This is a genomic window from Mycobacterium seoulense (assembly GCF_010731595.1).
GTDB classification, from domain to species: domain Bacteria; phylum Actinomycetota; class Actinomycetes; order Mycobacteriales; family Mycobacteriaceae; genus Mycobacterium; species Mycobacterium seoulense.
In genome coordinates, this window is record NZ_AP022582.1 from 3605742 (window position 1) to 4060949 (window position 455208).

Consider the following 455208-nt stretch of genomic DNA (forward strand, 5'->3'; position numbering starts at 1 on the left):
CGGTTTTGTTGCGCGAGTATGAGTTCGAGATGGCCCAGCCGGCCGACAGCTATCACAACGACCACTCGAAGATGGTCGTCCAGCTCGCGCGGCCCGCGAAGGTCCGCTACCGCAAGCGCAATGCGTAGGGGGTAGGTCCAATGGGCTCAAATGGATTCAGAATCGAAGCGGATCTGGATTTGTGTCAGGGCCACGCCATGTGCGAATTGGAGGCGCCGGACTACTTCCGGGTGCCCAAGCGGGGCAAGGTCGAGATCCTCGACCCCGAACCGCCCGAAGACGCCCGCGACGAAGTCGAACGCGCGGTCGATATGTGCCCAACGCATGCACTGTTCATCAAAGAGAAAGAAGACCGATAATGGCGTCACGCGAGGAACTCGAGGCCTGGGTCGACCGCTGGCTGCAGGCCAACAAGGACTGCGAGAAGGCCGGTGACTGGCGGCCATTGGCGGACTTCTACACCCGGGACGCGACCTACGGCTGGAACATCGGCCCCAAGGAAGACGTGATGTGCGTCGGCGTCGACGAGATCCGTGACATCGCCCTCGGCCTGGAGATGGAGGGCCTGGAGAACTGGGTGTACGAGTACCAGAAGGTGCTCATCGACGAGAAGCAGGGCGAGATCGTCGGCTTCTGGAAGCAGATCGTCAACAAGTCCGACGGCACCCAGGACGAGATCTACGGCATCGGTGGCAGCTGGTTCCGCCTGAACGACGAGAACCTCATCGAGTGGCAACGCGACTTCTTCGACTTCGGTCACGTCGCGAAGATGTTCGCGACGCTGATCGAATCGGGCGACCTCAGCGCCGGCATGCAGAAACGAATCGAGCGCAGCATCGCCGGCGAGAAGCTGCCGGGCTATTACCCGCTTGGCCAGGCACCGGTCCCGATCTGGTGAACGGACCAACCAAGCATTTGATTTGTTGCACGCGCTATGCTGACGCGACGAGGGTGCCTGTGGCGCCCGTCACCAAGTTGTCCGGCATGAAGGGGCCGGGCAGCTCTGATCGATTCAAAGGCGAAATGGGGTCAGGACCATCGTGAAGACAAAAGGCGCACTGATCTGGGAGTTCAACCAGCCCTGGTCCATCGAGGAAATCGAGATCGGCGACCCGCAAGCGCACGAGGTCAAGATCCAGATGGAAGCGGCGGGCATGTGCCACTCCGATCACCACCTCGTGACCGGCGGAATCCCGATGGCCGGCTTCCCCGTGCTCGGCGGGCATGAGGGTGCCGGCATCGTCACCGAGGTCGGTCCGGGCGTGGAGGACATCGCCCCGGGCGACCACGTGGTGCTGTCCTTCATCCCGTCCTGTGGGCAATGCCCGACGTGCCAGTCCGGCCTGCGCAACCTGTGCGACCTGGGGGCCGGCCTGCTCGGCGGCGCGGCCGTCTCCGACGGCACCTTCCGCATCCAGGCCCGCGGCCAGAACGTCTTCCCGATGACCCTGCTGGGCACCTTCTCGCCGTACATGGTGGTGCACCGCAGCTCGGTCGTGAAGATCGACCCGTCGGTCCCGTTCGAGGTGGCCGCCCTGGTCGGCTGCGGCGTCACCACCGGCTACGGCTCGGCGGTCCGCACCGCCGACATCCGGCCGGGTCAAGACGTCGCCATCGTCGGCGTCGGTGGGGTCGGCATGGCCGCGCTGCAGGGCGCCGTCGCCGCCGGCGCACGCTACATCTTCGCGATCGATCCGGTCGAATGGAAGCGGGATCAGGCGCTGAAATTCGGTGCCACTCATGTCTACCCGGACATCAACGCCGCGTTGATGGGCATCATGGAGGTCACCTACGGCCTGATGGCGCACAAGGTCGTGGTCACCGTCGGCGAGCTGCAGGGCGCCGACGTCGACAACTACCTCAACATCACCCAAAAGGGTGGCACCTGCGTGCTGACCGCCATCGGCAGCCTGCTGGACACGAACGTGACGCTGAACCTGGCGATGCTGACCCTGATGCAGAAGAACCTGCAGGGCACCATCTTCGGCGGCGGCAACCCGCAGTACGACATCCCGCAGCTGCTGTCGATGTACAAGGCCGGCAAGCTGAACCTGGACGACATGATCACCCGCCAGTACCGACTCGAGCAGATCAACGACGGCTACCAGGACATGCTGGACGGCAAGAACATTCGCGGTGTCATCCGGTACACGGACGCCGACAGGTAAGAGCCGCCCCAACCGACTGTGTCCCCCGTGACGGGGTTCGGGCACCTGCTGGCGCCGGGACGGATCGGCGCCATGACGGTGCGCAACCGCGTGGTGATGTCTCCGATGGAGACCATGTACGGCACGCCCGACGGGTTGCCGTCGGAGCGCACCCGCGATTACTTCGCCGCCCGCGCCGAGGGCGGCGTGGGCCTGATCACCCTGGGCGCCACCGGGATCGACAATCAACACCCCGAGACTCCCGGTGGGTTGCACCTGGCGACCGACGAGGCCGTCCACGCGCACCGGGCGCTCGTGGAAGTGGTGCACGAGCACGGCGCCAAGATCCAGCCCCAGCTGGTGCACGCCGGGCCCGACGGGCTGGGGCCCGAGATCTTCGGTGTCACATCGGTGGGGCCCTCGGTGATTCCGTCCTACCTCACCGGGCGGCCGTCGGTCGAGATCAGCAAGCAGCAGCTGTGCGCAGTGTTGGATCTGTTCAAGGCCGCGGCGCGCCGTGCCGTCGAGGCCGGGTACGACGGCATCGAGTTGCACGCAGCGCACGGCTACATGCTGCTGGGCTCGTTCCTTGCCCCACAACGCAATCGGCGTACCGACGAGTATCGCGGCGATTCGGCGCGTGGGCGGGCGCGGGTGGTGATGGACGCGCTCGCCGCGATCCGCTCCGAGATCGGTGACACCGTGCCGATCACGCTGCGCATCTCCGGCTACGAACGGGTCGCCGGCGGGCGGCCCATCTTCGAGACCGCACAGCTGGCCCCGGAATTCGTCGCCGCGGGCGTCAACGCGTTCCATGTCAGCGGCGGCGTGATCGACCGGCTGGTGACCGGCATGGTCAACGGCGCCGACGACGGCGACGAGCTCAACGTCGGGGCCGCGGCGGCTGTCAAGCAGGTGGTCGACGTGCCGGTGATCGCCGTCGGCCGCATCCACGACCCGGTGCGGGCCGAACGGATCCTGGCCGACGGGCGCGCCGACTTCGTCGCGATGGGACGCCCCCTGCTGGCCGATCCCGAGCTGCCCCGCAAACTCCGCGACGGGCGGGCGCACCGGATTCGCAAGTGCATCTCCTGCGAGAACTGCATCGACGCAATGGAACAGCGTTTCTCCGTCGACTGCGCCGTCAATCCACGCACCGGCAAAGAACGCCAGTTGTCGCCGGTCCCGGTCGGACGCCCCAAGCGCGTGGTGGTCATCGGTGGCGGGCCGGCCGGGCTGGAGGCCGCCCGGGTCGCCGCCGAGCGGGGCCACCGCGTCAGCCTTTTCGAGCGGAGCTCCGCGCTGGGCGGCGCGCTGCGCTGGGCGTCGGTTCTGCATCCGGAGAACCAGCCGTTCCTGCGCTACCTGCGCGACGAAATGAAACTCAGCAGCGCGAAGGTCGCGCTCGGCCAGAATGTTTCGGCTCAGGACATCGTCGACGCCGCCCCGGACGCGGTCATCGTGGCCACCGGCGGCCGCGTGGCCGTGCCGGCGATCCCCGGTTCCGACCTACCGCACGTCCACACCGGGCCCGGGTTGCGCGAATTGCTCGGCGGGCAAGCAGGATCCGGCGCCCCGGCCTGGCAGCGGCTGGGTGCCGTCGCCCTGGGCGGGTGGCGGCAGCGGCTGGTGCGTCCCACCGCGGTCCGGCTGGCCAGTCGCGCCTGGATGCCGCTCGGGCGCCGGTGCGCCATCGTGGGCGGCGACCTGGTCGCCCTGGAACTGGCCGAGTTCCTGGCGAGCCGGGGCCGCCTGGTGTCGATACTCGAGTCCGGCAAGAACATCGCCCCCGAAGTGGGCAACAAACGCAGGACCGAGCATATGGATCGACTCGACCGGCTGGGCGTCACCGTGCACGTCCGCGCAACCGTGGAGCGGATCACCACCGAAGCGGTGATGTTCACCCCCGCCGGTGGCACCACCCGACAGCTGCAGGCCGACACCGCCGTGCTGGCCGGGACGGTCGAACCCGATACGACGTTGTTCGATGCGCTGGTCGCCGCCCTGCCCGGCGCCGAGGTGTACGCCGCGGGCGACTGCACCGGGCTGGGGCTGATCCGCAAGGCCACCGAGGAAGGCGCGCGCGCCGCGTGCGCAATCTAGTGACAGGAGAACCGAAATGACCAAGGCCGAAGAATCGCAAGCATCCCAGGCCACACCGGCGCTGGCCGCCTCCCAAGCCTCGTGGCGGTGCGTGCAAGCGCACGACCGGGAGGGCTGGCTGGCCCTGATGGCCGACGACGTCGTCATCGAGGACCCGATCGGCAAATCGGTGACCAACCCGGATGGCACCGGGGTCCGCGGCAAAGAAGCCGTCGGGGCGTTCTTCGACACCAACATCGCGACCAATCAGCTCTCCATCACGTGCGAAGAGACATTCCCGTCGAGTTCGCCCCACGAGGTCGCCCACATCTTGGTGCTCAACAGCAAGTTCGAGGGCGGCTTCACGAGCTCGGTGCGCGGTGTGTTCACCTACGCGGTTAACGACTCCGGACTCATCACCAACATGCGCGGGTACTGGAACCTCGACGTCATGCAGTTCGGCAAGGAGGAGTGAGGAGGCCGCGCGCCTGTCGCAAGCGGGCGCGCCCCCGGCCGAGAACTTCGACGCCCCTATGCTGGGGCCATGGCGTCGATCTTCACCAAGATCATCAACCGTGAACTTCCCGGCCGCTTCGTCTACGAGGACGACGACGTCGTCGCGTTCTTGACGATCGAGCCCATGACCCAAGGACACACGCTCGTCGTGCCCCGGGCGGAAATCGATCAATGGCAGGACGTCGACGGCGCGACGTTCGCCCGGATCATGGCCGTGAGTCAGCTCATCGGCAAGGCCGTGTGCAAGGCCTTCAAGACCGAGCGGGCGGGGTTGATCATCGCCGGGCTGGAGGTTCCCCATTTGCACGTGCACGTGTTCCCCACCCGCCGCCTGAGCGACTTCGGCTTCGCCAACGTCGACCGAAACCCGTCACCGGAATCCCTGGACGAGGCGCAGGCCAAGATCAAGGCGGCACTGGCTCAGTTGGCGTGAACCGGCTCCTGCGCCGGCACCTCGCTGACGCGGGGCAGCGTCACGCGGAAACAGCAGCCCTCGCCGGGCGCGGTCGTCACCGTGACGGCGCCGCCGTGCGCGCGCACCAGCGAGTCGACGATCGATAGCCCCAACCCGGTACCTCCGCTGGTGCGCGCCCGCGACGAGTCGGTGCGATAGAACCGCTCGAACACCCGCGACGCGTCCTGCTCGGTCATGCCCGGGCCCTCGTCCGCGACTTCGAGCACCGCGTCGTCGCCGCAGGTGCCGACCCGGACCGTGACGTCGGCGTTCTCCGGGGTGTGCTGCAAGGCGTTGGCGACGAGGTTGCTCAGCACCTGCCGGATCCGCGGTTCGTCGCCGAGCACCTCCGGGGTGCCGGGACCGTCCAGGACTTCCATGGCGATCTTGCGTTTGGGATCCATCGCCTGCGCGTCGTGTACGGCGTCGCTGGCCAGCGCCAGCAGGTCGACCCGGTTGTGTTCGAGCGGTCGTTGCACGTCGAGGCGGGCCAACAGCAGCAAGTCGTCGACCAGGAACCCCATCCGGCTGGCTTCGCTTTCGATGCGCGACAACAGCATGGCGACGTCGCGCGCGGCACCCTGGCGATACAACTCCGCGAAGCCCCGGATGGTCGTCAGCGGGGTGCGCAGCTCGTGGCTGGCGTCGGTGATGAACCGCCGCATCCGCTCCTCGGAACCGCGGGCCTTCTCGGCCGACGACTCCGAGGAGGCGAGCGCTTGCTGGATCTGCGCGAGCATTCCGTTGAGGGCGAGGGAAAGCCGACCCACCTCGGTGCGCGGATCCCGTTCCGGCACACGGCGATCCAGCTGGCCGGCGGCGATCGCCGCGGCGGTTTGTTCGACCTCCGAGAGCGGCCGCAGGCTGCGCTGTACCACCGCGAAGCCGGCGATGCCGACCACCACCAGCACCGCCACCCCGATGCCGATCTGCAACCAGACCAGCGAGCTGACCGTGTGTTGGACGTCGGACAGGTCGATCGCGACGGTGGTCAGGCCGTGCGGCCCGCGCACCGACACCGCGCGCCACAGGATGCCGGATCCGTTGACCGACGGCAGCGTCGTCGGATTGGGCCCCACGTCGTTGTTGGGCGGCAGTGCCGGCTCGGAGTTGCGGTCGTTGATGGCGGTGAACGCGGTGCCGTCGGACCCGATGCCGCGCACGTAGAACTTCGACGGCGGCCGGGCCGGGTCGGGGCCCTCGTAGGGCGGCGGCGATTGCCGCCGCGGGGCCTGCGCCCAGCCGCGCGACGCGTCGAGCAGCGTCTGGTCGATCCGGCTGACCAGGCTGTGCCGCAGGATCGACGTGACGGCGATGCCCGAGGCCGCGAGGCCGCACGCCACCAGCACCAGGGTGGCGGCGACCAGCCCCACCCGGAGCGGCAATCCACGTCGATGCTGTTTGGTCATGGGGGGTGAATCTTCGCTACCGCCGGTGACCGAGCGCGGCTTCAGCGCGGTTCCCGCAACACATAACCCACCCCGCGCAAGGTGTGCAGGAGGCGCTTCTCGCCGGTGTCGATCTTGCGGCGCAAATACGACACGTAGGACTCGACGACATTGACGTCACCTCCGAAGTCGTACCGCCACACGTGATCGAGGATCTTGGGCTTGCTCAACACCGTGCCCGCATTGATCACAAAGTAACGCAGCAGTGTGAATTCGGTCGGCGACAGGGAGACCGGCTCGCCGGCCTTCCACACCTCGTGGGTCTCCTCGTCGAGTTCGATGTCGGCGAACGTCAGCCGGGCGCTGCGGGGCTCCGCTCCGCCTTTGCCGGCGCGCCGGAGGATGACCCGCAACCGGGCAACCACCTCTTCGAGGCTGAACGGCTTGGTCACGTAGTCGTCGCCGCCGAGGGTCAGGCCGGCGATCTTGTCCTGCAACGAGTCTCGAGCGGTCAGGAACAACGCCGGGGCGTCGATGCCGTCGGCGCGCAGGCGCCGCAGCACGCCGAACCCGTCCATGCCGGGCATCATCACGTCCAGGATCACCGCGTCGGGACGGGCCTCGCGCGCCCGGTCCAGGGCTTGCGCTCCGTTGGTCGCGGTGTACACCTCGAACCCCTGGAACTTCAGGCTCACCGAAAGCAGCTCGACGATGTTGGCCTCGTCGTCGACCACGAGGACGCGAGCCTCCGATTTCGCTTCAGTTGGGATTGCCGCGGTCATCAGGTTCCTCTGCCCTTAGTTGTACGTTACCTATGTGAAGATTGTGTGGTTGCTGAAAGCTCAGTGCCAACACTCTGATAGTAGTCTGCCAGGAATCCGCTCATCGCCTTGGACCTGCAGGTCATAGCGCGGTCGCGTCGCGAATAAACTCGTGGGATGAACCTCGCCGCACGGATCGTCTCGGCCGCGACCGCCCCGGCCCGGGTCGGGCTCGCCGCCGCGGATGCCGGCCTGACCGTCGCCAGCGCGGCGGTGGGTGTGGCGAAGCGGGCCCTGGGTGACGGTGGTACGGCCGGGACGACGGCCATGACGTCCATGCTGGGAATCGACGACGCGCTCGTTCGGGCCAACCGGCTTGCCCGGCTGCTGGACGAGGACGCGCCACTCGGGCGGGCGGTGGCGCCGGACGGGCCGATCGACCGGCTGCTGCGCCCGGGCGGGGTGGTCGACATGTTGACCTCGGACGGCGGTCTGCTGGACCGCTTGACCGCGGAGGGCGGGGGTCTGCACCGCACGCTGCAGCCCGGCGGCCTGGCCGATCAGCTTGTCTCCGAGGACGGGTTGATCGAGCGCCTGCTGGCCGAGGACGGGCTGGCCGACCGGCTGCTGGCCGACGGCGGCCTGGTCGACAAGCTCACGGCCAAGAACGGGCCGCTGGACCAGCTCGCCGACGTCGCCGACACCCTGGCGCGGCTCACGCCCGGGATGGAAGCGCTGGAGCCCGCCATCGGCACGCTGCAGGACGCCGTCGTCGCGCTCACCATGGTGGTCAACCCGCTCAGCAACATCGCCGACCGCATCCCGCTGCCGGGCCGCCGCCGCCCCTCGTCGCGGGCGGTGCGATCAACGCGCGTGATCGAAACGGGCGACTGACCGATTAGGCTTGACCCGGTTTGACCCCGCCTCCTTAGCTCAGTGGTAGAGCACTCGCCTTGTAAGCGAGCGGTCGTCAGTTCAATCCTGACAGGGGGCTCCGCGCGGTTAGCTGTGCGCAGGCGATGAGCCGGTTACGGGTGGCCTGGGATGCCGTCCAGGTCTCCCTGGATGCCTTGCAGGTCCCCCTGGATGCCCTGCAGTTTCCCCTCGATGGCCTGCAGATCGGACAGAGTGCTCTGATAGGCCGGTGACAGCTGGTCCGGGGTGGCCGGCTGAGACTGAGGGCAGTACGCGACGATGGCGCCCGCCGTGACTTGCCCGCTTTGCTCGGCGTCCCATACCGACGATCGCTGCACGAACGCGACCGCGTCCGCGAAGTTGGGTTGGTGCGCGAGGAAGTCGCAGACCGCGTGCCCCTGGGCCATCACGTATTCCTGGCTGGGAACCGGTACCCCTTCGTGCTTCAACGTGGCGATAAGCGCCGCGTCGGCGATGTCGATGCGCGGCGCGGGTACTGCCGGCGCAATTCGATGGGGCGGCGGCGGGGCCGACGGTGCGGCCTCCGCCGGCTGCGCCGGTGAATCCCGGTGGTGGACCGCAAACATCACCATCACCGCGGCGATGACGGCCACCAGAGACAGCGGCAACGCCGCGAGAAGGGCCAGGCGCCGCGGCACGCCCTTGCGACGGCGACGCGCGTAGCCGATCCTGTGGGTGTCGGCGACAACTTCGGTTTGGCTCGTATGCCCCGCCGGGGCGGGAGGCACCCCCGCGCTGTGGGCGAGGAGTTCGTCGAGCAGTTCGTCGACCTCTCGAGACGATGGCCGGCCGCCATGCTCCCGGGCCGATCGGCGATCCAGAGCGATGCGCCGCAATTCTGAATCGATCGTCTCGCGGTCGCGCATATCAACCAGTTTGAGCGCGTCCAGGCGTTGTGACAAGCCCCGTCAACAGCGGGGACTCCCGGCCGACACCGCGCACCGGACCGGCGCGTTGCCCCTGGCCGCGCAGGGTTCTGACACTGCTGCCGGCCGTCCGGAACGCACATGGACGTCGCGTGATCCAGCGCGTTGCGAAGCGGTCGTCAGTCAACGCTCACAGCGGCTCCGCCGCCGAACGCCGACGCCTCGGATCCATCGAATGTTGCCGTCCGACAAGGGCATTGGAGACTTCCGAACCGATGGATCGCCATCAGGCGATGGCTGCGTGAAAAGTATTCTGGTGCAGTCGATTAGCGTTTCAAGGCACCGCACGTGCTACGCTGACCGGGGATGCCCTTCGGCATCCGTTCAAAATGAGAGAAGTTGAAGGTATGACACAGGGAACTGTGAAATGGTTTAACAGCGAAAAAGGCTTCGGTTTTATCGCTCCGGACGGCGGCGCAGCAGATGTGTTCGTCCACTACTCGGAAATCCAGGGTAACGGCTACAAGTCGCTCGAGGAGAACCAACGAGTTGAGTTCAATGTCGAGCAGGGGACCAAGGGTCCGCAGGCAGTCGGAGTGACTGCCGTCTAAATCGAGTTCTACCCTATGTGGGCTGGTGGGAGGCTTCCCGCCAGCCCACAGCACTTTGAGGGGCTCCCGGCATACTTCTGCTGTGAACAGCTCGCGCCGGCAGCGCCGCGCAGCGAATCAGGAGGCGCGGTTTTCTGGGGCTTGTCACCGCCAGTCGCCCGGCGCGACGCGTTCGCCGAAGCCGGCGTGTAGATTGGTGGGAGCAGTTCACAGTATTGCTGCCCCTAACCACTTTCTTGTGCAGATCAGCGCATCTAGGAATCGATCGACTTCGCTCCAGGCACCCACGTTTGGGCCGAAGCAAACCAACTTGAGGATCCCGCTTCATGACATCATCCGACTTGTTCTCGCATCGCGCCGAGCCCGAGGTCGTCTCACCCGCCGCTTGCAATGGGGAACCGGTGCAACTTCCGACTTTCTCTGACCGGCCCAAGAGCGATTCCGCCGCGGCGAAGCGCTCGTAGCCGGGACGCGACGCCGCGCGCGACGCGTCGGCCTCGCGGGGAAATCCCTGTCGCCTACTCCGTCGGTGGCGGAAGTGGGCCGGGCGGCGGCCCGTCCGGCGGGGGCGGCGGCCCATCCGGCGGGGGCGGCGGTGCATCCGGCGGCGGCGGAGGGGCCGGCGATCGGTGCGTGCAGTCGGGCACGAAGATCAATACGCCCCCAACCATCGTCCAGCCAATGGCACACCCGGGCGGCAACAAAGGACGGGTCTGCGGTCCCGCGATCAGCGCCGCCACCATTGCGGCGGCAATCGCCGCAGGCGCAAGGCGGCCCGGTAATTTCGCGGCTGCCGGGCCCGGAGTTCGGCGGATACTGGCTCGTTTCGCCGATGATTCAGCCGTGGCGTCAGGCATATACTTTTCCGCTCTGCTGGGACGCTGATCCCCCAGTCTGAGATGGACCGCGGTTGGCCGCAACTCGAAGGCATCCGCAGCTCGACGTGCGACCGGCATTCGCGCCACCCGGCCTTCCAACCGGGTCGACCGGGAACCGGCACAGAACTCTGCCCCGCGGCCAAATGTCAAACGGCTTATCGGTTTTCGGTGAATGCCGAACCTGTCCGGCTCGTCGAAGTCACGTTCAGCGCGGTCGCGGTCGACGCAGACCTATCCTGCGAGCGACCGCTGACCATCGACACGCCCGCTCCCGCCCGCTGGTAGGCGCCCGGTCAGCCGCATTGATGTCAGACGGCTCGATGCGGAAGACTGTCCAACGAATCGACGGAAGTGATCCCAGTGAGCCGTGACCGCGTCGTGAGCATCCGGACAATGCGGCGTACCGCGCCGATGTTGCTCGGCGCGGTCCTGTTCGCCCTCGCCGGCTGCTCGGCGTCGACGGCGAACCCCACCGCGGGGTCGGTTGCTTCGCAAGCATCGACTGCGGTCGCCACCCCGCTCGCGTCGAGAACCGTTGCCGAAGCACCGAATCCACCCCTGGGCGCGCAGCCCCAACTGGCGGCCGATCCGGCGCAGCTGGCCGACGACCTCGTCGCCGACGAGCGGGCGTTGCGGGACCCGTCGACGGCCGAGCCGGCTCTGGTGGCGGCGGCGCATCGCGAGCAGGCCGCATACCGGGCCATCGGGCGACACCCCGAATGGGATTCGATCACCGCGCCGCGCATCCCGCCGGAACTTCTCGACGTCTACGCCCGCAACCTTGATGCCCGTCACCAGCTCCAGGCGATGACACCCGCGAAAGACACGCTGCCCGCGTGGCGGATCGAACCCCCGGTTCCCGCCGACGAGCTGATGGGTGACTACCACGCGGCCGAAGCGGAGACCGGTGTCGGCTGGAACTATCTGGCGGCGATCAACTTCGTCGAGACCCGCTTCGGCAGCATCAACGGCGTGAGTACCGCCGGCGCGCAAGGACCCATGCAGTTCCTGCCGTCGACGTTCGCCGCCTATGGCCAGGGTGGCGATATCAACTCACCCCGCGACAGCATCATGGCGGCGGGCCGCTTCCTCGCGGCCAACGGCTTCGCGAGCGACCCCGATCACGCCATCTACGGCTACAACCATGCGCACCAATACGTCCGGGCGGTCGACCAATATGCCGCGCTGATCGCCGCCGATCCGGCGGCGTTCCCCACCTACTACCGATGGGACGTCTACTACGTCACCACCGCCGGTGACGTGTTGCTCCCTGTCGGTTACGCGGCGCCGGCCCCGCTCCCCGTCGCGGACTACCTCGCCACCCACCCGCAGTAAGGCCCACGCGCAGCAGAAACTTAAGTGCGGCCGGGGGTTTCGTGTGCACCGTGTTCGGCCGCCGCTACGCTCGGTCCTTCTTGCGCGCGAGGAACGCTCGCATGTGTTGCTGGGGCTCTCCGGTCAAGAACGCCAGACCGAACTGCTCGATACTGTCCTCGATCGCCCCGTGAACCGTCATGTCGAACCACTTGTTGAGCAGGCGTTTTTGCTGCCGGACCGCGTGCGGGCCGAATCCGGCGAGTTTCGCCGCGAGTTGGGCGATGCGAGAGTCGAGGGCGTCGGCGGCAACCACCTCATGCACCAAACCCCACGTGACGGCCGTGCCCGCGTCAATCGTCTCGCCCGTCAGCAGCAGCCAGGTCGCGTGCGAGGCGCCGATCAGCGCGGGCATCAAGGCCGAATGGATTACCGAGGGTATTCCGACCGCCACTTCCGGCATGCCGAATGTGGCGCCGGATTCGGCGATCCGCAGATCGCAGCACATCGCGACCTCGAGCCCGCCGCCGAGGCAGTACCCGGCCAGCCGGGCGATGACCGGGACGGGACATTCGCGGATCGCCTCACACAGGCTCGCGAGCCGACCGATGAACGCCTCGGCGCTAAAACGGTCCAGAGTGACCATCTCGTTGATATCGGCGCCACCGATGAACGCCGCGTCCCCCGCCCCGCGCAGCACGACCACCCGGACGTCACCATCGTGACCGACGGCGCGGAACGCCTGTGTCAATTCCTCTACGGCGCCCGTGCCGACGATGTTGAGCCGTTTCGAATTGGTCAGTTCGATGGTGAGTACGCCACCGTCGCGACCGACCCGGGCGAACCGCTTCTCCCTCGCGTTCATCCGGCCCTCACAGGTACTTCAGCGCGATGTCTTGGAGGTGGGCGCGCATCTCTTGGCCGGTCGCCTTCTCCAGCTTGATCCCCAGCTCGCCCGCGAGATTGACGAAGCCCATCAACAGCATGATTTCGCCGTCGGGCTCGTTGGTGACGTTTTCGACCAGGCGGCTCCACGCGAATTCATTGCCGCTGTCGGACGTCCAGGCCGTCATGACCTCGATGGCGCGGCGAACGTTCTCTCGCACATCCATTCCCGGAGCCTGCCACGACGACCCGATTGCCGCCCACCAACGGGCACACCGGCCGTAGCGGCTGCGCCCGTTGGCGGCTCGATCCGGCGGCCTGCTCAGGCCCCCGCGTCAGTACAGCGGAACCCAGACCCCCATGTACCAGAAGCCCCAGCCGCCGAACTGCCAGTTGAAGACCGGGATGGCGGTGTAGGAGTCGTACTGGAACGGCCCGAAATCGACCTGCGCGACGGCGACGTCACGCTGCGGCCCAGACCACGGGCGGTTCCATCCACCAGGAGGCGGCGGACCGTCCCAGCCCCCTGGAGGCGGCGCACCCACCCAGTGTGGCGGCGGGTGGCCGGGAGCCGGGCCGTCGTTCCATCCGTGCCCTCGCGGCGGCGGCGGGGGCGGCGCGCCGTGGTCCACGACGCTGAATCCGGCCCGCGCATCCCCGGGCCCGCCCACTTGGGCGTTGCCGCTGACGTAGGTCCCGCGCGGGACGTAGGGCTGGTGCGGGGGTTGGGTGCTCGGCGGGTTGAGTGCCTGCCTGCCCTGCTGCGGAGGCGGCGGGTTGTGTTCGCTCGCCGGCGCGTTGGATTGCCCGCCCGGCGGATTCTGCCCGTGATCGTTCGGCGGGTTGTTCGGCTGGTCGTTGGGGCCGCCCTGCTGCGGGTACTGCCCGTGATCATTGGGCGCCGGCGTGTTCTGCCCGCCCTGCGGTGGGCTGTTCTGGCCACCCTGCGGCGGGCTGTTCTGCCCGCCCTGCGGTGGGTTCTGCCCGCCCTGCGGCGGGCTGTTCTGCCCACCCTGCGGTGGGTTCTGCCCACCCTGCGGCGGGCCGTTCTGCCCACCCTGCGGCGGATTGCTCTGCCCGCCCGGTGCGCCGCCGGGTCCGCTCTGCTGCCCGCCCGGTGCGCCGCCGGGTCCGCTCTGCTGCGGGCCCGGGCCGCCCTGCTGGCCGCCGGCACCACTGGGATTGCCCCCGCCACCGCCGCCTCCGTGGCAGTTCGGGCACGGCGGCGGCGGGTCGAGCGGAGCCGCAAAAGCCGAACCCGCGTTCAACGTGACCGCGGAAATGCTCAGGCCCGCCGCGACCGCCGCCGCGCTGACGATACGTTTCATAGACATAGCTGCGTCCCCTCTTGGGTGTAGGTCGCCTGCACTACGGGCAGGTCACGTTTAACTCGAATGACTTCGTCACCTGCTGCGGTTGCTGAGGGTTGCTCATGTCGAGCCCGGTCGCGGTGCCCTTGATCGCGTAGGTCTTGCCGTTCACCGCGGCTCCGGCGTTGCCGCCTTGGTTGGGAGCGGCGTCGGAAAACCCGAGCGTGATGCCGTTGACGCTGCCGAGTCCGACCGAATGAACGATGGGCGGGTTGGCGTTACTGACCACGGCGCCGACCCCGGCGGTCGGGTCGCCGATGCCGATATTGGTGTTGTCGCCGGCCGGCGTGCACGTCACCTGGCCGCTCACGTTCTGAGCCTGACCGTCGACGAGGACCTGCGGGCCGGCGGCCGACGGTGATGAACCCGATGATCCGGTGTTTGATTTGTTATTCGAACAGCCGGCGCACGCCGCGGCCACTACGGCCACCCCCGCCACGCTGACGACGATCCCACGCTTCACTGCTGCTCTCCTTGGTGTCGCTGGTGTCGCACTACCTATCCCATTGGCCTCGTCAAGGCAGCGAGCCTTCGCCGCCACTGCGGCACGGACGCCCGCAATGCCGCGGGGCCGGATACCCGCTACCGGCTAAGGACAAACCCGTTGTACGGCGCCGCATGTCACGGCAGAACGCGCAAGCCCCACCTGCCCAGCAGCGGGTCGACGAGCACGAAGTCGGTGATGTTGTCATCGCCCTCGGGTGACGACATCAACAAACCCACCGCGCTCACGGTGCCGTCGGCGTTCTTGACGAAACCAGGACTGCCGCTGTCGCCGTTGAGGCTGAACACGCTGGCGGTGACGATGCCGCCTTCTACATGTTTGACGAACCCGCAGGTCTCGCCGGTGACCGCACCAATCTTGCAGAACGGCATGCCCTCCCGAATTTGGTCGGCGTTCAACACATCCCGGACCACGTACCTGCCGCCGACATCACCTACCGGGGCGCCGACGCCCGGATCGAGGTGGATGATCGCCGCGTCCCTCGCATCGCCCTCCTGCTCGCTGGCGCTGATCCTCCCGAGCGGTGTGTCATTCCCGTACGTCCACAATGAACCGTCGTGGGCGTCGCAGTGGCCGCTGGTCATCAGGTAATAGCTGCCGTCATTGCCCTGGGCCGCGAAACCCGCTGTGCACGAACTATTTTCATCCTCGACCTTCATGCCCGGCGTCACGCCCGGGTCCGCCCACACGGGGTTCGCCAGCATCGTCGCGGCGACGACCACAGCACCGACCAGGCCCAACCCTCGCAACCACCGCACGGCCACGCCACCTCTCTTGATGTATCGGGCAGCATGCTAACAGCGCGAGCGGGTTTCGGCCGCGCGGGCGTCAAGAAGGCGTCCGCCGGCCTCGTGCAACCGAATTGACGTGAGCGACAGAATATTTAGCGAAGACACTGCCACACAGCGGCTTTCGACCCGGCGGGATGATCAGTCGCCGACGTGCCGGGCAAGGAAACTCAGCACCGCGTTGGCGAAGATGTCGTTGCGATCACCGGCAACCATGTGCCCCGCACCGCGCACATCGGTGAACTCGACCTGGGGGAAGCGCGCCAGGAATTCGTCGGCGCGCTGCTGGCTGACGAGGTCGCTCATCTGGCCCCGAATCAACAGCATCGGCACGCCCCCGCGCAGGATCGTGTCGACGGCCGCGTGCATCCGGTCGGGGTCGGTGACCTCGAAGGGCGGAAACGCCGCGGTTCCGCTGATGAACTGGGGATCCCAGTGCCAGTACCAGCGGTCGCCGCGGCGGCGCAGATTCGTGGTCAGCCCGTCCAGGTCGGTAGGTCGCGGCCGGTGCGGGTTGTACTCGGCGATCGCGTCAGCGACCTCGTCGAGAGAGGCGAACCCCGATTCCACCCGCTCGGACATGAACGCGTGTATCCGATTCGCCCCGGACTGGTCCATGTTCGGGACGATGTCGACCAACACGACCGCGCTGGCGATGCCCGGCGAAAGCTCACCCGCGAGCAGCATCGAGGTGAACCCGCCCAACGAGGCGCCGACCAGCACCGGCTGCGGGGGCAGCGTGCCGAGCACTTCCTGGACGTCACCGGCGAAGCTGACGACGCGGTAGTCACCCTCGTCGGACCAATCGGATTCGCCGTGGCCCCGCAGATCGACCGTGACGGCTTGCCAGCCGCGCTGGGCGACGGCGGCCGCGGCCTTACCCCACGAGCGGCGCGTCTGCCCGCCACCGTGCAGGAACACCACGGCCCGCGCCCGGGGATCGCCCAGCCGGTCGGCGACGATGCGCACGCCACCGGGCCCCTGAATCGAAAACGGTTCAACTGCGATGGGCACCAGCTGATACTAAGCCGCTTCGGCGCCGACCCGGCGTCAGAGCGCCTCCAATACGATGCAGCGAAGCGTCCCGAGGAGAAACCGATGCAGCTTGACGAATACATGTCCTTGGATGCGACCGGGTTGGCCGAACTGGTCGAACGCAAGCAGGTGACGCCGCCCGAACTTCTCGCATTGGCGCGGCAGCGGGCGGACGCAGTCAATCCGCGGTTGAACGCGATCGTCCGCCACCTCGGCGGTGTGGCGGACAGGCAGGCCGCCGACCCCACCCTGTCCGGACCCTTTGCCGGTGTGCCCTTCGTGATCAAGGACCTTGCGCAGGAGTATCGGGGGTTTCCGACCACGAGCGGTTCCCGGTCGCTGGGCAACGACGTGGCCGACCGGCACGCCCTGGTGACGCAGCGGTTCTTGGACGCGGGACTGGTGATCTTCGCCATGACGAACACCCCCGAATTCGGGGCCAAGGGCGTGACGGAATCGGATTACTGGGGGCCCGCGCGCAACCCGTGGAACACCCAGCACACCCCCGGCGGCTCATCGGGTGGATCCGGGGCGGCGGTTGCGGCCGGGATAGTTCCGGCAGCCGGGGCCAACGACGGCGGCGGGTCGATCCGCATCCCGGCCGCATGCAACGGACTCGTCGGCCTCAAGTTCAGCCGCGGGCTGTCGCCCTACGGCCCGCAGACCGGGGAGCCGATGTTCGGGATGGTGACCCAGGGCGTCGTATCTCGCACCGTGCGCGACAGCGCCGCGCTCTGCGACGCGATCATCGGCCGCGATGCGCACGCTGCGTACGAAGTCGCCTTGCCCCCAGGCGCTTTCGCCGACCACATCCAGCGTCCTCCAGGCACCCTGCGGATCGGGTACACCTGGTCCTCGACGATCAACCCGCATCCCGACCGGGAAGCCGTCGCCGCGGTCGAACGCGCGGTGGCGCTGCTGCGCGATCTGGGACACCGGGTCGAAGAGGTTCCTCCGCCGTACGACGATGCCGCCCTGGCGCGCGACTTTCTCACCATCTGGTTCGCACAGCTCTACCAGCACGTCGCCGACGCCAGACGACGCACCGGCGCCGGCGACCGTGATTTCGAGGCCGACACCTTGGCCGTCAGTGAACTCGCCCGGTCCGCCGGCGTCCTGGCACCGCTCATGGCGTTGGAGAACAGAAACGTTCACATCCGATCGCTGGCGGCGTTCCACGAGACGTTCGATTGCTTGCTGACCCCCAGCCTGGCCACCCCGCCCTTGCGCGTCGGGGCGACGGCCACGCCGCGACCCCTACAACAGGTGGCCCGCATCGCCAGCAAGCTGCGAGCGGGAAAAGTCATGGCGCTCAGCGGGATTCTCGACCAGCTGGTCCAGGAGAGCCTGGGCTGGGTCCCCTACACGCAACTCGCCAACATGACTGGCCGCCCCGCGATCAGCGTGCCTCTGCACTGGACCGCTGCCGGGCTTCCCCTCGGGGTGCAATTCGTGGGACGCCTGGGCGCCGACGGCGACCTGCTCCAGCTGGCAGCCCAACTCGAAGAGGCCGGCCCGTGGGCGCACCGGTATCCGGCACCCGCCTGACCACCCCGACGCGTTCGACTTGTCCTCCGCCGGGTGGTCGCCTCGCCACAGCCTCGCGAACCATTGGGCGACATCGCCGACTCCGCGGAGCGAAACGCGGACGGCCGTGAACGCCGCCGCTCAGGACACCGGTTCCTTACTGGCCCTGATCGGCGTGGTGCTCGGCGGCAGCTTGAGCAGGTTGCCGCGCAGGCTTCCCCGCGCGGTGCGCGCGGCGACCAGCAGCCAGGTGAACAACAGCCCGGCATACGCGACTGCCGCCGCCACCCGGAACGCCGGCAGATGGGTGTGTGCGGCGAGCTGCGAGGTTCCCGTGACGAAGGTTCCGACCGGGAAGGTCAGGCTCCACCACGTCAGTGCGAACGGCATGCCGCGCCGCAGCGTGCGCACGGTGAGTGCGGTGGCCAGCGCGATCCACAACACCGCGAATCCCCACACCGGAACGCCGTACAGGATCGCGAAGGCGGCCATGTCCTCGGCCAATCCGGGGTCGACGGACAGTCCCGCACTCGACCCCAAAAGCCCTGCGGCGGTGATGGATTGGCCGAGCGGGCCCAAGACGATCCACAGCGTCGGCACGCGCGCGGAGCCCGACGTGCCGTACAGGGTCAACCGCGCCCAGATCATCACGATGATGTTCAGGGAAGCCAGCAACGACAGTCCGAACATCGCGTAGCAGCCGAAGAGCATGGTTGCGCGCCCGGTGCCCGCCGGCATGTGCGGCAGCAGCAGCACACCCGTGGCCGCGGACACCATGGGCGGAACCACCGGCATCAGCCAGCCGCCGAAGGCCGCGTCGGGCTCGACGTTGTGCTGGGTGAACATCAAGAACGGAATGCTCACCGCGGTGAACAGACCGCCCAGCGTTCCCCCGGTCCACAGGACCCAATCCAGGTCGACCGCGATGCGCTCGCCGATCAGACCTTTTCCGACCAGCACCGCACCCCCGCCGACCGTCATCAACGCCATCGGCGCGGCGCCGTAGAAGTGCGCCATCTGCGGATTGCGCGCGTGCGTGCGCGCCGCCGTGGGGTGGCGCATCCAGTGCCCCCCGACCAGCACGATCAGCACCACGAGCAGGACGGCGGCGATCACCCAGACCACCTGAGCGAATGCACGTAGCCCCACCACGTGCACGGGCAGGGTGGCGCCGGCGATGGCCACGATGCCCGTGCCCATCACCGAGGCGAACCAGTTGGGCCCGATGTTGCCCAGAACCTCGACCCGGGTCTGCGGCGACGGTGCGCCGTCCGGGTTTGCAGTGGCCATAGCTGCAAAACCCTACTGCGCCGCGCCGAACCGGGCGGGCATGACGCTTACACTCCAACGGTGATGCATCCGCCGACACCGACGACGCGGCGGGCATTCGGCAGGGTTCCGCTGATGATCGGGATCGTGGTCGTGATGGCGCTGGCCGTAATCGCCATGCCCATCAAGCAACGCTGCGGGGCGCCGGGCTTGTCGTGCGCGACGGCCGTGGACCGCCAGGGCAACGTCCACTACTACTACGAGATCGAGCCGCTCGGTGTCTACCTCGCCGAGGCCATCACCGGCTCGAACATCACCGTTTTCTACGAGTCCGGCGAGGACCTCGTCAGGGCCCGATAGCCCGCGATTTCGGCTCGATAACAAGTTCGAGTCGGTCACCCCGCCGGTGTGACGTTGGCGAAACCCCCATGTGACGCCGAAGCCAGAACGCGCTGGTCAGGCGCATATTGCTGCGGCAGACATGGCCGGGGGCGGCCCGTCGGGCCGGGCTCGGGACGCGTTCTCGATTGGGGGCTTCACAGCAAGCTAACGCATACTTGACACCATGCTCGAAGCGACATCGCCGCAAACCGCAGCCGCGGTGCCCGGTGATGCGCTGGGTACGGGCCGAGCGTTGTGATGGCCCGCTCGGGCGGCGCGCACCACCGCCATCGAGCCGTTCGTCAACCCTCACGATTCCGCAAAGGGTTGACGCGCACCCTGGGCGCGCTGGTCTCCGTGGCGGCAGTCGGGCTGACCGGAGCGGGGTATTACGTGGCCCATGGCGCGCTCGGCGGCATCACCGTCTCGAACGCCCTGCTGCCCGACGACCCGCGATCCAGCGGCGACAACATGAACATCCTGCTGATCGGGCTGGACTCCCGCAAAGACCAGGATGGCAACGACCTGCCGTCGTCCATCCTCAAGCACCTGCACGCGGGCGATTCCGACGACGGCGGCTACAACACCAACACCCTGATCCTGGTGCACGTCGGGGCGGACGACAAAGTCGTCGCCTTCTCGATCCCGCGCGACGATTGGGTGGCCTTCAACGGGGTGCCGGGCTACAACCACATCAAGATCAAGGAAGCGTACGGCCTGACCAAGCAGTACGTCGCCAACAAGCTCGCCAATCAGGGCGCCAGCAGTCAGAAGGAACTCGAGACCAAGGGCCGGGAGGCGGGCCGCGCGGCGACGCTGCGCGCGGTGCGCAGCTTGACCGGCGTTCCGATCGACTATTTCGCGGAGGTCAATCTGGCCGGGTTCTACGACCTGGCCCAGACCCTGGGCGGGGTGGAGGTCTGCCTCAACCATCCCGTCTACGACTCCTATTCCGGTGCCGACTTCCCGGCCGGGCGGCAAACCCTGGATGCCTCCCAGGCCTTGTCTTTCGTCCGGCAGCGCCACGGCCTGGAAAACGGGGACCTCGACCGCACCCACCGGCAGCAGGCGTTCATTTCCTCGGTCATGCAGGAGCTGCAGGCCGCGGGCACCTTCACCAACCTCGACAAGCTCAAGAGCCTGATGGCCGTGGCACGCAAGGATGTGGTGCTGTCGGCCGGCTGGGACGAGGAGATGATCCAGCGGCTGGGTTCGCTGGCCTCCGGCGGCCATGTCGAGTTCCGGACGCTGCCGGTGGTGCGCTACGACAACATCGACGGCCAGGACGTCAACATCATCGACCCGGCGGCGATCAAGGCCGAGGTGGCCGCCGCGATCGGCGCCTCGCCCACGACCACGACGCCCGCCACCACGGCCGCCAAACCGAGTCCGTCGACCGTCGTCGATGTGGTCAATGCCGGCAGCATGAGCGGACTCGCGACCGAGGTGTCCCGCGCCCTGCAGAACCACGGCTACACGACGGGTCAGACCCGCGACCGCAAATCGGGAGAACCGACGGCGAGCACGGTCGCATACGGCGCCGGCGCGGAGACCGACGCGGCTAACGTGGCCAAACTGCTCGGCCTCGATGCGCCCAGTCAGCCCGATCCCAGCGTGCAGCCCGGTCACATCAGGGTGACCGTGGATACCAATTTCTCGGTGTCGATGGTTGACGACGGCACGACGGACGAAGCGGCGACCACCACAACGTCCAGCAAGGCCAAGACGTACTACTACAACGGCACCACCACGACCTATCCGACGCCCGACCAGGGGAAGCCGATCGACGGCGGCGGGGTCCCTTGCGTTAACTAGCCACCCGATTAGGCGTGCGTTCCGCCGTCGATGCGGATTTCGGTTCCGGTGATGAACGCGCCGTCCTCGGACACCAGCATGGCGATCACCCCGGCCACCACGGACGGGTCGGCCATCCCGGTCCCGCTGGACTCGACCGTGGTCGGCAGAATCGGCATCAACCTCGAAAACAGTGCCCAGTCGGCGTCTTTCGGGATGTACCCGCCGGTTGCGTCGGTGATCCCGGACTTGATGCTGCCGGGGGCCACGCACACCGCGCGCAGGCCGTCGCGCGCGTATTCGAGCGCCAGCGAATGGGTGAAGGCCTGGATCCCGCCCTTGCTCGCGGCGTAGGCCGCCATATATGGGTGCGCGAACGAGGCGGACGTGGAGCTGAAGTTGACGATCGCGCTGCGGGAATTCGCCAGCAGCGCCGGAAGCGCTTCCCGCACAACGAGAAACGTGCCGGTCAGGTTGACGCCGATGATCTGGTTCCACAATTCCAGGGTGGTCTGATGGGTGTGCGCGGCGCGCAGGATGCCGGCGGCGTTGACCAACGAATCCAGGCCCCCGAGCGTTTCGACGGCCCGGCGCACGCCGTCGATCACCGAATCCTCGTTGCCCACGTCCATCGGCATGGTGGTGAGACGGCCGGCGGTCGCGGCCTCGTCCGCGCGGGCCCGCGTGGCGTCCAGGCCGCCCTCCGCGACGTCGGAGGCCACCACGGTGGCGCCCTCGTCGAGGAGTCTCAACGCGGTCGCCTGTCCGATGCCCGACGCGGCGCCGGTCACCAGGATCCGCTTGCCCTCGATGCGCTTCATTGCTGCTCCCTGCTCGTCGCGTCACTAGGCGCTCATCATCGCAAAGGACGGCGCCCGGACAAGGCAGAGTGGATGCATGGACATCGGATTCATCGGCTTGGGCAACATGGGCCAGGGCATGGCCGCCAACCTCGTGAAGGCGGGCCACCGCGTGACCGTCTACAACCGCTCCCCCGAGAAGGCCGAGGGCCTGGTCGAGCTCGGAGCCACCGCCGCGTCGAACGTCGCCGCGGCGTGCGCGGGTGACGTGGTGTTCACCATGCTGGCCGACGACCACGCGGTCGAGGCCGTCACGTTCGGCGAGCACGGGATCGTGGCGGCACTGGCGCCGGGCGCCACGCATGTCTCGTCGAGCACCATCAGCGTCGCCCTGTCCGAACGCCTCGCGGCCGCGCACACGGAAGCAGGTCAGCGCTATGCGGCGGCGCCGGTGTTCGGCAGGCCCGAAGCGGCAGCGGCAGCAAAGCTTTTCGTCATCGCGGCGGGCGAGGCCCAGGTGCTGCAGCCGCTGGCGCCGCTGTTCGACGTGATCGGGCAGCGGACCTTCGTGGTCTCCGAGCAGCCGCACACCGCCAACCTGGTGAAGCTGAGCGGCAACTTCCTGATCGCCTCCGTGATCGAGAGTGTCGGTGAGGCCGTCGCGCTGGTCGCGAAGGCCGGGGTCGACCGGCAGCAGTACGTCGACATCCTCACTTCGACATTGTTCGCGGCGCCCGTCTATCAGACCTACGGCGGGTTGATCGCGCGCCGGGAATTCGAGCCGGCCGGGTTCGCCGCCCGGCTGGGCATGAAAGACGTCCGCCTGGCGCTCGCCGCCGCCGAGCGGTTGGAGGTGCCCCTGCCGGTCGCGAGCCTGCTGCGCGACCGCTTCCTCACCCTGGTCGCCGCCGGCGGTGGGCATCTGGACTGGTCGGCGTTGTCCGCGCTCGCCGATCGCGACGCCGGGCTGGCGTCAGACGACTCCGCGTAACCCGTCGGCGCCGAACGCGGGTTCCAGCATCGCGGAGTAGTCCGGGCCGCGCCTGAGCATGAGCCCACCGTCGACGTTGATGACCTGCCCGGTGATGTAGCAGGCTGCGTCGCTGAGCAGGAACATCGCCAGATTGGCGACGTCCTCGACCTCGCCGGGGCGGGGCAGGGGCGTGCACAGGCGGTAGTCGTCGGCGACCTCGGGCAGGGCAAACACCGGTGCGACCAGATCGGTGCGGATCAGGCCCGGCCGGATGCTGTTGACCCGCACCCAGGACGGGCCGAGTTCGTCGGCGGCCAACTGCATCAGGTGGTCGACGGCCGACTTGCTGACCCCGTAGGCGCCGAACCACCGGTGGGTGTTGCTGGCGGCGATCGACGAAATGCCCACGAACGAACCGCCGCCACCCCGGACCAGCTCGCGCGCGACGTGCTTGAGCACGTACATGGTGCCGTTGACGTTCAGGTCGACGGTGCGCCGCCAGCCTTCGGAGTCCATCTGGGTGATCGGCCCGATGGTCTCGGAGCCACCCGCGCAGTGCACTGCGCCGTGGAGTTGACCATGCCAGGCCGTCGCGGCGTCGACCGCGCGGGCGGCCTCGTCCTCGTTGGTGACGTCGGCCGGCTCGTAGCGAATGGCGCCGCCGCCGTCGAGCCCCTCGATCTCGCTGACGGCCCCCGCCAGCCGGTCGGCGTTGCGGCCGACGATCATGACCGAGGCGCCGGAGGCGACCAGCCCGGCGGCCACGCCCTTGCCGATTCCGCTGCCACCGCCGGTGACCAGATACGTCCGGTTCTCGAAAGAAAGCTGCACGCGACGCCCTCTCAAACTGAAACAGGTTCTAGATATCGAACCATGCGGGAATCTGCCCACGGCAACGGGTGCTGGTGACTCCCGGCGACGTGAGCGGGCGAGCGCTACGGCGTATCGCGGCGGGCCACCTGCGTGGGCTTGGCGTTGCGCCAGTCCTCGACGTCGGGCGGCAGGCCGACGGCGTACCTGTTCTCGTTGTGGGCCGCCCAGTGCGCGTGCCCCAGCTCGTGGATGTGGAACGCGTGCCGCAGCGCCTCGGTGAATCCCATTGCGTCGGAGGCGGCGTTGACCGAGTCTTTGACGAGCAGCGCCGCCATCGTGGGCCGGTCGGCGATGCGCCGCGCGAATTCCAGCGTCTTTTCCGCCAGCTCGTCGACGGGGAACACCTTGGACACCATGCCGAGCCGGTAGGCCTCATCGGCGTCGAGCGCATCTCCGGTCAGCAGCAGCTCTTTGGCTTTTCGTGGACCGAATTCCCAAGGGTGCGCGTAATATTCGACGCCCGGCATACCCAGGCGCACCGCGACCACATCGCTGAATTTGGCGTTGTCGGCGGCGACGATCAGATCACACGCCCAGATCAGCATCAGGCCCGCGGAGATCGCATTGCCCTGCACCTGGGCGATGGTGATTTTGCGCAAATCCCGCCAGCGGCAGGTGTTTTGGAAGAAGTAATGCCACTCCTGCAGGTAGATCTTCTCCGCGATCGGATCGCGGGTACCGCCGTTGATGCGGAAGCTGGGAAGCTGGCTGCGCTCGGCGATCGCCAGCTCCGAGCCCAGGTCGTGGCCCGCGGAGAAGTTGCGGCCGCGCGCTGCGAGGATCACCACACGCACGGTATCGTCGGCCTCGGCCCGCAGAAATGCCTCGTCGAGCTGGACCAGCAGGCCGCGGCTTTGGGCGTTGTGGGCGTCGGGCCGGTTGAGCCAGATCCGCGCGATGCGGCCGTCGTCCAGGGTTTCGTAGCTCACCAACTCCTGGGCGTTGGCGTCGCCCGTTTGAGCACCGGCTTGCTCGGAGACTGTCATTCGGTCCACCTCACTAGTTGTCAGGTCCGATGTCGTTACACATTACGGCCAGTGTGTAAGCGCGTCACCGCTGGGTGGGTGAGCCGTCCGGCCGCGCGCCGAGCGGCAGCAGGCGATGGTCTCGGGTGAACGCCAGGCGGCCCAGGCCGAGGGCGACGACGACGGTGGTGGCCGCCACCGAGCCCAGGATCAGGAACATCACCACGGCCTGGACCAGCACGGCCTGCACCGGGTGAACGCCGGCGAGGATGAGCCCCGTCATGGCGCCCGGCAGGAACACCAGGCCGGTGGCTTTGGTGGTCTCGATCTGCGGCGATATCGCCGACCGCAACGCCGTCCGCAGGTACGGGGAAGCGGCCCGACGCGACGGTTGCCCGAGGGCAAGCCTGGCTTCCACCTCGTCGCGTTTGTCGCGCAACTCGTCGACCAGCCGCCGGGCCACCAACACCGTCGCCGTCATCGAGTTGCCGATCATCATCCCGGCTACCGGCACCAACGTCCGCGCCTGCAGCGGGAACACCCGGCACCCGAAGATCACGCCGAGGGTGATGACCGCGGCGGCGGCGAACGCGGCGATCGTCAGCAGCCCCAGTCGCGGCACCTCCGGTGCTCGCCGGCGGGCGACGTCACCGGCGTAGGCCACCATGGCGGCCACCCAGGCCCACGACCACCACAGCGAGCGGCCGGGGGCGAACAGCAACGTCAGCGCGCCGCCCACGAGCAGCAGCTGCGCCAGGGCGCGCGCCGCCGCCCAGACCAGCTGACCGTGCAGCCCCAGCCGCTGCCATATCGACACCGCCGCCGCCAACGCCACCAGGAGCAGCGAGGCCGCCAGGCCGACCCAGCCAACCTGGCCGCCCATCACGCCGCCGACCCGACCGGGCCGAGGCCCAGGCTGCGGCCGCGCTCGATGCGCAGGACCCGGTCGGCGGCGCGCTCGACCTGCGCCCAATCGTGGGTGACCCACAGCGCGGGTATCCCGCCGGCCGCGAGATCACGCACCGATCGCTCGATCACCCCGGCGGCTTCCGCGTCGACGGCGGAGGTGGGTTCATCGAGGAGGAGCACCTGCGGTCGCGCCATCAGCGTGCGGGCCAGGCACATGCGCTGCGCTTCCCCGCCCGACAACGCGGTGGCGTCGCGGTCCAGCCACGACCCGCTCAAACCGACCCGGGCCAAGGTGTCCCGCATCAGCGCGTCGGTCGAGCCGGGGTCGGCCGCGCGCAGGTTGTCGGCCACCGTTCCCGGGAACGGCGTCGGACGCTGGAAGCACATGCCCACCCGTCGCCTCAGCCGGAGCGGGTCGAGGCCGGCGACGTCCTGGCCGTGGAACGACACCGTGCCGCTCGTCGGCACCTCGAGTCGGTTGCACAGTCGAAGCAGGGTCGATTTGCCCGATCCCGACGGCCCGAACACGGCCGTCACGCCCCGGCCCGGAATGGCCGCCGTCAGGCCGTCCAACGCCCGCACTCGTTCCCGCTCTACGACCACGTCGAGGAACTCGAACATCAAGTCCTCACCCACCCGCCCATCCTGCATCACCTACAGTTAAGTCATGGCTACGAAATCTGACCCTGGCGAGATCGGCGACGTCGAACCGGTTGCCGACAGCACCGCAAGCCAGGCCAGGCGCGTTGTCGCGGCGTACGCGAACGACGCCGACGAGTGCCGCGTCTTCCTGTCGATGCTCGGTATTGGGCCCGCAAAACTCGACGCGTAAATGGCTCGCGGGGACGGGCACGACTCGAATGCGCCAACCTTCGGCCAGTCCGACTTCGTGGTGGTCGCCAACCGGCTTCCGGTAGACCAGGAGCGGCTGCCCGACGGCACCACGGCGTGGAAGCGCAGCCCCGGCGGCCTGGTGACGGCGCTGGAGCCGCTGCTGCGCCGGCGCCGCGGCGCGTGGGTCGGTTGGGCGGGCATCGCCGAGGAGGAGACGGAGTTCGACGACGAGCCCATCGTCCAGGAGGACCTGGAGCTGCGCCCCGTGCGGCTGAGCGCCGACGACATCGCCCAGTACTACGAGGGGTTTTCCAACGCCACGTTGTGGCCGCTGTACCACGACGTCATCGTCAAACCGATCTACCACCGCCAATGGTGGGAACGCTACGTCGAGGTCAACCGGCGCTTCGCCGAAGCCACCTCCCGCGCCGCCGCCAAGGGCGCGACCGTGTGGGTGCAGGATTACCAGCTGCAGCTGGTCCCCAAGATGTTGCGCGAACTGCGGCCCGACCTGACCATCGGCTTCTTTTTGCACATCCCGTTCCCGCCGGTGGAACTGTTCATGCAGCTGCCCTGGCGCACCGAGATCGTCGAGGGCCTGCTCGGCGCCGACCTGGTGGGCTTCCACCTGACCGGGGGCGCCCAGAATTTCCTGTTCCTGTCCCGCCGGCTGATCGGCGTCAACACATCGCGCGGATCTGTCGGGGTGCGCTCGCGGTACGGCGAGGTCGACCTCGGGTCGCGGGTGGTGCGGGTGGGCGCCTTCCCGATCTCCATCGACTCCAGCTCGCTCGACCAGGCCGCCCGGGACCGCGACGTCCGGCGGCGCGCCCGGGAGATCCGCGCCGAGCTGGGCAACCCCCGCAAGGTCCTGCTGGGCGTCGACCGGCTCGACTACACGAAGGGCATCGATGTTCGGCTGAAGGCCTTCTCGGAGCTGCTCGCCGAGGGCCGCTCGAAGGGCGATGACACCGTGCTGGTCCAGCTCGCGACGCCGAGCCGCGAACGCGTGGAGAGCTACCAGATTCTGCGCAACGAGATCGAGCGCGAGGTGGGCCACATCAACGGCGAATACGCAGAGGTCGGCCATCCGGTGGTGCACTACTTGCACCGTCCGGTCCCCCGCAAGGAATTGATCGCGTACTTCGTGGCCGCCGACGTCATGCTGGTCACCCCCCTGCGCGACGGCATGAACCTGGTGGCCAAGGAGTACGTCGCATGCCGCAGCGACCTCGGCGGTGCGCTGGTCCTGTCCGAATTCACCGGCGCCGCAGCTGAACTCCGGCAGGCTTATCTGGTGAACCCGCACGACCTCGACGGCGTCAAGGACGCGATCGAAGCAGCGCTCAACCAGCCCGTCGAGGAGGGCCGGCGCCGGATGCGCGCGATGCGGCGCCAGGTCCTCGCCCACGACGTCGACCGCTGGGCGCGGTCATTCCTCGACGCGTTGGCCGAGCCGCGTCCGCAGGATGCCACGTAGGTCCCGCGAACCCATGGTGTTGCCACGTAAACGCTGTGATACTCGATGCATCGGTGAAGGGGAAGGCCCGGAAGGGAGGGAACCGTGAAGCTCCGTCGCGGGCTGGCCGCTGGCGCAGGCATATTCTCGGCTGTCGCCATCGGAATCGCACTGGAATCGGGTGACCCGGCGCATGCGGTCGGGCCGCCGCCCGATGGCAACTACAACTTCAACGAGGCGGGCGTCTCCGGGGTGACCTGGACGATTTCGGCGCTGTGCGACCAGCCGTCCGGAACCCGGAACATGAATGACTATTCCGACCCGATCGTCTTCGCGATGAACTGCGCCCTGAACATCGTGAGTTCGACGCCCGAACGGATCACCCCCGCGGACAAGGTGCAGAACTTCAGCGGCAGGGCCCGGATGACCAGCATGATGTGGACCTTCAAAGTCGAGAAACCCGACGGTATTTCGTGCCCCGGCGGCGGCACCGCACCGTCCACCGACACCTATGCGTTCAGCGACGAAAACATGAGCGGCACCCATACCACCCTGCACGGTGCGGTCTGTGGGATGCAGCCGGAGATGAAGAAGCAACCGTTCTCGCTGCGGATGTCCGGGCCCCCGCCCAGCCCGGTCGAACGTTACCCGTTGTACTGCAACGGCATTGCGATGTGCTACTAGCGCGTGCTACTAGATCGGCGTGATGTAGGCGATCAGCCATTGCTTGCCGATCTTCTTGAAGTCCACCCGTAACCGGCTGCCGTCGTAGAGGGGCTGGCGCGATTTGTCGGTCACGGTGCGATTCATATAGACCATCAGCGATGCCGAATCACGCTTGGCGGACATGACTCCCACGCCCACCACGCTGGCCTGGACGACCACCTCACGCTTCTTGGCTTCCGGAATGATCTGCGCGTTGGCGCTTTTGCGGAACTCCTGACGATAGTCGGGGGTCAACAGGGGGTACGCGTCGCTAAGGCTGCGTTCCACCGTCTGATAGTCGTAGGCGAAGACCTCGGGAATCTCCTTGGTGGCCAGGCCCGGTAGCACCGCACGCGCCGCCTCCTCGCCGCGCGTCTGTACCCGCCCCCAATAGAACCAGCCGGCCGCCGCGGACAACCCGACGAACACCAGAACCAGGAGGTAGCCCGCGACGACGAGCAGCCTGTGCCGCCACCGCATCAATTACCCCCGTTGGGATACTTCAGGTCGTAGCCCGTCATCCGGCCCTGCTCGTCCTCGTGGACGATCACCCGCAGGCGATAGGGCATGGAGGGCTTGTTCACGCCGTCGATGTCGGCGACGGTGACCCGCACCGAAACGAGCACGGACGCGTTGTCGGTCACGTTGTCGATGCCCTCCAGGGCGGCGCCGTTGATGACGGCTTCCGACGTCGCGTTGGTGGACCGGAAGATGCCCTTGAGGTTCTCGATGTTGTTGTTGGCGCCCAGCATTCCGCGCAGCGGTCCGCTGGTGCCGTTGTAGAAACGGTTCACGCTCTCGTCGATGTTGTCCTGCTTGTAGCTGAACATGTTGACCACCGTCTGCGTGGCTGTGTCCACGAAGCGCTGGTCGCGCGCTTGTTCGGCGTTGGCGTGCCGTTGCTGCACGACAAGCAGGGCCACGCAACCGGCGAGCGCGCCGATGGCCAACAGCCCGGCCGCCGACGAGATCCAGGCCACCAAGGTGCGGTGCGGCCGCCGCCGCGGTGGCGGCTTGACGGACGTGAGGGTCTTGACGGGCTTGGCCGGCTGCGTCGGCGCGGCGTCGACACGCACCGTGGCGGACGGATTCGCCTCGCCTTTCGCGGGGCCGGCCGCGCGGGAGGCCCGACGACGAACGCGCGGTTTGTTGGTTGGCTCGTCTGCCACTACATCGGCCTCGGATCAAGCATCAGGTCCACCCAATTCTCGGCGCTCGACGCGCCGCTAGCACCGGCCGCGAAAATACCAGTGCCGCCCGCCGGGTCCTTGAATGCGCCGGTCTTCTCGTCATAGGTGGCATACGCCGGTCCGCTGGCCTGCGGTTGCCCGCCGGGCGGCGGCCCCCACGGCTTCTCCGGTCCGGGCCCCGGCGGCGGGGGATTGATCCCTTCCGGCGGCGCCGGCGGTGGCAGCCACTTGGGGTAGGGCAACTGCGGCGGCACGGGCGGAACCCCGGGCGGCTGCCACGACGTGAACGGCGGTGGTGGCCCGTTGTCGTTGGGCGGCGGCGGGTCAAACGCCGGCTGCTTGTTGGGCAGCGGTCCCGGCCCGGGGACCACCCCGGGCGGGGGTGGCCCGGCGATCGGGGTGCCCGGATCGGGTTCCGCACCCGGCGGGATGTACGGGAACTTGTTGGGCGGCAACACGTTCAGCCCGTTGGTTACCGGAGTGTCGTAGGGCACCGGCGGACCGCGCCACGGGTTGCGACCAACTGGCACATAACCCTTCGGGTCACGGCAGAGCTGGACCGTCGGTGCCCGTTTGCCGGGAAACTCCTGACAGGGATAATTGCGCGCGCCGCGCACGGTACTCGGATCGTTCTGCGCGACCTTGCAATACATGTCCCGCGGTAGCTCGCGCACCGTCTCGTCGGCCGGTGTGCGCATCAACGGCGGCGGCAGGAAGCCGACGGCGCACGGCGGGGGGTCGTTGAGGTCGAGCTTGAAGTCCAGCTTGGCGCCCTCGTCCTGCGGCGCACCGCCGGCGGCCGTGGTGATCGCGGCGAACAGCGCCGGCAGCACGACCAACAGCTGCTCGATCGACTTGTGGTAGATCACGCCCACCCGGCCAAGGTTGGCCAGGCTGGCCGCCAGCGCCGGGAAGGAGGGACGAATACCGGAGAACGCGGTGCTTGCCTCGTCGGTCGCACCGGGCGCGGTGGCCAGCGTCGAACGCAGCTGCGGGTCGGCCTGCCGCACCTCGGAGGTGAACCGCGCCAACCCGTCGGACAGCGACTTGATGTCGGCGCCGGCGCGAATCTGTGCTTCCAGGAACGGACCGGCCTGGTCGATCAACTGCGAGGCTTGCGGGTAGTTCGCGTTGGCCTCGTCGACCAACAACCGGGCGGACTCGAACAAGCGGGCCAGCTCGGGGCCCGACCCGTTGGTCGCGATGAAGGTCTCGTGCAACAGCTCACGCAGCCGGGTGTCGCCCAGGCTGTTGGTCAGCGCCTCGGCCCGCTTCAACAGATCGGCGACGTCCCGGCCGATCCGGGTGTTCTGCCGCTCGATTCGAAACCCGTTGTGCAACTTGGTGGATGCCGGTGTGCTCGGGGGCACCAGATCGATGTATTGCTCACCGACCGCCGACACGCTCTTGACCGTCGCGGTGACGTTCGACGGTATGGCAGTTCCGCTGTTGAGTCGCATCCCGGCGGTGACGCCGTTGGGGTTGAGGCCCACCGACTCCACCCGGCCGACGGCAACGCCGCGATAGGTGACGTTGGCGTTCTTGTACAGGCCACCGCCGGCGACGAAATCGGCGGTCCCGGCGTAGGTTCCGAGGCCGAACGTCGACGGCAGCCGCAGGTAGAAGATCGCCATCACGGTCAACGTGATGGCGGTGATCACCGCGAATATCCAGAGCTGGATCCTGGTGAGTTTGTCGTGCATGTGCGTCGGCCCCCTACTGTCCTGAAGCCGTGCCGGGCGGAATTTTGAACGGGTCGGCGGCCTGTCCGGACAGGTTGGCCAATTCGCCGACCAAAAAGTCGGGCGGATTGAGGATCTCGTTCATGTGGGCCATGTTCGGGTCGAAATACGCCGTCGTGAAGAAAGTTTCACCGAGCCGGCGGAGCGTGAGGTCGAAGGTGGTGAACACGTTGAGGTAGTCGCCCCGCACCGCGTTCTTGATACCGAAGTTCGGGAAGGGGAACGTCAGCAAGAGCTGCAGCGAGGTGACGAAGTTCTTCCGGTTGTCGTTCAGCGCCTTGGCGACCGCGTACAGGTCCTTGAGGTCGGCGGCGAAGTCCACCTTGGTCTTTGCCAAGATGTTCGAGGTCACCGTCGCCAGTTTCTTGAGCGCGGAGAACGCCTCGACGATGTGGTCGCGGTTCTTGTTGAGCACGCGAATCGCGTCGGGCAGCGTGTCCAGCGCCCGGCCCAGGTTGTCCTTGTCGCGGGCCAGGCTCGCGGAGAATCGGTTCAGGCCGTCGAGGGCATCGATGATGTCGTTGACCTGCCGGTTGAGTCCCGCGGTCAGTTCCGCCAGATGGGGGATGAGGTCGGCGAACTGGTCCTGCCGGCCGGCGACGGCCTGATACGTCTCGTCGGTGATCTCCTCCAGCGCACCGACGTTACCCTTGTTCACCACGACGCCGAGGGCCGACAACACCTCTTCGGTGGTGGGATAACGGCCGGTGTGGGACTCGGAGATCTTCGACCCGTCGGTCAGTCGGCCGACACCCGGCTTGTCCTTGGGACGGGCCAGGTCGATGTGCATCGAACCCAGCAGCGACGTCTGCGCAACCGTCGCCGTGGCGTTGGCCGGCAGCACGACATTCTTGTCCAACGACAATTTCACCGCCGCGTAGAACGATCCGTCGGACCGCTGTTGGGCTTGGACGCCCGAGACGCTGCCGACGGTGACGTCGTCGACCATGACGGGCGAGTTCTGCGGCAGCGTCGCCACGTCGGGCAGGTCGACGGTGATCGAGTAGGCGCCACCGCCATGACCGGCGGTACCCGGCATCGACAGGGAGTTCAGACCGCCGTATTGACAGCCCGCCAGCAGCGCGCTACCCGCCGCTAAAGCGCCGCCACGCAACCACATTCGGTTCATCAGCCGCCCCCCTGGCCGGCAGGCGGCGTCGCCTGGCCCGGCGGCGGCCCCGGGAGGGGCCCGAAGGCGCTGCCCGGAGCCGGTCCCGGCGCGGGTCCGGCATTCCCCAAGGCCGGCGCCGGCGCCTGGCCGGCCTGCGGTGCCGTCGGAACCAGCAAGGCCTGCAGGTCCGCCGGGTTCTGGGCGGCGGGCGGCGTCTTGCCACCGTTGGCCGGGATCCAGGTCAGCTCGGGGACCGGAGTGGCCGACTTCGCCTGGGTTTCCGGGGTGTCGTAGATGATCTGGCCTTTGTAGGCAGTGATCGTGTTGAGCGGGTGGAACATGATCGGTGGGTAGTTGACGGTGAGCCGGCGCAGCACGGGACCCAGCCGCTCACGACACAGTTCCGCGCGCCGGTAGTAGTCGGGCGCGCGCGGCCCGCCGGCCGTCTCGAAGGACCCACCGCAGATGAACTGCACGGGGTTGGCGAATTCGGGTATCGACAGCAGTCCGTTGAGGGTGCCCTGCGCCGGGTCGTAGATGTTGTAGAAGTTGGCGATGCCGGGGCCCGCCACGTGCAGCACCTGCTCGATGTTCTCGCTCTGGTCGCTCAGGGTCTTGGCGAAGTCGTTGAGGTTGTTGACCGTATCGATGATGGTCGAGTTGTTCTCGTGCAGGAATCCCCTGATGTCGGAGAGCGCCTTGTTCAGCGTGCCCAGGGTGCTGTCGAGGTGACGTGAACTGTCGGCGAGCACCTGCGACACCGAGGCGACGTTTCCGGCGAACTGGACGATCTGCTCGTTACTGGCCGACAGCGCGTTGACAAGAACCTGAAGGTTCTTGACCGTGCCGAAGATGTCGCTGCGCGAATCCCCCAGCCGCCCAGCGGCTTGGGAGAGTTCGCGCAAGGCGTCGTGGAAAGACTCGCCGTTGCCGTTGAGCGTGTCCGCGGCCTGGTTGATCGCCCGGCCCAACGGCCCCTGCATCGATCCCGTGGTGGGACCGAGCTGAACGGCCAGTTGCGTCAGCGACTCCTTGACCTCGTCCCATTCCACCGGCACCCCGGTGCGGCTCAGGCCGATGCTCCCGCCGTCGGGCAGCACGGCCCCACCGGTATACGCGGGCGTCAGCTGAATGAACCGCGCGGCCACCAGGTTCGGCGACATGATGATGGCCTGGGCGTCCTTCGGGATCTTCACGTCCTTGGACACCGACATGGTGATCTTGACGTCGGAGGGCCGCGGCTCGATCGTGTCGACCTGACCCACCGGAACCCCGAGAACGCGGACCTGGTCACCGGGGTAGAGCCCGACCGCGGAAGTGAAGTAGCCGACGATGCTTCGCGTATTGCCGGTCGAGGACAGCACATACACGCCGCCCACCAACACCGCGATGAGCGCGATGGCGGTGGTGTAGCGCAGCCCCCGGCTGCCGGCGATCCGCTGCATCATGGCGACTTCGGCCTGATGATCCAGCGCTCCTGGATTAATCCGCGCAGATAATCGGCAAGGCTGGCCGGCATCTTGCCCGGCTGGTAGAAGAAGTCGAACATCGTCGCCAGCAGCGGCGCGGGGATCACACCGTAGACGTTGACGTTGAATCCCGGTCCGGACCCGACGACCTCGCCCAGCTCGGTGGCATAGGTGGGCAGCCGTTTGAGGGCCTCGGTGATGTAGTCGCGGCGCTCGTTGAGATTGCTCAGCACGTCGTTGAGCTTGCTCAGTGCGGGACCGAACTCCTTGCGGTTGTCGGCGACGAAGCCGGAGATCTGTGCCGAGAGTCCCTGGATCCCCGAAATCAACCGCCCGAGGGCGGCGCGCCGCTCGTCGAGCGCGGCGAACAATTCGTTGCCGTCGTCGACAAGTTTGTTGACTTGGTCGGCGCGCTGGGACAGCACGCCGGTCACCGACTTCGCATGCGCCAGAAGGCTTTGCAGCGCCTCGTCACGGCGGTTGAGGGTGCGCGACAACGTCGTCACACCGTCGAGGGCACCGCGCAGTTCGGGGGTTGCGCCTTGCAGCGTGTCGGTCAGCACGTTCAACGCCTGCTCGAACTGCGGCTTGTTCAGGTTGTTGGCGCTTTGCCCCAGGTCCTCGAGCGCACCGGCGAGCGTGTACGGCGTGGTCGTCCGGCTCAGCGGGATGGTGGTTGCTCTGCCGCTGCCGGCCGGGCTCACCGCGATGGAGCGCTCACCGAGGATGGTGTCGGTGCGGATCGCCGCCAGCGACTGGTCACCGACGGCGACGTGCCGGTCCACGCTGAAACTGATCTTGGCGCTGTCCCCGGCCAGACCGACCGATGTCACCTTCCCGACCTTCAAGCCCGAGACATACACCGCGTTACCGGGATTGATGCCGCCGGCGTCGGAGAAGTAGGCGTCGTAGATCTTGCCCTGCGGCCAGAACGGCAGGCCCGCGTAGCCGAATGCGATGAGCACGACGCACACCACCAGCACCACCCCGAAGATGCCGGTGCGCAGCGGATCGCGCTCACGCTTTGCGTTACTTGGCAAAAGCGCACCTCCCCTTGCTGGGATCCACCTGGCCACCAAGGGGCAGCAGGATGTCACTGCCGGCCGGGCCGTTGATCTTGATCGTCACCGAGCAGAAGTAGATGTTGAAGAACGATCCGTAGGCGCCCAGGGCGGCCAGCCGCAGGTAGTCCTCGCCCAGCTGCTCGACGTCGTTGTTGACTTCGGCCTTGCGGTTGTCCAATTCGGTCGCCAGCGGCCGGGTGTTCTCCAGGATGCCCTGCAGCGGTCGGCGCGAATTCTGCAACAGCTCGGTCAGATCCGTCGTCGTCGAGGCGAGCGGCGGAATGGCGCCCGCGATGTCGTCCTTGTTCTTGGCCAGCCCGCTGATCAATTGCTGCAACTGGTCGACGCTGGCCGAAAACTGCGCGCTGCGCGCATCGACGGTCTTGAGCACCGTGTTCAGGTTGTTGATCACGTCACCGATGAGTTGGTCGCGCTGGCCCAGCGCCGAGGAGAACGCGCTGGTGTCGGCCAGCACGTTGGACAACGCGCCACCCTGCCCCTGCAGCAATTCGATAACCGCGCTGCTGATGGTGTTCACCTTGTCCGCGTCCAGACCCTTGAGCACCGGCCGCAGGCCGCCCAGCAGCGCGTCGAGATCCAGCGCGGGCTGGGTGTGCTGGGCGTTGATCGTCGCGCCCGGCGGCAGCTTTCGCAATTCTCCCGGTCCGGAGGTGACCTCCAGATACCGGTCGCCGACCAGGTTTTCGTAGCGGATCACCGCGCGCGTGGAGGAATAGAGCGTATAGCGCTTGTCGAGTCCGAACGTCACGTCGATGGTGTTGTCCGGGTTGAGCTTCACACCGGACACCGCACCGACGGGCACGCCGGCGATGCGCACCTTCTGGCCGGCCTTCAACCTCGAGACATCGGTAAACGTTGCGTGGTAAGTGTTTTCGGGGCCGAAGCGAAAGTCGCCGAAGACCACCACCAGTCCCGCCGACACGATCAGCATGGCCACCGCGAAGATGCTGACCTTGATCATCATCGAGCGGTGCGTCGGCATGCTCCCGGCCGCCATCAGAAGTCATCCCGTTCTGCGAAGGCGCCGTGGAACAAGAACTGCAGCGTCGAAGGCGCGTCGAACTGCAGTTCCGTGAACGGCTCGTAGGGGATGTTGGCGTTGTCGGTGACCAGGAACGGAGCACGGTAGAAAGATCCGCCGGTCTGCTTGGTCGGGATGTCGGGCAGGCCCCGGCAGTTCGGGCCTCCGGAGGCGTTGACGATCGGCAGGGACTCCGGATACGTGTACGACGGCGCGCCCAGCACGAAGCTCGAGGACGTGAACAGGCCCGCCTTGCGGACACCGAGCAACGGGGCGAACTCCTTGATACCGCGCTCGATCCCGGCGAACAGGCAGCCCAGTTCCGGTGAATAGTCGGCGGCCACCTTCAGCGGGGCCCGCAGCCTGTTGATGGCGTCGATGAAGTTCTGTTCGGCCGGCTCCAACGTCTCGTAGGCGTTGTTGGCCAGGCCGATCGTCGCCAGCAGCGTGTCGTTGAGGTTGTTCTGCTGGTCGACGACCGTCTTGTTGATCGTTGGCAGGTTGTCGAAGACCGTGTTCAGGTCCGGGGCGGCGTCGGCGTAGACGTTGGTGACCACCGCCGCCTTGCGAAAGTCCTCCTGCAGCGCAGGCAGTTTCGGGTTGGTCTGGCGCGTCAGGGTGTTCAGGCCCGACAAGATGCTGCCGAAGTCGTCGCCGTGACCGCGCAGACCTTCGGACAGCGCGCTCAGCGTGCCGTTCAGCTCGACCGGGTCGATCTTGTGCAGCAGGTCGATCAGCGACTGGAACAAGGTGTTGACTTCCAGCTGCACCGCCGACGCCGCGACGTGCGCGTCGGGGTGCAGCGAGGTCGGCGAAGGGTTCTGCGGCGGAAGAAATTCCACCGCCTTGGCGCCGAAGATGGTGTTCCCGGCGATATGCACCACCGCGTTGGACGGGATGAAACGCATGTCGTTGCTGTTGATGCGTAGCGTCAGCTGAGCCTGGTCACCGGAGTAGTCGATGGCCTCGACCTTGCCGATCTGGATGCCGCGGTATTTGACCTTGGCGCCCTTCTCCATCACGAGCCCGGCCCGAGGGGCCGAAACGGTGACCTTGTCGACCGAGGCGAATGCCGCTGTGTAGGAAAGGTAGGTCACGACCGCGAACGCCACCAGTAGGCCGGCCAGCACCGCGGCTGCCAGCCGGACGGAGGTACGTCGCGTTTCTGTTTCTGCCATGTCTCTTGAGCGGTCCTCTTACCCGGAGAGGTTGAAGTTACCGGACGCGCCGTAGACAGCGAGTGAGATGAACAGGGTGATGACGACGACGACGATCAGCGAGGTCCGCACGGCCTGACCGACCGCGATCCCGACGCCGACCGGCCCGCCGCTGGCGTTGTAGCCGTAATAGGTATGGACGAGCATCACCGCGATGGACATGACGATCGCCTGCAGGAACGACCACAGCAGGTCCGACGGGATGAGGAAGGTATTGAAGTAGTGGTCGTAGAGGCCTTTGGACTGCCCGTTGATGTACACCGTGGTGAACCGGGCGGCGAAGAACGCGGCCAGCACCGACAGCGAATACAGCGGGATGATCGCGATGAGGCCGGCGATCAGCCGGGTGGACACCAGATAGGACACCGATTCCACCGCCATGCATTCGACCGCGTCGATCTCCTCGGACACCCGCATGGCGCCCAATTGCGCGGTGGCGCCGGCGCCGATCGTGGCCGCCAGCGCGATGCCGGCGATCACCGGCGCGACCACCCGGACGTTCAGGAACGCCGACAAGAAACCGGTCAGCGCCTCGATGCCGATGTTTCCCAACGAGGAGTACCCCTGCACGGCGATGACCCCGCCGGACGCCAACGTCAGGAAGGCCGCGACGCCGACCGTGCCGCCGATCATGACCAGCGCCCCGGCGCCCATCGTCATCTCGGCGATCAGCCGAACCGTCTCTTTGCGGTACTTGGTGATCGCGTGGGGCACGTGACGCACTGTTTGGCCGTAGAACAAGGCCTGCTCACCGAAGTCGTCGACCGGCTCCTGGAACCGTAGGGCGAGGTTGCGCAGCCGGTAGGTGACGTCGTAGCTCATCGAGTACTCACTTCGCCGAGATCCGCACACCGATGGCCGTCATCACCACGTTGATGACGAACAGACAGATGAACGCGTAGACGACGGTTTCGTTGACCGCGTTGCCGACGCCCTTGGGGCCGCCCTTGACGGTCAGCCCGCGGTAGCAACCGACCAGCCCGGCCATGACCCCGAACAGCAGCGCCTTGACCTCGGCGAGCACCAGTTCCCGCAGACCGGTCAGGACGGTCAACCCGTTGATGAACGCCCCGGGGTTGACGCCCTGCAGGAAAACGGAGAACACGTAGCCACCGGACAAACCGATGGCGCACACCAGGCCGTTCAGCAAGAGCGCGACGACGGTGGAGGCCAGCACGCGGGGAACCACCAGCCGGTGGATCGGGTCGATGCCGAGCACCCGCATCGCGTCGATCTCCTCGCGGATGGTGCGCGCACCCAGGTCGGCGCAGATCGCCGTGGCTCCCGCACCGGCCACGACGAGCACGGTCACCACCGGACCCAACTGGGTGATGGTGCCGAACGCCGTTCCGGCGCCGGACAAGTCGGCGGCGCCGATTTCGCGCAGCAGGATATTGAGGGTGAACGCCACCAGGACGGTGAACGGGATCGACACCAGCAGGGTCGGGACCAGCGACACGCGCGCGATCATCCAGGTCTGTTCCAGGAACTCGCTCAACTGGAACGGCCGGCGAAAAGTCTCGCGGCCGGTGTCGATCATCATTTCGAAGAACCCGCCGACGGCACGGGCGGGAACCGCAAGTTGTTGCATCAACTCGACTACCCCCCTCGGCTGCTCGCGGCGAAGGCTATGCGTCGCCTTTGCGCTTTCTTCCGTCGCATGCGGCTCGGTGTGAGCCGGATCATATTAACTCAGAACAAGTTAACGGTGTCAATGAAGAGCATTTCTTTGTCCAAAACGTTAATTTGCCAGGTCAGACGGCGTTACTGCATTCCAAACTGACACACGTTCTACCTGCTGATTCCCCCCCACAAAGTAACCTCAGACGGTTATTGCTCCATCAGTCCGACCGCGGAAAAGTTCCGCTCCGGATCCCGCCCAGCAAAGTACTCGCGCAGCGTTGCGCCCAGTTGTGCGGGGTCCCAGGCCGGCCCCTCGGCGCTGAATTGGTGCTCCGCGGTCGGCGCCGCAACCAGTGTCACCCGCGGCCCGTAAACAATAAAGACCTGACCGTTGACTTCTGCGGCGGCCGGCGATGACAAGAACTTGACCAGGCTGACGACGTGCTCGGGCGACAGCGGGTCGACCCCGCCCGGCTCCACTTCCGGTGCGGCACCGAAGACGTCGGCCGTCATGGCGGTGCGGGCGCGCGGACAGATCGCGTTGGCGCACACGCCGTAGCGGCCCAGCGCCCGGGCGGCGGTCAGGGTGAGCGAGATGATGCCGGCCTTGGCGGCGCCATAGTTGGCCTGACCGACCGGGCCGACCAGCCCCGCCTCCGACGCGGTGTTGACCAGGCGGCCGAAGACGGTTCCCCCCGCTTCCTTGGCCTTCGAGCGCCAGTAGGTGGCCGCGTTGCGGGTCAGCAGGAAGTGGCCACGCAGATGCACGGCGATGACCAGATCCCATTCCTCGTCGGACATGTTGAACAGCATCCGGTCGCGGGTGATCCCCGCGTTGTTGACCACCACGTCCAGCCCACCCAGGCTGTCGGCCTGGGCGACCAGCTCGTCGGCGGTCGCGCGTTCGCTGATGTCGCCGGCGACCGCGACGGCCTTCGAACCCGCCGAGTTGATCTCGTCGATGACGTCGGAGGCATCCAGCGCGGCCGCGATGTCGTTGACCACCACGGTGGCGCCGAGCCGGGCCAGGCCGAGAGCCTCGGCGCGCCCCAGTCCCGCGGCGGCACCGGTCACCACCGCGACCCTCCCGGACAGATCGGTCGCGTTCGTACTGCTAGTCAATTTATGAATACCTCTAGTTTCTGGTGGCGCACTCGGGCTCGGGTTACTCGCCCCGCAACAGCGCGGCGCGCGGGCATTCGGCGATCGCCCGCTCGGCCAGCTGCTCCTGGTCGGGTGGAATCGGGTCGAGCTTCACGACCGCGTAATCCTCGTCGTCCAGATCGAAGATATCCGGCGCGATTCCCATGCACACGGCGTTGCCTTCACACCGGTCACGGTCGACGATCACCCGCACAGCACCCTCCTTGCACCTGGCCTTCAACCTGAGGACACGCCCCATCAGTATGTAGGTCCACCATAGGGCCCCGATACCGCTGGGGAAACGGTCGCTGGAATCTCAGACTAGAACGTGTTACAACCGGGAAGACGAATGGGTAGTTGTCGGCCGAGTAACGTCGGCTAATCGAGGCGTGTCACGTTAACAAAGGACGGCTGGAATGCGCATCAGTTATACCCCTGAACAAGAGGAGCTGCGTCGCGAACTGCGGTCGTACTTCACCACGCTTATGACGCCGGAGCGCCGCGAGGCGCTGAGCTCCGTCCAGGGCGAGTACGGGACGGGCAACGTCTATCGCGAGACCGTCGCGCAGATGGGCAAGGACGGGTGGCTGACCCTGAACTGGCCCAAGGAGTACGGCGGGCAGGACCGCTCCCCGATGGACTCCCTGATCTTCACCGACGAGGCGGCCATCGCCGGCGCCCCGGTGCCGTTCCTGACGATCAACAGCGTGGCGCCGACGATCATGGCGTTCGGCACCGACGAGCAGAAGAAATTCTTCCTGCCCAAGATCGCCGCCGGTGAGCTGCACTTCTCCATCGGCTACTCGGAGCCGGGCGCCGGCACCGACCTGGCCAACCTGCGCACCACCGCGGTGCGCGACGGTGACGACTACGTCATCAACGGCCAGAAGATGTGGACCAGCCTGATCGCCTACGCCGACTGGGTCTGGCTCGCGGTCCGCACCAACCCCGAAGCGAAGAAGCACCGCGGCATCTCGATGCTGGTCGTGCCGACGACCGCCGAGGGTTTCTCCTGGACACCCGTGCACACCATGGCCGGGCCGGACACCAGCGCTACCTACTACTCCGACGTGCGGGTGCCGGTGACCAACCTGATCGGCGAGGAAAACGGCGGCTGGAAGCTGGTGACCAACCAGCTCAACCACGAGCGCGTGGCCCTGGTGTCGCCGGCGCCCATCTTCATGGCGCTGCGCGAGGTCCGCGAATGGGCGCAGAACACCAAGGATTCCAGTGGCGCCCGCCTGATCGACTCGGAGTGGGTGCAGATCAACCTGGCCCGCGTGCACGCCAAGGCCGAGGTGCTCAAGCTCATCAACTGGGAGCTGGCGTCGTCGGCCAACGACTCGCTGGGGCCGGCTGACGCGTCGGCGGCCAAGGTGTACGGCACCGAGCTGGCCACCGAGGCCTACCGGCTGCTGATGGAGGTGCTGGGGACCGCGGCGACCGTGCGCCAGGATTCGCCGGGCGCTCTGCTGCGCGGCCGGGTCGAGCGGATGCACCGCGCCTGCCTGATCCTGACCTTCGGCGGCGGCACCAACGAAGTGCAGCGCGACATCATCGGGATGGTCGCGCTGGGACTGCCCCGGAACCGCTGAGTACCGCTGACCCCCTCTCTTTAAGGACGAACATCGATGGATTTTTCGACAACAGAAGCGGCGAACGATCTCGGTGGCCTGGTCGACACGATCGTGAACTCGGTGTGCACGCCGGAGCACCAGCGTGAACTCGACAAGCTCGACCAGAGGTTCGACCGCGAGCTCTGGAGCAAGCTCATCGACGCCGGCATCCTGACCAGCGCCGCGGCCACCTCGGTCGGCGGCGACGGATTCGGGGTGCTCGAGCAGGTCGCGATCCTGGTGGCGTTGGGTCATCAGCTGGCGGCCGTTCCGTATCTGGACTCGGTGATGCTGGGTGCCGGCGCGCTGGCCCGCTTCGGCACCGAAGAGCTGCAACAGGATTGGGGCACCCCGGCGGTCAGCGGCGAGAAGGTCCTCGCCGTCGCGCTCCTCGGCGAGATGGGTGAGGGACCGGTGCAGGCCACCCGCGCCGGTGACGGCTACCGCCTCACCGGCACTCGCACCCAGGTCGGTTTCGGGCCGGTGGCCGACGCGTTCCTCGTTCCGGCCGAGACCGATTCCGGCACAGCTGTTTTCCTTGTCGCCGCCGATGATCCCGGGGTTTCGGTGACCGCGATGGAGACCACCGGCCTGGGCAGCGTCGGGCACCTGGCGCTGGACGGTACCGGAGTGGACGGAGCGCGGATGGTCGGCGGCGCCGAGGTCGTCGTCTGGCTCGACACGCTCGCGGCTCTGGGCCGCAGCGCCTTCCAGCTCGGAGTGCTGGAACGCGGGTTGCAGCTCACCGCCGAGTACGCCCGCGAGCGCGAGCAGTTCGATCGCCCGATCGGCAGCTTCCAGGCGGTGTCACAGCGGCTGGCCGATGGCTACATCGACGTCAAAGGCTTGCGGCTCACGCTCACTCAGGCGGCGTGGAAGGTCTCCGAGGATGTCCCGGCCGACATCGACGTGGCCAGCGCCGCGTTCTGGGCCGCCGACGCGGGGCACCGGGTGGCGCACACCATCGTGCACGTGCACGGCGGCGTCGGGGTGGACACCGATCACCCGGTGCACCGCTACTTCCTGGCCGCCAAGGAGGCCGAGTTCGCGTTGGGCGGTGCCACCGGTCAGCTGCGCCGGATCGGTCGCGAGCTGGCCGAAACCCCTGCCTAGGCGCGTCGTTGAGCCTGCCTGCCGATCCGACGGTCACCAAACTGCTGGTACCGCTTGCCGAGATCGACGACCGGGGCGTCCACTTCGAGGACTCGTACACCAGCTGGCGCGATCACCTGCGCCACGGTGCCGCGATCGCGGCGGCGCTGCGCGCCCGCCTCGACCCGGCCAAGCCACCACACGTCGGGGTGCTGCTGGAGAACACCCCGTTCTTCTCGGCGATGCTGGCGGCGGCCGGCATGTCCGGGATCGTGCCGGTGGGGCTCAACCCGGTGCGCCGCGGCGACGCGCTGGCCCGCGACATCGCCCACGCCGATTGCCAAGTGGTGCTGGCCGACTCGAATTCGGCCGCCGCGCTGGGCGACATCGCCCACGTGGACGTCGATTCCACCGAGTGGGCCGACGAGGTGGCCGCGCATCGGGATGCCGAGCCGCGTTTCCGATCCGCGACGGCCACCGACCTTTTCATGCTGATCTTCACCTCGGGCACCAGTGGCGAGCCGAAGGCGGTGAAGTGCAGCCACGGCAAGGTTGCGATCGCGGGGGTGACGATGACCCAGCGATTCGACCTCGGGCGCGACGACGTCTGCTATGTGTCGATGCCGCTCTTTCATTCCAACGCGGTGCTGGTCGGCTGGGCGGTGGCGGCGGCCTGCCAGGGCTCATTGGCGTTGCGGCGCAAGTTCTCGGCATCCAACTTCCTGCCGGATGTGCGCCGCTTCGGCGCCACCTACGCCAACTACGTCGGCAAGCCGCTGTCGTATGTGCTCGCCACACCCGAGCGGCCCGACGACGCGGACAACCCCCTGCGAGCGGTGTACGGCAACGAGGGTGTGCCCCGCGATGTCGAACGCTTCGCGCGCCGGTTCGGCTGCGTCGTGCAGGACGGCTTCGGTTCCACCGAGGGCGGGGTGGCGATCGCGCGCACCCCCGACACCCCGGACGGGGCGCTGGGACCGCTGCCCGAGGGCGTCGAGATCGTCGACCCCGACACCGGTGAGCCCTGCGCGCCGGGAGTCGTCGGCGAGTTGGTGAACACCGCCGGGCCGGGCCGATTCGAGGGTTACTACAACGACGAGGCCGCCGAGGCCGAGCGGATGGCGGGTGGGGTGTACCACACCGGCGACCTCGCCTACCGGGACGACGACGGCTACGCGTACTTTGCCGGGCGGCTTGGTGATTGGATGCGGGTCGACGGCGAAAACCTGGGCGCCGCCCCGATCGAGCGGGTGCTGCTGCGCCACCCCGACGTGACGGAGGTGGCCGTGTACGCGGTGCCGGATCCGGTGGTCGGTGACCAGGTCATGGCCGCGGTGGTGATGACGCCCGGGGCCGAATTCGACGCCGAGAAGTTCCGCGGATTCCTGGCCGGACAGCCCGACCTCGGGCCCAAGCAGTGGCCGTCGTACGTCAGGGTCAGCCGGCAACTCCCCCGCACGGTGACCTTCAAGGTGCTCAAGCGCCAGTTGGCGGCGCAGGGTGTCGACTGCGAAGATCCCGTGGTACGGATCCAGCCGCAAACGGCGAGGGGAAGGCCGGTGCTTGATGAAGATACGTGAGGTGATCGCCGGGGCCGCCCTTGTCGCGTCCCTCGGCGCTGCCGCGTTCGGGTTCGGTGCCGGTGGCGCGGCGGCGGAGCCGGCGCCACCCCCGCCTCCCCTGCCGCCGCCACCGCCGCTGGTGTGGGCGCCGCAGATGCCGGAACGCGAACCGTGGCAGCCTCCCCCGCAGGAGGAGTCACCACCGCTGCCGCCGCTGCCGCCCAGGTAGCGGCGCGCCGTCGCCCGTCTCGCGCTGCGCGTTGCGACTGTCGACGATAATGCGACGGGGCACCGACATGCCGGACCGAAGGAGGCGCGATGGTTGGTCCTGATCAGCGCATGACTTCTCGGCCCCTGGAGACCGCGCTCGAAGCGAGCTTCGATCAGCTGTCCGCCGCCGTGGCGGCGGACGTCGGCGTCGCGATCGCCCGACCGGATCGCACCTACTCGCTGGGCCGCTGGTGGTCCGGTGTCGCATGGTCGACGATCAAGGTGCCGCTGGCGATCGCGGCGCTGCGCAGCGATTGGCTGCGCGCCAAGGATCTCGCGGTCAAGGCGATCACGGAATCCGACAATCGTGCATCCGAGCAATTGTGGTCCCACTTGGGCGATCCGGAGGAAGCGGCACGGCGCGTGCAAGGTGTGATCGCCGAAGGCGGTGATACCGCCACGGTGGTCGAATCGCGCCGGCTTCGGCGGGGATATACCGCGTTCGGGCAAACGCAGTGGACCCTGCAGCGGCAGGCCCGGTTCGCGGCCGAGCTGGCTTCGATCCCCGGTTCGGCCGACGTGATCGATCTGATGCAGCGGCTCACCAGCGGCCATCGCTGGGGGCTCGCCGCCAAAGGCTTTGCCGCGAAAGGCGGTTGGGGGCCCGGGATCAACGGTGACTACCTGGTGCGGCAGTTCGGGATCGTGCCCACGCCGTCGGGAAACTGGGGCGTGGCGCTGGCCGCCAGGGTGCACGACGGCGTGTTGGAGACGGGCGTCGACGTCGTGAACACGATGTCGGACTGGGTCCTCAGCCGACTCCCCGGCCTAGCCCGTTATTGACGGCACCACGGCGTCGATCAGGTGCGGGCCCGCCTCGTTCAAGGCGCGACGCAGCGCGTCGGCGAGTTCCTCGGCGGTGGTGACGCGCCGCGCCGGCACTCCCATCCCCTCGCTGATCTTGACGAAATCCATTGTGGGGCGCGACAAGTCGAGGAGGTCAAGCGCCTTGGGGCCGGGAGCCGATCCCGCCCCTACCCGTGCCAACTCGATCCGCAGGATGTCGTAGGCGCTGTTGTCGTAGATCACCGTGGTCACGTTCAGGTTTTCCCGCGCCTGGGTCCACAGCCCGGAGATCGTGTACATCGCCGACCCGTCGGATTCCAGGCAGAGCACCGGGCGGTCGGGGGCGGCCACCGCGGCGCCCACCGCGGCCGGGATGCCGTACCCGATCGCACCGCCGGTCAGCGTCAGCCAATCGTGGGCCGGCGCTCCCGCCGTGGCCTGGGCGAGCAGCACACCGGAGGTGTTGGACTCGTCGACCACGATCGCCCCCTCCGGCAGCAGCGCCCCGACCACGTCGGCCGCCGACGCGGACGTCAGGGCACCCGTCGGCAGTTGCGGCCGCGCCGCATCCGCGACGGGCGCCACGGTTCCGGGCGCCACCTCGTCGGCCACCGCGGCCAGCGCCTCGGCGGCACCGCTGTGCCCCGCGAGCAGATGCACCTCACAGCCGGCCGGGACGAGGTCGCTGGGCATGCCCGGGTAGGCGAAGAAGGACACCGGCGACTTCGCGCCCGCCAGCACCAGATGCTTGGCGCCGTCCAGCTGGGCGGTGGCGGCCTCGGCGAAATACGCCAGTCGCTCGACCGCGGGGACGCCCGCGCCGCGCTCCAGCCGCGCCGGGAACGTCTCGCACAACAACCGGGCCCCGGTCGCCTGCGCGATCCGAGCGGCGGCGGCGAGGCCAGGCCCGCGGGTGGCGTCGCCACCGATCATGAGCACCGTGGGTTCCCCCGAACGCAGCACCTCGATGGCCTCGAACGCCAACCGGGGCTCGGCCCCCGCGGGTTGCGCGGGCAGGGCGCCGGCCGCTTGCGCCCCGTCCGACCAGGACACGTCGGCGGGCAGGATCAGCGTCGAGATCCGCGGGCCGGAGCGGCTGGCCGCGATCGCCTCTGCGGCGTCGGACGCGACGTCGGCGGTGTGTTCGGTGCGGCGCACCCACCCCGAGACCGTGCCGGCCAGCGCGTCGATGTCGGATTCCAAAGGGGCGTCGTACTTCTTGTGATAGGTGGCGTGGTCGCCGACGACCACCACCATCGGCACCTGGGCGCGCCGGGCGTTGTGCAGGTTCGCCAGACCGTTGCCCAGTCCGGGCCCCAGGTGCAGCAGCACCGCCGCCGGCCGACCGGCGATGCGGGCGTAGCCGTCGGCCGCCCCGGTCGCGACACCCTCGAACAGGGCCAGCACGCCGCGCATTCGCGGCACGGTGTCCAGCGCGGCCACGAAGTGCATCTCCGAGGTGCCCGGGTTGGCGAAGCACACGTCGACGCCACCGTCGACCAGGGTGTTGATCAGGGCCTGGGCACCGTTCACGTGACTGCCTCCAGTTTGAAAACGCGTTCGGCGTTGGCGTGGAGAAAGTCGCGGCGCCCGTCCTCGCTGAGCCCGAGTTCGTCGAGGGCCTCCAGCGCGCGGAGCGGCGCGATCATCGGATAATTGGTGCCGAACAGCACTTTGCGTTGCCCCGTACCGGTTTTCATGAACCGGACGAGCTCCGGCGGCAGCCGCTTGAGGGTATAGGCCGACGTGTCGATGTAGACGTTCTCATGCTTGCGGGCCACGGCGACCATCTCCTCGGTCCACGGGTAGCCGACGTGCCCGCACACGATCACCAGTTCCGGGAAGTCCAGGGCCACCTGGTCGATGTACGGGATCGGACGGCCGGTCTCCGAGGGCCGCAGGGGACCGGTATGACCCACCTGGGTGCAAAACGGCACCCCGGACTCCACGCACTGGGCGTACAGCGGGTAGTAGCGGCGATCGGTGGGCGGTGCCTCCCATAGCCACGGCACCACCCGGAGGCCGACGAAGCCGTCGCCGACCCGTCGCCGCAGTTCGCGGACCGCCTCCATCGGGCGGTCCAGGTCCACGGTGGCCAGGCCCGCGAACCGCTTCGGGTGCAGGCTGATCCACTCGGCAACCTCGTCGTTGGAGATCAGATCCTGGCCGCGTGGACCGCGCCACGCGCTGAGCAAGCCGAGTTGGATCCCGGCGGCGTCCATCGATGCGACGGTCATCTCGATGGGGATCTCGGTGTCCGGAATGGACCCACCGGTCCAGCGCCGCAGCGAGGCCAGCATGTCGCTGCCCAGGAATCGCAGCGTCGGGTGCTGCATCCATACGTCGATCGTCATTGCGACGACTGTAAGCCACCGAAAGATTAGGCGGCCAACGCGCTGCGCGCGGCGGCATGTGTCTGCCGCGCGTAGCCCGAGCCGAACAACACGACGTGCGCCAGCAGCGGGAACAGCTGGTGCAGCCCGACGCGGTCGCGCCAGCCCGGTCCCAGCGATCGCACCCGCTGGTAACCGTCGAGGACTGCCTCGAGGTGCGGGCACCCGAACAGTGCGAGCATCGCCAGGTCGGTCTCGCGATGGCCGGCGTGGGCGGCCGGGTCGATCAGTACCACCCCGTCGGGCGTCCACATCACATTGCCGCCCCACAGGTCGCCGTGGAGCCTGGCCGGCGGGTCGTCGTCGTCGAAGTCGCCCGCGCGACAGCGCGCTACCACCGAATCGATCGCACGGCGGGTGGCAGCGTCCAGCCGCGCCGCGGCGAGCTCGGCCATCGGCGCCAACCGCTCCTCGGCGTAAAACTCGCCCCAGCGCGCGTGCCGGCACAGCGACATCGGCAACGGCTGCGACAGCGGCCCGAAGAATCCGGCCCCGTCCCAGCCGTCCGGCCCGGCGCCGAACGCCGGGGCGCCCGCGTGGTGCATGACCGCGAGCCGGCCGCCGAACGCGAGGGCCGCCTCGCGGGTCGGTGTCACCGAATCAAGCCGCCGCAGGGTCAGGCTCGTCGAGCCGACGGAAATCACCTGTGCGCACGGCACGCCACCGTCGACGGCCGAAAGCCAGCGCAGCCCCGCGGCTTCCCAGGCGAAGTAGCCGGCCGGGGCCCCCGGGTGTTGCTTGACGAAATCGGTCAAGCGCTCACGTGAGCGGCGTGCACGTCGTCGGCGGGCCGCGCCTCGGTCTGGTCCTTGGCCCAGCGGTAATCCGGTTTGCCCGCGGGCGAGCGCTTGACCTCGTCAACCAGCCAAAGGCTGCGCGGCACCTTGTATCCGGCGATCTCGGAGCGCACGAAGCGGTCCAGTTCGGCCAGCGTCGGCCGGGACCCCGGCCTCGGCTGCACGACGGCGGCCACGTGCTGTCCGTAGCGCGGGTCGGGCACGCCGACCACCAGCGCGTCGAAGACGTCGGGGTGGCCCTTGAGCGCCGCCTCGACCTCTTCGGGATAGATCTTCTCGCCGCCGCTGTTGATCGACACCGAGCCGCGGCCCAGCATCGTCACGGTGCCGTCCTCCTCGACCATGGCCCAGTCGCCCGGGATCGCGTAGCGGACACCGTTGATGGTCTTGAACGTTTCGGCGGTCTTCTTCTCATCCTTGTAGTAGCCGACCGGAATGTTGCCCTTCTTGGCGATGAAGCCGCGCACCCCGGAGCCGGGCTTGACCTCGTTGCCCTCCTCGTCGAGCACGACGGTGCGGTGGTCGATGGTCACCCGCGGGCCGCTGCTGTGCGGCGCGTCCTTGGCGACGATGCTGGTGCCGCCGAATCCGGTCTCCGAGGAGCCGATGGAGTCGGTGATGACCCGGTTGGGCAGCAGCTCGAGGAGCTTCTCCTTGATGCTCGGCGAGAACAGCGCCGCGGTGCTGGCGAGCAGGAACAGCGACGACAGGTCGTATGCTTCGCCTTCTGCCCCTTCCTGTGCTGCCAGCAGCGCGTCGAGCAGCGGGCGCGCCATCGCGTCGCCGGTGAAGAACAGCAGGTTCACCTTGTGCTCGTGGATCGTGCGCCACACCTCGTCGGCGTTGAATTCCGGTGCGAGCACGGTGGTTTGGCCGGAGAAGATGGACATCCAGGTGGCCGACTGGGTGGCACCGTGGATCATCGGCGGAATCGGGTAGCGCACCATCGGCGGGTTGGCGGTCGCCCCCTTGGCCAGGTCGTACTCGTCCTTGACGAATTCGCCTGTGGCGAAGTCGGTTCCGCCCAACAGCACGCGGTAGATGTCCTCGTGGCGCCACATCACGCCCTTCGGGAAGCCGGTGGTGCCGCCGGTGTAGAGCAGGTAGATGTCGTCCGCGCTGCGCTCGCCGAAGTCGCGCTCGGGCGAGCCCTGCGCGATCGCCGAGTAGAACTCGACGCCGCCGTAGCGCTGGTAGTCGTTGTCCGAGCCGTCCTCGATGACCAGGATCGTCTTGACGTCGGGGGTGTCCGGCAGCACGTTGGCCACCCGGTCGGAGTACTGCCGCTCGTGGACCAGCGCGACCATGTCGGAGTTGTCGAACAGGTAGCGGAGCTCACCCTCGACGTAGCGGTAGTTGACGTTCACCAGGATGGCGCCCGCCTTGACGATGCCGAGCATGGCGATGACGATCTCGATGCGGTTGCGGCAGTACAGCCCGACCTTGTCGTCCTTCTTGACGCCCTGATCCATCAGGTAGTGCGCCAGCCGGTTGGCCTTCTCCTCCAACTCGGCGTAGGTCAACTTCTCGTCGCCGCAGATGAGGGCGACACGGTCAGGCACAGCGTCGATGGCGTGCTCGGCAAGATCGGCAATATTCAGGGCCACGGCCACCAAATTAGAACGTGTTACATTTCTTGACAAGCTCACCCCCAACGTCGACCGAAAGGCGGTAGCCGTGGCATCGCACAATGGTGAGGCCCCAGCAAACGAGCAATCCGGTCCCGACGCGCTGGTGGAACAGCGTGGTCACACCCTCGTCGTCACGTTGAACCGGCCGCACGCCCGCAACGCGCTGAGCACCGAAATGATGGAAATCATGGTGCAGGCCTGGGACCGCGTCGACAACGATCCGGACATCCGCTGCTGCATCCTGACCGGCGCCGGTGGCTACTTCTGCGCCGGCATGGACCTCAAGGCGGCAACCAAGAAGCCGCCGGGTGAGTCGTTCAAGGACGGCAGCTACGACCCGTCGCGAATCGACGCCCTCCTCAAGGGCCGCCGGCTGACCAAGCCGCTCATCGCGGCCGTCGAGGGACCCGCGATCGCCGGCGGCACCGAGATCCTGCAGGGCACCGACATCCGCATCGCGGGCGAGAGCGCCAAGTTCGGCATCTCGGAGGCCAAGTGGAGCCTGTACCCGATGGGCGGGTCGGCCGTGCGGCTGGTGCGGCAGATCCCCTACACGGTCGCGTGCGACCTGCTGCTGACCGGCCGGCACATCACCGCCGCCGAGGCCAAGGAGATGGGCCTGATCGGGCATGTGGTGCCCGACGGGCAGGCGCTGTCCAAGGCGCTCGAGATCGCCGAGATCATCGAGAACAACGGCCCGCTGGCCGTGCAGGCGATCCTGCGGGCGATCCGCGAGACCGAGGGCATGCACGAGAACGAGGCCTTCAAGATCGACACCCAGATCGGCATCAAGGTGTTCCTGTCCGAGGACGCCAAGGAAGGCCCGCGGGCGTTCGCCGAGAAGCGCAAGCCCAACTTCCAGAACCGCTAGGCCGACGGGCTTTAGTCACACCCACCACACCAGCCTCTGCGCCGGGCGACCGACTTTTTGCCCGCCTCATAGCGACAAATCGTTGGCGCCCCGCGCGTACGTCGCACCCGTATCGGTGATTGTCGCTATGAGGCGGGCACATCGGCTGTCGCCTCCGCCAGGGGCCAGTGGTGCCGCTGTGACTGGGCGTCAGCCCATCGGCGCGCTCGGCGTGAACGCCACCGGCATCTTCTCCAGGCCCGAAACGAAGTTGGCCGGCCGCAGCGGCAGGTCCGCATCGGAGGCCAGCCGCATGTCCGGGAGGCGCTGCAGCAGGCGTGACTGCATGATCGACAGCTCCAGCCGGGCGAGCTGGTTACCGAGGCAGAAGTGCGTCCCGAAGCCGAAGGCGAGGTGGTTGTTCGGGTAGCGCTCCATGTTGAAGGTCTCCGGGTCGTCGAAGACCTTCTCGTCGAAGTTCGCCGACTCGAACAGCAGGATCATCTTCTCGCCCTGGCGCAGCTGGGTGCCGTGAAATTCGGTGTCCGCGGTGACCGTGCGTGCCATGTTCTTCACCGGCGCGGTCCAGCGGAGCATCTCTTCGATCGCGTTGGGCAGCAGGCTCAGGTCGCCGGCCAGGCGCCGGTGCTGATCGGGATGCAACAGCAGCTGCCTCGTCCCGCCGGACAGCGTGTGGCGCGTGGTCTCGTCGCCGCCGATCAACAGCAGCAGCACCTCGGTGACGATCTGGTGGTCCTCGAGCCGCGAGCCCTCGACCTCCGCGTGCACGAGGACGCTGACCAGGTCGTCTGTCGGTTCGGACTTGCGGGCCTCGATCATGCCCATCATGTACTGGCTGTAGGCCGCGAAAGCGTCCATGGTGACCTGGAAATCCTCTTGCGCCGCCGTGCTGCTCAGGAAGCTCACCAGGTCGTCGGACCACTTGAGGAACATCTTGCGCTCTTCGGGCCGCACTCCGAGCATGTCGCCGATCACGGCCATCGGCAGGGGCGCCGCGAGGTCCCAGACGAAGTCACACTCGCCGCGTTCACACACCGCGTCGATCAGTGTGTCGCACAGCGAAACGATCTTGGCTTCAAGGTCTTTCACGCGCTTGCGGGTGAAGCCGGAGTTGACCAGCTTGCGGCGCAACAGATGTTGCGGATCGTCCATCTCGATCATCATCTCGACGCCGTCCTGGTCGGGCCGAATGCCGCCGGCGTTCGAGAACAGCTCGGGGTTGCGTTCGGCCTCGATCACCGCCTGATACGTCGAGGCGGCGGCCAACCCCTTGCGGTCCCGAAAGACCGGTTCGTGCTCGCGCATCCACCGGTAGACGGACCGCGAATCGCCCGCGTAGAAGGCGCCGTCGGTCAGGTCGACGTCTGGCCTGGTCTCCAATTGCGTGGAAGTCATGAGATCTCCTGGGCATCACCGAAGGACATTTGGACGTGGTCGACGGAGCTGGATACCAAAGCACGCTTCGGAAGACCCAGCGACGCAAGCTCTTTGGCGTACGGATGATCACCGAGTCGGATGCTCACCCCGCCGAATCGGGTGCGCACGCCATCCAGGGTGTGTTCGAAGGTGGTTTCGCGGGTGATCCCGTCGCGGTGCGAGTAGGTGCGCTGCTCTTGCCGGCGCGGGGTCAGCCGAAACGGCAGGCCGCGGCGAAATTCCATGCCGATCACCGGTTGGCCTTCGATGCTGAGGTCGAAACCGAACTGACGGCCTTCTCGAACGGTGAAGTCGCCCATCACCTTCGGGTAGCCCCAGATCTTGGTTCCCGCCTCCAGGGTGAACGCCTGGTCGACGGGGAGGTGGTGGATGAACGCGCCGGCCGACTGCAGCGCCCGCAGCCCCCTCTCCTCCGATCCGGGTGGGTTGACCATCACGCTGGTGCCGAACTCGTGGTACTGGCCGAGGTCGCCGTCGATGTAATGCATCAACATCAGCACCACGATCGCGCGGCCGGGAAGGTAGCGGCAGACCCGCAGGCCGCTGTAGTCGATCATCTGCTGCGCGGCGTCGGCGTCGACGGAGAACATCGCCATATGTTGATTTGCCGTGCGGATCTGCACCGGCATCGTGAGTACCGTGCCCGCGATGGTGTGCTGCGAGGCTGTCATCCGGCCAATCTAGAACGCGTTCTAATCCCCTGGCAAGGATCGGCTAGATCAGCGTGGCGAGCTCCCTGATCTGCGCCTCGTTGCGTCCGTTAACCACCATCATGGTCACGCCGGCGGCCTCCCAGACCTTGACCTGCTCACGGACGTAGTTGATGTCACCGACGATCGCGGCGTCGTCGACGACCTCGTCGGGGATGATCGACGCCGCCTTGTCCTTCTGGTTGCTGCGGAACAGCTTGGTCACGTCGTCGACCACCTCGGCGTAGCCCATCCGGCGGTACACGTCGGCGTGGAAGTTGGTGTCCTCGGCGCCCATACCGCCCATGTAGAGGGCCAGGTAGGGCTTCATGGCAGCGAAGGCGGCGGCCCGGTCGTCGGTGATCACGATGTTGGCGGTCGCGCAGATCTCGAAGTCCTCGCGGCTGCGTCGCGCCCCGGGCCGCGCGAACCCCTCGTCGAGCCATTCGTTGTAGGTGTCCGCCATCCGCGGTGTGTAGAAGATGGGCAGCCAGCCGTCGCAGATCTCGGCGGCCAGCGCCACGTTCTTCGGGCCCTCGGCGCCCAGCATGATCGGGATGTCGGGGCGCAGCGGGTGGGTGATCGGCTTGAGCGGCTTGCCCAGGCCCGTCGTCCCCTCCCCGGTCAGCGGCAGCGGGTAGTGCGGTCCGTCGCTGATCACCGGCTTCTCCCGGGCCCAGACCTGCCTCATGATGTCGATGTATTCGCGGGTGCGGGCCAGCGGCTTGGGGAACGGCCGCCCGTACCAGCCCTCCACCACCTGCGGCCCGGAGACGCCGAGCCCGAGGATGTGCCGGCCCCCGGACAGGTGGTCGAGCGTGAGCGCGGCCATCGCGGTTGCGGTCGGGGTGCGCGCGGACAGCTGGATCACCGAGGTGCCCAGCCGGAGCCGGCGCGTCGAGGCGCCCAACCACGCCAGCGGCGTGTACGCGTCCGAACCCCACGCCTCGGCGGTGAAGACCGCGTCGAACGCGGCGTCCTCGGCCGCAGCGACGAGCTCCGCGTGATTCTCCGGCGGCTGAGCGCCCCAATACCCGAGCTGCAACCCCAGCTTCATGTCACTGACCCTTCCGGCCGACCCGATGTTGAAACCGTTCTTAGAACCTGTTCTACTCGATGGCGTGACAGCCAGCTCGAGCAGCCCGACCTTGACGGATCACCCTGAGCCACCGCTCTCCGCGCCACTGACGTTGTCTTTCGACTACACCCGTTCAGTCGGCCCCACGCTGAGCAAGTTCTTCACCGCGCTGCGTGAGCGCCACATCCTGGGGGTGCGCGGATCCGATGGCCGAGTACACGTTCCGCCGGCGGAATATGACCCGGTCACCTACGAGCCGCTGGGCGAGATGGTACCGGTGTCCAGCGTCGGCACCGTCGTTTCCTGGACGTGGCAATCCGAGCCGCTGGAGGGCCAGCCGCTGGACCGCCCGTTCGCCTGGGCGCTGATCAAGCTCGACGGCGCGGACACCTCGCTGATCCACGCGGTGGACGCCGGCGAACCGAACGCCATCAAGATCGGGTCCCGGGTGCACGTGCACTGGGCCGACGAGCCGGTCGGCGCCATCACCGACATCGCCTACTTCGCGCTCGGTGAGGACGCCGAACCGGTGTCCGAACAGGCGGCGGGCGAACAAGACCCGGTGACCATGATCGTCACGCCGATCTCGCTGACGATTCAGCACACCGCCTCCCATGAGGAAAGCGCCTACCTGCGCGCCATCGCGCAGGGCAAACTGCTCGGCGCTCGCACCGGCAAGAACGGCAAGGTTTACTTCCCGCCGCACGGCGCGGACCCGGCCACCGGCCAGCCGACCACCGAGTTCGTCGAGTTGCCGGACAAGGGCACCGTGACGACGTTCGCGATCATCAACATCCCCTTCCAGGGGCAGCGCATCAAGCCGCCGTACGTCGCGGCCTACGTGCTGCTCGACGGGGCCGACATCCCCTTCCTGCATCTGGTCGCCGACGTCGACGCGCACGAGGTGCGGATGGGCATGCGTGTCGAGGCGGTATGGAAACCCCGCGAGGAATGGGGCTTTGGCATCGACAACATCGAGTACTTCCGGCCGACGGGGGAACCCGACGCCGACTACGACACCTACAAGCACCACCTGTAAAGGGCCTACCTGTAATGAGCGCTCGCAACGTTGCGGTGGTCGGTTTTGCCCACGCGCCGCATGTCCGCCGCACCGACGGCACCACCAACGGCGTCGAGATGTTGATGCCGTGCTTCGCACAGCTCTATGAGGACCTCGGCATCACGAAAGCCGACATCGGTTTCTGGTGTTCGGGGTCGTCCGATTATCTTGCCGGACGGGCTTTTTCGTTCATCTCGGCGATCGACTCGATCGGCGCCGTCCCGCCGATCAACGAATCGCATGTCGAGATGGATGCGGCGTGGGCCCTGTACGAGGCCTACATCAAGCTGCTGACCGGCGAGGTCGACACGGCCCTGGTCTACGGTTTCGGAAAGTCCTCGGCCGGGATCCTGCGACAGATCCTGTCGCGGCAGACCGACCCGTACACCGTGGCCCCGTTGTGGCCGGACTCGGTGTCCATGGCGGGGCTGCAAGCCCGCATGGGGCTCGACTCCGGGAAGTGGACCGAAGAGCAGATGGCGCGTGTGGCGTTCGACTCCTTCGCGAATGCCCGCCGGGTGGACTCCGTGGAGCCGGCGATCAGCATCGAGGAATTGCTCGACAGGCCGTTCTTCGCCGAGCCGCTGCGCCGCCACGACATCGCGCCGATCACCGACGGCGCCGCCGCCGTTGTGCTCGCGGCGGGCGAGCGCGCGAGGGAGCTGCGCGAAAACCCCGCCTGGATCACGGGAATCGAGCACCGCATCGAAACGCCGTCGCTGGGTGCGCGTGACCTCACCGAGTCCGCTTCCACCAAGGCGGCGGCCCAGGCGGCCACCGGTGGCAGGACCGACAAGCTGGACGTGGCCGAGATCTGCGCGCCCTTCACCCACCAGCACCTGATCGTCGAGGAAGCCATCCGGATACCGGGGCCGACGAAAGTCAATCCTTCGGGCGGCGCGCTCGCCGCCAACCCCATGTTCGTCGCGGGCCTGGAACGTATCGGCTTTGCGGCGCAACATATCTGGGACGGGTCGGCCGAACGGGTGCTCGCGCACGCCACCAGCGGACCCGCGTTGCAACAGAACCTGGTCGCGGTCATGGAAGGAAAGAACTGATGGCCGGTGCAGGACCCAACCTCGCCGCGGTACTTGGTACCGGACAAACGAAGTACGTCGCGAAGCGACAAGACGTCTCGATGAACGGCCTGGTCCGCGAGGCGATCGACCGCGCACTGGCGGATTCCGGTTGCACCTTCGACGACATCGACGCCGTCGTCGTCGGCAAGGCGCCCGACTTCTTCGAGGGCGTGATGATGCCGGAGCTGTTCATGGCAGACGCCGTGGGGGCCACCGGCAAACCGCTGATCCGGGTGCACACCGCGGGTTCCGTCGGCGGGTCCACCGGGGTGGTGGCCGCCAGTCTGGTCCAGTCCGGCAAGTACCGGCGCGTGCTGGCGATGGCCTGGGAGAAGCAGTCGGAGTCGAATGCCATGTGGGCGTTGTCGATTCCGATTCCCTTCATCAAGCCGGTGGGAGCGGGCGCGGGCGGGTATTTCGCGCCCCACGTGCGGTCCTACATCCGCCGGTCGGGCGCACCGTTGAATATCGGTGCCATCGTCGCCGTCAAGGACCGGCTCAACGGGGCGCGCAATCCGTTGGCCCATCTGCATCAGCCGGACATCACCGTCGAGAAGGTGATGGAGTCCCCGATGCTGTGGGACCCGATCCGCTACGACGAGACCTGCCCGTCGTCTGACGGTGCCGCCGCTGTCGTGATCGGCAACGAGGAGGCCGCCGAAGCCCGCCTGGCGCACGGGGAACCGGTCGCGTGGATCCACGCGACCGCACTGCGCACCGAGCCGCTGCAGTTCTCCGGCCGCGACCAGGTCAGCCCGCAGGCCGGGCGCGACGCGGCCGCCGCCCTGTGGAAGGCGGCCGGCATCACGAGCCCGATCGACGAGATCGACGCCGCGGAGATCTACGTGCCGTTCTCATGGTTCGAGCCGATGTGGTTGGAAAACCTCGGGTTTGCGCCCGAGGGCGAGGGCTGGAAGCTTACCGAAGCCGGCGAGACGGCGATCGGCGGGCGGCTGCCGGTCAATCCGTCGGGCGGTGTGCTGTCGTCGAACCCGATCGGCGCCTCCGGCCTGATTCGGTTCGCCGAGGCGGCGATCCAGGTGATGGGCAAAGGCGGGGATCACCAAGTCCCCAACGCCCGCAAGGCGTTGGGGCACGCCTACGGTGGCGGCTCGCAGTACTACTCCATGTGGGTGGTCGGGGCGGACAAGCCCACACCGGAAAAAGTCGGCGCGTGAGCGAGCACCCAGCGCACGAGGCCGGCCGGCGGTCGCGCGAGGCGGTCATCGCCAGGGACAAAGAGGCGTGGCTGGCGGTGTTCGCCGACGATGCCATCGTGGAGGACCCGATCGGGCCGTCGGCCTTCGACCCGGAGGGCAGGGGCCACCGGGGCCGCGACGCGATCTCGGCCTTCTGGGACAAGGCCATCGCCCCCACCACCAAAATCGAGTTCGTCTTCCGCGACACCTACCAATGCGGCAACGAGGAAGCCAACGTCGGGCACATCCTCATCACCCATGGCGAATACCAGGTGACCGCCGAAGGCGTGTTCACGTACAAGGCCAACGACGAGGGCAAGATGACCGCCCTGCGCGCGTACTGGGAGATGGACCGCGCGGCAGCGTCGGCCAGGAAGGTCTAAAGCGGCTCGAGCCCGGCCAGGTGTCGCTGCGCCAGTTCGCGGTAGGCCTGGGGGTTCACCTTGACCCACATCTCCGCGCCCGTTCCGGCGACCGGACCCTTGATCTGCGCCGGCGCGCCGACCGCCAGCATCCCGGCCGGAATCTGGGTGCCGGCCGTCACCAGCGAGTGGGCCGCGATCAGGCTGCCCGCGCCGATCACCGCGCCGTCGAGGACCGTGGCGTGGTTGGCGATCAGGGCCTCGGATCCGACGTGCGCCCCGTGAATGCAGCACAGGTGCGCCACGGTGGCGCCGGGGCCGATGTCGACCGGGATGCCGGGCGGGGCGTGCAGCACGGACCCGTCCTGCACGTTGGCGCCCTCCCGCACCACGATGGGCCCGTAATCGCCGCGCAGCACGGTGTTGAACCACACCGACGCACCGGCCTCGACGACAACGTCGCCGATCAGGGTGGCGGTCGGGGCGACAAATGCGGTCGGATCGACCCGCGGCGCATGACCCTCGAAAGCGAACAGCGGCATCGTCTAGATATACCCCGAGCGCGCATGCGCCGCGGGTATCCGCAGCCAGACGCGCCGTCATTGCGCAGCCCCGCCGCAAAACTGTAACGTGTTCTAGTTAGAGGGCCAGTGAGTTGGAGGTGACAGGTGAGTACCGACACCAAGGCGGTCGGCATCCGGGAGATCGATCCCGGCGCATTGCCGACGAGGTACGCCCGGGGCTGGCATTGCCTGGGTGTCGCGAAGGACTTCCAGGACGGTAAGCCGCACTCGATCGAGGCGTTCGGCACCAAGCTCGTGGTCTTCGCCGACTCGCACGGGGACCTGAAGGTGCTGGACGGCTACTGCCGGCACATGGGTGGTGACCTGTCGGAGGGCACCATCAAGGGCGACGAGGTGGCCTGCCCGTTCCACGACTGGCGCTGGGGCGGTGACGGCCGCTGCAAGTTGGTGCCGTACGCCAAGCGCACGCCCAAGACGGCGCGCACCCGCTCGTGGACGACCGATGTGCGCGGGGGCCTGCTGTTCGTCTGGCACGACCACGAACAGAACCCGCCGGATCCGGCGGTCCGGATCCCCGACATCCCGGAAGCCGCCAGCGACGAGTGGACCGAATGGCGGTGGAACCGCGTCCTCATCGAGGGGTCGAACTGCCGCGACATCATCGACAACGTCACCGACATGGCGCACTTCTTCTACATCCATTTCGGATTGCCGACGTACTTCAAGAATGTCTTCGAGGGCCACATCGCGTCGCAGTACCTGCACAACGTGGGGCGGCCGGACGTCAACGACCTGGGCACCTCCTACGGCGAGGCGCACCTTGACTCCGAGGCGTCGTACTTCGGGCCGTCGTTCATGATCAACTGGCTGCACAACAGCTACGGCGGCTACAAGGCCGAGTCGATCCTGATCAACTGCCACTACCCGGTGACCCAGAACTCGTTCATGCTGCAGTGGGGAGTCATCGTCGAAAAGCCCAAGGGCATGGACGAAGAGATGACCGACAAGCTGTCGCGGGTGTTCACCGAGGGTGTCAGCAAGGGCTTCCTGCAGGATGTCGAAATCTGGAAGCACAAGACCCGCATCGACAACCCGCTGCTGGTCGAGGAGGACGGCGCCGTCTATCAGCTCCGCCGCTGGTATCAGCAGTTCTATGTCGACGTCGCCGACATCCAGCCGGAGATGGTGGAACGTTTCGAGATCGAGGTCGACACCACCCGCGCCAACGAGTACTGGAACGCCGAGGTCGAAGAGAACCTCAAGGCCAAAGAGACTGAAGACGTTCCCGCGGAACAACACTGACACCCATGCCCGACGACCAGCCGGCTGTTCCCGACGTCGATCGGCTCGCGCGCTCGATGCTGTTGCTGCACGGCGACCATCACGACCACGACGAGCGGCAGGCCAGCTCCGACCGCACCGGCGGCGGATCCTGGTCGAAGTCAAGCGATTTCAGCGGCGATCCGCAACGCGCCGCCGCCGTCGCCGAGGCCAGCCGCGCCGACCGCGAGCGCTACCTCAGCTCGGGGCTGCTGCCGGTGGACTGCCGGTTCTGCCATGTAACGGTCACCGTCCGGCGGCTCGGCCCGGGCCACACCGCGGTGCAATGGAACACCGAAGCGTGGCAGCGCTGCGCGCACTTCAGCGAGGTCCGCAATTCCGGTGGTGATACCGCGCGCACCCGATCGTGCCCCAAATTGAGCGACAGCATCGAGCACGCGGTCGCGGAAGGCTACCTGGGCGAGCCCGTGCCCGAGAACGACTGATCTACAGTCCGGCGAAGCGCTCCTTGACGGTTTCCACGGTCAGCCCGTAATCGGCCAGCGAATAACGGTGTTTCGGCGCGCGCTCGCCGGACTGGCTGTCGGCGTGCGTCTTTTCCATCGCCGCCCTCGCCTCATCCGACAGCGTCAAACCGAAGTGCCGGTAGATGTCGGCCACGGTGCCGATCGGGTCGGCGATCAGTTGCTTGTAGTCGACGTCATAGAACTGGGACGGCGAGTACTTGGCGCGCGCCGTATTGAAACGCTCCAGCCCACGCGACCACGTATCCATTGCGTCAGCGCCGATTTGGGCCCCGTCGAACTTCGTCGACCATCCCTCGGCGGTGTGCTGGGCCAGCGAGCACATTGAAGCCATGATCGTCTCGACCGGCCGATGCGTCTGAATCACCAGCGCGTCGGGGTAGGTGGCCATCAAGGCGTCCAGGGCGAACAGGTGGCTGGGATTCTTCAGCACCCAACGCTTTTCGGTGTCGTTGAGCCCGATCAGCTGGAGGTTCTTGCGATGCCGCCGGTAGGACGGCGTCCAGTCCTGTTCGGACAGCCAGCGCGCGTAAGTGGGCACGTGCGCCAACGACTCGTAGGACACCGAATGCAGCGATTGCCGGAGCAGCTGCCAGCATTCCTCGAGTTCGTACGCCGCCATGAAGTGCAGGCCGGTGTAGCCGGGGTTGTCCTGGTGATGCTGATTGAATTGGGCGTCGAGTTGGCGATAGAGGGGGTGCGACTCCCAGGTTTCGCGTGGCGGACGAGGCTGCGGGAACTCGGCCAGCCACATGTGCAGGCCCTGGTGCGCCGGGTCGGCACCCAGCAGGCGATGCAGCGCGGTGGTGCCGGTGCGCACCAGGCCGGTGACAAAGATCGGGCGTTCGATCACGACGTCGGCGTGCTGAGGGTACTGCTTCCACGACGCCTCGGACAGCAGCCGGGCCACCAGCGCGCCGCGCAGGAAGAACCGATTCATCTTGCTGCCCAACACCGTAAGGCCGGCTTCGCGCCGGTAGGAGTCCAGCAGCACATCCAGCGCTTCGAGATAGTTGTCGTCGTTGGTGCCGAAGTCGTCGAGCCCGGTCAGCTTGGTGGCCGACGCGTGCAGCTCTTCGACGGTGCCGATGTCGGTGCGATCGGACATCAGTTGTGGTACTCCCCGCAGTTGACGTCCAGAGTCTGCCCGGTGATGCCGCTGGACAGGTCGCTGGCCAGGAAAAGGATCGCCGAGGCCACCTCGTCTTCGGTGGGCAGGCGCTTGAGGTCGGAGTTCGCCGCGGTGGCCGCGTAGATCTGGTCCACCGTGCTACCGTACTTGCCGGCCTGATGTTCGAAGTAGGCCTGCAACGTGTCGCCCCAGATATAGCCGGGCGCAACGGAATTGACGCGGATGCCCTTGTCGCCCAGCTCGGTGGCCAGCGACTGCGACATGGACAACAACGCCGACTTGGCCATCTTGTAGGCGCCGTATTTGGCCTGTGAGTGGCGCAGCACCATGGAGTTGACGTTGACAATCGATCCGTGGGATTTCTCCAGCGCGGGCGTGAAGGCCTGGATGAGCCGTAGCGCGCCGAGCGCGCTCAGCTCGATCGCGTCCCGGATGTGCTGAAAACTGGTGCCGGCCAACGGCTTCATCGACGGCACCCGGAACGCATTGTTGATCAGCACGTCGGCCTTGCCATAGGTCGCCATGGTCGTCTCGACGAGATAGTTCACCTCGTCGTCGTCGGTGATGTCGGCGCGCACGGCCAACGCGCTGCGCCCGGTGTCGTTGACCTGTTTGGCGACGCTTTCCAGCCGCTCCACGGTCCGCGCCGCCAACACCAGATCGGCGCCGTCCTGGGCGCACCGGTGCGCCAGTGTGGTACCTAGCCCCGGTCCGACGCCGCTGATGACGACGACCTTTCCCTCGAGCAATCCTGACATCGTCACCCCAGCATCCTGGCCGCAATTTGTTGTTGGCGCAGCGCTATTCGCGCACGCCATTCCTCGTCGGAAATCTTGTTGTGTTCGAAGAAGGGCAGCCTGGCAGGGACGGCGTCGAAGTCGACAAGCTCCACGGAGGGCCCGTCGGCCTCGGTGAGTTGGCGGGACACCCGCTGCCAGCGGAACTGCAAAAAGCCCCGCCGATGGCCCACCGTCTCCACCCAGTTGGTCACGCCCGGGTTTTGATCGGCCACGACGATGCGCACCTTGCCGTCCGGATCCGCCTGCGCCTGAGTGTTGTTCAGCGATGTTTGATGGTTGATGTAGTCCAGCGAGATGTACCAGAGGCTGCCCAACTGGAAGCCGAGGTAGGGCGCGTCGGACACCGGGACGGTGATCACCAGTGCCTGATCGGGTCGCAGATCGTAGTGGCCGACCGACGAATACTGGGTCGCCAGGCCGCCCGGGGTCAGCCGGGGCGCGACCATGGTGTTGACCGGAAGGTCGAGGTAGAACCACTGCGGGAACTGCAGCCACGTCTTCACCCGGTTGACAAGCTGCTTTCCCGCTGTGGCGTAACGCTTTTCGATGGTTTCGCGGGTCAGCGGCGGCGGTGCGGTGCCCGCGGTGTCCAGCCGGGAGATGGCCAGCGTTCCGCGCTGTGCCGCCCAGTCGCCGTAGACCTCGCGGATGACCAGTTGCCCGGGGCTCGTGGGCCGCACCCGCCACTCGAAGCTGCCGTCGGCGGCGATCTCGAGCTCTCGGTCGTCGAACGCGGCCTGACTGGCAGGCACGTTGTCGTCGGTGTATTCACCCCCGAGTAGCTGGAAACTCAGGTCGGTCGTGGTACCGCGCCGACCGGTCACGACGTAGTCGTGATTGGCGTGCACCCGGGTCCCGAAGTAGAGGGTGTCGGGGTTGTCCAGGCCCATCTTGGTGAACGGCCCGGTTCCCGACTGCAGGAACGGATGGTCCCGGTCGTAATCGAACGCCAGGTGGATGCAGGCCGAAACGCAGCCCGCCAAATACTGCAGCCCTTCGAGCAGGTCGGCTTCGGTCTCGATGAAGGGCGCGTCGGCGACGAGTTTCTCGGCTTCGGCGATCGCGTGAGTGAGGGGATCAGAGAACGACACGCATAGACGCTAGAACGTGTTCTACTTTTTCGTCAATGGCGAACGTTCGCCCGCGTCCGCCGCGGCGTTCACTGACGAGGCCGGCTCACTAGGGTGCGCACTGCTGCGACAGGTCGATCAGATGCTGCCGCACGTCCGGATGCCGATTCAGGTAATCCATGACGTTGCCGTTGCCGCCCTCCGCCTGCGCCCTGGCCTGCAGCTGCGCATGGAGGTCGGGATGTCGCTTCAGGTACGAGTCGATGGAGTTACCCACGGTCTGGTCACACTGCGGTGCGGCGTTGGCCGCCGGGAGCGCGATCACGGTCGCGGCGATGGCAGCCAGCAAACCCCCAGCGAGCACGCCGTACCGTCTGCGGCGACGAGCTGTCCAGGATGTCACGGTCATGCGCGCCAGGTTACTCGCGATACCTTTGCGTCGCCTGTGCGCGCGTAGGGGCGGTTAGGTGGTGGCCGCGCCGCTCTCTTGCTCGCGTTTGATTTCGAGTGCGATGTCGATGAGCTGGTCTTCCTGGCCGCCGATGAGCTTGCGCTGACCCGCCCGGTGCAGCAGCTGGTGCGCGGGCACACCGTAGCGCTCGGACTGGCGAATGGCGTGCTTGAGGAAGCTGGAGTACACCCCCGAGTAGCCCATGATCAGGGCGTTGCGGTCCAGCAGGCATTCGGCGGGCATGGCCGGGGCGACGACCTCCTCTGCGGCGTCGGCGATGTCGAAGAAGTCGATGCCGGTCTTGACGCCGATCTTGTCGAACACCCCGATCAAGGCCTCGACGGGAGCGTTGCCCGCCCCGGCGCCGAACCGGCGGCACGAGCCGTCGATCTGCTTGGCCCCGGCCCGCACGGCCTCCACCGAGTTCGCGACCCCCAGGCCGAGGTTCTCGTGGCCGTGGAAGCCGACCTGGGCGTCGTCACCGAGTTCGGCGACCAGCGCGGCCACCCGGTCCCGCACGCCCTCGAGGACCAGGGCGCCCGCCGAATCGACCACGTAGACGCACTGACAGCCCGCGTCGGCCATGATGCGGGCCTGCGCGGCCAGCTTCTCCGGCGGGATCGTGTGCGACATCATCAAGAACCCGACGGTTTCCAGGCCCAGCTCGCGCGCCAGGCCGAAGTGCTGGATCGACACGTCGGCCTCGGTGCAGTGGGTGGCGATCCGGCAGATCGACCCGCCGTTGTTCTGCGCCTCCTTGATGTCCTCCTTGGTGCCCACCCCGGGCAGCATCAGGAAGGCGATCTTGGCCTCCTTGGCGGTCTCGGCCGCCAGCTTGATCAGCTCCTGCTCCGGCGTCTTGGAGAACCCGTAGTTGAAGCTCGACCCGCCCAGCCCGTCGCCGTGGGTGACCTCGATGACCGGCACACCGGCGGCGTCCAGGGCGGCCACGATGGCGCCCACCTCGTCCTTGGTGAATTGGTGGCGTTTGTGGTGCGAGCCGTCGCGCAGCGACGTGTCGGTCAGCCGGACGTCCCAGATCGGATTGAAGAAGATGTCGGTAGTCATGCTTGCGCTCCTGGCGCCGTCGCGGATAGGGATTCCTTCGCGATCTCCTCGCCGACCTTGGTGGCCGCGGCGGTCATGATGTCCAGATTGCCCGCATAGGGGGGCAGGTAATCGCCGGCGCCCTCGACTTCGACGAACGTGGTGACGACCGCCTGGCCACCCGAATTGAGCGACGGCTCGTCGAACTGCGGCTCGTTGAGCAGCCGGTATCCCGGCACGTAGGTCTGCACCTCGGCCACCACGTCGCGAATGGACTGGGCGATCGCGTCGCGGTCGGCGTCTTCGGGGATCGCGCAGAAAATGGTGTCGCGCATGATCATCGGCGGATCGGCCGGGTTGAGGATGATGATCGCCTTGCCCCGCGTGGCGCCCCCGATGGTCTCCACGCCCCGGCTCGTGGTCTTGGTGAACTCGTCGATGTTGGCCCGCGTGCCCGGACCGGCCGAGACCGACGCGACCGAGGCGACGATCTCGGCGTAGGGCACCTCAACCACCCGCGACACGGCATACACGATCGGGATGGTCGCCTGCCCCCCGCAGGTGATCATGTTGACGTTCGGCGCGTCCAGGTGCTGGCGCAGGTTCGCCGGCGGGATGACCGCCGGCCCCACCGCGGCCGGGGTCAGATCGATCGCCCGGATACCCGCGGCCTCGTACTTCGGTGCCGCGTCCCGGTGCACGTAGGCACTCGTCGCCTCGAACACCAGGTCGGGCTTCTCGGACTGGGCCAGCAACCAGTCCACCCCCTCGTGCGTGGTCTCCAAACCCAGCTTGCGAGCCCGGGCCAGGCCCTCGCTTTCCGGGTCGATGCCCACCATCCAGCGCGGCTCCAGCCAGTCCGACCGCAGCAACTTGTACAGCAGGTCAGTACTGATGTTTCCCGACCCGACAATGGCCACACTCGCCTTAGCCGGCATGATGCTCCTTCGCGAAGCTCTCGATATTTAAGTCCGACGATTTAATTCGAGACTATTCGAACGACAGATGGACAGAACCAAGGCCCGTGAAGTCGGCCACAAACTTGTCGCCGGCATGCGCGTCGATCGCCCGCGTGCACGATCCGGGAAGCACCACGTCGCCCTTGCGTAGCCGCACGCCGAAGCCGTCTACCTTCCGGGCCAGCCAAGCCACCGCGGTGACCGGGTTGCCCAGCACCGCGTCGGTGCGGCCCTTCGCGACGACCTCACCGTTGCAGCTGAGGACCGCATCGATCCCCTTGACGTCGATGTCGCGCGGCGCGACGCGGGCCTTGCCCAGGACGAAGCCCGCCGACGAGGCGTTGTCGGCGATGGTGTCGCACAACTCGATCTTCCAGTCGGTGATCCGGGTGTCGATCAACTCGATGGAGGGAACCAGCGCCTCGGTGGCCGCCAGCACGTCGTCCTCGGTGCAGTCGGCTCCCGGCAGGTCGGCGTTGAGGATGAAACCGACCTCGACCTCGACCCTGGGCCACAAATAGCGGCTCGCCTTGACCGGGGTGTCTTCGAACAATTGCATCTCGTCGAGCAAATGCCCGTAGTCCGGCTCGTCGACCCCCATCATCTGTTGGATCGCCTTCGACGACAGGCCCACCTTGTGGCCCAGCACCCGGGCCCCCTCGGCGACCCGCTGGCGGATATTGATCAGCTGGATCTCATACGCGTCGACGACATCGATGTCCGGGTGCACCGCGGTCAGCGGAGCGATCGGCTCGCGGCTCCGCTCCGCCTGCGCCAGTTCGGCAGCCAGCTCGTCTCGCGTCGCAACACTGAGCATCTGCGGAAGTCTCCTCGTTCGTGTGACCGGCCCAGTAGCGCCCGGCCCGGGCAATTCTATAACGTGTTCTACATGACAGCACAGGAGCTCGACGTCGTCGTGGTCGGGAGCGGCGGAGCCGGCATGGTAGCTGCCCTTACCGCCGCTCACCGGGGCCTTTCCACCATAATGATCGAGAAGGCTGCCCATTTTGGCGGCTCGACCGCGCGGTCGGGTGGCGGTGTCTGGATCCCCAACAACGAGATCCTCAAGCGTGACGGCGTCCGGGACAATCCCGAGGCGGCCCGGACCTACCTGCACGGCATCGTCGGCGACATCGTCGAGCCGGAACGCATCGACACCTACCTGGACCGCGGGCCCGAGATGTTGTCGTTCGTGCTGAAGCACACCCCGCTGAAGATGTGCTGGGTTCCGCGTTACTCCGACTACTACCCCGAGGCGCCGGGCGGCCGGGCGGAGGGCCGCTCGATCGAGCCGAAGCCGTTCGACGCCCGCAAGCTGGGTGCCGACATGCCCGGCCTGGAGCCGGCGTACGGCAAGGTGCCGCTCAACGTCGTTGTGATGCAGCAGGACTACGTGCGGCTCAACCAGCTGAAGCGGCACCCGCGGGGCGTGCTGCGCAGCCTGAAGGTCGGCGCCCGCACCATGTGGGCGAAGGCGACCGGTAAGAACCTCGTCGGGATGGGCCGGGCGTTGATCGGTCCGCTGCGGATCGGCCTGCAGCAAGCCGGTGTTCCGGTCTTGCTCAACACCGCGCTGACCGACCTGTACGTCGAGGACGGCGTGGTGCGCGGCGTCTACGTGCGCGACACCGGCGCGTCGGAGTCTTCCGAGCCGCGGCTCATCCTGGCCCGGCGCGGGGTGATCCTCGCCTCCGGCGGGTTCGAGCACAACGAGCAGATGCGGGTGAAATATCAGCGGGCGCCGATCACCACGGAGTGGACCGTGGGCGCCAAGGCCAACACCGGCGACGGCATCGTCGCCGCCGAAAAGCTGGGCGCCGCACTGGAACTGATGGAAGACGCCTGGTGGGGCCCGACCGTGCCCCTGGTGGGTGCACCGTGGTTCGCGTTGTCGGAACGCAATTCGCCGGGATCGATCATCGTCAACATGTCGGGCAAGCGATTCATGAACGAGTCGATGCCCTACGTCGAGGCCTGTCACCACATGTACGGCGGGGAATTCGGCCAGGGGCCGGGGCCGGGCGAGAACATCCCGGCGTGGCTGGTGTTCGACCAGCAATACCGGGATCGCTACATCTTCGCGGGATTGCAGCCAGGACAACGCATTCCCCGCAAATGGCTGGAATCCGGGGTCATCATCCAGGCCGACACACTCGAGGAGCTCGCCCAGAAGGCCGGCCTTCCGGTTGCCGAGTTCACCGCGACGGTGGCGCGGTTCAACGGCTTTGCCAGGTCGGGCGTCGACGAGGACTACCACCGCGGCGAGAGCGCCTACGACCGCTACTACGGCGACCCGACCAACAAGCCGAACCCCAACCTCGGCGAGCTCACGCACGCGCCGTACTACGCCGCCAAGATGGTGCCGGGTGACCTGGGCACCAAGGGCGGCATCCGCACCGACGTGCACGGCCGTGCCCTGCGGGACGACGGCTCCATCATCGAAGGCCTCTACGCCGCGGGCAATGTCAGCGCGCCGGTGATGGGCCACACCTATCCGGGTCCGGGCGGCACCATCGGCCCGGCCATGACCTTCGGCTACTTGGCCGCGCTACACATCGCGGGGGAGCGCTGACATGCCCATTGACGTAGACGTCGCGCTGGCCGCCGAGCTGGACCCCATCGAATTCGCTTGGACGAGCAGCGATGTGCAGCTCTACCACTTGGCGCTGGGCGCCGGCAATGACCCGATGGACCCGCGCGAACTGCGCTACCTCGTCGACGACACACCACAGGTCCTGCCGACGTTCGGCAACGTCGCGGCCTCCTTCCACATGACCAAGCCACCGACCGTGCAATTCCCCGGCATCGACATCGAGCTGGGCAGGGTGCTGCACGCCAGCGAGCGGGTGGAGGTGCCCGGGCCGCTGCCGCCCTCGGGATCCGCTCGCGCCGTCACCCGGTTCACCGACATCTGGGACAAGGGCAAGGCCGCGGTCATCTGGAGCGAGACGACGGTCAGCGCACCCGACGGCACGCTGCTCTGGACACAGCGGCGGTCCATCTTCGCCCGTGGCGAAGGCGGTTTCGGCGGCGAGCGTGGACCGTCGACCTCGGACGCCGCGCCGGGCCGGGCGCCCGATGTGGAGGTCGCGGTGCCGATCCTGCCGCAGCAGGCGCTGCTGTACCGGCTCTGCGGGGATCGCAACCCGCTGCACTCCGACCCGGAATTCGCTGCGGCCGCAGGCTTTTCGCAGCCCATCCTGCACGGCCTGTGCACGTACGGCATGACATGCAAGGCCATCGTGGACACGATGCTGGACGGCGACGCCGGCGCGGTGGCGGCCTACGGTGCACGTTTTGCCGGTGTCGCGTTCCCCGGCGAGACACTCAACGTCGGCATCTGGAAGGAAGACGGGCGGCTACTGGCCAGCGTTGTCGCGCCTTCGCGTGACAACGCGGTGGTGCTGAGCGGCGTCGAGCTTATCCCGGCCTGAAGCTTCGTGCGCCGAGCGTCTTCTCACCCCGAGCGTGAAGGCAATTTCACGTTCGGCGTCCAACGTGAGACTAGTTTTGCGCTCGACCGGCACGAGCCGCGCGGACTCGGCGGACAATATCGGCTGGCCGGTCGCCGGCCACAACCCGGATCACGATCCACCCGAGGCGCTCGATCTTTTCCAGCCGCCTGATGTCCCAGGTGTATTGAAAGCGATCGCTGCGGTGCTGCTCACCGTCGTACTCCACGGCGACTTTGACCTCTTCCCACCCCATATCCAAATACGCGAACACGCTGCCGAACTCGTCGAGCACCTGAATCTGGGTTTGCGGCCTAGGTAATCCCGCCTGGATGAGGACGACGCGAAGCCACGACTCCTTCGGCGACTGCGCCCCGGCGTCGAAGAGTGCTATCGCTTCCCTTGCCTGCACGATGCCCCGGCGGCCCGAGTACCGTTCCGCAAGCAGTTCGACATCCGCAGCCTTGATCTGCGTTGCGCGGGCCAACGCGTCAATACCCGCCACGGCAGTCATCGTCGGATACCAGCAGCCGAGGTCCAGGGCTGTCCGGGCCGGTGAGGTAACCGGAATCCCTCCTAGAGCAACGATTTCTTCGTCCCCGATGCGGTCTCCATGAGCTCTGATTCCCGCTTGGGGGTGGCGGTTGTCGTGTATGAGATCCACGGCCGTCATGCCATCTACCCACTTGCTCCCATGCAGCGCCGCCGCGGAGAAGCCCGCGACCACGCCCTGACGCCCGGTCCACAACCACGCGGCCCTCGCCCGCAGTTCGGCAGTGACTTCCGAATCCCGGCCGACGTACACATCGCGGAAGAGCCGGACGTATCCGGTGCTTAGCTGACTTCGGGTCAATACGCCTCGAGCGACGGCCTCACTGCCAAGGAACGGGTCACCCACGACGGCAGCGTCGCACGAGCCACTCGCAGCGTCACTTCACTCGCCGAGTGTGAAGTTAGTTCCACGCTGGACCGCGATCGTGAAGCTAACTTCACGCTCGCCGACGACTCGGCGCGGGCGCTCGGCAGAAAAGCACCCAGCGCTAGCCGAGGATCAGGCCCGAGGTGGGGACGCCGGTTCCCGCGGTGACCAGGACGTGTTCGACGTCGGGTACCGGGTTCACCGAAGTTCCGCGCAATTGCCGCACACCCTCGGCGATGCCGTTCATGCCATGAATGTAGGCCTCACCGAGTTGACCGCCATGCGTGTTGATGGGAAGCCGCCCCCCGATTTCGATCGCACCGTCGGCGATGAAGTCCTTGGCCTCACCCTTGCCGCAGAATCCCAACTCCTCCAACTGAATCAGCGTGAAGGGGGTGAAATGGTCGTACAAGATGGCGGTCTGGATGTCGGCGGGCTTCAACCCGGACTGCTGCCACAGCTGCTGCCCCACCACGCCCATCTCCGGCAGGCCCAGTTCCGGCCGGTAGTAGCTGACCATCGTGTACTGGTCGGGGCTAGAGCCCTGCGACGCCGCTTCGATGACGGCCGGCCGCTGCTTGAGGTCCCGCGCGCGCTCCACCGAAGTCACCACGATCGCGACCGCGCCGTCGGTTTCCTGGCAGCAGTCCAGGAGTCGCAGCGGCTCGGCGATCCACCGCGAATTCTGATGATCCTCAATGGTTATCGGCTTCTCGTAGAAGTACGCCTTGGGATTCTTCGCGGCGTGCTTGCGGTCGGCCACCGAGATGACGCCGAAGTCGCGGCTGGTCGCACCGGACAGGTGCATGTAGCGCTGGGCGATCATGGCGACCTGCGCGGCCGGCGTCGAGAGCCCGTGCGGGTAGGAGAAGGAATTGTCGGCCGCGGTCGAATCGGCCTGTGCGCGAGCGTCTCCCGCCAGCCGGGTCTGCACCTGGCCGAACCGCATGCCCGATCGTTCGTTGAACGCCCGGTACGCCACCACGACGTCGGCCACCCCTGTGGCGACGGCGAGCGCGGCCTGCTGGACGGTCGCGCACGCGGCGCCGCCGCCGTAACCGATCTGCGAGAAGAACTTCAGGTCACCGATGCCGACCGCACGCGCCACCGCGGTCTCGTTGTTGGTGTCCATCGTGAAGGTGGTCAGCCCGTCGACATCCGCCGGAGTCAATCCGGCGTCGTCCAACGCGTCCAGCACCGCCTCGGCGGCCAACCGCAGCTCGCTTCGACCGGAGTCCTTCGAGAAGTCGGTGGCGCCGATGCCGACGATCGCGGCTTTACCCGACAGCATCAGGAGTCCCCCATCGTCAGTGTCACGGTCGCGATGACGTGGTCGCCAAGGGTGTTGCGGCCGAACACCTTCACCGTGATCAGGCCATCCTCCGCGGCGGTCACCTCACCGGAGAAGGTCACCGTGTCGTAGGCGTACCACGGCACGCCGAGCCGCAGCCCGATGGACTTGATCAGCGCCGACGGGCCCGCCCAGTCGGTGACGTAGCGCTGCACCAGCCCGGTGTCGGTGAGGATGTTGACGAAGATGTCCTTCGACCCCTTGGCCTGCGCCAGATCCCGGTCGTGATGCACGTCCTGAAAGTCCCGCGTGGCCAGGGCCGTCGAGATGATGAAGGTCGGGTCGCCGTGCAGCTTGAGCTCGGGCAGTACGGTGCCCACTTCGATCGCCGGCGCGCTCATGCGTCGGGCTCCCACGCATACAGCGTCCACTCCGGGCCGTTGTCACCGGCGGGGAAGTCGATATAGGTTGCGCGCACCGGCATTCCAATCCTCACGTTGGCGGGGTCCACCCCGCGCAGCTCGCCCAGCATCCGCACGCCCTCGTCGAGCTCCACCAACGCGATCACGAATGGCAGCGTGCGACCCGGCACCTTCGGCGCATGGTGCACAACGAAACTGAAGACGGTGCCGTTCCCGCCGGCCACCACGTAGTCGATCGGGGCGGCCTTGTCCTGCCACACCGCCGGCACCGGCGGGTGTTGCAGGCTGCCGTCGGGCCGCCGCTGAATCCTCAACTCGTGTGCCTTGACGCCTTCCCAGAAGAACGCCGTGTCGCGTGACGACGAGGGACGCATCATGGCGTCGGGATCGAGGTCCGCGGGCACCGACGACGGCGCGGCCTCACGCGGCTTGAACTTGAGGATGCGCCAATTCATCTCGGCGACGTCCTCGTCGCCCACCCGCCAGATGATGTGCTGGTTGATGAACCAGCCCTCGCCCAGCGCGGTCTGCTTGGGCCCGATGACGTCGCCCATCTCCGAGGTGATGCTGACGTGCTCGCCGGGCTGCAGGTAGCGGTGATAGGTCTGTTCGCAGTTGGTCGCGACCACACCGATGTAGCCGGCGTCGTCGAACAGCTGCATGATCGGGCCCATCGGATCGTCCTTGGGACGTTCCCCGCTCAGGCCGAACATGGTCCACACCTGAATCATGGCCGGCGGGGCCACAATTCCCGGGTGTCCGACCGCGCGGGCCGCGGCCTCGTCGACGTAGATGGGATTCCTGTCGCCGATGGCCTCCACCCAGTTGTTGATCATCGGCTGGTTCACCGGATCGCGGCCGGCGCGCGGCTTCGGCCCGCCGGCCGCCTTGATCTCGGCGACGGCCTCGTGGATGTCGGTCACCGGGGAACCCTCGGAACTTTGAGGCCGGCGGCCGCGATCATCTCCCGCATGACTTCGTTCACACCGCCACCGAAGGTGATCACCAGGTTCCGCTTGGTTTGCGAGTCCAGCCAGTTCAGCAGCTCGGCGGTGTCCGCCTCGGCGGGATTGCCGTACTTGCCGACGATTTCCTCGGCGAGGCGGCCGATGTACTGGATGCGCTCCGTACCAAACACTTTCGTCGACGCGGCATCGGCCACATTGATGTCTTCCCCAGCGGCGGCCACCTGCCAGTTCAGCAGTTCGTTGATCCGCCACATCGCGCGGATCTCACCGAGCGCCCGCCTGACGTCGTCGTGGTCGATCGGCGTGACCCCGTCACCGCCCGGCTTCGACGCCCACGCGTGCACCCGGTCGTAGATCCCGGCGATGCGGCCCGCCGGGCCCAGCATGACCCGCTCGTTGTTGAGCTGCGTGGTGATCAGCCGCCATCCGCCGTTCTCCTCGCCGACCAGCATGTCGGCGGGCACCCGCACGTCGTTGTAGTAGGTGGCGTTGGTGTGATGGGCGCCGTCGGACAGGATGATCGGCGTCCAGGAGTAGCCGGGATCCTTCGTGTCGACGATCAGGATCGAAATGCCTTTGTGTTTCACGGCTTCCGGGTCGGTGCGGCAGGCGAGCCAGATGTAATCCGCGTCATGGGCGCCGGTGGTGAAGATCTTCTGCCCGTTGACGATGTACTCGTCGCCCTGACGCACGGCGGTGGTGCGCAGCGAAGCCAGGTCGGTGCCCGCTTCGGGCTCGGTGTAGCCGATCGCGAAGTGGACCTCGCCGGCCAAGATCGCCGGCAGGAACTTCTTCTTCTGCGCGTCGCTGCCGAACTGCTGCAGAACCGGACCGACCGTCTGCAGCGTCACGGCGGGCAGCGGCACGTCGGCCCGATGCGCCTCGTTGACGAAGATCGACTGCTCGATCGGGCCGAAGCCCAAGCCGCCGAACTCCTTTGGCCACCCGACCCCGAGCTTGCCGTCCTTGCCCATCCGCCGGATCACCGCGCGGTAGGCCTCGTTGTGGCGGTCCTGCTCCATCGCCTTCATCTCGTCGGACGAGATGAGGTTCGAAAAGTACTCCCGCAGTTCCGCTTGCAGCTGGCGCTGCTCCGGAGTCAGGTCTATGAACATTGCGCTCCCACCAGGTCGAGACGATGAGAAGGCCCGCCCAGTATCCGGGACAGGTCTTTGATCGTGGAGTAGTACCGGTGCATCGGATAGGTGATGTCCATTCCCATGCCGCCGTGCAGATGGTGGCAGAGCTGCATCACCGGCGGCGCCTGTGAGGCGATCCAGTACCCCAGGACGTCGAGGTCGTCGTCAGCATCCCGTCCTTCGGACAGCCGCCACACGACCGACTTCGCCGCCAAATCGATGGTGCGCGAGGCGATGTACACCTCGGCGAGCTGAGCCGCGACCGTCTGGAACGTCGAGAGCGGCTTGCCGAACTGCTTGCGATTGGCCACGTAGTCCGCGGTGAGGCGCAGCGCCCCGGCGACCAACCCATCGGCGTAGGCGCCGATCGCCGCCAGCACCAGCTGGTTCACCCGAGACGCCGTCGCGTTCGCCAGGACGTCAGAGTCACCGACCGCGACGTCGGCGAACGTCACCGTGTATTCGTCGGCGCCACTCGATGTCGGGGTCCGGACGAGCTGCACACCGGCGGCCTTGGGCGATACGACGACGACCGCGTTGTCCGCGGTGACGATCATCCAATCGGCTTGTCCGGCATAGCCGACGCCGACCTTGGTGCCCGCCAGCCGCCCGTTGGCGAACGTGGTCGACGGCCGGTCAGGCAGCGCCGTGCCGGGCTCGTTGAGCGCGGCAGTCAGGACGCCACCCTTGGGGACGCCGCTCAGGAACCGGTCCTGCTGTTCGTCGGAGGCCAAATCGAGCAGCGGCGCCACCCCGAAGCCGAGCGTGGCCAGCGCGGGCGTGATGGCGCCGTGGCGACCCACCTCGGTGAGCACCGTGGCCACCTCGGGCAGGCCCACACCGTCGCCGCCGAGGCGTTCGGGCACCGGCAGCGCCGCCACGCCCCCGCTGACCAGCGCGTCCCAACCGAGGTCGCGATCCAGAACGGAGGTCACCACGTCGGCGACGGCTTGTTGTGTCGCGGTGAGATTGAAGTCCATCAGGACGTCACCGCGTCGCGCCGGTGTAGTCGACCTGCCAGTGCTTGATCCCGTTGAGCCAGCCCGACCGCAGCCGCTCCGGCTCACCGATGGGCTTGAGGTCCGGCATGTGATCGGCGACCGCGTTGAAGATCAGGTTGATGGTCATGCGGGCCAGGTTCGCGCCGATGCAGTAGTGGGCGCCGGTGCCGCCGAAGCCGACATGGGGATTCGGGTCGCGCAGGATGTTGAAGGTGTGCGGGTCCTCGAAGACCTCTTCGTCGAAATTGGCCGACCGGTAGGACATCACCACCCGCTGGCCCTTCTTGATCTGGACGCCGGCCAACTCGGTGTCCTCGTTGGCCGTGCGCTGGAAGGCCGATACCGGGGTGGCCCACCGGATGATCTCGTCGGCGGTGGTCGACGGACGCTCCTTCTTGAACAGCTCCCACTGATCGGGGTTGTTGGCCATCGCGATCATGCCGTGGGTGATCGAGTTGCGCGTGGTCTCGTTGCCGGCCACGGCGAGCATGACCACGAAGAAACCGAACTCGTCGTCGGAGAGCTTCTCGCCCTCGATGTCGGCCTGGATGAGCGTGGTGACGATGTCGTCGGTCGGGTTCTTGCCCCGCTCCTCGGCCATGGCCATCGCGTAGGTGATCAGCTCCATCGACGACTGCGCGGGATCGACGTGGGCATACTCCGGGTCCGTCCCGCCGGTCATCTCGTTGGACCAGCGGAACAGCTTGTCGCGGTCCTCCTGGGGAACGCCGAGCAGGCCCGCGATGGCTTGCAGCGGGAGCTCGCACGAGACCTGCTCGACGAAGTCGCCGCTGCCCTCGGCCGCCGCGGTCTTGGCGATGTTCTGGGCCCGCTGGGCCAGTTCGGCTTCCAGCCGTCCGATCGCCCGCGGCGTGAACCCGCGGGAGATGATCTTGCGCAGCCGGGTGTGGTGCGGCGCGTCCATGTTGAGCATGACGCTGCGCTGCAGTTCCACCTGCTCGCGCTTCATCTCCGGCGGCCACGTCGGGATGGCGCCGTTCATCCAGCTCGAGAAGATGTCGCTGCGTTTCGACACCTCCTTGACGTCGGCGTGCTTGGTGACGATCCAATAGCCGTGGTCCTCGAAGCCGCCGGCGCCGTTGGGGATGTCGACCCAGTGGATCGGCTCCGCCTTGCGCAGCCAGGCGAGCTCCTCGACGGGCAACCCGGCGAGGTTGACGTCGGGGTCCAGGAAGTCGAAGTCGGCGGGAATGTTGGGGGGTGCCATGATGTGTGCGCTCCTCAATTGCAACGTGTTCTAGTGCCAGTAAAACACGGCTCCTAGGCAGATAAAAGGCAGGTCATCATCCTCGCTTGTCAGAGTAATGAAACGTGTTCTAGCCTGACGGAATGGGTAACCCGGTAATCGTCGAAGCCACCCGCAGCCCGATCGGCAAGCGGAACGGATGGCTGTCAGGGCTGCACGCCACCGAGCTTCTCGGTGCGGTGCAGAGGGCACTTGTCGAGAAGGCCGGCATCGACGCCGGCGACGTCGAGCAGGTCATCGGCGGCTGCGTGACGCAGTTCGGCGAGCAGTCCAACAACATCACCCGGGTTAGCTGGCTCGTCGCCGGGTTGCCGGAGCACGTCGGCGCCACCACCGTGGACTGCCAGTGCGGCAGCAGCCAGCAGGCCAACGGCCTGGTCGCCGGCCTGATCGCGGCCGGTGCGATCGACATCGGCATCGCCTGCGGAATCGAGGCCATGAGCCGCGTCGGACTCGGCGCGAACGCCGGCCCCGACCGCGGCATCCTGCGGCCCGCGTCGTGGGACATCGACCTGCCCGACCAGTTCACCGCGGCCGAGCGGATCGCCAAGCGGCGCGGCATCACCCGGGACGACATCGACCAGTTCGGTTACGAGTCGCAGGCGAAGGCCAAGCAGGCGTGGGAGGAAGGCCGGTTCGATCGCGAGATCTCCCCGATCGAGGCGCCGGCCCTCGACGAGAACAAGCAGCCGACGTCCGAGCGGGTCACCATCTCCCGCGACCAGGGCCTGCGTGAGACCACCCTGTCCGGCCTCTCCTCGCTCAAGCCGGTCATCGAGGGCGGAATCCACACGGCGGGAACGTCGTCGCAGATCTCCGACGGCGCCGCGGCCGTGTTGTGGATGGACGAGGACAAGGCCAAGGCGCTCGGGCTGCGGCCGCGGGCCCGGATCGTCAGCCAGGCGCTCATCGGCGCCGAGCCCTACTACCACCTGGACGGTCCGGTGCAGTCGACGGCGAAGGTGCTGGAGAAGGCCGGGATGAAGATGGGCGACATCGACATCACCGAGATCAACGAGGCCTTCGCGTCGGTGGTGCTGTCCTGGGCGCGGGTCCACGAGCCCGACATGGCCAAGGTCAATGTGAACGGCGGCGCGATCGCGCTCGGCCACCCGGTGGGCAGCACCGGTAGCAGGCTGATCACCACCGCGCTGCACGAGCTGGAGCGCACGGATCAGTCCACCGCGCTGATCACCATGTGCGCGGGCGGCGCCCTGTCCACCGGCACCATCATCGAGCGCATCTAGCCCGTCTTGATCGTCCCTGAAGAGAGCCGCATCGCCGCGGCGCAGTCATACATCGACGCGCTCGTCAGCCATGACGGCGACTCCGTGCCGTTCGCCGCCCGGTGCACCCGCGTCGAGCAAGGGATCAAGAACGGGTTTTCCGGAAACCACCTGCGCCGTAGCCTTAATCGCGGTGCCCAGTACCGATTACTCGCGGACACCACACCGCCGGACTACCGGATCGACGGCGATCAGGTGCACGCGGCGTACACCGTGCTCACCAAGGCGGCGTTCGGCGGCCGGCGGCTGGCCGCACGGGTCAGCGAGACGTTCGCGATCCCCGCCGAAACTCCGAGCGGGAAGGCCGAAATCCACCACATCAAGGTTCGCTTCCAACCGTTTATCCAGCAGCGCCGGTAACGACGCAGCCCGCAAAGCGGGGTGGGGAGGAGCCGGCCACATCGAGCACAGAGGAACACCATGCCGAAACCGAAGCCACGCTCCCTGAACGCACCTTGGGTCGACTTCATCATCAAGTGGATGGCCAAGGGCAACACGTGGATCTACCGACGCAGTAACGGAAGATTCGGCGGGACTTTCCAGAAGGCCCCGGTCGCGCTGCTCACCACGACGGGCCGCAAGACCGGTGAACCGCGGGTGAGCCCGCTGCTGTACCTGCGCGAGGGAAACCGGGTCATCCTGGTCGCGTCGAAGGGTGGCAGCGACAAGCACCCGTTGTGGTATCTCAACCTCAAAGCCAATCCCAAAGTCTCCGTGCAGATCAAGGACGAGGTGCTGCAGCTGCAGGCGCGCGACGCCACAGCCGAAGAGCGCGCGGAGTACTGGCCGAAGCTGAATGCCATGTATCCCTCGTTCGAGGACTACCAGTCGTGGACCGATCGGACGATCCCGATCGTGATCTGCGACCCCTGACGTTTTCACTCCCCCAGGCACCACCGCGACGGTGAAGAGGTGATTCTCCCTGCCTCATTCGGTGGGCGTGACGAAGACCCGTCGTGGTATCGAAACGCGAAGGAGAACCCGGTGTGCGGGTGCGGATCCGCGCCGAGCGCCTGGACTTGGTAACGCGAGACGCGACATACGCTGGCGCGAACGTTATTGGCCACCGTTGATGCCGATGTATCCGCCATACCGCAAGTACCCCGAGGCCACCGACCGGGTCATCCCGCTCGTGGTGTGCGAACCGCGTCGTTGAGCAGTCGGCATACCTAAGACGATTGTCGGGGTCGGTGTAGGAGCCGCCCATCTCTGCTACCCGAGGAGTCATTCGCTGACCACAGTTGCGATGGCGGCTGCCCGAATTGATTCCTCGACACCATGAGCGCATCGAGTACCTTCTTGACTGATCATCTCGTCGTGTGTGACGATTTCGTCAGTAATCGCGGCGTCGCCGTGCCCACCGGCAGCGCCCTGTGAGGAGAGCCGATGCGTCGCAGACCGGCCGGTGTCCCGGTATACAAGCCAGACATCTACTCCACCGACGCGATCCTCGATCCATACCCGCATTACCAACGCCTGCGGGACCTGGGGCCGGTGGTCTGGTTGTCCAAACAGAAGGCGTACGCGCTCCCCCGGTACGCCGAGTGCAAGGCAGTGTTGCGCGATGACAAGACGTTCCTGTCGGGCAGGGGTGTGTCGCTGAATCCGATCGCCAACCGCCTGTCCCGAGGCACGACACTGAACAGCGATGGCGACGAGCACGATCGGCGGCGCAAGCTGGTCGCGCATCGGCTGTTACCGCGCGCGTTGCGCGCGATCAGCGACAGCGTGGACGCTACCGCCGCCGCCGTTGTCGATGCGGCACTCAACAAGGGCGAGGTCGACGGCGTGACCGACCTCGCCGCCGCCCTGCCACTGGCGGTGGTGCCCGACCTCATCGGGTGGCCCAGGAATCATCGCGGCCACCTGGTCGAATGGGGCGGTGCCACTTTCGACGTCCTCGGTCCGCTGAACTGGCAAGCGGTCAGATCAACGCCTCAAGCGTTGAAGATGCTGCGCTTCGCTAGCCGCGTCGTTCGCCAGCGCGCCGTTCTCGACGGCAGCATGGCACACGAGCTCCTGAGGGGCGCCGACGAAGGCAAGCTGTCTCACCGCGAGTGCCCGCCGCTGATGGTCGACTACCTCGCCCCGTCGATAGACACCACGATGGGCGCCATCTCCAGCGCCTTGTACCTGTTCGCCAGCCATCCCGAGCAATGGCAGCTCCTGAAGGAGGAGCCGGCGCTGATGACCAACGCCATCAATGAGGTCGTCCGTTACGAGCCACCACTGCGTGCATTTGCGCGTTGCGTGGGCCAGCAGGCCGAAATCTCCAACGTGACAATGCCATCAGGCGCCCGCGTCCTGGTGCTGTACGCCTCGGCCAACCGAGACGAACAGGAGTGGGCGGAGCCCGACGTCTTCGACATCCGCCGCGACGCCAGCCGTCAGATCGGATTCGGGCAAGGTGCGCACGCCTGCGCCGGCCAGGGTTTGGCGCGCTTGGAAACGACAGCCATGCTGCGCGCGCTGATCGACCGCGTCGACCGCATCGAGGTCGGGGGTACACCGACGTGGGCGATCAACAACATCATTCGCCGTCACGAGGCCCTGCCGCTCAAGCTGGTTCCCGCATGAAGTTCGCCCGCAATGCCGTGCACGTCACATTCGTCGTCGCGTCGGTTTCCTTGACACTCGAGACGGCCGGTTCCGGGTCGCTGAAGCCCCTACGGCCCAACGCCGCTCGGTAGCCATCGCCGTGGTGTTGCGCACCACCACCACGCCCGCCGATTCGGTATTACTAACCGGGCAAACGGAATTGAAAGGGGATCAATGAGACTCTTGCCGCTGGCCGCCGAGCCTTTCACTGCCCCGGCCGAACGCGACATGCTCCCGTCCGAGCGTCGAGAATTCGTCCGCACGCACCGAACGTGTGTTCTCGGTTACCGCCGCCGCAATGACGGCCCGGCAATGTCGATCGTGTACTACGTCCCGACCGATGAAGACGAGCTGCTCGTGTCCACTATGGCCGGACGCGCGAAGGCGAACGCGGTGGCGCGGGACCCGAAAGTGAGCATTTGTGTGCTAGACGAGCGCTGGCCGTTCTCCTTCTTGCAGGTATATGCCGACGCCGTCGTCGAACGAGACCCCGACCTCATTGTCGACGTCATGATGGCCGTCGGCTGGCGCATGTCCGGGCAGCAAGCAGGCGTGGAAGCGCGGCCCTTCATAAGGCAAATGGCCGAGCGCGAAGACAGAGTGGTGATCCGCTGCCGTCCCTACGCGACGTTCGCCACACCGCCGCGTCATCTGCACGCGAACGAGCAAGCGACCCAGCTCACACACTGGGGATCATCGTCGCTCCCCTGGAACGGTCCGGACCCGGTTGCCCGATAGATCAATTAGGCCCCGTACACGGGGACCGGCGGGCGCGCCTTGGCGAGCAGGTCGGCAACCACGGGCCCAAGCTCCGCGGGGTCCCACCTCGCGCCCTTGTCGATCTGCGGCCCGTGCGCCCAGCCCTCCGCGACGCGGATCTTGCCGCCCTCGACCTCGAACACCTTCCCGGTGACGTCACGGGATTCGGCGCTGCCTAGCCACACCACCAGCGGCGAGATGTTCTCCGGCGCCATGGCGTCGAAATCCTGGTCCTGCGTTGCCATCATCTCCGCGAAGACCGTTTCCGTCATGCGGGTGCGGGCCGACGGTGCGATGGCGTTGACGGTGACGCCGTACCGACCCATTTCGGCCGCGCCGACCAGCGTCATCGCCGCGATGCCGGCCTTGGCGGCGCTGTAGTTGCCCTGTCCGACGCTGCCCTGCAGGCCGGCGCCCGAGCTGGTGTTGATGATCCGCGCGTCGACGGTCCTGCCCTCTTTGGACAGCCCGCGCCAGTAGGCCGCGGCGTGCCGCATCGTGGCGAAGTGGCCCTTGAGATGTACGGCGATGACGGCGTCGAACTCCTCTTCGCTGGTGTTGGCCATCATCCTGTCGCGCACGATGCCCGCGTTGTTCACCAGAACATCCAGGCCGCCGAAGGTGTCGATGGCCGTCTGGATCAGGCCGGCTGCTTCGGTCCAGTCGGCGACGTTGGATCCGTTGGCGACGGCTTCGCCACCGGCCGAGGTGATTTCGTCGACCACGCCCTGGGCGGCGCTGCCGCCGCCGGCCGGTGAGCCGTCCAGGCCCACGCCGATGTCGTTGACCACCACGCGCGCCCCCTCGGCCGCGAAGGCCAGCGCGTGCGCGCGACCGATACCGCCGCCCGCTCCCGTGACGATGACGACGCGGCCGTCAACCACTCCCATTGTTCGTGTCTCCTCTACTTGATCGCGCCGGCGTTCGTGGTGGCCAGGTAGTGCGGCGGCTCCCCGCCCCCGTGCACCTCCAACGAGGCGCCGCTGATGTAGGACGCCGCATCCGACGCCAGAAACGCTGCCGCCCAACCGATGTCCTCGGGCTTGGCCAACCGGCCCAGGGGCACGTTCTTCGAGATCGCGGCGATGGACTCGGCGTCACCATAGAACAGTTCGGACTGCTCGGTCTCCACCATGCCGACCACGCAGGCGTTCACCCGAACCTTCGGCCCCCACTCCACCGCCAGTGTTTGCGTCAGGCTTTCCAGGCCCGCCTTGGCCGCCCCGTACGCACCGGTGCCGGGCGACGGCCGGCGGCCACTCAGACTGCAGATGTTGATGATCGACCCGCCGCGCTCCTCGACTTGCATATGAGCGTTCGCGTGTTGCGAAACCGACAGCGCTCCAATCAGGTTGAGCTCGATGATCTTTCGGTTGAACTTTGCGCTGGACTCCGCGGTCAGCACGTACGGCGAACCGCCGGCGTTGTTGACCACCACGTCGAGCCGGCCGTGCTTGTCGACGATCGACTCGATCAGCGCCTTGACGGCGTCGTCGTCGCGGACGTCGCAGGAATGGAATTCATAGGGCAGACCCTCGACGGCCCGCCGCGCGCAGGTGACGACGGTCGCGCCCTGCCCGGCGAAGACGGAGCTGATGCCCGCGCCGACACCGCGGACCCCGCCGGTGACGAGAACGACCCGTCCGGCGAGCCCCAAGTCGATGGCGTCGGGTGCTTCGGCGCGAGTCACTGTGCTAGCGTACCAAGCAAGTGCTTGCTTAGGTAGTTACCCCACAAGGAAGTGGCACCTTGCCCATCACATCCACCACCACCGAGCCGGGCATCGTCGCGGTCACCGTCGACTTCCCCCCGGTCAACGCCATCCCGTCGCGCGGCTGGTTCGAGCTGGCCGACGTCATCACGGCCGCCGGCCAAGACCTCGAGACCCACGTCGTCATCCTGCGGGCCGAGGGCCGCGGCTTCAACGCCGGGGTCGACATCAAGGAGATGCAGCGCACCGAGGGATTCACCGCGCTGATCGACGCCAACCGCGGCTGCTACGCCGCGTTCCGCGCGGTCTATGAGTGCGCGGTGCCCGTCGTTGCCGCGGTCAACGGGTTCTGCGTCGGCGGCGGCATCGGCCTGGTCGGCAACTCCGACATCATCGTGGCCTCCGACGACGCCACCTTCGGGCTGCCCGAGGTGGAGCGCGGCGCCCTGGGCGCGGCCACCCACCTGTCCCGGCTGGTGCCCCAGCACATGATGCGGCGACTGTTCTTCACCGCCGCCACCGTCGACGCCGCCACGCTGCACCATTTCGGTTCGGTGCACGAGGTGGTGCCGCGCGACCAGCTGGACGACGCGGCGTTACGGGTCGCCAGAGACATCGCCGCCAAGGACACCCGCGTCATCCGCGCGGCCAAGGAGGCGCTCAACCTCATCGACGTGCAGCGGGTCAACTCGAGTTATCGCATGGAGCAAGGCTTCACGTTCGAGCTCAATCTGGCCGGCGTCGCCGACGAGCACCGCGACGCGTTCGCCGGCACGGCGAAGGGCAAGAAGGCGTGACCGACAAGAGAACCACGTTGGACGACGCCGTCGCGCAATTGCGCAGCGGCATGACGATCGGCATCGGCGGCTGGGGCTCGCGCCGCAAGCCGATGGCGTTCGTGCGGGCCATGCTGCGCACCGACGTCAAAGATTTGACGGTGGTCGCCTACGGCGGGCCCGATCTGGGGTTGCTCTGCTCGGCCGGCAAGGTCAAACGCGTCTACTACGGCTTCGTTTCGCTGGACTCCCCGCCCTTCTACGACCCCTGGTTCGCCAAGGCCCGCACTAGCGGAGCGATCGAGGCCAGGGAGATGGACGAGGGCATGCTGCGGTGCGGCCTGCAGGCCGCCGCGCAACGCCTGCCGTTCCTGCCGATCCGGGCCGGTTTGGGCAGCTCGGTCCCCGACTTCTGGGAGGGCGAATTGCGGACCGTGACCAGCCCCTACCCCGCACCCGGGGGCGGTCACGAGACGCTGATCGCCATGCCGGCGCTGCGCCTGGACGCCGCCTTCGTGCACCTCAATCTCGGCGACAGCCGGGGCAACGCGGCCTACACCGGGATCGATCCCTACTTCGACGACCTGTTCCTGATGGCCGCCGACAAGCGGTTCCTGTCGGTGGAGCGCGTCGTCTCCACCGAGGAGTTGGTCAAGGCGGTCCCCCCGCAGACCCTGCTGGTGAACCGGATGATGGTGGACTCGGTGGTGGAGGCGCCGGGCGGCGCCCACTTCACCACCGCCGCACCGGATTACGGCCGCGACGAGAAGTTCCAGCGGCATTACGCCGAGGCCGCCTCGACCGACGAGGGCTGGCAGACGTTCGTCCAGACTTACCTGTCGGGCAGCGAGGACGACTATCAGGCGGCGGTCCGCGCGTTCGCAGAGGAGGCCGCCAAGTGAGCAGCACCCGCGCGGAAGTGTGCGCAGTCGCCTGCGCCGAATTGTTCCGGGACGCAGGCGAAATCATGGTCAGCCCGATGACGAACATGGCCTCGGTCGGCGCACGGCTGGCGCGGTTGACCTTCTCCCCAGACATCTTGCTGACCGACGGCGAGGCGCAGCTGCTGGCGGACACCCCGGCGCTGGGCAAGACCGGAGCCGTCGAGGGCTGGATGCCGTTCGGGCGGGTCTTCGAAACCCTGGCGTGGGGGCGCCGGCATGTGGTGATGGGCGCCAATCAGGTTGACCGCTTTGGCAATCAGAACATCTCGGCGTTCGGTCCGCTGCAACACCCGACCAGGCAGATGTTCGGCCTGCGGGGTGCGCCGGGCAACGCGATCAACCACGCGACCAGCTATTGGGTGGGCAACCACTCCAAGCGGGTGTTCTGCGAGGCCGTGGACGTGGTCTGCGGCATCGGCTGGGACAAGGTGGACGCGGACAATCCGGCGTTCCGCTTCGCCAACACCTATCGGGTGGTGTCCAACCTGGGGGTGTTCGACTTCGGCGGACCGGACCACACCATGCGGGCGCTGACGCTGCACCCCGGGGTGTCGCCCGACGACGTGCGCGAGGCCACCTCGTTCGAGGTGCACGGGGTGGACGAAGCCGGCGAGACCAGGCTGCCGACGGACGACGAGCTTCGCCTGATTCGCGAGGTCGTCGATCCGAAGTCCCTGCGCGACAGAGAGATACGTTGATGATTGTTCCGCCTCTCCCCCGCAAGCGGGCGGTACCCCCACCCCATCGCTTCGTCCCCCGCAAGCGGGTGGTACCCCCACTGCATCGTCGGCGGTCGGTATGAAGCTGCGCACGCCGCTGACCGAGATGGTCGGTGTCGAGCATCCGGTGGTCCAGACCGGGATGGGCTGGGTGGCCGGCGCCCGGCTGGTGGCCGCCACGGCCAACGCCGGCGGTCTGGGCATCCTGGCTTCGGCCACCATGACGCTGGACGAGTTGGCCACGGCAATCGGAAAGGTCAAGGCCGCCACCGATAAGCCGTTCGGGGTGAACATCCGCGCCGACGCCGCCGACGCCGGCGACCGCGTCGACCTGATGATCCGCGAGGGCGTGAAGGTGGCGTCGTTCGCCCTGGCGCCCAAGCAGGAGTTGATCGCGCGGCTGAAAGAGGCCGGCGCGGTGGTGATCCCGTCGATCGGCGCGGCCAAGCACGCGCGCAAGGTCGCGGCCTGGGGCGCCGACGCGATGATCGTGCAGGGCGGCGAGGGCGGCGGTCACACCGGACCCGTCGCCACCACGCTGCTGCTGCCGTCGGTGCTGGACGCGGTGCAGGGCACCGGTATTCCGGTGATCGCGGCGGGGGGATTCTTCGACGGGCGCGGGCTGGCGGCCGCGCTGAGCTACGGCGCCGCGGGCGTGGCGATGGGTACGCGCTTCCTGCTGACCTCCGATTCGACCGTGCCCGATGCGGTCAAGCGGCGCTATCTGGACGCGGCGCTGGACGGCACCGTGGTCACCACGCGCGTGGACGGCATGCCGCACCGCGTCCTGCGCACCGGCCTGGTCGAAAGGCTCGAAAGCGGCTCGCCGGTAAGGGGTCTCACCGCGGCCGTGCGCAACGCGGCGAAGTTCAAACACATGTCGCAGATGACCTGGCGGTCGATGGTCCGCGACGGCATGGCGATGCGCCACGGCAAGGAGCTGACCTGGTCACAGGTGGTGATGGCGGCCAACACCCCCATGCTGTTGAAGGCGGGCCTCGTCGAGGGCAACACCGAGGCCGGGGTGCTCGCCTCCGGCCAGGTGGCCGGCATCATCGAGGACCTGCCGTCGTGCGCCGAGCTGATCGACTCGATCGTGCGCGATGCGATCTCGCACTTGAAGGCCGCGGCGGCGCTCGTGGAACCGTCAGCAGTGGACTAAGGACTCTGGCCGCGGCTCGCGGCGCGGCGTCATCCTGGATCAATGATGTCGCTGGCACCGGAAACCTGGCCCACACCGCTGTTGAACACGATTCGCACCTCCAACAAATACCTGCTCAACCCGCTCATGCTGCGGCTGGCCGGCCGCAAGAACTGGTATGCGGCGGCGATCGAGCACACCGGACGCCGGTCGGGCAAGGTGTACACCACACCGATCGTCGCCGAGCGCATCGATGGCGGCTTCGTCATACCGCTGCCCTACGGCACCGCGGTGGATTGGTTGCAGAATGTCCGTGCCGCGGGGCGCGCGACGATCTCCTCCCAGGGCGAGAAATACGAAGTGGTGCGGCCCGAGATCATCGACGCGGGGGAGGCCCTGCCCCTGGTGTCGCCTCGCCGGCGACGCACCTTCGAACGGGTCGGCATAGAGGGTTTTCTGAAGGTCAAAGACCAGCCGTCGACTTGAGCGGCTTCTCGAGCGGACGGAACTAGTTAAGTGTTTCGCTAAATACCTGGAAAATGAAGCTATAATCTTCATATGATCGAGGTGAAGGCTGAGCCTTCAATTCGCGCCACACTGATCGGCGATGTGGTGGGGTCCCGACGTGCCGGCGACCGGCCCGCCCTGCATCGACGCGTGGCCTCCGCCCTGAGCCAGGTCGCGAACGACGCGATCGACCCGCCGTCCTTCACCGTGGGGGACGAGTTTCAGGGCAGCTACCCCACTCTCGGCGGTGCGATCGACGCAGCGTTGACCGTGCGCCTGTTACTCGTGCCCGATGTCGATGTCCGCTTCGGGCTTGGGTGGGGCGCGGTGACCGTCCTCGACGCCGACGCCGGCATCCAGGACGGTCCAGGGTGGTGGACCGCCCGGGAGGCCATCCAGCAGACGGCGAAGGCCCAGCGGCAGCCCGGCTTGGCGCTGGTGCGCACGACATTTCGGGCAGCCGCAGAGACGCGCACCGACATCCCCGCGGTCAACGCGGCGCTGATTTGTCGGGACCATCTGCTTGGATCGCTCGATGAGAGGTCGTTACGGATTGTGAGGGGATTGATGACCGGCCGGACCAAACGGGAACTCGCCGCTGCCGAGGGCATCAGCCCGTCGGCGGTCTCGCAGCGCGCGAGCCGCGACGGTTTGGATCTGATCGTCCTTGCCAGCCAATACCTTCGGGGCCTGCCGTGAGCGCCGTCGCCGTCCTGCTCACGGCTCTCGGCATCGCCGACCTGTGTCGCCGGGCGGTCCGTGCGGCGTGGGTGCCGCTTGCGGTCGGGCCGGTTGTGGTGGCGGCGTTCTTGGCGCTGGGCGCGCTGTGGCATGCCGGCGACATCCCGCTGCTCGTCCTGGCTGCCGCGTCGGTGGTCGCATGGGAATGGCTCTGCGCGCGCAGCGAACGCAGCGGCGGCCACCAGGCCGCGCCGCTGGCGGTGTTCGCCGCGACGCTGGCGCTCTTGACGTTGCTGTCCGGATGGTCGTCGACGGTCGACGGCGTCATCGCGCGGTGGGCGGGCTGGGTGCACCTGCCACTCAGCCATGTCACGCCCACCCGGTTGCTGATGATCGTCGGTGTGGTGCTGGTGCAGTTCGCGACCGCGAATCAGCTTGTGCGCCTGGTGCTCGGTTCAGTTGGAGCGGTGCGCCCGGCCGGTGAGCCGCAACCGTCGGACCGGCTCAAGGGCGGGCGGCTGCTGGGCCCCATGGAACGCCTGTTGATCCTCAGCCTGGGCGTCGGCGGCCAGGTGGCCGCCGCCAGCGCGGTCGTCGCCGCCAAGGGCATCATCCGATTTCCGGAGTTGAACGCCCAGAAGGGCCGCGACGGTGAGGTCGGCATCGACGAGGTGACCGAGTACTTCTTGGTCGGCAGCTTCGCCAGTTGGCTGTTGGCCCTCGGCGGGATCGGCCTGGTGCTGGCGACCCCGTGATGGCGGGCAGACTGTGGGGGTGGCAGCCGCACCGGTAGCCCGGCACCTGCTTCGGGCCAAAGACCTCGTCGACGCGCGTTACTACGAGTCTCTGTCGGTCGCCGACCTGGCCGCGGCCGCAGGCCTTTCACCCGCTCACTTCAGTCGGCGCTTCAAGCAGACGTTCGGCGAGTCGCCGCACCAGTACGTGCTGACGCGGCGGCTCGAACGAGCCGCCGCATTGCTGCGCACGACCGACTGGACGGTGGCCGCCGTTTGTATCGCCGTGGGTTGGGAAAGCGTCGGCTCGTTCACGACGAGTTTTCGCCGCATGTTCGGCGTGACGCCGCACGGCTATCGGGCTACCTTCCCGCCCGCCGAGCGCCACGTAAGAATTCCGCGCTGTGTCGCGCTGGCCTACGGGCGGCCGCAAAACCGCACGTTTCGAGAAGACGACGGACCTGCGAAATCCGTAGCGTCGACGCGAGACAACGGGAGTGAGGAGAACCGATGATCACGATTGCAAACGCTCAGTTCTGGGTGCATGACCAAGACGCGGCGCTGGCTTTCTACACCAAGACCCTGGGTTGGGAGGTCCGGGCGGACGTGACGATGGAAGCGTGGCACTTCCGCTGGCTGTGCGTCGGTCCCGTCGGGCAGGACGGCGTCGGGCTGGTTCTCATGCCCGTTCCAGGGCCGCCGATGCTCGACGCCGCGGCCAGCGCGCAACTGACAGAGCTGGTGGCCAAGGGAGCCGGTGGCACCTTGTTCCTGGAGACCGACGACTGCCAAGCTGCCTACGACGAATTGTCCGCTCGCGGAGTCGAATTCAATGATCCTCCCACCGTGCAGGCGTACGGTATCGACACTTCCTTCCGTGACCCGTCCGGCAACAACATTCGACTCACCCAAGTACTCGAGTTCGATCCGGCACGCGGCCCCGCAGGACCTACAACCGCTCGATGATGGTCACGTTCGCGGTGCCGCCGCCCTCACACATCGTCTGCAGGCCATAGCGGCCACCGATGCGCTCGAGATTGTTGAGCATGGTGGCGAACAGCTTGGCGCCGGTGGCCCCGAGCGGGTGACCGAGGGCGATCGCGCCACCGTTGGGGTTCACCTTTTCCGGATCGGCCTTGATCTCCTTGAGCCACGCCATCACCACCGGCGCGAACGCCTCGTTGATCTCGACGGTGTCGATGTCGTCGATGGACAGCCCGGTCTTGTCGAAGGCGTAGCGGGTGGCGGGGATGGGCCCGGTCAGCATGAACACCGGGTCGGCGGCGCGGGCACTGATGTGGTGGATGCGGGCCCGCGGGGTCAGGTTGTGGTCCTTGACCGCCTGCTCCGAAGCCAACAGCACCGCGCTGGCGCCGTCCGAGATCTGGCTGGCCATCGCCGCCGTCAACCGGCCGCCCTCGACGAGCGTCTTCAGGCCGGCCATCTTCTCCAGCGACGACTCACGCGGACCCTCGTCGACCCGGAACGGCCCCGATTCCGTTTCGACGGTGATGATCTCGTTGTCGAAGTGACCGCCGCGGATCGCGGCGAACGCCCGCTCGTGGCTGGTCAGCGCGTACTGCTCCATCTCCTCGCGCGACAGGTTCCACTTCTCGGCGATCAGCTCGGAGCCGCGGAACTGAGAGATCTCCTGGTCGCCGTAGCGGTGCAGCCACTGCTTGGACTCGTTGGTCGGCGAAGTGAACCCGAACTGCTCGCCCAAGGCCATCGCGGACGAGATCGGGATCTGGCTCATGTTCTGCACGCCGCCGGCCACGATGAGGTCGGCCGTTCCGGCCATGATCGCCTGCGCGCCAAAGGAAATCGCCTGCTGGCTGGAACCGCACTGACGGTCCACGGTGACGCCGGGAACCTCCTCGGGGTAGCCAGCGGCCAGCCACGACAGCCGGGCGATGTTGCCTGCCTGCGCACCGATGGCGTCGACGCAGCCGGCGATCACGTCGTCGACGGCGGCGGGGTCGACGTCGACCCGGTCGAGCAGTCCGCGCCACCCGAGGGCACCGAGGTCCACGGGGTGCACCCCGGCCAGCGATCCGTTGCGCTTGCCGATCGCGGTACGCACAGCGTCAATGACGTACGCCTCAGCCATAGTGTCGCTCCTCCTCATCGCTTCTCTCTGCATCGTCGCCGACACGAGCCATCTTCAGACTCCTTTGGTAATCCCACCAAGGACGATGGCGAGATATTGCTGACCCACCTGCTGAGCTGTCAGCGGTCCGCCGGGTTGATACCAGCGCACCGACACCCAGGTGGTGTCACGAATGAAACGGTAGACGAGGTCGACGTTGAGGTCGGGCTGGAAGTACCCCTCGTCGATGCCCTGGTTGATCACCTCGACCCACATCTTGCGTTGCTGGCGGTTCATGTCCTCGATGTAGGAGAACCGGGGCTGCGCCAACAACCGTTGGGCTTCGTCCTGATAGATGACGACCTGCGCGTGCCGGTGCTCGATCGCCTCGAACGACGCCATGAACAATCCCTTGAGCCGCTCCAGCGGGTTGGCCTCGCGGTCGACGATCTCGCGGTAGCGCGCGAACAGCCAGTCCAAAAAGCTGCGCAGCAGCTCGTCGACCATCTCCTCCTTGGAGGAGAAGTGGTGATAGAGGCTCCCGGACAGGATGCCCGCGCTGTCGGCGATGTCGCGCACGGTGGTGGCGCGCAGGCCGCGCTCGGCGAACATCGTCGCGGCGAGTTCCAACAACTCGTCGCGGCGGCTGTTCGCCTGACCGGCCACTCGGTCCATCCGATCAGAGTATCAACCAAGCGCTTGCTTGGCCACCTCGCCACTCAGGGATGCTGGCTGGAGACCGAGATGACCTCGCCGGTCAGATAGCTGGAGTAGTCGCTGGCCAGGAACGCGATGGTGGCCGCCACCTCCCACGGCTCGGCGGCCCGGCCGAACGCTTCGCCGGCCGACAGCCGGTCGAGCAGGTCGGCCGAGGTCGTCTTGTCCAGGAACTTGTGACGCGCGATGCTCGGGGACACCGCGTTGATCCGCACCCCGTACTCGACGGCTTCGATTGCGCTGCAACGGGTCAACGCCATCACCCCCGCTTTGGCCGCCGCATAGTGCGACTGCGAGTGCTGGGCCCGCCAGCCCAGCACGCTGGCGTTGTTGACGATGACGCCGCCGTGGTCGGCCTCACGGAAGTAGCCCAGCGCCGCCCGGGTGGCCCGGAACACCGATGACAGCGTCACGTCCAGCACGCGGTCCCACTCGTCGTCGGTCATGTCGACCACCGGCGTCTGACCACCCAGCCCGGCGTTGTTGACCAACACGTCGAGCCGGCCCATCCGGGCGGTGGTCGAGGCGATCAGCGCGTCGACCTGCGCCGTGGACGTCACGTCGCACAGCACGCTCTCGACGCGACCCAGGCCCAGCGCGGACAGTTCGTCGGCGGTCTCCCCCAGCCGTCGTTCGTGGTGGTCGGACACCACCACGTCGGCTCCCTCCACCAACGCCCGTCGCGCCGTGGCCGATCCGATGCCGGTGCCGGCCGCCGCGGTCACGACGACCACCTTGCCTTGCAGAAGCCCGTGTCCGGCAACCTCTTTCGGAGCTTCGGACAGGCTCATCCTTTTACCTCCCGGGGCAGGCCGAGCACCCGCTCGGCGATGATGTTGCGCTGGATCTCGTTGGAGCCGCCGTAGATGGTGTCGGCGCGGGTGAACAGGAAAAGCCGCTGCCACTCGTCGAATTCTCCGTCGGACAACGCCATCCCCGGCTTGCCGATGACGTCCATCGCCAGCTCGCCCAGATCGCGATGCCAGTTGGCCCACAACAGCTTCGACACGTTGTCCTGGCCGGGCTGCTCGACGTCCATGGTGGCCAGCGCATACGAACGCATCGCGCGGAGCCCCGTCCACGCCCGCGTCAGGCGCTGCCGGATGAGGGGATCCTCCGCGGCGCCGTTGCGCTGCGCGAGCTCCGCCAGATTGGAAAGCTCACGGGCGTAGCGGATTTGCTGCCCCAGTGTCGAGACCCCGCGCTCGAAGGTCAGCGTGCCCATCGCGACGCGCCAACCGTCGCCCGGCTGCCCGACCACCAGGCCGGCCTCGGTGCGGGCGTCGTCGAAGAACACCTCGTTGAACTCCGCGGTGCCGGTGATCTGCACGATCGGCCGGACCTGCACACCCGGTTGGTCCAGCGGCACCAGCAGGTAGGACAGCCCGGCATGGCGCTTGGAGCCCTTTTCGGTGCGGGCTACCACGAAGCACCACTGCGACAGGTGCGCCAGCGACGTCCACACCTTCTGGCCGTTGATCACCCACTGGTCGCCGTCGAGTTCGGCGGTGGTGGACACGTTGGCCAGATCGCTGCCGGCGCCGGGCTCGGAGTAGCCCTGGCACCACAGCTCGGTGACGTCGAGGATTTTCGGCAGGAAGCGCTGCTGCTGCTCGGGCGTGCCGAAGGCGATCAGCGTGGGGCCGAGCAGCTCCTCGCCGAAATGATTGACCTTGTCGGGGGCGTCGGCGCGCGCGTACTCCTCGTAGAACGCGACGCGGTGCGCGGTCGACAGCCCGCGGCCCCCGTGTTCCACCGGCCAGCCCAGGCAGGTCAGCCCCGCTTTGGCGAGGTGCTGATTCCACGCCCGGCGCTCTTCGAACGCCTCGTGCTCGCGTCCCGGTCCGCCCAGGCCCTTGAGGGCTGCGAATTCGCCGACCAGATTGTCGGCGAGCCACTGGCGGACCTCCGCCCGGAACTCCTCGACGTCCTGCATGCCCTGTAGGCTAACCTACCAAGCACTTGCTTTGTCGGCTCGGTGACGATGCGCGCCGCGCAGCGGCGCGAGGAGGAGCCGAGCAATCCAGGTAGGAGCAGTCTCGATGACCGGCGATGTCCGCACCATTCCCGCGGCGCTGGACCGTTTGGCGAGTCAGTCTCCGGACCACGACGCGCTGATCACCGACGAGCGGACCTTCACGGCGGCCGAACTGCGCGACGAGGTGCGCCGGGCGGCCGCCGCGCTGATCGCGCTGGGCGTCGAGCCCGGTGACCGCGTGGCCATCTGGTCGCCGAACACCTGGCACTGGGTGGTGGCCTGCCTGGCGATCCACCACGCGGGCGCGGCCATGGTGCCCCTGAACACCCGCTATACCGCCGAGGAAGCCGGCGACATCCTGGCCCGCACCCGTGCGCCCGTGCTGTTCGGGATGGGGCGATTCGTCGGCCACGATCGCGTCGCCGACCTTGATCGCGGCGCCCTGCCCGCGCTGCGGCACGTCGTCCGAATCCCGATCGAGTCGCGGGACGGAACCTGGGACGACTTCGTCGCCCACGGCACCGACCTCGATGCGGTCACCGCCCGCGCCGCCGCCGTCACACCCGACGACGTGAGCGACATCCTGTTCACCTCGGGTACCACCGGCCGCAGCAAAGGTGTGCTCTGCGCGCACCGGCAGTCGCTGTCGGCGTCGGCGTCGTGGGCCGCCAACGGCAAGATCACCAGCGACGACCGCTACCTGTGCATCAACCCGTTCTTCCACAACTTCGGTTACAAGGCCGGGATCCTGGCCTGCCTGCAGACGGGCGCGACGCTGATCCCGCACCTGACCTTCGACCCGCTGCGCGCGCTGCAGGCGATCGAGCGGCACCGCATCACCGTGTTGCCCGGGCCGCCCACCATCTACCAGACGCTGCTGGACCACCCGCAGCGCCGCGACTACGACCTGAGCTCGCTGCGGTTCGCGGTGACGGGGGCGGCCACCGTGCCCGTGGTGTTGGTCGAGCGCATGCAATCCGAGCTCGACATCGACATCGTGCTGACCGCCTACGGGCTGACCGAGGCCAACGGCATGGGCACCATGTGCCGCCCCGAGGATGACGCGGTCACCGTCGCGACCACCTGCGGGCGCCCGTTCGCCGATTTCGAATTGCGCATCGACGCAAGCACTCCCGGCGAGGCGGGTGAGGTGTTGCTGCGCGGCCCGAACGTGATGCTGGGTTACCTCGACGACCCGGCCGCGACGGCGGCCGCCGTCGACGCGGACGGCTGGCTGCACACCGGTGACATCGGCGCCGTCGACGCGGCCGGCAACCTGCGCATCACCGACCGGCTCAAGGACATGTACATCTGCGGCGGATTCAACGTCTACCCCGCCGAGGTCGAGCAGGTGCTGGCCCGGATGCAGGGGGTGGCCGACGCGGCGGTGATCGGCGTTCCCGACGAGCGGCTCGGCGAGGTCGGCCGCGCGTTCGTGGTGGCCCGGCCCGGTGCCGACCTGGACGAGCAATCCGTGATCGCCTACACCCGTGAGCATCTGGCGAACTTCAAGGCGCCGCGGTCGGTGCGGTTCGTCGACGCCTTGCCGCGCAATCCGGGCGGCAAGGTGGTCAAACCACAACTGCGAGAGTGGACCTGAATTGGATCTGGAACTGGACGAAGAGGCACTGGCGTTGCAGGCCGAGGTGCGGGACTTCCTGTCGGCCAACGCCGAGTCGATCCCGACGAAGTCCTACGACAACGCCGAAGGCTTCGCCCAGCACCGGCATTGGGACCGAGTGCTGTTCGACGCCGGGCTGTCGGTCATCACGTGGCCCGAGAAGTACGGCGGCCGCGACGCACCGCTGCTGCACTGGGTGGTGTTCGAGGAGGAATACTTCCGCGCGGGCGCCCCCGGCCGCGCCAGCGCCAACGGCACCTCGATGCTCGCCCCGACGCTCTTCGCGCACGGTACCGAAGAGCAACTGGACCGCATCCTGCCGAAAATGGCCAGTGGCGAACAGATCTGGGCGCAGGCATGGTCGGAACCGGAATCCGGCAGCGACCTGGCCTCGCTGCGGTCCACCGCCACCAAGACCGACGGCGGCTGGCTGCTCAACGGGCAGAAGATCTGGAGTTCGCGCGCCCCGTTCGCCGAAATGGGCTTCGGGCTGTTCCGGTCGGACCCGGGAGCCGAGCGGCACCACGGCCTGACCTACTTCATGTTCGACCTGAAGGCCAAGGGCGTCACCGTGCGACCCATCGTCCAGCTCGGCGGCGACACCGGCTTCGGCGAGATCTTCCTCGACGACGTCTTCGTCCCCGACCACGACGTGATCGGCACGCCGAACGAGGGCTGGCGGGCAGCCATGAGCACATCGAGCAACGAGCGCGGCATGTCGCTGCGCAGCCCCGCCCGGTTCCTCGCGGCGGCGGAACGGCTGGTGGAACTGTGGAAGGACCGCGGCTCCCCCGCCGCGTCCGCCGACCGGGTCGCCGACGCGTGGATCAAGGCGCAGGCCTACCGACTGCAGACGTTCGGCACGGTGACCAGGCTTGCGGCCGGCGGTGAACTCGGCGCCGAATCGTCGGTGACCAAGGTGTTCTGGTCGGACCTCGACGTGGCGATCCATCAGACGGCACTCGACATCCTCGGGGCCGACGGGGAGCTGGCCGGCGAGTGGACCGACGGTCTGCTGTTCGCGCTGGGCGGCCCGATCTACGCCGGCACCAACGAAATTCAGCGCAACATCATCTCCGAACGACTGTTGGGCCTGCCCCGAGAGAAGAAGTGACCGTGGAATTCCAACTGGACTCTCAGCAGCGCGACTTCGCGGCCAGCATCGATGCCGCGCTCGGCGCGGCCGACCTGCCCGCGGCGATCCGCGCGTGGTCCGCGGGCGACACCGCACCCGGCCGCAAGGTGTGGGGGCAGCTGGCCGACCTCGGCGTCACCGCCCTGGCGGTGCCCGAGAAGTTCGACGGCATCGAGGCGCACCCGGTCGACCTCGTCGTAGCCCTCGAACGCCTTGGCCGCTGGTGTGTGCCGGGGCCGGTGGCCGAATCCATCGCCGTGGCACCGGTTTTGCTTGCCCGCGACGACCAGGCCGAGCGCTGCGCCGCGCTGGCGTCGGGTGAGCTGATCGTCACCGTCGCGTTGCCGCCGCAGACGCCGCGCGCGGTGGACGCCGACACCGCCGGGCTGGTGCTGTTGGCCACCGCCGACGGTGTCGCCGAGGCGGCGCCAGGGGACCGGCACCAGTCGGTCGATCCCAGCCGGCCCCTCTACGACGTGACCGCGACCGGGCAGCCCTGGCAGGCGGACGTCCGGCGCGCCTACGAGTTCGGGGCGCTGGCCACCGCCGCACAGTTGGTCGGCGCGGCCGAGGCGCTGCTGCGCGACACGGTCGACTATGCCAAGCAGCGGGCGCAGTTCGGCCGGCTGATCGGTTCGTATCAGGCGATCAAGCACAAGCTCGCCGACGTGCACATCGCCATCGAGCTGGCCCGGCCGCTCCTGTACGGCGCGGCCTTGTCGCTGGAGCCCCGGGACGTCAGCGCGGCCAAGGCGGCGGCGTCCGAGGCGAGCCTGCTGGCGGCCCGCTCGGCGCTGCAGACCCACGGGGCGATCGGGTTCACCCAGGAACACGACCTGTCGCTCTGGTTGCTGCGGGTGCAAGCATTGCGTTCGGCCTGGGGGACTCCCGAGGCGCATCGGCGGCGAGTGCTGGAGGCGCTGTGAGCGAAGAACGGGAGATGCTGCGGCAGACCGTCGCGGCCCTGCTGGCCAAGCACGCGAACCCGGCGGCGGTGCGCGCGGCGATGGAGTCCGACCGCGGCTACGACGAGTCGCTGTGGCAGCTGTTGTGCGAGCAGGTGGGCGCCGCGGCGCTGGTCATCCCGGAGGAACTGGGCGGCGCGGGCGGCGAACTGGCCGACGCCGCAACGGTTTTGCAGGAGCTGGGCCGGGCGCTGGTGCCTTCCCCGCTGCTGGGCACCACGCTGGCCGAGCTGGCCCTGCTGTCCGCGCCCGAGCCCGACGCCGAGACGCTGGGCGGCCTCGCCGAGGGCACCTCGATCGGCGCCCTGGTGCTCGACGCCGACTACGTGGTCAACGGCGACATCGCCGACGTCGTGGTCGCCGTCGACGGCGGTCGGCTCAGCCGGTGGACCCGATTCGGCGCCGAGCCCGTCGCCACCATGGACCCGACCCGGCGACTCGCACGGCTGAAGGCTGAGGAGGCCGAACCGATCGGCCCCGACCCCGGCGTCGCCGCCAGCGCGGCCATCCTGCTGGCCGCCGAGCAGATCGGCGCCGCCGAACGCTGCCTGGAGCTCACCGTCGAATACGCCAAGAACAGAGTGCAATTCGGCCGGCCGATCGGCAGTTTCCAGGCCCTCAAACACCGGATGGCCGACCTGTACGTCACGGTCGCCGCGGCGAAGGCCGTCGTTGCGGACGCATGCAACCAGCCCACCCCGACCAATGCGGCCACGGCGCGACTCGCCGCCACCGAGGCGCTGTGCGCCGCGGCCGCCGAAGGCATCCAACTGCACGGCGGGATCGCGATCACCTGGGAACACGACATGCACCTGTACTTCAAACGCGCCCACGGCAGCGCGCACCTGCTCGACACACCGCGGGAACTCCTCACGCGACTGGAAGCCGAGGTGCTCGAAACGTCGTGAACGACCACGTCGCGCTGCGCGCCGCCATCCCGCCCTTCTATGTGATGGACGTGTGGCTGGCGGCCGCGGAGCGCCAGCGCAGCCACGGCGATCTGGTGAACCTGTCGGCCGGCCAGCCCAGCGTGGGAGCGCCGGAGCCGGTGCGCGCGGCCGCGGCCGCCGCCCTGCACCTGGGCGAGCTGGGCTACTCCGTGACGCTCGGCATCCCCGAGCTGCGCGCGGCGATCGCGGCGGATTACCAACGGCAGCACGGGCTTCGCGTCGAGCCCGACGACGTGGTGGTCACCACGGGTTCCTCGGGCGGATTCCTGCTCGCCTTCCTGGCGTGCTTCGACGCCGGTGACCGGGTCGCGCTGGCCAGCCCCGGCTATCCGTGCTACCGAAACATCCTGTCCGCGTTGGGATGTGAGGTGGTCGAGATTCCATGCGGACCGCGGACCCGCTTCCAGCCCACCGTGGGAATGCTCGACGAACTCGACCCGCCCGTGCAGGGCGTGATCGTCGCCAGCCCGGCCAACCCCACCGGAACGGTGATAGCGCCGGCGGAGTTGGCCGCAATCGCGTCGTGGTGCGAAGCGTCCGGGGTGCGGCTGATCAGCGACGAGGTCTACCACGGCCTGGTCTACGAGGGCGCGCCGCCGACCAGCTGCGCCTGGCAGACGTCGCGAGACGCCGTGGTGGTCAACAGCTTTTCGAAGTATTACGCGATGACGGGCTGGCGGCTGGGCTGGATGCTGGTGCCGCCCCCGCTGTTGCGAGCGGTGGACCGCCTGACCGGCAACTTCACCATCTGCCCGCCGGTGCTGTCGCAGATCGCCGGGGTGGCGGCCTTCACCCCGGAGGCGACCGCCGAAGCCGAGGGCAACCTGCAGCACTACGCGACCAACCGCGCGCTGCTGCTGGACGGGCTGCGCGAAATCGGCATCGACCGGCTGGCCCCCACCGATGGCGCGTTCTACGTCTACGCAGACGTGTCGGACCGCACCGACGACTCGCTCGCGTTCTGCGAGAAACTGTTGCACGACACCGGCGTTGCCATCGCGCCGGGCATCGATTTCGATGTCACGCACGGCAATTCCTTCGTCCGGTTCTCGTTCGCCGGGCCGACGGGCGACATCGAAGAGGCCCTCCGGCGGATCGGCCCCTGGCTCTAGGCGTCCAGGATCCTGTCCAGGCACGCCTCGAGCGCGCCGCGGCCGGCGACGTCGGACACGTTGATGCCGAACGTGTCTCTGAGGGTGTCGACCACCGCCGCCGCGTCGTCGAGGCGGATCTTCTCGCTGGCATCGGCGCGGTGGATGGCCAGGTTCCGGCCGGCCAGGTTCAGTCGGGCGTCCCCGGTGACGCGCGCGGCCGTCAGGGCGGTCACGAAATGCGACGAGGGATGCGTCGAGACGAACCAGCTGCCCACCTGCAGGTCGATGTCGGGCGCGGTACGGGTGCCGAACTCGTAGAGCGGCTGCCACTCGCCGCGGACCTGGGCCTGCAACACCAGGCCATCGCCGCGGTCCTCCAGCCGGTAGGGCTCGTGCGTCGTCTGCTGCACGCTGCCGGTCTCGATGCGCAGGGGCGAGGTCGGGGTCATCCCGCCGAAGCCCACGTCGACCAGGTAAACACCGTGCGAGGCGGGGAACGTCACTGCCAACACGGTGTGGGTTTGCGGCGGTGACGGCGAGTCGGGCGGCCGCATCCACACCACCCGGCCGGCCAGTCGCCGAACCCGGAAGCCGAGCTCGGCCAGCACGTAGCCCATCAAGCCGTTGTGCTCGTAGCAATAGCCGCCGCGGCCCCGCTGAACCAGCTTGCCGGCCAGGGCGCCCGGGCTCAGGTCGTCGACCGGCACCCCCATCACCGGATCGAGGTTCTCGAAGGGAATCGCTTGGGTGTGCGCGCTGACCAAGGCCCGGAGTACCTCGAGGTTGGGCGCCGCGGGGCCGCCATAGCCGATGCGATCGAAGTACTCGCCCAGATTCAGCGTCATGAAGCCATTCTGCTGCCCACGCCATTGACAGGCGTGCGACGCCCGGCAACGGGTATGCCATTCGGCAGCCCAGTAACGCGAAGGAGGAGCCTTGACCGACATCGACCTCTACCTCGATCCAGTCTGTCCGTTCTCCTGGGTGACGGCGCGCTGGCTGCGCGACGCGGCGCGGTCGGCGCACACGCCGGTCGCCCTGCGGCAGATGAGCCTGGCGGTGCTCAACGAGGGCCAGGACGCGGAGAACGCCGAACAACAACACATGATGGAGCGGTCCACGCGGCTGGGAAGGCTGTTCGCCGCGGCCGTCGCCGAACACGGACCCGGGGCGTTCGCGGGTCTCTACGACTCGATAGGTGGGCGCATCCACGTGCGCCGGGACGAACTCGATGCGTCAGCGATCCGCGACGCCCTCGCCGAGAACGGCCTCGAGGAACGGCTCGCCGAAACGCTCGACGACGGCGACTTCGACGAGGCGGTGAGGCGGGCGCACCAGGCCAGCCAGGATGCCCTGGGCGACGAGGCCGGCAGCCCGATCATCGCTGTCGACGGCCGCGCGTTCTCCGGACCGGTCCTGACCCGGGCCCCGAACGCGCACGACGGTGTTCGGCTGCTCGAAGCCGTGCTCACCGTGGCCGGCGTTCCCGAATTCGCCGCGCTGCAACGGCCGTACCAGGGTCCCCCGACCATCGACGGCTGAGCCCGCGACCCCGCACCCCGCCGGCTAACTCTTCCGGCTGGCGATCGTTGCCCTGGTACACCAAGGTGGCCGAAAGGCACACCGGCGCGGTTCTGAGCGCTTAATCTTGAGCTCGCCCGTCACATATTTCGCGGAGGGTCGAGCGCCAGCAAATGCCTGAAGAGCCACGTTCCGACAATGTCGCACCCGTACCGAGCGGCATCGCCGCGGAGCTGGCGGCCGCGGGGTTCGAGGACGCGCGCCAAGTAGCCAGGGGCGGCGCGGGGGTCATCTACTGCTGCTACGAGACCGCCCTCGGGCGAAGCGTTGCGGTCAAGGTGCTCCCGTCGCACATCGACGACGACAGCCGGGAACGGTTCCTTCGCGAGGGGTACGCGATGGGCGGGCTCTCCGGGCATCCGAACATCGTCAACATCCTGCGGGTCGGTGTCACGGCGAGCGGCAAGCCCTACATCGTGATGCCTTACCACTCGGCCGATTCGCTGGCGGTCCGGCTGCGCCGCGAAGGTCCGGTGCCCTGGCCCGAGGCGTTGCACATCGGCGTAAAGCTCTGCGGCGCACTGGAAACCGCGCACCGGACCGGAACCTTGCACCGCGACATCAAGCCGGCGAACATCCTCGTCAACGATTACGGCGAGCCGCAGCTGAGCGATTTCGGAATCGCCCACATCGAAGGCGGGTACGAGACGGCGACCGGGTTCTTCTCCGGCACGATCGATTTCACCGCCCCGGAGGTGATGACGGGCAACCCGGCGACCGTGGCCTCCGACATGTATTCGCTTGGCGCCACGCTGTACGCGCTCATCGCGGGCAATGCCGCGCACGAGCGCAAGAAGGGTGAGGACCTGATCGCGCAGTATCTGCGGATCAGCACCACCGGGGTCCCGGACATGCGTCCCGACGGCATCCCCGACGCGGTGTGCTCGGCGATCGAGAGGGCGATGTCGATCGACCCGGCCGAGCGGCCAGCGTCGGCCGAGGAGTTCGGCCGCGAGTTGCAGGCCGCCCAGCGCCGCAACGGTCTGAAACCCGACGCGATGGCCATCACCGGACGGCCCTCCGCCGTGGCGGCGGATGTCCCGTATGCCGCCCCGGCCCCACCCGGCGGCCACAGCGAGGTGGCGCGGCCGCCCGCCCCGAACACGGCGAGCATGCCCGCCCCGCCACGGCTGCCGACCGGGCACGACGATCCGACCTCCGCCATCAGCGCCCCGATCGACCACGGGCTTCAGACCGCGGCTTTGCCGCAGTCGGGGCCCGCCGAGCTGTCCGAGGCGGCCAGCCTGCTGCGCGGAGTGCACGGGTCGCCGACGCAACCCAAGGTGCCCCCGCCCGGGAGCACCGCACCATCGGGCGGGGCCCAGGGACCACCGCGGGGCGGGAACCGGGCTCGGGTGGCCGCGTGGTTCGCGGAGCCGGGCAAGAAGCGAAACCGCATCGCGTTGGCGGCCGGCGCGGTAGCCCTGGTCGTGCTGTTGGTGATCGGTGGTGTCTATTTCGCGCTTTCGCCCGACGACAACGCCGGTTCGAAGGGCGCTTCCGGACAACCGACCGCGCAGCCGCCCATGCAGTGGAAGCCGATCACCAACGCACGCATTTCGCGGGACGCGGCGGCCACCACGCAGGCCGACGGCACGATCTGGATCTTCGGCGGGATCCGCAGCGACGGTGGCCTCACCGGGGTGCAGGAGGGGTATGACCCCGTCATCGACAGCTGGAAGGTCGGCGACGACCTGCCGGTCCCCGTTTCGCACGCGATGGCCGTCACCTGGCAGGGCAACCCCGTCGTGCTCGGCGGCTGGAAGTCCGAGGGCGGCAAAAACGTGGCGAGCGACCAGGTTTGGCGGGTCATCAACAGCCGCTGGGTCGAGCTTCCGCACCTGTTGCAGCCCCGGGCGGCCGCGGCGGCCGCCGTGGTGGGCGACCGCCTGGTCGTTACGGGCGGCGTCGACGCGAGCGGCGCGCTGCTGAACACCACCGAGGTGTTCGACGGCAACGCCTGGACCCTCGGCGCGCCCATCCCGACCCCGCGGCGAATGCTGGCGGCGGCCTCGGACGGCAAGCTGATCTACACCGTGGGCGGCGCCGACGGCGCCGGGGACCTGGCGACGGTCGAGGCCTACGACCCGGGCGCGAAAGCGTGGACGCCGCTGCCCGCGCTGAGCCAGCCGCGCAGCGATTTCGGTGTGGCCATCGTCGACGGGCGTCTGGTCGCGGCCGGGGGCATGTCGGCGGGACAAGTCCTCAAGAGCGTCGCCGCGTTCGACCTGATGACCAAGACGTGGTCCGGACTGCCCGACATGATGACCCCGCGCCACGGCATGGCGGTCGACGCCGTGGAGAAGTCCGTGTACGCGATCGGCGGGTCGACCGCCCCCGGGGACGGCCAGCTCACCTCGTCGGCCGAGGCGCTCAAACTGCCGCCCCGCAGGATCCAGCCCGCGGCGCAATGGCGCTCGCTGCCCGACGCGCCGACCCCCCGGCTGATGATGGCCTGGGCCGTGCAGGGCGACAAGATCTGGATCCTGGGCGGCCTGCGCAACGGCGCCGCGCTGCAGACCGTCGAGAGCTACGACCCGCGCACCGGCGCCTGGCAGACCGGGCCGCCGCTGCCCATCCCGCTGCATCACGCTACGGCGGCGACCTATCGCGGCGAAGTCGTGGTGCTCGGCGGCGCGAGCGATCAACTCGCCGACGCGTCCGACAAGGTGTTCGCGCTGCGCGGCGGCAACTGGGTCGAACTGCCGCATCTCACCCACGCGCGCGCGGCCCCTGCCGCGGCGGTGGTGGGTGACAAGCTCGTCGCGGTCGGCGGCCAGAACGCCAAGCAACTCGTTCCGCAGACCGAGGTCTTCGACGGCAATTCGTGGAAGGACGCCGCCGACATGCCCACGCCGCGCGAACACCTGGCCGCGGTGTCGGACGGCACCTACGTGTACGCGATCGGCGGGCGGTTCCTCTCCGCCGACAAGAACTCCGCGGCGAACGAGCGGTTCGACCCGCAGTCGGGCGCCTGGACCAAGCTGGTGGGCATGCCGACCCCGCGGGGGAGCTACGGCGCGACCTACCTCGACGGCCGCATCGTGGTGGCCGGTGGCGAGGAACCGACGATGGTGCTGAACGTGGTCGAGATGTACGACATCGCCGACGGGAAATGGAGCACGTTGCCCCCGATGCCGACCGCGCGGCATGCCGAGGTGGTGGCGACGGTCGGAAACACGGTCTACTGCATCGGCGGGGCGAACCGGCCGACCCACGAGGGTCCGATCGCCACCGTCGAGGCGCTCGACTTCATGTAATCGGCTGTCCGCGCTGCTGAAGGAATTCGAGCGCGTCGCAGCCGAACCGAACCAGCCCGCTGCCGCGCCGTTGTTTTACTTGCGCCAGATACGGGGATCCCACTACGAACCAACGTTCAACGCCGGACGAAAACCGACCTGATGGGAGCCGATGATGAATAGCAGCACGATCTGGATCATCGTCGCCGCCGCGGCAATCTTGGTGATCCTCGCCCTCCTCGTCGCGCTGAGCAGAATGCGGCGCCGCCGGCGGCAGCGCCAGGCCGAGGAGATTCGCGAACAGGCCAGGCTGGAGACCGCGAAGGTCGAACGCCGCGAAGCCCTCGCCCACGAGACGGCCGCAAAGGCCCGCGCCGCCCAGGCCGAGGCCGAGGCAAAGGCGGCCGAAGCCGCCCGGTTGCAAGAGCGAGCGGCCAACCATCAGACCGAGGCCGCGGCGTCGCGCGAGCAAGTCCAGGAACAGTGGAAGCGCGCGGAGAACTTGGACCCCGGCACCGCCAAGCAAGCGGGCGAGGATGATCGCGACGATCGCAACACGGCACGGTCCTCGGAAGGGCACGACCCGGCGACCGACGTCGAGGGCGTCCGGCACGAGACGTACCGCGGGACGCCCTAAAGCCAGGTGTCGTTGGTGGTCGCCGTGAGGAATGCCTCCAGGTCGTCGCGCCACTGCGCAGGTGTGGTCTTGTCCGGTTCTATCCCGGTGTATTCCCCGCGATAGAACAGCAATGGGCGCGGCTTGATCTTGGGCGCCTCCGACAACGACTGGACCGCGCCGAACACCACGAAGTGGTCGCCACCGTCGTGCACGGAGGCCACCGTGCAGTCGATGTAGGCCAGCGACCCGTCGATGATCGGCGAGCCGAGTTCCGAAGGGTGCCAGTCGATTCCGGCGAACTTGTCCGGCTCCTTCGATCCGAACCGCGCCGACACGTCCTTCTGCTTTTCCCTGAGCACGTTGACACAGAACCGGCCGGTGGCCTCGATGGCCTGCCAGGACCGCGACACCTTGGTGGGGCAGAAGAGCACCAGGGGCGGGTCCAGCGACAGCGCCGCGAATGACTGGCAGGCAAAGCCGACCGGAACGTCGTCGTGCACCGTGGTGATGATCGTGATGCCGGTGCAGAACTGGCCCAGCACCTGCCGGAAGGCCCGCGGGTCGATCGGCGCAGACATGACTATCCGCGGGCGCCGACCGTGAAGTCGTGGCCCCACAAACTCACGGCGGTACTCTCCCGGGCGACCCAGTCGTCGTCCTCGACTTGCCTTCCCTCGCAGCCGAATTCGACGTCGAACCCGCTGGGCGTCTTCATGTAGAAAGACAGCATCAGGTCGTTGACGTGCCGGCCCAGCGTGGCCGACATGGGCACCTTGCGGCGCAACGCCCGGTCGAGGCACAGCCCGACGTCGTCGGCGTTCTCGACCTCCATCATCAGGTGCACGATGCCGCTGGGCGTCGGCAGCGGCAGGAAAGCCAGGCTGTGGTGCCGCGGATTGCAACCGAAGAACCGCAGCCAGGCCGGTTCCCCGTCGGCGGGCCGACCGACCACCTGCGGCGGCATCCGCATGGAGTCGCGCAGCTTGAACCCGAGAACGTCCCGGTAGAAGTGCAGGGCCTCGTCGTCGTCGCGGGTGGACAACACCACGTGCCCCAGTCCCTGCTCGCCGGTGACGAACTTGTGCCCGTACGGGCTGACCACGCGGCGGTGCTCGAGCGCGACGCCGTGGAACACCTCCAGGCAGTTGCCGGACGGGTCGGAGAACCGGATCATCTCGGCGACCCGGCGATCCGCCAGTTCGGCGGCGGTGGCCTCCTTGTACGGCACGCCCTCGACGTCGAGCCGGTTCCGGATTTCTTGCAGCCCTTCGGCATTGGCGCACTCCCAGCCGGCCTCCATGAGGTGGTCACGCTCGCCGGGCACGATGACCAGCCGGGCGGGGAAATCGTCCATGCGCAGGTAGAGCGCGCCTTCGGTGCTGCCCTTGCCCTCGACCATGCCGAGCACCTTCAGGCCGAATTCACGCCAGGCCGCCATGTCGGTGGCCTCGATGCGTAGATAGCCCAGCGAACGGATGCTCATCACGCGCCTCCAAGGAAATCCACGGTCAACTTGTTGAACTCGTCGAACTTCTCCACTTGCGCCCAGTGCCCACATTGCCCGAAAACGTGGAGCTGCGCACGCGGAATGGTCTTCAGCGCGACCAGCGCGCCATCGAGCGGGTTGACCCGGTCCTCGCGGCCCCAGATCAGCAGTACGGGCTGGCGCAGCCGGTGCACCTCGCGCCACATCATGCCGAGCTCGAAGTCGGGCCCCGCGAAGGACATTCCCATCGCGCGGGTCGCGGTCAACGATTCCGGCGTGCTGGCCAGCGCGAACCGCTCGTCGATCAGCTCCGGCGTGATCAGCTTCTGGTCGTAGACCATGACGCGCAGGAAGGCCTCGAGGTTCTCCCGGGTCGGTTCGGCGGAGAACCTCCCCAGCCGCTTGACGCCCTCGGTCGGATCCGGGGCGAACAGGTTGATGCTCAGCCCGCCGGGTCCCATCAACACGAGCCGGCCGGCCCGGTCCGGATAGTCGAGGGCGAATCGGACCGCGGTGCCCCCGCCCAGCGAATTACCCACCAGCGGAACGCGTCCCAGCCCGAGCTGGTCGAAGAGGCCCTTGAGCGCGCGGGCGGCGTAGTGGTTGAACTGCCCGTGCTCGGCACGCTTGTCGGACAGCCCGTAGCCGGGCTGATCGACGGCCAGCACATGAAACCGCTGCGCGAGCACCGGGATGTTGCGCGAGAAGTTCGTCCAGCTCGCCGCGCCCGGGCCGCCGCCGTGCAACAGCACCACGGTGTGGTCGTTGCCGACCCCGGCCTCGTGGTAGTGCAGCTTGAGCGGTCCGTCGACATCGACCTCGACGAAGCGCGAGGTCGACTCGAACGTCAACTCCCCCGTTGTCGCCGTCATTCAGCGCCGCTCCTCCTCATCGCTTCGTCCCCCGCAAGCGGGTGGTGCCCCCACTGCATCGTCGCCGGCGCGCATGGCTAGACCATGGTGTCGCCGGGCGGCAACCCGAACTCGTTGTTCCCGAAGATCTGGTAGGCCCGCTCGGGATCGTTGGCCGCGTGCACCCGGCCGGCGTGTGCGTCGCGCCAGAACCGTTGCACCGGTTGGTCATTGCCCAGTGCGGTGGCGCCGGACGCCTCGAACAGCCGATCGATGGACGCGATCGCGCGCCCGGTTGCCCGCACCTGGTCGCGACGGGCACGGGCGCGCAGTTCGAACGGGATCTCCTTGCCGGCGGACAACAACGCGTACTCGTCGGCGACGTTGCCGCTCAACTGGCGCCACGCCGCGTCGATGTCGCTGGCCGCCTCGGCGATGCGCACCTTGGCGAACGGGTCGTCCTTGGCCTTCTCCCCGGCGAACGCCGCGCGTACGCGCTTGCCCTGGTGCTCCACGTGCGCGTCGTACGCCCCGTAGGCCATGCCGACGATCGGCGCCGAGATGGTGGTGGGGTGCATTGTGCCCCAAGGCATCTTGTAGACCGGGGCCGAGTTTGTCTGGTACCCGCCCGCGGTGCCGTCGTTCATCGCCTTGTACGACAGGAACCGGTGCCGCGGCACGAAGACGTCCTTGACGACCACGGTGTTGCTGCCGGTGCCGCGCAGGCCGACGACGTGCCACACGTCGTCGATGCGGTACTCGGTGCGCGGGATCAGGAAGCTGCCGAAGTCGACCGGACGGCCGTCCTTGATCACCGGGCCGCCGAGGAAGGCCCAGGTGGCGTGGTCACATCCCGACGACCAGTTCCAGGAACCGTTGACCAGATATCCCCCGTCGGTGACCACGCCGGCGCCCATCGGCGCGTACGACGAGGAGACCCGCACGTTCGGGTCGTCGCCCCAGACTTCCTCCTGGGCCTGCTGGTCGAACAACGCCAGATGCCAGTTGTGCACGCCGATGATGGAACTCACCCAGCCGGTGGAACCGCACGCGCTGGCCAGCCGCCGCACCGCCTCGTAGAACAGCGTCGGGTCGCATTGCAGTCCACCCCATTGTTCGGGCTGCAGCAGGGTGAAGAAGCCGATGTCCTGGAGATCCTGAACGGTCTCGTCGGGCAGCCGCCGCAAATCCTCCGTCGCCTGAGCGCGCTCCCGAATCCGTGGCAGCAGATCATCGATGTCAGCCAGAACCGACTGCGCGTCACGCTGTTGAATGGACGTCACTTAAGTTTGCCTCCTGAGAGTGCGGACTTACACCAGAGACTAGAACACGTTCCGATTCGTGTCGAGCAGGGTATTCCTGCGGCTGGTAGCGATACGAATCCGCTTTTCTGTAACATGTTCTAGTTGCAACCGAGAGGGAGGATGGGCCTTGGCCGAGGCCAATCTCGACGAGCCGCTCGGCGACCACGTCCTGGAACTGCAGATCGCCGAGGTCGTCGCAGAAACCGACGACGCGCGGTCGCTGGTGTTCGCGGTGCCCGACGATCCGGGTGACCCCGACATCCCGCCCGAACGGCTGCGCTACGCGCCGGGGCAGTTCTTGACGCTGCGCGTCCCCAGCGAGCGCACCGGCTCGGTGGCCCGCTGCTACTCGCTGTGCAGCTCGCCGTTCACCGACGACGCGCTGACCGTCACGGTCAAGCGGACCGCGGGCGGGTACGCGTCGAACTGGCTGTGCGAGCACGCGCGGGCGGGCATGCGGATCCACGTGCTGGCCCCGTCGGGCAACTTCGTGCCGAAGACGCTCGACGACGACTTCCTACTGCTGGCCGCGGGCAGCGGGATCACCCCGATCATGTCGATCGCCAAGTCGGCCCTCGCCGAGGGCGGCGGCCAGGTGACGCTGCTGTACGCGAATCGCGACGAGAAGTCGGTGATCTTCTCCGGTGCGCTGCGCGACCTGTCCGCCAAGTATCCCGACCGGCTCACGGTGGTGCACTGGCTGGAATCGCTGCAGGGGATGCCGAGCGTCGCCGCGCTGGCGAAGCTCGCCGCCCCCTATACCGATCGGCCGGTGTACATCTGCGGGCCCGGCCCCTTCATGAACGCGGCCCGCGACGCGCTGGAGTCGCTGAAAGTGCCTGCGGCGCAAGTGCATATCGAGGTGTTCAAGTCGCTGGACTCCGATCCGTTCGCGGCGGTGAAGATCGACGACACCGCCCCGGGCGACGCGCCGCCGGCCACCGCCGTGGTGCAGCTGGACGGTGAGACCCACACCGTGTCGTGGCCGCGGAATGCCAAGCTGCTCGACGTGCTGCTGGCGAAGGGCCTCGACGCGCCGTTCTCCTGCCGCGAGGGCCACTGCGGCGCGTGTGCGTGCACCCTGCGCAGCGGCAAGGTCAGCATGGAGGTCAACGACGTGCTCGAACAGCAGGACCTCGACGACGGCCTCATCCTGGCCTGTCAATCTCACCCCGAATCTGATTCGGTAGAAGTCACCTACGACGAATAGTCGCGGGGCTAGGTTCACCCGTAGGGTCGGCGAACCGAAAGGGGAGCAGCATGAAGCGGCTGATTGCCGGGTTTGCGGTCGTCGGATCGGCGCTGGCGTTGCTGCCCGGCCCGGTCGCCGGCGCGGCCAGCAACACCGCCACCACGGTGTTCCCGCTGGACGGCCCCAACCAGCTGGAGACGCGTACCGTCCTCAACTGCTTCAAGTCCGACGGCCACTGCGACTTCACCGCCGGGGCGGACATGCTGACGCCCGACGGGCCGACCGGGTTTCCGCCCGGCCTGTGGGCCCGCCAGACCACGGAGATCCGGTCGTCGAACCGGCTGGCCTACCTGGACGCGCACGCCACCGGCCAGTACGAGCGCGTGATGAAATCGATGGGGTCCGACGAGATCACCACGGTCTACTTCGGGGAGGGGCCGCCGGACAAGTACCAGACGACCGGCCGCATCGACTCCACGGATTGGCAGACGGGCCAGCCGAAGACCGACAACAACGTCATTGTCTGCACCCACATCCAGGTGGTCTATCCCGGGGTCAACATCACCTCGCCCAGCACCTGCGCCCAGACCACGTTCTCCTAGAGCCGTTGGCGGGCCGGCGATTTCGCCGTTAGCGCGGTAGGCCGAGGAGCCGCTCGGCGGCCACGGTGAGCAGGATCTGCTCGGTGCCGCCGGCGATGGTGAGGCAGCGGGTGTTCAGGAAGTCATAGACCGCGTGGTTGCGGACCAGACCGCCGCCCTCCGAGACGTCCATCATGTATTCGGCCAGCGCCTGCCGGTAACGCACCCCGATGAGCTTGCGCACGCTGGACTGCGCACCCGGGTCCTGCCCGCCCACGGCGAGCTGGGCGATCCGCTGATCCAGCAGCGCGCCGGTCTGGGCGATGACGATCAACCGGCCGAGCCGATCCTGCTGCGCGGCGTCGAGGTCGAGCTTCCCCAGCACCTTGAGCAACTCCTCCATCGGGTTGCCCAGCGCGGTGCCGGTGGCCATCGCGATGCGCTCGTTGGCCAGCGTGGTCCGGGCCAGCCGCCAGCCGTCGTTCACCGCGCCGACCACCAGCTCGTCGGGGACGAACACGTTGTCCAGGAAGACCTCGTTGAACAGCGAGTCGCCGGTGATCTCGCGCAGCGGGCGGATCTCGATGCCCGGCGCCTGCATGTCCACCAGGAAGTACGTGATGCCCTTGTGCTTGGGTGCGTCGGGATCGGTGCGCGCCAGGCACACGCCCCACCGCGCCTTGTGCGCCGCCGACGTCCAGACCTTCTGCCCGGTGAGCAGCCAGCCCCCGTCACCCCGCACCGCCTTGGTGCGCAGCGACGCCAGGTCCGATCCGGCTCCCGGCTCGGAAAACAGCTGGCACCAAAGGAATTCGCCACGCAGGGTGCCCGGCACGAAACGCTCGATCTGCTCCGGCGTGCCGTGCTCGAGGATGGTCGGCGCCGCCCACCAGCCGATCACCAGGTCCGGGCGGACCACGCCGGCCGCCGCCATCTCCTGATCGATGAGCAGCTGTTCGGCCGGTGACGCGGCACGCCCGTACGGCGCGGGCCAGTGCGGCGCCTGCAGCCCGGCCTCGGCCAGCGCCGCCTGGCGCTCGTCCTCGGGCAGCGCGGCGATCCCGGCGACGGCCGCGGCGATCTGCGCGCGCTGGCCCTCGGCATCGGTGAGGTCGATACCCAGGCGCCGCCGCACACCGGCCTGGGTCAGCTCGGTGACGCGGCGCAACCAGCGCTCGGCGCCGCCGAGGAAGCGGCCGATGGCGTGCGCCCGGCGCAGGTACAGGTGCGCGTCGTGCTCCCAGGTGCAGCCGATGCCGCCGAGCACCTGGATGCAGTCCTTGACGTTGGCCTTGGCGGCCGCGATGCCGATGCTCGCGGCGAGGGCCGCCGCGATGGAGAACTGGTCCGGCTCGGACTCCGCCGCGGCGCGCGCGGCGTCGGCGGCGGCCACCTCGGCCTGCTCGGCGCGGCACAACATCTCCGCGCACAGGTGCTTGACGGCCTGGAAGCTGCCGATCGGCTTGCCGAACTGCTCGCGCACCTTGGCGTAGTCGACGGCGGTATCCAGTGACCACCGGGTCACGCCGGCCGCCTCGGCCGCCAGCACGGTCGCCGCCAGTTCCTCGACGCGTTGACGGGATTCCGGCACGACCGTGGCCGGAGCGGACGTGAGGACCACCCTGGCCAGCGGCCGGGAGAAGTCGGTGGCCTCCAGCGGCTCGATGTGCACGCCCTGCGAGGCGGTGTCGACCAGCAGCCACTTCCCGTCGGCGGGCAGCAACAGGACGCCGCCCTCGGCGGCGCCCAGCACCAGGGGCAGGACACCCGACGCGCCCGACGTTTCGCCGTCGAACTGGGCGGCACCCTCGAGCGCCAGGCCCGCGAAGCGTTCCCCGGCGGCCAGTTGCGCCAACAGGTCGGGGTCGGTGACGACGAGCGTGGCCAGCGCCGTGGTCGCGACCGGCCCGGGAACCAGCGCCTTGGCGGCTTCCTCGACCATCGCGCACAGGTCCTCGACGCTGCCACCGGCCCCGCCGTGCTCCTCCGGGATCGCGACGCCGAAGATGCCCAGCTCGGCCAGGCGGGCGAACACCGGGCGCCACGCGTCCGCGTCACCCCGCTCGACCTCGCGGATCGCCGTCGTCCCGCCGGGCCCCGACGTCGAATTGCGGGCCCAGTCGCGCACCAGGGCGCGCGCGGCGAACTGCTCGTCTGTGACGGTCGCTACCACCCTGGGGACCTCCGCGTCCTTCGATTCGGCGTGATGAGGGGCCTATGACCCCTAGCTCTCGATTGTCCTGCCTGCCTCGGGTCGCTGCGCAACCCGCCTCCTCGCAGACTAGAACGTGTTCTAATAGTGCCAGCGATCGACCGTCAAGTCGAACGCCATCGCAGCAGCACACGCGGCTGTCCCGGCGGTACGGAGGTGGGAAATTCACACTCAGCATGCGTATCGTTTGCAAGCGAGCCGCCAGGAACAGGAGCAACCCAGCAGATGCCCTCCAGCGCCAACTCGAAGGTCACCTCGAGCCACGCTTCGGACTCGCAGCCGCGCGAGGTCATGAACGTGGCGGTATTGGCCGAGTCCGAACTCGGCTCCGAGGCACAGCGGGAACGGCGCAAGCGCATCCTGGACGCCACCATGGCCATCGCGTCCAAGGGCGGCTATGAGGCGGTCCAGATGCGCGCCGTCGCGGACCGGGCCGACGTGGCGGTGGGCACGCTGTACCGGTATTTCCCGTCGAAGGTGCACCTGCTGGTGTCGGCCCTGGGCCGCGAATTCAGCCGCATCGACGCCAAGACCGACCGCTCGTCGGTCGCCGGGGGCACGCCGTTTCAGCGGCTGAACTTCATGGTCGGCAAGCTCAACCGGGCGATGCAGCGCAATCCCCTGCTCACCGAGGCGATGACGCGTGCCTACGTCTTCGCCGACGCCTCCGCGGCCAGCGAGGTCGACCAGGTCGAGAAGCTCATCGATTCGATGTTCGCCCGGGCCATGGCCGACGGCGAACCGACCGAGGACCAGTACCACATCGCCCGGGTGATCTCCGACGTCTGGCTGTCCAACCTGCTCGCCTGGCTCACCCGGCGCGCCTCGGCGACCGACGTCAGCAAGCGACTGGACCTGGCCGTGCGGCTGTTGATCGGGGACACCGAAGGCAAGTAACCCGCTAGGCGGGCGGGCCGGCGGTACGGCCCCGGATCAGCTCGGTGCCCAAGACCTCGACCACCGGCAGGCCCGACCGCGGCGGACTCAACAACAGCTCACCCGCCCGGCGACCCTTCTGCAGGCTGGGCTGCGACACCGTGGTCAACCCCCGTCCGATCGCGTCGGGCACGCCGTCGAACCCGGTGACGGTCATCTGCCCGGGAACGTAAATGCCATGCGCGCGAAGGTAATCCATGGCGGACAGGGCCAATATGTCCGCCGTGCACATCAGCGCGGTGATCCGCGGATTGGCCTCCAGCGCCGCCTTGGCGGCGGTTCCACCGGACTCCGGCCGGTGCTCGTAGCTCTCCACCACGGTCAGCGCGTCGCGGTCGACGCCGGCGGCCGTCATCGCCTCCCACACCCCGGCGATGCGTTCGCGCTGGACGTCGAACGCCGGCGACCGCAACCGGTCGGCGTCCACCAGCCCTTGCCTGCGATCGCGGCCCAGCCGCATGGTCAGCAGCCCGATCTCGCGATGCCCGAGCCCGAGCACGTAGTCCGCCAGTTCGCGCATCGCGGCCCGGTCGTCGATGCCGACCCGGGACACGCCGGAGAGCCCCTTCGGCTGGTCGACGACCACGACCGGCAACCGGCGCTGCAGGACGACCTGCAGGTAGGGGTCCTCCTCGCAGACCGAATACACCACGAAGCCGTCCACGCCGGCGCCGAGCACCGCGCCCGTCCCGTCCTCGATGCTGCGGCCGGGCCCGACGGCCACCAGCAGCAGTCCCTGCCCCAGCTCTTCGCAGGACTGGGCGACGCCCGCGACGAAATCGCGGGCCGCGGGGTCGCTGAAGAAGTAGGTCAGCGGTTCGGCCATCACCAGCCCGACCGCACCCGCCTTGCGGGTGCGCAGGGACCGCGCGAGCGGGTCGGGACCCGGGTAGCCCAGCCGCTTGGCCGTCGCAAGCACGCGTTCGCGTAGGTCGGCGGAGAGCTGGTCCGGCCGGTTGAAGGCGTTGGAGATCGTGGTGCGCGAAACCTTCAGTTCGTCGGCCAGCGATGCCAGAGTCGCTCGCCGGCGCGATGCGGGACTCACATTCGGTGACGCTACAGCGAATCCGGCTGCGCGCACGCGTCCGCCGCCACTGGTCACTTTGTAATGGAAACGATTTTCATTAGTATTATGTGCGGCCGGCCGGCCAGCGAGAGGAATTCGGACGTGCGCATGGCGCTCAAGCGGGGACGAAGCGCGGTGGGCGATACGCTGCGCTGGCTGCCCGCCGTGCTGGTCCTGCTGGCCGGCGGCGCGCTCACCGGTTGCGCCGGCCCGGCGCATCCGCACGCCGCCGCGGTCGTGGCCTCCACCGGCGTGTGGGGCAGCGTGGCGCGCGCCGTCACCGGCGGTCACGTCGAGGTGAACTCGATCCTGACCGGGAGTGACATCGACCCGCACTCCTACCAGGCCAGCCCCTCGGACGCCGCCGCCATCACCGACGCCGGCCTGGTCGTGTACAACGGCGGCGGCTACGACCCGTGGGTCGAGCAGGTGCTGGCCGGGCATCCCGGCGTCAAAGCGATCGGCGCCTACTCGTTCCTCAAGAGAACCACCGTGGGAGGGCAGCCCGCCAACGAGCACGTCTTCTACGACCTCGACGTCGCCAAGTCGGTCGCCTTGGCCATCGCCGACCGGGTGGCCGTCATCGACCCGGCCCATGCCGCCGACTACCGGGCCAACGCCGCCGGGTTCTGCCGCGACGCCGACGCGGTCGCCATCACCGAACACGCCATCGCCACCGCCTACCCCGGCACCCCGGTCGTCGCGACCGAACCGGTGGGCCACTACCTGCTGGCGGCGTCCGGACTGGTCAACCGCACGCCGCCCGCCTTCACCGCGGCCAACGAGAACGCGACGGACCCCGCACCGGCCGACATGGCGTTCGTCCTCGATCTGATCGACCACCGTCAGGTGTCGGCGCTGCTGGTCAACCCGCAGACGTCCACCGTCGCGATCAACGGGTTGCGGGATGCCGCGCGGCGCTCGGGTGTGCCGGTGACCGAGGTGAGCGAAACCCTGCCCGACGGAACCGATTACCTGACCTGGCAGCGCAGCACGGTCAACCAGCTGCTGGCCGCCCTGCAGTCGGGCCGGTCCGTACAGCCGTGAGCCTCGACGCGGCCCCGGCCGTCGACCCCTACCCGGACACCGTCTCGCTGCGCGGTGCCCGGCTGGCGTTCGGCGACCGCCTGCTGTGGGACCACCTCGACCTGTCGGTGTCGCGCGGCGAGTTCATCGCGGTCCTGGGCCCCAACGGCAGCGGCAAGACGTCGCTGCTCAAGGTGCTGCTCGGGCAGCTGTCGCTGTCCGGCGGTGTCGCCCTGATCGACGGCAAGCCGATGAACTCGGGCAGCGGCCGCGTCGGCTACGTGCCGCAACACCGGCCGATGGACCACGACGTGATGCTTCGCGGACGCGACCTGGTCCGGCTGGGCATCGACGGACACCGCTGGGGCGCCATCCCGCTGACATCCGCCGGCCGGGCCCGCCGCCGCGCGGCCGTGGCCGACGCGCTGCGCCAGGTCAACGCCGAACACCTGGCAGACGTGCGGGTGGGTGTGATGTCGGGCGGCGAGCTGCAGCGCATGCGCATCGCGCAGGCTTTGGTCAGTGACCCGATGCTGCTGCTGTGCGACGAGCCGCTGCTGGCACTGGACCCGGCGAACGCGAAGCTGGTGTCGGCGCTGATCGAGCGCCGCCGCCGGGACGCCGCGACCACCGTCATCGTCGTCACCCACGACGTCAACGCGATCCTGCCGTACGTGGACCGGCTGGTGTATCTGGTCGACGGACGGTTCCGGATCGGCACCGTCGAAGAGGTGATGACGACGGAGACGCTCTCCCTGCTGTACCGGGCCGACATCCAGGTGGTCAAGGTCAAGGACCGCTACGTGGTGGTGGGCGACACCAACGACGGTGCCCACCCGTGAACCACCGGCTCACCGACGTCCTGGCCCACCTGCTCGACTTCGACGTCACCGCCCACCTGCTCGGGCATGACTTCGTGCGGCAAGCGCTGCTCGCCGCCGCGCTGCTGGGACTGGTGGCCGGGTTGATCGGGCCGTTCATCGTGATGCGTCAGATGTCGTTCGCCGTGCACGGCTCCAGCGAATTGTCTTTGACCGGAGCGGCTTTCGCGCTGCTGGTCGGCGTCGAGGTGGGAGTGGGGGCGCTGGTCGGCAGCGCGCTGGCGGCCGCGCTGTTCGGCGTCCTGGGGCGGCGGGCCCGCGAACGCGATTCGGTGATCGGCGTGGTGCTGGCCTTCGGGCTGGGCCTGGCGGTGCTGTTCATCTACCTCTACCCGGGCCGGACCGCGACCAGCTTCGCCTTGCTCACCGGCCAGATCGTCGGCGTCGGCTATACCGGGCTGACCATGCTGGCGCTGGTGTGCCTGCTCGTCATCGCCGTGCTGGCCACCTGTTACCGACCGCTGCTGTTCGCCACGGTCGATCCGGATGTCGCCGCGGCCCGCGGCGTGCCCGTCCGCGCGCTGGGCATCGTGTTCGCCGCGCTCGTCGGAGTGGTGGCCGCCCAGGCCGTGCAGATCGTCGGGGCGCTGCTGGTGATGTCGTTGCTGATCACCCCGGCCGCCGCGGCCGCCCGAGTGGTGGCCTCGCCTGCGGCGGCGATGGTGGTCTCGGTCCTCTTCGCCGAGGTTTCCGCCGTCGGCGGCATCGTGCTGTCGCTGGCGCCCGGTGTCCCGGTGTCGGTCTTCGTCGCAGGAATTTCGTTCCTGATCTATCTGGTCTGCTGGGCGCTGGGGCGCCGGAAGCAAGTCGCCGCCTAAGCTTGTCGGCACAGACGGGCCCCGCGTCCGAAAGGCTCTGGTGCGTAGGCAATTCCCGGTCCTCCCGCTGGCGGCGCTGTGCGCCCTGACGGCCGGCTGCACCACCGTCGTCGGCGGTAGCCCCGCGCCCGCGGACACCCGCGGTCCGTTGCCGCAGGCCCCGGTGGCCGTCACCGCCCTGGACGCGCTGCTGCTCGACGCCGGGAAGATCAACGACATCCTGGGTGCGGGAATGCGGGTCCGGTATCGCACGCAGGAGATGTGGGACTCGAGCCAGACGTTCAGCGAGACGAGCTGCTTGGCGATGGCCGGGCCCGCCCAGCGCATCGTCTATGCCGACACCGGCTGGACCGCGGTCCGCGGCGAGCGACTGGACGACAGCTTCGACGACCCCAAAGTGCGCAACGACTCCGTCAACCAGGCCGTGATCGCCTACCCCGCGGCCCGCCAGGCCAACACGTTCTACGACGCCTCGGTCCGGAGGTGGTCCGCCTGTGCCAACCGCCGCTACGTCGACCATGCGCCCGGCCAGCCCGAGATCGCGTGGGCGGTGGCCGATGCCCACCAGGTCGGCGGCACGCTCAGCACGTCTGAAGAGCAGGAAGGCAGCGCGGACGACTGGCGGTGCCAGCGCGCGCTGACCGTGCGCAACAACATCGTCATCGATGTGGCCGCCTGCGGCTCCTTCCTGCCCGGTGGGGCCGCCGTCGACGTGGCCCAACAGATCGCGGCGGCGGTCGTCACTCGGTAGCGACGGGGAAGAAGACGAGCGCCCCTCCGGATGGCGCTGGCGTCGCCCCATAAGCTGGGCGGGTGGCCCGTATCGACCTCAACGCCGACCTGGGCGAGGGCTTCGGCGTCTGGCGCCTCGGGGATGACGACGCGATGCTGGGGATCGTCACCAGCGCCAACGTGGCGTGCGGATTCCACGCCGGGGATCCCGCCGGCCTGCTGCGGGTCTGCCGGTCGGCCGCCGAGCGCGGCGTGCGGATCGGCGCGCAGGTGAGCTATCGCGACCTGGCCGGGTTCGGCAGGCGATTCATCGACGTCGCCGCCGACGACCTCGCCGCCGACGTGGCGTATCAGATCGGCGCGCTGCAGGCGATCGCGCGCGCGTCGGGTTCCGCGGTGTCCTACGTCAAACCCCATGGCGCGCTGTACAACACGATCGTGACCCACCGCGATCAGGCGGCCGCGGTGGCCGAAGCGGTCCGGATGGTGGACCCGGCGCTGCCGGTGCTGGGCATGGCGGGCTCGGTGTTTTTCGACGAGGCCGCGCGCCGGGGCCTGCGCACGGTGGCCGAGGCCTTCGCCGACCGTGCCTACCGGGCGGACGGCCAGTTGGTGTCTCGCCGCGAACCCGGTGCGGTGCTGCACGACCCGGCGGCGATCGCCGAGCGGGTGGTGGGCATGGTGACCTCGGGCCGGGTCGGTGCCGTCGACGGCACGTCGATCGCCGTTCGCGTGGAATCCGTTTGCGTGCACGGTGATTCACCCGACGCGGTGCAGATCGCCACCGCGGTCCGCGACCGGCTCGAGGCGGCCGGCGTCGAGATCGGGGCGTTCGGCTGATGCGGCTGAAACTCGGCCGGCCCGACATCGGACGGTACGCGGATCGGTTCGACGCGCCCGCCGCCGAGCCCGGGTCGCCGTCGGTGACGTGGATGGGTGTGGCGACGCTGCTCGTCGACGACGGGTCCTCGGCCCTGCTGACCGACGGCTACTTCTCCCGGCCGAGCCTGGCGCGGGTGGCCGCCGGCCGGGTGGCGCCGTCGCCGGCCCGCGTGGACGGCTGCCTGGCCCGGGCTAAGGTGTCCCGGCTGGAGGCCGTGATTGCGGTGCACACCCATATCGACCACGCGCTGGATTCCGCGCTGGTCGCCGACCGCACCGGCGCCCGGCTGGTCGGCGGCCGCTCGGCGGCCAACGTCGGACGCGGGCACGGGCTGCCCGAGGACCGCCTCGTGGTCGCCGTCGGCGGCGAGCCGATCACGTTGGGCCCCTACGACGTGACGCTGGTGGAGTCGCATCACTGCCCCCCGGACCGGTTTCCCGGCACGATCGACGCGCCGCTGACCCCGCCGGTCAGGGCGTCCGCCTACCGCTGCGGGGAGGCCTGGTCGACGCTGGTGCACCACCGGCCGACGGGACAGCGCCTGCTGATCCAGGGCAGCGCCGGTTTCGTCGAGGGCGCGCTCGCCGGCCGGCGCGCCGATGCGGTCTATCTGTCGGTCGGGCAGCTGGGGCTGCAGCCCAGCTCGTACGTGACCGACTACTGGGCCCAGACCGTGCGCGCGGTCGGGGCGCGCCGGGTGATCCTCATTCACTGGGACGACTTCTTCCGGCCGCTGTCAAAACCGCTGCGCGCCCTGCCCTACGCGGGCGACGACTTGGACGTGTCCATCCGCCGCCTCGACGAGTTGGCCGCTGCCGACGGTGTCGCGCTGCACCTTCCGACGGTGTGGCGGCGCGAGAACCCCTGGGCGTGAAGCGGTCTCAGAAACCTTGACCCTAACCCTCGCCCTGGTGCTGCTCGCTGCCGTCCTGGCCTTCGCCGTCGTGCGTCCGAGGGGTCTGCCGGAGGCGGTGGCGGCGATTCCCGCGGCGTTCATCCTGATCGCGGTCGGCGCGATATCGGTGCGCCAGGCGGCCGACGAGGTGGCCGGGCTGTCGGGCGTGGTCGGGTTCCTGGGCGCGGTGCTGGTGCTGGCCAAGCTGTGCGACGACGAGGGCCTGTTCGAGGCGGCCGGTGCGGCGATCGCGCGCGGCCGCGTCGGCTCGGGTGGCCTGCTTCGGCGGGTGTTCGTCATCGCCTCCCTGATCACCGCCGTGCTGAGCCTGGACACCGCGGTGGTGTTGCTGACCCCGGTGGTGCTGGCCGCCGTCCGCCGGCTGCGAACCCCGGTGCGGCCGTACGCCTATGCCACCGCGCATTTGGCCAACGGCGCCTCCCTGCTGCTGCCGGTGTCGAACCTGACCAACCTGCTGGCGTTTCACACCGCCGGCCTCTCGTTCACACGGTTCACCCTGTTGATGGCCTTGCCGTGGGTGGGCGCGGTGGTCACGCTGTATGCGGTATTCCGCTGGTTCTTCGCCGGTGACCTGCGGGTGCAGCCGCACCCGGAGGAACCCGGGCCGGCGCCGCGGCCCCCGGTGTTCGTGCTGGTGGTGGTGGGGCTGACGCTGGCCGGGTTCGCGGTGGCCCAGTCCATCGGGGTGGCCCCGGCCTGGGTGGCGCTCGCCGGTGCCGCCGCGCTGGCCGTTCGCAGCCTGAACCGGGGAAACACCTCGGTGGCCGACATCGCGCGGTCGGCGCACGTGTCGTTCCTGGTGTTCGTGCTCGCGCTGGGCGTCGTCGTGCGGGCCGTCATGCTCGGCGGCGTGGACAGGGCGATGTCGGCGGTGCTGCCGTCCGGTTCGGCACTGCCCGCGCTGCTCGCCATCGCCGCGGTGGCCGCGGTGCTGGCCAACGTCGTGAACAACCTGCCCGCCACCCTGGTGCTGCTGCCGCTGGTCGCGCCGAGCGGACCGGTCGCCGTCCTGGCCGTCCTGCTCGGGGTGAACATCGGACCGAACCTGACCTACGTCGGTTCGCTGTCGAACCTGTTGTGGCGGCGCGTGCTTCGCCAGCACGACGTCGATGCCGGGGTCGGGGAATACACCCGACTCGGGCTGTGCACCGTGCCCCTGTCGCTGGTGGTCGCGGTGGTCGCGCTGTGGGCGTCGGCGCGCCTGCTCGGCGCCTAACCGCGGTGGTAGGCCGGCGGCAGCGGCATGCCGAGCTGCGCCAGGACGCCCCGCAGCAGGGTCGGGTAGTCGGTGATGATGCCGTCGACGCCGTCGGCGATCTGTTCGCGCATGGCGGCCACGTCGTCGACCGTCCACGGGATTACCTTGAGTCCCAACGAATGCGCGTGGTCGACATAGGGCGCGCCGGTGACCAGCTGGTAGCGGGGCGAGACGATGTCCGCGCCCGCCGATTTCGCCCCGATCATCGGGTCGCCGATCAGGGCGGGGTCTTCACCGGCCAGCCACGGCGATCCCGGTACCCAGGTGTCCTCGTTGTACAACGCCACCAACGGAATCGAGGGCTCGTCCCGGCGCACCATCGGCAGGGTCCGCCAGTCGAAGCTCTGGATCTCCACCCGGTCGACCTTGCCGGCCGACCTGACCGCCGCCAGGATCACGTCGACGAACTGCTGCGGGTCGGCCGACGTGCCGGGCATGTCGGCCGCCACCTTCGTCTCGATGTTGTAGCGCACGGCGGCACGGTAGGAATCGGCGAGGGCGAACACCTCCGGCAGGATGGCTATCTTGTTGCCCCGCACCACTTCGGCATCGGGGAATTCGGCCAGGCGCCGTCCGCAGTCGAGGGTGCGGATTTGTGCCAGGGTGAGCTCGTGCACCAACTTGCCCACGTAGGGATACTGCGGATCGCCGGCGAACGCGGGCGCGGTGTCGGCGCATTTCTCCGCGTCGATCGTCGGGTCGTGCCACACCAGCGGTTGCCCGTCTCTGGTGATGTTGATGTCGAGTTCGAGTGTGTCGACGCCCAATTCGATGGATTTCGCGAACGCCCGCAACGACTCCTCGGTGGTCTCGCCGCGCCCCCCGCGGTGAGCCTGCAGGTCGAATTCGGGCGTCCTGGCGCCGGCCGGGGGCGCAAGCGCAACAAGGAGGGCCAGCGCGGCGCCGAAACGCGCGAGCCGGCGACGCACCGCAGTTAACCCCTGCGCTGGCGGGCGATTTCGGCGAGCACCACGCCGGCGGCCACCGAGGCGTTCAGCGATTCGGCGTGCCCCGCCATCGGGATGGACACCACCTCGTCGCAGTTCTGCCGCACCAGGCGCGACAACCCCTTGCCTTCCGATCCGACAACCACCACCAGTGGGTCGGCGCCGTCGATGTCGTCGACCACGGTGTCACCGTCGGCGTCCAGGCCGATCACCCTGATCCCCCGGTCGGCCCAATCCTTCAGCGTCCTGGTGAGATTGGTGGCCCTGGCCACCGGGAGGCGGGCCGCGGCCCCGGCGCTGGTGCGCCAGGCCACCGCCGTCACCGACGCCGAGCGCCGCTGCGGGATCAGGACACCGTGGCCGCCGAAGGCCGCGACCGAACGCACGATCGCCCCCAGGTTGCGGGGATCGGAGATGTTGTCCAACGCGACCAACAGCGCGGGCGGCGAACCGAGCGCCGCGGTCAGCAGGTCGTCGGGGTGGGCGTAGTTATACGGCGGCACCTGCAACGCGATGCCCTGATGCAGGTGGTTGGCGGTCATCCGGTCCAGGTCGGCGCGTGGCACCTCGAGGATCGAGATCCCCGAATCCGCCGCGCGGGCAACGCATTCGGTTACCCGTTCGTCGGCCTCGGTGCCCAGGGCCACGTAGAGCGCGGTCGCCGGAACGCCGGCGCGCAGGCACTCCAGCACCGGGTTGCGCCCGAGCACCGTTTCCGTCTCGTCGGTGGCCCGCTTGGTGGGCCGCCGCGACGGGGACTGGGCGCGCTTGGCGGCGGGGTGGTTGGGACGCAGGTGCGCCGGCGGCGTCGGACCGCGCCCCTCCAGCCCGCGGCGGCGCTGGCCGCCCGAACCCACGGTGGCCCCCTTCTTGGAGCCCGCTTTGCGCACGGCCCCGCGGCGCTTCGAATTGCCGGCCATCTACTTGTCGTCACCGGCCTGCAGTGACCACTGCGGCCCGTCGGCGGTGTCGGTGACCTCGATGCCGGCGATCTTCAGCCGGTCCCGGATCTCGTCGGCGAGCGCCCAATTGCGTTGCTCGCGCGCCTTTTCCCGGTTCTCCAGTTCTGCCCGCACCAGCACCTCGACCGCCGCCAGCGCCGCCGAGGTCTCGTCGCGGGTCTCCCAGCGCTCGTCGAGCGGGTCGCAGCCGAGGATGCCCATCATGGCGCGGATCGCGCGCGCGTGCCGCAGCGCGCCGTCGTGATCGCCGGTGTCGAGGGCCCGGTTGCCCTCGGCCCGGGCGTGGTGCACCTCGGCCAGCGCGGCCGGGACCGCCAAGTCGTCGTCGAGCGCCGCGGCGAACCGCGGAGTCCATTCGCCGGGCTCGACGGCACCGACGCGGACGCGGACGCGATGCAGGAAATCCTCAACGCCCACATAGGCTTTCACCGCGTCCTGCAGGGCGGCGTCGGAGAACTCCAGCATCGAACGGTAGTGGGCGCTGCCCAGGTAGTAGCGCAGCTCCGCCGGCCGCACCCGCTGCAACATCGCCGGTATGGCCAGCACGTTGCCCAGCGACTTGCTCATCTTCTCGCCGCCCATGGTGACCCAGCCGTTGTGCAGCCAGTACCGGGCGAATCCGTCGCCGGCGGCGCGGCTCTGCGCGATCTCGTTCTCGTGGTGCGGGAACACCAAGTCCATCCCGCCGCAATGGATGTCGAACTCCGGCCCCAGATAGGTGCGCGCCATCGCCGAGCATTCGAGGTGCCAGCCCGGGCGTCCGCGGCCCCACGGGGTGGGCCACGACGGCTCGCCGGGCTTGGCGGCCTTCCACAGCGTGAAGTCGCGCTGGTCGCGCTTGCAGGTGGCCACGCCCTCGCCCTGGTGGACGTCGTCGATCTTGTGACCGGACAGCTGGCCGTACTCGGGGTAACTGAGCACGTCGAAGTACACGTCGCCGCCCGCCGGGTACGCGTGGCCGGTTTCGATCAGGCGTTCCATCAACTCGACCATCTGGGTGATGTGCCCGGTGGCGCGCGGCTCGGCCGACGGCGGCAAGACGTCCAGGGCGTCGTAGGCGGCGCTGAACGCGCGCTCGTAGGTGGCCGCCCACTCCCACCACGGCCGGTCGGCCGCGGCGGCCTTGTTCAGGATCTTGTCGTCGATGTCGGTGACGTTGCGGATGAACGCGACGTCGCAGCCGCGCGCCATCAGCCAGCGGCGCAGGATGTCGAAGGCGACACCGCTGCGGACGTGGCCGATGTGCGGCAGGCCCTGAACGGTGGCGCCACACAGATAGATCGACACGTGCCCCTCGCGCAGCGGAACGAAATCACGGACGGCGCCTGCCGCCGTGTCGTGTAGCCGCAAGCGGGCGCGATCGGTCACGACGTGCCAGCTTACCGGTTGGTTCGGAGTTGCCCGGCGCTGCGCGCGCCTTAGCCGGCGGGGACGACCAACGCGGTGGCGATGGCGGCGCGGCCCTCGCCGCGACCGGTCAGGCCCAGCCCGTCGGTCGTCGTGGCCGACACCGACACCGGTGCCCCGAGCAGGTCCGAGAGCACGCCCTGGGCCTCGGCACGGCGCGGGCCGACCCTCGGCTGGTTGCCGATCAGCTGCACCGCGGCGTTGCCGACGCGAAAACCGGCCCGCGCCACCAGGTCGACGACGTGGCGCAGCATGTCGGCGCCGCTGACGCCCCTCCAGCGCGGATCGTCGACCCCGAAGACGCCGCCGATGTCGCCCAGGCCCGCGGCCGACAACAGCGCGTCACACAGCGCGTGCGCCCCCACGTCGCCGTCGGAGTGACCGGCGCAGCCGTCGGCGTCGGGAAACAGCAGACCCACCAGCCAGCAGGGCCGCCCGGATTCGATCGGGTGGACGTCGACGCCCAGGCCGACCCTTGGCGGCGGAGGCGGCTCGCTCACCGGCGCACGATCGCTTCGGCCAGGACCAGGTCGAGCTGGGTGGTGATCTTGAACGCCAGCGGGTCGCCGTCGACCACCTGGACCTGGCCACCGACGTGCTCGACGAGCGATGCGTCGTCGGTGAAATCGGCGGTGCCGGCGCGCTGGTACGCCCGCAGCAGCAGGTCATGGGCGAAGCCCTGCGGCGTCTGCACGGCGCGCAGGCCCGCCCGCTCGGGCGTGCCCAGGACCACGCCGTTGGCGTCCACGGCCTTGATGGTGTCATGCAGCGGCAGCGCGGGCACCACGGCGTCGTTCCCGGCCCGCAGCGCGTCCACCACGCGCGCGATCAGCGCGGGGGGTGTCAGGGCGCGGGCGGCGTCGTGCACCAGCACGAACTCGGGCTCACCGGCAACGGCCGCCAGCGCCAGACTCACCGATGTGGTGCGGTCGGCCCCTCCGGCGACGACGGTCGCCCGCTCGCCCAGGGCCCGCTTGGCCTCATCGACGCGATCCGCGGGGACCGCGACCACGACGTGGTCGACGACTCCGGATTCCAGCAGACCGGCGACGGCGCGGTCCAGCAGGGTGCGGCCGTCTACTTCGCAGAATGCCTTCGGGATGCCGGCGCCCAGTCGCTCCCCCGACCCCGCGGCCGGGACCACTGCGACGACCGTGCCCGAGGAGACCGTCCCCGTGACCACCGAAGCCTCAGGGCCTTCAGGAAGCGGCGGCCAGCACCTCGTCGAGGATGGTTTCCGCCTTGGCGTCGTCGGTGCTCTCGGCGAGCGCCAATTCGCCGACCAGAATCTGGCGCGCCTTGGCCAGCATGCGCTTCTCGCCGGCCGACAGGCCGCGTTCCTGGTCGCGACGCCACAGGTCGCGCACCACCTCGGCCACCTTGTTGACATCGCCGGAGGCCAGCTTTTCCAGGTTGGCCTTGTAGCGGCGCGACCAGTTGGTCGGCTCTTCGGTGTGCGGAGCCCGCAACACCTGGAACACCTTGTCGAGGCCTTCCTGCCCGACGACATCGCGGACGCCGACGTACTCGGCATTGTCCGCCGGGACTCGAACGGTCAGGTCTCCCTGCGCAACCTTCAAGACGAGATATTCCTTTTGTTCCCCTTTGATGGTGCGGGTTTCAATCGCCTCGACTAACGCAGCACCGTGATGTGGGTAAACAACGGTGTCGCCGACCTTGAAGATCATCTGATTCGAGCCCCTTTCGTTACTTCATCCTAACACGGCCGCCCAATCGCGCGCGGAGCAACGATGCAGGTCAGGGGCACAACACGCGCAGATTAGGGGTTGACAGGGGGAGCAGAACGTGCAGTGACGCACATTACCAACGCGCTCACCCGGCCCGGAGAGCGCCCCCCTCGCGGCTCCGGGGCGCCCCCCGGCGGGGGCTTCCGGGCTGGTCGTACGCCCCGCGCTACCGCGCGCGAAACCTTCCTACTACTGTGCATAGTTGCATCAGTCGAACCGGCCTAGCAGGAGGCGTTGAGTGAACCGCTTCGAGATGAGCCTCCCCCGTCGCCTGCCCGCGCCGACCGTCCGGGCCGCGCTGGTCGGCCTCATCGCGGTGGTCTCCGTCCTGCTCAGCGGTTGCGGGGCCGGTCAGGTGTCCCAGATGGCCGTCCAGGAGCCCGCCATCAACGGCAACAAGGTCACGTTCAACAACGTGGCCCTGCGCAACATCCGCATGCAGGCGGCGCAGACCGGCGACTTCCTTCAGCCGGGGCGCGCGGTGGACCTGTTGCTGGTGGCCATCAACCAATCGCCGGACACGCCGGACAGGCTGGTGAGCATCACCAGCGACGTCGGAACGGTGACGCTGAGCGGAGACGGTCGACTGCCCGCCGGCGGCATGCTGTTCATCGGTACCCCGGAGGGCCAGAAGGTGCCGCCCGGGCCGATGGGCTCGAACAATTCGGCCAAGGCGACGGTCATGCTCGCCAAGCCGATCAGCAACGGCCTGCTCTACAACTTCACCTTCACGTTCGAAAAGGCCGGCCAGGCCAGCGTGCTGGTGCCGGTTTCGGCCGGGCTGGCCCCGCCGCCGCAAAGCTAGCCGGGCGTAACCGCCTGTCATAGCGGAGATTTGTCGTACCGCCTCGATACCGTCATGGCGTGGCAAATCCGCGCTCGCAATACCGCTGCTCCGAATGCCAGCACCTCACCGCCAAGTGGGTGGGCCGCTGCATGGAGTGCGGCACCTGGGGCACCGTCGACGAGGTACCGGTGCTCAGCGCGGTCGGCGGCCGGCGCGCGGGGCCCGCTTCGGCTTCCGCCTCGCGAGCGGTCCCCATCACGTCCGTCGAACCCAACGCGAGCCAGCACCGCTCGACCGGCGTCGGAGAGCTCGACCGGGTGCTCGGGGGCGGGGTGGTCCCCGGTTCGGTCACGCTGCTGGCGGGCGATCCCGGCGTGGGAAAGTCGACGCTGCTGCTCAAGGTGGCCCATCGCTGGGCGATGTCGGGCCGGCGCGCGCTGTACATCTCCGGTGAGGAGTCCGCCGGCCAGATCCGGCTGCGCGCGGACCGGATCGGCTGCGGCGCCGACGAGGTCTACCTGGCCGCCGAATCCGACGTGCACACGGTGCTGGACCACATCGCGACGGTGCGGCCGGCCCTGGTGATCGTCGACTCGGTGCAGACCATGTCCACGACCGAGGCCGACGGCGTGGCGGGCGGGGTCACCCAGGTGCGGGCGGTCACCGCGGCGCTGACCGCGGCCGCTAAGGCCAACGGCGTCGCGCTGATCCTGGTCGGCCACGTCACCAAGGACGGCGCCATCGCCGGACCCCGCTCCCTCGAGCACCTGGTCGACGTGGTGCTGCACTTCGAGGGGGACCGCAACGGGTCGCTGCGAATGGTCCGCGGGATCAAGAACCGGTTCGGCGCCGCCGACGAGGTCGGCTGTTTCATGCTCCACGACAACGGCATCGAGGACGTGTCCGACCCGTCGAACCTTTTCCTGGACCAGCGGCCGGCTCCGGTGGCCGGGACCGCGATCACCGTGACGCTGGACGGCAAGCGCCCACTCATCGGCGAGGTCCAGGCGCTGCTGGCGACACCCGGGGGCGGCTCGCCGCGCCGCGCCGTCAGCGGCATCGACCACTCCCGCGCCGCGATGATCGGCGCCGTGCTGGAGAAGCACGGCAGGCTGGCCGTCGGGGCCAGCGACATCTACCTGTCCACCGTGGGCGGGATGCGGTTGACCGATCCCTCCTCGGACCTGGCCGTCGCGATGGCGCTCGCCTCGGCATACTCCGGCCTGCCGCTGCCGACGACGGCGGTGATGATCGGCGAGGTGGGGCTGGCGGGCGACCTACGGCGGGTCAGCGGGATGGAGCGGCGGCTGGGCGAGGCCGCGCGCCAGGGATTCAGCATCGCGCTCATCCCGGACGGCGACGACCCGCGCCGCGAGATAGTGCCCGGCGGGATGCGGGCCCTCCGGGCACCGACCATCGTGGCGGCGCTGCAACACATGAAAGCCATCGCCGAGCCGCACAGCGGCTGGACGCATAACGTGCCGGGGCCGCACAATGACACGCTGTGACCCGTCCGACACTGCGTGAGACCGTCGCCCGCCTGGCTCCGGGCACCGGGCTGCGAGACGGCCTGGAGCGCATCCTGCGCGGCCGCACCGGGGCCCTGATCGTCCTCGGCAACGACGAAAACGTCGAGGCGATCTGTGACGGCGGCTTCGCCTTGGACGTCCGGTACGCGCCGACCCGGCTGCGCGAGCTGGCGAAGATGGATGGCGCCGTCATCCTGTCCACCGACGGCAGCCGCATCGTGCGGGCCAACGTGCAGCTGGTGCCGGATCCTTCGATACCCACCGACGAATCGGGGACGCGGCACCGCTCCGCTGAACGCGCGGCGATCCAGACCGGTTACCCGGTGATCTCGGTGAGCCACTCGATGAACATCGTGACGGTCTACGTGGGTGGGGAGCGCCACGTGGTGGCGGATTCCGCGACCATCCTGTCGCGGGCCAACCAGGCCATCGCGACCCTGGAGCGCTACAAGACCCGGCTCGACGAGGTCAGCAGGCAACTGTCGCTGGCCGAGATCGAGGACTTCGTCACGCTGCGCGACGTGATGACGGTGGTGCAGCGGCTCGAGCTGGTCCGGCGGATCGGCCTGGTGATCGACTACGACGTCGTCGAGCTGGGCACCGACGGGCGCCAGCTGCGGCTGCAGCTCGACGAGTTGCTGGGCGGCAACGACATCGCGCGCGAACTGACCGTGCGCGACTATCACGCCAGTCCCGAGCCGCTGTCCAAAGCGCAAATGACCGCGACCCTCGACGAGCTGGACGCCCTTTCGGATACCGACCTGCTCGAACTGACCGCCCTGGCAAAGGTTTTCGGCTATCCGACGACGGCGGAGGCGCAGGACTCGGCGGTCAGCCCGCGCGGCTATCGAGCGCTGGCCAGCATCCCGCGGCTGCAGTTCGCCCACTCCGACCTACTGGTCCGGTCGTTCGGGACGTTGCAGGGTTTGCTGGCGGCCAGCGCCGGCGACCTGCAGTCGGTCGAGGGCATCGGCGCGATGTGGGCCCGCCACGTGCGGGAGGGGTTGTCGCAGCTCGCGGAGTCGACTATCGCCGACCCGCTCAGCTAGCCGGCCGGGATCGGTGCGACCGGCGGCGCCTCCGGCGGCGGCGCGGCGGCCGGCTGACCGGGGCCGGGCACGGGGCCCGGCGGCGGTGGCGGCTGGTTCATGATGAACGGGACCGGCTGCGAACGCAGGTTGCCCAGCTGCACGACGAGGTTGTAGGTGCCCGGGCCGATCGCCGGCCGCGGCAGCGGGCAGTGCGGCGCCGACCCCATTCCGGTCCATGTCACCGCGGTCGTCACCTGCTCGCCCGGGGTGAAGGTCTTGATCAGCGTCTCGTTGGACGGCGCGCAGTCCAGGTTCGACCACAGCCGCTTGTTGTCCAGCGAGTACACGTAGGCCGCCAGCACCGCGGCCCCCACGTCACGCTTGCAGGACACCAGGCCGATGTTGGTGACGACCATGGTGAACTTCGGCTGATCACCGATGAAGTATTGGGGCGCGTTGGTCAGGCCCTTGACGGCCAGCGTCGAGTCGGGGCAGTCGTCGCCCTCTTTCAGCACCGGCGGCGGCTGCACCGCGGCGGTCGGGGTGGGCATCTCCGGGTTCTGGCCCTGCTGTGGCACCCCGGGGTTGGGCTGCTCCCCGGGCGCCACCGGCGGAGGCGCCTGCGGCGCGGGCGAACCGGGCTTGCCCTGGGCGGAATTGGGTTTGTCCACACTGGCGGGCTTGGCGCCCGAGTTGTGTCCCATGAAGGCGATGACCGCGGCGACCACGATCCCGACGACGACGACCGCGACGCCCACGGCCAGGCCTCGGCGCCGCCAATAGATCTCGGTAGGTAGCGGGCCACGCGGTTCCAGATCCAGCACGTTTGCAGCGTAGGCCCAGGTCACGTCGAGTTGCCTGACCCGCCTCGGCGTGTCGCGGGGTTTGCTGGCTGACCGCCGTGTTAGTGACCGCCCGGTACGGGCGTCAGCCGGCCGCTATTCGCCGATGTCGCCGACGTGGTCGACCAGCGCCGCCCGGCCGTCGGCGAGGTGGTAGGTGGCGCCGGCGACGCCCAGGGTGCCCGCGGCCACCCGCTCGGCGATCGCGGTCGAACGCGACATGAGCTGGGCGACCGTCTCGCGCACGTGTCGCTCCTCGAACTCGTCGACGCGACTCAGGCCGTCACGGCGGCCCATCAGTATCGAGGGCGCGACCCGCTCCACCACGTCTCGCACGAATCCGCCCGGAATCGAACCCTCGTTGATGGCCGCCAGCGCGGCCTTGACGGCGCCGCAGCTGTCATGGCCCAGGACCACGATGAGCGGCACATCGAGCACCGTCACCGCGAACTCGATGGAGCCGAGCACCGCCGAGTCGATGGCCTGTCCGGCGGTGCGCACCACGAACATGTCGCCCAGACCCTGGTCGAAGATCAGTTCGGCCGCCACCCGGCTGTCCGCGCAGCCGAACACCACCGCGGTGGGCTTCTGGCCGCCGGCCAGGCTGGCCCGGTGTTCGACACTCTGGCTGGGATGCTGCGGCTTCCCGGCGACGAATCGCTCGTTACCCTCTTTGAGTGCTTTCCACGCGGTTACCGGGCTGGTGTTAGGCATGGCTGACATCATGCCGCATCCGCCGGTAAACGCACGGCCAAATATTTCGGCCGAAGAGTTGCTCGAGTGGTACGAACGATCCCGCCGCGACCTGCCGTGGCGGGAGCCCGGTGTCAGCGCATGGCAGATCCTGGTCAGCGAATTCATGCTGCAGCAGACGCCGGTGTCGCGGGTGCTGCCGATCTGGTCGGACTGGGTGCTGCGGTGGCCCACCCCGTCGGCCACCGCTGCGGCCAGCGCCGCCGATGTGCTGCGGGCCTGGGGCAAGCTGGGTTACCCGAGGCGGGCCAAGCGCCTGCACGAATGCGCGATCGTCATCGCGCGCGAGCACGACGACGTGGTTCCCGACGACGTCGAAACCCTGCTGAGGCTGCCCGGCGTCGGCAGCTACACCGCGCGCGCGATCGCGTGTTTCGCCTACCGGCAACCGGTTCCGGTGGTGGACACCAACGTGCGCCGGGTGGTCGCCCGCGCCGTGCGCGGGCTGGCCGACGGCGGTTCGGTGTCGGCGGCGCGTGACATGGCCGACGTGTCGGCGCTGCTGCCCGCCGACGAGACGGCGCCGCGGTTTTCGGTCGCCCTGATGGAACTCGGCGCGACGGTGTGCACCGCGCGGGCGCCGCGGTGCGGATTGTGCCCCCTTGCCCGGTGCGCGTGGCGCGACGCGGGCTTTTCCCCCGCGCAGGGGCCCGCTCGGCGGGTGCAGACCTACGCCGGAACCGACCGTCAGGTCCGCGGCAGGTTGCTGGACGTGTTGCGCGCCAACGACTTCCCGGTCACCCGCGCGGAGCTCGATGTGGCCTGGTTGACCGATGCGGCCCAGCGGGACCGGGCGCTGGATTCGCTACTGGCCGACGGCCTGGTGACCAGGACGGTCGACGGCCGTTTCGCGTTGCCGGGCGAAGCCTAGCGGCGGCGCGTCACAGATCGTTGCCGGCGTAGGACTGGTTGAAGCTCTTGTTGGCGAGTGGAAAGTCCGGGACGATCGTGTCGGCCATCGCGACGGGCAGTGCCGGCCAGTTGAACCACGACGGATCGACGATCTTCGCGCGGCTGATCCGACCGGCGGCGCCGGTCTCTACCCGGTGCACGATGGTCCCGCGCCAGCCTTCGACGATGCCTATGCCGCTGCGGGACCCTTGGCGCGCCGGCAAATCTTCGGCGTATTCTGTTGGGCCGCTGTGTGATTCGACCAGTTGGCAGGCCAGCTCGGCGGAGGCCGCGAATTCGTCGCGCCGCACGGTGTAGCGGGCCAGCACGTCGCCCGCGGCGGCGCCGATCTCGGCGACGGGCAGTGCGACGGTGGGATGTTCGATCCGGGCGTCCGTGCGCATGCCGCTGGCCCGCGCGACGTAGCCCAGGCACCCCAGGGCGTGCGCGTCGTCTTGGTGCAGGACGGCGGTCCCGGCGAACCGGTCATAGACCACGGAGTTGCCGAGTGTGAGCTCCGCGACCTCGGCGACGTCGGCGGCGATGCGCCGCAGCGCGGCGACCTCCGGCAGGGCCCGAAGCGCGACCGCGCCCGGGCGGACGGCGCCGCGCAGCAGCCGATGCCCGGTGACGGCGGCGTTGAGTCGCAACAACTCTTCGCGGATGCGTTGCGCGTGCGCGTGCGCGAGCGAAAAACCGACGTCGTTGGCCAGCGCGCCCAAGTCGGCGGCGTGGTTGTAGAGCCGCTCGAGTTCGACCAGCAGCGCCCGCAGCCGGTGTACCTCGTCGGAAAGCTCCACCCCGATCGCGTCCTCGATGGCCAGGCAGTGGGCGAGCGCGTGCCCGACGGAGGTGTCCCCACTGACGCGCTCGGCCAGATCGACCGCGCCGCCGGGCGGCCGGCCCTCGAACAGCTTCTCCACACCCCGGTGGACGAACCACAGCCGCGCCTTGAGCCGCAACACGGTTTCACCCGCGACCGAGAACCGGAAATGCCCCGGCTCGATCAACCCGGCGTGCACCGGACCCACCGGGATCTCGTATACCCCGGGCCCTTCGACGGTGACGAACGGAAACCGGCCCGCGCCATCGAATTCGGGGGCGGGCGGCGCGTCGCCGCGCATGGGATACCAGTCTTCGGGCCAGTGGGCGTGCCGCACCAGTCGGCGCGCTTTGGGATGCCCGATGCACCGGATTCCATACAGGTCGGCCATTTCTCGCTCGAAGCGGCTGGCGGGAAACGACAGGTAGGCCAGCGATCGAATCGCCGCAGCGCCCTTGGGCACGACGCATTCCAGCTCGACGCGCCGATCCGGGCCGCCGGCCAGGAACAGGTACACGACCCGAAAGGCCGCGTCGTCGTCGTGGGCGGCCACCAGGCCCAACCGAAAACCCTGGCCCAGCAGGTCTTCAGCCGCCTCCGCCACCCCATCCTGCGACAACCGGCGGCGCTGCCATTGCGACCTCACCGCGCTCCCCCGACCTCACCGGCCGCGGTGGCGAACAGGTCGGTGAGCGGGCCGGCGGTCACACCGAGGGCGATCGACGCGGCGATCCCGACGACGAGGGCGGCCGCCACCGTTCGCGGGACCGCGATCTCGGGCGCGGCGGCGGGGGCGCCCAGCAGGATGCGGCCCGCGTTGCGGGCCAGCGCGGCGAACGCAACCGCGACCAACAGCATGCCCACGGCGAGGGCCCAGGTGAGCCGGGCGTCGGCGAGGGAACGGACGATGCCCAATTCACTGGCGAACATCGCGAACGGCGGCAGGCCGAGCAGCACGACCACGCCGACGGCCAGCGCCGCACCGACGAGGCGGGACCGCCGCAGCACGGCGCCGATGTCGGCGATCGCGGTCGAGTCGTGAGCGGCCTGCAGCTGCCCGCTGGCCAGGAAGAGCACCGTCTTGCCGATCCCGTGCGCGAGGACGTGCAGCAGCAGCGCGGCGATGGCCAGCGTGGTTCCGGCCGCCGCGGCGATCGCGATCAGGCCCATGTTCTCCATGGACGAGTAGGCCAGCATGCGTTTGATGTCCGGTGTCACCGTCAGCATCAGGGCGGCGATCACCAGCGTCGCCAGCCCGATCGCCAGCAGACCGGACCGCATGAAGGTGGGCCCGGTGGCGGCGCCGATGACCGGCTTGAGGCGAATCAGCACCGAGAAGGCCACCGACAGCAGCACCCCGCTCATCAGCGCCGAAACCGGCGCAGGGGCCTGGCTGTGGGCGTCGGCCAACCAGGTGTGGAACGGGAACAACCCGGCCTTGGCGCCGTAGCCGACGAGCAGCAGCCCGCCGGCCAGTCGGGCGATGTCGGGATCGAGCCCGCCGGCGTGCGCCGCCAGCACGTCGAGGTTCAGGGCGGCTGCGGCGGGCGCGCCGGCATGCTCGGCGGCGTAGTACAGCAGCACGGTGCCGAGAAAGGCGATGGCGATGCCGACCGAACAGATCACGACGTACTTCCAGGTCGCCTCGAGTGCGCCACGGGTGCGGCGGTGCCCGACCAGGAAGGCGGTGATCACCGTGGTCGCTTCGATCGCGATCCAGATCACGCCGATGTTGTTGGCGCACACCGCGATCACCATCGCGGCCAGAAAGCCCGCCGTCAGGGCCCCGTACAACCGGGCACCGCGCAAATCGGTGTGGCCGTGCGCGAGTTCGGCGTCGAGGTAGCCGATGCTGGCCCAGGTGGCCAGTGTGGCAACGACTCCGATGACGATCAGCATCGTGGCGGTGAGCGCGTCGAGCCGCAGCAGTCCGTTCAACGCGAACCGGGTGCCGGACCCCACCCCGAAGGCGAGCGCCGCGCCGCATGCGAGCACCGTCACCGCGGAGAACGCGATCAGCGTCGCGGTCGCGCGGCGCCATCCGGCGACCAGGACGGCGAGCGAGGCCCCGACCGGGGCGAGGATCGCGGCGAGCAGTAAGGCGGTCATCAGTCGTGCAGCTCCTGCAGCGCGTCCAGGTCGGCGCCGCCGAAAGCGTGGGACAGGCGCCCCGTGAGTACGCCGATCACGATGACCGCGAACAACACGTCCAGTGAGGCCCCGAGTTCGACGATCAGCGGCACCCCGGCGGTGAGCAGGAACGCGGTGGCGGCGATTCCGTTGTCCAGCATGAGGAATCCCGCCGCCTGCGACACCGCGTGCCGCCGCGTGACCATGACGAACAGGGCGATGAGCACGACCGCGGTCGCGGCCGGCACCGCCGTGGTCGTGGCGGCGGGCTGCAGGTTCACCAGGGGGCCGGTGGCGGCGAACGCGGCCAACGTCAGCGCGGCGGTGATGAGCAGCGACGTGGCGGTGTTGACCAGTGGGGTGGCCTCCCGGCGCGACCGCGATTCGGTGCCGCCCGCGCGGGCCAGCAGCCGCGGGAGCACCCCGACCCGTAGGACCAGCACGGCCACACCGACGCCGACGAGCGCGCCGTCGCCGTCGTACGCCCCGCGCAGGATCGGGATGGCCGCCAGCGCGACGCCCTGCCACGCCAGCAGCCGGATGATGGCGTCGAGGTCGTGGCGCCAGACGATCAGCACCGCGGCCAGCAGCAGCCCGCCGGCGGCGAGGTCGACCAGTACCGAAAACGTGCCGTACGTCATGTCGGCACCACGAAGAAGTTGGCGGCGATGACCGCGAGCAACGCCAAGAGGAACGATCCGGCCAGCAGCTCGGGCACCCGGAAGAGCCGGAGCTTGGCGACGAACACCTCGACGGTGGCCAACAGCCCCGCCAGCACCGCGACCTTGAGCGCCACCGCCGCGAACCCGACGACGATGTCAACGGTTCCGGGCCGCCCTCCGGCAATGCCCCACGGTGCGAACAGGTTTGCCAGCAGTGCCAGGAGCACGGTGAGTCGCATCCCGGCGGCCCACTCCACCAGGGCCAGGCGTGGACCGGCGTATTCGAGGATCATGGCCTCGTGAACCATCGTCAGCTCGAGATGAGTGGCCGGGTTGTCCACCGGCAGCCGTCCGGTCTCGGCGACGATCACGATCACCAGCGCGGCGAACGCCAGCACCGCCGCCAGCGACACCACCTGACCCGGGTGGGTGATCGTATGCGCAACCAGCGCACCGAGATTCGCCGAACCCGCCGGCATGGACAGGGCGAAGACGGCGAGCAAGATGGTGGGTTCGACGAGTGCGGCGATGGTGATCTCACGGCTGGCACCCATGCCGCCGAACGAGGTGCCGGTGTCGATGCCGGCCAGGGTCAGCGCGACGGTGCCGACGAACAGCAGCCCGACCACTGCGAACAGGTCGGCGCTGGAGTCCAGCGGTGATCCGGTGGCGACCAGCGGTGCGATCGCGGCGATCAGCAGTGTGGTTCCGGCGACGATCGCGGGTGCGGCCGCGAACACCACCGTCGTCCCGCGCGGGGTGATCTGTTGTTTGCCAAGCTGTTTGGCGATGTCACGCCACGGCTGCAGGATGCCGGCACCGGCGCGGCCTTCCCAGCGGGCGCGCACCTGCCGGGTCAGCCCGACCACCAGCGGCGCCCCGGCCATGACGGCGCCGATCTGGACCGCGCCCGCGACGTAGGACAAGGCGTTCATCGCGCGACCACCAGGATGACCAGCACACCGAGCGCGCCGTAGGCCAGATACAGGTGCACGCTGCCGGTGTGGGCGCGCCGCATCAATCCGGCCGCGGCCGTGACCGCCCGGATCACCGGCGTGTAGCAGCGTTCCTCGATCGCGTCGGCGATTCTGGTGCGATAGGTGATCTTGTCGGCCAGGTAGCGTGATTCGACGGTGTGAGTGACTTCGATGTCGGTGTCGGGACGCAGTACGTCGTCGAAGATTCGTTGCAGCGGCTCGGCGAATGACGTGGCCGTGTATTGCATCCGTGGGGTGAGATCGTCGGCGCCGCAGGCCCATAACGGCAATGTCGCGGGCGCCGGACGCCGCCTGGAACGCCAGCGCGCCAGCATCACCGCGGCCAGCGCGGCCATCACGACGCCGGCGGCGATCGCGCCGGGTGCGATCGAGCCGGGCAGGCCGGGAAGGCGCACCACGCCGCCGAAATCGGTGAATTGCACTGCCGCGCCAGCCGGTAGCGCGGCGATCGCCCTGCGCAGCGCGGGTGCGACGGCCGCGGGCGCCACGGCCAGCAGCAGGCAGGCGGCCGCCGCGATCGCCATGCCGGCCAGCATCGTGCCGGACGCCTCCCGAGCCCCGGCGGCCCGCTCGGAGCGGGGCCGGGCCAAGAACCCGATCCCGAACGCCTTGACCATTGCCGCCACGCCCAGGCCGGTGGTGAGCGCGACCGCGCCGACCGCCAGCGGCGTGGTCAGCGCCAGGACGGCGGAATGCTCTCGGGCCGTGTGGATCAGCGACTGCACGAGCAGCCACTCGCTGACGAAGCCGGCCCCGAGCGGCAACCCGGACGCTCCGAGAGCGGCCACCCCGAACAGGACGGTCGTCGCCGGCATCCGGCGGGCCAGGCCGCCCAGCCGGTCCAGGTCACGCAGCCCGGTCGAGGCCAGCACCGATCCCGCGGCGAGGAATCCGAGGCTCTTGAATCCCGCGTGGGCGACGAGGTGCAGCATGGCGGCGGCCGCGGCGATCGTCGCCGGGCCGTGGGCGCCGGCCGCCGCGAACAGCGTGGCGGCGCCCAGCGCCAGCGTGATCAGCCCGAGGTTCTCGGTTGTCGAATAGGCCAGTAGCCGTTTGAGATCCGTGGCCACCGACGCCTGCACCACGCCGTAGAGCGCCGACAACCCGCCGACGACCATCATGGTGAGCCCCCACCACCGCGGGCCCGGGCCCAGCAGCTGCAGGTCGACGCGGCAAATGCCGTAGATTCCGAGGTTGACCATCGCCGCGCTCATCAGCGCCGACACGGGGCTGGGCGCCTCGGGGTGCGCGCGTGGCAACCACGCGTGCAGCGGTACCAGGCCGGCCTTCGAACCGAATCCCGCCAGGGTCAACAGGAACACCGCGGTGCACGCGCCGGGCGGTATCCGGTGCAAGTCGGCGAACCGGTCCGCTCCGCCGGCCGAAGACAACACCATCAAGCCGACCAAGATTGCCACGAAACCCAACTGGGTCATCACCGCGTACACCAACGCGGCGGAGCGAACCGCCGGCTCGGTGTGGTGGGCCAGCACCAACACCAACGACGCGACCGCCATCAACTCCCACACCAGCAGGAAGGTGGTGACCGACACAGCCGCCGGCACCAGCAGCATCGCCGCGACAAACGCCGGCAACACCGCGAGCGGCACGGGCCCCAGCTGCTCGCGCCGGGCATATCCGATCGTGTACAGCCCCACCACGATCGCGACCGCCCCCGTGAGCGCCATGAAGAAGCCGCCCAGCGGATCGAGACCCAGCTGGACGCCGGCCAGCGGAAGCAGCCATCCGATGTTCACCGCGCGCACGTGACCGAACATCCCCACCGCGCCTGCGCATAACCCGCTAGCGCCCAGCACCGAGGTCAGCGTGCCCGCTACGGCTGCGGAGCCGTTGCGGCGCATCAGGTTTGGTGCGGGTACCGCGTGGGTGACCAACACCGCGGTCACTTGCCGGCCACCGACCGCAGAGCCGCGACGATCTGGGGCGGCTCCGGCGGGCATCCCGGGATCTCCACATCCACGGGCACCAGGTCGCCGACCGCGCCCGCCACGCCATAGGCGCCGGCGAAGACGCCTCCGTTGATGGCGCAGTCCCCGCAGGCGATCACCCTCCGCGGCAGCGGGGTGGCCTCCATGGTGGCGCGCAACGGGCCGGCCATGTTGTGCGTCACGACACCGGTCACCAGCAGCGCGTCCGCATGGCGCGGCGAGGCCACCAAGCGCGCACCGAACCGCTCGGCGTCATAGACCGGCCCGAACGCGCCCGCGATCTCCACCTCACACCCATTGCACGACCCCGCGTCGACGTGCCGGATCTGAAGCGAACCGCGCACTCCCGCAGGCGGTTTGGCCATCGGATCCGGGGCGGGTGGTGCGGGCTCGGCGATCCGGCCGACCCTGAAGGCTTTGCTCATCCAGCCCATGCGCGCTACTCCGCCCCGCCGGCGCGCAGGCCCTCCAGCATCGCCACGCGGTCGTTGAGCACCCCGGTGAGGACCTTGCGCGCCACCATCAGCAGTTCGGCGATGTCCGGCGAGGCGATCGAGTAGATCATCGTGTTGCCGTCCCGCAGCGCGTCCACCACACCGGCTCGGCGCATGACGCCGAGCTGCTGCGACAGATTCGACGCTTCGAGCCCGACCTCCGGCAGCAACTCGGCGACCGACTTGTCGCCCGACACCAGCAGCTCCAGGATCCTGATCCGCGCGGGATGGCCCAGCGTCTTGAAGAAGTCCGCTTTGAGCTTGTACAGCGGCTCGGTCACGATCCGGCTCCTCAAGACTACAAACTTCCTACATGTGAACGATTGAAGAATTTATCATATGTTGCTGCGCCGTCCACATCGGAGCGTGCGTCGTCCGGGCGCTCAGTCGCGCGCGGGCAGCGCCGCCAAGAAGGATTCGACCGCCTCGCGGTAGGCCCGCGGCGCCTCGTCGTGAATCAGATGACCCGCATCCGGAACCCGCAAATACGTTGCGGCGGGATTCATTTCGGCCATTTCTCGCATCTGGCCCGGCGGTGTGACCGAGTTGCCGGCCTCGATGAGCAGCGCCGGGGCGCGCACGGCCCGCCACTGCTCCCAGAAGTCGCGGGTGCCCCATTCGGCGGCGATCTCGATCCACCGCGCGGTGTGACCGTGCAGGCGCCAACCGGTGGCGGTCCGGTCGAAGGCCTCCAGGAAATACCGCCCCGCGACCGGCCCGAACTCCTCGATGACCCGTTCGGCAGAGTCGAACTCGAGCGGAAGGGCGTGCAGCCACGGCTCCCAGGGACCGGTGGTGCGGCCGCGAAAGTCCGGGGCCATGTCCTCGAGCACCAGCGCGGACACCAGTTCGGGATGCTGCGCGGCCAGACACCACGCGTGCAGGGCGCCCATCGAATGGCCGACGAGCGTGACCGGCCCCCCAAGCGTGCGCACCGCATCGGCGAGGTCGGACACGAACCGTTCGGTGCTGATCGGGTGCGGGTCGTCGACGTCGCGGCCGCGATGCCACAAGGCGTCGAAGGTGTACACGGCGCCCAGCCGAGTCAGCCATGGCAGCTGCCGCGACCACGTGGTGCCCCGCCCCATCAGGCCGTGCACCAGCACCAACGGCTCGCCTTGCCCCCCGCGGCAAGTCAGCAGATCACTGGGCATGTCACCATCCTGCGTGCCCCGCCCTGCAGTCGGACAGGCCGGGCGAAGGGGTAGCCTAGCCGCATGCCGTCAGTGGTGAAGATCAACGCAATCGAAGTGCCCGCCGACGCCGGCCCGGAACTGGAGAAGCGGTTCGCACACCGGGCGCACGCGGTCGACAATCAGCCCGGCTTCCTCGGGTTTCAGCTGCTCCGCCCGATCAAGGGCGAGAACCGCTACTTCGTGGTGACGCAGTGGGAGTCCGAAGAGGCTTTTCAGGCGTGGGCGCAGGGGCCTGCCATCGCGGCCCACGCCGGTGAGCGGGCGAACCCGGTGGCGACCGGGGCCTCGCTGCTGGAATTCGAGGTTGTGATGGACGTTGCCGGCAGCAAGCAGGCTGGCTAGCGGGGTCCCGGCCCGGCGCCGCGCGGTGGCGTTGAGCGCCGCCGCCGCACTGGTCGTCACGTTCGCGCCCGGTTGCGCTTCTTCCCCCTCACCGCAGGCGAACGCGGCCAATCCCGGCCGCCAGATCGACGTCCGCACGCCGCCGGGCATCCGTGCCCAGCAGACGCTGGACATGCTCAACTCGGACTGGCCGATCGGCCCGGTCGGAGTCGGCACGCTGGCCGCGCCGGACATGGTCAAACCGGTGGAAACCACCATGGAGGCACTCTGGTGGGACCGTCCGTTCACCCTCGACGGCGTGGATCTGGGTGCCAGCGTGGCCACCTTGCACCTGACGTCGTCCTACGGTGCGCGACAAGACATCCGCATCCACACCGACGACGGCGGGCGGGTCGACCGGTTCGACCTCGAGACGCAGGCGCCGAAGATCAACTCGTGGCACGACATCGATGCGGTGTTGAGCAAGACCGGCGCCCGCTACTCCTACCAGGTCGCCAAAGTCGACAACGGCCACTGCGACCCGATCGCGGGCACCAACACCGGTGAATCCTTGCCGCTGGCATCGATTTTCAAGTTGTACGTCCTGCATGCGCTGGCCGGCGCCATCCGGGACGGGACGGTCTCCTGGGACGATCAGCTGACCGTCACCGACAAGAGCCGGGCGGTCGGCTCGTCCGGTTTGGCATTGCCTGCCGGAGCCCATGTCTCGGTTCGCACCGCCGCCGAGAAGATGATCGCGACGAGCGACAACATGGCGACCGACCTGCTGATCGGAAAGCTGGGCACCCACGCCATCGAAAAAGCACTGGCCACCGCGGGCCACCACGACCCGGCCAGCATGACGCCGTTCCCGACGATGTACGAGCTGTTCTCGGTCGGCTGGGGTAAGCCGGACCTGCGCGAGCAGTGGCAACACGGGTCACCGCAAGTCCGCGCCCAACTGTTGGCGCAGGCGAATTCGACGCCCTACGAACCGGATCCGCTCCGCGCCCACACCCCCGCATCGTCCTATGGCGCGGAGTGGTACGGCAACGCCGAGGACATCTGCCGGATCCACGCGGCCCTGCAGGCCGACGCCGTCGGCAAGGCCGCACCGGTCGAACAGATCCTCTCCGCGGTGTCGGGCATCCAGCTGGACCGCGAAGTCTGGCCCTACATCGGCGCCAAGGCCGGCGGCCTGCCGGGTGATCTGACCTTCAGCTGGTACGCCGTCGACAAGACCCGGCAACCGTACGTGGTCAGCTTCCAGCTCAACTGGCCGCGCGACCACGGCCCGACCGTGACGGGCTGGATGCTGCAGGTCGCCAAGCAGGCCTTCGCGCTCATCGCTCCGCGCTAGCGGTTACCGCGACGCGGGCAGGTCGGGCCCGAGTGACGCACACCACATTCCACGCGGGACTTTTGGCCCTTCCCGACGGCTACGTCGCCAGACGAGACTGCATAACTTGCCAGAGTCGGGGTCCGGACGAAGAGAGGTAGCACGGTTTTGTATGCGCAGATGGGCCGTGGTCGGCGGCAATTGAAAGTGGCTGTGCCTCATGACGTCCTCGACCGCACCGATCACGCAGGTGGTGGCGCGCAACGAGCGGGGACTGCCGAATGACAGCGCTGACGCCGCCCCGCGAGGTGATCCAAATCGATGACCGCGAAGCGATGCGGTTGCTGGCCAGCGTCGACCATGGTCGGGTGGTGTTCAACGACCGGGCACTGCCCGCGATCCGGCTGGTGAACCATCTCGTTGACGACGGGCGGATCATCGTGCGGACCCGCCTGGCAGCCAATCTGTCCACCGTGGTGCGGTCGGGCGCCGACGCCGGTGTGGTGGTGGCCTATGAGGTCGACCGCCTCGATCCCGAGCGGCGGGCCGGCTGGACCGTCGCGGTGACCGGGTGGGCAACCACGATCACCGACCCACAGCAACTCGCGCGCTACGAACAGCTCTTACACCCGTGGGTCAGCATGACGATGGACACCATGATCGCGATCCAGCCGGAATTCATCACCGGCATCCGCATCGTCGACGACGCCGGCGGAAAATAGCCGACCCGGTCGCAGTCAGAGGCGCAGCGTCCAGCGGCCGCTGCGGAAGTGCAGTCCGGTGCGACTCATGGGCGCGACGTCGATGCGCCAGAACGATTTCGGGGGCAATCCGAGGCCATGCACGATGGCGGCCCGGATCACCGCGGGGTGAGCCACCGCCGCCGCCGGCAAGGCGCTGCCGGCCAGCGAATCCAGCCAGCGAGCCACCCGCTGGATCAAGTCGGTGATGGACTCGCCGCCGTGCGGGGCGCGGGTGGGATCGGTCAGCCAGATCGTCAGGTCGCCGGGGGGCACGTCCTGCAGCCTTTTCCCTTGCCAGCGGCCGCAATTCAGGTCCGCCAGCAGCGGGTCGGCCGTGGCCGCCATTCCGAGTAACTCCGCCGTCTGCCGGGCCCGCCGTTCAGGTGCCATGAAATGCTTTGTGCCGAGGCATGTTTCGCCGCCGGCGGCTTCGGCCTGCCGGCGGCCCATGTCGTTGAGGGGCTCGTCGCCCGGGACACGCGCGGCCGCCATGGCGTCGGTCATCGCGTGCGATACCAGGGTCAGCCGGACGACCCGCGTCACGCCGCGATGCTCGATGCCCGTCCGTCCTCGGCGCGCTCCCCGAGCAGGCGCCCGGCGAGCGTCGCGAACACCACGCCGATGGTCACCCACAACACCAGCTGCGCCGCCAGGGCCAGCACCCTGAAGTCGTAGAGGACGTCGGCGGGAAAGCCCGGATAGCTGATCGCCCCCGATGCGTCGCGCAGCGGTTCGGGCGTCTCGTCCACACCCGGCAGCAGCACCATCACCACGGCAACAGCGGCGACGTATGCGCCCACCGCGAGCAGCCGCCCGCTCCACGCGCCGAACCGGACCGTCAGCAACCGCGCCAGCCACACCGCGGCGACGGCCAGCACCACCGACGCCAGCACCATCACCAGATACCAGCCGGTGCGCGCGCCGATGGTGTCCGCCTGACCCACCGCCGGCGGATTCGGCGGATACTTCACGAACGGCACCAGGTACACCGCGACGAATGCGCCCCCCGCGAGCAGCAGCGAAAGTTCCCGCACCCCAACGCTTGTCACGCGGGAGGCGACGACACAGAACAGCACCGCGAACAATGCGCCCATCGCGACGCCGAAGATGAGCACACCGAAGCCCAACCCCGCAGTGGACTGCACCCCGCGGCTGAACAACTCGGCGCCGTGCTCGTGCACGCCATGGGCGTTCTCGGCGTCGGCTCGTCCGTCCTCGAAAGCGATCGCGCGACCGATCACCGGCTCGGCGCACAGGCGGGCGACCACGAACGCCAGCACCGCGCCGATTGCACCGGCCAGCAGGCCGCGTCCGATCAGACGCTTCTCCACGCGATCAGTGGCAGGGGAAGCCGAGCAGATGGCGCGCGTCGTGCACGAACTCGTGCACGTGCGAATCGCTGCCGAACAGCGACACGGCGCCCTGGTCGATGCCGACGAAATAGAGCGCCAACAGCGCCAGGAACGTGGTCGCCGCCAACCAGACCGCGGCGTGTGCCGCCGACAGGTCAACCGATTTGGTCCGGGCGACGATGAGCTGACGATTGGACACAGCCGACTCCTTCCGGGGATTGCGCGTCCCCGCTGGGGATGACGAGTTTCGGGTCTGACTTTGCACAGTGGCGCGACCGTTCTGGAGTTTCACCAGATTCCGTGACTCGTCGATAGCAACCGTCAGTGTAAACCCCGGCGCAAACGCGGCACCCACACAGACGGAAAACGGGCGGTCGGTCCCGTGAGGACCAACCGCCCGTTTCCGCTATCCGCTACGGCGTTTCTGGGGCCGCGTGCGCCCCGGCCTTCGCCAGGTCCGGCTCGGCCGGCGGCTTGCGGGCCCCCGTGAAGGTGAACACCGCGTCCTCGCCGGCGCTCTCGCCGTCCCAGTTGTCCACGTCGACCGTGACGATCTGTCCCGGTCCGACCTCCTCGAAGAGGATCTTCTCGGACAGCTGGTCCTCGATCTCGCGCTGGATGGTGCGCCGCAGCGGGCGGGCACCCAGCACCGGGTCGAAGCCACGCTTGGCCAGCAAGGCCTTGGCCTTGTCGGTCAGCTCCATGGCCATGTCCTTGGCCTTGAGCTGCTTGCCGACGCGCTCGATCATCAGGTCGACCATCCGGATGATCTCGTCGCGCGTCAGCTGGTGGAAGACGATGATGTCGTCGATGCGGTTGAGGAACTCCGGGCGGAAGTGCTTCTTCAGCTCGTCGTTGACCTTCTGCTTCATCCGCTCGTAGTTGTTCTCACCGCCACCCTGGGTGAAGCCCAGGCCGACCGGCTTCGAGATGTCCGACGTACCGAGGTTCGAGGTGAAGATCAGCACGGTGTTCTTGAAGTCCACCGTGCGCCCCTGGCCGTCGGTGAGCCGGCCGTCCTCGAGGACCTGCAACAGGCTGTTGTAGATCTCCTGGTGGGCCTTCTCGATCTCGTCGAACAGCACCACCGAGAACGGCTTGCGCCGCACCTTCTCGGTGAGCTGGCCACCCTCTTCGTAGCCGACGTATCCGGGCGGGGCGCCGAACAGCCGCGACGCGGTGAACCGGTCGTGGAACTCGCCCATGTCGATCTGGATGAGCGCGTCGTCGTCGCCGAACAGGAAGTTGGCCAGCGCCTTGGAGAGCTCCGTCTTACCGACACCGGACGGGCCGGCGAAGATGAACGAACCCGACGGGCGCTTGGGGTCCTTCAACCCGGCGCGGGTGCGGCGGATCGCCTTGGAGACGGCCTTGACGGCGTCCTCCTGGCCGATGATCCGCTTGTGCAGCTCGTCCTCCATGCGCAGCAAGCGCGTGGTCTCGGCCTCGGTCAGCTTGAACACGGGGATACCGGTCCAGTTGCCCAACACCTCGGCGATCTGCTCGTCGTCGACCTCGGCGACCACGTCGAGATCTCCTGAGCGCCATTGCTTTTCGCGCTCGGCGCGCTGGGCGACCAGCTGCTTCTCCCGGTCGCGCAGGCTGGCGGCCTTCTCGAAGTCCTGCGCGTCGATCGCGGACTCCTTCTCCCGCCGCGCGTCGGCGATCTTCTCGTCGAACTCCCGCAGGTCTGGCGGAGCGGTCATCCGGCGGATCCGCATCCGGGCGCCCGCCTCGTCGATCAGGTCGATCGCCTTGTCCGGCAGGAACCGGTCGTTGATGTAGCGGTCGGCCAGGGTGGCGGCGGCCACCAGCGCCGCATCGGAGATCGACACCCGGTGGTGCGCCTCGTAGCGGTCCCGCAGCCCCTTGAGGATCTCGATGGTGTGTTCCACCGTCGGCTCGCCCACCTGCACCGGCTGGAAGCGGCGCTCCAGGGCGGCGTCCTTCTCGATGTACTTGCGGTACTCGTCGAGCGTGGTCGCGCCGATCGTCTGCAGCTCGCCGCGGGCCAGCTTGGGCTTGAGGATCGACGCGGCGTCGATCGCGCCCTCGGCCGCACCGGCACCCACGAGCGTGTGCAGCTCGTCGATGAACAGGATGATGTCGCCGCGGGTGTTGATCTCCTTGAGCACCTTCTTCAGGCGCTCCTCGAAGTCACCGCGGTAGCGCGAACCGGCGACCAGCGAGCCGAGGTCAAGCGTGTAGAGCTGCTTGTCCTTCAGCGTCTCCGGCACCTGGCCGTGCACGATGGCCTGCGCGAGGCCCTCGACGACGGCGGTCTTGCCGACGCCGGGCTCACCGATCAGCACCGGGTTGTTCTTGGTGCGCCGGGAGAGCACCTGCATGACGCGCTCGATTTCCTTCTCACGGCCGATGACCGGATCGAGCTTGCCCTCCATCGCGGCGGCCGTCAGGTTGCGCCCGAACTGGTCGAGCACCAACGAGGTTGACGGGCTGCCCGATTCGCCGCCGCGGCCACCGGTGCCGGCCTCCGCGGCCTCCTTGCCCTGGTAGCCGGAGAGCAGCTGGATGACCTGCTGGCGCACCCGGGTCAGCTCGGCGCCCAGCTTGACCAGCACCTGCGCCGCCACGCCCTCACCCTCGCGGATGAGACCGAGCAGGATGTGCTCGGTGCCGATGTAGTTGTGGCCCAGCTGCAGCGCCTCACGCAGGCTCAGTTCGAGAACCTTCTTGGCGCGCGGCGTGAACGGGATGTGGCCCGACGGCGCCTGCTGGCCCTGGCCGATGATCTCCTCGACCTGGCTGCGAACGCCCTCCAGCGAGATGCCCAGCGACTCCAGCGACTTCGCCGCGACGCCCTCGCCCTCGTGGATCAGACCCAACAGGATGTGCTCGGTGCCGATGTAGTTGTGGTTGAGCATCCGGGCCTCTTCTTGCGCCAGGACGACGACCCTGCGGGCACGGTCGGTAAATCGTTCAAACATCGGTGGTTACCTGCTCTCCCTCACCATCGGTACTGGCCCCTGAGCGGCCCACCGGCCCCAGTTGGGACCGGAATCGCATACCTGCCATCCACTGTAATGGTCGGCCTGCCAGGGGGCATAACCTTGCGGTTCCTTGCTGTTGAAGACCCGCGGGCCCGTTCCGGGCGATCTCCCTGTGATCACAGCGCCGTAACTCGACCAACGTGGCCGGGCGCCATTTCGTTTCCCTTATCCACGAACGAGGCTTTCGCCGCCAGCGAAACGACAAACCGGCGCCAGGCCGTTGCGGCCCGGGCGCCGGTTTCCAGGTTTGTCAGGTTGCCGCGTGGAACGCGTCGATGACGTCGGCGGGGATACGGCCACGCGTCGACACGTTGTGGCCGTTGCGGCGCGCCCATTCGCGAATCGCCGCGCTCTGCTCGCGGTCGATCGCGCCGCGGCCGCGGCCGGAGCCGGAACGCCCACGCCGCCGTCCGCCGACCCGGCGACCGGCTTCCACCCACTGCTTCAGGTCGTTGCGAAGTTTCGCGGCATTCTTGGACGAAAGGTCAATCTCATACGTCACCCCGTCAAGCCCGAATTCGACCGTTTCGTCGGCTGCGCCGGCACCGTCGAAATCATCGACCAGGGTGACGGTCACTTTTTTCGCCATTAGCTTATCCTCGCATTTCGTCCTGAGCAGTTGCTGAGCAGATTGGGTGTGCCTCCCCGGGTCACCAATCTGCCATAACAACGCAGCATACTCAATCCGGCCGCAAGGCGCACAGTTGCACTTTTCAACTGGAGTGCGGCCGAACAATCGGGAACAAAACTGTCTCCCGAATTGACAGTCCAGTCAAAGTCATCAACAACCGATCGATACCCATTCCCGTTCCGGTGCACGGCGGCATCGCATACTCGAGCGCGGCGAGAAAGTCTTCGTCGAGCACCATGGCCTCGTCGTCGCCGGCCGCGGCGGCGCGGGCTTGCGCGGCGAATCTCTCCCGCTGCACGACGGGGTCGTTCAATTCGGAGTACCCGGTGGCCAGTTCGACCCCGCGGATGTAGAGGTCCCACTTCTCGGTCACGCCGGGGATGCTGCGGTGCTGACGTGTCAAAGGCGTTGTCTCAACCGGAAAGTCCCGGACAAAGGTGGGCGCGGTCAGCGCGTTGCCCACCGTGTGCTCCCAGAGTTCCTCGACCAGCTTTCCGTGCCCGTAGCCGCGATCGCGGGGGATCTCGACCCCGAGCCGGTCCGCGATGGCCCACAGGCGCTCGGCCGGGGTCTGCGGTGTGATCTCTTCACCGAGCGCCGCCGACAGTGACGGGTACATTTGAATCGACGCCCATTCTCCGTCTATGTCGTAGACACTCCCGTCGGGCAGCGGCAGTTGTCGGGTTCCGATCGCCTCATCGGCGACCTCTTGAATAAGCTCGCGCGTGACGACTGCCGAATCGTCATAGGTTCCGTACGCCTGGTAGGTCTCCAGCATGGAGAATTCCGGAGAATGAGTGGAATCCGCGCCCTCGTTTCGGAACACTCGATTTACTTCGAAGACCTTGTCGAAACCGCCGACCACGCAGCGCTTGAGGAACAGTTCCGGGGCGATCCGCAGGTACAGATCGATGTCGAGCGCATTGGAATGCGTGACGAACGGTCGTGCCGCCGCACCGCCCGCGAGCGTCTGCAAGATCGGCGTTTCGACTTCGGAAAACCCGCGCCGCTCGAGCGCGTTGCGGATCGCGCGGACCACGGCGATTCGCTGCCGCGCCACCGTGCGGGCCTGGGGACGGACGATGAGGTCGACGTAGCGCTGCCGCACGCGCGCCTCTTCGCTCATCTCCTTGTGGGCCACCGGCAGCGGTCGCAGCGACTTGGCCGCCATCTGCCAGGAATCGGCGAGGACGGACAATTCGCCGCGGCGTGAGCTGATCACGTTGCCGTGCACGTAGACGATGTCGCCGAGGTCGACGTCGGCCTTCCACGCGTCCAGCGACTCGCGGCCCACCTTGTCCAGGCTGATCATCACCTGCAGGGTGGTGCCGTCGCCCTCCTGCAGGGTGGCGAAGCACAGTTTCCCGGAGTTGCGGGCGAATATGACCCGGCCGGCGATGCCGACGACGTCGTCGGTTGCGGTGTCGACCGGCAGGTCGGGATGCTCGGCGCGGACCTGCGCCAGGGTGTGGGTGCGTTCGATGGCGACCGGATAGGGTTCGCGGCCCTCCGCCAGCAAGCGAGCGCGCTTGTCCCGGCGGATGCGGAACTGCTCGGGCAGGTCTGCTGCTGCATCCTCACTGGCGTCACTCACGACGTGCCAGCTTAAATGACCCGGCTTCGCGCGTGCGGGGACGCCGGTTCAGCGCGCGGTCTTGAGCCGACCGCGCTGAGCGTCGCGGTTGCGTTCGAAGACCAGCCGAAGTCCCTGCAGGGTCAAATGCTGGTCGTACTGGCTGGCCGTGTGCAGCTCGGGCAGCAGCAGCGGTGCCGTGTGGCCCGTCGCGACGACCGCCACGTCGTCACCGGCAAAGCCCTCCACGTCCTCGCGGATGCGTCCGACCAGGCCGTCGACCAGCCCGGCGAAGCCGAACACCGCGCCGGACTGCATGCATTCGACGGTGTTCTTGCCCACCACCGAGCGGGGGCGGGACAGTTCCACGCGGCGCAGCGCGGCGGAGCGGGCCGCGGCGGCGTCCGAGGAGACCTGCACGCCCGGCGCGATCGCGCCGCCAAGGAATTCACCCTTGGCCGACACGACGTCCACGCAGATCGAGGAGCCGAAGTCGATGACGATGGCGGCGCTTTGGAAGCGGTGAAATGCGGCCAGGCAGTTGACGATCCGGTCGGCACCGACTTCCTTCGGATTGTCGACCAGCAGCGGGATGCCGGTGCGCACACCGGGCTCGATCAGCACGTGCGGCACCGCCGGCCAGTACTGGTCGAGCATGATCCGCACCTCGTGCAGCACCGACGGGACGGTGGACAGCGCGGCGGCGCCGGTGAGCCGCTCGGAGTCCTCGCCGATCAGGCCGTCGATGGTCAGGGCCAGCTCGTCGGCGGTGGCTTCGGACTCGGTCCGGATCCGCCAGTGCTGCACGACCTTTGCGTGCTCCTTGGACCCGGAGATCAGCCCCACGACGGTGTGGGTGTTACGAACGTCGATGGCGAGCAGCACGGTTACCGCGCGACGATTCGGGGATCCAACAGCTCGGCGGCGTCGGCGGGGACGAAGGCCGGATCGTCACCCAGGTCGATCGGCTTGTTGTCGGTGTCGACGAACACGATCCGCGGCCGGTAGGACCGCGCCTCGGCGTCTTCCATGGTCCCGTACGCGATCAGGATCACCAGATCGCCCGGGTGCACGAGATGGGCTGCCGCTCCGTTGATTCCGATCACGCCGCTGCCGCGCTCCCCGGTGATCGCGTAGGTGACCAGGCGGGCGCCGTTGTCGATGTCGACGATGGTCACCTGCTCGCCCTCGAGCAGGTCCGCAGCGTCCATCAGGTCGGCGTCGATGGTCACCGAGCCCACGTAGTGCAGGTCAGCCTGCGTGACGGTGGCGCGGTGGATCTTCGACTTGAGCATCGTCCGTAGCATCAATTCCTCCAAGATGATTCACGGGTGTGCCGATATCCGTCCGGCCCGACGGGTGCCGGCGAAGTCGTTTCTGTTCCGAGTTCAATGGCGATGTTGTCCAGCAGCCTGGTGCGGCCGAGCCGGACGGCGACGAGCAACCGGCCGGTTCTGTTGTCCTGCAACGGGCCCAGGTCCGCACCGCGCAGCTCGAGGTAGTCGACCGTGAGCTCGGGCACCGCCTCGAGCACCGCGCGCGCGGCGTCCAGCGCCGCCCGCGGCCCGGCGTCGGCGGCGTGCGCCGCCGCGGTCAGCGCCGCCGACACCGCCACGGCGGCCTCGCGCTGCGCCGGATCGAGGTAGCGGTTGCGTGACGACATGGCCAGCCCGTCGGCTTCGCGGACGGTGGGCACGCCGACCACCCCGACGTCGATGTTCAGGTCGGCGACCATCTGCCGGATCAGCACCAGTTGCTGATAGTCCTTCTCGCCGAAGAACACCCGGTCGGGCCGAACGATCTGCAGCAGCTTGCAGACCACGGTCAGCACGCCGGCGAAGTGGGTCGGTCGCGGACCACCCTCGAGGTCGGCGGCCAGTGGGCCGGGCTGCACGGTGGTGCGCAGGCCGTCGGGATACATCGCCGCCGCCGTTGGCGCGAACACGATCTCGACGCCTTCGCCGCGCAGCAGCGCCAGGTCGTCGTCCAGGGTCCGCGGGTAGGCGTCGAGGTCTTCTCCGGCGCCGAACTGGAGGGGGTTGACGAAGATCGACACCGCCACCACCGCGCCGGGCACCCGCTTGGCGGCGCGGACCAGGGTCAGGTGACCGTCGTGCAGCGCGCCCATGGTGGGGACCAGCATCACCCGGCGGCCGGTGTGACGCAGCGCGCGACAGACGTCGGTGACGTCGCTCGGACGCGAGTACAGGTTGAGTTCGCCGGCCTTGAACGCGGGCGGCCTTCCCGGTGTCATCCCGCCAGCACCCGGACGACGTCGGCGGGAGCGTGCGCGCGCCGGGCGGTCCGCAGGGCGTTCACCCGGTACGCCTGCCCCAGTTCGGGATCGACCTGATTCAGCGCGGCCAGGTGCCCGGCGACCGCGGCCGCGTCACCGCGCGCGACCGGGCCGGTCAGCGCGGCCTGCCCGCGTTGCAGGGTGTTCTCCAGCGCCGCCCGGGCCAGCGGCCCGACGATGCGTTCGGCGATCCCACCCGGTTGGTCGTCGACGGATTCTTGCCCGAGCAGTTCGCTGCCGCGCAGCGCGGCCCGCAACGCCTCCAGCGCGTCGGCGAGCACCGTCACCAGGTGGTTGCCGGCGTGCGCCAGGGCCGCGTGGTAGAGCACCCGCGCTTCCTCGCGCACGAAGAACGGCTCGCCGCCCATCTCCAGGACGAGCGATTGTCCGATCGCATACCCCACATCGTCGGCCGCGGTGATGCCGAAGCAGGTGTCGGGCAGCCTGCTGATGTCCTCATCGGACCCGGTGAACGTCATCGCCGGGTGGATCGCGAGCGGTATGCAGCCATCCCGGGTCAACGGCGCGAGAATGCCGACGCCGTTGGCGCCGGAGGTGTGGGCGACGATCGTGCCCGGCCGCACCGACGACGTCGCGGCCAGCCCGGACACCAGGCCGGCGAGTTCGCTGTCGGGGACGGCCAGCAGCAGCAGCTCGGCGCCGGCGGCCACGTCCGGCGGCGGCACCACCGGGGTATCGGGCAGCCAGCGCTGCGCCCGCTGGCGGGAGGCGTGGGAGATGGCGCTGCACGCCACCACCACGTGGTCGGCGCGCTCCAGCGCGACACCGAGCGCGGTGCCCACCCGGCCGGCCGAGATGATTCCCACCTTGAGCCTGGCCGGGCGCAAACCGTCGAACTGCACCATCGCAGACGACCTCACAGATTTCTTCGTTCGTTCCGGTCCCACCCCGTGGGTACCGTTCGGTCACTAAAACTGTAGTCGATTACCCGGCGGTGCCCAATGTGAGGAAGCTCCCAGCTCAGCCGTCGCGTCGACGACGGCGGCCCCCCTCGGACGGCTGGACCTGCAGCCGCGCCAGCAGGTCGGCAACCGACTGGCCGCCGGTTTGGGAGCCCTCGAGGCCCCGGCCGGCGTCGTCCACGCTCTCGGCCAGCGGGTCCACCCCGCCGTGCCGGGGCGTGTGCTCCGGGGGTGGCGGCGGGGCCAGCCGCGGTGGTGGGGCCTCGGCGGCCGGGGGCGGTGAATGGGGTGGCGGCGGCGGGGGCGTGGCCGCGGCGGGAGCGGGGGGCGCCGGCGCGAACGGGCGCTCGTTCGGCGGCTCGAACGGGCGCTCGTTTGAGGGCTCGCTCGTGGGCGCGAAGTTGCGGGCACCGTAGTCGCGGTACTCCGCGGAGTGGCGCGAGCGTGCGCGGCGACCGGACTGGCCGTACGGCGGTGGGGTCACCCGCTCGACGGACGGGGCGGCCCAGGCCTCGTCCGGTTCGGAGTGGCGGGCGCGCCGACGCCGGCCGGATGTCTCGTCGGCCGGTGCGCCGGCGGGCTCGGAGCCGGCCCACTGGCTGCCCGGCGTTCCGGGCGGCAGCCATAGTCCGGACGAACCGACCGGCTGCCAACCCTGCGGTTGCGGCTGGGGCTCCGGCTCCGGAGCTGGTGGTGGGGGCGGTTGGTGAAACGGCTCGAATCGCGGTTCCGGCTGCGGCGGCGCCGCGCTGTACGACGGCTCGGGCTGGGCCTGCGGCGCCGGCTCCTGCGGCGCTTCGTACTGGTAATGCACCCGCTCCCGGCGCGGCTGCCGGGGCGGCAACAGCGGCTCCTCGGGCACATCGATGATCGCCGTTTCGTCGGGGCGGCCCGTCGCGTTGTCCTGGGGTACCGAGGTCACCCGGTCGCTGGCGACCCAGTCGTAGGGCGCGTCGCGCGGGGTCTCCCCGTTGCGGTCCCACTCGCTGTAGGCGCGTTCGGGCGGCGCCTCGGTCTCCGGCGTCTCCAGGGCCGGGCGCTGGGCGAGATCGGTGTCGAACAGGATCTCCAGGCTGGTGCGCAACGCGCTCAGCTCCGCGCGCAGCTCGGCCAGGTCGTCGGCGGCTTGGGCGCGTAGCTCGGAAGCGAGCTCTCGGCGCAGCTGGGACTCCACCGTCAGCTCGTACTCGCGCCGGGCCGAGATTTCCCGATCCAGCTGCAGGTCGTACACCAGCTTCAGGTCGCGGACGCGGGACTGATCCGCGTCACTCTGGCGGCGGTACAGCACCGACACGAAGGCGCCGGCGACTGCGGCCCACAGCGCCAGGATTACAGCGAGCTTGAGGAGTTCCACCCGATTGGTGAAAACCAGCGCGGAGCTGGCCCCCATGGCGAGGACCAGCAACGCGGTCAAGAGCACCCACCCCGGCCTGCGGCCGCCGCGCCGGACCCTGGCGCCGCGGGACAGAACGGTCATGGCCTGACTGTACCTGCGCGAGGTCAATCCGCGTGTCGCCCTCCTTCGGCGATTCTCACGCGGGTTGTCGGCCGGTCGGGGGTGGGCTAATTCTCCGCGCCCTCCCCGTGCTCGGTCTGATCCGGCGGGGACTTGCAGCAATGTTGCAGCCACAGCGCGGCGGCGACGAGCGCCAGCGCGCTGACGGCGGCGACCACGGTCCCACTGGTGTCCTCGGCGGCCGCCCGCAGCCAGGACCGCCGCGGCAGGAAGTACACCAGCACTCCGACCCACCACCCCAGCATCAGCGCGCCCACCCAGGCCGACGCCTTCGCGACCACCAGGGTGCGCGCCACCGCCAAGGGATGCAGCCAGCCGGGCCCGACGCCGATTTCGCCCTCGGTGATCTTGGCCCGCACGTATCGTGCCCACAGCGCTTCGGCGACGGCGACCGCAAGCAGCGACAGGCCCGTCCACACCGTGATGGGCGGAAACCACCGGTACAGGCCCGTTACCAGCAGATAGCCGACCACCGCAGCGCCGACCACCGCGGCCGTCAGGTCACGTTTCCTGGTCGGTCCCATCAGGCTTCCGGCTCCCGATCGGCCCGCGGCCCGCCCGACCGCTCGAGCGTCAGGCCGGTCAACCGGACGCTTTCCCGGTCGGCCGGGTCCAGTTCGGCGAGCAGGCTCGCGACGGGTCGCGGGCCCTCGGCGACGGTCAGTTGGGCATCGGGGTCGATGGCAAGCCACGGGATCATGACGAACGCCCGCAAATGGGCCAGGGGGTGCGGCAGCGTCAGGTTGTTCTCGCGCGAGATCACCTCCCCCTCGCCGTAACACGCGATCAGGTCGACGTCGAGCGTGCGCGGGCCCCAGCGCTCGCCGCGCACCCGGCCGGCCGCCCGCTCGAATTCCTGCGCCCGGCGCAGCCAGCCCTGCCCGTCGCAGGCCGGGTCGTTCGCGATCAGAACCGCGTTGAGAAACGGCGCCTGGTCGACCCGGCCCCACGGGTCGGTCTCGTACACCGGGGACACCGCGAGCACCGTCTCGCCCAGGCCGTCGACGACCGACTGCAGCCGCGCGAGGCGGTCGCCCAGGTTGGATCCGATGGACAGCACCACCCAAGTCATAAGCGCCGCTCCGCGGGGATGACCGAACCGCGGCCGCCGCGCCGCGACCGCCGCACCACCACGGCGACGTCGTCGAACTGCAGCGGGATCGGGGCCTGCGGCTTGTGCACCACCACCTCGACGGCGTGCACTCGCTCGTCTTGCATCACCCGATCGGCGATCTCGCCGCCCACCGCTTCGATCAGGTTCCGCGGCGGCCCGGCCACGACGTCGGCCGCCAGCTGGGCGAGGGCGGCATAGTCGTAGGTGTCGGACAGCTCGTCGCTGGCGGCGGCCCCGGCGAGATCGATCCACACGGTCATGTCGACGACGAACTCTTGCCCGTCGGCGCGCTCGTGCTGGAAAACTCCGTGTCGCCCACGAATCGTCAACCCCCGCAATTCGATTCGATCAGCCATCGTTTCCAGCCAGGTCAGTCTCCTCCGCTTCGGTTTGCGCCCAGGCCCCCACGACCTTGAGGGCGTCGGCCGTGGCCCGCACGTCGTGCACCCGAACGCCCCATGCCCCGTAGAGCGCCGCCAGCGCGGATATCACCGCGGTCGCCGTCTCGCGGCCGTCGGGCGGACGCGGCGAGCCGTCCGGCCCGGCTAACAACGTACCGAGGAACCGTTTCCGCGACGCGCCCAGGAGGACCGGGACTCCGGTGGCCACCAGCTGCGGCAGGGCGCGCAGCAGCGCCCAATTGTGTTGCGCCGTCTTGGCGAACCCGAGGCCCGGATCGATCACCAGCTTGGCGGGGTCGACGCCCGCGGCGACGGCGGCGTCGACGCTGGCCAGCAACTCGGCGCGCACTTCGGCGACCACGTCGTCGTAGTGCGGGGCCGCATGCGGGCGGTCGGCCGACACCGACCGCCAATGCATCAGCACCCAGGGCACGCCGGCGTCGGCCAGCAGCGGCGCCATCGCCGGGTCGGCGCGCCCGCCCGACACGTCGTTGACGATGCGCGCGCCGTTCTGCAGCGCCGCTTGCGCGACATCCGCGTGCATGGTGTCGATACTTACCGTGATCCCTTCCGCCGCAAGCTCTTTGACCACGGGAATCACTCGCGACGTCTCGACCCGGGAATCGATCCGCGTGGCACCGGGCCGGGTCGACTCCCCACCGACGTCGACGATGTCCGCGCCGTCGGCGGCCAGCGCCAGTCCATGCGCCACCGCGTTGCCGGTATCGAGATAGCGGCCGCCATCGGAGAACGAGTCGTCAGTGACGTTCAGGACTCCCATAACCCGCACGGGCGCGACTCACTTACGCAGGATGAGGTCGAGCGCCTCGGCTCGGGAAGCGGCGTTGGTCTTGAACTGTCCACGCACCGCCGAGGTGGTGGTGACCGCGCCGGGCTTGCGGACGCCGCGCATGGCCATGCACAGGTGCTCGGCTTCGATCACGACGATCACCCCGCGCGGGTCGAGTTTGTTCATCAGGGCGTCGGCTACCTGGCTGGTGAGCCGTTCCTGCACCTGCGGCCGCTTGGCGTAGAGGTCGACCAACCGCGCGATCTTGGACAGCCCGGTCACCCTGCCGTCGCTGCCCGGGATGTAGCCGACGTGGGCCACCCCGTGAAACGACACCAGATGGTGTTCGCAGGTGGAGTACAGCGGGATTTCCTTCACGAGCACCAGTTCGTCGTGATCCTCGTCGAACATGGTGTTCAGCACGCTGTCGGGGTCCGTGTAGAGCCCGGCGAAGATTTCCCGGTAGGCGCGGGCGACGCGAGCCGGCGTGTCGCGCAGGCCGTGCCGGTCCGGGTCCTCGCCGATTGCGTGCAGCAGCTCCCGCACCGCGGCCTCGGCACGCGCCTGGTCGAACACCCGAACCGAGGGCGAGGCGGTGTCCGGCCCCACACCTGTTACGGCCATCGATCCTCCGTTCGTCAGCCGTGCGCCGGTGGGTTGGACCGGCTTACGTCGTCGTCCTGCTGGTCGGGCGACGCGCCGGCCGGGTCCGGCAGGCTCGGCGGCGGATAGGGCGGATACGGCGGGTAGGGCGGCTGCACCTGGCCCTGCGGACCCTGGTGGCCCTGATGGCGGGGCTGCCCCGGATAACCGGGGGAGTGCCCCGCGGGCTGCGGCCAGTAGGGCTGTTGCGGGGCCTGCGGCGGCGGATACCAGTAATTAGGCTGCGGGTCCTGCGGGGGCCATCCCGGCGCGTGCCAGCCCGCCGGAGCCCCGTAGTCCGGCTGGGTGGGTCCGTGCGGCACTCCTGGACGATTGCCGGCCGCTTGAGAGCCGTTGCCGCCGTTGTTCTTCCGGTCGGCGTCCGCTCCCGCAGCCGCCGCGGCCTGGCTGGCCCGCGCGATGGCCGCCTTGAATGCCGGTTCGGGGACGGGCGGTGGCCACGGCTCGCCGCGCTCCATCGCCAGCTCGCCGGGCGTCTTGATCGGCGGCTTGTCCGACGGGATGCGGCCACCGAAGTCGTCGAACATGGTGAGCCTGGGCCGCTTTTCCACGTCGGCGAAGATCCCTTCCAGCTCCGGGCGGTGCAGGGTCTCCTTCTCCAGCAGCTCGCCGGCCAGGGTGTCGAGGACGTCGCGATATTCGGTGAGGATCTCCCACGCCTCGGTGTGCGCCGCCTCGATCAGCTTGCGGACCTCGTCGTCGATGTCGCGGGCGACCTCGTGCGAGTAGTCGGCTTGGGTGCCCATGGTCCGGCCCAGAAACGGGTCCCCGTGCTCGGTGCCGTACTTCACGGCGCCGAGCTTGGAGCTCATCCCGAACTCGGTGACCATCGCGCGGGCCACCTTGGTGGCCTGCTCGATGTCGGACACCGCGCCGGTCGTCGGCTCGCGGAACACCAGTTCCTCGGCGGCGCGGCCGCCCATCGCGAATACCAGCTGAGCGATCATCTCCGAGCGGGTCCGCAGGCCCTTGTCCTCCTCGGGCACCGCCACCGCGTGCCCGCCGGTACGGCCCCGCGCGAGGATCGTGACCTTGTAAATCGGTTCGATGTCCGGCATCGCCCAGGCCGCCAGGGTGTGGCCGCCCTCGTGGTAGGCGGTGATCTTCTTTTCCTGCTCGCTGATGATCCGGCCCTTGCGGCGCGGCCCGCCGATCACCCGGTCCACCGCCTCTTCGAGCGCGGCGGTGGTGATGACGGTGCCGTTCTCCCGGGCGGTCAGCAGCGCCGCCTCGTTGATGACGTTGGCCAGGTCGGCACCGGTCATGCCGACGGTGCGCTTGGCCAGCCCGTTGAGGTCGGCGTCCGGGGCGATGGGCTTGCCCTTGGAATGCACCGCCAGCACCGCGCGGCGACCCGCCAGGTCCGGGTTGGACACCGGGATCTGACGGTCGAAGCGGCCGGGCCGCAGCAGCGCGGGGTCCAGGATGTCGGGCCGGTTGGTGGCCGCGATCAGGATGACGCCGGCGCGCGGGTCGAAACCGTCCATCTCGACCAGCAACTGGTTCAGCGTTTGCTCGCGCTCGTCGTGCCCACCGCCGAGGCCGGCGCCGCGCTGGCGGCCCACCGCGTCGATCTCGTCGACGAAGATGATGCAGGGGTTGTTCTGCTTGGCCTGCTCGAACAGGTCGCGCACCCGGGAGGCGCCCACACCGACGAACATCTCGACGAAGTCGGAGCCGGAGATGGTGAAGAACGGGACCCCGGCCTCCCCCGCCACGGCGCGGGCCAGCAGCGTCTTACCGGTTCCGGGTGGGCCGTAGAGCAGCACCCCCTTGGGGATCTTGGCGCCCAGGGCCTGATAGCGGCCGGGGTTCTGCAGGAAGTCCTTGATCTCGTAGAGCTCTTCGACCGCCTCGTCCACGCCCGCAACGTCGGCGAACGTCGTCTTGGGCATGTCCTTGTTGAGCAGCTTGGCGCGTGATTTGCCGAACCCGAAGCCCATTCGGGCGCCACCCTGCATGCGGGAGAACATCACGAACAGGCCCACCAGCAACAGCAGCGGAAGGACGTACACCAGCAGCTCGCCCAGAATGCTGCCCTGGTTGACGACCGTGCTGACCTTCGCGTTCTTCGCGCTCAGCGCGTTGAACAGGTCGACCGCGTACCCGCTCGGGTATTTGGTGATGACCTTGTCGGAGTTGTCGGTGTCGCCGTTGCCCTTCTTCAGGGTCAACCGCAGCTGCTGCTCGCGATCGTCGATCTGCGCGCTCTTGACGTTGTCGCCGTTGATCTGCGCCACCGCCACCGACGTGTCGACGGGCTTATAGCCGCGGGTGTCGTCGCTGAAGTAGAAGAACGACCAACCGAGCAGCACCACGACGGCAATCGCCGTGATGGTGCGGATAACGTTTTTCCGGTTCATCAATCATCGGCCGTGCCGGCCAGGTCCTTCCCCGATATTCACGCCGCTCGAAAAGTCCAGGTTACCGCTCGTGGCGATCGCCAGCCCCGGCAGAGCCGGGCGCAGCCGGATCGCCACCTCATCTGTGGATACGACATCTGTGGATATAACGACGGCGGGTTCCCGCCCAGCCGGGCGCTGGGGCGCGGGTTCCCGCCCAGCCGGGCACTCGGCGCAGTCGTCGGTCTCGTGATCATTCGTAATAGCGCGCCTCGACGACGTTGCCATCCGGATCGGCGAAGTAGTAGGCCTGCGGCGCCCAGCCGCGGGCCCCGAAATTGGGGCCCAGTCGCGCGCCGGTGTCCACTCCCGCCGCTTGCAGGCGAAGATCCAGCGCGTCATATTCAGACTTCGACAGCGCGAGGCAGACGTGGTTCACCGGGTGGCCGGCACTGCCGTGCACCCGCGTCAGCGACTCGACGCCGGCGACATCGCCAAGCGGCACCAAGTCGATGATCGAGTCCTCACAGACCCGCACGCTCGGGAAGGGCGAATCGCCGGCCTCGAACTCAGCGAACCGGACCGGCGCCAACCCGACCACCCTCGTATAGAAATCCATCGAGACGCGCGGATTCCTCGTCCAGAGGACGACGTGGTCGAGCCGCTTCATTCCCGGTCCCCCTTGCTTTCGCGCAACTGCGATGGCTTCACGGCGATATCTACCAGCCGACGAAAGCCGTTGGGATGCTATTCGCAATCAGCATGAATACTTCTCAGCCCCGGAGGGGTTGTGCTTTGGTGGCATGGTGCTCAAATCAACCGAACGGTTAGTGGAGACCAACGGTGTGCAGCTGCGGGTGACCGAGGCGGGCGAGCGCGGCGCACCCGTCGTGATTTTGGCCCACGGCTTTCCCGAACTGGCCTATTCGTGGCGCCACCAGATTCCGGTCCTCGCCGAGGCGGGTTACCGCGTGCTGGCGCCCGATCAGCGCGGCTATGGCGGCTCATCTCGTCCCGAAGCGGTCGAGGCTTACGACGTACACCAGCTCACGGCCGACCTTGTCGGTCTGCTCGACGACGTCGGCGCCGAACGCGCCGTATGGATCGGACACGACTGGGGTGCCGCGGTGGTGTGGAACGCCCCGTTGCTGCACCCGGATCGGGTCGCGGCCGTCGCCGCGCTCAGCGTGCCGGCGGTGCCCCGGCCGAAGTCGGCGCCGACGCAGGCATGGCGCAAGGCGTTCGGCGAGAACTTCTTCTACATCCTGTACTTCCAGGAGCCCGGCGTCGCCGACGCTGAGCTCAACGCCGACCCCGCCCGGACGATGCGGCGGATGATGGGCGGGTTGCGGACATCGGGTGACCCACTCACCGCGTCGCGGATGGTGGCCCCCGGTCCCGAAGGGTTCATCGACCGCCTTCCCGAACCGGACGCGTTGCCGGACTGGCTCAGCCAGGAGGAACTCGATCACTACGTCGCCGAGTTTTCTCGCACCGGGTTCACCGGCGGCCTGAACTGGTATCGCAACTTCGACCGCAACTGGGAGACCACTCCCGAGCTGGCCGACGCGAAAATTACTGTGCCGGCGCTCTTTATCGGGGGAACCGCCGACCCGGTGTTGACGTTCACCCGCGCCGACCGCGCGTCACAGTTGATCACCGGCCCCTACCGCCAGGTGATGATCGACGACGCGGGGCACTGGCTGCAGCAGGAAAGGCCCGACGAGGTGAACGCGGCCCTACTGGACTTCCTCAATGGATTGGAGTTGCGATGAGCGCGCCACTTCGCTTCGGTGTCTTCATCACACCGTTTCACCCGATCGGCCAATCCCCGACGGTGGCTTTGGAATACGACATGGAACGGGTGGTCGCGCTCGATCGGCTCGGTTACGACGAAGCGTGGTTCGGCGAGCACCACTCCGGAGGCTACGAGCTGATCGCCTGCCCGGAGGTCTTCATCGCGGCCGCCGCCGAGCGCACGAAACACATCCGGCTGGGCACCGGCGTGGTTTCGCTGCCCTACCACCATCCGCTGATGGTCGCCGATCGCTGGGTGCTGCTCGACCACCTCACCCGCGGCCGGGTCATGTTCGGCACCGGCCCCGGCGCGTTGCCGTCGGATGCCTACATGATGGGCATCGACCCGGTCGACCAGCGGCACATGATGCAGGAGTCGCTGGAGGCGATCCTCGCTCTGTTCCGCGCCGGTCCCACCGAGCGGATAGACCGCCACACCGACTGGTTCACGCTGCGCGACGCGCAACTGCATATCCGGCCCTACACCTGGCCCTATCCCGAAATCTCCACGGCGGCAATGATTTCTCCGTCCGGCCCGCGGCTGGCCGGTGCGCTGGGCACGTCGTTGCTGTCGTTGTCGATGTCGGTGCCCGGCGGCTACGCCGCGCTGGAAACCACTTGGGACGTGGTGCGCGAGCAGGCCGCCAAAGCCGGCCGGGACGAGCCGAACCGAGCCGACTGGCGTGTTCTGAGCATCATGCACATCGCGGACAGCCGTGAGCGGGCCATCGACGACTGCACCTACGGGCTGCAGGATTTCGCCAACTACTTCGGCGCGGCGGGGTTCGTCCCGTTGGCCAACACCGTCGAGGGCGCCCAGACGCCGCACGAGTTCGTCGAGGATTACGCGGCCAAGGGCAATTGCTGCATAGGAACCCCCGAGGACGCGATCGCCCACATCGAAGACCTGCTCGACCGCTCAGGCGGTTTCGGCACGCTGCTGATGCTGGGCCACGACTGGGCCTCCCCCGAGGCGACGTATCACTGCTACGAGCTGATGGCGCGCAAGGTGATCCCCCATTTCAAGGGACAGCTGACGGCGTCGCGCTCGTCGCACGACTGGGCCAAGGGCAATCGTGACCAATTGATCGGCCGAGCCGGTGAGGCCGTGGTGAAAGCCATCACCGAGCACGTCGACGAACAGAAGGGGGTGAAAAGCTGATGCGCGCTGCGGTATTGCGAGACGGCCGGATGGTCTGTCGGGATGACGTGCCGGATCCCGTGCCCGAGGCCGGGCAGGTGCTCGTCGGCGTGCAGGCGTGCGGGATATGCGGTTCGGACCTGCATTTCGCGGCGCACGGCGCACACGTGCTTCAGATGAGCGATCGGGTGGCCGGCGAAGCGGGCGGCATGCACGTCGACCTGAACCACGACGTCTTCATGGGGCACGAGTTCAGCGCCGAGGTCCTCGAGGCCGGGCCCGGCACCGAAACCCACCCGCCGGGAACGCTGGTCACCTCGCTTCCGGTGCTGTTGTCCGCCAAGGGCGTCGAGCCAATCGTCTACAGCAACAGCACAATCGGTGGTTACGCCGAACGCATGCTCCTTTCGGCGCCGCTGCTGCTGCCCGTCCCGAACGGCCTGGACTTCAAACATGCGGCCCTGACCGAACCCATGGCGGTGGGGTTGCACGCCGTCAACAAGTCCAACATCGCCCCCGGCGAGACAGCCCTGGTCATCGGGTGCGGCCCGATCGGCATCGCGATCATCGCCGCCCTACGCGCGCGCGGCGCCGAAAATGTTGTGGCGTCCGATTTTTCGCCAAAGCGCCGCGAACTGGCCGCTGCCATGGGCGCCCACCAGACGCTGGACGCCGCGCAGGGCTCGCCGTTCGACTCCGTCAAGCCCGCGGTGGTGTTCGAGGCGGTCGGAGTGCCCGGCATCATCGATGACGTCCTGCTCCGGGCCCGGCCGGGCACCCGCCTGGTGGTCGCCGGCGTTTGCATGCAGCCCGACACCGTGCATCCGTTCTTCGCGATTGCCAAAGAGATCAATGTTCAGTTCGTCCTTGCCTACACACCGGAGGAGTTCACCGACTCGCTGCGCGCGCTGGCCGAGGGTGACATCGACGTGAGCCCGCTGATCACCGGGGAGGTCGGCCTGGACGGGGTCGGCGCCGCCTTTGACGAACTCGCCGACCCCGAACGGCACTGCAAGGTTCTGGTCACCCCGTAACCAGCTGTCAGGCCCAGCTGGATCCGACGGCGCTGTCGGTGCCGGCCATGTTGCTGCCCGCGGTTTGCACTTTCTGCCCGTGGGTGTTGGCCTGCTCGTAGATCACCTGGAAGTTGCGGCCCAGCTGGATGATGAACTCCTGGCACGCCGCCGAACCGGCACCTCCCCAAAAGTCGCCGGCGGCAAGCACATCACGGACGATGGCCTGGTGTTCGGCCTCCAACGACGCGGCCTGTGCGCGAATGGTGGCCCCGTGGGCATCGACATCGCCGAATTGATAGTTGATCGTCATGTTGAACGTCTCCTGTTGGTAGAGGGGTTGATTGGTGGATTAGCTGCCCAGGACCTGCTGGGAGGCCTGCTCTTGCTGCTCGTAGTTGTCGGCGTCACGAACCAGCCCGTCCCGCACGCCGTGCAGCATGTTGACGATGTTGCGGAACGCTTGATTCATCTGGCCCATGGTGTCGTACGACGTCGCCTCGGCGGTTCCGCTCCAGCCCGCGCCGGAGATGTTCTGCGACGACGCCCACATCTTGCGGGCCTCGTCCTCCACCGTTTGGGCGTGGACCTCGAAGCGGCCCGCCATGTCCCGCATTGCGTGCGGATCGGTCATGAATCGTGTTGTCATTGATACTCTCCTTCGAAAGTGGTTGTTGGTTGCGAAGTTTGGTCACCGATATGTCGAGAGCGCTCCTTCCGTCATCCGACCACGCGCGGCAATACGCTTGCGGGAGCCGGCATGGTGCCGCCGAATCCGCGCATCTCCATACCGCCCACTTGGGCCGCGGAGCTGCTCGAGGGCCGCAGCATTCGAGCCGCAGCGCCGGCACCCGCCAGTGGTGCGCCGGCCGGCGCGCCAGCTTCGGGAGTCGCCGCGGTCCAGCCGGGCGGGACCGACAGGCCTCCGACGGGGGTGGCCTGGCCCATGGCCGCCGACGGCATCAGCCGCGCGGGCGCCAGCCTCTCCGGAGCTTGCATCAGCGGCTGGGCGGGGATGAAACGTTGCATCCCGGACATCGCCCCCGGGGAGAAGGAGCCGGATGCGGGCATGCCGCCGGCCAGGGCGGCGCTGGATGCGGGCACCCCGCCCAGTGCCGTCGTCCCGGCGCCGCCCCCCTGGCCGAAGGGCATGCCGAGTAGGTCGGTGAAGCTGCTGATCGCCGATGGGAAGCCGCTCGCCAGCGACGAGGCGGGCGAATTGAGCGTCGAGGTCAGCCCCATGCCCGCTTGAGTCGCCATTCCCTGGGTGACGCCCTGCATAGCGGCCCCGGCGGAGGTGGTGGGCGGAGCGACCGCCATCGGCGCGAGCATGGCCGCCGCCGACGAGGCGCCGGCATAGGCGTACATGGCCATGGCGTCCTGGGCCCACATCTCGCCGTACTGCGCCTCGGTGGCCGCGATCGCCGGGGTGTTTATCCCCAGGAAGTTGGTCGCGACGAGCTGCATCAACAGGGCCCGATTGGCGGCGATGAGCGGCGGCGGCACGGTGGCCGCGAACGCCGCCTCGTGTGCCACGGCCGCCGCCGTCGCCTGCATCCCCGCCTGCTCGGCCTGCGCGGCCGTGGCGTGCATCCAGGCCACGTAGGGAGCGGCGGCCGCGGCCATCGCCATCGACGACGGGCCCTGCCAGCCGGATTCGGTGAGGTCGAGAATCACCGTCCCGTAGCCCGTCGCGGCTGAACGCAGTTCCGCGGCCAGCACCTCCCAGGCCATCGCGGCCGCCAGGATCGACGCCGGCCCCGGTCCTGCGTACATCAGGCCGGAATTGATCTCCGGGGGCATCGCACCGAAATCCATGACTAATTCCTCTCTTTCCGTGGTTGCGCTATGCCAGCGCCGGCACGGGCTTCGGGCTGGCGGCGGCTTTGATGGCCGCGTGCGCGTGCACGACGTGCTCGCCGGGCGTGCCGGCAGGCAGGTGCATCGGGGCGACGTGTTCGGCGGGCAAGGCCGGCGCCAGGTCGGCGGCCGCGAGCGGCATCCGGTGGATAGGCGCCGTCGGCGCCAGCTGCGCAGGCGAGATGTGCTGACCGGCCCCCAAATCCGCGGCACCCAGCGGCATCCGGTGGATAGGCGCCGTCGGCGCCAGCTGCGCAGGCGAGATGTGCTGACCGGCCCCCAAATCCGCGGCACCCAGCGGCATCCGGTGGATAGGCGCCGTCGGCGCCAGCTGCGCAGGCGAGATGTGCTGACCGGCCGCCAAATCCGCGCCCGCGACATTCTCGGCGGGCGCCGGGCGGGCGGGCGCCACGTGCTCGAGATGCTGGGCGGGCGCCACGTGCGCGGGCGCGAGGTGCTCGGCGGGAGTTGCCGGGTGACGGCCGTAGTCGGCGTTGGCATAGCCGCCGTGCTGCGGTGCCATGTGACGGCCGTAGTCGGCGTTGGCATAGCCGCCGTGCTGCGGTGTCATGTGGCCGCCGTAGTTGCCGCCGCCGCGCCAACCCTGGCCGAGGGGCGTCGCCGCCGCGAGTGGGCCGGGAGCGGCGGGGCCTGCGCCGGCGGGGACGCCGGGCACCGGCCGGCCGGGGACGGTCGGGGTCACGCGGTTCGGCGCAGCCGGCGCAACCCGGGTGTGCATCGCGGGTGCTGGACGGGCAGGCGCGACGGGGGCCATGCGCGCGGGCGCCAGGTGACCACCCGCGGCCTGCGTCGCATTGGCTGCCTCGGTGGCCGAATACGAATCGGCACTCAGGCCCAGGGCTTTGATGAACTGCTCGTGGATCATGCTCGCCTCGGCGCTGATCGCCTGATATTGCTGGCCGTAACCGGCGAAGGCGGCCGCGGTCATGACCGAAACTTCATCGGCCGCCGGCGGGACCACGCCCGTGATCGAAAACCCGGCCATCGAGTTGGCCGCGGCCACCGCGGCGCCGATCGCCTGCAGCTGGCCGGCTGCGGCTGACAGCAGCTCCGGGTCGGTGGTCAGGAACGACATGTGTCTTCTCCTCGTGCGATGCCGGATTTCGGCTTGGTTTGTCGTACTTGGTGACACTATGTCATAAATAAGGAATCTATGTCCAGTCTTCGGTCGCGATTTCTTGGTTTCGGCTTATAACTCGCAGGTGGAGACGGTTTGCCCGTCTTTCTGCACCGGGTTACTCTGGGTGGATGCCACGAACGAACGCCGCGGGCTGGGGGCTGAGGCGCCTGCTCGAGGCGACGCTGAACCGCGACATCACCGTCGAGCAGTTGCGCGACGCCTGCGGTGTCACCAAAGGACGCTGGTACGGGGCCGGCGGGCGCGCCAACGCCGACGACTTCCCCGACGCCGAGGAGGCCCGGCGCGCCGCGCACGCGTTCGGGCTGAGCGCCACCTGGCTGCAGGTTGAACTCGGCCTGATCACGCCGGAAGACGTGCACGGAGCCCTGGCTGATGGGCAGTCGCTGGACCCTTTCCGGGCCACCACCCGACAGCGAGTGCTGATGCCGAATCCGACGCCGGACGCCTCGCCCGGCTAGTCGTCGTCGGCTGACGGTTGTTTGTCGGCGCCACCGGCTATGATCGAACACATGTTCGAGATAGCGCCTGACCCCGCCTCCCTGGTGAAGGTGATCGAGTCGACGCACCGGCAGGAAGCAGAGCTGGTGGCCCGGAGAATGGCCGCGGTAGCGGCGCTGCTGCGGCATCGTACGGCCGCCGCCGGGGCGCCGGAGCGCCCGCGCGAATATGCGGCGATCGACGCGTTCGAGCAGACCGCCGCCGAGGTCGCCGCCGCGATGAACCTCTCGCCCGTCGCGGCCAGCTATGTGGTGTCGTACGCGGAGGCGCTGGACACCCGGTTGCCGAAGATCGGGGCCCTGCTCGCGGCGGGCCGGACGGACTGGCGCACAGCGCGCCTGATCATCACCCGCACCGATCTGGTGACCGACGAGAACCTGATCGCCGATATCGACCAATCGCTCGCCGAACGCATCGGCAACTGGCACGGGTGGTCCAAGCAGCGCATCGTCAACGCCGTCGACGCCGCGGTCCGGGCCACCGATCCCGACGCCGCGCGCGAGCGCCACGTTGCCGCCCAGGACGACCGCCACGTCGCAATCAGCACCAGAGACGACGGGATGGCCGACATCTACGGGTCGGTCGCCGCCACGGCCGCAACCGCCTTTGACCGACGGCTCTCACAGCTTGCCAAGCAGGTGTGCCCGACGGACCCGCGGACGCTGGACCAGCGCCGGGCCGACGCACTCGCCGCGCTGGCCGAGGGCCGCGGGCTGGCCTGCGCCTGCGGAGAACCGGAGTGCCCCAACCGACCCGGTGGCCGCGGCCCGGATCGAGGGGCCGCGGCGCAGGTGGTCATCAACGTGGTGGCCAGCGAGCAGACCGTCTACGCCGGTGGCGGTGAGCCCGGCTACCTGGAGGGCTACGGCGTCATCGACGCCGAGCAGGTGCGCCGATTGGCGGCCGCGGCATCCGTACTCGTCGCAGATCCGGTGACGAGTACGGTCGAGGCGTTGCGCTACCAACCATCCGCGGCCTTGGAACGGGCCGTCCGGTGCCGCGATCTCACCTGCCGCTTCCCCGGGTGCAGCCGGCCGGCCGTCGTCTGCGACCTCGACCACACCATTCCGTTCAACCACCAGAACCCGGCGGCCGGCGGGCGGACCGTCGCGGAAAACCTGAAATGTCTTTGCCGACAACATCATCGGCTCAAAACTTTCGGTGGCTGGCGCGATGAGCAGCTGGCTGACGGCACCGTGATCTGGCGGTCGCCTGCGGGACGGACTTACCGCACGTCGCCCGCCGGTGCCGACCTGTTCCCCCAGACGGCCCGTCCGGCCTGCTCACCACCTGTGCTTGCGAGACGGACCCGATCGCAGCAACGCAGCGCGCGAATCACTCAGGCGCGCAACCACAACCGGGTACAACGGCCGATCAACGAAGCGCGGCGAGCGCTGGAGGAGGCCCGGCAACAGGAAATCGCAGCACGCAAGTTTCGTAACCACATGCGCGACATGCTCTTTCTGTTCAAAGGCGCGCCGAGCACCAGCCCCTTCTGCACCTGGGTGAATGATCCCAAAGAACCGGAAGAACTACCGCCGGACTGGATTCCCGATGAGCCGGCCCCACAGGCCCTGCCCGACGATCCGCCGTTCTGACGCGCGCCCGCGCGCGGCATACGAATCAGCCTCCCGCCGGTGGCTGAGCGATGACGGTGGGCTTGAAACCGTATCGCGGCGCGACAAAGTGGGCTGCCGCACTGCGTCCGGTCCCGGCGCCGGGCATCATCGGCACTCCACCCACCGCGTTCGTGGCGGGTTCGACAGCCGCTGCGGCAGTGCCGCCGTTGAGCGCCACGGTGACGGGTGCCGTCGGCGCCGCGCTCGCCCATGCCCCTGGCACCGATAACCCGCCGATCGATGCCGCCTTGCCGACGGCGCCGCCGATCGCGCCGATCGAGCCCACGCCCGCGCCCGGAATGGCGGCGGGCAGAACCGCCTCGGCCGCTTTGGCGGTGCCCTCGGCGGCGGACTTCGCGGCGGGCATCATGCCCTGGGCGATGCCTTGCATGTCTTTGAACGAGGTGGTGAATAGCCGTATCGGCGAGATCAATCGGATGAACGCGTCAAAGGGCGTGCTGGCGTCCAGGGTCTGCGACCCGGTCAGACCCTCCAACAGGTCACCCAATGGACCGCCCACCACTATCCCGTCTCCCTCGGGGTTCAGCCCGATCATCCCGCCAAGGGAAAGCGCGGGATTCGCCGGCGGATCGCTCGTCAACCCGGCCAGCGACGACAGCGTCTGAGGCACCGCGTCGAGCACCTGTGCGTTGTCGCTTGCGCCGACGCCGGCCGCTTGGGCCACCGCAGCCGCCTGGCCGGCGACCCCGGCCGGGTTGGTAGCGGGTGCCGCCGGTTCGAAGGGTGGCAGCGTCGAGGCCGCGGCCGACGTACCGGCGTATCCGTACATCGCGGCGGCGTCTCGCGCCCACATCTCGCCGTATTGCGACTCGGTCGCCGCGATTGCCGCGGTGTTCTGGCCAAGAACGTTCGTCGCCATCAACTGCGCCAACAACGCCCTATTCGCCGCGACCACCGCCGGGGGCACCGTTTCGGCGAACGCGGCCTCATAGCCCCCCGCTGCAGCCACGGCTTGAGCGCCGGCCTGTTCCGCCCGCCCGGCCGTACCGCGTAGCCACGCCACTTGCGGTGCGGCCGCAGCCAGCATTGACGACGCAGCCGGCCCCTGCCACGGTCCGTCGGTAAGGCCCGTGATCACCGACCCATAGGAGGCCGCCGCGGAATGCAGCTCGGCAGCCAGCCGGTCCCATGCCACCGCAGCGGCCAGGAGGGGCCCCGATCCCGGCCCCGAGTACATCAGGGCGGAGTTGATCTCAGGCGGCAACTGCGCGAAATCCAGCATTGCCTTTCCGCCTAACCGACCGCGGCAGCGTTGGCCGCCTCCGTTGCGGCGTACGAACCGGCGCTGATGCCGAGCGTTGTCGCCAGCTGCTCACGAACACTCGCGGCCTCAGCACTGATCTCCTGGAAGAGCTGTGCGTGCCAGGAGAACTGGGCCGCAGTCAATATCGACACCAGATCGGCGGCGGCGGGCGCCACGCCGGTTGTCGGGACCACTACGGCCGAATTTCCCTCCCGCACGGCCGCGTTGATGCCGTGCAGCTCAGCGGCGGCCACATCCATCATCTCCGGTCGGGCCATCATGAACGACATTTCCCCTCCTCAAAAGTCCATCATTGCAACAGCTTTCAGCGCCTGTGATTGGCGCCGAGTCAGACGTCTCGACACGCTAGGGCAGCGATGTCCACGGATGACAGCCCCGGAGACGCCAATTCATCGCCGAGTCGATAACTGTTCACTTAGCTGGCTGATTACCCCGCAAACATATGCTTTTGACATGAAATTGATTGTGAACCAATATGTTTGGAGTCATATATGTACTTATATGTGGCGCCGTAAAGGCCCAGACATGGTTTGCCACGGCTAAGTCAGAGCGGCGGTTGAGACCAAATGTGTTTCGGCACAGCATTATTCGAGTCGCCGGTGCTCCGCAGGGGAGCTGCCGCGACCGGCCCGTAGCATCGGCGGGTCCCGGGCGGCTAGGGTGCCAGTCATGCCGGCCGCAACGAACGCCCCGAGATTTTCCCGCAAGTTGATCGCCTTGGCCGCCGCCGGGCTGGCAGCGGCCACGCTGTCGGCATGCGATTCCCCGCCGTCGGCGCCCGCCCCCGGGGTCAACCCCCGTCAGGTCACCGTCTTCGGGTCCGGGCAAGTCCAGGGCGTCCCGGACACGTTGACCGCCGACGTCGGCATCGAATTCACGGCGCCCGACGTGACCGCCGCGATGAACCAGACCAACGACCGTCAGCAAGCGGTCATCAACGCGCTGGCCGGCGCCGGCGTCGACCGCAAGGACATCAGCACCACCGAGGTCACGCTGCAGCCGCAGTTCAGCAACCCCGAGCCCAACGGCACCGCGACCATCACCGGTTACCGCGCCACCAACGCCATCGCGGTCAAGATCCACCCGCCCGACGCCGCGTCGCGGATGCTGGCCCTCATCGTGGGCACCGGCGGCGATGCCACCCGGATCAAGTCGGTCAGCTACTCCATCGCCGATGACGCGCAGCTGGTGAAGGATGCGCGCGCGCGAGCGTTCAACGACGCCAAGAACCGCGCCGAACAGTATGCCCAGCTGTCCGGGCTCCGGTTGGGCAGGGTGCTGTCCATTTCGGAGGCCACCGAGCCGACGGCGGGCGGGCCGCCGGCGCCACCGAGGGCCATGCCGAGCGCGGTCCCGCTGGAACCGGGCCAGCAGACAGTGAGCTTTTCGGTGACCGCCGTGTGGGAGCTGGACTAGTGGCGATCGCCTAGCCGGGCGCGGCGGGTCGCCACCAACGAACTCGAGGCGATCGCAAGCGCGGCGTAGCCGGGCGCGGACCTACTGCTGGTAGACCCTGGGGTCCAGGGTGCCGATGTACGACAGGTCGCGGTAGCGCTCGTCGTAGTCCAGGCCGTAGCCCACGACGAAGTCGTTCGGGATGTCGAAGCCCACGTAGGCGATGTCGACGTTGGCGCCCTTCGCGTCCGGCTTGCGCAGCAGCGTGCACACCCGCAGCGAGCGCGGATGGCGGCTGGTGAGGTTGCGCAGCAGCCACGACAGCGTCAGCCCCGAGTCCACGACGTCCTCGACGATCAGCACGTCGCGGCCCTGGATGTCGCGGTCCAAGTCCTTCAGAATCCGCACCACGCCCGACGACGAGGTCGAGGATCCATAGGAGCTCACGGCCATGAACTCGAACTGGGTGGGCACCGGGATCGCCCGCGCCAGGTCGGTGACAAAGATCACAGCGCCCTTGAGCACGGTGATCAGCAGCAGATCCTGACCGGTCTCGGTCACGACGTCGCGGTATTGCCCACCGATCTCCTCGCCGAGTTCGGCGATTCGCGCCTGGATCTGCTCGGCGGTCAGCAGAACCGACTTGATGTCCCCCGGGTACAGCTCCACGGGCTGCGGGGGGGTGATCGCCGAGGAGATCTGGGCCACGCCCACAGCGTGCCACGCCAACGGCCGAAAAACCAACGGCGACCCCGGTATTGCGCCTATCGGTCGGGCTTTTCAACCGGTTCACGCCACAGGGAGAGCACGCCGTCGCGCCGCCCAGCGATCAGCCGCTCGTCGCGCAGGGCCGAACCGACCGCCACCCCGCCCTGCCCGCGCCAGGCCGTGACAAGCGCGTCGACGCCGCGAATCTGCTTGTCGGTCAGGCCGGTTGCGCCACCCGCCAGGAGCCAGCCGCGGATCACCCGGCGCCGCACCGGGGCGGGCATCCCGGCCAGGGCCTGCGTCTGCAGCCCCGCACCCGCCTTCGCCTCGGGCAGCGCCTGGGCGGCGAGCGCGTCGATGAGCTCGGTGTCCTCGCGCAGCGCCGTCGCCGTGCGGGCCAGCGCCTCGGCCACGCCGCCGCCCAGCACGTCCTCCAGCAGCGGCAGCACGTCGAGGCGCAGCCGGGTCCGGGTGAAGCGGCGGTCGGTGTTGTGTGGATCCTGCCAGGCGGTCAGGCCCAGCTCGCCGCACGCGGCATGGGTCACGGCGCGCCGCACCCCCAACAACGGCCGGCCCCACGGCGAGTCGTACGGCCGCATCCCGGCGATCGACCGCACGCCCGACCCGCGGCCCAGCCCGAGCAGCACCGTCTCCGCCTGGTCGTCGAGCGTGTGGCCCAGCAGCACCGGGCCGGCGTGGTATGCGCTCAAGGCGGCGTAGCGGGCGGCGCGGGCGGCGGCCTCGGGTCCGCCCTGGTTGCCCACGTGCACTCGAACCACTTGCGCCGCAACACATCCCAAGCTGACGGCTTGCGCCCGCGCGCCTTCCGCGACGGCGGCGGAGTCGGGTTGCAGGCCGTGGTCGACGATCACCGCGGTGGTGGGCCGCAGCTGGGCAGCCACCGCGGTCAGCGCCAGGGAATCCGGGCCGCCCGACAGTGCCACGCACCACTGCTCGGCCGTGGCGACATGCGCCTTGATGAATTCCTCGACAGCCGCGCGCAGCTGCCCTACAGCACCCTGTCGATCCATCGCTGGGGTTCCTCGATCTCGGCGGGAACGGGCAACGTCTCGGGCCCGGTCCAGATGGCGTTGAACCGCTCCATGCCGACCCGCCCCACCACGTGGTCGACGAACGCCTTGCCCCGCGTGTACTGGCTGAGCTTGGCGTCAAGGCCCAGCAGGGCGCGCACCAGCCGCTGCAGGGGCGGTTGCTTGCGGTTGCGGCGCTCGTCGAATCGGCGGCGGATGGTGGTCACCGACGGCACCACCATGGGCCCGACCGCATCCATCACGTGGTCGGCGTGGCCCTCCAGCAGCGTGCCGAGCACCAGCAGCCGATCGAGCGCCTGCCGCTGGGGCTCTGACTGCACCGCGCGCACCAGGCCGACGATTCCCGACGAGCCGCCATCGGCCGCCCAGTTGCCGCGGTTGCGGACGTAATCGGCGAGCCGGCTCGCCACCTGCGCCACGTCCTCTCCTGCGTCCCGCGTCAACACGGACAGGGCCTGGGACATGTGCTCGGACAGCCACGGGTTGGCGGTGAACTGCACCCGATGGGTCACCTCGTGCAGGCAGACCCACAACCGGAAGTCCGAGGGCGCGACGCGCAGTTGCCGCTCGACGGCGATGACGTTCGGATACACCAGCAGCAGACAGCCCTCTTTGGCGGCCGCGAACGGGTCGTACTGACCGAGGATTCCCGACGAAACGAACGCCAGCACCGCCCCGGTCTGCGCCCCGGTGACGCGGCCGGTGAAGAAGCCCCGCGGCTTCTCGGCCCCGTTCATCATCACCCGCATCGACTCCGCCGCCGCGGCGATCCACTCCGGGCGGTCGACGATCCGGGCGGCGGGAACGACGCCGTCGGTCACCAGCCCGGTGACCTCACGAACGGGCGGTTCGGCCTTGGCGGCCGACCTGGTGAGCTCGTCGATCACCTGGCGCCGGGTGTACTCGCTCGACGGCGGCCCCGGCCGGGCCAACCGCCGGCCGACGGTGGCGGCGAAGCCCCAGTCGACGGCGGTACCGAGTGTCAGCTCCGAGGACGCGCTCATGAGCACCCGCACGACCACAGCTTGGTGGCCAGGGCGTCCATCACGTTGCGGCCGTTGGGTCCGGCGGCGTTGGAGATGAAGGCGAACGTGAGCACCCGTCCGCTGCGGTCGGTGAGCACCCCGGCCAGGGCGTTGACGGCGGTCAGCGAGCCGGTCTTCGCGCGCAGCCAGCCGGCCGGCCCTTGATTGGACGCCGCGTCGGTGAACCGGTCGCCCAGCGTCCCGCTGCCGGCGGCGATCGGCAGCAGGTCCAGCAGCGCGCGCAACGCCGGCTGGTCGGGTCCCGCGGCGGCCTGCAGCACGCCGTCGAGCGTCTTGGCGGTCAACCGGTCATCGACCGACAGCCCACTGGAGTCCATCAGCGCGACGCCGCCGGTGTCGACGTGCGCGGTGCTCAACCGGTTGGTCACCGCGTCGGCCGCGCCGGCGAAGCTGCGCGGCCGGTTGATCGCGGCCGCCACCTCGCGGGCGATGCATTCGGCCATCACGTTGTCGGAGTGGTCCATCATCTCGGACAGCCGCTGGACCAAGGGCGCGGACTGCACGACGGCCAGCTGCCGCGCCCCCGACGGAGCCGTCGCGATCGTCACCGCCGCTGGGTCCAGGCCCAGCGCCTTGGCCAATTCCCGCCCGGCGTCGAGCGCCGGCGTCCGGGACCGCCGGGAATTGACGGTGCTCGGCTGGATGCGCCCGGCGTCGATCATCACCGACTCGATCGGCGCGATGTCGCCGTTGTCGACGTCGGCGACGTCCCAGCCCTGCGCCATCGTCGGCCCGCTGAACGCCGAGGTGTCCACCTGCACCGCGGTCGGCGTCACGCCGCTGCGGCGGATCTGCTCGACGAGGTCGCTGAGCCGGGCCGACCCGCGGTACCAGGTGTCCACGCCGGGCGGCGCCGCCGACAGCGCGGGGTCGCCCGCACCGACCAGCACGACGGGCCCCTGCGCGTCCTGGCTGCCGGCCACCACCCGCGTGCTGATCCGGGCCTGCCGGTCCAGGGTCAGCAGGGCCGCGGCCGCCGTCAGCACCTTGTTGGTCGACGCCGGAACGAGCGGCATGTCGTCCGCGACCTGCCAGAGCTCTTTGCCGGTGATGGCATCGGTGACCCGACCACCGAGCCTGCCCAGGTTCGGATCGGCCGCGATGGCCGCCAGCGCCGCTGTCACCCCGGCGGGGCTGGGCGTCTCGGCCGTGTCGCTGACCGGGACCATTCCCGGCTTGACCGTCGGCGCGTGCGGAGGCGGTATGGGCGCGTGCGAATTGATGCCGCCATGCCCCGCGGAGGTGAAAAACGTCGCCGCCGCCACCACGGCGGCGACAAACGCCAGCACAGCCAACCCGACGAACACATGGGTGGATTTTTGCCAGCGAGTGAAACCCATCGCTCTCCTGACTCTCTTCAACCCATTCTGCCGAATCCGGCGCACAGGCCTCGACTAGGGTGATGCCCGACGCAACGGACCACCGCGAAACGCCCAGATCTAAGGAGCGCAGAGTGCAATTCGACGTGACCATCGAGATTCCGAAGGGCCAGCGCAACAAGTACGAGGTCGATCACGAGACGGGCCGCGTCCGTCTGGACCGCTACCTGTACACCACGATGGCCTATCCCGCCGACTACGGCTTCATCGAGGACACCCTCGGTGATGACGGCGACCCGCTGGACGCGATGGTGCTGCTGCCGGAGTCGGTTTTTCCCGGCGTCATCGTCGAGGCGCGCCCGGTGGGCATGTTCCGGATGGTCGACGAGGCCGGCGGCGACGACAAGGTGCTGTGCGTGCCGGCCGGCGACCACCGCTGGGACCACATCCAGGACATCGGCGATGTGCCGGAGCACGAACTGGATGTGATCAAGCACTTCTTCTCGCAGTACAAGGCGCTGGAGCCGGGCAAGTTCGTCAAGGCGGCCGACTGGGCCGACCGTGCCGCAGCCGAAGCGGAGGTGCAACGCTCGGTGGAACGCTTCAAGGCGGGCGGGCACTGACCGCATTGACGCTCGCGGCGTAACCGCGCGCCGATTTCCGGTGGCATCCTGGCGAGGTGACCCCTGTGTGGCATTTCGCCGCCAACTTCTGGTGGCTGGTTTTTCCGCTGGGCGGTGCGATCGGCGGAGGGCTTCGGGCCATTGCCGCCGCGAACGAGCGGCGGGCTGAGCGCCGGCTGGAACGGTACCGGCTGAAGCAGCAAGCCAAGATCGCGGTGGCCGAGGCCTCGGGCCGGGCGCGGACCAACGAGGAAAACGATCGGCGCGAGATCGCCAAACTCGTTGCGGCACACGACCGTACCGACGCCCGGTGGTTCGACTATGAGGTCGATGTCGCGCGGCTGCTGGACTTTCCGATGATGACCGACATGCGGGCTCCGCTGACCATCGCGTTCCATCGGGCGAAGCGACACGCGGACCTGCTGCGGCCGGAACCGCCCGAGGGGCTGGTCGGCAACCGCGACGCGCTCGTGGAATACCGCGACGCCGTCCACGAGTACATCAGTGCCTTCGAGATCGCCGAGGCCGAGGCGATTCGCCGCCGTCGCAGCGACTTCTCGGCGGACGAGCAACAACGGATGGCGCGGGCCCTGAGCTTGCTGCATTTGGCCCAGGACGACGCGGCCACCCGCGAGGAACGACAGAATGCCTACGCGCGTGCCGGCAAGGAACTGGACGGCCTGATCGTGCTGCCGGCCCCCGCGCGGGCCGGCATCGAACGGCGCATCGCCGGCCAGATCGAGGCCTAACCGGCCACCGCGGCGGCCTTGGCCTGGCGCCGATTGCGCAGCACGCTCCAGCCCAGCGCCGCCCCGATGAACACCACACCCACCGAGGCGGTGACCGGGTCGGGCACCTCGAACCGCGGTTCGATCGACAGCAGCATGATCACCGCCAGCACCCCGATGGCCCAATGCGCGCCGTGCTCGAGGTACACGTACCGGTCCAGCGCGTCCTGCTTCACCAGGAAGATCGTGATGGACCGGACGAACATCGAGCCCACCAGACCGAGCCCCAGCGCGATGACGACCGGGTCCGAGGTGATCGCGAAGGCGCCGGTGACCCCGTCGAACGAGAACGCCGCGTCGAGGACCTCGAGGTAGAGAAACAGGGTCAGGCCGGCCTTGCCGACCGCCGTGCCCGCCGACGCCGCCTCGATGTCCGGCGGCCGAAACGCCCGGCTCAACCCGTTGACCAACAGGTACGTCACCAGGCCCGCCAACCCGGCGGTGAGCACGGTCGCGCGCTCGTCGCCGGAGTGCGTCAACCCTGTGCCGACCAGGATCAGCGCGGCCGCGGTCACCGCCACCGGCACCTGGCCCAGCCGCCCGATGCGGGCGAACGGGATCTCGATCCACTTGAGCCACTTGATGTCTCGGTCGTGGAAAACGAAGTCCAGAAACAGCATCAACAGGAAGGTGCCGCCGAACGCCGCGATCTGCGGATGCGCGGCGCCGATCAGCTTTTCATAGCTGGGCGAGCCGTCGGGGAATTCCAGCGCGCCGTGCGGCGGCGGATGCGTCGCCAGCTCCATCGCGCGAACGGGGTCGAGGCCGGCCGTGGCCCAAACGATCAGCAGCGGGAAGAGCAGCCGCATGCCGAACACGGCGATGAGGATCCCGACGGTCAGAAACATCTGCCGCCAGAACGGGCTCATCTGCTTGAGGATCGCGGCGTTGATGATGGCGTTGTCGAACGACAGCGACACCTCGAGGGTGGCCAGCACCAGCAGTAAGAAGAGGTCCCGCAGGCCGCCGTGGGCATATCCGACCGCGAGGGCCGCCACGGTGACCAACAGCGAGATCCCGAAGATGCGCAAGGCGGCCAAGGTCCTTTCCGACAGCCGCCCACGATAGCGAACCCCGGTCGCCGCCGCAGACCGGCCTCCACGGCCACTTACTATTTACAGATTGTGGCGATGCCCGAAGTCGGCGGTACCCAAGCCCCCACCGGCGCCGGTCCGACCACGCGCGGCAGCGTGGCCCGGGTCGCCACCGCGACGGCCGTGACCGCGCTGTGCGGTTACGCGGTGATCTACCTGGCCGCCCGTGACCTGGCCCCGGGCGGCTTTTCGGTGTTCGGGGTGTTCTGGGGGGCGTTCGGCCTGGCCACCGGCGCCGCTTTCGGGCTGATGCAGGAGACCACCCGGGAGGTCCGCTCGACCCGCCACCTCGCGGCGGCGTCGCCGGGCGTGGACGAACCGCGAACCCACCCGCTGCGGGTGGCCGCCCTGCTCGGCGTGGGTGCGGCCGTCGTGATCGCCGGCAGCTCGCCGCTGTGGGGCGGGCGGGTCTTCATCGAACAACGCTGGCTGTCGGTGGCGCTGCTGAGCGTCGGGCTGGCCGGCTTCTGCGTGCACGCCGCCCTGCTGGGCATGCTGGCCGGCACCGATCGGTGGACGGGGTACGGCGCGCTGATGGTGACCGACGCGGTCCTTCGGGTGACCGTCGCCGCGGCCACCGTGCTGGTCGGCTGGCGCCTGGTCGGCTTCCTGTGGGCCACCGTCGCGGGCGCGGGCGCCTGGCTGATCATGCTGGCGGCCTCCCCCTCGGCGCGGGCCGCCGCCCGTCAGCTGACGCCCGGTGGCACCCAGACCTTCCTGCGGGGCGCCGCCCATTCGATCACCGCCGCCGGCGCCAGCGCGGTTCTGGTGATGGGATTTCCGGTGTTGCTGAAGCTGACCAGCAACGAGCTGGGGGCCGAAGGCGGGGTCATCATCCTCGCCGTGACGTTGACGCGGGCGCCGCTGCTGGTGCCGCTGACGGCCATGCAGGGCAACCTGATCGCGCATTTCGTCGACGCGCGCAGCGACCGGCTTCGTGCCCTGATCGCCCCGGCCGGGATCATCGGCGGCGTCGGCGCGGTGGGGGTGGTGACGGCCGGCGTCGTGGGGCCGTGGCTGCTGCGGGTCGCCTTCGGGCCGCAGTACCAGGCCAGCGGCGCGCTGCTGGCCTGGTTGACGGCCGCCGCGGTTGCGATCGCCATGCTGACGCTCACCGGTTCCGGCGCGGTGGCATTCGCGCTGCACCGGGCCTACTCGCTGGGCTGGGTGGGCGCCACGGTGGCGTCGGGATTGTTGCTGCTGTTGCCGTTGCCGCTGCAGACGCGCACCGTGGTCGGCCTGTTGTGCGGCCCGATGGTCGGAATCGCCGTTCATCTGGTGGCGCTGGCGCGCGCCGACCGCCTGACCGGCTGATCGCGTGTACCTTTTGGGCTTGAATGGACACTGCATCCAAATACCCGGGCGCGTGGGTCGTCATCCCCGCCTTCAACGAAGCCGCCGTCATCGGCGAGGTGGTCGCCGATGTGCGCTCGGTCTTCGACAATGTCGTCTGCGTGGATGACGGCAGCACCGACGGCACGGGCGAGATCGCCAGGAGCGCCGGTGCCCACCTGGTGCGCCACCCGATCAACCTGGGGCAGGGGGCGGCCATCCAGACCGGCGTCGAGTACGCCCGCAAACAGCCTGGGGCGCAGGTGTTCGCCACGTTCGACGGCGACGGGCAGCATCGGGTCAAGGACCTGGCGGCGATGGTCGACCGGCTCTGCGCCGAGGGCGTCGACGTCGTCATCGGGACCCGGTTCGGCGCGCACCGGGGCACCCGGCCGCCGTTCGTGAAGCGGCTGGTGCTGCAGACCGCCGCGCGGCTGAGCCGGCGCGGTCGCCGACTTGGCTTGACCGACACCAACAATGGGCTGCGGGTGTTCAACAAGAAGGTCGCCGACGGGCTGGACATCACCATGAGCGGCATGAGCCACGCCAACGAGTTCATCATGCTGATCGCCGAAAACCATTGGCGCGTCGTCGAACAACCGATCGAGGTGCTCTACACCGATTACTCGAAGTCGAAGGGTCAGCCGCTGCTCAACGGCGTCAACATCATCTTCGACGGTTTCCTGCGAGGGAGGATTCCGAGATGAAAAGGACCGAAAGATGAACTGGATCCAGGTGCTGCTGATCGGCTCGATCGTCGCGCTGCTGGTCTACCTGCTGCGGTCCCGCAGGAACTCACGGTCCAAGGCGTGGGTCAAGGTCGGCTACGTCGTCTTCGTGCTGGCCGGTGTCTACGCGGTGCTGCGGCCCGACGACACCACGGTGGTGGCCAACTGGTTCGGGGTGCGCCGCGGCACCGACCTGATGCTCTACGCGCTGGTCATGGCGTTCTGCTTCACCACGCTGAGCACCTACATGCGGTTCAAGGACCTGGAGCTGCGCTACGCGCGCCTCGCCCGGGCGGTAGCCCTCGAGGGTGCCCAGGAGCCCGCCGAGCGGAGCTAGACGGTCTGGGCGTTGCGGAAGTACTCGACCGTGCGGCGCACACCGTCGTCGAGCCGGACCCGCGGCCGCCATCCCAAAACCCGTTCGGCCAAACCGATGTCGAGGCAGGACCGCCTCAGGTCGCCCAGGCGATCCGGATGAAACTCCGGGTCGTCGGGGCCCCCGACGGCCGCCGCCACCGCCGAATGCAGTTGCCGGTCCGAGGTTTCGATGCCGGTGCCGACGTTGAAGCGCTGCCCGCCACCGGCCTCCCCGGCGGCCTTGACGAAGGCGTCCACCACGTCGTCGACGAACACGTAGTCACGGGTCTTGCCGCCGTCGCCAAACACCTTGGTGGGCTTGCCCGACAGCAGCGCCTGGGCGAAGATCGCCACCACGCCGGCCTCGCCGTGCGGGTCCTGGCGGGGACCGTAGACGTTGGCCGGGGCGATGTGCGAGCAGTCCATGCCGTAGAGGTGGCGGAAGGTGTTCAGGTAGATCTCGCCGGCCACCTTTCCGGCGGCGTACGGCGAGGCCGGGTCGGTGGGCACGGTCTCCGGTGTCGGGTATTGCGTCGGGGTGCCGTAAATGGACCCGCCCGACGAGGTGTGCACGACCTTGCGCACCCCGGCCAGCCGCGCCGCCTCGGCGAGACGCACCGTGCCGACGACGTTGACCGAGGCGTCGAACTGCGGGTCGGCCACCGAGTGCCGCACGTCGATCTGGGCCGCCAGGTGGAACACCACCTCGGGCCGGTGCTCGTCGAGGATGGCCCGCAGGTCGGCGGTGACGATGTCCGCCTCGACGAACACGAACGCCGGATTGCCGGCCAGGTGTTCGATGTTGGTCGCGCGGCCGGTGGCGAAGTTGTCGAGCCCCGCCACCGCGTGGCCGTCGGCCAGCAGACGGTCGACTAGCGTCGACCCGATGAATCCGGCTGCCCCGGTGACCAGTACGCGCACCGGCCCACCATACATAGTGGCCGCGGCCGTCGCGCTGATCGCCATTGCGCTGGGAGTTCGCGCGACGCTGGCGTTCGGGGGCTACTTCTACTGGGACGACCTGATCCTCATCGGCAAGGCCGGCACCCACAACCTGCTCTCGCCGTCGTACCTGTTCGACGACCACGACGGCCACGTCATGCCGGGCGCCTTCCTGCTCGGCGGCGCCATCGTCCGGCTGGCTCCCCTGAATTGGACCTGGCCGGCCATCAGCCTGCTGGTGCTGCAGCTGCTGGCCTCGCTGGCGCTGCTGCGCGCCCTGTACGTCATCCTCGGCTGGCGGCCGGTGTTGCTGGTCCCGCTGACGTTCGCACTGTTCACGCCACTGGCCGTGCCGGGGTTCGCGTGGTGGGCGGCGGCGCTGAACTCGCTGCCCATGCTGGCCGCGCTGGCCTGGGTATGCGCCGACGCCGTCCTGCTGCTGCGGACCGGCGACCGGCGCTACGCCGTGACCGGGACGCTGGTCTATTTCGGCGGGCTGCTGTTCTTCGAGAAGGCGGCGGTCATCCCGTTCGTCGCCTTCGCGGTGGCGGCGCTGCTACGCCACGTCCAGGGTGAACCGGCGGCGCTGCGGACGGTGTGGCGGGCCGGCGTCCGGCTGTGGGTCGCGACGCTTTCGTTGACCGTCGGCTGGATCGCGCTCTATCTGGCCGTGGTGAACCAGCGGCGGTGGAGTTCCGACCTGGCGATGACGGCCCAGCTGCTGGTGCGGTCGGTCACGCACGGCATCGTGCCGGGGCTGGCCGGCGGCCCGTGGCACTGGGACCGGTGGGCGCCGGCCTCGCCGTGGGCCACGCCCCCACCCTCGGTGATGGCCCTCGGCTGGCTGGCGCTGGCCGGCGCGCTGGTGGTGTCGCTGCTGCGCAAGCAGCGCATCGGGGCGGTGTGGCTGACGGCGTCCGGGTACGCCGTCGCGTGCCAGGTGCCGATCTACCTCATGCGCTCGTCGAAGCAGACCGCGCTGGAACTCGCCCAAACCCTGCGCTATTTCCCGGATCTCGTCTTCGTGCTGGCGCTGCTGGCCGCCGTCGCATTCTGCGCGCCGAACCGGCCCGCCGGACCGCGCTGGCTGGACGCCTCGCCCAGACGCACCGCGGTGACGCTGGTTGTGGCGGCGCTGTTCGTGGCGAGCAGCCTGTACTCGACGGCGACGTTTCTGACCAGCTGGCGGGACAACCCGGCGCAGCGTTATCTACAGAACGCGCAGGCCGATCTGGCCGCGGCGCACGCGGCGTCGACGGCGCCGCTGCTGGACCAGGAGGTCGACCCGCTGGTGCTGCAGCGGGTGGCGGCGCCGGAGAACCTGGCCAGTCACATGTTCGCCCTGCTGCGGAATAGGCCCGAATTCGCCTTGGCCACAACGCAATTGCGGATGCTGGACAGCTCCGGTCACCTGGTCAAGGCGCGGGTGACCTGGGTGCGGACCATCGTGGCGGGGCCCATGCCGCGGTGCGGTTATTTCGCGCAGCCGGACAAGCCGGCGCGCCTGGTCCTCGACGGGCCGCTGCTGCCCGCCGACTGGAGCGTCGAACTCAACTACCTGGCCAACAGCGAGGGAACGATGACGCTGTCGATGACGCAGGGACCCGGCGTCAAGGTGCCCGTGCACCCGGGGCTCAACCGGGTCTTCGCCCGGCTGCCGGGCGCGGGGGACGCGATCACCGTGCGCGCCAACACGACCGCGCTGGCGTTGTGCCTCGCGTCGGGTCCGGTGGGTTTCCTGGCGCCGGCCTGATCGGCCGCCGGGCGTGCGGCCGGCTTCGCACTCGGCGAAGGTGTGGAGCCGCCTGGGGGAATCGAACCCCCGACCTATTCATTACGAGTGAATCGCTCTACCGACTGAGCTAAGGCGGCACACCCTCATGCCGGGCGGCACGAGTCTACGGCAGCCGGGCGGGCGCGACGAAATCAATCGCGCAGTTCCTGGCCAAAGGTGGCCACCATGGCGTCCACGGCGAATTTGGGCTTGACGTTCATCGCCAGCGCCTCGCGGCACTGAAGGACCGCCTCGATGCAGCGCAGCAGGCGCGGGGCCGGGGCATGGGCGGCCAGGGCCGCCACCCGGTCGGCCATGTCGGGATGGTTCGGCCGCACCGACCCCGCGCCCGCCGAGACCATGAGGGCGTCGCGGAAATACGTCGCCAGGTCGATCAGCGCCCGGTCCAGGGCGTCGCGCGAGGCCCGCGTCTGACGCGACTTCTGCCGCCGTTCGAGGTCCTTCATCGCTCCCGTGGCACCCCGCATCGCCCCGGCGGTGCCCTTGCCGGTGCCGCCCGCGCCCAGGGCCGTCCGCAGCTCCTCGGTCTCCGCCTCGGCGCGGTCCGCGGTGAGCACCACGGCCTCGGTTTCGGCCGCGGCCACCAGCTCCTCGGCGGCGGCATACGCCCGCGACGGCGTCGCGGCATCCCGCACCAGCGCCAGCGCCCGCTCGCGGCGCGCCCGGGCCTCGGCATCGGTCGCCAGCCGCCGCGCCCGGCCCACGTGGCCGCCGCTGACGGACGCCGCCCAGTTCGCGGTCTCGGGGGTCAGGCCGTCGCTGTCGATCAGCACGCGCGCGATCGCCTCCGTCGGCGGGGTGACCAGCGCGACGTGCCGGCAGCGGGACCGCAACGTGATGGAGATGTCCTCGGGATCCACCGACGGCGCGCACAACAGGAACACCGTCGACGGCGGCGGCTCCTCCACGACCTTCAGCAGCGCGTTGGCCGCACCTTCGGTCAGCCGGTCGGCGTCCTCGATGACCACGATCTGCCGGTGACCGGTGGCCGGGCGCCGCGACGCGATCTGCACGATGCCGCGCATCTCGTCGACCCCGATGGACAGCCCTTCGGGGATCACCCGGCGCACGTCGGCGTGGGTACCGGCCATCGTCGTCGTGCACGCCCGGCATTGCCCGCAGCCGGGTTCCCCGTCGGAGGTGCACTGCAGTGCGGCCGCGAAGCACAGCGCCGCGACCGAACGCCCCGATCCCGGGGGACCAGTGATCAGCCACGCATGTGTCATAGTCCCGCCGCCGGCGTCGCTGTGAACCGGATCACCGCGGGCGGCCCTGGCGGCGGCGAGCAATTCGGCCGTCACCACGTCCTGGCCTACCAGCCGCGTAAACACCCCGGACATCACCGGTAACAGTAACCACCACCGCCGACAGATACCGATCGGCCACCGTATCGCGACGATCCCGTTACATTTCGTCGCTTTTCGGCCCTGATCGGGGCGGCCCGAGATCGTTGTAAGTTTCCGACAAGTCCCTGCCGACCGATACGGTGGGATCGTGGCAACACCGGGAGCACTGCCCGGGCGGATCAGCGCATTCGTCCGGTGGGTGGTGCGTACCCCGTGGCCGCTGTTCTCGCTGAGCATGCTGCAGGCCGACATCATCGGCGCCCTGTTCGTGCTGGGCTTTTTGCGTTACGCGCTGCCGCCCGAGGATCGCATCCAGCTGCAGGACCTGCCGGTCCTGAACCTGGCGGTCTTCGCCGCCGCGTTGGTGGTGTTGTTTCTGGCCGGCTGGATGGTCAACCTGAAGCTGCTGATGCCCGTCTTCCGCTGGCAGCGCCGCGACAACCTGCTCGCCGAAGCCGATCCGACCGCCACCGAGCTGGCCCGCAGCCGCGCCCTGCGGATGCCGTTCTACCGGACGCTCATCAGCATGGCCGCCTGGTGCATCGGCGGCGTGGTGTTCATCATCGCCAGCTGGTCGGTGGCGCGGTTCGCGGCGCCCGTCGTGGCCGTTTCCACCGCGCTCGGCGCCGCGGCGACCGCGATCATCGGCTACCTGCAGTCCGAGCGGGTCCTGCGGCCCGTGGCCGTGGCGGCCCTGCGCAGCGGCGTGCCCGAGAACGTGAAGGCGCCCGGCGTGATCCTGCGGCAGATCCTGACCTGGATGCTGTCCACCGCCGTCCCGGTGCTGGCCATCGTGCTCGCGGTGGTGGCGGACAAGGCGTCGCTGCTACACGCCACGCCGGAGAAGCTGTTCACCCCCATCCTGTTGCTGGCGCTGGCGGCGCTGGGCATCGGCTTCGTCAGCACCCTGCTGGTGGCCATGTCGATCGCCGACCCGCTGCGCCAGCTGCGCTGGGCGCTGTCCGAGGTGCAGCGCGGAAACTACAACGCGCACATGCAGATTTACGACGCCAGCGAGCTGGGCCTGCTGCAGGCCGGCTTCAACGACATGGTGCGCGACCTGTCCGAGCGGCAGCGGCTGCGTGACCTGTTCGGTCGCTACGTCGGCGAGGACGTCGCCCGCCGGGCGCTGGAGCGCGGCACCGAGTTGGGCGGTCAGGAGCGCCACGTCGCGGTCCTGTTCGTCGACCTGGTCGGCTCGACCAAGCTCGCCGCGACGCGGCCGCCCGCCGAGGTGGTCCTCCTGCTCAACGAGTTCTTCCGGGTGGTGGTCGAAACCGTCGGCAAGCACGGCGGTTTCGTGAACAAGTTCCAGGGCGACGCCGCGCTGGCCATCTTCGGCGCGCCGATCGAACACCCCGACGCCTCGGGCGGCGCGCTCGCCGCCGCCCGCGAACTGCACGACGAGCTCCTGCCGGTGATCGGGTCGGCGGAGTTCGGGATCGGGGTGTCGGCGGGCCGGGCCATCGCCGGGCACATCGGCGCGCAGGCCCGCTTCGAGTACACGGTGATCGGCGACCCGGTCAACGAGGCCGCCCGGCTCACCGAGCTGGCCAAACTTGAGCCCGGGCACGTGCTGGCGTCGGCGATCGCGGTCAGCGGCGCGCTGGACGCCGAGGCCCTGTGCTGGGACGTGGGCGAGGTGGTCGAGCTGCGCGGGCGCACCGCCCCCACTCAGCTCGCGCGGCCGGTGAAGCTGGCCGGACCCCAGGACTCCCATCCCGTGCGGCCCGTCCGTGAGGATGTGCACAGCGAGGCCATCGGCCCCGGTTTCTAGGCCGGGCTAGGTGCGCTTGGCGGCCTTCTTGGCCGGGGCCTTCTTGCGGGCGGCCTTCTTCGCGGGACGCTTCACCGGTCCCCGCGCGCGCCGGTCGGCAAGCAGTTCGGCGGCGCGCTCGTCGGTGATCGACAGCACGTCGTCTCCCTTGCGCAGGCTCGCGTTCGTCTCGCCGTCGGTGACGTAGGGGCCGAACCGGCCGTCCTTGATCACCATCGGCTTGCCGGTCGCGGGATCGGCGCCCAGCTCGCGCAACGGCGGCGCGGCGGCGGCCTGCCGGCCGCGTCGCTTGGGCTCGGCGTAGATCTTCAGCGCCTCGTCGAGAGTGATCTCGAAGATCTGGTCTTCGGTGGCCAGGGAGCGAGAGTCGGTGCCGCGCTTCAGGTATGGGCCGTAGCGGCCGTTCTGCGCGGTGATCTCCTCGCCGGTCTGCGGGTCCACGCCGACCACCCGGGGCAGCGACAGCAGCTTCAGCGCGTCCTCGAGGGTCACGGTCTGCAGGTCCATGCTGCGCAGCAGCGAGCCGGTGCGCGGCTTGGGACCGGTGGGCTTCTTCCCCTTCTTCGCCGGGGCGCCGCCTTCGGCATCACCCGGGCCCTCTTCGGGCGGAGCGGGCAGGATCTCGGTCACGTACGGGCCGTACCGGCCGTCCTTGGCGACGATCTCGTGACCCGTTTCCGGGTCGACACCCAACGAGCGCCCCTCCTGCGGCGTGGCGAACAGCTGCTCGGCCACCTCCAGCGTCAGCTCGTCGGGCGTCAGCGAGTCGTTGAGGTTGGCGCGCTGCGGCGTCGGTTCGCCGTCGTCGCCCGCGACCATGCGTTCCAGGTAGGGCCCGTTCTTGCCCACCCGGACATACACGGGACGACCCTGCTCGTCGTCAAAAAGCTTGATGGAGTTGACTTCCCGGGCGTCGATGCCTTCGAGGTTGACGCCGACGAGCTTCTTCAGCCCGCCGGAACGGGCCACCGAGTCCGCCACCCCGTGCTCGCCGCCGAAGTAGAAGCGGTTGAGCCAGTCGGTGCGCCGCTCCTGCCCCGAGGCGATCGCGTCGAGCTCGTCCTCCATCGCGGCGGTGAAGCCGTAGTCGACCAGCCGGCCGAAATGCTGCTCCAGCAAACCGGTTACGGCGAACGCCACCCACGACGGCACCAGGGCGCTGCCCTTCTTGTGCACGTAGCCACGGTCCTGGATGGTCTTGATGATCGACGAATACGTCGACGGGCGGCCGATGCCCAGCTCCTCGAGCGCCTTCACCAGCGACGCCTCGGTGTAGCGCGCGGGCGGGTTGGTGGCGTGGCCGTCGGGAATGAGCTCGATGGCGTCCAGCCGCTGGCCCTGCGTCAGCTGCGGCAGCCGGCTCTCGGCGTCGTCGGCCTCGCCGCCGGCCAATTCGTCGACGGTCTCCACGTAGGCCTTCAAGAAGCCGGCGAAGGTGATCGTGCGCCCGCTCGCGGAGAACACCACCTCCCGGTCTCCGGACTTACCGGCGATCCGCAGGCTCAGCGTCGTGCCGCGCGCGTCGGCCATCTGCGAGGCCACGGTGCGCTGCCAGATCAGCTCGTAGAGCCGGAATTCGTCTCCGTCGAGCTCGCGGCGCACCGCGTCCGGGGTGGCGAACGTCTCGCCGGCGGGCCGGATGGCCTCGTGCGCCTCCTGGGCGTTCTTCACCTTGCGGGTGTACTGACGGGGCGACGGCGAGACGTACTCCTCGCCGTAGAGCTGGCGCGCCTGGGTGCGCGCGGCGTTGATGGCCGACTGCGACAGCGTGGTCGAGTCGGTACGCATATAGGTGATGTAGCCGTTCTCGTAGAGCCGCTGGGCGATGCTCATGGTGCGCTCCGAGGAGAACCGCAGTTTGCGGCCGGCCTCCTGCTGCAGCGTCGACGTCATGAACGGCGCATAGGGCCGGCGGGTGTACGGCTTCTCCTCCACCGAGGCGACCGAGAGCTGGGCGCCGCGCAGCCCGGTGGCCAGCTCCGTCGCCCGGGCCTCGTTCAGCACGGTCACCTCGTCGGCCCGGCGCAGCTGGCCCAGCGAGTCGAAGTCGCGGCCGGTGGCCACCCGCAGGCCGTCGACGTTCGTCAGCCGCGCGGTGAAGGTGGGCGGTGAGGCCTGGGGGTCGGACACGCTGGCGTCCAGCTGGGCCACGATGTCCCAGTAGGAGGCGCTGCGGAACGCCATGCGGTCGCGTTCCCGCTGCACGATGATGCGCGTGGCCACCGACTGCACCCGGCCCGCCGACAGCTTCGGCGCGACCTTCTTCCACAGCACCGGGCTGACCTCGTAGCCGTACAGCCGGTCCAGGATGCGGCGGGTTTCCTGCGCGTCGACCAGGTCGATGTCCAGGTCACGGGGATTTTCGGCGGCCTCGAGGATGGCCGGCTCGGTGATCTCGTGGAACACCATCCGCTTGACCGGGATGTTCGGCTTCAGGGTTTCCAGCAGGTGCCAGGCGATGGCTTCGCCCTCGCGGTCACCATCCGTGGCCAGGTAGAGCTCGTCGACGCCCTTCAGCAGGCCCTTGAGTTCGCTGACGGTGCTCTTCTTCTCCGGGCTGATGATGTACAGCGGTTCGAAGTCGTGGTCGACGTTGACCCCGAGCCTCGCCCACGGCTCCGACTTGTATTTCGCCGGCACGTCGGCCGCGGCGCGGGGCAGGTCGCGGATGTGGCCGCGCGAGGATTCGACGATGTAGTTGGAGCCCAGGTAGCCGGCCAATTTGCGCGCCTTGGTGGGCGACTCGACGATGACGAGTCGCCTACGGCTCCCAGCCCGGCCGCTTTCGCGGTCCTTGAGATTCGGGTCGGCCAACTACGCTTACGCTCCATCCTTGGTTTCCGGCCCCCCTGCGAGACCACCCCGCAGAAGAATGACAGGCCGGCGCCAAAAATTCCGTGGAAATTCAGATACGCCAGCGTTCCTTCGCCCTCGGGCACCTGACAATTTCGCACCATTGGGCGCGACTGCGCAAACCGGCCGCGCGATACGCAAATCGTTTTCCGCGGTTATACCCGCGGCCACACCGATGACACGTCGACGCCGTCGGGGGCTTCGCCCACGTTCTCTACCAGGCGCGATAGCCGCCGGCGGCCGCTGATCCGCAGCGCCGGGCGGCCGCCTCGGGTGCCGATCAACGTGGGGGCAATTCCGACCCGCATCAAAGCCGACGCGAGCGGGGAATGGGTGTCGGGCGCGTGGGGATCGAGCCCAAGCAGGTAATGGTCGCCCTCGGGGTGACCGGCGGCCAGCGTCCACGCCCGCAATTCGCGCGGCCCGGGCAGCCACCGCGGCGGCACCGTCTTGACCGCCCCGCGCGTCCACGCGGCGGCCAGGCTCACCAAAGACGCGGTGACCGCCGTCCGCACCAGCGGGGTGTCCTCGTCGGTGCGGCCGATCTCGGGCACCAGCCCCGCCTCGCGGATCATCTCGGCCAGCGCGCCGGCGCGCCAACTCTGATCCACCACCACCGAGAGCCGCGCGCCCTGCGACTCCGGACCGCCGACCATCACGATCTGACCGGAAGCCGCCAGCACCCCGGAGAGATCGGCGACCGCTGGCGGCACCGCCTCCGCTGTGAAGAAGGAAAGCTGGCTCACGCCACCGACAGTAGGCCAGGTCGACCATCCGCGTCTTGAGGCAACCGGCGCGGCGCTGGTTTCGCGGGCCGGTCCTAACGAAAACCCCCCGGCGGGCCCGCGGGGCGGGACTGCACGGGGGGTCCGTGGAGAATCGGCTCGTCTTAGACGGAGCGGACTCCGGTGGCCTGGGGGCCCTTAGGGCTGTGGCCGATTTCGAACTCGACCTTCTGGTTTTCTTCGAGGGTGCGGAAGCCCGAACCCTGGATCTCCGTGTAGTGGACAAACACGTCTGCGGAGCCGTCTTCGGGGGCGATGAACCCGAAGCCCTTCTCCGCGTTGAACCACTTCACAGTTCCCTGTGGCATCTCTCGATCTTTCCTTTTCTTCTGGGTGCGGGGCATCGCCTTTCGATGCCCCGGGCCTGGTACGACCGCCATACCTCGCTCAGTCGCCGGAACTTCACCCGACCGATTAACCTCGCAGGAACCGCGGCCGCAACGTCGATCCTGCGAAAGTTTGACACGAACACAGAAGCTGCGACCGCAAATAGTCAACCATGTTCATCGCTTCGGCGACAGACTTGCGCCTTGGACGGAGTCTCAGCCGGGTCCCAGGAGGGTGCGAATGGCGAGTTTCGGCAGCGAGTTGCTCGCCGCCGCGCTCGCCGGCACCGCCGCCGACGAGCACCCGCTGCGCCACGTCGCCGAGCTGCCGCCGCGAAGCGGCCGCCCGCACAGCTGGCCGGCGTGGGCCGAGCCGGACGTGGTGCGCGCGTTCACCGACCGCGGCGTCGGGTCCCCCTGGTCACACCAGTCGGCGGCCGCTGAGTTGGCTCACGCCGGCCGTCACGTGGTGGTGAGCACCGGGACAGCGTCGGGCAAGTCCTTGGCGTATCAGCTCCCCGTCCTCAACGCGCTGGCCACCGATCCACGTGCCCGGGTGCTGTACCTGTCGCCGACGAAGGCGCTGGGCCACGATCAGTTGCGAGCCGCGCACGCGCTGACGGCGGCGATCCCGCGGCTGCACGACGTCGCCCCCACCGCCTACGACGGCGACAGTCCCCCGGAGGTCCGCCGCTTCGCGCGCGAACGGTCCCGCTGGCTGTTCTCCAACCCCGACATGATCCATCTGTCGATCTTGCGCAACCATGCCCGCTGGGCCGTGCTGCTGCGGGGTCTTCGCTTCGTGATCGTCGACGAATGCCATTACTACCGTGGGGTTTTCGGCTCCAACGTGGCGATGGTGCTGCGCCGGTTGCTGCGGCTGTGCGCCCGGTACTCGTCGGCGCCCACGGTGATCTTCGCCAGCGCGACGACGGACGCGCCTGGCGCGACGGCCGCCGAGCTGATCGGGCTTCCGGTCGAGGAGGTCACCGAGGACGGTTCGCCGCAGGGCGCCCGGACGGTGGCGCTGTGGGAGCCCGCGCTGCGGGCCGACCTGCTGGGCGAGAACGGGGCGCCGGTGCGCCGCTCGGCCGGCGCGGAGGCGGCGCGGGTGATGGCCGACCTGATCGCCGAGGGGGCGCAGACGCTCACGTTCGTCCGCTCTCGGCGCGCCGCGGAGCTGACCGCCCTGGGCACCCAGGCGCGGCTGGCCGACATCGCCCCGGAACTCTCCGGCAAGGTGGCGTCGTATCGGGCCGGATATCTCGCCGAGGACCGCACCGCCCTGGAGCGCGCCCTGGCGGAAGGCCGGCTGCGCGGGCTGGCCACCACGAATGCCCTGGAGTTGGGTGTCGACATCGCGGGGCTGGACGCGGTGGTGCTCGCCGGGTTCCCCGGGACGGTCGCGTCGTTCTGGCAGCAGGCCGGCCGGTCGGGCCGGCGCGGGCAGGGCGCGCTGGTGGTGCTGATCGCCCGCGACGATCCGCTGGACACCTACCTGGTCCACAACCCCGCGGCGCTGCTGGGCAAGCCGGTCGAACGGGTGGTGATCGACCCCGCCAATCCCTACCTCTTGGGCCCCCAACTTCTGTGTGCGGCAACCGAAATGCCGCTCGATGAGGCCGAGGTGCGTGACTTCGGCGCCACGGCGGTGGCCGAGGGCCTCATCGACGACGGACTGCTGCGGCGCCGCAACGGCAAGTACTTTCCAGCGGCCGGCCTGGAACCGCACGGGGCGGTGGACATCCGGGGGTCGGCGGGCGGCCAGATCGTCATCGTGGAGGCCGACACCGGGCGGTTGCTGGGCAGCACCGGCGTCGGTCAGGCCCCGGCGTCGGTCCACCCGGGCGCCGTCTACCTGCATCAGGGGGAGAGTTACGTCGTCGACTCGCTGGACCTCGAGGACGCGATCGCCTTCGTGCACGCCGAGGACCCCGGTTACGCCACGTTCGCGCGGGAGATCACCGACATCGCCGTCACCGGCACCGGGGAACGCTCGCGGTTCGGGCCGGTCACCCTGGGGCTGGTGCCGGTCACCGTTACGCACCGGGTGGTGGGGTATCTGCGCCGCCGGCTTTCCGGGGAGGTGATCGACTTCATCGAGCTGGATATGCCGGAGCAGACGCTGGCGACGACCGCGGTGATGTACACCATCACCGAAGAGGCGTTGCTGCGCAACGGTATTGACGCACCACGGATCCCCGGGTCGCTGCATGCCGCCGAGCACGCGGCGATCGGCCTGCTGCCGTTGGTGGCCAGCTGCGACCGTGGCGACATCGGCGGCCTGTCCACGGCGGTGGGACCGGACCCGGCGGGTCTGCCCAGTGTCTTCGTCTACGACGGTTATCCCGGCGGCGCCGGATTCGCCGAACGCGGCTTTCGCCAGGTGAGCACCTGGCTGGGCGCGACGGCCGCCGCCATCGAGGCGTGTGAGTGCCCGCGGGGGTGTCCGTCCTGCGTGCAATCCCCCAAATGCGGCAACGGCAACGACCCGCTCGACAAGGCGGGTGCGGTGCGCGTGCTGCGACTGGTGCTCGCGGAACTGCCGCACCCGGCGCGATCCGGCGGATGACGACCGGTCCCCCGGCGGCCGACCACGGTGATGTGCCCCGGACGCCGATGCCAAGCCCGAGGCCTTGGCCCGTCGCCGTAAAATCGGCCGCATGGGCCACGACTGGCTGCTCGTGGAGACGCTGGGCGGCGAACCAACCGTGGTGGCGCAGGGGCGCCAACTGAAAAACCTCGTCCCTATCACCACGTTCATGCGCCGCAGCCCCTATCTCTCCGCGGTCCGGACGGCGATCGCCGAATCGGTGCAGACCGGGCAGAGCCTGACCAGCATCACCCCCAAGCGCGACCGCGTCATTCGCACCGAACCGGTGGTGATGTCCGACGGCCATATCCACGGCGTGCACGTGTGGACGGGGCCCGCCGACGCCGAACCGCCCGAGCGGCCCACGCCCGGGCCGCTGAAGTGGGACCTGACGCTGGGCGTCGCCACCGACACCCGGGAGTCGCTGATGAACAGCGGGAAGAATCCCGAAGTCGAGGTGACCTTCGGCAGGGCCTTCGCGGAAGACCTCCCCTCTCGCGAGCTCAATCCCAACGAGACCAAGGTGCTTGCCATGGCCGTCAAGGCCGAACCCGACCAGACACTCTGCAGCACCTGGGATCTCACCGATTGGCAGGGCAATCCGATGCGGATCGGTTTCGTCGCGCGCACCGGCCTGGAGGCCGGCCCCGACGGCCGGGACCACCTGGTCGCCCGGGCGATCAACTGGCGCGCCGAACTCAAGGGCCCGGAGGTCTCGACAGACGATCTGGCGCAACGGATCCTGAGCGGACTGGCCCAGGCCGGCGTCCACCGCGCACTGATCGACCTCAAGAACTGGGCCCTGCTGAAATGGCTGGACGAGCCCTGCACCTTCTACGACTGGCGGGGCAGCGAGACGGGCAAGCCGAAGGTGCACCCCGACGACCAACCCCTGGTCTCCTCGATGACTGAGGAATTCGCCCACGGTGCGACCAGCCGAGTGCTGCGCATGCCGGGCCGCGACAGCGAGTGGGTGCCGGTGCACGTGACGGTCAACAGGGTCGAACTCGAACCGGACACCTACGCCGGGCTGGTCTCGCTGCGGTTGCCCTCCGACGAGGAACTCGCCGCCGCGGGACTGCCGGGCGGCCCCGACGCGACGGCCTAACCGACGACCGGCAGCAAGCGTTCGGCGGCGACCGACAGCCGCTGGGCGCCCAGTTGCGGCCACGCCTGCACCGCGCAGAACGGCGCGCACTGGTCCTGCGCCGAGCGGGTGCCGACGTGCACGCAGCACTGCACCAACCGCTCCTCGATCATCGTCGAGAGGTCCATGAACGGTTTCACCGTGACGCGGACGACACGCTCACCCAGCATCCGCCTGAGCGCTCGCCGCCGCCCGGGCAGCGCGGCGGACGCCACCGTCAGCAACGTCGCGATGCCCAGGTCGCAGCTCTGGCAGATCATGCGCCACACGTCCGACATCTCCGGATGCGACAGCGAAGACCGCTCCGACAGCAAGCCCATCAGGGATTCCCGCACGGCCAGCCGCAATTCGCGGGGAATGTCGGAGTCGGCGATCCGGTTGGCGATCAGGCCCAGCTTGGCTTTGAGGTTGTCGTGGCCGATCAGCGCGACCAGTGAGCGCCAGTTCCCGCTGTCGTCGTTGAGCAGGTACCCGACCGAACAGCAGTGCGGGTGCGAGCACGGCAGCGCGGTCAGGTCCCGCCAGGTGACCAGGCCGCCGGTCTGCGGTCCCAACCGTTTCAGCACACCGGTGTGGGTCAGCCGGCTGCGCGGATCGATGAGACCCGAACGGCCGGAAGCGAATTGCGGCTGGATGCTCACCCCGCCGACGTAGGGTGTGTCCAGCGCCAGCTTGACGACGTCGCCGATCTCGCCGTCGTTGACCCCGAGCGCGGCGGTCATCACGAGCGTGGTGAAGATTTCGCGTTCGGAAAGTCGCCGCAGCGCCGCCTGTTTGACGCGGGACAGGTCACCGCCCCGGTGGTAGCGGTGCGCGGCCGCCGAGAGCCCGTCGTACTGCAGATACACCTCGGCCCGTTCGCGATGCTCGGTGAGCAGGTCGAGCAGCCCGTCATCGTGGGCTATCCGCAGGCCATTGGTATTCAACAGGATTCGTGTTATCGGCCGCGAGCTGAGCTCGGCGAGCAGCTCGGGCAGCTGCGGGTGCAGGCTGGGTTCGCCGCCGCTGAGCATCACCACGTCGAGGCGGCCGTTCTCGCGCGCGAGCCGCTGGTCGACGTTGGCCAGCACGTCGCCGACGGCGACGACATCGCGCAGGTCGGGCGAGGAGTCGGCGAAACACGTCGGGCAGCGCAGGTTGCAGGCCGCGGCGATGTCCTCGAGCAGGATGCAGGTGTGCTGGGTCTGCATCTGCGGCAGACCGCGCAGATAGGCCGACGGGATGGGGTCGAAGTTGTCCGGCGCGTCGGGGACATGGGCCTTGGTGGGCGCGGTCCACTCCTCGAGATAGGAAAGGATCGCGGGGTCCTCGTCGTACAACGTCCGAACGAGTCCGTGTGTCCGACAGCCACGTTCGAGCCAGACCTGCCCGTCGTCGCGCACGGCCAGCCAGCCGCTGAGCCGCGCCACGTCGCCCAATGGGCGGTCTGGCTCCTCGGCATGACAGTGCGGGCAAAAGGCGTTGACGTAGCGGTGGATTCGGTCGCCCCGCAGGTCCACGCCGCTCATCGGGTCACGTGATAGAGCATCGGGTTCAGCCCGGTACAGATGCCGACGGTGAGGATGGAGGTGAGCGCCCAGCCGATCATCAGTCCCATCCCGATCCCCCTCGCCCAGGCACTCCTCTTCACGAACATCAGCGCTCCCCCGCCGACGAAGGCGATCATCGCGAGCAAGACGGCTCCGGTCGCGAACGCGATCTTCGGCGAGGCGGCATTGGCGAGCCCGAACAACACCAGCGGGCCGACGACCGTGTTGATCCCGGCGTACAGGGCCATCCCGGCAATGGCCGCGCCGAGGATTTCCCCACCGCTCGGCTTGCGCTGGGGCGGTGGCCAGCCGGGGTAGGGCTGGTTCATGTCATAGGGGTAGCCGGGCGGGGGCCAGTCCGGGGGGCGCCAGCCGCCCGGCGGAGGGGGCTCCTGCGGGGGGATCGTCATGTGGCAACCGCCTCCCGCCGCAGGACGGCGTCGTAGTAGCCCCGCCGGTAGCCCACGCGCAGCCGGACCGCGATGAGGACAAGGGAGGGCAGCAGGAACCATTGCGGCCGGGTCAAGCCCAGCCACACGGTTTCGTTGGCGCGGACGAACTCGACGAAGAACCTGAACACCGCATAGCCCGCCACATAGAGGACGAACAGCTCGCCCCGCTGACCGACCCGGTTGCGCAGCCACAGCAGCGCCGCGAATGCGGCCAGCTGGAAGGCGATTTCGTAGAGGAACGACGGGTGCATCGCCACGCCGGCCAGGCAGCCGGGGCATTTCGGCGTGCCGGCCGGGGCGTGGACGCCCCACGGCAGGGCGGTCGGGCGTCCCGGCGCCTCGGTGAGGTGGCAGCCGATGCGGCCGATCGCCATGCCCAGGGCGACCGCCGGCGCGAACAAGTCACCGGTCTTGCCGGTGTAGCCGCCGATCCGCTTGGCGATCAGCACGCCGACGTAGGCACCGCACAGTCCGCCGAGGATGCTGCGCGACCCGAATTGCCACGCCTGCAGCACCGTCGGGTTCAGCCGAAGGTCGAGGTGCTCGGCCCAGCCGGACAGGCGCATGCCCAGCGCGCCGCCGACCAGGGCCCCGGTCACCGCCGCCAACGACTGTTCGTTGACCGCTCCGCGCCGGCGCGCCTCGGCGATGAACACCACCGCCGCCGCCAGGACGCCCAGCGCCACGAAGACACCATGCACCGGCAACACCATCGGGCCGATCCGCCACTGCGGCACCACGCGGACAGACTATTACGTCGGGCAGGCACCGGCCCGCTTCAGCCGCTGGCCGGCCCGGCCCGCGCGCCGGCGCTCGCCGCCCCGCCGAAGACCGCCACCCGAACCGTGACGACGACGTCGAGACCGTCCACCGCACAACTGGCGTCGGTCCGCATCGCGCGGGCCACCACCGCCGCTTCGGCGCAGGCGGCTTCGGGCCCGGCCGGCAGCCGGGCCGCGCCGGCCAGGGCGGCCAGGTCGGCGGCCGCCTGCGCCCGGTGACGCGCCACCACGACCGCGCCGACGTACGCCGCGGCCCCGGTGACGCACAGCAGCACCGCCACCATCCAGGCCGTGACCAGGGTGGCCGAACCGCGATCACCCCGGTGGCTCCGCCACCGACACCGCTTTGGCCGCAATGTCGAGCGCCGGCAACAACTTCGAATGCGCGACGACGGTGGCCACCAGGAACTCGCCGTCACGGTGCACCTCGACGTGCGCCCCACCCGGGGCGATGCGGCGAGCCGCGCCGAGTGCCGAGCTTTCGTCGCCGCGGGCGGCCAGCCGGGCGGCCTCGCGGGCGGCGTCCACGCAGCGCACCTGCATCGACACCGCGGTGACGCCGGCCAGGCAGAGCACCAGCACGACGACCAGCGTGGCGACCCCCAGCGCGGCCTCCACTGTGCTGGCACCCGCACCGCCGGCTACACCTTGGTGTTGAGCGCGCGACCGATGATGTTGGTCAGTGCCGACACGATGGAGTCGCCGGTGACGACGGTGTACAGGATCGCACCGAAGGCGGCGGCCGCGATGGTGCCGATGGCGTACTCGACCGTGGACATGCCCGCCTCGTCGGACGCCAGGACCGTCACACGGGCCACAATGACACGAAATATGTTGTGCACCAATGCTTTCCTTTCTTCTCACCATAATCCGAAGACGTCTCCGGCGAGCCCGGCCACCACCGGAACGATGCCCAGGCACACGAACGCCGGCAGGAAGCACAATCCGAGCGGTCCGGCGATCAACACCCCGGCGCGCTCGGCGGCGGCCGTGGCCGCGTGCGCGACGTCGTGCCGGGACTGGTCGGCCAACTCGGCGACACCCTCGGCCAGCGCGGCGCCCGAGGACGCCGAACGCCGGGCCAGCCGCAGCAACGCTTCGACGTGCGCGTCGGGCCGGGCGCCCGGCGTAACCGACCACGCGACAACGGGATCGGCGCCCAGCGCCAGCAGGTCGGCCGCTCGCCGCAGCACGTGGGCCAGTGTGGGCGGCGCGGACGTTGCGGCGGCGGCCGCGGCGGTGGCCACCGCCATGCCCGCGCCCAGGCACACGGCCAGCACGTCGAGACAGGACGCGACCGCCAGCGGGTCGTCGTTCAGGGCCGGCCCGAGGCCGTGGCGGGTTCGCCGCTCGCGGACCGATATCCGAGCGCGCGCCCGCACCAGCGATGGGCCCGGGGCGATCCACGCGGCGACCGCCAGCAACACCGCCGCCGCGCTCACGGCACCAGCCGATCGGTGATGCGGTCGGCCCACAACAGGCCCCCGCACGCCAGGGTCGAACCGACGACCAGCAGCCATCCGCCGGCGTGCCCGTCGAGCAGGAAGGCCAGCGGCCGGGCGCCGATCAGTTGACCCAGCAGCACCCCGAGCACCGGCAGGGCCGCCAAGATCGCCGCCGTTGCCCGCGCGCCGGCCATGTTCGACGTCACCCGCGCCGAGAACCGTTGCCGCTCCGCGATATCGCGCTGCGCGGCGCGCATCAGGGTGGCTATCGCCAGGCCGTGGTCGCTGGCCAGTTGCCAGCACGACGCGAGGCGGTCCCACTGCGTGGGCAGGGTCGACGCTGGCGCCGCGGCGCGCAGGCCGGCCGCGACGTCGGCCCCCAATCTGGCGCGGGCCGCCACGGCCCGCAACGACTCCGCGACCGCACCGGCGGTTTCGCCCGCGGCCACGCCGAACGCGCGCACCGGATGCGCGCCGACCCGCAGTTCGCCGACGAGCACGTCGAGTGCGGCTTCCAGCGCCCGCGCCTCGCGCGCGGCGCGCCGGCCGCGCCGGCCGCGGCGGTAGCGCAGGCCCGCGGTCGCGCCCACGACGGCCAGGGCCAGCACGGTGGTCAGCGGCAGTACCGCCGCGGCGGCGGCCACCGCCCCCGCGGCAAGGCAGCCCGCCCCCCGCAGCCCGGCGAGCGGGCGGCGGCGACGGTTCGGCACGACGGGCGCGAGGCGGCGCCGCGGTGACGCCGGAAGGACGACGAGCGCGACGGCCAGCAGCAGTGCACCCGCGATGGGGCCGTTCACGCCGGCATCCGGCTGTGCAGCAAGCGGCGCAGCCGCTCGGCGTCGCCGGTCGGGCCGCCGTCGGCATGCCACACCGTGACGGCCCGCACTCGCCCCGCGGTCGGGTGCAGCACGGCGATCTCGGCGAGCCGGCGCCGCCCGGCGCGATCCCGCGCGACGTGCAGCAGCACCTGCACGGCCGCGGCGAGCTGACTGTGCAGCGCCGCGCGATCGAGCCCGCCCAGCGCCCCGAGCGCCTCCAGCCGGGCGGGAACTTCGGCGGGGTTGTTCGCGTGCACCGTGCCCGCTCCCCCGTCGTGGCCGGTGTTCAGCGCCGCCAGCAGATCCACCACCTCGGCGCCACGCACCTCGCCGACCACGATGCGGTCGGGCCGCATCCGCAGGGCTTGCCGCACGAGTTGACGCACGGCGACTTCGCCGACCCCTTCGACGTTGGCGCACCGCGCGACCAGCTTCACCACGTGCGGATGGCGGGGCGCCAACTCGGCGGCATCCTCGACGCAGACGATGCGTTCCGTCGCGGCCACGGCCCCGAGCATCGCCGCGAGCAGGGTCGTCTTGCCGGCTCCCGTCCCGCCGCACACCAGGAAGGCCAGCCGCGCGGCGATGATGTCGGCGACCAGGGCGGCGGCGTCGGGCGCCAGGGCGCCCGAGGCGGTCAGGGCCGCCAGGTCCTGACTGGCCGGCCGCAACACCCGCAGCGACAGGCAGGTGCCACCGGCCGCCACCGGCGGCAGGACGGCGTGCAAGCGCACCGCAAACCCCGCCCCGATGCCGGTCAGCTGGCCGTCCACCCACGGCTGCGCGTCGTCCAGGCGCCGACCGGCGGCCAGCGCGAGCCGCTGCGCCAGCCGCCGCACCGCCGCCTCGTCGGCGAACCGGACCTGCGTGCGCCGCAAGCCATTTCCGTCGTCGACCCACACCGCGTCCGGCGCGGTGACCAGGACGTCGGTGGTGCCGTCGGCGCACAACAGCGGCTCGAGGATGCCGGCACCGGTCAGTTCGGTCTGCAGCACCCGCAGGTTGGCCAGCACCTCGGTGTCACCGAGCATCCCCCCGGACTCGGCCCGGATCGCGGCGGCGACGGCGTTCGGCCCCAACGGGGACCCGAACGGGGCCGATTCCGCGGCCAGCCGCTCGCGCACCCGATCGATCAGCGAACCGCTCATGCGGCCCTACCGTTTCGTGCCGTACCCGACGACGCGCGCGGCAACACGGCGAGCACCTGACGGGCCGCCGCCGCGAGCGCCGATCGCCGACCGACCCGCAGCCCACCACGTTCCAGCTGCTCGGCGACGCGCGGCTCGGCCCGCATGGACGCCAGCAACGGCAGGCCGGCGAGGTCGGCGATCTCGGACGCCCGCAACCCGCCCGGCGACGGACCGCGCACCACCAATCCCACGTTGGGGTTGACGGCGGCCAGCACCGGAGCCAGCGCACCCGTCGCCGCGCATGCGCGGACATCGCATCGGCTGACCACGACGACGAGGTCGGCGGCGTCGAGGGCGGCCTGGGCCGCGTCGGTCAGACGGCGCGGAAGGTCGCAGACCACCGTCACCGCCCCGCGGCGACCGGCATCGACGATCGCGTGCACCGGCCCGGGCGCCAACTCGTACCCACGCCGGGTGCCGGACAGCACGCTGACGCCCCGGTGTCGCGGCAGCGCCGCACGCACGGCCGACCAGTTGAGCCGGCCGCCCTGCAGGGCCAGATCGGGCCACCGCAGGCCCGTTGCGCTCTCCGCGCCCAGCAGCAGGTCGATCCCGCCGCCCCACGGGTCGAGGTCGACCACCAGCGCGTCGGCGGCGGCGTGCGCCAAGGCGGCCGCCAACGACGACGCGCCCGCGCCGCCGCACCCGCCGATGACGGCGACGACATCGCCGCGCGACCCGTCGTCGCGCGACGACTCGGCGGCCTCGGCGAGCGCGCGCACCAAGTCGCCCTCCTGCTCGGGCAGCCGCAGCACCCGCCCGGCACCCACCGCGACGGCAGCCGCCCACGTCGCGGTCTCCGGGCCGGCCGACGTCAGCACGGTCAGGTGGGCGCGGCGCGGCAGCGCCGCCCGCCCGCAGCGCTCGGCCGCCGCCTCGTCCAGCACCACGGCCGCGGCCGCCGACCACGTCTTGCGGCTCAACGCGCCGCCGGCATGGACGACCCGGACGCCGACGGCCGCGGCCACGCGATCCAATTCGCGGCGCAGTTCCGGGTCCGCCAACACCGCCAAGACGCCCGCGGAAGTCGCCACTTCCGCCGGAGGGGTGCCACTCACGCGACCACTGTGTGGCCTGGCGATATTGGACGCCAGTCCCAAACGGGGGGTTTGTGGATAGAGACGCGAGTGTGCACAAAGACTCGGTCGACGCATCGGCCGGAGCGCACGACGCGGAACGTCCGCAACTACTCCAACGGCCCCGCTGCACGGTCCGTATGACCGGAACTGACCCGAGATAAGGGACGACCCCCGCCAGGGGGGGAGGAGGCGAGGGTCGTCGTGCATCAGCCCCGGGGGGTCGGGCTGATACACCCTCGGCTCAGGCCGAGTAATGCTTACTATACACATGCCCAGCCGCGGTAACGCAATAGCTCTTTCTATGAAAGAACACGTTGAGCCGCAAGAACACTGCCGATACCGCAGGTCCCACTTTGCTGAGCGGCCGTTTCGGGTCCAAGGTTCCAGCGCCGGCGGACGACCGACCTATGCTGGGCCCGTGACCGTCTTCGACCCGGCCGACGCGCAGCACACGACTTCCCGGGCCCGCACCGCCGCCTTCTTCGACCTGGACAAGACGATCATCGCCAAGTCCAGCACGCTGGCGTTCAGCAAACCGTTCTTCAACCAGGGGCTGCTGAACCGCCGCGCCGTACTCAAGTCGAGCTACGCCCAGTTCATCTATCTGCTTTCCGGCGCCGATCATGACCAGATGGACCGGATGCGCATCCACATGACGAACATGGTCGCCGGCTGGGACGTGGAACAGGTCAAGTCGATCGTCAACGAGACGCTGCACGAGATCGTGACCCCGCTGGTGTTCGCCGAAGCCGCGGACCTGATCGCCGCCCACAAGTTGTGCGGCCGCGACGTCGTCGTGGTCTCCGCCTCGGGCGAGGAGATCGTGGCGCCCATCGCCCGGGCGCTCGGCGCCACGCATGCGATGGCGACCCGCATGGTCGTCGAGGACGGCCGGTACACGGGCGAGATCGCGTTCTACTGCTACGGCGAGGGCAAGGTGCAGGCGATCCGCGAGCTGGCCGCGCGCGAGGGCTACCCGCTGGAGCACTGCTACGCGTACTCCGACTCGATCACGGATTTGCCGATGCTCGAATCCGTCGGCCATCCCAGCGTGGTGAATCCCGACCGCGGACTGCGCCGGGAAGCCCTCGAGCGCGGTTGGCCGGTGCTGTCGTTCTCTCGGCCGGTGTCGCTGCGCGACCGCATCCCTGCGCCGTCGGGTGCGGCGATCGCGACGACCGCCGCGGTGGGCGTCAGTGCGCTGGCCGCCGGCGCGGTCACCTATTCGCTGTTGCGCCGCTTCGCGTTCTAGCCCGCCGCGCAGCAAACACACCGCGGGCGCGCTGCTGCGCCGCTTGGAAAAGTTTGGACAAATTGGGCCTTGCTGCGCTAAGGGTCTAGTAGTACAAAGGAACCACGGAAGCCCGGTGAGGCCTAGGTCGATCCGGAAGAGAAGGTTCGATCTCCCGATCCGGGCACCCAGCACGGTGCTCGGCACCCACGCGGAGTCATAGCCGCGATAATGGCAGAAGTGTTGCGGGCCTGCGTAATTGCGAAGTGCGGATGGAGTCGACGGCCCTTTGGGTGGGGTTGCGACCGGAAGCAGCGCAAGATCGCCGAGGCCAACCCACGCAGCCCCGAAATGCACGCATGGTAACCGAGTTCCGTGCTAGCGGGCGGCGAACCGAATTATTCGGGGCGTCGCCCGCTTTGCATTGTCGGACGCATTTTCCGCAGGCGTTTTTCCCGGCGGCCGGCTACCGATCCAGCTATCGACTCGACAGCGACTCGGCGATCGTGAGAGCCTCCTGCGCACCGGCGCGCATCGCCCGGCAGCAGAGCACCAGCCAGCCGCCCACCCCCTCCGGGGTGCCGTCGGCGAAGCCCTGGGCGGCGGCCCGATAGTCGGCGGGCTGGCGCATCCAACTGACCTCGGGCACACCCAATCCGTGTGGGTCCAGCCCGCTGGCGATGGTCACCAAACGCGACACGGCGCGGGCCACCACGCCGTCCGCGCTGCCGAACGGCCGCAGCGTCAGCAGCTCGCCGTGGGCGACGGCGGCGACCACCGGCGCCGGTGCCTGGGTGCCGCCGCTCACCAACTCCGCCAGCACCTCCAGCCGCGGCCCCACCCCGGCATCGGCGCGGGGCCGGCCCAGCCTGTCCTCGTCGACCTGGTCGGCCGCCGCCAGCATGTGCAGGCGGGCCAGCGCCTGCAACGGCGCCCGCCGCCAGATCCCGACCAGTGGACCCTCGCCGCCCTCGAGCGCCTGAGCCACCCGCAACGCACCGCCGAACACCGGATCGCTGACCACCGCCGCGTCCGCGAGGTCTTCGAGCCGCACGGGGCCGCCGTCCAGCACCGACGAGGCGCGGGCCGCCCGCAACGCCGCTTCGGCCGCGGTCACCGGCCAGCCCCGCAGGTTCGCCCGGTGGCGATGGGCACGGCCCAGCGCGTCGCGGGCCCGGTCGCTGGCCTCGGCGACGCCCGGCAACTCCAGCAGGGGAGCCAGTGGATCAGCCGTCACGGGTAGCCAACCTATCGCGGTGGCGCGGGCGCGCCGGGGATGGCCGCCAGCAGCTGGCGGGTGTATTCGTGCCGGGGCCGGCTGAACAGCTCCTCGGTGGGCGCCCGCTCCACCACGCTGCCGGCGCGCATCACCAGGACGTCGTCGGCGATCTGCCGGATCACCGCCAGGTCGTGGCTGATGAACAGGTAGGCGAGTCGGAGCTCGGCCTGCAGGCCGGCCAGCAACTGAAGTATCTGGGCCTGCACCAGGACATCGAGCGCGGAGACCGCCTCGTCGCAGACCAACACCTCGGGCCGCAGCGCCAGCGCCCGGGCGATCGCGACGCGCTGCCGTTGGCCACCCGAAAGCTCGCGGGGCAGCCGCCCCAGCACGGACGCCGGCAGCGCGACCTGGTCGACGAGCTCGCGCACCGCGCGCTCGCGCTGCCGGCGGTCACCGACGCGGTGGACGCGCAGCGGTTCCTCGACGGCGCGGAACACGGTGTACATCGGATCCAGGCTGCTGTAGGGATTCTGGAAGACGGGCTGCACCCTTCGCCGGAATGCCAGCTGCTGATCGCGGTTCAGTGCGGCGTCGACGCGGGTGCCGTCGAAGACGACCGTGCCGGAAGTGGGGGGCAGCAGGCCCAGCACCATTCGCGCCAGCGTGGATTTGCCCGAACCCGACTCCCCCACGACGGCCAGGGTGCTCGCCCGCCGCAGCCGAAACGAAACCCCATCGACGGCACGGAATTCCGCTCGCCGCCGCGCGCGCCACCCGGGAGTCACGCGGGACTCGCGGTAGACCTTCGTCAGCTCCGAGGCGACGAGGACGTCGTCGGACTCCGGGTGATCCGGGCGCGGTCGGACCGGACTCTTGACCGCCAGCGACGGCGCCGCGGCCACCAGGCGACGGGTGTACTCGTGTTGCGGGTCGCGCAGGATCGACTCCGCCGCACCGGATTCCACCACGACCCCGGCCCGCATCACGACCACGGACTCGGCGCGTTCGGCGGCCAGCGCCAGGTCGTGGGTGATCAGCAGCAGCGCGGTGCCGAGTTCGGCGGTGAGTCCCTGCAAGTGGTCGAGCACCTGGCGCTGCACGGTGACGTCCAGCGCGGAGGTCGGCTCGTCGGCGATCAGCAGCCGCGGCCGGCCCGCCAACCCGATCGCGATCAGCGCCCGCTGACACATCCCGCCGGACAGCTGATGCGGATAGCGACCCGCTTGCCTCGCCGGGTCCGGCAACCCGGCCTGGGCGAGCAGCTCCACCGCGGCTCGTCGCGTCCTGCGGTCGGAAGTGTTGGCCCGCAGCGCTTCGGAGACTTGGAAGCCCACCTTCCAGACGGGGTTGAGGTTCGTCATCGGGTCCTGAGGTATGTAGCCGATCTCGCGGCCCCTGATCGAGCGCAGCGTCCGGCGGTTGGCCCCGGCGAGGTCGGTTCCGTCGAAGAAGACGCGCCCGGCGGTGATCCGCCCGCCGGGGGGAAGCAGCCCGAGGACGGCGGCCGCCGTGGTGGATTTGCCCGAGCCGGACTCACCCACCACCGCGACGGTCTGGCCGGGCAGCACGGTGAGGTCCACGCCGCGGACGGCGGCCTGATGGCCGAAGTCGACTCTGAGCCCCTCGACGGCCAGCAGCGGTCCGGCGTTCACGGCCGCCACGCTCGCGACGCCGGATCCAGGGCGTCGCGCAATGCGTCGCCCATCATCATGAAGGCCAGCACCGTGATCGCCAGTGCGCCGGCGGGATAGAACAGAATGGGCGAGCCCGCCCGCAGCCGCGTCTGGGCGAGGTTGATGTCGCCGCCCCAGGACACCACCGTCGGCGGCAATCCGACACCGAGGTAGGACAGCGTGGCCTCGGTGACGATGAAGACGCCCAGCGCGATGGTGGCCATCGCGACGACCGGGCCCAGGGCGTTGGGCAGAGCGTGGCGCAGCAGGATTTGAAAGCGGCTCAGCCCCAATGCTTTCGCGGCCAGCACGAAGTCGCTGGCGCGCACCGCGAGCACCGATCCCCGCGCGATGCGGGCCACCTGGGGCCAGCCGAACAGGGCGAGGATGGCGATCACGGTCCACACCGTGCGATGGTGCATGACCTGCATGAGCACGATCGCGGCCAGCAGCAGCGGCAAGCCGAAGAACACGTCGCTGACGCGCGAGACCAGCGCGTCGATCCAGCCGCCGTAGAAGCCCGCCAGCGCGCCGAGTGCGCCGCCGACGACGAACACCACCAGGGCCGCCCCCACGCCGACGGTGACCGAGGCCCGCGCGCCGTAGATGGTGCGGGCGTAGACATCGTGGCCCTGCAGGTCGGTGCCGAACCAATGGGCGCCCGACGGCGGGAGCAGGCTCTGGCTGGGATCGGCGTAGGCGGGGTCGGCCCCGGTGAACACCGCCGGAAACATCGCGACGACCACGATGAACACGATGAGCAGGCCGGCGACGATGAACTTCGGGCGCCCACGCAACCCCCGCCACGTGTCGCGCCAGAAGCCGCTGCGCTCAGCCATACCGGATCCTCGGGTCCAGCGCGGCGTACAGGAGGTCCACGGCCAGGTTGGTGACGAGGTAGATCAGCACCAGCACCGTCACGATCGACACCACGGTCGGCGCCTCCTGCCGGGTGACGGCCTGATACAGCACACCGCCGACGCCGTGGATGTTGAAAATGCCCTCCGTCACAATGGCTCCGCCCATCAGCGCCCCCACGTCGGCACCGAGGAAGGTCACCACGGGGATCAGCGAATTGCGCAGAATGTGCACCGTCACCACGCGCGGCCGGGACAAGCCCTTGGCGGTGGCGGTGCGGACGTAGTCGGCGTGCGCGTTGGCGGCGACCGCGGACCGGGTCAACCGCACCACGTAGGCGAACGACACCGAACCCAGCACGACGCCGGGCAGCAGCAGGCGCCCGAATGTCGACCGCTCGCCCACGGTGACCGGCGCGATGCCCAACTTCACCCCGAAAACGAACTGGGCCAGGAACCCCAGGACGAAGATGGGGATCGCGATGATGACGAGCCCGGTGATCAGCACGCCCGCATCGAACAACCCACCCGTGCGCAGGCCGGCGATCACCCCGAATCCGATGCCCAGCACCGCCTCGACGGCCAGCGCGATCAGCGCCAGCCGCAACGTGACCGGAAACGCATGTGCCAGAACGTCGCTCACCGGCAGCCCGGAGTAGGAACGGCCCAGGTCGCCATGCAGGACGCCGCCGAGGTAGCGCAGATATTGCACGATGAACGGATCGTCGAGGTGGTAGCGGGCCCGCAGCTGCGCGGCCACCTCGGGTGTCAGCGGCCGGTCCCCGGCGATCGCGGCCACCGGGTCACCCGGCAACAGGAACACCATGCCGTAGATCAGCAGCGTGGCGCCGAGGAAAACGGGCACCATGACGGCGATCCGGCGCGCGATGTAGGAGCCCATCTCGTCAAGCCTTGACGACGTTCTCGTAGTCGGGCAATCCGTTCCAGGTGAGCTTGACGCCGCTGACCTGCGGCGACCATCCGACCACCGCGATGTAATACCACAGCGGCACAGCGGGCATGTCGCGCAACAAGATTCGTTGGGCCTCGTTGACCCGCACATCCGCCTGCCGCAGGTCGGGCGCGGCCTCGGCGGCGGCCAGCCCGGCGTCGAACTCGCGGCTCGAGTATCCGACGTCGTTGGATCCCGCGCCGGTGGCGTACAGCGGGGCCAGGAACTCGATCATCGACGGGTAGTCGCCGATCCAGCCCGCGCGGAACGCGGTATCGATGGTGTGGTTGGTGATCTGGGTGCGGAAACCCGCGAACGTGGGGTGCGGCGCGCCGACGGCATCGATGCCCAGCACGTTCTTGATGCTGTTGGCCACCGCATCCACCCACTCTTGATGGCCGCTGTCGGCGTTGTATGCGATGGAGTATCGCCCGCTCCACGGCGAGATCGCGTTGGCCTGCGCCCAGAGTTGGCGTGCCCGTTCGGGGTTGAAGTCCAACGCGTCGTTGCCCGGGATGTTCGGGTCGAATCCGGGCAGCGAGCTGGCGGTGAAATCGCGGGCCGGGCTGCGGGTGCCGTTGAAGATCTGCTGACAGATCTGTGGCCGGTTGATGGCCGCCGACAACGCCAAGCGGCGCAACCGGCCTTCCTCGCCCCCGAAATGGGGCAGCCGCAACGGCGTGTCGAGCGATTGGCTGACCGCGACGGGGCCACTGGCGAAGTTGCCGCCCAACTCACGCTTGTAGATCGTCAGCGCGCTGGACGGAATCGTGTCCAGCACATCGAGGTTGCCGGATAGCAGGTCGGCATAGGCGGTGTCCAGGCTGGCGTAGAACTCGAACCGCAAACCTTTGTTGCGGGGTTTGCGATTGCCGTGGTAGGCGGGGTTGGGTTTCAAGTCGATCTTGACGTTGTGTTCCCAGGCCGGCCCGTCGGGACCGTCCGCCAACTCGTACGGGCCGTTGCCGACCGGGTTGCGGCCGAACGCGGCCATGTCCCGAAAGGCCTTGTCCGGCAGCGGGTAGAACGCATTGTGTCCCAGCCGCAAGGTGAAGTCGACGGTCGGTGCCTTGAGCCGCACATCGAACTCGAGATCATTGACCACTTGCAGCCCGGACATGCTGGTCCGGGCCGGCTTTCCGTCTCCGGTGCGGCCGGCGACCTCGTCGTACCCGACGATCGGGCTGAAAAAGCTCTGTTGCAGTTGGGCATTGGTGCTCAGGGCACCGTAGTTCCACGCGTCGACGAACGAATGCGCCGTCACCGGTGAGCCGTCGGTGAATTTCCAGCCGGGCTTGAGAACGATCCGGTAGTTGATGTTGTCGGTCGTCTCGACCGACTGCGCCACTTCCGGCGACGGTTTGCCCGCGGCGTCATAGGACACCAAACCGGCGAACAGCCGGTCCACGATCCGCCCTCCGAGGCTGTCGTTCGTGGCGGTCGGAATCAGCGGGTTGGGCGGTTCACCGCCGTTCACCACGACCGACTCAGGGGTCAGCGCCCCGCCACCGCAGCCGCCCAGCGTTGCCGCCGCCAGCAGCCCGGCGACGAAGACCGGCAAGGCGGCCCGCATCCGACGCATGACACCCGACCCTAGGGCCTGCGCCGCCGCAGTGGTGAAGTGCCCGGTGCGGGTCCGCGAATCTAGAATCCCGTCGTGACTGTGGTGCAACTGGCCTCGGAGGGACCGGATGTGCTGGCGGGGCGAATGATCTTCTTGTTCGGCCTTCCCGCAATCGGATTGATCTGTCTGATCATTGGCCTGCTGGAGCGCTCGCGCAGACGTCCACCGGTCCCGCCGCCGTACAACGCCGGCCATCCGTATCCGCCGGCACCGCCGCCGACGGGCTATCCGGGGGCTTACCCCGTTCCGCCGCCGTATCCCGGTTACCCGCCGGCGGTGCCGCCGCGGCCACGAACGAGCAAGTCGGCCACCACGCTGATCACCATCGGTGCCGTCCTGCTGGGGCTGGGCGGGCTGAACATCTTCTTCCACGCTGCGCGCGCCTTGTCGAGCGACGATCGTGGCTCGCCCACGACCGCCCAGCCAACCCCATCGACCAGAGCCGCGATGCCCGAAATAGGTCAGTGCTTCACCGAATTCGAGGTCCGTATGGGTTCGCTCAACCAACCGACCGACTGCGGTGATCCTGTGGCGACCTATGAGCTCGCCGCCAAAGGCGGGCCGACGACGACATGCCCCGACAACAAGCGCGGCGACTCTGTCTACGCGCGCCTCACCAACGAATCCCACACACTGTGTTTTGCCGCCAACCTCAAACAAGGGCTCTGCTACCTGAGGACCGACCAGCGCGAGACGACGACGTGGACACCGGTCGATTGCGCTGAAGCACGCTTCGCAAGATTCAAGGTCGACAAGCGCATTGACGGCAGCGCCGACGAAACGCAATGTCCGCCGGGGACAACGGCCAACGCGTACCCCACGCCGCCGCGGGTCTACTGCCTGGCGCAAGCCGACTCGTGACGCTCAGACGGGCGTGACGGGGTGCACCTGCAGCGCGCAGGCGTCGATGGTGGCCGGCACGGTCAGCACCACGGTGGTGTCCGGCGGGTTGACCAGCAGCTCGGAGTAGGTGGGGCACGGGTCGCCGTTGGCGTCGATGGCGATGCCCTCCACGACGGCCTGCGCCTGCGTGGACAGGGACAGGATGACGGTGGGCGGCACCTCGGCGCCGCCCGGCAGGCCGCCCATGTAGCCGCGCAGCGTGGGCTGGGCGTGAATGACCGGGCCCCCGGCACCGGAGTCGACCCCCGGGTAGCCGGTCAGCGTGCAGGGCTCCGCGCCGCCGGCGAGGCTGAACACCAGCGTGGTCGCTCGGTGCCCGACGGCGGCCTGGGCCGGCGAGGCGGTCACGGCGATCCGGTCCGACCAGCACGGGGTGGGCGCATCGGCGGTGTCGGTGGGCATGGCCCACGCCGGAGCCCCCAGCATGGCGATGGCCGCGTAACCCGTTGCGGCCGCGGCGAAGCTGGGAACTAGTCGGCGGGTGCGCCGCCCGTGGCCCGGCACACCGATGATTATCCGGCATCGGGCCGCGCTTTGACCCGTATTCGCAGGGTCGCTTTCACCTTGTGGGGCTAGGCTCTCTGACGATTGACGAGCCTCGACATTAGGAGGAAGCCAGTGACCGCCACCGACGCCGTAGGCCCGTCGTCGTATCCCCCGCCGCCCGGGTTCGCCGAACAGGCCAACGCGGGCGAGGAGCTCTACCGCGAGGCCGGCGAGGACCGGCTGGCCTTCTGGGCCAAGCAGGCGAACCGGCTCACCTGGGCCAAGCCCTTCACCGAGGTGCTGGACTGGTCGGACGCCCCGTTCGCCAGGTGGTTCGCCGACGGCAAGCTCAACGTCGCCTACAACTGCGTGGACCGGCACGTGGAGGCCGGCAACGGCGACCGGGTCGCCATCCACTGGGAAGGCGAGCCCGGCGACAGCCGCAGCCTGACCTATGCCGAGCTGCAGGCGCAGGTGTGCAAGGCGGCGAACGTGCTGACCGAACTGGGACTCGTCGCCGGTGACCGCGTCGCCATCTACCTGCCGTTGATCCCCGAAGCCGTGATCGCGATGCTGGCCTGCGCCCGCCTGGGCATCATGCACAGCGTCGTGTTCGCCGGCTTCACCGCGAAGGCGCTACGGGCCCGCATCGCCGATGCGCAGGCCAAATTGCTGATCACCGCCGACGGGCAGTTCCGCCGCGGCAAGCCGGCGCCCCTGAAGGACGCCGCCGACGAGGCGGTCGCGTCCGGCCCGGACGGCGACAGCTCCGTCGAGCGCATCCTGGTGGTGCGCCGCACCGGTATCGACGTGTCGTGGAACGACGACCGCGACCTGTGGTGGCACGACGTCGTCGACGCCGCGTCGCCCGAGCACACCCCGGAGCCCTTCGACGCCGAGCAGCCCCTGTTCCTGCTGTACACCTCCGGCACCACCGGCAAGCCCAAGGGCATCGTGCACACCAGCGGCGGCTATCTGACGCAGTCTTCCTACACGCACTACTACGTCTTCGACATCAAGCCCGAGACCGACGTGTTCTGGTGCACCGCCGACATCGGCTGGGTCACCGGGCACACCTACGGTGTCTACGGGCCGCTGTCCAACGGCGTCACCGAGGTGCTCTACGAGGGCACGCCCGACTCTCCCACCCAGCACCGGCATTTCGAGATCATCGAAAAGTACGGCGTGACAATCTATTACACCGCGCCCACGCTCATCCGTACCTTCATGAAGTGGGGGCGCGAGATCCCCGACGCACACGACCTGTCCAGCCTGCGACTGCTGGGCACGGTGGGCGAGCCGATCAACCCCGAGGCGTGGCGCTGGTACCACAAGGTGATCGGGGCCGACAGCCTCCCGATCGTGGACACCTGGTGGCAGACCGAAACGGGCGCCGCGATGATCTCCCCGCTGCCCGGGGTCGCCGCGGCCAAACCGGGTTCGGCGATGAGGGCGTTGCCGGGCATCTCCGCGAGCATCGTCGACGACCACGGCAACGAACTGGTGCCCACCGTCCACCACGGCGAACACGTCACCGGCTACCTGGTCTTGGATCAACCGTGGCCGTCCATGCTGCGCGGCATCTGGGGTGATCCCGAGCGATACGTCGAGACCTACTGGTCCAGGTTCGCCGAGCAGGGCTGGTATTTCGCCGGCGACAGCGCCTATTACGACCGCGACGGCGCCATCTGGGTGGTGGGCCGTATCGACGACGTGATGAACGTGTCGGGGCACCGGCTCTCGAGTGCCGAACTGGAGTCGGCGCTGGTCGGCCACCACGGGGTGGCCGAAGCCGCGGTGGTCGCCAAGACCGACGAGACCACGGGCCAAGCCGTCTGCGCGTTCGTCGTCCTGTGCGCCGAGTACGAGGTGCACGACGGGGTCGTCGACGAGCTGCGCGCCGAGGTGGCCCGGGAGATCTCTCCCATCGCCAAGCCGCGTGAGATCCACGTGGTGCCGGAGCTACCCAAGACGCGCAGCGGCAAGATCATGCGCAGGCTACTGCGCGACATCGCCGAGAACCGCGCACTGGGTGACACGTCGACGCTGCTCGACCCCGGCGTCTTCGACGCGATCCAGGCGTCGAAGTAGCCGCCTCAGGCCGGTAGCGGCGTGAACCCCGCACCGGGACGGTGCTTGGCGTTGACGTCGGCCAGGACTGCGTTGAACGACTGCACCACGGCCGGCGTGTGCAGCGGGATGTACTTGATGACACAGGTCGGCAGGTTGTCGCTGAACGCCCCGTGGATCATGCCGACCAGCATGTTGTTGACGGTCACCGGCGCCCCCGAGTCCCCCGGCTGGCCGCAGACCTGCATGACGATGGTGCCCGGTTCCTGCCCCGGCCCCCAGGTGACGCCGCACGAGTTTCCGGTGGTGCGGCCCTGCTTGCAGGCGATCTCGCCAAATGCCGGATCCGGGCCGAGGCCGTTGATCGCGAAGCCGTTGTAGTTGGCCGTCGGCGTCACCTTGGCCGGATCGAACTTGATGACCGCGTAGTCGAGGTTGTCGTTGCCGGCCACCATCGTGCCCAGCACGCCGGCGTTCTCGGCGCCCTCTGCGGCCACCTGCGCGCCCGGACCACCGCAGTGCGCGGAGGTGAAGCCGATCAGCTCACCGGCGGTATCACCGCCGATGGTCGTCAGGGTGCACATCGTGTCCCCGTTGATGACGATGCCGGCGCCGCCGCCCATCGGGATCCGGACGTCGGCGGCCGCGGCGCGCGCCGGGAAGCCCATCAGTACCAAGAGGACCGCCGCGATTGCCGCCACGAAGCACCGGTGCGCCGTATGCACAGCACCACTCCCATCGACAGGCCGGACCCGGACCGGCGTGGCCAGTCTAGTCGGCCAGGCGCCCCGCCCGCCGTGCCGAAACGGGCCCGCACGGCCGGCGCGCGAAGGTCACCGGTTGCACCCGAAAGACGGCGGTCCGGTCGCCGTCTTCGGCTGGCCTCGTCTGGCATAGCGCCGCATGGCAACATGAACCGCGACGATGACGCCGGGCAATGACGAAGGAGGGGACCGTCTGTGAGCAAAGCCGATGGCAAGAACGGTGTGCCCAGCACCCTGACCACGATCCCCCTGACCGACCCGCACGCCCGGCCCGCCGAGCCGTCGATCGGCGACCTGATCAAGGACGCGACGACGCAGGTCTCCACGCTGGTGCGCGCCGAGGTCGAACTGGCCCGGGCGGAGATCACCCGGGACGTCAAGAAGGGCCTGACCGGGAGCGTGTACTTCATCGCCGCGCTGGTGGTGCTGTTCTACTCGACGTTCTTTTTCTTCTTCTTCGTCGCCGAACTGCTCGACACCTGGCTGTGGCGCTGGGTGGCGTTCCTCATCGTGTTCGGGGTCCAGGTGGTGGTCGGCGCGCTGCTGGCCCTGCTGGGCTTCCTCAAGGTGCGCCGGATCCGGGGCCCTCGGCAGACCATCGAATCGGTCAAGGAGACCCGCACCGCCCTCACGCCGGGCCACGACAAGCCGCAAGGCGCCGCCAAGCAGCTCGCCGAGCGCGGCAAGCACGAAAAGCCCGAAACCGATCCATCGGGCTGGTAAGTGGCCCCGCCGGATCCGTCGGTAACCCGCATCGAGGGGCCATGGCGCCACTTTGACGTGCACGCGAACGGCATCCGGTTTCACGGCGTCGAGGCCCTGCCCGCCGACAGCACACCCGCCACCGCTCGGCCCCTCGTCATGCTGCTGCACGGGTTCGGCTCGTTCTGGTGGTCGTGGCGTCATCAGCTGCGGGGGCTCACCGGGGCGCGGGTGGTCGCGGTCGACCTGCGCGGGTATGGCGGCAGCGACAAGCCGCCCCGCGGCTACGACGGCTGGACGCTGGCCGGCGACACGGCCGGCCTCATTCGCGCGCTGGGGCACTCGTCGGCGACCCTGGTCGGTCACGCCGACGGCGGGCTGGCATGCTGGGCCACCGCACTCCTGCACGCGCGGTTGGTGTCGGCCATCGCATTGATCAGCTCGCCGCACCCGGCCGCACTGCGCCGGTCCACGCTCACCCGGCGCGACCAGCGGTACGCACTGTTGCCGACGTTGCTGCGCTACCAGGTGCCCGTCTGGCCGGAGCGCCTGCTGACCCGCGACAATGGGGCCGAGATCGAACGCCTTGTCCGTCGCCGCAGCAGCACCAAATGGCTTGCGTCCGAGGACTTTTCCGAATCCATCGGTCACCTGCGAACCGCGATCCAGATTCCGTCGGCGGCGCACTGCGCGCTGGAGTACCAGCGCTGGGCGGTGCGCAGTCAGCTGCGCGACGAAGGCCGCCGTTTCATGAAATCGATGTGCCAGCAGCTCAGCGTGCCGCTGCTACACCTGCGCGGTGACGCCGATCCCTACGTGCTGGCCGACCCGGTCGACCGGACGCGTCGGTATGCCCCGCAGGGGCGCTATGTATCCATCGCCGGCGCAGGGCATTTCAGCCACGAAGAGGCGCCCGGGGAGATCAACAGGCACCTGATGAAGTTCCTCGACTCGGCGATCAGCTGACGCAGGACCCGGTGGTCACCTGCTGGGTATCGCCGATCTTTGCGAGCTGACCGGCTACCTCGTCGGCCGTCAGCACGAAACCCGTGTCGGGGTCGTCGACGGCCGCACCGAACACCACGCCGAGCACCTGACCGTTCAGGTCGATCAGCGGTCCGCCCGAATTGCCTTGCTCCACATTGGCTCTGATGGTGTACACGTCGCGGGTCACCGGCGCCGGATCGCGGTAGATGTCGGGCCCGCTGAGCTTGATGACCTCGCGAATGCGGGCCGGGGTCGCGGTGAAGTTGCCGCCGCCCGGATACCCCAACACCACGACGCTGGTGCCCGTTTTCGCCTCGGCCTGGGCGAAGGCCAATGGCTGTGGCGGCAGGTTGGGGACCGCGAGGATGGCGATGTCGACCGACGGGTCGTAGGACACGACGGTGGCGTCCAGCGGGCTGCCGCTGGCGTAGATCTGCACGCTGTTGGAACCGGCCACCACGTGCGCGTTGGTCATCACCCGGTCCTGGGCGATCACGAATCCACTGCCCTCCAACACTTTCTGGCAGCTCGGGGCCAGGCTGCGCACCTTGACCACGCTGGGCGCGGCGGCTTGCACCACCGGGTTGCCGGCCAGGGCCGGGTCGGGCGAGGCGACGGGAATCACCGGCGTGCGGCTGAACGGCTCCAGCACCGCGGGCAGGCCGGAGGTGTTCAGCAGGGCCGAGAGCCGCTTGGGCACCGTCTTCAGCCACGGCGGGGCAACCTCGTTGACCTGGGCCAGCACCCGCGAGCCGCGGACCGCGGCGGCCAGCTCCGGCTGGTCCTTGGACTGGGTCAGGGGTGTCGCCAACAGCCAGGCCGCGGTCAACACCACCACCAGCTGGACCCCCACCCCGATGAACGAGTCGACCGTGCGGATCATGCGGCTGCGGATCGCGCCGCGGACCGCGCGTCCCAACACCACTCCCGCGACCTCGCCGATGACCACCAGCGCGAGGATCAGAAACAGGGCGGCGAACAGCTTGGCCCTGGGCGCGGCGATGTGGCTGACGAGGTGGGGAGCCAGCAGCACGCCCGCGATCGCGCCCAGCAAGACGCCGACGAACGACAGCAACGAGCCCAGCGCGCCGGAACGCCAGCCCGACACGGCCGCGATGAACGCGACCGCCAGCACGGCCACGTCAAGCCACTGCGACGGGGTCATCGAACTCAGGTTCATCGCCGGGGCCCACCCTGGTCGCCGACCAGCGCCATCGCCGCGTCCAACTCGCGGACGTCGGTGCTGTCCCAGGGCCGGGCCCAGCCCGCGACGTCGAGCATCGCAGAGATCACCTGGCCAGTGAATCCCCAGACCAGCATCTCGTTCAGCAGAAACGCCGGTCCGGCCCACCTGCGGCCGAGGTCACCCCGGTACACCATCAGCCGGTTGGCCGGGTTGACGAAGGCGCGCACCGGAACCCGCGCCACGATCGCGGTTTCCGCCTCGTTGACGACGGCCACCGGCCCGGGATCGGGCGAATACGCGAGCACCGGGACGACGTGAAACCGCGACGGCGCGATGAACGTGCGTTCCATCGTGACCAACGGACGCAACCGGGACACGTCGATCCCGGTCTCCTCCTGGGCTTCTCGCAGGGCGGTGGTCACCGGCCCGTCATCGGTGGGATCGGAGGCGCCGCCGGGAAACGCCGCCTGACCGGCGTGATGACGCAGCGTCGATGCCCGGACGGTGACCAGCAGGTCCGCGTCGTCGGGGACGCTGCGGTCGCCCCGAGCGGACGGGGAGCCCGAGAACAGCACCAGGACGGCGGCTTCGCGGCCCCCGCCGCCCATCGCCGACAACGACGCGCCCCCGCCGGTGATCATCGCCAGCACGTCGGCCGGTAGCCGGCGCCGATACGCGTCCGGCATCTGCGCGACGTTGTCGACCAGGGGGCGCAGCCACGCCGGTGAGGCCTCGGGCGTCAGCGGAACCGTCCCGCGCGCACGGGCTGAGATCCCACCGTCCGTGGGGGGCGTACCCCCGACACTCACCGGGCGCTCCAGTCGGTCCAATTTGCGGTTTATCCCTTGTCATTTCCGACCGCGGCAGCGATCTCGTCGGCACTTCCGAAAGCCCGCGGCAGCATCTGCGCAACGCTACCGTCCGGCCGCAGAACCACCGTCGCAGGCATCACGTTTACCACGCCCAGGGCCGCCGCGACCCGGCGGCGGCCGTCCTGCAGGGTCGGCAGCCGAACACCCAGTTCGGCCAGCCGCAGCAATGCCGCGGTCTCGTTCTCGTCTTGATGCACGGTCACCACCGTCACGCTCGGCCCCGCTCGCCGTTGATATTCGGCCATCGCGGGCAGTTCGGCCGCGCAGGGCGCGCACCAATACGCCCAGAGGTTGAGGACCACCCGGCGCCCGGCCAGCGCGCGGGCCACATCGACGACAGAACCGTCCGCGGCGCACTCGGCCGTGACGCCGCGCAGGGCCTCGGGGCCGGGCCCGTCGCCCGCGGCGGGACAGGGCGCCAGGTCGGCCCGCCGCCGCGGGCCCGCCAGCGCGGCCGCCGTGTCGGCGTCGCGGTGTTCGCGGTCGGGCGTGTGCACACCGGTGCCGGGCCCCGACGTCGTCGCGGACTCGTCGCGCAGCTGGGTCACCAGGGCGGCGGTCAGCGCCGCCACCACCGCGAGGATCGCGATCGTCCAGCGCGTGGTGCGCGTCAAGGCCGTGCCCTACAGGCCGGCCAGGGCCAGCAGGTGCTCGGTCTCCGGACCCCGCACCAGCGGCGCGGCCAGCAGCGGCTCCGTGGGACCGAGACCGAACGAGGGGCAGTCCTTGGCCACGACACACACGCCGCAGGCCGGCTTGCGCGCGTGGCACACCCGGCGGCCGTGGAAGATCACGCGGTGGCTCAGCATGGTCCATTCGCTGCGTTCGATCAGCTCGCCCGCCGCGCGCTCGATCTTGACCGGGTCCTTGTCCGCGGTCCAGCGCCACCGGTGCAGCAGCCGCGCGAAGTGGGTGTCGACCGTGATGCCGGGGACGCCGAACGCGTTGCCCAGGATCACGTTGGCGGTCTTGCGTCCCACCCCGGGCAGCGTGACCAGTTCCTCCATGGTGGAGGGCACCTCGCCGTCGAACCGCTCGACCAGGGCCTGCCCCAGGCCGATGAGGGAGGTCGCCTTGTTCCGGAAGAACCCCGTCGGACGGATCAGGTTTTCCAGCTCGTCGCGGTCGGCCTGCGCGTAGTCCAGCGCCGAGGGGTAGCGCTTGAACAACGCCGGCGTCGTCAGGTTCACCCGTTTGTCGGTGCTCTGCGCGGACAGGATGGTGGCGACCGTCAGCTCGAGCGGTGTGGTGAAGTCCAGCTCGCAGTGCGCGTCCGGAAACGCCTGCGCCAGCGCCCGATTCATCCGGCGCGCCCGGCGCACCAAGCCGACGCGGGTCTCCTCGGACCAGCGCCGCGCGGCGTCGCCGCCCGGGGGTGCGGGCGTGGACTTCGTGCGCCCGGACGACTTAGCCGCTGTCACCTACGACAGAGTACTGATTTCGTGATCTCGCCGAGACCTCGTGTTGATTGAAGGCCATGTTTACTCTCCTTGTGTTGTGGTTGCTGGTGGCCGGCGTTCCGGTGCTGCTGATGCTGGCGGCACTCGGCTTGGGCCGGCTCGAGCGCGGACTCGCCCGCGACGACGTCGCGGTGCTGGCGGTCACCGAACTCTTCGAGCGCGTCGAACTCGTCGACATGCACACGCTGGCCCGGGAGGGCCTGCCGGAGGCGCTGGAATACCTGCACCGCCGCGAGGCTCGGGAACTGTCGGAGGCCGCGCTGGCCGGGCTGACGGCCCGGCCACGGCACGCGGCGCCGTCGTTTGCCGCCAGCTTCGTCGACCATGCGGAGCTGACATTGCCGACGCGAATACACCCGCAGTCGCGGATCAATCCGCAGTTTAAGGCCACTCGACCCGTCAATCGTGTGTAGCGTTGCACGTTGGACAAAATGTCCTACCGCTAGACTCATCACGCGAGTACGGGATTAACCTGCCCGTAGAATCATTGGAAATCTGAAGAGGCAATGTGGACGAGATCCTGGCAAGGGCAGGAATCTTCCAAGGGGTTGAGCCCAGCGCCGTCGCCGCGCTGACCAAGCAACTGCAACCCGTCGACTTCCCCCGTGGGCACACGGTCTTCGCCGAAGGCGAGCCGGGCGATCGGCTGTACATCATCGTCTCGGGGAAGGTGAAGATCGGCCGCCGCTCACCCGACGGCCGGGAGAACCTGCTGACGATCATGGGCCCGTCGGACATGTTCGGTGAGTTGTCGATCTTCGACCCGGGCCCGCGGACTTCCAGCGCGACCACCATCACCGAGGTGCGCGCGGTGTCGATGGACCGCGACGCGCTGCGGGCGTGGATCGCGGATCGTCCCGAGATCGCCGAGCAGCTGTTGCGGGTGTTGGCCCGACGGCTGCGCCGCACCAACAACAACCTGGCCGACCTCATCTTCACCGACGTGCCGGGCCGGGTGGCCAAGCAGCTGCTGCAGCTCGCCCAGCGTTTCGGCACTCAGGAGGGTGGCGCGATGCGGGTCACCCACGACCTGACCCAGGAGGAGATCGCCCAGCTGGTGGGCGCGTCCAGGGAGACGGTGAACAAGGCGCTGGCCGATTTCGCCCACCGCGGCTGGATCCGCCTGGAGGGCAAGAGTGTGCTGATTTCGGACTCCGAAAGGCTGGCCCGCCGAGCGAGGTAAGCGCGCGCGGAGCGCGGGCGCAACCGAGCGAGAAACCGAACCCCGAGCGAGGTAAGCGCGCGCGGAGCGCGGGCGCAACCGAGCGAGGTAAGCGCACACGGTATGCACGCGAATTGCGCCGAGATCGGCCTTATCGACACGCTCTCTCGAGCTTTTCCGCGTTAACGCCCATTTCGGTGCGAGTTCAGCGCTGCAAATAGTCCAGCTGCGCCTGAACCGACCATTCGGCGGCGTCCCAGAGTTTCTCGTCGACGTCTACATAGACGTGTTCGACGACCTGGCGCGCGGTGGCGTCGTCGCCGATGTCCCGCAACGCCGCGCGCACCTGCTCCAGGCGTTCGCGCCGGTGCTTCAGGTAGCCCGACGCGACGGCCTGAAGGTCGGGCAGGTCGGGCCCGTGACCGGGCAGCACCGTCCGGGGCCCGAGCCCGCGTAGCCGCCGCAGCGACTCCAGGTAGTCGGCCAGGCTGCCGTCTTCCTTATCTATCACGGTGGTGCCGCGCCCCAGCACGCTGTCCGCGGTGAGCACGGCGTCGTCGAGCACGAACGAAAACGAGTCGGCGGTGTGGCCGGGGGTGGCCATCGCCTTGATCTTGAGGCCGGCCGCGTCGATCATCTCCCCGTCGGTGAGGTGGCCGCCAAAACCGCGCAGGAACCCGCTGCCCGCCGAGCGCACCGTCGCGCCGGTCCGCTCGACCAGCTTGTCGATGCCGTCGGTGTGATCGCCGTGCCGGTGACTGATCAGCACCAGGGTGATGCGGCCCAGGCCGGCGACCCGGGCGAGGTGTTCGTCGTCGTCGGGCCCGGGATCCACGACGACCATCTCGTCGCTGCCCTCGCCGCGCAGCACCCACGTGTTGGTGCCCTCGAGCGTCAGCAAGCCCGGGTTGTCGGCCAACAGGACCGAGGCCGTGTCGGTGACCGGCCGCAACCTGCCGTAGGCGGGATGGCTCAGTGACTCGGGCGCGTCGGTCACGGTCGTGAGCCGACCTCCACGATGAGCTCCACTTCCACCGGCGCATCCAGCGGCAGCTCGGACACCCCGACCGCCGACCGCGCGTGCGCGCCGTCATCGCCGAACACCTCGGCGAGCAGCTCGGAAGCCCCGTTGATGACGCCGGGCTGGCCGTTGAAACCCGGTGCGGACGCGACGAATCCGACGACCTTGACCACTCGGGTCACCGCATCGATGCCCACCAGCGAATCGATGGCGGCCAAGGCGTTGAGCGCGCAGATCCGCGCCAGCGCCTTGCCGTCCTCCGGGCTGACCTGTGCCCCGACCTTGCCGGTCCCGGCCAGCTGCCCGGCCTGCATCGGCAGCTGACCCGCGGTGTAGACCAGGTCACCCGTGCGCACCGCGGGCACGTAGGCGGCCAGCGGCGCCACCACCTCCGGGAGCGCGACCCCGAGTCGCGCGAGCCGGGCCGACGCCGTCATCTACTTGGGGCGCTTCAAATAAGCGACGTGTTGCTCACCGGTGGGACCGGGCAGTACGGACACCAGTTCCCAGCCGTCGGCACCCCACTGGTCGAGAATCTGTTTGGTGGCGTGGGTCAGCAGCGGGACCGTGACGTATTCCCATGCGGTCGGTTGGCTCATGGCGCGAGCTTATCGGTCGGATGTGAACGGCTCTGGCCTGCCCGGGGGCCGGGCGCCGGGCGGGCTAGCATGCGAAGGTGGCAAACACATCGAGCGGCGGTAGCGCCGTCGGCTGGCCGGCGCGGCTGTCCAAAGCGCGCCTGCATTTCGTCACCGGCAAAGGCGGTACGGGCAAGTCGACGATAGCGGCCGCACTGGCACTGACCCTGGCATCCGGAGGCCGCAAGGTGCTCCTCGTGGAAGTCGAAGGGCGGCAAGGCATTGCGCAGCTCTTCGACGTCCCGCCGCTGCCTTACCAGGAGGTCAAGATCGCGACCGCCGAACACGGCGGACAGGTCAACGCCCTGGCGATCGACATCGAGGCGGCGTTCCTGGAATACCTGGACATGTTCTACAACCTCGGCATCGCCGGGCGGGCGATGCGTCGCATCGGCGCCATCGAGTTCGCCACGACGATCGCGCCGGGCCTGCGCGACGTGCTGCTCACCGGGAAGATCAAGGAGTCGGTGGTGCGTGTCGACAAGAACCGGCTTCCGGTTTACGACGCGGTTGTCGTCGACGCCCCCCCGACGGGGCGAATCGCCCGCTTCCTGGACGTCACCAAGGCCGTGTCGGATCTGGCCAAGGGCGGGCCGGTGCACTCGCAGAGCGAGGGCGTGGTGAAGCTGCTGCACTCCGACCAGACCGCCATCCACCTGGTCACCCTGCTGGAGGCGCTCCCGGTGCAGGAGACGCTCGAAGCCATCGAGGAGCTCGCCGAGATGGAGCTGCCGATCGGCAGCGTGATCGTGAACCGCAACATCGCGTCGCACCTGCAGCCCGCCGACCTGGCGAAGGCCGCCGAGGGAGACGTGGACGCGGACTCACTGCGGGCGGGGCTTCAGACGGCGGGGATCAAGCTGAACGACGCCGACTTCGCCGGGCTGCTGACCGAAACCATCGAGCATGCGACGGTCATCGCCGCGCGCGCCGAGATCGCCCAGCAGCTGGACGCGTGGCAGGTGCCGCGCCTCGAACTGCCGGCGATCTCCGACGGAGTCGACCTCGGAAGTCTTTATGAGCTTTCGGAATCGCTTGCGCAGCAGGGAGTTCGATGAGTACCACGCCGAATCGGCTTGACATGGCGACGATCCTGGCCGACACGACCAACCGGGTGGTGGTGTGCTGCGGCGCCGGCGGGGTGGGCAAGACCACCACCGCGGCCGCGATGGCGTTGCGCGCGGCCGAATACGGCCGCAACGTGTGCGTCCTGACGATCGACCCGGCCAAGCGATTGGCACAGGCGCTGGGGGTCAGCGATCTCGGCAACACCCCGCAGCGGGTGCCCCTGGGGCCCGAGGTTCCCGGCGAGTTGCACGCGATGATGCTCGACATGCGCCGCACGTTCGATGAGATGGTGGTCCAGTACTCCGGAAACGGTCGGGCGCAAGCGATTCTGGACAACCAGTTCTATCAGACCGTCGCCAGCTCGCTCGCCGGGACGCAGGAGTACATGGCGATGGAGAAGCTGGGGCAGCTGCTGGCCGAGGACCGATGGGACCTGGTGGTGGTGGACACCCCGCCGTCGCGCAACGCGCTGGACTTCCTGGACGCACCCAAGCGACTGGGCAGCTTCATGGACAGCCGATTGTGGCGGCTGCTGCTCGCGCCGGGCCGGGGCATCGGCCGATTGGTCACGGGCGCAATGGGTTTGGCGATGAAGGCGATGTCCACCGTGCTCGGCTCGCAGATGCTGAGCGACGCGGCGGCGTTCGTCCAGTCGCTGGACGCCACCTTCGGCGGATTCCGCGAGAAGGCGGATCGCACCTACGCGCTGCTGAAGAGGCGCGGTACCCAGTTCGTCGTCGTGTCGGCGGCCGAGCCCGACGCGCTGCGCGAGGCCTCGTTCTTCGTCGACCGGTTGTCGCAAGAAGGCATGCCGCTCGCCGGGCTGGTCCTGAACCGCACCCACCCCACGCTGTGTTCGTTACCCGCCGAGCGGGCGATCGACGGGGCCGAAACGCTGGAGGCTCAGCCGAATTCCGGGGCGGCGTCGTTGGCCGCGGCCGTGCTGAAGATTCATGCCGAACGCGCGCAGACCGCCAAGCGGGAGATCAGGTTGCTGTCGCGCTTCACCGGGGCCAATCCGCACGTGCCGGTCGTCGGCGTCCCCTCGCTGCCGTTCGACGTCTCGGATCTGGAAGCGCTGCGCGCGCTCGCCGATCAGATCACCGCCACCGGCGACGACGCCGCGCGGGCGACCGGGCGCTAGCAGGCCGCTCGAACCGCGGACTCAGCCGACGTTGCGGGTTCGCCTCTTGTCGAAGAAGTCGGCCCAGGACACCACCTCGGGGTGCTGCTTGAGCAGCGCCCGGCGCTGACGCTCGGTCATGCCGCCCCAGACGCCGAACTCGACTTTGTTGTCCAGCGCGTCCGCGCCGCACTCCTGCATGACCGGGCAGTGCCTGCAGATGACGGCGGCTTTGCGTTGGGCGGCTCCCCGGACGAAGAGTTCGTCCGGATCCGTGGTCCGGCACAGTGCTTTGGAAACCCAGGCGATCCGTTCTTCGGCGTCAACGCTGCGGAGTACCCCTTGTGCGGCCGCAATGTTTGTCCTACGCGCCGCAGGCCGTGTTCCTGACACGAGCTGGTCCCTTCCCTACCGGCCGCCCTCGCGACCGCCCTCCTGGGGTGCAGATCCTGACCTGCGATCTACGCCACACTGTGTACATCGGTGTTACCTGAATCTCACCGTGTGTCTAAGTTAGGTGGTCAGCTGCCAATTGCGCAACAGTCCGATAACGCTTTTTTTGGGACGGGCGTGCCGTCTCGCCTCAGAAGGGTAGGCGAAGAAGTGATCTTGCACACGTCCGTGGAGCCGCTCCACTGACGCGCCCGACAATTTTAACGCGGCGGCGGGCGTAAAGCGCTGGTCATTGACCGGCCAAAATGTGGGCGAACGCGCAGCGTGGCGGCGTGACTGGGGGCCGCTACTGTAGTAGCCATGTCAGACCGCCCCCCGGCCGCGCTCACGATCCTCAAGCTTGCGGGGTGCTGCTTGCTGGCCGGTGTCGTCGCCACGGCGCTGATGTTTCCGTTCGCGGGCGGATTGGGGCTGGTGTCCAACCGGGCGTCCGAGGTCGTCGCCAACGGCTCGGCCCAACTCCTCGAGGGCGAGATACCCGCGGTGTCGACGATGGTCGACGCGAAGGGCAACACCATCGCCTGGCTGTACTCCCAGCGCCGGTTCGAGGTGCCCAGCGACAAGATCGCCAACACGATGAAGCTGGCGATCGTGTCCATCGAGGACAAGCGGTTCGCCGACCACAACGGGGTGGACTGGAAGGGCACGCTGACCGGGCTGGCCGGCTATGCCCGCGGTGACGTCGACACCCGCGGCGGTTCGACCATCGAGCAGCAGTACATCAAGAACTACCAATTGCTGGTGACGGCGAAGACCGACGCCGAGAAGCGCGCCGCCGTGGAGACCACCCCGGCGCGCAAGCTGCGCGAGATCCGGATGGCGCTCACCCTGGACAAGACGTTCACCAAGCCCGAGATCCTGACGCGCTACCTGAATCTGGTGTCCTTCGGCAACGGTTCCTTCGGCGTGCAGGACGCGGCGCAGACCTACTTCGGCATCAACGCATCGGACCTGAACTGGCAGCAGGCGGCGCTGCTGGCGGGCATGGTGCAGTCGACCAGCGCGCTGAACCCCTACACCAATCCCGAGGGCGCGCTGGCGCGGCGAAACCTGGTGCTGGACACCATGATCGAGAACATCCCGCAGGAGGCGGACGCGTTGCGCGCCGCCAAGGCCACCCCGCTGGGTGTGCTGCCGCAGCCCAACGAGCTGCCGCGGGGCTGCATCGCGGCCGGCGACCGCGCGTTCTTCTGCGACTACGTCCAGGAGTACCTGTCGCGCGCCGGAATCAGCAAGGAACAAGTGGCCCGCGGCGGCTACCTGATCCGCACCACGCTGGACCCCGACGTGCAGATCCCGGTCAAGGCGGCCATCGACCAGTTCGCCAGCCCGACGCTGCCGGGCATCTCCAGCGTGATGAGCGTGATCCAGCCCGGCAAGACGTCGCACAAGGTGATGGCGATGGCCAGCAACCGTACCTACGGCCTTAACCTCGACGCCGGCGAAACCATGCGGCCGCAGCCCTTCTCGTTGGTCGGCGACGGCGCGGGGTCGGTCTTCAAGATCTTCACCACCGCGGCCGCCCTGGACATGGGCATGGGCACCAACGCCACGCTCGACGTGCCGGCGCGCTTCCAGGCCAAGGGCATGGGCAGCGGCGGGGCCAAGGGCTGCCCCAAGGACACCTGGTGCGTGGTCAACGCCGGCAACTACCGGGGGTCGATGAACGTGACCGAGGCGCTGGCCACCTCGCCCAACACTGCGTTCGCCAAGCTCATCCAGCAGGTCGGGGTGACGCGCACGGTGGACATGGCGATCAAGCTCGGTCTGCGGTCCTACGCCGACCCGGGTACCGCCCGCGACTACAACCCCGACAGCAACGAGAGCCTGGCCGACTTCGTCAAACGGCAGAACATCGGCTCGTTCACCCTGGGCCCCATCGAGGTGAACGCGCTGGAACTGTCCAACGTCGCGGCCACGCTGGCCTCCGGCGGCACGTGGTGCCCGCCCAACCCGATCGACAAGCTGATCGACCGGCACGGCAACGAAGTCGCCGTGACCACCGAGACCTGCGATCAAGTGGTGCCCGAAGGCTTGGCGAACACCCTGGCCAACGCGATGAGCAAGGACGCGGTGGGCGGCGGCACCGCCTCCGGCTCGGCCGGGGCCGCGGGCTGGACCCTGCCGGTGTCCGGCAAGACGGGCACCACCGAGGCGCACCGCTCCTCGGGCTTCGTGGGGTTCACCAACCACTACGCCGCGGCCAACTACATCTACGACGACTCGACGACGCCGACGGACCTGTGCTCGTCGCCGCTGCGCCATTGCAGCGAGGGCGACCTATACGGCGGTAACGAGCCGGCCCGCACCTGGTTCACGGCGATGAAGCCGATCGCGACCAACTTCGGTCCGGTGCAGTTGCCGCCCACCGATCCCCGTTACGTCGACGGCTCACCCGGGTCGCGGGTGCCCAGCGTCGCCGGCCTCGACATCGATGCGGCGCGCACCCGCCTGAAGGAAGCCGGTTTCCAGGTCGCCGACCAGAACAACTTCGTCAACAGCTCCGCCAAGCAGGGCGAGGTGGTCGGAACCTCGCCGAGCGGCGCGACGATACCCGGGTCGATCATCACCATCCAGGTCAGCAACGGCATCCCGCCGGCACCCCCGCCGCCCCCGGAGGGCGCGCCGGTGCCGGTCGGCTCGCAGGTGGTGGAGATCCCGGGTCTGCCCCCGATCACCATTCCGCTCCTGGCGCCGCCGCCTCCGCCGCCGGGGCAGCCGCCCCCGTAGACCGGGCGACCCGTGACGCCGCGGCGCAAGCTATACGTTGCCAAAGCGCAACCGGCAGTAGGCTGCCAGCATGGCTGATGTTTTGCCCACGCTGATCCGCACCGGTGCCGTCGCGCTCGGTTCGGCCGTCGCCGGCATCGGTTATGCCGCCGTCGTCGAGCGCAACGCCTTCGTCCTGCGCGAGATAACCATGCCCGTCTTGACGCCCGGCTCGACGCCGCTGCGGGTGCTGCATATCAGCGATCTGCACATGCTGCCCGACCAGCGCCGCAAACAGGCCTGGCTGCGCGAGCTGAGCAACTGGGAACCCGACCTGGTGGTCAACACCGGCGACAACCTGGCCCACCCCAAAGCCGTGCCCGCGGTGGTGCAGGCCCTCGGGGATCTACTCTCGCGGCCGGGTGTCTTCGTGTTCGGCAGCAACGACTACTTCGGGCCGCGCCTGAAGAACCCGCTGAAATACGTGACCAACCCGTCGCACCGGGTGCACGGCGAGCCGCTGCCCTGGCAGGATCTGCGGGCGGCCTTCACCGAGCGCGGGTGGCTCGACCTCACCCACACGCGGCGCGAGTTCGAGGTGGCCGGCCTGCACGTCGCCGCCGCCGGCGTCGACGACCCGCACATCGACCGGGACCGCTACGAGACGATCGCGGGCCCGGCCAGCCCGGCCGCGAACCTGCGACTCGGGCTGACCCATTCCCCGGAGCCGCGGGTGCTGGACCGCTTCGCCGCCGACGGCTACCAGCTGGTGATGGCCGGGCACACCCACGGCGGGCAGGTCTGCCTGCCGGTCTACGGCGCCCTGGTGACCAACTGCGGCCTGGACCGGTCCCGCGCGAAGGGGCCGTCCCGGTGGGGGGCGAACATGCAGCTGCATGTCTCCGCCGGGATCGGCACCTCGCCGTTCGCGCCGGTGCGCTTCTGTTGCAGGCCGGAGGCGACGCTGCTGACGCTGATCGCCACGCCGATGGGCGGTCGCGATTCGGCCAGCGACCTGAGCCGTTCGCAGCCAACAGTTTCGGTGCGTTGAGCGAGCGGACCCGGATCGCGGTCCGCAGCCGCTCGCGGCACTGGACGGACGACGCGATCCGGCTGATCCACGCGGACGCCCGCCGCAGCGCGGACACGCACCTGCTGCGGTACCCGCTGCCATCGGCGTGGGGCGCGGACGTTGACGTGACGCTGTATCTCAAGGACGAGTCGACGCATGTCACCGGCAGCCTCAAGCACCGGCTGGCGCGCTCGTTGTTTCTGTATGCGCTGTGCAACGGGTGGATCAACGAGGGCACCACGGTGGTCGAGGCCTCGTCGGGTTCGACGGCGGTGTCGGAGGCCTACTTCGCGGCCCTGCTGGGGCTGCCGTTCGTCGCCGTGATGCCGGCGTCCACCAGCTCGTCCAAGGTGGCGTTGATCGAAGCCCAGGGCGGCCGTTGCCATTTCGTGCATGACTCGGGCGAGGTGTACGCCGAGGCCGAGCGGGTCGCCCGCGACACCGGCGGCCATTACCTGGATCAATTCACCAACGCCGAACGCGCAACCGACTGGCGCGGCAACAACAACATCGCCGAGTCGATCTTCGACCAGATGGGCGAGGAGACGCATCCCATTCCGGAATGGATCGTGGTCGGCGCGGGCACCGGCGGAACCAGCGCGACGATCGGCCGCTACCTCCGCTACCGGCGGCACGCCACCCGGTTATGCGTCGTGGACCCGGAGAACTCGGCGTTCTTTCCCGCCTACGCCGAGGGCCGCTGCGACATCGTGATGTCCGGGTCCTCTCGCATCGAGGGCATCGGCCGGCCCCGGGTCGAGCCGTCGTTCCTGGCCGACGTGGTCGACCGCATGGTCTTGGTCCCCGACGCGGCGTCGATCGCCGCCGCCCGCCACGCCAGCGCCGTCCTGGGGCGCCGGGTGGGGCCCTCGACCGGCACCAACCTGTGGGGCGCCTTCGGGCTGCTCGCCGAGATGGTCGCCGAGGGACGCAGCGGTTCGGTGGTCACGCTGCTCGCCGACAGCGGCGACCGCTACGCCGACACCTATTTCAGCGACGAGTGGGTCAGCGCCCAGGGACTCGATCCGAGCGGCCCCGCCGAGGCGCTGGCAGAGTTCGAACGCTCCTGCGTGTGGCAGTGACCCGCCACACCGCGATTTGGCCAGCCGCCGGGCCGGTGCGATAGGCTGTCGGAGCTTCACGCGGGGTGTGGCGCAGCTTGGTAGCGCGCTTCGTTCGGGACGAAGAGGCCGTGGGTTCAAATCCCGCCACCCCGACCCAGTTGTGTTAGCTGTCATCGAGGCCGGCCGCGACTTTGACACTGCAACGTCGCGGCTTTGCCATTAAGCTCGGCCTGCATGGCGCCGGTGAGCCCGTCCCACGAGCAGGGCAGGCCGCGCGGGGTTGGCCTCCAGGGCACGGAATTTGCTGATCCCGCGGCGGCGATCGGCGCCCCCGGCCACCCCACCCTGGCGGAAATCGCGCGGCGCCAGCAGGACATCCGGGCGTGGGAAGCGCTGAACGTCGGCGGCTACCGGTTCGCCAAACCCGGCACCATCATCGGCGCGCTGATCTCCGCGGTGCTGGTCGTCCTCGCGGTGACGCCCATCCCACCGAACTGGCCGTGGGACATCCCGACGATGATCCTGGCCGTCTTCACCGCGGTGGCGACGGTGACCTGCGGCCTGTTGTGGTTCGACAATCCGCACCCGGTCCCCCGTCCCGAGCCGTTGGTGATCGTGCCGTTCTCCCGTGCGGAGAACCTGCGGCTGATGCGGGGCCAGGCCGTCGAGTCCTACCGCGCCACCTGCGCCTGCCCCGGCTGCGGCGACATATCCGCGCACCTGATCCGCGAGCCCGGCAAGGACGAACCGGACTGGGCGATGGTGACCCGGCGGTGCGCCGTGTGTGACCGCGAATGGGCGCAGGCCTGAATCGGTTCCACGCCAAGGACACAGCGTTACAACAACGACGGGATTGGCCGGAACCGCACCCTGGTGCCGCGTCGCGGGGCCAGCATGATGGAGCGCCTGACGATCCGCTCCGGCCGCTCGTCAACGGCGCTGAACTCGCCTGCGAGCAGCAGTGTGTGCAGCACGGTGATCAACTCCCGCATCGAAAAGCTCGCGCCCAGACAGCGTTTCGTACCGCCGCCGAACGGGACCCATGCGTGTGTCGGCGCCCGGACGCCCAGGAACCGCTCCGGGCAGAAGTCGTTCGGCCGGTCGTAGGTGCGGGGGTTGCGATTGATCGCGACGATGTGAACGACGATGCGTGTGCCGGCGTCGACCAGATAGTCACCGACCCGAAACGGTTGCGCCGCAACGCGGGACGTCAACGGGGCCGGCGGGCGTATCCGCAACGTCTCGTTGATCACCGCCGTCGTGAAGTCCTCCGCACCGGTGCGGGCTTCGGACCGGACGCGCCGCAACGCATCCGGATGGTGCAACAGCAGGTCGAACACCCAGGCCAGGGTGGTCGCGGTGGTTTCGTGACCCGCCAGCATCAGCGTGGTCACGTCGTCGCGAATCTCGCTGTCCGACAGGCATTCCCCGTTCTCGCCGCGCGCCGACATCAGCAACGCCAAAATGTCGGACCGCTCCCCCAGCCGGGGATCGTTTCGCCGTTCGGCGATGAGCGGCAGGACGACGTCGTCGATTTCCCGGCGCGCGCTCTCGCGGCGGGGCCAGACCCGCAGCGCGCCGAGGTGGCGCAGCGCGTAGCGCACCGTCAATTCCTCGGAGACCCCGAGACTCAGGAGGCGTTCGAAGGGTCCGCCCAAGCGGCGCACATCGTCGGGGTGCTCGACCCCGAACATGACCTTGACGATCACATCCAGCATCAGGGCCCGCGCCGCCGTCAGCATCTCGAAAGGGCGGTCTACCGGCCAGTTGTGCATCGCCGCACGGGCGGCGTCCCGCATGACCGGCACGTAGCCGCTCAGGGCCGCGCCGTGCAGCGCGGGCGTCAGCAGCCTGCGCCGGCGAAGGTGCTCCGGCTCCTCCTGAACGAACATCGAGCCGGACCCGTAGATCGCCGCCGCCGGGCCCACGCCCTCCCCGCCGAGCAGCACGTCCGCCGGGGCGCTGAAAACCTGTTTGGCCAGTTCCGGGTCCGACACGATCGCCACGTTGCCCAGGCTGAGGACGGGCATCGTCATGATGGGCCCGTATCGGCGGATCCATCGCAGCATCCTGCGCTCGCCGCCGACCAGATAGGCGATCGCGTACGCGGTGGCGCAGGCCGGACGGAGCCCGCGCGGCGCGGGCAGGCCGGGCGGACGTCTCGGGGCGTCGGGCCTGCCCCGCCGGCCAACCTCCGCAGCTGCCACGCTGACGACACAAACACGGCTTTTCACCTCCGGTCAAGGCGCGGTTAACGCGCTCCGCGTGAGCCCGACCGGCGTGGCGGCCTTACGCGCAGTCGGCGCAGATGGACAGGCCCGCGTTGGACCTGCGCAACCGGCTGCGGTGCTGCACCAGAAAACAGCTCGAGCAGGTGAATTCGTCGGACCGCTGCGGAATCACCGTCACCGACAGCTCTTCGCCGGACAGGTCGGCGCCGGGCAGCTCGAAGAAGTGCACATCGTTGGGGTCCTCGTCGACCACCGCGGTGGCGGGTCCCTGCAAGGCCGGTGCTAGCTCGCGTATCGCGGACTTGTCCTGGGTGTCCATGTCGGAGCCCCGGCGTGCGTCATAATCGCTTGCGGTCGGCATGGCAGTTCCTTCCTGCTCGTGAGCCGGGCTGACGCACTTTCCTGTACTCACCCGTGGCGCAGGCTGTACCCCGTTCAGCCGCGCGTTACACCGACCGGCCCGAAAAAATTGCGCCACCGCAAATTGTGCCGCCGCAGGCGCCGGGCGATCGCGGGGTAATGCGCCAGCGCGAGTCCCAGCCACGGCGCGACGACCGACACGGCCAGCGCCGCGATGGCGACCCCCTCGTGCCCGACCAACAGCTCGAACAGACCGATCGCCAGGCTGAGCGCCCACACCCCCACGGCCGCGAGCACGGGCAGTGGGAAATCGCGCCCGTACTGGACCGGGTAGTTTGCTGCTCGCAACGAAACGGGCGCGACCATGTTCGGCTTTTACCCGGTCATCGCCCCGATCAAACGTCCCCGCCGGCGGCAGCGCGCCCGCCGGTCTTTGTTAGCTCACAGTGCTCAACCGCTCGGCGGCACGGTGATTCAACTCCACTCCTCTGAGAAAGTCCGTGTACCAATGCGATTCGTGCGGCGGCGCGGTCTCCGTCCGGGCCGGCCGGCTGGGCGGCCACGGAGCCGCAACGGCCCGCCAACGCCGGTTACCCGCCCCCCCGGCCCGAACGACGCCGCACCCCGTGTCAGCGTGCCCGCGCCTGGGTATGCCGCGCAGATGAAACCCGCCGTTCTCTTCGACGTCGACGGAAGCCTGGTCGACTCCAACTACCTGCACGTGCACGCGTGGCAACGGGCCTTCGACGCCGAAGGCCTGCCCGTGGCCGCCTGGCAGATCCACCGCTGCATCGGCATGGACGGCTCCACGCTGGTGCGCACGCTGTCCAAGGATGCCCCGGACGAGGTGCAGGAGCGGCTCAGCGACGGGCACAGCCGCTACTACCGGGAGAGCACGCCCCTGCTCACGCCGCTGCCCGGCGCCCGCGCGCTGCTGCGCCGCGTCGCCGACCTCGGTCTGCAGGTCGTGCTGGCCACCTCGGCCCCCGACGACGAGCTGGAGATCCTGCGCAAGGTCCTCGACTGCGACGACGTCATCTCCGAAACGACGTCCTCGCGCGACGTCGACACCGCCAAACCCGAACCCGGCATCGTGCAGGTCGCACTGGACCGGGCGGGCGTCGATGCCGGCCACGCCGTGTTCGTCGGCGACGCCGTGTGGGACGCGCACGCCGCGGGCGGCGCCGGATTGCCCTGCATCGGGCTGCTCAGCGGCGGCATCGCCCGCGAGGAGCTGCAGGCCGCGGGCGCCGCACCGATCTTCGCCGATCCGCAGGACCTGCTCGAGCATCTGGGCTCGACCCGGATCGCCGAACTGGCGCTACCCGCCGCGGGTGCGCAGCAGCAACGGCAGTAGCCACCAGAACAACGCGAACAGCGTCAGCGCACACCCGCCCGCGATCAGCCCGGGACCGCGCCCGGCCACGGCGGTGAAGACGACGACCGTCACCCCGGTCAGCGCCATGCCCAGCAGCGCCAGCCCGGCGAACGCGCACCGGTGCGCGGCGGACACCAACACCTGCAGGCGATGCCGCCGGAACAGCAGCCGATGCATGCCGACCGGGGCGATCAACAACACCGTCGCGCCCACCGAGCATCCCACCGTCGCGAGATAGAGGTTGCGCATCGGCGGGCTCAAAACGTCGAAACGCTGCTGGAACGGCAGCGTCAACAGGAAACCGGTGAGCAGCTGCACGCCGGTCTGCACCACTCTCAGCTCCTGCAGCAGGCTGTTCCAATTGCGGTCCAGCCGTTGGACTTCGGTTTCGCCCCGCTCGCGGCTGTCCCACCGCTGGTCGCCTTCCGGATTATCGACGTCCATAGCGGTGATCATCGCACCTGACGTGTGCGCCAGCGCCGTTTCGGCGCGGGCCCGCGAGAATCTTGATCGCAGCCGCAATGTGAATTGATTCCGGCGCCCGCTTATTCGCAATCCGTGGCAACGGAAGCACCGGCGGTTTCGCCGAAAGCGTTGTCGCGCAAGCTATCGGCGGTGGTTTGCGCGACGCGCCTAGCGGCCGGCGTTGTCGTCGCGCACCGCGGTCAGCGCGTCGTCCAGCGTCGGGTACAGCGGGAAGGTCTTGTCCAGCCCGGTCAGGTGGATCGGCCTCCTGGTCGCCGGACCGCGCGCGACCACCCCGAACCCCTGCGCCTTGCCAAGCTTCTCGTACGTCGCCGCGAGGATCTTCAGCCCCACCGAACCGAGGAACTCCACCGCCGAAAGGTCGATCACCAGTGCCGTCGGGTTCTCCGCAACCACCGCGCCGATCGCCTGCTCCAGGGCCGGCGCCGTGACCAAATCGATTTCGCCACTGACACTGACCACGGACACCCCATCGTGGTCCTCGACCAACGTGGTAATCGAATCAGGAGCTGACAATGGCAATCCTTTGTCCTGGGGTTCAGGTGTGGTGCAAGCCTAGCCTGCGTCGCGAAACTGCGAGAAGAATATGCCCTCAACACCTGCCCCGCGACAACCCAGGCTAGTCTCGCAAATCGAGCCTGCACATGGCGGGGCGCGGACCGGCACTCGGGAGGTCACATGTCAGATTCGCCGGCGGAGTTCAGCGGCGCTGCTGCCACCGCGCAGGCGCTCGGCATCTCCAGCGAAGGCCTGCTGCCGCAGCTCGTCCAGCACCTGCGGCAAAACCGCACCGTGCTGCGCGAGGAATGGGCGCGCAGGATCACCGAGGCCGAACTGCTCACCGCGATGACGCCGGAGGAGTTGTTCTCCGAGGCGACCGCGGTCTACGACAACTACGTGGAGGTGCTCGAGACCGGTAGCGTCGAGGCGCTGCAGGCCTACGCGCGCGACCTCTCGGAGCGCATCATTCCCCGGGGCGTGGAGACCGACGAGGTCGTCGGCATCGTGCTGCTGCTGCGCGACGTGCTCGCGCGCTCGCTGTTCGAGAAGTACCAGACGGAATTCGAGATGCTCAACCGGGTGCTGGACGCCTACGAGCCGGCGGCCAACCGCATCGCCAACACCGTGGCGGTCAGCTTCGTGCAGGAACGCGAGCGCATCATCCGCCAGCAGCAGGAAGCGATTCGCGAGCTGTCCACGCCGGTGCTGCAGGTGCGTGAACAGCTGCTGATTCTGCCGATCATCGGCGTGCTCGATTCCCAACGCGCCCGCCAGGTCACAGAACAATTGCTGAGAGCCATCCGCGCCAACCGCGCGAAGGTGGTGGTCATCGACATCACGGGTGTGCCGACCATCGACTCCACGGTGGCCAACCACCTGGTGCAGACGGTCGACGCGTCGGGGTTGATGGGCGCCAGCGTCATCATCACCGGCCTGTCCTCCGAGATCGCCCTGACGCTGGTGACGATCGGCCTGGACCTGTCGAAGATGAACGCCGTCGGCGACCTGCAGGGCGGCATCGAGGAAGCCGAGCGGCTGCTGGGCTACGAGGTCACTCGCACCGGCGAGCAGACCGGGTAGCAGGACAAACACGAGCGCACCATGCCCGTACCGATCCTGAAACAGGGTGCGATCCTGATCGCCTCGGTGCAGGCCGCGCTCAGCGACTCCGACGCCGAGCGGCTCCGCTATGACCTCATGGAACGGGTCAGCCGGTTCCGCGCGCAAGGCATCATCGTCGACGTCACGGCCATCGACGTGATGGACTCCTTCGCGGCCCGGTCGCTGCGCACGATCGCGCACATGACCCGGCTGCGCGGAGCGGACACGGTGATCGTCGGCCTGCAGCCGGAGGTGGCCTTCGCGATGGTCCAGCTGGGCTTGGCGTTCGACGACATGAATACCGCGCTGGACCTCGAAGAGGGCCTGGCCCTGCTGAATCGCCAACTGGCGCAGCGGAAACCGGTGATCGGGCGCGACGGTGGAGACTGACATCGTCGTCGACATCGACAATTCGGACGACATCGTCGAAGCCCGCAAAGCCGGACACCACCTCGCGCTCGACCTGGGATTCTCCCTGACCGACGTCACCATGATCGCCACGGCGATCTCCGAGATCGCGCGCAACATCACCAGCTACGCCGGTCGCGGCGTCGTCCGGGTCTTCGTGGCCGACCGGGAGGGGCGCAAGGCCCTGGTGGTGCGCGCCGAGGATCAGGGGCCGGGCATCGCCGACATCGAGCGGGCGATGGAGGACGGGTATTCGACCGGGCGCGGCCTGGGCATGGGCCTGCCCGGCTGCCGGCGGCTGATGGACAGGTTGCTCGTGGAATCCAGGCTCGGCCGCGGAACGGTCGTCGAGATGTGGAAGTGGGTTCCGCCCCATGCGTGAGAACGGCCGCTTCGGGCCGATCGAGTGGGCACGCGCGGGTCGCCCCCTGCCCAGTGAGTTCACCTCCGGGGATCGGGGCATCGCCGTCGACGTCGGCGGTGACGCCGCCCTGTTCGGCGTGGTGGACGGCCTCGGCCACGGTCCGGAGGCCGCCACCGCGGCGCTGCGGGCCGTCGAAGCGGTCAACCGCTCCAGCGCCGAGCGAATCGAGGTGCTGATCCAGCTCTGTCACCGCGTGCTCGCCGGCACCCGCGGCGTCGCGATGACGCTGGCGCGGGTCGACTTCGCGGCCAGCACGCTGACGTGGACGGGCGTCGGCAACGTCACCGCCGACCTGGTGGCCAAGTCCCCCACCGGCGTACAGATCCGGTCCAGCGCGCGGCTGACCGCGGGCATCGTCGGCTACCGCATACCGGAAATCAGGCCGGCGCAGGTTGTTTCGATGCGGCCCGGCGATCTGCTCGTGATGAGCACCGACGGAATCGCCGAACATTACCTCGACCACATCGACTTTGCGGCCCCCGCCGTCGCCATCGCGGAAGAACTGTTGGGCAAGGATGCGAAGGAAACCGATGACGCCATGGTGCTGACCGCCCGGCACCGGGGAGCCTGGACATGAGCGACGACGACTTCCACACGCAGTACGCCAGCGCGTTGCGCGCCTATATGAAGGCGCGTGACGAGGACAGCTTGGCCATCGCGTACGAGCTTGGGCGCCGGGCCCTGCAGGAAGAGGTCAGCCTGCTCGCCATCATCGAGCGCCACGTGGAGCTGATCCTCGGACTGGCCAAGGACATTCAGATCGACGCGCCGATCGCGCTGGAATTCCTGTTGCAGATGCTGGTCCCGCTCGACGTCGCCACCCGCGGCTTCCTGGACGGCACCAGGCGCTACGCGCGCGAGCGGGCTCGCGCCGAGGGGCTGGCCGATCGCGACAAATTCCGCACCGCGCTGGTCAATTCGTTGCAGGAGGGGTTCTTCGTCGCCGACCACGAGGGCTCCGTGATCGAGATGAACAACGCCCTGATCGAAATCCTCGGCTATCCCGCCGAGGATCTGCCGTACCGGTGGCCCCACCCGTGGCTGGTCGACCAGCAGGGCGCCACCCAACAGCAGGCGCTGGTGCGCAGCATCGGCAGCACCGCCTACGAGACACCGATCCGCCATCGCGACGGGCACCTGGTCTGGGTGACGGTCAGCATCAACGCGGTCCAGGGCAGCGGCAGCGACGAAGACGTTTTCGTGGGAACGATCCGTGACATCACCGCCGAACGGGCCTTCGCCGCACGGGAAAGCGCGGTCCTGCGCCTGGCGACGGCGGTGGCGGTGGCCAAGAGCGTGGACGAGCTGCTGTCCATCACGCTCGCCGAGTGCACCGCGGCGATCGACGTGCAACGGGTGATCGCGATCTCCTGGCCGGCGGGCGAGGGGGAACCGACCGTGCAGGTTGCGGGCGAGCAGTCCCAAACCTCCTGGCGCAGGCTGGATCCGTGGTTGCGGCAGACCTTCGAGGACGCGCGCCATCAGCTGCCGTTGACCGCCAAGACGGTGGAGCGGCCCGACAATCCCGGCAAGGCACAGGGATTGGTGGCGGTGCTCTCCGGCGCGGGCGACGTGGCCCTGTGGCTGGAGCTGCGCTCGCCGCGCTGGGTCAGCGCCGAAGACCGGCTGCTGATCACGGTCCTCATCGGTCACCTCAGCCTGGCCATGCAGCATGTCCGCCAATTCGAGAGCGCCCGCGAGACCTCGCTGACGTTGCAGCGTGCCCTGCTGCCGACGATGGAGCCGCCGCCGGGCTTCGCGGTGCGATACGAGCCGGCGGTGCCACCGCTGGAAATCGGCGGCGACTGGTACGACGTGCTGCCGATCGGCGATCACCGCATCGGCATCGTGGTCGGCGACTGCGTGGGCCGTGGCCTGCCGGCCGCCGCGGTCATGGGCCAGCTGCGCAGTTCGGCACGAGCGCTGTTGATCAACGGGGCCGAGCCCGCGCTGTTGCTCGAGCAACTCGACTCGGCCGCGTCGCTGATCCCGAACGCGTACTGCACCACCGTCTTTCTCGCGATCCTGGACACCGAATCCGGGATTTTGCAGTACAGCAACGCCGGCCACATGCCCGCCGTGCTCGTCGGATCGGAGCCGGGCACAACCTCGATGTTGACCGATGCCGCGTCTGTGCCGCTCGCGGTCCGCCGCGCGGAGCCCCGTCCGCAGGCCAGCCGGGTATTGCCGCCGGGTTCGACCCTGATGCTGTTCACCGACGGGCTGGTCGAACGCAAGCACGAGTCCATCGATGACGGAATCGGTCGTGCCGCAGCGGTGCTGGCCGAGACTACGACGTTGCCGTTGGATTCGGTCGCCGACGCGATCTTAGGTGGGCTGGCCCCCGCTTCGGGGTATGACGACGATGTGGCGATGGTGATCTACCGGCACCGGCAGTCCCCACTCCGGATCGAAAGTGAGGCCAGGGCAGACCAATTGGTCGGCATCCGGCACCGGTTGGCCGAGTGGCTGGGCACGGCAGGGGTGCCGGACGAATTGGCCGGTGACGTCGTCTTGGTCGTCAACGAGGCCTGCACGAACTGCGTCGAGCACGCATACTGCGGGCACCCGCCGGGCACGATGGCGCTCGACGTCGAGCTGGTCGACGGCGAAATACGCGCCCGGGTCAGCGACCGGGGATCGTGGAAGACACCGGAGGTCAACCCGGGCAACGGGGGGCGGGGCCTGATACTGATGGGCGCGCTCAGCACCACGATGGAACTGGACTGCAGCCCCAGCGGCACAACGGCCGACATGACCTTCCGGCTGCCGGACACGGCCGGCCGGGGGTGACGCCGCACCGTTTGTCGGCCCTGGTTTGCGGGTAGTCGTGGGCGTGACCCGCGCATCAATCTCGACCGAACCCGCCCTGCCGGCGGCACACGGGCCGCTGTCGACCGCCGTTCGTCGCGCCCTGACGGGACCGCCGTCGCACGACCACTTGACGCGCATCGGCGCGTCCGTTCGCGATTCGGATCCCTACGGCCTGGACCTGCAGCTGGCGCTGTGCATGTGCTACGAGCTGCACTACCGCGGCTTCGCGGGCGTCGACCCCGGCTGGGAGTGGAACCCGGCGCTGCTGACGTTACGCGCCGAGCTGGAACGCGTCTTCCTGGCGGGCGTGCGCCGCGACGTGGGGCCCATCGCGCCGGGGCAGACGGCGGCGGCCGAAATGGACGCCATCTCCGTCGAACCGGTGGACGGCACCGGCCCGTCGTACTACCTGCGCGACAGCGGGACTTGGCAGCAGATGCGCGAATACTTTGTGCACCGGTCGGTGTATCACCTCAAGGAGGGCGATCCGCACGCGTGGGCGATCCCGCGACTGATGGGTGTCGCGAAAGCGGCTTTCGTGGCAGTCGAATTCGACGAATACGGCGCGGGTCAAGGTCATCGGCTACACCAGCAGCTCTTCGCCGACCTGATGGCGGCGGCGGGGCTGGACACGACGTACCTGGCCTACGCCGACGTCGTCACCGCCGAGGCGTTGGCCGCGGTGAACCTGATGTCACTGTTCGGGCTGCACCGCGAGTTACGTGGTGCCGCGATCGGGCACTTCGCGTCGACCGAGATCACCTCCCCGCCGGGATCGCGGCGGATGGTGCGGGCCCTGCAGCGGATGGGGGCGCCCTCGGCGTGCGTGGAGTTCTACGCCGAGCATGTCGAGGCCGACGCGGTGCACGAGCACGTGGTCCGCATCGACGTGGTCGGCGACCTCGTCGCCCGCGAACCGCAGCTCGATCGCGACGTCGTGTTCGGGATCCGCGCCCACGCCGCGGTCGAAAACCGGTTGGCCGACGCGGTTATGGCGTCGTGGCAGCAGGGTCGGACGTCGTTGCGGAGGGCGCTGGACTAGTGTTGCGGCGCCCCAGGTTTCGGCAGCGGCGATGGCTGGTGTCGCACAGGGGATAATTCTCGCTGCGCCGGCAGGTGCAGATCGCCACCATGAACCGGTCGGATTCGACGACCTCCCCGTCGGGCATCTCGATGCGCACCGGGCCGGCCACCAGCACCGGCCCGCCCGCGACCACCTGTACCCGGGTGGCCGTCACCGCTTGTCCGCCCTGATCACGATCAGCTCCTCTTCCCGCCGGCCGGGCGGTATCAACCCGACGCTCTCCAGCCAGGAGGCCCGCGCCGTCATCACCGGGCCGAAGGGTATCCATTTCGACGCAACGACTTTCGCATCCATGCCGGCCCACTTCAGGGAGTCCAGCGACTGCTGGACACCGGCGAGCGCCGAGTGCACCAGAAGCAGGGTCCCCCCGTCGCACAGCAGCTTCGGCGCCGCTTCGCACAGCGGATCCAGCACCATCCGCCCGTCCGGGCCGGCGTTCCAGGCCCACGCCGGCCCCGCACAGGAAGGGATCGCCGCCGTGTCGTCGTGCGGCGGAGCCGGCACGTACGGCGGGTTCGACACGACGACGTCGAACGGCGCACAGTCCAGCGCGTCGCTCCATGTGCCGTTCCGGACATCGACATTCACGCCGGCCGCGACGGCGTTGCCCCGCGAACAGCCCACGGCGTCCGGGCAGATGTCAAAGGCCGTGACGTCGGCGCCACCCATCTCGGCGGCGGCGATCGCGATGAATCCGCTGCCCGTACACAGATCGAGAACGCGGCGCCCCGGAATGAGCGCGCTTTCTCCCATCACATCCACCAGTAATCGGGAATCGTCCTGTGGCTGATAAACGTTGGAAGCAGCCATGACAGCGGGTCCTGGATATGTTGTGGTCAACTTTGGCCTTTCGACAGATCGCCGGGGCGATCACTGCATGGCCTGTGTAATGCCCGCAAACCGATGGGTTCAAACGGCGTGAGGAAAGGCCTTTTCCCGCTAACTCGCAGGCGCGTAGGCGAATTGCCGCACAATGGCTGCGCAGAATGCCGGGAGGTCCTTCGGTGAGCGGCTGGTGATCAGGTTGCCGTCGACCACGACCTCCTCGTCCACCACATTCGCGCCCGCGTTGCGGAGGTCGGTGCGGATGGACGGATACGACGTGAGCGTCCGGCCCTCTGCCACACCGGCTTCCAGCAGGGTCCAGGGGCCATGACAGATTGCGGCGACCGGCTTTCCGGAGGAGGCGAAGTCGCGCACGAAGGACACGGCCGAGCTGTCCATCCGCAGCTTGTCCGGGTTGACGGTGCCGCCCGGCAGTACCAGGCCGTCGAATTCGGAGACCGATGCCTCCGCGACCGCGCGGTCGACTTTGAAAGTTCCGGCCGGCTCGAGATCGTGGTTGCGAGCCTGGATTTCGCCGTCCTTGAGAGAAAGCAGCTCGACTTGTGCGCCGGCCTCCTGGAGCGCCGCGCGGGGCTGTTCGAGTTCCACCTTCTCCACCCCATCGGCGGCGAGAAACGCGACTTTCTTTCCTTTCAATTCATTTGCCATGGCAATTTCCCTTTCCACATCGATCAGCTCGGAATCGAGGATGACTTTCGTGCAGTGGTCCTCTTTGTTACTGAAGATCTCGTAGCCGTCGGGCGCCTGGTCGCTCAATCCCAGCCCGAAACTCGTCAGCTCTTTCTGCCTTGCGGCGAACATCGGGCAAAGTCGCTGCCGGACAGCCGCTTTGCAGATCGTCAGGTAGTCGGCGCTGCTCGCCGGTGTTCGCGCACCGCACCGACCCGCCCGGCCGAACGCGCGACTCAGGGCGGGTACCCGGGCAGACTCGGCCCAAACGTGGACTTAGTTCGCTGCGCTGCGCAGCGCGGCAAGCAACGGCTCGGCGGCTTCGGACAGGAAGAGGTCCTGCGATTCCCCTCCGACCTGGACGAGCGCCACGTCGGTGAACCCGGCCTCCCAATAGGGCTTGACGGCCTCGACGATCGCATCGAGGTCGGGGCCGCAGGGGATGGAGTCCGCGACGTCTTCGGGGCGGACGAACTGGGTCGCGCCGGCGAAGCCGGCCGGCGTCGGCAGGTCGGCGTTGACCTTCCAGCCGCCCGCGAACCAGCGGAACTGGTCGTGGGCGCGTTTGATCGCGGTGTCGCGGTCGCGGTCCCAGCACACCGGGATCTGGCCGATCACGCGGCCCCCGCCGGCCAGGTTGGCGGCCTGCCGCGCGGCGTGCCAGGCGTCGACGAGCTGCCCGTCGGGCTCGACCGCGACGAAGTGGTCGGCCAGCCGGGCGAACTTGTCGACCGCCTTGGTGCCGCCCATGGCCACCGCGATGCCGACCGGGACGTCGGGAACGTCCCACAGCCGTGCGGAGTCCACCTGGAAGTAGTCGCCGCTGAAGCTCACCAGCTGGCCGCCGAACAGCTCACGGATGATCTTTATCGCTTCGCGCAGCATGTCCTGGCGGCGTTCGACCGTGGGCCAGCCCTTGCCGACGATGTGCTCGTTGAGGTTCTCGCCGGTGCCCAGGCCCAAGGTGAACCGGCCGTCGGACAGGATCTGCACGGTGGCGGCCTGCTGGGCGACGACGGCCGGGTGATAGCGCATCGTGGGGCACGTCACGTAGGTGTAGAGGTCGACCCGTTCGGTGGCGTGCGCCACCGCGCCCAGCACCGCCCAGGCGTTGGGCGCATGCCCCTGCGATGTCAGCCAGGGGGAGAAGTGGTCGCTGCACACCTCGAAGTCGAAACCGCGCTCTTCGGCAGAAACGGCTTGCCGGACAAGGTCTTTGGGTCCACTCTGCTCGGTCATCAAAGTGTAGCCAAAATTGGTCATGGTGTTATACGTACCCCGGTCCGCGGCGCGCAAACCGCGTCAGCCCGCGGTGGTGATCGAGTCCCCGGTGCCGCTGGCCGCGCGGCGCGCGGCCAGCCGGCGTTTCTGCGGCTCGATCGTGTAGCGGGGGTCACGGGCCGATTCCAGCCCCGCCTCGAAGAAACCGAACCTCAGCAGCGCCGACGCCGTCAGCAATGTCAGGCCGGACACGGCGGCGATACCGCGGTGCCGCCCGCCGAGCAACGCGCCCAGACCGCCCGCGGCGGCCAACCGTTCGCTCCACGCCAGCAGCCGGCCGGGCCTGCCCTGATGCAGCGGTTCTCTGGTCACCGGGTCCATTCGGTACTCGGTGAACCTGGCCGAGACCAGATCCGCGACCGCGCCGATGACGGCCAGGGTGCGGGCGGGCCCCGCCTCGCGGGCCGGGGTGGTGATCATCGCCAGCCCCGATGCGGCCAGGCTCGCCGAGCTGACGAACACGAACGGCAGGTCCTTGTACGCGGCGTTCCACGTGGGGGTCGCGGTGTCGGTGAGCAGCACGGCGGTGTAGACGGCCAGCGGTGCGGCGAACGCGGCGGCCTCCAGCCCGGCCGGTCCCTCCACGGCGCGCAGCACGGGACGCAACGGGCCCAACGGGATTCGCTCGCCGGTCATCCGGTCGACCTCGGCCACCGAGGCGATCCCGATGCCGGCGGAAAAGAAGCTGAGGATCCACGAGCCGATGCTCATCGGCGAGGTCAGTTTGACCGTCCGGAGCATGTTGACGAAACGTTCGGGCCGGCCCAGGTCCTTCACCAGAGCGACCGCGCCCAGCAGCACCGCGATCAGGGCCGACAGCCTTGCGTTGCGGCGCAACGTCTTTCGACCGGTGAGCTGGGCACCGGCCGCCAGCAGGCCGGACCCCCCGGCGACGCCACCCAAGAACAGGTACGCCGCCACCTCATGTCCCCACGGGGCGGGTTTGACCACCGGGCGCCCGTAGTAGGAGCCGAACTCCGCCTCGGGCACCATCGGCATCTCGCGCGAACCATCGCCCCCGCCGCGGCGGCCCGCGCGCTTGCCTTTCCGGCGCTTGCCGCCCTGCGGCTCCGGCGGGCGGAAGCTGTCGAATTCCGAGGTACTCACCGGTTCCTCCAGAAGGCCCATGCGGCCGCGCCGACCATGCCGGCCGCGGCCACGACGGCGCGCCTGAACATTTGCGGCAGGTCGGCCGTGCACACGCGGGGGTCGGGGGGCAGCCCGTACACCTCGGGCTCGTCGAGCAGCAGGAAGATCGACCCGGTGCCGCCCACGCCGTCCCGCTCGTTGGCGCCGTAGAGGCGCGCCTCCGTGAGCCCCTGGGCGTGCAGCGCGGCGACCCGGTCCCGGGCCGTGACCACCAGGTCGTCGTGGTCGCCGAACTTGATCGACGTCGTCGGGCAGGTCTTGGCGCAGGCCGGGATCTGGTCCTCGACGAGGCGGTCGTAGCACAGGGTGCACTTCTGGGCCACACCCGTCACGGGCTTCTCGGCCGGACTGCCCGGTCGCTGCGCCGGCGTGGTGTACGTGCCGTCGCTGCGACGCTCGACCACGCCGAACGGGCATCCGGCCACGCAGGTGCCGCAGCCGTTGCAGACGTCGTCCTGCACCACGACGGTGCCGAACTCGGTGCGGAACAGCGCGCCGGTCGGGCACACGTCCAGGCAGCCGGCGTGCGTGCAGTGCTTGCACACGTCCGACGACATCAGCCACCGGAACTCGGGGGTGTCGGGCGGTGTGACGTCCGGTCGCTTCGGTGCACCCGCGATCGCGGGCATGCCCAAATCGGTGAGGGCGCGCCCGGATTCGCGCGCCTCCTCGATCCGGTCGCGGCCCTGCTCGATGAAGGCGACGTGCCGCCAGGTGCTGGCGCCCAGCGATCCGGTGTTGTCGTAGGACGAGCCCAGCAGCTCCAGGTCGCCGTCGCGCGGGTTGCGGTTCCACTCCTTGCAGGCGACCTCGCAGGCCTTGCAGCCGATGCAGATCGAGGTGTCGGTGAAGAACCCCTTGCGCGGCTTGGGTTCGACCCAGCCGGCGTCACTCGTCGGGTCGGTCGGTCCGCTCAGCTGACCCATCGGCTCCCCCTTCCCAGACGCCGTCGTCGATCCGCACGTTGCCCGTCTCGGCGGTGGCCCCCGAGCGGGACTGATACTCGGCGATCAGCCGCAGCAGGTCCTCGCCCTGCGGCCGGCGCCCCGGCCGGATGTCACACGAGCCGGCCTTCGACTCCTGGATCTGCACGTTGGGGTCCAGCGTCACGCCGAGCAGGTCGTTGGCCGCGTCCCCGCTGACCACGGCGTCGCCGCCCACACCCCAGTGGTACGGCAGCCCGATCTGGTGCACCGTGTGGCCGTTGATCACCAGCGGCGCAACGCGTTTGGTAACCAGCACCCGGGCCTCGATGGCCGCGCGCGGCGAGACGATGGTGGCCCACCCGTAGGGCTCGAGGCCGCGTTCGGCGGCCAGCTCCGGGGACACCTCGCAGAACATCTCCGGTTGCAGCTCCGACAGGTAGGGCAGCCACCGGCTCATGCCGCCGGCGGTGTGATGCTCGGTGAGCCGGTAGGTGGTGAACACGTACGGATACACGTCGGCCCCGGGCTCCCCGGCACTGGGCGCGCTCAGATTGTCCTTGCGCGGGAAGGTGATTCGCGCGGGGTTGCGCTGCTGGGGATACAACGCGTTGGCGACCGGCGACTCCTGCGGTTCGTAGTGGGTGGGCAACGGACCGTCGAGCAGACCCTTCGGCGCGAACAGCCACCCCTTGCCGTCGGCCTGCATGATGAACGGGTCGTCCCCGGCGAGCGCGTCGGGTCCTCCGACGTCGGGGTCGGGCCGGCTGCCCGGCGCCCGGTCGGCGACGAAGTCGGGCACGTCGTAGCCGACCCAGCATCGCTGATCCGCGTCCCACCAGACGTATCGCTTGCGTTCGCTCCACGGCTTGCCGTCCGGGTCGGCCGACGCGCGGTTGTAGAGGATTCTCCGGTCGGCGGGCCACGCCCAGCCCCACTCGTGCTGGCTCGGCGACGCACCGCCGTGCGGGACGCGGCGCGCGGCCTGGTTGACGGCGTTCGCGTAGACGCCGGTGTAGATCCAGCAGCCGGCGGCGGTCGACCCGTCGGCGCGCAGCTCGGTGTACGACGACAACGGATCGCCGTCGCCGACGTGATAGCCGTTGATCTCGGCCAGCACCGATTCGCCGTCGGGCTCGCCGTCCTCGTCCGTCCGGTAGTCCCACGTCAGGTCCAACAGCGGCCGGTCGCGCTCGTCGGTCGATCCGGCCAGCCGCTGCCGGATCCGCTTGCCCAGCTCGTAGAAGAAGGCCAACTCGCTCTGGCACTGACCCGGCGGCTCGACGGCCTTGTGCCGCCACTGCACCAGCCGCTGCGTCTGGGTGAACGATCCCGCCTTCTCCACGTGCGAGGCCGCGGGCAGGAAGAACACCTCGGTCTCGATGTCCTCGGTTTTCAGTTCGCCCGAAGCGATTTCGGGCCCGTCCTTCCACCAGGTGGCCGACTCGATGAGGTTGAGGTCGCGGACCACCAGCCACTTGAGGTGGGACATGCCGAGCCGCTGCAGCCGGCCGTGCGCCGACCCGACCGCGGGGTTCTGGCCCAGCAGGAAGTAGCCCTCGACCTCGTCGGCCAGCATGCCCATCACGGTCTGGTAGGTACCGTGCGGGCCGGACAACCGGGGCAGGTAGTCGTAGGCCCAGTCGTTGTCCTTCGTGGCCGCCTCACCCCACCACGCCTTGAGCAGGCTGATCGCATAGGTGTCGGCGTTGGCCCAGAAACCTTTCTGTTTCTTCGATCCCACGGCGTCGAGATAGTCGGCCAGGCTGTCGTGCATGCCCGCCTTGGGCATGGGCAGGTAGCCGGGCAGCAGGTTGAACAGCGTGGGGATGTCCGTGGAACCCTGAATGGTGGCGTGACCGCGCAGCGCCATGATGCCGCTGCCCGGACGGCCGACGTTGCCCAGCAGCAGCTGCAAAATGGTTGCGGTGCGGATGAATTGGGCGCCCAGGGTGTGCTGCGTCCACCCGACGGCGTACGCGAAACAGGTGGTGCGCTCGCGCCCGGAGTTCTCCACGATGGAGCGGGCGAGGTAGTCGAAATCCGCGCGGCTGATGCCGCAGACGTCCGTGACCATCTCCGGGGTGTAGCGGGCGTAATGGCGCTTGACGATCTGGAAGACGGTGCGCGGGTGCTGCAGCGTTTCGTCCCGCTTCACCCGGGCGTGCGCGAGGGGCGGTCCGCCGCTGCCGTGCTCGTCACCGGCCGCGCTCTGCGAGGCGGTGGCGCCGTGCGGGTGGCCGCCGGCCTGAGGCTCGATCTGGCCGTTCTCCTCTTGTTCGTACGCCCACGTCGACGTGTCGTACTGCCCGGTCTCGGGATCGAACCCGGAGAACAGGCCGTTCAGATCCTCGGTGTCCCTGAACTTTTCGTTGATCAGGGTGGCGGCGTTGGTGTACGCGACGACGTACTCCTTGAACCACAGGTCATGGGTGAGGACGTGGTTGATGAGCGCGCCGAGCAGCACCACGTCCGAGCCGGCCCGGATCGGGATGTGTTTGTCCGACACCGCCGACGTGCGGGTGAAGCGCGGGTCGACGTGGATCACCCGCGCCCCACGGGCCCGGGCCTCCTCGACCCACTGGAAGCCCACCGGGTGGCATTCGGCCATGTTGGAGCCCTGGATGACGATGCAATCCGCGTTGGCCATGTCCTGCAGTGTTTGGGTGGCGCCGCCGCGCCCGAAGGAGGCTCCCAGACCGGGAACCGTGGCGGAGTGTCAAATACGGGCTTGGTTCTCGATCTGAATGGCGCCCGCGGCGGTGAAGAGCTTCTTGATGAGGTAGTTCTCCTCGTTGTCCAGCGTCGCGCCGCCGAGCGCGCCGATGCCCATGGTGCGGCGCAGCAGGTTGCCCTTCTTGTCGATGTCCTGCCAGGTGTGGCGGCGGGATTCGAGGAACCGGTCGGCGATCATGTCGATCGCGGTGTCCAGCTCGAGGGGCTGCCACTGCGTCGCGCGCGGCGCGCGGTAGAGCACCTGCAGCTGCCGGCCCGGCGAGTTCACCAGTTGTTCGCTGGCTGCGCCCTTGGGGCACAAGCGGCCTCGCGAGATCGGCGAGTCGGGGTCGCCCTCGATCTGCACCACCCGCTCGTCCTTGACGTACACCCGCTGCCCACAACCGACCGCGCAGTACGGGCAGATGCTCTGCACCACCCGGTCGGCCGTCGTCGTGCGCGGCGTCACGGCGCGGGTGCGCTTCGAGGTCACGGCCGAACCGCGGCCGAGCTTGTCCGGTGAACGCAACTGACGCACGACGGGCCACTGGAGGAAAAGCTTGCGCATCGTGTTTTTTGGGGCCATGCCTCTAAGCCTAGTGCGCGCGACCGAAACCCCGCCGGGTTCAGCGGACCACGATCGTGTGTTCCCCGCGGGGCACCAGCTCACCGATCACGGGGGCGCCCGGGATCTCGCCGGCGATCAGCAGCCCGCCCGAGGTTTGCGCGTCGGCGAGCAGCAGCGCGTCCGCCTCGCCGGCCCCGGACAGGTCGATGTGCGGGGCCACCCAGTCGAGGTTGCGCCGCGTGCCCCCGCTGACGTAGCCCGCGGCCAGCGCCTCGCGCGCGCCCTCGAGGTAGGGCACCGCGGCTGCGTCGACGATCGCCGTCACCCCGCTGGCCCGCGCCAGCTTGTGCAGGTGCCCGAGCAGGCCGAAACCCGTGACGTCCGTGGCGCATTCGGCACCGGCCGCCAGCGCCGCGGCAGCCGCGTCGGCGTTGAGCGTGGTCATCGCCGCGATCGCCTGCTCGAAGCGCTCGCCGGTGGCCTTGTGCCTGCTGTTGAGCACGCCGACACCGAGCGGCTTGGTCAGCGACAGCGGCAGGCCGGGCTTGCCGGAGTCGTTGCGCAGCAACCGGTTCGGGTCCGCGATCCCGGTAACGGCCAGACCGTATTTGGGCTCCGGGTCGTCGACGCTGTGCCCGCCGGCGAGGTGGCAACCGGCCAGGGCGCAGACGTCGCGCCCGCCGCGCAGCGTCTCGGCGGCCAGCTCGAACGGCAGCACATCGCGCGGCCAGCCCAGCAGGTTCACCGCCACCACCGGACGCCCGCCCATCGCGTAGACGTCGGACAGCGCGTTGGTGGCCGCGATGCGGCCCCAGTCGTAGGCGTCGTCGACCACCGGGGTGAAGAAGTCCGTCGTCGCGATCAGCGCCGTGCCATTGTCGATGCGCACCGCCGCGGCGTCGTCGCCGTGCTCCAGCCCGACCAGCAGCTCGCCGACCGGATCGCGCGGCACGTTCGCCCCGAGCCCGCGGACCACGTCCTCGAGCTCGCCGGGCGGGATCTTGCAGGCGCAGCCGCCGCCGTGGGCGTACTGGGTAAGCCGGTAGGTCACATGTCCATAATTGACCCCATGGTCCAGGGAGGCGTGCCCGGTCTGGTGACCGGCGCGGTCTTCAAAACCGTCGAACGGCAGACGCTGCCGCTGGCGGGTTCGATTCCCGTCCGCCTCCGCCATACTTCCTCGGGCCCGACATGAGCGACCCGCGCCGGAGGGTGCCCGGCACCGACACGCTGCTGGCCGATCCGCGCCTGGCCGAAGCCCAGCGGGTGCTGGGCCGCGCGCTGGTGAAGTCCGTGATCGCCGACGCGCAGCAGCGGGCGCGCGCCGGGGAGATCGATCCCGAACGCGTCGCCGAGCACGCCGTGGCCGCGCTGCCCGGCACCGCGTCGAGCCTGCGGCCCGTGATCAACGCCACCGGCGTGGTGGTGCACACCAACCTGGGCCGGGCACCCCTGTCGCGGGCCGCCGTGGACGCGGTGGTCGCCGCGGCCGGCACCACGGACGTCGAGCTGGACCTGGCGACGGGCCGCCGCGGGCGCCGCGGCCGGGGCGCGCTGGCCGCGCTGGCCCGCGCCGTGCCCACCGCCGCCGGGGTGCACGTGGTCAACAACAACGCCGCCGCGCTGCTGCTGACGGCCCTCACGCTGGCCGGGGGCGTGTCGGGGGGCAAGGAGATCGTGCTCAGCCGCGGCGAGCTGGTCGAGATCGGCGACGGGTTCCGCATCCCCGAGCTGCTGGCGTCGACGGGATCGCGGCTGCGCGAGGTCGGCACCACCAATCGCACCAGCCTGCGCGACTACGCCGAGGCGATCGGGCCGGACACCGGTTTCGTGCTGAAGGTTCACCCGTCGAACTTCCACGTCACGGGGTTCACCTCGGCGGTCGGCGTGGCGGAGCTGGCGACGCTCTCGCGCGAACACAACGTGCCGCTGGTGGTCGACATCGGCTCCGGGCTGCTCTCCCCGCACCCGCTGCTGCCCGACGAGCCGGACGCCACGTCGACCCTGCGCGACGGCGCGAACCTGGTCACCGCGAGCGGCGACAAGCTGCTCGGCGGCCCCCAGGCCGGCCTGCTGCTGGGCGACGCCGAGCTGACCGAGCGGCTGCGGCGCCACCCGGCGGCGCGCGCGCTGCGGGTGGACAAACTCACCCTCGCCGCTCTGGAAGCGACCCTGACCGGCCCGCCGACCCCGGTGGCCGAGGCGCTGGCCGCCGACGTGGCACAGCTGCGGGCCCGCGCCGAGTCGCTCGCCGCCGCGCTGCCCGGCGCGCATGTGGTGGATTGCGTCGCGGCCGTCGGGGGCGGCGGGGCGCCCGACGTCGCGCTGCCCAGCGCCGCCGTGAGCCTGCCCGAGTCCTACGCCGCCGCGCTGCGCGCCGCCAACCCGCCGGTCGTCGGCCGCCTCGAGGCGGGCCGGTGCCTGCTCGACCTGCGCACGGTGGCGCCCGAGGACGACGCGCTGCTGGCCGCGGCGGTGCGGGCGTGTTCGTCATAGCCACGGCCGGGCACGTCGACCACGGCAAGTCCACCCTGTTGCACCGGCTCACCGGGATGTGGCCGGACCGGCTGGCCGAGGAAAAGCGCCGGGGGCTGACCATCGACCTGGGCTTCGCGTGGACCGAGCTCGGGGGCCGTCAGCTGGCGTTCATCGACGTGCCGGGGCACGAGCGCTTCGTGGCCAACATGCTGGCCGGGGTGGGCGCCGTCCCGGCGGTGCTGTTCGTCGTCGCCGCCACCGAGGGCTGGATGCCGCAGTCGGAAGAGCACCTCGCGGCGCTGGACGCGCTCGGGGTCCGCCACGGGCTGGTGGTGATCAGCAAGGCCGACCTCGCCGATCCCGGCCCGGCGACCGAGCAGGCGCGCGAACGGTTCGCCGCCACCTCGCTCGCCGGGATTCCCGTCGCGGTCGGCGCCGACCTGGAGCGGGTGCGCTCGGAACTGCTGGCGCTGACCGACCGGCTCCCGGTTGCGGACCCCGACGCCGACGTGCGGCTGTGGGTCGACCGGAGCTTCACCGTCCGGGGTGCGGGCACGGTGGTGACCGGCACCCTGGCGGCCGGGACGATCCGGGTGGGCGACGAGCTGGAACACGCCGGCCGGCGCGTCACGGTGCGCGGGTTGCAGTCGCTGGGCCGCGACCGGTCGGCGGTCGGCCCGGTCGCGCGCGTCGCGCTCAACCTGCGCGGGGTGGAGCGCCGGGACATCGGCCGCGGCGACACCGTTCGGACGCCGGGCGTGTGGATGGACACCGCGGAGATCGACGTCGCCCTGCGGTCGGCGGAGGCGCTGCACCGCCGGCTGATGCTGCACGTCGGGTCCGCGGCCGTGCCGGTGCAGGTGCGTCAGCTGGGCGAGGCGGCGGCCCGGCTGCGGCTGGCGCGGCCCCTGCCGCTGCGGGTTTCGGACGTCGGATTGCTGCGTGACCCCGGCGAGCACCGGATCGCCGCGGGGGTCGAAGTGCTCGACGTCCGGCCGCCGGCGCTGCGCCGCCGGGGCGCCGCGCGGGACCGTGCCGCGGAGCTCGCCACCGGCCGCGTCCGCCCGCCGGACTGCGCCCGCGCGGCCGAGCTGCGGGCGATGGGCCTGCCGCTTTCCGGCCTTCGGGTGGGCGAGTGGCTGGTGGACCCGCGGTGGTGGGCCGGGCGGCGCAAGTGCGCGACCGCGGCGGTGCGGCGCTGGGCGGACGACCACGAGATCGCGGCCGGGATGCCGCTGGAGACGCTGCGGCAGCGGGCCGGGCTGCCGTCCGCCGAGCTGCTGCCGGCCCTGCTCGAGGGCACCGGCCTGCAGGTGGCCGACGGGTTGGTCCGCGCGCCGGGTGCGGGCCTGCCGGCGCGTGTCGACAAAGCGGTGCGCACCGTCGAGGAGTGGCTGGCCGCCGAGCCCTTCCGGGCGCCGGAGGCCGACGAACTGGCCGAGCTCAAGCTCGGGCCCCGGGAGCTGGCCGCGGCGGTGCGCGCCGGGCGGCTGACCCGGATCGCAGACGGCGTCGTCCTGGGCTCCGGCGCGCTGGACCGGGCGGCCGGCATCCTCGCGGCGCTGCCACAGCCGTTCACGGTCAGCGACGCGCGCCGCGCGCTGGCCACCACCCGGCGGGTCGCGGTGCCGCTGCTCGAGCAGCTCGACGCCCGGCGGGTCACCAGGCGGTCCCCGGACGGCACCCGGGTAGTGGTCTCGCCCGGCTAGCTACAGGCGCTCCTTGACCGCCGCCGACAACCGGGCGCCGTCGGCCTTGCCTGCCGCGATCGCGGTGGCCGCCTTCATCACCATCCCCATCTGCTTCATGCCCGGGCGCTCGCCGATCTCCTCGGCGACCTGGGCGATGGCGGTGTCGGCGACGTCGGCCAGTTCGGCCTCGGTGAGTGGCGTCGGCAAATACTCGTCGATGATCCGCGCCTCGGCGTGCTCGTTGGCGGCGAGCTCCCCGCGGCCGTTCTGCGTGTAGATCTCCGCCGACTCGGCCCGCTTGCGGGCTTCCCTGGCCAGCACCTTGATCACCTCGTCGTCGGAGAGTTCTTTGGCCTGTTTGCCGGAAACCTCCTCGGTTTGGATCGCGGCGAGCAGGAGGCGCAAGGTCGCCGTGCGCAGCTTGTCCTTGCTCTTCATCGCTTCGGTCAGGTCGGCCCGCAGCCGGGATTTGAGTTCCGCCATGCCCGGAACGCTACGCGCCGCCCGCCCGGCCATGATTGAGAATTGCCCGGACCACCGACAGGATGGAACCCATGACGATCGACGGTCCCGCTCACCAACGCCGCGGAACACGTTGAGCGCGCCGCCGCCTGGCTATCCGGTTGGCCCGCCGCCGGGTTACGGCCCACCGGGTTACGGCCCACCGGGTTACGGCCCCCCACCGGGTTATGGCCCGCCGCCCGGGTACGGGCCGCCGCCCGGCTACGGCCCGCCGCCCGGGTACGGCCCGCCGCCCGGGTACGGGCCGCCGCCCGGGTACCGCCCGCCGATGGGGTACGGCGCTCCGCCCGGATACGGCTCACCCGCGGGATACGGCCCCCCGCAACTGGTCCCGGGAGCGATCAAGCCCGGCATCATCCCCCTGCGGCCGCTGACGCTGGGCGACATCTTCAACGGCGCGGTCGGCTACGTGCGGGCCAATCCGAAGGCAACGCTGGGGTTGACGGCCATCGTGGTGGTGTTCATCCAGATCGTCACGAAGGTCGCCGTCTTCGGACCCCTGGCGGCCTACGGCAGGTTGAGCACCGATCACGCCAAGGAGCTGAGCACCGGGGTCATCGGCGCCTGGTTCACGTCGATGGGCGCCGGGGTCGTGGTCGCCTGGCTCGGCGGCATGCTGCTCTCCGGGATGCTCACCGTGATCGTCGGGCGGGCGGTGTTCGGCTCGCCGATCACGATCGGGGAGACGTGGACCAAGATCCGCGGGCGCCTGGTGCCCTTGCTCGGTCTCGCCTTGCTGGAAGGCGCCGCGCTAGCGGTGATCGCGGGGCTGGTGGCGGTGATCGTCGCGGTGTTGGCGGCGATCGGCAGCGCCGCGGTGGCGGTCGTCCTCGGCCTGCCGCTGGCGCTGGCCGTGATCGCGTTGCTGGTGTACCTGTACACCGTGGTGTTGTTCGCGCCCGTGCTGATCGTCTTGGAGCGGCTGCCCGTCCTGAACGCCGTCACCCGATCGTTCGCCCTGGTCCGCAACGGCTTCTGGCGCGTGCTGGGCATCCGGCTGCTCACGCTGCTGGTGACATCGGTCGTCGCGGGTGCGGTCGCGGTGCCGTTCAACATCGTCAGCCAGTTCTTCATGATCAACACGTCCACCTCGGGTTTCCTGATCAGCACCGCGGTCGCGTCGGTGGGGGCCGCGATCGGCGAGATCATCACCGCGCCGTTCAACGCCGGAGTCATCGCGCTGCTCTACACCGACCGCCGAATGCGGGCCGAGGCGTTCGATCTGGTGTTGCAGACCGGCGCCGCGGGCGGGCCGTCCGCGGGCGCCTCCACCGATAACCTCTGGCTGACACAGCCGGTCTGAGGACGAGTGAGACAGTGCCCTCCATCGACATCGACCGCGATGCCGCGCACCAGGCCGCCCAGGTCGAGCTCGACAAACCGATCTACTCCAAGGGCTCGGCCGGTGAACAGATCGCCGAGTGGATCAACGAGATGATCTACCGGCTGCTGCAGAAGACCGCCTCGCTGCCCGGCGGATGGCTCACGGCGACGGTGCTTTTCATCATGCTCGGGATCGCGCTGGCGGCCGCCATCCACATCGCGCGGCGCACCATGCGCACCAACCGCGGCGGCGACTACCAGTTGTTCGAAGCCGCGCAGCTTACCGCGGCCCAGCACCGCGCGACCGCCGAAAATTTTGCGGCACAAGGTGACTGGGCCGCGGCGATTCGCCACCGGCTGCGGGCCGTCGCCCGCCAGCTCGAGGAGACCGGCGTACTGAACCCGGCGCCCGGGCGCACCGCCAACGAGCTGGCAGCCGACGCCGGCACCGCATTACCCCATCTCAGCGGCGAATTATCGCGAGCGGCAACGGCTTTCAATGACGTCACCTACGGTGAGCAACCCGGGACGCAGAGCGCATACCGGATGATCGCCGACCTCGACGACCACCTGCGGTCCCGCTCGGGGGCCGTCACCGCCGGGCCGGGACAACCCGCGGCGTCCGACTCGTGGGCGCAGGTGCGGTGATGGCGACCATCGGACGCCGGCAACCCGCCGATACGGCGGTGCGGCGCCGGCGATCCTGGCCCTGGGTGATCCTGGCCCTGGTCGTGCTCACCGTCATCGCGTGTGTCGATGCCTACCTGACGGCGCCGCGGCCGGGCGCGCGCATGGATCCGGCGTCCACGGGTCCCGACGGGACCCATGCGCTGGTGGCGCTGCTGCGCGACGGCGGCGTCGACGTCGTGGTCGCCGACGGCATCGCCGGGGTCGAGCGGGCGGCGCGTCCCGACGCGCTGATCCTGGTGGCGCAGAGCCAATACCTGACCGCGCCGCTGCTGGACCGGCTGGCGAAGGCGCCGGGCGATCTGCTGCTGGTGGAACCGACGGCGCGCACCCGCGAGGCACTGATGCCCGGCGTGCGCGTCTCGGCGGCCGACACCTTCGACTCCGACCCCGATTGCACTCTGCGCGAGGCCACTCGGGCCGGGCCGGTGCGATTCGGCCCCAGCGACAGCTACCACGCCACCGATGGCCGGGCGATGACCCGTTGCTACGACGGCGCGCTGATCCGCTTCCGCGACGGCGGGCGGAGCGTCACGGCGGTCGGCAACACCGACTTCCTGACCAACGGCGCCCTGTTGCAGGCGGGCAACGCCGCCCTGGCGATGAACCTCGCGGGCGCCCGGCCCCGGCTCATCTGGTACGCACCCCACCGCATCGAGGGTGAATCGTCGCCCCCCGGTTCGATTTACGACCTGATCCCGCCCAACGTGCCGTGGATCGTCTGGCAGCTGTGCCTGGTCGTGCTGCTGGTCGCGCTCTGGCGGGGCCGGCGGCCCGGTCCGCTGGTCGCCGAGCAGCTGCCCGTCGTCGTGCGCGCGTCGGAAACCGTCGAGGGCCGGGGCCGGCTCTACCGTTCCCGCCGCGCGCGCGACCGTGCCGCCGCGGCGCTGCGCACCGCCACGCTGCAGCGGCTGCTGCCCCGGCTCGGCCTGAACACCGGGGCGTCCGCGCCGGCGATCGCGGCCGCGGTGGCCGGCCGGTGGGGGCACCACCCGCTTGCGGGGGACGGGGCCGACCCGGCATTCGTGTCCTACCAGCTGTTCGGCCCACCCCCGGCGACCGACCACGACCTGCTACAACTTGCCCGTGCGCTCGACGACATCGAAAGGCAGGTCACACGGACGTGACACAGTCGGATTCCAGCCCGCAGACCTCTCCCACCACTGAATCGGCGCGAGACGCGCTGCTGGCGCTGCGCGGCGAGCTCGCCAAGGCCGTCGTCGGGCAGGAGGGGGTGATCAGCGGGCTGGTGATCGCACTGCTGTGTCGCGGCCACGTGCTGTTGGAAGGCGTTCCGGGAGTGGCGAAGACGCTGCTGGTGCGGGCGCTGGCCGCCGCGCTGCGGCTGGAGTTCAAGCGGGTGCAGTTCACCCCGGACCTGATGCCCGGCGATGTCACGGGCTCGCTGGTGTACGACGCGCGCACCGCCGCGTTCACGTTCCGGCCCGGCCCGGTGTTCACCAATCTGCTGTTGGCCGACGAGATCAACCGGACCCCGCCCAAGACCCAGGCCGCGCTGCTCGAGGCGATGGAGGAGCGCCAGGTCAGCGTGGAAGGGGTGGCCCAGCCGCTGCCCGACCCCTTCATCGTCGCCGCGACCCAGAACCCCGTCGAATACGAGGGCACCTACCAGCTGCCCGAAGCGCAGCTGGACCGGTTCCTGCTCAAACTGAACGTGACTCTGCCGCCGCGGGATTCGGAGATCGCCATCCTCGGTCGGCACGCCCAGGGCTTCGATCCCCGCGACCTGTCGGCGATCAGACCGGTGGCCGGGCCCGCCGAACTCGCGGCCGGCCGCGACGCCGTGCGGCATGTGCTGGTCGCCGACGAGGTCCTGGGCTACATCGTCGACATCGTCGGCGCCACCCGCTCGTCGCCCGCACTGCAGCTGGGCGTCTCGCCGCGTGGGGCGACCGCGCTGCTGGCCACGGCCCGTTCCTGGGCCTGGTTGTCCGGCCGCAACTACGTCACCCCCGACGACGTGAAGGCCATGGCCCGCCCGACGCTGAGGCACCGGGTGATGCTGCGGCCCGAGGCCGAACTCGAAGGGGCCACCCCCGACGGCGTGCTCGACGGGATCCTGGCTTCGGTTCCGGTGCCCCGCTAGTGGTCCTGACCGGACGCACCGGGCTGGTCGCGCTGATCTGCGTCCTGCCCGTCGCGCTGTCCCCCTGGCCGGCAAGGACTTTCGGAGTCCTGCTGGTCACCCTCCTGGGTGTGGTGATCATGGACGTCGCGCTGGCGGCCAGCCCCCGCGGATTGCGTTACGTCCGTTCCCCGGATCGCTCCGCCCGGCTCGCGCAGCCGGTGGAGGTCGGGCTGCTGATCCACAACGACGGCCGGCGGCGGTTCCGCGGCCAGGTCCGCGACGCGTGGCCGCCCAGCGCGGGCGCGCGGCCCCGCATCCATCCCGTGGACATCCCCGCCGGCGGGCATCAGCACGTCCAGTCCCAGCTGCTGCCGGTCCGGCGCGGCGAGCAGCGCGCGGCGGTGGTCACCGCCCGATCCATCGGCCCGCTGGGGCTGGCGGGCCGGCAGGGGTCGCAAGCCGTGCCGGGCCTGCTTCGGGTGTTGCCGCCCTTCCTGTCCCGCAAGCACCTGCCGGCCCGGCTGGCCAAACTGCGCGAGATCGACGGGCTGCTGCCGACGCTGATCCGCGGCCAGGGAACCGAATTCGACTCGCTGCGCGAATATGTCGTCGGTGACGACGTGCGCTCGATCGACTGGCGCGCGACCGCACGCCGTGCCGACGTCGTCGTCCGCACCTGGCGGCCCGAACGCGACCGGCGCGTGGTGATCGTGCTCGACACGGGGCGCACCGCGGCGGGCCGGGTCGGCGTCGACCCGACCGCGTCCGATCCCGCGGGCTGGCCGCGGCTGGACTGGTCCATGGACGCCGCGCTGTTGCTGGCGGCGCTGGCGTCGCGGGCCGGTGACCACGTGGACTTCCTCGCCCATGACCGGGTCAGCCGGGCGGGCGTGTTCGGTGCGTCGCGCACCGAACTGCTCGCGCAGCTGGTCGACGCGATGGCCCCCCTGCAACCGGCGCTGCTCGAACCCGACTGGACCGCAATGGTTTCCGCGATCGCGCGGCGGGCCCGCCGACGGTCGCTGGTGGTGCTGCTGACCGACCTCAACGCGACGGCGCTCGACGAGGGGTTGCTGCCGGTGCTGCCGCAGTTGTCGGCGAAACATCACCTGATGGTGGCCGCGGTCGCCGACCCCCGGGTGGACCAGATGGCCGCGGGCCGTTCGGATCCGGCCGCCGTCTACGACGCGGCGGCCGCCGAACGGTCCCGCAACGACCGCCGCGCGATCGCCGCCCGGCTGCGCCGCGCCGGGGTGGAGGTCGTCGACGCCCCGCCCACCGAACTGGCGCCCGCCCTGGCCGACCGCTATCTGGCGATGAAGGCCACCGGCCGGCTCTGACCGCTCAGCCCGTGGGGACCACGTCGGGCGCGTCTTCGATGTCGCCGGTCTCGCCCGCCTTGGCCGCCCGACGGCCGAAATACACGATGTAGGACAGGAACGCGACCTCGGCGACGACGCCGATGCCGACCCGGACGACGGTCGGCAGCGGCGAGGGCGTCACCAACGCCTCGATCAACCCCGACACCAACAGCACCGCCACCAGTCCGATCGCGACCGATACGACGGCCCGGCCCTGTTCGGCGAGCGCTTGTCCGCGGGGCCGGTCGCCGGGTGCGATCACCGACCACCCCAGCCGCATTCCCGCCGCCCCAGCCAAGAAGACCGCCGTCAGCTCCAGCAGCCCGTGCGGAGCCAGCAGCCCGAGCAGCACACCGCCCCGGCCGGCCTGGAACATCAACCCGGAGACCAGCCCCAGATTGGCGGCGTTCTGAAACAGCACGATCGGGATCGGCAGTCCCAGCAGGACCGACATCGCGATGCACTGGGCCGCAACCCAGGAATTGTTCACCCAGATCTGCAGCGCGAACGCCGCGGCCGGATGCTCGCTGTAGTAGGCGGCGATGTCGTGGTTCACCAATTGTTCGATGTCGCTTGGTGTTCCGGCGGCCGACTGCACCTCGGGGTTGCCGGCCACCCACAACGCCATGACGACGACCACGGCGAAGAACGCCACCGCCGTGCCCACCCACCACCGCCACGAGCGGTACGCGACCACCGGGAAGGACACCGTCCAAAACCGGGCGAAGGTACTGCCCAACGGCGCGTGAGCGCCGGTCACCACGGAACGCGCCCGCGCGACCAGGCTGGAAAGCCGACCGATCAACACCGAATCCGAGGAGGCCGAACGCAGCGTCGAGAGGTGGGTGGACACCCGCTGGTACAGCTCGACGAGCTCGTCGACCTCGGCGCCGGTCAGCGAGCGACGCCGACCCACCAACCGGTCGAGGCGGTCCCAGGTACCGCGATGGGCCAGCACGAATGCGTCGACGTCCACCCTGCGCAGCCTAATCGCCCTGTACCGTTCGGTGTTATGTCGGAGGTGGTGACCGGCGACGCCGTCGTACTCGATGTGCAGATCGCCCAGTTGCCGGTGCGGGCCGTGAGCGCGCTGATCGATATCGCCGTGATCGTCGTGGGCTATGTGCTCGGCCTGATGTTGTGGGCCGCGACGCTGACCCAATACGACACCGCGCTGAGCACCGCCGTCCTGCTGATCTTCACGGTGGCGGTGATCGTCGGCTATCCAGTGATCCTCGAAACCGCGACCCGCGGTCGCTCGGTGGGCAAGATCGCGATGGGCCTGCGCGTGGTGTCCGACGACGGCGGCCCAGAACGCTTCCGGCAGGCCCTGTTTCGGGCGCTGGCATCGGTGGTGGAGATCTGGATGCTGTTCGGGAGTCCCGCCGTCATCGCCAGCATCCTGTCGCCGAAGGCCAAACGGATCGGTGACATCTTCGCCGGCACCGTCGTCATCAACGAGCGTGGACCGCGCCTGGGCCCCCCGCCGACGATGCCGCCGTCGCTGGCATGGTGGGCGTCGTCGCTGCAGCTGTCCGGCCTGACCCCGGGCCAGGCCGAGGTGGCGCGCCAATTCCTCTCGCGGGCAACGCAACTGGACCGCCAGTTACGCCAGCAAATGGCGTACCGCATCGCCGGTGACGTGGTGTCCCGCATCGCCCCGCCGCCCCCTCCCGGGGCCCCGCCGGAACTGGTGCTCGCCGCCGTGCTCGCCGAACGGCACCGCCGCGAGCTGGCCCGGCTTCGTCCCGCCATGCCACCGGCCGCCGGCGCGCCGTGGCCGACCTGGCCGGCCGCGCCGCAACAACAGCCGATCCCGTGGCCGGGCGCGGCATCGCCGCAGCAGGCCCCGCCCAACCCCGCGCCGGGCGGTTTCTCGCCACCCGGCTGACGGGCCGCTAACCGGAGACGCTCGCCGCCATGAGGGCGACGTCGGCGATCAACAGCGCCCAACCGCACAGCGGCACGGCGATACCGCCGCGGCGCTTCGCGGTGAAAAGCGAGATGACGATGACGACGACGGCGACCGCGGGTGCGCCGTAGAACGCGACCCCGAAATCGATCCCGCCGTGGCCCAGGTTGGGGCAGCTGCGGTCGGCGCAGCCGTCGGTACTCATCACCGCGCCCAGGGCAAAAAGCATGACGATGACGGCGGCGGGAACCGTGGCCAGCGCCAACCCCCAGTTGGCCCAGAGCCAGACATTGCGACTACCACTTCTGGGACCGCTGCCATCCTGCGCGAGGCCGGTCGCGGAGGAGGCCCCGCCGCGCACTGCCAGGTTGGAGTCATCGGCGTTCATCCCAGAGTTCCTACCCGCCGCCCGGGGGGCGCAAACCGGCCGCAGAATTGATCGTTGCATCGCGATAGTTTCCGATATATCGTGATACCTCGAAGCGCACGGTGCGCTTCCCCTTCAGACGTAAGGAACAGACATGAACAACCCCTTCACCCCCACCGGCGGCCCGTTCGCCGCCGGCCCCGGTTTCGGCTTCGGTCCCGACACCCATCGGCGCGCCCTGCACGGCGCCCGGCGGCGCGCCCGCCAGGAGTTCTTCGAGAACCTCCGCGAGCACGCTCCCGACCATGACGGCCCCATCGGTTTCGGCCCCGGTTTCGGCCCGGGCTTCGGTCCCGGTTTCGGTCCGGGCTTCGGTCCGGGCTTCGGTTTCGGGCCGGGCGGCCGGCGCGGCGGATGGCGTCGTGGCGGCCCCGGTCGCGGCAAGCGCGGTGACGTCCGCGCGGCCATCCTGGCGCTACTGGCGGAGCGGCCGATGCACGGATACGAGATGATCCAGCAGATCGCCGAACGCAGCAACGGAATCTGGAAGCCGAGCCCCGGTTCGGTCTACCCGACGCTGCAGCTGTTGACCGACGAGGGTCTGATCACCGCCAGCGAAAGCGAGGGCAGCAAGAAGCTCTTCGAGCTGACCGACGAGGGCCGCGCGGCGGCCGAAAAGGTCGAGACCCCGCCGTGGGACGAGATCGCCGAGGGTGCAGACCCCGGTCACATGAACCTGCGGGCGGCCATCGGCCAGCTGTTCGGTGCGGTCGCGCAGTCGGCGCACACCGCCACCGCCGACCAGCAGCAGCGCATCGTCGAAATCCTCAACAACGCGCGGCGCGAGGTCTACGGCATCCTCGGCGAGGACTGACCCCCACCCCGGCGGACCCTGGATCAGGTGACGTCCACCCAATCCAGGGTCCGCTGCACCGCCTTGAGCCAACCCGCGTACCCGGCGGCGCGCTGCTCGTCGGTCCAGGCCGGCGTCCAGCGCTTGTCCTCGCGCCAGTTGGCCCGCAGGTCGGACGGATCCGCCCAGAAGCCCACCGCCAAGCCGGCCGCGTAGGCAGCGCCCAGCGCGGTCGTCTCGGCGACCACCGGACGCACCACGTCGACGCCGAGCACGTCGGCCTGAATCTGCATGCACAGGTCGTTCCCGGTGACACCGCCGTCTACCTTCAGAACTTCCAGGCGCACACCGGAATCCGCCGCCATCGCGTCGACCACGTCGCGGCTCTGGTAGCAGATCGCCTCCAGCGTCGCGCGGGCCAGGTGCGCGTTGGTGTTGAACCGCGACAGCCCGACGATCGCGCCGCGGGCGTCGGATCGCCAGTACGGCGCGAACAGCCCCGAAAAGGCCGGGACGAAATAGACCCCGCCGTTGTCGGGTACCTGACGCGCCAGCGACTCGCTTTGCGCCGCGCCGCTGATGATGCCCAGCTGGTCGCGCAGCCACTGCACCGCGGCGCCGGTGACCGCGATCGAACCCTCAAGCGCGTAAACCGGTTTGGCGTCTCCGAACTGGTAGCAGACGGTGGTCAGTAGACCGTTGTCCGATCGCACGATCGTCTCGCCGGTGTTGAGCAGCAAGAAGTTTCCGGTGCCGTAGGTGTTCTTGGCCTCACCCTCCGACAGGCACACCTGGCCCACCATCGCCGCGTGCTGGTCACCGAGCATGCCGGTGACCGGCACCTCGCCGCCGACCGGCCCGGTCTGCGCGGAGACGCCGTACGGCCGTGGCGACGACGACGGCGCGATCGCCGGCAGCATCGCACGCGGGATGGAGAAGAACGACAACAGCTCGTCGTCCCAATCCAGGGTCTCCAGGTCCATCAGCATGGTCCGGCTGGCGTTGGTCACGTCGGTGACGTGCACGCCGCCGCGCGCGCCTCCGGTCAGATTCCACAGCACCCAGGTGTCGGGGGTGCCGAACAGGGCGTCACCGCTCTCGGCGGCCTCCCGCACCCCGTCGACGTTCTCCAGGATCCATTGCAGTTTGCCGCCGGAGAAATAGGTCGCCGGGGGCAGTCCCGCCTTGCGGCGGATCACTTCGCCGTGGCCGTCCCGTTCCAGCGCCGACGCGATCCGGTCGGTGCGGGTGTCCTGCCAGACGATCGCGTTGTAGTAGGGCCGGCCGGTGTGCCGATTCCACACCAGCGTTGTTTCCCGCTGGTTCGTGATGCCAAGCGCGGCAATGTGTTTGGCGGACAAGTTGGCCCGGTTCAGCACCGACGTCAGCACCGACGACGTCCGCTCCCAGATCTCGACCGGGTCGTGCTCGACCCAACCGGCGCGGGGCAGGATCTGTTCGTGCTCGAGCTGGTGGCGAGCCACCTCGGCACCGTCATGATCGAAGATCATGCAGCGGGTGCTGGTGGTTCCCTGGTCGATGGCGGCGACGAACTCAGCGGACACGTCAGGAGTCCATCATGGTCCGGGCGGACTCGACAAGCTCACCGCGTAGCTTGCTTTACCGCCGGTAACCCTGTTCCATCGGCGGTGTGGGCGAAGAGGTCAAGCGCACCACGTACAACAGCGCACATCGGCGGGAATACCACCGCAAGCTCCAGCTATGCCTGGACGTCTTGGAGACGATGCTGGCGCAGTCGCGCTTCGACTCGGCCACGCCGCTCACCGGCATGGAGATCGAGTGCAACCTCGTCGACGCCCACTATCAGCCCGCGATGTCGAATCGCGATGTGCTGGACGCCATCGCCGATCCGGCGTTCCAGCCGGAATTGGGCGCCTACAACATCGAATTCAACGTGCCGCCCCACGCCCTGCCCGGGCACACCGCGCTGGACCTGGAAAGCGAGGTGCGGACCAGCCTGAACGAGGCCGAGATCAAGGCCGGCTCGGGCGGCGCGCACATCGTGATGATCGGGATCCTGCCCACGCTGATGCCCGAGCACCTGGCCACCGGATGGATGAGCGACTCGAGGCGGTACGCCGCGCTCAACGAGTCGATCTTCACCGCCCGCGGCGAGGACATCCCGATCAACATCTCCGGACCCGAGCCGCTGAGCTGGCAGGCCGTGTCGATAGCCCCCGAATCCGCTTGCACCAGCATCCAATTGCATTTGCAGGTGGCCCCGGAAGCGTTCGCCGCCAACTGGAACGCGGCCCAGGTGGTGGCCGGCCCACAGCTGGCGCTGGGCGCCAACTCGCCGTACTTCTTCGGCCACCAGCTGTGGGCCGAGACCCGAATCGAGCTGTTCACCCAGTCCACCGACACCCGGCCCGAGAAGCTCAAGTCCCAGGGGGTGCGGCCGCGGGTGTGGTTCGGCGAAGGGTGGATCGGCTCGGTCCTCGACCTGTATCGAGAGAACATCCGCTACTTCCCGTCCCTGCTGCCCGAGGTCTCCGACGAGGATCCGGTCGCCGAGCTGGCCGCCGGCCGGGTCCCGCACCTGTCCGAGCTGCGGCTGCACAGCGGCACCGTCTACCGGTGGAACCGGCCGGTCTACGACGTGGTCCAGGTGGACGGGGCGGGCCGCCCGCACCTGCGGCTGGAGAACCGGGTGCTGCCGGCGGGGCCGACCGTCGTGGACATGCTGGCCAATTCCGCCTTCTTCTACGGCCTACTGCGCCGCCTGTCCGAGGACGACCATCCCGTGTGGTCGGGTATGGATTTCACTGCGGCGCACGCGAATTTCCTCGAGGCGGCGCGCAACGGCATCGACGCCCGGCTGCATTGGCCCGGGCTGGGCGAGGTGACGGCGACCGCACTGGTGCTGGACACGTTGCTGCCGATCGCCGACGAGGGATTGCGGCGCTGGGGCGTGGACGCCGAGGTGCGGGACCGCTTCCTCGGGGTCATCGAGGGCCGCGCCAAAACCGGCCGCAACGGCGCCAGCTGGCAGGTGTCCACGGTGCGCGCCCTTCAGGACGGTGGGATGGCGCGCCCCGCGGCGCTGGCCGAGATGCTGCGCCGCTACTGCGAACACATGCACGCCAACGAGCCGGTGCACACCTGGGGGTCCTGAACCCGGAGTACGTTGACAACCATGACGGGCGATCAGGTGATGGACTGGGACAGCGCATACCGGGAGCAGGCGCACTTCGAGGGCCCGCCGCCGTGGAACATCGGCGAGCCGCAGCCCGAACTGGCCGCGCTGGCCGCGGCCGGGAAGTTCCGCAGCGACGTGCTGGACGCCGGGTGCGGGGTCGCCGAACTGTCGTTGGCGCTGGCCGCCCAGGGCTACACGGTGGTCGGGGTCGACATCACGCCGACCGCCGTCGCGGCCGCCACCCGGACCGCCCAGGAGCGCGGCCTGACCACGGCCAGCTTCGTGCAGGCCGACATCACCTCGTTCAGTGGCTATGACGGACGGTTCTCCACCGTGGTCGATTCCACGCTGTTTCACTCGCTGCCGGTCGAGGGCCGCGACGGCTACCTGAGCTCCATCCACCGCGCGGCCGCGCCGGGCGCCAGCTTGTTCGTGCTGGTGTTCGCCAAGGGCGCGTTTCCCGCCGAGATGGAACCCAAGCCCAACGAGGTCGGCGAGGACGAACTTCGCGCCGCGGTCAGCAAGTACTGGGAGGTGGACGACATCCGGCCGGCCTTCATCCTGTCGAACGTCGTCGAGATCGCGGGCGCGCCATTCGAATTCCCGCCGCACGAGCGCGACGCGAAGGGCCGGATGAAGATGCCTGCCTACCTGCTCACGGCGCACAAAGCGGGCTAGGTCCTAACCGGCCGTCGCCGCCGTCGCGGCGATCAGCGCCTCCGCGAAGGTCTCCAGATCGTCGGCGGTGGTGTCGACGTGCGGCGAGATCCGCAGTCGCGGCCCGGCCAGCTCCAGGGGCGCCCGCTGCACGCCGACGAAGGTGGTCAGGATCCGCCGCTCGGCGAGCAGCCACGACCGCACCGCTTGCGGATCGGCGCCGTCGACCGGCGCCAGGGTGGTGATGGCGCTGGGCTCGTCGACCTCTTCGACCACCACCCAGCCCGCGACATCGGCCAGCACCCGGCGGCTGAGGCCGCCCAGCTCGGCGAGCCGCGCCCGCACTGCCCGCGGCCCGTACGCCAGGTGCTCCCCCAGCGCCAGCGAAAACCCAACGCGCGCGGCGACATTGGCCTCACCGAACTCCAGCTGCTCGGCCACCGTGAACGAGCCCGCGAGCCACTCCGGCGCGGCCAGCCGCGGATGCAAGCCCTCCATCAGCCGGCGGCGCACCGCCAGCGCCCCGACACCGCGCGGCCCGGCGATCCACTTGCGCGACGACGCATAGGTCACATCGGCGCCGACCGCGCAGTCCACCTGGCCCAGCGCCTGGGCGGCATCGACGACCAGCGGCAGCCCCAGCTCGCGGCACAGCTGCGCGATCATCGCCAACGGTTGCACCACCCCGCTGTGGCTGCCGACCGCGGTCAGGTTGACCAGGTCGGGCGGGTCGGCCTGTAGCGCCAGCGCCGCGTCGTCGAGCGCGACCCGGCCGTCCTCGAGCGTCGGCAGCAGCTGACGGTCGAACCCGTGGGCGGCCAGCAACGCCAGGTTCGGACCGTATTCGCCGGGCAGGCACGCCACCCTGCGCCGGTCGGCCGGCCAGGCGCCGAGCAGCAGGTCCAGCGCGTTGAGGGAGCCCGTGGTGAACACCACCTCGGCGTCGGGCATGCCGGTCAGCGCGGCGAACGCGAGGCGTCCGGCGTCCAGCGCGGGCGCGGCCGCCTCGGCCGCGACGTAGCCGCCGACTTCGGATTCGTTGCGCGCGTGCAGGGCGGCGGCCTCGATCACCGCAAGGCTCTGTCGCGAGCAGGCCGCGCTGTCCAGGTGCAGCCCGGCCACCGCCGGGCGGGCCGCCCGCCACCGGTTCGCCAGCGAACCCCCGGCCGTCACTTCACGGCCAACGACAACCCGAAGTCGCCCGCGGCGTCCGTCCACCACCGGGTGCGACGCAGCCCCACCGCGGCCAATTCGGCGCTCACCCCGTCCGGTCGGAACTTGCACGACACCTCGGTGAGCATCTCCTCGCCGGCCGCGAAATCGACGGTCAGGTCGAGCGCCTCGACGCGTACCCGCTGGCGCCGGCCGGCGCGCAGCCACATTTCGATGCGTTCCTCGTCGGCATTCCAGCGCGCCACGTGGTCGAAGGCCTCGACGTCGAAATCGGCGTCGAGTTGCCGGTTGATCACCGCCAGCACGTTGCGGTTGAACGCCGCCGTCACCCCGGCCGAGTCGTCGTAGGCGCGCACCAGCCGGCCGGTGTCCTTGACCAGGTCCGTACCCAGCAGCAGGCTGTCCCCGGGCCCCATCTGGGCGGACAGGCTCGACAGGAACTCCGCCCGCGGTCCGGGGGTGAGGTTGCCGATCGTCGACCCCAGGAACACGAACAGGCGCCGACCCCCGGTCGGGATCTGGGTCAGGTGTTCCTCGAAATCGCCGCACACCGCGTTGATTTCGACGCCGGCATATTCCCGCTGGATGGCCGCCGCGGCCGTCGACAGGATGCCGGCGTCGACGTCGAACGGGACGAACCTGCGCAGCGATCCGCGGTCGCGCAGCGCGTCGAGCAGCAGCCGGGTCTTCTCCGACGTCCCGCTGCCCAACTCCACCAGGGTGTCGGCCCCGCTGGCCGCGGCGACGTCTGCCGACCGCGCGCGCAGGATCTCGGCCTCGGCGCGGGTCGGATAGTACTCGGGCAACCGGGTGATCTGGTCGAACAGGTGACTGCCCAGCGAATCGTAGAACCATTTGGGCGGCAACGACTTCGGTGTCCGCTGCAGGCCCTCGAACACGTCGCGGCGCAACGCACGGTCGGCGGAGTCGGCGGCCAGGTGGTTGGACAGGGTCAGCGTCATCGATAACCTTCCGGGTGATCCAGCGGGGTCAGCGCGACCCCCGTCGCGGTGACGTCGACGAGGTGGCGGTCCGGCACTTCCTCCCAACCGGGGTCGTCGTCGTAGGGCTCGCTGGCCAGGACGACACCGTCGGCGCGGCGCAGGATCGACAGCGTGTCGCCGAAGGCCGTCGCCAGCAGGCGAGAGCCGTTGGCGGCCAGGATGTTCAGCCGCGCGTTCGGGTCGGCAGCCGCTACCTCGCTGATCGTCTCGCCGAGCGCGTCGAGGCCGCGGTCGAAGATGGCCGCCGCGAGCAGCGCGCTGTCGCAAACCGATTCGGCCCGCGCGGTATCCGGCAGCGCGGCGCGGTCGACGACCCCGTTGTGCGACAACAACCACTGGCCGTCGGTGAACGGCGCCGTCGCGCTGACGTCGATCGGCATCCCGACCGTCGCCGACCGCACCGCGGCCACCACGCAGTGGCTGCGCAGCGCCGGCGCGACGGAGGCGAACGACGCGTCACCCCACAGGGGCGCCGGGCTGCGCCAGCGGCGCGGCACTTGGCCGCCCGGGGAGACGTCGAAAAACCCGACGCCCCAACCGTCGGCGTTGAGCAGGCCGTGCTTCTGCCGGCGCGGGGCATACGACTGCACCCGCAGCCCGTACGGCGGGTCCAGCACCAGCGAGGAAACGGTGACGTCGGCCCCGAGCCAACCGAGGTGACGGCACATCAGGCGGAATCCTCGGCGTCCCAGGCCAACCGGACGCCGGAGAAGATCTGGCGCCGGATCGGATGGTCCCAGTTGCGGAAGCTCGGCCGCAGGATGGCGGGCTCCACGGCCCACGATCCACCGCGCAGCACCCGGTAGTCGCCGCCGAAGAACGGTTGGGAGTAGCGCTCGTAGATCATCGGGACGAAGCCGGGCCACGGCCGCAGCGGCGAGGAGGTCCACTCCCACACGTCGCCGAGCATCTGCTCGGCCCCGTACGCCGAGGCGCCGGCCGGGTACGCCCCGACGGGCGCCGGGCCCAGCGCGGCTCCGCCCAGGTTGGCGAGGGCGTCGGTCGGCGGCTGCGCCCCCCACGGGTAGCGGCGCCGGCGGTCGGTGGCCGGGTCCCACGCGCAGGCCTTCTCCCATTCCATCTCGGTGGGCAGCCGCGCGCCGGCCCAGGCCGCGTAGGCCTGCGCCTCGAAGTAGGTGACGTGCTGCACCGGTTCGTCGGCGGGGATGTCCTCGACGTGTCCGAAGCGGGTGCGCGTTCGCGCGTCGGGGCTCCAGAACTGCGGCGCGGTCAGGCCGGCGCGCTGGCGATGCTCCCAGCCGCGCTCGGACCACCAGCGGGGCTGCCGGTACCCGCCGTCGTCCATGAACTGCCGCCATTCGCCGTTGGTGACCGGCACCCGGCCGATCCGGAAGGCCGGCAGCTCGACGACGTGGGCGGGACGCTCGTTGTCCAACGCGTACGGCTCGGTCGCGGCGTCCACGCCCAGCACAAACGGGCCGGCGGGCACCGGCACCGAGGTGCCTGCCAACCCGGGGCGCCCGGCGGGCAGCGCCGCGCTGTCGCGCAACAGCGGCGCGCCGCTGCGCAGGTTCAACGCCTGCAACATGGTCTCGTCGTGCTGGTTTTCGTGGCTGATCACCAACGCGAACGCGAAGCTGTCCGCGTCGTCGGGCAGGGCGTCGAGGGCGTCGAGGGCGGCCGAGCGCACGGTCCGGCAGTACGACCGCGCGCGGTCCGGGGACAGCAGCGGCAACTCGACCCGGCTCGCGCGCGAGTGCACGAAGGCGTCGTAGAGGCCCTCGACCGCCGGCGGCAGCATGCCGGGCCGGCCCGGGTCGCCGTCACGCAGCAGCCACAGCTCCTCTTGCTGACCGATGTGCGCCAGGTCCCACACCAGCGGGCTCATCAGGGGGTCGTACTGCCGGTACAGTTCGGCGTCGTCGAAGTCGACCAGCCGCAACGTCCGCGCCCGCGCCCGCGCCAGATCGTCGGCAAGACTCGCCCGGCATGACGATCGCAAGCGCGGCGCCGGGGGTGCTCCCCAGCTCCGCGGGGACCCCACCCGCTTGTGGGGGACCGGGCGCGGCGGGTCGGAATCCTCAGCGGAAGTCACAGCCCCCCTCGCGCCAGTCGCGCCACGGTGGGCGCGATGCCGTGCTGGATCACCCGGTCGGAGAAGTCGTCGCCGGGACATCGGCCCCGTTCGACGGCGTCGACCAGGCGCTGCATCGAATCGGCGAGTCCGGGCGGCGCCAGTCCGGCGGCGACGGCGACGCACTTGTTGGCCGCGGCGTACAGCCGCCGGTCGCGCAGCCCCAACCGGGCCGCGGTGTCCCAGGCGGTGGCCACCGGTTCGACCGCCTCGGCCGCGACGCCGGCCGCGACCGGGTCGTCGAGCAGGGTCACCAGGGTGAACACCAGCACCGGCCAGAAGGCGTCCGGCACGCTGTCGAGGTAGCGGATCTCCAGCCACTGCCTGGGGCGCACCGGGGGAAACAGTGTGGTCAGGTGGTATTCCAAATCGGCGACGGTGGGGCGACGATCACCGAGCAACACCCGGCCGTCCACCCAGTCGGCAAACGGCACCCAGCGCTCGACCGCTGTGAGTTCTGAGGCTGTGTGCACCAGCATCACCGGCGCTTTGAGCGCGTAGCGCGCCCAGTCGGTGCCGGGTTCGTCGCCGCTGGCGCCCAGGATGGGTCCGCACCGCGCCGAGTCCATCTGGCCCCACACCCATTGCCGGGTCGAGGCCCAGCCGGTGAACCCGCCGCGCAGCATCGGCGAGTTCGCGGCCATCGCGATCATGGTGGGGCCCAGCGCGTGCGCCAGCCGTACCCGGTCCGCCCAGCCGGCCCGCGGCCCGGCGTCCAGGTTGACCTGAATGGACGCGGTGGACGTCATCATGGCCGCGCCGGCCGCACCCGAGCGGCTGGACGCGAAGAACCGCTCCATGGCGCGGTAGCGCGCGCCCGGGTTGATGCGCTTGGGCAGGCGCAGCGGGTCCGCCCCCAAAAAGACGAGGCCCAGCCCGGCGCCGGCGAACGCCGACCGCAACACGGACTGGTCGCGGCGCATCGCGTCGATGGCGGCCACCACCCCGTCGGCCGGCGGACCGGACAGCTCCACCGCACCGCCGGGCTCCACCGTGACCCGGCTGCCGCCGGGCAACGCCGGCAGCTGCCTCAGCACGTCGGCGATCTCGTCCCAGCCGGGCCTGCGGTGCGGGTCGGCCGGGTCGTGGCAGTGGGCTTCCACCTCCAGACCAACCCGGGCCAATGGGGCGTCCACCAGGCAGCCCTCGGCGATGTAGTGCGCGGCTGCTCTGGAATCGGCCATCTCGGAGCTCGCGGTAGTGATAGCGGCAAACGTCATATCACTATCCCTTCGGGCCTGGGCCAGCCTGAGCACGCGTCTGCGGACCACTTCCCTGCATAGCTAAGGCAACGGTAACCGCCACTACTTCATCTAACAGATGGCTCCGACATATTCCCGTTCGCGCCCAAACTCAAGCATCCCGACCCGGCCCCGAAACCCGGCTCACTGACCGAGCGCGTTCTGCATCGCGCCGGCCAGCACGTCGACCGCCGGCCCGGCGTTGCCAGACTGGCAGACCTTGGCCTGCAGCAACACATTTTCGCGCAGCCTGGTTTGATTGAAACACCGCCGATCGGTGCCGGCCTCTTGCTTGGTCCAGTTCGCGTCGGCGGCGCCGGGTGGCCCCCCCTCGAACGACCACACCTGAGTCACGCCGTTGTCCAGGTGCATCGCGGTGGTCTGGCCGGAGCAGCCCACCGTGCGGTCCACCACGCGATGGAACGCGCGGTCGGCGGCGTCGTTGGTGGCAAACACCCCGACCGCCTGCTTGACGAAGTGGGTCTGGTCGTTGGCCGACGTCTGGGTGACGGCGCCGTTGAACGACGCCAGGTCCGGGTCGGCGTACACCTCGGGCAATCCGATGTCGGCCCAGTTGTTGCACGCCGGAACGTCCACCCAGTCACCCCGCACCGGCTGGGTGAACACCGACTCCCAGCCCATGGGTCCGCCCACGATGTTGCCGACCGACCCTTTACCCAGGACCGCGTAGTTCACCACCCCGGGTTCCGACGGGTGCGCGGCCGCAACCGGTAGGGCGGCCGCGCACTCCATGGCCAGGCCGATGGTGATCGCGACAGCGCGGACCCGCATGGTCATTCCAGCGATCATGCCAGGCGGGTGGGCGCGCGGTCAGCCCCCGTTGCCCCGCACGCCCTCCTCGACCAACTTGCCGAGGTCGGGGTCGACGTTGCGCCAGTACTCGAACACCCGCGACAGCACCGGTTCCTTGACGCCCTTGGATACGTGCCCAATGATGTTGTGCGCCAACCGGTCCCGAGCCGCGTCGTCGAGGACGTCGCGAACCATGGTGCCGGCCTGGCCCCAGTCGTCGTCCTCGGCGTGCAGCGTGTACGCGGCGCGGACCATGTCGCCGTCGGCGTGCCAGCGCACCTCGGCGGCCCGGGCCGGGTCGGCGTGCGGGCCGCCGTAGGAGTTGGGCGCGTACACCGGGTCGGAGACGTTCTTGACCCGCATCGCCCCGTCCTTGGAGTAGCTGTTCACCTCGACCTTCGGTTCGTTGACGGGGATCTGCCGGTAGTTGGTGCCCAGCCGGGCGCGGTGCGCGTCGGAGTAGGAGAACCCGCGGGCCTGCAGCATCTTGTCGGGACTCAGCCCGGTGCCGGGCACGGTGTTGTTCGGCTCGAAGGCGGCCTGCTCGATTTCGGTGTGGTAATCGGTGACGTTGCGGTTCAGCGTCATCTTGCCGACGTCGATCAACGGGTAGTCGCCGTGCGGCCACACCTTGGTCAGGTCGAACGGGTTGAACCGGTAGTTGCGGGCCTCCTCGTACGGCATGATCTGCATCTTCAGGGTCCAGCTGGGGTGGTCGCCGCCCTCGATCGCCTCGTAGAGGTCCCGCTGGTGGTAGTCGCCGTCCTCCCCGGCCAGCCGGTCGGCGTCTTCCTGGGTCAGGAAGTCGACGCCCTGATCGGTCTTGAAGTGATACTTGACCCAGAAGATCTCGCCGGACGCGTTGATCCAGCTATAGGTGTGGCTGCTGTAGCCGTTCATGTGCCGCCAGGTCTTGGGGATGCCGCGGTCACCCATCAGCCAGGTCACCTGGTGGGCGGACTCCGGCGACAGGGTCCAGAAGTCCCACTGCATGTTGTGGTCGCGGACGTTGCTCGCCTGCAGGCGCTTCTGGGAACGGATGAAGTGCTGGAATTTCAGCGGGTCCCGCATGAAGAAGACCGGCGTGTTGTTACCGACCATGTCGAAGTTGCCTTCGCTGGTGTAGAACTTCAGGGCGAAGCCGCGCGGGTCGCGCCAGGTGTCCGGGCTGCCGCGCTCGCCCGCGACGGTGGAGAACCTGGCCAGCATGTCGGTCTTGGTGCCGGGCTGGAAGACCGCGGCCCTGGTGTATTTGCTGACGTCGTTGGTGACCTCGAAGGTGCCGAAGGCGCCGCCGCCCTTCGCGTGCGGCTGACGCTCCGGGATGCGCTCCCGGTTGAACTGGGCCATCTGCTCGATCAGGTAGTGGTCCTGCAGCAGGATCGGGCCGTCGGGCCCGATCGTCAACGACTGGTCGTCGCTGGGTGCAGCGATGCCGGCGTCAGTGGTGGTGAAACGCTCCGTCATGTCGCTATCTCCTCGGTTGGTGGGCTGACTCCAGGCTTTGGCTACGAAAATGCCCGCGTACCAATGACTATTCTCGCTTTCTTGACCGAGTCAAGAAGTGCATCGGCCGCTACGGACGCGGCGCCGGTGCGCCGGGGGGCATGGGCACGATCAACCCGGGGCCGCCGGAATTCCATGGGCCGCCGGGCCCGGGCCCCCCGGACCCCCACGGCCCGGGGCCGTATCCCGGTCCCCACGGACCATTGCCCGGTCCGGGGCCGCCCCCGGGCCTGAACATCTGGCCGTGGTGATAGTGGCAGTGGTGGTAATACCCGTACACGAAGGCCCCGGCGAAGAACACGGTGGAGATGATGAAGACGGTCCCGGCGACGATGACCACCCACGCCGCGGCCGTGTACAACCTTGGCGGTCTCACCCGCTCCGGCGGCGGGGGTGCGGCTGCTGGCGCGGGGGCGGGGGTCGGCGGGGTCGGCTGCGGTTCTGGTGTCTCGCTCATCCCTGAATGATGCCCAAGGGCGCCTCCGGCATAACAGGGTCGGGCCACAAACTTGCTGTGAATCGAGGTGCGGCGGCGCGGCGCCGGTGACGAGACGACACGCGGCCCGGCGCTCTCGGGGAGCACCGGGCCGCTGGCGGTACGGGAGGGGTTGTGGAGCTACGGCGTCCGGGACGGGGCGACCGACGACGGAATCTGGCTGGGGCCGGGGGCGGCGGGCGCCACCGACGCGGGCCCGCCCTGCTGGATACCGGCCGGCCCGCCGGCACCCGGGCCACCCGGGCCGCCCATGCGGTGCGGGTGCATGAACGCCGCGTGGTGCTTGTGGTGGTGGCCGTGGTGGCCGCCGCGGTGGCCGAGGATGAAGCCGGTGAAGAAGATGACCGCGACGATGAACACGATCCCGGCGACGATGGCGACCCACGCGGCGAGTTGGAAGACCCGCGGGGCCCGGTAGGCGGCCGCCGCTTCCGCGGCGACCGGTGCGGTGGCGGTGGCAGTCCGCGCAGTGGGGGTTTCAGATGTTTCACTCATGAGACAAATGATGAAGTCGTTAACAATAGTGCGGCTATGCACCACTTATGTAGGAGCTGTGAGGTCAAAACCCGCTCCCCAGCAGGTCAACCAGCCAAACCCACCCTCGGGTAAGCGTCAGCGGCCCGTGCCGGCATGGACCGGATCGGCGCAAACGAATTCCATGGCAGCAGTGTGGACCCACGATTGGCGTTCGACGCCGCGGACCCACTAATTTTCCTGACGTGATGTCTTCAGCTGCTGGTGCAGTCGCGCGGTGGATCGCCCCCCTGCTCACGGTCGCCGCCGTGGGTCTGCTTGCCGGCCCGCCGCAGGCCGGTCCCCCGCCGGCGGTGCGCCTGGCCGACGATGCGAACCCGTTGGCCGGCATGCCCTTCTACGTCAACCCCAACTCGGCGGCCATGCGCGCGGCGCAGCATGCCGATCCTGCAAGTCCGGAGTTGACCGCGATCGCCAACACGCCGCAGGCGTATTGGATCGTCCCGGGCTCGTCCGCGGCCACGGTCGCGAAGTACACCGGCGACGCGCAGGCCGCCGGCGCCATCCCGGTGCTGGCGGTCTACGGAATCCCCCACCGCGACTGTGGCAGCTTCGCCGCGGGCGGCTTCGCGACGGCCGACGACTACCGCGCGTGGATCAGCGGCATCGCCAATGACGTGGGCGGTGCGCGGACGGCGATCATCCTCGAACCCGACGCCCTCGCCATGGCCGACTGCCTGTCCGCCGACCAGCGCCAGGAACGCTACGACCTGATCCGCTACGCCGTCGACACCCTGACGCGCAATCCGGCCACGGCCGTGTACATCGACGCCGGCCACCTGCGCTGGCACAGCCCCGAGGACATGGCCGCCCGGCTCAACGCGGTCGGGGTCGGGCACGCGCGGGGTTTCAGCGTCAACACCGCGAACTTCTACACCACCGCGGACGAAATCGGTTACGGCGAAGCGATTTCGGGGCTGACGAACGGTTCGCACTACGTGATCGACACGTCGCGCAATGGCGTCGGGCCGGCGCCCGACTCCCGGCTCAACTGGTGCAACCCCAGCGGCCGGGCGCTCGGCACCCCGCCCACCACGGCCACCGCGGGCGCGCACGCCGACGCCTATCTGTGGATCAAACGTCCCGGCGAATCCGACGGAACGTGCGACAACGGCGATCCGCCGGCGGGCACCTTCGTGAGTCAGTACGCGATCGATCTGGCCCACAACTCGGGCCACTGATCACGGCTTGAACGGGTTCACCGCGAACTGGATCACCCGGTAGGGCGCCGCGACCCGGGCCCGGGTGTCCCACTGGCTCACGAAGATTCGCAGCTCGTCGAGGGTGGAGCCGGGCGAAATGTATCCGCCGTACGGTTGCGCGAGCCGGTTGTCATACGGCGGCGGCAGGCTCTCCGCGGGCTCCGGCCACTCGTCGTGCTGCACCACCGTGGTCACCGGCGCGTCGCCCAGGCCGGTCGGGTCGTCGGCGACGCGGACCTCCATGTTGCCGGTGACCGCGTTGAAATACGACAGCACGGCCTTGCCGTCGATTTGCCGAATGCTCATCTCGCCGACGGCGTCCGGCCACAGCGGGGTGGGGGACTTGCCCCAGCCACCGTGCGGGCCGGCCGCCCAGCCCTGCCACCGGGACCGGTCGGTAAACGCTTGCGGGGTCGCCCGATACAGCACGACGGGGTCCCTGCGGGTGAAGCTGTCGGCCACGATGTACACCCACCCGGTGGGCGAGTCCGGCTTCGGGATCGGGTCGTAGTAGCCGCTGATCTGCGTCTGGGACCCGCCCTGATAGGAGGCGGGTCGCCGCGACCCGGCGATGGTCTGCCACCCCGCCCGCGCGGGCTCGGCCGTCACCAGCCGTGAGCTCTGCGGCTCCAGGTTCTTCGTCGTCGTCACCATCAGGTAGTTGCGCCGGTTGATCTGCACCACCCCGGCGGGCAGCTGCGAGGCGCCCGGCGGGGTGGGATCGGCCAGCAGCGGGTTGCTGATGCCGGTGACGCCCGTGTAGCGCACCCCGGCCGGGTCGTCGATCGACGCGGTGTCCACGTGCAACGCGACCGGCGCGTACCAGCCGCCGAACCCGACGCCCTGGCCGGCGAAGCTGTCGCCGCAGACCTGCAACAGCTCGGTGGGGAATTCAACGAACTCACAGAGGTCGGTCGCGCCGATGCCGTAGTCCCCGGTGGGGGTGCCCGTGCCGGCCGTGGGCCCGAGCCGCAACACCTGACCGGGCGCCAGCGGACCCACGATCGGCTCGGGCACCGGAGCGGGCGGGTCGGCGTGCGCAAGCCAAAAGCATTGCGGCGCAAACAGAGTCAATGCAAGCGAGCACCGCGCGACCAGTCGAGTGTGGGCGGTGTTCACCCGCTCATCACAGCTGGGCGGCCAGCAGCTCGGCGATCTGGATGGTGTTCAGCGCCGCGCCCTTGCGCAGGTTGTCGCCCGACACGAACAGCGCCAGGCCGCGCCCGTCGGGCACGCCCGGATCGTGCCGGATGCGGCCGACCAGCGACTCGTCGACGCCGGCGGCCGCCAACGGGGTAGGCACGTCGACCACCTTGACGCCCGGCGCGCCGTCGAGCAGCGCCCGGGCCCGCTCGGGCGACAGCGGCCGGGCGAATTCGGCGTTGATCGACAGCGAGTGCCCGGTGAACACCGGCACCCGCACGCAGGTTCCGCTGACGGCCAACTCGGGGATGCCCAGGATCTTGCGGCTCTCGTGCCGCAGCTTCTGGTCCTCGTCGGTCTCGCCGGAGCCGTCGTCCACCAGCGAGCCGGCCAGCGGCACCACGTTGAAGGCGATCGGCGCGACGTAGGTCTTGGGCTCGGGAAACTCGACCGCGGAGCCGTCGTGCACCAACTGCTCGGCGTCGTCGATGACCGCGCGCGCCTGGGTCGCCAGCTCCTCGACCCCGGCCAGCCCGCTGCCGGACACCGCCTGATAGCTCGAGACCACCAGGCGCACCAGCTCGGCCTCGTCGTGCAGCACCTTGAGCACCGGCATCGCGGCCATCGTGGTGCAGTTCGGGTTGGCGATGATGCCCTTCGGCAGGGCGCCGGCGCCCCGAACATCCCTGTCGAAGTTCACCTCGGACACCACCAGCGGCACGTCGGGGTCCTTGCGCCACGCCGACGAGTTGTCGATCACCGTCACCCCGGCCGCGGCGAACCGCGGCGCCTGCACCAGCGACATCGTCTTGCCCGCGGAGAACAGCGCGATGTCCAGCCCGGTCGGGTCCGCGGTCGCGGCGTCCTCGACCTCGATCTCCTGGCCGCGGAATTCCAGCTTGCGCCCCTGCGAGCGCGACGACGCGAAAAACCGCACCGAGGTCGCGGGGAAGTCCCGCTCGTCGAGCAACCTGCGCATCACCTGGCCCACCTGGCCGGTGGCGCCCACTACACCTATGGCAACCATCTATCTGCCCGTCCCCGCATACACCGTGGCCGACTCCTCGCCGCCGAGCCCGAACGCCTCGTGCAACGCCACGACGGCCTTGTCTAGTTCGGTGTCGCGGCACAGCACCGAGATGCGGATCTCGGAGGTGGAGATCAGTTCGATGTTGACGCCGACCTCCGCCAGCGCCTCGCAGAAGGTCGCGGTGACGCCGGGGTGGCTGCGCATGCCCGCGCCGATCAGCGACACCTTGCCGATGTGGTCGTCGTAGAGCAGCTGGGTGAACCCGATCTCGTCCTTGAGCGCGTCCAGCGTGGCCACCGCCGTGGGTCCGCTGTCGCGCGAGCAGGTGAAGGTGATGTCGGTCTTGCCGTCCTCGACCTTGGAGACGTTCTGCAGCACCATGTCGATGTTCACGTCGGCGTCGGCGACGGCCCGGAACACGCGGGCCGCATACCCCGGGATGTCGGGTATCCCGACGATGGTCACCTTTGCCTCGCTGCGGTCGTGCGCGACTCCGGTCAGGATGGGGTCTTCCATGGCGATGTCCTTGATCGATCCCTTGACGATGGTGCCCGGCCTGTCCGAGTACGACGAGCGGACGTGCACCGGAATGTTGTAGCGGCGAGCGTATTCGACGCAGCGCAACATCAGCACCTTGGCGCCGCAGGCCGCCATCTCGAGCATCTCCTCGAACGTCACCGTGTCCAACCGTCGGGCGTTGTGCACGATGCGCGGGTCGGCGCTGAAGATGCCGTCCACGTCGGTGTAGATCTCGCAGACGTCGGCGTGCAGCGCGGCGGCCAGCGCGACGGCCGTGGTGTCCGAGCCGCCGCGGCCGAGCGTGGTGACGTCGCGGGTGTCCTGGCTCACGCCCTGGAACCCGGCGACCAGCACGATGCGCCCCTCGTCGAGCGCGTCCCGCAGCCGTCCCGGCGTCACCTCGATGATCTTCGCGTTGCCGTGGGTGCCGGTGGTGATGACGCCGGCCTGCGAACCGGTGAACGAGCGCGCCTGCGCGCCCAGCGATTCGATCGCCATGGCCACCAGCGCGTTGGAGATGCGCTCGCCGGCGGTCAGCAGCATGTCGAGCTCCCGCGGCGGCGGGGCCGGGCACACCTGCTGGGCCAGGTCCATCAGGTCGTCGGTGGTGTCGCCCATCGCGGAGACCACGACGACGACGTCGTTCCCCTGCTTCTTGGTCGCGACGATGCGCTCGGCCACCCGGCGGATCCGGTCGGCGTCGGCCACCGAGGATCCGCCGTACTTCTGCACGACGAGCGCCACTGTCTCCCTTTCCCGCTGGCATTTAGGTCCACAACAGAATACGTGCCTGCACATCGGGATTTTCCCGGCGAGGCGTCCGGTGTGAACTCACGGCCTTGCGTGTGCGTTCGGGGCTGAATATTCGCGGTTTTCCCGCCGTGACCGCACACCGGAGGCCGTCACCGCACACTCGACGACTTTCGCGCAATTTTCGCCGGGGCGCCGATCGCGGTAGAGTTCTCGACGTGCAGCGGGTGCTCCTCCTCGGACGCCGCGACGGGGTCTGATCCAGACCGGCTTCCCGTCGCGGGTGTTCGCGATGCGCCGGTCTGAGGTTCCTTCTGACACCCCCGGAGCAACTACCGTGACTTCCAACCCCGACGCCTATACGTCAACACGTTCGATCGTCAAACCCGCGGGCCCGCCACGGCCCGGCCAGCCCGCGTGGAACCCGCAGCGGGGCTCGGCGATGCCGGTCAACCGGTACCGGTCCTTCGCCGACGAGGTCGAGCCCGTCCTGCTGCCCGACCGCACCTGGCCCGACCGCGTCATCGATCGCGCTCCGCTGTGGTGCGCGGTGGACCTGCGCGACGGCAACCAGGCGCTGATCGACCCGATGAGCCCGGCCCGCAAGCGCCGCATGTTCGACCTGCTGGTCCGCATGGGCTACAAGGAGATCGAGGTCGGCTTCCCGTCGGCCAGCCAGACCGACTTCGACTTCGTCCGCGAGATCATCACCGACGGCGCCATCCCCGACGACGTCACCATCCAGGTGCTGACCCAGTGCCGGCCCGAACTCATCGAGCGCACCTTCGTCGCGTGCGAGGGCGCGCCGCGGGCCATCGTGCACTTCTACAACTCGACGTCAATCCTGCAGCGCCGCGTGGTTTTTCGCGCCGACCGGGCCGCGGTGCTGGCCATCGCCACCGACGGCGCCCGCAAGTGCGTCGAGGAGGCCGCCAAATACCCTGGCACACAATGGCGTTTCGAGTACTCGCCGGAGTCCTACACCGGAACAGAGCTGGAGTACGCCCGGCAGGTGTGCGACGCCGTGGGCGAGATCATCGCGCCGACCCCGGACAACCCGATCATCTTCAACCTGCCCGCCACCGTGGAGATGGCCACCCCCAACGTCTATGCCGACTCGATCGAGTGGATGAGCCGTAACCTGGCCAACCGCGAATCGGTCATCCTGAGCCTGCATCCGCACAACGACCGCGGGACCGCAGTCGCCGCAGCCGAATTGGGCTTCGCCGCCGGCGCCGACCGGATCGAGGGCTGCCTGTTCGGCAACGGCGAGCGCACCGGCAACGTGTGCCTGGTGACGCTGGGGCTCAACCTGTTCTCCCGCGGCGTGGACCCCCAGATCGACTTCTCCAACATCGACGAGATCCGTCGCACCGTGGAGTACTGCAACCAGCTGCCGGTACACGAGCGCCACCCCTACGGCGGGGACCTGGTCTACACCGCGTTCTCCGGCAGCCACCAGGACGCCATCAACAAGGGCCTGGACCAGATGAAGATCGACGCCGACGCCGCGGACGCCGACGTCGAGGACATGCTCTGGCAGGTGCCGTACCTGCCGATCGACCCCAAGGACGTCGGGCGCACCTACGAGGCGGTGATCCGGGTCAACTCGCAGTCCGGCAAGGGCGGGGTGGCCTACATCATGAAGTCCGACCACGGCCTGGCCCTGCCGCGGCGGCTGCAGATCGAGTTCTCCCAGGCGATCCAGCAGATCACCGAGGGTGAGGGCGGGGAGGTCTCCCCCAAGGAGATGTGGGACGCGTTCTACGAGGAGTACCTGGCCCCGGTCTGGCCGCTGGAGCGGATGAAGCAGCGGGTCGAGGCCTCGGAGGAAGACAGCGGCAGCACCACGATCGCGGCGACCGTCAAGGTCAACGGGGTCGAGACCGAGATCAGCGGCGCGGGCAACGGCCCCCTGGCGGCGTTCGTCCACGCGCTGGGTGAGGTGGGGTTCGACGTCGCGGTCCTCGACTACTCCGAGCACGCGATGAGCGCCGGCGACGACGCGCAGGCCGCGGCCTACGTGGAGGCGTCGGTTGCCGTGCCGATCGCGAGCGCGGCGGAGCCGGGCGAAGCGGGTCGGCACGCGACCAGCGAGCGCCGCACGGTGTGGGGTGTCGGCATCGCGCCGTCGATCACCACCGCGTCGCTGCGGGCCGTGGTGTCGGCGGTCAACCGCGCGGCGCGTTAGGGACTGCTAGAACAGCGAGAGCTGCTGATCCACCGTGGTGGTGTCGGTGAATTCCTCCATACTGGTGCCGCCGACGACGGCGCGGATGGAGTCCATGAACTGCCTGTCGGAGATGACCGGGATGCCCAGCTGGCGGGCCAGGTAGCCCTTGCCCTGGTCCGGGGCGGGGTCGTTGCAGATCACCAGCGACGTCTCCGCGTCCACGGCGTCGGTGTAGGCCAGCCCGGCGTGCAGGATCCGCTCGACGAGTTCCTCGTGGGTGCGGCCGACCTCGGCCGCCAGGGCCACCCGCATGCCCTGCACCAGCGGCCGGCCGCACACGTAGTGGCCGGGATTGAGATACGGGCAGGGCATCCGCGAGGCCAGCACCTTCAACGGGCGCAGCTCGTCGTGGGTGACGCGGCCGTTCGGCCACCGGCGCCGGGTCACCGGATGCACGGGCAGCCAGATGTCGCGTTGGCGCGCCCGCTCGAGCGCCGACGCCAGCACCCCGGTCAGCACCATCGCGTCGTCGAAGGCGTCGTGCGGCCGTTCCTGGGTCACGCCCCAGTGCGCCGCCAGCGTCTCCAATCGCAGGTTGTCGATGCCGAGGTCCAACCGCCGGGCCAGCTCGACCGTGCACATGACGGAGTCGATGGGCAGTTCGGCCTCGGCGAGTTCGGCTTCCGCGGCCAGGAACGAGTAGTCGAACGCGACGTTGTGGGCCACCAGGGTGCGGCCGTCCAGCACCTTGACCACGTCGTCGACGACGTCGGTGAACTGCGGCTGGTCTTCCAGCATCGCGGCGGTCAGGCCGTGCACGTGGGTGGGACCCGGATCCACGCCGGGGTTGAGCAGGCTGACGACCGACTGCTCGACGCGGCCGTCGGAATCGAGGCCGAGCACCGCCAGGCTGATGACGCGCGCCTGGCCCGGACGAAAGCCCGAGGTCTCGACGTCGATGACGGCCCAGCCCCCGACCGGCTCGCTGGCCGGCCGACCCCAGGACACGCCGTTCATGACTTGAGGATGGCACGTCGGACCGACATCGCCGGGTCGCTACGCTGCCGTGTCGGTCGGTAATCTGCCCGGGTGATCACCACCCGCGCCCGCCTGGCCCTCGCCGCGGGAGCGGGCGCGCGCTGGGCGTCGCGGGTGACCGGCCGCGGGGCCGGGGCGATGATCGGCGGCCTGGTCGCGATGACCCTGGACCGCTCGGTGCTTGGCCAGCTCGCAGCCGGCCGGCGCACCGTCGTGGTCACGGGCACCAACGGCAAGTCGACCACCACGCGGATGACCGCCGCCGCGCTGGGCACGCTGGGATCGGTGGCCACCAACGCCGAGGGCGCCAACATGGACGCCGGGCTGGTGGCCGCGCTGGCGGCGAACCGCGAGGCGCCGCTGGCGGCCCTGGAGGTCGACGAGATGCACGTGCCACACGTCTCGGACGCGGTCGAGCCCGCCGTCGTCGTGCTGCTCAACCTGTCGCGCGACCAGCTGGACCGCGTCGGCGAGATCAACGTCATCGAACGCACGCTGCGAGCCGGGCTGGCGCGCCACCCGAAGGCGGTCGTCGTCGCCAACTGCGACGACGTGCTCATGACGTCGGCGGCCTACGACAGCCCGAACGTGGTGTGGGTGGCCGCGGGCGGCTCCTGGGCGAACGACTCGGTCAGCTGCCCGCGCAGCGGCGAGGTCATCGTCCGCGAGAAGGGCCACTGGTATTCCACCGGCGCCGACTTCAAGCGGCCCAGCCCCCAGTGGTGGTTCGACGACGAGACGCTGTACGGGCCCGACGGGCTGGCCCTGCCGATGCGGTTGGCGCTGCCGGGGGCGGTCAACCGCGGCAACGCCGCCCAGGCCGTCGCGGCCGCCGTCGCCCTGGGTGCCGACCCGGTCCGGGCCCTCGCGGCCGCCAGCCGAGTCGACGAGGTGGCCGGGCGCTACCGGACCGTCCGGATCGGCGACCACCAGGCGCGGATCCTGCTGGCCAAGAACCCGGCCGGCTGGCAGGAGGCGCTGTCGATGGTCGACAAGCACGCGGCCGGGGTGGTGATCTCGGTGAACGGGCAGGTGCCCGACGGCGAGGACCTGTCCTGGCTGTGGGACGTGCAGTTCGAACACTTCGACAAGACCGCGGTGGTGGCGGCCGGCGAGCGGGGCACCGACCTCGCGGTGCGGCTCGGGTATGCGGGTGTCGACCACACCCTGGTGCACGACACCGTGGCCGCCATCGCGTCCTGCCCGCCGGGTCGGGTCGAGGTCGTCGCCAACTACACCGCGTTCCTCCAGCTGCAACGGGCGTTGGCGCGTCATGGCTGACTCGACCGTGCGCATCGGGCTGGTGCTGCCCGACGTCATGGGCACCTACGGCGACGGCGGCAACGCGCTGGTGCTGCGCCAGCGGCTGCGGCTGCGGGGCATCGCCGCGGAGATCGTCGAGATCACGCTGGCCGACCCGGTGCCGGACTCGCTGGACCTCTACACGCTGGGCGGGGCCGAGGACTACGCGCAGCGGTTGGCCACCAAGCACCTGATCAAGCACCCGGGGCTGCAGCGCGCCGCGGAACGCGGCGCGCCCGTGCTGGCGATCTGCGCGGCGGTCCAGGTGCTCGGCCAGTGGTATGAGACATCGGCGGGTGAACGGGTCGACGGCGTGGGCCTGCTCGATGCGACCACCTCGCCGCAGGAGGCCCGCACCATCGGGGAGCTGATCACCAAGCCGCTGCTGCCCGGGCTGACCCAACGGCTCACCGGTTTCGAGAACCACCGGGGCGGCACCGTGCTCGGCCCCGCCGCGTCCCCGCTGGGTGCGGTGGTCAAGGGCGCGGGCAACCGGGCGGGCGACGGCTACGACGGCGCGGTGCAGGGCAGCGTCGTCGCCACCTACATGCACGGGCCGTGCCTGGCCCGCAACCCCGAGCTGGCCGACCTGCTGCTGGGCCAGGTGGTCGGTGGGCTGGCACCATTGAACCTGCCAGAGGTGGAGTTGCTGCGCCGGGAGCGATTGGCGGCGCGCTGACGTGAGGAAAGACATCGCGAGAAGCAGCCGGCCGGGGTGGGCGGGCGGCGGCGCCCTGCTGGTCGCGGCCGCATTGATTACGCCGGTGCCCGCGCACGCCGCCCCGGAAGTGCCGAGCGGTCGGTACACCGTGCTCTATACCGACAGCGACAAGTCGACCAATTGGCTGTTCGCCCCGTGCGGGTCGGACTGCACGCTGGCGACCTCGCAGGACGGCGGGACGTTCGTCATCAGCTGGGAGTTCGACCTCGCGAACGGACGCTGGACCCACAGCGGCGCGACGCGGGCGCCGTGCGCGAACGGAGCCTCGGTCCCGGCAACCGTCGACTACAGCTTCGACGCCGTGTCGCTTGCCGGTGAGGGCCGGACGACCACGTCGGACGGGTGTGGAGGTCCAGGCTCGACCGTCACCCGGCCGTTCCGATTAATCAAGTCCTGAGCGACCTCAGACCATCGCCCGGCGGCCGGCGAGCGCGCGGCCCAGCGTCAGCTCGTCGGCGAACTCCAGGTCGCCGCCCATCGGCAGCCCGGAGGCGATCCGCGTCACGGTCAGGCCGGGGATGTCACGCAACATCCGGACCAGATAGGTGGCGGTCGCCTCGCCCTCGGTGTTGGGGTCGGTGGCGATGATCACCTCGGCGATGTCGACGTCGTCGACCCGCTCCCCGATCCGGCTGAGCAGCTCGCGGATCCGCAGCTGATCGGGCCCCACCCCCGACAGCGGATCCAGGGCGCCGCCCAGCACGTGGTAGCGGCCCCGGAACTCGCGGGTGCGCTCGACGGCCTGGACATCCTTCGGCTCCTCGACGACGCACACCAGCGAGCCGTCCCGGCGGGGGTCCGAGCAGATCCGGCACCGCTCGTTGTCGGAGACGTTGCCGCACACCGCGCAGAACCGGACGCCGTCGCGGACCTTCCCCAGCGCCGCGGTCAGGCGGTCGATGTCCGGGGGCTCGACGGACAACAGGTGAAAGGCGATGCGTTGCGCGCTCTTGGGCCCGATACCCGGCAGCTTGCCGAGCTCGTCGATCAAATCCTGGACGGGTCCTTCAAACATGTCGGCGGAGGATCTAGAGCCCCGGCGCCGGGGCCGGGGGCTGGCCCGGGGGCGGCCCGCCGAGTCCGCCGGCCAGCGCGCCGAGCCGCTCCTGCGCCATCCGGGTGACCTGCTTCGACGCGTCGGCCATGGCACCGACGATCAAGTCCTGCAGCGTCTCGACGTCGCCGGGGTCGACCACCTGGGGATCGATCCGCACCGCGACCACCTCGCCGCTGCCTTTCACCGTCACCTTGACCAAGCCACCGCCGGCCTGTCCGTGCACCTCGGCGTTGGCGAGGTGTTGCTGGGCTTCCATCAACTTCTGCTGCATCTGCTGCGCCTGGGCCAGCAGCGCCGACATGTCGCCTCCAGGTTGCATGACAGTCCCCTCGCATCTTGGTCTCGAGTTGGTTTCGCCTGCGTGTGTCCGGCGATTCGAAACACCCAGCGTAGACCGCGCGAGGCTACCTTTGCGCCGTGGACCTACGAGTGAGCAGGCGTGTCGGCGTCAGGTTGGTCATGGGTGTGCTGGTCGCCGCGTCGGCGGCGATCACCCCGGCCGCGGTCCCGGCCGCATGGGGCGTCCCCTCCAACATCGCCGGCATGGTGGTTTTCATCGATCCCGGCCACAACGGCTCCAACGACGCCTCGATCAGCCGTCAGGTGCCCACCGGCCGCGGCGGCACCAAGGACTGCCAGGCGAGCGGGACGTCGACCAACAGCGGCTATCAGGAACACACCTTCACCTGGGACACCGCGCTGCGGGTCCGTGCGGAGTTGAACGCCCTGGGCGTCCGGACCGCCATGGCGCGCGGCAACGACACCGGGCTGGGGCCGTGCGTCGACGAGCGCGCCAACATGGCCAACGCGCTGCACCCCAACGCGGTCCTGAGCATCCACGCCGACGGCGGCCCGGCGTCGGGCCGGGGATTCCACGTCAACTACTCGGCCCCGCCGCTGAACCAGGTGCAGGCGGGCCCGTCGGTGCAGTACGCCCGGATCATGCGCGACCAGATGCAGGCCTCCGGGATTCCGCCGGCCAACTACATCGGCCAGAACGGGCTGTACGGTCGCTCGGACCTGGCCGGGCTGAACCTGGCACAGTACCCGTCGATCCTGGTCGAGTGCGGCAACATGAAGAACCCCGCGGATTCGGCGTTGATGGAATCGGCCGAGGGCAGGCAGAAGTACGCCGACGCGATGGTCCGCGGCGTCGCGGGTTTCCTGGCCTCGCAGGGCCAGGCGCGCTAACCCGCCACCAGCGCCCGGCACGCGCCGGCGCCACCGCGGAGGCTGCTCCGCCGGGCCGTGACCCCCATCGTGGTTTACCGCACAGCTAACACACTGGTCACTTCGGAAAATTTGCCTCAAGGCGGCGCGCGCCAACGAGACCTTGGGTATCGTCTGTTCCACGCATGTCGAGTTGCGGGGTGGGAGAACCGATGATCGACCCGTCGACAACGACAACGCCGACTTGTTCGTTTCGGCCGACGACAACCGGCGCGGGACGACGTGCGGCGGGCCTTCGCCGAAGTCTCAACCAACTGCCGGATGGTCGAGAGCGCAACCATTCGCGCTGCATCTCCGCTCCGCCCGGCAAAGTAGCGAGAGCGGCCACGCTGGCGCCGCCGTCGACTCATACGCCTTTGAGGCGGGCGAAGTCGGATGAGGTTTGAGGGCCGGAAACACCTACTGACGGGGCGACAATCAAATGTCCCGCCTTCACGAAAGTCTGGTCACTTCCGCACCGAATGGCGACCCAGCCTATTGGCGAATATCGGGAAATCAGTCATTCCAGATTTGCCTAGGCGAGCAATCAGCAAAGCGCCGCGAGAGCTGGCACCACCCAGGGCCGATTTTTTCGAGGCGGACCGCCACGTGTTCCACGCAGCGATTGCTTATTCGGACCTCGAGCCGAACTCTGAATATGTGTTTGCGCTGGTAGAGCCCGGGATTACACCCCATCAGCTCCGTAATCGATCAATTGGAATGGGCACCGGTATCACGCCCAACACCCGACGTTTCCGGCCGCAACCAATTGTCGAAGATGCGCTGACTCGACCAGGCGGTCCCATCAGCAAATTCGAAATCAAACGCGCTTACCGCCCCGCCGGATAAGAAGAGGTAACGGCCGTGGACAAAGCAACCCTCACTTCCACCGCTGTCATCGGCATGGCTTGTCGACTGCCGGGGGGCATCGACTCCCCTGAGCGGCTGTGGGAGGCGTTGGTACGCGGGGATGACCTGGTCACCGAGGTCCCGCCGGACCGCTGGGACGCCGAGGAATATTACGACCCTCAGCCGGGTGTGCCGGGTCGATCGGTGACGAAGTGGGGCGGGTTCCTCGATGACGTCGCCGGCTTCGATTGCGAATTCTTCGGGATCAACGAGCGCGAGGCCACCGCGATCGACCCCCAGCACCGGTTGCTGCTGGAAACCTCCTGGGAGGCCATCGAGCACGCCGGCCTGACTCCGGCGACCATGGCCGACTCGCTCACCGGTGTGTTCGTGGGTCTGACGCACGGCGACTATCAACTGCTGGCCGCCGATGCGAACGCCGTGGAGGCGCCGTATGGATTCACCGGCAGCAGCTTCAGCCTGGCATCCGGGCGGATCGCGTACGCCTTGGGCATCCACGGTCCCGCGCTCACGGTGGACACCGCATGCTCGTCCGGTCTGACCGCAGTGCACCTGGCCTGTCACAGCCTGAGCGACGGTGAAAGCGACCTCGCCCTGGCGGGTGGCGCCGCGGTGATCCTGGATCCGCGGAAGTTCGTCGCAGGTTCCGCGGAAGGCATGCTGTCTCCCACCGGGCGGTGCCACGCGTTCGACGTCGCGGCTGACGGGTTCGTGTCTGCCGAGGGCTGCGTCGTGGTGTTACTCAAGCGTTTGTCCGACGCGCTGCGCGACGGCGATCGGATCCTGGCCGTCATCCGCGGCAGTGCCGCCAACCAGGACGGCCACACCGTCAACATCGCCACACCCTCGGTCGAGGCGCAGACCGCGGTGTACAAGGCGGCGTTGGCCGCGGCAGGCGTCGACGCCCGCAGCGTCGGCATGGTCGAGGCGCACGGCACCGGCACGCCCGTCGGCGACCCGGTCGAATACGCCAGCCTCGCCGCCGTCTACGGCAGCGACGGCCCCTGCGCGCTGGCAACGGTGAAGACCAACCTGGGGCATGCCCAGTCGGCCGCGGGAGCGCTCGGGCTGATGAAAACGATCCTGGCCCTCCAGCACGGCATGATTCCGCAAAATCTGCACTTCACCCGGCTGCCCGACCAAATGGCCCCAATAAGAACCGAACTCTTTGTGCCACAGACGATTACACCGTGGCCGACCAATGGTCACCATCCCCGACGCGCGGCGGTGTCGTCGTACGGACTTTCGGGAACAAACGCACACGCCATCGTGGAGCAAGCCCCCGCGCAGGCTCCCGAATCCGCTGTGCCCGAAGCCATCCCAGCCGAGTCGGGGACCGCGACACCTCTGCTGTTCCCGCTGTCGTCCACCTCAGCCGACGAATTGCGCCGCACCGCCGGCCGTCTGGCCGACTGGGTGGCGGCGCACGAGGAGGTGGCCTTGACTGATCTGGCCTACACCCTGGCGCGTCGGCGCGCGCACCGCCCGGTGCGCACCGCCGTCATTGCGAGTAGCCGGCCGGAGCTCACCCAGGCTTTGCGCGAGGTCGCCGACGGCGACACTCCGTATCAGGCCGCGGCCGGGCAGGATGACCGCGGACCGGTCTGGGTGTTCTCGGGACAAGGTTCGCAGTGGGCTCAAATGGGAGCTGAGCTGCTGGCGACCGAACCGGTGTTCGCCGCGACCGTCGCGGCCGCCGAGCCACTGATCGCCCACGAGTCCGGATTCTCGGTGACCCAGGCGATGACCGCCCCGCAGTCCGTGACCGGTATCGACCGGATTCAACCGACCCTGTTCACCATGCAGGTCGCGCTGGCCGACACCATGCGCTCGCACGGGGTGCACCCGGGCGCGGTCATCGGGCATTCCCTGGGTGAGGTCGCGGCGGCCGTCGTCGCGGGAGCGCTATCGCTGGAAGACGGGTTGCGCGTCATCTGCCGGCGCTCCCGGCTGATGTCCCGCATCGCCGGCGCCGGTGCGATGGCCTCGGTGGAACTGCCCGCCCAGCAAGTGCTTTCGGAGCTGGTGACCCGTGGTGTCGACGACGCCGTGGTGGCGGTGGTGGCGTCGCCACAGTCCACAGTGATCGGCGGTGCCACCCAGACGGTGCGCGATCTGGTCGCGGCCTGGGAGGCGCGTGACGTGATGGCCCGCGAGATCGCCGTCGACGTCGCCTCGCACTCCCCCCAGGTCGACCCGATCCTCGACGATCTGGCCGACGCGCTCGCCGAGCTGCACCCGATGCCGCCGGAAGTTCCCTTCTACTCGGCGACCCTCTACGACCCGCGCGAGCGGCCGCTCTGCGATGCCGGGTACTGGGCGCAGAATCTGCGCCAGATGGTGCGGTTCGCCCCGGCGGTGCGGGCCGCCTTGGAGGACGGCTACCGGGTCTTCGCGGAGCTGGCGCCCCACCCGCTGCTCATCCACGCGGTCGAGCAGACCGCCCGCAGTCTCGACATGCCGCTGGCCGCCCTGGCCGCCATGCGCCGCGAGCAGGCGCAGCCCTACGGGCTACGCGGTTTTGTCGCGGACCTGTACAGCGCGGGGGCCGCGGTCGACTTCTCCGCTCTCTACCCGAATGGGCGGCTGGTGGACGCGCCGCTGCCGACCTGGACGCACCGCCGGCTGTTGTTGAGCCGCGGCGCTCAACCCTCGATACACGGCGGTTGCACCGTTTCGGTGCATCCGCTGTTGGGCGCCCACGTGCGTTTGCTGGAAGACCCGGAGCGCCACGTCTGGCAGGCCGAGGTCGGCACCGCCGCCCAGCCCTGGCTCGGCGATCACCAGGTTCGCGATGTGACCGTGTTTCCGGGGGCTGCTTACTGCGAAATGGCGCTGGCGGCCGCGCGCACTGTGCTCGGCACCGCCTCTGAAGTCCGCGACCTGCGCTTCGAACATGCGCTGCTGCTGGACGAGCAGACCACGATCGGCGCCTCGGCGACGTTGTCATCAGCGGGCGCCGCCGATTTCGCCGTGGAGTCCGAAGAGGGGGGCGAACAAACGCAGCTGGTTACCGCGGTGCTGTCTGCCGCAGCGGCGGATCCCCCTCCCGCACACGACATCTCCGCGCTGCTCGCCGCGCACCCGGGCCGCGAGGACGGCGCCGAGGTGCGCCGTCGCCTGGACGAACGCGGCATTCGATACGGTCAGGCATTCAGCGGTCTCGCCGCGTTGCACACCGGCGAGGGCGCGACCCGCACTGTGCTCGCCGAGGTCACGCTGCCCAGCCAAATCCGCTCACAGCAAGATGCCTACGGGGTGCACCCGGCGCTGCTCGACGCCTGCTTTCAGTCGGTCGCGGCGCACCCGGAGTTGCGTGCGCTGGGCGAAGATGTGCTGGCATTGCCGCTGGGTCTCCTGCGGCTCCGCTCCTATGGCGCTGCCCGCAGCGCCCGCTACTGCTACACCCGGGTGACGAAAGCCGACGCTTCCGGCGTGGAGGCAGACCTCGAAATGCTCGATGAGAACGGGGTCGTCCTACTCGCCGTGCAGGGACTGCGCTTGGGTGCCGGAGCATCCGAAAGCGACCACGACGAACGGCTGCTGGCCAAGCGATTGCTGACGATCGAATGGCGGCAACGCGAACTACCGGAGGCGGAACACGACAACCCCGGAGCCTGGCTGGTCGTCGGCACCACCGCCGACGCCGTCGCCCCGATGGCGGACGCGCTGAAACAGCTTGGCGCACAATGCACCACCATGTGCTGGCCGCCGCACGCCGACCACACCTTGAACAGAGAGCGGCTTCGAGATCAGCTGCGTGCCGGTGGATTCAGCGGCTTGGTGATCGCGACGGGACCCGGGGAAGGCGGCTCCGGTGACCGGTCGCCCCTGCTGGGCCTCGAGTCCGTGCAACATCTGTTGCGTGTCACCCGCGAATTGCCCGACATTCCCGGCCAACTCCCCCGTCTCTACGTCGTGACACGCAACGCCCAGACCGTAGTGGCCAGTGACGTGCCCAATTTGGAGCAGGCCGGGCTGCGGGGCCTCCTGCGCGTGATCGGCACCGAGCATCCACACCTGCGGGTCACTCAGATCGATGTGGACGATGACACCGATGCCGGGCTGCTCGCCCGCCAACTGCTCGGCGGGTCGGAGGAAGACGAGACGGCCTGGCGACACGGCGCGTGGTACACGGCGCGGTTGGCCCTCAGTCCGCTGCGCCCCGAAGAGCGGCAAACCACCATCGCCGACCTCGAGCTCGACGGCGTGCGCCTGCAAATCCGCACGCCCGGTGATCTGGAGTCGGTGGAATTCATTGCCCGCGAACGGGTTGCGCCGGGGCCGGGCCAGATTGAGGTCGAAATCAGCGCCTCCAACATCAACTTCGCCGATGTGCTGATCGCGTTCGATCGCTATCCCGCCTTCGAGGGCCGGCGACAACAGCTGGGCACCGATTTCGCCGGAGTGGTGACCGCCGTCGGGCCAGGTGTGACGGACCATAAGGTCGGCGATCACGTTGGGGGTCTGTGCGGCGACGGATGCTGGGCCACGTTCATCACCTGCGACGCGCGCCTGGCGGTGACGCTGCCTGCTGGACTCTCCGATGAGCAGGCCGCGGCGGTACCAACCGCACACGCCACCGCGTATTACGGCCTGCATGAGCTGGCTCATATCAAGGCCGGTGATCGCGTTTTGATCCACTCTGCGACGGGCGGGGTGGGACAGGCGGCGATCGCGATGGCCCGGGCCGCCGGCGCCGAAATCTTCGCCACAGCGGGCAGCGAGCAACGTCGTCAACTGTTGCGCGACATGGGCATCGACCATGTCTACGATTCGCGAAGCACCGAGTTCGCCGACCTGATAAGGCGCCACACCGACGGGTATGGCGTCGACATCGTGCTTAACTCGCTCCCCGGCGCCGCTCAACTCGCGGGCCTCAAATTGCTCGCTCTCGGTGGACGATTCGTCGAGATAGGCAAGCGCGAAACCCGGCTGGGCCTCTTCTCGTTCCGGCCCAACCTCGCGTTTCACGGCGTCGACCTGGCGCTGCTGTCGTACAGCGAACCCGACCGGGTTCACGACTTGTTGACCACGGTGTACCAGCTCATCGCGGACGGAGTGCTCCCGGTGCCGGAGAGCACGCACTACCCGCTTGCCGAAGCCGGCAACGCCATTCGAACGATGGCCGGCGCCCGGCATACCGGCAAGATCGTGCTTGACGTCGCGCACACCGGCCATCACCGGGTGACGGTGCCGCCGGCGCAGGCCCGGGTGTTCCGCCGCGACGGCGCCTACCTCATCACCGGCGGCCTCGGGGGCCTTGGGCTGTTCTTGGCGGAGAAGATGGCCGCCGCCGGATGTGGGCGTATCGTGCTGTCCTCACGCTCACAGCCGACGCGCAGCGCGCTGGAGACGATCGAGCGAATCCGCGCGACCGGCGCCGACATCCTGGTGGAATGCGGTGATATCGCACAATCCGACACCGCGCACCGGCTGGTGGCCACAGCGACGGCGACCGGGCTTGCGGTGCGCGGCGTGCTGCACGCGGCGGCGGTCGTGGAGGACGCCACATTGGCCAACATCACCGACGAGCTGATCGCGCATGACTGGGCGCCAAAGGTCTACGGCGCGTGGAACTTGCATACTGCAACCGCCGGGCAGCCGCTGGACTGGTTCTGCTCGTTCTCCTCGGCGGCCGCGCTGGTGGGCTCGCCCGGGCAGGGCGCCTACGCCGCGGCCAACAGCTGGGTGGACGGCTTCACGCACTGGCGGCGGGCTCGGGGCCTGCCGGCCACCGCGATCGCCTGGGGCCCCTGGGCTGAGATCGGGCGCGCGACCGCGCTCGCGGAAAGCTCCGACATTGCAATCGCCCCCGACGAGGGCGCTTACGCATTCGAATCGATACTGCGCCACGACCGGGCCTACACCGGCTACGCGCCGATCACCGGCACCTCCTGGTTTGCGATCCTCGCCGAGCGCAGCCTGTTTGCGCAGGCATTCCGCTCCATCGGGCAAAACCAAACGGGCACAAGCAAACTGCGTGCTGAGCTCGACGAGCTGCCCGTGGACGAGTGGCCCACCTGGCTGCGGCGTCTGATCTCCGATCAGGTCAGCCTGATTCTGCGTCGCAGCGTCGATCCCGACCGGGCGCTCTCCGGGTACGGCTTGGACTCGCTGGGCGCCCTCGAACTACGCACCCGCATCGAGACCGAAACGGGGGTTCGCATCCCGTCCGCTGACATCTCCACCATAACCATCCGCGGTCTAGCGGGGCTGTTATGCGAGAAGCTAGCGCCCGCTAGTGCGGCCTGACACCGAGGGGAGTCGGATGGAACGTGATGGCCGGGCGCTTCCCCTGACGCCCGGGCAGTTGGACATATGGCTCGCGCAGGAGACAGGTCGCTTCACTACGGAGTGGCAGCTTGGCCTCTTCGCGAAAATCGAGGGCCGGCTGCAGCGAGAGCCCTTCGAGTGGGCGATCCGCCGAGCGCTGCGGGAGGCTGAGCCGGTCAGGGCCACGTTCTTTGAAGAGCACGGCCAGGTTCTCCAGAGGACGATTGACGATCCGGAAATCGAACTCGTTGTCCATGATCTCAGCGGCTCACATCATCCGCTGAACGAGGCCCACGAGATAGCCTCGTCGATTCAGCGCACGCCGATGCCGCTTTCGGGACCACTGTTCAGGTTCGCGCTATTTCAGCTGCGGCCTGACGAATTCTATTGGTTCACATGCTGCCACCACATCGTCGTGGATGCATCGGGTATTGCGCTGGTCGGCCACCGGATCGCCACGATTTACTCTGCGGTTGTCTCAGGCGCACCCTTGCCGCCCCCGTTATTCGGCTCCCTCGAGGACTTGGTCAGGTGCGAGGCACAGTACGAAGCGTCGACCGATTACCTAGAGGATCAGGCGTATTGGACGCAGAACCTGCCATCGGACAGCGGACTGGATCAGTGGTTCCCTCAGGACGCGAGCGAACGTGGTGCCTCTGCGCCGGTTCGCCTGGACCCGGTGGTCCTCCGCCGGGTACAAGAGTTATCCCAAGCGCGCGACATGCCTCGTTCATCGGTCATCACCGCGGCGTGCGCGCTACTGGTACACGGCTGGTGCGCCCAAGGCTCAGAGGTCGTGCTCGACTTCCCGGTGAGCAGGCGAGTGGATCCGGAGGCGAAGACACTCCCAGGGGTGTTTTCGGGGGTCGTGCCGCTGGTCCTGACGATCTCGCCGGACGCCACGGTCGCCGAGTTCTGTCACCACGTTGACATCCGAATTCGGGAAGCCCTGCAACACCAGCGCTTTCCGGTGCAAGCCCTGGAACGCAAAGCCCGCTTGCCCGGCCGGAGCCAGCCGGGCCGGAGAGTGAGCGTCAACTTTCTTCCGTCCGCGTTCACCTTGGACTTCGGTGGCCTCGCGGCGTCGGCGTCATTCACCAACTCTGGTCTTACCGAAGGCTTCGGGTTGTTCTTCTCTGCCGTCGGTGACGAGCTCTTGTTCGGCACGGAGGGCGCCGGCCAACCATTTTCACACCTCGATCTCGCAGGCCTAGCGGAACGGCTGCAAGACGTCTTGGTGGCGATGACGGTCGACCCGGGGCGGAAGCTGTCGTCGGTCGATCCGTTCAGTGCCGATGAGTACGGCCGGCCTGATGAGTGGGGCAATCGCGCGGTGCTCGCCCGGCCACCACGCCAACCGGTTTCGATTCCGGAGTCGTTCGCCGCGCAGGTGAAGCGCGCCCCCGAGGCCGTGGCGGTGAGGTTCGCGGGTCGATCGATGACCTATGGCGAGCTCGATGAGGCCGCTAATCGGTTGGCGCATCTGCTGACTGAACATCGTGCGGGTCCGGGCGGGTGTGTCGCATTGCTGTTCCCTCGTTCGCCTGAGGCCGTCATCGCGATGCTCGCGGTGCTCAAGACCGGCGCGGCGTATCTGCCGATCGATCCGATGCATCCCCGTTCCCGCATCGAGTTCATGTTGGGTGACGCCACCCCGATCGCCGTCGTGACCACCGCGGGGCTGCGGTCGCGGCTGGATGGGTACGACCACGTGGTCATCGACATCAACGACCCCGCTGTCGACGCCCGACCCAGCACCGCGTTGCCGTTGCCCTCACCCGATGACATCGCGTACATCATCTACACTTCGGGCACCACTGGCGTGCCGAAAGGCGTTGCGGTCACGCACCACAACGTAACTCAGCTGCTGGCTTCGCTGAATTCGCACCTGCCGGGACAAGTGTGGGCGCAATGGCACTCGTTGGCCTTCGACGCGTCGGTTGAAGAGATCTGGAGTGCGCTGTTGTTCGGCGGGCGGTTGGTGGTGGTACCCGAGTCGCTCGCGCACTCACCGGAAGACTTCCAAGCGCTGCTGGTCGCCGAACAGGTCAGCGTCGTGAGCCAAACCCCCTCGGCGGTGGCGGAGCTGCTTCCCGAGGGTTTGGGATGTGCGGCGCTATTGGTGGCCGGTGAGCCCTGCCCCGCCGAGATCGTCGATCGTTGGGCGCCTGGACGGGTGATGGTCAACGGCTACGGCCCCACCGAGACCACAGTGTGTGCGTCGAGGAGCGCGCCGCTGACCGCCGGGACGGGTGCACCGCCGATCGGCGCGCCGGTCCCGGGAGCGGCGTTATTTGTCCTCGACGGGTGGCTGCGTCCGGTGCCCGTTGATGTGGTCGGTGAGTTATATATCGCCGGCCGTGGTGTGGGCGTGGGGTATTGGCGCCGGGCCGGATTGACCGCGTCGCGGTTTGTGGCCTGCCCCTTCGGTCCGCCGGGAACGCGGATGTATCGCAGCGGGGATCTGGTGCGCTGGCGCCGCGACGGGCAGCTTGATTACCTTGGCCGCGCCGACCAGCAAGTCAAAGTCCGCGGGTATCGCATCGAACTCGGCGAGATCCAGGCCGCCCTGGCCGAACTGGACGGCATCGAACGGGCCGCGGTGATCGTACGCGAGGACCGCCCGGGCGATAAGCGTCTGATCGGTTACGTCACCGAAACCGTTGCCGGGGCTGTTGATCCCGCTGAGCTGCGGACGGTGTTGGGTGAGCGGCTACCCGGCTATATGGCGCCCGCGGCGCTGGTGGTGCTGCAGGCGATGCCGCTGACGGTCAACGGCAAACTCGACACCCGCGCCCTACCGGCACCTGAATACAGCGATGCCGAGCGTTACCGCGCCCCCACCAACCCCACCGAGGAGATCCTGACCGTCATCTACGCCCAAGTGCTCGGCGCCGAGCGGGTCGGGATCGACGAGTCATTTTTTGAACTGGGCGGGGATTCGCTGTCGGCGATGCGCCTGGTCGCGGCGATCAACAAGGCTATGGACGCCGGCCTCTCGTTGCGCACCTTGTTCGACGCGCCCACGGTGGCGCTGCTCGCGCCCCGGCTCATTGACGGTGGACCCGGACGCGAGCCCTTGGTGGCCGTCGAGCGTCCCGCGACGGTTCCGTTGTCGTTCGCCCAGAGCAGACTGTGGTTCCTCGAGCAATTACACGACGGCGCAACGACTTACAACATGCCGACCGCGTTCCGGATTAGCGGGCCCCTCGATGTCGAGGCTCTTTGCGCGGCCCTCGATGACGTCGTTGCCCGTCACGAGTCCTTACGCACCGTTTTCCCCGACCTAGACGGCGTTTCGTTCCAACGGGTGCTGGCGCCCCGAAGCGGGATGTGGCAACGCGGGGACGCCGCGGTAGTGCCGTTGGCCGAACAGGATGTGGCCGGCGAGTTGAGGTCGCTGGCCAGGCATCGGTTCGATCTGTCGAGCGACATCCCGATCCGTGTGCAGATCTATTCGGTCGGCCCGGAGCAGTACGTGGTGGGAATTGTGGTGCACCATATTGCCTTTGACGGGTTGTCACTGGCGCCGATGGTGCGGGATATCAGCGCGGCGTATCAGGCGCGGCAGCAGGGCCTTGCCCCGGGTTGGGTCGGGTTGCCGGTGCAGTATGTGGATTACACGCTGTGGCAGCGGGCCCAGTTCGGTGATCTTGATGACGGCGATAGTCCGATCGCCGCGCAGCTGGCGTATTGGGAGGATGCGCTGGCCGGGATGCCTGAGCGGGTGGAGTTGCCGACGGATCGGCCATACCCGCCGCTGGCCGACCAGCGCGGTGCCACCGTTGCGGTGGAGTGGCCGGCGGAGTTGCAGCAGCGGGTGCGCGCTGTGGCCCGCGAGTGCAACGCGACCAGTTTCATGGTGATCCAGGCCGGATTGGCCGTGTTGCTGTCCCGCCTTGGCTCGAGTTCGGATGTGGTTCTGGGTTTTCCGACCGCCGGACGTGATGACCCGGCGCTCGACGATTTGGTCGGGTTCTTCGTCAACACCCTGCCGCTGCGAGTGGACCTGGCTGGCGATCCCACGGTGGCGGAGCTGCTGGCACAGGTCCGCCTGAAAGCGCTTGCCGCTCTTGAGCACCGAGATGTGCCGTTTGAGGTGCTCGTTGAGCGGCTTAATCCGGCGCGGTCGCTGACCCATCATCCGTTGGTGCAGGTGATGTTGGCCTGGCAGAACCTGCACGGAAGCACCGCAGACCCGGGTGCCGGGTTGGCGTTGGGCGATCTGCAGGTCACGCAGATGCCGATCGCCACCCACACCGCCCGCATGGATCTGACGTTCAATCTGGGCGAACGCTTCACCGGTTCCTCTGAACCGGACGGGATTTCGGGGACGGTGGAGTTCCGCGCCGACGTCTTCGAGCTCAGCACCGTCGCCTCGCTGGTCGGGCGGTTGCAGCGGGTGTTGGTGGCGATGACTGCCGATCCGCAGGCGGCACTGTCGTCGATCGACGTGCTCGACTCCGATGAGGGTGTGCGGCTCGATGCGCTGGGCCACCGCGCGGTACTGACCCAGCCGACCAGGGCGGTCTCGATCCCGGCGTTGTTCGCCGAGCAGGTGGCACGCACCCCGGCAGCGGTGGCGCTGCGCTGCGGGCAGCGCTCCTGGACCTACCGCGAACTCGACGAGGCCTCAAACCGGTTAGCCCACCTGCTGATCGACTACGGCGCTGGTCCGGGCGCGTGCGTGGCGCTGCTGTTCGCCCGCTCGGCCGAGGCCATCGTTGCGATCGTGGCGGTGCTCAAGACGGGGGCGGCCTACCTGCCGATCGACCCCATGGTTCCCGATGAGCGGATTGCCTTCCTGGTCACCGACGCCGCACCGATCGCCGTGCTGACCACCACCGCGCTACGCCCCCGGTTGAGCGGGCGCGACTTGGCGGTCCTCGAGATCGACGACCCCCGCATCGATGCCCGGCCCAACACGGGCTTGCCGGGCCCCGCGCCCGACGATATCGCCCACATTATTTACACCTCGGGCACGACCGGGGTGCCCAAAGGTGTCGCGGTCACCCACCACAACATCACCCGACTGTTCGACGGCCTGCAGGTGGGGATCGGGTTGGGGCCGGATCAGGTGTGGACCCAATGCCACTCCTACGCGTTCGACTTCTCAGTGTGGGAGATCTGGGGCGCGCTGCTGTCTGGCGGGCGGCTGGTGGTGGTGCCCGACCAGGTGACCCGCTCCCCCGAGGACCTGCACGCGCTGCTGATCGCCGAACAGGTCACCGTGTTCAGCCACACCCCCTCCGCGCTCGCGGCGCTGTCACCGCACGGGCTGGAGGCGGTGGCGCTGATGGCCGCCGGGGAGGCCTGCCCACCCGAGGTGGTGGACCGGTGGGTCCCCGGACGGGTGATGGTCAACGGGTACGGCCCCACCGAAACCACGATCTATGCCGCCATCAGCGCCCAGCTGACCTCGCACGGTGCGGTGGTTCCCATCGGTGTGCCGGTGCCCGGCACGGCGTTGTTCGTTCTCGACCCGTGGCTGCACCGGGTACCGCCCGGAGTCGTCGGCGAACTGTATGTGGCCGGCCGCGGCGTCGGCGTCGGCTATATCGACCGGGCAGGGTTGACCGCGTCACGGTTTGTGGCCTGCCCCTTCGGTCCGCCGGGAACACGGATGTATCGCAGCGGGGATCTGGTGCGCTGGCGACCCGACGGACAACTGGACTACCTTGGCCGCGCCGACCAGCAAGTCAAAATCCGCGGCTATCGCATCGAACTCGGCGAGATCCAGACCGCACTGGCCGCCCTCGAGGGCGTTGAGCACGCCGCGGTCATCACCCGCGAAGACCGCCCGGGCGACAAACGGCTGGTCGGCTATATCACCGAAACGATCACCGGCACAGTCGATCCCGCTGAAGCGCGCGCTGCGCTGGCCGACCGGCTCCCCGGGTTCTTGGTGCCCGCCGCGATCGTCGTGGTGGACGCGCTGCCTATGACGGTAAACGGCAAACTCGACAGCCGCGCCCTGCCCGCACCCGACTACACCACCGAGCACTACCGCGCTCCCGCCACCCCGGTCGAAGAAATCCTGGCGGGCATCTACGCCCAGGTGCTCGGTTTGGAGCGGGTCGGCATCGACGACTCATTCTTCGACCTCGGTGGCGACAGCATCTTGTCGATGCAGGTGGTGGCCCACGCCCGCGAGGCCGGGCTGAGCTGTCGCCCCCGCGACATCTTCGTCGAACAAACCGTGGCCCGACTGGCCCGCATCGCCGGTATCACTGACGGTCACGACGCGGTCATCGACGAGGGCATCGGGCCGATCACGCCCACCCCGATCATGCACTGGTTGTTCGACATCGACGGCCCCGTCGACCAGTTCAACCAAACCGTCTCGCTCCAAGCACCGTCCGGGGTCACCCCCACCGACGTGCTCGCCGTCCTGCAAGCTTTGATCGACCACCACCCGATGCTGCGGCTACGAGTCGACGATGACGGCACCGAAGGGCGCGCGCTCACGGTGCCCGACATCGGGGTGGTCCAGGCCGGTGAGTGCCTGCACACCGTCGACGTGTTGACCGATGAGGCACTTGCTCAGGCCCGGTCGAGGCTGAGCCCCGCCGCCGCACGCATGCTCAGCGCGGTATGGGTGTCCACCACCGGTCGGTTGGTGCTGATCGTCCACCACCTGGCCGTCGATGCGGTGTCGTGGCGGATTCTGTTGGAAGACCTCAGCATTGCCTGGGCTCAACACCACCGTGGCCAACCGATCACCCTGCTCACCGGCGGAACCTCATATCAACGCTGGGCCGCAATCCTCGAACAACTGGCCCACACCCGTGCGGTCATTGACCAGGCCGACACCTGGAGACACATCACCAGCGTCGGCGCCGCCCTGCCCGCACCCCGACCCGAGGACACCTACACCAGCGCGGGGCACCTGACGGTGGCGCTGGACACCGAGACCACCCGCCGACTGCTCACCGAGGTTCCCGCCGCCTTTAACACGGGCATCCACGAGATCTTGCTGATCGCTTACGGACTGGCCTGGATCGAATTTCTCGGCGCCGGCGACACGCCCCTCGGCATCGACGTCGAAGGCCACGGCCGCCACGACGACCTGGCCGACCAAGTCGACCTGTCGCGCACGGTGGGCTGGTTCACCACCAAATACCCCGTGGCACTGACCGTCGGCGGCCTGCGCTGGGAACAGGTGGTGACCGGCGACCCAGCGCTGGGTCCAATTGTCAAGCGCCTCAAGGAACAACTGCGTGCCCTGCCCCATCCCCTGACCTACGGGATGCTGCGCTACCTCAACACCGACACCGACCTGACCGCGCCCGACCCCACCATCGGATTCAACTACCTCGGACGCCTCGGCGGCCCAGCCGCCGACATCTCCGGCGACCGGTGGGGGGTCGGCCAGGACAGCCTGGGGATCGCCGGCGCCGCCGCCGCGGTTCCCGTGCCGCTGTCCCACACCGCCGAACTCAACGCCGGCACCATCGACACCGACACCGGGCCCCGCCTCAACGCCGCCTGGACCTGGGCGCCCTCGGCACTGGATCACACCCAGATCGCTCGGGTCAGCCAACTCTGGTTCGACGCCCTGACCGGCATCTGCGCCCATGTTCAGCACGGCGGCGGCGGGCTGACTCCCTCCGACATCACCCCGGCCCGGCTCACCCAATACCAAATCGACGAATTGCAAGCACAATACGACGTCGCCGACGTCTTGCCGCTCACCCCCCTCCAGGAGGGACTGCTCTTCCACGCCGGCACCGCAGCGGGTCTCGGTGACCTGTATGCGATGCAGATCGACATCACCGTCACCGGCCCACTGGACCCCCACCGGCTGCACCGCGCGGTGCAAACCGTCATCAGGCGCCACCCCAACCTGGCCGCCCGATTCTGCCCGCAATTCGATCAACCGGTGCAGGTCATTCCCGCCGATCCTGAAATACTTTGGCAGTATCTCCAATTCGACTCCGACGTCGACGACCACCTCGGGCGAGTCTGCGCCGCTGAGCGAGCCGCGGTCTGCGACCTCACCGACGCCCCCGCCTTCCGGGTGGCGTTGATCCGCACCGCCGACGACCAGCACCGTATCGCGTTGACTTTTCACCACATCGTGCTCGACGGCTGGTCGCTACCAATACTGCTGCAAGAGATCTTCGCCAGCTACCAGGGGCAGCAGCTGCCGCCCGCCACCCCGTACCGCCGGTTCGTCACCTGGCTGGCCGAGCGCGACCTCGAGGCCGCCCGGGCAGTCTGGCGCGAGGCGCTCGCCGGCTTCGACACCCCCACCCTGGTCGGCCCGCCGGCCCGACTCAAGCCCGGCCCCAAGGACACTCGCACGTTCGGGATGTCCGAGCAGACCACGTTGGCGCTGAACGAGCTGGCACGTTCCAAGCACACGACCCTCAACACCGTGCTGCAGGCAGCCTGGGCGCGACTGCTGATGGGCATGACCGGCCAGCGCGACATCGTCTTCGGCACCGCCGTCTCGGGGCGGCCCGTCGAACTGGCCGGCGCCGACACCATGGTCGGGCTGCTGATCAACACCGTGCCGGTGCGGGCCACTATCACGCCGGCCACCAGCACCGCTGACCTGCTCGACCAACTCCACAACGCCAATAACCGCACCCTCGACCACCAGCACCTGGCGCTCAACGAGATTCACCGCACGACCGGCTACGACCAACTGTTCGACACCCTGTTCGTCTACGAGAACTACCCGATCGGCGCCACCACGTTCGCAGGCGCCGGCGGGCTGATCATTACCGAGTTCACCGGCCGCGAGGCCAACCACTACCCCCTGACCATGCAGGCCACACCCGGCCCCGAACTCGGCTTCCGCATCGAGTACGACGCCCACGTGTTCGACGCCGAAAACGTTGACACGCTGATCAATCGGCTGCGGCGGATCATCCTGACGATGATTGCCGATCCACAGCTCCAATTGTCGGCGATCGACGTGCTCGAGCCCGATGAACGCAGCCGCCTCGACGACATGGGCAATCGGGCGGCGCTGACCGGGCCCCCGTCGGGGCCGGTGTCGATCCCGGAACTGTTCGCCGGCCGGCTGGCCCGTTCCCCGCAGGCGGTGGCCATCAGTTGCGCGGGCCGGTCGTTGACCTATCAGGATCTCGACGAGGCGTCGAATGACTTGGCGCATACGATATCTGGCTGCGGCGCCGGCCGGGGCTCGTGTGTGGCGCTGCTGTTGGAACGCTCCGCCGAAGCTGTCATCGCCATGCTCGCGGTGCTCAAGGCCGGCGCGGCGTACCTGGCGATCGACCCGGCACTGCCCGACGAGCGGATCGGATTCATGTTGCGTGACGCCGCGCCGATCGTCGCGGTTACCACCACCGCGCTGCGCCCACGGCTGGCCGGATGTGCCCTGGCCGTCATCGATATCACCGACGACCGCACGGCCGCTCCACCCCGCTGCGAGCTACCCACGTCCGTAGCGGAGGATATCGCCTACCTCATCTACACGTCGGGCACCACGGGCGCGCCCAAAGGGGTTGCGATCACGCATCACAACCTGGCCCATCTGGTCGATTCAGCGTCGGCGCACCTACCCGCAGACCAGGTGTGGACGCAGTGCCACTCCTACGCGTTCGACTTCTCCGTCTGGGAGATCTGGGCCGCGCTGCTCGGCGGGGGGCGCCTGGTCGTGGTGCCCGAGCAGGTGGTGAGTTCACCGAAAGACTTCCACGCCCTGCTCGTCGCCGAGCACGTCACCGTGCTCACCCAGACTCCGTCGGCCGCCGCGACGCTCTCCCCGCACGGCCTGGAGTCGGTTGCGCTGCTGCTCGGAGGCGAGGCCTGCCCGGCCGAGCTGGTGGACCGGTGGGCCCCCGGGCGGGTGGTGATCAACGCCTACGGCCCCACCGAAACCACCGTCTACGCAACGCTCACCGCCCCGCTGGCGGCGGGTTCGGGGACGGTCCCGATCGGTGCACCGGTGTCGACGACGGCATTGTTCGTTCTCGACGAATGGCTCCACCCGGTGCCGCCGGGAGTGGTCGGCGAACTCTATGTGGCCGGACGCGGCGTCGGCGTCGGCTATGTCGGCCGGCCCGGGCTGACCGCCGCACAGTTCGTGCCCTGCCCCTTCGGTGCGCCCGGCGCGCGGATGTATCGCACCGGGGACCTGGTGCGCTGGGATCCCGACGCGCAACTGCATTACCTGGGCCGCGCCGACGACCAGGTCAAGATCCGCGGCTACCGAGTCGAACTCGGCGAAGTCCAGGCCGCGCTGGCCGAACTCGACGGCGTCGAACAGGCCGCCGTCATCACCCGCGAAGACCGCCCGGGCGACAAGCGCCTCGTCGGATACATCGTCGAAACGACCGCAGGGACAGTCGATCCCGCCGCGGCACGGGCCACACTGGCCGAGCGACTGCCCGGTCATATGGTTCCCCTGGCGATCGTGGTGTTGCAGGCGCTGCCGCTGACGGTCAACGGCAAACTCGACGCCCGGGCCCTTCCCCCACCCGACTACACCACCGAGCACTACCGCGCCCCCGCCACCGCCGTTGAGGAGATCCTGGCCGGCATCTACGCCCAGGTGCTGGGTGTCGAGCGGGTCGGTGTCGATGACTCGTTTTTCAACCTGGGTGGGGACTCACTGTCTGCGATGCGTTTGATTGCCGCCATCAACACCGGGCTGGACGCGGACCTCGCCGTGCGCGCGTTGTTCGACGCGCCCACGGTTGCGCAGTTGGCACCCTGTCTCGACGGCGAGGCTTCCCGCCGTGAGCCGTTGGTGGTGTGCCGGCGCCCCGCGGTGATTCCACTCTCGTTCACCCAAAACCGGCTGTGGGTTCTCGACCAGTTGCAGGGACCCTCAGCGGTTTACAACATTCCAGTGGCGCTCAAGCTGGCCGGCACGCTTGATGCAGAAGCGCTCGGCGCATCGCTGGCCGACGTGGTGACCCGGCACGAAAGCCTGCGCACGATATTTCCCGCACCCGACGGGATACCGCAGCAACTCGTCGTTTCTGCTGATCGGGCGGATTTTGGTTGGGCTGTCATCGATGCCACCGAATGGCCGTCGGCCCGACTCGATGAGGCAATCGATGAAGCGGCACGCCATCCCTTTGCCCTGGAATTCGAAATCCCGTTGCGGGCCAAGCTCTTCCGTGTCGCCGATGACGAGCATGTGCTGGTGTGCGTGGTCCACCACATCGCTTTTGACGGGTGGTCACTGGCGCCGATGATCCGCGATATCGGCGAGGCGTACGCGAGCCGCTGCGCGGGGCAGGCCCCCGGCTGGCCCGAATTGCCGCTGCAATACGTGGACTACACGCTGTGGCAGCGGGCGCAGTTCGGTGCTCTCGACGACACCGACAGCCGGATCGCCGCGCAGCTGAAGTATTGGGAAGACGCCCTCGTCGACCTGCCCGAGCGCCTGGAGTTGCCGACGGATCGGCCTTATCCCTCGGTGGCTGATCAGCGTGGCGCCCAGGTGACCGTGGACTGGCCGCCCGAGTTGCAGCGACGCATACGCGAGGTTGCTCGCGACTTCAACGCGACGAGCTTCATGGTGGTTCAGACCGCCTTGGCGGTGCTGCTGTCGCGGCTCGGCTCGAGTTCCGACGTGGCGGTGGGTTTCCCGATCGCCGGACGTCGTGATCCCGCGCTCGACGACCTGGTGGGTTTCTTCGTCAACACCTTGGTGCTGCGGGTCGACGTGGCCGGAGATCCGACCGCTGCCGAGTTGTTGGCCCAAGTGCGTCGGCGTAGCCTGCTTGCCTTCGAGCATCAAGACGTGCCGTTCGAGGTGCTCGTCGACCGGCTCAACCCCACCCGGTCGTTGAGCCATCATCCGCTGGTTCAGGTGGCATTGGCGTGGCAGAACCTGCCGGGCGACGCCAGCGAGGCCGCCGCCGGGTCGGCGTTGGGTGATCTGCAGGTGACCGAGGTGCCGATAGGCACCCACACCGCCCGCATGGACCTGACCTTCTCGCTGTCCGAACACTGGACCGATGCCAATGCGCCCGACGGCATTCGGGGCGCGGTTGAATTCCGCACCGACGTGTTCGACCCCGATACCGTGAGCACGCTCGTCGAGCGGTTCCAGCGGGTCCTGGTGGCGATGACCGCCGATCCGCGGGCCCGGTTGTCGTCGATCGACGTGTTGGACGCTGCCGAGCACGCCCGTCTGGACAATACGTCTAACCGGGCGATCCTGACCCGGCCCGCGCCCGAGCCGGTTTCGATACCGGCGCTGTTTGCCGGACGCGTGACGCGCAACCCCGACGCGGTCGCGATCAGCGACGGGGCGCACTGCTGGACCTACCGCGAACTGGACGTGGCGTCGAACCGGTTGGCGCACTTCCTGACTGGGTATGGCGCGGGTCCCGGTGAGAGCGTGGCGCTGCTGTTCTCTCGCTCGGCCGAGGCCATCATCGCGATCTTATCGGTGCTCAAGACCGGGGCGGCTTATCTCCCGATCGACCCGGCGCTACCGCAGGCGCGGGTCGAATTCATGCTCGCCGATGCCGCGCCGATCGCCGCGATCACCACCACAGACCTGCGGCCGCGGCTGGACGGGCACGAGTTGACGGTCCTCGACGTGCGCGACGTCGCCGTGGACGCCCAACCCCGCACACCACTGCCTGCGCCGGCCCCCGACGACATCGCGTATCTCATCTACACCTCCGGCACCACCGGTGTGCCCAAAGGTGTTGCCATCAGTCATCACAACGTCACGCAACTGCTCGGTTCACTGGACGCCGGCCTGCCCCCGACGGGCGTTTGGCCGCAGTGCCATTCCTTGGCCTTCGACGTCTCGGTGTGGGAGATCTTCGGCGCCCTCCTGCGCGGTGGGCGGGTGGTGGTGGTGAGCGAAGACGTGACAACGTCACCGACCGACTTCCACGACGCGCTGGTCACCGGGCAAATCGATGTGCTCACGCAGACCCCTTCTGCGGCAGGTGTGTTGTCGCCCGAAGGTCTGGAGGCGGCGGCGCTGGTGGTGGTCGGTGAGGCTTGCGCCCCCGAAGTGGTTGATCAATGGGCGCCCGGGCGAGTGATGATCAATGCCTACGGCCCGACCGAGACGACGATGTGTGTCGCGATCAGTGCGCCGTTGACCGCCGGGGCGGGGACCGTGCCGATCGGTGCGCCGGTGCCCGGGGCGGCGTTGTTCGTCCTGGACGAGTCGTTGCTTCAGGTACCGCCGGGGGTAGTCGGTGAGCTGTACGTCGCCGGTCGCGGCGTCGGCGTCGGCTATCTGCGCCGGGCGGGGCTGACCGCGGCTCGATTTGTGGCCTGCCCGTTCGGAGGCCCGGGGGCGCGGATGTATCGCACCGGGGATCTGGTGCGCTGGGGCCGCGACGGGCAACTGCACTACCTGGGGCGCGCCGACGAACAGGTCAAGATCCGCGGTTACCGCGTCGAACTCGGCGAAATCCGAATGGCCCTGGCCGCGCTCGACGGCGTCGACCACGCCGCCGTCATCGCCCGCGAAGACCACCCCGGCGACAAACGGCTCGTCGGCTACATCACCGGCACCGCCGACCCGGTCGCCGCCCGTGCCGCCCTGGCCGAGCGGCTGCCCGGCTACATGGTGCCCGCTGCCGTTCTCGCATTGGACGTGCTGCCCCTGACAGCCAACAAGAAACTCGACACCCGCGCCCTTCCGGCGCCCGACTACTCCAAGGTCGATCACTACCGCGCCCCGACCGACGCCGTCGAGGAAATCCTCACGGGCGTCTACGCCCAGGTCCTGGGACTCGAGCGCGTAGGGGTGGACGACTCCTTCTTCGACCTTGGCGGCGACAGCATTTCGTCGATGCAGGTGGTCGCCCGCGCCCGCGCCGCCGGCCTCGCGTGCCGCCCGCGCGACATCTTCGTCGAACAGACCGTGGCCCGACTGGCCCGGGTAGCCCACGTCACCGAGGGCCTTGGCGCTGCTGTGGATGACGGCGTCGGGCCGATCACGCCCACCCCAATCATGCGCTGGCTGCACGACATCGACGGCCCCGTCGACCAGTTCAACCAGACCATGCTGATACAGGCGCCGCCCGGGGTCACCCAGCCCGACGTGGTGGTGGTCTTGCAAGCCCTGCTGGACCGCCATGCCATGCTGCGGCTGCACGTCGCCGATGGCGATGCCGGCGAGTGGACGCCGGCCGTGCGCGAGGCCGGTGCGGTGGATGCCGGGGGGTGCCTGCACGGCGTCGCGGTGTTGACCGAGGCCGCGGTGGCGGATGCCCGGTCGCGCCTAGACCCCGCCGGCGGGGTGATGCTCAGCGCGCTGTGGGTGGCCGACACCGGTCAGCTGGCGCTGATCATCCACCATCTCGCTGTGGACGCAGTGTCCTGGCGAATCCTGTTGGAAGACCTCAACATCGCCTGGGCTCAACACCGCAGCGGCCAGCCGGTCGCACTGCCCGCGGGCGGGACGCCATTCCAGCGCTGGGCGGCACTGCTCGCCGAGCACGCCCAACAGCCTGCGGTGGTGGATCTTGCCGGCACCTGGCAACAGGTGGCGGCGACCCCGGCCGCCCTGACCCCGCCAAAACCCGAGACCGACACCTACGCCAGCGCGGGACACCTGGCGGTTTCGCTGGACACCGAGACCACCCGCCTGCTGCTCGGTGAGGTTCCCGTGGCTTTTCGCACCGGCATTCAGGACATCCTGTTGATCGCCTTCGGGTTGGCGTGGGCCGAGTTCTCGGGCTCGAGGGGTGGCGCGCCCATCGGGATCGACGTCGAGGGCCACGGCCGGTACGAGGACCTGGCCCCTGATGTCGACCTGTCCCGCACCGTGGGCTGGTTCACCACCAAGTACCCGGTGTCGCTGGCGGTCGATGAGGTGCGCTGGACGCAGCTGGTGGCCGGTGACGCCGCCGTCGGCCCAATCGTCAAGCGGGCCAAGGAACAACTGCGCGCCCTGCCCGACGGCCTGACCTACGGTCTGCTGCGCTACCTCAACACCGATGTCGCGCTCCCCGGGTCCGATCCGACGATCGGGTTCAACTATTTCGGGCGGCTGGGCGCGGCCGAGGCGACCGTCGATCTGTGGCGGATCAGCCAGGATGGTTTGGCGATCTCCACCTCCGCGGCGGCGGTGCCCATGCCGCTGGCGCACACCCTGGAACTCAACGCCGGCACTGTCGACACGGCCACCGGCCCTCGCCTGCACGCCGACTGGACCTGGGCGCCTTCGGTGCTCGATCACACCCGGGTCGCCCGGCTCAGCCAGCTGTGGTTCGAGGCGCTGGCCGGCATCTGTGCCCACGTCCAACGCGGCGGCGGCGGTATCACCCCCTCCGACGTCTCCCCCGCCCACCTCACCCAACGGCAGATCGACGAACTGCAGCGGCAGTACCGGATCGCCGACATCCTGCCGCTCACCCCTCTCCAGCAGGGACTGCTGTTCCACTCCGCCCGGCAGAACAGCGACAACGACCTGTACGCAATGCAACTCGACATCACCGTCGCCGGCCCGCTCCACCCCGATCGCCTGCACGATGCCGTGAACGCCGTCGTCGCCCGTCACCCCAACCTGGCCGCCCGATTCTGCAGCAAATTCGACCAGCCGGTACAGGTCATCCCCGCTGATCCCCAAATACCGTGGCAATACTTAGAATTCGATACCGATGTCGATGAGCGGGTCCGGCAAACATGCGCCGCCGAGCGCGCCGCGGTATGCGACCTCGAGGTGTCGCCGGCTTTTCGGGTCGCGCTGATCCGCACCGCGCGCGAGCAGTATCGCGTGGTCCTGACCAATCACCACATCGTGCTCGACGGGTGGTCATTGCCCATCCTGCTGCAAGAGATCTTCGCCAGTTACTACGGCCAGCGGCTGCCGGCGGCCGGGTCATATCGTCGGTTTGTCACCTGGCTCGCCGGGCGAGACCTGCCCGCCGCCGAGGCGGCCTGGCGTGAGGTGCTGGCCGGGTTCGAGACTCCCACACTGGTCGGACCGCCGGGCCCGCCCAAGCTGGGACCGCGAGCCGTGGCCTCGGCACGGGTGCCCGAGGACACCACCAAGGCCGTCAACGAGCTGGCCCGCTCCTGTCACACCACCGTCAACACCGTGCTTCAGGGCGCCTGGGCACAGGTATTGATGTCGATGACGGGCCGGCGTGACGTCGTCTTCGGCGCCGCGGTCTCGGGACGGCCCGCCGAGGTGGCAGACGCGGAATCGATTGTGGGGCTGATGATCAACACGGTCCCGGTGCGGGCCACCATCACACCGGCCACCACCATCGCCGACCTGCTCGGCCAACTCCAGAGTGCCCACAACCACACACTCGACCATCAGCATCTGGCGCTCAACGAAATTCACCGCATCACCGGGCACGACCAACTGTTCGACACGCTGTTCGTGTTCGAGAACTACCCGATCGACGCCACCGCATTGTTGAGCAACAACGGATTGGCCATCACCGACTTCACCGGCACCGAATCCACCCATTACCCGCTGACGATGCAGGCCAGACCCGACCGCGAATTGCTCCTGCGCGTCGAATACGACAGCCACGTATTCGACGCGGCCGCAATCGAGGCGTTGATCGAGCGCTTCCAGCGGGCGCTGATGGCCATGACCACCGATCTGGAGAGTCAATCGTGACCACCAACCCAACACGACGGTTGTTCTCCATCGATCTCGTCAACGACGCGGAGCACGCTCACCTGGATGAGTGGAGCAACCGGGCGATACTGACCAAGCCCGCCGCGCCGGTGTCGATTCCGGTGCTGTTCTCCGCCCAGGTGGAACGCGACCCCGAGGCGGTGGCGGTGACCTTCGAGGGCCGCTCGATGACCTACGGCGAGCTCGACGAGGCGTCGAACCGGTTGGCGCACCTACTTGTTGGATACGGTGCCGGCCCGGGCACGTGCGTGGCGCTGCTGTTCTCCCGGTCGGCCGAGGCGATCGCGGCGATCCTGGCCGTGCTCAAGACCGGGGCGGCGTACCTGCCGATCGACCCGGCGGTGCCGGCGACCCGCATAGAATTCATGGTTACCGACGCCGCACCGATTGCCGCGGTCACCACCGCCGCGCAGGCCGGCCGGCTGCACGGGCACGGCCTGACCGTCATCGACATCGACGACCCGCGCATCGCCACCCAGCCCGGTACCGCACTACCGGCCCCGGCCCCCGACGGCATCGCCCACATCATCTACACCTCGGGCACCACCGGCGTCCCCAAAGGCGTTGCGGTTAGCCATCACAACGTCACCCGGCTGTTCGACTCACTCGACGTCGGGCTGGAACTCACCCCGGCGCAGGTGTGGAGCCAGTGCCATTCCTACGCGTTCGACTTCTCCGTGTGGGAGATCTGGGGCGCCCTGCTGTTCGGCGGGCGGCTGGTCGTGGTGCCCGAGGCGGTAGCCGGCTCGCCGCCCGACCTGCACGCCCTGCTCGTCGCCGAACACGTCACCGTGTTGAGCCAAACCCCCTCAGCGGCAGCCGCACTCTCCCCCGAGGGATTGGAATCGGTGGCGCTGATGGCCGCCGGTGAGGCCTGCCCCGCCGACCTGGTCGACCGCTGGGCGCCCGGGCGCGTGATGATCAACGGCTACGGCCCGACCGAGACCACGGTCTACGCCACCATCAGCGCCCCACTGACCCCCGGTTCGGCGGTGGTGCCCATCGGGACACCCGTGCCGGGGGCGGCGCTGTTCGTCCTCGACGAGTCGCTGCACCCGGTGCCGCCCGGGGCGGTCGGTGAACTCTACGTGGCCGGTCACGGCGTCGGAGTGGGGTATGTGCGCCGGGCCGGGTTGACCGCGTCACGGTTTGTCGCCTGCCCCTTCGGCGGAGCAGGAGCGCGCATGTATCGCACCGGGGATCTGGTGCGCTGGGGCCGCGACGGCCAACTGGACTACCTGGGGCGCGCCGACCAACAGGTCAAAATCCGCGGCTACCGCATCGAACTCGGCGAGATCCAAGCGGCCCTGACCGCACTCGACGGCGTCGACCGCGCCGCCGTCATCGCCCGCGAAGACCGCCCCGGCGACAAACGGCTGGTCGGCTACATCACCGGCACCGCCGACCCGACCACCGCGCGTGCCGCGCTGGCCGAGCGGCTGCCCGGCTACATGGTGCCCGCCGCGATCGTGAGGCTGCAGACGCTGCCCGTCACGGTCAACGGGAAACTCGACACCCGCGCCCTGCCGGCGCCGGAATACCAGGATGCCGACCGCTACCGCGCCCCCACCAACGCCATCGAAGAGATCCTGGCCGGCATCTACGCCCAAGTCCTCGGACTCGACCGGGTCGGCGTCGATGACTCGTTCTTCGACCTGGGCGGGAATTCGGTGTCCGCGATGCGCCTCGTCGGCGCGCTCAACACCGCCCTGGACGCCGACCTCGACATGCACGCCCTGTTCGACTTCCCCACGATTGCCCAATTGACGCCCCGTATCAGCAGGGAGGGTGGTCGGCGTAAGCCGTTGGTGGCCGTCGAGCGGCCCGCGGTGGTGCCGTTGTCGTTTGCCCAGAATCGGTTGTGGTTCCTCGACCAATTGCAAGGGCCCTCAGCGGTTTACAACATGGCGGTGGTCTTGCGGTTGCGCGGGCACCTCGATGTCGACGCGCTGGGCGCGGGGCTGGTCGACGTGGTGGCGCGCCACGAGAGCCTGCGCACACTGATCGCCGCACCCGACGGCATACCCCGGCAGCAGGTGGTGTCCGCCGAGCCGACCGATTTCGGTTGGGAACTCATCGACGCCGCCGCCTGGTCGCCGGGCCGGCTGAGTGCGGCCATCGAGGAGGCGGCGGGTCACACCTTTGACCTGGCAACCCAAATCCCTTTGCGGGCAAAGCTTTTCCGTGTCGGCGATGATGAGCACGTGTTGGTGGGCGTGGTGCACCATATCGCCGCCGACGGCTGGTCGATCACCCCTCTGATGCGTGACCTGGGCATGGCGTATGCCAGCCGAAGCGCGGGGCGGTCCCCAGCGTGGGCCGAATTGCCGGTGCAATACGTCGATTACACGTTGTGGCAACGCGAACAGTTTGGTGATCTGGACGACGACCACAGCCCCATCGCCGGCCAACTCGCCTACTGGCAGGATGCCCTGGCCGGCATGCCCGAATGCCTGCACTTGCCAACCGATCGGCCTTATCCGCCGGTGGCCGATCAGCGCGGCGCCAAGGCAGCCGTGGACTGGCCGGCGGCGCTCCAGCAACGAGTGCGCGAGCTCGCCGTCGAGCACAACGCGACCAGCTTCATGGTGGTGCAGACCGCCCTGGCGGTGCTGCTGTCGCGGCTCAGCGCGAGTTCCGATGTGGCGGTGGGGTTTCCGATCGCCGGGCGTGGTGATCCCGCGCTCGACGAGCTGGTCGGGTTCTTCGTCAACACCCTGGTGTTGCGGGTCGATCTGACCGGAGATCCCAGCTTCGCCGAGCTGCTGGCCCAGGTGCGCCGGCGTAGCCTGGCCGCCTACGATCGTCAGGACGTGCCCTTCGAGGTGCTGGTCGAGCGCCTCAACCCCGCCCGATCCCTGGCCCATCACCCGCTGATCCAGGTGATGTTGTCCTGGCAGAACCTTCCCGGGCACGAAAACCACGACCCCGCCGCCGGATTGGCGCTGGGCGATCTGCAGGTCACCCAGATGCCGGTGGACAGCCACACCGCCCGGATGGATCTGTCGTTCTCCCTGGCCGAACGCTTCACCGAGGCCGGTGCGGCCGCCGGGATCGGCGGGGCGGTGGAATTCCGCACCGACGTGTTCGACACCGCAACCGTCGACGCCTTCATCGAGCGGTTCGAACGCGTCCTGGGGGCGATGACCGCCGACCCGGACCAGCGGTTGTCGTCGGTGGACGTGCTGGATGCCGGTGAACATGCCCGGCTGGATGAGGTCGGCAACCGGGCGGTGTTGACCGGGCCCGCACCAGCGCCCGTGTCGGTTCCGGAGTTGTTCGCCGACCACGTGGCCCGCTCGCCGCAGGCGGTCGCGATCCGCTGCGGCGGCCGCTCACTGACCTACCGCGAACTCGACGAGGCCGCGAACCGGCTGGGGCACCTGCTGGCCGCCGATGGTGTGCGGCCGGGCTCGTGTGTGGCGCTGTTGTTGGAGCGGTCCGCGGAGGCGGTCGCGGCGATGCTGGCGGTACTCAAGTCCGGGGCGGCCTATCTCGCGATCGACCCCGCGCTGCCCGATACCCGGATCGAGTTCATGATCACCGATGCCGCGCCGACCGCCGCTGTCACGACGGCGGGGCTGCGGTCGCGACTGGACGGGTATGACCTACTGGTCATCGATGTCGACGATCCCGCTGTCGACGGCCAGCCCAATACCGCATTGCCGGCGCCCGCCCCGGACGACATCGCCTACCTGATCTACACCTCGGGCACTACCGGCGTCCCCAAGGGCGTGGCCATCAGCCACCGCAACCTGACCCACTTGGCTCAGTCAGCGCCCCCAGGCCTGCCCGGTGCCCAGGTGTGGACCCAATGCCACTCCTATGCCTTCGACTTCTCGGTGTGGGAGATCTGGGCTGCGCTGCTCGGCGGAGGGCGCCTGGTGGTGGTACCCGAGGATTTGACGGCCTCGCCAGAGGACTTCCACGCCTTGTTGGTCGGCGAACAGGTCAACGTGCTCACCCAGACCCCGTCCGCGGTGGCCGCACTCTCGCCGCAGGGGTTGGATTCGGTGGCGTTGCTGCTCGGCGGTGAGGCCGTCGCCGCCGAGGTGGTGGATCGGTGGGCACCCGGACGGGTGGTGATCAACGCCTACGGCCCGACCGAGGCGACGGTGTACGCGTCGATGAGCGCGCCTTTACCGGCGGGGTCGGGTGCGGCGCCGATCGGGGCGCCGGTGCCGACCGCGGCCTTGTTCGTCCTCGACGAGTGGCTGCGCCCCCTGCCGGCCGGGGTGGTCGGCGAGTTGTATGTGGCCGGCCGCGGCGTGGGGGTCGGGTATGTGCGACGGCCGGGGTTGACCGCGGCACGGTTCGTCCCCTGTCCCTTCGGCGGACCCGGGACGCGGATGTATCGCACCGGCGATCTGGTGCGGTGGGGTCCCGATGGACAGCTGCGCTACCTCGGACGCGCCGACGATCAGGTCAAAATCCGCGGGTACCGCATCGAACTCGGTGAGATCCAGGCCGCACTGGCCGGGCTGGACGGTGTGGACCAGGCGGTGGTGATCGCCCGCGAGGACCGTCCCGGCGACAAACGCCTGGTCGGCTACATCACCGGAACGGCACGCCCGGCCGAGGCGCGCGCCCTGCTGGCTGAGCGGCTCCCCGCCTATATGGTTCCCGCCGCGGTGGTGGCTGTCGGCGCGTTGCCGTTGACGGTCAACAACAAGCTCGACACTCGCGCCCTGCCGGCACCGGAGTACCGCGATGGCGATCGCTACCGCGCACCGACCAACGCGGTCGAGGAGGTTCTGGCCGGCATCTACGCCCAGGTGCTGGGGCTGGAGCGGGTCGGGGTCGACGACTCGTTCTTCGACCTGGGCGGGGACAGCATCTTGTCGATGCAGGTGGTGGCCCAGGCCCGGGCGGCAGGCCTGACGTGTCGGCCGCGCGACATCTTCGTCGAGCAGACGGTGGCCCGCCTGGCCCGAGTGGCCGTGGCGGCCGGCGGTGCAGCCGTCCCGGTCGATGAGGGTGTCGGGCCGGTGCCGGCAACCCCGATCATGAGCTGGCTGCGCACCGTGGACGGCCCGACCGACCAGTTCAACCAAACGATGGTCGTGCAAGCACCGGCCGGGGTCTCCGGGGTCGACGTGGCGATCGTTCTTCAGGCGCTGCTGGACCGGCACGCCATGCTGCGGCTACGCGCCGACACCGATGACGCCGGAGGGTGGTCACTCCAGGTTCCCGAGCCGGGTTCGGTCGACTCCGGTGCTTACCTGCACACCGTCGACGTGCTCTCGGACGAGGCGCTGTCGGAGGCCCGGTCACGGTTGAACCCGGCCGCCGGGGTGATGGTGCGCGCGGTATGGGCGACCGCCACCGGCCAGCTGGCGCTGATCATTCACCACCTGGCCATCGACGCGGTGTCCTGGCGAATCCTGTTGGAGGACTTGAATATCGCGTGGGCCCAGCATCACAGCGGTCAACCGATTGCGCTGCCGGCGGCCGGGACCTCATTCGCCCGCTGGGCGGCACTCCTCAATGAGCACGCCCACACCCCCGCGGTCGTCGACCAGGCCGACACCTGGCGAAAGGTGCTGGCGACCCCGGCCGCGTTACCGCCGGTACAACCCGAACGTGATACCTATGCCAGCGCCGGGCACCTGACGGCAGCACTGGATGTCGAGACGACCCGCCTGCTGCTCGGTGAGGTGCCCGCGGCGTTTCACACCGGGATCACCGACATCCTGTTGATCGCATTCGGGATGGCGTGGGCCGAATACGTGGGCGCACTCAGCGGCGCGCCCGTCGGCATCGACGTTGAGGGCCATGGGCGCCACGACGACCTGTTCCCCGGCGTGGACTTGTCGCGCACCGTGGGCTGGTTCACCACCAAATACCCGGTTTCGCTGGCGGTCGGTGGACTGCGCTGGACCCAGGTCGTGGCCGGCGAAGCGGCGTTGGGTGCGGTGATCAAAGGCGGCAAAGAACAACTCCGCGCCCTGCCCGACGGCCTGACCTACGGGCTGCTGCGCTACCTCAACACCGACGTCGACCTGGCCGGTCCGGACCCGACGATCGGATTCAACTATCTGGGCCGGATGGGCGCGGCCGCCGCCGACCTCCCTGACGAGCTGTGGCGGGTCAGCCAGGACGGCCTGTCGGTCGCCGCCGCGACCGCCGTGCCGATGCCACTGGGACACACCGTGGAACTCAACGCCGTCGCCCTGGAAAACGAGACGGACACCGATGCCGGCCCGCACCTGCACGCCACCTGGACGTGGGCCTCGTCAGCACTGGACCACCACCAGATCAGCCGACTCAGCCAGCTGTGGTTCGAGGCCCTGGCCGGAATCTGCGCGCATGTCCGTCGCGGGGGCGGCGGGCTGACCCCCTCCGATATCGTCCCCGCCCGGCTCAGCCAACCTCAGATCGACGCGCTGCAACAGCAGTACCGGATCGCCGATATCTTGCCGCTAACCCCCCTGCAGGCCGGACTGCACTTTCACGCCGGCACCACCGGCAGCAACGACGACCTGTACGCGATGCAGCTGGACATCACCGTCACCGGCCCGCTCGATCCGCATCGCCTGCACGATGCCGTACGCACGGTGATCAACCGCCATCCCAACCTGGCCGCCCGGTTCTGCGGAGAATTCGACCAGCCGGTCCAGATCATCCCGGCCGAACCCACGGCGGCGTGGCAGTACTTCGAACTGGACTCCGAGGAACAGGTCCAGCAGGTGTGCGCCGCCGAGCGCGCCGCGGTCTGCGACCTCACCGAGCCGCCGGCCTTTCGGGTGGCGTTGATCCGCACCGCCGACGGGCGGCACCGGGTCGTGCTGACCAACCACCACATCGTGCTCGATGGCTGGTCGCTGCCGATCCTGCTGGGGGAAATCTTCGCCGGCTACTACGGACAGCGGCTACCCGCGGCCACGCCGTATCGCCGGTTCGTCGGTTGGCTGGCCGATCGAGACCTCGAGGCCGCCCACGCCGCCTGGCGCGATGTGCTGGCCGGCTTCGACGCCCCCACCCTGGTGGCCCCGCCGAATCGGTCAGGGCTCGGGCGGCGCGGCGTGACCTCGTCTCGGGTGCCCGAACAGACCACCCGGGCGCTGGTCGAGTTGGCGCGCTCGTGCCACACCACCGTCAACACCGTGTTGCAGGCCGCGTGGGCGCAGCTGCTGATGGGGCTGACAGGTCAGCATGACGTCGCCTTCGGCACCGCGGTCTCGGGCCGGCCGACTGAGCTGCCCGGCGCGGAAACGATGGTCGGTCTGTTGATCAACACGGTGCCGGTGCGCGCGAGGATCAACCCGGCCACCACCACCGCCGGGCTGCTCGACGAACTACGCAACGACCACAACCACACACTGGAACACCAACACCTGGCGCTCACCGAGATCCACCGCGCCACCGGCCACGACCAACTCTTCGACACCCTGTTCGTCTACGAGAACTACCCCATCGACACCGCGGCGTCGTTGGACGTCCGCGAGCTGGCCATCACCGACATCGCCACCCGTGAATCCACCCACTACCCGCTGACACTGCAGGCGATGCCGGGCGACGAGTTGGGCCTTCGCCTCGAATTCGACACCGACGTCTTCGACCTGGCCGGCATCGAGGCGCTGGCCGCGCGGTTGCAGCGCGTCCTGGCGAGCATGTCCGCCGATCCAACGGCGCGGCTTGCGTCGATGGATGTGCTCGATGCCGACGAACACGCCCGCCTCGATGAGTTCGGCAATCGCGCGGTGTTGGCCCAGCCCGCGACGCCGGTGTCGATTCCAGGGTTGTTCGCCGCACAGGTGGCGCGCACACCCGGGGCGGCGGCGGTGACCTTCGACGGCCGCTCAATGACGTACCGCGAGGTTGATCGGGCCTCGAATCGCCTGGCGCACCTGCTGATCGGACATGGCGTGGGCCGCGGCCAGTGTGCGGCGCTGCTGTTCGATCGGTGCGCCGACGCGATTGTCGCGATCCTGGCAACGCTCAAGGCCGGGGCCGCGTACTTGCCGATCGACCCGGCGCACCCGCCGGCCCGGATCGACTTCATGATGGCCGACGCCGCGCCGATCGCCGCGATTGCCGCCACCGGGCTGGCCGACCGGCTGCGCGGGTACGGCGTGCCGGTCATCGCCACCAACGACCCCGCTGTGAAGGCCTACCCGAGCACAGGCCTCCCGGCGCCGGACCCCGACGACGTCGCCCACATCATCTACACCTCGGGCACCACGGGAGTCCCCAAGGGCGTCGCCGTCACCCACCACAACGTCACCCGGCTGTTCGACTCACTCGACGCCGGCCTGACGCCGGCGCCGGAACAGGTGTGGACTCAGTGCCACTCCTATGCCTTCGACTACTCGGTCTGGGAGATCTGGGGCGCGTTGCTGCACGGCGGGCGCCTGGTCGTGGTGCCCGAGTCGGTGGCGGCATCACCGGATGACCTGCACGCCTTACTCGTCGCCGAGAAGGTCAGCGTCTTGAGTCAAACCCCGTCGGCGGTGGCCACGCTCTCACCCGAGGGTCTGGGATCGGCGGCGTTGATGATCGCCGCCGAGGCCTGCCCGGGCGAGGTGGTGGATCGCTGGGCGCCCGGGCGGGTGATGATCAACGGCTACGGCCCGACCGAGACCACGGTTTTTGCCACAATCAGCGCCCCGCTGGTGGCGGGGTCGGCGGTGGTGCCGATCGGTGCACCGGTGCCGGGGGCGGCGCTGTTCGTCCTGGACGGCTGGTTGCGCGCGGTGCCGGTCGGCGCGGTCGGGGAGTTGTATGTGGCCGGTCGCGGCGTCGGGTGCGGGTATCTGCGGCGGGCCGGGTTGACCGCGTCGCGGTTCGTGGCGTGTCCGTTCGGAGAGCCCGGAACACGCATGTATCGCACCGGGGACCTGGTGCGCTGGGGCGCCGATGGGCAGCTGCAGTATCTCGGGCGCGCCGATGAGCAGGTCAAGATCCGCGGATATCGCATCGAACTCGGTGAGATCCGGACGGCGCTGTCCGGACTGGACGGGGTGGAGCAGGCGGTGGTGATCGCCCGCGAAGACCGCCCCGCTGACAGGCGCTTGGTGGGCTACGTCACCGAGACGGTCACCGGGGCAGTGGACCCGGCAGCCGTCCGTTCGCAGCTCGCCGAGCGGTTACCGGGCTACCTGGTCCCCGCCGCGGTGATGGTGCTGCAGGAGCTGCCCCTGACGGTCAACGGCAAGCTCGACAGGCGCGCCCTGCCGGCACCCGAATACCATGCGGGTCTCTACCGCGCCCCCGCCGACGTGGTCGAGGAGGTCCTGGCCGGCGTCTACGCCCAGATCCTGGGGCTCGAGCGGGTCGGGGTCGACGAGTCGTTCTTCGACCTGGGCGGGGATTCGCTGTCGGCGATGCGCCTGGTCGCCGCGGTCAACAAAACCCTGGATACCAACCTTGCGGTGCGCACGATATTCGACGCGCCGTCGGTCAGAAGTCTGAGTCGGCTGTTGGGCAGGGATGGCAGGCTGCTGGAAGTGGCTCCCGCCGTGAGCCCGGCAACGGACCTGTGCTTCACGTCGGTGCATGGCGGCGAGACGGCCGAGGTGCACGCCCGCGACCTCACGCTGGACAAGTTCATCGACGCCCCGACGCTCTCGGCGGCGCCGGGCCTGCCCCGGGCCACCGGCCAGCCGCGGACGGTCCTGCTGACCGGGGCGACCGGCTTCCTCGGCCGTTACCTGGCCCTGCACTGGCTCGAATGCCTGGCACACGTCGACGGCACCCTGATCTGCCTGGTGCGCGCGCACTCCGACGAGGACGCGCGGCGCCGTCTGCACCAGACCTTCGACAGCGGCGACCCGGAGTTGTTGCGGCACTTCGAGGAACTGGCCGCCGATCATCTCGAGGTCGTCGCCGGCGACAAGGGCGAAGCCAACCTGGGCCTGGACCAGCAGACCTGGCAGCGGCTGGCCGAGACCGTCGATCTGATCGTCGATGCCGCCGCCCTGGTCAACGCCGTCCTGTCCTACCGTGAGTTGTTCGGGCCCAATGTGATGGGCACCGCCGAGCTGATCCGGTTCGCGCTCACCACCAAGATCAAGCCCTACTCCTACGTGTCGACTTCAGACGTCGGCCGCCAGGTCGAGCGGTCGCTGTTCACCGAGGATGCCGACATCCGGGTCATCAGCCCCACCCGCACCATCGACGGAAGTCTGGCCAACGGCTACGGCAACAGCAAGTGGGCCGGCGAGGTGCTGCTGCGCGAGGCCCACGACCTGTGCGGGCTGCCGGTGGCGGTGTTCCGCTCCGGCATGATCCTGGCCGACACCACCTATGCGGGCCAGCTCAACGTGCCGGACACCGTCACCCGCATGGTGCTGAGCGTCCTGGCCACCGGCGTCGCGCCCTCCTCGTTCTTCCAGCTCGACGCCGAGGGCAACCGGCAGCGCGCGCACTTCGACGGGCTGCCGGTGGGTTTCGTCGCCGAGGCGATCGCCACGCTGGGCGCCCGGGTGGCCGACGGGTTTCAGACCTACCACGTGATGAACCCGCACGACGACGGCATCGGGCCCGATGAGTTCGTCGACTGGCTGATCGAGGCGGGCTACCCCATCGAGCGCATCGGCGACTTCGCGGAGTGGTTGCAGCGGTTCGAGGCCGGCCTGCGTGCCCTGCCGGATCGACAGCGCCGGCACTCGGTGCTGCAGATGTTGCTGTTGCGCAACGCTATTCAGCTGCAACCCCCCGAGCCCAGCCGCGGGTCCTACGCGCCGACCGACCGATTCCGCGCCGCGGTGCAAGAAGCGAAAATCGGCCCCGACAAGGACATCCCGGACATCCCGCACGTCTCGGCGCCGATCATCATCAAGTACGCCACCGACCTGCACCTGCTCGGCCTGCTGGGTGCGGAAGGGGCCGGGGCCGACGACTCGCGCGGAGATGGGGGTCGGCGTAAGCCGTTGGTGGCCGGTCCACGGCCGGCAGTGGTCCCGCTGTCGTTCGCCCAAAGCCGGTTGTGGTTCCTCAACCGGTTCGAGGGTGGGGTTGCGACGTACAACATGCCGATCGCTTTTCGGATGAGCGGGCTCCTGGATGTTGCGGCGCTGCAATCGGCGCTCGACGATGTCGTCGCCCGCCACGAATCGCTGCGGACCATATTCCCCGACATCGACGGCGTGCCGTTCCAGCAGGTGATGCCGGCCAAGCCGGGCATGTGGCAGGGCGGGGACCCGGCGGTGACGTCTTTGCCGGAGCAGGATGTCGCCGGCAGGGTGATTGCGCTGGCTGGGTACCGGTTCGATTTGTCGGCAGAGATCCCGATCCGTGCGCAGATCTATTCGGTCGGTCCCGAGCAGCACGTGGTGGCAATTGTGTTGCACCACATAGCTTTTGATGGATGGTCGTTGGCCCCCATGGTCAGGGACATCGCCGAGGCGTACCGGGCACGGGCGCGGGGGGAGGCGCCGCGGTGGGTGCCGTTACCGGTGCAGTATGCGGATTACACGCTTTGGCAATTGGATCTGTTGGGCGCGGAGTCTGATCCGGACAGCATCATCGCGGGCCAGTTGCGGTACTGGCGGCAGGAATTGGCCGATCTGCCGGTAGTGGTGTCGCTGCCGACGGATCGGCCCCGCTCGCCGGAGCCCAGTTTCCGCAGCGATGCGATCGACGTGCCCGTCGACCCGCAAATGTGGGCAGGCGTCAAACGCGTTGCAGCAGAGCATAATACGACCGCATCGATGGTACTGCAGGCGGTGGTCGCGGTGTTGTTGCACCGAGTCGGCGTCGGCGAGGACGTGGTGATGGGCACGCCGATCGCCGGACGGTTGGATCAGGCGCTCGACGATCTGGTCGGGTTCTTCGTCAACACCTGGGTGCTGCGGGTGGGGATCACTTCTGCGCACCGGTTCAGCGATGTGCTCGGGCAGGTGCGCGATAAGGCGCTTGATGCCTACAGCAATCAGGATGTTCCGTTCGAGCGGCTGGTCGAGCAGCTCAACCCAGTGCGCTCCACGGCACACCATCCGCTGTTTCAGGTGTTCATGGCCTTCCAGAACAATGTGCGCCCCGAGGTGTTGTCGTTCGACGAGCTCAGCGTCGAGCCGCTGACGGCGGCGACCGGCACCGCCAAGTTCGACCTGGAATTCGAGTTCAGCGAAGTGCCGACCGACGATCCGGCCGGGCCGATGGCCTCCGGGGTGGTGACTTACGCCACCGATCTCTTCGACCGGGCCACCGTCGAGCGGTTGGTCACCTGGTTTGGACGGCTGATCGAGGCGGTGGTGGCGAACGCGTCGGTGGTGGTGGGAGACGTCCCGCTGCTCGATCGCGGTGAGCGGGACTTGGTGCTGTCGCAGTGGTCTGGCACTGGCGTGGAAGTGCCCGTGGCGGTGGCGCCACAGTTGTTGGCTGCGGCGACGGCGGCCCGCCCCGACTCGGTGGCGGTGGTGGACGGCACCCGGGAGGTGTCGTACCGCGAGCTCGATGAGTGGTCGACGCGGTTGGCGCGGGTACTGATCGACGCGGGGGTGGGTCCTGAGCATGCCGTGGGCGTCGCAATGGATCGGTGTCTGGAGTTGGTGGTGGCCTGGTGGGCGGTGGTCAAGGCCGGCGGGACCTATGTGCCGGTGGATCCGGCCTATCCGGTCGAACGGATCGCCACGATGCTGGACACGGTCGATGCGGGGTTGGTGTTGACGTGTGGTGCCGACACCGTGGCCGGGGCCGGGCCGCGCCCGGTGCTGCGCATCGACGGTATGGACCTGTGCGGGCGCTCCGCGGATGCAATAACCGACGCCGACCGGCTGGCGCCGTTGGGGGTGGACAACACCGCCTACGTGATGTTCACGTCGGGGTCCACCGGTTCACCCAAAGGGGTCGCGGTCAGCCACGCCGGTCTGCGCGCGGCGGCGCTGGGCGAGGGGGTCGGGCTGGGTGCGGATTCGCGGCTGTTGATGGTGGCGTCGCCGACCTTCGATGTGTCGGTCGGCGAGTTGTTGTCGGCGGTCAGGTCGGGGGCGGCGCTGGTGGTGGCGGGCAGGCAAGCGTACGCCGGGGAGGCGTTGACGACGTTGCTGCGGCGCCAGCACGTGAATGCGGCGGTATTCACCCCGACGGTGCTGTCGTCGCTGGATCCGGCCCGGCTGAACGGGGTGGACACGCTGATCACCATCGGGGAGGCCCTCCCGGCAGAGTTGGCGGCAACCTGGGCGTCGGGCCGGCAGATGTTCAACACCTACGGCCCCACCGAGACCACCATCTGGGTCACCTGCACTGCGCCGCTGTCGGCGGGGCAGCCGGTGGGCATCGGCGCCCCGCTGCCCGGAGCGTGCGCGCTGGTTCTCGATGCCCGGCTGAACCCGGTGCCCAGGGGAGTGGTCGGCGAGTTGTATGTGAGCGGGCCGGTCCTGGCTCACGGCTATGTGGGCCGGGTGGACCTGACCGCCGAACGGTTCGTCGCAAATCCCTATGGGGCGGCCGGCGCGCGGATGTACCGCACCGGTGACCTGGTGCGCTGGGCCCCGGATGGAACACTGGAATACCTGGGCCGCGCCGACACCCAGATCAAATTGCGCGGACAGCGCATCGAACTGGGCGAAATCGAAAACACCCTGCTGTCGTGCCCGCAGGTCACCCAGGCAGCCGCAACCGTGCACCACGCCAAGACCGGCGCCCAACTCGTCGCCTACGTCACCCTCGAGCACACCGCCAGCGCCGACCACGACGCCGAAAGCGTCGAAGAATGGCAACACGTCTGGAACGAGCTGTACGCCGCCCCAGTCGCGGAATCGGCGTTCGGCATGGACTTTCGGAGCTGGAACAGCAGCTACACCGGTGATCCGATCCCCCTCGAGGAGATGGTGGAGTGGCGCTCGGCAACGGTGGATCGGATCATCGCCCTGCAACCGCGAAGAGTGTTGGAGATCGGCGCGGGCTCGGGGTTGGTGCTGTCGCAGATCGCCCCGCAGTGTGAGCGTTACGTCGCCACCGACATGTCGGCGGCGGCCATCGACCACCTGGCCCGCTCGCTGGAGCGGTTGCAGACCCCGTGGCGTGACCGGGTCCAGCTGCTGACCCGACCGGCCCATGTGGTCGAGGGGCTGCCGCCCGGCTACTTCGACACCATCATTCTCAACTCGGTCATCCAGTACTTCCCCAATCGGCAATACCTGGCCGACCTCATCGACTACGCCGTGGAACTGCTGGCCCCCGGCGGGGCACTGTTCATCGGCGACGTCCGCAACCACACTCTGCAAGGCGCCTTCCAAACCGCGGTCGCGCTGGCCCGCACCGACACCACGGACACCGCCGAGATCCGCCAACGGGTTCAGAGGGCCATGCTCAGCGAATCCGAATTGCTCTTAGCCCCGGAGTTTTTCACCACGTGGGCCGCCGACCACCCGTCAGTGGCCGGGCTCGACATCCAAGTCAAACGCGGATCTGCCGACAACGAACTCAACCGGTACCGCTACGACGTGGTCGTCCATAAAGCCCCGACGTGGGTACGCTCGCTCGCGAAAGTGCCCACCTGGACGTGGGCCCAGTGCGCAGGACTGGACGGGTTGCGCAGCCAGTTGATGACGCACCGTCCCGCCACGGTCCGCATCGCCGAGATTCCCCACACCGGAGTGATCACCGACGTCCGCGTCGAAGAGGCACTCGCGGCCGGGTTACCGCTGGCCGACGCGCTCGCCCAAGCCACTGCGACCCCCGATACCGCCACTGCGGAACAATTGCACCGCGCCGGCGAAGCCGCCGGATATCACGTCGCGGTGACCTGGGGCACCAACCCCGGCACCCTCGACGCCGTCTTCATCGGCCCCGAACCGCACCGCGAGCACACCCCACCGCTGACCGACCTCTACCTGCCCGACACGTGGGCCCGCCGAAGCACCCCACACGCCAATGAACCCCGCACCAACGCCAAGCTCAGCGCGGTGCGCCAGCGGTTGAGCGCGCAGTTACCGGAATACATGGTGCCGTCCCAGCTAGTCGTTCTTGAGCAGTTCCCGTTGACCTCCTCGGGCAAGATCGACCGAAAGGCGCTGCCGGCGCCGGTGTTTGCCGCCACACCCTTCCAGGCGCCGCAGACCCCCACCGAGAAGATCGTGGCGGGCGTCTACGCCCAGGTCCTGGGCCTCGAGCGGGTCGGGGTCGACGAGTCGTTCTTCGACCTGGGCGGGGATTCGCTGTCGGCGATGCGCCTGATCGACTCGATCAACAAAGCCCTTGATTCCCATCTTGCGGTGCGCACAGTGTTCGACGCCCCGTCCGTCAGAAGCCTCAGCGAGCAATTGGACCGACATGAGAGCCCGGCCGTCGATGTGCTCTTTGCGTCGGTGCACGGCGGCGACACCACCGAGGTGCACGCCGGCGATCTGACGCTGGACAAGTTCATCGACGCCCCGACGCTCTCGGTCGCCCCGACGCTTCCCAGGGCCGGCTCCCAGGCGCGGACGGTCCTGCTGACCGGGGCGACGGGTTTCCTCGGCCGTTACCTGGCCCTGCACTGGCTCGAACGCCTGGCACACGTCGACGGCACGCTGATCTGCCTGGTGCGCGCGCACTCCGACGAGGACGCGCGGCGCCGTCTGCACCAGACCTTCGACAGCGGCGACCCGGGGCTGTTGCTGCACTTCGAGGAACTCACCGATCATCTCGAGGTCGTCGCCGGCGACAAGGGCGAAGCCAACCTGGGCCTGGACCAGCAGACCTGGCAGCGGCTGGCCGAGACCGTCGATCTGATCGTCGATGCCGCCGCCCTGGTCAATACCGTCTTGCCCTACCGTGAGTTGTTCGGGCCCAACGTGATGGGCACCGCCGAGCTGATCCGGATCGCGCTCACCACCAAGATCAAGCCCTACACCTACGTGTCGACGAGCGCCGTGGGTCACCAGGTCGAGCGGTCGCTGTTCACCGAGGACGCCGACATCCGGGTCATCAGCCCCACCCGCACCATCGACAACAGCTACGGCAATGGATACCCCAACAGCAAGTGGGCCGGCGAGGTGCTGCTGCGCGAGGCCCACGACCTGTGCGGTATGCCGGTCTCGGTATTTCGTAGCGACGTGATCCTGGCCGACACCACCTACGCGGGCCAGCTCAACGTGCCGGACGTGTTCACGAGGACGGCGCTGAGCCTGCTGGCCACCGGCGTCGCGCCCGCCTCGTTCTTCCAGCTCGACGCCGAGGGCAATCGGCAGCGCGCGCACTTCGACGGGCTGCCGGTGGGTTTCGTCGCCGAGGCGATCGCCACGCTGGGCGCCCGGGTGGTCGACGGGTTCGAGACCTACCACGTGATGAACCCGCACGACGACGGCATCGGGCTCGATGAGTTCGTCGACTGGCTGATCGAGGCCGGTTACCCGATCCAGCGCATCGATGACTTCGGGGAGTGGTTGCAGCGGTTCGAGGCCGCCCTGCGTGCCCTGCCGGATCGACAGCGCCGGTACTCGGTCCTGGAGGTGTTGCAGTTCCTGTTGCACACTGCCGAGCAGTTGCAGCCCCCCGAGCCGACCCGCGCGTGCTACGCGCCGACCGACCGATTCCGTGCCGCGGTGCAAGAAGCGAAAATCGGCCCCGCCCAAGACATTCCGCACGTCTCGGCGCCGATCATCATCAAATACGCCACCGACCTGCAACTGCTCGGAATGCTCTAGCCCGTTTGCGGGACTCCGTTTGGGTCCGAAGGCTTCCGCGCCGACACGATCACATAGTCCGCGAAGCCGGTCGATCGTTCCCACAGCGATACGCCGCGGCACTGGGCGCGATCGTCATCCGTCACTTCCACGACCACTTCATCCATCTTTTTCTTTTCCTGAACGCGCTGCCACATGTATTTGGCCATCCCCGGGTACACGTCTTCCCGGATCGATTCCACGATGACATCGCCAAATCCCGCGGCAGCCAGGCGCCGGGGGTATTCCTCCCGGTCATAGTAATTGGCTTTGGGAATGTGACCGTACTTTCGGCCAAAGACGGCCGTCAGGCCGGATTTCTTGCCTGGATTCGGGAGCATGTCGGCGAGCGCAAGGGTTCCTCCCGGTTTGAGGACCCGAAATGCTTCGCGCATGAATTGATCTCGCGTGTCGAAGTGGAATGCGCATTCCAGGGCCAAGACTTTTTCGAACGATACGTCGGGAAACTCCATTGCGGTCGCGGAACCGAGTCGAATGTCGATTTGTTTCTCCAGCCCGCGCCTGGCGACGCGTTCTCGGCCCTTGTCGACGTGGACCGGTGTGATGTCGATGCCCGTGATGTGAGACACCTTGAAACGATCCAGAAGAACAAGATCCTGCTCCGCGAAACCGACGCCGACGTCGAGGACGCTATCGCTCGGCTCCAGCCCGGCCCGCGTTCCCAGGAGTTCGACCATCGCGGCACAAGCGTCGGGATAGGTGCGAGCGACTTTCCAGTAACCGAGGTTCAGCCACAGCGGCTTGGAGCTATCGGCGTACCCTTCATTCATAAAGTCGATGAGGTCGTCACCGATCATCGTGTAGTAAGCCGCGGCGTCTTTCTGTCGCATCAGGCCGATCGCCTGGATGACCCTCCGGAACGCCAAGGGGATCGAAAAGGCGATTCGGCGCATTTTCTTCCTTCGGGAAAACGGGTGGTTCATGGTAGCGCGTTTCCGTTGCCGTCGTCGTGGGGCAGCTACGCGGTTTTCACGCCGCACCCCGACCCGGTCGGCACTTCTGCGGCGAACGGGTTGGGCGCAAACGCGGTCGATCGGTGCGGCGATGGTCCATGATGGTCTACGTGGACAGCAGCGCCCACAGCATTGAGAGCATGCCCCGCGGCGGGCCGGGCGCCTCCTGGTTGGACCGTCGGTTGCAGACCGGCCGACTGGAATACCTTGACCGCGAGGACGTCGACGATCTCAAGCAAAAGGTCGTCCGCGCACTCGACCGCGCCGGACGGCGCCGGTTCTTGGGTGCCCACGAGAAGTTGGCCAAGATCGTGCTTGCCGAGGTGTCCGATGTCCCCTCTCCGAAGATCCTCGAGCTCGGGGCCGGCCTCGGCGGTCTGTCGAGCAAGCTGCTGGAGATGCACCCGACGGCATACGTGACGGTCACCGACATCGACCCCACGTTTGTGGCCGCCGTCGCCGCCGGCGACCTCGGCAGCCACCCACGGGCCACGGTGCGGGAGATGGATGCCACCGCCATCGACGCCCCGGACGGGCATTTCGACCTCGCGGTGTTTGCGATGTCGTTACATCATCTGCCGCCCGCCCTGGCGGCCCGAGTATTCGCCGAAGGGACCCGGGCCGCGAAAAAGTTGGTGATCATCGACCTCCGCAGGCCGCCGGCACCGATCCACTCGGTGGTGTTGGCGGCGACGTGGCCCTTCACGGGTCTGAGCCCGCTGGCACACGATGGTTTCATCAGCCAGCTACGCGCCTACAGCCCGTCGGCGCTGAGCGCGCTCGCCCATTTCGCCGACCCGGCGATTACCGTCGAATTCCCCGACCAACGGTTGGGCCCGACGGTGGCGGTTGCCAGCCGCGGTTCCAGCCCGGCCTAGCTTTCCAGCTCCCGCTTCAGGTTGGCCAGCACCTCGCCCTGAATCCTCTTCAGCCCCAACGGCGCAAAGGTCTTCTCGAAGAAACCCTTGACCCCGCCCGCACCGGTCCAGGTGGTCTTGACGGTGACGCTGGAGCCGGGCCCGGCGGGGGCCACCGTCCAGTTGATGACCATCGACGAGTTCGCGTCCTTCTCGATGACGGAGTGGCCGGCGACGTCGACGTCGACCTGCACGTCGCGGACGCGGGATTTGGTGGCCTGCAACCTCCATTTGGCGACGGTGCCCGCCCCCTGGCCGCCCTGCAGCACCTGGTAGTCGGAGTACTGGGGGGACAGAATCTTGGGGCGCACCTTCTGATAGTCCGCGACGGCGGCGAGGGTGGCGCCCGGCTCGGTATTGACCAAAATCGTGCTGGCAGCACTCACCTGTCCCAAGACAACTCCTGAAGCTATGCCGCCCGCGCGCGGGTGCACGGGCTGTGGTCGAAGACTAGGGTATATGTGGTGCCTGTCCCTGGATCTGCACTCTCGGCGCACACGTCGGGCGTGGACCGGTTGATGGCGAGCTATCGATCCATCCCCGCCACGTCCGCCGTTCGGCTCGCCAAGCCCACCTCAAACCTGTTTCGCGCGCGCACCAAACGCGACGCGCCGGGCCTGGACACGTCCGGGCTGACCGGAGTGCTGAGCGTCGATCCCGAATCCCGGACCGCCGACGTGGCCGGCATGTGCACCTACGAGGATCTGGTCGCCGCGACGTTGCCCTACGGCCTTTCCCCGCTCGTCGTCCCGCAACTGAAGACCATCACGCTCGGCGGTGCCGTCAGCGGCCTGGGTATCGAGTCGGCGTCGTTCCGCAACGGCCTGCCCCACGAATCGGTGCTCGAGATGGACATCCTCACCGGCGCCGGTGATTTGCTCACCGCGTCCCGCACCCAGCACCCCGACCTGTTCCGAGCCTTCCCGAATTCCTATGGCACGCTTGGATATTCAACCCGGCTGCGCATCGAGCTGGAGCCCGTGGCACCGTTCGTGGCGTTGCGGCACGTCCGGTTCCGCTCGTTACCCGCCCTGATCGCGGCGATGGAGCGCATCGTCGACACCGGCGGGCAGGGCGGCACCCCGGTGGACTATCTCGACGGGGTGGTGTTCAGCGCGGACGAAAGCTACCTGTGTGTGGGCCGGCGAACCACCACCCCGGGACCGGTCAGCGACTACACCGGCAAAGACATCTACTACCAGTCGATCCGGCACGACTCCGCGGGAGTGGAAGCCACCAAGGACGACCGGCTGACGATGCACGACTACTTCTGGCGCTGGGACACCGACTGGTTCTGGTGCTCGCGCGCCTTCGGCGCGCAGAACCCCCGGGTGCGGCGCTGGTGGCCGCGGCGCTACCGGCGCAGCAGCGTGTACTCGAAGCTCCTCGCCATGGACCAGCGCTTCGGCGTCGCGGACCGCATCGAGAAGCGCAGTATTCGTTCGCCTGGCCGCCCGCTGCGCGAGCGGGTGGTCCAGGACGTCGAGGTGCCGGTCGAACGGACCTGCGAGTTCCTGGACTGGTTTCTGGACAACGTGCCCATCACCCCGATCTGGCTGTGCCCCCTGCGGCTGCGCGATCGCGACGGCTGGCCGCTGTATCCGATGCGGCCGGACCACACCTACGTCAATGTCGGCTTCTGGTCGTCGGTGCCGGCGGGCGCCATCGAAGGTGGCACCAATCGGACCATCGAAGCGAAGGTGAGCGAGCTCGACGGGCACAAGTCGCTGTATTCCGACAGCTACTACACCCGCGAGGAATTCGACGCGTTGTACGGCGGCGAGGCCTACAACACGGTCAAGAAAACCTACGACCCCGATTCCCGTCTCCTCGACCTCTATGCAAAGGCGGTACAACGGCGATGACCACGACCAAAGAACCCCACCGCGCCGCGACCGGCAAACTGAGCATGGCCGAGATCCTGGAGATCTTCGCCGCGACCGGCCGCCACCCGCTGAAGTTCACCGCCTACGACGGCAGCACCGCCGGCAGCACGGATGCCGAACTGGGCCTGGACCTTCGGAGCCCGCGGGGCGCCACCTACCTGGCCACCGCTCCCGGCGAACTCGGTCTCGCCCGTGCCTACGTGGCGGGCGACCTGGACGTGTACGGCGTCCACCCCGGTGACCCGTATCGGCTGCTCAAAACGCTGACCGACCGGGTCCAGTTCAAGCGCCCGCCGGCGCGGGTGCTCGCCAACGTCGTGCGCTCGATGGGCCTGGAGCGGCTGGTGCCGGTCCCCCCGCCACCGCAGGAGACCCCGCCCCGGTGGCGACGCATCGCCGACGGGCTCATGCACACCAAGACGCGCGACGCCGAGGCGATCCACCACCACTACGACGTGTCCAACACCTTCTACGAATGGGTCCTCGGCCCGTCGATGACGTACACGTGCGCGGTTTATCCGGACGCCGACGCGACGCTGGAAGAGGCCCAGGAGAACAAGTACCGCCTGGTCTTCGAGAAACTGGGGCTGCGGCCGGGCGACCGGCTGCTCGACGTCGGTTGCGGCTGGGGCGGCATGGTGCGCTTCGCCGCGCGCCGCGGCGTCCGGGCGATCGGTGCCACCCTCTCGGGTGAGCAGGCGAAGTGGGCGCAGCGCGCGATCGAGCGCGACGGGCTCACGGACCTTGCCGAGGTCAGGCATTCGGACTACCGCGACATCGGCGAGTGCGGGTTCGACGCCGTGTCCTCGATCGGGTTGACCGAGCACATCGGCGTCAAGAACTACCCGGCCTACTTCGGGTTCCTGAAGTCCAGGCTGCGCACCGGCGGCCTCCTGCTCAACCACTGCATCACCCGCCACGACAACAAGTCGACCTCCTTCGCGGGCGGCTTCACCGACCGGTATGTCTTCCCGGACGGGGAGCTGACCGGCTCGGGCCGCATCATCACCGAGGTCCAGGACGTCGGGTTCGAGGTGCTGCACGAGGAGAACTTCCGGCATCACTACGCGATGACGCTGCGGGACTGGTGCCGCAACCTGGTCGAGCACTGGAACGAGGCGGTCGACGAGGTCGGGTTGGCGACCGCCAAGGTGTGGGGCCTGTACATGGCGGCCTCCCGGGTGGCCTTCGAGCAGAACAACCTGCAGCTGCACCATGTGCTGGCCGCCAACGCCGACGAGCGGGGCTGCGATCGCCTGCCGCTGCGGCCGTGGTGGACGCCCTAACCGTTATCGATCCGGCGCGCGCCCAGCTCGTTCTGTAGCAGCTCGAGCGCGACCTCCTCGGGGTCGCGGCGCGGCCCCGAGGATTCCGCGCGGCCGGCCTCGGCGAGCATGTGTTCCTCTTCGTCGCGCTGGGCCACGTCGGGCGCCGGCTCCTCGACCCGCGGGGTCACCGGGGCCGGCTCGACGGGTGCGCCGGCGCCCACCTCGCAGCGCACCCGCCAGTTGACGCCCAGCGCGTCTTTGAGCGCTTCGGCGATGACGTCGGCGTTGCGCTGTTCGCAGAGCCGCTTGGCCAGCGGCGCCGACGAATGCGTCAGCACCAGCGTGTTGTCCTCGAGCGCACGGACGGTGGCGCCCGCCAGCATCACCTCGGTGGTCCGGCTGCGCTGGCGCACCTTGTCGCGCACCGTCGGCCACATGGATCGCACCGCGGCGGCGTTGAGCTCGCCGGGCGCGGCGGCGGGTTCGGGGGCAGGCTCCGGCTCCGGGGGCGGCGGCGCGGGTTCGGGGACCGCCTCCGGCTTGGGGACGGGCGGAGCGGACCGGGGCGGTGCGGCCTCCGCGGGCGCGACCGCCTCCCTGCGGGGCCGCGCGGGCGCGGCCACCGCCGGCCGCGGCGGGTGCGCGGCGGCCGTCTCGGCCGCGGGAATGGACATGTCCAGCCGGGTCTCGATCCGCTCGACGCGCTGCAGCAGCGCCGACTCGGTGTCGCTGGCCGAGGGCAGCAGCAGCCGCGCGCACACGACTTCGAGCAGCAGCCTGGGGGCCGTCGCGCCGCGCATCTCGCCCAGCCCCGCCTGCACGACTTCGGCGTAGCGGGTCAAAGTGGCCGGCCCCAGGCGGGCCGCCTGGTCACGCATGCGGTCGAGCACGTCCTCCGGGGCGTCCACGACGCCGCGGCTGACCGCGTCCGGAACCGCTTGCAGGACGATCAGGTCGCGGAACCGCTCCAGCAGGTCGGTGGCGAAGCGCCGCGGGTCGTGGCCCGCGTCGATCACCGACTCCACCGCGCCGAACAACGCCGCCGCGTCCGACGCGGCGAGGGCGTCCACCGCGTCGTCGATCAGCGCGACGTCGGTGGCGCCCAGCAGGCCCAGCGCCCGCGGGTAGGTGACGTGGGGCCCCCCGGGACCAGTCTCAGAGCCCGCCAACAGCTGATCGAGCACCGACAGCGTGTCGCGCGGGGAGCCACCGCCGGCCCGGATCACCAGCGGGAACACCGCGTCGTCGACGGCGACGCCCTCCTGCTCGCAGATCCGACCGATCAACGCCCGCATGGTCTTCGGCGGCAGCAGCCGGAACGGGTAGTGGTGGGTGCGCGACCGGATCGTCGGCAGCACCTTCTCCGGTTCGGTGGTGGCGAAGATGAAGATGAGATGCTCGGGTGGCTCCTCCACGATCTTGAGCAGCGCGTTGAACCCGGCGGTGGTGACCATGTGCGCCTCGTCGATGATGAACACCCGATAGCGCGACTGGGCGGGCGCGTAGAACGCGCGGTCCCGCAGCTCGCGGGTGTCGTCCACGCCGCCGTGGCTGGCGGCGTCCAACTCCACCACGTCGATGCTGCCGGGGGCGTTCGGGGCCAGCGCCGTGCAGGATTCGCAGACCCCGCACGGGGTGGCCGTCGGCCCCTGGGCGCAGTTCAGCGACCGGGCCAGGATGCGCGCCGACGACGTCTTTCCGCAGCCACGCGGGCCGGAGAACAGGTAGGCGTGGTTGATCCGGCCGGCTTCCAGGGCGATCGACAGCGGTTCGGTGACGTGCTCCTGCCCCACCACCTCGGCGAAGGTTGCCGGTCGGTACTTGCGGTAGAGGGCCACGGTCAGCAGGCTACCGGCGCGCGCTGACGTGAGCCCGTCGGGCGTCGGTGTGAATCGACGGGGTGCCGGCCCGCCCTCAGCTCACACTGGACGCCGCGGAGACGAGCAACGACTCCGAGGCGGCCAGCAGCGCGCACGTGGCCAGCCCGTCGACCGCGTCGCGCAGGTCGGGCAGCGACGGGAAGGTGGGCGCGATCCGGATGTTCTTGTCCTCCGGGTCTTTTCGGTACGGGAACGACGCACCCGCCTCGGTCACGGCGATGCCCGCGTCCTTGGCCAGCGCCACGGTCCGGCGCGCCGTCCCGGGCAACACGTCAAGGCTGATGAAGTAGCCGCCCTGAGGCTCGGTCCACGACGCGATCTTGGAGTCGCTGAGCCGCTTGTCCAGGATGTCCAGGGCCAGCTCGAATTTCGGCGCCAGGATCCGCTGGTGGCGCAGCATGTGCAGGCGCACCCCGTCGGCGTCCCGGAAGAAGCGCAGGTGCCGCAGCTGGTTGACCTTGTCCGGGCCGATCGACTTCTTCCCCGCGTACTGCAGGTACCACGCGATGTTGCCCAGCGATCCGCCCAGGAAGCTCACGCCCGCACCGGCGAAGGTGATCTTGGAGGTGGACGCGAACACGTAGGGCCGGTTGGGGTTGCCGGACTTGGCCGCCAGCCCCAGCACGTCGACCTGGCGGATGAACTCGTGCGTGAGGGTGTGCACCGCGTAGGCGTTGTCCCAGAACAGGCGAAAGTCGGGCGCCGCCGTCCGCATCTGGACCAGCCGGCGCACCGTTTCCCACGAGTAGGTGATCCCGGTGGGGTTGCCGAACACCGGGACCGTCCACATGCCCTTGATGGCGGGGTCGACGGCGACCAGTTCCTCGATCAGGTCGACGTCGGGGCCGTCGGGCAGCATCGGGACGGGAATCATCTCGATGCCCATCGTCTCGGTGATGGCGAAGTGCCGGTCATAGCCCGGAACGGGGCACAGGAACTTGACGCTCGGCTCATCCTTCCACGGGCGCTGCGAGTCGACGCCGCCGTAGAGCATCGAGAACGCGACGAGGTCGTGCATCAGCTCCAGGCTGGAGTTGTTCCCGGCGATCAGGTTTTGCACCGGAATGCCGAGCAGCTCGCCGAAGATCGCCCGCAGCTCGGGCAGGCCGTGCAGGCCGCCGTAGTTGCGGGTGTCGGTGCCCTCGCTGTCGCGGTAGTCGTCGCCGGGCAGGCTCAGCAGCTGGTTGGACAGATCGAGCTGCTCCGGCGCGGGTTTGCCGCGGGTCAGGTCCAGCGCCAACTTCTTGGCCTGCAGGTCCGCGTAATCCTGCTTGTGACGGGCGTGTTCGGCGGCGAGTTCTGTCGCGCCGAGGGACTCCAGCGACACCATGGACCCTTTCACTGTCGACCGTGATTTCGGGGTCAGGTGGGGGGACGAGCCTTGGGCCCCGACATAGGGGACCCCGCGCACCCGACAGAGCCCATTGACCCTTGCTGCCTTCCGGCCCTGGGGGAGTTCACAGGATAGACGCCGCGCGGGGTCCATCGCGAGTGTAATACCTGGCTCGAAGTCGTCGACGAGCGCGTGGCGGCGCCGATGGTGGCCTCGGTTACCATGGCCAACGGAGGATTCGCCTAGTGGCCTATGGCGCTCGCCTGGAACGCGGGTTGGGTTAACAGCCCTCGCGGGTTCAAATCCCGCATCCTCCGCAATTGGTCCGCCATGCGGACAGGCACGAATTGGTTTGGATTCGGGTTGGCCGCCTTTAGGCTGGCGTGAACTCACCAGCACGAGGAGGGGTATGGGGCGCAAGATTGCCGTGCCGTGGCACCTGTTGTTCTCCCTCGTTGCCGGCGCCCTTTACTTCCTATTCGTGCTGCCCCGCTGGCCGGAGCTGATGGGTGACACCACGCATTCGTTGGGGACGGCGCTGCGGATCACCACGGGTGCGCTGGTCGCGCTGGCCGCCCTGCCCGTGGTGTTCAACCTGTTGCGGGTGCGCAAGCCGGAGCTGGGGACGCCGCAGCTGGCCCTGACGCTGCGGGTCGTCTCGATCGTGTGTCACGTGCTGGCGGGTGTGCTGATCATCGGCACGGCGATCAGCGAGATCTGGTTGAGCCTGGATGCCGCCGGACAGTATCTGTTCGCCATCTACGGCGCGGCCGCGGCGATCGCGCTGCTCGGGTTCTTCGCGTTCTACCTGTCGTTCGTCGCCGAGTTGCCGCCGCCTCCGCCGAAACCGATCAAGGCGAAGAAGCCCAAGAAGCAGCGCCGCCGCAAAGAGGTCGCCGAGGAATCGGAGGCCGACGAGGAATCGGAGGTCGCCGAGGAATCGGAGGCGGACGAGGCCGAGGAAACCGAGGCGGAAGAGGCCGAGGAGGCCGAGACCGTCACGGCCGAGACTGCCGACGCCCCGGAGCCCGAGCCGGCGGCCGAGCCGGTCGCGGCCGCCGAGGAGAGCCCGGAGGCCGCGGAGACCCACGAGGCCGGCGGCGCGGAAGCCGCCCAGGCCAGGTTGCGCAACCGCCGCCCGACGGGCAAGGGCTCGCATCGGATGCGGCGCCGCCGCACCAGGGGCGGCGTGGCCGTCGAGGACGCCGTCGACGAGGACTGATCAGCCGCGCCGGCGCAGCCGCTCCACGTAGGCGGCGATGCGGTGCAGCGTCTCGTCCGCGCCCCACGTCTGGCGCACCTCGTCGTCGATATCCCGGCCCTCGCGGATCCGCGCCATCGCCGGGGCCCGCAGCTGGGTCTTGGTCTGGCGATAGGCGCCGGCCGGGATGCCGCCGAGTTCGGACGCCTCCGCGACGGCCGCCTCGAGGAGGCCGTCGGCGACCACGCGATGGGCAAGCCCGCGGGCCACGGCGTCGGGCCCGCGATAGGTCAGTCCGCCGAGCAGCACTTCCTCGGCGTGATCCCCGCAGGCATAGCGCATGACCTCCAGCGCGGCGACCGGGAACGGCACCCCGACCCGCACCTCGGCCGCCCCGATCTGCGCCTCGGGGCCGATCAGGCGGCGATCGCAGGCGCACGCGAGCACACATCCGCCCGCGATGGCCGCGCCGTTGATCGCGGCGACGGTCGGGCCCGGATAGGAGAACATCGCCTCGAACGCCGCGGACAGCGCCGGGACCAGCCGATCGGTGTAAGAGGCGCCACCCTGAACCACGCGGTTGAGGTCGACGCCGGCGCTGAACGCCCGGCCGGCGCCGGTGACGACCAGCGCGCCGGCGCCCGCACCTCGCAGCTGCCCGACCGCCGAGGTGAGCTCGTCGAGCAGCTCGACGTCCTGGGCGTTGACGGGACCCGACGACAGGGTCAGCACCTGCACGGTTCCCACGGTCTTGGTGTCGATCATCGCCACTCCTGAAGTCAGCGGTTCACGGCCGCGATGACGACCGGGATGTCGGTGTTCTCGTCGGTGTGATAGCTCGCGCACACCCGGTGGTAGCCGTCGGCGATCTGTAGCGGGACACCGGCCGCGAAGTCGCCGCGCACCAGCAGGATGGGCGACAGCGCTTGGCCCTTCTCGATCTTGGTCAGGTCGGCGGCGACGTGGGGATTGTCGGGGGGCAACAGGCCCAGCCGCGCCGCACGCAGAATGTCTTTCGCCTTTCGGTGGGTGACGGTCCCGGCCTTCAGCTTCTTGATCACCTTCTTCACGGTGTTGGCGTCCGCGAGCATCGTGAGGTAGTCCGCTGCCGCCGGAAAGTCGTGGGCCTCAGGCCTTTCCAACCACTTCACGCACAGCATCGCGTGCCTCCCTTCCTCGACGCCGGCCTCGACGCAGCCTACCGGCCCGGCGCACCGAAATTTGGGATCGGTAGCGACTCCGGGGGTCTGTACTTGCGCCATGACGACGCCATCGGGGCGGCGCATGTAAGGAAGGAACCGCAAAGTGAAACGTCTTCTCGCGGCTGCGATCGGGACAGTGGGCGCCGCATCGGTGCTGGTGGGGTGCTCCAGCGGCGGCCACACGGCCGGCCCGGCATCGAGCACGGCACCCAGCGTCGCCAACGGCGGCGGGGCGCAGGTCAAGGTTGGCGGCGCCGACCTGGCGGGCCTGGACCCGGCCTCGGTGACCTGCGTCAGGACCGGCGGCAAAATCGACATCGGCAGCGGTTCCAGCGGCGGACGGCAAGCGCTCGCCGTCGTGATGACCGATGAGGCCACCCCGAAGGTCGAGTCGCTGGCGATGGTCGTCGACGGCAACGCGCTGTCGGTCAGCAACAACATGGGCGCGAAGGTCGGCTCGGCCAGCGTGGCGGTGGACGGCAAGACCTACACCATCACGGGCCAGGCTCAGGGCGCCGACTTGAAGAACCCGATGGCCGGAATGATCAGCAAGGACTTCAACATCAAGGTGACCTGCGGCTGATCGACTGCGACCGGGCGGCGGACGTGCCCACTCACGCGTCCGCCGCTCGCCGTTTTCGGCTGCCGGGACGAGACCGCGGACTTATGATGCAGCCGTGTCGATCCCCGATGAGTTGGACAACGCGCGCCGCCTGGCGTTCGCGGCCGACGAATCCGGGGCGCGCGATCTGTTGCTGTCCTTGATACCGGGCATCGAGCGGGAGGACCGCGACGATCTGATGCTGGAGGTCCTCGCGCAGCTCGGCGAGATCTACCTCGGCCGCGGCGCGAATGACGGGGTGCGCGAGTCCATCCGGCGCATACAGGACTGCGTGTCGATCTACGCGAGCATGCCGGCCGACGCCGACACCACGCACATGATCCGTCGGTATTCGCGCCGGGCCCGGTTCCTGCAAACCGGCCTGGCGGCGGCGATCGGCGATCACGAGGGTGCGGCCGCGGCGCTGGCGGTGTTGGACGACGACGCCGATCTGCCCGCTCTGGCCGGCGAACACGCGAGACTGCGCATCCATGCGCTGCTCCTGTGCGCGACCGCGCTGTGCGACGACGACCTGCACGTTCGGTCAGTCCCGTTGTGGGAGCGCATCGTTGCGGATATCGAAGAGTACCGAGGCGGCGGCGAGGAAGCGGACCACCTCCGCGTGGCCGTCGGCATCGGGTACGGCAGGTTCTGCGTCGAAACCGGCCGGCTCTCCGAGGCCGAACCCTGGCTGCGCCGCGCCGAAGCCCGGGCCCGCGCCAACGGTTGGGAACTTGCAACGGCGCAAGCGCAATTGGAGTCCGCGGCGGCGCGCTGGGCGGCGAACGACCACGCCGGCACCGAGCAGTTGGTCTCGGAGGCCTACCCCGTCATCGCCCGCCACGCCCGCGCGCACGACGTTGCCCGCTGCTGGCTGTACCTGGGGCTCACCCGGCTGGGGGCGGGCGCGCTACAAGCCGCCGACGAATGCTGGGAACACGCCGAGCGGCACTGGCGGGAGCTGGGAAAGCCGCTGCACCTGCACCGTATCTTGTTGCAGCGCAGCTGGATTGCGATCTTCTGGAGCCGCTTCGCCGATGCCGTCGAGCTGATCGCCGAGGCACGCGACTTGCTCGACTCGTCGCCGCGCAGCAGCTGGCTACAGTACGCGCTGCTCGACAACCATCTCGGCACGGTGTGGCGTGCGGACGCGTTGGCGGACCTCGGTTTCGACAGCTCGGGCGATCCCGACGAGACGCTGGAGGAGACCGAGGCCAGGCAGGCCGAGGGGCTCGGCATCCTGCATGGCGAGATCGGCACCGAAAAGTACCGGCGCGGCATGACCAAACTGCAGCAGGCCGCCGAGCTCAAGGTGCCCGCCGCGCTGGCGGTCGACTCGGTGCGGTATTCGATCGCCGACGCCGACGCGAGATCCCGGTGGGCCACCGGGGTTTCGGCGCGGGTTCTGGCCGGCGCCTTCGCCGTCGCGTGGGAATGGGAGAACACCGAACTCATCAGCGAGCTGGTCGAATATCACAGCGCGCGAGGCACTTTCGATTCCGGCGGGGAGCGGCCGCAATCCGGCGAATGGGCGTCGACGGCCACGGCCCAGGTCCCCGTCGACACCGAGCTGGAGCCGGCCCCGGCGCTGGCCGCGGCCGGTCCGGCCGCCCCCCGCGGCGCATCGCTGACCCGGCTCGGGCCGCTGCCGCCGTTGCGGATGCAGCCCGGCGCCGAGCCGATCCTCAGCCACTATCGCGCGCTGGCCTACCAGCGCTACGGCCGCGCCGTCACCGCGGCCGAGCCCGCCTGGTCGACCTGGCCATGAGCGACGCCGACCGCACCACGCTGATCCTGCGGTACGCCGACGTCGGGATCGCCACCTACGCGAGCCTGCGCATCGTCGGGCAGCCGTCGCGAACCGTCAACTGGGTCATCGAAGAGCCGTTGTTGCTCGCCGCGCTGGACGAGCTGGCGAACGCCCTGCCCGAGCCGAACGGTGCCGAGGGCCGGCGGGACGCCATCGCGCGCGCCCTGACCACCGGGCCGTTCGCGGCGGCCGAGAGCGAGCTCACGCTCGCCTACATCCTCGGTGTGCTGCTGATCGGCTCCGCCGGCTGGCAGCTGCTGACCGAGTGCGTCGCCACGCCGCGGGCAGTCCTGTTCGTCTCGCCCAGCGCGCGGCTGGCGCGTGTCCCGTGGGGACTGCTGGCGGTGCCGAAATCGGGCCCCAGCAAGGAAGAACTGGTGCGCGCCCGACAGGAGGCGATCACCGCCAGCGGCCGGGCCGCGGCCCGCATCCCCTGGCAGCTCGCCGACATCGCGCAGCACACCGACGGCCACCGGCTGATGGAGCTGGTCGACGTCCTGATGGCGGTGCCGCCGAACATCGTGCATTCACGGCGGGCCCCGGCCGGATCGGACGCCAGGAGAAACGGCCCGCCGCTGCTGGTCCTCGACCCCCGGGTGCCGGGGCAGCGCCCGGACTCGGCGCTGGGTTCGGTGCTCGGCAGGCCGTCCCCCGAAACCCCGTTGGCGCGGCACTTCACCGAGGGGCTGACGCGCCGGCCCGTGCTACCGGCCGTCGACGCCGCGGTCGAACTGTTCCGCCGCCACGACGCCGACCGCACGTGGCTGGCCAAGCTGCTCGCCCAGGCCCCGAGCCGGCTCCTGTATGTGGGGCACGCGAGTTCGGCCGAAGGCCAAGCCGATCGGGCTGCGCTGCACCTCGCCGATACGGCCGAAACCCCGGGCGACGCCGACCCGATCGGTGAGCACCGCCCGCTGACCGCCTCGGACCTGATGGCCCTGCAGTTGCCGATGCCGCCGCGGGTGGCCCTGCTCGCGTGCGGGTCGGGTGGGGACTACCAATTCGACGAGGCCACCGGGCTGGTGGCGGCCATGGTCCTGGGCGGCGCACAGCTGGTGACGGCCACCCTGTGGTCGCTGCCGACCACCGCGGCGTACCGGCAGTTCGCCACGGCGGCCGCCGATCCGATGGCCGACGTCGTGGCCGCCGTGGATCGCGCCCATGACGCCGAAGGAGACGCCGGGTGCGCGGTGAACCGCTGGCAGCGCGAGCGGATGCGGCGCTGGCGCGACGGCGATCCGGGGGCCAGCCCGCTGTACTGGGGCGCGGTGGTCAGCTTCGCGGTGGACGGCGCACGCTAGCACTCACGGCGACGCCACGAACGCCGCATGCACCGCAAGCACGTCGTCGGGCAGCGAAAGTTCTTCGCGCGCAGCGGGATCGAACGCCACCAGGACGACCAGGCCGGGGCGCAGCACCGACACGTCGAGGCCGTCGCCGCAGCGGGCCAGCTTGCCGATGAAGGTCTCCCCGGAGACGGCGACCACCTCGATGAACACCTGACGCTCGACCGTGCGCACGGTGCCGACCCCGACGGCGCGGTCAGCGGCGCCCCGCCGCCGCGGGTGCCTGAACCGGTCAACGAGCGCCAACAGCTTCCTCATGCGACCACGATGCAGCCGCCCGCCGGCTACCGAACCCAACTTTTCGGCTGCCGTGTTCTGCGCGATGCCCCTATTCTGTGCAGATGAGCGCCGATTCGGAGCTGGCCGTCGCGGTCGGCCACCCCCGCCGGTCGGTGATCGACGCGGCGTGGCGGGCGATCGGCCCCGGTGTCGAGGTGCTCAGCAGCGACGACGGCGGGCCGTTGAGCCGCACCGTCAAACGCATCATCGACCCGTTGGTGCTGCGGCTGCGGTCCAACCCGCAATACTCGGCTCCCGTCGTCCCCCCCGAGACGGCCGCGGCCATGCGCGAATTGATCGTCCGCAATGGCGCCGAATTGCGTGCGGCCGCAGCATGGTTCGACATCCTCAAGATGGAGCGCCGCAGGCAGCGCATCCGCACCGGCAACGCCCAGGAGCTGTACTTCCCGGTGTGCTTCGAGCTGGCGGTGACGAAAGGCCCACCGGCAGCGCAGGATCGCGAGACGGCGGCCGCGGTGCTGGGTGACATCCACCAGGGCCGCGACCGCACCGCGATCGAGGTGCTGCACCAGTACGTGACCGATTCCGAGGCGCTAGCCAAGCTGGACGACCAGCTCGACCGCAGCTGGCGCGACGTACGGGCCACCGGCGACACCGTCACCGAACCGTTCCTGGCCGAGCTGGCCACCGTGCTCGGGCCGGCCGGCAGCCACCGCGGCGCTACGGGCCGGCAACGCGTCTGGTCGGCGATGATCGCCGACGCCACCCCGTACAACCTGGGGGCGTTGGCCCGGGTCGAGGCGGCCGAGTTGCCATGGTCGGTCGTCGACCTGGGATTGACTTCTGTTGCGCCACAACGGCCCCCGCGGGTCATCGGCGGCACCGACAGCGACCGCCCGCTGGACCGCAGCGTGGTGGACCGGGTGCGCGCCACGCTGCGCCGCGCCCTGGACCGCGACGCGTTGCCCGACATCCCCCTGCTGTGCGAGGAGGAGGTCGACAGGGCCTGCGCGCCGTGGGGGCTGCTGGGCGAGGACAAACAGGCCACGCTCGTCGCGGGCATCGAGATCGCGGTCGAGCTGGACCCGCTGGACCCGACCGCCGCCAGCCGCTACGCCCTGGCGGCGCAGATCCAGGCCCGCCTGCGCAAGGAGGCCTACGTGCTGCACGCGCGGCGCTACCTCGCCGAGGGCGGCCCGATCCATCCGCGCCAGCGGCAGGTGGTCGACGACCTCGCCGCGTACGCGCAGCCCTACCTGAGCCGGCTGTGGGCGCGGCTGCATGGGCGCGACGTGTGGCAGGAGCCCTGCGACGACGTCGACGACGTGCGGTCGCTGCTCGAGGGGGTGGCACGCTCGGTGAGCCTGGACCACCGGCAGCGGATCAAGGCGATGCTGGAATTGCAGGTGGCCGGATGAGATTGGTTGCCGAATCCGGGTTGTGGAGCACCGGACCCGTCAGCGAGGCGACGCCGCTGGCCGTGGTCCTCGAGGTCAGTGGCGCGGTGCTGTCGTGGACCCTGGACGAGCCGGACGATGCGGCCACCCACATCACGTTCACGGATCTCCGACGCGCCGACTGGCTTTGGCGGGTGCTCGGTGAATCCGGCCACGTCGCGCTGGCCTCCGCGGTGGGGTCGGCGGACGAACCGCGCGGCATCGACCTGGCCGGCGTGCACATCCTGCCGGGCTCGCTGAGGCCGCTGCGCAGGCTGGCCGTGGGCCATTGGCTGCGGCGCTGGTGGCCCGCCAGTCTCCGCGACGGCATCGCCGGCCTCGACCACGCGCTGTTGGACCTCGAGGTCGCGTTGCTGACCGCCGGCGCGCAGGGCTTCTTCGCCGACGACACGCTGGATTCGGACGTCGCTGGGCTGCTGGTGCCGCACGCCGCCGCCCTGGCCGCGCACGCCGCCGAGGGTGACCCGCGCGCGCTCGAACTGGTGCGGGCGGGCGCCGCCCTGGCCGACGAGGTGGGGGTGGACGGCCCCGGCTGGCCGAAACTGTACGCCGCCCTTGACGATTCGGATGCGATGCCGGCGCCACCGAGCGGGCGCCGCGACGACTACGCGCTGGCCGCCGGGGCGGGCGCGGGCCCGCGCGCCGCGGCGCCGATCGCCCGCGGCACCGCGTCGGTCAACTGGGGTGGGGTTCCGCCCGGAATCTTCGACGCGGGCGAGAACACCGTCGACTGGACGGTCGAGGCGGCCGGTCCGGGGGTCGTCGCCGTCGTGCGGGCGGCCGTCATCGGGCCGGACGCGCCGACCGGTGTCGCGGTGCGACTGCGCTCCGGGGCCATCTCCGGTACCGGCGCCCTGGACGCCGACGGCCGCGCGGCCCTTCCCCTGGTCGACGACCGCCGAGGTCCGGTCACGGAATCGGCCGCGTGGGACCACGATTGGGCGGCGACGTCGGTGCTCGTCGGGGCCGAGACGACGGAGTCGCCCGAAATCCGGGAACGCGTGCGCCGGTGGGCCCGGGCGCGCTTGGACCGGCCGGCGGACGACGCCTTCCTCGCCGAAATCCTGGCGGCCGAATCCGCCTATTAACGAAGCCCTCGATTCCCTATGCTGAGCGAGTGCCAAACAACTATCGAGTGGTTCAGTGGAACACCGGCAATGTCGGCAAGAGCTCGCTGAAGTCCATCGTCGCCAACCCCACGCTCGAGCTGGTGGGCTGTTATGCCTGGTCGGCGGACAAGGTGGGCCGCGACGCCGGCGAACTCGTCGGCATCCCGCCGCTGGGCGTGGCGGCCACCAACGACGTCGACGCGCTGCTCGCGCTGAAACCGGACTGCGTGGTCTACAACCCGATGTGGATCGACGTCGATGAACTGGTCCGCATCCTGTCGGCGGGCGTCAACGTGGTGACCACGGCGTCGTTCATCACCGGCGGAAACCTCGGCGACGGCCGCGACAGGATCGCGGAGGCCTGCGAAAAGGGCGGCGCCACCATCTTCGGCTCCGGGGTCAGCCCCGGTTTCGCCGAGCTGCTCGCCATCGTGTCGGCGATGGTGTGCAACCGGATCGACAAGGTCACGGTCAACGAGGCCGCCGACACCACGTTCTACGACTCCCCGGAGACCGAGAAGCCGGTGGGCTTCGGCCAGCCGATCGATCACCCCGAGCTGCAGGCGATGGCCGCCAACGGGACGGCGATCTTCGGCGAGGCCGTCCGGCTGGTGGGCGACGCGCTGGGCGTCGAGCTCGACGAGGTGCGCTGCGTGGCCGAGTTCGCCCAGACCACCGCGGATCTCGAGATGGCGTCCTGGACGATTCCCGCCGGATGCGTGGCGGGGGTGTACATCAGCTGGCAGGGGGTCGTCGGCGACACCACCCTGATCGACCTGAACGTGCGGTGGCGCAAGGGGCAGACGCTGGAACCCGACTGGAAGATCGAGCAGGACGGCTGGGTCATCCAGATCGACGGGCAGCCGACGGTGACCACCAAGGTCGGCTTCCTGCCGCCGCCCTACTTCGAGGCCACCACGATCGAGGAGTTCATGGACCTCGGTCACATCATGACCGCGATGCCCGCGATCAACGCCATCCCTGCCGTCGTCGCCGCGGCGCCCGGCATCGTCACCTACACCGACCTTCCGCTGACACTGCCGCGCGGGAACGCCTGTGTCAGCATTGAGCGGTGATCGCGCCGCGCGTCTTTCGCAACCTCGTGCGCGCCGCCGGCGTTGCGGCCGCGGTGAGTTCGGCGGTGGTGGGCGTACCCACCGACGTCCCCTCCGCTGATGCCGATCCGTGCCCGGACGTCGAGGTGGTGTTCGCCCGCGGCACCGGGCAGGCATCCGGCGTCGGCCAGGTGGGCCAGGCGTTCATCGACTCGCTCGGACCGCAGCTTGGCGGCAGATCGATGGGCGTGTACGCGGTGAATTACCCGGCGACAACGGCTTTCGCGACGAGCGCCCAGGCGGGCTCCGACGACACCGTCGCCCACGTGGGCGACATGATCGTCCGGTGCCCCCGCACCCGGTTGGTGCTCGGCGGGTTCTCCCAGGGCGCCGGCGTGATGGATCTGGCCACCAAGGCCCTGCCGGCGCAGGCGGACGACCACGTCGCGGCCATCGCCGTCTTCGGCAATCCGACCAGCCCGCTCGCGGGAAGCCTCGCCGGCACGGTGTTCCCCCCGATCGGCCCGCCCTACGCCGCGAAGACCATCGACGAGTGCGCCGCCGGCGACCCCGCGTGCTCCGATGGCTCCCACATCAACGTCTTCGCGCACGGCTCGTATGTGCAGTCGGGAATGACGGCTCAGGCGGCGAACTTCGTCGCCGCCCGGTTATAGGGCCGCCTTGCGGCGGGCGGGTTTGGCGTAGCCGGCGCCGAGCTGCGGCACCGGCAGCGGGCCCTGATCGCGGGCGGCCAAGATGGCGTTGCGCAGCGGACGCGCCAGTCCCGCAAAGGATCCCATGTCGAACAGCAGCGGCGTCAGCAACCGGTTGTGGACGAAGCCGAACGAGCTGCCGGCTTCGGGGTCGGCCCAGCCGAGCGTCCCACCGAGTCCGACGTGGCCGAAACCGCGCAGCAGGCCGGGGACGGGCGATTCGTGGTAACCGAGGTGAAATGGCATGGGCACCACCATGTTCGCGTCGGGCCACTTGCGCCGCGCCCGCCCCGCCAGGCCGCGCGCCAGCTCCTGGGACAGATATTTCTTGCCGTCGATGCGGCCGTCGTTGGCCAGCACGGCGTACATCTTCGCCAGCCCGCGGCCGGTGACCACGCCGTTGGCGGCGGGGACCTCCCCGTCGAGGAAGGGGGTGTCGCCCTTGATCAGCGAGACGACGCCGGGGAAGTACATCGCACCCAGCGCGCCGGAGAACGGCAGGCCCGCCACCTTCGGGGCGATGAAGTTGAACACCGGGGCGCGCAGCCTGCCCTGCGGCAGCAGGACCTCCGCGGGTTTGGTCGGCGAGCCTTCCGGGGGGCGGCCGAGGTGCAGGCCGTCGCTGTTGAGCGGGCGCGCGACCTCCTGGCGGATCAGTTCCCGCATGCCCTTGCCCGTCACCGCCCTGGCCAGACCGGACAGCAACCAGCCGTAGGTCAACGCGTGATACGCCTGCACCCCTCGCAGATGGTCGACCGGCGCGGCGGCGAGGCGCTCCTCCATCAGGGTGTGGTCCATCAACTGGGCCTTGGTGACCCCGCGCAGGTGCGACAGCCCGGAGCGGTGCCGCAGGACGTCGCGAACCGTGATCTCGGCCTTGCCGTTGGCCGCGAACTCGGGCCAGTACTCGGCGACGGGCTCGTCGTAGGAGAGCAGGCCGCGGTCGGCCAGCCGGTGGATGACCGTCGAGGCGACACCCTTGGTCGCCGAGAACACCATCGCGCCGGTGTCGGCCGTCCAGCGCCGGCTCCCGGCCCGGTCCGACCACCCCGTCCAGACGTCGACGACCGGCACGCCGTCGATGTAGACACTCAGCGCCCCGCCACCGAACCTGCGCCCGGGAAACAGCTGCGCGAACAGCTTGACGACGTTGCCGAAATGCGGGTCGGCCGCCCCGGAGACGCCGCGCGGCAGACCGTCGTCGGTGACCAGAAGACCCGACGGTGTCACGGTGCCGCGCCGCGCCGTTGCCACGAGGACGAAGCTATCAGCCGCCCCCGAGCCACGGTTCGGTTTCTCCCGCCCCGATCAGCGCAGGATTCCGCCGAGGATCGCGTCGAGGAGCCCGTCGAATTCCGTGGTCAGCGGTCGGGTCGCCCGCGTGCGGCTCAACAGCCGCAGCAGCAGAGTGCCGATCAACGCGTTCGCGACGGCGTCGATGTCGGCATCTGCCTGCAATTGACCGTCGTCGGCGGCTAGCCGCAGGCGGGCCAGCAGGCCGGCGTGCTGCGGGACGCTCAGCTGCTGGTCGAGCGCCTGGCTGTCGAACGTGCTGGCCGCGGCGGCGGCGATGAGCGCGCGAACAAGCGCCGCGCTCGCGGGGTCGGCGATGAACTCGGCGTGCTCCACCAGCCAGCACCGCAGGTCGGCCCGCAGGTCCCCGGTGTTGGGCACCTCGAACGAGCTGCCCCTGCCGTAGGCGTCCAGGACGGCATCCGCCACCAACGGCGCCTTCGACGACCAGCGCCGGTACACGGTCTTCTTGCCCACCTTGGCGCGGGTGGCCACCCCTTCCATCGACAACTCGGCGTAGCTGCCGGCCGCCAGGAGCTCGCGGGTCGCCGCGAGGATCACGTCGTCCAGCTGCACGTCGCGTGGCCTGCCGCCCCTCGCCTCAGGCATGGGGCGAGCTTAGATCAGCCCTGCCCTTCCGAAGGGTGCGTCGCATGCGGTAACTTGCGCTTCAAGCCAGTAACGACACGATCCGTGTCGTTACTGGCATACCATCGCGACGACGGGACCCTGAGTGAGCACACTGCCTCTGACCGTGCCTCGGAGCTGGGACGAGATCACACCGGCCTGGATGTCGGCGGCCCTGGCCGAGCACCATCCGGGCGTCGTCATCGACGACGTGACCGTCGACCTCCGCGACGACGGCACCAATCGGCGCGCCCGGCTGGCCCTGACATATTCGGCCGGCACCGGCCCGGCCACGGTGTTCGTCAAGGCGGCAGACCCGGCGCACAAAGAGTTGATCCGGATGACCAGCGGGATGTTTCACGAGCCGCGACTGTTCTCCTCCGGCGTCGAACTGCCGCTCGAACACCCGGCCGTCTACATCGCTGTGATCGACGAAGACGCCTACGACTTCATCATGGTCATGGAGGATCTGAACGCGCGCGCCGCCGACCCGCGCGATTCCCTGCGGCCGCTGAACCCGGAGCAGGCCGCCGCCGGGGTGCGAGCCCTGGGCCGAATGCACGGCCGCTACTGGGGCGCGCGGGTGCTGCGGCATCCCGGCCTCGCCTGGCTGGAGCCGTTCTTGCCCTTCGACGGGCTGCAGTACGCGCCGCTGCCCTCCGCTCTCGAGCGCCTCGACTCCGACACTCCCGCCGAAGTGCTGGAAATGACCATCGACCGACTCGTCGAGTCGGTGTGGAAGCCCTACATCCGGACGCTCACCAGATCGCCGCAGACCTTGCTGCACGGCGATCCCCACATCGGCAACACCTACGTCACGCCCGACGGCGAGGTCGGGTTTCTCGACTGGCAGATGGCACGCCGCGGAAACTGGTCGCTCGACCTCGGCTACTTCCTGCAGGGCGCCCTGACGGTCGAGGAACGCCGGAAACACGAGCGCGACCTCCTCGAGGAATACCGCAACGCGTTGGCGCTGCCGGACGCCGAGCTGCCGTCGCCCGACGAGCTGTGGCTGCGCTACCGGGCGTCGGTCGCCCACGGGCTGACGCTGTGGCTTTGCACGGCCAGCGCCGGCGGCGGGCTGTGGCAACGCGTCGAGGTCGCCGTCGCACTGGCGCAGCGGTACGCGATCGCCTTCGGCGACTTGGAGAGCGCGGCGGCGATCGCCGCCATCGCGGGCTGATCGTACGAAGCTAGTCGGGCGGGTCGGGGGGATCCGGGGCGGCCGGCGGAACGGGCGGCGCGTCCCCGAGATATTTGCGGAGCCGAAGCAGTTGGTTCACCACCATGCCGATGCCGAGCAGCATCAGCCCCACCACTATCGCGACCACAATTGCGGCGCTCACAACCTCCATGATGGCAGGGTGGGGGTTTCAACATCTCCCTTTGCTGGGTAGCCACACCGGCATGAGCAACGAGGACAAGCTGAAGAACAAGATCGAGGACCTGGGCGGCCGGGCCAAAGAAGCCATCGGCAAGGCGACCGGGGACCACGACACCAGGGACGAGGGCCGGGCGGACCAAGCGAAGTCCAGCCTGAAGGACGCCGGTGAAAAGGTGAAAGACGCGTTCAAGAAGTGAGCAGGCTCGCCGGGCTGCGCCGGCTGTCGGCGCTCGTCGGACTGGCGGTGCTGGTGGGCGGTGCGCTGGTGGCCAGCGCGCCCAGCCCCTCGGCGTCCGCCGACCCGTGTCCCGACGTGGAGGTGGTGTTCGCCCGCGGGTCGGGCGAGCCGCCCGGTATCGGGGGCATCGGCGGGTCGTTCGTGGACGCGCTGCGCTCGGAGCTCGGCTCGCGGTCGCTCGGGGTGTATGCCGTGAATTACCCCGCCAGCACCGACTTTTCGAGTCCCAACTTTCCACTGACGGTCATCGACGGCATCCGTGACGCCAGCGCGCACGTCGAAGCCACCGCCAAGAACTGCCCCAACACCCGGGAGGTGCTCGGCGGGTACTCGCAGGGCGCGGCCCTGGCCGGGTATGTCACCTCGGCGGTCGTCCCGGCGGGCGTGCCCGCGTCCGCCGTGCCGGCGCCCATGCCGCCGGACGTGGCGAATCACGTCGCCGCGGTCACCCTGTTCGGAACGCCGTCGGGCGACTTCCTGCAGAAGTATCACGCCCCGCCGCTCGCGATCGGTCCGCTGTATCAGCCCAAGACCCTGGAGCTGTGCGCCCAGGGCGATCCCGTGTGCGGCAGTGGCAACGGCGACTTTGCCGCGCACGTCTCCTACGGGGTGAACGGCATGACAACCCAGGCCGCCAACTTCGCCTCCAGTCACCTGTAGGCCGGACGGTCCTGCAAAGATCGCACCATGCGCGTTCTGATCACAGGCGGTACGGGATTCGTCGGCGGATGGACGGCCAAGGCCATCGCCGACGCAGGGCACTCCATCCGATTTCTGGTGCGCAACCCCGGCAAGCTGGAGACCTCGGTGGCCAAGCTGGGCGTCGACGTGTCCGACTTCGCCGTCGCCGACATCACCGACCGGATCGCCGTGCGCAAGGCCCTGGACGGATGCGAGGCGGTCGTGCACAGCGCCGCGCTGGTCGCCACCGACCCGCGCCAGACGATGCAGATGCTGACCACCAACATGCAGGGCGCCCAGAATGTCCTCGGTCAGTCGGTCGAGTTGGGCCTGGACCCCATCGTTCACGTGTCCAGCTTCACCGCGCTCTTCCACCCGAACCTCGAGACGTTGACCGCGGACCTGGCGGTGGTCGGCGGGGCCGACGGGTACGGCACGTCCAAGGCGCAGGTCGACATCTATGCCCGGGGTCTGCAGGACGCCGGCGCGCCGGTGAACATCACCTATCCCGGCATGGTGCTCGGCCCGCCGGTCGGCGACCAGTTCGGCGAGGCCGGCGAGGGGGTCAGGGCGGCCGTGCAGATGCACGCGATCCCGGGCCGCAGCGCGGCGTGGTTGATCGTCGACGTCCGCGACCTGGCCGCGTTGCATGCGGCGCTGCTGGAACCGGGGCGCGGCCCGCGCCGCTACACCGCGGGTGGCCACCGGGTGCCCGCGGCCGAGCTGGCGGCCATGCTCGGCGAGGTTGCCGGGACGCCCATGGTGTCCGTCCCGATTCCCGACACCGCGCTGCGCGTGGCGGGCGCGGTGCTGGACAGGGCCGGCCGCTTCCTGCCGTTCGACACGCCCTTCACGTGGGCCGGGATGCAGTACTACACGCAGATGCCGGCATCCGACGATTCACCCAGCGAACGCGAGCTCGGCATCAAGTACCGGGATCCGCAGGAGACCGTGGCGGACACGCTGGCGGCGTACCGCGCGGCGAGCGGCCAAACCTCGGCCTGAGGGACTTACGACTGCCGTAACGGGGCCCTAATGCCCTCGTGAGCCCTGGTGCACGGAGAGAACATCGCCGTAACGTTCGGACTCCCGCGCGCGCGGGCCGGGTGCCAGGATTGCGCATCGGAGGTACGGCATGACGAAACCGATTCCGCCCCTGGATCTTTCATGGCTGTTGATCGAGTCGCCGGCCGGCACCACGCATGTCGGCGCCATGCTGTTGTTCAAGAAGCCGGCCGGCCGCGCGCCCATAGTGCGCGAGATCGTGGAGGCCTACCGGGCATGCACGCCGGCGCCGCCCTTCAACTACGTCCCGGAGCTACTCGGTCTGGGCGCGCCCCATTTCCGGGAGGTGACGCACTGGGACCCCCACTACCACGTCGGACACCTGGCCCTCCCCGCTCGCTCCTCTTACGAGGACCTGCTGCGGCTCGTCGCCGACCTGCACGAGCCACAACTCGACCGGGACCGGCCGCTTTTTCGGTGCTGGGTTATCGATGGGGTGCCGGACGGCATGTTCGCGATCTACACCAAGACCCATCACTCGATCATCGACGGCGAATCCGGCCTCAAGCTTCTCTACGCCGGGCTGAGCACGACCGCGGAGCGCACGGTCCCGACACCCGCATTCGCGTTGGGCGCACCGGAACCCACTCCGCACCCGCCGACGCCCCTCACCTCGCGGATCGCCGACTCGATTCGCGGGACCGTCACGCAGGTCGAGGCGCTCAACCAGATCTCGGTCGGCGCGCTGCGCAAAGTGCTCGCGAGTCTCTTCCGATCGCATCTGGAGGGCAGTCTGCCGTTTGGGGCGCAGCACGCCCCGACCAACGCTCCGCTGCAGATCGGGCGAAGCTTCGCGACGCTTTCCCTGCCGCTCGAAGAGATGCATGAGATCGGCCGTCGCCTCGGGGCGACCCTGAACGACGTGGCGGTCACCGTCGTCGACGCCGGGCTGCATGCCTACCTACGCGAGACGGACCGGGCCTTCGCGCACCGCTTCATCGCGATGTGTCCGGTGTCGCTGCGCGCCGGCGGGGACACGGCGATCGGCACGCGAGTGTCGGCGGTGTTCCCGCGGCTCGGAGAGCCTCAGGCGAGCATGTCGGAACGGATCCACCAGGTGGTCGACTCGGTCGCGGCGTGCAAGAAAGAACTCGGCCGCATGTCCAGCGAGGCGGCGCTGACCTATGCGGCCGGGCTGGTCGCGCTCGCCGGCCTGGGTTCGTCCACACACCTGGACCGCGTCGCCCACCCGGCGTGCAACCTCGTCATCTCCAATGTGGCGGGCGCCAAGGAGATCCGATACCTCAACGGCGCACGCCTGCTGGGCATCTACCCGGTTTCCGCCCTCGCGGCCTCGATCGGACTCAACGCCACCTTCGCGTCCTACCACGACAGCATGGACTTCGGCTTCGTCGCCAACGCCGCGGCACTCGGTGACCTACCGCTCCTCGCGCGGTGCACGCGGCGGGCCTACGCAGAGCTGAAAGGGGCGGCGGGATTGCAACCGGCGGGTCAAAAGTCGGCCACCGTGTAGGAGGATCGACGGATGAAGAGCGTGACGTGCACCAACGCAAAGCTCGAAGTAATCGACGCCCCGACGCCGACCCCCGCCAAGGGGCAGTTATTGCTCGACGTCCTGCGGTGCGGCATCTGCGGATCGGATCTGCACGCACGCCGGCACTGCGACGAACTCGCCGACGTGATGGCCGAGTCGGGATATGACGCGTTCATGCGATCGGATCAGCAGGTGGTGTTCGGTCACGAATTCTGCGGCGAGGTGCTCGATCACGGTCCCGGCACTCGCAAGGCCCCGCGGCCCGGCACGCGCGTCGTGGCCCTGCCGCTGCTGCGGCGCGGCAAAGAAGTGCACGGGATCGGGCTGTCCACCATGGCGCCGGGCGCCTACGCCGAGCAGCTTCTGGTCGAGCAGTCCCTGACGTTCGCCGTCCCGAACGGGTTGCCCCCCGAGACGGCGGCGCTGACCGAGCCGATGGCCGTCGGGTGGCACGCCGTCCGGCGCGGCGAGGTGAAGAAGGGTGACGTCGCGATCGTCATCGGTTGCGGGCCAATCGGTCTCGCGGTGATCTGCATGCTCAAGGCACACGGGGTGCGCACGGTGATCGCCAGCGACTTCTCGCCGGGGCGGCGCGCGCTGGCGACGGCGTGCGGGGCCGATATCGTCGTCGACCCCGCGCGGGACTCCCCGTACGCAACCGAGGCGGGACGCAAGCATCTGCAAGGCATCCTGGAGGCGTTCGACCTGGCCGTCGGGACGATCGAGAAGCTGCAGCGGCTGCGGCTGCCGTGGTGGCACGTGTGGCGCGCCGCCGACGCGATCGGCGCCGCAACGCCCAAGCATCCCGTCGTCTTCGAATGCGTCGGCGTCCCGGGCATCATCGACGACATCATTGCCCATGCGCCGCTGTTCTCGCGCGTCGTTGTCGTCGGCGTCTGCATGGGCGCCGACCGCATTCGACCGGCCATGGCGATCAACAAAGAAATCGACCTGCGGTTCGTGCTCGGCTACACGCCGCTGGAGTTCCGCGACACCCTGCATATGCTCGCCGACGGAAAGGTCAACGTGACGCCGCTGATCACGGGGACGGTCGGGTTGTCCGGCGTCGAAGCCGCGTTCGATGCGCTCGCCGACCCCGAGACGCACGCGAAGATCCTGATCGACCCCAAGAGCGACGCTATCCGGCCGGTTTGATCTCCAGGCCGACGTGCACCTTGTCGATGCCGCCGCGCACGATCGAGTGCGCGTAGAACCACCACGCGTGGTACCAGTACCGCCTGAGCACGGCGTTGTAGACGCGCCGCGTCTCGGACTTCGGCAGGACTCGGGCGACGCCCTCGACCGCTTCGCTCTTGGGTTTGCCCAACGCGGCGCTCTTGGCGAGGGTCACCCGGGGCGTGTTGTTGATCCGCTTGGTCTTCCACGACCCGTCGTCGGTGATCACCAGCAGCGTGTCGCCGTCGGGCACACCCCAGATCGGTGTCGGCTTGGGGCGGCCGTCCTTGGTGAACGTCGTCAGCAGCAGGTACTTCGATTGGATGACGTCGGCGAAAGTGGGAGGCACGGCCTTCCTTCCGTTACGTGACTGTTGGTAACCCAATTCCCCGATCACACCACTTCCTAATCCTGCGACCCCGCCACGCTAGACTCTTGGGCGATCGCCCAACCGCCCGCACGTCACGGTCCACCGACAGGAAGTCAACACCATGACCGCCTCCCAACGACCGAGGGCGCGGGATTCCACGACCCGCGACATGCTGATCGGCGCGACGATCCAGGTCATGGTCGACGAGGGCTACGCCGCGGCGACGTCTCGCCGGGTGGCGGCGCAAGCCGGCGTCAAACCGGCCTTGGTGCACTACTACTTCCCCACCATGGACGAGCTCTTCCTGAACGTCTTCCGGCGCGGAGCTGAGGCCTACCTGGAGCGCCAACAGCAGGCGCTGGCCTCCGACCGCCCCCTGCACGCGTTCTGGGACACGCTCATCGAACCGAAGGACACCCGCCTGCTGCTGGAGTTCATGGGGCTGGCCAACCATCGCAAGGAGATCAGGGCCGAGATCGCGGCCTGGTTCCAGCGGTGGCGCGAAATGCAGATCACCGCACTGAATTTCATCGTCCGCGAACACGACCTGGACACCGGCGACTTTCCACCGGCCGGCATCGCGGTCATCATCGCCGCGGTCGGCCGCATGCTGATCCTGGAGCAGGCACTCGGCGCCACGACCGGCCACTCCGAGGCCGTCGCGCTGGTGAACCGTTTCGTCGACCGATTCGAGATGCCGAGTTAACCCGGGTCAGGGCAACACGATCCGCAACCGCTCCCAGCCGCGCACGGTCGACGTCGAGGCCAGTCGCGCCGTGTCGTAGTCGATACCCCAGTCGGGCCAACGGTTGAGAATCTCGTCCAGCGCGACGCGGCCCTCGAGGCGGGCCAGGTTGGCGCCGAGGCAGTAGTGCACACCCTTGCCGAACGTGATGTGTGAGATGTTGTCGCGACGGATGTTGTAGGTGTCGGGATCGGTGTAGCGGCGGTGGTCGCGGTTTGCCGCGCCGAACAGGAGCAGCATGGCGCTGCCGGCCGGAACCGTCGTGCCGTAACACTCGAAATCCCGTGCCATCCAGCGGGCGACGTGCGGGCCGGTCGGTTCGAAGCGCAGTGTCTCGTCGACGGTGCGGGTGAGCAGCGACCGATCCTCGTAGACCGCGCGCCGCTGGTCGGGGTGCTCGGCGAGCACCTTGGCCAGCCAGCCGATCAGGCGGCCGGTCGTCTCGTTGCCCGCCCCGGCGACCACCTGGGTGTAGTGCAGCACCTCCTTGCGGGTCAGCTTGCGGTGCACACCGTCCTCGTCGTCGAATTCGACGTTGAGCAGCGTTGTCATCAGATCGTCGGAGGGATTCTTCGACCGCCATTCCACGTAGTCGGCGTAGATCCGGCCGTCGGCGATGGAGTCGGCGTCGGCGACCTTGAGCGGTGCGCCCGGTTTGGTGCGCAGGTTGGCGTCGTTGGCGTCGCGGACCGAGACCTGCTCGGACTCCGGGATTCCCAACAGCATCCCGATCACCCGCATCGGCATCATCGAGGCCAGCTCCGCGATGATGTCGAAGCCCCCGGATCCGACGAGCGGGTCCAGACACCGCACGCAGTATCGGCGAATCTGGTCCTCGAGCGCGGCCATCCGGCGCGGGGTGAACACGCGCGACATCAGGCCGCGCAGCCTGGTGTGCTCGGGCGGATCCTGGAACATCATCACCCCGCCGGGCATGTCGAATTTCGACTGGATGAGCTCGAGGATGTCGCTGCGCTTGTTGGAGAACGTCTCCCAATTCGCCAGCGCCCGTTCGACATCGGAATGCCTTGACAACGCCCAGAAGTCGTAGCGCTCGTTGTAGTAGATCGGCGCCTCTTCACGCAACCGCGCGTAGGTCGGGTAGGGGTCGGCAATGATGCCGGTGTCGTAGGGGTCGTAGTAGACGGCCGTGTCGTTGGTGACGGTCATCGATGCTCCACCTCCGCGCCGAAGCCATTTGGGCGATCGCCCAAATTAGGGCGCACCCATGTCTAGCAGCGGGGAGATGGCGTAGTCAAGACGTCCACGAGGGATGATGGCCGCGTGACATACAGCAAGGACACCACCGGGCTGGTGTTGATCGACCCGTACAACGACTTCATCTCCCCCGGCGGCAAGGTGTGGGATCGGCTGAAGGACGTCATCGAGAGCAACGACTGCGTCACGCACCTCAAGCAGGTGCTCGATGCCGCCCGGACCGCGAATATCCGCGTGTTTTATGCGCTGCATCGCCGGTACCGCCCCGGCGATTACGAGACGTGGAAACACGTTGCGCCCGTGCAGAAGGCGGCGTGGTCGCGGAAAACCTTTGCGCTCGGCACCTGGGGAGGCGAGCTTCGCGACGGGTTCGAACCACAGCCCGGCGACGTCGTCGCCCACGAGCATTGGTGTTCGAGCGGGTTCGCGAACACCGACTTGGACCTGCAGCTCAAACGCCATGGCATTCATCGGCTCATCATGATGGGACTCATCGCCCACACCTGCCTGGAGGCCACGGTTCGATACGGGGCTGAGCTCGGCTACGAGGTCACCGTGGTGCGCGACGCGACGGCTGACTACTCGGACATCGAGATGCGCGCCGCGCTCGAGGTGAACATCCCCAATTACGCGACCGCGATCGTGCCCGCCGACGAGGTGATCACCTCGATCGCGCCCAGTGTTCCAAATCTGTGAAGATTTGCCGCCCAGGTGTGAAAGCTTCGTTAAGAGCGCGGCACGCTCGCCCCACGACCGGCACCGTGGAGGCATGACGCTGTTCGAGCTGCTGCCGTCGGTGAGGCACGGGCTGAACCCGCACCTCGATCGCGCGGTCTGGCCGCTGAGCGCCTACGTCGACGACCTGGGCCGGCTGTGCGTCGGCGACGTGCCCGCCGACGACATCTCGGCCGAGTTCGGCACCCCCGCCTATGTGGTGGACGAGGAGGACTTTCGGGTCCGCATCCGCCGCTATCGCGCGACGCTGCCCGATGCCGAACTGATCTACGCGGGCAGGGCGCTGTTGAGCGTCGACATCGCCCGCTGGGCCGCGGACGAGGGGGCCGGCGTGAATGTCTGTTCGGCCGGCGAGCTGGCCACCGCGCTCGCCGCCGACGTCCCGCCGGCACAAATCATCCTGGACGGCGTGATCACCGCCGCCGAGCTGTACGACGCGGTCGCCGCCGGCGTCGGGCGGATCGTCATCGACACCCCGAGCGAGGTCTCGCTGCTCGCCTGCCGGGTGCGTCACCCTCAGCGTGTCCTGGTCGGCGTCATCCCCGATGTCGGGGCCGGCGACCAGAAATTCGGCTTCGCGCTGTCAGGCGGACAGGCGGCCGGCGCCCTCAGGCGGGTCCTGGACCAGCCGTGGCTGAATCTGGTGGGGCTGCACTGCCGGCTCGGGTCGCAGCTCACCGACGCCTCCCACTACGGCGAGGCGATCCGCCAGATGATCGGCGCGATGGCCGAGGTCCGCGACCGCCATCAGGTCGTGCTCACCGAACTCAACCTTGGCGGCGGACACGCGGTCCCGTACCTTTCCGGCGACCGGGAGCTCGACCTGCGCTCGCTTGGCGCCACCATCGCCGCCGCACTGGAATCCGCCTGTGCGGAGCACGAATTCCCGCGCCCGAAGATCGTGATCGAGCCGGGCCGGGCGATCGCCGCGCGCGCCGGGATGATGCTGTGCCGGGTGATCGCCGTCAAGCGCCAGCCGGGCGGGCACACCTTCGTCGCGGTGGACGGCGGCACGGGCGACATCCACAGCAGCGAGCACCCCAGCGCGAGATACACGGTGGCACTGGCCAATCGGCACCGGCCAACCGCGACCGCGCCCGTCACCGTCGTGGGCCGGCATGGCGACGGCGACGAGATCGCCCGCAACGTCGAGCTGCCCGCGGACGTCCGGCCCGGAGACCTGCTGGCGGTGGCCTGCACCGGCGCCTATCAGCACTCGACGGAGTCGAGCCGCAGCCTGGTGGGCCGCCCGCCCCTGATCGCGGTCTCCGGGGGACGGTCTCGCGAACTTGTGCGCCGGGAAACCGTGGCCGACCTGTTGGCCCGCGATCGCGGCTGGAACGGTCAATGATGGTGTCTCGTACCGACGATCGGGTCCGCGCCGACCGGTTGCGGGTCACGGCGGCGTACGCGGTCCTGTTGCTCGCGGTCTCCGTCACCCTGACGGCGCTGGGCGCGCGCACCCGCGCCGCGGTCGTCAGCGAAATGAGTACCAACCTGCACAACCTGGCGCACGGCCACCTGGGCACCCTGGTCGGCAGCGCGTTCGTCAGTGACGGCGGCGACGTCTGTCTCTGGTTGCCGGGGCTGGTGTGCCTGCTGGCACTGGGCGAACTCATCTGGCACGGCAGGGGTTTGCTCATCACCTTCGCGGTCGGCCATATCGGCGCCACCTTGATCCTCGCGGTGGGACTGGTCGCCGCGGTCGAGACGGGATGGTTGCCGTTCTCGGTTGCGCGCGCCACCGACGTCGGGATCAGCTACGGCGCCGCATGCGTGCTGGGGGCCCTGACCGCGTCGATACCGTTGGCCTGGCGCCCGGCCTGGGTCGGCTGGTGGCTTGGTATCGCATTGACGGCGACTCTTGACGCGGACTTCACCGCGTTCGGTCATGTGCTTGCGCTGCTGCTGGGCATGGGCCTGTCGTTCCGGTTGCCTTCGATCACTCGCTGGACACCCGTGCACGCGGCCTTGCTCGCCGTCGGCGCCGCCTTCGGCTACTTCGTGCTCTCGGGGTGGTCGTCGTTGGTGGCTCCGATCGGCGGACTGACGGGCGTGGTGATGGCCCTGCTCGCCAGCCGGGTGATGCGGTCGGCCGCCGTCTAATCGGTTGACCCGGCCAGTGTTTCGACCTGGTAGCGGCTCGCCGTCCAGGGCGGGGAGTCGGGCGCGGGCGTGAGGGTGACCGTGATCTGCGCTTTGCCCGCAGTCGCCGAGGGCGGCAAGAGGTAGGTGTCGTCGAGCCAGCGGTGAAAATTGTTGGCGCGCGGTTGCAGCCAGTTGCCGACGGGGACGCCGTCGATGGCGACGTCCGCCGATTGGAAGCCGTCCGCTTGATCCGACGTGCGGCGCAACAGGATGCCACGGTTGGCGGGGTCTGTTTCGACGTGAAACGTCACGGCGGCGTTGGTGGCGCGAACCGAACCGATGACCGGATGAATGTCGTCGGCGCCCTCGTATTCGCTGACCAGCAGCCGATCTGCGGCGTCGGTGTCGGCGTAGCCGTGCAGAAGTCGGCTGACGGGATCGCCGGGCCGGACTTCGTCGCCGGGCGTGAGAGTTTCATTGGGCTGCGTGTAGAGGAAAGCGGTTGAGCTGTAATCGGGTTGGACCATGTTCCGTTTCCCGTGCTCGATGCCGAAACGGATCGCCGAGTGATAGTCGATGGCCTCGGCCAGCATGATCCGATAGACGGCGACGCAGTAGTCCACGCAGCCGCCGCCGGTCGTGCGCCGATCGGGCTGTCCGGTGAGCGGGTCGCTGAAGCGGGTGCCGTCCTTGAAATACCAACCACCCTCGTAGAGGTCCTCGGTGCCGGTGCCGTACCACTGGGGCGACGCGGAACCGTCGGTGTACACGCGCTCGGCTCCTTCCAGGAAGTACGGAGCGGCGTCGCTGAATCCGGTCTTGATCCGGGAGCCGCGAATGGTGTGGCTGACGCCGACGAATTTCCCGTGGCCGTGTTCGTCGGCGAACAGCCAGTCCTGGCCCGGGATCGTCGGCGCGGCGTGGGACCGGGCGGCGAAGTAGCCGGCGCGGCCGCCGGCCAGCGCAGGCGCCCACCGGGCGTCCGGGGCGATCGTCACTTCGCTGTCGATGCCGGCTACCGCGTCATCGGTGGTGTTCACCAGCGTGAGGCGAGCTTCGTGGGCGAACGGCATGGGCCACCAACCGGACAGCGACAACGATCCGCCGGGCTCCGGGATGGCGGCGAACATCAACGAACGCACCGTGTCGACACCCAGGCCGGCGCCGAAAAACTCCCCGAGTGGGGAGTCGACCGTGGTCTGGCCGTCGAACTCCATCTGCAACCGCAAGCCGCTCAGGAGTTGGTCCGTCGGTTCGGGCAGCTGCAGGTGTAACGCCGAGATGCTGCCCGGGCCAGTCGATTCCGCGATCGTCACCCCGGCACCCGCGGCGAGCTCGACGATACGCTTGTCGCGAGCCGCCGAGGGCGCCGGCGGCTTGGGATCGGCCGTGCCCGCGTCGCGCAAGGTGGCGAGGACGTCGAGGGCGGGGTCCGAGGGCGAGAAGGTCGTCACGCCTTCGGCCGTCGAGAATTGACGGTAATCGACTTGGTAGTACTCGAGATTCGCCGTCACGCTGATCCGCATCGACTGCCGGTAAGGCATCGGCACCTTGATGTACACCCCGCCCGGCGACTGCGCCCCGTTGGCCACCAACGGCCATGCGAATGGCGCACCCAGCGCACCGTCGACCACCGATTGCAGCGGAGCGTCCAATACGGTCCGTCCATCCAGTTCGACGCGGACGTTCCCCATCCGGGTCACTCTGCCGCCGTCGCGGGTGAACCAGATCGAATCCACTTCGCCGGCGCCGCGATCCTCCGCGATGACGCAGCCGGCACCGCCGCCGGCCAAACACCCACCGGTGCCGTTGCGATTTCCGGTGGAGAGGTCGAAATCACCGCCGCTGCGATCAAAGCTGGAAAGCTGCAGGGCTTGGGTGTCGGACCGCAGATACGGCAGCAGGTCCAGTCGGCGGTAGGTGTCCCAGCCGATCAACCTTTCGCCGTCGCCGCTCGACCCAGCCGGTGCTTGCGCCGCCGTGATCACACCGGCCGCCGCCGACAGCGCGAAGGCGGCGATCACGCACCACGCACGAATTGCCACCGGCATAGCGACAAAGCTTACTTTTCCCGGTCGGGTTGACCTGATTTGGAATCTCACTACAGATCGGCGCCGGCGCGGCGCGAACCACGAAATACATTCAAGCAGTTGAAAAATCCGAGAGGACGGGCCCCAGATTGGCAGCAGCGGACGCGCCTGCGCGGTCTCTGTGGTCGTGCGGTAACGCCTAACGGAGTTCACCGGCCAGAAGCGGCTGGGCTTTGCACATACCCGGAGATGCCGAGAGCGGCCGATTTCCAAACCTAAAGTACGTATACCTGTTCTCCCGAGCATATTTGGCATCGACACAGGGCTTTTCAATCCGGGTCGGATGGTACGCCGTTTCGACGTCATGCCCCGCCCCTCCGCGCGGAAAATGGCGAAAAATGAATCCAAATAAGGTGAAACGTGTCCGCCAAGTGCGGGTACCCCCGCGGCGCGGGGCGGTTCGGCCGACGGGTTATGCCCCGCGTTCGATCAGTTGTCGTGCGAAGTGCCGTAAATTTGGTGAATCCCATCGCATTCCGCATTGCACTCACGTAACATAGCTCCCCTCGGGCGTACATCTCTCCTCTAACGGATGGAGTGGTCCATGTCGCGTATGAAGTACAAGGTTGCTCTCGGCCTGATCCTGGCCGCGACCGCCTTGGCAGGCTCCGGTTGCACTGTCCCGCTGACTATCGACTGCAGCACTGCAACCACTGGCATTACCTGCACGCCGTAGAGCTGCCCGGCGGGCGTCGGGGGGTTGCGCTACTGGCACGCCTTACTTGGCTTGGTCCACTCTTAGACCTGCCGAGGGGCAGCACCGCTGCCTAAGCGTGCCAGTCAGCGTACCCGACTCGCCGCCGCGTGGACTTTGAAAGTGCCTGGACCTTAGGTGTTATTCGTACGGTTTTGCATGCACTCGATCTTCGTTGCGGTCGTCCGCTGAGCCGGGCCGGCTCGCCAGTGCACTGCAACGAATCTCCTCCAGCCTTGTCGCACAAGGGAATCAAGCTGCAGCGTTTTGCCGAAGGGCTTGTCGCGACCTCGATCAGTTGACGTAGACCATCTGAAATTTGTTGAATCCCACATCATTCCGTATTGCGGTCACATAATATGACTTCCCTCGGGCGAAACATTTCTTCATCGACGAACGGAGTGTTCATGTCTCGTTTGAAGTACAAGGCCATTCTCGGCCTGGTCCTGGGCTTCACCGCATTGGCAAGCTCCGGTTGCACGCTGCCGAGTATCTCGTGCACCGGTTCATCCACCGGAATCACCTGCACGCCATAGAGCTTTGGCCGCCGGGGGTTGCGCTCCTGGCACGCTCGACTCGTTGATGGCATGGGCGTGCCAGGCAGCGTACCGATCCTCTCCCACCCCGAGTGTCTCAGTTCGATTCGTCGCTCTTCTTTAGGTCCGTATCCCGGCTCGGCTGAACACGTTTCGGCTCACCGGGCATCTTCGGGTAGTTCGGTGGATACGGCATGTCGCCGAGGCCCCGTTCTTTGTCGGCATCGGCCATCGCCAAGAGGGGCGAGATCGACTGTGCCACGTCGTCCATTGCGGCCCAGGGGTCTTCGCGGCCCGCCAACAGCCCGGGGACGGATTCCATGGTGAACTCGTCCGGTTCCGCGCCGGCGAGCTCGTCCCAGCTCAGCGGCGTCGACACGGTCGCGATCGGGGTACGCCGCACCGAGTAGGCCGACGCCATGGTGCGGTCCCGGGCATTTTGATTGAAGTCGATGAAGATGCGCGCGCCGCGCTCTTCTTTCCACCACGACGTGGTGACGGCGTCGGGCGCGCGGCGTTCCACTTCGCGGGCCAACGCGATGCCGGCCCGGCGCACCTCCACGAAATCCCAGTCCTTGGCGATCCGCAGGAAGACGTGGATCCCCCGCCCGCCCGAAGTCTTGGGGTAGCCCACCAGGGCGAGCTCATCGAGTAACGGTCGCAACACCTGTACCGCTACGGTCCGGGCCTGCTCGAATCCGACGCCTGGCTGCGGATCCAGGTCGATGCGCAACTCGTCGGGATGGTCGGTGTCCGGGCAACGCACCTGCCACGGGTGCAGGGTGATGGTGCCCATCTGCGCCGCCCAGACGATTGCCGAGGGGTGGGTGACCTTCAGTGCGTCGGCGGTGCGCCCGGAGGGGAACGTCACCCGGCAGGTCTGCAGATAGTCGGGATGGTGCTGCGGAATCCGCTTCTGGTAGATCTCCTCGCCGTCGATGCCATCCGGGAACCGCTGCAGATGGGTGGGCCGGTCGCGAAGCGCGTCGAGCATCGGTCCGCGCGCCACCGTGAGGTAGTACTCGACGAGGCGCCGCTTGGTGCCCTTGGGGCCCAACTTGGGGAAATAAACCTTGTCCGGATTGGTCAGGCGCACCGCAACGCCGTCGACGTCGAGCTCTTCTGCAGCAGCCATACCGAAGATTCCAGCACAATCGGCCTATGGACTTACCTGTCATGCCGCCGGTGTCGCCGATGCTGGCCAAATCGGTGCGGTCGATTCCTCCGGACGCGTCATACGAGCCGAAATGGGATGGGTTCAGATCCATCTGTTTCCGCGACCGGAACGAAGTCGAGCTGGGCAGTCGCAACGAGCGGCCCATGACGCGTTACTTCCCCGAGTTGGTCGCCGCGGTGCGGACAGAGCTGCCCGAGCGGTGCGTGATCGACGGGGAGATTGTCATCGCTACCGACCACGGCCTGGATTTCGAGGCGTTACAACAACGCATTCACCCGGCCGATTCGCGGGTGCGGATGCTCGCCGAGGCCACGCCGGCGTCCTTCGTCGCCTTCGACTTGCTCGCCGTGGGTGACGACGACTACACGCGGAGGCCGTTCAGCGAGCGGCGCGCGGCCCTCGTCGAGGCGTTGGGGCATTCCGGCCCGTCGATCCACGTCACGCCCGCCACCACCGACATCGATCTCGCGCGGCGCTGGTTCGACGAATTCGAGGGGGCCGGCCTCGACGGTGTCATCGCCAAGCCGCTGACCGTCACCTATCAGCCCGACAAGCGGGTCATGTTCAAGATCAAGCACGAGCGGACCGCCGACTGCGTGGTCGCCGGCTATCGCGTGCACAAGTCCGGCGGCGACGCGATCGGCTCGCTGCTGCTCGGGCTCTACCAGGACGACGGGCAGCTCGCGTCCGTCGGGGTGATCGGCGCCTTTCCGATGGCCGAACGGCGGCGCCTGTTCGCCGAGCTTCAGCCGCTCGTCACCGATTTCGAAGGCCACCCGTGGAATTGGGCCGCCCACGAGGCCGGCGAGCGAACACCGCGCAAGAACGAGTTTTCCCGCTGGAACGCCGGGAAGGACCTTTCGTTTGTGCCGCTGCGGCCCGAGCGCGTCGTCGAGGTCCGCTACGACCACATGGAAGGCCGGCGCTTTCGGCACACCGCGCAGTTCAACCGGTGGAGGCCGGACCGCGACCCGCGGTCGTGCACATACGACCAACTCGAGCAGCCGGTCACCTTCAGCCTCGGTGACATCGTGCCCGGCCTGGGATCGGGCTAGAAGGGCGGCGGCTGGTTGCGTTCGGCGATGCGGGCGGCGTTGAGCGCGCGTTCGGCGTCGATGCGGCGGGCTCGATCTTGTTGTCGGGTTCGGCGGCGTTTGGGCATCATGCCGCCGCGATCACCGAGAGAACCGTAGTCGGTTGATACGGTTGGCAATTCACCCGTTGGCACGCACAGTGCGGGAAACAACAGGCGGCTGCCCGGACGGGTGGTGTAGGTCCGGCCACTCGGCGACGTCCAGACGACCGTGCCGTCCGGAAGCTGCTCGTCGCGCCAACCCGTCCAGAACGTTTTCACAAGGTGGTGCTTTCTGCACAGGCACTTGAGGTTGGACGCGTGGGTGGGCCCGAGCGGGTAGGGCACCGTGTGGTCGATGTCGGCGAACTCGGCGGGTCGATCGCATCCGGGGAATCGGCACGTCATGTCCCGGCACCGAATGAACCGTTCCAGCTCGGCCGAAGGGCGGTAACCCGGCTCCGGCTTTGCGTCGGCCGGATGGCGCACCGGGCGCACTTTGGCGCCGCCATGGATCAGCTCGGCGAGCTGCGCCGGCAATACCACGCCGCCGCCGGGGATCAGCGCGGGCGGCCGCGGATCCGGGACGTCGGGCTCGGGATCTGGTGCCAGCGCCTCCGCCAGCGTCGTCTGGTCCGTGATGGGCCGTGATGGCCGCTCCCCCGACATGTGGGGGTCGGGGTCGGCGTCCAGCGCCGAAGCGTCGGCAACGACGTGGATCACCACGCTGGCCGCCCGCCCGTCCTTTTCGGCGCCCGCCAGGCAGCCCGCGTTGCCGCAGCCACACGCGAGCCGGTCCGCGCCGGCTGCCAAGGCTCCCAGTGCGTCGGCGCGGCGCTGGGCGACGGTGCGCGGATCGTCGTCGCAGACCTCGTGGGCCATCTGCAGCAGGCGCCGGTCCAACACGGCCGCATCGTGCGCATAGAGCCGGCCCCACATCGAGGCGGTGCCCGACTCGTCATCGGATCGATCGATGACGACGTCGCGGCTGCGGGCCGCCGCGCGAGTTCGCCGCAAGGCGCCGGGATCGTATTGATCCACCACCGCGTCGATGGCCTGCGCCGTCTTGGTTGCCGACAGCGGCCCGAACCGCCTCGCGTCTTCCGCCAGGGTGGTATCGACCAATTGCAGTGTGTCGGGGTCCTTCACGAGGTCGGTGTGCCACACGATCGTCGCCGCGAGCCGGGCGCTGATCATCCCCTCGGCGAAGAGCGCCCCCACCCGCGGGAGCCGACTGCGCAGCGCGGCGGCCAAGTACATCTGCCCAGAGGCCATGGCGTGGCTGATGTTCTGTGCCGCGGCGACCTCGGCGGCCATGGCATCCCAGTTGTCGCAGGACCAGTGGGCGGCGCTGGTTGGGCCGTCGGCACGGCGGTGCACCAGCTCCGCGATGGCCGCCAGCCTGCGCGCCGCGGCCACCGCCTCAACCCGTGCCCACTCGGCGATCGCAGCCGCCAACTCGGCGTCGTCGGCGCGCGCCAGCTCGTCGACGAGCAGCCCTGAATCGAACATACTTTCGTATAGTAGTCGCGGTCGACGACGCCGAGCACCGCCCGAAGATCACCCTGTGGATGAACTTCGAACTGTGGATAATCGGCGAACCACGCGTTTAATGCCCCCGCCGGGCGGGCACGCGAACGTACATGTCAGTGACAGCGTTTCAAGACCTGCCGTTGGCCGACCGCGACCGGAAGTGGGATGGTGACGCCGCCGAGAAGCGGGTCCGCAAGTGGGCCGGGGCCAAGGACGCCCCGAACGAGAAGTACCGCGACGCCCACGTCTGGTACGACAACGGCAAGAAGGAAAACTTCACGGCGTACAAATTGTTGATCGCCGACGTCGTCGGCGGCAATCTGCGGGCGGTCCCACGCGGGGTGATGGCGGCCGGCGCGATCATGGACGGTGCGCGCGGCGGCGTCGACCTGCCGAAGGCGGACGTCGATCGGGTCAAGAGCCACCTGGCCAAGTACTACCAGAAGATGGGCGAAAGCCCGCCCTGGGAGCGCGCCTAGTCAGACCGCAACCGACAGGCGCGACAGCCCGCGCAGGGTGACGTTGGCCTTGTATCGCGGCTCGCCGTCCAGCCGCGCGTCCGGGAAGCGCGCCGCCACCGCCGACAGGGCCACGCCGGCCTCCAGCCGGGCCAGCGGCGCACCCAGGCAGTAATGGGCTCCCCGGCCAAAGCCCAAGTGCCGCAGCCCCTTCCGGTCCGGGTCGAAGAGATCGGGCCGGTCGAATTCCGCCGGATCGCGGTGGGCCGCGGCGAGCAGCAGCATCATGACATCTCCCGCCGGCACCTCAACGCCGCCAATCACCATGTCGGCGAGAGCAATTCGGCCGACAAGTTGCACCGGCGGGTCAAAGCGCAAGGTCTCTTCCACGATCGCCGGCGCTCGACCGGAGTCGGCACCCAGCGCGGCCCACTGCGCGGGATTGCGCAGCATTGCCAGCACGGCGTTGCCGATGAGATTCACCGTGGTCTCGTGTCCGGCGATCAAGAGCAGATTGCAGGTGGAGACGATCTCCTCCTCGGTCAGCTGGTCGCCGGACTCTTCCACGGCGATCAGACCCGAAAGCAGGTCGTCTCCGGGTTGTGAACGGCGGCGCTCGATCAGGCCGTGGAAGTATTCGCGCAGCCACGTCCCGGCCTGTTGTCGTTGATCTGCGACATCGGGCGGCACTCCGGTGATGGTGGAGAACGGGTCCAGCGCCTGGGCGAGCAGTGCCGACGCGCGGCTGAATTGCGGCTCGTCGTCGAGTGGCACGCCGAGCAGCCGGCAGATCACCGCCACCGGCAGCGGATAGGCGAAATCTTCGACGACTTCGAAGTGCCCCTTTTCGGCGACCCGATCGAGCATTGCGTCGACCAGCGAACGGATATCGGGTTCCAGCGCGCTCACCACCCTCGGCGCGAACGCTTTGCTGACCAGCCTTCGCAACCGGGTGTGATCGGGTGGATCGAGGAACAAGAAACCCGGCGGGCCCTGCCTGCGCGGTGCCGTTCCGGCCGCGGCCTGGCGCTTGGCGACAGTCGAGTTGACGTTGTCGCTGCTGGACGACGGGTGCCGCAACACGTCGTCGCAGTCTCGGTAGCTTGAGAAGACGGCCAGATTGGTGTCGGGCAGCTGCACCGCTCCGCCCTCGCGAAACCGCGCGCAGAGTCGATACGGGTCGGCCCGGTTGGCCGGGTCCAGCAGTTGTAGCAGCAACCCCTGGGATTCGGCTTGCCCGGTCGGCGCGGTCGTCATGCGGCCATTCTGCCCGGCGCCGGACGGCACCCCGGTCAGCCGGAGGTCAGGGCCCTTCCCGCAGACCCGCCAGATCCGCACGTGCCATCAACCGATCCAGAAAATCCAGCTGGCCCTTGAGCAACTTGACCCGCGCCTCGGCCACCGAAAACCACCCCACCCGATCGACTTCCGGGAACTCGCGCATGGTGCCCGACCCCTTCGGCCACTCCAGCTCAAAGGTGTTGCTGCGCGCGTCACTCACGTCGAGGTCGGCGTGGACGGCGAATGCGGTGACCACCTTGCCGCCCGACTGTTTCAGCTGGCCGAGGTCCAGCCGGGTCCCGGCCGGCGCAGAAACCCCGAGCTCTTCGGAGAACTCGCGTTGGGCGGCGGCCCAGGGATCCTCCCCGTCGCTGTACTCCCCTTTGGGAATCGACCACGCCCCGTTGTCTTTTCGCGCCCAGAACGGGCCGCCCGGATGCGCTATCAGGACCTCGACGACGCCCTCGCGGGTCCGGTACAACAGCACACCGGCGCTGAGCTTCGGCATTCGCTCAGGACCCGACCGAACGTTCCAGGTCCTTGAGCGACGACTCCAGGTGTGCGAGCAGGCGCTGCAGGTGCGGCACGCTGCGCCGGCATCCCACCAGCCCGAAGTCCAGATTGCCGGCATTGTTGGCCAGGGTGATGTTCAGCGCCTGGCCGTCGAGCGCGATGGACATCGGGTAGTTGCCGTCGAGCCGCGCGCCCCCGTAGTAGATCGGCTGGGTGGGCCCCGGCACGTTCGAAATGATGATGTTGAACGGCGGCGACGTGGACGACACCCAGCCGGGGACCGCCGCCAGGGCCAGCGCCGAGGTATTGACCGCGGAGAGCGCGAGCGCCTGGAAGCGGGGCAACTGTGAGAACACGGTCTTGTTGCTGCGCATCGAGTCGCTGATGGTCTGGAGTCGCTGCGCGGGATCGTCGCTGTCGGTGCCGAGATTGCACAGGATGGCGCCGACGAGGTTGCCCCCGGCATCGGCCTCGTCTTCGGTGCGCAGGCTTACCGGGACCATCGCGATCAGCGGGGCGTCGGGCAGGGCGTTCTGCTCGAGCAGGTAGTAGCGCAGGGCGCCCGAACACATGGCCAGGACGACATCGTTGACCGTCACCCCGGCGGCCTTCTTGACGCTTTTGATGCGGTCCAGCGACCAGGACTGGGCGGCGCACCGGCGCGCGCCACCGATCTTGACGTTCAGCATGGTGCGCGGCGCCCCGAAGGGCAACGTCAACTGCTGCTCGAACAGCGCCGCGCGGGCCAGTGAAACCGTCGACGGGGCAAGCGCCGCAAGGGCTCCCGCCGCATGCAGCGCCGAACGCAAGGGGCTGACGGGGCTGCTCTTGCGTTTGCTTTTCGGCAGGCTCCACGGCGCGCGGATCTCGGTGTCGTCGGGGTCCGCCGACAACGCGCGCTGCATCAGCTTCTGCGCCGACACCCCGTCGATCAGCGCGTGGTGAACCTTGGTGTAGACGGCGAACCGGCCATCCTGGAGGCCCTCGATGATGTGCGTCTCCCACAGCGGGCGGTGACGATCCAGCAGGCTGCTGTGCCATCGCGATGTCAGCTCGAGCAGTTCACGGATCCGCCCTGGAGACGGCACCGCGGAGCGCCGGACGTGGTAGTCGATGTCGACGTCGTTGTCATAGGACCAGCCCAGGTTCGCGATTCCGCCGACGAACGTCGCGGGATGCTTGCGGAAGGTGGGCTGAAAATCGCGCTGCGCGATCAACCGGTCGTAGAGGCCGCGGACGAAGTCGCGGTCGGCGCCGCTCGGCAGCTCGAACAGCTGCAACCCACCGACGTGCATGGGATGTTCGCGCGACTCTCCCAATAGGAAGATCGCGTCGGTGGGCATCATCAGGTCCATTCAGCAATTACACGCGACTATGGGCGAACCCGCCAGCACCCGTTTATTCGGGAGCCAGCGACCATGCCGACGTCGCGACCAGGTCCCCACGGTCGAGTGCCGCGGCGCGGTGTTCGTGCACTTGCGCGTACTCTGGCGTGCTCACCATGTCGATGAACGCCTGCGGGGTCGGGTATTCCACGACGAGAATCGCGTCCCACCAAGGTGTTTCGTCGTCACCGATCACGAAGGCCGGCGCGATGCCCGCGTAACTGACGGTGGCGCCCACCCGCCGCAGATGCGGCGCCACCTCCAGCGCGTAGCGCTGGTAGGACTCCTTGCCGCCCGAGGTCTTGAACTTCAACAGGTTGACCATCACCACCGGCGCGTCGGCGGGCCGCGCGGCCAGGGCCGCGAACTGTTCGGCGGTGGGCTCCAAGGAATGGCTCATGAGAGACGATTACAGCAGATCGGTGATGGTCTTCAGGCCCGCTTCATAAAGGACGCCGGGCAGCATGCCGCCGTCGTGCTCGATGGTGGTGCCGTTGATGAAGTCGGCCTCGCCGCTGGCCAGGAATACGCAGACCCTGCCCACCTCCGCGGGCTCACCCGCCCGCCGCAGCGGGACAGCCTCGAAATACTTTGCGCCAGTTGGGTCGTCTTTGGGCAGCACGAACGACCGAAAGTTCTCGGTCATCGTCGGTCCGAGCGCGATGCAGTTGACCCGAACCTTGGGACCCCACTCCTCGGCCAGCGAGCGGGTGAGGTGGTTGAGCCCGCTCTTGGCCGCACCGTAGGAGACCAACGTCGGCGACCCGGCCGGATGCCCGGCCCCGCTGGAGATGTTGACGATGCAGCCTACGCCGTCCTGGGTGCGCATCTGCCGGTAGGCGCGGATCGCGAACCAGAGCGGGCTGATCAGGTTCATCTGCACCGCGAACGCGTGGAACAACGCGGTGCGCTCATACTCGTCGTCGCTCGCCGGCGTCCCCTGAATGCGTTGCACCAGTTGGGGAATGCTCTCCGCGTGCGGAGCCGGAACGGTTCCTCCGGCGTTGTTCACCAGGATGTCGATGCGGCCGTGCTCGGCGACGACTTCGGCGACGAAGGAGTCGATCGCGCGGTAGTCCCCTTGGTCGCAGACCCGTTGGGAGGCCCGGGCCGACCAATCGGGTTCGACCCCGGGAATGGCGTCCAGCGGCGAGCGTGAACAGCCGACGACGGTGGCACCGGCGCGGAGCAGTTCGTGGGCGATGCCGACACCCACACCCCGGCTGGTTCCGGTGACGATCGCGACCTTGCCGTCCAGGACACTCATGACAGTCCTTCCTCCGCCGAGCCGACGTTGACAGTCACTGTCAGCGGGTCATACTGTGCCATTTCGGTCGTTGGCGTGTAAAGGCATGTGATTCGGAGGTCACCGAGATGAGTAGTCCGTCCAAGCTCCGCGTCATCCAATGGGCGACCGGAGGCGTCGGCAAGGCGGCCATCGCGTGCGTCCTGAATCATCCGCAGTTGGACCTGGCCGGCTGCTGGGTGCACAGCGCGGACAAGAACGGCGTGGATGTCGGCCGGATTCTTGGAACCGCGGACCTCGGTGTCACCGCCACCTCCAGCGCCGAGCAGATCTTGGCGCTGGACGCCGACTGCGTCGTGTACAGCCCCCTGGTGCCCAACGACGACGAGGTGATCGCCATCCTGCGATCCGGCAAGAACGTCGTCACCCCGGTCGGCTGGGTGTACCCCGACCCCGGCAACCCGCGGCACCGGGCCGTCGCCGACGCCGCGGTCCAAGGCGGGGTGACCCTGCACGGTTCGGGGATTCACCCCGGCGGCATTACGGAACGCTTCCCGCTCATGCTGTCCTCGCTTTCGTCGGCCGTCACCCACCTCCGCGCCGAAGAATTCTCCGACATCCGCACGTACAACGCCCCGGACGTCGTGCGCCACATCATGGGCTTCGGCGGCACCCCCGAGGAAGCCATGCAAGGGCCCATGGCCGGCCTGTTGGACGGGGGTTTCAAGCAGTCGGTGCGAATGATCGCCGACCACATGGGATTTCGTATCGACCCGAACATCAGGACCATCCAGGACGTCGCCGTCGCGACCGCCGAGATCGAATACGGTCCATTCCCGATCGCGGCGGGAGCCGTGGCCGCCCGCCGGTTCCGCTGGCAGGCCCTCGTGGACGGCGAACCGGTCATCACGGCGGCGGTCAACTGGTTGATGGGTGAGGAAAACCTGGATCCGGCCTGGGACTTCGGCGGGCGGGGCGAACGGTTCGAGGTTGAGATCACCGGTGATCCCACCGTGAGCCTCACCTTCAAGGGTCTGCAGCCCGAGACGATCGCCGAAGGGCTGGTGAAGAATCCGGGCGTGGTGGCGACGGCCAATCATTGCGTCAACGCCATCCCGGATGTCTGCGCCGCCGAACCGGGCATCAAGACCTACCTCGACCTACCCCTGTTCGCGGGTCGCCCCGCTGCCGGCCTCGCGGCTTCATGACCTACACCCATCCCGACTCGATGCGCGGCCACGTCGCCATCGTCACCGGTGCCGCCCAAGGCGTGGGCAAGGGCGTCGCGGCCGCATTACTGGAACGCGGCGCCTCGGTGCTGCTGGTCGACATCCAGGACGAGTTGCTGGGCGCGACAACCGAAGAGCTGTCATCGACGGGTCGCGTCGAGAAGCTGACCGCCGACCTCCGTGACCCCGCCAGCGCACAGCGGATCGTGACGGCCGCGGTCGATGCCTTCGGTGCGGTCCACGGCCTGGTCAACAACGCGATCGCGACCAACGAGCCCAAGGCGTTCGTCGACATCACCACCGAGGACTTCGCGCTCGGCCACGAGGTGGGCCCGCGGGCGACCTTCCTGCTCATGCAGGCCGTACACCCCGTGATGGTCCGGGCGGGGGGCGGGTCGATCGTCAACCTCGGCTCCGGGACGGGCACCGGCGGTGAGCCGAAATGGGGCGGATACGCCGCGGCCAAGGAGGCCATCCGGGGCCTGTCGAAGGTCGCCGCCCTGGAGTGGGGACGCGACGATATCCGGGTGAACGTCATCTGCCCGTTCGCGGAATCGGACGGCGTGAAGTTCTGGAAGTCGTTCGCGCCCAAGGAGTACGAAAAGGCGGTGCTCCGCGTTCCGATGAAGCGCATCGGCGATGTCCGCACCGACGTGGGTGCGTTGGTGGCGTTCCTGCTGGGCACCGACTCGACGTTCATCACCGGACAGACCATTCACGTCGACGGTGGGATCGGCTGCTTCCGGTGACCTCTCCCGCCAGAGGCGAGTCGCTGCGCGATCGGCAACGCGCACAGGTCCGGGCCGACCTCCGGCGAGCGGCGTTCCGGCTGTTCGTCGAACGCGGCTACGACGCCGTCACAACGGAGGAGATCGCCGCCGCAGCGGGCGTTTCGCCGCGCACCTTCTTCCGGCACGTGCCGACGAAAGAAGATCTGTTGCTTGCCCCGGTCCGGCATGGCGGCGCCGCGATCGTCAACCTGCTCGAGCAGCGGCCCGCGACCGAAGCGCCGGATGTCGCGTTGGTCAACGCCATCATCACGCGGACCCGGTCCTTCGAGCAGGCCGACACCGACGAGTGGCGAGAAGCGCTGCTGGTGGCACCCGATCTGCTCCGCAAGGTCACGGTCCACACGCCCGCCGACAAGGAGCGGGCGGCCAAGCTGATCGCCGAGCGGATGGGCGTGAACCCCGACGTCGACATCCGTCCCGGACTGTTGGTCCAACTCGCCTTCGCCGCCGCGGATTTCGGGTTCCAGCAATGGGTGCGCCAGTCCGGGCGCCCGTGGCCGCTGGATCGCTACGTGACCGAGGCCCTGCAAGCGGTCAAGAGTCCGCACTGGAAGCGGAAGCGGGGCTGATCAAGCCCGGGACGACGCCTCGGGATTGGCGATCCGGATCGGGGCGCCGTCCAGCCAGGCGGTCACCGCCTCGACGGTGTCGGAGTAGAACGCACTGAGCATTTCGCGGGTGACGTATCCCAGGTGCGGAGACAGGGTGACATTCGGGAGCTGCCGCAACGGGTGATCGGTCGGCAGCGGTTCGATGTCGTAGACGTCGAGGCCGGCTCCGGCGAGGCGACCGGTTTTGAGCGCATCGAGCATGGCGGCCTCGTCGACGATCGGGCCCCGCGACGTGTTGATCAGGAACGCGTGCGGCCGCATCCGGGCCAGCTCCGGTTGGCCGACCAGGCCGCGCGTGCGTTCCGAGAGCACCACATGGATGGAGACCACGTCCGATTGCTCGAACAGCGCGGCCTTCTCCACCCGGCGCGCGCCCACCATCGCGGCCGCATCCTCGGTGAGATTCTGGCTCCAGGCGATGACCTCCATCCCGAAGGTTTTCGCGTATTCGGCCATCCGCCTGCCCACCCGCCCGAGGCCAAGCAGCCCAAGTGTCTTGCCGGACAGCGTGAGACCCGTCGTCACCTGCCAGCCGCCGTCCCGCATGCGTCGGTGTTCTTCGGCCAGGTTGCGCACCGTGGCGATCAGCAATCCCCAGGCCAGTTCGGGAGTGGCGTCGTGCACGGAGCGGAATCGCGGATGGGTGAAGTCGGTGTGGGCGACCAGGATCCCCCGCTCGGTGGCGGCGCCCATGTCCAGGTTGGGCAGACTCCTGCCGACGATGGTGATCAGCTTCAGGTTCGGCAGCCGCTCGATCAGCGTTCGCGGCAACGCCATCCGCTCGCGCATGGTGCAGATCACATCGAATGGCCGCAGCGCCTCGGCGGCGTCGTCCTCGGACAGATGCCGATCGAAAACCGAAACGCGGGAACGGGTTTGCACCGCCGACCAGTCCGCAAGCCGCAGAGCCACACCGGCGTAGTCGTCGAGGATCGCTACCTGGGGCGTGGGTTTCGACATGACCCCATTGAACCCTACGCGGCCACAACAGGGGTTGGACGCCGTCAGCTGAGCGCGGGCAGGACCTTGTCGGTGAGCAACTGGACCGACTTCCACGCTTCGTCGGCGGGCATGCCGCCGACCAGTGGGTGCATCACCAGCGGCCCGTAGTCGTAGGCCTCGCTCACCTCGGCGATCAACTCGTCGGGAGTGAGGAAGCGGTACCGGCCCGACGCCCTGACCTCCTCGATCGTCTGCACGCCCGGCAAATGCATGAGGGACCGTTGGTCGGTCGACCATCCGCCGTACGTGACCGCCTCCCAGAGGATGTGGTCGCCGAGTTCCGCCCATGCCCGGTCGGGGTCCTCGTGCAGGAAGATCATCCCGCGGTTGACCGGTCCCGGCATGAGGATGAGCGGCGTCATCCCGGCGTCGGCACACAACTCGCGGTAGTAGGCCGCCACGTCGGGCAGGTGGTCGGCCAGGCTGAGCGGCAGCCGGAAGCGAACCGCTCGTCGGGCCGTCGCGCGCGCGCCCCCACCGACATACAGCGGCGGATGCGGCCGGGTCCAGGTGCCGGTGCAGACTCCCGCGTCGGCGTCGGCACCGGACCACACCGACAGCGTGCGCTCGAGCAAGCCGTCCATCAGCGCACCCCGTCGCGTGAAATCGGCTCCCAGCGCCTCGTATTCGACCGTGCGGTAGCCCAGGCCCACTGTGGTGTGCAGCCGGCCCCGGCTCATGTTGTCGACCAGTGCGATGTCCTCGGCGAGCCGCACCGGATTCCACAGCGGCCCGAGCGCGCAATCCACGCTGGCGATCAGCCTCGAGGTTCGAGCCAAGAACATCGCCGCCGCCATGATGGGGTTGCAACTCCAGCCGTGCCCGGTCGCGTGATGCTCGTCGACGCTGATGGTGGTGATGCCGTGCGATTCGCCCCACTGCGCCAGTTCGAGGGCGGCCGACAACAGCGCGCTCTGCGTGCGTGGTTCGCCATGCGGGGAGGCGAAGTTGAATCGCAACACCGTCAGCAACACGTCACGCCTCCCGTGGGGCGGCCATCGACTGTAAAAAGGCGGGAAAGTCGGGAAACAACGCACGGTCGACGATCTCGATGCGGGCGCCGAAAGCGTCTGTGTAGTAGGCAAACAGCCCAAGCTCGGAGCCGGGCACGACCGCGGTCATCTCGAGGGTGAAGCCATTGTCCTCCAGCGCCCGGGCGCTCTCGGCCAGGTTGTCGCTGAAGTAGCCGAGGTGGTGGACCGCGTTGCCCGGGGCGGCGGTCCACGGACTATCGGGCACCTCTTGCACCAGTTCGAGGTGTGGGCTCTGCAAGGAGTACACGATCGTCGAGGTCAATTCGCGGACGCCGGCCGCGGTGCGGAACGGCAAGGTGTAGCTCATCGGGGTGATCCACCGGTACCCGGCCAGCGCGCTCAGCCGCGCCATCGCCGCGTCGAGGTCCGGCACGATGATGCCGGTGTGGTAGAAATCCTCGGGCCGCAACGCAATTGCCATGTCACTCCTTGAGTTTCAGACGCAGTCCGACGCGGCGTCGACGACGAACACCGCGCCGCTGGTGTAGCTGCTCTGCTCGGTGCACAAGAAGGCGATGGTCGGGGCGATCTCACCGACGGAACCGAAGCGGCGCAACGGGATGTGCGCCAGCTCGCCCTCCACCAATTCCGCCGCGCCGTGCATGGGTGCCGTCATCGGAGTGTCGATCGCACCGGGCGCCACCGCGTTCACCCGGATCCCCTTGCCGGCCCACTTGACCGCGAGGTTCCTGGTGACGCAGACGATCCCGGCCTTCGCCGCGCCGTACCCGGGGACCAAGGGGACGGCCCGCAAAGCTGACATCGACGCGAGGTTCACCACGCTGGCGCCGCCGACCGCGGTCGACGCCTTCAAGGCGCGGTAGAGCCCGACCGTCAACCGGTACGGTCCGGTGAGATTGAGCGCGACCGACGCCTCGAACCCGTCCGGCTTCGATTCATCAAGGCCGCCGGGGAAATTGGCGCCGGCGTTGTTGACCAGCACGTCGAGGCCGGTGAACTTCTCCGCCAGCGCGTCCACCGAATCCGGGTCGCTGATCTGCAGCTGGTGATAATCCATGCCGGACAGGTCCACCTGGTAGTCACCCGCCGTCGGCCTGGTTCCGGTGACCGCGACGCGGGCCCCGGCATCGCGGAACAGGACGGCGGTCGCATGCCCGATCCCGCTGGTGCCACCGGTGATCAGCGCGGTGGTTCCGGTGAAGTCGAAGCTGACGCGAGCCGTCATGAGTTCCTCGCTATCTGGTTTCTGAGCCAGGCGCTTTCCCAGAAGTTCGTGCTGTCGGCCAGGAGTTCTTCATGGGCGTCTCGAAGCACGGCCCGCGCCCCCGTGTGGTCCGGCGGAAGAAGCTCGGCGAGGTGGATGGCTTGCAGCGGGCGTCCGGCGGCGAGGTGTTCGCGCGCCCGGTTCACCAATGCGTCGGCACCGGCGAGCTCAACCACGTCGGCGGCGACGGCGTCGAACCCGACCGGATAGAGCTCGGTGGTCGACTCGTGGTGAAACCAGCCGGAGTAGTTCTCCCAGATGGCCCGCACATCCCAGGCCACCTTGCCATAGCCCTGCCCCACTTCATATTCCGCGGGCAAGGTGATCTCGCGCATCAAGGTGCGCACATCCTTCCCGGCGTTCATCCCCTCGACGGTCTGGTCGTGGACGTACCGGATGGCGTCGCGCAGCCGGGACAGTTCGGCGTGGATGCGCTCGGCGCCCGCTATCGGGTCGAAATGACCGGTCACCAGAAGCTCGGGCCGCAGGTCGCGCACCCGCTCCACCGAAGCGGTGGCCGTCAGGGCGTCGCGGTACCGGTCGCCGCGGATGGTGACCAGGTTGGGAATGTGCCCGAACAGTGGGCCAAAGACGTTACCGCACAGGCAGATCCGCTCATCGGGCAGCCACACCACCAGTGAGTCCGTGGTTTCACCGCCGGGCACGGAGATCAGCTCCATCCGCCGGCCGCCGACCTCCAGGGTCAGGGTCTCATCGAAGTCGAGGTCGACGATGGGAACGCTCTGCCCGGCCAACCGGGTGGCGCCCAGGCGCCGCTGAATGGCTGGGATCCCGGCCGCCAGGGTGTCCTTGAACGCGAAGGCGCTGCGGCTGGCGCGGTACGGGATGAGCCGCTCGTTGTCGTCGCGCCACAGCGTCCAGTTCGCCTGCGCGACCACCGTTGTCTGCGGGTCGCGCACGCTGTCCAAACCGCCGACATGGTCGACGTGGCCCTGGGTGAAGACGATGTAGCGCACCGGTGACGGGTCGACAGCGTCGAAGTTCGCGCGATGCACCGGGCCCTCGAAACCCATGCCGGTGTTGACGATCACCCGGCCCTCGCGGGTGGTGAGCAGGTAGGCGTTCGAGAGCCCCGGTGAGCACCACAGCCCGGGCGCGATCTCCTCGGCACGGTCGGCAGCCGCGGGCCGCATTGCGTCGGCCCCGGGCCTGCTGCGGTATATCGGTTCGAAACTCATCGCTCTCGTTGCCTCCGGCTAGCTCTCGGCCCGGACGTCGAACTTGTCGAAGTAGAAGTCGAAGCGTCCGCGCAGTTCGTCTGCCGTGATGCCGAAGTGCCGATGCAGGTCGTAGTTGACGCGACCGTGCTTGCCCCGCGGATTACCCGCCAGGTATTTCTCAAACAGCGCCCGCACCTTCGGCGTCAACTCGACACCGCCGCAGTGGTAAAGCCCCTCGAGCACCGGCATTTCGTTGCCGTTCAGCTGGTGGAAGTTGATGTCGATGCTGCGCTCCGCCGGTACGAGTTCACGGTCGCGCACGCACGCCCCCAACAGTCGTTGCACCCGGTCGCTCCAATAGTCGAGCAGCCACTCCGGATCGATGCTCGTTCGGCGCAGTCGATCGGAGTAGGCCATCATCGTGATGGCCGACTGGATCACGGCGACGGGATCGCGGTGCGTGAAAGCCACTGTCGCGTCGGGAAACGTCGCCATGAGCGGGCCGAGCTGCTCACAGTGTTGAGGACTTTTCAGGACCCAGGTCCGCGGACCGCGCAAGAAGGTCAATGCCTGCAGCACTTTCCTCAGGTATCCGTAGTGCCGGTTCTGGTCCAGGCGCAGGTAGTAGTCGCGCCAGTCCGGTACGCGCGCATGCCATTCCAGTACGTAGGCGGCCATATCGAGGTCGAGGAGTTCGACCTCCTCCTCGATCGCCTCGGGGAATCGGTCGTGCATCGCGGCGACGGCAGGGGCGCTGGCCATGAGCGCGTCGTGCTCGGCTTTGGCTCGCGCGTAACGGGGGTCAATCCCGAAGATGTCGGGACCCTGGCCACGAGCGGGGATGGGTTCCTGACTCTCCCAGTACGGCAACGCCCGTCGACGTGGGTCGGCGGCGATGAGGTTGACCAGATGGGTGGTGCCCGATCGCGGCATCCCGACGACGATGAACGGCTTCTCGATCGGGACGGCTTCGATTTCGGGATACCGCTTGAGGAGCTCGGTCAGCGACAAGCGGTTGCGCAGCAGCCGCACGACGCGCTGCCGCAGCGACGAGCGCGTGAGCTGACGCAGACCCTCGTCGGCTTCGATCGCCGCGACGTGCGCGGTGAGCCGATCGCCGAAACCGTCGACGTCGTCGAGGTCGTCTGCGCCCGCTTGCGCAATGGCCTCCGCCACCATCCGATCGATGTCGAAATCGACGACCTTGGCCTCGGTGAACTCGAGGATCTGGCGTTGGACGTCGGTCAGCTTGGGCGCGGTCAGGTCGTCGAAGTCGATGTCGTCGACGGCAGAGCCCACCGGATCCTCTTTTCGACGTGTCGTCGACGAAAAATATGACACAGACGCCAGACGCCGTCCGCCGCGGTCCCTACAGATTCGCCAAGTCGTCCGGGACGTCGACCTTGTGTTCCTGCAGCGCCTCCAGCGGCACCACCTCGAGGGTGCGCTCGTGGGTGGAGGCCAGCACCACCGGCGCGGCGCAGCCATCCTGGTGGGCCCGCAGCCAGTTCAGCGCGGTGACGCACCAACGATCGCCGGGCAGCAGGCCGGGGAACCGGTATTCGGGAACGGGGGTGAGCAAGTCATTGCCGATGGAACGCTGGTGCTCCAGGAATTCGGTCGTCATGACCGCGCAGATCGTGTGCCGGCCGACGTCCTCGGGTCCCGTCGAGCAACAGCCGTCGCGGTAGTACCCGGTAAGTGGCTCTGTGCCGCACGGTTCCAGCGGACGGCCTAACACGTTTCGATCGGGCACGGATTAAGTATCGCGCTCCCAAGGGTGAAGTTAGAAGTAACTTTCCCGACTGCCCGAGAGCAAATTTGCGGCCGGAGCCGAATGTTTACCCCGCCTTCCGGTAGGTGGCCTCCGGGCGGACGCCGAGCAGGCTGCCCGCCGCCGCGGCGTCGACCTCCGAATACATGCGGGCGATGTCGACAACCGCCGTCCCCGCCCGGACCAGCTCCTCTTGTGCGGCCGTATTAAACGCGAGGAAGGCGGCGGCCTCCGCGCCGAACGCGAGGGCCGCCTGCGCCGAGACCTCGTCGGCCCCGGCCGGCACCATCGCGGTGGTGGACGGAGCTGCCATCGCGCCGGCCTGCACGCCCTGCACGGCGCCACGGACGACGTCGGACCCGATGGCGGCGGCGGCCGGATCGAACGACAGTGACTGCACGGGCCCACTCCTCAACACATCTGATGATGTCGTGGGGCGATAGTAGCAGTAAGCAACTATTTACGTCTACAAAACTTCTCCTGAGAAAGAGTTAAGTGGCACCGGGTGACGAGGCGATAACAATTCCCACGTCAAGCTGGCGCGACGCGCTGAGTAAATCCCGGCGAAATCGCCCGGAAAACCTATCGTCACATCGTGCAACGACGAACGGCCCTCAAGCTGCCACTGCTGCTGGCAGCAGGCACCGCACTGGCGCGAGCACCGCGCGCCTCGGCCGAGGAGCCGGGTCGCTGGTCCGCCGATCGCGCCAACCGCTGGTATCAGGCGCAGGGCTTCGTCGTCGGCTCGAACTACATCACCTCCAACGCCATCAACCAGCTCGAAATGTTTCAGGCCGACAGCTATGACCCGCGGCGCATCGACACCGAGCTCGGGTGGGCCCGGTTCTACGGGCACAACACCGCACGGGTATTCCTCCACGATCAGTTGTGGGCCCAGGATCAGCGAGGGTTCCAGACGCGGCTCGCGCAGTTTGTCGACATCGCGGCGCGCCACCGCGTCAAACCGCTGTTCGTCTTCTTCGACTCATGCTGGGACCCGGCACCCAAAGCGGGCCGGCAGCGCGCACCGAGGCCCGGGGTGCACAACTCCGGCTGGGTGCAAAGCCCCGGCGCCGAACGGCTCGGCGACCCCCGCTATGCGGGCGTCATGCGTGACTACGTCACCGCCGTGTTGACCCAGTTCCGCAACGACGACCGCGTTCTCGGTTGGGATCTGTGGAACGAGCCCGACAACCCCGCGAAGCAGTATCGAAGCACCGAGCGCAGCGACAAAGAGCAGTTGGTCGCCAACCTGCTCCCCCAGGTGTTCCGCTGGGCGCGCGCGGTCGACCCAAGCCAGCCACTCACGAGTGGCGTGTGGCGCGGCGACTGGGGACAACCCCAGGGGCGCAGCGCAATCAGCGACATTCAGCTCGCCAACTCCGACGTGGTCACGTTCCACTCCTACGCCGAACCCGCGGGCTTCGAGTCGCGGATCGGCGAGCTCGCCCCGCTGGGGAGGCCGATTCTGTGCACCGAGTACATGGCCCGGCCGCGGGGCAGCACCGTCGAGGGAATTCTGCCGGTGGCCAAGCGCCACAACGTCGGAGCCATCAACTGGGGTCTGGTCGCCGGAAAGACGCAGACCTACTTCCCCTGGGAATCGTGGGACCACCCGTACACCGCAATCCCGAAGGTCTGGTTCCACGACCTGCTCGGGCCCGACGGCCGGCCATTCCAGGACACGGAGGCCCTGACGACGCGGAAGCTGGCCGGCAGCCAGGCCTGAGTCTGTCCAGCAGGTCCAGGTCCATCCGACGCCATAACTGACCTATCACGGACATAGAACCCGCATGACAGGCCACCCATGATCCCGAGATTTTTCGTCGCCTCAGCCGTAGTCGCGGCGATGATCAGCGCTTGCAACGCTCAAGCCGATCCGCCATCTTTTCCCGATTTAAGCGGCTACGCGCCCGTTAACCCCTCCGACTACGCGATCACTTATCCGAACTCCGGCAGGCCGACGCCACTCCAACTGATCGCATTCATTAGCCCGGACGGTGTGGCATGTGCGTTCGGAAACCCGCCATCAGCAGGCTGCACTGGCAACAACCTTCCAGGCTTGCCGCCCGCCACTCCCTCATCTAGCGGAGCGCCGCGACTCATTTCCATCAGTACCGGCTCCGCACCGCGACCTACTGGGACGCCTCTGGACACCAATGGACAACCGCTGAAAACCTTGCCGCCGTTTCACTCCCTCACAGTAGATGGCGTGATCTGCGGAGTGGACAACTCCGGCATGACCGCGTGTAAGGATCCGCAAGGTCGGGGCTTTGTGCTGTCGCCGCATGGCTCCACTTGGCTGCCTCATGTCTGATTGCTGTCGCGTCTCCGAAACACGTTGCAGACCAAATAGGTAAAGAGGGGGAAGATGCGACGCCTTCCGGCGAGCAACGAAATTTCCTGCACCGCAACGACTTAGGGAGCCGCGAAGTCACCCACCACGGTCATCTTGGTGCCGTCGGAGGCGGTGGCGAAGCCGCCCGCGGTGAAAGCGCAGTTCACGATGATCGCTCGGTGTGGAGGGCTTTGCATCCACGAGTCGAGGGCCTGGGTGGGATTCGCCGCTGACCCAGTGCCCCAATAAACGATCTCACCCGTGGCGGGGGTCCGGTTGTAGCCGGCTTCTGCGATGCGCGTCCGCGGCGAAGAGCCGTCCGAACCGATATGCCCGCTTAAACCGGTGCGCAGCATGTCGTCGGCGTGCCGCTGCGCTGCCACCCTCAACCGCGGGTCGTCTGTGAGTGGCCCGCAAGGCTGACGAAGCCCGCTGACGCCGCCGTACAGCACAGCAACGGAGTCGTCTGCGCGCGCGACGAATTCAGAAACGGTGCCGGCCGTCGCGATGACGACACAACACAGCGAGAAGCTGGCGACGAGTTCGACTTTCTTCGTCATGTGGCCTCTTACTGCGTGCCTTGCAGTGCTCAGTAAGGCAATGCTATCCACCTTCGGCCACGCATGGCCCAGAATCGCAATCCACTCGCTGCACCGACATGCGCCGCGCTGAGAACGCAAACGAGCGACCCTGCCCGGTAGGAGGTGAAGGTCTTTGGCGGTGGCGGAGCACTCGCGTCGGGCCTGCCCTGAGAGCACGGATGTGCGCTGGCTCAGGTAACGGCTGCACCCTGCTCGGGGCCGGAACCGCCGCTGACGAATTGGATGCCACCCCCGAAAACGGTGCACTCACAATGAAGAAGGGTAGCCAGCCAGGCGGACAATCGGCTTTGCGTCGACCGCATTGAATGCGATCGGAACCACACCGGCTTTTGCTATGCTCCGCCCATGGCGCTCCAAGGCCAAGAGCGCAACCTTCGCGGCCTGCTTCTTTGCAAGGTCAATGAGAAGTATGCGCACTATATTTACGAGTACTTCTACCAGAAGTTCTTGTATCGCTACTTAACCCGCCGGCTTGCCGCGAATGATGTTTTGTTCTTCAACTATGGCTACGAAGAGGACCCGCCAATGGGGGTGCCGCTGTCCCCCTCGGACGAGCCCCACAGGTTCTTTATCCAGCTTTATCACCGCACGGCGACTCAGGTCGATCTCTACGGTAAAGACGTGCTGGAGGTCGGTTGCGGCCACGGCGGTGGGGCCTCATACCTCATGCGCACCCTGCAACCGGCCTCCTACACCGGACTGGATTTGAACTCGGCAGGTATCGCCTTTTGCCGGAAAAGGCACAAGGTGGCCGGTCTGGAATTCTTGCAAGGCGACGCCGAAAACTTGCCATTCCCCGACCAATCCTTCGACGCGGTGATCAATATCGAATCCTCACACCTCTACTCTCAGTTTCCCCGTTTTCTCGCAGAGGTGGCGCGCGTGCTGCGCCCGGAAGGCCATCTTCTGTACGCCGATTTCCGATACGCGGACTGTATTGCCGGCTGGGAAGCGCAGTTAGCCGACGCGCCTCTTCGGGCGCTCTCGCACCGGGTGATCAATTTAGAAGTCGTGCGCGCGATGGAGCAAAACGCACAATGGTGGGTGGCGTTCGTCAATGCCGTTGTGCCTGCAGTCGCACGCAGCGTTATCGCGGCCCGCGGCCACCGGCTCGTGTGCGGAGCGTACGAGGGTCTGCAGAGTGGGGGCACCACGGAATACCGGATGTACTGCTTTGCGAAGGCGTGATCCAGCCTCGCGTTCCGCGAGATCGCCTCGCGAGAACGCAATAGCGGTCAGTTTGGCGGTGGCGGAGGGATTTGAACCCTCGGACGGTGTTAGCCGTCACACGCTTTCGAGGCGTGCTCCTTAGGCCGCTCGGACACGCCACCGCCGTGCAGCTTACCGAACGGTCGGCCCCTTACCCCAATCGCTGGCGCGCGAAGAAGGCTTCGAGCGGTGCGGCGCACTCTTCGGCAAGCACGCCGCCGCGCACTTCGGGGCGATGATTGAGCCGCCGATCGCGGACCACGTCCCACAACGATCCGACCGCGCCCGTCTTGGGCTCCCACGCGCCGAACACCAGCCGGCCGACACGGGCCAGGACGAGCGCGCCGGCGCACATCGTGCACGGTTCGACGGTGACCGCCAGCGTGGCGCCCTCCAGTCGCCACCCGTCTCCGAGCGCGCCGGCCGCCGCGCGCAGCGCCAGGATCTCGGCGTGCGCCGTGGGGTCGCCCAGGGCTTCCCGGGCATTCACCGCGCGGGCCAGCTCGGTTCCGTCGGCGCCGACCACCACCGCACCGATGGGCACATCGCGCGGACCCGCCGTCGCGGCGACCGACAACGCGGTGCGGATAAGGTCTTCGTCAGCGATCACCGACCGGGGCTGATGGCGGCGACCCGCTGCGCCCGGCTGCGTCATTCGTGGCGACCCGCTGCGCCCGGCTGCGTCATTCGTGGCGACCCGCTGCGCCCGGCTACGGCCGCGCTTGCGATCGCCACGGCCGCGCTTGCGATCACCGACCGATGCGGTCGATCACGGCCGACAGCTGGTCGGCGAAGCCCATCTCCCTGGCGATGCGGCCGAGCTGCTCGTCCGCGTACAGGTCGGCCTCGTCGAGGATGACGCCCAGTACCGCCTCGGGCAGCCCGATGTCGGACAACAACCCGAGGTCGCCCTCCTCGAAGGGGTCGGAATCCTCCAGGTCCTCGGGGTCGATGTCGGCATCCAGCTTGTCCAGCACCTCGGCGGCGATGTCGTAGTCCAGCGCGGCGGTGGCGTCCGACAACAGCAGGCGCGTCCCCGACGGCGCGGGGCGCACGATCACGAAGAACTCGTCATCCACGTCGAGCAGCCCGAACACGGCGCCGGCGCTGCGTAACTCCCGCAGCTCCGTCTCGGCGGCGTTGAGGCTCGTCAGCGATTTCCGGGCCATCGGGGCACACCGCCACTGGCCCTCCTCGCGGACGACCGCCACGCCGAAACCGTCCGGCGTATCGGCGGACAGGCCTTGGGCAGGGGCCCGTTGTGCTCCCATGGCCGCTTACGGTAGTCGCAGACCAGCCCCCGTGACCAGATGGAGCCGGACACGGCGGCATCTGGACGCAGCATCGCCGCCGGGTTGTGCCAACCTTGCTTTTGTGGCTCGCCCTGTTTCTCAACCACCGGTGTGCGTGCTCGGGCTGGGGCTGATCGGGGGCTCGATCATGCGGGCCGCCACGGCGGCCGGCCGGGAAGTGTTCGGCTACAACCGATCGGTGGAAGGCGCGCATGGGGCCTCCGCCGACGGTTTCGACGCCACCACCGACCTCACCGCGACATTGACGCGCGCCGCCGACACCGGCGCGCTGATCGTGCTCGCAGTGCCCATGCCGGCGATGGCCGGCATGCTCGCCCACGTCGGCGAACTGGCCCCGACCTGCCCGTTGACCGACGTGACAAGCGTCAAACGGGCGGTGCTCGACGAGGTCATCGCCGCCGGTCTGCAGCAGCGTTTCGTCGGGGGCCACCCGATGACCGGCACCGCCCATTCCGGTTGGGCCGCCGGTAACCCCCACCTGTTCACCAGGGCACCGTGGGTGGTCAGCGTGGACGACCACGTCGACCCGACGGTGTGGTCCATGGTGATGACGCTGGCGCTGGATTGCGGTGCGGTGGTGGTGCCGGCCAAGTCCGACGACCACGACGCCGCGGCGGCGGCCATCTCGCATCTGCCGCACCTGCTTGCCGAGGCGCTGGCCGTCATCGCGGCAGACGTCCCGCTGGCCTTCGCGCTGGCTGCCGGATCGTTCCGGGACGGGACGCGGGTGGCGGCCACCGCCCCGGACCTGGTGCGGGCGATGTGTGAGGGCAACTCCGACCAGCTGGTGCCGACGGCCGACCGGGTCATCGAGTTGCTGAGCCGGGCTCGCGAGTCGCTGGCCGGGCACAACTCGGTGGCCGAGCTCGTCGAGGCCGGGCACGCGGCACGCACGCGCTACGACAGCTTCCCGCGTTCCGACATCTTCCACGTCATCGTCGGCGCCGAGAACTGGCGCGAGGAGTTGGCCGCCGCCGGCCGGGCGGGTGGGGTGATCAGATCCGCTCTGCCAAGCCTGGATAGTCGACGATGAAACCCTCTTCGTCGACGCTTACCGTGGTGTCGGCGACCGGGGAGCGCAGCTTGATGCCAGCGGGGCCGCCCGAGCTGGTGTAGCTGACGACTTCTGGAGTGATGGACATCTCGGGCAGGTTGACGTACACCACCGGCAGCGTGACCGGGTCCGCCCGTTCATGGAGGCCGAGCCGCCGGATGGGTAGCGCGTTGAAGAACGGGCTGAACACCACGTCGCAGTCGAGGGCGCCCTGGTACGCCGCGCGGCGCTCGCCCTGATGGTCGGTGACCAGCCACATGTTCTCTTCGTCACGGGCGATCGACAGCACGCGTTCCCGCTCGGCCAGCGTGACCGTCATCCCGAGCCGCTTGGTGGCGCCGGTCTCGTCGGTCTGCAGGTCGTAATATGCCCCGAATGCCGGGTTGGTTGCGGTGGCGGCGGCCACGATGCGGCCGTTCGCCTTGATTCTCTTGCCGGACACCTGGATTCGTACCGATTCCATTCGCGATACGTCCTGTGCACGCCAGGTGAGCATCGCCTGCCACACGCGCCGAGTCGAATCAGAGGAATCTGCGTTCACTCATCTACCGTAAATCGTGGCCGCCACCCGTGATGTACCTGCCCGGTCCTCACGCCATCGGGCGGCCTTGCGCAGCCGGCCGGTGCCCGGGACCGACGCCCACACCGTCAACGCCAGCAGTCCGTCGAGCGCAAGCGCCAACGCGGCCACCATCAAGGCGCCGACCAGCGCGAGGTGAAACTCGCGCTCCTTGATTCCGTCGATCAGGTACCTGCCCAGGCCGCCGAGGCTGGCATAGGCCGCGACCGTCGCAGTGGCGACCACCTGCAGCGTCGCGCTGCGCAACCCGCCCAGGATCAACGGCAGCGCGTTGCGCGCCTCCACCCACAACACCTGGGCCTCCGTCATACCCATCGCGCGGGCGGCGTCGACCACGGTCGGCTCGACGCTGGCGATGCCGGCATACGTGCCGGCCAGCAGCGCCGGGACACCCAGCAGCATCAGGGCGACCAACGGCGGCCCCATGCCCAGCCCGAACACCAGCGTCCCGAGCAGCAGCACGCCCAGCGTCGGCAGCGCCCGCAACCCGTTGACCGCGCCCACCACCAGCAGGGTGCCGCGGCCGGTGTGCCCGATGATGAGCCCGGCCGGGACGGCGATCAGGGCCGAGGCGCCCACGGCGGCGGCCGTGTACTCGAGATGCTCCAAGACACGCGCCGCCAGCCCGACCGGGCCGGCCCAGTTGTCGAGGGTCAACAGGTAGGCGACGGCCCGCTGCACGAAGTTCATCGCGCGCCGCCCACGATCGGGGCCACCACCGACCGGCGGCGCGGCGTGCGCTCGGTGCGCTCCCACGGCGTGGCCAGCCGGCCGCCCACCACGATCAGTGCGTCGATGACGATCGCCAGGACGAACAGCGCGATGATGCCCGCGAGGATCTGGTCGCTCTTGTTGGTCTGGTAGCCCTCGGTGAACCAGGTGCCCAGGCCGCCGATGCCGATCACCGAACCCACCGAGACCATTGCGATGTTGGTGACCACCACCACCCGCAACCCTGCCACCAGAACCGGGATAGACAGCGGCAGTTCAACTTTCAGCATCCGGGCGGTCGGCGAGTAGCCGACCGCGGTGGCGGCGTCGCGCACCTGCGCCGGCACCGCGTCCAGCGCTTCGAGCACGGCTCGCACCAGCAGCGCCGCGGTGTAGGCGGTCAGTGCGACCACGACGTTGGCCTCGTCGAGGATGCGGGTCCCGATGATCGTCGGTAAGACCACGAACAGCGCCAGCGACGGGATGGTGAACACGACGCTCGCGGCCGCGGTCGTCAGCCGGCGCGCAACCGGTGCGCGCTGCACCGCCGCGCCCAGCGGGACCGCGACCGCCAGGCCGATCAGCACCGGCACCAACGACAGCCGCAGATGGATGACGACCAGCGCCCAGGCGTCGTCGAGGTGGGTGAGCAGGTAGTGCATGGCGATGTCCCGTCAGGTCCTTCGTCGGGCTTCGACCGCGGCCAGCACGTCGCCGGCCAGCACACCGCCGATGACCCGGCCGCCGTCGTCAACCGCGACGCCCACGCCCGAGGGCGACGACAGCGCCGCGTCGAGCGCGTGGCTCAGATTCCCGCGGGGCCGGAACAGCGAGCCGATGCCACTCATGCTGTCGGACAGCGACGCGCCGGCTCGATGCCGGCGCAGCCCTTCGCTGTCGATCCAGCCAAGCGGCGCGCCCGCACCGTCCACCACCACCGCCCAGCCGTCGGGCGGGGTGGCGGGCAGGTCGTCCGCCGGTATCCGCTCGACGTCGTGCAGCGGTAGGCCAGCGGCGTCGATGAGCTGTAACCACCGATAGCCGCGACCCAGGCCGATGAACCTGGCCACGAAGTCGTTCGCGGGCCGCGACAGCAGCCGCGCGGGTTCGTCGTACTGCTGCAACGAGCCGGCCCGAAAGACCGCGACCCGGTCGGCGAGTTTGAGCGCTTCATCGATGTCGTGCGTGACGAAGACGATCGTCTTCCGCAATTCGCTTTGCAGGCGCAGAATTTCGTTCTGCAGTTCGAGGCGGACCACGGGGTCGACGGCCGAGAACGGCTCGTCCATCAACAGGATGGGCGGGTCGGCGGCCAGTGCACGCGCCACGCCGACGCGTTGTTGCTCACCACCGGAGAGCTGCCCGGGGTAGCGCGTGGCCAGCTTGGTGTCGAGCCCCACGCGTTCGAGCACCTCATAGGCGGCGGCGCGGGCCGCCCGGCGCGACTGCCCTTTGAGCACCGGAACCGTTGCGACGTTGTCGATCACCCGCAGGTGCGGCATCAGGCCGGCGTGCTGGATGACATAGCCGATGCCGAGGCGCAGGCGCACCGGGTCGAGGGTGGACACATCCACGCCGTCGACGGCGATGGTGCCGGACGTGGGCTCGATCATGCGATTGACCATGCGCAGCGCCGTGGTCTTACCGCTGCCCGACGAACCGACGAAGACGGTCAACTTCCCGTTCGGGACCACCAGGCTCAACCGGTCAACCGCGGTGGTCCCGTCGGCAAAGTCCTTGCTGACCTCGTCGAAGACGATCATTGTCCCACGGGATGGTTGAAGCCGTTGTCGCGCAGCCATTTCCGCGCGGCCTGATCCGGATCGACGCCGGAGTTCCCAGCCACCGCGGCGTTGAGCCCGGCCACCCCCGCGGTGGTCAGCCTCGCCGACACGGCGTCCAGCACCTGCTTGAGCCGGTCCGACTTCTTCAGCGAATTGACCAGCGGCACAATGTTGCCCGCCACGAAGTTGTGTTCGGGGTCTTCGAGCACCACCAAATGCTCCTGGGGGATGGCGGGGGACGTGGTGAAAACGTTGGCGGCGTTGACCCTTCCCTCCACCAGGGCGCGCACCGTCACCGCGCCCCCACCGTCGTTGATCGCGACGAAGTTGCCCGGCCTGATGTCGAGTCCGTACTTCTGCCGAAGTCCGGGCAGGCCGGCCGGCCGGTTCGCGAACGCCGAGGGCGCCCCGAACCGCACCTCCGCCGAATGCGGCGCCAGGTCGGCGATTGTCTTCAGCTTCCAGGAAGCGGCCGTCCCGCCGGTCACGGTCACGGTGTCGGTGTCGGTGGCCGGCGAAGGCGTCAGGATCGTCAAATCCCCCGGGAGCCTGCGGTCGAGCTCCAACTCGACGGCGCCGAGCATGGTTGCCGTCGACTCGGGCGCAAAGTAGAGCAGCAGGTTGCCGACGTACTCCGGCACCAGGTCGATGGAATGGTCTTCGAGTGCAGGAATGTAGGTCTCTCGACTACCGATCCCCATCCGCCGTCCGACATCGAACCCGTTGGCCTGCAACGCCTGTGCGTATATCTCGGCGATGATCTGCGATTCCGGGAAGTCGCCGGATCCCACGACGATGGACTTCGGGCTGCGGACCTCGGCGCTCAGCGGGTCCGAACTGCTGCACGCCGCGAGAAGACCGATGGCCGTGAGCCACACCGCCGCCTGGATGATCGCGCGGTGCGCGCGCGACGGCATCCTCATACCGCCGACACTAACGTCCAAATCGCCAGTGCGCGGTGACGAGCGGACCGGTTGCGCCGTTTGGTTTCATTCTGTGCCGGATCGGACAAAGATGACACTATGAGCAGCCACCCCCCTGCCTCGCCCAGCCAGCCGCCACCCACGCCCGCGTCCAAGCCGGGCACGGCGCCCAAGGAACCGGCTATCCGGTTCACCCGCGCCGGCGCGCTGTGGTCATCCTTGATCGCCGGCTTCCTGATTCTGATTCTCTTGCTGATCTTCATCACCCAGAACACGGCGGAGACGCCGTTTACGTTCTTGGGCTGGCACTGGAACCTTCCGCTGGGGGTGGCCATCCTGCTGGCGGCCGTGGTCGGCGGTCTGATCACGGTGGCGGTCGGGACCGCGCGAATGCTGCAACTGCGCCGGGCGGCCAAGAAGCACCACGCGGCGTCGCGCTAGGGGCTAGCCGGGCAGCTTGGCCAGCTCCCCCAGTCCGCGGGAAATCAGCGGCGCCACGACCTCCGGCATGTGGTCGGAGTCCATCCCGCGAGCCTGGTCCGACATCCGCCTGCGGAAGTCGATGCCGGCGGCGATGATGGCGAGCTTGAAGTAGGCCAGCGCCATGTAGAACTCCCAATGCGCCAACGGCAAACCGGCGGCCAGCGAATACCGGTCGGCCAGCTCGTCGGCCGTCGGCAACAGCGGTGAGGTCCAGGCGGCCTGCGCGTTGACGATCAAGTCCAGCGCGGGGTCGCGGTACACGCACATCAGGGCCGCGTCGGACAGCGGGTCCCCGAGCGTGGACAGCTCCCAGTCGACGACGGCGCGCACCTTGGTCGGGTCGTCGGCGTCCAGGATCGTGTTGTCGATCCGGTAGTCGCCGTGCACGATCGATGTGCGGCTTTGCTGGGGAATGGCTTCTTGCAGACCGGAATGCAGGCGCTCGACGTCGGCGTCGCGGCGGTCGTCGGGCAGCCGCACCAATGCCCACTGCGAGCCCCAGCGCCGCACCTGTCGCTCCAGGTAACCGCTGGGCTTGCCGAAATCGGCCAGCCCGACGGCCTCGGGGTCGACGGTGTGCAGGTCGACGAGGACGCGGACCAACGAGTCGACGCAGCCCTCGATGACGGTGTGGCTGAACGCTTCGAGCTGGGCGCGACGGCGCACCACCTGGCCGGCAACGAATTCGACGATCTGGAACGGGGCGCCCAGCACCGAGTCGTCCTCGCACAGCGCGATCGCGCGCGCCACGGGGACGGGGGTGTCCCGCAGCGCGGCGACGACCCGGAACTCACGGGCCATGTCGTGCGCCGACGGGGTCAGCCCGTGCAACGGCGGGCGCCGCACCAGCCAGCTGGTCGCGTCGTCGTAGACGCGGAACGTCAGATTGGAGCGGCCACCGGAGATGAACTCCGCGCGCAACTCGCCGTCGCGTCCGATGCCGAGCGAACGCAGGTAGGAGTCCAGCGAGGCCAGGTCGAGCCCCTCGAGTTGGTCAGCTGAAGTCACCGGACTTGTTTACCATCGCCGGGCCGCGACCCGGCTCACCACCGTTGATTTCGCGGTAGCAGGTCCCAGACGTGCTCGACTCCGTTGACCCCCGCCACCGTCGCCTGACCCGATCGCGAGAACAGCAGCCGGGTGATCGAGGCGTAGTCGACCGGAAAGGACAACAACCGGGACGTGCCCAGGATCTGGTGCAGCAGGACGTTGATCACCCCGCCATGGCTGAACACCGCGACGGTGTCCTCCGGGTCGGCGGCGGCGACGAGGTCGTCGACCGCGGCCCGCACCCGGGCGAGGAACGCGTCCTCGTCGACCGCGCTGGGCAGGTGCCCCTGGGCCAGGCGCGCCCACTCTTCCGGCATTTCCTCGCGGATCTGCTCGACCGGGATGTAGAGCGGCAGGTCCCGGTCGTATTCGGCGAAGCGGTCGTCGATCTCGACGGTGAGCTCCCGCGCCGCCGCGACCGGTTCGGCGGTCTGGACGGCGCGCCGCTGCGGGCTGCTCACCACCCGGGAAATGGGAAATCGGTCCAGCGCCTTGGGCAGTCGCTCGATCTGTGCCAATCCCTCGTCCGACAGGTGCGGGTCCGAGCCCTCCCCGTGTTCGCTGCGCAGCGGCAGCGCGTGCCGGACCAGAAGCAATTGCATGTGTTCGTTCCTGTCTGTGGTGGGCGCGACGTGTTCATTCAAAGCACGCATCGCGGCCCCCGCAAAATGGGGCGCAGCACAAGGCCGATCTCGAGGAGGACGAATGACCGAGCCGAACATGGACTGGGACGCCGCCTACCGGCAGGAGACGCCGCCGCCGTGGAGCATCGGCCGGCCGCAGCCCGAGCTGGCGGCGCTGATCGGCGAAGGCAAGATCCGCGGCGAGGTCCTGGACGCCGGGTGCGGCCACGCCGCCCTGTCGCTGGCACTTGCCGCGCGGGGCTACACGGTGATCGGCCTGGACAGCAGCGCAACCGCGATCGAGGCCGCCGCCGCGGCGGCCGCGGACCGGGGACTGAAGACGGCGACGTTCGCGCAGGCCGACGTCACCGACTTCCGCGGCTACGACGGGCGCTTTTCGACCATTCTGGACAGCGGCCTGTTCCACGCGCTGCCGCCGGAAAAGCGCCAGGACTACCTGCAGTCCATCTTCCGCGCGGCCGCCCCCGGGGCGGCGCTCTACATCCTGGCCTTCGCCGCCGGGGCGCTGGGCGACGCCGATCGCGGAGGCGGGCCCCGCGGTTTCGCCGAAGCCGAGCTGCGCGAGGCCGTTTCGACGCTGTGGCGGGTCGACGATCTGCGCCCGGCAAAGGTCTACGGCAACGCTCCCGCGTCTGCCGACGGCCCGCTGGCCCATTTGGAGCGCGACGGCGAAGGCCACTTCATGGCCCCCGGGTTCCTGCTGACCGCCCACAAGCCGGACTGAGCGGAGGGCCCGGCGTTGGAGAATGCTATTCTCCGGACAGAGAGTGGGGTGTGCGGATGACGACGGTAGGCCAGGCCCAACTGGACGCGGGCGTTCTCGCTCGCTGGCTGGACGCGAACGATGCACCCGGACACGGCGAGCAGCCGCGGCTGCAGCAGCTGAAGGGCGGTTCGCAGAACACGCTGTACCTGCTCGAACGCGGCGGCGAGCGGATGGTGCTCCGAATGCCCGGCGCCCGCGCCGACGCCGCCCGCCTCGACGGTTTGCTGCGCGAGATCCGGCTGGTGCGAGCGCTGTCGGGCACCGACGTCCCGCACGCGGCGCTGATCGCCGCCGACGACACCGGCGCCGTGCTGGGTATGCCGTTCTACGTCATGGCGGCCATCGACGGGTGGAGCCCGATGGACGGTGGTTGGCAACCGCCGTTCGACACCGACCTGAACGCCCGGCGGGGGCTGGCCTTCCAACTCGTCGAGGGCGCGGCCAAGTTGGGCCGGGTGGACTGGCGGGCCCACGGCCTCGAGGGTTTCGGCCGCCCGGACGGATTCCACGAGCGGCAGGTCGACCGCTGGCTGGCGTTCCTCGACGCCTACCAGGTGCGCGAACTGCCCGGCCTGCACGAGGCCGCGGACTGGCTGCGGAACAACCGGCCCGCGCACTACCGGCCGGGCATCATGCACGGCGACTACCAATTCGCCAACGTGATGTTCGCCCACGGCGCGCCGGCGCGGCTGGCCGCGATCGTCGACTGGGAGATGACGACGGTCGGCGACCCGCTGCTGGATTTGGCGTGGTGCCTGCTGGGCTACGACGGCGAAGAGCCGCGCGCCGACGGGTTCTATCTGGACATGAGCGGCATGCCCACGCGAAGCGAATTGCTGCGGCACTACGAGACGGTCAGCGGGCTTTCCACCGAGAACATCGACTACTACCTGGTGCTGGCCAATTGGAAGCTCGGCATCGTGCTGGAAAAGACCTACGCAAGCGGGGTACGTATGGGGGCCGAAAAAGGAGGGGTCGACCCCAAGGTCCAAGACGCCTTCGGGACGATGATCCCCCAGCTGATCGCGACGGCGGCCGAGCTCGCACACTCGTTGTCCTCCGGGGGCCGCTGAAATGGGTTACGCGGACCAGCTTTTCGATCTGACCGACCGGGTCGTTCTGGTCACCGGCGGCAGCCGGGGGCTCGGCCGCGAGATGGCGTTTGCCGCCGCGCGGTGCGGCGCCGACGTCGTGATCGCCAGCCGAAATATGGACAACTGCGCGGCCACGGCCAAGGACATCGAGGCGGAAACCGGGCGCGCCGCCTTGCCGTATCAGGTGCACGTCGGGCGCTGGGATCAGCTCGACGGCTTGGTCGACGCCACCTATGACCGGTTCGGCAAGGTCGACACGCTGATCAACAACGCCGGCATGTCACCGTTGTACGACAAGCTGACCGACGTCAGCGAGAAGCTGTTCGACGCGGTGCTCAACCTCAACCTCAAGGGCCCGTTCCGATTGTCGGCCCTGGTGGGTGAGCGGATGGTGGCGGCCGGCCGCGGGTCGATGATCAACGTGAGCACGGCGGGGTCGCTGCGGCCGACGCCCGACATCGTCCCCTACGCCGCCGCCAAGGCCGGGCTCAACGCCATGACCGAAGCCCTGGCGAAGGCGTTCGGACCCACGGTGCGGGTCAACACGCTGATGGCCGGCCCGTTCCTCACCGACGTGAGCAAGGCCTGGAACCTCGAGGCGGCCCAGGGCAAGCCGTTCGGCCACCTGGCGCTGCAACGCGCCGGGGATCCGGCCGAAATCGTCGGGGCCGCATTGTTTCTGGCATCCGACGCCTCCAGCTTCACCACCGGTTCGATCCTGCGCGCCGACGGCGGACTGCCCTAGCGCGGCGGGTCGCCACCAAATGAACGAGTAGGAGCACGCTTATGTCCTGGGACTTCTCCACCGAGCCGGAATTTCAGCACAAGCTCGACTGGATCCGCGACTTCGTCCGCCAAGAGGTGGAGCCCCTCGAGGTGCTGTTCCCGGGTTGCGAGTTCCTGCCGCTGAACGACGAGCGCCGCCGCATCGTCGACCCGCTCAAGCAGCGGGTCCGCGACCAGGGCCTGTGGGCACCGCATCTGGGGCCCGAACTGGGCGGCCAGGGCTTCGGAGCGGTCAAGCTGACGTTGATCAACGAGATCCTGGGCCGCAGCCCCTGGGCGCCGATCGTGTTCGGCACGCAGGCGCCCGACACCGGCAACGCGGAGATCATCGCCCGCTTCGGAACCCAGGAACAGAAGGACCGTTATCTCACCGGCCTGCTGTCCGGGGAGATCTTCTCGTGCTTCTCGATGACGGAGCCGCAGGGCGGCGCCGACCCGCGCGTCTTCCGCACCCGCGCCTTCCGTGACGGCGACGACTGGGTGATCAGCGGGCGAAAGTACTTCTCCTCCAACGCCTCCGTCGCATCGTTCTTCATCGTCGTCGCGATCACCGACCCCGACGTACCGGTCCACCGCGGCGCTTCGACGTTCCTGGTGCCCGCCGGAACCGAAGGCCTGATCATCGAGGCCACCCACCACCTGGTCGGCGCGCTGCCGCACGAACCCGGGCATTCGCTGGTGCACTACGACGGAGTCCGGGTGCCGTCGGACGCGCTGCTGGGCGAACCCGGTCAGGGCTTCATGATCCTGCAGGCCCGGCTGGCCGGTGGCCGGCTGCATCACGCGATGCGGTCGATCGGGCTCGCCCAACGCGCGGTGGAGATGATGGCCCGCCGCGCGAAAAGCCGTTTCACCCAAGGCAGTTCGCTGGCCGACAAGCAGCTGGTGCAGGCGTTCATCGCCGACTCCTACACCGAGCTGATGCCGTTCCGGCTCGCGGTGCTGCACGCGGCTTGGCTGATCGACACGGCCGGCGAGCACGCCGCCCGCGCCGAGATCGGCGCCTGCAAGATCCTGGCGTCGCAAGTACTCAAATCGATTGGGCTGCGCGCGATCCAGGTGCACGGTGCGCTGGGCACCACCGACCAGCTGCCGCTGGTCAACGTGCTGCTCGGCGGGGTGGCGCTCGGTCTGGCCGACGGCCCGACCGAGGCCCACAAGGTCAACCTGGCCCGGCTGCTGCTCAAGGGATACGAGGCCGAGGACGCCGAGTGGCCCAGTGAGCTCCTGGACATCCGGCGGGAGGCCGCGCGCACCAAATACGGCGACCTCGTCGACCGGGTTCCGGCGCTGCCCGATTCGCCGTGAGCAGCAGGGTGACCGCAGCGGTCGAGCGGGCGCTCGACGACCGCCAGCGCGAGGCTACCGAAGAGGTGGAGCGCATCCTGGCCGCCGCGGTGCGCGTCATGGAACGGGTCGCGCCCGAACCGCCGCGGGTGAGCGACATCGTCGCCGAGGCCGGCACGTCGAACAAGGCGTTCTACCGGTATTTCGCCGGCAAAGACGATCTCATCCTGGCCGTCATGGAACGCGGGGTGGGCATCGTCGTGTCCTACCTCGAACACCAGATGGCCAAGGAGAGCGAGCCGCGCGATCAGGTGGTGCGCTGGATCGAGGGCACGCTGGCGCAGGTGGCCGACCCCAACCTGATCAGCATGAGCCGCGCGGCCGCCGGGCAGCTTTCGCCGCGCACGAGTTGGCCGGCGGCGGATCAGGAGATGATGCGGCCACTACGGGATCTTCTCGTCAAACCCGTTGCGGCGCTGGGCAGCACCGACGTCGAGCGCGACGTCGAGGCGGTGTTCAGTTGCACCGCGGCGTCCATGAGACGATACATCGGGTCGGCCGACCGGCCAGGACCGGACGACATCGCACACCTGGTCGGATTCTGTCTACGCGGTTTGGGGGTCGGTTGATGCGCGCGGTCGTCTGCCGTTCCTACGGCGCCCCGGAAGACCTGGTCCTCGAGGACGTCGACGAGCCGGTCCCGGGTCCCGGGCAGCTGCTGGTGCGGGTGCGCGCCGCCGCGGTCAACTTCCCCGACGTGCTGTTCATCGCCGGCAAGTACCAGGTCAAGATCCCGCCGCCGTTCATACCGGGCAACGAGATCGCGGGCGAGGTGATCGCCGCCGGCGACGGCGCGCCGTTCGAGCCGGGACAGCGGGTGTCCGGGACCACGTTCGGGGCGTTCGCCGAACGGGCGCTGCTGGACGCCGGCCAGGCCGCGCCGGTGCCCGACGACGCCGACTTCGCCTCAGCCGCGGCCTTCGGCGTCACCTACCGCACCGCGTATCACGCGCTGCGCTCGACCGCGGCGGTGACAGAAGGGGATTGGGTCGTCGTGCTGGGCGCCGCGGGGGGCGTCGGGTTGGCCGCGGTCGACCTGGCGGTCGCGCTGAAGGCGCGGGTGCTGGCCGCGGCGTCGAGCCCCGAGAAACTGGACCTGTGCCGGCGACGCGGCGCCGAGGCGACCGTCGACTATGACCGCGAAGATTTGAAATCGCGCATCCGCGAGCTCACCGGCGACGCCGCCCGGGTGATCATCGACCCTGTCGGCGGGCCGTACGCCGAGCCGGCGCTGCGGGGGCTCGCGCGCGGCGGCACCTTCGTCACCCTGGGCTATGCCGCGGGCACGATACCGGCCATCCCACTCAATCTCGTTCTGCTCAAGGACGTCTGCGTGCGCGGCATGGAGATCCGCACCTTCATGACCGACCATCCCGACGAAGCGGCCCGCGACATCCGGGAACTGTCGGAGATGTTCGCCGCGGGCACGATCCGCCCGTACATCGGTGCGCGATTCCCCTTGTCCGAAACCGCCGCCGCGCTGCGGCATGTGGCCGACCGCAAGGTGTTGGGCAAGGTCGTCATCGACGTTACGGGGTGACGATGTTGAAATTCGGGTCCGGTTGCTCCAGCGCACCGAGGAAGGCCCGCAGCGCCGCCTGGTCACCGGAGATCTCCAGGCCAGGCGAGGTGAAGTCGCCCAGCGCCGCCGTCAGCAGCCGGGACTTGCTGTCCAGCTGGACCGTAACGGTAGCCGTCGCGGGTTCGGGCGCCGCCTTGCGGTGAATGAGCACCCCGTTGCGCAGGGTGAGCCGGTAGTTGGCGGCCAGATCGGCGAAGGCGATGTCGATGGCGAGGTCCAGATCCCAGCTCCGCGGCCCGTCGACCCGGATGGCGAGGCTGTCGAAGATCTGCTCGGGGGTCAGCTGGGACAGCATGGTGGGCGAGGTGGCCGTCGTAGCGGTGCCGAAGTTCCCGTCGTGCAATTCGGTTGCGCCACTGAGGAAGAAGTTGCGCCACGTCGCGTTTTCGGCACCATAGGCCAGCTGCTCGAGCGTGTCGGCGTACAACGCGCTCGCGCCGGCATGGCCGCTGTCGGTGAACATCGCGTGGTCCAGCAGGGTTGCCGCCCAACGGAAGTCGCCGGAGTCGAACGCCGTTTGGGCCAGCCGGACGACCGCGTCGATTCCGCCCATCGCCTCGACGTAGCGGGGTCCGAGGGCCTCGGGCGGATGCGGCCACAACCGGGCGGGGTTGCCGTCGAACCAGCCCATGTAGCGCTGGTAGACGGCCTTCACGTTGTGGCTGACCGAGCCGTAGTACCCGTGGGTGTGCCAGGCGCGATCGAGCGCCGGCGGCATCTGGAACATCTCGGCGATCTCGACCCCGGTGTAGCCGCGGTTGAGCAGTCGCAGCGTCTGGTCGTGCAGGTAGGCGTACACGTCGCGCTGCAGCGAAAGGAACTCGACGATGCTCTCCCGGCCCCAGGTCGGCCAGTGGTGGGAGGCGAAGACCACGTCGGTCCGGTCGGCGAAGGTGTCGATCGCCTCGGTGAGGTACCCGGACCAGGCGTGCGGGTCGCGCACCAGTGCGCCGCGCAGGGTCAGCAGGTTGTGCAGGTTGTGGGTGGCGTTCTCGGCCATGCACAACGCGCGGAACCGCGGGAAGTAGAAATGCATTTCGGCCGGCGCCTCGGTGCCCGGCGCCATCTGGAACTCGATCTCCACGCCGTCGATGGTGTGCTTCTCGCCGGTCTCGCGGACGTCGATCGTGGGCACGATCATGGCCACCTCACCGGTCGACGGCGCCTGACCCAGCCCGCAGCCGACCTGGCCCCGCGGCTCGCGGGGCAGCAGGGTGCCGTACATGTACGTGGCGCGCCGGGCCATCGCCGTGCCGGCGTAGACGTTCTCCTGCACCGCGTGCTTGACGAAACCCTCCGGCGCCAGCACGGCCACCGCTCCGGAATCCACCGCCGCCTGCGAGGTGACGCCCAGCACCCCGCCGAAGTGGTCGACGTGGCTGTGGGTGTAGATCACCGCGACGACGGGGCGGTCGCCGCCGCGGTGGGCACGGTAGAGCGCCAGCGCCGCCGCCGCGACCTCGGTGGACACCAGCGGGTCGATGACGATGATGCCGGTGTCGCCCTCGACGAACGTGACGTTGGAGATGTCGAGGCCGCGGACCTGGTAGATGCCCGAAACCACCTCGTAGAGGCCCTGTTTGGCGGCCAGCGTCGACTGCCGCCACAGGCTGGGATGCACCGATGTCGGAGCGGGGCCGTCGAGGAAGGAGTAGGCGTCGTTGTCCCACACCACGCGGCCGTCGGCCGCCCTGATGACGCACGGGGACAGGGCGGCGATGAACCCGCGATCGGTGTCGTGAAAGTCCGCGTCGTCATGCACTGGCAGCGCGTGCGCGCCGTGCGCCGCCTGGATGACTGCGGTGGGAGGTTTGTGCTGCACGCCAATACAGTGCCATCCACGGGCCATTCCCCGAGGCCCTTCGACCGCATCCCGTCAATTGACCAGCGGCCACGGGAAGCAATTACGCGGAACCCCACATTTTCGGCGCAGTTAACCCGCATACTGCCAGACGGCCCTCAATGCCGAGGGTCGCAACTTTCGGGCAAAGGAGAACACGTGAAGCGTGGACTGACGGTCGTGGTGGCTGGAGCGGCAATTCTGGCCGCCGGTATTTCCGGCTGTTCGAGCAACAAGTCGAGTTCGGGCGGTTCGGGCACCAGCTCCGCCGTGAACACCTCGGCGGGCGCTGCCAGCGGAACCAAGGTCCTCATCGACGGCAAGGACCAGAACGTGAGCGGCTCCGTCGTGTGCACCTCCGCGGGCGGCACCGTCAACATCGCTATCGGTGGCGCGGCGACCGGCATCGCCGCCGTCCTCACCGACGCCAGCCCGCCGCAGGTGAAGTCCGTCGGCCTGGGCAACGTCAACGGCGTGACGCTCGGCTACACCTCCGGAACCGGCCAGGGCAACGCCACCGCCGAGAAGAACGGCAACAGCTACAAGATCACCGGAACGGCCACCGGGGTCGACATGGCCAACCCCATGCAGCCCGTGAACAAGCCGTTCGAAATCGATGTGACCTGCTCTAGCTAGTCGAGGGCACGGGCGGTTGCCACCCGTTGAGTGGCAACCGCACCGTGAACTCGGTGTGGCCGGGTGAGCTGTTCACCGTGATCGTCCCGTTGTGGGCCTTGACGACGGCGGACACGATCGCCAGCCCCAACCCGGTGCTGCCACCCTTGCGGGAACGTGACGTATCACCGCGGGCGAACCGCTCGAACACCTCGGATTGGAGCGCCGGCGGGATGCCGGGGCCGTTGTCGATGACCTGCAGCACGGTGTGCGCGGGCTCGGTGCTCAGTCGCGTGGTCACGACCGTGCCCGCGCCGGTGTGCAGCCGGGCGTTGGCGAGCAGGTTGCTCAGCACCTGGTGCAGCCGGGCCGCGTCGCCCGTGATGATCACCGGCTCCTCCGGCAGGTCGAGTTCCCACAGATGGTCCGGCCCGGCGACGTGCGCGTCGTTGACCGCGTCGACGGCCACCCGCGACAAATCAACCGTCTCCCGTTCCAGCGGCCGGCCGGAGTCCAGGCGGGCGAGCAGCAGCAGGTCCTCGACCAGGCGCGTCATCCGTTCCGTCTCGGAGGCCACCCGGCTCATCGCATGCTCCACCGCCTCGCGGTCGTCGCCCATGCGCTGGGTGAGTTCGGTGTAGCCGCGGATCGCGGCCAGGGGCGTGCGCAGTTCGTGGCTGGCGTCGGCGACGAACTGGCGGACGCGGGTCTCGCTGGCCTGCCGGGCCGAGAGCGCGGACGCGATGTGGTCGAGCATGCGGTTGAGGGCCGACCCGAGTTGCCCGACCTCGGTGGCGGGGTTGGCGTCGGATTCGCGCACCCGGACCGGCAGCTCGACCTCACCGCGGTCCAGCGGCAGGTCGGCCACCTTGCTGGCGGTCTGCGCGACGCGGCGCAGCGGCGCCAGCGCCCGCCGGATGATGACGACCCCGGCGATCGTCGCCGCCGCCAGTGCGATCACGGTGACGATCCCGAAGATGATCAGCATGCGGATCAGGGTGGCGTCGATGTTGGACATCGAGAGGCCGGTGACGATGGTGTCGCCACCATTGCGGCTCGGGGCCGCCATCACCCGGTAGCGGCCCAGGCCGTCGAGGTCCACGGTGGCCGGGGCGCGGCTCGCGGCGATCTGTTCCAGTTGGGTTTGGGCGGCGGGGGTCAGCGCGTCGCGGGCCCCGCTGCTGGTCAGGTAGCCGGCGTCCACGGTCTTGCCGTGGTTGACGACCGCGGCCACCATGCCCGCCGGCTGGCCGGGGGCGTCCAGGAATCGGGGCCCGGGGCCCGGCCGCGGATAGTAGGAATGCTCGTGCCGCCATCCCGGGTGGTTGGGTTCGGGGTACATCAACGCCGAGCGGAAAGACGTGCCGGCGAGTTGCCCGTCGAGCTGCTTCACCAGGTGGTGGTTGAGCGCCAGTTCGGTCACCGCGGTGATGCCGACGCACACGATGGCCAGCACGACGATCTGCCCGACGAGCAACCGCAGCCGCAGGGACCAGGCCCGCCGTGAATCGGTAGGCGGTCGCGACCCGCTTCGCCCGGCTGCGCCGCGCTCGCGATCGCTCCTAGCGAGCCGGCTTGAGGACATAACCCGCGCCACGCAGCGTGTGGATCATGGGGTCGCGACCGTTGTCGATTTTCTTGCGCAGATAGGAGATGTAGAGCTCGACGATGTTGGACCGGCCGCCGAAGTCATAGCTCCACACCCGGTCGAGGATCTGGGCCTTGCTCAGCACCCGCTTGGAGTTGCGCATCATGAACCGCAGCAATTCGAACTCGGTGGAGGTCAGCGCGATCGGCTCGCCGGCGCGGGTCACCTCGTGACTGTCCTCGTCGAGCACCAGGTCGCCGACCACCAGCTGCGCGCCGCTGTCCAAGGTCGTCACGCCGGTGCGCCGGAGCAGCGCGCGCAGCCGCAGCACCACCTCTTCGATACTGAACGGTTTCGTGACATAGTCGTCGCCGCCCGCGGTCAGCCCGGCGATGCGGTCCTCGACGGCGTCCTTGGCCGTCAGCAGGAGCACCGGAAGCTGCGGGTTCTCCTCGCGCAGCTTGTGCAACACGTCGAGCCCGCTCATGTCGGGCAACATCACATCGAGGACGACGACGTCGGGGCGCTGGGCGCGGGCGGCCGCGACGGCCGATGCGCCGTCGCCCGCGGTGGCGATGTTCCAGCCCTCGTACCGCAGCGCCATGGACACCATTTCAGCCAGGACTGCCTCGTCGTCCACGACCAAGACGTTGATCGGATTGCCGTCGGCCCGACACATGACCACCCGCTCGACGGAGGCTCGGGACTGGGTCACAGGTTCCAGTATGCGCACCGCGCTGAGCCGTCGCTATGGCCAACCTTTGCGTGCGCTGTGAATGGGATCGCGCGACTACTCGAGCAGTCGCGCGATCCCGTTTTCCGGCGTGGTGGCTAATACCAATAGCGCCGGCCGGCGACTGGACGGCCGATCGAGCCCATAATCCACAACACGGCGCCGATGACTAACACGACGACACCGATTTCCCACAGCAATGGCACGCTGAATACAAATCCGAGAATTAGCAGGACTACGCCCAAGACAATCATGACGACTCCTTTAGGTGAGGGGCAGTAGGACACCAGGCATTGAACTGGGCTGCGGAACATGGCAGTCCTTGACTTTCGGGTTGACGCCCCCGTAATTCAAAGGCCCCGCGATGACGGTCAACGCGATGTTTCCCGCCGTTACACAGCTGGTTGAGTCACCCTTGAAGTAATCGCGTTGCCACGCCGCGAACACTCCGATGAGCAGCCATACCAGGGCAATGGTGCCGATGATTCCGCTGCCACGCATGGTGACCTCCAATGTGGTCGAGAAAAATTTCTCGTGGACGATAGTTACCCATTCGACTTATGTCTAAACATTCGTCGGGTGAATTCGGCAGTGCGCCAGCGGAGCCCGGCAGCCTAGGCCTGGTCCGCGAGCCACCTGGCGGCCCGCCTCTTCGATGCCCGGGAAAGCCAGGCGTCCTGGATCAGCTCGGCCAGTTCGGTCCTGCTGATTTCGGCCAATCGGCCGGCCCGCACCAGCACCGAAGGATGCCCGTCGAAACGGTCGGTGGTGAAGAACGGCGAAGCGGGATCCTGCGTCAGCGCCAGCTTGTCGCTTTCCGACTCCACCCACAGCATGATCACGTCGGCATACGGTTCGCCGGTGTCCGGGTCGGCCGCGTCGGGCTGCGGCGTGCGGAAGAACACGAAGGACTTCCCGCCGACTTGATAGATGGAGTTTCCCTTCGGGCCCTCCACACGCTGAACGTGCGGCATCGACCCGGCGAGCTCGTGCACGTCGCTCGCCCGCGCCGGTCGATCAGCCACACGGCGAGGGTAGCGGGCGGTCTGAGCCCTAGCCGCGCCGCTGCGCGGACACGTAGAGCGTGGGCGGCATCGCGGCTTCGGCGTCCCGCGGAACGCTGCGGCCGTACCGGGCCATCAACTCGGCGAACGTCGCCGTCGCGACGTCCCAGCCGCGCTCCCGCAGCCATCCGTCGACCGGGGTGCGCTCTTCGGGGTACCAGAGGTCGTCGAAGTCGGTGATCTCGGAATCGACGAGCTTGGCGGCCGCGGCCCGCATCCGCCGCATGTCCTGGCGCTGGCGGGCGACGAGCTCGGGGTCGGTGAAGCCCGCGCCCGGCACGTTGGAAGCCAGCCAGCTGCCGTCGGCGCTGAGCGAATGGATGCGCTCGAACAACAGGTCCTGGGCTTGTGCCGGCAGGTAACGGACCAGGCCCTCGGCGGACCAGGCGGCGGGCCGGGACGCGTCAAACCCGGCTTCCCGCAACGCCTTCGGCCAATCCTGCCGCAGGTCGATCGGCACGTTCACCAGCCGCGCCCTCGCCTGCGCGCCGTGCTCGCGCAGCGTGTTGGATTTGAAGTCCAGGACCTTGGGCTGGTCCAGCTCGTAGACGACGGTGCCGTCGGGCCACGGCAGCCGCCAGGTGCGCGCGTCCAGACCGGCGGCCAGGATCACCACCTGCCGAACGCCGGAGTCGGCCGCCCCCAGGAAGAACTCGTCGAAAAACGCTGTCCGCGTTGCCATGAAGTCGATCATCAGCTGAATGCGCGTGCCCACGTCGGGCTCGAGCTGCACCGCCTTGGCCAGCAGCTCGGGATCGGCGTAGATGCTCCACATGCCTTCGCCGGCGGCGTCGACGAACACGCGCGCGAACGGGTCGTTGATCAGCGGGTTCTCGCTCTCGGTCTCGGCGGCCCGCGCCGCCGCGACACCCAGCGCGGTGGCTCCCACGCTTTGGGTGATGTCCCAGGAATCGTTGTCGGTACGCGGCATCGCCAGTTCCCTTCCGAGGGCCAGAATCAGTTAGTTGCACACACTATTGTTCCAGCCGTCGGCGCCCCGAAGCCCGTTCCCGGCCGTGGCCTACGCTTTTTCCCAGACGGCCCACAGGGTTGCGGAGGAGCGCTGACATGGACGAGATCGGTATCGGCTGACCGTGGATGCCGTGAACCTGGACGCCGTCGCGGCCTGGATGTCCGAGCGGGGACTCGGCGAGGGCCCGCTGCAGGACGTCTCCGCCGTCACCGGCGGAACCCAGAACGTCATGCTCCGGTTCACCAGGGCGGGCCGGCCCTACGTGTTGCGGCGCGGACCGCGGCACCTGCGTCCGCGGAGCAACAGCGTCATCCTGCGGGAAACGAAAGTCCTTGCCGCGCTGGCCGGCTCTGACGTGCCCCATCCGCGCCTGATCGCCGCCTGCGAGGACACCGCCGTGCTGGGCGACGCCGTCTTCTACCTGATGGACCCGGTCGACGGATTCAACGCCGGGGAGGGGCTGCCGCCGTTGCATGCGGGCGATCCCGGCGTGCGGCACGGCATGGGTCTGTCGATGGCCGATGCGCTGGCCAAGCTGGGCGCCGTCGACCACGTCGCGGTGGGCCTCGCCGATTTCGGGAAGCCGGAGGGCTTCCTGGAACGCCAGGTGCCGCGCTGGCTTTCGGAGCTGGACTCCTACAGCGAGTACGACGGCTACCCCGGGCCGCAGATCCCGGGCATCGAGGAGGTGTCGGGCTGGCTGGAACGCCATCGGCCGGCGACGTGGACGCCCGGGATCATGCACGGCGACTACCACGCCGCCAACGTGATGTTCTCGCGGACGGGTCCGGATGTGGTGGCCATCGTCGACTGGGAGATGTGCACGATCGGCGACCCGCTGCTGGACCTGGGCTGGCTATTAGCCACCTGGCGCCAGCCCGACGGGTCCAGCGTGTTCAGCCACGCCCTGGGCGGGCAGGACGGGCTGGCCAGCACCGACGAGCTGTTCGAGCGCTACGCGGCCAACACCACGCGCGATTTGTCGCACATCACCTGGTACACCGTGCTGGCCTGTTTCAAGCTGGGGATCGTGATCGAGGGGACGCTCGCGCGGGCCTGTGCGGGCAAGGCCGAGAAAGAGGTCGGCGACCAGTTGCACGCGGCCACGGTGCACCTGTTCGAGCGGGCGTTGGGTCTCATCGACAGCGCACCCTGATCCACTAACATCGCCCTTCGTGCCGCCTTACCCCGAGGAACCCGACTACTACTCCGAGCCCACGCGGGCCGCGCGGTATGGCGGGTATTACGACGAGCCGGCGCCCGAGCCCGAGCCGCCGACTCCCTGGTACCGCCGCCCGGCTGCGCTGGTCGCCGCCGGCGCGGTCGGGGTGATCGTGCTGGCCGCGGTGGTCTTCGCGGTGGTCAAGCTTGCGACCGGTTCGCCCGCTCACAGCCCGGCGGCGACGACAACGACCGCGCCGACGACAACCGTGACCACCACCACGACGACGACCGTGCCGCCCCGGCAGCACGGCGGCGGCGGTGTTGTGCCGACCGAGACGGTGACCGAGACCGCCCCGCCGCCCAGCACCGATACCCCCTCGCCGAGCACCGACACTCCCACCACAACGGAACCGCCCAGCACCGTGACGGCTTCACCGAGCACCGAAACCAGCACCGTCACGCAAACCGTGACCGTCCCGCCCCGCCGCGGCCCGTTCGGGGGTCCGTTCGGGGGACGCTAGCGGTCGGCCTCGGTCGGCCGAATCACGCTGTCCGCACGACTTTTCGGGTTGATCCAAAATGCAGGCAATTGAGGACGACACGAATGGCCGGTAATGAGCGCGCCCGAAGGGATTCGAACCCCTAACCTTCTGATCCGTAGTCAGAAACGGCGTGCTTTCAGGTTGTTTCAGGGTATTCCGCGGTGTCCAGAAAAGTAGGTCTCACCTGCGTAAACCGTCTCACGATGTCCCGTCGTGACGCGGGGCGTCTCACGCCAGTTGTGACAAGGGCGTGACAACTTTAGGCATCGGATTTATCGCCGGCGACCTCTAAGTTATGACCTATGGGCCAGGGATTTTCGCCTGTTCACTTGGACTCATTTGCACTGGTCAATGGGAGTCAGGTATCCCCATCACGTTCCCGTCGCCGCATCTATCCGCTCGACGAATCTCTGCACGGCCCCGGCGGCTTGCTCAACTGTCGCAGCAAGCTCGAGGTGATCAGCCCCTCCGACGCACCCGAGTAGATCGGCGACCAGTGCGGCAGCGCCGCGATCCTCGGTGGCCAACGCGTTCGCGATCACCTTCAACGGCCGACTCACCCCGACCGGCAACTAACAAATGCCAAGGTCGGATCCACCGTTAATCGGACAGCCGACAGCTGTTAGCCCTGCATATTCGAATCCGCAATATTCGCTGTGCCATGGTCTAGGCCAGGGAGCGTCGTGCGCGCCAAGCAGCACGTCAAACGGTGCTGTTGTGGCCACTACGTCGGGGCCGAAGTCTTCGTGCCATGGAGGTCGACATGGGGTGTCCAGTGACTCGGTGACCGCGGCGGCTCTTGCTGGCGTCTGTTCCTTGCGTTGGGGTTTGAACCAAGATGGACTCATGAAGGTGTTGATCACCAGTTCGCGGATGCCGTTCGCGCTGGGCATGGTGCGCATGCTCGCGGCTGAGGGCTGTGAGATCTATGCCGCCGATGACTACATGCTGTCGTCGGGGAACCATTCGAGGTACCTGGCGGGTCATTTCGTCTATCCGTCGCCGCGCGGCGACACGGCGGGCTTCCTCGCCGAGCTCGAGCGGATCGTGCGCGAGTGCGAGATCGACGTGATCATCCCGACTTTCGAAGAGGTCTTCTACATTTCCACTCAGATCGAGCGGCTCAGTCGGGTCACGAAGATCTTTGCCTCGCCGTTCGCGACGCTGGCCCGTCTGCATCAGAAGGGGGCGTTCGCGCGGCTGGTCAAGACCCTCGGGCTTCCGGTCGCCGAGACAGTGCTAGTGACCTCCGACGGCGAGCTGCGTGAGGCTATCGATCGCCTCGAAAGGTACTTCGCGCGCGCCGCGTTCTCGCGCGGCGGGGCCTGCTGTGTGACCAACACTGGTCCGCTGGCCGGCGCGCTGGAGATAAACGAGATCCACCCCACGCCAGCGTCGCCCTGGCTGGTGCAGCCCTTCGTGGAAGGTGAGACGGTCTGCAGCTACAGCACCGCTCACCAGGGCCGAGTCAGTGCCCATCTGATGTACCGAATCCCTCGGCAGCGCAAGCACAGCGCCGGCATCCAGTTCGAGGCTGTCGACGCGACGGAGTCGCTGAAGCTGATCGAGCCGATCGTGGCCGAGCTGAACTATACGGGCCAGATCTCCTTTGACTTCCTGATTACCGATGAGGGCCTCACCTTCGTGGAGTGCAATCCGCGCGCCACCGACGGCCTGCTGCTGATGCCGGGAGAAGAGCTGGCGGCGGGGCTGTTGGCCCCGCGGCCCCAGACGTTCGTGCTCGGGCCCGGCGGCCAAGTGCAGCTCGCTTTCGCCGTGCTGGCCGACGGCTTCGCTGATCGTCTGGCCCGCCTGCCCGAGACGGTCGGTGACCTGGCACAGGTAAGAGACGTGGGCAGTGGCTGGCACGATCCGCTGCCCACGCTGTACTCGGCGCTGGCTATCTGCCATTCCGTCGGTCAGAGCTTCCGCGAGCACATGGGCCAGGTAGTGGCCATCGCCGGCGACATGGCCTGGGACGGCGAGTACATCGACGGGATGTCGCAGGACGATGCGATGCTACTCACCCGCCTGCAGCGCGGCGAATCGTAGGACGCTGCACCGTTTATCAGCAGAAGTCTTCATTGTGTAGCCCCGAGGTATGCGGGACCTGCATATTTACCGCGTAAACAGGCATCCCTTCGATGGTGGGGACTGCCGGGGAATGCGCGCCGCGCCGAACGGTGGCGTTTCTTGCGCGGACAGATTGGTGCCGGACATTTGCCTCGTGAAGCTATAGGCGATGTTTACCCGACGCGGGCCTTGACCGTGTTCTAATCCCAGGGACCGCCTGCGAGTCAGCGTGGTCGGCGGGGCGAACCTGGCTGGCCAGCCAGGGCTACCCCCCAAGGGGCTCGTCGTTGGGGGGTGTATTTTTTGCACTCCACCGATTCGCCGGCCAGGGTGGCGGTCTGGGATCAGGCCCCGCTCAGATCCCCGTCTGGCCGGCCTCACACGGTGGTGTTGGCGGTGGCGAGCTGTGATCGGACTCGCACCAGCGGCGCGTGCGGGCTGTGTGGCTGCGGGATGGCCGCGAGGGTGAAGTCGGCGATGGCGCCGGGGCGAAAGACCAGGCAGTGCGTGGAGCCGCCGAACTGGAAGTAACCGAGTTCTTCACCCTTGGCGACGTGGTAGCCCGGCGTGATGTTCGGGTGGATGTTGCAGGAGGAGACCTCCACCATGCCCACCGGTACGAAGGCCAGCAGGCCGATCACCGGATGATCGGCTTCAATGAGGACGATCGCCCGCGCGGCGACATGGGCCAGGTAGGACTGCGAGTCGGTTTCGGAGTAGTAGGTGCCCTCCTTCAGGAACGCCCGCACGATCGTGCCGGCGACCGGACTGTGCCACCGGTGGTAATTGGTGGCGCTCAGAAAGCCTTGATAGACGGTTCCGCCGACGAACTGTTCGACTGATTCGTCATTGGCCAGCATGTCCTGCAGCGAATATGGTCGGCTCTTGATCCAGAACCGGTCCTGGCGCTGAACGTCGGTGCTGATCCGGTGCGGCGTGGACTCACAGGCACTGACGATCACCGTGTCGTCTTCCGGTGAGGCGACCGGACGTGCACCGTCGGTGAAGCGTCGGGTGAAGAAACCGTTCCAGGAGACAAAGCCCCAGTGCTCGTCGTGCGGGTCGTGTGCATACTGCTCGATCCCCACCGCCCGTTGGGCCGCAGCACACTTCCAGCCGGTGGGCGAGTCGTTGAGCACGTACAGCGAATCGGGGCCGCTGAGGAACTCACACCACGCGGTCAGGATCTTCTTCAGCATCGCGTTGATCCGTGGGTCGCGGAAAGCGGCCAACCCCGCCGGGGTTGACGCCGCCCAGTCCAGGATCGCGCCCAGCGGGATAGTGACCACGTTCTCGCCGAACTCGGGCGCCATCGTCAACACCTCATTGATCAGGCGCACCAGCTGCGACACACTCTCCAAGTGCCGTTTGCGGTACCGCTTGGTTCGCGGCACCTCGGCGATCATCTCGTTGACGTACAACCGCACCACCGGGTCGGTGTCGATCAACTCGTGGAACTCAGTAAGCACCGGATGCAGAGCCACCTGCTCGCCCTTTGCTTGCACCCGCTCCCGGTGCCCGTCAAGCCAGGACTCCAAATCATCCTGATCCAGCGGCAACCAGCCGGCCCGACGCCGCACATCCCCACCATCGGAACCAGCCGCCATACCCCCAAACCTAACGGAAACGGTTTCCGTCCGACAGTTCTGCTCCTTGTCGCCAACCGCAATTCGTGGCCCGGCTTAGCATCGACTCTTCAGTGGCGGTACGCGGTGGCCCGTCCGATCCGCCAGCCCAAGACTTGCCATCGTTACAAACGAAATACCCGGTCCAGGTAGCCCGCGACGAGCGCGTCGGCGCGGCCGCGCGCCGCGACGGCCTGCCGATCAGCCTCTGCGAGCAGTTCGGTTGGATCGACGACGTGGGGGTGGGCCCGCGTCGCTTCGGCGTTGTCCAGCCAGCGCTTGATTCCGGCCGTGGTTACCTCCGGATGGAACTGCACGCCCAGGCTGCGGCCGACCCGGTATGCCTGCACAGCAGCGGCGTTCCTGGCCAGTTCGATCGCGCCCGGTGGCGGGGTAAAACTGTCGTAGTGCCATTGGAACCACGGGCCGGTCGGGATCAGCGCGGGCACGTCGGAATCGATACGCACCCACCCGACTTCCGGGTCCACCGACCGGGCGACCGAACCGCCCAGGGCCCGCGCCAGTACCTGGGCACCGAAACAGATGCCGAGCACGGCACCGCCAGCCGCGACGGCCCCGGACAACCACCCTAGCTCGGTCGTCAGCCATCGGCCGATACCCACGTCGTCATAGGCGGCCCACGGCGCGCCTAGCACCACCAGTAGGTCGTAGTCCGAACTGGCCGGAAAGGACACCTCGATGTTCGGTGAGTCATGTCGATCCGCAGTCACCACCAGGAATTCATCCACCTTCCAGTGCCGATCCGACAACGCGTCGCCGATCAGGCCGGTGGACGACACGGCGTCGTGCAAGACACACAGCGCACGCACGGTTACTCCCGTCAGTGAGTGGTGACGCGGATCAGGAACCGCTAGATCCCGTCCACGAAGTTGCTGCGCACCCCTGCTACGTCGCCGGCCAGCTCTCAATTCTTAGTTCTGAGACACGTGCGCCGACAGCGCCCAACATGCGGGGAGACGATGACGAGCATTGTGTTGTTCACGGTGGGGTGTCAATCGAGACATGGTCAGGCTAGTGAAGGCGCCCCAGAAGCGCCTTTCTCCGGTGCGGACATAGTGGAATGAGCGGCGCCGCGAGGAAGCCCCCCAAACAGCCTGAAGCGAAGCGTTTCCTGCCGCCTCACAAAATTGCCGGCCGATAGTCGCCGTAGGCAGAGGTGTAGCTCTGGCGGCGTGTCCAGTGTCCCGGAGCTCGACGAGCTGCCATACAGACGTGGGTCACGCCGATGACTTGGGAAGAAGTCATCCGGCCTTGGGCATCCGTGGTGTTTCGCTGGTTCCGGCGTCTTGTCCCGGTGTGTCGTGGGTTTGGGAGTCGGGATCGATCGTGTCGGCGCGCTCGAACTCTCGGTTCACCTCGCTGCGGGAGGTAGCCGCTTCGGTGTGACGTGCTTGTGCTTGGTGTTGTAGGCCGGCCGCGTGCGCTGTCATGGCGTCGGCCTCGGCTTGCGCGGCGCGGGCCTTGGCTGCCGTCTCGTCGGCGAGCGCTTCGCGTTGGCCCACTTCGTGGGACTGTTCGACGGCTTTGTCGCGGATGTCGCCGGCTTGGACGCGGCGGTGTTCGGTGCGTTTCTTGTGCGCCACCCACGCGATTGCGGCGACGAGCAGAACTGCCGCGACAACGATGACGACGATCCAAACGATAGTGCTGGTAGTCATGTCGGCTCCTTGCATTGGTTGAGCATGGTGGTTGTTGAAATCGGTTGGAATTGAGTTGTGCCCTAGTTTCTGTGTGGATGTATGGGGGGAGGATTGCCCGGGTCAGTGTTTGACGGCGTCTTTGAGCTTGGCCCCGGCTTGTTTGGTGTTGCCCTTGAACTGATCGACGCGTCCCTCGGTGCGCAGGCGGGTGTTGCCGGTGGCGCGGCCGAAGTACTTCTTGGTGGCGCCCTTGGCCCCTTCGAGCTTGTGGGCGATCTTCTTGTTTATGCTCACTGTTTCTTACCTATGTTCGTTGCGGATTCTTTTTCTTTTCGGGGATCACAGCTTGCGACTGAGAACTTCCCCGAATGAACTGGATCGGCGCTTACCGGCGTCCGTCGCCGGCGCGCGATGCAGTCGGTTGTCGACCCCACGACCGGCGACCGAGGAAGGAACCCCTCATCCCCCTGGGTCGGGTCGGTGCCAATTCTGAGTTCACCGTTGAGCGGGCGGGCACGCCGACGGGCTGGTGTTCGAAGTCGTGGTCTCGGTTCACAAACGCCTCTTCGCGCCGGGACCTTTGAAGTTCACGACGGGCGTCGCGCCCGCGGCCCGCGGTGCGGTGTGCACCGGCCAGCAACACACTCATACCGAGCATCGCCAGCGCGCCAATCACGATCCCGAAAAGGAACAATGTGCCGGTCGACCCGGTGACGTGATAACCCAACACCGAGAAGTTCTCGCTCAACGGGTGAGCGGCCCCGGCATTGTTCAGCACGCCGAGGAACCCGACGACGACCGCGAACAGTAAAACAACTAATCCAACGATGACAATCACGTCGAGGTCTCCAATCGCAGTGCTTGATATCCATTACACACCGCACGTAGCCTGGTGTCAACAGTGTTAACTTACATAGTTAAACATATTGTTGACTGACGGTGTTGAATTAGTGTCGGTAGCCGTCTCGACGGCGAGGCAGAAGGGAAGTGCTCAGGCAATGACCAGACAGTCGGCCATGCCCGGCGCGGGTGCTCACGACAAGGACCCGTCCGCCACCGGCAAAGGCAACGGTCAGCTCAACCGGTCGATGATCCTGCAGACCGCGCTGCGCATCGTGGACCGCGACGGTGTGGACGGACTGTCGATGCGCCGTCTCAGCGAAGCGGTGGGCCGAGATCCGGTGATGCTCTACCGGCACGTCCCCAACAAAGCCGCAGTGCTCGACGGCGTCGCGGAGATGGTGCTCGCACAGCTATCGGTGGACAGTACCGACCCGGACTGGGCCGGCCAATTGCGTACCGTCGCACGCGAATTCCGCCAATTGGCCCTGACGCACCCCAACGTGGTGCCGCTGCTGGTCACTCGCCCGTTGGCTACCCCGCTCGGTCAGCGGCCACCAGGAATGCTGCGGCCGCTAGAGGACGTCCTTGCACTGCTCACATCCGCCGGCTTCACCGGCGAGGATGCCCTGCACATCTACCGAGTCCTGTTCGGCTACCTCTACGGCCACATCCTCAATGAGTTGCAAGAGGTTATCGAGCGACCCGAGGAAACCGACGATGTGCTCCGACTCGGTCTGCACCGGCTGGCGATCACCGAATTCCCTCAACTGCGCCAGCTGGCACCCGCCCTAGCCTGCTACGACGGCGCTGCCGAACTGGACCGCTTCCTCGACCTGCTGATCCCCGGCATGACCGCAACCCTCAGCGGCCGCGACGGGCCAGCCGCGACCGTCGACGACGATCAGGCTCCGACTTCGCGGCCACGGCCCGGCGCTATGTAATCGTCGCCTCACGGCTCAGCCACGTAGAAACGTCAGAACATCGCGAAGTGTCCGCCGCGGCGTCGCGGGGGTACCTCCCCAAGCACAGTGGCTTCGCCGACGCGGACCAGAAGTTGCGGCATACCTGCCCGTCCGGTGAAGGTGCCGATGAGGCGGCGGCTGGACTGTAGCTCCGTGAGATGGCTCCGTGTGCATGTCGCCATGCTGGCCAACGTGCACTCCAACAACACGGCGGACAATGCTTCGCCGCATCGCAAGGCGTCATCGCGGGTGTCGAGGTGGACTGTGCGAGCATCGGCGGCGTCGCGCAGCACTGATTTCAAGGACTCCCAGTTCCTCGTAGCGGCGAAGGGAAGCCGATCGGGCGATGGCGGGAGCCGGGTAGACAGCCAACGTCGATAGATTTCCCGACCCGAACAACCTCGATCATCTCGCGTCACTCGATTTCAGCCCAATGCGCCTCGTCACTGATGGCCATCGCCGCCGGGCGGATGCGATCCTTACAGATGGTCAAGCATGGTGCCGCAGCTGATGTAGGCCTCACGCCCCGACTTGTCGGTGGAGCAGAGAATCCGGCTGCGATCGACGAACAGGTCTAGTCCCGGACCCTCGGCGATCCATTGCCAGGGTTGGCTGTTGTGCAACGACGGGCCGCATTTCAGGACTCTCATCTCGACTGTAGATCGCTCTTCAGCGAGTTAAGCTGTGGCACAGCACGATCCGCGCCGGCAACGCGTGGAGTTGCCGACGCGGCGCGCCGGACAGCAATACGCTCAGCCCGTGAGACACCATCGCTCCAACCACGATCCCGAACAGGAACTGCGTGCCCGCCAACCCGGTCGCTCAATACGGCGAGCTGTCATGAGTGCCGCGGGCACTAATCAGCATGGTGATCGCGACCGTGACGACGACAAGCACAACAATCAATCCAACGATGACAAGCATGTCGATGCCTCTGATCCGGGTGCTAGGTCTCCAGTGCACGTCGTATTGGAGGAGTTGTCAACGATGTTGACCTACAAGGCGGCAGTGTTGGCGAAGTAACTGTGGTTGGGATTCTTTCTCCTGACGCTTCTGTTCCTCGGGCCGTCGGCCCGATCGGCCGCCGTGGCTGCAGAACCTCGAGTGCGCCCGCGAGTCGCTACCTCTCGCTCGTCAGGTCCACCGAAATGGACCGAGTTCATGGTGACGTGGGGTTGCACAACCATCCAGCCGGCACTTGCCAGAGCAGAGCAGGCTCGTCAAGTGGTGTGGGGCATCATGACGTCATGGCAATGACGCTCCAGCAACTGCGCGATGCCTCGGACGACGACCTGATAAAGGCGCACGATGACATCGCCCCTGCCCTCAATCCCAGCGTGAGCTACTACCTCGATGAGCTTGGCCGCCGGGACACAGAGCGCGCGATACGCGCGGATCAGAAACTGGCCAAATACATCCTGTACCTCACCGTCGCGAATGGGTTGCTCGCTGTGATCTCGATCTGCGTTGCGCTCGCGGCCTTCTTGGCCAAGTGACGGGGGACACGCCAGGACTACGCTTGGTGTGAAATGACTCTAGGTGGCGCGTGATGAAGGAAGATGGGGTCGATGTCGTGGGAAGCTTCCCGACCGAAAGTTTGCCGGTGACGACGTTCGTTAAATACGCGATGCTTATGCCCGGCGAATCGTGTGCGCGTCCGCTACCAGACTCTCGCGCAGCAGCGTTGTCGGTTGGTCTTGGTGAGCGCCCACGGTGTGCAACCTGAGGTGCCCGCGTGACCATGCAGGAACAGCTTCTTGCCGAGGTCGATGAGCACCGCGGTGCGGGCGCCGCTGATCGGGCGGGCGTGAGCATGCTCGACGTGACCCTCATCCCCGGTTCTCGTAGAACGGGAAGCGTCGACGACGATCCGAGCACGCTCGTTGAACCGTCGCACCGTACACGCCTGTTGGTGACCCCGAAACCGGGGTGAGAATAATCTCTCACGACCCGAGCCCCATGCCGAACCAGCGTAAAATCGATCGTGGTTGATGGTCCAGCCGGCCCGGAACGCCCTGTCCCTCCGGTGACAGCGTGAGAGCGATCGCTCGCAATCGGGCAACCTCGGTGATCCCCGTCTCGAGAGTTCACTATGCATATGCGTCCCCATGGGACTGTCACCCAGCACACTCAGCACACGGCAGCGGGGGTTGCCGCCCGGGAACCGTCGGCGACATCGGTGGTGGAAGATCGGATGCCCCTGACCGGTGGCGCGATCTCCTACACGAAGGCCGGATCCGGGCCGGCAGTGCTGCTAATCCATGGTCTGGGCGGCACGCGCCGCACTTGGGGGCCCCTGATCCCCGGCTTGGCGCGCACCCACACGGTGATCGCGCCCGATCTTCCCGGCCATGGCCTGTCGGACCCGCCGGCCGGGGACTATTCACTAGGGGCGCATGCCTGCGCGATGCGTGATCTGCTGCTCACGCTGGGCTATCCCCGGGCGAGCATTGTCGGTCACAGCCTCGGGGGTGGTGTCGCGTTGCAGAGCGCCTATCAGTTCCCCGAGCGCACCGAGCGCGTCGTCCTGATCAGCAGCGGCGGTCTGGGTGCCGAAGTCACCCCCCTGCTGCGGGCGGCCACCTTGCCCGGTGCTGACGCGGTCGTCGCCGGGCTCAGCGCGATCCCGGCGACCCTGACCCATCGACTGTTCGGCGTGCTGCCGGCGCTGATCGGACACTCCGACGCCCGCGTGCTCGCCGACGTGCTGCGCGGGTTGAGCGACGACCACCAACGACGAGCGTTCCTGCGCACGGCGCGCACCGTCATCGACTGGCGCGGGCAGACGGTCAGCGCCGGCCGCCAACTGGGCCTACTCAGCGAGGTCCCGCTGCTGGTTGCCTGGGGTGCCAACGACAAAACCATCCCCCCACAGCACCACCACGCCCTCGCCCAACGTGTCCCCCACGCGGTGACCGTGGAGATCGCCGAGGCGGGGCACTACCCGCACGAAACCGCCCCAACACAGGTGCTTTCTGCGCTGCAGACCTTCCTGGCCGCGACCAAGCCGTTCCGCTACAGAGAGGACCACTTTGTGCAACTCCTGACCTGCGCCGACCCGGTTGAGACCCGCCGTGCTGCGGCCGGCTCGTTGCCCGGGCGCGCATCCTCGTCCGATCATCTGGTCAGGCACTGATGGCTATCGCAGACGTCGCCGAATACGCGCATCTGAGCGGCGCGGACCTTGAGGCACTCGCCGTCGAGTTGGACACGATTCGTCGCGACGTCGAGGATTCCCGCGGTGCGGCCGACAGGACGTATATCCAGCGCAGCATCGCTATTCAACGTTGGCTGGACCTGGCCGCACGCGTGATGATCGGTGCTAGCCGCAGCAGGACGGGGTGGGTGCTGGGGACGCTCGCGTTGGCCGCGGCCAAGAGCATCGAGAACATGGAATTGGGTCACAACATCGGCCACGGTCAATGGGATTGGATGAACGACCCCGAAATCCACTCCACCACCTGGGAGTGGGACATGGCGGGGCTGTCCTCGCAATGGCGGTACTCTCACAACTACCGCCATCACGTGTTCACCAACGTCGTCGGCGTCGACGACGACCTCGGGTACGGCGTCCTGCGGGTCACCCGTGACCAACAGTGGAAGCCCAGCAATCTGCTGCAGCCGCTGCGACATCTGTTGTTGTCGGTCACTTTTGAATGGGGTATCGCACTACACGGTCTGCACTCCGAACATCAGCGCGCGCGGACCGAGGCCGAAAAATCCGCTCACACCCGAGCGCTGCTCCGCAAAATCGCCCGCCAGGCAGGCAAAGACTACCTGCTCTTGCCCGCGCTCGGCGGGCGGCGCTGGCGGCGCGTCCTATACGCAAACGCGGTCGCCAACCTGCTGCGAAACCTATGGGCGTACGCGGTAATCTGCTGCGGCCACTTCGCCGACGGAGCCGAGAAATTCGTCCCCGAGACCCTAGAGGGTGAGACCAAGCCGCAGTGGTATCTGCGGCAAATGCTGGGAAGCGCCAACTTTCGTGCCGGGCCGGTGATGGCGTTCATGAGCGGAAACCTCTGCTACCAGATCGAACACCACCTCTACCCCGACCTGCCCAGTAACCGCTACCCGCAAATCGCGAGGCGGGTGCAGGAGGTCTGCGCCAAATACGACCTGCCCTACACCACCGGCCCACTGGCCTGCCAGTACCTACTCGTCCTGCGCACGATCATCAAATTGGCCATGCCGGAACGGTTCCCGCGCGCCACCTCCGACGACGCCCCCGAAACCGCCTCCGAAAACAGATTCGGCAGCCTCATGACACGACCCCGTGTAGGAGCCAACCCCACCGCACGTCGACGCGGACTGCCACCGCGATCCGCAGCGGCAAGGACCGGCTCGACCAACGACGCACGTCAGCGCGCTGCCGAGTTGTCGCGACTCCTCAATGACCGCCACCGACGCTGAGTCCTCGGACAGGATCATTGCCGCCGACGCCGTCTACGCTCCGCAACATGATTCGTGACTTCTCAGATGCCGTGATCTAGCCGCTGCCTCTGCCGGGGCTTCATTCACTCGGACTGCCGAGTCCCGTTCGTGCGGAACGCGGGGTGGAAGCGTCCTGCGGGGCGTGGAGCCACCGGCGCAGAACTGTTTACACCGTTCGGCGGGTTGGAGGCACGCGGTGGGCAGCGGCGGAGTCCTTCCGCGGGGTCGTCCTCGTCGGCTGCGGCTACACCCCCAGCAAGCCCACCGGGAACTCGACACCCCCAGGCAGCCACCCACGGTGGAACGGACCGACTGACCGTTGCAATCATCCTGACGCGACTCACCCCTGGCGGCGCTGATCAGTTCGACATCCACTAAGTGCTCCGCACGGCACTCGCCAGCCACCCGGTGTAACGTCAGCGAGGTTGGAACCGTCAACCGGTCCGGGATTAGGCCAGCCGTCCGCCGCTGCCTCGCAGAGCACTCGCTCGCCGCCGGGCACCCCAGTGAGACTCCCGCTCGCACCCGGCAGACTCAAATCCGGATTTGCGAATCACTCACCTACGCGTCCGTCTCCAGCCAAATCCATGCGGCATCGTGAACGGGGCGTCGATTGCACAGAAGGCTCATCGCGTGACTTACTGTATCGGCGTAATGCTCGACAAGGGCATGATTTTCGCCTCGGACTCTCGTACGAATGCCGGGGTGGATAATTTCGCCAAGTTCTGCAAGATGACGGTATTCGAGCGTCGCGGCAACCGCGTTGTCGTTCTGCTGAGTTCGGGAATGCTGGCCGGAACTCAGGCGGTCATCAGCGTGTTGACGCAGCGTTGTGCTGACGGCGAGGCGGCCACCAATGTCTTGGGTGCCCGGACGATGTTCGACGTCGTGAGGCTGGTCTCTGACGCGACGCGCGATATCGAGAAACGCGACGCCGGGTATCTGGAAGAGAACAACATCCGGTTCAATGCCTCGTTCATCGTCGGTGGGCAGATCGTCGGCGAGCCGATACGGCTGTTCCGGACCTATGCCGAAGGCAATTTCATCGAAGCGGGGACCGACACGCCCTTCTTACAGACCGGTGAAACCAAGTACGGAAAGCCGATCCTCGACCGCGTACTTACGCAACACACACCCCTTGCAGACGCCACGAAGTGTGTGCTGGTGTCTTTCGATTCGACCATGCGCAGCAATTTGTCGGTGGGCATGCCGATCGACCTGATCTGCTACGAACGGGACAGCCTCGAAGTGCAGTTGCGGCGGCGATTCGATGAGGGCGACCCCTATTTCACCGCGCTCAGCGACGAATGGGGCGAAGGTGTGCGGCAGGTGTTTCGCCATTTGCCCGAGCTGCAGTGGTGACGGGTTGTCACCGTGGATACCTTCATCATCACTTGTGAACACGGCGGCAACCGCGTACCCGCGCCTTATCGGCGGCTGTTTCGGGGGCAACGGGCGCTGCTGGATTCCCACCGTGGCTACGATCCCGGGTCGCTGGTCATGGCGAAGGCACTCGCCAGTGCCTTCGCGGCGCCCCTTGTGGCTTCGACTGTCAGCCGTCTGCTTGTCGATCTGAACCGCTCGATCGGCCACCCACAACTTTTTTCGGCGGTGACCCGCGGCGCGCCGGCCCAGACCCGGGCGCAGATCGTCGACGAGCATTACCGGCCCTATCGAAGGCAGGTCGAGCGTCTCGTCGGGCAAGCGGTAGCGCGCGGGCATAGCGTGATCCACATTTCGTCGCACAGCTTTACCGGGGAGCTGGATGGCAGGGTGCGCGGCACCGATGTGGGTTTGCTCTACCACCCTGGTCGGCGCGGTGAGGCGGAGGTGTGCGCCCGCTGGAAGGAATCGCTCGCGGCATCCGCTCCGGAACTTCGCGTACGCCGCAATTACCCGTATGCCGGCAAGGGAGACGGGTTGACCTCGCACTTGCGGCTGCGCTTCGCGCAGAGCGATTACGTAGGAATAGAACTGGAAGTCAACCAGGGCATCGTTTTGGCCGCGGGCCGACGCTGGACGGCGTTGCGGCGCATGCTGATCGATTCGTTACGCACGGCATGTGCGGCCTCATGATTCACGCCCCGCACCATGGGACACACGCGAGGACTTTCCACCAACGACGGCGGTCGTGACCGTCCTCACCTGCTGGATACCGGAGAGAAATAATGCAGATTCACGTCGGCTTCGAAATGATCTACGACTGCCCGCAGCCCACCCCGATGATCTTGAACCTCAACGTCCACTTCACCCGCGTGTCCGATCTGGTCGGCCGTGACGAGCTGGTGTTCGACCCGCCGGTGCCGATGGCCGCCTATCGTGACGGCTTCGGCAACTGGTGCACCCGCATTATTGCGCCGCAAGGCCGCACGCGCGTATCGGCCGATGCGCTCGTCAACGACACTGGACTCCCCGACGCCATTGTTCCTCAGGCACAGCAGATTCCCGTGTCGGACCTGCCCGAAGACACCCTTGTCTTCCTGCTCGGCAGCCGGTATTGCGAAACCGATCGGTTGTCAGAGACGGCGTGGAATCTCTTTGAGCACGCGCCCCCGGGATGGGGCCGCGTTCAGGCAATCTGCGACTACGTTCATCGACATATCACGTTCGGCTATGAGCACGCGCGCATGACACGGACGGCGTTGGAAGCCTATTACGACCGGACCGGCGTCTGCCGTGATTTCACGCATCTTGCCGTTGCCTTCTGTCGCTGCATGAACATCCCGGCGCGCTACTGCACCGGGTACCTCGGCGACATCGGTGTGCCGCCGGTGGATGATCCGATGGATTTCGCTGCCTGGTTTGAGGTGTTTCTCGGCGGGCAATGGCATACCTTCGATGCGCGCAACAACACCCCGCGCATCGGCAGGGTGTTGATCGCGCGTGGCCGTGACGCCGCCGACGTCGCGCTGAGCAACACGTTCGGTCCCGCCACATTGACGAGCTTCAGGGTATGGACCGACGAAGTACGCACCGGTTGAGTCACGCCCTCCAGTCGTACCGTGCTAAACGGCGAATGACGTGCGGGCCCGCGACCATTCATCCGTCTTACGGGTGGCAGTGCGCGGTCTCTATGTGCATCCTCAGCACCAGAGGCCGCGCACGGAACTGTTTGCCCCGCCTTCGGAATCCCACGTCGAGCCTTCGGAATCCCACGTCGACTGTGCCGCAGCCCTATCCTTGCGTTCCGCGGCGCGGGGTATGCCCGCACGGATTACTTCGTGGACGGTCAAGTACGGCCTGTCGGTACCTGCTTGCGTCGATCTGCCCATGACGGCATGGTTACCGGCAACTCGCGCTTCGATGGTGTGCGTACGGACCGTCTCTCTGTCTGCCAGCAGAAGCGAGCTACTTGTTTTTGTGTGCCTTAGGAATCGGGACGGCGTGGAGGTGACCCTAATGGCGGATCGTCGCGCTGCCACGCCGGCGCCTGCTCATGGGGTCGCGCGCCGACTTCTGGTGTTCAAGTTGCCGGATCAGCTCGCGCTTTGCTTCGCAGATAGCGCGGGTGATGTCCGGATTCTCGGCGACCGCTACTAGCGGCGGACGGCCGGGCAGGCTCGTGCGCAAAGTGACGCGCTGCTCCGTGCCGCCGCGGTCCTGCAACGAGATTTCCACATCAATGTCCCGCGGATCCCATCGTCCCAGCAGGTGCGACCGAGCGTAGACAAGGTCTCCAGCACGTGCGGGCGCTCCTTTTGCTTGAAACCCGCACCGACGTGAAGCACGTTCTCGCCGAAAGCATCTCGTTGTTCGTTGTCAGATCTCATAGTGGTCGTTCTCCTTCGACTTGCACGGCAAGCAGGCACTCGGGGTTTCTCCAGGCAGTGTCGTCGTTGTGCGGTGGTCGAATCCGATTTCCCGGGAACAGACGGAAAACACGTTCACCCCATCGGCAACTTCCAGATTAACTCCGGCGATGGCTGGTTTCCGGTAGATCTCCATTGAACACCATTGGAGGCAGGACTGTCAACACCGTTGACCTACAGCGTTGTATTGCACACCCTCTGAAATGTCTTGGGTCTCAGTGGCTCAGGGCTGCAAGGAGTTCGGGTAGCGGCACGGTAGCGAAACTATTGAGGCCTGGCATCGGTGGGCGACATCGGTGCCGGGCTCATTCAAAGCCGCGGTGAAAATACCCAGGTCTGCCGCCGCCGCGCACGGGCCGTCGCTGTGCACGAGGAGGATTCCGAGACGCGAGTCAGGACGAGTACCGTAGACTGTTTCCCACCTGTCACGGTACGGCTGGGCTTTCCGGCTCAGCGCGGGCGCGGGCGCGGCGCACTGCTTCGTCGACAAGGCGTTGGGCCACATCAGCCAACTTGCGGTGCTCGGATTGGCTCATCGCCCGCAGCTGGGTGAACGCGTCCTCGGCGCTGCGCCCGGTGCGTCCGCGGATGAGGCCGATCGCTTGATCGATCACCGGGCGGGTGGACAGCGCCTTCTGCAACTGGACAGAGAGAGCAAGCGCGTCCGCGAGGATCTGCGCGTTGTACACAGCGACTGCCGCCGGTTTGGCGAACAGCTCCCCGAATTCGGCGGCGTGCTCATCGAAAACGTCTTTGCCGTAGGCATATACGTTGATCGCCCCGACCACCCGATTCGGCAGCAGCAGCGGTAGCGACAGCGCCTGTGGACCCCCAACCTGCCCATGCGCGGATCGAACCGCGGCCACATCTTCTCCCCGCCCAACGACCCGGAGCGCACCGTGCGACGTTCCAGCGCCGCCGTGCTGCAGGGCCCCTCATTGAGGGTCACGTACTGGATTTCATCAATCTCGGCGACAAAGGGAGCGCTGGCCGCCAACGCCGCGACCATGTTGTCCACCCGGTCGACGTTCAGCAACGTCACCCCAGCACCATCAGCACCCGGTATCGCGCACACCGCGAACGCCGCCACCTCGGCCAGCAACTCAGGCAAGCGCAGATGACCGGCGACCAGACCCGCGAGATTGTCGATCCCCGCCCGCAAATCGGCGTCATCGCCACTGAGCTGCTCCGATGTCCGCGACCCCAACGGCGGCCCATCAACGTCCCCGGTGACCTTCGCCATTTGCGCTACCTGCTTCATCATCCTGCTGGAGCCCGACATTTCCGGCGACCGGCCCTATACCCAGGGCGCATCCGCCACGAGATGACTTCCATCCTAGGGCGAAGTTGGTCGGTCGGCCTAAGTTGGCTGGCTCTTGCTGCCCTTGGACCTACAGGCCGAACAACTGTGCGGAACTCTCTAACCGGTGTAGTGTTGTCGCTGCTAAGAATCTCAGCTGGTCCGGGACGGGTTTCGCCGTACGCTGCGGAACCTCAGGAGCGTGGCTCCGAGCTCGAACAACTCCGGTGATCGTCCGCACGATTGGATCACCATGACCCACACATTGTCACGTTCTTCACCCCTGCCCGGTGATGCCATTTACTTCACGCCTTCCTCCAAGCCGGACGAGGGTCCACTAGCGCGATTCGATACTCACTGGATGAAGTCGTCGGTGGCCATTGTCAGCGCCCGCGGCGAGATCGACATAACGAACGCAGACACCCTCACCGAGTATTCACTTGCCAACCTGATGCGTTGTCGCGGAATAATTCTCGATCTGACCCGTCTGAAATTCTTTGGCGCCGCGGGCTTCTCGGCGCTACACATGATCTCCGTGAGCTGTGCTCGCGCTGGAACAGAGTGGGCGTTGGTACCTGGTAGTGCGGTATCCCGAGTGCTACAAATCTGCGACCCGGATGGCATGCTGCCGGCCGCCGATACCGTCAGTGCGGCACTGGCCGGCCTCAAGGATCGGCGTCCGAGCCGGACCAGCCGGGGAACTTGACGGATGGCCGACCGCGGTGCGCGTAGTGGCGGTTTCATGACGCCAGCCAATGTCTGATCAGCGGGAGTGTCGGTGTGACGTGTGGTACCGGTGACATGGGGTAGCGAACTGATAGTGGGTCCCGCGAACCGGGTGATCGCGACCGTGCAGAACGGTGTCGAGGTGCTGCGGTTCGGCGGCTTCCAGACCGGATCGCGTCCGTCGCCGTTTCAGATCGTGGAGCGGTGCGAGATGTACCGGCTACGACGCTACTTCCCAGACGGCGCGAACGATCCGTCCCGGCTCCCGGTAGTCCTTGTGCCGCCGATGATGATGTCGGCCAACGTGTTTGACGTCACCAGAGACCAGGGCGCGGTCGGAGTCCTGCATGATCTCGGTGTGGACCCGTGGGTGGTGGACTTCGGCTCACCGGACCGGGAAGCCGGTGGGCTCGAACGCACGTTGAGCGACCATGTCGTCGCGCTGAGCCGCGTAATCGACTCGGTACACGCACACACCGGCCGCAAGGTGCATTTGGCGGGCTACTCGCAAGGCGGCTTGTTCTGCTATCAAACCGCGGCCTACCGACGTTCCGAGGGCCTGGCCAGCGTCATCACATTCGGTGCCGCCGTCGATTCGCTCAGCGGTCTGCCGTTCGGAATTCCCGCGGCCCTGGCGGGCCGCGGCGCCCAACTGATCGCCGACCACGTGTTCAACCGGCTCTGGGTGTCCGAATGGATGGCCCGTACCGGGTTTCAACTTCTCGACCCGATCAAGACGATCCGGGCGAGATTGAACTTTCTCCGGCAACTCCATGACCGAGAGGCGTTGCTGCCCAGGGAACAGCAACGCCGCTTCCTCGAGGCGGAGGGCTGGGTGGCATGGTCGGGTCCCGCGGTCGCCGAACTGTTACGACAGTTCGTGGTCCATAACCGCATGATGGCCGGCGGCGCCGTGATCGATGGCACGTTGATCACGCTCGCCGAAATCACCTGTCCGGTCCTCGCTTTCGTCGGCGAAATCGACGACATCGGCCAACCCGCGTCCGTGCGCGGAATCCGGCGAGCCGCACCCCGCGCCGAGGTGTCCGAGGTGCTGTTGCGGGCAGGTCACTTCGGGCTCGTGGTCGGATCGACCGCCGCCACGCAGACCTGGCCCACCGTCGGTCAATGGGTGCTGTGGCAAGACGGCCGAGGGCCCAGGCCCGGCGGCGTGCATGCGATGGACGCCGACCCCAGCGTCGGGATCGAGGGCGCTGTCGGGCTGTCCTCGCGGATCGGTCACTCGGCGGGTGCGCTGGCCGAACTGGGCATCGGCGTCGGCTTGGGGTTGGCCGACGTCGCGGTGGGGGCGGCGCGCAGCGGCCGGGAGATCGCCGGGGAGGCCATGCGTACCCTGCCCCGCCTCGCCCGCCTCGGGCGGCTGCAGCCCCGTACCCGGGTGTCGTTGGGGAGCTTGATGGCCGAACAGGCGAACAGAGCACCCGAGGAGGAATGCTTCCTCTTCGAGGATCGGGTCCACACCAACGCGGCGGTTGATCACCGCATCGATGACGCGGTGCGCGTTCTCATCGCCGTCGGTATCCGGCAGGGAGCCCACATCGGTGTGTTGATGGACACCAGCCCCAGCGCCGTGGTCGCGATCGGGGCGCTGTCGCGGCTCGGTGCGGTGGCGGTACTGCTACCCCCGGACGACGACCTCGCCGCCGCCGTCCAGCTGTGCGAGGTGGCCGACATCGTCACGGACCCATACCATCTGGCGGCGGCCGCCGCGACCGGCGCCAGGGTGCTCGTCCTCGGTCACGGCCGCGCCGCGGACCTCGGCCCGACGGAGTCGGACCCGGTCGTAGCCTTGGACCGCCCCGACCTGTCCGATGAGCGGCTGCCGCAGTGGTATCGGCCGAACCCGGGCCGGGCAAGTGATCTCGCCTTCGTGTTCTTCAGCACGACGGGAGGGCGCCGGGTGGTCAAGGAGGTCACCAATCATCGGTGGGCGCTGTCGGCCTACGGCACGGCCACTGCCGCCGCGCTCGGCCGCGGTGACACGATCTATTGCCTGACGCCGCTGCACCATCCCTCGGGTCTGATGGTCGGCCTCGGCGGCGCGATCGCCAGCGGGTCGCGCATCGCCTTGACCCGGGGTGTCGACCCAACCCGGTTCGCCGACGAGGTCCACCGCTACGGGGTCACGGTGGTGACCTACACCTGGGCCTTGCTGCTCGAACTGGTGGAGGCGGCGTCGCCCGAGCTTGCCGAACATCATCCGATCCGCCTGTTCATCGGCGCCGGAATGCCAATCGGGCTGTGGCACAAGGTCACCGACCGATTCGCCCCGGCCCGGGTGCTGGAATTCTATGCCTCCACCGAGGGGGACGCGGTGCTGGCCAATGTCGCCGGCACGAAGACCGGGGCCAAGGGTCGGCCGCTGCCGGGCAGCACCCAGATTCGGCTCGCCGCCTACGACGCCGCGACGGGCGGGTTCACCGAGGATGAGCACGGTTTCGTACGACCCTGCGCGGACGACGAGGTGGGCGTGCTGCTAGCCAAGCCGCGCTCCGGACTCGATGCCGCACGCGTGTCGATGCGCTCGGTATTCTCAGACGGAGACACGTGGATCACCACGGACCACCTATTTCGCCGCGACAGCGACGGCGACTACTGGTTCGTCGACAACAGAAACACCGTGATCCAGTCGGTGCACGGACCGGTGTTCTGCCAGCCGATTTGCGACGCCCTCGGCGACATCACCGCGATCGACCTGGCCGTGGTCTATCCCGTTGCCACCGACACGCACGACGTCGCGGTCGCGGCCGTGACGCTTGGCAAAGACGGCGTCCTCACCGCGGCCAGCCTGACCACCGCGTTGGGCGGCCTCCCCCGGGACCAGCGTCCCGCCATCGTTCATATTGTTGACCGCATACCGCTCACGCCCTCCTACCGCCCACTGTCGACCACACTGCGAAAGGCCGGGCTGCCGAAGTCAGGAAAATCGACCTGGTACCACAACTTCACTGACGGCCACTACCGACAATCGGCCCCCGTCGGCGGCAAGCCAAGACGTCTAGCCCCAGCAACCGCGAAAAGCGAGTAGGCCGACCCAGCCCGGACTGGTTGAGAGTCTCAACTTGATTGACGCTCTCCCTTCGGGAGCAATTGTCAAGACCCGTCGATCGCATCTTGGGGTGCGGCCACAACGAACCGTCGATCAGGAGCTACGCGCCATCTGGGTGCGTCGTCCCATCTGGGTGCGTCGTCTTTGTCTTCGCGGATGCGCGGGTCGCGACGCCATTGGCGGACCGCTGCGATCGCTGTCTTGAGCCCGCGGCGGCGCCCTGTCGTTAGGTCGGTCCCGGCGAAACCGGGTTCCAGGCCGGTGAACATCCGCTCGCTGCGGGTCTCAGGAGCGTCGTCGGCGGTATCGCGCAAGAAGCGGTCCGGCAGCGACAGTTTGGCGATGGTCCGCCACGCCTTGCCGTACTGCATCAGGAACGAACCCGTCGTGTAGGGGAGATCGTACTTGTCGCATATTTGTCTGACCCGCACCGAGATCTCGTGCAGCCGGTTGCTGGGCAGATCGGGGTAAAGGTGATGCTCGATCTGGAGACACAGATTGCCGGTCATGAACCGCAATGCCGGCCCAGCGTGAAAGTTGGCGCTACCCAGCAACTGGCGCAGATACCACTGACCGCGTGCCTCGGCGATAACGGCGGTCGCCGCGAATTTCTCAGCGCCATCGGGAAAATGCCCGCAGAAGATCACCGCGTAAGTCCAGAGGTTGCGGATGACGTTGGCCACCACGTTGGCCTTCAGGGTCGATTGGTAGGTCGCCGCAGGCGACAGCGATGTCAGCGCCGGGAACGCGATGTAGTCCTTGACCACCTGCCTTCCAACTTTGGCGGAAAACTCACGCAATAACATGAGGGTGGCTTCGCGTTCCGAGCCGCCCTTGAACAAGTTGCTGAACTCTATGGGCTGCAAGCCAATTCCCCACTCGAATCCCAGCGCGAGGATGGTGTTGTACAGCAGGTTGCCGACGTTATACAACTCCCAGGGCTGGTCACGGGTGACTCGCAGGATGGTGTATCCCACATCGTCATCCATGCCGAGGATGTTGGTGTATTTGTGGTGCTGGAAGTTGTGGGTGAAGCGCCAGTGTTTTGCCGCTGCGGCCATGTCCCACTCCCATGTCGAGGAGTGGATCTCGGGATCGTTCATCCAGTTCCACTGGCCGTGCATGACATTGTGACTGATTTCCATGTTCTCGATGATCTTGGCCAGACCGAGGGTCACCGTTCCCGCCCACCACGCCGGGCGTTTCGAGCTACCGGCCAGCATGAGCCGGCCAGCTAGGTCGAGGACACGTTGCGCGGCGATGGTGCGACGGATGTAGCGTGCGTCTCGCTCGCCACGGGAATCCTCGATGTCCAGCCGGATCGCGTCCAGCTCAACGGCCAGATTCTCGATGTCGGCGTCGGACAGGTGCGCGAAGGCCGGAATATCAGTAATTGCCATCGTTTCCTCTCTTCAGGGCTTCTGTGTCGGGGTTGCCAGCGCTGCGACAAGCCACGACACAACGCCTTATCGGCGCGCGAGGGCGCTACAGGGCTTGAATGCGACGAATGCTTGGGCTGGGGGCTTCAGCCGCAACCGTTCTGCGGTTCCTTCTGGATGGCGAACTCATCGCGCGAGGTCACTGCCCCGCGGCGATAAGCCGGGTAGCCGCTGAGTAGCTCTGGCCGGTCAGTAGTAGTGACGGCGGCCACCAACAGCGTGTCCCATCCGACCCGCGACCATCAGTATCACGCCCACAACGAGGAGGATGACCCCGATGACCAAGCAAATATGGGCGTAGGCGAAGGTGGGGACTAGGACGGGGAGGAGGAGTCCGAGGACGATAAGGACGATTCCGAAAACGATCATGACGTTTACCTAGTTTCTGCGTAGATATTTGGGATTGTTGCCCGGGTCAGTGCTGAAGGCATTCATTTAGCTTGGCCCCCAGGCGATTTGAGCGTGCCTGGCCGATGGGCGGCATCTTTCGGTGCGCCACCCTGTATTCCCGGCATCATCGGCGGCACGGTTTTTTCTCGCCCGGTCGCCGGTCAAGTGGTCGACCAACCGACGCGCACGGGTTGGGTGAACGCGGAGTTGGTGGTCATCCGAGTTCCCGAGTAACAAGGGAATGACTGGACTTTGCATGTTGTCTCAACCGCAACGGTTTAGATATTGGAATGTGCGGCGCGAGCAGATGCTCATCAAGTTCAGCGGCGTACAGCCAAACTCTCTCCGGACTGGCTGAAGTACTCAGCAACTACAACGCTACCCCTCTCGGGGACCTGCGGCTAGTAGACCGCCGAGTGCCGGTGCGAGCGCGGTGGTGACTGTCGGTACGCAGCCAGATGGTAAGGACTCGGAAGCGTTCGGCGTCGGGCGCCCGTAGCGGGCGAGCGGAGCGCTCAGTGAGCATCTCGCGAGCCACGCAGCGATATTGTCAAGACCTGTGGATGAGGTGTTTTCAGGCGATTCCGGGGCGGTCGTCCACGCGTCTTGATAATCGCTCTCGTTCATATTTGGGAGATGATCTGCTGGCGCTTCGCAGTGTACTCGGCGTCGGAGATCGCGCCGGTGGCGCGTAATGTCTCCAACTCCTGGAGCCGCTGGGCGCTCGACGGTGCAGGCGGCGCAAACAGCGGCTGGGCGGCCGGTGCAGGCTGGGAGGCGGGCTCTGCGGCGGCTCGCCGGAACACTTCCTAGACCTGTTGGGCCACCGCCGGGTTCGAGCGCAGATCGAGCCCACCATCAGTTAGCGGGATGTTGTTGGATTTGAGAATCTGCAGGATCTCCATCACCGGGCCGGCCTGTCCGCTCACGTCGTAGGTCCTGTTCTCCTCACTGACCGTGTACTTAAAGGGAACCAGGCCGTTGACCCAAGCGCTTCGCTGCCAATCAACCTCAAACTTGTTGGTAGCGGGATCGGCAAGCACCACGAGTTTTCGGGCGGTGATGTTGGATTGCCGCATCATCGTGGCCCGCACCTTGGTCTGGCTGTCGAATGGCGTGATGCCGGGGCCCTCGATGTGCAGAGCGATCTTGACCACCGGCGCATCGTTGATCGTCGTGCCCGTTTCGCTGATACCCACGATCTGGCCGAGCGCGAGCACCCCGGACTGCGCGAGCGCGCGCGTCTTTGCCGCCGCCGCGCGGGCCTTCATCAGTGCCGGAGGGACGAACAAGACGAACAAGATGACAGTGTGCAAGCCCCACAGCACGAGGAACGGCTTTAAGAACCCCACATCGGTGAACCGGCCCCGCTCGCCGAGGCAGTAAAGGGTGTCGTTGGTGGTCGTCTCGCCGGGCTGGGAGCTGTACGAGTCGGCGACATCATAGGCGTCGGGTTGGTCGGCTGGGCAGAGAACGTGAGCGGCGAGCTTCGCCTCGCCAGGCCAGACGGCCACCGCGAGGAGAACGGTGAGCATGACGCTGCAGAAGAGCAGCCCGGCGGCTGACACGGCAATGGCCGCAGTGGGATTGACCCGTCCCCTTACCGTCATGCTCGCTCCAAGCTCAGCAAGTTACCGTCGGCGTCGAAGGTCGCAGTCGCCGTCGACCGCAGGCTTTTCAGATGCACGATGATCTTGGGTGTCTTCACGCCAGAGATGCTCACACTGGTGACGTAGCCACCTTCGGTGGCGTATCTCTCGAGCGCAATGTCGACCATGCGGTTCAACTTGTTCAGCGCCACCGACTGGACACGGAACGCTTGGGATTCGATGTCGTCGGTGGCGCTGAGTTGGACGGGCTTCGGATCGTCGAGTTTGCCGCTTCGATAGGTGTAGTCGTCGAGATTCTTCGGGTTGTGCGGATCGCGGACTCGCATCGTCACCGTCGCCGAGCTCGGCGTGATATTCATCGAGGTGATCTCGAAATCACGGGTTCCGACGCGGTCCCCGACGGTTCCGGCCGCGTCGAGCGCCAGCTGTTGGTTGAGTCCTCCGCCCCGTGATTGGATCCTGGCCTCGAGATCCTGACGCGTGATGGTCCCGATGTCGCAGCCTGTGGCGACGAGGGTGAGAACGGTCAGGGCGACAGCGGCTACCATCCGTCGTCCGGTGGTGCTTACTCGGCCGACCATCGGCCGATCTTAGACTGTTCAGATACAGCAGCACCTCGCTGATCTGCAGCGACTTCCGCGGCCTACTCACGCGTGTGCACGCAGTTGACCGGCGTCTTTGCCCATGACCCATCGATCGCTCTGGCCGATGGCGTGCAGAAGTGACGGACGATCAGGAGCGCGCGGCCGGCATATGGCTTGGTTGCATACGAGCAGAGATCGAAAGTAGTTCTGTTACAGGACCATTCAAACCGGCCAGCGGGGATATTTTCACCCACGCCAACCAAAGCCGTGCCGGCGCCGGGACGATCGCGCTGACCGTGATCGCCGGACCACTTAGTGGTCGACTGCATAATTACAGTAACGTAATTCGGTCCCCCACTTCTATACGGTTACGTGAGATGGTTCCCTTGACGAAGGGAGCAGCATGCCACGAACCAGCCCGTACAGCATCACCTTGGCCGAAGCCGAGCGGACAGAACTCGAAGCCCGAGCACGTCGATATACGTCACCGTATTCGGAAGTTGTGCGGGCCCGAATCGTGCTCTACGCGGCCGAAGGCCTGGACAACGACGAGATCGCCGCACGCCTAGACACGCCGCGGTAAGTCGTTTCCAAATGGCGCAAACGCTTCTTCGATCAGCGTCTGACCGGACTGACCGATTTGCCTCGGGGAGGACGGCCCCCGAGTTTTTCCCCCTGACGTCGTGGTCGCCATCAAGGCGCTGGCCTGCGAATTCCCGGCGAAGGCCAACAAGCCCCAGCCGCTGGCTCGCTGGCAGTGCCCCGATCTGGCCCGCGCCGCTGTCGAGCAAGGCATCGCTGCCTCGATTTCGGGCACCACGATCTGGCGCTGGCTCAGCGCCGATGCGATCAAGCCCTGGCAGCACCGCTCCTGGATCTTTCCCCGCGACCCTGACTTCGGACCCAAGGCGGCCCGGGTGCTCGACCTCTACGCCCGCCGCTTCCACGGCACACCGCTGCGGCCCGATGAGTACGTCATCTCCGCCGACGAGAAGACCTCCATCCAAGCCCGCATCCGCAAGCACGCCACCACGCCCTCGACGCCGAGCCAGCCAACGCGCGTCGAGGCCGAGTACGTCCGTGGCGGCTCCCTGGCCTACCTGGCAGCCTGGGACGTGCACCGCGCCAAGGTGTTCGGCCGCTGTGAGCAGACCACCGGCATCGACCCCTTCGACCGGCTGGTCGACCAGGTCATGACCACCGAGCCCTACGCCACCGCGCGTCGAGTGTTCTGGGTGGTCGACAACGGCTCCTCCCACCGCGGACAGGCCAACATCGACCGGCTCCAGGATCGCTGGCCGAAACTGCGCCTGATCCACCTGCCCGTGCACGCGTCTTGGCTCAATCAAGTGGAGATCTACTTCTCCGTCGTGCAACGTAAAGTCGTCTCACCCAACGACTTCCACACCCTCGACGAGGTCGAGGCCCGACTGCTCGACTTCCAGCAGTACTACGAACAGATCGCGACACCGTTCGAATGGAAATTCACCAAAGACGATCTGAACGCCCTACTCGAGCGCATCGCCGCCCACGAAGACACCGCCCTCACGCCCGCCGCATAACGGCCCCTACGAATACGTCACCGAAATTCCGTGCCAGACCACTTAGTTACCTGGGCGTCAGTCCCAAGATGACCAACTGCAAAGTGCCCCAACCCAGTTCGTAACACAGCTGCGGATTGCGATGGACGAGCCGTACCGCACTTTGCTGGGGTACTTGCGCCACGAGATCCGGCACTACTGCTTCTACCGCCTGGTCGGCACTCTGAGGAAAAGCTCACCACGCCGGAATCCTGCCGCGGTTTCAACCCCGCCGACATTTTGTTAGCGACCTCCGGCCGGACGCCACACCAATGGTGTCTGGTTCATCTGACGGGCGTCAGGCCGTGGCCGTTGTCGCTGTTGTGTCGCTGGTGGACCCGGATTGTTTCGCCGCGCGTGCATCGGTTGACCTCGTCGATAAGCCGGTCGATGTGCACGAGGGGTTCACCGGTCTCGGCGAGATCCACGACGAGCAGGGTTTCCAGCGGGTATGTCGGAAAATACGGATGTCCGTGCCGGCGGAACCACATCGAGGCGGGCAACGCGTCGATCGGTTGCGAGCAGCGGCGATCAGGGCAGCCATGCCCAAGCCAGCGCAGCGCAGAACCAAGCGTAAAGACCCGTGGGGTTGGCACAGTGGGCGAGTGGGTGACGGGTGGAGCGGTCATGGTGATTCCCGACGTGGGTTCTCACCGAGGTGTTCGGCGCGAGCTACTGCTCAGCGAGGGCAGCGGCGGACAGCCGACCTCATCCCGGACTGGTTGGATTCTCAACCATCGCCGACGCTAGTCGCTTCGGGCACCGGAAGCCACCGCGCTACGCGAATCTAAGGTGTTTAACACACTCAGCCGACGTCGGGCTCCTGATCGGTGGGCTCGGAAGGGTCCTCGGCGGTCAGCGTGTCAAGCATGACCTGGGCGGCGGTGAGTCGATCGATGCCCGCGCCATCAGCTCGGGTGTCCAGTTCCGAACGAGTTTGCCCCGGCGTGTAGCCGCGGCCGATAAGGACCCCGATGGCCTGATTGATGACCGACGCCGCTCGTAGATATGTCCCGGCATCCGACTCGGCAGGGACGCTGAGGTGCTGATCGAGCGCGAAGTCGCTGGGCGGGCGGCCGGTTAGCCACGCCAGGTCCGCGGCGAGGTCGACAAATGTTCCCGGCGTCCCCGCGTAGAGCGTGAGGGCAACCGACGGCGATGCCCGGCAGTCACCGACACCGGGCAGCGTCAGCCGAAGCGAGGTGCGAATATGGTCGGCCGCGCCGTCCTCAACGGTGGTGAACGTGAACGGCGGATCACTGCCGTCGACGCTCACGCTCAGACCGAGATAGCTGGGCACCGCCGCTTGGGCGTCGACGCCCAATTGGTGCAAACTGTGCAGCACATCAGCGCCGGGCTCATCCAACGCGACGGTGAGGATGCCCAAATCCGCGGCCAGGGCCGCACCGATCTTCATGACGGGACTGCTCCGCTGAGCGCTCCCGAACGCGGATCGAGCCTGCCGGTGCCGAACAGGCGAGTCGGCCTGCACGGTGGGGAACACGCGACGCGAACCAGGACCCGTCCCGTTGACTGTTTCCCCACCCCCCAACCTACGCGCGTCACACCGTGCGACGAAAGTTCGGCCGCGGGTCGACCTCGCGGTTCGGGCTCAGGTCGGGTTGCGTCGGGCGCGGGCGCGGCCCACGGCTTCATCGACGATGCGTTGGGCCACCTCAGCCAACTTGCGGTGTTCCGCCTGACTGATCGCCCGCAGCTGAGTGAACGCCTCCTCGGCGCTGCGCCCGCTGCGTCCGCGGATCAGGCCGATCGCCTGATCGATCACCGGGCGCGTCGACAGCGCCGTCTGCAACTGGGCGGTCAGCGCCAACGCATGCGCGAGGATCTGGGCATTGTGCACCGCCACCGCAGCGGGTTTGGCGAACAGCTCCCCCAGCTCGGCGGCATGCTCATCGAAGACGTCTTTGCCGTGAGCGTAGACATTGATCGCCCCAATCACCTCATCCGACAGCAGCAGCGGCAGCGACAGCGCACTATGCACGCCCAAGCGACCCACTCGCGGACCGAACCGCGGCCACATCTTCTCCCCACCCAACGACCCAGACCGCACCGTGCGCCGCTCCAATGCCGCGGTAATGCAGGGCCCCTCCTTCAGGGTCACGTACTGAATCTCGTCGATCTCGGCGACAAACGGAGCGCTGGCCGCCAACGCCTCCACCATGTTGTCCACCCGGTCGACCCGCAACAACGTCACCCCGGCACCATCGGCGCCCGGTATCGCGCGCACCGCGAACGTCGACACCTCAGTCAGCAATTTGGGCAAACCGAGAGTGCCCGCTACCAAGCCCGCCAGGTCATCGATCCCGGCCCGCAAGTCGGCGACATCAGCGCTAGCCTGCCGCGCACTCAGCGAACCCAACGGTAAGCCGCCGGCAGCATCCTCGATGAACTCCGTCATACCTGCGCTCAATATTCTTGTCGGTACTGGGCATCCACACCGAAGCCCGGCGCCCCCAGTCGCGGAGCAACCGTCACGAGACGGTTGTCAGGATGATATTACGCCGGCCGCGGCGGCGTAGAAGCACACGGTCGTGTGCCCGAACCCTGCTACGCCGCCAACGGGACCAAATCATTGTAGAGCGCGACCATCTGGGCGGAGACCGAATGGGTAATGGTTGAACGAAACCGGCAATTACCCCGGCCCGCTGCTACCCTCGCCCCCTCACGGGCAACACCCCCGGTAGCCGGCCACGGTGGACCCTCCTGCGTGCCCAGAGCTAGCACCTCGTCGTGTTCATCGCTCGGCGGTCGCTTTCGCGAAGGTATTCGAGCCGCTTCACGCGCCGCGCAATCGCCTCCACGTCTCGTTCAATTTTACTGACGCGCTCAATGAGCTGACGGACGCCCGATTCATCCATTGCTTCCGGCTCCTTCGGTCGATGTGCAAACGGGTCGCCCGACATCCATTGGGACCTTGATGACCGGGCTCATCGCAGGTGCTCAGGTGAGCGCCTATTTGAAAGTGCCCAACAGTGAGGCGATTCTACTGTGGTGGCTGCCGGGGTGGTGCCACGGCGTTGGTTCTGGTTACGACAGATCGTGGTCACGGAGGCGGTAGGAACGGCGTCGAGTCTAAGCACGACGGAGCACACCTGAGCGAACCCCGAGCCGCCTGCGGAAGCGCACTGGGCACCGCGCTCCGGCCCCGGTGCCCTCACGCTGGTGTCCCCCCATCTGCGCATCACTGCTTAACCATTGGTCAACGGCAGGTCGAACGCCGTTGCGATGGAGAGGGTCTCGACGGTCGACCTTAAGCAACGACCCACGCCCCTACGTCTGGGCCGCCGACCAAATCCTCGATACCAGTATCGAAACTCCTCACTGCCGAGCCTGGCGGCCTGGCGGCACTAGGCAAGCCTGGCGGCGCAAGCCTGGCGGACGCACCAGGGTCGCCTTAGTAACTCGAACGAAACTGATTGTTTCGTAAACCCGCGGATCCCCTACGGGCGGCGGGGCACCGCTGGATCACCCACGCCGATACACCCGCACGGAGCGCCCGCACCGGCGAGCCGTGCCGCGGGTACGCAGCCCGGGGTGGCAACGTGTGCCGACTGCACGATGGCGAGGCCCCGCAGGTCAAGGCCGCGGCCAAACGCCGACTCGACTAAGCCGCAGATGCCCTGGTAGCCAAGCTATTAGGCTTCGCCCTGGAAGGTGACGCCCCGGACTCGGTGGCGCTGTCCGCAATACGCGACGCGCTGGACCGGGCCGGGCTGATCGCCCCGCGGACTCTGGACGTGGCGGTCGGGCCGAAACCGTAGGAGACCGTGTTCGACATGCAGACGGCGTGACTATGCCAGTGCTCGGTCGCGCCGTCCGAACGCAGCCAGTAGATCCAGGAGACCCCAATGAGCCTGGCTAGGCAAGCGTCGTCAGCCCAGCTGCGCGTCATACGGTCTAGAATGGTTGTATGACAATGTTCAGCTTTCGCGTCGATGACGAGGACGCGGCCGCGGTGGAACAGTGGGCGCGTCGGTTGCATATCGACCGGTCTGAGCTTCTTCGCGAGGCACTACGACGCCACCTGGCCGAGCTCACGGCAGATCAAGACGTGCAAGCGTATGCCGAGCAGCCCGTGACGGATGATGAGAAGGCCCTCGCCAAGATCGCCGATTGGGGGCCTGCCGAGGACTGGGCTGACTGGGCCGATGCGGCGCGGTGAACTGTGGTTCGCCGCGACACCCGGCGGCGACCGGCCCGTGCTCATTCTCACGCGAGATCCGGTTGCCGACCGGATCGGCGCGGTCGTCGTGGCCGCATTGACGCGCACCCGTAGGGGACTGGTGTCGGAGTTGGCACTGACCGCCGCCGAGGACCGCGTGCCAAGCGATTGCGTCGTCAATTTCGACAACATTCATACGTTGCCGCGCGCCGCGTTGCGACGCCGGATTACTCGTTTGTCTACGGCACGGGTGCACCAGGCGTGTCGGACACTTCGAGCAGCCACCGGCTGCTGAAACTTCTATCCGGACAAGAACTGATCAGCCTCGTTTTTCTGCAAGCGAGATAGCAAGTGCGGTGAGGCGTTGGTCAGAATGCGTAGCCGTGAAACCGGGGGTGTTGTAGCCGACATCGCGGGCAGGCGCCGGGTGCAACGTGTCGGGTTAGTAGGTCTTGTGGGCGGCGCGTTGGGCGGCGCGGCGCTGCTGGCGGCTCAACGGCACCTGGTCGTGCTGGCCGGCCTGGAGTAGTGGGTGGGCGGCGGCTGCCAGGGTGGACTCCAACTCCGCAACACGTGCACGCAGACTCCACAGCTTTTCGGCCTCTCGACGCAACCGGGCCAACTCGCGGTCGCGCTGCTCGGCATTTTCGACATTGCGGCGCAGATGCTCACGCAGCCGCTCGACGTCGTCGCGGGCCCGCCGGTAGGCGGGATCCTCGGTGAGGGTTTGTTGGAGGGCTATCGCGGCCGCGAACCGCTGCACCGCCGCCCGCAGCTGCTCACCCATTGCGCCCGAGGTGTACCGGTGCGCCAGGTCTTCTAGCAGGGTTTGGCACTGGTAGTCCGAGCTAAGAAACAAGCGCTGCAGCGTGTGCATCGAGGGCAGCGGCAGGCGCGCATCGGGGTCGGGTCGATGCGCGCGGGGTACCTCGATGACACGCACCGCCGCACCGGAATTGCGGGCGGCGATGCGTTCGGCGGAGGCCTGCCGGCGGCATCGCGGCGAGCACCACACCGGTCGCCTGCCCGGCCCCCTTTCGGGCACGTCGAATGTCTGTCCGCAGCGTGGGCAGATTCGCACCGAGTCCGCCCGTGCCTCCAAAACCACCGGATCAGCGCCCACGCTAATGCCCTTCCATTCGATTACGTCAGGACAAAACGTTACCCATGCGTGACCTTAGTGCAAGAGGTGTGATGTGCGGCGAGGCGGTGAAGTAAGGCGAACCTAAGTGTCGGTGGACTGACGGAGCGAGGGATGGATCCGCACAGGTCACGTAGAGTGCGGCACCGGCGCGAGGGTTGAGGGGGCCGTGGACCGGCATGGGGCTGGGAGGTTGCGCGGTCGCGATGGCGGGTGCGGGCTGAAGGACACCAGCTCCCCGGCACGGAGACGCGGCTGCGCCCGGCGTCGACGGTTTACCTGCAATCCCGGCCGGGGGTGGTCGTTGGACCCGGTGGCCAACCAAGCGTGCAGCCGCTCGCCGTCACCTGCACCACACCCGTGCAATCCGAGTCAGGGGCTTAGCGGCCGATCCAGTACGGGCTTTCTGATAAATCGCGGAGCCAGCCATGCGCTGGCAAGGACGCCTCACCGGCCCGTGATGACCCCACCCAGACGCGCTGCCGGCGCAGGAGTACAGCCGGCTCGGCAAGTGCAATAGCCCGCGCCTGCTGTACTCGTGCGCCGTCTGTCTTAGGTGAGCACTGCGTCCGGGCCGCTTTGTTTGGGGAAAGACACGTCAAAGCAGGGCTGCATGACCTCCGGCGGCCAGGTTCCGGTGACGAGCCAATGCAGCAGTCAAAGCGGCACGGGATCATCCTCCGCCAACAGCCGCAGCAGTGCCTGCTCCACCTTCGGAAGGCTACCGAGAAGTCTCACCGGCGGCACCGGCGAACGCACAAAGCGGCACACCAAGGGCTGAGAACGCGGCGCGGCATCATCGGTGGATTGGCCGTTGAAAACGGGACGAGGAAACGCTGGTGGCGCCCCGGTGGCGCGGCGTGGAGGACCGGCTGCAACCACGGCACCAAAGCGGGGGGTGCATCGAGCTGTTGCGGCCTTCAGCGGGGGTCGGTGGTGGTGTCGCACTGGCGTCCGGTGGCGGCCGTTGGCCAACGGGTGGCGCGGACGGCGGCCATGGCTGCGGTGGGGTAGGTGGATCGCGGCCGAGTGCGGGCGTTGTGGATCGTGGCGACAAGGGCGGCGCGGCCAGCGGCGCGCGCGGGCGCGAGGCGTGCTCCGCATGGACGGACCAAGGTTTCTATAGAACGCCCGGTGATGCCAGGCCGACTCAATTACCAACCCGCGCAAGTGAGCGCTGCCGACCTCGGTGATCGATCCCTGCGGCCCAGACACACCAGACGAATACTCCGTGGGCACCAGGCCGAGTGAACAACCGCCGAACACTGCTCTGTTTTCACAATTATTCAATGCGTTTCGGTCAAAGACGGTAATCCTGCTCGCAACCGCCCGAAATCCGGGAAAAATATCGGGACCGACTGTGGCGCAGCGCAATCACGCCTTCTAGCGTGCTTGGTATGGAACGGAGCATGAGGGCCAGGCGCGGGAAGGAGTCCACCGGGACTGGCGCGTATATGCGATCATCGGCCCCAGGCTCACGATGAGCTGGAGTGCGCTCGCCTGGGCGACCGACTCAGATGTCGGTTCCTCGGCGGCGAAGTTCATCCTCATTCTCTTAGCGAACAAGGCGGACGAGAACTACTCGTGCTACCCGTCAATTCGCACCCTGATGGCCGAATCCAATGCCGGCAGAAGTACTGTTTTGCGCGCACTCAAAGATTTGGAAACGCGTGGGTTCATCAGCCGGCGTCCGCAATTCCACGACTCCGGAGCGCGACGCTCGACCCGTTACTACCTGAATCACCCACTTGCACCACATGTTTCGCCTTGTCCCGATCCGGGACCACCCCGTCCCGACCTGGGACCCCCCGGTCCCGATCCGAGACGGGCCCCGTCCCGCAACGAAACGGGGACGGTGTCACAACGGCACCCCCCGGGGGTCTCACAGTGGGACCCCTTGAACCCATCAACTGAATCCCCCTCCGAACCGAGCGCTACCATCGCTGGGATCTTGGCGGCGGTGACCGAGGCATGGAAGCTGAGTACTCGGGAGGCCCGCAGGCTTCTCCCCGGCGTCGAGTCAGCACTGGCGCATGGATGGCCAGCGGCGGAACTCACCGGGCACCTGGTTGGAAACACTTCCGGGGCACATGATCCGGTCCGGGTACTCGCCCGGCGGCTGGCCGATTTTCCGCCGTTACCCAGCCCACGTCCGACAACCGTGCCGTGGTGTGGTCGCTGCGAGGACACGCAGTCTCGCACGATCACGGTCACAAATCCCGACGGGACCGAAGTCGCCCAATTTTGTCCACGGTCCAGCCCGCAAGTCCACAAGGCCCGTCCATCCGGATGCACATCGCTGCAACCAATAGAAAGGTGGTGAACACCTTGGACAACAACGTGTTCAATGACCTGCCCCTGCTCCTTGCGGTCCCCCATGCGGCCCAGCTGCTGGGAATCAGCCGTGCCGCAGCGTACCGCCTTGTGGCCTCCGGCGAGCTGCCGGTGCGCCGACTCGGTGGTCGCGTCTACGTCGTGACATCGGGCCTCCGTGAGCTGGTGGCATCGTGAAAGACACGGCGTATCAAAACGGCTCGACCAAGTCGCACTCAAACGCGAAAAACGATCTTTTGTCGCACACCGATACCGGGCACAAAATCTTTTCCGCGACCGATGCGTAACGGATCACCGCATCCGATGATTCAAACTAAGCAGTCACCGTGAGACAAGGAGAAACCATGACGGGCAAAAGTGATACGAACTGCGACATCCCAAATACCAGTTCGATGGCCGAAAGCCCACCGGCCCGAGCCGGCCTGCTTTTGACGATTCCGGAAGCGGCGGAAGCGTTGCGGATCAGTCGTTCGTCGATTTATCGATTGTTAGACTCGCGAGAACTGTCTTGGGTGCTGATATGTGGCAAACGGCGAGTCAGTACGGCTGAGATCAATCGATTCATCGCAGCCCACACAGAGGTTGCGTAGTGACCATCTACGCGGTTCTGTCCTAAGTGTGCGGTGTGAGCGATGGTTGAGCGCCGCCAACTGCCTTCGCAGATCAAACGCATTGAACTTGCCCGCCGCGCCGGCGGACGGCCCGTCGTCCGCTACCAGCTCACCGTCGATGTCGGCACTCCCGACGGAAAGCGGAAGCAGTTGCGCAAGCGCTATGCAACCGAACGGGACGCGCGTGACGCGCTCGACGAGATCCGCGGCGAAGTGGCGAAGGGTACCTACGTGCATCCCTCCGCCCTCACTGTGGAGGAAGCGTGCGCGAACTGGCTGCTGTCACGGCATGGCATCAAGCCCAAGACCAAGTCAGGATATGACGGGGTGCTCGCGCCTGTACGCGCCGAACTCGGTCATCTGCCGGTACAGAAGCTCACCCGCCGCGACGTCAATGAGCTTGTAACACGGCTGCGCGACGGACAGGTGGCCCGCGCCGACAGGACAAAGCGGCGACCTTGGAGCGCGCGTTCCTGCAACTACTTGCTCGGCACACTGTCACAGGTGCTCGATCAGCTCGTGAACGACGGGACATTGGTCCGTAACGTCGTGGCTCACGTCGACAGGGTGGCTGGCAAGCCGAAGAAGTTCGCCACCTACACACCCATGCAAGTGGAGCGCGTGCTGCGAGCGATCCGAGAGGACCGCAACCGCCACGCCTGGCATCTGGCGCTATCCGGGCTGCGTCGCGGCGAGATCGGCGGCCTGCGCTGGAGCAACATCGATTTCAAGGCCAAGACGCTAACCATTGGCCCGACCCGAATCAGTGTCGACGGCAAGGCCGTCGAGCAGGATGAGGCCAAATCGGAAGACTCCCACCGCGTACTTCCCATCCCAGACCCACTGCTGGTCGAGTTGAAAGCGGCGAAAAAACGGCAGGCCTCCGAAAAGCTGACACTCGGCACTGCTTACGCTGACCTCGGTTACGTGGTGTGCAACGAAGCCGGGCAGCCGTATCACCCCGACACGCTGTCCAAGATGTGGGCCAACGCCGTCGCCGCGGCCGGTGTGCCTCGGATCCGGCTGCACGACGCTCGGCATACCTGCGGCACCACGATGCATCTGCAGGGCGTCCCGGCGGCAGTGATCGCGGCCTGGCTCGGCCACGCCGACGTGGCTTTCACGATGCGAACCTATGTGCACTCGCAGCCCAACGCGCTGGCCGACGGCGCGCAGAGTTTGGCGCGAGTTGTGACAATCCGTGACAACTCCGCTGGCGCCTGATAACACGGCAACCTATTTTCGCTGGTAATGAGCGCGCCCGAAGGGATTCGAACCCCCAACCTTCTGATCCGTAGTCAGATGCTCTATCCGTTGAGCTACGGGCGCCGGTGTTCAGTTGTCTTGCGTGTGTTCCGCTTAAGGACACAGCGGAGGCGAGAGGATTTGAACCTCCGGTCCCCTTTGAGGGGGACAACTCATTAGCAGTGAGCCCCATTCGGCCGCTCTGGCACGCCTCCCTTGGACTGTTTGAGGGTACCCGACCCCTTTCCGGTCTCGCGGAACCGGCCATAGCGTACACATCCGCGACATAAACTGTCGAAGTGACCGCCCGCCTGCGTCCCGAACTGGTCGGACTGCCAGTCTATGTCCCCGGCAAGAACGTGCCGGGCTCCATCAAACTGGCCAGCAACGAGACCGTATACGGTCCGCTGCCCAGCGTGCACGCGGCGATCGAGCGCGCCGTCGCGGTCGTCAACCGTTACCCGGACAACGCCAGCGTCGAGCTCAAGGCGGCGCTGGCCATGCACTTGGGTTCCTCGGTGGCACCCGAGCACATCGCGGTCGGCAGCGGTTCGGTCAGCCTGTGCCAGCAGTTGGTGCAGATTACCTCCGCGGCCGGCGACGAGGTGCTGATGGGTTGGCGCAGTTTCGAGTGCTACCTGCCCATCGTCCAGGTGTCCGGCGCGAACGCGGTCAAGGTGCCGCTGACGGACCACACCCACGACCTCGACGCCATGCTCGCCGCGATCACCGATCGCACCCGGCTGATCTTCGTCTGCAATCCGAACAACCCGACGTCGACCGTGGTGGATCCGGAAGCCCTGGCCCGTTTCGTCGAGGCCGTGCCGCCGCAGATCCTGATCGCCATCGACGAGGCCTACGTCGAATACATCCGCGACGGCATGCTGCCCAACAGCTTGGAGCTCGCCCTATCCCGCAGCAACGTCGTTGTGCTGCGGACCTTTTCGAAGGCCTACGGGCTCGCGGGCCTGCGGGTCGGCTATGCGATCGGTCACCCGGACCTGATCACCGCGCTGGACAAGGTCGTCATGCCGTTCGCCGTGACCAACGTCGCCCAGGCGGCCGCCATCGCGTCGCTGGAGGCGTCCGACGAGCTGATGGCGCGCACCGACGCACTGGTCGCCGAGCGCACCCGCGTCAGCGCCGGGTTGCGCGACGCCGGATTCACCCTGCCGCCGTCGCAGGCCAACTTCATCTGGCTGCCGCTGGGTTCTCGTACCACCGACTTCACCGAGCAGGCCGCCGACGCACGATTGGTGGTGCGACCGTTCGCCGGCGAGGGGGTGCGCGTCACCATCGGCGCGGTGGAGGAGAATGACGCCCTGCTGCACTTCGCATGCGACTGGATTTCCCGCACCGAACCGTAAGGAGCAGTCCATTGGACTTGGCGCGCAAACAGTTCACCGAGTTCAAGGAGCGCGGCGGCGAGATCCCCGACACGGAGCTCGACGACTTCTGGGCGAGCCTCGAGCCGGCGACGATCGAGGGGATGCTGGGCGAGTGGAAGGGCGGCGAATTCCGCACCGGCCACCGGATGAACGGCCAGCTGGAAAAGGCCGGCTGGTTCGGCAAGACCTTCACGTCGCCTCGGGACGTGCAGCCGCTGGTCTGCGTCGACGCCGACGGCAACAAGTTCTCGAACGTCGAGCTGGGCAAGGGCGAGGCCAGCCTGTGGCTCGAAGAGTTCCGCGGGGAGGTCACCGCGACGATGGTCTACGACGGCCAGCCGGTGCACGACCACTTCAAGAAGATCGACGACGACGCCGTGATGGGCATCATGAACGGCAAGGGCGTCCGGGACAACGGCCGGTACTACTACTTCTACCTCGAGCGGGTGTAGCGGCGGGGCGTCGAGTGTGAGCTCACGGCTTCGAGTGTGCTCTTAGGGCGGCGACACGCCGGGTGCGGCCGCCATAGCTTCACACTCAACCTCAGCAACAAGCGCTAGCGGCCCGGGTTGCGGCCGGTGAACGCGACCAACTGCTCAAGCGCACCGGCCTCCTCGGGCACGTCGACCGTGTCGTCGAACCCGGCGCCGCCACGGAACTCCGGCCTGATGATGTGGCGGGCCAGCCCCAACACGTACTCGGACAGCGGCTCGGGAGCGTTGAGCTCGTGCCCCACGGCGGCCGCGTAATCCCAGGCGTGGACCAGGAATTCGATCGACAAGACGGCGCACGCGTCCTTCGCGGGCATCTCGCCCTTGCCGAACGGCACGGACCCGTCGAGGCCGCGGCGGTGCCAGGCGTCCAGCGCGGGCCGGGCCGCCGCGATCACCTGGCCTTCCACCGAATCGCCTTCGGTGGGCCCGGGAATGTCCGCGCCCACCATGCCGCCCAGGGCGGTGATCGACTTCAGCAGATGATCGGTCAGCTGCGCCACGTCGAACTCACTGCACGGCGTCTGCCGGGACAGGTCGTCGGCCGCGATGGTGTGCAGCACCCGCTGCAACACCCCGAGCGTGTCCTCGGCGCTGTGCAGTTCGTCGGTGGGTGGGGAATGTGGGCCGGGCCGCAAATCAGGAGCCATGATTGCCACGCTACGGTCTCGATATGGCGCAAGCATACGAATCCGTCACGGTCGAAACCAAAGATCACGTCGCGCAGGTGACGCTGATCGGGCCGGGCAAAGGCAACGCGATGGGTCCGGCGTTCTGGTCGGAGATGCCGGAGCTGTTCGCGGCGCTGGACGCCGACCCCGAGGTGCGGGCCATCGTCCTGACCGGTTCGGGCAAGAACTTCAGCTACGGCCTGGACGTGCCCGCGATGGGCGGCTCGTTCACACCGCTGCTGTCCGGCGACGCGCTGGCCGGCCCGCGCGCGGTCTTCCACCGCGAGATCAAGCGCATGCAGGGCGCGATCACCGCGGTCGCCGACTGCCGCACCCCGACGATCGCGTCGGTGCACGGCTGGTGCATCGGCGGCGGGGTCGACCTGATCTCCGCGGTCGACATCCGCTACGCGAGCGCCGACGCCAAATTCTCGGTGCGCGAGGTCAAGCTGGCGATCGTCGCCGACGTCGGCAGCCTGGCCCGCCTGCCGATGATCCTGGGCGACGGACACCTGCGGGAGCTGGCGCTGACCGGCAAGGACATCGACGCGGCCCGGGCCGAGAAGATCGGTCTGGTCAACGACGTCTACGACGACGCCGAGGCCGCGCTGGCCGCCGCGCACGCGACCGCGGCGGAGATCGCCGCCAACCCGCCGCTGACGGTGCAGGGCGTCAAGGACGTCCTCGACCAGCAGCGCACCGCCGCGGTGGCGGAGAGCCTGCGCTACGTCGCCGCCTGGAACGCCGCCTTCTTGCCCTCGAAGGACCTGACCGAGGGCATCGCGGCGACCTTCGAGAAGCGTCCCCCGCGGTTCACCGGGGAGTGATCCGGGGCCACGTACCCTCGCTGAGGTGACGACGACACCAGACGGCAAGATCCGCGTCCCTGCCGACTTGGACGCCGTGACGACGATCGGCGACGAGGACCACACCGAGATCGACAGCGCCGCCGTCGACCGGATCTGGGGCGCCGCCCGGCACTGGTACCGGGCCGGCTTCCATCCCGCGATCCAGCTGTGCATCCGCCGGCACGGGCGCGTCGTGCTCAACCGCGCGATCGGCCACGGCTGGGGCAACGCCCCGAGCGACCCGCCCGACGCCGAGAAGATCCCCGTCACGACCGACACGCCGTTCTGCGTCTATTCGGCGGCCAAGGGCATGGCCGCGACCGTGGTGCACATGCTCGTCGAGCGCGGCGTCTTCTCGCTCGACGACCGCGTCTGCGACTACATCCCCACGTTCACCAGTCATGGGAAGCATCGGATCACCATCCGGCACGTGATGACCCACAGCGCGGGGCTGCCCTTCCCCACCGGACCCAAGCCGGACGTCAAACGCGCGGACGACCATGAATACGCGCAGCAGAAGCTGGGCGAGCTGCGCCCGCTCTACCGGCCGGGGCTGGTGCACATCTACCACGCGCTGACCTGGGGCCCGCTCGTTCGCGAGCTCGTCTACGCCGCCACCGGCAAGGAAATCCGCGAAATCCTGGCCACCGAGATCCTCGACCCGCTCGGCTTCCGGTGGACGAACTTCGGTGTCGCCAAAGAGGACCTGCCCCTGGTCGCGCCCAGCCACGCGACGGGGCGCCCGTTGCCGCCGGTGATCGCCCAGATCTTCCGCAAGGCGATCGGCGGAACCGTGCACGAGATGATCCCGATCACCAACACCCCGCTGTTCCTCACCACGATCATCCCGTCGTCCAACACGGTGTCGACCGCCAACGAGATGTCCCGGTTCGCCGAAATCTGGCGTCGCGGTGGCAATCTCGACGGCGTGCGGGTGGTGAGCCCGGAGACGATGTACGGCGCGGTCAAACAATGCCGGCGGTTGCGGCCGGATTTCGCGGTCGGGCTGCAACCGGCCCGGTGGGGCACCGGATTCATCCTCGGGACGGACCGATGGGGGCCGTTCGGGCTGCACGCGCCCAACGCTTTCGGCAATCTCGGCCTGGTCAACATCGCGATCTGGGCCGACCCCGCCCGCGGTCTGGCCGCCGGGGTCATCAGCAGCGGCAAGCCCGGGCGCGACCCGGAAGCCAAGCGCTACACCGCCCTGATGGACACCATCGCCGCCGAGATGCCCACCGATTGAGGGCGCCCGCCGGTGGGAACACTGCCGGCATGGCTACCTACCGAGTGCTCAACCCCAAGGGCGACGTCGTCGCGACCAAGGACATCGAAAGCGCCGACAAGGCGCATGCGTGGTTCGCCGACGAGGCGGTCGAGGGCAACGAACTGGGCTGGCGCATGGAGGTCGAAGCCGACGGTGAGTGGCGCTTCTTCGACGACAGCGAAGGCGACCGCAGCTACTAGGGTTTTGCGTCCGGACCAGCCGGCACCCGAAAGACATGGACTCTCAACGTTTCCGCGAGCTGCTCACGACGCCGGGGCTCAGCTCGAGCTCAAATGGCGCGCGCTGAAGGAAGGACTCGAAAGACAGGGCGCCACAGCGTGGATGACGAGGCGCAGCCGCACCAGTGACATGCGCGGTGGCGGAGGGATTTGAACCCCCGGACGGTGTTAGCCGTCTCTCGCTTTCAAGGCGAGTGCATTAGGCCGCTCTGCCACGCCACCGCTGCTAAGGGTAACGGGGATCGGTAGCGTGGCCACCATGCGCGCCATCGTCGCCGAATCCTCCGATCAGCTTTCCTGGCAAGACGTGCCGGACGCGTCCGCCGGGGCCGGCGAGGTGTTGATCAAGGTCGCCGCGGCCGGGGTGAACCGCGCCGATGTGCTGCAGGCCGCCGGCAACTATCCGCCGCCGCCGGGCGCCAGCGACATCATCGGCATGGAAGTGTCCGGTGTCGTCGCCGAAACCGGTCCGGGCGTGACGGATTGGTCCGCCGGACAACGGGTTTGCGCGCTGCTGGCGGGCGGCGGATACGCCGAGTACGTGGCCGTTCCCGCCGGTCAGGTGATGCCGATCCCCGACGGCGTCGACCTCGTCGACGCGGCCGGGCTGCCGGAAGTGGCCTGCACGGTGTGGTCCAACCTGGTGCTGACCGCCCACCTGGGCAAGGGCCAGTTGCTGCTGGTGCACGGCGGCGCCAGCGGCATCGGAACCCACGCGATTCAGGTCGCGCGGGCGCTGGGCGCCCGCGTGGCCGTCACGGCCGGCTCGGCGGAGAAGCTGGAATTCTGCCGCGAGCTCGGCGCCGAGATCACCATCAACTACCGCGACGAGGATTTCGTGGCGCGGCTGCAAGAAAGCGGCGGCGCCGACCTGATCCTCGACATCATGGGCGCGGCCTACCTGGACCGCAATATCGACGCCCTGGCCACCGACGGTCAGCTGGTCATCATCGGCATGCAGGGCGGCATCAAGGGCGAGCTCAACATCGGCAAGCTGCTGGCCAAGCGCGCGCGGGTCATCGGCACCACGTTGCGGGCGCGGCCGGTCACCGGGCCGAACAGCAAGACGGAAATCGTGCAGGCGGTGATCGGCTCGGTGTGGCCGATGATCGCCGAGGGCCGCGTCCGGCCGATCATCGGCGCCCGCATGCCGATCCAGCAGGCGGGCGAGGCGCACCAACGGCTGACGTCGAGCAAGGTGACCGGAAAGATCGTCCTGACGGTCTAGCCGTTCAGCCCAGGGACGCCAGCGCGCGCACCAACTGGTCGACCTCGGCCGTCGTCGAATAGTGCGCCAGTCCGACGGTCACCGCCCCGCCGACGTCGTTGACGCCCAACACGTCCAGGGCGCGGGAATTCTCGTTGGTGACGGCCAGGATCCCGTTGTCCGCCAACCGCTGCACCACCCGTTCGGCGGGCACGCCGTTCAGGGCGAAGCTGACCACCGGAATCCTGACCTCCGGGCGGCCGATCACCATGACCAACGGCAGCGACCGCAACGACACCATCAGGTAATCGAAGATCCGGTTCATATACAAGGCGGCCGATTGCATCGACACCGACAGGCGTTCGCGGCGGGCCCCGCGGGCCGACTCGTCGAGCGCCGCCAGGTACTCGATGCTGGCCACCACGCCGGCGAGCAGACCGAACTGGTGCGCGCCGATCTCGAGACGCGCGGCGCCGGTCGCCTTCGGGTCGGTCGAGATGGAGCCGAACGAATTGACCAGCGCCGGATCGCGGAACACCACCGCGCCGATCGGCGGACCACCCCACGCCAGCGCGTTCACCGCCACCACGTCGGCGTCGGTTTCCTTCACGTCGAGCAACCGATACGGCGCGGCGGCGGAATGGTCGACCACCACCAGCCCGCCCACGTCGTGCACCAGCTTGGTCATCGCGCGCAGGTCGGTGACCGTGCCCAGCGCCGCGGACGCGGAGGAGACGGCCACCAGCCGCGTCGACTTCCCGACCAAGCCCTCCCACTGCCAGGTCGGCAGCTCGCCGGTCTCGATGTCGATCTCGGCCCACTTGACCTTGGCGCCGTAGCGGTGCGCCGCCCGCAGCCACGGGGCGATGTTCGCCTCGTCGTCCAGGCGGCTGACGATCACCTCGTAGCCCAGGCCCGCCCGCGAAGACGACGCCTCGGCCAGCGCCGACAGCAGGATCGCGCGGTCGGCCCCCAGCACCACGCCCGCCGGGTCCACGTTGAACAGGTCGGCCACCGCCGCCCGCGCCGCCTCCAAGATGGCGGCGCTGCGCTGCGCGGACGGGTGCGCGCCGACCGTGGTAGCGCTGGATCTGCGGAAGGCCGTCGACACGGTGGTCGCGACGGAATCGGGGATGAGCATTCCGGCGGGCGCGTCGAAGTGCACCCACCCGTCACCCAGCGACGGATGCAGTCCGCGCACCCGGGCGACGTCGTAAGCCATGCCAGCCACCTTAGAGCTTGCGCATTTCCGCGAAACTGCGACGGTAGCGGGTGCCCGGAATCGCTCGAGCAGTTCCAACCCGCCGGTGGCTCCCCGAGGCAGGACACCCGGCCAGCCATACTAGTCGAGTGGGGCTCTGGTTCGGAACGCTGATCGCATTGTTTTTGCTGATAGCGCCCGGAGCGATCATCGCGCGTGTCAGTCAGCTGAGTTGGCCCATCGCGGTCGCGGTGGGCCCAGCGCTGACCTACGGCACGGTCGCTCTGGCCATCATCCCGTTCGGTGCGGTCGGAATCCCCTGGAACGGCTGGACCGCGCTGGCCACGCTGGCCGCGCTGTGCCTGGTGATGACCGTGCTGCAGCTGCTGCTCGCCCGCTACCGCGACACCGAGGCCCCCGGACAAGAAGGGGCCCGCGGGATCGGCCGCGGGCCTGCGCTCCTGGTGGCGGCCGGGGTGCTGCTGGGCGCCCTGCTGATCATGTGGGCCGCCTACCGCGGCCTGGCCGCCCACTGGCAGACCGTCCCCAGCACCTGGGACGCCGTCTGGCACGCCAACGAGGTGCGGTTCATCCTCGACACCGGACAGGCGTCGTCCACCCACATGGGTGAGCTGCGCAACGTCGAAACGCACCAGACGCTGTACTACCCGTCGGTGTTCCACGCCCTGACGGCGGTGTTCTGTCAGCTCACCGGGGCGGCGCCCACCACCGGTTACACGTTGAACGCGGTGGCGGCCTCGGTCTGGCTGTTCCCCACCAGCGCGGCCATGCTGGCCTGGCGGCTGCTACGCCCGCACTGGTGCGAATGGCGCACCGCCGTCGCGGCCGCCACCACCGCCGCGCTGTCGGTGTCGTTCACCGCCCTCCCCTACGTCGAGTTCGGCGTCGCCGCGATGCCCAACCTGGCGGCCTACGGGGTCGCCGTGCCGACCTTCGTGCTGATCGCCTCGACCCTGCGCCACCGCGACCGCATCCCGGCCGCCGTGCTGGCCTTCGTGGGGGTGATGTCGGTCCACCTGACCGGCGGGTTCATCGTCGTCCTGGTTGTCGTCGCCTGGTGGTTGCTGGATGTGTTGTGGCACCCGGTCCGCGGTCGCGTCGCCGACGCCGTGACGATCGCCGGCGTGGCGCTCGGCACCGCGCTGATCCTGTTGCCGCAGTTCATCAGCGTGCGGCAACAGGAAGACATCATCGCCGGGCACTCGTTCCTGACCAAGCTCAGCAAGAAGCGGGGGGTGTGGGACGCAGTCTTCCAGCACTCCCGCCACCTCAACGACTTCCCGTACCAGTACGGGCTGATGACGCTGGCGATCGTGGGCGGAATCATCTTCGCCTACAAGAGGATCTGGTGGCCGCTGGCGCTCTGGGGGTTGCTCGTGGTGGTCGACGTCGACGCGGGAACGCCGCTCGGCGGGCCGATCGGCGCGATAGCCGGTGCGTTCGGGGAGTTCTTCTACAAGGACCCGCGCCGGATCTCGGCCGCGATCACCCTGCTGCTGGAACCGATGGCCGGGGTGGCGTTGTTCATGATCGTCATGGTGGTGGTGGCCGGCGCCAAACGGGTCGCCGGCCGATTCAAACCGTTACCCGCGCCGGTCTGGACCGCCGCCACGGCGGTCCTGCTGGTGGCGACGACCGTGTTCACCGCCCGCCACTACTTCTATCGGCACCTCGTCTTGTTCGGCGACAAGTACGACTCGGTGATGATCGACCAACGCGACCTGATGGCCATGGCCTACCTGGCCACGCTGCCCGGCGCGCACGACACCGTGATCGGCAACGCCAACACCGACGGCACCGCGTGGATGTACGCCGTCGCCGACCTGCACCCGCTGTGGACCCACTACGACTACCCGCAGCAGATGGGGCCCGGCCCCAACCGGTACAACTTCTGGGCCTACGCCCGCAGGGGCGACTCCGATCCGCGGGTGGTCGAGGCGATCAAAGCGCTCAATATCCGGTACATCTACACCAGCACGCCGACGGTCCGGGGATTCGCCGTACCCGACGGACTAGTGTCACTGGATAAATCGAAGTCGTGGGCGCTGATCTACGACAATGGTGGAGCCCGAATCTACGAATGGCGCGGAAACGGCGCGGCGCCGCACTCTTAGTCCGCAAAAGGATGGTGATGGATTGAGTACCCCCAACGACGACGATGGCATCGAGATCATCGGCGGCGTCGACCCGCGGACCACGGCGGTAACGGAGGACGACTCCGACGAGCGCTCCCTGACCGACCTGGTTGAGCAGCCCGCCAAGGTGATGCGCATCGGGACGATGATCAAGCAGCTGCTCGAGGAGGTGCGCGCGGCCCCGCTCGACGAGGCCAGCCGCAACCGCCTGCGTGAGATCCACGCCACCAGCATCCGCGAGCTAGAAGAGGGCCTGGCGCCGGAACTGCGCGAAGAACTCGACCGCCTCACCCTGCCGTTCAGCGAGGACTCGGCACCGTCCGACGCCGAATTGCGTATCGCCCAGGCCCAATTGGTCGGCTGGCTGGAAGGGCTGTTTCACGGCATCCAGACGGCGTTGTTCGCCCAGCAGATGGCCGCCCGCGCGCAGCTGGAGAACATGCGCCAGGGCGCGCTTCCCCCCGGCGTCGGCAAGCCGGGCGGGTCCGGGCACGGTCAGTACCTGTAAAGCGAAACACGGTGGCGGGTCCTCACATCGAGACGCACAACGCGTGGGTGGAATTTCCCATTTTCGACGCGAAGTCGCGCTCCCTGAAGAAAGCCTTCCTGGGCAAGGCGGGCGGCACGATCGGGCGCAACAGCTCCAACGTGGTCGTCGTCGAGGCGCTGCGCGACATCACCATGTCGCTCGAGCTCGGCGACCGGGTCGGCCTGGTGGGCCACAACGGCGCCGGGAAATCGACTCTGCTGCGGCTGCTTTCGGGCATCTACGAGCCCACCCGCGGCTGGGCGAAGGTCACCGGCCGGGTCGCGCCGATCTTCGATCTCGGAGTCGGGATGGACCCGGAGATCTCCGGTTACGAGAACATCATCATCCGCGGGCTGTTCTTGGGGCAGACCCGAAAGCAGATGATGGCCAAGGTGGACGAGATCGCCGAGTTCACCGAGCTGGGTGACTACCTGTCGATGCCGCTGCGGACGTACTCCACCGGGATGCGGGTGCGGCTGGCGATGGGCGTGGTCACCAGCATCGACCCCGAGATCCTGCTGCTCGACGAGGGCCTGGGCGCGGTCGACGCCGACTTCATGAAGAAGGCTCAGTCCCGGCTGCAGAGCCTGGTGGAGCGCTCCGGAATCCTGGTTTTCGCCAGCCATTCCAACGAATTCCTCGCCCGGCTGTGCAAGACCGCGATGTGGATCGACCACGGAGTCATCCGCATGTCCGGCGGGATCGAAGACGTGGTGCGCGCCTACGAGGGTGAGGACGCGGCGAGGCACGTGCGCGAGGTGCTGGCCGAGACGGCCGCCGACCAGCCACTGGCGCGAAGAGCATCCGGGGATGAGTGAATCCGTCGTCGCCGTGGTCGTCACCCACCGGCGCCCCGACGAGCTGGCCAAGTCGCTGGGCACCCTGAGCAGCCAGACCCGGTTGCCCGACCACCTCATCGTGGTCGACAACGACGGCCCCGGCGACGGCCGGGTGGGCGATCTGGTGGCCGGTCAGCCGATCCCGACCACCTACCTGGCCTCCCGCCGAAACCTGGGCGGCGCAGGCGGTTTCGCGCTGGGGATGTTGCACGCGCTGGCGCGGGGCGCCGATTGGGTGTGGCTGGCCGACGACGACGGGCGGCCGCAGGACTCGCACGTGCTGGCCACTTTGCTGGCGTGCGCCCAGAAGCACAACCTGGCCGAGGTGTCGCCGATGGTGTGCAACGCCGACGACCCGGAGCGGCTGGCGTTCCCGTTGCGCCGTGGCCTGGTATGGCGCAGGCGCGCAACCGAATTGCGCACCGAGGCGGAACAGGACCTGCTGCCCGGGATAGCGTCGTTGTTCAACGGCGCGCTGTTCCGGGCGGCCACGCTGGAAGCCGTCGGCGTCCCCGACTTGCGGCTGTTCATCCGCGGCGACGAAGTCGAGCTGCACCGGCGCCTGGCGCGGTCGGGCTTGCCGTTCGGCACCTGCCTGGACGCGATCTACCTGCACCCCTGCGGGTCGGAAGAATTCCGGCCGATCCTGGGCGGTCGCATGCACACCCAATACCCCGACGACCCGGCCAAGCGGTTCTACACCTATCGCAACCGCGGCTACCTGTTGTCCCAACCGGGCCTGCGCAAGCTGCTGGTCCAGGAGTGGGTTCGGTTCGGCTGGTACTTCCTGGTGACCCGCCGCGACCCCAAGGGGCTGGCCGAGTGGATTCGGTTGCGCCGCTTGGGACGTCGCGAGCAATTCGGCAAGCCTGGAGGACATCGGTGACCTTTCTCGACGCCGCGGCCCAGTCGCGGACCTTCACCCGGGCCCGGGGCGACCTGGTCGCCGGTTTCCGTCGGCACGAGCTGTGGCTGCACCTGGGCTGGCAGGACATCAAGCAGCGCTACCGTCGCTCGGTGCTGGGGCCGTTCTGGATCACCATCGCGACCGGAACCACCGCCGTCGCCATGGGTGGCCTGTACTCCAAGCTGTTCCACCTCGAACTCTCCGTGCACCTGCCCTACGTCACGCTCGGCCTGATCATCTGGAACCTGATCAACGCCGCGATCCTCGAGGGCGCCGACGTCTTCGTCGCCAACGAGGGACTGATCAAGCAATTGCCGACACCCCTGAGCGTGCACGTCTACCGGCTGGTGTGGCGGCAGATGATCTTGTTCGCGCACAACATCGTCATCTACGTCGTCATCGCCTTCATCTTTCCCAAGCCGTGGTCGTGGGCGGACCTGTCGGTGATTCCCGCGCTGGCGCTGATCGTGCTCAATTGCATTTGGGTGTCACTGTGTTTCGGGATCCTGGCGACCCGCTACCGCGACATCGGTCCGCTGCTGTTCTCGGTCGTGCAGTTGCTGTTCTTCATGACGCCGATCATCTGGAACGACGACACCTTGCGGCAGCAGGGCGCCGGACGGTGGTCGAAGATCGTCGAACTCAACCCGCTGCTGCACTATCTCGACATCGTTCGCGCCCCACTGCTGGGTGCCCACCAGGAGCTGCGGCACTGGGCCGTGGTGGGGGCGCTCACGGCCGTCGGCTGGGTGCTGGCGGCGTTCGCGATGCGGCAATACCGCGCCCGGGTGCCGTACTGGGTGTAGCCCGGCGGTGGGTCACATGAGCGGGGGCAACGGATTCAGCCAGTCCAACGAACCGTCGGTCTGCCCCTTGTATTGCGGGCAGTAGGCGGACACGGAAAGGCCGACGAAGAACCCGGCTTGTCGCGCCGGCAGGTTGGTCTCCTTCATCACCTTCATCACCACGACGCTCGATCTCTGGTTCCTGTCGAGCCTGGAGCAGACGCTGTGGGCCATCGCGATCGCGGTGGGATCGCCCAAGACGATCCCGTTAGCCGCCAGGGCGCCCAGGAAGGCGTCGTCGGCCGGGTCCGCCGACGCGGGCGCCGGATAAACGAGCGCGACGCAGAGCACGGCCGCTCCGAGTGTCGACCACTTCGCGGGACCGACGTTCATATCACCAACGATAGGCCTCCAAGAATCCGTTGAGGATCCTCCGAGGCCCGCCCCGGACGCTGGGCCCATGCGCAACACCATCTTCCTCGACGGCGTCCGCGTGGCCACCGTGCATCGCGCCGACGCGCCGCCGGGCCGCACCGCCAGATTCCACCTGCGCAGGTTGTTCGACAACCTGCCCTGCTGCCACCGCTCGTGGGCCAATCAGGGCAAGCGCTTCTTCCTGCACGGCTACGAGCGGGCCTTCGACATCGAGTTCGCTTGCGCCGAAACCGAAGCCGGCACCGACGCGGTGATCGGCGAGGGCACCCTCGACGAGGTCAACACGGCACTGCGTGACCAGTTCGACCACACGACGCTGATCGCCGTCGACGACCCGCAGCGAGACCTGTTCGAGTTGCTGGCCGACCGGGGTGTCATCGACCTGCGGATCATGGACGACACCGGCATGGCGGGCACGGCCGCCTGGACGTTCGAGACGGTCGAGAACATCGTCGGGCCGGCGACCGGCGGCCGGGTCTGGGTGTCCCGGATCAAGGCGCGGGAAAGCCGCAACAACGTCATCACGCTCACGGCGGGACCCGTTTAGACGAAACACGACGCCCACATTGCCGATGCGGGAGTATGCGTTCGTGAGCGATGCCTCGGCAATCGGCTGTGTCGGGATGCTGACGGTGGCAACCCGCGGCGACCGCGGCGCCGGGGAGGTGCTCGTCACCGTGCGGGGCGCCAAGGAGACGTTCCTGGCATGGTCGGACAGTCCCCTGCCGAAGGGCGCCGAAGTGCTTGTGGTCGACATCAGGGGGGCCAGGACGGTGGTCGTCGAGCCCTGGCAGGGCCTCGCCTGATCTGAATTGACGGCCCGGATCGGCCGGGCTACAACAGCGAAACCCCGAAAAGGAGTTCCCATGCTCGGTTACAAGGTGCCCGCGCCCGACGAGGCGATGCTCATCTCCGGCGGCCGAACCAAAGGCAACGCGCCGTTTCGCGTCGTGACCGGCCACGGCGCCTTCATCCTGCCGCTCTTCCGCAAGGCTCGATTCCTCACCCTGGCGATGTGTGAGGCGGAGGTGGCCGAGAAGTGCGTGACCCAGCAGGGCATCACCCTCAACGTCCGGGCGGTGATCGCGTTCAAGGTCGGCAACGACACGGAGAGCATCATCAGTGCCGCGCAACGATTCCTGTCCGAGCAGGACCAGATGTCCGTGCTGACCGGGCGCATCTTCGCCGGGCACCTGCGCTCGATCATCGGCTCGATGACCGTCGAGCAGATCATCCGGGAGCGCCAGAAGCTGGCGACCGAGGTCCTCGACGGTTCCAAGGAGGAGATGGCCCGCATCGGCCTCACCGTCGACGCCCTGCAAATCCAGTCCATCGACGACGACGGGCTCGGCTACATCGAGGCGATGTCGGCCCCGCACAACGTCGCGATCCAGCAGCAGGCGCAGATCGCCCAGGCGCAGGCCAACCAGGCGGCCGCCGAAGCCGAGCAGGAGTCGCAACGCAAGCAGGCCGAATTCGCCCGTCAAACCGCCATCGTCAAGGCGCAATACAAGGCCGAGGTCGACACGGCGCAGGCGCAGGCCGCCCAGGCCGGGCCGTTGGCCGAGGCCCAGGCCCAGCGCGAGGTGCTGCAGATGCGTACCGAGCTGGCCGAGCGCGCCGCCGAGC

Annotated in this window: 430 protein-coding genes, 10 tRNA genes, 1 other RNA gene and 7 pseudogenes (2 of these 448 running past the window's edge); 205 read left to right on the top strand and 243 right to left on the bottom strand. The window is 68.5% G+C overall.

What is annotated here, in order from left to right:
• The 7 genes from G6N37_RS16650 to G6N37_RS16680 form a co-directional block, all read left to right on the top strand.
• Positions 1–128 carry the end of a cytochrome P450 gene (locus tag G6N37_RS16650; protein ID WP_163682031.1) on the top strand. It extends 1228 nt beyond the left edge of the window, so the window shows 128 of its 1356 coding nt (coding positions 1229–1356); its start codon lies beyond the left edge, outside the window; the stop codon is at positions 126–128.
• Between the two features lie 12 nt (positions 129–140).
• Positions 141–359 (top strand): ferredoxin, encoded by a 219-nt coding sequence (locus G6N37_RS16655; protein WP_163682033.1) that lies wholly within the window; start codon positions 141–143, stop codon positions 357–359.
• The gene (locus G6N37_RS16660) at positions 359–898 is read left to right on the top strand and encodes a nuclear transport factor 2 family protein (RefSeq protein WP_163682035.1); all 540 of its coding nucleotides are present in this window, start codon (positions 359–361) and stop codon (positions 896–898) included. The genes G6N37_RS16655 and G6N37_RS16660 overlap by 1 nt, the downstream gene beginning before the upstream one ends.
• Before the next feature lie 142 nt (positions 899–1040).
• A complete protein-coding gene (locus G6N37_RS16665) occupies positions 1041–2168 on the top strand; it encodes an NDMA-dependent alcohol dehydrogenase (protein ID WP_163682037.1) in 1128 nt (375 codons plus the stop codon).
• 27 nt (positions 2169–2195) lie between these two features.
• A complete protein-coding gene (locus G6N37_RS16670; RefSeq protein ID WP_163682039.1) occupies positions 2196–4250 on the top strand; it encodes an oxidoreductase in 2055 nt (684 codons plus the stop codon).
• A 16-nt stretch (positions 4251–4266) separates the two neighbouring features.
• Positions 4267–4704: a ketosteroid isomerase family protein gene (locus G6N37_RS16675; protein ID WP_163682041.1), complete on the top strand. Its 438-nt coding sequence runs from the start codon at positions 4267–4269 to the stop codon at positions 4702–4704.
• A gap of 69 nt (positions 4705–4773) precedes the next feature.
• A complete protein-coding gene (locus G6N37_RS16680) occupies positions 4774–5178 on the top strand; it encodes an HIT family protein (RefSeq protein WP_163682043.1) in 405 nt (134 codons plus the stop codon).
• On the opposite strand, the gene G6N37_RS16685 is transcribed toward G6N37_RS16680, so the two are convergent.
• Together G6N37_RS16685 and phoP are read right to left on the bottom strand one after the other, a co-directional pair.
• A complete protein-coding gene (locus tag G6N37_RS16685) occupies positions 5166–6608 on the bottom strand; it encodes a sensor histidine kinase (protein ID WP_163682045.1) in 1443 nt (480 codons plus the stop codon). The genes G6N37_RS16680 and G6N37_RS16685 overlap by 13 nt on opposite strands.
• A 41-nt stretch (positions 6609–6649) precedes the next feature.
• A complete protein-coding gene (phoP, locus tag G6N37_RS16690; RefSeq protein ID WP_163682047.1) occupies positions 6650–7369 on the bottom strand; it encodes a two-component system response regulator PhoP in 720 nt (239 codons plus the stop codon).
• A gap of 156 nt (positions 7370–7525) precedes the next feature.
• Between phoP and G6N37_RS16695 the strand changes: the two genes are divergently transcribed.
• Positions 7526–8242 (top strand): hypothetical protein, encoded by a 717-nt coding sequence (locus G6N37_RS16695; protein WP_163682049.1) that lies wholly within the window; start codon positions 7526–7528, stop codon positions 8240–8242.
• A gap of 28 nt (positions 8243–8270) precedes the next feature.
• Positions 8271–8342: transfer RNA gene (locus tag G6N37_RS16700), tRNA-Thr, on the top strand.
• A gap of 34 nt (positions 8343–8376) precedes the next feature.
• On the opposite strand, the gene G6N37_RS16705 is transcribed toward G6N37_RS16700, so the two are convergent.
• The gene (locus tag G6N37_RS16705) at positions 8377–9150 is read right to left on the bottom strand and encodes a DUF732 domain-containing protein (RefSeq protein ID WP_163682051.1); all 774 of its coding nucleotides are present in this window, start codon (positions 9148–9150) and stop codon (positions 8377–8379) included.
• 407 nt (positions 9151–9557) lie between these two features.
• Here G6N37_RS16705 and G6N37_RS16710 point away from each other — a divergent pair, with 407 nt between their 5' ends.
• Together G6N37_RS16710 and G6N37_RS16715 are read left to right on the top strand one after the other, a co-directional pair.
• Positions 9558–9761 (top strand): cold-shock protein, encoded by a 204-nt coding sequence (locus tag G6N37_RS16710; protein ID WP_163685116.1) that lies wholly within the window; start codon positions 9558–9560, stop codon positions 9759–9761.
• Positions 9762–11032: 1271 nt separating this feature from the next.
• Positions 11033–11974, top strand: a complete 942-nt coding sequence (locus G6N37_RS16715) for a lytic transglycosylase domain-containing protein (protein WP_232075055.1) — start codon at positions 11033–11035, stop codon at positions 11972–11974.
• Positions 11975–12038: 64 nt separating this feature from the next.
• On the opposite strand, the gene G6N37_RS16720 is transcribed toward G6N37_RS16715, so the two are convergent.
• The 6 genes from G6N37_RS16720 to G6N37_RS16745 form a co-directional block, all read right to left on the bottom strand.
• A complete protein-coding gene (locus G6N37_RS16720) occupies positions 12039–12818 on the bottom strand; it encodes an enoyl-CoA hydratase (RefSeq protein ID WP_163682053.1) in 780 nt (259 codons plus the stop codon).
• A 7-nt stretch (positions 12819–12825) separates the two neighbouring features.
• A complete protein-coding gene (locus G6N37_RS16725; RefSeq protein ID WP_163682055.1) occupies positions 12826–13065 on the bottom strand; it encodes a hypothetical protein in 240 nt (79 codons plus the stop codon).
• Between the two features lie 108 nt (positions 13066–13173).
• On the bottom strand, positions 13174–14166 hold the full coding sequence (locus G6N37_RS16730; protein ID WP_163685120.1) for an MAP_0585 family protein: 993 nt from the start codon (positions 14164–14166) through the stop codon (positions 13174–13176).
• 40 nt (positions 14167–14206) lie between these two features.
• Entirely contained in the window at positions 14207–14671 is a 465-nt protein-coding gene (locus G6N37_RS16735; protein ID WP_163682057.1) for a lipoprotein LpqH, read from the bottom strand.
• A 158-nt stretch (positions 14672–14829) separates the two neighbouring features.
• Entirely contained in the window at positions 14830–15477 is a 648-nt protein-coding gene (locus tag G6N37_RS16740; protein ID WP_163682059.1) for a chymotrypsin family serine protease, read from the bottom strand.
• A gap of 165 nt (positions 15478–15642) precedes the next feature.
• Positions 15643–16509, bottom strand: coding sequence for an alpha/beta fold hydrolase (locus G6N37_RS16745; protein WP_174813954.1), 867 nt, complete (start codon positions 16507–16509; stop codon positions 15643–15645).
• A gap of 90 nt (positions 16510–16599) precedes the next feature.
• Between G6N37_RS16745 and G6N37_RS16750 the strand changes: the two genes are divergently transcribed.
• A complete protein-coding gene (locus tag G6N37_RS16750) occupies positions 16600–18084 on the top strand; it encodes an amidase (RefSeq protein ID WP_163682061.1) in 1485 nt (494 codons plus the stop codon).
• Positions 18085–18204: 120 nt separating this feature from the next.
• On the opposite strand, the gene G6N37_RS16755 is transcribed toward G6N37_RS16750, so the two are convergent.
• Positions 18205–19353, bottom strand: a complete 1149-nt coding sequence (locus G6N37_RS16755) for a TDT family transporter (RefSeq protein WP_163682063.1) — start codon at positions 19351–19353, stop codon at positions 18205–18207.
• Positions 19354–19416: 63 nt separating this feature from the next.
• Between G6N37_RS16755 and G6N37_RS16760 the strand changes: the two genes are divergently transcribed.
• Entirely contained in the window at positions 19417–19692 is a 276-nt protein-coding gene (locus G6N37_RS16760) for a hypothetical protein (RefSeq protein WP_163685124.1), read from the top strand.
• A 279-nt stretch (positions 19693–19971) separates the two neighbouring features.
• Complete coding sequence (locus G6N37_RS16765) at positions 19972–21528, top strand: LCP family protein (RefSeq protein ID WP_163682065.1); 1557 nt, start codon at positions 19972–19974, stop codon at positions 21526–21528.
• Between the two features lie 8 nt (positions 21529–21536).
• Here the strand turns inward: G6N37_RS16765 and G6N37_RS16770 are convergent, their stop codons facing one another.
• On the bottom strand, positions 21537–22328 hold the full coding sequence (locus tag G6N37_RS16770; RefSeq protein WP_163682067.1) for an SDR family NAD(P)-dependent oxidoreductase: 792 nt from the start codon (positions 22326–22328) through the stop codon (positions 21537–21539).
• A gap of 76 nt (positions 22329–22404) precedes the next feature.
• On the opposite strand from G6N37_RS16770, the gene G6N37_RS16775 reads away from it, so the two are divergent.
• A complete protein-coding gene (locus G6N37_RS16775) occupies positions 22405–23298 on the top strand; it encodes an NAD(P)-dependent oxidoreductase (protein WP_163682068.1) in 894 nt (297 codons plus the stop codon).
• Here G6N37_RS16775 and G6N37_RS16780 read toward each other — a convergent pair.
• From G6N37_RS16780 to G6N37_RS16795, 4 genes are all read right to left on the bottom strand, one after another.
• Entirely contained in the window at positions 23281–24111 is an 831-nt protein-coding gene (locus G6N37_RS16780) for an SDR family oxidoreductase (RefSeq protein ID WP_163682070.1), read from the bottom strand. The genes G6N37_RS16775 and G6N37_RS16780 overlap by 18 nt on opposite strands.
• A gap of 104 nt (positions 24112–24215) precedes the next feature.
• Positions 24216–25139 (bottom strand): enoyl-CoA hydratase, encoded by a 924-nt coding sequence (locus G6N37_RS16785; protein ID WP_163682072.1) that lies wholly within the window; start codon positions 25137–25139, stop codon positions 24216–24218.
• A 64-nt stretch (positions 25140–25203) separates the two neighbouring features.
• Complete coding sequence (locus G6N37_RS16790; RefSeq protein ID WP_163682074.1) at positions 25204–26001, bottom strand: ABC transporter permease; 798 nt, start codon at positions 25999–26001, stop codon at positions 25204–25206.
• Positions 26001–26678 (bottom strand): ABC transporter ATP-binding protein, encoded by a 678-nt coding sequence (locus G6N37_RS16795; protein ID WP_174813843.1) that lies wholly within the window; start codon positions 26676–26678, stop codon positions 26001–26003. Before G6N37_RS16795 ends, G6N37_RS16790 begins: the two co-directional genes overlap by 1 nt.
• 16 nt (positions 26679–26694) lie before the next feature.
• On the opposite strand from G6N37_RS16795, the gene G6N37_RS16800 reads away from it, so the two are divergent.
• The 3 genes from G6N37_RS16800 to G6N37_RS16810 all read left to right on the top strand — a co-directional run bounded on the left by G6N37_RS16800 (position 26695) and on the right by G6N37_RS16810 (position 29004).
• Positions 26695–26859, top strand: coding sequence for a hypothetical protein (locus G6N37_RS16800; RefSeq protein ID WP_102419489.1), 165 nt, complete (start codon positions 26695–26697; stop codon positions 26857–26859).
• On the top strand, positions 26860–28341 hold the full coding sequence (locus tag G6N37_RS16805; RefSeq protein WP_163682078.1) for an alpha,alpha-trehalose-phosphate synthase (UDP-forming): 1482 nt from the start codon (positions 26860–26862) through the stop codon (positions 28339–28341). It abuts the gene before it with no gap.
• An 84-nt stretch (positions 28342–28425) separates the two neighbouring features.
• Complete coding sequence (locus G6N37_RS16810) at positions 28426–29004, top strand: hypothetical protein (protein WP_163682080.1); 579 nt, start codon at positions 28426–28428, stop codon at positions 29002–29004.
• Between the two features lie 9 nt (positions 29005–29013).
• Here G6N37_RS16810 and G6N37_RS16815 read toward each other — a convergent pair whose 3' ends face one another.
• The 12 genes from G6N37_RS16815 to G6N37_RS16870 form a co-directional block, all read right to left on the bottom strand.
• Positions 29014–29505, bottom strand: coding sequence for a mammalian cell entry protein (locus G6N37_RS16815; RefSeq protein ID WP_163682082.1), 492 nt, complete (start codon positions 29503–29505; stop codon positions 29014–29016).
• Positions 29505–30194, bottom strand: a complete 690-nt coding sequence (locus G6N37_RS16820; RefSeq protein ID WP_163682084.1) for a mammalian cell entry protein — start codon at positions 30192–30194, stop codon at positions 29505–29507. Before G6N37_RS16820 ends, G6N37_RS16815 begins: the two co-directional genes overlap by 1 nt.
• Positions 30194–31918, bottom strand: coding sequence for a virulence factor Mce family protein (locus tag G6N37_RS16825; protein ID WP_163682086.1), 1725 nt, complete (start codon positions 31916–31918; stop codon positions 30194–30196). The genes G6N37_RS16820 and G6N37_RS16825 overlap by 1 nt, the downstream gene beginning before the upstream one ends.
• Positions 31919–31931: 13 nt before the next feature.
• Positions 31932–33086: a virulence factor Mce family protein gene (locus G6N37_RS16830; protein WP_163682087.1), complete on the bottom strand. Its 1155-nt coding sequence runs from the start codon at positions 33084–33086 to the stop codon at positions 31932–31934.
• Positions 33086–34516 (bottom strand): virulence factor Mce family protein, encoded by a 1431-nt coding sequence (locus G6N37_RS16835; RefSeq protein ID WP_163682089.1) that lies wholly within the window; start codon positions 34514–34516, stop codon positions 33086–33088. The genes G6N37_RS16830 and G6N37_RS16835 overlap by 1 nt, the downstream gene beginning before the upstream one ends.
• Positions 34513–35577 (bottom strand): virulence factor Mce family protein, encoded by a 1065-nt coding sequence (locus tag G6N37_RS16840; protein ID WP_163682090.1) that lies wholly within the window; start codon positions 35575–35577, stop codon positions 34513–34515. The genes G6N37_RS16835 and G6N37_RS16840 overlap by 4 nt, the downstream gene beginning before the upstream one ends.
• Positions 35567–36619, bottom strand: a complete 1053-nt coding sequence (locus G6N37_RS16845; RefSeq protein ID WP_163682092.1) for a virulence factor Mce family protein — start codon at positions 36617–36619, stop codon at positions 35567–35569. Before G6N37_RS16845 ends, G6N37_RS16840 begins: the two co-directional genes overlap by 11 nt.
• The gene (locus tag G6N37_RS16850; protein ID WP_163682094.1) at positions 36619–37821 is read right to left on the bottom strand and encodes an MCE family protein; all 1203 of its coding nucleotides are present in this window, start codon (positions 37819–37821) and stop codon (positions 36619–36621) included. Before G6N37_RS16850 ends, G6N37_RS16845 begins: the two co-directional genes overlap by 1 nt.
• Positions 37822–37839: 18 nt before the next feature.
• Positions 37840–38682, bottom strand: coding sequence for an MlaE family ABC transporter permease (locus G6N37_RS16855; protein WP_083167805.1), 843 nt, complete (start codon positions 38680–38682; stop codon positions 37840–37842).
• Between the two features lie 7 nt (positions 38683–38689).
• Positions 38690–39454 carry an MlaE family ABC transporter permease gene (locus tag G6N37_RS16860; RefSeq protein WP_083167801.1) on the bottom strand — a complete coding sequence of 255 codons (765 nt, stop codon included), beginning with the start codon at positions 39452–39454 and terminating at the stop codon, positions 38690–38692.
• Positions 39455–39690: 236 nt separating this feature from the next.
• Positions 39691–40605 carry a 3-oxoacyl-ACP reductase gene (locus G6N37_RS16865; RefSeq protein WP_163682096.1) on the bottom strand — a complete coding sequence of 305 codons (915 nt, stop codon included), beginning with the start codon at positions 40603–40605 and terminating at the stop codon, positions 39691–39693.
• A gap of 43 nt (positions 40606–40648) precedes the next feature.
• Entirely contained in the window at positions 40649–40840 is a 192-nt protein-coding gene (locus G6N37_RS16870) for a ferredoxin (RefSeq protein ID WP_083167786.1), read from the bottom strand.
• A 202-nt stretch (positions 40841–41042) separates the two neighbouring features.
• Between G6N37_RS16870 and G6N37_RS16875 the strand changes: the two genes are divergently transcribed.
• The 5 genes from G6N37_RS16875 (at position 41043) to G6N37_RS16895 (ending at position 45949) form a co-directional block, all read left to right on the top strand.
• Entirely contained in the window at positions 41043–42221 is a 1179-nt protein-coding gene (locus G6N37_RS16875; protein ID WP_083167781.1) for an acyl-CoA dehydrogenase, read from the top strand.
• Positions 42222–42257: 36 nt separating this feature from the next.
• The gene (locus G6N37_RS16880; RefSeq protein WP_163682098.1) at positions 42258–43355 is read left to right on the top strand and encodes an acyl-CoA dehydrogenase family protein; all 1098 of its coding nucleotides are present in this window, start codon (positions 42258–42260) and stop codon (positions 43353–43355) included.
• A gap of 14 nt (positions 43356–43369) precedes the next feature.
• Complete coding sequence (gene fadD17, locus G6N37_RS16885; RefSeq protein WP_163685126.1) at positions 43370–44914, top strand: long-chain-fatty-acid--CoA ligase FadD17; 1545 nt, start codon at positions 43370–43372, stop codon at positions 44912–44914.
• Positions 44901–45125 carry a hypothetical protein gene (locus G6N37_RS16890; protein ID WP_163682100.1) on the top strand — a complete coding sequence of 75 codons (225 nt, stop codon included), beginning with the start codon at positions 44901–44903 and terminating at the stop codon, positions 45123–45125. Before fadD17 ends, G6N37_RS16890 begins: the two co-directional genes overlap by 14 nt.
• 110 nt (positions 45126–45235) lie before the next feature.
• A complete protein-coding gene (locus G6N37_RS16895) occupies positions 45236–45949 on the top strand; it encodes a serine hydrolase (RefSeq protein WP_163685127.1) in 714 nt (237 codons plus the stop codon).
• Here the strand turns inward: G6N37_RS16895 and G6N37_RS16900 are convergent.
• Genes G6N37_RS16900 through G6N37_RS16915 form a run of 4 tightly spaced genes read right to left on the bottom strand, consistent with a single transcriptional unit; the run spans position 45935 to position 50755 of the window.
• Positions 45935–47485, bottom strand: coding sequence for an acetolactate synthase large subunit (locus G6N37_RS16900; RefSeq protein ID WP_163682102.1), 1551 nt, complete (start codon positions 47483–47485; stop codon positions 45935–45937). The genes G6N37_RS16895 and G6N37_RS16900 overlap by 15 nt on opposite strands.
• The gene (locus G6N37_RS16905) at positions 47482–48306 is read right to left on the bottom strand and encodes an amidohydrolase family protein (RefSeq protein WP_163682104.1); all 825 of its coding nucleotides are present in this window, start codon (positions 48304–48306) and stop codon (positions 47482–47484) included. Before G6N37_RS16905 ends, G6N37_RS16900 begins: the two co-directional genes overlap by 4 nt.
• 26 nt (positions 48307–48332) lie before the next feature.
• Complete coding sequence (locus G6N37_RS16910) at positions 48333–49100, bottom strand: fructosamine kinase family protein (RefSeq protein WP_163682106.1); 768 nt, start codon at positions 49098–49100, stop codon at positions 48333–48335.
• Entirely contained in the window at positions 49097–50755 is a 1659-nt protein-coding gene (locus G6N37_RS16915; RefSeq protein WP_163682109.1) for an acyl-CoA synthetase, read from the bottom strand. Before G6N37_RS16915 ends, G6N37_RS16910 begins: the two co-directional genes overlap by 4 nt.
• A 64-nt stretch (positions 50756–50819) precedes the next feature.
• On the opposite strand from G6N37_RS16915, the gene G6N37_RS16920 reads away from it, so the two are divergent.
• Positions 50820–51644 carry a crotonase/enoyl-CoA hydratase family protein gene (locus tag G6N37_RS16920; protein ID WP_163682110.1) on the top strand — a complete coding sequence of 275 codons (825 nt, stop codon included), beginning with the start codon at positions 50820–50822 and terminating at the stop codon, positions 51642–51644.
• 189 nt (positions 51645–51833) lie between these two features.
• Here G6N37_RS16920 and G6N37_RS16925 read toward each other — a convergent pair whose 3' ends face one another.
• From G6N37_RS16925 to G6N37_RS16935, 3 genes are read right to left on the bottom strand one after another with little or no spacing between them, the layout of a single operon-like run.
• The gene (locus tag G6N37_RS16925) at positions 51834–53024 is read right to left on the bottom strand and encodes a cytochrome P450 (RefSeq protein ID WP_163685129.1); all 1191 of its coding nucleotides are present in this window, start codon (positions 53022–53024) and stop codon (positions 51834–51836) included.
• An 11-nt stretch (positions 53025–53035) separates the two neighbouring features.
• On the bottom strand, positions 53036–53752 hold the full coding sequence (locus tag G6N37_RS16930) for an acetoacetate decarboxylase family protein (protein WP_163682113.1): 717 nt from the start codon (positions 53750–53752) through the stop codon (positions 53036–53038).
• A gap of 43 nt (positions 53753–53795) precedes the next feature.
• Positions 53796–54827 (bottom strand): LLM class F420-dependent oxidoreductase, encoded by a 1032-nt coding sequence (locus G6N37_RS16935; RefSeq protein ID WP_163682115.1) that lies wholly within the window; start codon positions 54825–54827, stop codon positions 53796–53798.
• A 64-nt stretch (positions 54828–54891) separates the two neighbouring features.
• On the opposite strand from G6N37_RS16935, the gene G6N37_RS16940 reads away from it, so the two are divergent.
• From G6N37_RS16940 to G6N37_RS16955, 4 genes are read left to right on the top strand one after another with little or no spacing between them, the layout of a single operon-like run.
• Entirely contained in the window at positions 54892–55887 is a 996-nt protein-coding gene (locus G6N37_RS16940; protein WP_179961852.1) for a Zn-ribbon domain-containing OB-fold protein, read from the top strand.
• A 14-nt stretch (positions 55888–55901) separates the two neighbouring features.
• Positions 55902–56966 carry a thiolase domain-containing protein gene (locus G6N37_RS16945; RefSeq protein ID WP_163682116.1) on the top strand — a complete coding sequence of 355 codons (1065 nt, stop codon included), beginning with the start codon at positions 55902–55904 and terminating at the stop codon, positions 56964–56966.
• Positions 56966–58165, top strand: a complete 1200-nt coding sequence (locus tag G6N37_RS16950; protein ID WP_163682118.1) for a thiolase domain-containing protein — start codon at positions 56966–56968, stop codon at positions 58163–58165. The genes G6N37_RS16945 and G6N37_RS16950 overlap by 1 nt, the downstream gene beginning before the upstream one ends.
• Positions 58162–58569, top strand: coding sequence for a nuclear transport factor 2 family protein (locus tag G6N37_RS16955; protein ID WP_163682121.1), 408 nt, complete (start codon positions 58162–58164; stop codon positions 58567–58569). Before G6N37_RS16950 ends, G6N37_RS16955 begins: the two co-directional genes overlap by 4 nt.
• Here the strand turns inward: G6N37_RS16955 and G6N37_RS16960 are convergent.
• Positions 58566–59090: a gamma carbonic anhydrase family protein gene (locus G6N37_RS16960; protein WP_163682123.1), complete on the bottom strand. Its 525-nt coding sequence runs from the start codon at positions 59088–59090 to the stop codon at positions 58566–58568. The two genes, G6N37_RS16955 and G6N37_RS16960, sit on opposite strands and share 4 nt — an antisense overlap.
• Before the next feature lie 126 nt (positions 59091–59216).
• Between G6N37_RS16960 and G6N37_RS16965 the strand changes: the two genes are divergently transcribed.
• Both G6N37_RS16965 and G6N37_RS16970 read left to right on the top strand, forming a co-directional pair.
• Positions 59217–60374 (top strand): Rieske 2Fe-2S domain-containing protein, encoded by a 1158-nt coding sequence (locus G6N37_RS16965; RefSeq protein ID WP_163682125.1) that lies wholly within the window; start codon positions 59217–59219, stop codon positions 60372–60374.
• A 5-nt stretch (positions 60375–60379) separates the two neighbouring features.
• A complete protein-coding gene (locus G6N37_RS16970; protein WP_163682126.1) occupies positions 60380–60838 on the top strand; it encodes a hypothetical protein in 459 nt (152 codons plus the stop codon).
• Position 60839: 1 nt separating this feature from the next.
• Here G6N37_RS16970 and G6N37_RS16975 read toward each other — a convergent pair whose 3' ends face one another.
• The 7 genes from G6N37_RS16975 to G6N37_RS17005 all read right to left on the bottom strand — a co-directional run bounded on the left by G6N37_RS16975 (position 60840) and on the right by G6N37_RS17005 (position 67153).
• Positions 60840–61985 carry a sulfotransferase family protein gene (locus G6N37_RS16975; RefSeq protein ID WP_163682128.1) on the bottom strand — a complete coding sequence of 382 codons (1146 nt, stop codon included), beginning with the start codon at positions 61983–61985 and terminating at the stop codon, positions 60840–60842.
• Positions 61985–62767: an SDR family oxidoreductase gene (locus G6N37_RS16980; protein WP_163685133.1), complete on the bottom strand. Its 783-nt coding sequence runs from the start codon at positions 62765–62767 to the stop codon at positions 61985–61987. The genes G6N37_RS16975 and G6N37_RS16980 overlap by 1 nt, the downstream gene beginning before the upstream one ends.
• 2 nt (positions 62768–62769) lie before the next feature.
• Complete coding sequence (locus G6N37_RS16985) at positions 62770–63900, bottom strand: hypothetical protein (protein WP_163682130.1); 1131 nt, start codon at positions 63898–63900, stop codon at positions 62770–62772.
• Positions 63901–63988: 88 nt separating this feature from the next.
• Complete coding sequence (locus tag G6N37_RS16990; RefSeq protein ID WP_163682132.1) at positions 63989–64288, bottom strand: hypothetical protein; 300 nt, start codon at positions 64286–64288, stop codon at positions 63989–63991.
• Between the two features lie 54 nt (positions 64289–64342).
• Complete coding sequence (gene dmpG, locus G6N37_RS16995; protein WP_163682134.1) at positions 64343–65398, bottom strand: 4-hydroxy-2-oxovalerate aldolase; 1056 nt, start codon at positions 65396–65398, stop codon at positions 64343–64345.
• Positions 65395–66315 carry an acetaldehyde dehydrogenase (acetylating) gene (locus tag G6N37_RS17000; RefSeq protein ID WP_163682137.1) on the bottom strand — a complete coding sequence of 307 codons (921 nt, stop codon included), beginning with the start codon at positions 66313–66315 and terminating at the stop codon, positions 65395–65397. The genes dmpG and G6N37_RS17000 overlap by 4 nt, the downstream gene beginning before the upstream one ends.
• A gap of 52 nt (positions 66316–66367) precedes the next feature.
• Positions 66368–67153, bottom strand: a complete 786-nt coding sequence (locus G6N37_RS17005; RefSeq protein WP_163682139.1) for a 2-keto-4-pentenoate hydratase — start codon at positions 67151–67153, stop codon at positions 66368–66370.
• A 72-nt stretch (positions 67154–67225) separates the two neighbouring features.
• Here G6N37_RS17005 and kstD point away from each other — a divergent pair, with 72 nt between their 5' ends.
• A complete protein-coding gene (kstD, locus tag G6N37_RS17010) occupies positions 67226–68908 on the top strand; it encodes a 3-oxosteroid 1-dehydrogenase (protein ID WP_163682140.1) in 1683 nt (560 codons plus the stop codon).
• Position 68909: 1 nt separating this feature from the next.
• A complete protein-coding gene (locus G6N37_RS17015; RefSeq protein WP_163682142.1) occupies positions 68910–69770 on the top strand; it encodes a MaoC/PaaZ C-terminal domain-containing protein in 861 nt (286 codons plus the stop codon).
• A gap of 70 nt (positions 69771–69840) precedes the next feature.
• On the opposite strand, the gene G6N37_RS17020 is transcribed toward G6N37_RS17015, so the two are convergent.
• The 7 genes from G6N37_RS17020 to G6N37_RS17050 form a co-directional block, all read right to left on the bottom strand.
• Entirely contained in the window at positions 69841–70686 is an 846-nt protein-coding gene (locus G6N37_RS17020; RefSeq protein WP_163682144.1) for a hypothetical protein, read from the bottom strand.
• 142 nt (positions 70687–70828) lie between these two features.
• Positions 70829–71998, bottom strand: a complete 1170-nt coding sequence (locus G6N37_RS17025) for a lipid-transfer protein (protein WP_163682146.1) — start codon at positions 71996–71998, stop codon at positions 70829–70831.
• Positions 71998–72399 carry a MaoC family dehydratase gene (locus G6N37_RS17030; protein WP_163682148.1) on the bottom strand — a complete coding sequence of 134 codons (402 nt, stop codon included), beginning with the start codon at positions 72397–72399 and terminating at the stop codon, positions 71998–72000. The genes G6N37_RS17025 and G6N37_RS17030 overlap by 1 nt, the downstream gene beginning before the upstream one ends.
• Entirely contained in the window at positions 72396–73343 is a 948-nt protein-coding gene (locus G6N37_RS17035; protein WP_163682150.1) for a bifunctional MaoC family dehydratase N-terminal/OB-fold nucleic acid binding domain-containing protein, read from the bottom strand. The genes G6N37_RS17030 and G6N37_RS17035 overlap by 4 nt, the downstream gene beginning before the upstream one ends.
• Positions 73340–74503: an acyl-CoA dehydrogenase FadE29 gene (gene fadE29, locus G6N37_RS17040; RefSeq protein WP_163682152.1), complete on the bottom strand. Its 1164-nt coding sequence runs from the start codon at positions 74501–74503 to the stop codon at positions 73340–73342. Before fadE29 ends, G6N37_RS17035 begins: the two co-directional genes overlap by 4 nt.
• Positions 74494–75507 (bottom strand): acyl-CoA dehydrogenase family protein, encoded by a 1014-nt coding sequence (locus G6N37_RS17045; protein WP_163682154.1) that lies wholly within the window; start codon positions 75505–75507, stop codon positions 74494–74496. Before G6N37_RS17045 ends, fadE29 begins: the two co-directional genes overlap by 10 nt.
• Before the next feature lie 7 nt (positions 75508–75514).
• A complete protein-coding gene (locus G6N37_RS17050; protein WP_163682156.1) occupies positions 75515–76756 on the bottom strand; it encodes a cytochrome P450 in 1242 nt (413 codons plus the stop codon).
• A 122-nt stretch (positions 76757–76878) separates the two neighbouring features.
• Between G6N37_RS17050 and G6N37_RS17055 the strand changes: the two genes are divergently transcribed.
• From G6N37_RS17055 to G6N37_RS17080, 6 genes are all read left to right on the top strand, one after another.
• Positions 76879–78042 carry a steroid 3-ketoacyl-CoA thiolase gene (locus tag G6N37_RS17055; RefSeq protein WP_163682158.1) on the top strand — a complete coding sequence of 388 codons (1164 nt, stop codon included), beginning with the start codon at positions 76879–76881 and terminating at the stop codon, positions 78040–78042.
• A gap of 6 nt (positions 78043–78048) precedes the next feature.
• Positions 78049–78441: a hypothetical protein gene (locus G6N37_RS17060; RefSeq protein WP_163682160.1), complete on the top strand. Its 393-nt coding sequence runs from the start codon at positions 78049–78051 to the stop codon at positions 78439–78441.
• 60 nt (positions 78442–78501) lie between these two features.
• Positions 78502–78954, top strand: coding sequence for a nitroreductase family deazaflavin-dependent oxidoreductase (locus tag G6N37_RS17065; RefSeq protein ID WP_163682162.1), 453 nt, complete (start codon positions 78502–78504; stop codon positions 78952–78954).
• 39 nt (positions 78955–78993) lie between these two features.
• Positions 78994–79107, top strand: a complete 114-nt coding sequence (locus G6N37_RS26305; RefSeq protein ID WP_232075056.1) for a nitroreductase family deazaflavin-dependent oxidoreductase — start codon at positions 78994–78996, stop codon at positions 79105–79107.
• Positions 79108–79467: 360 nt separating this feature from the next.
• Entirely contained in the window at positions 79468–80658 is a 1191-nt protein-coding gene (locus tag G6N37_RS17075) for a cytochrome P450 (RefSeq protein WP_163682164.1), read from the top strand.
• Positions 80659–80853: 195 nt separating this feature from the next.
• Positions 80854–81417, top strand: a complete 564-nt coding sequence (locus G6N37_RS17080) for a pyridoxamine 5'-phosphate oxidase family protein (RefSeq protein ID WP_163682166.1) — start codon at positions 80854–80856, stop codon at positions 81415–81417.
• Between the two features lie 5 nt (positions 81418–81422).
• On the opposite strand, the gene G6N37_RS17085 is transcribed toward G6N37_RS17080, so the two are convergent.
• Positions 81423–82328, bottom strand: coding sequence for an SDR family oxidoreductase (locus G6N37_RS17085; protein WP_163682169.1), 906 nt, complete (start codon positions 82326–82328; stop codon positions 81423–81425).
• 14 nt (positions 82329–82342) lie between these two features.
• Positions 82343–83128 (bottom strand): SDR family oxidoreductase, encoded by a 786-nt coding sequence (locus tag G6N37_RS17090; RefSeq protein ID WP_163682170.1) that lies wholly within the window; start codon positions 83126–83128, stop codon positions 82343–82345.
• A gap of 59 nt (positions 83129–83187) precedes the next feature.
• Between G6N37_RS17090 and echA20 the strand changes: the two genes are divergently transcribed.
• The 9 genes from echA20 (at position 83188) to G6N37_RS17135 (ending at position 89617) form a co-directional block, all read left to right on the top strand.
• Positions 83188–83946, top strand: a complete 759-nt coding sequence (echA20, locus tag G6N37_RS17095) for a (7aS)-7a-methyl-1,5-dioxo-2,3,5,6,7,7a-hexahydro-1H-indene-carboxyl-CoA hydrolase (RefSeq protein WP_163682172.1) — start codon at positions 83188–83190, stop codon at positions 83944–83946.
• Positions 83943–84827, top strand: coding sequence for a cholesterol ring-cleaving hydrolase subunit IpdA (ipdA, locus tag G6N37_RS17100; RefSeq protein WP_163682174.1), 885 nt, complete (start codon positions 83943–83945; stop codon positions 84825–84827). The genes echA20 and ipdA overlap by 4 nt, the downstream gene beginning before the upstream one ends.
• Positions 84824–85567 carry a cholesterol ring-cleaving hydrolase subunit IpdB gene (gene ipdB / locus G6N37_RS17105; RefSeq protein WP_163682175.1) on the top strand — a complete coding sequence of 248 codons (744 nt, stop codon included), beginning with the start codon at positions 84824–84826 and terminating at the stop codon, positions 85565–85567. Before ipdA ends, ipdB begins: the two co-directional genes overlap by 4 nt.
• 100 nt (positions 85568–85667) lie before the next feature.
• Positions 85668–86750, top strand: coding sequence for a (3aS,4S,5R,7aS)-5-hydroxy-7a-methyl-1-oxo-octahydro-1H-indene-4-carboxyl-CoA dehydrogenase (gene ipdC, locus G6N37_RS17110; RefSeq protein WP_163682177.1), 1083 nt, complete (start codon positions 85668–85670; stop codon positions 86748–86750).
• A gap of 42 nt (positions 86751–86792) precedes the next feature.
• Positions 86793–87215, top strand: a complete 423-nt coding sequence (locus G6N37_RS17115; protein WP_163682179.1) for a nitroreductase/quinone reductase family protein — start codon at positions 86793–86795, stop codon at positions 87213–87215.
• Between the two features lie 72 nt (positions 87216–87287).
• On the top strand, positions 87288–87935 hold the full coding sequence (locus G6N37_RS17120) for a SatD family protein (protein ID WP_163682181.1): 648 nt from the start codon (positions 87288–87290) through the stop codon (positions 87933–87935).
• Complete coding sequence (locus G6N37_RS17125; protein ID WP_163682183.1) at positions 87932–88672, top strand: hypothetical protein; 741 nt, start codon at positions 87932–87934, stop codon at positions 88670–88672. The genes G6N37_RS17120 and G6N37_RS17125 overlap by 4 nt, the downstream gene beginning before the upstream one ends.
• A gap of 19 nt (positions 88673–88691) precedes the next feature.
• Positions 88692–89165 (top strand): helix-turn-helix transcriptional regulator, encoded by a 474-nt coding sequence (locus tag G6N37_RS17130; RefSeq protein WP_163682186.1) that lies wholly within the window; start codon positions 88692–88694, stop codon positions 89163–89165.
• Entirely contained in the window at positions 89162–89617 is a 456-nt protein-coding gene (locus G6N37_RS17135; RefSeq protein ID WP_163682188.1) for a VOC family protein, read from the top strand. The genes G6N37_RS17130 and G6N37_RS17135 overlap by 4 nt, the downstream gene beginning before the upstream one ends.
• Here the strand turns inward: G6N37_RS17135 and fadA6 are convergent.
• The 4 genes from fadA6 to ipdE1 are packed head-to-tail and all read right to left on the bottom strand — an operon-like array spanning position 89601 to position 93393.
• Positions 89601–90761, bottom strand: coding sequence for a steroid 3-ketoacyl-CoA thiolase FadA6 (gene fadA6, locus G6N37_RS17140; protein ID WP_163682190.1), 1161 nt, complete (start codon positions 90759–90761; stop codon positions 89601–89603). The two genes, G6N37_RS17135 and fadA6, sit on opposite strands and share 17 nt — an antisense overlap.
• A 54-nt stretch (positions 90762–90815) precedes the next feature.
• Positions 90816–91415 carry a TetR family transcriptional regulator KstR2 gene (gene kstR2 / locus G6N37_RS17145; RefSeq protein WP_163682192.1) on the bottom strand — a complete coding sequence of 200 codons (600 nt, stop codon included), beginning with the start codon at positions 91413–91415 and terminating at the stop codon, positions 90816–90818.
• A gap of 44 nt (positions 91416–91459) precedes the next feature.
• On the bottom strand, positions 91460–92248 hold the full coding sequence (gene ipdF, locus G6N37_RS17150; protein WP_163682194.1) for a (5R,7aS)-5-hydroxy-7a-methyl-1-oxo-2,3,5,6,7,7a-hexahydro-1H-indene-carboxyl-CoA reductase: 789 nt from the start codon (positions 92246–92248) through the stop codon (positions 91460–91462).
• Complete coding sequence (gene ipdE1 / locus G6N37_RS17155) at positions 92245–93393, bottom strand: acyl-CoA dehydrogenase IpdE1 (protein WP_163682196.1); 1149 nt, start codon at positions 93391–93393, stop codon at positions 92245–92247. The genes ipdF and ipdE1 overlap by 4 nt, the downstream gene beginning before the upstream one ends.
• Positions 93394–93499: 106 nt before the next feature.
• Here ipdE1 and fadD3 point away from each other — a divergent pair, with 106 nt between their 5' ends.
• The 5 genes from fadD3 to G6N37_RS17180 are packed head-to-tail and all read left to right on the top strand — an operon-like array spanning position 93500 to position 99218.
• Positions 93500–95035 (top strand): 3-((3aS,4S,7aS)-7a-methyl-1,5-dioxo-octahydro-1H-inden-4-yl)propanoate--CoA ligase FadD3, encoded by a 1536-nt coding sequence (gene fadD3 / locus G6N37_RS17160; protein WP_163682198.1) that lies wholly within the window; start codon positions 93500–93502, stop codon positions 95033–95035.
• A 1-nt stretch (position 95036) separates the two neighbouring features.
• Entirely contained in the window at positions 95037–96170 is a 1134-nt protein-coding gene (locus tag G6N37_RS17165) for an acyl-CoA dehydrogenase family protein (RefSeq protein ID WP_163682200.1), read from the top strand.
• Positions 96167–97117 (top strand): acyl-CoA dehydrogenase family protein, encoded by a 951-nt coding sequence (locus G6N37_RS17170; RefSeq protein ID WP_163682202.1) that lies wholly within the window; start codon positions 96167–96169, stop codon positions 97115–97117. The genes G6N37_RS17165 and G6N37_RS17170 overlap by 4 nt, the downstream gene beginning before the upstream one ends.
• The gene (ipdE2, locus tag G6N37_RS17175) at positions 97114–98064 is read left to right on the top strand and encodes an acyl-CoA dehydrogenase IpdE2 (protein ID WP_264066497.1); all 951 of its coding nucleotides are present in this window, start codon (positions 97114–97116) and stop codon (positions 98062–98064) included. The genes G6N37_RS17170 and ipdE2 overlap by 4 nt, the downstream gene beginning before the upstream one ends.
• Positions 98061–99218, top strand: coding sequence for a pyridoxal phosphate-dependent aminotransferase (locus G6N37_RS17180; RefSeq protein WP_163682205.1), 1158 nt, complete (start codon positions 98061–98063; stop codon positions 99216–99218). The genes ipdE2 and G6N37_RS17180 overlap by 4 nt, the downstream gene beginning before the upstream one ends.
• On the opposite strand, the gene G6N37_RS17185 is transcribed toward G6N37_RS17180, so the two are convergent.
• Complete coding sequence (locus G6N37_RS17185) at positions 99215–100045, bottom strand: arylamine N-acetyltransferase family protein (protein WP_163682207.1); 831 nt, start codon at positions 100043–100045, stop codon at positions 99215–99217. The two genes, G6N37_RS17180 and G6N37_RS17185, sit on opposite strands and share 4 nt — an antisense overlap.
• A 91-nt stretch (positions 100046–100136) precedes the next feature.
• Between G6N37_RS17185 and G6N37_RS17190 the strand changes: the two genes are divergently transcribed.
• From G6N37_RS17190 to G6N37_RS17200, 3 genes are all read left to right on the top strand, one after another.
• Positions 100137–100742, top strand: coding sequence for a mycothiol-dependent nitroreductase Rv2466c family protein (locus G6N37_RS17190; protein ID WP_163682209.1), 606 nt, complete (start codon positions 100137–100139; stop codon positions 100740–100742).
• A 152-nt stretch (positions 100743–100894) separates the two neighbouring features.
• On the top strand, positions 100895–104041 hold the full coding sequence (locus G6N37_RS17195; protein ID WP_163682211.1) for a serine/threonine-protein kinase: 3147 nt from the start codon (positions 100895–100897) through the stop codon (positions 104039–104041).
• 154 nt (positions 104042–104195) lie between these two features.
• A complete protein-coding gene (locus tag G6N37_RS17200) occupies positions 104196–104657 on the top strand; it encodes a hypothetical protein (protein ID WP_232075057.1) in 462 nt (153 codons plus the stop codon).
• Here G6N37_RS17200 and hsaB read toward each other — a convergent pair.
• The 5 genes and pseudogenes from hsaB to hsaA all read right to left on the bottom strand — a co-directional run bounded on the left by hsaB (position 104654) and on the right by hsaA (position 108259).
• Entirely contained in the window at positions 104654–105217 is a 564-nt protein-coding gene (hsaB, locus tag G6N37_RS17205; protein WP_163682213.1) for a 3-hydroxy-9,10-secoandrosta-1,3,5(10)-triene-9,17-dione monooxygenase reductase subunit, read from the bottom strand. The genes G6N37_RS17200 and hsaB overlap by 4 nt on opposite strands.
• A 2-nt stretch (positions 105218–105219) precedes the next feature.
• Positions 105220–106122 (bottom strand): iron-dependent extradiol dioxygenase HsaC, encoded by a 903-nt coding sequence (gene hsaC, locus G6N37_RS17210; RefSeq protein ID WP_163682215.1) that lies wholly within the window; start codon positions 106120–106122, stop codon positions 105220–105222.
• The gene (gene hsaD, locus G6N37_RS17215) at positions 106122–106997 is read right to left on the bottom strand and encodes a 4,5:9,10-diseco-3-hydroxy-5,9,17-trioxoandrosta-1(10),2-diene-4-oate hydrolase (protein WP_163682217.1); all 876 of its coding nucleotides are present in this window, start codon (positions 106995–106997) and stop codon (positions 106122–106124) included. The genes hsaC and hsaD overlap by 1 nt, the downstream gene beginning before the upstream one ends.
• Positions 106998–107069: pseudogene (locus tag G6N37_RS26660) on the bottom strand (16S rRNA (guanine(966)-N(2))-methyltransferase RsmD); the annotation flags it as partial.
• A gap of 5 nt (positions 107070–107074) precedes the next feature.
• On the bottom strand, positions 107075–108259 hold the full coding sequence (gene hsaA / locus G6N37_RS17220; protein WP_163682220.1) for a 3-hydroxy-9,10-secoandrosta-1,3,5(10)-triene-9,17-dione monooxygenase oxygenase subunit: 1185 nt from the start codon (positions 108257–108259) through the stop codon (positions 107075–107077).
• 148 nt (positions 108260–108407) lie between these two features.
• On the opposite strand from hsaA, the gene G6N37_RS17225 reads away from it, so the two are divergent.
• Together G6N37_RS17225 and G6N37_RS17230 are read left to right on the top strand one after the other, a co-directional pair.
• Positions 108408–109490 (top strand): ferredoxin--NADP reductase, encoded by a 1083-nt coding sequence (locus tag G6N37_RS17225; protein WP_163682222.1) that lies wholly within the window; start codon positions 108408–108410, stop codon positions 109488–109490.
• Positions 109491–109540: 50 nt separating this feature from the next.
• Positions 109541–110074: a hypothetical protein gene (locus tag G6N37_RS17230; RefSeq protein ID WP_163682224.1), complete on the top strand. Its 534-nt coding sequence runs from the start codon at positions 109541–109543 to the stop codon at positions 110072–110074.
• A gap of 28 nt (positions 110075–110102) precedes the next feature.
• On the opposite strand, the gene G6N37_RS17235 is transcribed toward G6N37_RS17230, so the two are convergent.
• Positions 110103–112226 carry an acyl-CoA dehydrogenase gene (locus G6N37_RS17235; RefSeq protein ID WP_163682226.1) on the bottom strand — a complete coding sequence of 708 codons (2124 nt, stop codon included), beginning with the start codon at positions 112224–112226 and terminating at the stop codon, positions 110103–110105.
• 336 nt (positions 112227–112562) lie between these two features.
• Between G6N37_RS17235 and kstR the strand changes: the two genes are divergently transcribed.
• The gene (gene kstR / locus G6N37_RS17240; protein WP_163685138.1) at positions 112563–113162 is read left to right on the top strand and encodes a cholesterol catabolism transcriptional regulator KstR; all 600 of its coding nucleotides are present in this window, start codon (positions 112563–112565) and stop codon (positions 113160–113162) included.
• A gap of 4 nt (positions 113163–113166) precedes the next feature.
• Here kstR and G6N37_RS17245 read toward each other — a convergent pair whose 3' ends face one another.
• Entirely contained in the window at positions 113167–114246 is a 1080-nt protein-coding gene (locus tag G6N37_RS17245; protein ID WP_163682227.1) for a LacI family DNA-binding transcriptional regulator, read from the bottom strand.
• A 123-nt stretch (positions 114247–114369) separates the two neighbouring features.
• Between G6N37_RS17245 and G6N37_RS17250 the strand changes: the two genes are divergently transcribed.
• The 7 genes from G6N37_RS17250 to G6N37_RS17280 all read left to right on the top strand — a co-directional run bounded on the left by G6N37_RS17250 (position 114370) and on the right by G6N37_RS17280 (position 120739).
• Entirely contained in the window at positions 114370–115314 is a 945-nt protein-coding gene (locus tag G6N37_RS17250; RefSeq protein ID WP_232075059.1) for a metal ABC transporter solute-binding protein, Zn/Mn family, read from the top strand.
• Positions 115311–116135 carry a metal ABC transporter ATP-binding protein gene (locus G6N37_RS17255; RefSeq protein WP_163682232.1) on the top strand — a complete coding sequence of 275 codons (825 nt, stop codon included), beginning with the start codon at positions 115311–115313 and terminating at the stop codon, positions 116133–116135. Before G6N37_RS17250 ends, G6N37_RS17255 begins: the two co-directional genes overlap by 4 nt.
• A complete protein-coding gene (locus tag G6N37_RS17260; protein ID WP_179961853.1) occupies positions 116132–116992 on the top strand; it encodes a metal ABC transporter permease in 861 nt (286 codons plus the stop codon). Before G6N37_RS17255 ends, G6N37_RS17260 begins: the two co-directional genes overlap by 4 nt.
• A gap of 37 nt (positions 116993–117029) precedes the next feature.
• Positions 117030–117743, top strand: a complete 714-nt coding sequence (locus tag G6N37_RS17265; RefSeq protein ID WP_163685143.1) for a sensor domain-containing protein — start codon at positions 117030–117032, stop codon at positions 117741–117743.
• A 62-nt stretch (positions 117744–117805) separates the two neighbouring features.
• The gene (locus G6N37_RS17270) at positions 117806–118564 is read left to right on the top strand and encodes a LamB/YcsF family protein (protein WP_163682234.1); all 759 of its coding nucleotides are present in this window, start codon (positions 117806–117808) and stop codon (positions 118562–118564) included.
• Positions 118564–119481, top strand: coding sequence for an MBL fold metallo-hydrolase (locus G6N37_RS17275; RefSeq protein WP_163682236.1), 918 nt, complete (start codon positions 118564–118566; stop codon positions 119479–119481). The genes G6N37_RS17270 and G6N37_RS17275 overlap by 1 nt, the downstream gene beginning before the upstream one ends.
• 16 nt (positions 119482–119497) lie before the next feature.
• The gene (locus G6N37_RS17280; RefSeq protein WP_163682238.1) at positions 119498–120739 is read left to right on the top strand and encodes an SLC13 family permease; all 1242 of its coding nucleotides are present in this window, start codon (positions 119498–119500) and stop codon (positions 120737–120739) included.
• Here the strand turns inward: G6N37_RS17280 and G6N37_RS17285 are convergent.
• The 6 genes from G6N37_RS17285 to carD are packed head-to-tail and all read right to left on the bottom strand — an operon-like array spanning position 120736 to position 125785.
• A complete protein-coding gene (locus G6N37_RS17285; protein ID WP_372514696.1) occupies positions 120736–121710 on the bottom strand; it encodes a glycerophosphodiester phosphodiesterase in 975 nt (324 codons plus the stop codon). The two genes, G6N37_RS17280 and G6N37_RS17285, sit on opposite strands and share 4 nt — an antisense overlap.
• A gap of 5 nt (positions 121711–121715) precedes the next feature.
• Positions 121716–122648, bottom strand: coding sequence for a 23S rRNA (guanosine(2251)-2'-O)-methyltransferase RlmB (gene rlmB / locus G6N37_RS17290; RefSeq protein WP_163682240.1), 933 nt, complete (start codon positions 122646–122648; stop codon positions 121716–121718).
• Positions 122649–124058 (bottom strand): cysteine--tRNA ligase, encoded by a 1410-nt coding sequence (cysS, locus tag G6N37_RS17295; protein WP_163682241.1) that lies wholly within the window; start codon positions 124056–124058, stop codon positions 122649–122651.
• Between the two features lie 50 nt (positions 124059–124108).
• Complete coding sequence (gene ispF, locus G6N37_RS17300) at positions 124109–124597, bottom strand: 2-C-methyl-D-erythritol 2,4-cyclodiphosphate synthase (RefSeq protein WP_163682243.1); 489 nt, start codon at positions 124595–124597, stop codon at positions 124109–124111.
• Complete coding sequence (ispD, locus tag G6N37_RS17305) at positions 124594–125280, bottom strand: 2-C-methyl-D-erythritol 4-phosphate cytidylyltransferase (protein ID WP_163682245.1); 687 nt, start codon at positions 125278–125280, stop codon at positions 124594–124596. The genes ispF and ispD overlap by 4 nt, the downstream gene beginning before the upstream one ends.
• A gap of 16 nt (positions 125281–125296) precedes the next feature.
• A complete protein-coding gene (carD, locus tag G6N37_RS17310; RefSeq protein ID WP_007166539.1) occupies positions 125297–125785 on the bottom strand; it encodes an RNA polymerase-binding transcription factor CarD in 489 nt (162 codons plus the stop codon).
• 298 nt (positions 125786–126083) lie between these two features.
• Between carD and G6N37_RS17315 the strand changes: the two genes are divergently transcribed.
• The 3 genes from G6N37_RS17315 to disA are packed head-to-tail and all read left to right on the top strand — an operon-like array spanning position 126084 to position 129210.
• Positions 126084–126650 (top strand): hypothetical protein, encoded by a 567-nt coding sequence (locus G6N37_RS17315; RefSeq protein ID WP_163682247.1) that lies wholly within the window; start codon positions 126084–126086, stop codon positions 126648–126650.
• A gap of 59 nt (positions 126651–126709) precedes the next feature.
• Complete coding sequence (radA, locus tag G6N37_RS17320; RefSeq protein WP_163682249.1) at positions 126710–128140, top strand: DNA repair protein RadA; 1431 nt, start codon at positions 126710–126712, stop codon at positions 128138–128140.
• Complete coding sequence (disA, locus tag G6N37_RS17325; protein ID WP_083174465.1) at positions 128137–129210, top strand: DNA integrity scanning diadenylate cyclase DisA; 1074 nt, start codon at positions 128137–128139, stop codon at positions 129208–129210. The genes radA and disA overlap by 4 nt, the downstream gene beginning before the upstream one ends.
• Here the strand turns inward: disA and G6N37_RS17330 are convergent.
• Positions 129207–130016, bottom strand: coding sequence for a hypothetical protein (locus tag G6N37_RS17330; RefSeq protein WP_163682251.1), 810 nt, complete (start codon positions 130014–130016; stop codon positions 129207–129209). The two genes, disA and G6N37_RS17330, sit on opposite strands and share 4 nt — an antisense overlap.
• 114 nt (positions 130017–130130) lie before the next feature.
• A complete protein-coding gene (locus tag G6N37_RS17335; RefSeq protein WP_163682252.1) occupies positions 130131–130748 on the bottom strand; it encodes a carbonic anhydrase in 618 nt (205 codons plus the stop codon).
• Here G6N37_RS17335 and G6N37_RS17340 point away from each other — a divergent pair.
• On the top strand, positions 130747–131658 hold the full coding sequence (locus G6N37_RS17340) for an A/G-specific adenine glycosylase (RefSeq protein ID WP_163682254.1): 912 nt from the start codon (positions 130747–130749) through the stop codon (positions 131656–131658). The genes G6N37_RS17335 and G6N37_RS17340 overlap by 2 nt on opposite strands.
• Positions 131659–131668: 10 nt before the next feature.
• Here the strand turns inward: G6N37_RS17340 and G6N37_RS17345 are convergent, their stop codons facing one another.
• The 8 genes from G6N37_RS17345 to G6N37_RS17380 all read right to left on the bottom strand — a co-directional run bounded on the left by G6N37_RS17345 (position 131669) and on the right by G6N37_RS17380 (position 139888).
• Positions 131669–133147: a hydrogenase large subunit gene (locus G6N37_RS17345; protein WP_163682256.1), complete on the bottom strand. Its 1479-nt coding sequence runs from the start codon at positions 133145–133147 to the stop codon at positions 131669–131671.
• On the bottom strand, positions 133144–134610 hold the full coding sequence (locus G6N37_RS17350; RefSeq protein ID WP_163682258.1) for a proton-conducting transporter transmembrane domain-containing protein: 1467 nt from the start codon (positions 134608–134610) through the stop codon (positions 133144–133146). Before G6N37_RS17350 ends, G6N37_RS17345 begins: the two co-directional genes overlap by 4 nt.
• Positions 134610–135272 carry a hypothetical protein gene (locus G6N37_RS17355; protein WP_163682260.1) on the bottom strand — a complete coding sequence of 221 codons (663 nt, stop codon included), beginning with the start codon at positions 135270–135272 and terminating at the stop codon, positions 134610–134612. The genes G6N37_RS17350 and G6N37_RS17355 overlap by 1 nt, the downstream gene beginning before the upstream one ends.
• The gene (locus tag G6N37_RS17360) at positions 135269–136219 is read right to left on the bottom strand and encodes a respiratory chain complex I subunit 1 family protein (RefSeq protein ID WP_163685147.1); all 951 of its coding nucleotides are present in this window, start codon (positions 136217–136219) and stop codon (positions 135269–135271) included. The genes G6N37_RS17355 and G6N37_RS17360 overlap by 4 nt, the downstream gene beginning before the upstream one ends.
• A 5-nt stretch (positions 136220–136224) precedes the next feature.
• Complete coding sequence (locus G6N37_RS17365) at positions 136225–138153, bottom strand: proton-conducting transporter transmembrane domain-containing protein (protein WP_163685149.1); 1929 nt, start codon at positions 138151–138153, stop codon at positions 136225–136227.
• A gap of 41 nt (positions 138154–138194) precedes the next feature.
• Entirely contained in the window at positions 138195–138674 is a 480-nt protein-coding gene (locus G6N37_RS17370) for an NADH-quinone oxidoreductase subunit B family protein (RefSeq protein ID WP_163682262.1), read from the bottom strand.
• Between the two features lie 5 nt (positions 138675–138679).
• Positions 138680–139018: an ArsR/SmtB family transcription factor gene (locus G6N37_RS17375; RefSeq protein ID WP_163685150.1), complete on the bottom strand. Its 339-nt coding sequence runs from the start codon at positions 139016–139018 to the stop codon at positions 138680–138682.
• Positions 139019–139117: 99 nt separating this feature from the next.
• Entirely contained in the window at positions 139118–139888 is a 771-nt protein-coding gene (locus tag G6N37_RS17380; protein ID WP_163682264.1) for an alpha/beta fold hydrolase, read from the bottom strand.
• Positions 139889–139951: 63 nt separating this feature from the next.
• Here G6N37_RS17380 and mhuD point away from each other — a divergent pair, with 63 nt between their 5' ends.
• The 3 genes from mhuD (at position 139952) to G6N37_RS17395 (ending at position 142312) form a co-directional block, all read left to right on the top strand.
• Positions 139952–140272, top strand: a complete 321-nt coding sequence (gene mhuD, locus G6N37_RS17385) for a mycobilin-forming heme oxygenase MhuD (protein WP_163682267.1) — start codon at positions 139952–139954, stop codon at positions 140270–140272.
• On the top strand, positions 140247–141611 hold the full coding sequence (locus tag G6N37_RS17390) for a serine hydrolase (protein WP_163682269.1): 1365 nt from the start codon (positions 140247–140249) through the stop codon (positions 141609–141611). The genes mhuD and G6N37_RS17390 overlap by 26 nt, the downstream gene beginning before the upstream one ends.
• A 260-nt stretch (positions 141612–141871) precedes the next feature.
• Positions 141872–142312, top strand: a complete 441-nt coding sequence (locus G6N37_RS17395; protein ID WP_163682271.1) for a pyridoxamine 5'-phosphate oxidase family protein — start codon at positions 141872–141874, stop codon at positions 142310–142312.
• Between the two features lie 15 nt (positions 142313–142327).
• Here the strand turns inward: G6N37_RS17395 and G6N37_RS17400 are convergent, their stop codons facing one another.
• The 18 genes from G6N37_RS17400 to G6N37_RS17485 all read right to left on the bottom strand — a co-directional run bounded on the left by G6N37_RS17400 (position 142328) and on the right by G6N37_RS17485 (position 159615).
• Positions 142328–142876: a histidine phosphatase family protein gene (locus tag G6N37_RS17400; RefSeq protein WP_163682273.1), complete on the bottom strand. Its 549-nt coding sequence runs from the start codon at positions 142874–142876 to the stop codon at positions 142328–142330.
• Positions 142873–143664 carry a CbtA family protein gene (locus G6N37_RS17405; RefSeq protein WP_163682275.1) on the bottom strand — a complete coding sequence of 264 codons (792 nt, stop codon included), beginning with the start codon at positions 143662–143664 and terminating at the stop codon, positions 142873–142875. The genes G6N37_RS17400 and G6N37_RS17405 overlap by 4 nt, the downstream gene beginning before the upstream one ends.
• 4 nt (positions 143665–143668) lie before the next feature.
• Positions 143669–143884, bottom strand: coding sequence for a CbtB domain-containing protein (locus G6N37_RS17410; protein WP_083174428.1), 216 nt, complete (start codon positions 143882–143884; stop codon positions 143669–143671).
• A gap of 214 nt (positions 143885–144098) precedes the next feature.
• Positions 144099–146633: an ATP-dependent protease ATP-binding subunit ClpC gene (gene clpC1, locus G6N37_RS17415; protein ID WP_083174425.1), complete on the bottom strand. Its 2535-nt coding sequence runs from the start codon at positions 146631–146633 to the stop codon at positions 144099–144101.
• A 313-nt stretch (positions 146634–146946) separates the two neighbouring features.
• Positions 146947–147285, bottom strand: a complete 339-nt coding sequence (gene lsr2, locus G6N37_RS17420; protein ID WP_003875617.1) for a histone-like nucleoid-structuring protein Lsr2 — start codon at positions 147283–147285, stop codon at positions 146947–146949.
• A gap of 124 nt (positions 147286–147409) precedes the next feature.
• On the bottom strand, positions 147410–148921 hold the full coding sequence (gene lysS / locus G6N37_RS17425) for a lysine--tRNA ligase (RefSeq protein ID WP_163682277.1): 1512 nt from the start codon (positions 148919–148921) through the stop codon (positions 147410–147412).
• A 48-nt stretch (positions 148922–148969) separates the two neighbouring features.
• Entirely contained in the window at positions 148970–149785 is an 816-nt protein-coding gene (locus G6N37_RS17430; RefSeq protein ID WP_163682279.1) for a type III pantothenate kinase, read from the bottom strand.
• 2 nt (positions 149786–149787) lie between these two features.
• Positions 149788–150207, bottom strand: a complete 420-nt coding sequence (panD, locus tag G6N37_RS17435; RefSeq protein ID WP_163685152.1) for an aspartate 1-decarboxylase — start codon at positions 150205–150207, stop codon at positions 149788–149790.
• Positions 150207–151154 (bottom strand): pantoate--beta-alanine ligase, encoded by a 948-nt coding sequence (panC, locus tag G6N37_RS17440; RefSeq protein WP_163682281.1) that lies wholly within the window; start codon positions 151152–151154, stop codon positions 150207–150209. Before panC ends, panD begins: the two co-directional genes overlap by 1 nt.
• Positions 151151–152062 (bottom strand): Rossmann-like and DUF2520 domain-containing protein, encoded by a 912-nt coding sequence (locus G6N37_RS17445; RefSeq protein WP_163685154.1) that lies wholly within the window; start codon positions 152060–152062, stop codon positions 151151–151153. Before G6N37_RS17445 ends, panC begins: the two co-directional genes overlap by 4 nt.
• 115 nt (positions 152063–152177) lie before the next feature.
• Positions 152178–153596: a DUF6779 domain-containing protein gene (locus tag G6N37_RS25990; protein WP_179961854.1), complete on the bottom strand. Its 1419-nt coding sequence runs from the start codon at positions 153594–153596 to the stop codon at positions 152178–152180.
• A gap of 86 nt (positions 153597–153682) precedes the next feature.
• Positions 153683–154159 (bottom strand): DUF3180 domain-containing protein, encoded by a 477-nt coding sequence (locus G6N37_RS17455; RefSeq protein ID WP_163682283.1) that lies wholly within the window; start codon positions 154157–154159, stop codon positions 153683–153685.
• Complete coding sequence (folK, locus tag G6N37_RS17460; RefSeq protein ID WP_163682286.1) at positions 154159–154707, bottom strand: 2-amino-4-hydroxy-6-hydroxymethyldihydropteridine diphosphokinase; 549 nt, start codon at positions 154705–154707, stop codon at positions 154159–154161. The genes G6N37_RS17455 and folK overlap by 1 nt, the downstream gene beginning before the upstream one ends.
• Positions 154704–155105: a dihydroneopterin aldolase gene (gene folB, locus G6N37_RS17465; protein ID WP_163682287.1), complete on the bottom strand. Its 402-nt coding sequence runs from the start codon at positions 155103–155105 to the stop codon at positions 154704–154706. The genes folK and folB overlap by 4 nt, the downstream gene beginning before the upstream one ends.
• Complete coding sequence (gene folP / locus G6N37_RS17470; RefSeq protein WP_163682289.1) at positions 155098–155931, bottom strand: dihydropteroate synthase; 834 nt, start codon at positions 155929–155931, stop codon at positions 155098–155100. Before folP ends, folB begins: the two co-directional genes overlap by 8 nt.
• Positions 155932–155949: 18 nt before the next feature.
• Positions 155950–156564 (bottom strand): GTP cyclohydrolase I FolE, encoded by a 615-nt coding sequence (gene folE / locus G6N37_RS17475; RefSeq protein WP_163682291.1) that lies wholly within the window; start codon positions 156562–156564, stop codon positions 155950–155952.
• Between the two features lie 14 nt (positions 156565–156578).
• Complete coding sequence (ftsH, locus tag G6N37_RS17480) at positions 156579–158966, bottom strand: ATP-dependent zinc metalloprotease FtsH (protein ID WP_163682293.1); 2388 nt, start codon at positions 158964–158966, stop codon at positions 156579–156581.
• Between the two features lie 232 nt (positions 158967–159198).
• Positions 159199–159615 (bottom strand): VOC family protein, encoded by a 417-nt coding sequence (locus G6N37_RS17485; protein ID WP_163682296.1) that lies wholly within the window; start codon positions 159613–159615, stop codon positions 159199–159201.
• Positions 159616–159748: 133 nt separating this feature from the next.
• On the opposite strand from G6N37_RS17485, the gene G6N37_RS17490 reads away from it, so the two are divergent.
• Genes G6N37_RS17490 through G6N37_RS17500 form a run of 3 tightly spaced genes read left to right on the top strand, consistent with a single transcriptional unit; the run spans position 159749 to position 162917 of the window.
• On the top strand, positions 159749–160720 hold the full coding sequence (locus tag G6N37_RS17490) for an alpha/beta fold hydrolase (protein WP_276066431.1): 972 nt from the start codon (positions 159749–159751) through the stop codon (positions 160718–160720).
• Positions 160717–161904 (top strand): LLM class flavin-dependent oxidoreductase, encoded by a 1188-nt coding sequence (locus G6N37_RS17495; protein ID WP_163682298.1) that lies wholly within the window; start codon positions 160717–160719, stop codon positions 161902–161904. The genes G6N37_RS17490 and G6N37_RS17495 overlap by 4 nt, the downstream gene beginning before the upstream one ends.
• On the top strand, positions 161904–162917 hold the full coding sequence (locus G6N37_RS17500) for a zinc-binding dehydrogenase (RefSeq protein ID WP_163682300.1): 1014 nt from the start codon (positions 161904–161906) through the stop codon (positions 162915–162917). The genes G6N37_RS17495 and G6N37_RS17500 overlap by 1 nt, the downstream gene beginning before the upstream one ends.
• 7 nt (positions 162918–162924) lie before the next feature.
• Here the strand turns inward: G6N37_RS17500 and G6N37_RS17505 are convergent, their stop codons facing one another.
• The 4 genes and pseudogenes from G6N37_RS17505 to G6N37_RS17520 form a co-directional block, all read right to left on the bottom strand.
• On the bottom strand, positions 162925–163209 hold the full coding sequence (locus G6N37_RS17505) for a WXG100 family type VII secretion target (RefSeq protein ID WP_163682302.1): 285 nt from the start codon (positions 163207–163209) through the stop codon (positions 162925–162927).
• 39 nt (positions 163210–163248) lie between these two features.
• On the bottom strand, positions 163249–163545 hold the full coding sequence (locus tag G6N37_RS17510; protein ID WP_163682304.1) for a WXG100 family type VII secretion target: 297 nt from the start codon (positions 163543–163545) through the stop codon (positions 163249–163251).
• Positions 163546–163616: 71 nt separating this feature from the next.
• Positions 163617–164714 carry a PPE family protein gene (locus tag G6N37_RS17515; protein ID WP_163682306.1) on the bottom strand — a complete coding sequence of 366 codons (1098 nt, stop codon included), beginning with the start codon at positions 164712–164714 and terminating at the stop codon, positions 163617–163619.
• 844 nt (positions 164715–165558) lie between these two features.
• Positions 165559–165852: pseudogene (locus G6N37_RS17520) on the bottom strand (PE family protein); the annotation flags it as partial.
• A gap of 173 nt (positions 165853–166025) precedes the next feature.
• Between G6N37_RS17520 and G6N37_RS17525 the strand changes: the two are divergent.
• A complete protein-coding gene (locus tag G6N37_RS17525; RefSeq protein ID WP_163682308.1) occupies positions 166026–166376 on the top strand; it encodes a hypothetical protein in 351 nt (116 codons plus the stop codon).
• 51 nt (positions 166377–166427) lie between these two features.
• Positions 166428–168014, top strand: coding sequence for an HNH endonuclease signature motif containing protein (locus G6N37_RS17530; RefSeq protein WP_163682310.1), 1587 nt, complete (start codon positions 166428–166430; stop codon positions 168012–168014).
• 25 nt (positions 168015–168039) lie between these two features.
• On the opposite strand, the gene G6N37_RS17535 is transcribed toward G6N37_RS17530, so the two are convergent.
• Together G6N37_RS17535 and G6N37_RS17540 are read right to left on the bottom strand one after the other, a co-directional pair.
• Positions 168040–169278: a PPE family protein gene (locus G6N37_RS17535; RefSeq protein WP_163682312.1), complete on the bottom strand. Its 1239-nt coding sequence runs from the start codon at positions 169276–169278 to the stop codon at positions 168040–168042.
• Between the two features lie 11 nt (positions 169279–169289).
• Positions 169290–169589 carry a PE family protein gene (locus G6N37_RS17540; RefSeq protein WP_163682314.1) on the bottom strand — a complete coding sequence of 100 codons (300 nt, stop codon included), beginning with the start codon at positions 169587–169589 and terminating at the stop codon, positions 169290–169292.
• A 400-nt stretch (positions 169590–169989) separates the two neighbouring features.
• Between G6N37_RS17540 and G6N37_RS17545 the strand changes: the two genes are divergently transcribed.
• Positions 169990–170736: an SIMPL domain-containing protein gene (locus tag G6N37_RS17545; protein ID WP_163682316.1), complete on the top strand. Its 747-nt coding sequence runs from the start codon at positions 169990–169992 to the stop codon at positions 170734–170736.
• Positions 170737–170817: 81 nt separating this feature from the next.
• Here G6N37_RS17545 and hpt read toward each other — a convergent pair whose 3' ends face one another.
• From hpt to dacB, 4 genes are read right to left on the bottom strand one after another with little or no spacing between them, the layout of a single operon-like run.
• The gene (gene hpt, locus G6N37_RS17550) at positions 170818–171429 is read right to left on the bottom strand and encodes a hypoxanthine phosphoribosyltransferase (RefSeq protein WP_163682318.1); all 612 of its coding nucleotides are present in this window, start codon (positions 171427–171429) and stop codon (positions 170818–170820) included.
• 50 nt (positions 171430–171479) lie between these two features.
• Positions 171480–172454 carry a tRNA lysidine(34) synthetase TilS gene (tilS, locus tag G6N37_RS17555; protein WP_163682320.1) on the bottom strand — a complete coding sequence of 325 codons (975 nt, stop codon included), beginning with the start codon at positions 172452–172454 and terminating at the stop codon, positions 171480–171482.
• The gene (locus tag G6N37_RS17560; protein WP_163685159.1) at positions 172433–173479 is read right to left on the bottom strand and encodes a zinc-dependent metalloprotease; all 1047 of its coding nucleotides are present in this window, start codon (positions 173477–173479) and stop codon (positions 172433–172435) included. Before G6N37_RS17560 ends, tilS begins: the two co-directional genes overlap by 22 nt.
• Positions 173476–174861 (bottom strand): D-alanyl-D-alanine carboxypeptidase/D-alanyl-D-alanine endopeptidase, encoded by a 1386-nt coding sequence (gene dacB, locus G6N37_RS17565; protein WP_163682322.1) that lies wholly within the window; start codon positions 174859–174861, stop codon positions 173476–173478. The genes G6N37_RS17560 and dacB overlap by 4 nt, the downstream gene beginning before the upstream one ends.
• A 113-nt stretch (positions 174862–174974) precedes the next feature.
• On the opposite strand from dacB, the gene G6N37_RS17570 reads away from it, so the two are divergent.
• A complete protein-coding gene (locus G6N37_RS17570; protein ID WP_163682324.1) occupies positions 174975–175463 on the top strand; it encodes an inorganic diphosphatase in 489 nt (162 codons plus the stop codon).
• 56 nt (positions 175464–175519) lie between these two features.
• Complete coding sequence (locus tag G6N37_RS17575) at positions 175520–176212, top strand: hypothetical protein (RefSeq protein WP_167527390.1); 693 nt, start codon at positions 175520–175522, stop codon at positions 176210–176212.
• On the opposite strand, the gene G6N37_RS17580 is transcribed toward G6N37_RS17575, so the two are convergent.
• Positions 176209–177291, bottom strand: coding sequence for a DUF475 domain-containing protein (locus tag G6N37_RS17580; RefSeq protein ID WP_163682326.1), 1083 nt, complete (start codon positions 177289–177291; stop codon positions 176209–176211). The two genes, G6N37_RS17575 and G6N37_RS17580, sit on opposite strands and share 4 nt — an antisense overlap.
• Before the next feature lie 90 nt (positions 177292–177381).
• Between G6N37_RS17580 and G6N37_RS17585 the strand changes: the two genes are divergently transcribed.
• The 3 genes from G6N37_RS17585 to G6N37_RS17595 are packed head-to-tail and all read left to right on the top strand — an operon-like array spanning position 177382 to position 179742.
• Positions 177382–178659, top strand: a complete 1278-nt coding sequence (locus G6N37_RS17585; protein WP_163682328.1) for a hypothetical protein — start codon at positions 177382–177384, stop codon at positions 178657–178659.
• Positions 178660–178682: 23 nt separating this feature from the next.
• Positions 178683–179384, top strand: a complete 702-nt coding sequence (locus G6N37_RS17590; RefSeq protein WP_163682330.1) for a glycosyltransferase family 2 protein — start codon at positions 178683–178685, stop codon at positions 179382–179384.
• A 13-nt stretch (positions 179385–179397) separates the two neighbouring features.
• The gene (locus G6N37_RS17595; RefSeq protein WP_163682332.1) at positions 179398–179742 is read left to right on the top strand and encodes a DUF2304 domain-containing protein; all 345 of its coding nucleotides are present in this window, start codon (positions 179398–179400) and stop codon (positions 179740–179742) included.
• Here the strand turns inward: G6N37_RS17595 and G6N37_RS17600 are convergent.
• A complete protein-coding gene (locus G6N37_RS17600) occupies positions 179739–180683 on the bottom strand; it encodes an NAD-dependent epimerase/dehydratase family protein (RefSeq protein ID WP_163682334.1) in 945 nt (314 codons plus the stop codon). The two genes, G6N37_RS17595 and G6N37_RS17600, sit on opposite strands and share 4 nt — an antisense overlap.
• On the opposite strand from G6N37_RS17600, the gene G6N37_RS17605 reads away from it, so the two are divergent.
• Complete coding sequence (locus tag G6N37_RS17605; protein ID WP_167527391.1) at positions 180649–182457, top strand: hypothetical protein; 1809 nt, start codon at positions 180649–180651, stop codon at positions 182455–182457. The genes G6N37_RS17600 and G6N37_RS17605 overlap by 35 nt on opposite strands.
• 43 nt (positions 182458–182500) lie before the next feature.
• Here G6N37_RS17605 and G6N37_RS17610 read toward each other — a convergent pair.
• A tRNA-Thr gene (locus tag G6N37_RS17610) sits at positions 182501–182576 on the bottom strand.
• Positions 182577–182630: 54 nt separating this feature from the next.
• Positions 182631–183839: a DNA polymerase III subunit delta' gene (locus G6N37_RS17615; protein ID WP_163682336.1), complete on the bottom strand. Its 1209-nt coding sequence runs from the start codon at positions 183837–183839 to the stop codon at positions 182631–182633.
• A gap of 106 nt (positions 183840–183945) precedes the next feature.
• On the opposite strand from G6N37_RS17615, the gene G6N37_RS17620 reads away from it, so the two are divergent.
• Positions 183946–185622: an adenylate/guanylate cyclase domain-containing protein gene (locus tag G6N37_RS17620; RefSeq protein WP_232075560.1), complete on the top strand. Its 1677-nt coding sequence runs from the start codon at positions 183946–183948 to the stop codon at positions 185620–185622.
• A gap of 6 nt (positions 185623–185628) precedes the next feature.
• Here G6N37_RS17620 and topA read toward each other — a convergent pair whose 3' ends face one another.
• The 3 genes from topA to cspA form a co-directional block, all read right to left on the bottom strand.
• Positions 185629–188436 carry a type I DNA topoisomerase gene (gene topA, locus G6N37_RS17625; RefSeq protein WP_163682338.1) on the bottom strand — a complete coding sequence of 936 codons (2808 nt, stop codon included), beginning with the start codon at positions 188434–188436 and terminating at the stop codon, positions 185629–185631.
• Positions 188437–188630: 194 nt separating this feature from the next.
• Positions 188631–189221: a hypothetical protein gene (locus G6N37_RS17630; protein ID WP_163682340.1), complete on the bottom strand. Its 591-nt coding sequence runs from the start codon at positions 189219–189221 to the stop codon at positions 188631–188633.
• Between the two features lie 143 nt (positions 189222–189364).
• Positions 189365–189568 carry a cold shock protein CspA gene (cspA, locus tag G6N37_RS17635; RefSeq protein ID WP_007166602.1) on the bottom strand — a complete coding sequence of 68 codons (204 nt, stop codon included), beginning with the start codon at positions 189566–189568 and terminating at the stop codon, positions 189365–189367.
• Positions 189569–189827: 259 nt separating this feature from the next.
• Here cspA and G6N37_RS17640 point away from each other — a divergent pair, with 259 nt between their 5' ends.
• Positions 189828–192158 carry a DEAD/DEAH box helicase gene (locus G6N37_RS17640; RefSeq protein ID WP_163682341.1) on the top strand — a complete coding sequence of 777 codons (2331 nt, stop codon included), beginning with the start codon at positions 189828–189830 and terminating at the stop codon, positions 192156–192158.
• A 91-nt stretch (positions 192159–192249) separates the two neighbouring features.
• Positions 192250–193287: a PAS domain-containing protein gene (locus tag G6N37_RS17645; RefSeq protein ID WP_163682343.1), complete on the top strand. Its 1038-nt coding sequence runs from the start codon at positions 192250–192252 to the stop codon at positions 193285–193287.
• Here G6N37_RS17645 and G6N37_RS17650 read toward each other — a convergent pair.
• The 10 genes and pseudogenes from G6N37_RS17650 to ssd form a co-directional block, all read right to left on the bottom strand.
• A complete protein-coding gene (locus G6N37_RS17650) occupies positions 193284–194834 on the bottom strand; it encodes a radical SAM protein (RefSeq protein ID WP_174813844.1) in 1551 nt (516 codons plus the stop codon). The two genes, G6N37_RS17645 and G6N37_RS17650, sit on opposite strands and share 4 nt — an antisense overlap.
• Complete coding sequence (locus G6N37_RS17655) at positions 194831–195265, bottom strand: hypothetical protein (protein WP_163682345.1); 435 nt, start codon at positions 195263–195265, stop codon at positions 194831–194833. The genes G6N37_RS17650 and G6N37_RS17655 overlap by 4 nt, the downstream gene beginning before the upstream one ends.
• The gene (locus G6N37_RS17660; protein WP_163682347.1) at positions 195262–196047 is read right to left on the bottom strand and encodes a prolipoprotein diacylglyceryl transferase; all 786 of its coding nucleotides are present in this window, start codon (positions 196045–196047) and stop codon (positions 195262–195264) included. Before G6N37_RS17660 ends, G6N37_RS17655 begins: the two co-directional genes overlap by 4 nt.
• 38 nt (positions 196048–196085) lie before the next feature.
• Positions 196086–196373 carry an Rv3654c family TadE-like protein gene (locus G6N37_RS17665; RefSeq protein WP_308205472.1) on the bottom strand — a complete coding sequence of 96 codons (288 nt, stop codon included), beginning with the start codon at positions 196371–196373 and terminating at the stop codon, positions 196086–196088.
• A pseudogene (locus G6N37_RS17670) lies at positions 196346–196707 on the bottom strand (TadE family type IV pilus minor pilin); the annotation flags it as partial. The pseudogene G6N37_RS17670 and the gene G6N37_RS17665, both read right to left, overlap by 28 nt.
• Positions 196708–196730: 23 nt before the next feature.
• Positions 196731–196934 (bottom strand): DUF4244 domain-containing protein, encoded by a 204-nt coding sequence (locus G6N37_RS17675; RefSeq protein WP_276066435.1) that lies wholly within the window; start codon positions 196932–196934, stop codon positions 196731–196733.
• 15 nt (positions 196935–196949) lie between these two features.
• Positions 196950–197531, bottom strand: coding sequence for a type II secretion system F family protein (locus G6N37_RS17680; RefSeq protein ID WP_179961855.1), 582 nt, complete (start codon positions 197529–197531; stop codon positions 196950–196952).
• Positions 197528–198331 (bottom strand): type II secretion system F family protein, encoded by an 804-nt coding sequence (locus tag G6N37_RS17685; RefSeq protein ID WP_163682353.1) that lies wholly within the window; start codon positions 198329–198331, stop codon positions 197528–197530. The genes G6N37_RS17680 and G6N37_RS17685 overlap by 4 nt, the downstream gene beginning before the upstream one ends.
• A complete protein-coding gene (locus G6N37_RS17690) occupies positions 198328–199500 on the bottom strand; it encodes a TadA family conjugal transfer-associated ATPase (protein ID WP_163682355.1) in 1173 nt (390 codons plus the stop codon). Before G6N37_RS17690 ends, G6N37_RS17685 begins: the two co-directional genes overlap by 4 nt.
• The gene (gene ssd, locus G6N37_RS17695; protein ID WP_163685171.1) at positions 199497–200549 is read right to left on the bottom strand and encodes a septum site-determining protein Ssd; all 1053 of its coding nucleotides are present in this window, start codon (positions 200547–200549) and stop codon (positions 199497–199499) included. The genes G6N37_RS17690 and ssd overlap by 4 nt, the downstream gene beginning before the upstream one ends.
• A 490-nt stretch (positions 200550–201039) precedes the next feature.
• On the opposite strand from ssd, the gene G6N37_RS17700 reads away from it, so the two are divergent.
• Complete coding sequence (locus tag G6N37_RS17700; protein WP_163682357.1) at positions 201040–201873, top strand: HAD-IB family hydrolase; 834 nt, start codon at positions 201040–201042, stop codon at positions 201871–201873.
• Between the two features lie 457 nt (positions 201874–202330).
• On the opposite strand, the gene G6N37_RS17705 is transcribed toward G6N37_RS17700, so the two are convergent.
• From G6N37_RS17705 to G6N37_RS17725, 5 genes are read right to left on the bottom strand one after another with little or no spacing between them, the layout of a single operon-like run.
• On the bottom strand, positions 202331–203089 hold the full coding sequence (locus G6N37_RS17705; RefSeq protein ID WP_163682359.1) for an oxidoreductase: 759 nt from the start codon (positions 203087–203089) through the stop codon (positions 202331–202333).
• An 11-nt stretch (positions 203090–203100) separates the two neighbouring features.
• The gene (locus tag G6N37_RS17710; protein WP_163682361.1) at positions 203101–204735 is read right to left on the bottom strand and encodes a dipeptide ABC transporter ATP-binding protein; all 1635 of its coding nucleotides are present in this window, start codon (positions 204733–204735) and stop codon (positions 203101–203103) included.
• Positions 204723–205586 (bottom strand): ABC transporter permease, encoded by an 864-nt coding sequence (locus tag G6N37_RS17715; RefSeq protein ID WP_163682364.1) that lies wholly within the window; start codon positions 205584–205586, stop codon positions 204723–204725. Before G6N37_RS17715 ends, G6N37_RS17710 begins: the two co-directional genes overlap by 13 nt.
• Entirely contained in the window at positions 205579–206505 is a 927-nt protein-coding gene (locus tag G6N37_RS17720) for an ABC transporter permease (protein ID WP_163682366.1), read from the bottom strand. The genes G6N37_RS17715 and G6N37_RS17720 overlap by 8 nt, the downstream gene beginning before the upstream one ends.
• A gap of 4 nt (positions 206506–206509) precedes the next feature.
• Positions 206510–208138: a peptide ABC transporter substrate-binding protein gene (locus G6N37_RS17725; RefSeq protein ID WP_163682368.1), complete on the bottom strand. Its 1629-nt coding sequence runs from the start codon at positions 208136–208138 to the stop codon at positions 206510–206512.
• Between the two features lie 75 nt (positions 208139–208213).
• Here G6N37_RS17725 and G6N37_RS17730 point away from each other — a divergent pair, with 75 nt between their 5' ends.
• Positions 208214–209041, top strand: a complete 828-nt coding sequence (locus G6N37_RS17730; protein ID WP_163682370.1) for an LppU/SCO3897 family protein — start codon at positions 208214–208216, stop codon at positions 209039–209041.
• A 3-nt stretch (positions 209042–209044) separates the two neighbouring features.
• Here G6N37_RS17730 and G6N37_RS17735 read toward each other — a convergent pair whose 3' ends face one another.
• Positions 209045–209587, bottom strand: a complete 543-nt coding sequence (locus G6N37_RS17735) for a DUF4232 domain-containing protein (RefSeq protein WP_174813845.1) — start codon at positions 209585–209587, stop codon at positions 209045–209047.
• A gap of 114 nt (positions 209588–209701) precedes the next feature.
• Between G6N37_RS17735 and acs the strand changes: the two genes are divergently transcribed.
• On the top strand, positions 209702–211660 hold the full coding sequence (gene acs, locus G6N37_RS17740; RefSeq protein ID WP_163682372.1) for an acetate--CoA ligase: 1959 nt from the start codon (positions 209702–209704) through the stop codon (positions 211658–211660).
• A 5-nt stretch (positions 211661–211665) separates the two neighbouring features.
• Here the strand turns inward: acs and G6N37_RS17745 are convergent, their stop codons facing one another.
• Entirely contained in the window at positions 211666–212364 is a 699-nt protein-coding gene (locus G6N37_RS17745) for a chymotrypsin family serine protease (protein ID WP_163682374.1), read from the bottom strand.
• A gap of 234 nt (positions 212365–212598) precedes the next feature.
• Between G6N37_RS17745 and G6N37_RS17750 the strand changes: the two genes are divergently transcribed.
• Both G6N37_RS17750 and G6N37_RS17755 read left to right on the top strand, forming a co-directional pair.
• The gene (locus tag G6N37_RS17750) at positions 212599–213126 is read left to right on the top strand and encodes a phage holin family protein (protein WP_163682375.1); all 528 of its coding nucleotides are present in this window, start codon (positions 212599–212601) and stop codon (positions 213124–213126) included.
• Positions 213127–214071: an alpha/beta fold hydrolase gene (locus G6N37_RS17755; protein WP_163682377.1), complete on the top strand. Its 945-nt coding sequence runs from the start codon at positions 213127–213129 to the stop codon at positions 214069–214071. It begins immediately after the preceding gene.
• Here G6N37_RS17755 and marP read toward each other — a convergent pair.
• From marP to nth, 4 genes are read right to left on the bottom strand one after another with little or no spacing between them, the layout of a single operon-like run.
• On the bottom strand, positions 214064–215257 hold the full coding sequence (marP, locus tag G6N37_RS17760; RefSeq protein WP_163685175.1) for an acid resistance serine protease MarP: 1194 nt from the start codon (positions 215255–215257) through the stop codon (positions 214064–214066). The two genes, G6N37_RS17755 and marP, sit on opposite strands and share 8 nt — an antisense overlap.
• Positions 215258–215268: 11 nt before the next feature.
• Positions 215269–216087 carry an NUDIX hydrolase gene (locus G6N37_RS17765; protein WP_163682379.1) on the bottom strand — a complete coding sequence of 273 codons (819 nt, stop codon included), beginning with the start codon at positions 216085–216087 and terminating at the stop codon, positions 215269–215271.
• 29 nt (positions 216088–216116) lie between these two features.
• Positions 216117–216764: a TlpA disulfide reductase family protein gene (locus G6N37_RS17770; RefSeq protein WP_163682381.1), complete on the bottom strand. Its 648-nt coding sequence runs from the start codon at positions 216762–216764 to the stop codon at positions 216117–216119.
• Positions 216765–216773: 9 nt separating this feature from the next.
• On the bottom strand, positions 216774–217454 hold the full coding sequence (gene nth / locus G6N37_RS17775) for an endonuclease III (RefSeq protein WP_163685178.1): 681 nt from the start codon (positions 217452–217454) through the stop codon (positions 216774–216776).
• Positions 217455–217627: 173 nt separating this feature from the next.
• Between nth and G6N37_RS17780 the strand changes: the two genes are divergently transcribed.
• Together G6N37_RS17780 and crp are read left to right on the top strand one after the other, a co-directional pair.
• Positions 217628–218023, top strand: coding sequence for a hypothetical protein (locus tag G6N37_RS17780; RefSeq protein WP_232075064.1), 396 nt, complete (start codon positions 217628–217630; stop codon positions 218021–218023).
• A gap of 95 nt (positions 218024–218118) precedes the next feature.
• The gene (gene crp / locus G6N37_RS17785) at positions 218119–218793 is read left to right on the top strand and encodes a cAMP-activated global transcriptional regulator CRP (RefSeq protein WP_007166630.1); all 675 of its coding nucleotides are present in this window, start codon (positions 218119–218121) and stop codon (positions 218791–218793) included.
• A 184-nt stretch (positions 218794–218977) separates the two neighbouring features.
• Here crp and G6N37_RS17790 read toward each other — a convergent pair whose 3' ends face one another.
• Genes G6N37_RS17790 through G6N37_RS17800 form a run of 3 tightly spaced genes read right to left on the bottom strand, consistent with a single transcriptional unit; the run spans position 218978 to position 220392 of the window.
• On the bottom strand, positions 218978–219769 hold the full coding sequence (locus tag G6N37_RS17790; protein WP_163682383.1) for an MBL fold metallo-hydrolase: 792 nt from the start codon (positions 219767–219769) through the stop codon (positions 218978–218980).
• Entirely contained in the window at positions 219766–220230 is a 465-nt protein-coding gene (locus G6N37_RS17795; protein ID WP_163682385.1) for a RidA family protein, read from the bottom strand. The genes G6N37_RS17790 and G6N37_RS17795 overlap by 4 nt, the downstream gene beginning before the upstream one ends.
• Positions 220231–220392: a DUF4177 domain-containing protein gene (locus G6N37_RS17800; protein ID WP_007166633.1), complete on the bottom strand. Its 162-nt coding sequence runs from the start codon at positions 220390–220392 to the stop codon at positions 220231–220233.
• A 77-nt stretch (positions 220393–220469) separates the two neighbouring features.
• Here G6N37_RS17800 and G6N37_RS17805 point away from each other — a divergent pair, with 77 nt between their 5' ends.
• The gene (locus G6N37_RS17805) at positions 220470–221489 is read left to right on the top strand and encodes an ArsA-related P-loop ATPase (protein WP_163682388.1); all 1020 of its coding nucleotides are present in this window, start codon (positions 220470–220472) and stop codon (positions 221487–221489) included.
• On the top strand, positions 221486–222643 hold the full coding sequence (locus G6N37_RS17810) for an ArsA family ATPase (RefSeq protein ID WP_163682390.1): 1158 nt from the start codon (positions 221486–221488) through the stop codon (positions 222641–222643). The genes G6N37_RS17805 and G6N37_RS17810 overlap by 4 nt, the downstream gene beginning before the upstream one ends.
• Positions 222644–222664: 21 nt before the next feature.
• Here G6N37_RS17810 and G6N37_RS17815 read toward each other — a convergent pair whose 3' ends face one another.
• Positions 222665–223015 carry a WhiB family transcriptional regulator gene (locus tag G6N37_RS17815; protein ID WP_083173470.1) on the bottom strand — a complete coding sequence of 117 codons (351 nt, stop codon included), beginning with the start codon at positions 223013–223015 and terminating at the stop codon, positions 222665–222667.
• Positions 223016–223375: 360 nt separating this feature from the next.
• Between G6N37_RS17815 and ponA2 the strand changes: the two genes are divergently transcribed.
• The 5 genes from ponA2 to G6N37_RS17840 all read left to right on the top strand — a co-directional run bounded on the left by ponA2 (position 223376) and on the right by G6N37_RS17840 (position 228730).
• A complete protein-coding gene (ponA2, locus tag G6N37_RS17820; protein ID WP_163682392.1) occupies positions 223376–225805 on the top strand; it encodes a transglycosylase/D,D-transpeptidase PonA2 in 2430 nt (809 codons plus the stop codon).
• A 70-nt stretch (positions 225806–225875) separates the two neighbouring features.
• Positions 225876–226835 carry a metallophosphoesterase gene (locus tag G6N37_RS17825; RefSeq protein WP_163682394.1) on the top strand — a complete coding sequence of 320 codons (960 nt, stop codon included), beginning with the start codon at positions 225876–225878 and terminating at the stop codon, positions 226833–226835.
• Complete coding sequence (gene cds1 / locus G6N37_RS17830; protein ID WP_179961856.1) at positions 226832–227938, top strand: L-cysteine desulfhydrase Cds1; 1107 nt, start codon at positions 226832–226834, stop codon at positions 227936–227938. Before G6N37_RS17825 ends, cds1 begins: the two co-directional genes overlap by 4 nt.
• 61 nt (positions 227939–227999) lie before the next feature.
• Positions 228000–228073: transfer RNA gene (locus tag G6N37_RS17835), tRNA-Pro, on the top strand.
• Positions 228074–228154: 81 nt separating this feature from the next.
• The gene (locus tag G6N37_RS17840; protein WP_163682396.1) at positions 228155–228730 is read left to right on the top strand and encodes a hypothetical protein; all 576 of its coding nucleotides are present in this window, start codon (positions 228155–228157) and stop codon (positions 228728–228730) included.
• 26 nt (positions 228731–228756) lie between these two features.
• Here G6N37_RS17840 and G6N37_RS17845 read toward each other — a convergent pair whose 3' ends face one another.
• The 3 genes from G6N37_RS17845 to G6N37_RS25945 all read right to left on the bottom strand — a co-directional run bounded on the left by G6N37_RS17845 (position 228757) and on the right by G6N37_RS25945 (position 230877).
• Positions 228757–230154 carry a cytochrome P450 gene (locus tag G6N37_RS17845; protein ID WP_174813846.1) on the bottom strand — a complete coding sequence of 466 codons (1398 nt, stop codon included), beginning with the start codon at positions 230152–230154 and terminating at the stop codon, positions 228757–228759.
• A gap of 55 nt (positions 230155–230209) precedes the next feature.
• Positions 230210–230512 carry a DUF4193 domain-containing protein gene (locus tag G6N37_RS17850; RefSeq protein WP_163682398.1) on the bottom strand — a complete coding sequence of 101 codons (303 nt, stop codon included), beginning with the start codon at positions 230510–230512 and terminating at the stop codon, positions 230210–230212.
• A gap of 74 nt (positions 230513–230586) precedes the next feature.
• Positions 230587–230877, bottom strand: coding sequence for a hypothetical protein (locus tag G6N37_RS25945; RefSeq protein ID WP_174813847.1), 291 nt, complete (start codon positions 230875–230877; stop codon positions 230587–230589).
• A gap of 295 nt (positions 230878–231172) precedes the next feature.
• On the opposite strand from G6N37_RS25945, the gene G6N37_RS17860 reads away from it, so the two are divergent.
• Positions 231173–231868, top strand: a complete 696-nt coding sequence (locus G6N37_RS17860) for an HAD family hydrolase (protein WP_163682400.1) — start codon at positions 231173–231175, stop codon at positions 231866–231868.
• Here the strand turns inward: G6N37_RS17860 and G6N37_RS17865 are convergent.
• Together G6N37_RS17865 and G6N37_RS17870 are read right to left on the bottom strand one after the other, a co-directional pair.
• Positions 231833–232333, bottom strand: coding sequence for a DUF6328 family protein (locus G6N37_RS17865; RefSeq protein ID WP_163682402.1), 501 nt, complete (start codon positions 232331–232333; stop codon positions 231833–231835). The two genes, G6N37_RS17860 and G6N37_RS17865, sit on opposite strands and share 36 nt — an antisense overlap.
• 189 nt (positions 232334–232522) lie before the next feature.
• A complete protein-coding gene (locus G6N37_RS17870; protein WP_163682404.1) occupies positions 232523–232891 on the bottom strand; it encodes an STAS domain-containing protein in 369 nt (122 codons plus the stop codon).
• A gap of 162 nt (positions 232892–233053) precedes the next feature.
• On the opposite strand from G6N37_RS17870, the gene G6N37_RS17875 reads away from it, so the two are divergent.
• From G6N37_RS17875 to G6N37_RS17900, 6 genes are read left to right on the top strand one after another with little or no spacing between them, the layout of a single operon-like run.
• Entirely contained in the window at positions 233054–233956 is a 903-nt protein-coding gene (locus G6N37_RS17875; protein WP_163682406.1) for an STAS domain-containing protein, read from the top strand.
• Between the two features lie 21 nt (positions 233957–233977).
• Positions 233978–234367 (top strand): STAS domain-containing protein, encoded by a 390-nt coding sequence (locus G6N37_RS17880; protein WP_067922573.1) that lies wholly within the window; start codon positions 233978–233980, stop codon positions 234365–234367.
• Positions 234357–234767: an anti-sigma regulatory factor gene (locus tag G6N37_RS17885; protein WP_163682408.1), complete on the top strand. Its 411-nt coding sequence runs from the start codon at positions 234357–234359 to the stop codon at positions 234765–234767. The genes G6N37_RS17880 and G6N37_RS17885 overlap by 11 nt, the downstream gene beginning before the upstream one ends.
• Positions 234760–235386 carry a SpoIIE family protein phosphatase gene (locus G6N37_RS17890; RefSeq protein WP_163682409.1) on the top strand — a complete coding sequence of 209 codons (627 nt, stop codon included), beginning with the start codon at positions 234760–234762 and terminating at the stop codon, positions 235384–235386. The genes G6N37_RS17885 and G6N37_RS17890 overlap by 8 nt, the downstream gene beginning before the upstream one ends.
• A complete protein-coding gene (locus G6N37_RS17895) occupies positions 235383–237602 on the top strand; it encodes a SpoIIE family protein phosphatase (protein WP_163682412.1) in 2220 nt (739 codons plus the stop codon). The genes G6N37_RS17890 and G6N37_RS17895 overlap by 4 nt, the downstream gene beginning before the upstream one ends.
• A 43-nt stretch (positions 237603–237645) precedes the next feature.
• A complete protein-coding gene (locus tag G6N37_RS17900) occupies positions 237646–238665 on the top strand; it encodes an iron-containing redox enzyme family protein (protein ID WP_163682414.1) in 1020 nt (339 codons plus the stop codon).
• Here the strand turns inward: G6N37_RS17900 and G6N37_RS17905 are convergent.
• The 8 genes from G6N37_RS17905 to selD all read right to left on the bottom strand — a co-directional run bounded on the left by G6N37_RS17905 (position 238613) and on the right by selD (position 247909).
• Entirely contained in the window at positions 238613–238861 is a 249-nt protein-coding gene (locus tag G6N37_RS17905; protein ID WP_232075067.1) for a CDGSH iron-sulfur domain-containing protein, read from the bottom strand. The two genes, G6N37_RS17900 and G6N37_RS17905, sit on opposite strands and share 53 nt — an antisense overlap.
• A complete protein-coding gene (locus tag G6N37_RS17910) occupies positions 238858–239547 on the bottom strand; it encodes a HemK2/MTQ2 family protein methyltransferase (RefSeq protein WP_163682417.1) in 690 nt (229 codons plus the stop codon). Before G6N37_RS17910 ends, G6N37_RS17905 begins: the two co-directional genes overlap by 4 nt.
• Before the next feature lie 99 nt (positions 239548–239646).
• Entirely contained in the window at positions 239647–240201 is a 555-nt protein-coding gene (locus G6N37_RS17915; protein ID WP_163685186.1) for a type 1 glutamine amidotransferase domain-containing protein, read from the bottom strand.
• Between the two features lie 297 nt (positions 240202–240498).
• Positions 240499–241485: an LLM class F420-dependent oxidoreductase gene (locus tag G6N37_RS17920; protein ID WP_163682419.1), complete on the bottom strand. Its 987-nt coding sequence runs from the start codon at positions 241483–241485 to the stop codon at positions 240499–240501.
• Between the two features lie 39 nt (positions 241486–241524).
• Complete coding sequence (nrfD, locus tag G6N37_RS17925) at positions 241525–242610, bottom strand: NrfD/PsrC family molybdoenzyme membrane anchor subunit (protein ID WP_167527392.1); 1086 nt, start codon at positions 242608–242610, stop codon at positions 241525–241527.
• Positions 242607–243578 carry a 4Fe-4S dicluster domain-containing protein gene (locus G6N37_RS17930; RefSeq protein WP_163682422.1) on the bottom strand — a complete coding sequence of 324 codons (972 nt, stop codon included), beginning with the start codon at positions 243576–243578 and terminating at the stop codon, positions 242607–242609. Before G6N37_RS17930 ends, nrfD begins: the two co-directional genes overlap by 4 nt.
• A complete protein-coding gene (fdh, locus tag G6N37_RS17935) occupies positions 243541–246858 on the bottom strand; it encodes a formate dehydrogenase (protein ID WP_163685188.1) in 3318 nt (1105 codons plus the stop codon). The genes G6N37_RS17930 and fdh overlap by 38 nt, the downstream gene beginning before the upstream one ends.
• Positions 246859–246916: 58 nt before the next feature.
• Positions 246917–247909 (bottom strand): selenide, water dikinase SelD, encoded by a 993-nt coding sequence (gene selD / locus G6N37_RS17940; RefSeq protein WP_163682424.1) that lies wholly within the window; start codon positions 247907–247909, stop codon positions 246917–246919.
• 27 nt (positions 247910–247936) lie between these two features.
• Here selD and G6N37_RS17945 point away from each other — a divergent pair.
• The 3 genes from G6N37_RS17945 to G6N37_RS17955 all read left to right on the top strand — a co-directional run bounded on the left by G6N37_RS17945 (position 247937) and on the right by G6N37_RS17955 (position 251045).
• Positions 247937–248031: transfer RNA gene (locus G6N37_RS17945), tRNA-Sec, on the top strand.
• 18 nt (positions 248032–248049) lie between these two features.
• The gene (selA, locus tag G6N37_RS17950; protein ID WP_163682426.1) at positions 248050–249354 is read left to right on the top strand and encodes an L-seryl-tRNA(Sec) selenium transferase; all 1305 of its coding nucleotides are present in this window, start codon (positions 248050–248052) and stop codon (positions 249352–249354) included.
• Positions 249342–251045 (top strand): selenocysteine-specific translation elongation factor, encoded by a 1704-nt coding sequence (locus tag G6N37_RS17955; RefSeq protein WP_163682427.1) that lies wholly within the window; start codon positions 249342–249344, stop codon positions 251043–251045. The genes selA and G6N37_RS17955 overlap by 13 nt, the downstream gene beginning before the upstream one ends.
• On the opposite strand, the gene G6N37_RS17960 is transcribed toward G6N37_RS17955, so the two are convergent.
• Positions 251046–251510: a GatB/YqeY domain-containing protein gene (locus G6N37_RS17960; protein ID WP_163682429.1), complete on the bottom strand. Its 465-nt coding sequence runs from the start codon at positions 251508–251510 to the stop codon at positions 251046–251048. It lies immediately after the preceding gene.
• Between G6N37_RS17960 and G6N37_RS17965 the strand changes: the two genes are divergently transcribed.
• The 5 genes from G6N37_RS17965 to G6N37_RS17985 are packed head-to-tail and all read left to right on the top strand — an operon-like array spanning position 251509 to position 256988.
• Positions 251509–252852: a hypothetical protein gene (locus tag G6N37_RS17965; RefSeq protein ID WP_308205473.1), complete on the top strand. Its 1344-nt coding sequence runs from the start codon at positions 251509–251511 to the stop codon at positions 252850–252852. The two genes, G6N37_RS17960 and G6N37_RS17965, sit on opposite strands and share 2 nt — an antisense overlap.
• A 14-nt stretch (positions 252853–252866) precedes the next feature.
• Positions 252867–253520 carry a DUF4129 domain-containing protein gene (locus G6N37_RS17970; protein WP_163682433.1) on the top strand — a complete coding sequence of 218 codons (654 nt, stop codon included), beginning with the start codon at positions 252867–252869 and terminating at the stop codon, positions 253518–253520.
• Positions 253520–254686, top strand: coding sequence for a DUF4350 domain-containing protein (locus tag G6N37_RS17975; protein ID WP_163682434.1), 1167 nt, complete (start codon positions 253520–253522; stop codon positions 254684–254686). The genes G6N37_RS17970 and G6N37_RS17975 overlap by 1 nt, the downstream gene beginning before the upstream one ends.
• Positions 254683–255666, top strand: a complete 984-nt coding sequence (locus G6N37_RS17980; RefSeq protein ID WP_163682436.1) for an AAA family ATPase — start codon at positions 254683–254685, stop codon at positions 255664–255666. Before G6N37_RS17975 ends, G6N37_RS17980 begins: the two co-directional genes overlap by 4 nt.
• Entirely contained in the window at positions 255666–256988 is a 1323-nt protein-coding gene (locus G6N37_RS17985; RefSeq protein ID WP_163682438.1) for a DUF58 domain-containing protein, read from the top strand. The genes G6N37_RS17980 and G6N37_RS17985 overlap by 1 nt, the downstream gene beginning before the upstream one ends.
• 4 nt (positions 256989–256992) lie before the next feature.
• On the opposite strand, the gene G6N37_RS17990 is transcribed toward G6N37_RS17985, so the two are convergent.
• The gene (locus G6N37_RS17990) at positions 256993–257985 is read right to left on the bottom strand and encodes a stage II sporulation protein M (protein ID WP_163682441.1); all 993 of its coding nucleotides are present in this window, start codon (positions 257983–257985) and stop codon (positions 256993–256995) included.
• Between the two features lie 36 nt (positions 257986–258021).
• On the opposite strand from G6N37_RS17990, the gene G6N37_RS17995 reads away from it, so the two are divergent.
• A complete protein-coding gene (locus G6N37_RS17995; RefSeq protein ID WP_163682443.1) occupies positions 258022–258900 on the top strand; it encodes an RDD family protein in 879 nt (292 codons plus the stop codon).
• Positions 258901–258907: 7 nt separating this feature from the next.
• On the opposite strand, the gene G6N37_RS18000 is transcribed toward G6N37_RS17995, so the two are convergent.
• Positions 258908–259309 (bottom strand): hypothetical protein, encoded by a 402-nt coding sequence (locus G6N37_RS18000; RefSeq protein WP_163682445.1) that lies wholly within the window; start codon positions 259307–259309, stop codon positions 258908–258910.
• A gap of 133 nt (positions 259310–259442) precedes the next feature.
• On the opposite strand from G6N37_RS18000, the gene G6N37_RS18005 reads away from it, so the two are divergent.
• The gene (locus tag G6N37_RS18005; RefSeq protein ID WP_163682447.1) at positions 259443–260162 is read left to right on the top strand and encodes a PadR family transcriptional regulator; all 720 of its coding nucleotides are present in this window, start codon (positions 259443–259445) and stop codon (positions 260160–260162) included.
• Between the two features lie 23 nt (positions 260163–260185).
• On the opposite strand, the gene glpK is transcribed toward G6N37_RS18005, so the two are convergent.
• Positions 260186–261706: a glycerol kinase GlpK gene (gene glpK / locus G6N37_RS18010; protein WP_163682449.1), complete on the bottom strand. Its 1521-nt coding sequence runs from the start codon at positions 261704–261706 to the stop codon at positions 260186–260188.
• Positions 261707–261792: 86 nt separating this feature from the next.
• Here glpK and G6N37_RS18015 point away from each other — a divergent pair, with 86 nt between their 5' ends.
• Together G6N37_RS18015 and G6N37_RS18020 are read left to right on the top strand one after the other, a co-directional pair.
• The gene (locus tag G6N37_RS18015; protein ID WP_163682451.1) at positions 261793–263277 is read left to right on the top strand and encodes a glutamate--cysteine ligase; all 1485 of its coding nucleotides are present in this window, start codon (positions 261793–261795) and stop codon (positions 263275–263277) included.
• A 21-nt stretch (positions 263278–263298) separates the two neighbouring features.
• Complete coding sequence (locus tag G6N37_RS18020) at positions 263299–263979, top strand: class I SAM-dependent methyltransferase (protein ID WP_163682453.1); 681 nt, start codon at positions 263299–263301, stop codon at positions 263977–263979.
• Positions 263980–263982: 3 nt separating this feature from the next.
• On the opposite strand, the gene egtE is transcribed toward G6N37_RS18020, so the two are convergent.
• The 9 genes from egtE to G6N37_RS18065 form a co-directional block, all read right to left on the bottom strand.
• A complete protein-coding gene (gene egtE, locus G6N37_RS18025) occupies positions 263983–265131 on the bottom strand; it encodes an ergothioneine biosynthesis PLP-dependent enzyme EgtE (protein WP_163682455.1) in 1149 nt (382 codons plus the stop codon).
• On the bottom strand, positions 265128–266093 hold the full coding sequence (gene egtD, locus G6N37_RS18030; protein ID WP_163682457.1) for an L-histidine N(alpha)-methyltransferase: 966 nt from the start codon (positions 266091–266093) through the stop codon (positions 265128–265130). The genes egtE and egtD overlap by 4 nt, the downstream gene beginning before the upstream one ends.
• Positions 266090–266803, bottom strand: coding sequence for an ergothioneine biosynthesis protein EgtC (gene egtC, locus G6N37_RS18035; protein WP_163682459.1), 714 nt, complete (start codon positions 266801–266803; stop codon positions 266090–266092). Before egtC ends, egtD begins: the two co-directional genes overlap by 4 nt.
• Positions 266803–268098, bottom strand: coding sequence for an ergothioneine biosynthesis protein EgtB (egtB, locus tag G6N37_RS18040; RefSeq protein ID WP_163682461.1), 1296 nt, complete (start codon positions 268096–268098; stop codon positions 266803–266805). Before egtB ends, egtC begins: the two co-directional genes overlap by 1 nt.
• 89 nt (positions 268099–268187) lie before the next feature.
• Positions 268188–269450, bottom strand: a complete 1263-nt coding sequence (gene egtA, locus G6N37_RS18045) for an ergothioneine biosynthesis glutamate--cysteine ligase EgtA (protein WP_163682463.1) — start codon at positions 269448–269450, stop codon at positions 268188–268190.
• A 165-nt stretch (positions 269451–269615) separates the two neighbouring features.
• A complete protein-coding gene (locus G6N37_RS18050; protein WP_163685190.1) occupies positions 269616–270263 on the bottom strand; it encodes a sensor domain-containing protein in 648 nt (215 codons plus the stop codon).
• 39 nt (positions 270264–270302) lie between these two features.
• A complete protein-coding gene (locus G6N37_RS18055; RefSeq protein ID WP_163682465.1) occupies positions 270303–271751 on the bottom strand; it encodes a catalase in 1449 nt (482 codons plus the stop codon).
• A gap of 109 nt (positions 271752–271860) precedes the next feature.
• Positions 271861–272247 (bottom strand): hypothetical protein, encoded by a 387-nt coding sequence (locus tag G6N37_RS18060; RefSeq protein WP_163682468.1) that lies wholly within the window; start codon positions 272245–272247, stop codon positions 271861–271863.
• A 159-nt stretch (positions 272248–272406) separates the two neighbouring features.
• Positions 272407–272781 carry a hypothetical protein gene (locus G6N37_RS18065; protein WP_163682470.1) on the bottom strand — a complete coding sequence of 125 codons (375 nt, stop codon included), beginning with the start codon at positions 272779–272781 and terminating at the stop codon, positions 272407–272409.
• Between the two features lie 224 nt (positions 272782–273005).
• On the opposite strand from G6N37_RS18065, the gene G6N37_RS18070 reads away from it, so the two are divergent.
• Positions 273006–274001, top strand: coding sequence for a glycoside hydrolase family 6 protein (locus tag G6N37_RS18070; protein WP_163682472.1), 996 nt, complete (start codon positions 273006–273008; stop codon positions 273999–274001).
• On the opposite strand, the gene G6N37_RS18075 is transcribed toward G6N37_RS18070, so the two are convergent.
• Genes G6N37_RS18075 through G6N37_RS18085 form a run of 3 tightly spaced genes read right to left on the bottom strand, consistent with a single transcriptional unit; the run spans position 274002 to position 277458 of the window.
• Complete coding sequence (locus G6N37_RS18075) at positions 274002–275141, bottom strand: DUF4185 domain-containing protein (RefSeq protein ID WP_179961857.1); 1140 nt, start codon at positions 275139–275141, stop codon at positions 274002–274004.
• A 7-nt stretch (positions 275142–275148) separates the two neighbouring features.
• Complete coding sequence (locus G6N37_RS18080) at positions 275149–276192, bottom strand: aspartate-semialdehyde dehydrogenase (protein ID WP_163682473.1); 1044 nt, start codon at positions 276190–276192, stop codon at positions 275149–275151.
• A complete protein-coding gene (locus G6N37_RS18085; protein ID WP_163682475.1) occupies positions 276193–277458 on the bottom strand; it encodes an aspartate kinase in 1266 nt (421 codons plus the stop codon). It lies immediately after the preceding gene.
• 298 nt (positions 277459–277756) lie between these two features.
• Between G6N37_RS18085 and leuA the strand changes: the two genes are divergently transcribed.
• Positions 277757–279655: a 2-isopropylmalate synthase gene (gene leuA, locus G6N37_RS18090; RefSeq protein WP_163682477.1), complete on the top strand. Its 1899-nt coding sequence runs from the start codon at positions 277757–277759 to the stop codon at positions 279653–279655.
• Between the two features lie 6 nt (positions 279656–279661).
• Here leuA and G6N37_RS18095 read toward each other — a convergent pair whose 3' ends face one another.
• A complete protein-coding gene (locus tag G6N37_RS18095; RefSeq protein ID WP_163682479.1) occupies positions 279662–280654 on the bottom strand; it encodes a DEDDh family exonuclease in 993 nt (330 codons plus the stop codon).
• 72 nt (positions 280655–280726) lie between these two features.
• Here G6N37_RS18095 and G6N37_RS18100 point away from each other — a divergent pair, with 72 nt between their 5' ends.
• From G6N37_RS18100 to G6N37_RS18110, 3 genes are read left to right on the top strand one after another with little or no spacing between them, the layout of a single operon-like run.
• Entirely contained in the window at positions 280727–281956 is a 1230-nt protein-coding gene (locus G6N37_RS18100; protein WP_163682481.1) for a Mur ligase family protein, read from the top strand.
• On the top strand, positions 281949–282656 hold the full coding sequence (locus G6N37_RS18105; RefSeq protein ID WP_163682483.1) for a type 1 glutamine amidotransferase: 708 nt from the start codon (positions 281949–281951) through the stop codon (positions 282654–282656). The genes G6N37_RS18100 and G6N37_RS18105 overlap by 8 nt, the downstream gene beginning before the upstream one ends.
• 1 nt (position 282657) lies before the next feature.
• Positions 282658–283095, top strand: coding sequence for a hypothetical protein (locus G6N37_RS18110; protein WP_163682486.1), 438 nt, complete (start codon positions 282658–282660; stop codon positions 283093–283095).
• A 6-nt stretch (positions 283096–283101) separates the two neighbouring features.
• Here G6N37_RS18110 and recR read toward each other — a convergent pair whose 3' ends face one another.
• The gene (recR, locus tag G6N37_RS18115) at positions 283102–283713 is read right to left on the bottom strand and encodes a recombination mediator RecR (RefSeq protein ID WP_085241286.1); all 612 of its coding nucleotides are present in this window, start codon (positions 283711–283713) and stop codon (positions 283102–283104) included.
• 13 nt (positions 283714–283726) lie between these two features.
• The gene (locus G6N37_RS18120; protein ID WP_163682488.1) at positions 283727–284074 is read right to left on the bottom strand and encodes a YbaB/EbfC family nucleoid-associated protein; all 348 of its coding nucleotides are present in this window, start codon (positions 284072–284074) and stop codon (positions 283727–283729) included.
• A 98-nt stretch (positions 284075–284172) separates the two neighbouring features.
• On the opposite strand from G6N37_RS18120, the gene G6N37_RS18125 reads away from it, so the two are divergent.
• From G6N37_RS18125 to G6N37_RS25870, 4 genes are all read left to right on the top strand, one after another.
• Complete coding sequence (locus G6N37_RS18125; RefSeq protein ID WP_197745707.1) at positions 284173–284946, top strand: Rv3717 family N-acetylmuramoyl-L-alanine amidase; 774 nt, start codon at positions 284173–284175, stop codon at positions 284944–284946.
• A 921-nt stretch (positions 284947–285867) separates the two neighbouring features.
• Positions 285868–292089: a sulfolipid-1 biosynthesis phthioceranic/hydroxyphthioceranic acid synthase gene (gene pks2 / locus G6N37_RS18130; RefSeq protein WP_174813958.1), complete on the top strand. Its 6222-nt coding sequence runs from the start codon at positions 285868–285870 to the stop codon at positions 292087–292089.
• Between the two features lie 16 nt (positions 292090–292105).
• Entirely contained in the window at positions 292106–308659 is a 16554-nt protein-coding gene (locus G6N37_RS18135; protein ID WP_163682492.1) for a non-ribosomal peptide synthetase, read from the top strand.
• A 188-nt stretch (positions 308660–308847) separates the two neighbouring features.
• Complete coding sequence (locus tag G6N37_RS25870) at positions 308848–325254, top strand: amino acid adenylation domain-containing protein (RefSeq protein ID WP_443677494.1); 16407 nt, start codon at positions 308848–308850, stop codon at positions 325252–325254.
• Here G6N37_RS25870 and G6N37_RS18160 read toward each other — a convergent pair.
• Positions 325251–326216, bottom strand: coding sequence for a class I SAM-dependent methyltransferase (locus tag G6N37_RS18160; protein WP_163682494.1), 966 nt, complete (start codon positions 326214–326216; stop codon positions 325251–325253). The genes G6N37_RS25870 and G6N37_RS18160 overlap by 4 nt on opposite strands.
• A gap of 131 nt (positions 326217–326347) precedes the next feature.
• Between G6N37_RS18160 and G6N37_RS18165 the strand changes: the two genes are divergently transcribed.
• Entirely contained in the window at positions 326348–327124 is a 777-nt protein-coding gene (locus G6N37_RS18165; protein ID WP_163685198.1) for a methyltransferase domain-containing protein, read from the top strand.
• Here the strand turns inward: G6N37_RS18165 and G6N37_RS18170 are convergent.
• Positions 327121–327558 (bottom strand): SRPBCC family protein, encoded by a 438-nt coding sequence (locus tag G6N37_RS18170; protein WP_163682497.1) that lies wholly within the window; start codon positions 327556–327558, stop codon positions 327121–327123. The two genes, G6N37_RS18165 and G6N37_RS18170, sit on opposite strands and share 4 nt — an antisense overlap.
• A gap of 66 nt (positions 327559–327624) precedes the next feature.
• Between G6N37_RS18170 and G6N37_RS18175 the strand changes: the two genes are divergently transcribed.
• Positions 327625–329028, top strand: a complete 1404-nt coding sequence (locus tag G6N37_RS18175; protein WP_179961858.1) for an FAD-binding oxidoreductase — start codon at positions 327625–327627, stop codon at positions 329026–329028.
• Positions 329025–330335 carry a class I SAM-dependent methyltransferase gene (locus G6N37_RS18180; RefSeq protein ID WP_197745708.1) on the top strand — a complete coding sequence of 437 codons (1311 nt, stop codon included), beginning with the start codon at positions 329025–329027 and terminating at the stop codon, positions 330333–330335. The genes G6N37_RS18175 and G6N37_RS18180 overlap by 4 nt, the downstream gene beginning before the upstream one ends.
• Here the strand turns inward: G6N37_RS18180 and G6N37_RS18185 are convergent.
• From G6N37_RS18185 to ffs, 3 genes are all read right to left on the bottom strand, one after another.
• Complete coding sequence (locus G6N37_RS18185) at positions 330332–332155, bottom strand: DNA polymerase III subunits gamma/tau (RefSeq protein WP_163682501.1); 1824 nt, start codon at positions 332153–332155, stop codon at positions 330332–330334. The genes G6N37_RS18180 and G6N37_RS18185 overlap by 4 nt on opposite strands.
• A gap of 76 nt (positions 332156–332231) precedes the next feature.
• Positions 332232–333524, bottom strand: coding sequence for an aminotransferase class I/II-fold pyridoxal phosphate-dependent enzyme (locus G6N37_RS18190; RefSeq protein WP_163682503.1), 1293 nt, complete (start codon positions 333522–333524; stop codon positions 332232–332234).
• Between the two features lie 64 nt (positions 333525–333588).
• Positions 333589–333685, bottom strand: an RNA gene (gene ffs, locus G6N37_RS18195) — signal recognition particle sRNA small type.
• Positions 333686–333761: 76 nt separating this feature from the next.
• Here ffs and G6N37_RS18200 point away from each other — a divergent pair.
• Both G6N37_RS18200 and G6N37_RS18205 read left to right on the top strand, forming a co-directional pair.
• Positions 333762–333847, top strand: a tRNA-Ser gene (locus G6N37_RS18200).
• Between the two features lie 92 nt (positions 333848–333939).
• Entirely contained in the window at positions 333940–334752 is an 813-nt protein-coding gene (locus G6N37_RS18205) for a hypothetical protein (protein ID WP_163682505.1), read from the top strand.
• Here G6N37_RS18205 and G6N37_RS18210 read toward each other — a convergent pair whose 3' ends face one another.
• Together G6N37_RS18210 and G6N37_RS18215 are read right to left on the bottom strand one after the other, a co-directional pair.
• Positions 334753–335496: an enoyl-CoA hydratase/isomerase family protein gene (locus G6N37_RS18210; RefSeq protein ID WP_163682507.1), complete on the bottom strand. Its 744-nt coding sequence runs from the start codon at positions 335494–335496 to the stop codon at positions 334753–334755.
• Positions 335497–335510: 14 nt separating this feature from the next.
• On the bottom strand, positions 335511–335891 hold the full coding sequence (locus tag G6N37_RS18215) for a hypothetical protein (protein ID WP_163682509.1): 381 nt from the start codon (positions 335889–335891) through the stop codon (positions 335511–335513).
• Between the two features lie 145 nt (positions 335892–336036).
• Here G6N37_RS18215 and G6N37_RS18220 point away from each other — a divergent pair, with 145 nt between their 5' ends.
• The 3 genes from G6N37_RS18220 (at position 336037) to G6N37_RS18230 (ending at position 339645) form a co-directional block, all read left to right on the top strand.
• Complete coding sequence (locus tag G6N37_RS18220) at positions 336037–336516, top strand: lipoprotein LpqH (protein WP_083171837.1); 480 nt, start codon at positions 336037–336039, stop codon at positions 336514–336516.
• 94 nt (positions 336517–336610) lie between these two features.
• A complete protein-coding gene (locus G6N37_RS18225; protein ID WP_163682511.1) occupies positions 336611–338302 on the top strand; it encodes a hypothetical protein in 1692 nt (563 codons plus the stop codon).
• A complete protein-coding gene (locus G6N37_RS18230; RefSeq protein ID WP_163682513.1) occupies positions 338299–339645 on the top strand; it encodes a CHAT domain-containing protein in 1347 nt (448 codons plus the stop codon). Before G6N37_RS18225 ends, G6N37_RS18230 begins: the two co-directional genes overlap by 4 nt.
• Positions 339646–339648: 3 nt before the next feature.
• Here G6N37_RS18230 and G6N37_RS18235 read toward each other — a convergent pair whose 3' ends face one another.
• Positions 339649–339987, bottom strand: coding sequence for a hypothetical protein (locus tag G6N37_RS18235; protein ID WP_372514697.1), 339 nt, complete (start codon positions 339985–339987; stop codon positions 339649–339651).
• 44 nt (positions 339988–340031) lie between these two features.
• Here G6N37_RS18235 and G6N37_RS18240 point away from each other — a divergent pair, with 44 nt between their 5' ends.
• The 4 genes from G6N37_RS18240 to G6N37_RS18255 are packed head-to-tail and all read left to right on the top strand — an operon-like array spanning position 340032 to position 344225.
• Positions 340032–341348: a hypothetical protein gene (locus G6N37_RS18240; protein ID WP_163682517.1), complete on the top strand. Its 1317-nt coding sequence runs from the start codon at positions 340032–340034 to the stop codon at positions 341346–341348.
• The gene (locus G6N37_RS18245) at positions 341345–342475 is read left to right on the top strand and encodes a hypothetical protein (RefSeq protein WP_163682519.1); all 1131 of its coding nucleotides are present in this window, start codon (positions 341345–341347) and stop codon (positions 342473–342475) included. Before G6N37_RS18240 ends, G6N37_RS18245 begins: the two co-directional genes overlap by 4 nt.
• Before the next feature lie 29 nt (positions 342476–342504).
• Positions 342505–343572 carry an NAD(P)H-dependent amine dehydrogenase family protein gene (locus tag G6N37_RS18250; protein WP_163682521.1) on the top strand — a complete coding sequence of 356 codons (1068 nt, stop codon included), beginning with the start codon at positions 342505–342507 and terminating at the stop codon, positions 343570–343572.
• Positions 343569–344225 (top strand): cutinase family protein, encoded by a 657-nt coding sequence (locus G6N37_RS18255; protein WP_269475729.1) that lies wholly within the window; start codon positions 343569–343571, stop codon positions 344223–344225. Before G6N37_RS18250 ends, G6N37_RS18255 begins: the two co-directional genes overlap by 4 nt.
• Here G6N37_RS18255 and lipL read toward each other — a convergent pair.
• Together lipL and G6N37_RS18265 are read right to left on the bottom strand one after the other, a co-directional pair.
• On the bottom strand, positions 344220–345494 hold the full coding sequence (lipL, locus tag G6N37_RS18260; protein ID WP_163685204.1) for an esterase/beta-lactamase LipL: 1275 nt from the start codon (positions 345492–345494) through the stop codon (positions 344220–344222). The genes G6N37_RS18255 and lipL overlap by 6 nt on opposite strands.
• Positions 345495–345572: 78 nt before the next feature.
• Positions 345573–346166 (bottom strand): TetR/AcrR family transcriptional regulator, encoded by a 594-nt coding sequence (locus G6N37_RS18265; protein WP_163682523.1) that lies wholly within the window; start codon positions 346164–346166, stop codon positions 345573–345575.
• Positions 346167–346347: 181 nt separating this feature from the next.
• Between G6N37_RS18265 and G6N37_RS18270 the strand changes: the two genes are divergently transcribed.
• Complete coding sequence (locus G6N37_RS18270; protein ID WP_276066652.1) at positions 346348–347367, top strand: phosphotransferase; 1020 nt, start codon at positions 346348–346350, stop codon at positions 347365–347367.
• 10 nt (positions 347368–347377) lie between these two features.
• Here G6N37_RS18270 and G6N37_RS18275 read toward each other — a convergent pair whose 3' ends face one another.
• A complete protein-coding gene (locus tag G6N37_RS18275) occupies positions 347378–347530 on the bottom strand; it encodes a hypothetical protein (protein WP_163674204.1) in 153 nt (50 codons plus the stop codon).
• A 61-nt stretch (positions 347531–347591) separates the two neighbouring features.
• Between G6N37_RS18275 and G6N37_RS18280 the strand changes: the two genes are divergently transcribed.
• The 5 genes from G6N37_RS18280 to G6N37_RS18300 all read left to right on the top strand — a co-directional run bounded on the left by G6N37_RS18280 (position 347592) and on the right by G6N37_RS18300 (position 352202).
• Positions 347592–347765 carry a CsbD family protein gene (locus G6N37_RS18280; protein WP_046182002.1) on the top strand — a complete coding sequence of 58 codons (174 nt, stop codon included), beginning with the start codon at positions 347592–347594 and terminating at the stop codon, positions 347763–347765.
• 41 nt (positions 347766–347806) lie between these two features.
• Positions 347807–348466 (top strand): cutinase family protein, encoded by a 660-nt coding sequence (locus G6N37_RS18285; protein WP_372514730.1) that lies wholly within the window; start codon positions 347807–347809, stop codon positions 348464–348466.
• A 27-nt stretch (positions 348467–348493) separates the two neighbouring features.
• The gene (locus G6N37_RS18290; RefSeq protein WP_179961859.1) at positions 348494–349492 is read left to right on the top strand and encodes an NAD-dependent epimerase/dehydratase family protein; all 999 of its coding nucleotides are present in this window, start codon (positions 348494–348496) and stop codon (positions 349490–349492) included.
• Between the two features lie 130 nt (positions 349493–349622).
• On the top strand, positions 349623–351026 hold the full coding sequence (locus G6N37_RS18295) for a wax ester/triacylglycerol synthase family O-acyltransferase (RefSeq protein WP_163682526.1): 1404 nt from the start codon (positions 349623–349625) through the stop codon (positions 351024–351026).
• A gap of 12 nt (positions 351027–351038) precedes the next feature.
• Positions 351039–352202 (top strand): zinc-binding dehydrogenase, encoded by a 1164-nt coding sequence (locus G6N37_RS18300; RefSeq protein ID WP_163682527.1) that lies wholly within the window; start codon positions 351039–351041, stop codon positions 352200–352202.
• On the opposite strand, the gene G6N37_RS18305 is transcribed toward G6N37_RS18300, so the two are convergent.
• Complete coding sequence (locus G6N37_RS18305) at positions 352186–352572, bottom strand: PPOX class F420-dependent oxidoreductase (RefSeq protein WP_163682529.1); 387 nt, start codon at positions 352570–352572, stop codon at positions 352186–352188. The genes G6N37_RS18300 and G6N37_RS18305 overlap by 17 nt on opposite strands.
• Positions 352573–352714: 142 nt before the next feature.
• On the opposite strand from G6N37_RS18305, the gene G6N37_RS18310 reads away from it, so the two are divergent.
• Positions 352715–353299, top strand: a complete 585-nt coding sequence (locus G6N37_RS18310; protein WP_163682531.1) for a TetR/AcrR family transcriptional regulator — start codon at positions 352715–352717, stop codon at positions 353297–353299.
• A 6-nt stretch (positions 353300–353305) separates the two neighbouring features.
• On the opposite strand, the gene G6N37_RS18315 is transcribed toward G6N37_RS18310, so the two are convergent.
• Positions 353306–354508 carry a cytochrome P450 gene (locus G6N37_RS18315; RefSeq protein WP_163682533.1) on the bottom strand — a complete coding sequence of 401 codons (1203 nt, stop codon included), beginning with the start codon at positions 354506–354508 and terminating at the stop codon, positions 353306–353308.
• A 114-nt stretch (positions 354509–354622) separates the two neighbouring features.
• Between G6N37_RS18315 and G6N37_RS18320 the strand changes: the two genes are divergently transcribed.
• The 3 genes from G6N37_RS18320 to G6N37_RS18330 all read left to right on the top strand — a co-directional run bounded on the left by G6N37_RS18320 (position 354623) and on the right by G6N37_RS18330 (position 357397).
• Complete coding sequence (locus G6N37_RS18320) at positions 354623–355252, top strand: cysteine hydrolase family protein (protein ID WP_163682535.1); 630 nt, start codon at positions 354623–354625, stop codon at positions 355250–355252.
• A 73-nt stretch (positions 355253–355325) separates the two neighbouring features.
• Complete coding sequence (locus G6N37_RS18325; protein WP_163682537.1) at positions 355326–356642, top strand: diaminopimelate decarboxylase family protein; 1317 nt, start codon at positions 355326–355328, stop codon at positions 356640–356642.
• A complete protein-coding gene (locus G6N37_RS18330) occupies positions 356642–357397 on the top strand; it encodes a rhomboid-like protein (RefSeq protein ID WP_232075069.1) in 756 nt (251 codons plus the stop codon). The genes G6N37_RS18325 and G6N37_RS18330 overlap by 1 nt, the downstream gene beginning before the upstream one ends.
• Here the strand turns inward: G6N37_RS18330 and G6N37_RS18335 are convergent.
• Positions 357394–359430: a glycoside hydrolase family 172 protein gene (locus G6N37_RS18335; RefSeq protein WP_163682540.1), complete on the bottom strand. Its 2037-nt coding sequence runs from the start codon at positions 359428–359430 to the stop codon at positions 357394–357396. The two genes, G6N37_RS18330 and G6N37_RS18335, sit on opposite strands and share 4 nt — an antisense overlap.
• A 1366-nt stretch (positions 359431–360796) precedes the next feature.
• Entirely contained in the window at positions 360797–361834 is a 1038-nt protein-coding gene (gene ligD, locus G6N37_RS18340) for a non-homologous end-joining DNA ligase (protein ID WP_163682542.1), read from the bottom strand.
• 26 nt (positions 361835–361860) lie between these two features.
• On the opposite strand from ligD, the gene G6N37_RS18345 reads away from it, so the two are divergent.
• The gene (locus tag G6N37_RS18345) at positions 361861–362931 is read left to right on the top strand and encodes an ATP-dependent DNA ligase (protein WP_163682544.1); all 1071 of its coding nucleotides are present in this window, start codon (positions 361861–361863) and stop codon (positions 362929–362931) included.
• On the opposite strand, the gene G6N37_RS18350 is transcribed toward G6N37_RS18345, so the two are convergent.
• Positions 362928–364460 (bottom strand): HNH endonuclease signature motif containing protein, encoded by a 1533-nt coding sequence (locus tag G6N37_RS18350; protein WP_163682546.1) that lies wholly within the window; start codon positions 364458–364460, stop codon positions 362928–362930. The genes G6N37_RS18345 and G6N37_RS18350 overlap by 4 nt on opposite strands.
• Positions 364461–364591: 131 nt before the next feature.
• Between G6N37_RS18350 and G6N37_RS18355 the strand changes: the two genes are divergently transcribed.
• Positions 364592–364960 carry a hypothetical protein gene (locus G6N37_RS18355; RefSeq protein ID WP_163682548.1) on the top strand — a complete coding sequence of 123 codons (369 nt, stop codon included), beginning with the start codon at positions 364592–364594 and terminating at the stop codon, positions 364958–364960.
• On the opposite strand, the gene G6N37_RS18360 is transcribed toward G6N37_RS18355, so the two are convergent.
• Genes G6N37_RS18360 through G6N37_RS18380 form a run of 5 tightly spaced genes read right to left on the bottom strand, consistent with a single transcriptional unit; the run spans position 364961 to position 369385 of the window.
• Complete coding sequence (locus G6N37_RS18360; RefSeq protein ID WP_163682549.1) at positions 364961–366196, bottom strand: cytochrome P450; 1236 nt, start codon at positions 366194–366196, stop codon at positions 364961–364963.
• Positions 366197–366242: 46 nt separating this feature from the next.
• The gene (locus G6N37_RS18365; protein WP_163682551.1) at positions 366243–366728 is read right to left on the bottom strand and encodes an NUDIX domain-containing protein; all 486 of its coding nucleotides are present in this window, start codon (positions 366726–366728) and stop codon (positions 366243–366245) included.
• A 4-nt stretch (positions 366729–366732) separates the two neighbouring features.
• Complete coding sequence (locus tag G6N37_RS18370; protein WP_163682553.1) at positions 366733–368088, bottom strand: WS/DGAT/MGAT family O-acyltransferase; 1356 nt, start codon at positions 368086–368088, stop codon at positions 366733–366735.
• A 43-nt stretch (positions 368089–368131) separates the two neighbouring features.
• Positions 368132–368518 (bottom strand): DUF1330 domain-containing protein, encoded by a 387-nt coding sequence (locus tag G6N37_RS18375; protein WP_163682554.1) that lies wholly within the window; start codon positions 368516–368518, stop codon positions 368132–368134.
• A gap of 9 nt (positions 368519–368527) precedes the next feature.
• Positions 368528–369385: an SDR family NAD(P)-dependent oxidoreductase gene (locus G6N37_RS18380; RefSeq protein WP_163682557.1), complete on the bottom strand. Its 858-nt coding sequence runs from the start codon at positions 369383–369385 to the stop codon at positions 368528–368530.
• A gap of 107 nt (positions 369386–369492) precedes the next feature.
• Here G6N37_RS18380 and G6N37_RS18385 point away from each other — a divergent pair, with 107 nt between their 5' ends.
• The 3 genes from G6N37_RS18385 to G6N37_RS18395 are packed head-to-tail and all read left to right on the top strand — an operon-like array spanning position 369493 to position 371953.
• Positions 369493–370572, top strand: a complete 1080-nt coding sequence (locus G6N37_RS18385; RefSeq protein ID WP_163682559.1) for an NAD(P)H-dependent amine dehydrogenase family protein — start codon at positions 369493–369495, stop codon at positions 370570–370572.
• A complete protein-coding gene (locus tag G6N37_RS18390; RefSeq protein WP_163682561.1) occupies positions 370569–371342 on the top strand; it encodes an SDR family NAD(P)-dependent oxidoreductase in 774 nt (257 codons plus the stop codon). The genes G6N37_RS18385 and G6N37_RS18390 overlap by 4 nt, the downstream gene beginning before the upstream one ends.
• Positions 371339–371953 (top strand): TetR/AcrR family transcriptional regulator, encoded by a 615-nt coding sequence (locus tag G6N37_RS18395; RefSeq protein ID WP_163682563.1) that lies wholly within the window; start codon positions 371339–371341, stop codon positions 371951–371953. Before G6N37_RS18390 ends, G6N37_RS18395 begins: the two co-directional genes overlap by 4 nt.
• Here G6N37_RS18395 and G6N37_RS18400 read toward each other — a convergent pair whose 3' ends face one another.
• The 8 genes from G6N37_RS18400 to G6N37_RS18435 all read right to left on the bottom strand — a co-directional run bounded on the left by G6N37_RS18400 (position 371954) and on the right by G6N37_RS18435 (position 378611).
• On the bottom strand, positions 371954–372955 hold the full coding sequence (locus G6N37_RS18400) for a D-2-hydroxyacid dehydrogenase family protein (RefSeq protein WP_163682565.1): 1002 nt from the start codon (positions 372953–372955) through the stop codon (positions 371954–371956).
• A gap of 44 nt (positions 372956–372999) precedes the next feature.
• Positions 373000–373971 (bottom strand): LLM class flavin-dependent oxidoreductase, encoded by a 972-nt coding sequence (locus tag G6N37_RS18405; RefSeq protein ID WP_163682567.1) that lies wholly within the window; start codon positions 373969–373971, stop codon positions 373000–373002.
• Position 373972: 1 nt separating this feature from the next.
• Positions 373973–374452 (bottom strand): VOC family protein, encoded by a 480-nt coding sequence (locus G6N37_RS18410; RefSeq protein ID WP_163682569.1) that lies wholly within the window; start codon positions 374450–374452, stop codon positions 373973–373975.
• A gap of 15 nt (positions 374453–374467) precedes the next feature.
• A complete protein-coding gene (locus tag G6N37_RS18415) occupies positions 374468–375217 on the bottom strand; it encodes an SDR family NAD(P)-dependent oxidoreductase (RefSeq protein WP_163682571.1) in 750 nt (249 codons plus the stop codon).
• Positions 375214–376455 (bottom strand): MBL fold metallo-hydrolase, encoded by a 1242-nt coding sequence (locus G6N37_RS18420; protein ID WP_163682573.1) that lies wholly within the window; start codon positions 376453–376455, stop codon positions 375214–375216. The genes G6N37_RS18415 and G6N37_RS18420 overlap by 4 nt, the downstream gene beginning before the upstream one ends.
• A gap of 18 nt (positions 376456–376473) precedes the next feature.
• Positions 376474–377736: a sulfotransferase family protein gene (locus G6N37_RS18425; RefSeq protein ID WP_163682575.1), complete on the bottom strand. Its 1263-nt coding sequence runs from the start codon at positions 377734–377736 to the stop codon at positions 376474–376476.
• A gap of 70 nt (positions 377737–377806) precedes the next feature.
• Positions 377807–378193 (bottom strand): DUF2237 family protein, encoded by a 387-nt coding sequence (locus tag G6N37_RS18430; protein WP_163682578.1) that lies wholly within the window; start codon positions 378191–378193, stop codon positions 377807–377809.
• Positions 378194–378278: 85 nt separating this feature from the next.
• Positions 378279–378611 carry a PE domain-containing protein gene (locus G6N37_RS18435; RefSeq protein WP_163682580.1) on the bottom strand — a complete coding sequence of 111 codons (333 nt, stop codon included), beginning with the start codon at positions 378609–378611 and terminating at the stop codon, positions 378279–378281.
• A gap of 195 nt (positions 378612–378806) precedes the next feature.
• Between G6N37_RS18435 and G6N37_RS18440 the strand changes: the two genes are divergently transcribed.
• Positions 378807–379940 (top strand): glycoside hydrolase 5 family protein, encoded by a 1134-nt coding sequence (locus tag G6N37_RS18440; protein ID WP_163682582.1) that lies wholly within the window; start codon positions 378807–378809, stop codon positions 379938–379940.
• A gap of 120 nt (positions 379941–380060) precedes the next feature.
• A complete protein-coding gene (locus G6N37_RS26550; protein ID WP_308205490.1) occupies positions 380061–380528 on the top strand; it encodes a hypothetical protein in 468 nt (155 codons plus the stop codon).
• 101 nt (positions 380529–380629) lie between these two features.
• Here the strand turns inward: G6N37_RS26550 and G6N37_RS18445 are convergent, their stop codons facing one another.
• Complete coding sequence (locus tag G6N37_RS18445; RefSeq protein WP_174813848.1) at positions 380630–381109, bottom strand: CAP domain-containing protein; 480 nt, start codon at positions 381107–381109, stop codon at positions 380630–380632.
• A gap of 387 nt (positions 381110–381496) precedes the next feature.
• On the opposite strand from G6N37_RS18445, the gene mtf2 reads away from it, so the two are divergent.
• Complete coding sequence (gene mtf2 / locus G6N37_RS18450; protein WP_163682583.1) at positions 381497–382339, top strand: fatty-acid O-methyltransferase Mtf2; 843 nt, start codon at positions 381497–381499, stop codon at positions 382337–382339.
• A 53-nt stretch (positions 382340–382392) separates the two neighbouring features.
• Here mtf2 and G6N37_RS18455 read toward each other — a convergent pair.
• The 3 genes from G6N37_RS18455 to G6N37_RS18465 form a co-directional block, all read right to left on the bottom strand.
• Positions 382393–382482: transfer RNA gene (locus G6N37_RS18455), tRNA-Ser, on the bottom strand.
• 29 nt (positions 382483–382511) lie between these two features.
• Positions 382512–382970, bottom strand: coding sequence for a nucleoside deaminase (locus tag G6N37_RS18460; protein WP_163682585.1), 459 nt, complete (start codon positions 382968–382970; stop codon positions 382512–382514).
• Positions 382971–383109: 139 nt separating this feature from the next.
• Positions 383110–383631, bottom strand: a complete 522-nt coding sequence (locus G6N37_RS18465) for a tRNA adenosine deaminase-associated protein (RefSeq protein WP_163682587.1) — start codon at positions 383629–383631, stop codon at positions 383110–383112.
• Between the two features lie 130 nt (positions 383632–383761).
• On the opposite strand from G6N37_RS18465, the gene G6N37_RS18470 reads away from it, so the two are divergent.
• Positions 383762–384706 carry a prephenate dehydrogenase gene (locus G6N37_RS18470; RefSeq protein WP_179961904.1) on the top strand — a complete coding sequence of 315 codons (945 nt, stop codon included), beginning with the start codon at positions 383762–383764 and terminating at the stop codon, positions 384704–384706.
• Here the strand turns inward: G6N37_RS18470 and G6N37_RS18475 are convergent.
• From G6N37_RS18475 to G6N37_RS18495, 5 genes and pseudogenes are all read right to left on the bottom strand, one after another.
• On the bottom strand, positions 384669–385268 hold the full coding sequence (locus G6N37_RS18475; protein ID WP_163682591.1) for a putative glycolipid-binding domain-containing protein: 600 nt from the start codon (positions 385266–385268) through the stop codon (positions 384669–384671). The genes G6N37_RS18470 and G6N37_RS18475 overlap by 38 nt on opposite strands.
• A gap of 4 nt (positions 385269–385272) precedes the next feature.
• Positions 385273–385997: pseudogene (locus G6N37_RS18480) on the bottom strand (ABC transporter permease).
• Positions 385994–386680, bottom strand: a complete 687-nt coding sequence (locus tag G6N37_RS18485; protein ID WP_163682595.1) for an ABC transporter permease — start codon at positions 386678–386680, stop codon at positions 385994–385996. Before G6N37_RS18485 ends, G6N37_RS18480 begins: the two are co-directional and overlap by 4 nt.
• Positions 386671–387781: pseudogene (locus G6N37_RS18490) on the bottom strand (ABC transporter ATP-binding protein); the annotation flags it as partial. The pseudogene G6N37_RS18490 and the gene G6N37_RS18485, both read right to left, overlap by 10 nt.
• Complete coding sequence (locus tag G6N37_RS18495) at positions 387778–388725, bottom strand: ABC transporter substrate-binding protein (RefSeq protein ID WP_163682599.1); 948 nt, start codon at positions 388723–388725, stop codon at positions 387778–387780. The gene G6N37_RS18495 and the pseudogene G6N37_RS18490, both read right to left, overlap by 4 nt.
• Before the next feature lie 99 nt (positions 388726–388824).
• Between G6N37_RS18495 and G6N37_RS18500 the strand changes: the two genes are divergently transcribed.
• Positions 388825–389166: a LapA family protein gene (locus G6N37_RS18500; protein ID WP_163682601.1), complete on the top strand. Its 342-nt coding sequence runs from the start codon at positions 388825–388827 to the stop codon at positions 389164–389166.
• A gap of 3 nt (positions 389167–389169) precedes the next feature.
• Here G6N37_RS18500 and G6N37_RS18505 read toward each other — a convergent pair whose 3' ends face one another.
• Together G6N37_RS18505 and G6N37_RS18510 are read right to left on the bottom strand one after the other, a co-directional pair.
• Positions 389170–390216, bottom strand: a complete 1047-nt coding sequence (locus tag G6N37_RS18505) for a phosphotransferase family protein (protein ID WP_163682602.1) — start codon at positions 390214–390216, stop codon at positions 389170–389172.
• Positions 390217–390251: 35 nt separating this feature from the next.
• Positions 390252–390860, bottom strand: coding sequence for a histidine phosphatase family protein (locus tag G6N37_RS18510; RefSeq protein WP_163682604.1), 609 nt, complete (start codon positions 390858–390860; stop codon positions 390252–390254).
• 103 nt (positions 390861–390963) lie between these two features.
• Between G6N37_RS18510 and G6N37_RS18515 the strand changes: the two genes are divergently transcribed.
• From G6N37_RS18515 to G6N37_RS18540, 6 genes are read left to right on the top strand one after another with little or no spacing between them, the layout of a single operon-like run.
• A complete protein-coding gene (locus G6N37_RS18515) occupies positions 390964–391626 on the top strand; it encodes a class I SAM-dependent methyltransferase (protein ID WP_163682606.1) in 663 nt (220 codons plus the stop codon).
• Between the two features lie 56 nt (positions 391627–391682).
• Positions 391683–392741 (top strand): phosphotransferase family protein, encoded by a 1059-nt coding sequence (locus tag G6N37_RS18520; RefSeq protein ID WP_163682607.1) that lies wholly within the window; start codon positions 391683–391685, stop codon positions 392739–392741.
• 1 nt (position 392742) lies between these two features.
• Positions 392743–393507, top strand: coding sequence for an SDR family NAD(P)-dependent oxidoreductase (locus G6N37_RS18525; protein WP_163682609.1), 765 nt, complete (start codon positions 392743–392745; stop codon positions 393505–393507).
• 41 nt (positions 393508–393548) lie between these two features.
• Complete coding sequence (locus G6N37_RS18530) at positions 393549–394856, top strand: acyl-CoA dehydrogenase family protein (protein WP_163682611.1); 1308 nt, start codon at positions 393549–393551, stop codon at positions 394854–394856.
• Positions 394853–395464, top strand: a complete 612-nt coding sequence (locus tag G6N37_RS18535) for a TetR/AcrR family transcriptional regulator (RefSeq protein ID WP_163682613.1) — start codon at positions 394853–394855, stop codon at positions 395462–395464. Before G6N37_RS18530 ends, G6N37_RS18535 begins: the two co-directional genes overlap by 4 nt.
• Positions 395464–396435, top strand: coding sequence for an NADPH:quinone oxidoreductase family protein (locus tag G6N37_RS18540; RefSeq protein ID WP_163682615.1), 972 nt, complete (start codon positions 395464–395466; stop codon positions 396433–396435). Before G6N37_RS18535 ends, G6N37_RS18540 begins: the two co-directional genes overlap by 1 nt.
• Here the strand turns inward: G6N37_RS18540 and G6N37_RS18545 are convergent.
• A complete protein-coding gene (locus G6N37_RS18545) occupies positions 396425–398305 on the bottom strand; it encodes an alkyl/aryl-sulfatase (RefSeq protein WP_163685212.1) in 1881 nt (626 codons plus the stop codon). The genes G6N37_RS18540 and G6N37_RS18545 overlap by 11 nt on opposite strands.
• 171 nt (positions 398306–398476) lie before the next feature.
• On the opposite strand from G6N37_RS18545, the gene G6N37_RS18550 reads away from it, so the two are divergent.
• Entirely contained in the window at positions 398477–398953 is a 477-nt protein-coding gene (locus G6N37_RS18550; protein WP_163682617.1) for a lipoprotein LpqH, read from the top strand.
• On the opposite strand, the gene G6N37_RS18555 is transcribed toward G6N37_RS18550, so the two are convergent.
• The 6 genes from G6N37_RS18555 to G6N37_RS18575 all read right to left on the bottom strand — a co-directional run bounded on the left by G6N37_RS18555 (position 398946) and on the right by G6N37_RS18575 (position 403248).
• Positions 398946–400517, bottom strand: a complete 1572-nt coding sequence (locus G6N37_RS18555) for a sensor histidine kinase (protein ID WP_232075071.1) — start codon at positions 400515–400517, stop codon at positions 398946–398948. The genes G6N37_RS18550 and G6N37_RS18555 overlap by 8 nt on opposite strands.
• Positions 400495–401199, bottom strand: coding sequence for a response regulator transcription factor (locus G6N37_RS18560; protein WP_163685214.1), 705 nt, complete (start codon positions 401197–401199; stop codon positions 400495–400497). The genes G6N37_RS18555 and G6N37_RS18560 overlap by 23 nt, the downstream gene beginning before the upstream one ends.
• Before the next feature lie 152 nt (positions 401200–401351).
• The gene (locus G6N37_RS25875) at positions 401352–401507 is read right to left on the bottom strand and encodes a DUF6131 family protein (RefSeq protein ID WP_090419013.1); all 156 of its coding nucleotides are present in this window, start codon (positions 401505–401507) and stop codon (positions 401352–401354) included.
• A gap of 10 nt (positions 401508–401517) precedes the next feature.
• Complete coding sequence (locus tag G6N37_RS18565; protein WP_082972912.1) at positions 401518–401766, bottom strand: hypothetical protein; 249 nt, start codon at positions 401764–401766, stop codon at positions 401518–401520.
• A gap of 101 nt (positions 401767–401867) precedes the next feature.
• Positions 401868–402278, bottom strand: coding sequence for an MmcQ/YjbR family DNA-binding protein (locus tag G6N37_RS18570; RefSeq protein ID WP_163682622.1), 411 nt, complete (start codon positions 402276–402278; stop codon positions 401868–401870).
• A 28-nt stretch (positions 402279–402306) separates the two neighbouring features.
• Positions 402307–403248, bottom strand: coding sequence for a class I SAM-dependent methyltransferase (locus G6N37_RS18575; protein ID WP_163682623.1), 942 nt, complete (start codon positions 403246–403248; stop codon positions 402307–402309).
• Between the two features lie 199 nt (positions 403249–403447).
• Here G6N37_RS18575 and G6N37_RS18580 point away from each other — a divergent pair, with 199 nt between their 5' ends.
• Both G6N37_RS18580 and G6N37_RS18585 read left to right on the top strand, forming a co-directional pair.
• Positions 403448–404446 carry a phosphotransferase family protein gene (locus G6N37_RS18580; RefSeq protein WP_232075562.1) on the top strand — a complete coding sequence of 333 codons (999 nt, stop codon included), beginning with the start codon at positions 403448–403450 and terminating at the stop codon, positions 404444–404446.
• Positions 404447–404465: 19 nt separating this feature from the next.
• On the top strand, positions 404466–404975 hold the full coding sequence (locus G6N37_RS18585; RefSeq protein WP_163682627.1) for a hypothetical protein: 510 nt from the start codon (positions 404466–404468) through the stop codon (positions 404973–404975).
• Between the two features lie 98 nt (positions 404976–405073).
• On the opposite strand, the gene G6N37_RS18590 is transcribed toward G6N37_RS18585, so the two are convergent.
• Positions 405074–405156 (bottom strand) — tRNA-Ser (locus G6N37_RS18590).
• A 686-nt stretch (positions 405157–405842) separates the two neighbouring features.
• On the opposite strand from G6N37_RS18590, the gene G6N37_RS18595 reads away from it, so the two are divergent.
• Entirely contained in the window at positions 405843–407048 is a 1206-nt protein-coding gene (locus tag G6N37_RS18595) for an ATP-grasp domain-containing protein (RefSeq protein WP_163682629.1), read from the top strand.
• A 398-nt stretch (positions 407049–407446) separates the two neighbouring features.
• On the opposite strand, the gene G6N37_RS18600 is transcribed toward G6N37_RS18595, so the two are convergent.
• From G6N37_RS18600 to G6N37_RS26310, 5 genes are all read right to left on the bottom strand, one after another.
• Positions 407447–408676, bottom strand: a complete 1230-nt coding sequence (locus G6N37_RS18600) for a phosphatidylserine decarboxylase family protein (protein WP_163682631.1) — start codon at positions 408674–408676, stop codon at positions 407447–407449.
• Between the two features lie 143 nt (positions 408677–408819).
• A complete protein-coding gene (locus G6N37_RS18605; RefSeq protein WP_232075073.1) occupies positions 408820–409506 on the bottom strand; it encodes a type 1 glutamine amidotransferase in 687 nt (228 codons plus the stop codon).
• A 450-nt stretch (positions 409507–409956) separates the two neighbouring features.
• Complete coding sequence (locus G6N37_RS18610; RefSeq protein ID WP_163682635.1) at positions 409957–410373, bottom strand: hypothetical protein; 417 nt, start codon at positions 410371–410373, stop codon at positions 409957–409959.
• Positions 410374–410475: 102 nt separating this feature from the next.
• On the bottom strand, positions 410476–410649 hold the full coding sequence (locus tag G6N37_RS18615; RefSeq protein ID WP_163682637.1) for a CsbD family protein: 174 nt from the start codon (positions 410647–410649) through the stop codon (positions 410476–410478).
• Positions 410650–410740: 91 nt separating this feature from the next.
• Positions 410741–411193, bottom strand: a complete 453-nt coding sequence (locus tag G6N37_RS26310; RefSeq protein ID WP_232075075.1) for a hypothetical protein — start codon at positions 411191–411193, stop codon at positions 410741–410743.
• A 250-nt stretch (positions 411194–411443) separates the two neighbouring features.
• Between G6N37_RS26310 and G6N37_RS18625 the strand changes: the two genes are divergently transcribed.
• The gene (locus G6N37_RS18625; RefSeq protein WP_232075563.1) at positions 411444–412139 is read left to right on the top strand and encodes a TetR/AcrR family transcriptional regulator C-terminal domain-containing protein; all 696 of its coding nucleotides are present in this window, start codon (positions 411444–411446) and stop codon (positions 412137–412139) included.
• A 500-nt stretch (positions 412140–412639) separates the two neighbouring features.
• Here the strand turns inward: G6N37_RS18625 and G6N37_RS18630 are convergent, their stop codons facing one another.
• Complete coding sequence (locus G6N37_RS18630; protein WP_163682641.1) at positions 412640–412810, bottom strand: hypothetical protein; 171 nt, start codon at positions 412808–412810, stop codon at positions 412640–412642.
• Between the two features lie 597 nt (positions 412811–413407).
• On the opposite strand from G6N37_RS18630, the gene G6N37_RS18635 reads away from it, so the two are divergent.
• From G6N37_RS18635 to G6N37_RS18665, 7 genes are all read left to right on the top strand, one after another.
• On the top strand, positions 413408–413656 hold the full coding sequence (locus tag G6N37_RS18635) for a hypothetical protein (RefSeq protein ID WP_163682643.1): 249 nt from the start codon (positions 413408–413410) through the stop codon (positions 413654–413656).
• A gap of 239 nt (positions 413657–413895) precedes the next feature.
• Entirely contained in the window at positions 413896–414093 is a 198-nt protein-coding gene (locus G6N37_RS18640) for a hypothetical protein (protein ID WP_163682645.1), read from the top strand.
• 261 nt (positions 414094–414354) lie between these two features.
• Positions 414355–415296, top strand: coding sequence for an alpha/beta fold hydrolase (locus G6N37_RS18645; RefSeq protein ID WP_163682647.1), 942 nt, complete (start codon positions 414355–414357; stop codon positions 415294–415296).
• Positions 415296–416573 carry a fatty acid desaturase family protein gene (locus G6N37_RS18650; RefSeq protein WP_163682649.1) on the top strand — a complete coding sequence of 426 codons (1278 nt, stop codon included), beginning with the start codon at positions 415296–415298 and terminating at the stop codon, positions 416571–416573. Before G6N37_RS18645 ends, G6N37_RS18650 begins: the two co-directional genes overlap by 1 nt.
• Positions 416574–417248: 675 nt before the next feature.
• Positions 417249–417956: a peptidase gene (locus G6N37_RS18655; RefSeq protein ID WP_163682651.1), complete on the top strand. Its 708-nt coding sequence runs from the start codon at positions 417249–417251 to the stop codon at positions 417954–417956.
• Between the two features lie 12 nt (positions 417957–417968).
• Positions 417969–418670, top strand: coding sequence for an N-formylglutamate amidohydrolase (locus G6N37_RS18660; RefSeq protein ID WP_163682653.1), 702 nt, complete (start codon positions 417969–417971; stop codon positions 418668–418670).
• A 92-nt stretch (positions 418671–418762) separates the two neighbouring features.
• On the top strand, positions 418763–419575 hold the full coding sequence (locus G6N37_RS18665) for a transglutaminase-like domain-containing protein (protein ID WP_163682655.1): 813 nt from the start codon (positions 418763–418765) through the stop codon (positions 419573–419575).
• A 415-nt stretch (positions 419576–419990) separates the two neighbouring features.
• Here G6N37_RS18665 and G6N37_RS18670 read toward each other — a convergent pair whose 3' ends face one another.
• Together G6N37_RS18670 and G6N37_RS26315 are read right to left on the bottom strand one after the other, a co-directional pair.
• On the bottom strand, positions 419991–420212 hold the full coding sequence (locus G6N37_RS18670; RefSeq protein ID WP_232075077.1) for a hypothetical protein: 222 nt from the start codon (positions 420210–420212) through the stop codon (positions 419991–419993).
• A gap of 616 nt (positions 420213–420828) precedes the next feature.
• A complete protein-coding gene (locus G6N37_RS26315; protein WP_232075079.1) occupies positions 420829–421191 on the bottom strand; it encodes an ANTAR domain-containing protein in 363 nt (120 codons plus the stop codon).
• Between the two features lie 54 nt (positions 421192–421245).
• Between G6N37_RS26315 and G6N37_RS26320 the strand changes: the two genes are divergently transcribed.
• From G6N37_RS26320 to G6N37_RS18685, 3 genes are all read left to right on the top strand, one after another.
• On the top strand, positions 421246–421524 hold the full coding sequence (locus G6N37_RS26320; protein ID WP_232075081.1) for a hypothetical protein: 279 nt from the start codon (positions 421246–421248) through the stop codon (positions 421522–421524).
• A gap of 540 nt (positions 421525–422064) precedes the next feature.
• Positions 422065–422409 carry an STAS domain-containing protein gene (locus tag G6N37_RS18680; protein ID WP_163682657.1) on the top strand — a complete coding sequence of 115 codons (345 nt, stop codon included), beginning with the start codon at positions 422065–422067 and terminating at the stop codon, positions 422407–422409.
• 114 nt (positions 422410–422523) lie between these two features.
• Positions 422524–425478, top strand: a complete 2955-nt coding sequence (locus G6N37_RS18685) for an AMP-binding protein (RefSeq protein WP_232075083.1) — start codon at positions 422524–422526, stop codon at positions 425476–425478.
• A 65-nt stretch (positions 425479–425543) separates the two neighbouring features.
• On the opposite strand, the gene G6N37_RS18690 is transcribed toward G6N37_RS18685, so the two are convergent.
• From G6N37_RS18690 to G6N37_RS18705, 5 genes are all read right to left on the bottom strand, one after another.
• Positions 425544–426899: a fatty acid desaturase family protein gene (locus G6N37_RS18690; RefSeq protein WP_163682661.1), complete on the bottom strand. Its 1356-nt coding sequence runs from the start codon at positions 426897–426899 to the stop codon at positions 425544–425546.
• Positions 426900–427127: 228 nt separating this feature from the next.
• On the bottom strand, positions 427128–427307 hold the full coding sequence (locus tag G6N37_RS18695) for a DUF6131 family protein (RefSeq protein ID WP_163682663.1): 180 nt from the start codon (positions 427305–427307) through the stop codon (positions 427128–427130).
• A gap of 644 nt (positions 427308–427951) precedes the next feature.
• Positions 427952–428134, bottom strand: coding sequence for an SHOCT domain-containing protein (locus G6N37_RS26665; protein WP_372514698.1), 183 nt, complete (start codon positions 428132–428134; stop codon positions 427952–427954).
• 3 nt (positions 428135–428137) lie between these two features.
• Positions 428138–428938, bottom strand: coding sequence for a hypothetical protein (locus G6N37_RS26670; protein WP_372514699.1), 801 nt, complete (start codon positions 428936–428938; stop codon positions 428138–428140).
• Entirely contained in the window at positions 428935–429519 is a 585-nt protein-coding gene (locus G6N37_RS18705; RefSeq protein WP_163682665.1) for a hypothetical protein, read from the bottom strand. The genes G6N37_RS26670 and G6N37_RS18705 overlap by 4 nt, the downstream gene beginning before the upstream one ends.
• A 406-nt stretch (positions 429520–429925) precedes the next feature.
• On the opposite strand from G6N37_RS18705, the gene G6N37_RS26325 reads away from it, so the two are divergent.
• The 3 genes and pseudogenes from G6N37_RS26325 to G6N37_RS18715 form a co-directional block, all read left to right on the top strand.
• Positions 429926–430105: a hypothetical protein gene (locus G6N37_RS26325; RefSeq protein WP_232075085.1), complete on the top strand. Its 180-nt coding sequence runs from the start codon at positions 429926–429928 to the stop codon at positions 430103–430105.
• Between the two features lie 100 nt (positions 430106–430205).
• Complete coding sequence (locus tag G6N37_RS18710) at positions 430206–431084, top strand: IS630 family transposase (protein WP_232075087.1); 879 nt, start codon at positions 430206–430208, stop codon at positions 431082–431084.
• A gap of 76 nt (positions 431085–431160) precedes the next feature.
• Positions 431161–431283, top strand: a pseudogene (locus tag G6N37_RS18715) (putative zinc-binding metallopeptidase); the annotation flags it as partial.
• Between the two features lie 103 nt (positions 431284–431386).
• Here G6N37_RS18715 and G6N37_RS18720 read toward each other — a convergent pair.
• The 3 genes from G6N37_RS18720 to G6N37_RS18730 form a co-directional block, all read right to left on the bottom strand.
• Complete coding sequence (locus G6N37_RS18720) at positions 431387–431731, bottom strand: hypothetical protein (protein ID WP_163682668.1); 345 nt, start codon at positions 431729–431731, stop codon at positions 431387–431389.
• Positions 431732–431907: 176 nt separating this feature from the next.
• Positions 431908–432519, bottom strand: coding sequence for a hypothetical protein (locus G6N37_RS18725; protein ID WP_163682670.1), 612 nt, complete (start codon positions 432517–432519; stop codon positions 431908–431910).
• A 195-nt stretch (positions 432520–432714) separates the two neighbouring features.
• The gene (locus G6N37_RS18730; protein ID WP_163682671.1) at positions 432715–433521 is read right to left on the bottom strand and encodes a GAF and ANTAR domain-containing protein; all 807 of its coding nucleotides are present in this window, start codon (positions 433519–433521) and stop codon (positions 432715–432717) included.
• A gap of 1518 nt (positions 433522–435039) precedes the next feature.
• Here G6N37_RS18730 and G6N37_RS18735 point away from each other — a divergent pair.
• Together G6N37_RS18735 and G6N37_RS18740 are read left to right on the top strand one after the other, a co-directional pair.
• Positions 435040–435285: a ribbon-helix-helix domain-containing protein gene (locus G6N37_RS18735; protein ID WP_163685218.1), complete on the top strand. Its 246-nt coding sequence runs from the start codon at positions 435040–435042 to the stop codon at positions 435283–435285.
• Positions 435272–435580, top strand: a complete 309-nt coding sequence (locus G6N37_RS18740) for a type II toxin-antitoxin system PemK/MazF family toxin (protein WP_163682673.1) — start codon at positions 435272–435274, stop codon at positions 435578–435580. Before G6N37_RS18735 ends, G6N37_RS18740 begins: the two co-directional genes overlap by 14 nt.
• A gap of 147 nt (positions 435581–435727) precedes the next feature.
• Here G6N37_RS18740 and G6N37_RS26330 read toward each other — a convergent pair whose 3' ends face one another.
• Together G6N37_RS26330 and G6N37_RS26465 are read right to left on the bottom strand one after the other, a co-directional pair.
• Positions 435728–436408 carry a hypothetical protein gene (locus G6N37_RS26330; protein WP_232075089.1) on the bottom strand — a complete coding sequence of 227 codons (681 nt, stop codon included), beginning with the start codon at positions 436406–436408 and terminating at the stop codon, positions 435728–435730.
• A gap of 675 nt (positions 436409–437083) precedes the next feature.
• On the bottom strand, positions 437084–437692 hold the full coding sequence (locus G6N37_RS26465; RefSeq protein WP_308205491.1) for a transposase: 609 nt from the start codon (positions 437690–437692) through the stop codon (positions 437084–437086).
• A gap of 214 nt (positions 437693–437906) precedes the next feature.
• Between G6N37_RS26465 and G6N37_RS18755 the strand changes: the two genes are divergently transcribed.
• The 4 genes from G6N37_RS18755 (at position 437907) to G6N37_RS18770 (ending at position 440595) form a co-directional block, all read left to right on the top strand.
• A complete protein-coding gene (locus G6N37_RS18755) occupies positions 437907–438749 on the top strand; it encodes a helix-turn-helix domain-containing protein (protein WP_163682677.1) in 843 nt (280 codons plus the stop codon).
• Entirely contained in the window at positions 438746–438937 is a 192-nt protein-coding gene (locus G6N37_RS18760; protein WP_232075091.1) for a helix-turn-helix domain-containing protein, read from the top strand. The genes G6N37_RS18755 and G6N37_RS18760 overlap by 4 nt, the downstream gene beginning before the upstream one ends.
• A 167-nt stretch (positions 438938–439104) precedes the next feature.
• Positions 439105–439350, top strand: a complete 246-nt coding sequence (locus tag G6N37_RS18765) for a helix-turn-helix domain-containing protein (RefSeq protein ID WP_197745709.1) — start codon at positions 439105–439107, stop codon at positions 439348–439350.
• A 42-nt stretch (positions 439351–439392) separates the two neighbouring features.
• Positions 439393–440595: a site-specific integrase gene (locus G6N37_RS18770; RefSeq protein WP_163682681.1), complete on the top strand. Its 1203-nt coding sequence runs from the start codon at positions 439393–439395 to the stop codon at positions 440593–440595.
• A 32-nt stretch (positions 440596–440627) separates the two neighbouring features.
• Here the strand turns inward: G6N37_RS18770 and G6N37_RS18775 are convergent.
• Together G6N37_RS18775 and G6N37_RS18780 are read right to left on the bottom strand one after the other, a co-directional pair.
• Positions 440628–440700, bottom strand: a tRNA-Arg gene (locus G6N37_RS18775).
• Between the two features lie 42 nt (positions 440701–440742).
• A tRNA-Ser gene (locus G6N37_RS18780) sits at positions 440743–440831 on the bottom strand.
• 84 nt (positions 440832–440915) lie between these two features.
• Here G6N37_RS18780 and hisC point away from each other — a divergent pair.
• Both hisC and G6N37_RS18790 read left to right on the top strand, forming a co-directional pair.
• Positions 440916–441983 carry a histidinol-phosphate transaminase gene (gene hisC, locus G6N37_RS18785; protein WP_163682683.1) on the top strand — a complete coding sequence of 356 codons (1068 nt, stop codon included), beginning with the start codon at positions 440916–440918 and terminating at the stop codon, positions 441981–441983.
• A gap of 11 nt (positions 441984–441994) precedes the next feature.
• The gene (locus G6N37_RS18790) at positions 441995–442456 is read left to right on the top strand and encodes a DUF4334 domain-containing protein (protein ID WP_163682685.1); all 462 of its coding nucleotides are present in this window, start codon (positions 441995–441997) and stop codon (positions 442454–442456) included.
• A gap of 104 nt (positions 442457–442560) precedes the next feature.
• On the opposite strand, the gene G6N37_RS18795 is transcribed toward G6N37_RS18790, so the two are convergent.
• Positions 442561–443145, bottom strand: coding sequence for a TIGR03086 family metal-binding protein (locus G6N37_RS18795; protein ID WP_174813849.1), 585 nt, complete (start codon positions 443143–443145; stop codon positions 442561–442563).
• Positions 443146–443168: 23 nt separating this feature from the next.
• On the opposite strand from G6N37_RS18795, the gene G6N37_RS18800 reads away from it, so the two are divergent.
• The 3 genes from G6N37_RS18800 to G6N37_RS18810 are packed head-to-tail and all read left to right on the top strand — an operon-like array spanning position 443169 to position 445481.
• Positions 443169–443993, top strand: a complete 825-nt coding sequence (locus tag G6N37_RS18800; RefSeq protein WP_163682690.1) for a crotonase/enoyl-CoA hydratase family protein — start codon at positions 443169–443171, stop codon at positions 443991–443993.
• Between the two features lie 25 nt (positions 443994–444018).
• On the top strand, positions 444019–445260 hold the full coding sequence (lipE, locus tag G6N37_RS18805; RefSeq protein ID WP_163682692.1) for a lipase LipE: 1242 nt from the start codon (positions 444019–444021) through the stop codon (positions 445258–445260).
• Between the two features lie 29 nt (positions 445261–445289).
• Entirely contained in the window at positions 445290–445481 is a 192-nt protein-coding gene (locus tag G6N37_RS18810; protein ID WP_055405523.1) for a hypothetical protein, read from the top strand.
• Between the two features lie 174 nt (positions 445482–445655).
• Here G6N37_RS18810 and G6N37_RS18815 read toward each other — a convergent pair.
• Positions 445656–445742: transfer RNA gene (locus G6N37_RS18815), tRNA-Ser, on the bottom strand.
• Positions 445743–445779: 37 nt separating this feature from the next.
• Here G6N37_RS18815 and G6N37_RS18820 point away from each other — a divergent pair.
• Positions 445780–446748, top strand: coding sequence for an NAD(P)H-quinone oxidoreductase (locus tag G6N37_RS18820; RefSeq protein ID WP_197745710.1), 969 nt, complete (start codon positions 445780–445782; stop codon positions 446746–446748).
• Between the two features lie 4 nt (positions 446749–446752).
• On the opposite strand, the gene G6N37_RS18825 is transcribed toward G6N37_RS18820, so the two are convergent.
• Complete coding sequence (locus G6N37_RS18825; RefSeq protein WP_163682696.1) at positions 446753–447949, bottom strand: cysteine desulfurase-like protein; 1197 nt, start codon at positions 447947–447949, stop codon at positions 446753–446755.
• A gap of 128 nt (positions 447950–448077) precedes the next feature.
• On the opposite strand from G6N37_RS18825, the gene G6N37_RS18830 reads away from it, so the two are divergent.
• The 5 genes and pseudogenes from G6N37_RS18830 (at position 448078) to wzm (ending at position 453165) form a co-directional block, all read left to right on the top strand.
• Positions 448078–450063, top strand: coding sequence for a DUF6541 family protein (locus tag G6N37_RS18830; RefSeq protein ID WP_179961860.1), 1986 nt, complete (start codon positions 448078–448080; stop codon positions 450061–450063).
• Positions 450064–450074: 11 nt separating this feature from the next.
• Positions 450075–450592, top strand: a pseudogene (locus G6N37_RS18835) (bacterial proteasome activator family protein).
• Positions 450593–450603: 11 nt separating this feature from the next.
• Entirely contained in the window at positions 450604–451431 is an 828-nt protein-coding gene (gene wzt, locus G6N37_RS18840; RefSeq protein WP_163682698.1) for a galactan export ABC transporter ATP-binding subunit Wzt/RfbE, read from the top strand.
• A complete protein-coding gene (gene glfT1, locus G6N37_RS18845) occupies positions 451424–452338 on the top strand; it encodes a galactofuranosyltransferase GlfT1 (RefSeq protein WP_163682700.1) in 915 nt (304 codons plus the stop codon). Before wzt ends, glfT1 begins: the two co-directional genes overlap by 8 nt.
• Positions 452335–453165 carry a galactan export ABC transporter permease subunit Wzm/RfbD gene (gene wzm, locus G6N37_RS18850; RefSeq protein ID WP_163682702.1) on the top strand — a complete coding sequence of 277 codons (831 nt, stop codon included), beginning with the start codon at positions 452335–452337 and terminating at the stop codon, positions 453163–453165. The genes glfT1 and wzm overlap by 4 nt, the downstream gene beginning before the upstream one ends.
• Positions 453166–453177: 12 nt before the next feature.
• On the opposite strand, the gene G6N37_RS18855 is transcribed toward wzm, so the two are convergent.
• Complete coding sequence (locus tag G6N37_RS18855) at positions 453178–453537, bottom strand: DUF732 domain-containing protein (protein ID WP_163682704.1); 360 nt, start codon at positions 453535–453537, stop codon at positions 453178–453180.
• Between the two features lie 67 nt (positions 453538–453604).
• Between G6N37_RS18855 and G6N37_RS18860 the strand changes: the two genes are divergently transcribed.
• The 3 genes in view from G6N37_RS18860 to G6N37_RS18870 are tightly spaced (at most 60 nt apart) and all read left to right on the top strand, a layout consistent with a single transcriptional unit that may run on beyond the window.
• Positions 453605–454126 carry a 6-carboxytetrahydropterin synthase gene (locus G6N37_RS18860; RefSeq protein WP_163682706.1) on the top strand — a complete coding sequence of 174 codons (522 nt, stop codon included), beginning with the start codon at positions 453605–453607 and terminating at the stop codon, positions 454124–454126.
• A 43-nt stretch (positions 454127–454169) separates the two neighbouring features.
• Complete coding sequence (locus G6N37_RS18865; protein ID WP_163682708.1) at positions 454170–454385, top strand: hypothetical protein; 216 nt, start codon at positions 454170–454172, stop codon at positions 454383–454385.
• Between the two features lie 60 nt (positions 454386–454445).
• Positions 454446–455208, top strand: the 5' portion of a protein-coding gene (locus G6N37_RS18870; protein WP_163682710.1) for an SPFH domain-containing protein. Its footprint extends 377 nt past the window's final position; the window shows 763 of its 1140 coding nt (coding positions 1–763); the start codon lies at positions 454446–454448; its stop codon lies off the right edge, out of view.

Bases quoted from the DNA above. Each gene is read 5' to 3' on its own strand.
- G6N37_RS17200 (WP_232075057.1), top strand. From the start codon at position 104,196: ATGAATAGCAGCACGATCTGGATCATCGTCGCCGCCGCGGCAATCTTG.
- G6N37_RS17395 (WP_163682271.1), top strand. From the start codon at position 141,872: ATGACAGCGCTGACGCCGCCCCGCGAGGTGATCCAAATCGATGACCGC.
- G6N37_RS16990 (WP_163682132.1), bottom strand. From the start codon at position 64,288: ATGACCGTGACATCCTGGACAGCTCGTCGCCGCAGACGGTACGGCGTG.
- G6N37_RS18265 (WP_163682523.1), bottom strand. From the start codon at position 346,166: ATGCCTGAGGCGAGGGGCGGCAGGCCACGCGACGTGCAGCTGGACGAC.
- G6N37_RS18560 (WP_163685214.1), bottom strand. From the start codon at position 401,199: ATGTGTCGGGCCGACGGCAATCCGATCAACGTCTTGGTCGTGGACGAC.
- G6N37_RS18375 (WP_163682554.1), bottom strand. From the start codon at position 368,518: ATGAGCCATTCCTTGGAGCCCACCGCCGAACAGTTCGCGGCCCTGGCC.
- G6N37_RS18465 (WP_163682587.1), bottom strand. From the start codon at position 383,631: ATGGGAGCACAACGGGCCCCTGCCCAAGGCCTGTCCGCCGATACGCCG.
- G6N37_RS18540 (WP_163682615.1), top strand. From the start codon at position 395,464: ATGCGCGCGGTCGTCTGCCGTTCCTACGGCGCCCCGGAAGACCTGGTC.
- G6N37_RS16935 (WP_163682115.1), bottom strand. From the start codon at position 54,827: ATGAAGCTGGGGTTGCAGCTCGGGTATTGGGGCGCTCAGCCGCCGGAG.
- G6N37_RS17275 (WP_163682236.1), top strand. From the start codon at position 118,564: ATGCGGCTGAAACTCGGCCGGCCCGACATCGGACGGTACGCGGATCGG.
- G6N37_RS18160 (WP_163682494.1), bottom strand. From the start codon at position 326,216: ATGAACCACCCGTTTTCCCGAAGGAAGAAAATGCGCCGAATCGCCTTT.
- G6N37_RS16795 (WP_174813843.1), bottom strand. From the start codon at position 26,678: ATGCAGGATGGGCGGGTGGGTGAGGACTTGATGTTCGAGTTCCTCGAC.
- egtA (WP_163682463.1), bottom strand. From the start codon at position 269,450: ATGACGTTTGCCGCTATCACTACCGCGAGCTCCGAGATGGCCGATTCC.
- G6N37_RS18600 (WP_163682631.1), bottom strand. From the start codon at position 408,676: ATGGCGGCTGGTTCCGATGGTGGGGATGTGCGGCGTCGGGCCGGCTGG.
- ligD (WP_163682542.1), bottom strand. From the start codon at position 361,834: ATGGCTGCTGCAGAAGAGCTCGACGTCGACGGCGTTGCGGTGCGCCTG.
- G6N37_RS16800 (WP_102419489.1), top strand. From the start codon at position 26,695: ATGGCTACGAAATCTGACCCTGGCGAGATCGGCGACGTCGAACCGGTT.
- G6N37_RS18635 (WP_163682643.1), top strand. From the start codon at position 413,408: ATGGCAATGACGCTCCAGCAACTGCGCGATGCCTCGGACGACGACCTG.
- G6N37_RS17800 (WP_007166633.1), bottom strand. From the start codon at position 220,392: ATGAGCCAACCGACCGCATGGGAATACGTCACGGTCCCGCTGCTGACC.
- G6N37_RS17590 (WP_163682330.1), top strand. From the start codon at position 178,683: ATGGACACTGCATCCAAATACCCGGGCGCGTGGGTCGTCATCCCCGCC.
- fadD3 (WP_163682198.1), top strand. From the start codon at position 93,500: ATGACCGGCGATGTCCGCACCATTCCCGCGGCGCTGGACCGTTTGGCG.
- selA (WP_163682426.1), top strand. From the start codon at position 248,050: ATGAGCGACCCGCGCCGGAGGGTGCCCGGCACCGACACGCTGCTGGCC.
- G6N37_RS17715 (WP_163682364.1), bottom strand. From the start codon at position 205,586: ATGGCTGAGCGCAGCGGCTTCTGGCGCGACACGTGGCGGGGGTTGCGT.
- G6N37_RS17840 (WP_163682396.1), top strand. From the start codon at position 228,155: ATGGCGCCGGTGAGCCCGTCCCACGAGCAGGGCAGGCCGCGCGGGGTT.
- G6N37_RS18365 (WP_163682551.1), bottom strand. From the start codon at position 366,728: ATGCCGAAGCTCAGCGCCGGTGTGCTGTTGTACCGGACCCGCGAGGGC.
- G6N37_RS18120 (WP_163682488.1), bottom strand. From the start codon at position 284,074: ATGCAACCTGGAGGCGACATGTCGGCGCTGCTGGCCCAGGCGCAGCAG.
- G6N37_RS18690 (WP_163682661.1), bottom strand. From the start codon at position 426,899: ATGGCAATTACTGATATTCCGGCCTTCGCGCACCTGTCCGACGCCGAC.
- G6N37_RS18370 (WP_163682553.1), bottom strand. From the start codon at position 368,088: ATGGACCTGATGATGCCCACCGACGCGATCTTCCTATTGGGAGAGTCG.
- G6N37_RS17965 (WP_308205473.1), top strand. From the start codon at position 251,509: ATGCCCGGAACGCTACGCGCCGCCCGCCCGGCCATGATTGAGAATTGC.
- G6N37_RS16750 (WP_163682061.1), top strand. From the start codon at position 16,600: ATGCAGCTTGACGAATACATGTCCTTGGATGCGACCGGGTTGGCCGAA.
- G6N37_RS17540 (WP_163682314.1), bottom strand. From the start codon at position 169,589: ATGTCGTTCATGATGGCCCGACCGGAGATGATGGATGTGGCCGCCGCT.
- G6N37_RS18655 (WP_163682651.1), top strand. From the start codon at position 417,249: ATGCTCGACAAGGGCATGATTTTCGCCTCGGACTCTCGTACGAATGCC.
- G6N37_RS17690 (WP_163682355.1), bottom strand. From the start codon at position 199,500: ATGAGCGGTTCGCTGATCGATCGGGTGCGCGAGCGGCTGGCCGCGGAA.
- ftsH (WP_163682293.1), bottom strand. From the start codon at position 158,966: ATGAACCGGAAAAACGTTATCCGCACCATCACGGCGATTGCCGTCGTG.
- G6N37_RS17560 (WP_163685159.1), bottom strand. From the start codon at position 173,479: ATGAGCGCGTCCTCGGAGCTGACACTCGGTACCGCCGTCGACTGGGGC.
- G6N37_RS16895 (WP_163685127.1), top strand. From the start codon at position 45,236: ATGACTTCTCGGCCCCTGGAGACCGCGCTCGAAGCGAGCTTCGATCAG.
- G6N37_RS16770 (WP_163682067.1), bottom strand. From the start codon at position 22,328: ATGAAGCGCATCGAGGGCAAGCGGATCCTGGTGACCGGCGCCGCGTCG.
- G6N37_RS18665 (WP_163682655.1), top strand. From the start codon at position 418,763: ATGCAGATTCACGTCGGCTTCGAAATGATCTACGACTGCCCGCAGCCC.
- leuA (WP_163682477.1), top strand. From the start codon at position 277,757: ATGCGCCGGTCTGAGGTTCCTTCTGACACCCCCGGAGCAACTACCGTG.
- G6N37_RS17025 (WP_163682146.1), bottom strand. From the start codon at position 71,998: ATGCTGTCGGGTAAAGCCGCGATCGTCGGCATCGGCGCCACCGACTTC.
- phoP (WP_163682047.1), bottom strand. From the start codon at position 7,369: ATGACCGCGGCAATCCCAACTGAAGCGAAATCGGAGGCTCGCGTCCTC.
- G6N37_RS18795 (WP_174813849.1), bottom strand. From the start codon at position 443,145: ATGGCTCCTGATTTGCGGCCCGGCCCACATTCCCCACCCACCGACGAA.
- G6N37_RS18400 (WP_163682565.1), bottom strand. From the start codon at position 372,955: ATGTCGAAACCCACGCCCCAGGTAGCGATCCTCGACGACTACGCCGGT.
- G6N37_RS18315 (WP_163682533.1), bottom strand. From the start codon at position 354,508: ATGACCGTCACCAACGACACGGCCGTCTACTACGACCCCTACGACACC.
- G6N37_RS18245 (WP_163682519.1), top strand. From the start codon at position 341,345: ATGAGATTGGTTGCCGAATCCGGGTTGTGGAGCACCGGACCCGTCAGC.
- G6N37_RS16960 (WP_163682123.1), bottom strand. From the start codon at position 59,090: ATGCCGCTGTTCGCTTTCGAGGGTCATGCGCCGCGGGTCGATCCGACC.
- G6N37_RS16705 (WP_163682051.1), bottom strand. From the start codon at position 9,150: ATGCGCGACCGCGAGACGATCGATTCAGAATTGCGGCGCATCGCTCTG.
- G6N37_RS18385 (WP_163682559.1), top strand. From the start codon at position 369,493: ATGAGTAGTCCGTCCAAGCTCCGCGTCATCCAATGGGCGACCGGAGGC.
- G6N37_RS16775 (WP_163682068.1), top strand. From the start codon at position 22,405: ATGGACATCGGATTCATCGGCTTGGGCAACATGGGCCAGGGCATGGCC.
- G6N37_RS18310 (WP_163682531.1), top strand. From the start codon at position 352,715: ATGACCGCCTCCCAACGACCGAGGGCGCGGGATTCCACGACCCGCGAC.
- G6N37_RS17195 (WP_163682211.1), top strand. From the start codon at position 100,895: ATGCCTGAAGAGCCACGTTCCGACAATGTCGCACCCGTACCGAGCGGC.
- G6N37_RS17115 (WP_163682179.1), top strand. From the start codon at position 86,793: ATGATGTCGCTGGCACCGGAAACCTGGCCCACACCGCTGTTGAACACG.
- G6N37_RS17505 (WP_163682302.1), bottom strand. From the start codon at position 163,209: ATGACGATCAACTATCAATTCGGCGATGTCGATGCCCACGGGGCCACC.
- G6N37_RS16835 (WP_163682089.1), bottom strand. From the start codon at position 34,516: ATGATGCAGCGGATCGCCGGCAGCCGGGGGCTGCGCTACACCACCGCC.
- G6N37_RS18580 (WP_232075562.1), top strand. From the start codon at position 403,448: ATGTCCGAGCGGGGACTCGGCGAGGGCCCGCTGCAGGACGTCTCCGCC.
- G6N37_RS16845 (WP_163682092.1), bottom strand. From the start codon at position 36,619: ATGGCGGCCGGGAGCATGCCGACGCACCGCTCGATGATGATCAAGGTC.
- G6N37_RS16785 (WP_163682072.1), bottom strand. From the start codon at position 25,139: ATGACAGTCTCCGAGCAAGCCGGTGCTCAAACGGGCGACGCCAACGCC.
- G6N37_RS16815 (WP_163682082.1), bottom strand. From the start codon at position 29,505: ATGCGGTGGCGGCACAGGCTGCTCGTCGTCGCGGGCTACCTCCTGGTT.
- G6N37_RS18360 (WP_163682549.1), bottom strand. From the start codon at position 366,196: ATGACGACCGCGCCGACCGGGCAAGCCGAATCCCAGGGGTTGCTGCTA.
- G6N37_RS16805 (WP_163682078.1), top strand. From the start codon at position 26,860: ATGGCTCGCGGGGACGGGCACGACTCGAATGCGCCAACCTTCGGCCAG.
- G6N37_RS18165 (WP_163685198.1), top strand. From the start codon at position 326,348: ATGGTCTACGTGGACAGCAGCGCCCACAGCATTGAGAGCATGCCCCGC.
- folP (WP_163682289.1), bottom strand. From the start codon at position 155,931: ATGGGAGTCCTGAACGTCACTGACGACTCGTTCTCCGATGGCGGCCGC.
- G6N37_RS18730 (WP_163682671.1), bottom strand. From the start codon at position 433,521: ATGACGGAGTTCATCGAGGATGCTGCCGGCGGCTTACCGTTGGGTTCG.
- G6N37_RS18720 (WP_163682668.1), bottom strand. From the start codon at position 431,731: ATGACCGCTCCACCCGTCACCCACTCGCCCACTGTGCCAACCCCACGG.
- G6N37_RS25990 (WP_179961854.1), bottom strand. From the start codon at position 153,596: ATGACCGTTCTGTCCCGCGGCGCCAGGGTCCGGCGCGGCGGCCGCAGG.
- G6N37_RS18280 (WP_046182002.1), top strand. From the start codon at position 347,592: ATGAGCAACGAGGACAAGCTGAAGAACAAGATCGAGGACCTGGGCGGC.
- G6N37_RS17720 (WP_163682366.1), bottom strand. From the start codon at position 206,505: ATGGGCTCCTACATCGCGCGCCGGATCGCCGTCATGGTGCCCGTTTTC.
- fadE29 (WP_163682152.1), bottom strand. From the start codon at position 74,503: ATGTTCATAGACCTGACTCCGGAGCAGCGCCAGCTGCAAGCGGAACTG.
- ipdC (WP_163682177.1), top strand. From the start codon at position 85,668: ATGAAGCTGCGCACGCCGCTGACCGAGATGGTCGGTGTCGAGCATCCG.
- G6N37_RS18860 (WP_163682706.1), top strand. From the start codon at position 453,605: ATGCGCAACACCATCTTCCTCGACGGCGTCCGCGTGGCCACCGTGCAT.
- G6N37_RS16875 (WP_083167781.1), top strand. From the start codon at position 41,043: ATGCGCATCAGTTATACCCCTGAACAAGAGGAGCTGCGTCGCGAACTG.
- G6N37_RS18270 (WP_276066652.1), top strand. From the start codon at position 346,348: ATGTCGGCGGCCCTGGCCGAGCACCATCCGGGCGTCGTCATCGACGAC.
- G6N37_RS17340 (WP_163682254.1), top strand. From the start codon at position 130,747: ATGGCTGACATCATGCCGCATCCGCCGGTAAACGCACGGCCAAATATT.
- G6N37_RS18485 (WP_163682595.1), bottom strand. From the start codon at position 386,680: ATGCACTACCTGCTCACCCACCTCGACGACGCCTGGGCGCTGGTCGTC.
- G6N37_RS18380 (WP_163682557.1), bottom strand. From the start codon at position 369,385: ATGAGTGTCCTGGACGGCAAGGTCGCGATCGTCACCGGAACCAGCCGG.
- egtD (WP_163682457.1), bottom strand. From the start codon at position 266,093: ATGACGCTGACCCTGTCCAACCACCTGGCCGCCGACTCCGCCGACCGT.
- G6N37_RS16850 (WP_163682094.1), bottom strand. From the start codon at position 37,821: ATGGCAGAAACAGAAACGCGACGTACCTCCGTCCGGCTGGCAGCCGCG.
- G6N37_RS18645 (WP_163682647.1), top strand. From the start codon at position 414,355: ATGCCCCTGACCGGTGGCGCGATCTCCTACACGAAGGCCGGATCCGGG.
- G6N37_RS17335 (WP_163682252.1), bottom strand. From the start codon at position 130,748: ATGCCTAACACCAGCCCGGTAACCGCGTGGAAAGCACTCAAAGAGGGT.
- G6N37_RS17795 (WP_163682385.1), bottom strand. From the start codon at position 220,230: ATGACGGCGTCGGCCCGGCTCGCGCGACTCGGGGTCGCGCTCCCGGAG.
- G6N37_RS18240 (WP_163682517.1), top strand. From the start codon at position 340,032: ATGAGCGCCGATTCGGAGCTGGCCGTCGCGGTCGGCCACCCCCGCCGG.
- G6N37_RS18515 (WP_163682606.1), top strand. From the start codon at position 390,964: ATGACCGAGCCGAACATGGACTGGGACGCCGCCTACCGGCAGGAGACG.
- tilS (WP_163682320.1), bottom strand. From the start codon at position 172,454: ATGGATCGACAGGGTGCTGTAGGGCAGCTGCGCGCGGCTGTCGAGGAA.
- G6N37_RS17120 (WP_163682181.1), top strand. From the start codon at position 87,288: ATGATCGAGGTGAAGGCTGAGCCTTCAATTCGCGCCACACTGATCGGC.
- G6N37_RS17065 (WP_163682162.1), top strand. From the start codon at position 78,502: ATGCCGAAACCGAAGCCACGCTCCCTGAACGCACCTTGGGTCGACTTC.
- G6N37_RS18765 (WP_197745709.1), top strand. From the start codon at position 439,105: ATGACGGGCAAAAGTGATACGAACTGCGACATCCCAAATACCAGTTCG.
- G6N37_RS17135 (WP_163682188.1), top strand. From the start codon at position 89,162: ATGATCACGATTGCAAACGCTCAGTTCTGGGTGCATGACCAAGACGCG.
- G6N37_RS25870 (WP_443677494.1), top strand. From the start codon at position 308,848: ATGACCTACGGCGAGCTCGACGAGGCGTCGAACCGGTTGGCGCACCTA.
- G6N37_RS16790 (WP_163682074.1), bottom strand. From the start codon at position 26,001: ATGGGCGGCCAGGTTGGCTGGGTCGGCCTGGCGGCCTCGCTGCTCCTG.
- G6N37_RS17445 (WP_163685154.1), bottom strand. From the start codon at position 152,062: ATGGTGCAGTTCGACGGTTTGCGCCCGGCCAGGCTCAAGGTGGGAATC.
- G6N37_RS18650 (WP_163682649.1), top strand. From the start codon at position 415,296: ATGGCTATCGCAGACGTCGCCGAATACGCGCATCTGAGCGGCGCGGAC.
- G6N37_RS17780 (WP_232075064.1), top strand. From the start codon at position 217,628: ATGTTTACTCTCCTTGTGTTGTGGTTGCTGGTGGCCGGCGTTCCGGTG.
- G6N37_RS17500 (WP_163682300.1), top strand. From the start codon at position 161,904: ATGCGCGCTGCGGTATTGCGAGACGGCCGGATGGTCTGTCGGGATGAC.
- G6N37_RS26325 (WP_232075085.1), top strand. From the start codon at position 429,926: ATGCCACGAACCAGCCCGTACAGCATCACCTTGGCCGAAGCCGAGCGG.
- G6N37_RS16730 (WP_163685120.1), bottom strand. From the start codon at position 14,166: ATGAAACGTATCGTCAGCGCGGCGGCGGTCGCGGCGGGCCTGAGCATT.
- folK (WP_163682286.1), bottom strand. From the start codon at position 154,707: ATGACTTGGGTGGTGCTGTCCATCGGATCCAACCTGGGCGACCGCCTC.
- G6N37_RS18525 (WP_163682609.1), top strand. From the start codon at position 392,743: ATGGGTTACGCGGACCAGCTTTTCGATCTGACCGACCGGGTCGTTCTG.
- G6N37_RS17975 (WP_163682434.1), top strand. From the start codon at position 253,520: ATGGCGACCATCGGACGCCGGCAACCCGCCGATACGGCGGTGCGGCGC.
- G6N37_RS17865 (WP_163682402.1), bottom strand. From the start codon at position 232,333: ATGGACGTCGATAATCCGGAAGGCGACCAGCGGTGGGACAGCCGCGAG.
- G6N37_RS17185 (WP_163682207.1), bottom strand. From the start codon at position 100,045: ATGACGCTGAATCTGGGCGAGTACTTCGATCGCATCGGCTATGGCGGC.
- G6N37_RS18595 (WP_163682629.1), top strand. From the start codon at position 405,843: ATGAAGGTGTTGATCACCAGTTCGCGGATGCCGTTCGCGCTGGGCATG.
- kstD (WP_163682140.1), top strand. From the start codon at position 67,226: ATGACAGCACAGGAGCTCGACGTCGTCGTGGTCGGGAGCGGCGGAGCC.
- G6N37_RS17485 (WP_163682296.1), bottom strand. From the start codon at position 159,615: ATGAAGCGGCTCGACCACGTCGTCCTCTGGACGAGGAATCCGCGCGTC.
- G6N37_RS17515 (WP_163682306.1), bottom strand. From the start codon at position 164,714: ATGGATTTCGGTGCGATGCCCCCGGAGATCAATTCCGGCCTGATGTAC.
- G6N37_RS16980 (WP_163685133.1), bottom strand. From the start codon at position 62,767: ATGTCAGGATTGCTCGAGGGAAAGGTCGTCGTCATCAGCGGCGTCGGA.
- G6N37_RS18210 (WP_163682507.1), bottom strand. From the start codon at position 335,496: ATGATCGACACCAAGACCGTGGGAACCGTGCAGGTGCTGACCCTGTCG.
- G6N37_RS18330 (WP_232075069.1), top strand. From the start codon at position 356,642: ATGGTGTCTCGTACCGACGATCGGGTCCGCGCCGACCGGTTGCGGGTC.
- hsaD (WP_163682217.1), bottom strand. From the start codon at position 106,997: ATGACGGCGACAACGGGGGAGTTGACGTTCGAGTCGACCTCGCGCTTC.
- pks2 (WP_174813958.1), top strand. From the start codon at position 285,868: ATGGCTTGTCGACTGCCGGGGGGCATCGACTCCCCTGAGCGGCTGTGG.
- G6N37_RS16950 (WP_163682118.1), top strand. From the start codon at position 56,966: ATGGCCGGTGCAGGACCCAACCTCGCCGCGGTACTTGGTACCGGACAA.
- G6N37_RS16930 (WP_163682113.1), bottom strand. From the start codon at position 53,752: ATGACAGCCTCGCAGCACACCATCGCGGGCACGGTACTCACGATGCCG.
- G6N37_RS18390 (WP_163682561.1), top strand. From the start codon at position 370,569: ATGACCTACACCCATCCCGACTCGATGCGCGGCCACGTCGCCATCGTC.
- G6N37_RS17015 (WP_163682142.1), top strand. From the start codon at position 68,910: ATGCCCATTGACGTAGACGTCGCGCTGGCCGCCGAGCTGGACCCCATC.
- G6N37_RS18495 (WP_163682599.1), bottom strand. From the start codon at position 388,725: ATGAGGATGCCGTCGCGCGCGCACCGCGCGATCATCCAGGCGGCGGTG.
- G6N37_RS18020 (WP_163682453.1), top strand. From the start codon at position 263,299: ATGACGGGCGATCAGGTGATGGACTGGGACAGCGCATACCGGGAGCAG.
- G6N37_RS17605 (WP_167527391.1), top strand. From the start codon at position 180,649: ATGAATCCGGCTGCCCCGGTGACCAGTACGCGCACCGGCCCACCATAC.
- G6N37_RS18290 (WP_179961859.1), top strand. From the start codon at position 348,494: ATGCGCGTTCTGATCACAGGCGGTACGGGATTCGTCGGCGGATGGACG.
- G6N37_RS18055 (WP_163682465.1), bottom strand. From the start codon at position 271,751: ATGACGGAGCGTTTCACCACCACTGACGCCGGCATCGCTGCACCCAGC.
- G6N37_RS18610 (WP_163682635.1), bottom strand. From the start codon at position 410,373: ATGACTACCAGCACTATCGTTTGGATCGTCGTCATCGTTGTCGCGGCA.
- G6N37_RS18810 (WP_055405523.1), top strand. From the start codon at position 445,290: ATGGCTACCTACCGAGTGCTCAACCCCAAGGGCGACGTCGTCGCGACC.
- hsaB (WP_163682213.1), bottom strand. From the start codon at position 105,217: ATGTCTGCGCCGATCGACCCGCGGGCCTTCCGGCAGGTGCTGGGCCAG.
- panD (WP_163685152.1), bottom strand. From the start codon at position 150,207: ATGCTACGGACGATGCTCAAGTCGAAGATCCACCGCGCCACCGTCACG.
- G6N37_RS18755 (WP_163682677.1), top strand. From the start codon at position 437,907: ATGAGCTGGAGTGCGCTCGCCTGGGCGACCGACTCAGATGTCGGTTCC.
- G6N37_RS18695 (WP_163682663.1), bottom strand. From the start codon at position 427,307: ATGATCGTTTTCGGAATCGTCCTTATCGTCCTCGGACTCCTCCTCCCC.
- G6N37_RS17615 (WP_163682336.1), bottom strand. From the start codon at position 183,839: ATGTCCGGGGTGTTTACGCGGCTGGTAGGCCAGGACGTGGTGACGGCC.
- G6N37_RS17030 (WP_163682148.1), bottom strand. From the start codon at position 72,399: ATGAGCGCGCCGGCGATCGAAGTGGGCACCGTACTGCCCGAGCTCAAG.
- G6N37_RS16975 (WP_163682128.1), bottom strand. From the start codon at position 61,985: ATGTCCGATCGCACCGACATCGGCACCGTCGAAGAGCTGCACGCGTCG.
- ipdE1 (WP_163682196.1), bottom strand. From the start codon at position 93,393: ATGCAGGACGTCGAGGAGTTCCGGGCGGAGGTCCGCCAGTGGCTCGCC.
- G6N37_RS17890 (WP_163682409.1), top strand. From the start codon at position 234,760: ATGCGTGAGAACGGCCGCTTCGGGCCGATCGAGTGGGCACGCGCGGGT.
- G6N37_RS16905 (WP_163682104.1), bottom strand. From the start codon at position 48,306: ATGACGATCGACGTATGGATGCAGCACCCGACGCTGCGATTCCTGGGC.
- G6N37_RS17825 (WP_163682394.1), top strand. From the start codon at position 225,876: ATGGCTGATGTTTTGCCCACGCTGATCCGCACCGGTGCCGTCGCGCTC.
- G6N37_RS17085 (WP_163682169.1), bottom strand. From the start codon at position 82,328: ATGGGAGTGGTTGACGGCCGCGTCGTCATCGTCACGGGAGCGGGCGGC.
- G6N37_RS18105 (WP_163682483.1), top strand. From the start codon at position 281,949: ATGGCTGACTCGACCGTGCGCATCGGGCTGGTGCTGCCCGACGTCATG.
- egtC (WP_163682459.1), bottom strand. From the start codon at position 266,803: ATGTGCCGTCACCTCGGTTGGCTCGGGGCCGACGTCACCGTTTCCTCG.
- G6N37_RS18095 (WP_163682479.1), bottom strand. From the start codon at position 280,654: ATGAACGGCGTGTCCTGGGGTCGGCCGGCCAGCGAGCCGGTCGGGGGC.
- G6N37_RS17230 (WP_163682224.1), top strand. From the start codon at position 109,541: ATGAAGCGGCTGATTGCCGGGTTTGCGGTCGTCGGATCGGCGCTGGCG.
- G6N37_RS17880 (WP_067922573.1), top strand. From the start codon at position 233,978: ATGCCCGTACCGATCCTGAAACAGGGTGCGATCCTGATCGCCTCGGTG.
- G6N37_RS18800 (WP_163682690.1), top strand. From the start codon at position 443,169: ATGGCGCAAGCATACGAATCCGTCACGGTCGAAACCAAAGATCACGTC.
- G6N37_RS16655 (WP_163682033.1), top strand. From the start codon at position 141: ATGGGCTCAAATGGATTCAGAATCGAAGCGGATCTGGATTTGTGTCAG.
- G6N37_RS17810 (WP_163682390.1), top strand. From the start codon at position 221,486: ATGAGTACCACGCCGAATCGGCTTGACATGGCGACGATCCTGGCCGAC.
- G6N37_RS17080 (WP_163682166.1), top strand. From the start codon at position 80,854: ATGAGACTCTTGCCGCTGGCCGCCGAGCCTTTCACTGCCCCGGCCGAA.
- ponA2 (WP_163682392.1), top strand. From the start codon at position 223,376: ATGTCAGACCGCCCCCCGGCCGCGCTCACGATCCTCAAGCTTGCGGGG.
- G6N37_RS16675 (WP_163682041.1), top strand. From the start codon at position 4,267: ATGACCAAGGCCGAAGAATCGCAAGCATCCCAGGCCACACCGGCGCTG.
- G6N37_RS17350 (WP_163682258.1), bottom strand. From the start codon at position 134,610: ATGACCGCCTTACTGCTCGCCGCGATCCTCGCCCCGGTCGGGGCCTCG.
- G6N37_RS18065 (WP_163682470.1), bottom strand. From the start codon at position 272,781: ATGAGTGAAACATCTGAAACCCCCACTGCGCGGACTGCCACCGCCACC.
- G6N37_RS17960 (WP_163682429.1), bottom strand. From the start codon at position 251,510: ATGGCGGAACTCAAATCCCGGCTGCGGGCCGACCTGACCGAAGCGATG.
- G6N37_RS17455 (WP_163682283.1), bottom strand. From the start codon at position 154,159: ATGGGACCGACCAGGAAACGTGACCTGACGGCCGCGGTGGTCGGCGCT.
- glfT1 (WP_163682700.1), top strand. From the start codon at position 451,424: ATGAGTGAATCCGTCGTCGCCGTGGTCGTCACCCACCGGCGCCCCGAC.
- kstR2 (WP_163682192.1), bottom strand. From the start codon at position 91,415: ATGGACCGAGTGGCCGGTCAGGCGAACAGCCGCCGCGACGAGTTGTTG.
- G6N37_RS18205 (WP_163682505.1), top strand. From the start codon at position 333,940: ATGGGGCGCAAGATTGCCGTGCCGTGGCACCTGTTGTTCTCCCTCGTT.
- G6N37_RS18820 (WP_197745710.1), top strand. From the start codon at position 445,780: ATGCGCGCCATCGTCGCCGAATCCTCCGATCAGCTTTCCTGGCAAGAC.
- G6N37_RS18500 (WP_163682601.1), top strand. From the start codon at position 388,825: ATGAGCAGCCACCCCCCTGCCTCGCCCAGCCAGCCGCCACCCACGCCC.
- fadA6 (WP_163682190.1), bottom strand. From the start codon at position 90,761: ATGGCTGAGGCGTACGTCATTGACGCTGTGCGTACCGCGATCGGCAAG.
- G6N37_RS17640 (WP_163682341.1), top strand. From the start codon at position 189,828: ATGGCGAGTTTCGGCAGCGAGTTGCTCGCCGCCGCGCTCGCCGGCACC.
- folB (WP_163682287.1), bottom strand. From the start codon at position 155,105: ATGGCTGATCGAATCGAATTGCGGGGGTTGACGATTCGTGGGCGACAC.
- G6N37_RS16855 (WP_083167805.1), bottom strand. From the start codon at position 38,682: ATGAGCTACGACGTCACCTACCGGCTGCGCAACCTCGCCCTACGGTTC.
- G6N37_RS17655 (WP_163682345.1), bottom strand. From the start codon at position 195,265: ATGACGATCCCCCCGCAGGAGCCCCCTCCGCCGGGCGGCTGGCGCCCC.
- G6N37_RS26670 (WP_372514699.1), bottom strand. From the start codon at position 428,938: ATGACGGTAAGGGGACGGGTCAATCCCACTGCGGCCATTGCCGTGTCA.
- nth (WP_163685178.1), bottom strand. From the start codon at position 217,454: ATGAATCGGGCGCTGGCGCAGGCGTTTCCGGACGCGCACTGCGAGCTG.
- clpC1 (WP_083174425.1), bottom strand. From the start codon at position 146,633: ATGTTTGAACGATTTACCGACCGTGCCCGCAGGGTCGTCGTCCTGGCG.
- G6N37_RS18415 (WP_163682571.1), bottom strand. From the start codon at position 375,217: ATGACGGCTCGCGTCAGCTTCGACTTCACCGGAACCACCGCGCTGATC.
- G6N37_RS16880 (WP_163682098.1), top strand. From the start codon at position 42,258: ATGGATTTTTCGACAACAGAAGCGGCGAACGATCTCGGTGGCCTGGTC.
- G6N37_RS17045 (WP_163682154.1), bottom strand. From the start codon at position 75,507: ATGGACTTCAATCTCACCGCGACACAACAAGCCGTCGCCGACGTGGTG.
- G6N37_RS18060 (WP_163682468.1), bottom strand. From the start codon at position 272,247: ATGAGCGAGACACCAGAACCGCAGCCGACCCCGCCGACCCCCGCCCCC.
- G6N37_RS17875 (WP_163682406.1), top strand. From the start codon at position 233,054: ATGTCAGATTCGCCGGCGGAGTTCAGCGGCGCTGCTGCCACCGCGCAG.
- G6N37_RS17050 (WP_163682156.1), bottom strand. From the start codon at position 76,756: ATGGCACCCCCCAACATTCCCGCCGACTTCGACTTCCTGGACCCCGAC.
- G6N37_RS16970 (WP_163682126.1), top strand. From the start codon at position 60,380: ATGCCCGACGACCAGCCGGCTGTTCCCGACGTCGATCGGCTCGCGCGC.
- G6N37_RS17860 (WP_163682400.1), top strand. From the start codon at position 231,173: ATGAAACCCGCCGTTCTCTTCGACGTCGACGGAAGCCTGGTCGACTCC.
- mhuD (WP_163682267.1), top strand. From the start codon at position 139,952: ATGCCGTCAGTGGTGAAGATCAACGCAATCGAAGTGCCCGCCGACGCC.
- G6N37_RS16725 (WP_163682055.1), bottom strand. From the start codon at position 13,065: ATGGATGTGCGAGAGAACGTTCGCCGCGCCATCGAGGTCATGACGGCC.
- G6N37_RS17000 (WP_163682137.1), bottom strand. From the start codon at position 66,315: ATGCCGGCTAAGGCGAGTGTGGCCATTGTCGGGTCGGGAAACATCAGT.
- G6N37_RS16695 (WP_163682049.1), top strand. From the start codon at position 7,526: ATGAACCTCGCCGCACGGATCGTCTCGGCCGCGACCGCCCCGGCCCGG.
- dmpG (WP_163682134.1), bottom strand. From the start codon at position 65,398: ATGACTACCGACATCTTCTTCAATCCGATCTGGGACGTCCGGCTGACC.
- G6N37_RS17645 (WP_163682343.1), top strand. From the start codon at position 192,250: ATGGGCCACGACTGGCTGCTCGTGGAGACGCTGGGCGGCGAACCAACC.
- G6N37_RS18420 (WP_163682573.1), bottom strand. From the start codon at position 376,455: ATGAGTTTCGAACCGATATACCGCAGCAGGCCCGGGGCCGACGCAATG.
- G6N37_RS16825 (WP_163682086.1), bottom strand. From the start codon at position 31,918: ATGCACGACAAACTCACCAGGATCCAGCTCTGGATATTCGCGGTGATC.
- lsr2 (WP_003875617.1), bottom strand. From the start codon at position 147,285: ATGGCGAAAAAAGTGACCGTCACCCTGGTCGATGATTTCGACGGTGCC.
- G6N37_RS16830 (WP_163682087.1), bottom strand. From the start codon at position 33,086: ATGAACCGAATGTGGTTGCGTGGCGGCGCTTTAGCGGCGGGTAGCGCG.
- G6N37_RS17370 (WP_163682262.1), bottom strand. From the start codon at position 138,674: ATGGGCTGGATGAGCAAAGCCTTCAGGGTCGGCCGGATCGCCGAGCCC.
- G6N37_RS26550 (WP_308205490.1), top strand. From the start codon at position 380,061: ATGATCAGCGCTTGCAACGCTCAAGCCGATCCGCCATCTTTTCCCGAT.
- carD (WP_007166539.1), bottom strand. From the start codon at position 125,785: ATGATCTTCAAGGTCGGCGACACCGTTGTTTACCCACATCACGGTGCT.
- G6N37_RS18000 (WP_163682445.1), bottom strand. From the start codon at position 259,309: ATGAACGCCGATGACTCCAACCTGGCAGTGCGCGGCGGGGCCTCCTCC.
- G6N37_RS17075 (WP_163682164.1), top strand. From the start codon at position 79,468: ATGCGTCGCAGACCGGCCGGTGTCCCGGTATACAAGCCAGACATCTAC.
- G6N37_RS17365 (WP_163685149.1), bottom strand. From the start codon at position 138,153: ATGCGCCGCAACGGCTCCGCAGCCGTAGCGGGCACGCTGACCTCGGTG.
- G6N37_RS17895 (WP_163682412.1), top strand. From the start codon at position 235,383: ATGAGCGACGACGACTTCCACACGCAGTACGCCAGCGCGTTGCGCGCC.
- G6N37_RS18575 (WP_163682623.1), bottom strand. From the start codon at position 403,248: ATGCCGCGTACCGACAACGATTCCTGGGACATCACCCAAAGCGTGGGA.
- hsaC (WP_163682215.1), bottom strand. From the start codon at position 106,122: ATGAGCATCCGTTCGCTGGGCTATCTACGCATCGAGGCCACCGACATG.
- G6N37_RS17535 (WP_163682312.1), bottom strand. From the start codon at position 169,278: ATGCTGGATTTCGCGCAGTTGCCGCCTGAGATCAACTCCGCCCTGATG.
- dacB (WP_163682322.1), bottom strand. From the start codon at position 174,861: ATGGGTTTCACTCGCTGGCAAAAATCCACCCATGTGTTCGTCGGGTTG.
- G6N37_RS18520 (WP_163682607.1), top strand. From the start codon at position 391,683: ATGACGACGGTAGGCCAGGCCCAACTGGACGCGGGCGTTCTCGCTCGC.
- G6N37_RS18770 (WP_163682681.1), top strand. From the start codon at position 439,393: ATGGTTGAGCGCCGCCAACTGCCTTCGCAGATCAAACGCATTGAACTT.
- G6N37_RS17665 (WP_308205472.1), bottom strand. From the start codon at position 196,373: ATGGTGGCGGTGCTGCTGTGCGTCACCGGGGCCGCGGCGTACGTCGGC.
- G6N37_RS18230 (WP_163682513.1), top strand. From the start codon at position 338,299: ATGAGCGACGCCGACCGCACCACGCTGATCCTGCGGTACGCCGACGTC.
- G6N37_RS18005 (WP_163682447.1), top strand. From the start codon at position 259,443: ATGAACAACCCCTTCACCCCCACCGGCGGCCCGTTCGCCGCCGGCCCC.
- G6N37_RS18355 (WP_163682548.1), top strand. From the start codon at position 364,592: ATGTCAGTGACAGCGTTTCAAGACCTGCCGTTGGCCGACCGCGACCGG.
- G6N37_RS17495 (WP_163682298.1), top strand. From the start codon at position 160,717: ATGAGCGCGCCACTTCGCTTCGGTGTCTTCATCACACCGTTTCACCCG.
- G6N37_RS25875 (WP_090419013.1), bottom strand. From the start codon at position 401,507: ATGATTGTCTTGGGCGTAGTCCTGCTAATTCTCGGATTTGTATTCAGC.
- G6N37_RS18740 (WP_163682673.1), top strand. From the start codon at position 435,272: ATGCGGCGCGGTGAACTGTGGTTCGCCGCGACACCCGGCGGCGACCGG.
- G6N37_RS18295 (WP_163682526.1), top strand. From the start codon at position 349,623: ATGACGAAACCGATTCCGCCCCTGGATCTTTCATGGCTGTTGATCGAG.
- G6N37_RS16660 (WP_163682035.1), top strand. From the start codon at position 359: ATGGCGTCACGCGAGGAACTCGAGGCCTGGGTCGACCGCTGGCTGCAG.
- G6N37_RS18705 (WP_163682665.1), bottom strand. From the start codon at position 429,519: ATGGTCGGCCGAGTAAGCACCACCGGACGACGGATGGTAGCCGCTGTC.
- G6N37_RS17545 (WP_163682316.1), top strand. From the start codon at position 169,990: ATGCCGGCCGCAACGAACGCCCCGAGATTTTCCCGCAAGTTGATCGCC.
- G6N37_RS18555 (WP_232075071.1), bottom strand. From the start codon at position 400,517: ATGTCCTCAAGCCGGCTCGCTAGGAGCGATCGCGAGCGCGGCGCAGCC.
- G6N37_RS18680 (WP_163682657.1), top strand. From the start codon at position 422,065: ATGAAGTCGTCGGTGGCCATTGTCAGCGCCCGCGGCGAGATCGACATA.
- panC (WP_163682281.1), bottom strand. From the start codon at position 151,154: ATGACACCGGGAAGGCCGCCCGCGTTCAAGGCCGGCGAACTCAACCTG.
- ipdF (WP_163682194.1), bottom strand. From the start codon at position 92,248: ATGAGCCTGTCCGAAGCTCCGAAAGAGGTTGCCGGACACGGGCTTCTG.
- cspA (WP_007166602.1), bottom strand. From the start codon at position 189,568: ATGCCACAGGGAACTGTGAAGTGGTTCAACGCGGAGAAGGGCTTCGGG.
- G6N37_RS18530 (WP_163682611.1), top strand. From the start codon at position 393,549: ATGTCCTGGGACTTCTCCACCGAGCCGGAATTTCAGCACAAGCTCGAC.
- G6N37_RS16890 (WP_163682100.1), top strand. From the start codon at position 44,901: ATGAAGATACGTGAGGTGATCGCCGGGGCCGCCCTTGTCGCGTCCCTC.
- G6N37_RS18725 (WP_163682670.1), bottom strand. From the start codon at position 432,519: ATGAAGATCGGTGCGGCCCTGGCCGCGGATTTGGGCATCCTCACCGTC.
- G6N37_RS18855 (WP_163682704.1), bottom strand. From the start codon at position 453,537: ATGAACGTCGGTCCCGCGAAGTGGTCGACACTCGGAGCGGCCGTGCTC.
- G6N37_RS18510 (WP_163682604.1), bottom strand. From the start codon at position 390,860: ATGCAATTGCTTCTGGTCCGGCACGCGCTGCCGCTGCGCAGCGAACAC.
- G6N37_RS16755 (WP_163682063.1), bottom strand. From the start codon at position 19,353: ATGGCCACTGCAAACCCGGACGGCGCACCGTCGCCGCAGACCCGGGTC.
- G6N37_RS17995 (WP_163682443.1), top strand. From the start codon at position 258,022: ATGTCGGAGGTGGTGACCGGCGACGCCGTCGTACTCGATGTGCAGATC.
- G6N37_RS17355 (WP_163682260.1), bottom strand. From the start codon at position 135,272: ATGACGTACGGCACGTTTTCGGTACTGGTCGACCTCGCCGCCGGCGGG.
- G6N37_RS17920 (WP_163682419.1), bottom strand. From the start codon at position 241,485: ATGACCAATTTTGGCTACACTTTGATGACCGAGCAGAGTGGACCCAAA.
- G6N37_RS17530 (WP_163682310.1), top strand. From the start codon at position 166,428: ATGTTCGAGATAGCGCCTGACCCCGCCTCCCTGGTGAAGGTGATCGAG.
- G6N37_RS25945 (WP_174813847.1), bottom strand. From the start codon at position 230,877: ATGGTCGCGCCCGTTTCGTTGCGAGCAGCAAACTACCCGGTCCAGTAC.
- G6N37_RS16720 (WP_163682053.1), bottom strand. From the start codon at position 12,818: ATGAACGCGAGGGAGAAGCGGTTCGCCCGGGTCGGTCGCGACGGTGGC.
- recR (WP_085241286.1), bottom strand. From the start codon at position 283,713: ATGTTTGAAGGACCCGTCCAGGATTTGATCGACGAGCTCGGCAAGCTG.
- G6N37_RS18050 (WP_163685190.1), bottom strand. From the start codon at position 270,263: ATGCGGGTCCGCGCTGTCGCGATCACCATCGGCCTGGCCATGGAGTGC.
- G6N37_RS18445 (WP_174813848.1), bottom strand. From the start codon at position 381,109: ATGACGAAGAAAGTCGAACTCGTCGCCAGCTTCTCGCTGTGTTGTGTC.
- G6N37_RS16765 (WP_163682065.1), top strand. From the start codon at position 19,972: ATGGCCCGCTCGGGCGGCGCGCACCACCGCCATCGAGCCGTTCGTCAA.
- G6N37_RS16715 (WP_232075055.1), top strand. From the start codon at position 11,033: ATGCGGCGTACCGCGCCGATGTTGCTCGGCGCGGTCCTGTTCGCCCTC.
- G6N37_RS18335 (WP_163682540.1), bottom strand. From the start codon at position 359,430: ATGCCGGTGGCAATTCGTGCGTGGTGCGTGATCGCCGCCTTCGCGCTG.
- G6N37_RS17585 (WP_163682328.1), top strand. From the start codon at position 177,382: ATGCCCGAAGTCGGCGGTACCCAAGCCCCCACCGGCGCCGGTCCGACC.
- G6N37_RS17930 (WP_163682422.1), bottom strand. From the start codon at position 243,578: ATGGGTCAGCTGAGCGGACCGACCGACCCGACGAGTGACGCCGGCTGG.
- G6N37_RS16945 (WP_163682116.1), top strand. From the start codon at position 55,902: ATGAGCGCTCGCAACGTTGCGGTGGTCGGTTTTGCCCACGCGCCGCAT.
- folE (WP_163682291.1), bottom strand. From the start codon at position 156,564: ATGGCCGTAACAGGTGTGGGGCCGGACACCGCCTCGCCCTCGGTTCGG.
- G6N37_RS17650 (WP_174813844.1), bottom strand. From the start codon at position 194,834: ATGAGCGGCGTGGACCTGCGGGGCGACCGAATCCACCGCTACGTCAAC.
- G6N37_RS16685 (WP_163682045.1), bottom strand. From the start codon at position 6,608: ATGACCAAACAGCATCGACGTGGATTGCCGCTCCGGGTGGGGCTGGTC.
- G6N37_RS17490 (WP_276066431.1), top strand. From the start codon at position 159,749: ATGGTGCTCAAATCAACCGAACGGTTAGTGGAGACCAACGGTGTGCAG.
- G6N37_RS18080 (WP_163682473.1), bottom strand. From the start codon at position 276,192: ATGGTTGCCATAGGTGTAGTGGGCGCCACCGGCCAGGTGGGCCAGGTG.
- G6N37_RS18215 (WP_163682509.1), bottom strand. From the start codon at position 335,891: ATGCTGTGCGTGAAGTGGTTGGAAAGGCCTGAGGCCCACGACTTTCCG.
- G6N37_RS17005 (WP_163682139.1), bottom strand. From the start codon at position 67,153: ATGCTCAGTGTTGCGACGCGAGACGAGCTGGCTGCCGAACTGGCGCAG.
- G6N37_RS18180 (WP_197745708.1), top strand. From the start codon at position 329,025: ATGACCACGACCAAAGAACCCCACCGCGCCGCGACCGGCAAACTGAGC.
- G6N37_RS18630 (WP_163682641.1), bottom strand. From the start codon at position 412,810: ATGAGAGTCCTGAAATGCGGCCCGTCGTTGCACAACAGCCAACCCTGG.
- G6N37_RS18345 (WP_163682544.1), top strand. From the start codon at position 361,861: ATGGACTTACCTGTCATGCCGCCGGTGTCGCCGATGCTGGCCAAATCG.
- G6N37_RS17725 (WP_163682368.1), bottom strand. From the start codon at position 208,138: ATGCGTCGGATGCGGGCCGCCTTGCCGGTCTTCGTCGCCGGGCTGCTG.
- G6N37_RS18350 (WP_163682546.1), bottom strand. From the start codon at position 364,460: ATGTTCGATTCAGGGCTGCTCGTCGACGAGCTGGCGCGCGCCGACGAC.
- G6N37_RS16680 (WP_163682043.1), top strand. From the start codon at position 4,774: ATGGCGTCGATCTTCACCAAGATCATCAACCGTGAACTTCCCGGCCGC.
- G6N37_RS17525 (WP_163682308.1), top strand. From the start codon at position 166,026: ATGCCACGAACGAACGCCGCGGGCTGGGGGCTGAGGCGCCTGCTCGAG.
- G6N37_RS18300 (WP_163682527.1), top strand. From the start codon at position 351,039: ATGAAGAGCGTGACGTGCACCAACGCAAAGCTCGAAGTAATCGACGCC.
- G6N37_RS18735 (WP_163685218.1), top strand. From the start codon at position 435,040: ATGTTCAGCTTTCGCGTCGATGACGAGGACGCGGCCGCGGTGGAACAG.
- G6N37_RS17595 (WP_163682332.1), top strand. From the start codon at position 179,398: ATGAACTGGATCCAGGTGCTGCTGATCGGCTCGATCGTCGCGCTGCTG.
- G6N37_RS17055 (WP_163682158.1), top strand. From the start codon at position 76,879: ATGGGTAACCCGGTAATCGTCGAAGCCACCCGCAGCCCGATCGGCAAG.
- G6N37_RS16760 (WP_163685124.1), top strand. From the start codon at position 19,417: ATGCATCCGCCGACACCGACGACGCGGCGGGCATTCGGCAGGGTTCCG.
- rlmB (WP_163682240.1), bottom strand. From the start codon at position 122,648: ATGGCCGGCAATTCGAAGCGCCGCGGGGCCGTGCGCAAAGCGGGCTCC.
- G6N37_RS18135 (WP_163682492.1), top strand. From the start codon at position 292,106: ATGGAACGTGATGGCCGGGCGCTTCCCCTGACGCCCGGGCAGTTGGAC.
- G6N37_RS18410 (WP_163682569.1), bottom strand. From the start codon at position 374,452: ATGGCAATTGCGTTGCGGCCCGAGGATTTCTACCACACCGGCATCATC.
- G6N37_RS18625 (WP_232075563.1), top strand. From the start codon at position 411,444: ATGATCCTGCAGACCGCGCTGCGCATCGTGGACCGCGACGGTGTGGAC.
- mtf2 (WP_163682583.1), top strand. From the start codon at position 381,497: ATGGCGCTCCAAGGCCAAGAGCGCAACCTTCGCGGCCTGCTTCTTTGC.
- G6N37_RS17850 (WP_163682398.1), bottom strand. From the start codon at position 230,512: ATGCCGACCGCAAGCGATTATGACGCACGCCGGGGCTCCGACATGGAC.
- G6N37_RS18325 (WP_163682537.1), top strand. From the start codon at position 355,326: ATGACGCTGTTCGAGCTGCTGCCGTCGGTGAGGCACGGGCTGAACCCG.
- G6N37_RS17915 (WP_163685186.1), bottom strand. From the start codon at position 240,201: ATGGCAAATGAATTGAAAGGAAAGAAAGTCGCGTTTCTCGCCGCCGAT.
- G6N37_RS26320 (WP_232075081.1), top strand. From the start codon at position 421,246: ATGCGCGGATCGAACCGCGGCCACATCTTCTCCCCGCCCAACGACCCG.
- G6N37_RS17510 (WP_163682304.1), bottom strand. From the start codon at position 163,545: ATGACAACACGATTCATGACCGATCCGCACGCAATGCGGGACATGGCG.
- G6N37_RS16710 (WP_163685116.1), top strand. From the start codon at position 9,558: ATGACACAGGGAACTGTGAAATGGTTTAACAGCGAAAAAGGCTTCGGT.
- G6N37_RS18825 (WP_163682696.1), bottom strand. From the start codon at position 447,949: ATGGCTTACGACGTCGCCCGGGTGCGCGGACTGCATCCGTCGCTGGGT.
- marP (WP_163685175.1), bottom strand. From the start codon at position 215,257: ATGACCCCGTCGCAGTGGCTTGACGTGGCCGTGCTGGCGGTCGCGTTC.
- G6N37_RS17380 (WP_163682264.1), bottom strand. From the start codon at position 139,888: ATGCCCAGTGATCTGCTGACTTGCCGCGGGGGGCAAGGCGAGCCGTTG.